This is a genomic window from Bacillus tequilensis (assembly GCF_012225885.1).
In the GTDB taxonomy this organism is placed as follows: Bacteria; Bacillota; Bacilli; order Bacillales; family Bacillaceae; genus Bacillus; species Bacillus tequilensis.
The window spans coordinates 3,077,573-3,538,945 of record NZ_CP048852.1 but is presented as its reverse complement, the minus strand read 5'-3'; the positions used below and the strand labels follow the sequence as shown (position 1 = coordinate 3,538,945).

General features: G+C 44.4%; 435 protein-coding genes, 1 tRNA gene, 1 other RNA gene, 14 pseudogenes, 3 riboswitches and 1 other annotated feature (2 of these 455 only partly in view). Of the genes and pseudogenes, 331 read left to right on the top strand and 120 right to left on the bottom strand.

The genetic code is table 11. The annotated features are described in order from the left end of the window. A protein-coding gene (locus tag G4P54_RS18590) for a flavin reductase family protein (protein ID WP_024713725.1) crosses the window boundary here: on the bottom strand, window positions 1-71 show its 5' end (the start). The gene continues 547 nt to the left of window position 1, outside the view; 71 of the gene's 618 nt are visible here — the first part of the coding sequence; it begins with the start codon at window positions 69-71; its stop codon lies off the left edge, out of view. A gap of 172 nt (window positions 72-243) precedes the next feature. Next, complete coding sequence (locus G4P54_RS18585) at window positions 244-858, bottom strand: CotG/ExsB N-terminal domain-containing protein (RefSeq protein WP_024713724.1); 615 nt, start codon at window positions 856-858, stop codon at window positions 244-246. A 143-nt stretch (window positions 859-1,001) separates the two neighbouring features. On the opposite strand from G4P54_RS18585, the gene cotH reads away from it, so the two are divergent. The 3 genes from cotH to G4P54_RS18570 all read left to right on the top strand — a co-directional run bounded on the left by cotH (window position 1,002) and on the right by G4P54_RS18570 (window position 4,163). After that, entirely contained in the window at window positions 1,002-2,090 is a 1,089-nt protein-coding gene (cotH, locus tag G4P54_RS18580; protein WP_024713723.1) for a spore coat protein CotH, read from the top strand. A gap of 126 nt (window positions 2,091-2,216) precedes the next feature. Then, window positions 2,217-3,428 carry a spore coat protein CotH gene (locus G4P54_RS18575; protein WP_167873489.1) on the top strand — a complete coding sequence of 404 codons (1,212 nt, stop codon included), beginning with the start codon at window positions 2,217-2,219 and terminating at the stop codon, window positions 3,426-3,428. A gap of 57 nt (window positions 3,429-3,485) precedes the next feature. Further along, window positions 3,486-4,163 (top strand): hypothetical protein, encoded by a 678-nt coding sequence (locus G4P54_RS18570; protein WP_024714274.1) that lies wholly within the window; start codon window positions 3,486-3,488, stop codon window positions 4,161-4,163. Between the two features lie 50 nt (window positions 4,164-4,213). On the opposite strand, the gene G4P54_RS18565 is transcribed toward G4P54_RS18570, so the two are convergent. Beyond that, the gene (locus G4P54_RS18565) at window positions 4,214-5,530 is read right to left on the bottom strand and encodes an arsenic transporter (RefSeq protein ID WP_167873919.1); all 1,317 of its coding nucleotides are present in this window, start codon (window positions 5,528-5,530) and stop codon (window positions 4,214-4,216) included. A 213-nt stretch (window positions 5,531-5,743) separates the two neighbouring features. After that, the gene (gene alsR / locus G4P54_RS18560; protein WP_167873488.1) at window positions 5,744-6,652 is read right to left on the bottom strand and encodes an acetoin biosynthesis transcriptional regulator AlsR; all 909 of its coding nucleotides are present in this window, start codon (window positions 6,650-6,652) and stop codon (window positions 5,744-5,746) included. A 158-nt stretch (window positions 6,653-6,810) separates the two neighbouring features. Between alsR and alsS the strand changes: the two genes are divergently transcribed. The 3 genes from alsS (at window position 6,811) to G4P54_RS18545 (ending at window position 9,977) form a co-directional block, all read left to right on the top strand. Further along, complete coding sequence (gene alsS / locus G4P54_RS18555) at window positions 6,811-8,523, top strand: acetolactate synthase AlsS (protein ID WP_024714271.1); 1,713 nt, start codon at window positions 6,811-6,813, stop codon at window positions 8,521-8,523. A gap of 63 nt (window positions 8,524-8,586) precedes the next feature. Further along, complete coding sequence (budA, locus tag G4P54_RS18550) at window positions 8,587-9,354, top strand: acetolactate decarboxylase (RefSeq protein WP_167873487.1); 768 nt, start codon at window positions 8,587-8,589, stop codon at window positions 9,352-9,354. 95 nt (window positions 9,355-9,449) lie between these two features. Beyond that, window positions 9,450-9,977 (top strand): NAD(P)H-dependent oxidoreductase, encoded by a 528-nt coding sequence (locus G4P54_RS18545; protein WP_024714269.1) that lies wholly within the window; start codon window positions 9,450-9,452, stop codon window positions 9,975-9,977. 41 nt (window positions 9,978-10,018) lie between these two features. Here G4P54_RS18545 and G4P54_RS18540 read toward each other — a convergent pair whose 3' ends face one another. The 8 genes from G4P54_RS18540 to G4P54_RS18505 all read right to left on the bottom strand — a co-directional run bounded on the left by G4P54_RS18540 (window position 10,019) and on the right by G4P54_RS18505 (window position 16,763). Further along, the gene (locus G4P54_RS18540; RefSeq protein WP_167873486.1) at window positions 10,019-10,315 is read right to left on the bottom strand and encodes a DUF3892 domain-containing protein; all 297 of its coding nucleotides are present in this window, start codon (window positions 10,313-10,315) and stop codon (window positions 10,019-10,021) included. Between the two features lie 154 nt (window positions 10,316-10,469). Continuing rightward, complete coding sequence (locus G4P54_RS18535; protein ID WP_167873485.1) at window positions 10,470-11,006, bottom strand: SH3 domain-containing protein; 537 nt, start codon at window positions 11,004-11,006, stop codon at window positions 10,470-10,472. A gap of 107 nt (window positions 11,007-11,113) precedes the next feature. After that, the gene (gene rbsB / locus G4P54_RS18530; protein WP_167873484.1) at window positions 11,114-12,031 is read right to left on the bottom strand and encodes a ribose ABC transporter substrate-binding protein RbsB; all 918 of its coding nucleotides are present in this window, start codon (window positions 12,029-12,031) and stop codon (window positions 11,114-11,116) included. A gap of 12 nt (window positions 12,032-12,043) precedes the next feature. After that, the gene (gene rbsC / locus G4P54_RS18525) at window positions 12,044-13,009 is read right to left on the bottom strand and encodes a ribose ABC transporter permease RbsC (RefSeq protein WP_167873483.1); all 966 of its coding nucleotides are present in this window, start codon (window positions 13,007-13,009) and stop codon (window positions 12,044-12,046) included. Between the two features lies 1 nt (window position 13,010). Further along, window positions 13,011-14,492, bottom strand: coding sequence for a ribose ABC transporter ATP-binding protein RbsA (gene rbsA, locus G4P54_RS18520; RefSeq protein WP_167873482.1), 1,482 nt, complete (start codon window positions 14,490-14,492; stop codon window positions 13,011-13,013). Between the two features lie 15 nt (window positions 14,493-14,507). Beyond that, the gene (rbsD, locus tag G4P54_RS18515) at window positions 14,508-14,903 is read right to left on the bottom strand and encodes a D-ribose pyranase (protein WP_167873481.1); all 396 of its coding nucleotides are present in this window, start codon (window positions 14,901-14,903) and stop codon (window positions 14,508-14,510) included. After that, entirely contained in the window at window positions 14,900-15,781 is an 882-nt protein-coding gene (gene rbsK / locus G4P54_RS18510; RefSeq protein WP_167873918.1) for a ribokinase, read from the bottom strand. The genes rbsD and rbsK overlap by 4 nt, the downstream gene beginning before the upstream one ends. Continuing rightward, window positions 15,774-16,763 (bottom strand): LacI family DNA-binding transcriptional regulator, encoded by a 990-nt coding sequence (locus G4P54_RS18505; protein WP_167873480.1) that lies wholly within the window; start codon window positions 16,761-16,763, stop codon window positions 15,774-15,776. The genes rbsK and G4P54_RS18505 overlap by 8 nt, the downstream gene beginning before the upstream one ends. 781 nt (window positions 16,764-17,544) lie before the next feature. Here G4P54_RS18505 and pgsB point away from each other — a divergent pair. The 5 genes from pgsB (at window position 17,545) to pgdS (ending at window position 21,916) form a co-directional block, all read left to right on the top strand. Next, window positions 17,545-18,726, top strand: coding sequence for a poly-gamma-glutamate synthase PgsB (gene pgsB, locus G4P54_RS18500; RefSeq protein ID WP_003219593.1), 1,182 nt, complete (start codon window positions 17,545-17,547; stop codon window positions 18,724-18,726). 14 nt (window positions 18,727-18,740) lie between these two features. Beyond that, window positions 18,741-19,190: a poly-gamma-glutamate biosynthesis protein PgsC gene (gene pgsC, locus G4P54_RS18495; protein WP_003227889.1), complete on the top strand. Its 450-nt coding sequence runs from the start codon at window positions 18,741-18,743 to the stop codon at window positions 19,188-19,190. Window positions 19,191-19,208: 18 nt separating this feature from the next. After that, window positions 19,209-20,351: a capsular polyglutamate synthetase PgsA gene (gene pgsA / locus G4P54_RS18490; RefSeq protein ID WP_167873479.1), complete on the top strand. Its 1,143-nt coding sequence runs from the start codon at window positions 19,209-19,211 to the stop codon at window positions 20,349-20,351. A gap of 15 nt (window positions 20,352-20,366) precedes the next feature. Then, window positions 20,367-20,534, top strand: coding sequence for an extrachromosomal elements maintenance protein EdmS (gene edmS, locus G4P54_RS18485; RefSeq protein ID WP_032681971.1), 168 nt, complete (start codon window positions 20,367-20,369; stop codon window positions 20,532-20,534). 140 nt (window positions 20,535-20,674) lie between these two features. Then, complete coding sequence (pgdS, locus tag G4P54_RS18480; RefSeq protein WP_167873478.1) at window positions 20,675-21,916, top strand: gamma-DL-glutamyl hydrolase; 1,242 nt, start codon at window positions 20,675-20,677, stop codon at window positions 21,914-21,916. A gap of 35 nt (window positions 21,917-21,951) precedes the next feature. Here pgdS and ywtE read toward each other — a convergent pair whose 3' ends face one another. After that, the gene (ywtE, locus tag G4P54_RS18475; protein ID WP_167873477.1) at window positions 21,952-22,812 is read right to left on the bottom strand and encodes a 5-amino-6-(5-phospho-D-ribitylamino)uracil phosphatase YwtE; all 861 of its coding nucleotides are present in this window, start codon (window positions 22,810-22,812) and stop codon (window positions 21,952-21,954) included. A gap of 152 nt (window positions 22,813-22,964) precedes the next feature. Then, a complete protein-coding gene (gene tagT, locus G4P54_RS18470; RefSeq protein ID WP_167873476.1) occupies window positions 22,965-23,933 on the bottom strand; it encodes a polyisoprenyl-teichoic acid--peptidoglycan teichoic acid transferase TagT in 969 nt (322 codons plus the stop codon). A gap of 315 nt (window positions 23,934-24,248) precedes the next feature. Between tagT and G4P54_RS18465 the strand changes: the two genes are divergently transcribed. After that, complete coding sequence (locus G4P54_RS18465; protein ID WP_167873475.1) at window positions 24,249-25,622, top strand: sugar porter family MFS transporter; 1,374 nt, start codon at window positions 24,249-24,251, stop codon at window positions 25,620-25,622. A 36-nt stretch (window positions 25,623-25,658) separates the two neighbouring features. Here G4P54_RS18465 and gerBC read toward each other — a convergent pair whose 3' ends face one another. From gerBC to gerBA, 3 genes are read right to left on the bottom strand one after another with little or no spacing between them, the layout of a single operon-like run. Next, on the bottom strand, window positions 25,659-26,783 hold the full coding sequence (gene gerBC, locus G4P54_RS18460; protein ID WP_167873474.1) for a spore germination protein GerBC: 1,125 nt from the start codon (window positions 26,781-26,783) through the stop codon (window positions 25,659-25,661). Next, window positions 26,780-27,886 carry a spore germination protein GerBB gene (gerBB, locus tag G4P54_RS18455; protein ID WP_167873473.1) on the bottom strand — a complete coding sequence of 369 codons (1,107 nt, stop codon included), beginning with the start codon at window positions 27,884-27,886 and terminating at the stop codon, window positions 26,780-26,782. Before gerBB ends, gerBC begins: the two co-directional genes overlap by 4 nt. A gap of 6 nt (window positions 27,887-27,892) precedes the next feature. Continuing rightward, on the bottom strand, window positions 27,893-29,344 hold the full coding sequence (gene gerBA, locus G4P54_RS18450) for a spore germination protein GerBA (protein ID WP_167873472.1): 1,452 nt from the start codon (window positions 29,342-29,344) through the stop codon (window positions 27,893-27,895). A 263-nt stretch (window positions 29,345-29,607) separates the two neighbouring features. Here gerBA and manA point away from each other — a divergent pair, with 263 nt between their 5' ends. Both manA and G4P54_RS18440 read left to right on the top strand, forming a co-directional pair. Further along, window positions 29,608-30,558 carry a mannose-6-phosphate isomerase, class I gene (manA, locus tag G4P54_RS18445; protein WP_167873471.1) on the top strand — a complete coding sequence of 317 codons (951 nt, stop codon included), beginning with the start codon at window positions 29,608-29,610 and terminating at the stop codon, window positions 30,556-30,558. 129 nt (window positions 30,559-30,687) lie between these two features. Then, window positions 30,688-33,330, top strand: coding sequence for an N-acetylglucosaminidase (locus tag G4P54_RS18440; RefSeq protein WP_167873470.1), 2,643 nt, complete (start codon window positions 30,688-30,690; stop codon window positions 33,328-33,330). 38 nt (window positions 33,331-33,368) lie between these two features. Here G4P54_RS18440 and G4P54_RS18435 read toward each other — a convergent pair whose 3' ends face one another. From G4P54_RS18435 to G4P54_RS18405, 7 genes are all read right to left on the bottom strand, one after another. Next, window positions 33,369-35,228, bottom strand: a complete 1,860-nt coding sequence (locus G4P54_RS18435) for a CDP-glycerol glycerophosphotransferase family protein (protein ID WP_024714250.1) — start codon at window positions 35,226-35,228, stop codon at window positions 33,369-33,371. A gap of 18 nt (window positions 35,229-35,246) precedes the next feature. Beyond that, the gene (locus G4P54_RS18430) at window positions 35,247-36,416 is read right to left on the bottom strand and encodes a CDP-glycerol glycerophosphotransferase family protein (RefSeq protein ID WP_167873469.1); all 1,170 of its coding nucleotides are present in this window, start codon (window positions 36,414-36,416) and stop codon (window positions 35,247-35,249) included. A 3-nt stretch (window positions 36,417-36,419) separates the two neighbouring features. Beyond that, complete coding sequence (locus tag G4P54_RS18425; RefSeq protein WP_024714248.1) at window positions 36,420-37,445, bottom strand: ribitol-5-phosphate dehydrogenase; 1,026 nt, start codon at window positions 37,443-37,445, stop codon at window positions 36,420-36,422. Beyond that, window positions 37,442-38,155: an IspD/TarI family cytidylyltransferase gene (locus tag G4P54_RS18420; RefSeq protein ID WP_024714247.1), complete on the bottom strand. Its 714-nt coding sequence runs from the start codon at window positions 38,153-38,155 to the stop codon at window positions 37,442-37,444. The genes G4P54_RS18425 and G4P54_RS18420 overlap by 4 nt, the downstream gene beginning before the upstream one ends. An 88-nt stretch (window positions 38,156-38,243) precedes the next feature. Further along, window positions 38,244-39,404, bottom strand: coding sequence for a CDP-glycerol glycerophosphotransferase family protein (locus G4P54_RS18415; protein WP_167873468.1), 1,161 nt, complete (start codon window positions 39,402-39,404; stop codon window positions 38,244-38,246). Between the two features lie 9 nt (window positions 39,405-39,413). Beyond that, window positions 39,414-40,187: a WecB/TagA/CpsF family glycosyltransferase gene (locus G4P54_RS18410; protein ID WP_167873467.1), complete on the bottom strand. Its 774-nt coding sequence runs from the start codon at window positions 40,185-40,187 to the stop codon at window positions 39,414-39,416. Window positions 40,188-40,420: 233 nt separating this feature from the next. Beyond that, on the bottom strand, window positions 40,421-42,691 hold the full coding sequence (locus tag G4P54_RS18405) for a bifunctional glycosyltransferase/CDP-glycerol:glycerophosphate glycerophosphotransferase (protein WP_167873466.1): 2,271 nt from the start codon (window positions 42,689-42,691) through the stop codon (window positions 40,421-40,423). A 257-nt stretch (window positions 42,692-42,948) separates the two neighbouring features. Here G4P54_RS18405 and G4P54_RS18400 point away from each other — a divergent pair, with 257 nt between their 5' ends. Further along, complete coding sequence (locus tag G4P54_RS18400) at window positions 42,949-45,696, top strand: bifunctional glycosyltransferase/CDP-glycerol:glycerophosphate glycerophosphotransferase (protein ID WP_489687034.1); 2,748 nt, start codon at window positions 42,949-42,951, stop codon at window positions 45,694-45,696. Between the two features lie 54 nt (window positions 45,697-45,750). Here the strand turns inward: G4P54_RS18400 and tagD are convergent, their stop codons facing one another. After that, window positions 45,751-46,140, bottom strand: coding sequence for a glycerol-3-phosphate cytidylyltransferase (tagD, locus tag G4P54_RS18395; RefSeq protein ID WP_167873917.1), 390 nt, complete (start codon window positions 46,138-46,140; stop codon window positions 45,751-45,753). Window positions 46,141-46,379: 239 nt separating this feature from the next. Here tagD and tagG point away from each other — a divergent pair, with 239 nt between their 5' ends. Both tagG and tagH read left to right on the top strand, forming a co-directional pair. Next, entirely contained in the window at window positions 46,380-47,207 is an 828-nt protein-coding gene (gene tagG / locus G4P54_RS18390; protein WP_014665585.1) for a teichoic acids export ABC transporter permease subunit TagG, read from the top strand. Window positions 47,208-47,226: 19 nt separating this feature from the next. Next, window positions 47,227-48,810, top strand: a complete 1,584-nt coding sequence (tagH, locus tag G4P54_RS18385) for a teichoic acids export ABC transporter ATP-binding subunit TagH (RefSeq protein ID WP_167873464.1) — start codon at window positions 47,227-47,229, stop codon at window positions 48,808-48,810. A 38-nt stretch (window positions 48,811-48,848) separates the two neighbouring features. Here tagH and galU read toward each other — a convergent pair whose 3' ends face one another. Continuing rightward, window positions 48,849-49,727, bottom strand: coding sequence for a UTP--glucose-1-phosphate uridylyltransferase GalU (gene galU / locus G4P54_RS18380; protein ID WP_167873463.1), 879 nt, complete (start codon window positions 49,725-49,727; stop codon window positions 48,849-48,851). A gap of 316 nt (window positions 49,728-50,043) precedes the next feature. Between galU and G4P54_RS18375 the strand changes: the two genes are divergently transcribed. Then, on the top strand, window positions 50,044-51,573 hold the full coding sequence (locus G4P54_RS18375) for a glycosyltransferase (RefSeq protein WP_167873462.1): 1,530 nt from the start codon (window positions 50,044-50,046) through the stop codon (window positions 51,571-51,573). Between the two features lie 673 nt (window positions 51,574-52,246). After that, on the top strand, window positions 52,247-53,389 hold the full coding sequence (gene wecB, locus G4P54_RS18370; RefSeq protein WP_167873461.1) for a non-hydrolyzing UDP-N-acetylglucosamine 2-epimerase: 1,143 nt from the start codon (window positions 52,247-52,249) through the stop codon (window positions 53,387-53,389). A 39-nt stretch (window positions 53,390-53,428) separates the two neighbouring features. Here the strand turns inward: wecB and tagU are convergent, their stop codons facing one another. Continuing rightward, complete coding sequence (gene tagU, locus G4P54_RS18365; RefSeq protein ID WP_167873460.1) at window positions 53,429-54,349, bottom strand: polyisoprenyl-teichoic acid--peptidoglycan teichoic acid transferase TagU; 921 nt, start codon at window positions 54,347-54,349, stop codon at window positions 53,429-53,431. Window positions 54,350-54,531: 182 nt separating this feature from the next. Here tagU and G4P54_RS18360 point away from each other — a divergent pair, with 182 nt between their 5' ends. From G4P54_RS18360 to G4P54_RS18305, 12 genes are all read left to right on the top strand, one after another. Further along, window positions 54,532-54,840, top strand: coding sequence for an acidic lipoprotein LytA (locus tag G4P54_RS18360; protein WP_167873459.1), 309 nt, complete (start codon window positions 54,532-54,534; stop codon window positions 54,838-54,840). A 23-nt stretch (window positions 54,841-54,863) separates the two neighbouring features. Further along, window positions 54,864-56,981 carry a SpoIID/LytB domain-containing protein gene (locus G4P54_RS18355; protein WP_167873458.1) on the top strand — a complete coding sequence of 706 codons (2,118 nt, stop codon included), beginning with the start codon at window positions 54,864-54,866 and terminating at the stop codon, window positions 56,979-56,981. A 35-nt stretch (window positions 56,982-57,016) separates the two neighbouring features. After that, complete coding sequence (gene lytC / locus G4P54_RS18350; protein ID WP_167873457.1) at window positions 57,017-58,507, top strand: N-acetylmuramoyl-L-alanine amidase LytC; 1,491 nt, start codon at window positions 57,017-57,019, stop codon at window positions 58,505-58,507. 227 nt (window positions 58,508-58,734) lie between these two features. After that, window positions 58,735-59,394: a sugar transferase gene (locus G4P54_RS18345; RefSeq protein ID WP_167873456.1), complete on the top strand. Its 660-nt coding sequence runs from the start codon at window positions 58,735-58,737 to the stop codon at window positions 59,392-59,394. Window positions 59,395-59,449: 55 nt separating this feature from the next. Continuing rightward, window positions 59,450-60,901: a teichuronic acid biosynthesis protein TuaB gene (gene tuaB / locus G4P54_RS18340; protein WP_167873916.1), complete on the top strand. Its 1,452-nt coding sequence runs from the start codon at window positions 59,450-59,452 to the stop codon at window positions 60,899-60,901. Then, window positions 60,898-62,067, top strand: coding sequence for a teichuronic acid biosynthesis protein TuaC (gene tuaC / locus G4P54_RS18335; RefSeq protein WP_167873455.1), 1,170 nt, complete (start codon window positions 60,898-60,900; stop codon window positions 62,065-62,067). Before tuaB ends, tuaC begins: the two co-directional genes overlap by 4 nt. Window positions 62,068-62,128: 61 nt before the next feature. Next, window positions 62,129-63,514, top strand: a complete 1,386-nt coding sequence (tuaD, locus tag G4P54_RS18330) for a UDP-glucose 6-dehydrogenase TuaD (protein ID WP_024714226.1) — start codon at window positions 62,129-62,131, stop codon at window positions 63,512-63,514. An 84-nt stretch (window positions 63,515-63,598) separates the two neighbouring features. Beyond that, a complete protein-coding gene (tuaE, locus tag G4P54_RS18325; protein WP_024714225.1) occupies window positions 63,599-65,065 on the top strand; it encodes a teichuronic acid biosynthesis protein TuaE in 1,467 nt (488 codons plus the stop codon). Window positions 65,066-65,093: 28 nt separating this feature from the next. After that, on the top strand, window positions 65,094-65,774 hold the full coding sequence (tuaF, locus tag G4P54_RS18320) for a teichuronic acid biosynthesis protein TuaF (RefSeq protein ID WP_167873454.1): 681 nt from the start codon (window positions 65,094-65,096) through the stop codon (window positions 65,772-65,774). A gap of 23 nt (window positions 65,775-65,797) precedes the next feature. After that, window positions 65,798-66,556, top strand: a complete 759-nt coding sequence (tuaG, locus tag G4P54_RS18315; RefSeq protein ID WP_167873453.1) for a teichuronic acid biosynthesis protein TuaG — start codon at window positions 65,798-65,800, stop codon at window positions 66,554-66,556. A 28-nt stretch (window positions 66,557-66,584) separates the two neighbouring features. Beyond that, window positions 66,585-67,772, top strand: coding sequence for a teichuronic acid biosynthesis protein TuaH (tuaH, locus tag G4P54_RS18310; protein ID WP_167873915.1), 1,188 nt, complete (start codon window positions 66,585-66,587; stop codon window positions 67,770-67,772). Between the two features lie 144 nt (window positions 67,773-67,916). Further along, window positions 67,917-68,993 (top strand): MraY family glycosyltransferase, encoded by a 1,077-nt coding sequence (locus G4P54_RS18305; protein ID WP_167873452.1) that lies wholly within the window; start codon window positions 67,917-67,919, stop codon window positions 68,991-68,993. Between the two features lie 72 nt (window positions 68,994-69,065). On the opposite strand, the gene G4P54_RS18300 is transcribed toward G4P54_RS18305, so the two are convergent. Together G4P54_RS18300 and G4P54_RS18295 are read right to left on the bottom strand one after the other, a co-directional pair. Continuing rightward, window positions 69,066-70,244: an LCP family protein gene (locus G4P54_RS18300; RefSeq protein ID WP_167873451.1), complete on the bottom strand. Its 1,179-nt coding sequence runs from the start codon at window positions 70,242-70,244 to the stop codon at window positions 69,066-69,068. Continuing rightward, on the bottom strand, window positions 70,244-70,897 hold the full coding sequence (locus tag G4P54_RS18295) for a YigZ family protein (RefSeq protein ID WP_167873450.1): 654 nt from the start codon (window positions 70,895-70,897) through the stop codon (window positions 70,244-70,246). Before G4P54_RS18295 ends, G4P54_RS18300 begins: the two co-directional genes overlap by 1 nt. 216 nt (window positions 70,898-71,113) lie before the next feature. Between G4P54_RS18295 and degS the strand changes: the two genes are divergently transcribed. The 31 genes from degS to minJ all read left to right on the top strand — a co-directional run bounded on the left by degS (window position 71,114) and on the right by minJ (window position 98,600). Then, on the top strand, window positions 71,114-72,271 hold the full coding sequence (gene degS / locus G4P54_RS18290) for a two-component sensor histidine kinase DegS (RefSeq protein ID WP_167873449.1): 1,158 nt from the start codon (window positions 71,114-71,116) through the stop codon (window positions 72,269-72,271). A gap of 82 nt (window positions 72,272-72,353) precedes the next feature. Beyond that, a complete protein-coding gene (gene degU, locus G4P54_RS18285; protein WP_003219701.1) occupies window positions 72,354-73,043 on the top strand; it encodes a two-component system response regulator DegU in 690 nt (229 codons plus the stop codon). A gap of 97 nt (window positions 73,044-73,140) precedes the next feature. After that, the gene (locus G4P54_RS18280; RefSeq protein ID WP_167873448.1) at window positions 73,141-73,986 is read left to right on the top strand and encodes a DegV family protein; all 846 of its coding nucleotides are present in this window, start codon (window positions 73,141-73,143) and stop codon (window positions 73,984-73,986) included. Window positions 73,987-74,097: 111 nt separating this feature from the next. Beyond that, window positions 74,098-75,474 (top strand): ATP-dependent helicase ComFA, encoded by a 1,377-nt coding sequence (gene comFA, locus G4P54_RS18275; RefSeq protein ID WP_167873447.1) that lies wholly within the window; start codon window positions 74,098-74,100, stop codon window positions 75,472-75,474. A 68-nt stretch (window positions 75,475-75,542) separates the two neighbouring features. Then, the gene (gene comFB / locus G4P54_RS18270; protein WP_167873446.1) at window positions 75,543-75,839 is read left to right on the top strand and encodes a late competence protein ComFB; all 297 of its coding nucleotides are present in this window, start codon (window positions 75,543-75,545) and stop codon (window positions 75,837-75,839) included. Next, a complete protein-coding gene (locus G4P54_RS18265; protein WP_167873445.1) occupies window positions 75,803-76,525 on the top strand; it encodes a phosphoribosyltransferase family protein in 723 nt (240 codons plus the stop codon). The genes comFB and G4P54_RS18265 overlap by 37 nt, the downstream gene beginning before the upstream one ends. Before the next feature lie 73 nt (window positions 76,526-76,598). Then, the gene (locus tag G4P54_RS18260; protein WP_024714213.1) at window positions 76,599-77,018 is read left to right on the top strand and encodes a TIGR03826 family flagellar region protein; all 420 of its coding nucleotides are present in this window, start codon (window positions 76,599-76,601) and stop codon (window positions 77,016-77,018) included. A gap of 79 nt (window positions 77,019-77,097) precedes the next feature. Next, entirely contained in the window at window positions 77,098-77,364 is a 267-nt protein-coding gene (gene flgM / locus G4P54_RS18255) for a flagellar biosynthesis anti-sigma factor FlgM (RefSeq protein ID WP_024714212.1), read from the top strand. A 15-nt stretch (window positions 77,365-77,379) separates the two neighbouring features. Beyond that, window positions 77,380-77,862 (top strand): flagellar protein FlgN, encoded by a 483-nt coding sequence (gene flgN, locus G4P54_RS18250; RefSeq protein WP_167873444.1) that lies wholly within the window; start codon window positions 77,380-77,382, stop codon window positions 77,860-77,862. A 17-nt stretch (window positions 77,863-77,879) separates the two neighbouring features. Beyond that, window positions 77,880-79,403, top strand: a complete 1,524-nt coding sequence (gene flgK / locus G4P54_RS18245) for a flagellar hook-associated protein FlgK (RefSeq protein WP_167873443.1) — start codon at window positions 77,880-77,882, stop codon at window positions 79,401-79,403. A 9-nt stretch (window positions 79,404-79,412) separates the two neighbouring features. After that, on the top strand, window positions 79,413-80,309 hold the full coding sequence (gene flgL / locus G4P54_RS18240; RefSeq protein WP_167873442.1) for a flagellar hook-associated protein FlgL: 897 nt from the start codon (window positions 79,413-79,415) through the stop codon (window positions 80,307-80,309). A gap of 46 nt (window positions 80,310-80,355) precedes the next feature. Further along, window positions 80,356-80,931 (top strand): DUF6470 family protein, encoded by a 576-nt coding sequence (locus tag G4P54_RS18235; protein WP_167873441.1) that lies wholly within the window; start codon window positions 80,356-80,358, stop codon window positions 80,929-80,931. 20 nt (window positions 80,932-80,951) lie between these two features. Next, complete coding sequence (gene fliW / locus G4P54_RS18230; protein WP_167873440.1) at window positions 80,952-81,383, top strand: flagellar assembly protein FliW; 432 nt, start codon at window positions 80,952-80,954, stop codon at window positions 81,381-81,383. Continuing rightward, window positions 81,377-81,601, top strand: a complete 225-nt coding sequence (gene csrA, locus G4P54_RS18225) for a carbon storage regulator CsrA (RefSeq protein WP_003219727.1) — start codon at window positions 81,377-81,379, stop codon at window positions 81,599-81,601. Before fliW ends, csrA begins: the two co-directional genes overlap by 7 nt. A gap of 143 nt (window positions 81,602-81,744) precedes the next feature. Then, entirely contained in the window at window positions 81,745-82,662 is a 918-nt protein-coding gene (gene hag, locus G4P54_RS18220; RefSeq protein ID WP_167873439.1) for a flagellin Hag, read from the top strand. A 232-nt stretch (window positions 82,663-82,894) separates the two neighbouring features. Further along, window positions 82,895-83,224 (top strand): flagellar protein FlaG, encoded by a 330-nt coding sequence (gene flaG, locus G4P54_RS18215; protein ID WP_024714205.1) that lies wholly within the window; start codon window positions 82,895-82,897, stop codon window positions 83,222-83,224. 17 nt (window positions 83,225-83,241) lie between these two features. Continuing rightward, entirely contained in the window at window positions 83,242-84,738 is a 1,497-nt protein-coding gene (locus tag G4P54_RS18210; protein ID WP_167873438.1) for a flagellar hook-associated protein 2, read from the top strand. 21 nt (window positions 84,739-84,759) lie between these two features. After that, window positions 84,760-85,161 (top strand): flagellar export chaperone FliS, encoded by a 402-nt coding sequence (gene fliS, locus G4P54_RS18205; protein WP_167873437.1) that lies wholly within the window; start codon window positions 84,760-84,762, stop codon window positions 85,159-85,161. Then, window positions 85,158-85,499: a flagellar protein FliT gene (gene fliT / locus G4P54_RS18200; RefSeq protein ID WP_024714202.1), complete on the top strand. Its 342-nt coding sequence runs from the start codon at window positions 85,158-85,160 to the stop codon at window positions 85,497-85,499. The genes fliS and fliT overlap by 4 nt, the downstream gene beginning before the upstream one ends. 9 nt (window positions 85,500-85,508) lie before the next feature. Continuing rightward, a complete protein-coding gene (locus tag G4P54_RS18195) occupies window positions 85,509-85,886 on the top strand; it encodes a DUF8042 domain-containing protein (protein ID WP_024714201.1) in 378 nt (125 codons plus the stop codon). Between the two features lie 191 nt (window positions 85,887-86,077). Beyond that, window positions 86,078-86,647: a ribosome hibernation promotion factor gene (gene hpf, locus G4P54_RS18190; protein ID WP_024714200.1), complete on the top strand. Its 570-nt coding sequence runs from the start codon at window positions 86,078-86,080 to the stop codon at window positions 86,645-86,647. 169 nt (window positions 86,648-86,816) lie between these two features. After that, the gene (gene secA / locus G4P54_RS18185; protein ID WP_024714199.1) at window positions 86,817-89,342 is read left to right on the top strand and encodes a preprotein translocase subunit SecA; all 2,526 of its coding nucleotides are present in this window, start codon (window positions 86,817-86,819) and stop codon (window positions 89,340-89,342) included. Window positions 89,343-89,411: 69 nt separating this feature from the next. Next, window positions 89,412-90,513 (top strand): peptide chain release factor 2 gene (prfB, locus tag G4P54_RS18180; protein WP_111909799.1). Its coding sequence is split into 2 segments (ribosomal slippage): window positions 89,412-89,483 and window positions 89,485-90,513, totalling 1,101 coding nucleotides; the frame shifts between segments, so codons are not numbered across the junction. Between the two features lie 117 nt (window positions 90,514-90,630). After that, window positions 90,631-91,781 (top strand): IS3 family transposase gene (locus tag G4P54_RS18175; RefSeq protein WP_167871594.1). Its coding sequence is split into 2 segments (ribosomal slippage): window positions 90,631-90,904 and window positions 90,904-91,781, totalling 1,152 coding nucleotides; the frame shifts between segments, so codons are not numbered across the junction. A gap of 188 nt (window positions 91,782-91,969) precedes the next feature. Next, complete coding sequence (locus tag G4P54_RS18170; RefSeq protein ID WP_167873914.1) at window positions 91,970-92,815, top strand: YitT family protein; 846 nt, start codon at window positions 91,970-91,972, stop codon at window positions 92,813-92,815. Between the two features lie 48 nt (window positions 92,816-92,863). Continuing rightward, window positions 92,864-93,202 (top strand): cytochrome c551, encoded by a 339-nt coding sequence (gene cccB, locus G4P54_RS18165; RefSeq protein WP_024714196.1) that lies wholly within the window; start codon window positions 92,864-92,866, stop codon window positions 93,200-93,202. 234 nt (window positions 93,203-93,436) lie between these two features. Continuing rightward, window positions 93,437-94,123 (top strand): cell division ATP-binding protein FtsE, encoded by a 687-nt coding sequence (ftsE, locus tag G4P54_RS18160; RefSeq protein ID WP_024714195.1) that lies wholly within the window; start codon window positions 93,437-93,439, stop codon window positions 94,121-94,123. Further along, window positions 94,116-95,006, top strand: a complete 891-nt coding sequence (gene ftsX / locus G4P54_RS18155; protein ID WP_024714194.1) for a permease-like cell division protein FtsX — start codon at window positions 94,116-94,118, stop codon at window positions 95,004-95,006. The genes ftsE and ftsX overlap by 8 nt, the downstream gene beginning before the upstream one ends. Window positions 95,007-95,146: 140 nt before the next feature. Next, window positions 95,147-96,589: a carboxy-terminal processing protease CtpB gene (gene ctpB, locus G4P54_RS18150; RefSeq protein ID WP_167873436.1), complete on the top strand. Its 1,443-nt coding sequence runs from the start codon at window positions 95,147-95,149 to the stop codon at window positions 96,587-96,589. A 382-nt stretch (window positions 96,590-96,971) separates the two neighbouring features. Continuing rightward, on the top strand, window positions 96,972-97,325 hold the full coding sequence (gene swrA, locus G4P54_RS18145; RefSeq protein WP_032681958.1) for a swarming motility protein SwrAA: 354 nt from the start codon (window positions 96,972-96,974) through the stop codon (window positions 97,323-97,325). Window positions 97,326-97,403: 78 nt separating this feature from the next. Next, window positions 97,404-98,600: a cell division topological determinant MinJ gene (gene minJ, locus G4P54_RS18140; protein ID WP_024714191.1), complete on the top strand. Its 1,197-nt coding sequence runs from the start codon at window positions 97,404-97,406 to the stop codon at window positions 98,598-98,600. A gap of 47 nt (window positions 98,601-98,647) precedes the next feature. Here minJ and G4P54_RS18135 read toward each other — a convergent pair whose 3' ends face one another. The 5 genes from G4P54_RS18135 to G4P54_RS21505 form a co-directional block, all read right to left on the bottom strand. After that, entirely contained in the window at window positions 98,648-99,982 is a 1,335-nt protein-coding gene (locus G4P54_RS18135; RefSeq protein ID WP_167873435.1) for an MFS transporter, read from the bottom strand. Between the two features lie 34 nt (window positions 99,983-100,016). Continuing rightward, window positions 100,017-100,580 (bottom strand): TetR/AcrR family transcriptional regulator, encoded by a 564-nt coding sequence (locus G4P54_RS18130; RefSeq protein ID WP_167873434.1) that lies wholly within the window; start codon window positions 100,578-100,580, stop codon window positions 100,017-100,019. Window positions 100,581-100,656: 76 nt separating this feature from the next. Then, a complete protein-coding gene (locus G4P54_RS18125) occupies window positions 100,657-103,149 on the bottom strand; it encodes a PEP/pyruvate-binding domain-containing protein (RefSeq protein WP_167873433.1) in 2,493 nt (830 codons plus the stop codon). 282 nt (window positions 103,150-103,431) lie between these two features. Continuing rightward, window positions 103,432-103,704, bottom strand: coding sequence for a hypothetical protein (locus tag G4P54_RS18120; protein ID WP_240939687.1), 273 nt, complete (start codon window positions 103,702-103,704; stop codon window positions 103,432-103,434). Next, window positions 103,701-103,832, bottom strand: a complete 132-nt coding sequence (locus G4P54_RS21505; RefSeq protein ID WP_255210021.1) for a hypothetical protein — start codon at window positions 103,830-103,832, stop codon at window positions 103,701-103,703. The genes G4P54_RS18120 and G4P54_RS21505 overlap by 4 nt, the downstream gene beginning before the upstream one ends. 229 nt (window positions 103,833-104,061) lie before the next feature. Between G4P54_RS21505 and G4P54_RS18115 the strand changes: the two genes are divergently transcribed. The 4 genes from G4P54_RS18115 to hag (G4P54_RS18100) all read left to right on the top strand — a co-directional run bounded on the left by G4P54_RS18115 (window position 104,062) and on the right by hag (G4P54_RS18100) (window position 110,554). Then, window positions 104,062-104,292: a CsbA family protein gene (locus tag G4P54_RS18115; RefSeq protein WP_003228053.1), complete on the top strand. Its 231-nt coding sequence runs from the start codon at window positions 104,062-104,064 to the stop codon at window positions 104,290-104,292. A gap of 184 nt (window positions 104,293-104,476) precedes the next feature. Beyond that, window positions 104,477-106,462: an excinuclease ABC subunit UvrB gene (gene uvrB, locus G4P54_RS18110; RefSeq protein ID WP_024714187.1), complete on the top strand. Its 1,986-nt coding sequence runs from the start codon at window positions 104,477-104,479 to the stop codon at window positions 106,460-106,462. Window positions 106,463-106,469: 7 nt separating this feature from the next. Continuing rightward, window positions 106,470-109,343, top strand: a complete 2,874-nt coding sequence (uvrA, locus tag G4P54_RS18105) for an excinuclease ABC subunit UvrA (protein WP_167873432.1) — start codon at window positions 106,470-106,472, stop codon at window positions 109,341-109,343. Between the two features lie 341 nt (window positions 109,344-109,684). Then, window positions 109,685-110,554 carry a flagellin Hag gene (gene hag, locus G4P54_RS18100; protein ID WP_167873431.1) on the top strand — a complete coding sequence of 290 codons (870 nt, stop codon included), beginning with the start codon at window positions 109,685-109,687 and terminating at the stop codon, window positions 110,552-110,554. Window positions 110,555-110,752: 198 nt separating this feature from the next. Here the strand turns inward: hag (G4P54_RS18100) and G4P54_RS18095 are convergent, their stop codons facing one another. Further along, complete coding sequence (locus tag G4P54_RS18095; protein WP_024714184.1) at window positions 110,753-110,983, bottom strand: hypothetical protein; 231 nt, start codon at window positions 110,981-110,983, stop codon at window positions 110,753-110,755. Between the two features lie 217 nt (window positions 110,984-111,200). Between G4P54_RS18095 and G4P54_RS18090 the strand changes: the two genes are divergently transcribed. Genes G4P54_RS18090 through G4P54_RS18075 form a run of 4 tightly spaced genes read left to right on the top strand, consistent with a single transcriptional unit; the run spans window position 111,201 to window position 113,212 of the window. Next, window positions 111,201-111,527 (top strand): hypothetical protein, encoded by a 327-nt coding sequence (locus G4P54_RS18090; protein ID WP_024714183.1) that lies wholly within the window; start codon window positions 111,201-111,203, stop codon window positions 111,525-111,527. A 24-nt stretch (window positions 111,528-111,551) separates the two neighbouring features. Beyond that, window positions 111,552-112,649: a DUF4097 family beta strand repeat-containing protein gene (locus G4P54_RS18085; protein WP_024714182.1), complete on the top strand. Its 1,098-nt coding sequence runs from the start codon at window positions 111,552-111,554 to the stop codon at window positions 112,647-112,649. Window positions 112,650-112,653: 4 nt separating this feature from the next. Then, window positions 112,654-112,851, top strand: coding sequence for a PspC domain-containing protein (locus G4P54_RS18080; RefSeq protein ID WP_024714181.1), 198 nt, complete (start codon window positions 112,654-112,656; stop codon window positions 112,849-112,851). 1 nt (window position 112,852) lies between these two features. Continuing rightward, the gene (locus G4P54_RS18075; protein ID WP_024714180.1) at window positions 112,853-113,212 is read left to right on the top strand and encodes a phage holin family protein; all 360 of its coding nucleotides are present in this window, start codon (window positions 112,853-112,855) and stop codon (window positions 113,210-113,212) included. Here G4P54_RS18075 and G4P54_RS18070 read toward each other — a convergent pair. After that, window positions 113,189-113,478: pseudogene (locus G4P54_RS18070) on the bottom strand (hypothetical protein); the annotation flags it as partial. The gene G4P54_RS18075 and the pseudogene G4P54_RS18070 overlap by 24 nt on opposite strands. Window positions 113,479-113,487: 9 nt before the next feature. After that, window positions 113,488-113,997 carry a MarR family transcriptional regulator gene (locus tag G4P54_RS18065; RefSeq protein ID WP_167873430.1) on the bottom strand — a complete coding sequence of 170 codons (510 nt, stop codon included), beginning with the start codon at window positions 113,995-113,997 and terminating at the stop codon, window positions 113,488-113,490. A gap of 179 nt (window positions 113,998-114,176) precedes the next feature. Between G4P54_RS18065 and G4P54_RS18060 the strand changes: the two genes are divergently transcribed. After that, on the top strand, window positions 114,177-118,046 hold the full coding sequence (locus tag G4P54_RS18060; RefSeq protein ID WP_167873429.1) for a lamin tail domain-containing metallophosphoesterase family protein: 3,870 nt from the start codon (window positions 114,177-114,179) through the stop codon (window positions 118,044-118,046). 16 nt (window positions 118,047-118,062) lie between these two features. Here the strand turns inward: G4P54_RS18060 and G4P54_RS18055 are convergent. The 3 genes and pseudogenes from G4P54_RS18055 to nagA all read right to left on the bottom strand — a co-directional run bounded on the left by G4P54_RS18055 (window position 118,063) and on the right by nagA (window position 120,726). After that, a pseudogene (locus G4P54_RS18055) lies at window positions 118,063-118,795 on the bottom strand (GntR family transcriptional regulator). 15 nt (window positions 118,796-118,810) lie between these two features. After that, window positions 118,811-119,539 carry a glucosamine-6-phosphate deaminase gene (gene nagB / locus G4P54_RS18050; RefSeq protein WP_167873428.1) on the bottom strand — a complete coding sequence of 243 codons (729 nt, stop codon included), beginning with the start codon at window positions 119,537-119,539 and terminating at the stop codon, window positions 118,811-118,813. After that, a complete protein-coding gene (gene nagA / locus G4P54_RS18045; RefSeq protein WP_167873427.1) occupies window positions 119,536-120,726 on the bottom strand; it encodes an N-acetylglucosamine-6-phosphate deacetylase in 1,191 nt (396 codons plus the stop codon). The genes nagB and nagA overlap by 4 nt, the downstream gene beginning before the upstream one ends. Before the next feature lie 180 nt (window positions 120,727-120,906). On the opposite strand from nagA, the gene hprK reads away from it, so the two are divergent. The 5 genes from hprK to G4P54_RS18020 are packed head-to-tail and all read left to right on the top strand — an operon-like array spanning window position 120,907 to window position 124,793. Further along, the gene (hprK, locus tag G4P54_RS18040; RefSeq protein ID WP_024714175.1) at window positions 120,907-121,839 is read left to right on the top strand and encodes an HPr(Ser) kinase/phosphatase; all 933 of its coding nucleotides are present in this window, start codon (window positions 120,907-120,909) and stop codon (window positions 121,837-121,839) included. 13 nt (window positions 121,840-121,852) lie between these two features. After that, window positions 121,853-122,662, top strand: a complete 810-nt coding sequence (gene lgt, locus G4P54_RS18035) for a prolipoprotein diacylglyceryl transferase (RefSeq protein ID WP_024714174.1) — start codon at window positions 121,853-121,855, stop codon at window positions 122,660-122,662. 23 nt (window positions 122,663-122,685) lie between these two features. Continuing rightward, complete coding sequence (locus G4P54_RS18030) at window positions 122,686-123,624, top strand: nucleoside recognition domain-containing protein (protein WP_167873426.1); 939 nt, start codon at window positions 122,686-122,688, stop codon at window positions 123,622-123,624. After that, window positions 123,621-124,271, top strand: a complete 651-nt coding sequence (gene ppaX / locus G4P54_RS18025; RefSeq protein WP_024714172.1) for a pyrophosphatase PpaX — start codon at window positions 123,621-123,623, stop codon at window positions 124,269-124,271. Before G4P54_RS18030 ends, ppaX begins: the two co-directional genes overlap by 4 nt. Window positions 124,272-124,274: 3 nt before the next feature. Further along, window positions 124,275-124,793 carry an acyltransferase gene (locus G4P54_RS18020; RefSeq protein WP_024714171.1) on the top strand — a complete coding sequence of 173 codons (519 nt, stop codon included), beginning with the start codon at window positions 124,275-124,277 and terminating at the stop codon, window positions 124,791-124,793. Between the two features lie 16 nt (window positions 124,794-124,809). On the opposite strand, the pseudogene G4P54_RS18015 reads toward G4P54_RS18020, so the two are convergent. Both G4P54_RS18015 and G4P54_RS18010 read right to left on the bottom strand, forming a co-directional pair. Further along, window positions 124,810-125,137: pseudogene (locus tag G4P54_RS18015) on the bottom strand (hypothetical protein). A gap of 224 nt (window positions 125,138-125,361) precedes the next feature. Then, entirely contained in the window at window positions 125,362-126,114 is a 753-nt protein-coding gene (locus tag G4P54_RS18010) for a C39 family peptidase (RefSeq protein WP_167873425.1), read from the bottom strand. Window positions 126,115-126,361: 247 nt separating this feature from the next. Between G4P54_RS18010 and G4P54_RS18005 the strand changes: the two genes are divergently transcribed. From G4P54_RS18005 to G4P54_RS17895, 23 genes and pseudogenes are all read left to right on the top strand, one after another. After that, window positions 126,362-127,537: an ATP phosphoribosyltransferase regulatory subunit gene (locus G4P54_RS18005; RefSeq protein ID WP_167873424.1), complete on the top strand. Its 1,176-nt coding sequence runs from the start codon at window positions 126,362-126,364 to the stop codon at window positions 127,535-127,537. Continuing rightward, the gene (gene hisG / locus G4P54_RS18000) at window positions 127,530-128,171 is read left to right on the top strand and encodes an ATP phosphoribosyltransferase (protein ID WP_167873423.1); all 642 of its coding nucleotides are present in this window, start codon (window positions 127,530-127,532) and stop codon (window positions 128,169-128,171) included. The genes G4P54_RS18005 and hisG overlap by 8 nt, the downstream gene beginning before the upstream one ends. Then, window positions 128,168-129,451 carry a histidinol dehydrogenase gene (gene hisD / locus G4P54_RS17995; RefSeq protein WP_167873422.1) on the top strand — a complete coding sequence of 428 codons (1,284 nt, stop codon included), beginning with the start codon at window positions 128,168-128,170 and terminating at the stop codon, window positions 129,449-129,451. The genes hisG and hisD overlap by 4 nt, the downstream gene beginning before the upstream one ends. Next, window positions 129,448-130,032, top strand: coding sequence for an imidazoleglycerol-phosphate dehydratase HisB (gene hisB, locus G4P54_RS17990; RefSeq protein WP_167873421.1), 585 nt, complete (start codon window positions 129,448-129,450; stop codon window positions 130,030-130,032). Before hisD ends, hisB begins: the two co-directional genes overlap by 4 nt. Then, on the top strand, window positions 130,033-130,671 hold the full coding sequence (gene hisH / locus G4P54_RS17985; protein WP_167873420.1) for an imidazole glycerol phosphate synthase subunit HisH: 639 nt from the start codon (window positions 130,033-130,035) through the stop codon (window positions 130,669-130,671). It begins immediately after the preceding gene. Then, the gene (gene hisA, locus G4P54_RS17980; RefSeq protein ID WP_024714163.1) at window positions 130,668-131,405 is read left to right on the top strand and encodes a 1-(5-phosphoribosyl)-5-[(5-phosphoribosylamino)methylideneamino]imidazole-4-carboxamide isomerase; all 738 of its coding nucleotides are present in this window, start codon (window positions 130,668-130,670) and stop codon (window positions 131,403-131,405) included. The genes hisH and hisA overlap by 4 nt, the downstream gene beginning before the upstream one ends. Beyond that, window positions 131,402-132,160 carry an imidazole glycerol phosphate synthase subunit HisF gene (hisF, locus tag G4P54_RS17975; protein ID WP_167873419.1) on the top strand — a complete coding sequence of 253 codons (759 nt, stop codon included), beginning with the start codon at window positions 131,402-131,404 and terminating at the stop codon, window positions 132,158-132,160. The genes hisA and hisF overlap by 4 nt, the downstream gene beginning before the upstream one ends. Continuing rightward, window positions 132,157-132,780: a bifunctional phosphoribosyl-AMP cyclohydrolase/phosphoribosyl-ATP diphosphatase HisIE gene (gene hisIE / locus G4P54_RS17970; RefSeq protein WP_167873418.1), complete on the top strand. Its 624-nt coding sequence runs from the start codon at window positions 132,157-132,159 to the stop codon at window positions 132,778-132,780. Before hisF ends, hisIE begins: the two co-directional genes overlap by 4 nt. A 293-nt stretch (window positions 132,781-133,073) precedes the next feature. Continuing rightward, the gene (locus tag G4P54_RS17965) at window positions 133,074-134,732 is read left to right on the top strand and encodes a DUF2339 domain-containing protein (RefSeq protein WP_167873417.1); all 1,659 of its coding nucleotides are present in this window, start codon (window positions 133,074-133,076) and stop codon (window positions 134,730-134,732) included. Window positions 134,733-134,808: 76 nt separating this feature from the next. Then, window positions 134,809-135,474 (top strand): annotated as a pseudogene (locus tag G4P54_RS17960) (lipoprotein YvcA). Window positions 135,475-135,766: 292 nt separating this feature from the next. Continuing rightward, window positions 135,767-136,483 carry a lipoprotein YvcA gene (locus G4P54_RS17955; protein WP_167873416.1) on the top strand — a complete coding sequence of 239 codons (717 nt, stop codon included), beginning with the start codon at window positions 135,767-135,769 and terminating at the stop codon, window positions 136,481-136,483. A 1-nt stretch (window position 136,484) separates the two neighbouring features. Continuing rightward, window positions 136,485-138,392, top strand: a complete 1,908-nt coding sequence (locus tag G4P54_RS17950; protein ID WP_167873415.1) for a DUF6792 domain-containing protein — start codon at window positions 136,485-136,487, stop codon at window positions 138,390-138,392. 14 nt (window positions 138,393-138,406) lie between these two features. Further along, the gene (locus G4P54_RS17945) at window positions 138,407-138,766 is read left to right on the top strand and encodes a hypothetical protein (protein ID WP_024713399.1); all 360 of its coding nucleotides are present in this window, start codon (window positions 138,407-138,409) and stop codon (window positions 138,764-138,766) included. A gap of 164 nt (window positions 138,767-138,930) precedes the next feature. Further along, on the top strand, window positions 138,931-140,700 hold the full coding sequence (gene bmrA, locus G4P54_RS17940) for a multidrug resistance ABC transporter ATP-binding protein/permease BmrA (protein ID WP_167873414.1): 1,770 nt from the start codon (window positions 138,931-138,933) through the stop codon (window positions 140,698-140,700). A gap of 125 nt (window positions 140,701-140,825) precedes the next feature. Then, complete coding sequence (locus tag G4P54_RS17935; protein ID WP_167873413.1) at window positions 140,826-142,280, top strand: tetratricopeptide repeat protein; 1,455 nt, start codon at window positions 140,826-140,828, stop codon at window positions 142,278-142,280. Window positions 142,281-142,660: 380 nt separating this feature from the next. Continuing rightward, window positions 142,661-144,061 (top strand): peptidoglycan DL-endopeptidase CwlO, encoded by a 1,401-nt coding sequence (gene cwlO, locus G4P54_RS17930; protein WP_167873412.1) that lies wholly within the window; start codon window positions 142,661-142,663, stop codon window positions 144,059-144,061. 222 nt (window positions 144,062-144,283) lie between these two features. Continuing rightward, window positions 144,284-145,234, top strand: coding sequence for a thioredoxin-disulfide reductase (gene trxB / locus G4P54_RS17925; RefSeq protein ID WP_024713403.1), 951 nt, complete (start codon window positions 144,284-144,286; stop codon window positions 145,232-145,234). A 319-nt stretch (window positions 145,235-145,553) separates the two neighbouring features. Further along, window positions 145,554-146,021 carry an 8-oxo-dGTP diphosphatase gene (locus G4P54_RS17920; RefSeq protein ID WP_003235373.1) on the top strand — a complete coding sequence of 156 codons (468 nt, stop codon included), beginning with the start codon at window positions 145,554-145,556 and terminating at the stop codon, window positions 146,019-146,021. Window positions 146,022-146,045: 24 nt separating this feature from the next. After that, window positions 146,046-146,933 (top strand): RNase adapter RapZ, encoded by an 888-nt coding sequence (gene rapZ / locus G4P54_RS17915; RefSeq protein WP_024713404.1) that lies wholly within the window; start codon window positions 146,046-146,048, stop codon window positions 146,931-146,933. Between the two features lies 1 nt (window position 146,934). Further along, window positions 146,935-147,888 carry a gluconeogenesis morphogenetic factor gene (gene mgfK / locus G4P54_RS17910; RefSeq protein ID WP_024713405.1) on the top strand — a complete coding sequence of 318 codons (954 nt, stop codon included), beginning with the start codon at window positions 146,935-146,937 and terminating at the stop codon, window positions 147,886-147,888. Window positions 147,889-147,910: 22 nt separating this feature from the next. Then, entirely contained in the window at window positions 147,911-148,861 is a 951-nt protein-coding gene (gene whiA, locus G4P54_RS17905; protein ID WP_024713406.1) for a DNA-binding protein WhiA, read from the top strand. A 23-nt stretch (window positions 148,862-148,884) separates the two neighbouring features. Next, on the top strand, window positions 148,885-149,142 hold the full coding sequence (locus G4P54_RS17900) for an HPr family phosphocarrier protein (RefSeq protein ID WP_003219835.1): 258 nt from the start codon (window positions 148,885-148,887) through the stop codon (window positions 149,140-149,142). After that, window positions 149,143-149,907: an arylamine N-acetyltransferase family protein gene (locus G4P54_RS17895; protein WP_167873411.1), complete on the top strand. Its 765-nt coding sequence runs from the start codon at window positions 149,143-149,145 to the stop codon at window positions 149,905-149,907. Window positions 149,908-149,942: 35 nt separating this feature from the next. Here the strand turns inward: G4P54_RS17895 and G4P54_RS17890 are convergent, their stop codons facing one another. Next, window positions 149,943-150,152 carry a membrane lipoprotein lipid attachment site-containing protein gene (locus G4P54_RS17890; protein ID WP_167873410.1) on the bottom strand — a complete coding sequence of 70 codons (210 nt, stop codon included), beginning with the start codon at window positions 150,150-150,152 and terminating at the stop codon, window positions 149,943-149,945. Between the two features lie 148 nt (window positions 150,153-150,300). Between G4P54_RS17890 and psdR the strand changes: the two genes are divergently transcribed. From psdR to G4P54_RS17870, 4 genes are all read left to right on the top strand, one after another. Next, window positions 150,301-151,014, top strand: coding sequence for a two-component system response regulator PsdR (gene psdR / locus G4P54_RS17885; protein WP_024713410.1), 714 nt, complete (start codon window positions 150,301-150,303; stop codon window positions 151,012-151,014). Then, a complete protein-coding gene (locus G4P54_RS17880) occupies window positions 151,008-152,078 on the top strand; it encodes a HAMP domain-containing histidine kinase (RefSeq protein WP_024713411.1) in 1,071 nt (356 codons plus the stop codon). Before psdR ends, G4P54_RS17880 begins: the two co-directional genes overlap by 7 nt. Before the next feature lie 82 nt (window positions 152,079-152,160). Beyond that, window positions 152,161-152,940 (top strand): lantibiotic ABC transporter ATP-binding protein PsdA, encoded by a 780-nt coding sequence (gene psdA, locus G4P54_RS17875; RefSeq protein ID WP_167873409.1) that lies wholly within the window; start codon window positions 152,161-152,163, stop codon window positions 152,938-152,940. Beyond that, window positions 152,915-154,861, top strand: a complete 1,947-nt coding sequence (locus tag G4P54_RS17870; RefSeq protein ID WP_167873408.1) for an ABC transporter permease — start codon at window positions 152,915-152,917, stop codon at window positions 154,859-154,861. Before psdA ends, G4P54_RS17870 begins: the two co-directional genes overlap by 26 nt. Window positions 154,862-154,893: 32 nt before the next feature. Here G4P54_RS17870 and G4P54_RS17865 read toward each other — a convergent pair whose 3' ends face one another. Continuing rightward, a complete protein-coding gene (locus tag G4P54_RS17865) occupies window positions 154,894-155,871 on the bottom strand; it encodes a 2-hydroxyacid dehydrogenase (RefSeq protein ID WP_167873407.1) in 978 nt (325 codons plus the stop codon). A 392-nt stretch (window positions 155,872-156,263) separates the two neighbouring features. Here G4P54_RS17865 and G4P54_RS17860 point away from each other — a divergent pair, with 392 nt between their 5' ends. Beyond that, on the top strand, window positions 156,264-156,857 hold the full coding sequence (locus tag G4P54_RS17860) for a beta-class carbonic anhydrase (RefSeq protein WP_081719758.1): 594 nt from the start codon (window positions 156,264-156,266) through the stop codon (window positions 156,855-156,857). Between the two features lie 18 nt (window positions 156,858-156,875). Beyond that, window positions 156,876-158,468, top strand: a complete 1,593-nt coding sequence (locus tag G4P54_RS17855; protein ID WP_167873406.1) for a SulP family inorganic anion transporter — start codon at window positions 156,876-156,878, stop codon at window positions 158,466-158,468. A 26-nt stretch (window positions 158,469-158,494) separates the two neighbouring features. On the opposite strand, the gene G4P54_RS17850 is transcribed toward G4P54_RS17855, so the two are convergent. After that, window positions 158,495-158,815 (bottom strand): MazG nucleotide pyrophosphohydrolase domain-containing protein, encoded by a 321-nt coding sequence (locus tag G4P54_RS17850; protein ID WP_024713417.1) that lies wholly within the window; start codon window positions 158,813-158,815, stop codon window positions 158,495-158,497. Window positions 158,816-158,930: 115 nt separating this feature from the next. On the opposite strand from G4P54_RS17850, the gene G4P54_RS17845 reads away from it, so the two are divergent. From G4P54_RS17845 to pgmB, 10 genes are all read left to right on the top strand, one after another. Continuing rightward, window positions 158,931-159,506, top strand: coding sequence for an LOG family protein (locus G4P54_RS17845; RefSeq protein ID WP_167873405.1), 576 nt, complete (start codon window positions 158,931-158,933; stop codon window positions 159,504-159,506). A 198-nt stretch (window positions 159,507-159,704) separates the two neighbouring features. Beyond that, window positions 159,705-160,655, top strand: a complete 951-nt coding sequence (locus tag G4P54_RS17840) for a LacI family DNA-binding transcriptional regulator (RefSeq protein ID WP_167873404.1) — start codon at window positions 159,705-159,707, stop codon at window positions 160,653-160,655. A 110-nt stretch (window positions 160,656-160,765) separates the two neighbouring features. After that, on the top strand, window positions 160,766-162,535 hold the full coding sequence (locus G4P54_RS17835; protein WP_167873403.1) for a glycoside hydrolase family 13 protein: 1,770 nt from the start codon (window positions 160,766-160,768) through the stop codon (window positions 162,533-162,535). A 94-nt stretch (window positions 162,536-162,629) separates the two neighbouring features. Then, window positions 162,630-163,883, top strand: a complete 1,254-nt coding sequence (locus G4P54_RS17830; protein ID WP_167873402.1) for a maltodextrin ABC transporter substrate-binding protein — start codon at window positions 162,630-162,632, stop codon at window positions 163,881-163,883. A gap of 39 nt (window positions 163,884-163,922) precedes the next feature. Then, window positions 163,923-165,230: a maltodextrin ABC transporter permease MdxF gene (gene mdxF, locus G4P54_RS17825; RefSeq protein ID WP_167873401.1), complete on the top strand. Its 1,308-nt coding sequence runs from the start codon at window positions 163,923-163,925 to the stop codon at window positions 165,228-165,230. Then, window positions 165,231-166,067 (top strand): maltodextrin ABC transporter permease MdxG, encoded by an 837-nt coding sequence (gene mdxG / locus G4P54_RS17820; RefSeq protein ID WP_167873400.1) that lies wholly within the window; start codon window positions 165,231-165,233, stop codon window positions 166,065-166,067. 4 nt (window positions 166,068-166,071) lie between these two features. Further along, the gene (locus tag G4P54_RS17815) at window positions 166,072-166,956 is read left to right on the top strand and encodes a DUF1189 domain-containing protein (RefSeq protein ID WP_167873399.1); all 885 of its coding nucleotides are present in this window, start codon (window positions 166,072-166,074) and stop codon (window positions 166,954-166,956) included. Next, window positions 166,934-169,207, top strand: coding sequence for a glycoside hydrolase family 65 protein (locus tag G4P54_RS17810; RefSeq protein WP_167873913.1), 2,274 nt, complete (start codon window positions 166,934-166,936; stop codon window positions 169,205-169,207). The genes G4P54_RS17815 and G4P54_RS17810 overlap by 23 nt, the downstream gene beginning before the upstream one ends. Further along, window positions 169,200-170,885, top strand: a complete 1,686-nt coding sequence (locus tag G4P54_RS17805; protein WP_167873398.1) for a glycoside hydrolase family 13 protein — start codon at window positions 169,200-169,202, stop codon at window positions 170,883-170,885. Before G4P54_RS17810 ends, G4P54_RS17805 begins: the two co-directional genes overlap by 8 nt. Next, on the top strand, window positions 170,882-171,553 hold the full coding sequence (gene pgmB / locus G4P54_RS17800) for a beta-phosphoglucomutase (protein WP_167873397.1): 672 nt from the start codon (window positions 170,882-170,884) through the stop codon (window positions 171,551-171,553). The genes G4P54_RS17805 and pgmB overlap by 4 nt, the downstream gene beginning before the upstream one ends. Window positions 171,554-171,611: 58 nt before the next feature. On the opposite strand, the gene clpP is transcribed toward pgmB, so the two are convergent. After that, window positions 171,612-172,202: an ATP-dependent Clp endopeptidase proteolytic subunit ClpP gene (clpP, locus tag G4P54_RS17795; RefSeq protein ID WP_014665471.1), complete on the bottom strand. Its 591-nt coding sequence runs from the start codon at window positions 172,200-172,202 to the stop codon at window positions 171,612-171,614. 269 nt (window positions 172,203-172,471) lie between these two features. Here clpP and G4P54_RS17790 point away from each other — a divergent pair. After that, window positions 172,472-172,547, top strand: a tRNA-Arg gene (locus G4P54_RS17790). A 288-nt stretch (window positions 172,548-172,835) separates the two neighbouring features. Here G4P54_RS17790 and cotR read toward each other — a convergent pair. Continuing rightward, on the bottom strand, window positions 172,836-173,798 hold the full coding sequence (gene cotR, locus G4P54_RS17785; RefSeq protein ID WP_167873396.1) for a sporulation hydrolase CotR: 963 nt from the start codon (window positions 173,796-173,798) through the stop codon (window positions 172,836-172,838). Window positions 173,799-174,162: 364 nt separating this feature from the next. Between cotR and G4P54_RS17780 the strand changes: the two genes are divergently transcribed. Both G4P54_RS17780 and G4P54_RS17775 read left to right on the top strand, forming a co-directional pair. Continuing rightward, window positions 174,163-175,506, top strand: coding sequence for an FAD-binding oxidoreductase (locus tag G4P54_RS17780; protein WP_167873395.1), 1,344 nt, complete (start codon window positions 174,163-174,165; stop codon window positions 175,504-175,506). A gap of 244 nt (window positions 175,507-175,750) precedes the next feature. Then, a pseudogene (locus tag G4P54_RS17775) lies at window positions 175,751-176,262 on the top strand (DUF3231 family protein). A gap of 36 nt (window positions 176,263-176,298) precedes the next feature. On the opposite strand, the gene G4P54_RS17770 reads toward G4P54_RS17775, so the two are convergent. The 6 genes from G4P54_RS17770 to sacB all read right to left on the bottom strand — a co-directional run bounded on the left by G4P54_RS17770 (window position 176,299) and on the right by sacB (window position 182,432). Continuing rightward, a complete protein-coding gene (locus G4P54_RS17770; RefSeq protein WP_024713431.1) occupies window positions 176,299-176,619 on the bottom strand; it encodes a DMT family transporter in 321 nt (106 codons plus the stop codon). Next, the gene (locus tag G4P54_RS17765; protein ID WP_024713432.1) at window positions 176,619-176,954 is read right to left on the bottom strand and encodes a DMT family transporter; all 336 of its coding nucleotides are present in this window, start codon (window positions 176,952-176,954) and stop codon (window positions 176,619-176,621) included. Before G4P54_RS17765 ends, G4P54_RS17770 begins: the two co-directional genes overlap by 1 nt. 81 nt (window positions 176,955-177,035) lie before the next feature. Further along, a complete protein-coding gene (locus G4P54_RS17760; RefSeq protein WP_167873394.1) occupies window positions 177,036-177,620 on the bottom strand; it encodes a TetR/AcrR family transcriptional regulator in 585 nt (194 codons plus the stop codon). A gap of 94 nt (window positions 177,621-177,714) precedes the next feature. Beyond that, entirely contained in the window at window positions 177,715-179,277 is a 1,563-nt protein-coding gene (gene aspP, locus G4P54_RS17755) for an aspartate/proton symporter AspP (RefSeq protein WP_167873393.1), read from the bottom strand. A 106-nt stretch (window positions 179,278-179,383) separates the two neighbouring features. Beyond that, complete coding sequence (locus tag G4P54_RS17750; protein ID WP_024713435.1) at window positions 179,384-180,934, bottom strand: glycoside hydrolase family 32 protein; 1,551 nt, start codon at window positions 180,932-180,934, stop codon at window positions 179,384-179,386. A 76-nt stretch (window positions 180,935-181,010) separates the two neighbouring features. After that, the gene (sacB, locus tag G4P54_RS17745; protein WP_167873392.1) at window positions 181,011-182,432 is read right to left on the bottom strand and encodes a levansucrase; all 1,422 of its coding nucleotides are present in this window, start codon (window positions 182,430-182,432) and stop codon (window positions 181,011-181,013) included. A gap of 523 nt (window positions 182,433-182,955) precedes the next feature. On the opposite strand from sacB, the pseudogene G4P54_RS17740 reads away from it, so the two are divergent. The 4 genes and pseudogenes from G4P54_RS17740 to padC all read left to right on the top strand — a co-directional run. After that, a pseudogene (locus tag G4P54_RS17740) lies at window positions 182,956-183,375 on the top strand (DUF3471 domain-containing protein); the annotation flags it as partial. A 15-nt stretch (window positions 183,376-183,390) separates the two neighbouring features. Beyond that, on the top strand, window positions 183,391-184,074 hold the full coding sequence (locus G4P54_RS17735; RefSeq protein WP_024713438.1) for an aspartate/glutamate racemase family protein: 684 nt from the start codon (window positions 183,391-183,393) through the stop codon (window positions 184,072-184,074). Window positions 184,075-184,225: 151 nt separating this feature from the next. Next, window positions 184,226-184,647 (top strand): annotated as a pseudogene (locus tag G4P54_RS21415) (DUF3237 domain-containing protein). 22 nt (window positions 184,648-184,669) lie between these two features. Then, window positions 184,670-185,155, top strand: a complete 486-nt coding sequence (padC, locus tag G4P54_RS17725; RefSeq protein WP_003235304.1) for a phenolic acid decarboxylase — start codon at window positions 184,670-184,672, stop codon at window positions 185,153-185,155. 28 nt (window positions 185,156-185,183) lie between these two features. Here padC and G4P54_RS17720 read toward each other — a convergent pair whose 3' ends face one another. The 3 genes from G4P54_RS17720 to slrR form a co-directional block, all read right to left on the bottom strand. Continuing rightward, on the bottom strand, window positions 185,184-185,375 hold the full coding sequence (locus G4P54_RS17720; RefSeq protein ID WP_024713439.1) for a hypothetical protein: 192 nt from the start codon (window positions 185,373-185,375) through the stop codon (window positions 185,184-185,186). 2 nt (window positions 185,376-185,377) lie between these two features. Next, complete coding sequence (gene pnbA / locus G4P54_RS17715) at window positions 185,378-186,847, bottom strand: para-nitrobenzyl esterase (protein WP_167873391.1); 1,470 nt, start codon at window positions 186,845-186,847, stop codon at window positions 185,378-185,380. Window positions 186,848-186,921: 74 nt separating this feature from the next. Further along, complete coding sequence (slrR, locus tag G4P54_RS17710) at window positions 186,922-187,380, bottom strand: HTH-type transcriptional regulator SlrR (RefSeq protein WP_024713441.1); 459 nt, start codon at window positions 187,378-187,380, stop codon at window positions 186,922-186,924. Window positions 187,381-187,625: 245 nt separating this feature from the next. Here slrR and G4P54_RS17705 point away from each other — a divergent pair, with 245 nt between their 5' ends. The 15 genes and pseudogenes from G4P54_RS17705 (at window position 187,626) to G4P54_RS17635 (ending at window position 203,356) form a co-directional block, all read left to right on the top strand. After that, window positions 187,626-188,330 (top strand): YveK family protein, encoded by a 705-nt coding sequence (locus tag G4P54_RS17705; protein WP_024713442.1) that lies wholly within the window; start codon window positions 187,626-187,628, stop codon window positions 188,328-188,330. A gap of 5 nt (window positions 188,331-188,335) precedes the next feature. Next, window positions 188,336-189,019, top strand: a complete 684-nt coding sequence (epsB, locus tag G4P54_RS17700; RefSeq protein ID WP_024713443.1) for a protein tyrosine kinase EpsB — start codon at window positions 188,336-188,338, stop codon at window positions 189,017-189,019. A gap of 232 nt (window positions 189,020-189,251) precedes the next feature. Continuing rightward, a complete protein-coding gene (locus tag G4P54_RS17695; protein WP_205781566.1) occupies window positions 189,252-191,069 on the top strand; it encodes a polysaccharide biosynthesis protein in 1,818 nt (605 codons plus the stop codon). An 11-nt stretch (window positions 191,070-191,080) separates the two neighbouring features. Further along, the gene (locus G4P54_RS17690) at window positions 191,081-192,226 is read left to right on the top strand and encodes a glycosyltransferase family 4 protein (protein WP_167873390.1); all 1,146 of its coding nucleotides are present in this window, start codon (window positions 191,081-191,083) and stop codon (window positions 192,224-192,226) included. Continuing rightward, the gene (gene epsE, locus G4P54_RS17685) at window positions 192,223-193,059 is read left to right on the top strand and encodes a glycosyltransferase EpsE (protein WP_024713446.1); all 837 of its coding nucleotides are present in this window, start codon (window positions 192,223-192,225) and stop codon (window positions 193,057-193,059) included. Before G4P54_RS17690 ends, epsE begins: the two co-directional genes overlap by 4 nt. Beyond that, window positions 193,052-194,198, top strand: a pseudogene (locus G4P54_RS17680) (glycosyltransferase family 1 protein); the annotation flags it as partial. The gene epsE and the pseudogene G4P54_RS17680, both read left to right, overlap by 8 nt. Then, window positions 194,197-195,300: a biofilm exopolysaccharide biosynthesis protein EpsG gene (gene epsG / locus G4P54_RS17675; protein WP_167873388.1), complete on the top strand. Its 1,104-nt coding sequence runs from the start codon at window positions 194,197-194,199 to the stop codon at window positions 195,298-195,300. The pseudogene G4P54_RS17680 and the gene epsG, both read left to right, overlap by 2 nt. A gap of 24 nt (window positions 195,301-195,324) precedes the next feature. Further along, complete coding sequence (locus G4P54_RS17670; RefSeq protein WP_167873387.1) at window positions 195,325-196,359, top strand: glycosyltransferase family 2 protein; 1,035 nt, start codon at window positions 195,325-195,327, stop codon at window positions 196,357-196,359. 4 nt (window positions 196,360-196,363) lie between these two features. Further along, window positions 196,364-197,440, top strand: a complete 1,077-nt coding sequence (locus G4P54_RS17665) for a polysaccharide pyruvyl transferase family protein (protein WP_167873386.1) — start codon at window positions 196,364-196,366, stop codon at window positions 197,438-197,440. After that, window positions 197,437-198,471, top strand: a complete 1,035-nt coding sequence (locus G4P54_RS17660; RefSeq protein WP_167873385.1) for a glycosyltransferase — start codon at window positions 197,437-197,439, stop codon at window positions 198,469-198,471. The genes G4P54_RS17665 and G4P54_RS17660 overlap by 4 nt, the downstream gene beginning before the upstream one ends. Further along, window positions 198,468-199,985 (top strand): MATE family efflux transporter, encoded by a 1,518-nt coding sequence (locus G4P54_RS17655; protein ID WP_167873384.1) that lies wholly within the window; start codon window positions 198,468-198,470, stop codon window positions 199,983-199,985. The genes G4P54_RS17660 and G4P54_RS17655 overlap by 4 nt, the downstream gene beginning before the upstream one ends. Then, on the top strand, window positions 199,982-200,590 hold the full coding sequence (locus G4P54_RS17650; RefSeq protein ID WP_167873383.1) for a sugar transferase: 609 nt from the start codon (window positions 199,982-199,984) through the stop codon (window positions 200,588-200,590). Before G4P54_RS17655 ends, G4P54_RS17650 begins: the two co-directional genes overlap by 4 nt. Further along, window positions 200,587-201,225 (top strand): acetyltransferase, encoded by a 639-nt coding sequence (locus tag G4P54_RS17645; RefSeq protein WP_024713454.1) that lies wholly within the window; start codon window positions 200,587-200,589, stop codon window positions 201,223-201,225. Before G4P54_RS17650 ends, G4P54_RS17645 begins: the two co-directional genes overlap by 4 nt. Before the next feature lie 17 nt (window positions 201,226-201,242). Beyond that, entirely contained in the window at window positions 201,243-202,409 is a 1,167-nt protein-coding gene (locus tag G4P54_RS17640) for a DegT/DnrJ/EryC1/StrS family aminotransferase (protein WP_167873382.1), read from the top strand. Then, complete coding sequence (locus G4P54_RS17635; protein ID WP_167873381.1) at window positions 202,388-203,356, top strand: polysaccharide pyruvyl transferase family protein; 969 nt, start codon at window positions 202,388-202,390, stop codon at window positions 203,354-203,356. Before G4P54_RS17640 ends, G4P54_RS17635 begins: the two co-directional genes overlap by 22 nt. A gap of 9 nt (window positions 203,357-203,365) precedes the next feature. Here G4P54_RS17635 and yvfG read toward each other — a convergent pair whose 3' ends face one another. After that, window positions 203,366-203,584: a protein YvfG gene (gene yvfG / locus G4P54_RS17630; RefSeq protein WP_003235267.1), complete on the bottom strand. Its 219-nt coding sequence runs from the start codon at window positions 203,582-203,584 to the stop codon at window positions 203,366-203,368. Between the two features lie 78 nt (window positions 203,585-203,662). Between yvfG and rpoN the strand changes: the two genes are divergently transcribed. Together rpoN and G4P54_RS17620 are read left to right on the top strand one after the other, a co-directional pair. Next, window positions 203,663-204,973, top strand: coding sequence for an RNA polymerase factor sigma-54 (gene rpoN, locus G4P54_RS17625; RefSeq protein WP_167873380.1), 1,311 nt, complete (start codon window positions 203,663-203,665; stop codon window positions 204,971-204,973). 529 nt (window positions 204,974-205,502) lie between these two features. Beyond that, on the top strand, window positions 205,503-206,672 hold the full coding sequence (locus G4P54_RS17620) for a DUF4885 family protein (protein WP_167873911.1): 1,170 nt from the start codon (window positions 205,503-205,505) through the stop codon (window positions 206,670-206,672). A gap of 39 nt (window positions 206,673-206,711) precedes the next feature. On the opposite strand, the gene lutP is transcribed toward G4P54_RS17620, so the two are convergent. Beyond that, a complete protein-coding gene (lutP, locus tag G4P54_RS17615; RefSeq protein WP_167873379.1) occupies window positions 206,712-208,403 on the bottom strand; it encodes an L-lactate permease LutP in 1,692 nt (563 codons plus the stop codon). A gap of 228 nt (window positions 208,404-208,631) precedes the next feature. On the opposite strand from lutP, the gene lutR reads away from it, so the two are divergent. From lutR to ganB, 5 genes and pseudogenes are all read left to right on the top strand, one after another. Then, window positions 208,632-209,354 (top strand): L-lactate utilization/bacilysin biosynthesis transcriptional regulator LutR, encoded by a 723-nt coding sequence (gene lutR / locus G4P54_RS17610; protein WP_024713461.1) that lies wholly within the window; start codon window positions 208,632-208,634, stop codon window positions 209,352-209,354. Window positions 209,355-209,536: 182 nt separating this feature from the next. After that, entirely contained in the window at window positions 209,537-210,529 is a 993-nt protein-coding gene (ganR, locus tag G4P54_RS17605; protein ID WP_167873378.1) for a galactan degradation operon transcriptional regulator GanR, read from the top strand. A gap of 188 nt (window positions 210,530-210,717) precedes the next feature. After that, window positions 210,718-211,488: pseudogene (gene ganQ / locus G4P54_RS17600) on the top strand (galactooligosaccharide ABC transporter permease GanQ); the annotation flags it as partial. Between the two features lie 18 nt (window positions 211,489-211,506). Next, entirely contained in the window at window positions 211,507-213,570 is a 2,064-nt protein-coding gene (gene ganA, locus G4P54_RS17595; protein WP_167873377.1) for a beta-galactosidase GanA, read from the top strand. Between the two features lie 60 nt (window positions 213,571-213,630). Then, complete coding sequence (ganB, locus tag G4P54_RS17590) at window positions 213,631-214,920, top strand: arabinogalactan endo-beta-1,4-galactanase (protein ID WP_167873376.1); 1,290 nt, start codon at window positions 213,631-213,633, stop codon at window positions 214,918-214,920. Window positions 214,921-214,962: 42 nt separating this feature from the next. Here ganB and rsbP read toward each other — a convergent pair whose 3' ends face one another. Beyond that, entirely contained in the window at window positions 214,963-216,174 is a 1,212-nt protein-coding gene (gene rsbP / locus G4P54_RS17585; protein ID WP_167873375.1) for a phosphoserine phosphatase RsbP, read from the bottom strand. A 34-nt stretch (window positions 216,175-216,208) separates the two neighbouring features. Further along, on the bottom strand, window positions 216,209-217,018 hold the full coding sequence (locus G4P54_RS17580; RefSeq protein WP_167873374.1) for an alpha/beta fold hydrolase: 810 nt from the start codon (window positions 217,016-217,018) through the stop codon (window positions 216,209-216,211). Window positions 217,019-217,304: 286 nt separating this feature from the next. Here G4P54_RS17580 and G4P54_RS17575 point away from each other — a divergent pair, with 286 nt between their 5' ends. From G4P54_RS17575 to G4P54_RS17525, 11 genes are all read left to right on the top strand, one after another. Then, a complete protein-coding gene (locus G4P54_RS17575; RefSeq protein ID WP_081719762.1) occupies window positions 217,305-218,210 on the top strand; it encodes an ABC transporter ATP-binding protein in 906 nt (301 codons plus the stop codon). After that, on the top strand, window positions 218,211-218,948 hold the full coding sequence (locus G4P54_RS17570) for an ABC transporter permease (RefSeq protein ID WP_024713468.1): 738 nt from the start codon (window positions 218,211-218,213) through the stop codon (window positions 218,946-218,948). Window positions 218,949-218,951: 3 nt separating this feature from the next. Continuing rightward, complete coding sequence (locus tag G4P54_RS17565) at window positions 218,952-220,067, top strand: sensor histidine kinase (RefSeq protein ID WP_167873373.1); 1,116 nt, start codon at window positions 218,952-218,954, stop codon at window positions 220,065-220,067. Between the two features lie 15 nt (window positions 220,068-220,082). After that, window positions 220,083-220,685 carry a two-component system response regulator YvfU gene (gene yvfU, locus G4P54_RS17560; RefSeq protein ID WP_167873372.1) on the top strand — a complete coding sequence of 201 codons (603 nt, stop codon included), beginning with the start codon at window positions 220,083-220,085 and terminating at the stop codon, window positions 220,683-220,685. Window positions 220,686-220,803: 118 nt separating this feature from the next. Continuing rightward, complete coding sequence (locus G4P54_RS17555) at window positions 220,804-221,133, top strand: PadR family transcriptional regulator (RefSeq protein WP_167873371.1); 330 nt, start codon at window positions 220,804-220,806, stop codon at window positions 221,131-221,133. Beyond that, on the top strand, window positions 221,130-221,747 hold the full coding sequence (locus G4P54_RS17550) for a DUF2812 domain-containing protein (RefSeq protein WP_167873370.1): 618 nt from the start codon (window positions 221,130-221,132) through the stop codon (window positions 221,745-221,747). The genes G4P54_RS17555 and G4P54_RS17550 overlap by 4 nt, the downstream gene beginning before the upstream one ends. Window positions 221,748-221,920: 173 nt before the next feature. Continuing rightward, window positions 221,921-222,637 carry a lactate utilization iron-sulfur protein LutA gene (gene lutA / locus G4P54_RS17545; protein ID WP_167873369.1) on the top strand — a complete coding sequence of 239 codons (717 nt, stop codon included), beginning with the start codon at window positions 221,921-221,923 and terminating at the stop codon, window positions 222,635-222,637. 27 nt (window positions 222,638-222,664) lie between these two features. Then, complete coding sequence (lutB, locus tag G4P54_RS17540) at window positions 222,665-224,104, top strand: lactate utilization iron-sulfur protein LutB (protein ID WP_024713474.1); 1,440 nt, start codon at window positions 222,665-222,667, stop codon at window positions 224,102-224,104. Next, window positions 224,104-224,829: a lactate utilization protein LutC gene (gene lutC / locus G4P54_RS17535; RefSeq protein WP_024713475.1), complete on the top strand. Its 726-nt coding sequence runs from the start codon at window positions 224,104-224,106 to the stop codon at window positions 224,827-224,829. Before lutB ends, lutC begins: the two co-directional genes overlap by 1 nt. A gap of 106 nt (window positions 224,830-224,935) precedes the next feature. Further along, window positions 224,936-225,970: a glycosyl hydrolase family 18 protein gene (locus G4P54_RS17530; protein ID WP_167873368.1), complete on the top strand. Its 1,035-nt coding sequence runs from the start codon at window positions 224,936-224,938 to the stop codon at window positions 225,968-225,970. Window positions 225,971-226,067: 97 nt separating this feature from the next. Then, window positions 226,068-226,303: a binding site (T-box leader), on the top strand. Window positions 226,304-226,373: 70 nt separating this feature from the next. Continuing rightward, window positions 226,374-227,717, top strand: a complete 1,344-nt coding sequence (locus G4P54_RS17525; RefSeq protein WP_167873367.1) for an amino acid permease — start codon at window positions 226,374-226,376, stop codon at window positions 227,715-227,717. A 40-nt stretch (window positions 227,718-227,757) separates the two neighbouring features. Here G4P54_RS17525 and G4P54_RS17520 read toward each other — a convergent pair whose 3' ends face one another. Next, window positions 227,758-228,675: a DMT family transporter gene (locus G4P54_RS17520; RefSeq protein ID WP_167873366.1), complete on the bottom strand. Its 918-nt coding sequence runs from the start codon at window positions 228,673-228,675 to the stop codon at window positions 227,758-227,760. Between the two features lie 99 nt (window positions 228,676-228,774). Here G4P54_RS17520 and G4P54_RS17515 point away from each other — a divergent pair, with 99 nt between their 5' ends. After that, the gene (locus G4P54_RS17515) at window positions 228,775-229,653 is read left to right on the top strand and encodes a LysR family transcriptional regulator (RefSeq protein ID WP_167873365.1); all 879 of its coding nucleotides are present in this window, start codon (window positions 228,775-228,777) and stop codon (window positions 229,651-229,653) included. 158 nt (window positions 229,654-229,811) lie between these two features. Further along, the gene (locus G4P54_RS17510; protein WP_024713480.1) at window positions 229,812-230,822 is read left to right on the top strand and encodes an LLM class flavin-dependent oxidoreductase; all 1,011 of its coding nucleotides are present in this window, start codon (window positions 229,812-229,814) and stop codon (window positions 230,820-230,822) included. 47 nt (window positions 230,823-230,869) lie between these two features. Here G4P54_RS17510 and araR read toward each other — a convergent pair whose 3' ends face one another. Further along, window positions 230,870-231,958 carry an arabinose utilization transcriptional regulator AraR gene (araR, locus tag G4P54_RS17505; protein WP_167873364.1) on the bottom strand — a complete coding sequence of 363 codons (1,089 nt, stop codon included), beginning with the start codon at window positions 231,956-231,958 and terminating at the stop codon, window positions 230,870-230,872. Between the two features lie 203 nt (window positions 231,959-232,161). Here araR and araE point away from each other — a divergent pair, with 203 nt between their 5' ends. From araE to gap, 3 genes are all read left to right on the top strand, one after another. Next, on the top strand, window positions 232,162-233,556 hold the full coding sequence (gene araE, locus G4P54_RS17500) for an arabinose-proton symporter AraE (RefSeq protein ID WP_024713482.1): 1,395 nt from the start codon (window positions 232,162-232,164) through the stop codon (window positions 233,554-233,556). Between the two features lie 298 nt (window positions 233,557-233,854). Further along, entirely contained in the window at window positions 233,855-234,877 is a 1,023-nt protein-coding gene (gene cggR, locus G4P54_RS17495; RefSeq protein WP_024713483.1) for a gapA transcriptional regulator CggR, read from the top strand. Between the two features lie 46 nt (window positions 234,878-234,923). Then, the gene (gap, locus tag G4P54_RS17490) at window positions 234,924-235,931 is read left to right on the top strand and encodes a type I glyceraldehyde-3-phosphate dehydrogenase (protein ID WP_024713484.1); all 1,008 of its coding nucleotides are present in this window, start codon (window positions 234,924-234,926) and stop codon (window positions 235,929-235,931) included. 112 nt (window positions 235,932-236,043) lie between these two features. On the opposite strand, the gene G4P54_RS17485 is transcribed toward gap, so the two are convergent. Next, entirely contained in the window at window positions 236,044-236,250 is a 207-nt protein-coding gene (locus G4P54_RS17485) for a hypothetical protein (RefSeq protein ID WP_240939682.1), read from the bottom strand. Between G4P54_RS17485 and G4P54_RS17480 the strand changes: the two genes are divergently transcribed. The 14 genes from G4P54_RS17480 (at window position 236,249) to G4P54_RS17415 (ending at window position 251,843) form a co-directional block, all read left to right on the top strand. Then, complete coding sequence (locus G4P54_RS17480; RefSeq protein ID WP_024713485.1) at window positions 236,249-237,433, top strand: phosphoglycerate kinase; 1,185 nt, start codon at window positions 236,249-236,251, stop codon at window positions 237,431-237,433. The two genes, G4P54_RS17485 and G4P54_RS17480, sit on opposite strands and share 2 nt — an antisense overlap. A gap of 30 nt (window positions 237,434-237,463) precedes the next feature. After that, entirely contained in the window at window positions 237,464-238,225 is a 762-nt protein-coding gene (gene tpiA, locus G4P54_RS17475; RefSeq protein WP_167873363.1) for a triose-phosphate isomerase, read from the top strand. Then, window positions 238,218-239,753 carry a 2,3-bisphosphoglycerate-independent phosphoglycerate mutase gene (gene gpmI / locus G4P54_RS17470; protein WP_167873362.1) on the top strand — a complete coding sequence of 512 codons (1,536 nt, stop codon included), beginning with the start codon at window positions 238,218-238,220 and terminating at the stop codon, window positions 239,751-239,753. Before tpiA ends, gpmI begins: the two co-directional genes overlap by 8 nt. A 28-nt stretch (window positions 239,754-239,781) precedes the next feature. Continuing rightward, complete coding sequence (gene eno / locus G4P54_RS17465; protein ID WP_007409956.1) at window positions 239,782-241,074, top strand: phosphopyruvate hydratase; 1,293 nt, start codon at window positions 239,782-239,784, stop codon at window positions 241,072-241,074. Window positions 241,075-241,253: 179 nt separating this feature from the next. Next, window positions 241,254-242,531 (top strand): M20/M25/M40 family metallo-hydrolase, encoded by a 1,278-nt coding sequence (locus G4P54_RS17460; RefSeq protein ID WP_167873361.1) that lies wholly within the window; start codon window positions 241,254-241,256, stop codon window positions 242,529-242,531. A 262-nt stretch (window positions 242,532-242,793) separates the two neighbouring features. Continuing rightward, window positions 242,794-244,128 (top strand): nucleotide sugar dehydrogenase, encoded by a 1,335-nt coding sequence (locus G4P54_RS17455; RefSeq protein ID WP_167873360.1) that lies wholly within the window; start codon window positions 242,794-242,796, stop codon window positions 244,126-244,128. Between the two features lie 9 nt (window positions 244,129-244,137). After that, a complete protein-coding gene (locus G4P54_RS17450) occupies window positions 244,138-245,307 on the top strand; it encodes a DegT/DnrJ/EryC1/StrS family aminotransferase (RefSeq protein WP_240939789.1) in 1,170 nt (389 codons plus the stop codon). Continuing rightward, the gene (locus G4P54_RS17445) at window positions 245,304-246,233 is read left to right on the top strand and encodes an NAD-dependent epimerase/dehydratase family protein (protein WP_167873359.1); all 930 of its coding nucleotides are present in this window, start codon (window positions 245,304-245,306) and stop codon (window positions 246,231-246,233) included. The genes G4P54_RS17450 and G4P54_RS17445 overlap by 4 nt, the downstream gene beginning before the upstream one ends. Continuing rightward, window positions 246,199-247,443, top strand: coding sequence for an aminotransferase class V-fold PLP-dependent enzyme (locus tag G4P54_RS17440; RefSeq protein ID WP_167873358.1), 1,245 nt, complete (start codon window positions 246,199-246,201; stop codon window positions 247,441-247,443). Before G4P54_RS17445 ends, G4P54_RS17440 begins: the two co-directional genes overlap by 35 nt. Window positions 247,444-247,459: 16 nt before the next feature. Then, window positions 247,460-248,341, top strand: coding sequence for a GNAT family N-acetyltransferase (locus G4P54_RS17435; RefSeq protein ID WP_167873357.1), 882 nt, complete (start codon window positions 247,460-247,462; stop codon window positions 248,339-248,341). After that, window positions 248,314-249,072: a WbqC family protein gene (locus G4P54_RS17430; protein WP_024713495.1), complete on the top strand. Its 759-nt coding sequence runs from the start codon at window positions 248,314-248,316 to the stop codon at window positions 249,070-249,072. The genes G4P54_RS17435 and G4P54_RS17430 overlap by 28 nt, the downstream gene beginning before the upstream one ends. Continuing rightward, the gene (locus G4P54_RS17425; protein ID WP_167873908.1) at window positions 249,035-249,712 is read left to right on the top strand and encodes a PIG-L deacetylase family protein; all 678 of its coding nucleotides are present in this window, start codon (window positions 249,035-249,037) and stop codon (window positions 249,710-249,712) included. The genes G4P54_RS17430 and G4P54_RS17425 overlap by 38 nt, the downstream gene beginning before the upstream one ends. Window positions 249,713-249,715: 3 nt before the next feature. Then, window positions 249,716-250,633 carry a sugar phosphate isomerase/epimerase family protein gene (locus tag G4P54_RS17420; RefSeq protein WP_167873356.1) on the top strand — a complete coding sequence of 306 codons (918 nt, stop codon included), beginning with the start codon at window positions 249,716-249,718 and terminating at the stop codon, window positions 250,631-250,633. Beyond that, window positions 250,611-251,843 (top strand): MFS transporter, encoded by a 1,233-nt coding sequence (locus G4P54_RS17415; RefSeq protein WP_167873355.1) that lies wholly within the window; start codon window positions 250,611-250,613, stop codon window positions 251,841-251,843. The genes G4P54_RS17420 and G4P54_RS17415 overlap by 23 nt, the downstream gene beginning before the upstream one ends. Window positions 251,844-251,888: 45 nt before the next feature. Here G4P54_RS17415 and G4P54_RS17410 read toward each other — a convergent pair whose 3' ends face one another. Next, window positions 251,889-252,356: a GNAT family N-acetyltransferase gene (locus G4P54_RS17410; RefSeq protein ID WP_081719763.1), complete on the bottom strand. Its 468-nt coding sequence runs from the start codon at window positions 252,354-252,356 to the stop codon at window positions 251,889-251,891. Between the two features lie 119 nt (window positions 252,357-252,475). On the opposite strand from G4P54_RS17410, the gene G4P54_RS17405 reads away from it, so the two are divergent. Next, window positions 252,476-254,293, top strand: coding sequence for a zinc ribbon domain-containing protein (locus G4P54_RS17405; protein WP_167873354.1), 1,818 nt, complete (start codon window positions 252,476-252,478; stop codon window positions 254,291-254,293). A 40-nt stretch (window positions 254,294-254,333) separates the two neighbouring features. On the opposite strand, the gene G4P54_RS17400 is transcribed toward G4P54_RS17405, so the two are convergent. Beyond that, entirely contained in the window at window positions 254,334-255,032 is a 699-nt protein-coding gene (locus G4P54_RS17400; RefSeq protein WP_167873353.1) for a zinc ribbon domain-containing protein, read from the bottom strand. A 341-nt stretch (window positions 255,033-255,373) separates the two neighbouring features. Here G4P54_RS17400 and G4P54_RS17395 point away from each other — a divergent pair, with 341 nt between their 5' ends. After that, window positions 255,374-256,009 carry an NAAT family transporter gene (locus G4P54_RS17395; RefSeq protein ID WP_081719764.1) on the top strand — a complete coding sequence of 212 codons (636 nt, stop codon included), beginning with the start codon at window positions 255,374-255,376 and terminating at the stop codon, window positions 256,007-256,009. 18 nt (window positions 256,010-256,027) lie between these two features. On the opposite strand, the gene opcR is transcribed toward G4P54_RS17395, so the two are convergent. Continuing rightward, window positions 256,028-256,585: an opuC operon transcriptional regulator OpcR gene (gene opcR, locus G4P54_RS17390; protein ID WP_167873352.1), complete on the bottom strand. Its 558-nt coding sequence runs from the start codon at window positions 256,583-256,585 to the stop codon at window positions 256,028-256,030. Window positions 256,586-256,848: 263 nt separating this feature from the next. On the opposite strand from opcR, the gene opuCA reads away from it, so the two are divergent. From opuCA to opuCD, 4 genes are read left to right on the top strand one after another with little or no spacing between them, the layout of a single operon-like run. Further along, entirely contained in the window at window positions 256,849-257,988 is a 1,140-nt protein-coding gene (gene opuCA, locus G4P54_RS17385; protein WP_167873351.1) for an osmoprotectant ABC transporter ATP-binding protein OpuCA, read from the top strand. 22 nt (window positions 257,989-258,010) lie between these two features. Further along, complete coding sequence (gene opuCB / locus G4P54_RS17380) at window positions 258,011-258,664, top strand: glycine betaine/carnitine/choline/choline sulfate ABC transporter permease OpuCB (protein WP_024713505.1); 654 nt, start codon at window positions 258,011-258,013, stop codon at window positions 258,662-258,664. A gap of 13 nt (window positions 258,665-258,677) precedes the next feature. Next, window positions 258,678-259,595: an osmoprotectant ABC transporter substrate-binding lipoprotein OpuCC gene (gene opuCC / locus G4P54_RS17375; RefSeq protein WP_167873350.1), complete on the top strand. Its 918-nt coding sequence runs from the start codon at window positions 258,678-258,680 to the stop codon at window positions 259,593-259,595. Window positions 259,596-259,612: 17 nt separating this feature from the next. Beyond that, complete coding sequence (gene opuCD / locus G4P54_RS17370; protein WP_024713507.1) at window positions 259,613-260,281, top strand: glycine betaine/carnitine/choline/choline sulfate ABC transporter permease OpuCD; 669 nt, start codon at window positions 259,613-259,615, stop codon at window positions 260,279-260,281. A 32-nt stretch (window positions 260,282-260,313) separates the two neighbouring features. Here the strand turns inward: opuCD and G4P54_RS17365 are convergent, their stop codons facing one another. Then, a complete protein-coding gene (locus tag G4P54_RS17365) occupies window positions 260,314-260,847 on the bottom strand; it encodes a GbsR/MarR family transcriptional regulator (protein ID WP_024713508.1) in 534 nt (177 codons plus the stop codon). A gap of 284 nt (window positions 260,848-261,131) precedes the next feature. Between G4P54_RS17365 and opuBA the strand changes: the two genes are divergently transcribed. From opuBA to opuBD, 4 genes and pseudogenes are all read left to right on the top strand, one after another. Further along, window positions 261,132-262,277: a choline ABC transporter ATP-binding protein OpuBA gene (opuBA, locus tag G4P54_RS17360; RefSeq protein WP_167873349.1), complete on the top strand. Its 1,146-nt coding sequence runs from the start codon at window positions 261,132-261,134 to the stop codon at window positions 262,275-262,277. Between the two features lie 14 nt (window positions 262,278-262,291). Beyond that, window positions 262,292-262,945 (top strand): choline ABC transporter permease OpuBB, encoded by a 654-nt coding sequence (opuBB, locus tag G4P54_RS17355; protein WP_167873348.1) that lies wholly within the window; start codon window positions 262,292-262,294, stop codon window positions 262,943-262,945. 11 nt (window positions 262,946-262,956) lie between these two features. Further along, window positions 262,957-263,877, top strand: a complete 921-nt coding sequence (opuBC, locus tag G4P54_RS17350; RefSeq protein ID WP_167873347.1) for a choline ABC transporter substrate-binding lipoprotein OpuBC — start codon at window positions 262,957-262,959, stop codon at window positions 263,875-263,877. A 16-nt stretch (window positions 263,878-263,893) separates the two neighbouring features. Continuing rightward, a pseudogene (gene opuBD, locus G4P54_RS17345) lies at window positions 263,894-264,574 on the top strand (choline ABC transporter permease OpuBD). Window positions 264,575-264,616: 42 nt separating this feature from the next. Here the strand turns inward: opuBD and G4P54_RS17340 are convergent. The 4 genes from G4P54_RS17340 to rghR form a co-directional block, all read right to left on the bottom strand. Continuing rightward, window positions 264,617-266,317 (bottom strand): methyl-accepting chemotaxis protein, encoded by a 1,701-nt coding sequence (locus G4P54_RS17340; protein ID WP_167873346.1) that lies wholly within the window; start codon window positions 266,315-266,317, stop codon window positions 264,617-264,619. Window positions 266,318-266,447: 130 nt separating this feature from the next. Beyond that, window positions 266,448-266,774 carry a catDE operon transcriptional regulator CatR gene (gene catR / locus G4P54_RS17335; protein ID WP_003220037.1) on the bottom strand — a complete coding sequence of 109 codons (327 nt, stop codon included), beginning with the start codon at window positions 266,772-266,774 and terminating at the stop codon, window positions 266,448-266,450. Between the two features lie 90 nt (window positions 266,775-266,864). Next, on the bottom strand, window positions 266,865-267,284 hold the full coding sequence (locus G4P54_RS17330) for a helix-turn-helix domain-containing protein (protein ID WP_024713516.1): 420 nt from the start codon (window positions 267,282-267,284) through the stop codon (window positions 266,865-266,867). A gap of 29 nt (window positions 267,285-267,313) precedes the next feature. Next, window positions 267,314-267,721, bottom strand: a complete 408-nt coding sequence (gene rghR, locus G4P54_RS17325) for a transcriptional repressor RghR (RefSeq protein WP_024713517.1) — start codon at window positions 267,719-267,721, stop codon at window positions 267,314-267,316. 152 nt (window positions 267,722-267,873) lie between these two features. Between rghR and G4P54_RS17320 the strand changes: the two genes are divergently transcribed. After that, complete coding sequence (locus tag G4P54_RS17320) at window positions 267,874-268,107, top strand: helix-turn-helix domain-containing protein (RefSeq protein ID WP_003220031.1); 234 nt, start codon at window positions 267,874-267,876, stop codon at window positions 268,105-268,107. Between the two features lie 34 nt (window positions 268,108-268,141). Here G4P54_RS17320 and G4P54_RS17315 read toward each other — a convergent pair whose 3' ends face one another. Next, the gene (locus tag G4P54_RS17315; protein ID WP_167873345.1) at window positions 268,142-268,918 is read right to left on the bottom strand and encodes an alpha/beta fold hydrolase; all 777 of its coding nucleotides are present in this window, start codon (window positions 268,916-268,918) and stop codon (window positions 268,142-268,144) included. Window positions 268,919-269,059: 141 nt separating this feature from the next. Between G4P54_RS17315 and secG the strand changes: the two genes are divergently transcribed. From secG to azoRB, 13 genes are all read left to right on the top strand, one after another. After that, a complete protein-coding gene (secG, locus tag G4P54_RS17310) occupies window positions 269,060-269,290 on the top strand; it encodes a preprotein translocase subunit SecG (RefSeq protein WP_003220028.1) in 231 nt (76 codons plus the stop codon). A gap of 131 nt (window positions 269,291-269,421) precedes the next feature. After that, window positions 269,422-270,162, top strand: a complete 741-nt coding sequence (locus G4P54_RS17305) for an alpha/beta hydrolase (protein WP_024713519.1) — start codon at window positions 269,422-269,424, stop codon at window positions 270,160-270,162. 18 nt (window positions 270,163-270,180) lie between these two features. After that, window positions 270,181-272,517: a ribonuclease R gene (gene rnr / locus G4P54_RS17300; protein WP_024713520.1), complete on the top strand. Its 2,337-nt coding sequence runs from the start codon at window positions 270,181-270,183 to the stop codon at window positions 272,515-272,517. Window positions 272,518-272,661: 144 nt separating this feature from the next. Next, a complete protein-coding gene (gene smpB / locus G4P54_RS17295) occupies window positions 272,662-273,132 on the top strand; it encodes an SsrA-binding protein (RefSeq protein WP_010331890.1) in 471 nt (156 codons plus the stop codon). Window positions 273,133-273,308: 176 nt separating this feature from the next. After that, window positions 273,309-273,671, top strand: a transfer-messenger RNA (tmRNA) gene (ssrA, locus tag G4P54_RS17290). A 183-nt stretch (window positions 273,672-273,854) separates the two neighbouring features. Next, window positions 273,855-274,649 (top strand): SDR family NAD(P)-dependent oxidoreductase, encoded by a 795-nt coding sequence (locus G4P54_RS17285; RefSeq protein WP_167873344.1) that lies wholly within the window; start codon window positions 273,855-273,857, stop codon window positions 274,647-274,649. 110 nt (window positions 274,650-274,759) lie between these two features. Continuing rightward, window positions 274,760-275,329, top strand: coding sequence for a TetR/AcrR family transcriptional regulator (locus tag G4P54_RS17280; protein ID WP_167873343.1), 570 nt, complete (start codon window positions 274,760-274,762; stop codon window positions 275,327-275,329). Beyond that, window positions 275,326-275,685, top strand: a complete 360-nt coding sequence (locus tag G4P54_RS17275) for a DMT family transporter (RefSeq protein WP_167873342.1) — start codon at window positions 275,326-275,328, stop codon at window positions 275,683-275,685. The genes G4P54_RS17280 and G4P54_RS17275 overlap by 4 nt, the downstream gene beginning before the upstream one ends. Then, complete coding sequence (locus G4P54_RS17270; protein ID WP_167873341.1) at window positions 275,682-276,083, top strand: YvaD family protein; 402 nt, start codon at window positions 275,682-275,684, stop codon at window positions 276,081-276,083. Before G4P54_RS17275 ends, G4P54_RS17270 begins: the two co-directional genes overlap by 4 nt. A 100-nt stretch (window positions 276,084-276,183) precedes the next feature. Then, the gene (locus tag G4P54_RS17265; RefSeq protein ID WP_167873340.1) at window positions 276,184-277,131 is read left to right on the top strand and encodes an EamA family transporter; all 948 of its coding nucleotides are present in this window, start codon (window positions 276,184-276,186) and stop codon (window positions 277,129-277,131) included. 7 nt (window positions 277,132-277,138) lie between these two features. Beyond that, on the top strand, window positions 277,139-277,795 hold the full coding sequence (locus G4P54_RS17260; RefSeq protein ID WP_167873339.1) for a GntR family transcriptional regulator: 657 nt from the start codon (window positions 277,139-277,141) through the stop codon (window positions 277,793-277,795). 130 nt (window positions 277,796-277,925) lie between these two features. Further along, on the top strand, window positions 277,926-279,809 hold the full coding sequence (locus G4P54_RS17255; protein ID WP_167873338.1) for an FUSC family protein: 1,884 nt from the start codon (window positions 277,926-277,928) through the stop codon (window positions 279,807-279,809). 142 nt (window positions 279,810-279,951) lie between these two features. Beyond that, window positions 279,952-280,587 carry an FMN-dependent NADH-azoreductase AzoRB gene (gene azoRB / locus G4P54_RS17250; RefSeq protein ID WP_024713528.1) on the top strand — a complete coding sequence of 212 codons (636 nt, stop codon included), beginning with the start codon at window positions 279,952-279,954 and terminating at the stop codon, window positions 280,585-280,587. 37 nt (window positions 280,588-280,624) lie between these two features. On the opposite strand, the gene G4P54_RS17245 is transcribed toward azoRB, so the two are convergent. Then, window positions 280,625-281,710 carry an oxidoreductase gene (locus G4P54_RS17245; RefSeq protein WP_277348625.1) on the bottom strand — a complete coding sequence of 362 codons (1,086 nt, stop codon included), beginning with the start codon at window positions 281,708-281,710 and terminating at the stop codon, window positions 280,625-280,627. A gap of 117 nt (window positions 281,711-281,827) precedes the next feature. On the opposite strand from G4P54_RS17245, the gene csoR reads away from it, so the two are divergent. The 11 genes from csoR (at window position 281,828) to G4P54_RS17190 (ending at window position 297,665) form a co-directional block, all read left to right on the top strand. Next, window positions 281,828-282,133, top strand: a complete 306-nt coding sequence (gene csoR, locus G4P54_RS17240) for a copper-sensing transcriptional repressor CsoR (RefSeq protein WP_024713530.1) — start codon at window positions 281,828-281,830, stop codon at window positions 282,131-282,133. Between the two features lie 75 nt (window positions 282,134-282,208). Further along, complete coding sequence (gene copZ / locus G4P54_RS17235; protein WP_003228406.1) at window positions 282,209-282,418, top strand: copper chaperone CopZ; 210 nt, start codon at window positions 282,209-282,211, stop codon at window positions 282,416-282,418. Between the two features lie 83 nt (window positions 282,419-282,501). Continuing rightward, window positions 282,502-284,913, top strand: a complete 2,412-nt coding sequence (gene copA / locus G4P54_RS17230; RefSeq protein ID WP_167873906.1) for a copper-exporting P-type ATPase CopA — start codon at window positions 282,502-282,504, stop codon at window positions 284,911-284,913. Between the two features lie 159 nt (window positions 284,914-285,072). Next, a complete protein-coding gene (locus G4P54_RS17225) occupies window positions 285,073-287,181 on the top strand; it encodes a heavy metal translocating P-type ATPase (protein WP_167873337.1) in 2,109 nt (702 codons plus the stop codon). 119 nt (window positions 287,182-287,300) lie between these two features. Beyond that, complete coding sequence (gene bdbD / locus G4P54_RS17220; RefSeq protein ID WP_024713533.1) at window positions 287,301-287,969, top strand: disulfide bond formation protein BdbD; 669 nt, start codon at window positions 287,301-287,303, stop codon at window positions 287,967-287,969. A gap of 4 nt (window positions 287,970-287,973) precedes the next feature. Then, a complete protein-coding gene (locus G4P54_RS17215) occupies window positions 287,974-288,390 on the top strand; it encodes a disulfide oxidoreductase (protein WP_024713534.1) in 417 nt (138 codons plus the stop codon). A 177-nt stretch (window positions 288,391-288,567) separates the two neighbouring features. Next, window positions 288,568-289,176, top strand: a complete 609-nt coding sequence (locus G4P54_RS17210; RefSeq protein ID WP_024713535.1) for a trimeric intracellular cation channel family protein — start codon at window positions 288,568-288,570, stop codon at window positions 289,174-289,176. A 190-nt stretch (window positions 289,177-289,366) separates the two neighbouring features. Next, window positions 289,367-291,691: an RNA polymerase recycling motor HelD gene (gene helD / locus G4P54_RS17205; protein WP_167873336.1), complete on the top strand. Its 2,325-nt coding sequence runs from the start codon at window positions 289,367-289,369 to the stop codon at window positions 291,689-291,691. Between the two features lie 170 nt (window positions 291,692-291,861). After that, the gene (locus tag G4P54_RS17200; protein WP_167873335.1) at window positions 291,862-293,676 is read left to right on the top strand and encodes an assimilatory sulfite reductase (NADPH) flavoprotein subunit; all 1,815 of its coding nucleotides are present in this window, start codon (window positions 291,862-291,864) and stop codon (window positions 293,674-293,676) included. Window positions 293,677-293,701: 25 nt separating this feature from the next. Beyond that, the gene (gene cysI, locus G4P54_RS17195) at window positions 293,702-295,417 is read left to right on the top strand and encodes an assimilatory sulfite reductase (NADPH) hemoprotein subunit (protein ID WP_024713538.1); all 1,716 of its coding nucleotides are present in this window, start codon (window positions 293,702-293,704) and stop codon (window positions 295,415-295,417) included. Between the two features lie 235 nt (window positions 295,418-295,652). Continuing rightward, window positions 295,653-297,665, top strand: a complete 2,013-nt coding sequence (locus tag G4P54_RS17190) for a Na+/H+ antiporter (RefSeq protein WP_024713539.1) — start codon at window positions 295,653-295,655, stop codon at window positions 297,663-297,665. Window positions 297,666-297,708: 43 nt separating this feature from the next. Here G4P54_RS17190 and yvgO read toward each other — a convergent pair whose 3' ends face one another. Continuing rightward, window positions 297,709-298,194 (bottom strand): stress response protein YvgO, encoded by a 486-nt coding sequence (gene yvgO, locus G4P54_RS17185; RefSeq protein WP_167873334.1) that lies wholly within the window; start codon window positions 298,192-298,194, stop codon window positions 297,709-297,711. 220 nt (window positions 298,195-298,414) lie between these two features. Between yvgO and pgoN the strand changes: the two genes are divergently transcribed. Further along, window positions 298,415-299,245 (top strand): glyoxal/methylglyoxal reductase, encoded by an 831-nt coding sequence (pgoN, locus tag G4P54_RS17180; RefSeq protein ID WP_167873333.1) that lies wholly within the window; start codon window positions 298,415-298,417, stop codon window positions 299,243-299,245. A 29-nt stretch (window positions 299,246-299,274) separates the two neighbouring features. Here the strand turns inward: pgoN and modB are convergent, their stop codons facing one another. Both modB and modA read right to left on the bottom strand, forming a co-directional pair. Continuing rightward, window positions 299,275-299,964, bottom strand: a complete 690-nt coding sequence (gene modB, locus G4P54_RS17175; RefSeq protein WP_167873332.1) for a molybdate ABC transporter permease subunit — start codon at window positions 299,962-299,964, stop codon at window positions 299,275-299,277. Beyond that, window positions 299,936-300,718 (bottom strand): molybdate ABC transporter substrate-binding protein, encoded by a 783-nt coding sequence (modA, locus tag G4P54_RS17170; protein ID WP_167873331.1) that lies wholly within the window; start codon window positions 300,716-300,718, stop codon window positions 299,936-299,938. The genes modB and modA overlap by 29 nt, the downstream gene beginning before the upstream one ends. A 106-nt stretch (window positions 300,719-300,824) precedes the next feature. On the opposite strand from modA, the gene G4P54_RS17165 reads away from it, so the two are divergent. Beyond that, the gene (locus tag G4P54_RS17165) at window positions 300,825-301,751 is read left to right on the top strand and encodes a substrate-binding domain-containing protein (RefSeq protein ID WP_167873905.1); all 927 of its coding nucleotides are present in this window, start codon (window positions 300,825-300,827) and stop codon (window positions 301,749-301,751) included. A 27-nt stretch (window positions 301,752-301,778) separates the two neighbouring features. On the opposite strand, the gene G4P54_RS17160 is transcribed toward G4P54_RS17165, so the two are convergent. Continuing rightward, the gene (locus tag G4P54_RS17160; protein WP_167873330.1) at window positions 301,779-303,632 is read right to left on the bottom strand and encodes an LTA synthase family protein; all 1,854 of its coding nucleotides are present in this window, start codon (window positions 303,630-303,632) and stop codon (window positions 301,779-301,781) included. A gap of 97 nt (window positions 303,633-303,729) precedes the next feature. Then, complete coding sequence (locus G4P54_RS17155) at window positions 303,730-304,212, bottom strand: metal-dependent hydrolase (RefSeq protein ID WP_024713546.1); 483 nt, start codon at window positions 304,210-304,212, stop codon at window positions 303,730-303,732. A 165-nt stretch (window positions 304,213-304,377) separates the two neighbouring features. Between G4P54_RS17155 and sspJ the strand changes: the two genes are divergently transcribed. Both sspJ and G4P54_RS17145 read left to right on the top strand, forming a co-directional pair. Next, entirely contained in the window at window positions 304,378-304,515 is a 138-nt protein-coding gene (gene sspJ, locus G4P54_RS17150) for a small acid-soluble spore protein SspJ (RefSeq protein ID WP_167873329.1), read from the top strand. Window positions 304,516-304,634: 119 nt separating this feature from the next. Beyond that, a riboswitch (Lysine riboswitch) is annotated at window positions 304,635-304,814 on the top strand. 103 nt (window positions 304,815-304,917) lie between these two features. Further along, window positions 304,918-306,327, top strand: coding sequence for an amino acid permease (locus G4P54_RS17145; protein ID WP_024713548.1), 1,410 nt, complete (start codon window positions 304,918-304,920; stop codon window positions 306,325-306,327). Window positions 306,328-306,541: 214 nt separating this feature from the next. Here the strand turns inward: G4P54_RS17145 and G4P54_RS17140 are convergent, their stop codons facing one another. Next, window positions 306,542-307,489: an iron-hydroxamate ABC transporter substrate-binding protein gene (locus tag G4P54_RS17140; RefSeq protein ID WP_167873328.1), complete on the bottom strand. Its 948-nt coding sequence runs from the start codon at window positions 307,487-307,489 to the stop codon at window positions 306,542-306,544. Window positions 307,490-307,692: 203 nt separating this feature from the next. Between G4P54_RS17140 and G4P54_RS17135 the strand changes: the two genes are divergently transcribed. From G4P54_RS17135 to G4P54_RS17110, 6 genes are all read left to right on the top strand, one after another. Beyond that, a complete protein-coding gene (locus G4P54_RS17135; protein ID WP_024713550.1) occupies window positions 307,693-308,739 on the top strand; it encodes a FecCD family ABC transporter permease in 1,047 nt (348 codons plus the stop codon). Beyond that, window positions 308,739-309,749, top strand: a complete 1,011-nt coding sequence (locus G4P54_RS17130; RefSeq protein ID WP_167873327.1) for a FecCD family ABC transporter permease — start codon at window positions 308,739-308,741, stop codon at window positions 309,747-309,749. The genes G4P54_RS17135 and G4P54_RS17130 overlap by 1 nt, the downstream gene beginning before the upstream one ends. 15 nt (window positions 309,750-309,764) lie before the next feature. Beyond that, window positions 309,765-310,574 carry an ABC transporter ATP-binding protein gene (locus G4P54_RS17125; RefSeq protein WP_024713552.1) on the top strand — a complete coding sequence of 270 codons (810 nt, stop codon included), beginning with the start codon at window positions 309,765-309,767 and terminating at the stop codon, window positions 310,572-310,574. Between the two features lie 171 nt (window positions 310,575-310,745). Next, entirely contained in the window at window positions 310,746-311,939 is a 1,194-nt protein-coding gene (locus G4P54_RS17120) for an efflux RND transporter periplasmic adaptor subunit (protein WP_167873326.1), read from the top strand. Beyond that, the gene (locus G4P54_RS17115; protein WP_024713554.1) at window positions 311,923-312,612 is read left to right on the top strand and encodes an ABC transporter ATP-binding protein; all 690 of its coding nucleotides are present in this window, start codon (window positions 311,923-311,925) and stop codon (window positions 312,610-312,612) included. Before G4P54_RS17120 ends, G4P54_RS17115 begins: the two co-directional genes overlap by 17 nt. Then, window positions 312,605-313,837 carry an ABC transporter permease gene (locus G4P54_RS17110; protein WP_167873325.1) on the top strand — a complete coding sequence of 411 codons (1,233 nt, stop codon included), beginning with the start codon at window positions 312,605-312,607 and terminating at the stop codon, window positions 313,835-313,837. Before G4P54_RS17115 ends, G4P54_RS17110 begins: the two co-directional genes overlap by 8 nt. 32 nt (window positions 313,838-313,869) lie before the next feature. On the opposite strand, the gene rsiO is transcribed toward G4P54_RS17110, so the two are convergent. From rsiO to G4P54_RS17095, 3 genes are all read right to left on the bottom strand, one after another. After that, window positions 313,870-314,280: an acid stress-sensitive anti sigma factor RsiO gene (rsiO, locus tag G4P54_RS17105; RefSeq protein ID WP_167873324.1), complete on the bottom strand. Its 411-nt coding sequence runs from the start codon at window positions 314,278-314,280 to the stop codon at window positions 313,870-313,872. Window positions 314,281-314,344: 64 nt separating this feature from the next. Further along, window positions 314,345-315,502: an oxalate decarboxylase gene (gene oxdC, locus G4P54_RS17100; protein ID WP_167873323.1), complete on the bottom strand. Its 1,158-nt coding sequence runs from the start codon at window positions 315,500-315,502 to the stop codon at window positions 314,345-314,347. 122 nt (window positions 315,503-315,624) lie between these two features. Then, the gene (locus G4P54_RS17095; protein WP_032681714.1) at window positions 315,625-315,780 is read right to left on the bottom strand and encodes a YvrJ family protein; all 156 of its coding nucleotides are present in this window, start codon (window positions 315,778-315,780) and stop codon (window positions 315,625-315,627) included. 202 nt (window positions 315,781-315,982) lie between these two features. On the opposite strand from G4P54_RS17095, the gene sigO reads away from it, so the two are divergent. The 5 genes from sigO to G4P54_RS17070 all read left to right on the top strand — a co-directional run bounded on the left by sigO (window position 315,983) and on the right by G4P54_RS17070 (window position 320,297). Then, a complete protein-coding gene (sigO, locus tag G4P54_RS17090; protein ID WP_167873904.1) occupies window positions 315,983-316,513 on the top strand; it encodes an RNA polymerase sigma factor SigO in 531 nt (176 codons plus the stop codon). A gap of 3 nt (window positions 316,514-316,516) precedes the next feature. Then, a complete protein-coding gene (gene rsoA / locus G4P54_RS17085) occupies window positions 316,517-316,753 on the top strand; it encodes a sigma-O factor regulator RsoA (RefSeq protein ID WP_024713559.1) in 237 nt (78 codons plus the stop codon). Between the two features lie 142 nt (window positions 316,754-316,895). After that, entirely contained in the window at window positions 316,896-317,609 is a 714-nt protein-coding gene (gene yvrH, locus G4P54_RS17080; RefSeq protein WP_024713560.1) for a two-component system response regulator YvrH, read from the top strand. Continuing rightward, the gene (gene yvrG / locus G4P54_RS17075) at window positions 317,606-319,348 is read left to right on the top strand and encodes a two-component system sensor histidine kinase YvrG (protein WP_167873322.1); all 1,743 of its coding nucleotides are present in this window, start codon (window positions 317,606-317,608) and stop codon (window positions 319,346-319,348) included. Before yvrH ends, yvrG begins: the two co-directional genes overlap by 4 nt. Window positions 319,349-319,418: 70 nt before the next feature. Further along, window positions 319,419-320,297 carry an SMP-30/gluconolactonase/LRE family protein gene (locus tag G4P54_RS17070; RefSeq protein ID WP_024713562.1) on the top strand — a complete coding sequence of 293 codons (879 nt, stop codon included), beginning with the start codon at window positions 319,419-319,421 and terminating at the stop codon, window positions 320,295-320,297. Between the two features lie 37 nt (window positions 320,298-320,334). Here G4P54_RS17070 and G4P54_RS17065 read toward each other — a convergent pair whose 3' ends face one another. Further along, on the bottom strand, window positions 320,335-321,126 hold the full coding sequence (locus G4P54_RS17065; RefSeq protein ID WP_167873321.1) for an SDR family NAD(P)-dependent oxidoreductase: 792 nt from the start codon (window positions 321,124-321,126) through the stop codon (window positions 320,335-320,337). A 153-nt stretch (window positions 321,127-321,279) separates the two neighbouring features. Beyond that, window positions 321,280-321,419, top strand: a riboswitch (cobalamin riboswitch). A gap of 105 nt (window positions 321,420-321,524) precedes the next feature. Here G4P54_RS17065 and G4P54_RS17060 point away from each other — a divergent pair. The 11 genes from G4P54_RS17060 to liaR all read left to right on the top strand — a co-directional run bounded on the left by G4P54_RS17060 (window position 321,525) and on the right by liaR (window position 331,541). Next, complete coding sequence (locus G4P54_RS17060) at window positions 321,525-322,469, top strand: ABC transporter substrate-binding protein (RefSeq protein WP_167873320.1); 945 nt, start codon at window positions 321,525-321,527, stop codon at window positions 322,467-322,469. Continuing rightward, window positions 322,432-323,493, top strand: coding sequence for a FecCD family ABC transporter permease (locus G4P54_RS17055; protein ID WP_167873319.1), 1,062 nt, complete (start codon window positions 322,432-322,434; stop codon window positions 323,491-323,493). Before G4P54_RS17060 ends, G4P54_RS17055 begins: the two co-directional genes overlap by 38 nt. Next, the gene (locus G4P54_RS17050; RefSeq protein ID WP_167873903.1) at window positions 323,493-324,821 is read left to right on the top strand and encodes an ABC transporter ATP-binding protein; all 1,329 of its coding nucleotides are present in this window, start codon (window positions 323,493-323,495) and stop codon (window positions 324,819-324,821) included. Before G4P54_RS17055 ends, G4P54_RS17050 begins: the two co-directional genes overlap by 1 nt. Window positions 324,822-324,842: 21 nt before the next feature. Continuing rightward, window positions 324,843-325,424, top strand: coding sequence for a cob(I)yrinic acid a,c-diamide adenosyltransferase (locus G4P54_RS17045; protein ID WP_024713567.1), 582 nt, complete (start codon window positions 324,843-324,845; stop codon window positions 325,422-325,424). A gap of 174 nt (window positions 325,425-325,598) precedes the next feature. Next, window positions 325,599-326,867 carry an MFS transporter gene (locus tag G4P54_RS17040; protein WP_024713568.1) on the top strand — a complete coding sequence of 423 codons (1,269 nt, stop codon included), beginning with the start codon at window positions 325,599-325,601 and terminating at the stop codon, window positions 326,865-326,867. Between the two features lie 162 nt (window positions 326,868-327,029). Beyond that, window positions 327,030-327,410: a cell envelope stress-induced membrane anchor protein LiaI gene (gene liaI, locus G4P54_RS17035; RefSeq protein WP_167873318.1), complete on the top strand. Its 381-nt coding sequence runs from the start codon at window positions 327,030-327,032 to the stop codon at window positions 327,408-327,410. A gap of 26 nt (window positions 327,411-327,436) precedes the next feature. Beyond that, window positions 327,437-328,117, top strand: coding sequence for a stress responsive protein LiaH (gene liaH / locus G4P54_RS17030; RefSeq protein WP_167873317.1), 681 nt, complete (start codon window positions 327,437-327,439; stop codon window positions 328,115-328,117). Window positions 328,118-328,217: 100 nt separating this feature from the next. Continuing rightward, window positions 328,218-329,090 carry a LiaG family protein gene (liaG, locus tag G4P54_RS17025; protein ID WP_167873316.1) on the top strand — a complete coding sequence of 291 codons (873 nt, stop codon included), beginning with the start codon at window positions 328,218-328,220 and terminating at the stop codon, window positions 329,088-329,090. Between the two features lie 33 nt (window positions 329,091-329,123). Continuing rightward, window positions 329,124-329,849: a cell wall-active antibiotics response protein LiaF gene (gene liaF, locus G4P54_RS17020; protein WP_024713572.1), complete on the top strand. Its 726-nt coding sequence runs from the start codon at window positions 329,124-329,126 to the stop codon at window positions 329,847-329,849. After that, complete coding sequence (gene liaS / locus G4P54_RS17015; RefSeq protein WP_024713573.1) at window positions 329,846-330,928, top strand: two-component system sensor histidine kinase LiaS; 1,083 nt, start codon at window positions 329,846-329,848, stop codon at window positions 330,926-330,928. Before liaF ends, liaS begins: the two co-directional genes overlap by 4 nt. After that, window positions 330,906-331,541: a two-component system response regulator LiaR gene (gene liaR, locus G4P54_RS17010; RefSeq protein WP_167873315.1), complete on the top strand. Its 636-nt coding sequence runs from the start codon at window positions 330,906-330,908 to the stop codon at window positions 331,539-331,541. Before liaS ends, liaR begins: the two co-directional genes overlap by 23 nt. A 7-nt stretch (window positions 331,542-331,548) precedes the next feature. Here liaR and gerAC read toward each other — a convergent pair whose 3' ends face one another. Genes gerAC through gerAA form a run of 3 tightly spaced genes read right to left on the bottom strand, consistent with a single transcriptional unit; the run spans window position 331,549 to window position 335,175 of the window. Further along, complete coding sequence (gene gerAC, locus G4P54_RS17005) at window positions 331,549-332,667, bottom strand: spore germination receptor protein GerAC (RefSeq protein ID WP_167873314.1); 1,119 nt, start codon at window positions 332,665-332,667, stop codon at window positions 331,549-331,551. After that, on the bottom strand, window positions 332,664-333,761 hold the full coding sequence (gerAB, locus tag G4P54_RS17000; protein WP_167873313.1) for a spore germination receptor protein GerAB: 1,098 nt from the start codon (window positions 333,759-333,761) through the stop codon (window positions 332,664-332,666). Before gerAB ends, gerAC begins: the two co-directional genes overlap by 4 nt. After that, window positions 333,730-335,175: a spore germination receptor protein GerAA gene (gerAA, locus tag G4P54_RS16995; protein ID WP_167873312.1), complete on the bottom strand. Its 1,446-nt coding sequence runs from the start codon at window positions 335,173-335,175 to the stop codon at window positions 333,730-333,732. Before gerAA ends, gerAB begins: the two co-directional genes overlap by 32 nt. Before the next feature lie 116 nt (window positions 335,176-335,291). Between gerAA and G4P54_RS16990 the strand changes: the two genes are divergently transcribed. Together G4P54_RS16990 and fumC are read left to right on the top strand one after the other, a co-directional pair. After that, the gene (locus G4P54_RS16990; protein WP_003221676.1) at window positions 335,292-335,477 is read left to right on the top strand and encodes a YvzF family protein; all 186 of its coding nucleotides are present in this window, start codon (window positions 335,292-335,294) and stop codon (window positions 335,475-335,477) included. Window positions 335,478-335,543: 66 nt separating this feature from the next. Then, on the top strand, window positions 335,544-336,932 hold the full coding sequence (fumC, locus tag G4P54_RS16985; RefSeq protein WP_167873311.1) for a class II fumarate hydratase: 1,389 nt from the start codon (window positions 335,544-335,546) through the stop codon (window positions 336,930-336,932). A gap of 39 nt (window positions 336,933-336,971) precedes the next feature. On the opposite strand, the gene G4P54_RS16980 is transcribed toward fumC, so the two are convergent. Next, entirely contained in the window at window positions 336,972-337,847 is an 876-nt protein-coding gene (locus G4P54_RS16980) for a TetR/AcrR family transcriptional regulator (protein ID WP_167873310.1), read from the bottom strand. A 168-nt stretch (window positions 337,848-338,015) separates the two neighbouring features. Between G4P54_RS16980 and spxO the strand changes: the two genes are divergently transcribed. Further along, the gene (spxO, locus tag G4P54_RS16975) at window positions 338,016-338,180 is read left to right on the top strand and encodes an anti-adapter protein SpxO (RefSeq protein ID WP_032681718.1); all 165 of its coding nucleotides are present in this window, start codon (window positions 338,016-338,018) and stop codon (window positions 338,178-338,180) included. A 28-nt stretch (window positions 338,181-338,208) separates the two neighbouring features. On the opposite strand, the gene cssS is transcribed toward spxO, so the two are convergent. Both cssS and cssR read right to left on the bottom strand, forming a co-directional pair. Beyond that, complete coding sequence (cssS, locus tag G4P54_RS16970; protein ID WP_167873309.1) at window positions 338,209-339,564, bottom strand: two-component system sensor histidine kinase CssS; 1,356 nt, start codon at window positions 339,562-339,564, stop codon at window positions 338,209-338,211. Beyond that, window positions 339,561-340,238, bottom strand: coding sequence for a two-component system response regulator CssR (cssR, locus tag G4P54_RS16965; protein ID WP_167873308.1), 678 nt, complete (start codon window positions 340,236-340,238; stop codon window positions 339,561-339,563). The genes cssS and cssR overlap by 4 nt, the downstream gene beginning before the upstream one ends. A gap of 276 nt (window positions 340,239-340,514) precedes the next feature. On the opposite strand from cssR, the gene G4P54_RS16960 reads away from it, so the two are divergent. Further along, a complete protein-coding gene (locus G4P54_RS16960; RefSeq protein WP_167873307.1) occupies window positions 340,515-341,891 on the top strand; it encodes a S1C family serine protease in 1,377 nt (458 codons plus the stop codon). 119 nt (window positions 341,892-342,010) lie between these two features. Then, window positions 342,011-343,161, top strand: a protein-coding gene (locus G4P54_RS16955) for an IS3 family transposase (RefSeq protein WP_167871594.1) whose coding sequence is annotated in 2 segments (ribosomal slippage) — window positions 342,011-342,284 and window positions 342,284-343,161 — 1,152 coding nt in all. Because the reading frame shifts where the segments join, the coding sequence is not laid out codon by codon here. A 57-nt stretch (window positions 343,162-343,218) separates the two neighbouring features. Here G4P54_RS16955 and mrgA read toward each other — a convergent pair. Together mrgA and G4P54_RS16945 are read right to left on the bottom strand one after the other, a co-directional pair. Beyond that, entirely contained in the window at window positions 343,219-343,680 is a 462-nt protein-coding gene (gene mrgA / locus G4P54_RS16950; RefSeq protein ID WP_024713583.1) for a metalloregulation DNA-binding stress protein MgrA, read from the bottom strand. An 89-nt stretch (window positions 343,681-343,769) separates the two neighbouring features. Then, window positions 343,770-344,612 carry an oxidoreductase gene (locus G4P54_RS16945; RefSeq protein WP_167873902.1) on the bottom strand — a complete coding sequence of 281 codons (843 nt, stop codon included), beginning with the start codon at window positions 344,610-344,612 and terminating at the stop codon, window positions 343,770-343,772. A gap of 134 nt (window positions 344,613-344,746) precedes the next feature. On the opposite strand from G4P54_RS16945, the gene G4P54_RS16940 reads away from it, so the two are divergent. The 4 genes and pseudogenes from G4P54_RS16940 to G4P54_RS16925 all read left to right on the top strand — a co-directional run bounded on the left by G4P54_RS16940 (window position 344,747) and on the right by G4P54_RS16925 (window position 348,437). Then, the gene (locus G4P54_RS16940; protein WP_167873306.1) at window positions 344,747-346,543 is read left to right on the top strand and encodes a M3 family oligoendopeptidase; all 1,797 of its coding nucleotides are present in this window, start codon (window positions 344,747-344,749) and stop codon (window positions 346,541-346,543) included. Window positions 346,544-346,651: 108 nt separating this feature from the next. Then, window positions 346,652-347,089, top strand: a complete 438-nt coding sequence (locus tag G4P54_RS16935) for a YusW family protein (protein ID WP_167873305.1) — start codon at window positions 346,652-346,654, stop codon at window positions 347,087-347,089. Window positions 347,090-347,299: 210 nt separating this feature from the next. Then, entirely contained in the window at window positions 347,300-348,127 is an 828-nt protein-coding gene (locus G4P54_RS16930; RefSeq protein ID WP_081719768.1) for an ABC transporter ATP-binding protein, read from the top strand. Continuing rightward, window positions 348,127-348,437 (top strand): annotated as a pseudogene (locus tag G4P54_RS16925) (YusU family protein). The gene G4P54_RS16930 and the pseudogene G4P54_RS16925 overlap by 1 nt, the downstream one beginning before the upstream one ends. A 20-nt stretch (window positions 348,438-348,457) precedes the next feature. Here G4P54_RS16925 and G4P54_RS16920 read toward each other — a convergent pair. Beyond that, the gene (locus G4P54_RS16920) at window positions 348,458-349,345 is read right to left on the bottom strand and encodes a LysR family transcriptional regulator (protein WP_167873303.1); all 888 of its coding nucleotides are present in this window, start codon (window positions 349,343-349,345) and stop codon (window positions 348,458-348,460) included. A gap of 133 nt (window positions 349,346-349,478) precedes the next feature. Between G4P54_RS16920 and G4P54_RS16915 the strand changes: the two genes are divergently transcribed. Beyond that, a complete protein-coding gene (locus G4P54_RS16915; protein WP_167873302.1) occupies window positions 349,479-350,219 on the top strand; it encodes an SDR family NAD(P)-dependent oxidoreductase in 741 nt (246 codons plus the stop codon). 16 nt (window positions 350,220-350,235) lie between these two features. Next, complete coding sequence (locus G4P54_RS16910; RefSeq protein ID WP_024713591.1) at window positions 350,236-350,619, top strand: tautomerase family protein; 384 nt, start codon at window positions 350,236-350,238, stop codon at window positions 350,617-350,619. A 36-nt stretch (window positions 350,620-350,655) separates the two neighbouring features. Here the strand turns inward: G4P54_RS16910 and mdtP are convergent, their stop codons facing one another. From mdtP to G4P54_RS16890, 4 genes are all read right to left on the bottom strand, one after another. After that, on the bottom strand, window positions 350,656-352,311 hold the full coding sequence (gene mdtP / locus G4P54_RS16905; protein WP_240939679.1) for a multidrug efflux MFS transporter MdtP: 1,656 nt from the start codon (window positions 352,309-352,311) through the stop codon (window positions 350,656-350,658). Then, window positions 352,277-352,747: a MarR family transcriptional regulator MdtR gene (mdtR, locus tag G4P54_RS16900; RefSeq protein WP_024713593.1), complete on the bottom strand. Its 471-nt coding sequence runs from the start codon at window positions 352,745-352,747 to the stop codon at window positions 352,277-352,279. The genes mdtP and mdtR overlap by 35 nt, the downstream gene beginning before the upstream one ends. Before the next feature lie 160 nt (window positions 352,748-352,907). Then, window positions 352,908-353,240, bottom strand: a complete 333-nt coding sequence (locus G4P54_RS16895) for a spore coat protein (protein ID WP_024713594.1) — start codon at window positions 353,238-353,240, stop codon at window positions 352,908-352,910. Window positions 353,241-353,252: 12 nt separating this feature from the next. Beyond that, window positions 353,253-353,498 (bottom strand): hypothetical protein, encoded by a 246-nt coding sequence (locus G4P54_RS16890; RefSeq protein WP_167873301.1) that lies wholly within the window; start codon window positions 353,496-353,498, stop codon window positions 353,253-353,255. A gap of 94 nt (window positions 353,499-353,592) precedes the next feature. On the opposite strand from G4P54_RS16890, the gene G4P54_RS16885 reads away from it, so the two are divergent. Further along, window positions 353,593-354,501: a proline dehydrogenase family protein gene (locus G4P54_RS16885; RefSeq protein ID WP_167873300.1), complete on the top strand. Its 909-nt coding sequence runs from the start codon at window positions 353,593-353,595 to the stop codon at window positions 354,499-354,501. A 25-nt stretch (window positions 354,502-354,526) separates the two neighbouring features. Here G4P54_RS16885 and G4P54_RS16880 read toward each other — a convergent pair whose 3' ends face one another. After that, the gene (locus G4P54_RS16880) at window positions 354,527-354,673 is read right to left on the bottom strand and encodes a YuzL family protein (protein WP_032681721.1); all 147 of its coding nucleotides are present in this window, start codon (window positions 354,671-354,673) and stop codon (window positions 354,527-354,529) included. A gap of 174 nt (window positions 354,674-354,847) precedes the next feature. Between G4P54_RS16880 and G4P54_RS16875 the strand changes: the two genes are divergently transcribed. The 24 genes from G4P54_RS16875 to G4P54_RS16755 all read left to right on the top strand — a co-directional run bounded on the left by G4P54_RS16875 (window position 354,848) and on the right by G4P54_RS16755 (window position 380,603). Further along, window positions 354,848-357,208 (top strand): 3-hydroxyacyl-CoA dehydrogenase/enoyl-CoA hydratase family protein, encoded by a 2,361-nt coding sequence (locus G4P54_RS16875; RefSeq protein ID WP_167873299.1) that lies wholly within the window; start codon window positions 354,848-354,850, stop codon window positions 357,206-357,208. A 10-nt stretch (window positions 357,209-357,218) separates the two neighbouring features. Beyond that, window positions 357,219-358,394, top strand: a complete 1,176-nt coding sequence (locus G4P54_RS16870) for an acetyl-CoA C-acetyltransferase (protein ID WP_167873298.1) — start codon at window positions 357,219-357,221, stop codon at window positions 358,392-358,394. 14 nt (window positions 358,395-358,408) lie between these two features. Continuing rightward, on the top strand, window positions 358,409-360,193 hold the full coding sequence (fadE, locus tag G4P54_RS16865; protein ID WP_167873297.1) for an acyl-CoA dehydrogenase FadE: 1,785 nt from the start codon (window positions 358,409-358,411) through the stop codon (window positions 360,191-360,193). A gap of 110 nt (window positions 360,194-360,303) precedes the next feature. Then, the gene (locus G4P54_RS16860; RefSeq protein ID WP_003222779.1) at window positions 360,304-360,660 is read left to right on the top strand and encodes an arsenate reductase family protein; all 357 of its coding nucleotides are present in this window, start codon (window positions 360,304-360,306) and stop codon (window positions 360,658-360,660) included. Between the two features lie 66 nt (window positions 360,661-360,726). After that, window positions 360,727-361,110, top strand: coding sequence for a glycine cleavage system protein GcvH (gcvH, locus tag G4P54_RS16855; RefSeq protein WP_024713600.1), 384 nt, complete (start codon window positions 360,727-360,729; stop codon window positions 361,108-361,110). A gap of 55 nt (window positions 361,111-361,165) precedes the next feature. Then, entirely contained in the window at window positions 361,166-361,402 is a 237-nt protein-coding gene (locus tag G4P54_RS16850; RefSeq protein WP_003240826.1) for a YusG family protein, read from the top strand. A gap of 72 nt (window positions 361,403-361,474) precedes the next feature. Continuing rightward, a complete protein-coding gene (locus G4P54_RS16845; RefSeq protein ID WP_167873296.1) occupies window positions 361,475-361,828 on the top strand; it encodes a toprim domain-containing protein in 354 nt (117 codons plus the stop codon). 10 nt (window positions 361,829-361,838) lie between these two features. Beyond that, window positions 361,839-362,159, top strand: coding sequence for a thioredoxin family protein (locus G4P54_RS16840; RefSeq protein WP_167873295.1), 321 nt, complete (start codon window positions 361,839-361,841; stop codon window positions 362,157-362,159). A gap of 106 nt (window positions 362,160-362,265) precedes the next feature. Beyond that, a complete protein-coding gene (locus G4P54_RS16835) occupies window positions 362,266-362,610 on the top strand; it encodes an SCP2 sterol-binding domain-containing protein (protein ID WP_024713603.1) in 345 nt (114 codons plus the stop codon). 114 nt (window positions 362,611-362,724) lie between these two features. Continuing rightward, a riboswitch (SAM riboswitch) is annotated at window positions 362,725-362,831 on the top strand. Between the two features lie 105 nt (window positions 362,832-362,936). Next, the gene (gene metN, locus G4P54_RS16830; protein WP_167873294.1) at window positions 362,937-363,962 is read left to right on the top strand and encodes a methionine ABC transporter ATP-binding protein MetN; all 1,026 of its coding nucleotides are present in this window, start codon (window positions 362,937-362,939) and stop codon (window positions 363,960-363,962) included. Next, complete coding sequence (gene metP / locus G4P54_RS16825; protein WP_024713605.1) at window positions 363,955-364,623, top strand: methionine ABC transporter permease MetP; 669 nt, start codon at window positions 363,955-363,957, stop codon at window positions 364,621-364,623. Before metN ends, metP begins: the two co-directional genes overlap by 8 nt. 13 nt (window positions 364,624-364,636) lie before the next feature. Continuing rightward, window positions 364,637-365,461, top strand: a complete 825-nt coding sequence (gene metQ / locus G4P54_RS16820; protein ID WP_024713606.1) for a methionine ABC transporter substrate-binding lipoprotein MetQ — start codon at window positions 364,637-364,639, stop codon at window positions 365,459-365,461. A 281-nt stretch (window positions 365,462-365,742) separates the two neighbouring features. Continuing rightward, window positions 365,743-366,120, top strand: coding sequence for a carboxymuconolactone decarboxylase family protein (locus G4P54_RS16815; RefSeq protein ID WP_024713607.1), 378 nt, complete (start codon window positions 365,743-365,745; stop codon window positions 366,118-366,120). Window positions 366,121-366,312: 192 nt separating this feature from the next. Then, window positions 366,313-366,450: a YuzK family famiily protein gene (locus G4P54_RS16810; RefSeq protein ID WP_032681724.1), complete on the top strand. Its 138-nt coding sequence runs from the start codon at window positions 366,313-366,315 to the stop codon at window positions 366,448-366,450. 192 nt (window positions 366,451-366,642) lie between these two features. Next, the gene (gene sufC, locus G4P54_RS16805; protein ID WP_003151872.1) at window positions 366,643-367,428 is read left to right on the top strand and encodes a Fe-S cluster assembly ATPase SufC; all 786 of its coding nucleotides are present in this window, start codon (window positions 366,643-366,645) and stop codon (window positions 367,426-367,428) included. 17 nt (window positions 367,429-367,445) lie between these two features. Then, window positions 367,446-368,759: a Fe-S cluster assembly protein SufD gene (gene sufD / locus G4P54_RS16800; protein ID WP_167873293.1), complete on the top strand. Its 1,314-nt coding sequence runs from the start codon at window positions 367,446-367,448 to the stop codon at window positions 368,757-368,759. After that, the gene (sufS, locus tag G4P54_RS16795) at window positions 368,759-369,979 is read left to right on the top strand and encodes a cysteine desulfurase SufS (protein WP_024713609.1); all 1,221 of its coding nucleotides are present in this window, start codon (window positions 368,759-368,761) and stop codon (window positions 369,977-369,979) included. Before sufD ends, sufS begins: the two co-directional genes overlap by 1 nt. Continuing rightward, window positions 369,969-370,412 carry a Fe-S cluster assembly sulfur transfer protein SufU gene (gene sufU / locus G4P54_RS16790; protein WP_064816401.1) on the top strand — a complete coding sequence of 148 codons (444 nt, stop codon included), beginning with the start codon at window positions 369,969-369,971 and terminating at the stop codon, window positions 370,410-370,412. The genes sufS and sufU overlap by 11 nt, the downstream gene beginning before the upstream one ends. A 20-nt stretch (window positions 370,413-370,432) precedes the next feature. Beyond that, window positions 370,433-371,830: a Fe-S cluster assembly protein SufB gene (sufB, locus tag G4P54_RS16785; protein ID WP_024713611.1), complete on the top strand. Its 1,398-nt coding sequence runs from the start codon at window positions 370,433-370,435 to the stop codon at window positions 371,828-371,830. Window positions 371,831-373,130: 1,300 nt separating this feature from the next. Continuing rightward, entirely contained in the window at window positions 373,131-373,709 is a 579-nt protein-coding gene (locus tag G4P54_RS16775) for a restriction endonuclease subunit S (protein WP_127696496.1), read from the top strand. A 4-nt stretch (window positions 373,710-373,713) separates the two neighbouring features. Beyond that, the gene (locus G4P54_RS16770; RefSeq protein WP_167873292.1) at window positions 373,714-376,770 is read left to right on the top strand and encodes a type I restriction endonuclease subunit R; all 3,057 of its coding nucleotides are present in this window, start codon (window positions 373,714-373,716) and stop codon (window positions 376,768-376,770) included. Window positions 376,771-376,812: 42 nt separating this feature from the next. Further along, window positions 376,813-377,718 (top strand): AbiJ-NTD4 domain-containing protein, encoded by a 906-nt coding sequence (locus G4P54_RS16765; protein ID WP_167873291.1) that lies wholly within the window; start codon window positions 376,813-376,815, stop codon window positions 377,716-377,718. Window positions 377,719-377,731: 13 nt separating this feature from the next. Further along, a complete protein-coding gene (locus G4P54_RS16760) occupies window positions 377,732-378,970 on the top strand; it encodes a restriction endonuclease subunit S (protein ID WP_167873290.1) in 1,239 nt (412 codons plus the stop codon). 16 nt (window positions 378,971-378,986) lie between these two features. Further along, window positions 378,987-380,603, top strand: coding sequence for a type I restriction-modification system subunit M (locus G4P54_RS16755; protein WP_167873289.1), 1,617 nt, complete (start codon window positions 378,987-378,989; stop codon window positions 380,601-380,603). Between the two features lie 347 nt (window positions 380,604-380,950). On the opposite strand, the gene G4P54_RS16750 is transcribed toward G4P54_RS16755, so the two are convergent. Next, the gene (locus tag G4P54_RS16750; protein WP_167873288.1) at window positions 380,951-381,223 is read right to left on the bottom strand and encodes a hypothetical protein; all 273 of its coding nucleotides are present in this window, start codon (window positions 381,221-381,223) and stop codon (window positions 380,951-380,953) included. After that, window positions 381,223-381,375 (bottom strand): hypothetical protein, encoded by a 153-nt coding sequence (locus tag G4P54_RS16745; protein ID WP_024713615.1) that lies wholly within the window; start codon window positions 381,373-381,375, stop codon window positions 381,223-381,225. Before G4P54_RS16745 ends, G4P54_RS16750 begins: the two co-directional genes overlap by 1 nt. A 158-nt stretch (window positions 381,376-381,533) precedes the next feature. On the opposite strand from G4P54_RS16745, the gene G4P54_RS16740 reads away from it, so the two are divergent. Both G4P54_RS16740 and G4P54_RS16735 read left to right on the top strand, forming a co-directional pair. After that, the gene (locus G4P54_RS16740) at window positions 381,534-382,652 is read left to right on the top strand and encodes an NAD(P)/FAD-dependent oxidoreductase (protein WP_167873287.1); all 1,119 of its coding nucleotides are present in this window, start codon (window positions 381,534-381,536) and stop codon (window positions 382,650-382,652) included. A gap of 101 nt (window positions 382,653-382,753) precedes the next feature. Continuing rightward, window positions 382,754-383,128 (top strand): nucleotide excision repair endonuclease, encoded by a 375-nt coding sequence (locus tag G4P54_RS16735; RefSeq protein ID WP_024713617.1) that lies wholly within the window; start codon window positions 382,754-382,756, stop codon window positions 383,126-383,128. 38 nt (window positions 383,129-383,166) lie between these two features. On the opposite strand, the gene G4P54_RS16730 is transcribed toward G4P54_RS16735, so the two are convergent. Both G4P54_RS16730 and G4P54_RS16720 read right to left on the bottom strand, forming a co-directional pair. Further along, the gene (locus G4P54_RS16730) at window positions 383,167-383,439 is read right to left on the bottom strand and encodes a DUF1648 domain-containing protein (protein WP_049627320.1); all 273 of its coding nucleotides are present in this window, start codon (window positions 383,437-383,439) and stop codon (window positions 383,167-383,169) included. A 212-nt stretch (window positions 383,440-383,651) separates the two neighbouring features. Then, window positions 383,652-384,578, bottom strand: coding sequence for a MerR family transcriptional regulator (locus tag G4P54_RS16720; RefSeq protein WP_167873286.1), 927 nt, complete (start codon window positions 384,576-384,578; stop codon window positions 383,652-383,654). Between the two features lie 192 nt (window positions 384,579-384,770). Between G4P54_RS16720 and frlB the strand changes: the two genes are divergently transcribed. From frlB to G4P54_RS16695, 5 genes are all read left to right on the top strand, one after another. After that, a complete protein-coding gene (frlB, locus tag G4P54_RS16715; RefSeq protein WP_167873285.1) occupies window positions 384,771-385,757 on the top strand; it encodes a fructosamine deglycase FrlB in 987 nt (328 codons plus the stop codon). 80 nt (window positions 385,758-385,837) lie between these two features. Continuing rightward, on the top strand, window positions 385,838-387,106 hold the full coding sequence (locus G4P54_RS16710) for an ABC transporter substrate-binding protein (RefSeq protein WP_167873284.1): 1,269 nt from the start codon (window positions 385,838-385,840) through the stop codon (window positions 387,104-387,106). A gap of 56 nt (window positions 387,107-387,162) precedes the next feature. Beyond that, complete coding sequence (locus tag G4P54_RS16705) at window positions 387,163-388,041, top strand: carbohydrate ABC transporter permease (RefSeq protein ID WP_167873283.1); 879 nt, start codon at window positions 387,163-387,165, stop codon at window positions 388,039-388,041. A 3-nt stretch (window positions 388,042-388,044) separates the two neighbouring features. Beyond that, on the top strand, window positions 388,045-388,947 hold the full coding sequence (locus G4P54_RS16700; protein ID WP_167873282.1) for a carbohydrate ABC transporter permease: 903 nt from the start codon (window positions 388,045-388,047) through the stop codon (window positions 388,945-388,947). A gap of 13 nt (window positions 388,948-388,960) precedes the next feature. After that, window positions 388,961-389,815, top strand: a complete 855-nt coding sequence (locus tag G4P54_RS16695) for a fructoselysine 6-kinase (protein WP_167873281.1) — start codon at window positions 388,961-388,963, stop codon at window positions 389,813-389,815. A gap of 25 nt (window positions 389,816-389,840) precedes the next feature. Here G4P54_RS16695 and frlR read toward each other — a convergent pair whose 3' ends face one another. Next, window positions 389,841-390,569 (bottom strand): transcriptional regulator FrlR, encoded by a 729-nt coding sequence (gene frlR, locus G4P54_RS16690; RefSeq protein ID WP_167873280.1) that lies wholly within the window; start codon window positions 390,567-390,569, stop codon window positions 389,841-389,843. A gap of 176 nt (window positions 390,570-390,745) precedes the next feature. Between frlR and G4P54_RS16685 the strand changes: the two genes are divergently transcribed. Further along, the gene (locus G4P54_RS16685; protein WP_167873279.1) at window positions 390,746-391,849 is read left to right on the top strand and encodes an ABC transporter ATP-binding protein; all 1,104 of its coding nucleotides are present in this window, start codon (window positions 390,746-390,748) and stop codon (window positions 391,847-391,849) included. A gap of 829 nt (window positions 391,850-392,678) precedes the next feature. Here G4P54_RS16685 and pdxR read toward each other — a convergent pair. Next, window positions 392,679-394,160, bottom strand: a complete 1,482-nt coding sequence (pdxR, locus tag G4P54_RS16680; protein WP_167873278.1) for a MocR-like pyridoxine biosynthesis transcription factor PdxR — start codon at window positions 394,158-394,160, stop codon at window positions 392,679-392,681. Between the two features lie 130 nt (window positions 394,161-394,290). On the opposite strand from pdxR, the gene G4P54_RS16675 reads away from it, so the two are divergent. Together G4P54_RS16675 and G4P54_RS16670 are read left to right on the top strand one after the other, a co-directional pair. Beyond that, window positions 394,291-395,019, top strand: a complete 729-nt coding sequence (locus tag G4P54_RS16675) for an AzlC family ABC transporter permease (protein ID WP_167873277.1) — start codon at window positions 394,291-394,293, stop codon at window positions 395,017-395,019. Then, a complete protein-coding gene (locus G4P54_RS16670; protein ID WP_167873276.1) occupies window positions 395,010-395,336 on the top strand; it encodes an AzlD domain-containing protein in 327 nt (108 codons plus the stop codon). Before G4P54_RS16675 ends, G4P54_RS16670 begins: the two co-directional genes overlap by 10 nt. Before the next feature lie 484 nt (window positions 395,337-395,820). Here the strand turns inward: G4P54_RS16670 and G4P54_RS16665 are convergent, their stop codons facing one another. Next, the gene (locus tag G4P54_RS16665) at window positions 395,821-396,687 is read right to left on the bottom strand and encodes an endonuclease I family protein (protein WP_167873275.1); all 867 of its coding nucleotides are present in this window, start codon (window positions 396,685-396,687) and stop codon (window positions 395,821-395,823) included. 81 nt (window positions 396,688-396,768) lie between these two features. Then, a pseudogene (locus tag G4P54_RS21695) lies at window positions 396,769-396,840 on the bottom strand (hypothetical protein); the annotation flags it as partial. Window positions 396,841-397,102: 262 nt separating this feature from the next. On the opposite strand from G4P54_RS21695, the gene allC reads away from it, so the two are divergent. The 7 genes from allC (at window position 397,103) to pucE (ending at window position 405,029) form a co-directional block, all read left to right on the top strand. After that, complete coding sequence (gene allC, locus G4P54_RS16660; protein WP_167873274.1) at window positions 397,103-398,341, top strand: allantoate deiminase; 1,239 nt, start codon at window positions 397,103-397,105, stop codon at window positions 398,339-398,341. A 16-nt stretch (window positions 398,342-398,357) separates the two neighbouring features. Beyond that, a complete protein-coding gene (gene pucG, locus G4P54_RS16655) occupies window positions 398,358-399,608 on the top strand; it encodes a (S)-ureidoglycine--glyoxylate transaminase (protein ID WP_167873273.1) in 1,251 nt (416 codons plus the stop codon). Window positions 399,609-399,836: 228 nt separating this feature from the next. Then, complete coding sequence (locus tag G4P54_RS16650) at window positions 399,837-400,829, top strand: XdhC family protein (protein WP_167873272.1); 993 nt, start codon at window positions 399,837-399,839, stop codon at window positions 400,827-400,829. Next, a complete protein-coding gene (gene pucB / locus G4P54_RS16645) occupies window positions 400,826-401,443 on the top strand; it encodes a xanthine dehydrogenase accessory protein PucB (RefSeq protein ID WP_167873271.1) in 618 nt (205 codons plus the stop codon). The genes G4P54_RS16650 and pucB overlap by 4 nt, the downstream gene beginning before the upstream one ends. Continuing rightward, window positions 401,440-402,273: a xanthine dehydrogenase subunit C gene (pucC, locus tag G4P54_RS16640; RefSeq protein ID WP_167873270.1), complete on the top strand. Its 834-nt coding sequence runs from the start codon at window positions 401,440-401,442 to the stop codon at window positions 402,271-402,273. The genes pucB and pucC overlap by 4 nt, the downstream gene beginning before the upstream one ends. Beyond that, window positions 402,274-404,517, top strand: a complete 2,244-nt coding sequence (gene pucD / locus G4P54_RS16635; protein ID WP_167873269.1) for a xanthine dehydrogenase subunit D — start codon at window positions 402,274-402,276, stop codon at window positions 404,515-404,517. Beyond that, on the top strand, window positions 404,508-405,029 hold the full coding sequence (pucE, locus tag G4P54_RS16630; RefSeq protein ID WP_167873268.1) for a xanthine dehydrogenase subunit E: 522 nt from the start codon (window positions 404,508-404,510) through the stop codon (window positions 405,027-405,029). Before pucD ends, pucE begins: the two co-directional genes overlap by 10 nt. A gap of 110 nt (window positions 405,030-405,139) precedes the next feature. Here the strand turns inward: pucE and G4P54_RS16625 are convergent, their stop codons facing one another. Then, complete coding sequence (locus G4P54_RS16625) at window positions 405,140-405,352, bottom strand: hypothetical protein (RefSeq protein WP_167873267.1); 213 nt, start codon at window positions 405,350-405,352, stop codon at window positions 405,140-405,142. Between the two features lie 263 nt (window positions 405,353-405,615). Between G4P54_RS16625 and G4P54_RS16620 the strand changes: the two genes are divergently transcribed. The 7 genes and pseudogenes from G4P54_RS16620 (at window position 405,616) to G4P54_RS16590 (ending at window position 409,018) form a co-directional block, all read left to right on the top strand. Further along, window positions 405,616-406,692, top strand: coding sequence for a tetratricopeptide repeat protein (locus G4P54_RS16620; RefSeq protein WP_420809530.1), 1,077 nt, complete (start codon window positions 405,616-405,618; stop codon window positions 406,690-406,692). Beyond that, window positions 406,682-406,840: a hypothetical protein gene (locus tag G4P54_RS16615; RefSeq protein WP_167873265.1), complete on the top strand. Its 159-nt coding sequence runs from the start codon at window positions 406,682-406,684 to the stop codon at window positions 406,838-406,840. The genes G4P54_RS16620 and G4P54_RS16615 overlap by 11 nt, the downstream gene beginning before the upstream one ends. 450 nt (window positions 406,841-407,290) lie before the next feature. Continuing rightward, a complete protein-coding gene (locus G4P54_RS16610; protein WP_167873264.1) occupies window positions 407,291-407,518 on the top strand; it encodes a hypothetical protein in 228 nt (75 codons plus the stop codon). A gap of 108 nt (window positions 407,519-407,626) precedes the next feature. Next, entirely contained in the window at window positions 407,627-407,725 is a 99-nt protein-coding gene (locus tag G4P54_RS21690; RefSeq protein ID WP_420809518.1) for a hypothetical protein, read from the top strand. A 61-nt stretch (window positions 407,726-407,786) separates the two neighbouring features. After that, a pseudogene (locus G4P54_RS16600) lies at window positions 407,787-407,990 on the top strand (hypothetical protein); the annotation flags it as partial. A gap of 27 nt (window positions 407,991-408,017) precedes the next feature. Beyond that, window positions 408,018-408,190 (top strand): annotated as a pseudogene (locus tag G4P54_RS16595) (2Fe-2S iron-sulfur cluster-binding protein); the annotation flags it as partial. Between the two features lie 135 nt (window positions 408,191-408,325). Beyond that, the gene (locus tag G4P54_RS16590; RefSeq protein ID WP_167873263.1) at window positions 408,326-409,018 is read left to right on the top strand and encodes an aspartate/glutamate racemase family protein; all 693 of its coding nucleotides are present in this window, start codon (window positions 408,326-408,328) and stop codon (window positions 409,016-409,018) included. Window positions 409,019-409,091: 73 nt separating this feature from the next. Here G4P54_RS16590 and uraH read toward each other — a convergent pair whose 3' ends face one another. The 5 genes from uraH to pucR form a co-directional block, all read right to left on the bottom strand. Beyond that, window positions 409,092-409,439: a hydroxyisourate hydrolase gene (uraH, locus tag G4P54_RS16585; RefSeq protein WP_167873262.1), complete on the bottom strand. Its 348-nt coding sequence runs from the start codon at window positions 409,437-409,439 to the stop codon at window positions 409,092-409,094. After that, window positions 409,439-410,923: a factor-independent urate hydroxylase gene (pucL, locus tag G4P54_RS16580; protein WP_167873261.1), complete on the bottom strand. Its 1,485-nt coding sequence runs from the start codon at window positions 410,921-410,923 to the stop codon at window positions 409,439-409,441. Before pucL ends, uraH begins: the two co-directional genes overlap by 1 nt. Window positions 410,924-410,935: 12 nt before the next feature. After that, a complete protein-coding gene (locus G4P54_RS16575; protein WP_167873260.1) occupies window positions 410,936-412,228 on the bottom strand; it encodes a nucleobase:cation symporter-2 family protein in 1,293 nt (430 codons plus the stop codon). Between the two features lie 5 nt (window positions 412,229-412,233). Continuing rightward, complete coding sequence (locus tag G4P54_RS16570) at window positions 412,234-413,583, bottom strand: nucleobase:cation symporter-2 family protein (protein ID WP_167873900.1); 1,350 nt, start codon at window positions 413,581-413,583, stop codon at window positions 412,234-412,236. Window positions 413,584-413,728: 145 nt separating this feature from the next. Continuing rightward, window positions 413,729-415,324: a purine catabolism transcriptional regulator PucR gene (gene pucR, locus G4P54_RS16565; RefSeq protein ID WP_167873259.1), complete on the bottom strand. Its 1,596-nt coding sequence runs from the start codon at window positions 415,322-415,324 to the stop codon at window positions 413,729-413,731. A 174-nt stretch (window positions 415,325-415,498) separates the two neighbouring features. Here pucR and G4P54_RS16560 point away from each other — a divergent pair, with 174 nt between their 5' ends. From G4P54_RS16560 to yunB, 7 genes are all read left to right on the top strand, one after another. Then, a complete protein-coding gene (locus tag G4P54_RS16560) occupies window positions 415,499-416,842 on the top strand; it encodes an allantoinase (protein WP_167873258.1) in 1,344 nt (447 codons plus the stop codon). A gap of 98 nt (window positions 416,843-416,940) precedes the next feature. Continuing rightward, entirely contained in the window at window positions 416,941-417,288 is a 348-nt protein-coding gene (locus G4P54_RS16555) for a YunG family protein (RefSeq protein WP_024713648.1), read from the top strand. Between the two features lie 37 nt (window positions 417,289-417,325). After that, window positions 417,326-418,174, top strand: coding sequence for a DUF72 domain-containing protein (locus tag G4P54_RS16550; protein WP_167873899.1), 849 nt, complete (start codon window positions 417,326-417,328; stop codon window positions 418,172-418,174). 17 nt (window positions 418,175-418,191) lie between these two features. After that, window positions 418,192-419,013: a sulfite exporter TauE/SafE family protein gene (locus G4P54_RS16545; RefSeq protein WP_167873257.1), complete on the top strand. Its 822-nt coding sequence runs from the start codon at window positions 418,192-418,194 to the stop codon at window positions 419,011-419,013. 19 nt (window positions 419,014-419,032) lie between these two features. Then, on the top strand, window positions 419,033-420,421 hold the full coding sequence (locus G4P54_RS16540; RefSeq protein WP_024713651.1) for a bifunctional metallophosphatase/5'-nucleotidase: 1,389 nt from the start codon (window positions 419,033-419,035) through the stop codon (window positions 420,419-420,421). Window positions 420,422-420,484: 63 nt separating this feature from the next. Continuing rightward, a complete protein-coding gene (locus G4P54_RS16535; protein WP_024713652.1) occupies window positions 420,485-420,790 on the top strand; it encodes a YunC family protein in 306 nt (101 codons plus the stop codon). A gap of 71 nt (window positions 420,791-420,861) precedes the next feature. Then, window positions 420,862-421,629 carry a sporulation protein YunB gene (gene yunB / locus G4P54_RS16530; protein WP_167873256.1) on the top strand — a complete coding sequence of 256 codons (768 nt, stop codon included), beginning with the start codon at window positions 420,862-420,864 and terminating at the stop codon, window positions 421,627-421,629. A 28-nt stretch (window positions 421,630-421,657) separates the two neighbouring features. Here yunB and lytH read toward each other — a convergent pair whose 3' ends face one another. Then, window positions 421,658-422,638 (bottom strand): L-Ala--D-Glu endopeptidase, encoded by a 981-nt coding sequence (lytH, locus tag G4P54_RS16525; RefSeq protein WP_167873255.1) that lies wholly within the window; start codon window positions 422,636-422,638, stop codon window positions 421,658-421,660. A 225-nt stretch (window positions 422,639-422,863) separates the two neighbouring features. Between lytH and lipA the strand changes: the two genes are divergently transcribed. Beyond that, the gene (gene lipA, locus G4P54_RS16520; RefSeq protein ID WP_003222888.1) at window positions 422,864-423,760 is read left to right on the top strand and encodes a lipoyl synthase; all 897 of its coding nucleotides are present in this window, start codon (window positions 422,864-422,866) and stop codon (window positions 423,758-423,760) included. Window positions 423,761-423,775: 15 nt separating this feature from the next. On the opposite strand, the gene G4P54_RS16515 is transcribed toward lipA, so the two are convergent. Then, a complete protein-coding gene (locus tag G4P54_RS16515; protein WP_167873254.1) occupies window positions 423,776-424,402 on the bottom strand; it encodes a YhcN/YlaJ family sporulation lipoprotein in 627 nt (208 codons plus the stop codon). Window positions 424,403-424,515: 113 nt separating this feature from the next. Here G4P54_RS16515 and G4P54_RS16510 point away from each other — a divergent pair, with 113 nt between their 5' ends. Genes G4P54_RS16510 through nucF form a run of 3 tightly spaced genes read left to right on the top strand, consistent with a single transcriptional unit; the run spans window position 424,516 to window position 426,048 of the window. Then, a complete protein-coding gene (locus tag G4P54_RS16510; RefSeq protein ID WP_024713656.1) occupies window positions 424,516-424,791 on the top strand; it encodes a YutD family protein in 276 nt (91 codons plus the stop codon). A 23-nt stretch (window positions 424,792-424,814) separates the two neighbouring features. Next, window positions 424,815-425,249, top strand: coding sequence for a DUF86 domain-containing protein (locus G4P54_RS16505; RefSeq protein WP_167873253.1), 435 nt, complete (start codon window positions 424,815-424,817; stop codon window positions 425,247-425,249). A 28-nt stretch (window positions 425,250-425,277) separates the two neighbouring features. Next, window positions 425,278-426,048, top strand: a complete 771-nt coding sequence (gene nucF / locus G4P54_RS16500; protein ID WP_167873252.1) for a 5' nucleotidase NucF — start codon at window positions 425,278-425,280, stop codon at window positions 426,046-426,048. Between the two features lie 26 nt (window positions 426,049-426,074). On the opposite strand, the gene G4P54_RS16495 is transcribed toward nucF, so the two are convergent. Beyond that, on the bottom strand, window positions 426,075-426,575 hold the full coding sequence (locus G4P54_RS16495; RefSeq protein ID WP_024713659.1) for a phosphatidylglycerophosphatase A family protein: 501 nt from the start codon (window positions 426,573-426,575) through the stop codon (window positions 426,075-426,077). A gap of 153 nt (window positions 426,576-426,728) precedes the next feature. On the opposite strand from G4P54_RS16495, the gene cotNH reads away from it, so the two are divergent. The 5 genes from cotNH to G4P54_RS16470 all read left to right on the top strand — a co-directional run bounded on the left by cotNH (window position 426,729) and on the right by G4P54_RS16470 (window position 433,311). Next, window positions 426,729-427,745, top strand: a complete 1,017-nt coding sequence (gene cotNH, locus G4P54_RS16490) for a spore coat-associated protein CotNH (protein WP_167873251.1) — start codon at window positions 426,729-426,731, stop codon at window positions 427,743-427,745. 200 nt (window positions 427,746-427,945) lie between these two features. Then, entirely contained in the window at window positions 427,946-429,247 is a 1,302-nt protein-coding gene (locus G4P54_RS16485) for a homoserine dehydrogenase (RefSeq protein ID WP_024713661.1), read from the top strand. Then, window positions 429,247-430,305 (top strand): threonine synthase, encoded by a 1,059-nt coding sequence (thrC, locus tag G4P54_RS16480; protein ID WP_167873898.1) that lies wholly within the window; start codon window positions 429,247-429,249, stop codon window positions 430,303-430,305. Before G4P54_RS16485 ends, thrC begins: the two co-directional genes overlap by 1 nt. Further along, a complete protein-coding gene (thrB, locus tag G4P54_RS16475; protein WP_024713663.1) occupies window positions 430,302-431,231 on the top strand; it encodes a homoserine kinase in 930 nt (309 codons plus the stop codon). Before thrC ends, thrB begins: the two co-directional genes overlap by 4 nt. A 109-nt stretch (window positions 431,232-431,340) precedes the next feature. Next, complete coding sequence (locus tag G4P54_RS16470; RefSeq protein WP_167873250.1) at window positions 431,341-433,311, top strand: S9 family peptidase; 1,971 nt, start codon at window positions 431,341-431,343, stop codon at window positions 433,309-433,311. A 41-nt stretch (window positions 433,312-433,352) separates the two neighbouring features. On the opposite strand, the gene G4P54_RS16465 is transcribed toward G4P54_RS16470, so the two are convergent. Next, on the bottom strand, window positions 433,353-433,688 hold the full coding sequence (locus G4P54_RS16465) for a NifU family protein (RefSeq protein ID WP_172458986.1): 336 nt from the start codon (window positions 433,686-433,688) through the stop codon (window positions 433,353-433,355). A 99-nt stretch (window positions 433,689-433,787) separates the two neighbouring features. Here G4P54_RS16465 and G4P54_RS16460 point away from each other — a divergent pair, with 99 nt between their 5' ends. Continuing rightward, window positions 433,788-434,114 carry a YuzD family protein gene (locus G4P54_RS16460; RefSeq protein ID WP_167873249.1) on the top strand — a complete coding sequence of 109 codons (327 nt, stop codon included), beginning with the start codon at window positions 433,788-433,790 and terminating at the stop codon, window positions 434,112-434,114. A 25-nt stretch (window positions 434,115-434,139) separates the two neighbouring features. Here the strand turns inward: G4P54_RS16460 and G4P54_RS16455 are convergent, their stop codons facing one another. Further along, window positions 434,140-435,207, bottom strand: a complete 1,068-nt coding sequence (locus G4P54_RS16455) for an NAD(P)/FAD-dependent oxidoreductase (RefSeq protein ID WP_167873248.1) — start codon at window positions 435,205-435,207, stop codon at window positions 434,140-434,142. A 266-nt stretch (window positions 435,208-435,473) separates the two neighbouring features. Here G4P54_RS16455 and G4P54_RS16450 point away from each other — a divergent pair, with 266 nt between their 5' ends. The 5 genes from G4P54_RS16450 to paiA all read left to right on the top strand — a co-directional run bounded on the left by G4P54_RS16450 (window position 435,474) and on the right by paiA (window position 439,456). Then, window positions 435,474-435,710: a YuzB family protein gene (locus tag G4P54_RS16450; RefSeq protein WP_024713667.1), complete on the top strand. Its 237-nt coding sequence runs from the start codon at window positions 435,474-435,476 to the stop codon at window positions 435,708-435,710. 135 nt (window positions 435,711-435,845) lie between these two features. After that, window positions 435,846-437,060: a NupC/NupG family nucleoside CNT transporter gene (locus G4P54_RS16445; RefSeq protein ID WP_024713668.1), complete on the top strand. Its 1,215-nt coding sequence runs from the start codon at window positions 435,846-435,848 to the stop codon at window positions 437,058-437,060. A 122-nt stretch (window positions 437,061-437,182) separates the two neighbouring features. Further along, a complete protein-coding gene (dapF, locus tag G4P54_RS16440; RefSeq protein ID WP_024713669.1) occupies window positions 437,183-438,037 on the top strand; it encodes a diaminopimelate epimerase in 855 nt (284 codons plus the stop codon). Between the two features lie 78 nt (window positions 438,038-438,115). Beyond that, window positions 438,116-438,478, top strand: coding sequence for a HesB/IscA family protein (locus G4P54_RS16435; RefSeq protein WP_024713670.1), 363 nt, complete (start codon window positions 438,116-438,118; stop codon window positions 438,476-438,478). A gap of 459 nt (window positions 438,479-438,937) precedes the next feature. Further along, on the top strand, window positions 438,938-439,456 hold the full coding sequence (paiA, locus tag G4P54_RS16430; RefSeq protein ID WP_167873247.1) for a spermidine/spermine N(1)-acetyltransferase: 519 nt from the start codon (window positions 438,938-438,940) through the stop codon (window positions 439,454-439,456). Window positions 439,457-439,607: 151 nt separating this feature from the next. Here the strand turns inward: paiA and guaC are convergent, their stop codons facing one another. Continuing rightward, the gene (guaC, locus tag G4P54_RS16425) at window positions 439,608-440,588 is read right to left on the bottom strand and encodes a GMP reductase (protein WP_167873897.1); all 981 of its coding nucleotides are present in this window, start codon (window positions 440,586-440,588) and stop codon (window positions 439,608-439,610) included. A 282-nt stretch (window positions 440,589-440,870) separates the two neighbouring features. Between guaC and G4P54_RS16420 the strand changes: the two genes are divergently transcribed. Then, window positions 440,871-441,011 (top strand): hypothetical protein, encoded by a 141-nt coding sequence (locus G4P54_RS16420; RefSeq protein WP_032681733.1) that lies wholly within the window; start codon window positions 440,871-440,873, stop codon window positions 441,009-441,011. 39 nt (window positions 441,012-441,050) lie between these two features. Here G4P54_RS16420 and yumC read toward each other — a convergent pair whose 3' ends face one another. Further along, window positions 441,051-442,049, bottom strand: a complete 999-nt coding sequence (gene yumC, locus G4P54_RS16415) for a ferredoxin--NADP reductase 2 (RefSeq protein WP_167873246.1) — start codon at window positions 442,047-442,049, stop codon at window positions 441,051-441,053. A 333-nt stretch (window positions 442,050-442,382) separates the two neighbouring features. Between yumC and G4P54_RS16410 the strand changes: the two genes are divergently transcribed. The 4 genes from G4P54_RS16410 (at window position 442,383) to spsC (ending at window position 445,051) form a co-directional block, all read left to right on the top strand. Beyond that, complete coding sequence (locus G4P54_RS16410; RefSeq protein ID WP_167873245.1) at window positions 442,383-443,603, top strand: NAD(P)/FAD-dependent oxidoreductase; 1,221 nt, start codon at window positions 442,383-442,385, stop codon at window positions 443,601-443,603. Window positions 443,604-443,775: 172 nt separating this feature from the next. Next, window positions 443,776-443,919, top strand: coding sequence for a YuiA family protein (locus G4P54_RS16405; RefSeq protein WP_032681740.1), 144 nt, complete (start codon window positions 443,776-443,778; stop codon window positions 443,917-443,919). 52 nt (window positions 443,920-443,971) lie between these two features. Then, window positions 443,972-444,292, top strand: coding sequence for a YuiB family protein (locus tag G4P54_RS16400; protein ID WP_024713675.1), 321 nt, complete (start codon window positions 443,972-443,974; stop codon window positions 444,290-444,292). Window positions 444,293-444,394: 102 nt separating this feature from the next. After that, window positions 444,395-445,051, top strand: coding sequence for a stationary phase survival protein SpsC (gene spsC, locus G4P54_RS16395; protein ID WP_081719772.1), 657 nt, complete (start codon window positions 444,395-444,397; stop codon window positions 445,049-445,051). 29 nt (window positions 445,052-445,080) lie between these two features. Here the strand turns inward: spsC and G4P54_RS16390 are convergent, their stop codons facing one another. Further along, complete coding sequence (locus G4P54_RS16390) at window positions 445,081-445,557, bottom strand: divergent PAP2 family protein (RefSeq protein ID WP_024713677.1); 477 nt, start codon at window positions 445,555-445,557, stop codon at window positions 445,081-445,083. Window positions 445,558-445,713: 156 nt separating this feature from the next. Here G4P54_RS16390 and G4P54_RS16385 point away from each other — a divergent pair, with 156 nt between their 5' ends. Together G4P54_RS16385 and G4P54_RS16380 are read left to right on the top strand one after the other, a co-directional pair. After that, entirely contained in the window at window positions 445,714-447,219 is a 1,506-nt protein-coding gene (locus G4P54_RS16385) for a leucyl aminopeptidase (protein ID WP_167873244.1), read from the top strand. Between the two features lie 141 nt (window positions 447,220-447,360). Beyond that, complete coding sequence (locus G4P54_RS16380) at window positions 447,361-448,689, top strand: Na+/H+ antiporter family protein (RefSeq protein ID WP_167873243.1); 1,329 nt, start codon at window positions 447,361-447,363, stop codon at window positions 448,687-448,689. Between the two features lie 68 nt (window positions 448,690-448,757). Here the strand turns inward: G4P54_RS16380 and G4P54_RS16375 are convergent, their stop codons facing one another. After that, a complete protein-coding gene (locus G4P54_RS16375; protein WP_167873242.1) occupies window positions 448,758-449,360 on the bottom strand; it encodes a biotin transporter BioY in 603 nt (200 codons plus the stop codon). A gap of 100 nt (window positions 449,361-449,460) precedes the next feature. On the opposite strand from G4P54_RS16375, the gene G4P54_RS16370 reads away from it, so the two are divergent. The 7 genes from G4P54_RS16370 to G4P54_RS16340 form a co-directional block, all read left to right on the top strand. Beyond that, window positions 449,461-450,057, top strand: coding sequence for a sulfite oxidase-like oxidoreductase (locus tag G4P54_RS16370; protein WP_167873241.1), 597 nt, complete (start codon window positions 449,461-449,463; stop codon window positions 450,055-450,057). A gap of 213 nt (window positions 450,058-450,270) precedes the next feature. Then, a complete protein-coding gene (besA, locus tag G4P54_RS16365; protein WP_167873240.1) occupies window positions 450,271-451,140 on the top strand; it encodes a ferri-bacillibactin esterase BesA in 870 nt (289 codons plus the stop codon). 194 nt (window positions 451,141-451,334) lie between these two features. Continuing rightward, complete coding sequence (locus G4P54_RS16360) at window positions 451,335-452,120, top strand: 2,3-dihydro-2,3-dihydroxybenzoate dehydrogenase (protein WP_167873239.1); 786 nt, start codon at window positions 451,335-451,337, stop codon at window positions 452,118-452,120. Window positions 452,121-452,145: 25 nt separating this feature from the next. Then, on the top strand, window positions 452,146-453,342 hold the full coding sequence (dhbC, locus tag G4P54_RS16355; RefSeq protein ID WP_167873238.1) for an isochorismate synthase DhbC: 1,197 nt from the start codon (window positions 452,146-452,148) through the stop codon (window positions 453,340-453,342). A gap of 28 nt (window positions 453,343-453,370) precedes the next feature. Continuing rightward, entirely contained in the window at window positions 453,371-455,008 is a 1,638-nt protein-coding gene (locus G4P54_RS16350) for a (2,3-dihydroxybenzoyl)adenylate synthase (protein ID WP_167873237.1), read from the top strand. Between the two features lie 16 nt (window positions 455,009-455,024). Then, window positions 455,025-455,960, top strand: coding sequence for an isochorismatase (locus tag G4P54_RS16345; RefSeq protein WP_167873236.1), 936 nt, complete (start codon window positions 455,025-455,027; stop codon window positions 455,958-455,960). 18 nt (window positions 455,961-455,978) lie between these two features. Then, a protein-coding gene (locus G4P54_RS16340; protein ID WP_167873235.1) for an amino acid adenylation domain-containing protein crosses the window boundary here: on the top strand, window positions 455,979-461,373 show its 5' portion. Its footprint extends 1,760 nt past the window's final position; 5,395 of the gene's 7,155 nt are visible here — the first part of the coding sequence; the start codon lies at window positions 455,979-455,981; its stop codon lies off the right edge, out of view.

Here is a 461,373-nt window from a genome sequence, read left to right as displayed (position 1 = left end):
GGGATGACTGCACCCGACAATAGCTTGTATGTGTCTTTGGAACTAAGCTGATCAGCTTGAAATATGTACATAGCAGCAACCGCCTTTATCGTTAGGATATCTTAATTATAACGAACTGGTTTCAAGGAAACCAAATGATGCGTGTTGCATATGTTATGTCATGACATATATCTATATAAAGAAAATGTAAAAATAGGCTTCCGTACATCCGCCGGCAGCCTATGAAATGGTGAAATGTTAAGTTTATTTGTATTTCTTTTTAACTACCCAGCAATTGCCGTCTTTCCAGAATTCTTTTTTGCTGTGGTAATCGTCTTGTTTGTAGTAATCGTGGTGCGATTTTTTCTTATCGGGACGATATGATGTTTTGTGCGTGCGGTATGACTTCTTGTAGCTGCGTGATTTCTTTTTGTAAGAGCAGTACGACTTTTTATAGCTGCGTGATTTCTTCTTGTGAGAACAGTACGACTTTTTGTAGCTGCGTGATTTTTTCTTGTGAGAACGGTACGACTTTTTGTAGCTGCGTGATTTCTTGTGAGAGCTGTAAGATTTCTTGTGGCTGCGTGATTTCTTGTGAGAGCTGTAAGACTTTTTATAGCTGCGTGATTTCTTGTGAGAGCTGTAAGATTTTTTATGGCTGCGTGATTTCTTGTGAGAGCTGTAAGATTTTTTATGGCTGCGTGATTTTTTGTGAGAGCTGTAAGATTTCTTTTGGCTGCGCGATTTTTTGTGAGAGCGGTGTGATTTTTTATGGCTGCGTTCCTTTCCATGAGGCTCTTGGTATAAATAATCTTTTAAACCTTCTTTTTTTGCGGATTTCACCGCTTCTTCGATGTCAATATGGGAATAGTGGCCCAATTCGAAATCCTCCTTTTGTAAAAATAATGTTAAGGATGAAGATCCTTACTACCCTCATAGTACGCGCGGTTTTAAAAAGTGTATAAGTGTTCCGCTGAGATCTCATAAAAATAAAAGCCTAAAATTTATAAGGGGGATTATGGATGAAGAATCAATCCAGATTGCCGCTTTATCAGCTGTTTGTTCATCCAAAAGATTTGCGTGAATTAAAAAAGGATATATGGGACGATGATCCGGTGCCTGCTGTGATGAAGGTAAATCAAAAAAGGCTGGATATTGATATCGCTTACCGGGGATCACATATCAGAGACTTTAAAAAGAAGTCATACCATATTTCCTTTTATCAGCCGAAAACATTCCGCGGTGCACGAGAAATTCACTTAAATGCGGAGTATAAAGATCCTTCCATGATGAGAAACAAATTGTCTTTGGATTTTTTCTCGGAGCTTGGGACGCTGTCTCCACAGGCAGAGTTCGTGTTTTTAAAGGTGAACGGGAAGAATGAAGGGGTTTATCTAGAACTTGAATCCGTCGATGAATATTATTTAGCAAAAAGGAAGCTGGCGGACGGGGCGGTTTTTTACGCGGTTGATGATGATGCTAACTTTTCTCTGATGAGCGATTTGGAAAGAGAAACGAAGACCTCGCTGGAGCTTGGATATGAAAAGAAGACAGGGACTAAGGAAGACGATTTTTATTTACAGGATATGATATTTAAAATTAATACTGTCCCTAAAGCCCAGTTTAAATCAGAAGTGACAAAGCATGTGGATGTTGATAAGTATTTGCGCTGGCTCGCCGGCATTGTATTCACCTCAAACTATGACGGGTTTGTCCACAATTACGCGCTGTACAGAAGCAGTGAAACCGGATTATTTGAGGTGCTTCCTTGGGATTATGATGCGACCTGGGGCAGGGATATCCATGGAGAGCGGATGGCTGCCGATTATGTAAGAATTCAAGGATTCAATACACTAACCGCCCGGATATTGGATGAACCCGAATTTCGCAAGTCCTACAAGCGCCTGTTAGAAAAAACGCTCCAATCTCTTTTTACAATAGAATATTTGAAACCGAAAATCATGGCAATGTATGAACAAATTAGGCCGTTTGTTCTGATGGACCCATACAAAAAGAATGATATTGAGCGTTTTGACCGTGAGCCGGCTGTAATTTGTGAGTATATTAAAAACCGATCGCAATACCTCAAGAATCATTTAAATATTTTGTAAATGCATCATATAGGTATTCGCTGAAAAACAGACAATTAGGCTATTGAATTAGTTCAACAAATAAATGTGACACGTATATATGCAGTATGTTTATCATCTATGTATAAGTGACTAGGAGGAATTTGAATGAGCAAGAGGAGAATGAAATATCATTCAAATAATGAAATATCTTATTATAACTTTTTGCACTCAATGAAAGATAAAATTGTTACTGTGTATCGTGGAGGCCCGGAATCTAAACAAGGAAAATTAGCAGCTGTAAAATCAGATTATATTGCTTTACAAGTTGAAAAAAAAATAATTTATTACCAATTGGAACATGTGAAAAGTATTACTGAGGATACCAATAACAACACTACAACACTTGAGACTGAGGAAATGGCCGATGCTGATGATTTTCATAGCTTAATCGGACAATTGACGAACCAATTCGTTCAATTAAATCAAGGGGGTCCGGAATCCAAAAAAGGTTGTTTGGTCTGGCTGGGAGATGATTACGCTGCATTAAACACAAACGAGGATGGGGTAGTGTATTTTAATATTCATCACATCAAAAGTATAAGTAAACATGAGCCCGATTTGAAAATGGAAGAACAGACGCCCGCAGATGTTTTAGAAGCTGATTATTTAAGCGAAGTGTTTAAGAGTCTAACTCATAAATGGGTTTCCATTAATCGCGGAGGTCCGGAAGCAATTGAAGGTATCCTTGTAGATAATGCCGACGGTCATTATACGTTAGTGAAAAATCAAGAGGTGCTTCGCATCTATCCTTTTCACATCAAAAGCATCAGCTTAGGCCCAAAAGGATCGTACAAAAAAGAGGATAAAAAAAAAGAACATGATGATCAAGAAGACAATAAAGATTCAGACCAAAAACAAGAAGAAGTGTACAGCAGTTCGTTACGATCTTCAAAACCATATCGTTCATCAAAATCATCTAAACGATCACCGGGGTCTTCAGGTCATCAATCGTCAAAATCCCACCATTCATCAGGTTCAAAAAGTTCATCAAAATCATCTAAACGATCACCGGGGTCTTCAGGTTATCAATCGTCGAAATCCCACCATTCATCAGGTTCAAAAAGTTCATCAAAATCATCTAAACGATCACTGAGGTCTTCAGATTACCAATCATCAAAATCCGACCATTCATCAGGTTCAAAAAGTTCATCAAAATCATCTAAACGATCACCGAGGTCTTCAGATTACCAATCATCAAAATCCTCAGGTTTTTATGGCTCTTCAAGTTCTTTCGAAAGTTCAGGAGGACAAAAGGAAGAATACAGCTATGAAACGATTGTCAAAACGATAGACTATCACTGGAAACGCAAATTTTAATAGATAACAAGGAGCATCAGATTAAGTGATGCCCTTTTTCAGTTAAAGGAGGAGAAAATGAAAGGTTTGAATCAATTTCTTGACACAGATGTTGAAGTTGTCATTTCCGGGGATACAAGATTTGTTGGCACACTGAAAGATATTGGACAGGATATTTTTGTTATATGTGATGGCTGTCATTATCTTTATATCCCTTTAATGCATCTCCATCAAATGAACAAGGCGGTCATCAATATGACTTCCGAGAAATCATTTTTAAGAGATTTGGAAGATCCAGTGATACAGGAAGAAAATAACGCTTTTTCATATAGAAATTCATTAAACAAGATGAAAGGCAAGTTTATTGAAGTTTATGTAACTGGCGGTCGATCGATACATGGGTATGTGACAAGTGTTTTAAATGACTATATCGTATTTTTCTCACCTGTTTTCAAAACACTCTTTATATCTATGAACCATTTAAAATGGTTTACTCCTTATTCAACTGAACAAACACCGTACACGCTTGATAATTCGCAATTGCCTGTCGTGCCTTCCAATGTTTCTCTAGTACGTAATTTTGAGGAGCAGATCAAAAAGTATATCGGCAAATTGGTCATATTCGATATGGGGGAAGTGCCGGAAAAAGTCGGTCTGTTAAAAGATGTTTCCCATAATATTATTGAGCTTATTAGCGCTACGGGAGAGTCGATCATTTGGAAGTTAAGTCATCTAAAGACAATGCACCTTCCTTAATTTACAGAAAATAAACTGCCCTCTTGAATAAATAAGAAGGCAGTTTTTTATTAAACAAATAACCAGCTAATCCAAACATATAAACATGTTAACGTAAAAAGAACAGTCAGCGGAATGATCAAAACGGTTGTTTTTAAATATTCGCCCCAAGAGATTCTTTCATCATGCTGTTTTAATATATGCATCCAAATAAGTGTTGCTAAAGTACCTATAGGTAATAATAAGGAACCGATATCACTGCCGATAATATTTGCCAAATAGATAATCTTTGCTGTTGAAGGATTCAGGCTCATTTCTGTTAAGGTGAAAGTGCTGATCATTAATGCTGGATGATTGTTAAATAGATTCGAAAAAACAGAGGTAGAAATGCCTGAAATGAAAGTAGCCAGGGCGAGGCTTCCAGAAACCACTGGTTCAAATAGATTCACAAGTAACTCAGTGAAACCAATATTATGCAGCCCATAAATTAAAACATACATCGTAAAAGCGAAAATAAAAATGTGCCAAGGTGTTTTGTATAACAAGTCTCTTGGGGAGGTTTTGTAATAAATCCATCTCCAGCTCAATAGGATAAAAGACCCAATGGCGGCGACAAGAGGAACAGAAATGCCGGTATATGACGCTGCGAATAGGCTAATTCTGACTAGAAAAACAAAAGCGAGCACACATAACATCATTTTTGTTTGGTTTCGTTCTGGTAAAGGAGCTGACGGTGAATGATGTCTATAGAGCTGAGCCTGAAAATGATCCGGTATATCTGGCAGGCTTTTAGGCAGACGTTTATAAAAGAACATAAACAGCAGACAAGCCATAAAGATGAGTCCAATCATACTAGGGACAAACATCATGGCAGTGTGAAGGTATAGATCCATTCCAATCATTTTGAGAGAAATTAAATTGACAATATTACTTACGCCAATCGGTGTGCTGGAGGCTGTGGCGATTAAAACGCCGCTTAATAAATATGGGGTTTTTTGATGCCTTTTTAAACCTAAATATTTTAAAACGAGCAAAAGGATCGGGGTTGTGATTAAAACGCTCCCGTCATTATTAAGGAAAATTGTCATTAGAAAGCAAAGTAAATTGGTTAACCAAAAAAGCTTGATGCCTGAACCTTTGGATTGCTGCAGAAGTTTTGTAGCCACCCAATAAAAGAAACCGAAGCTTTCTAATGCTATGGCCATAGTCATAGTGGCAAGGATGGTGACCGATGCGCCTGTGATTTTTGTCCCTATTTCCCCCAAGTCCGCCAAAGACACACTCCCGCACAAAAACACAATTAAAGCACCTAATGTTGCGGGGATCGCTTCATTTAATCCTTTAGGCCTCCAGAAAATAAAAATCATTGTTGCGAAAAAAGCGAGCAATGTGATGAAACTAGCCAACTGTGTAATATAGTTCACCTCTCTATCTTTCAGCTATAGAATCAAACTATTGTCATACTCTAACTAGTATCCTTGCTAAATAGATGTACTGTATGTATACGTATACTGATATGAAGTTGTACTAAGCGCTTATATTAAATTGATTAAAATTCCATAGGAATCCAAAAAAAAAAAAAGAGAGATTGCAAGTAATGTTCACGTACCTGCATTTCTCTCTTTCGATCTGGACTGATTACAATTTGAAATATGAATAAATTGCTTTAAAAGCGGATTACAATTGTCTTTTCGATAAGCGATAACCCATTCTGCATTAAGCTGTATTTGATCCATTGTTCGATAAGTAACATCCAAATTAAATAATTTTTTGGCTGAGGAAGGTACAAATGTAATGCCTATTCCAGCACTGACTAAGCCAATCACCATTTGATACTCTGTGGCTTCCTGAACGATATTTGGTTTGAAGCCTGCTTGTTCACAGAGCTGAATAAAATCCAGGTACAGAGTAGGCCATGCTTCTTTGGACACTGTAATAATCGGCTGATCTCGCAAATCCTCGATTGTAATTGATTCCTTAGAAGTCAATGGGTGTTGTTTAGGCAAAGCTAAAATACAGGGACTGCTTTGGGCGATTTCGGTATGTAATGCCGTATGCTGTAAAGGAGGATGAAGTATACCGATATCAATGTTGCCTTTTAACAGCTCGTCCTGCTGCCTAAACGAGGATATTTCACGTAATTCTATTTTTACTGAAGGGAATTTTTTGCGATATTCCCTCACAATCGGCGGCAGAAATTCATATGTTGCCGATCCGACAAAACCAATAACGAGATGGCCGTGCTCGCCGCGAGCTGTCCGCTGTGCCAGTTCAATCGCTTGATCAATTTGCATCAGTGCCGTGCGGCAGTGATTTAAAAAGATTTCGCCGGCCGCGGTAAGCTCGACCATCCGTTTTGTCCTCTTCAGAAGCGTCACACCAATTTCTTCTTCCAGCTGTTTAATCTGCTGGCTGAGAGGAGGCTGTGTCATGTTCAGCCGCCGCGCAGCTCTTCCGAAATGAAGCTCTTCGGCTACTACGATAAAGTATTGAAGATGGCGAAGCTCCATCAATATGCATTCCCTTCCGTAGATTAATAATTCGTAATACATATTAATCATAAGGCGAATCGATATTGGAGGTCAATTTCCAAAGAGTGTATAGTGAAACATATCACAAGAAATATTTAAAATTTTATGTTTAAAATGCATAATAAGGAGTGAGGGTGTTGACAAAAGCAACAAAAGAACAAAAATCCCTTGTAAAAAGCAAAGGGGCGGAGCTTGTTGTTGATTGCTTAGTGGAGCAAGGTGTCACACATGTATTTGGCATTCCAGGTGCAAAAATTGATGCGGTATTTGACGTTTTACAAGATAAAGGGCCAGAAATTATCGTTGCCCGGCATGAACAAAATGCAGCATTTATGGCGCAGGCGGTTGGCCGTTTAACTGGAAAACCGGGAGTCGTGTTAGTCACATCAGGACCAGGTGCCTCTAACTTGGCAACAGGACTGCTGACAGCAAACACTGAAGGTGACCCTGTCGTTGCGCTTGCTGGGAACGTGATCCGTGCAGATCGTTTAAAACGGACACATCAATCTTTGGATAATGCGGCGCTATTTAAGCCGATTACGAAATACAGTGTAGAAGTTCAAGATGTAAAAAATATACCGGAAGCTGTTACAAATGCATTTAGGATAGCGTCAGCAGGTCAGGCTGGGGCCGCTTTTGTGAGCTTTCCGCAAGATGTTGTGAATGAACTCACAAACACAAATAACGTGCGGGCTGTCGCAGCGCCAAAACTCGGCCCTGCAGCTGATGATACAATTAGTGCAGCCATTGCAAAAATCCAAACAGCAAAACTCCCTGTCGTGTTAGTCGGCATGAAGGGCGGAAGACCGGAAGCGATTAAAGCGGTTCGCAAGCTATTGAAAAAAATTCAGCTTCCATTCGTTGAAACATATCAAGCCGCTGGTACTCTAACGAGAGATTTAGAGGATCAGTACTTCGGCCGTATCGGATTGTTCCGCAACCAGCCAGGCGACCTTCTGCTTGAGCAGGCTGATGTTGTTCTGACAATCGGCTATGACCCAATCGAATACGATCCGAAATTCTGGAATGTCAATGGAGACCGGACGATCATCCATTTAGATGAAATTCTGGCTGACATTGATCATGCTTACCAGCCGGAGCTTGAATTGATCGGTGATATTCCAGCTACGATCAATCATATCGAACACGATGCTGTGAAAGTGAACTTGGGTGAACGTGAGCAGAAAATCCTTTCTGATTTAAAACAATATATGCATGAGGGTGAGCAGGTGCCTGCTGATTGGAAATCAGACAGAGTGCATCCTCTTGAAATTGTAAAAGAATTGCGAAACGCAGTGGATGATCATGTTACAGTGACTTGCGACATCGGTTCACATGCGATTTGGATGTCACGTTATTTCCGCAGCTACGAGCCGTTAACATTAATGATCAGTAACGGTATGCAAACACTCGGCGTTGCGCTTCCTTGGGCAATCGGCGCTTCATTGGTGAAACCGGGAGAAAAAGTAGTATCAGTCTCTGGCGACGGCGGTTTCTTATTCTCAGCAATGGAATTAGAGACAGCAGTTCGTCTAAAAGCACCAATTGTACACATTGTATGGAACGACAGCACATATGACATGGTTGCATTCCAGCAATTGAAAAAATACAACCGTACGTCTGCGGTCGATTTCGGAAATATCGATATCGTGAAATATGCGGAAAGCTTCGGAGCGACCGGCTTGCGCGTTGAATCACCAGACCAGCTGGCAGATGTTCTGCGTCAAGGTATGAACGCTGAAGGTCCTGTCATCATTGATGTCCCGGTTGACTACAGTGATAACATGAATTTAGCGAGTGATAAGCTTCCGAAAGAATTCGGAGAACTCATGAAAACGAAAGCTCTCTAGCACTCTGCACTTCAAGACCCTGTTTTCTATGAACAGCACTAAACAAAAGGAGTGAAGGGAATTATGAAACATCAAAGCAACATGCAAGTGCTCAGCCGCGGTCAAAATGATCAGCCAGTGAGCCAGATTTATCAAGTATCAACAATGACTTCTCTATTAGACGGAGTGTATGACGGGGATTTTGAACTGTCAGAGATTCCGAAATACGGAGACTTCGGTATTGGAACCTTTAACAAGCTTGACGGAGAATTGATTGGATTTGACGGTGAATTTTACCGTCTCCGTTCAGACGGAACTGCCACTCCTGTGCAAAATGGAGACCGTTCTCCTTTCTGCTCTTTTACGTTCTTTAAACCGGACATAACGCATAAAATTGACGCGAAAACGTCGCGTGAAGAGTTTGAAAATGAGATCAACAGCATTCTGCCAAGCAAAAACTTATTTTACGCTATCCGCATTGACGGATTGTTTAAAAAAGTACAGACAAGAACGGTGGAACTGCAAGAAAAGCCTTACGTGCCGATGGTTGAAGCAGTCAAAACGCAGCCGATTTTCAACTTTGACAACGTACGAGGAACGATCGTAGGTTTCCTTACACCGGCTTATGCAAACGGAATCGCTGTTTCTGGCTACCACCTGCACTTCATTGACGAAGGACGCAATTCAGGCGGACACGTTTTTGACTATGTGCTTGAGGATTGCACGGTTACGATTTCTCAAAAAATGAACATGAATCTCAGACTTCCTAATACAGAGGATTTCTTTAATGCGAATCTGGATAACCCTGATTTTGCTAAGGATATCGAAACGACTGAAGGAAGCCCTGAATAAAGAGAAAAGAAAGCCCCTAGTTTGGGCTTTCTTTTTATTTGGCTCTTTTCCTGATTTTAGATAAAATAACGTCAAAAGGGTAAAGGTGTGGTCTGATGAAAATATTGGTTTTGGCAGTTCATCCTCATATGGAAACCTCAGTTGTGAATAAGGCGTGGGCTGAGGAATTGAGTAAACATGACAATATCACAGTACGGGATCTTTATAAGGAATACCCGGATGAAGCAATAGATGTTGCGAAGGAGCAGCAGCTGTGCGAGCTATACGACCGGATTGTCTTCCAATTTCCGCTTTATTGGTACAGCTCACCGCCGCTCTTAAAAAAATGGCAGGATCTTGTGCTGACTTACGGATGGGCCTTTGGTTCAGAAGGAAATGCCTTGCATGGCAAGGAGCTGATGCTGGCTGTTTCAACAGGGAGCGAAGCGGAAAAATATCAAGCAGGCGGAGCAAATCATTACTCGATCAGCGAGCTCTTGAAACCATTTCAGGCCACGAGTAATCTGATTGGCATGAAATACTTGCCCCCATACGTGTTCTACGGCGTGAAGTATGCAGCTCAAGAGGATATTTCTCTCAGTGCAAAACGATTAGCCGAATACATCCAGAAACCTTTCGCTTAAAAGTAGGAACCCTGTGTTACATGCCGCAGGGTTTCTTATGGTTAAAAATCCGGAAGTTCGGAAAGGTTATTTTCCTTTATGCCGTCCGGTTCACTTCGCAAAATATCACGTCCGTATTTATGGAAAACATCCACATGAGAGAGTTTTCCCGCTTTTGCTTCTGACAGTGCAGCAGGGTAGTGGAGCTCTCTTCCTGTGTTGGTTTTCACTGCGATAATATTGTCTTCCTCATTTCTTCTGACTGCAATAATTTCTTCTTGGCCAGTTCGGATATCTGAATGTTTTGCTGATGTTTGCTGGGCCTTATACGATTGATATGCTGCTTCAAATTGATCCATATGGACACCTCCACTTTTTAGCGTGAACAAAAGTGTCGATGATCATGTAAGGTTTCGACACAGCATATGACAATATTTCCTGAGAAATATCTCGGGATGTGACGAATCAAACCGTAATAAAAGGGATTCCGCATAATCACGGAATCCCTTTCAGTTATTTTGTCATGTGTAGATCCTTTGTTTTCATATAGCCTGTCGCTCCGCCATAATCAACGAATACCCAATCAAAATCAAAACCGCCTTTTTTCGTTTTGCTCCAGCCTAAAAAAGAAACGCTTGTGTCTGCTGGAAGAGTCTTGATGCCTTTTCCTTCAGCGGATGTATATACTTTCGTTTTTGTTTTGGTTTTTATCGTTGTCGCAGCTTTTACAATGTAATGAGTGGAGACAAAGCCTGTTTTGCCATTTTTATAATGAACTTTTGCCCAATCAGCGTTCGCAAAGGAAATCAGCTTTAAGCTGTCGCCTAAATGCAGCGTATCGGCTTTCTGGCTTGATGCGGAAGCCTTCGTTCTAACATTTAGAGCCTCTGCTGACACCAAATAAGAATCAATCGGATAGCTGTATAAATCATCGATGCTTACAGTTGTGTTTGGCTGCTGGGCATGGATCGTGCTTGCGCCTCCCACAGAAGCCGCAGTTATTCCAGCCGCAAGTGCTAGAGCTGATAATACTTTTGTTGGTTTGTTCATGTCGTTCCTCTCCTCACCTAAGAGAAATAATTCATTCTATATCTCTATTCACGTTATCGCAGGTTCCTAAACATCAAAAGATCAGATAAAAACCTGATCCGTGGCAGTTATTTTTGTATTTCGAGTTTGAGAGGCGCGGATATTGATTTTTTTACTTTTTTCCCGTGCAAAATATCATCGGCTGCTTCTGTAGCCAGCTTACCGATCAATTCAGGCTGCTGAGCGACCGTGGCTGAGAGCTTTCCGTTTTTAATGGAAGCGAGCGCATCTTGATTGCCGTCAAAACCGATCACTAAAATCTCTTTTCCCGAGCTGTAAATGGCCTCGAGAGCACCGAGCGCCATTTCGTCATTGTGAGCAAAAACAGCTTGGATATCCGGATGTCCCTGCAGCAAGTTTTCCATGACAGTCAGGCCTTTGGTGCGGTCGAAGTCAGCTGATTGTTTTGTGACAACGTCGAGCTTTTGATCTGCGATATGATGAAATCCTGAGCCGCGTTCCCGTGTGGCAGATGCGCCGGGCACGCCTTCAAGCTCTGCCACTTTCGCTCCTTTTCCAAGTTTATCAGCGATAAATGCCGCGGCCATTTCACCGCCTTTCACATTATCGGAAGCAACGAGGGTTTCGACTTTTCCCTGTTCGGCGGAACGGTCGATTGTTACGACAGGCACACCGACTGCGTTTGCAGATTCTACTGCCGTTGAGATGGCCGATGAATCAGTCGGGTTGATTAACAAGGCATCGACACCTTGCTGAATTAAGTCTTCTGCATCACTCGTCTGTTTCGATGAGTCGTTTTGTGCATCGACAATGATCACTTTCATACCCCGTTTTTCGGCTTCTTTTTCAATGCCTTTTTTTAAGGAGACAAAAAAGGGATTATTAAGCGTTGAGACGGACAAGCCGATGGTGAATTCCTTTTTGTTCCCCGAGTTTGACGGCTTTGCCCATTGGGGAGGCTCAAGTGAACAGGCAGTTAATAAAAACAATGATAACGTTAAAATGACGGCTGCAGCCTTTTTCATGTCAAAACCCTCCTATGCTGACTTCTTGCGGTCTAACAATACCGCGATTAAAATGACAATCCCTTTGACAACCAGCTGATAAAATGATGAGACGCCAAGCAGATTGAGCCCGTTGTTAAGTGTGCCGATGATCAGCACCCCGATTAACGTGCCGATAATGCGTCCGCGGCCGCCGGAAAGACTTGTTCCGCCTAAGACAACCGCCGCGATAGCATCCAGTTCGTACGATTCTCCGGCAGTCGGCTGGGCTGAATGCAGACGTGAAGTCAATATGGCGCCGGCAAGGGCGGATAAAAGCCCGGCTAAAGAATAGATCATCACTTTTACGCGCGTCACTTTAATGCCTGAAATGAGCGCGGCTTTTTCATTGCCTCCGATGGCGTAGGTTCGGCGTCCGAACGGTGTTTTATGAAGAAGCGCCCAAAGGAAGGCAAAGGCAAGAACCATCGTAATCGCCGGTACAGGAATGCCTAAGAAGTAACCTCGTCCGAACAGCTGAAAAGCGTAGTTTGTGCCAAGTCCGGTAATCGGATTTCCGTCTGTATACACAAGCGTCAAACCGCGAAAGACAGTCATAGTCGCAAGCGTAGCGATAAAGGGCGCCATTTTTCCTTTTGTGATCAATAGTCCGTTGATCATGCCAAGGGCGGCACCAATGATACAGCCGAGGATGATGGCGAGAATCGGATCGACACCGGATACAATCATCCCCGCGACTAAAGCGCTGGACAGGGCAAGAATAGCGCCGACAGAAAGGTCAATGCCGCCTGTTAAAATCACAAAGGTCATGCCGAACGCGATTAATCCGTTTATGGCGACCTGGCGAAGCAGGTTTAAAATATTCAACGGTTCAAGAAAGCTTGGATTTAAAATAGATACAATGATAACGAGAATAAATAAACCGAGAAACGGGCCGAGTTTTTGCATGACTCCGTCGAAGTGAATCCGCTTTTGTTCTTGTTGATGTTCGGCTTTCATATTACCGCCCTCCTGTGGCAAGTATCATAATTCGTTCTTGCGTTGCTTCCTGCGTATGAATTTCCCCGCTGATTCTGCCTTCATGGACAACGATTATACGATCGCTCATTCCGAGAATTTCCGGCAGCTCTGATGACACCATAATGATGGCGACGCCTCGCTCAGTCAGCTCATTCATCAGCGAATAAATCTCCCGTTTTGCGCCAACATCCACGCCTCTGGTCGGCTCATCTAAGATCAGCACTTTCGGTCCGATGCCGATCCACTTGGCAATCACCACTTTTTGCTGGTTTCCACCTGATAAATGGCGTGCGTGTGTTTCCTGTGATGCCGTTTTGATGGTCAGGCGTTTGATTAAAAGATCAACAAATTCAGCTTCCCGTCTGTGATCAATGAGACCCTTTGGAGAGAAACTGGAGAGACTGGGCAGTGCAATATTCTCGCGAATCGAGGTGTCGAGCAGCAGCCCTTCATCTTTGCGGTTTTCTGTGATAAAGCCGAGTCCTTTTTTTACCGCATCCTGCGGGTTTTTAATGACTGTCTTTTTTCCGGCGATCCATATTTCACCCGAGCTCAGCCTGTCAACGCCGAAGAGCGCTCTCATGATTTCTGTCCGACCGGCTCCCATCAATCCGGAAACACCGACGATTTCACCGGAACGAACAGAAAAGCTGACATCTTCAAAACGTCCTTTGGCGGTGGCGTTTTTCACCTCGAAAATTTTGTCACCGAGAGAAGGGGTGCGTTTCGGATATCGTTCAGTCAGCTCGCGCCCGACCATTTTTTTAACGACTTCATCAAAATCGGTGTCTGGGATGTTTGTTGTATCTACGTTTTTTCCGTCACGCATGATGGTGATTCTATCGCAAATCGCAAAAATTTCTTCCATGCGATGCGAAATGTAGACAATGGATACACCGTTCTTTTTTAACGCCGTAATGACCTCGAAAAGCTTGCTGATTTCCCGTTCCGTCAACGCTGCTGTCGGTTCATCCATAATAATGACCTCGGCATTTGTCATGAGCGCTTTTGCGATTTCGATCATTTGCTGCTGTCCGACGGAACACCCGCCTGCTTCTTGATCAAGAGAAAAAGAGACAGACAGTTTGTCAAACTGTTCTTTTGCTAACGCTTTCATTTTTCTCGTTTGTAAAATGCCCAGCTTGGAGGATATCTCTTTTCCGATAAATAGATTCTCAAGAACAGTCATCTCCGGCCAGATATTCAATTCCTGGTGGATAAAAGCGATTCCATGCTGTTCCGCTTCTTTCGGGTTGGAAAAATACGTTTCGTTTCCGTTTATGATGATTTTCCCTTTATCCGATTTATGCAGGCCTGTCAGAATGTTCATAAGCGTGGATTTGCCGGCGCCGTTTTCTCCCATTAATGCGTGAACCTCGCCGGGCACGAGCTGAAAGGAAACACCTGACAGCACTTGGTTTTTCCCGAATGCTTTGTGAATCTCCTTCATTTCAATCTGCATGTTCCATCCTCCTTTCTAGAAGAGCACACCCGCCTGCAGGATGCAGTTGGCATAAGGTGTGAATTCACCCGTTCTTATGATCGCCTTTGCTTCTTTTGTCAGCAGCTTAAATTCTTCGTGAGAAAGGTATTCAATCTCTTGTTCAGAAAAAAGCTTCTCTAGAAATCTCGCATTCTCTTGATTAGAAGCTTTTATTTCAGCTGCAGCAATGACTTTTTCAACGGCCATCTCATCAGCCAGCACTGCCGCTATATCCTGAAAAGCCGGAAGACCCGGCTTTATGGAAAGATCAATTTTCAAAACGCCGTCAGGAACAGGCAGCCCGGCATCCGCGATGACAATTTTATCAGTGTGACCAAGGTCGGCAAACAGCTTGGCCAGATGGCTGTTCAGTATACCGTGTTTTTTCATGACAGCAGCTCCTCCACTTCTTTTCTTGTCGGCATTCCGCCCTGGGCGCCGAAGGAACAGACAGAAAGGGAGGCGGCCCGATTGGCGAACCGCAATGCGGCTTCAATGTCTTTTCCCTCAGCCAGAGCAACGGCAAAGGCGGCGTTAAATGTATCACCGGCTCCGGTTGTATCAACGGGTTCAACAGGGAAGGACGGGATGAGCCGTTCTTTGCTGCCGGCTGAATAGCGAACGCCTTGTTTTCCTTCCGTAATAAAGAGCTTCGCCGGATAAAGCGCCAGAGCTTCAGAAGTGGTGAGCTTAGGGAATAAAATCGACGCCTCGTGTTCATTCGGTGTGAGATAGGTGGCGTGATCAATTGTTTCCTGTTTCAGAGGGCGGGCCGGTGCCGGGTTGAGCATGACCGGTATATCGTGAGAATGGCAGTATTTGCACACTTCATCTACCGTTTCTTCCGGAATTTCCTGCTGAACCAGGACCATATCAATCTTTTCAATCTCTTCTAGCGCGTCTATCGCATACGATGGAGTGATATCATCATTCGCACCTTTGACGAAAACAATGCTGTTATCACCTTCAGCAAGCACAATGTGTGCGGTGCCGCTTTCTTTATGTGTAACCGGTTCCACATAGTCAGTGCGAACGCCGTTTTCTTTTAAATTATCTAAAATGGCTGATCCATAATGATCGCCTCCGATCTTGCCAACCATAAACACGCGGGCGCCGAGCCTGGCAGCAGCGACTGCCTGATTCGCTCCTTTACCGCCCGGTACTGTCTGAAATGACGTGCCAAGTACCGTTTCACCGGCTTTGGGGCGTTTGTCCGAGGTGACCACTAAATCCATAGAGCAGCTTCCAATTACACAAATATTACGCATCATGATCTTCCTTTCTTGTCGTCTTTCTTCTTATATAGGTGACAGGCATTTGAATTGCCGTTTCTGTCAGCGGCTGTTTTTTGATTATACGCAAAAGCAGCTTGGCTGCTTCTTTACCCATGTCATATGCGGGCTGTTTAATTGTAGACAGAGGAGGGAACAGCAGCTCGCTTTGCGGAATGTCATCATAGCCAATGATTTGAATATCCTCCGGTACGTTTTTGCCGCGCCGCAATGCTTCATGTAAAACTGCTGCGGCTTGAATATCATTGCCCGCTATCACACCGTCTGTCTCGGGGTATGTGGCAAACAGCTCCTTCGCCATCGATTGCGCCTCGCTGAAAGAAAATGAAGCCGTTTCGATGACCTGAAAATCAATTTCAGCCTGCTTTAAGATCTCCAAAGCGCCGTTAAATCGGTCTTGAGCTGTCGGCAGGTGAGCTGGGCCTCTCAAGAGCGTAATGCCCTTGCTTCTTCCGTGAATGATGGCTTCGGCGGCTAGTTTTCCTCCAGTATAGCCGTCACTGGACACAGAAGGGGCTCCTTCAGGTGTTCTGTCCAGAAAAACAACTGGGTGATTGATACCGCTGTATTCCTCAAGATCAGGGTAATTCGTTGCGGCAATAATGCCTGCAACATGATTTTGTTTAAAGGTTTGAAGGTATTCAAGTTCTTTTTTCAATTCCTCATCGCTGTTGCCGAAAATAAGGCGATAGCCTTCCCGGTTCAATTGATCCTCCGCGCCGCGGGCAAGCTGGGGGAAGAAAGGGTTGGTGATATCCGGGAGCAAAAGTCCGATCAGCCGGGATTCTCTTTTATAAAGAGATCTGGCGACTTCATTCGGGTAATAGTTTAGCTTCTCCATCGCAGCTATCACACGCGTTCGCGTTTCTTCGTGTACATAGCCGTTGTCATTCAGGACACGGGAAACCGTTGCAACTGAAACGCCCGCCGCTCCGGCGACATCTTTAATAGTAGCCAAAACAGATCCTCCTTGTTTGTGTAACCGCTTACAAAAATAGATTATCATGTGCGATCTGAAGTTGGCAATAAAAATATCAAAAGAAATCTATTGTAAATTGTATATATAAATATGAAATGTAGGGTTTTCACTCTTTTTTTGCCAAAGTTCTCAGAAATCTGGATGAAGTTTTCTTGAACAAATATTAAGTTTTTTTAAAATTGTTTCAGAGTCATGCGTTTAGACCTGTAAGTGAGGAGAAATAGAAAAGACTATCAGCCCAGAAAATGTTTAATTATGTTAGAGAATTCAGACCCGTATGTTCAGCACTTTTACGACGGGCTCTCTTAGTCATTTTGGAATGGGCCTCATATGGCGTCTTCCATGCAGAAAGGACGACATTATGACCTTGTTCTTAAGAAAGGATAAAACCATTTTGTGCTCATAAGAACCGGAAAAAACGCATGGTAGCAGGAAAAGACTGATATCACGGGCTGAAAAAAAGATTGATTTGAAATGCATGTTAAATGACAGCAACAGCGTGTGACTATACGTCCATAAGGATATCAGAAGAAAAATGAAAGCGCATTCCTTTTGATTTTTAAAAAAAGAGATAAGGTGTAAGTCCTGCTGTTTTCCAAAATTAGAAAGCAGTTTGTAGGCATAAAATCTCTTTCAAAAGTGAAGTTTGGCTTAGTGGAACAGGGAAGATTATGTTACATAATGCCGATTGAGAATTCATAGTGATTCTATATACTGATGAATGAATTTACAACACTATAGAAGGAGATGTCGAAAAGCAATGTGGTTACTCATTATAGCCTGTGCTGTCATACTGGTCATCGGAATATTAGAAAAACGACGACATCAAAAAAACATTGATGCCCTCCCTGTGCGAGTGAATATTAACGGCATCCGAGGCAAGTCGACTGTGACAAGGCTTACAACCGGAATATTAATAGAAGCCGGTTATAAAACTGTTGGAAAAACAACAGGGACAGATGCACGAATGATTTACTGGGACACACCGGAGGAAAAGCCGATTAAACGGAAACCTCAAGGACCGAATATCGGAGAGCAAAAAGAAGTCATGAAAGAAACAGTAGAAAGAGGGGCTAACGCTATCGTCAGTGAATGCATGGCTGTTAACCCGGATTATCAAATCATTTTTCAGGAAGAACTTCTGCAAGCCAATATCGGCGTCATTGTTAACGTTTTAGAGGATCATATGGATGTCATGGGGCCGACACTCGATGAAATTGCAGAAGCGTTTACCGCTACAATTCCTTATAACGGCCATCTTGTCATTACAGATAGTGAATATACCGAGTTCTTTAAACAGAAAGCAAAGGAACGAAACACAAAAGTCATCATTGCTGATAACTCAAAAATCACAGATGAATATCTGCGTAAATTTGAATACATGGTATTCCCTGATAACGCTTCACTGGCACTGGGTGTGGCTCAAGCGCTGGGCATTGACGAAGAAACTGCGTTTAAAGGAATGCTGAATGCGCCGCCAGATCCGGGAGCTATGAGAATTCTTCCGCTGATCAGTCCGAGCGAGCCCGGGCACTTTGTTAATGGGTTTGCCGCAAACGACGCTTCTTCTACTTTGAATATATGGAAACGTGTAAAAGAAATCGGTTACCCGACCGATGATCCGATCATCATCATGAACTGCCGCGCAGACCGTGTTGATCGGACACAGCAATTCGCAAATGACGTATTGCCTTATATTGAAGCAAGTGAACTGATCTTAATCGGTGAAACAACTGAACCGATCGTAAAAGCCTATGAAGAAGGCAAAATTCCTGCAGATAAACTGCATGATCTAGAGTACAAGTCAACAGAAGAAATTATGGAATTGCTAAAGAAAAGAATGCACAATCGTGTCATATATGGCGTCGGCAATATTCATGGTGCCGCAGAGCCTTTAATTGAAAAAATCCACGAATACAAGGTTAAGCAGCTCGTAAGCTAGGAGGAAATGCAGACATGTTCGGATCAGATTTATACATCGCACTTATTTTAGGTGTACTACTCAGTTTGATTTTTGCAGAAAAAACAGGAATCGTGCCGGCAGGACTGGTCGTACCGGGATATTTAGGACTTGTGTTTAATCAGCCGGTCTTTATTTTACTCGTTTTGCTGGTGAGCTTGCTCACTTATGTCATTGTGAAATACGGTTTATCCAAATTTATGATTTTGTACGGACGCAGAAAATTCGCTGCCATGCTGATAACGGGAATCGTCCTGAAAATTGCGTTTGATTTTCTATACCCGATTGTACCATTTGAAATCGCAGAATTTCGAGGAATCGGCATTATCGTGCCAGGTTTAATTGCCAATACCATTCAAAAACAAGGGTTAACCATTACGTTCGGAAGCACGCTGCTATTGAGCGGAGCGACCTTTGCTATCATGTTTGTTTACTACTTAATTTAATGTAAGGTGTGTCAAACGATGAAAAAAGAACTGAGCTTTCATGAAAAGCTGCTGAAGCTGACAAAACAGCAAAAAAAGAAAACCAATAAGCACGTATTTATTGCCATTCCAATCGTTTTTGTTCTCATGTTCGCTTTTATGTGGGCGGGAAAAGCAGAAACGCCGCAAGTCGAAACGTATTCTGATGATGTTGTCTCAGCCTCATTTGTCGGTGATATTATGATGGGCCGCTATGTTGAAAAAGTAACGGATCAAAAAGGGGCAGACAGCATTTTTCAATATGTTGAACCGATCTTCAAAGCCTCGGATTATGTAGCGGGAAACTTTGAAAACCCGGTAACCTATCAAAAGAATTATAAACAAGCAGATAAAGAGATTCATCTGCAGACGAATAAGGAATCAGTGAAAGTCTTGAAGGATATGAATTTCACGGTTCTCAACAGCGCAAACAACCACGCAATGGATTACGGCGTTCAGGGCATGAAAGATACACTTGGAGAATTTGAGAAGCAAGACCTTGATATCGTTGGAGCGGGATACAGCTTAAGTGATGCGAAAAAGAAAATCTCGTACCAGAAGGTCAATGGGGTAACCATCGCGACGCTCGGCTTTACAGATGTGTCTGGAAAAGGCTTTTCGGCTAAAAAGAATACGCCGGGTGTGCTGCCCGCAGATCCTGAAATCTTCATTCCTATGATTTCAGAAGCAAAAAAACATGCGGACATCGTCGTTGTGCAGTCACACTGGGGACAAGAGTATGATAATGATCCAAACGACCGCCAGCGCCAGCTTGCGAGGGCCATGTCTGATGCGGGAGCTGATATCATTGTCGGCCATCACCCGCACGTCTTAGAACCGATTGAAGTATATAACGGAACTGTCATTTTCTACAGCCTCGGCAACTTTGTCTTTGACCAAGGCTGGACAAGAACGAGAGACAGTGCACTGGTTCAGTATCACCTGAAGAAAAACGGAACAGGCCGCTTTGAGGTGACGCCGATTGACATCCATGAAGCGACTCCTGCACCAGTCAAAAAAGGCAGCCTTAAACAAAAAACAATTATTCGTGAACTCACGAAAGGCTCTAATTTCTCATGGAAAGTAGAAGACGGAAAACTGACATTTGATGTTGATCATAGCGACAAACTAAAATCTAAATAACCGGAGGGATTCAAGATGAAATTTGTCAAAGCCAGCTGGCCATTTGTTGCCGTAGCCATCGTGTTCATGTTTATGTCAGCTTTTAAATTCAACGATCAGCTGACAGATCAGGAAAAACAAAAGATTGATACGGAAATGCATAAAATCCAACAGCAGGAAGAACCGGCAAACGCCAATAAATAATTCACAAAAGAGAATGTCTGATGAGGCATTCTCTTTTTATTTGCCCGGCACATTCATTTTGTAAAAAAATCAAAAAGCCGCTTAATATATTCAGAAAAACACCGATGTTAAAATTGCAAAAAGAGGAGGAGATAATAAAAGTGAACACACTGGCAAACTGGAAGAAGTTTTTGCTTGTGGCGGTTATCATTAGTTTTTGGGGCTCAATTATTACAAAAGCGGAGATTGCGGAGGCTGATATGTCATCGGAACTGATCATCAGCGAAGCAAAAAAACTGCTTGGGTATCAGTATAAATACGGCGGTGAAACGCCAAAAGAAGGATTCGATCCTTCGGGATTGATTCAATATGTGTTCAGTAAGGCTGATATTCATCTGCCAAGGTCTGTGAACGATCAGTATAAAGTCGGAACGGCCGTAAAACCGGAAAACCTGAAGCCGGGCGATATTTTGTTTTTTAAGAAAGAGGGAAGCAGCGGGACAACTCCGACACATGATGCTCTTTATATCGGAGACGGCCAAATGATTCAGAGTACGCAATCAAAAGGGGTTATCATCACCAATTACAAAAAAAGCAGCTATTGGAGCGGAACTTATATCGGGGCAAGACGAATCGCAGCCGATCCGGCAACTGCTGACGTTCCTGTCGTTCAGGAGGCTGAAAAATATATCGGTATTCCATATGTGTTTGGCGGAAGCACACCTTCAGAGGGCTTTGACTGCTCAGGGCTTGTGCAGTATGTGTTCCAACAGGCACTCGGCATTTATCTGCCGCGATCAGCCGAACAGCAATGGGCAGTGGGCGAGAAGGTGGCGCCTCAGAATATAAAGCCTGGTGATGTCGTTTATTTCAGCAATACGTACAAAACCGGAATTTCACATGCAGGCATTTATGCTGGCGGAGGAAGATTTATTCAGGCAAGCCGTTCTGAAAAAGTAACCATTTCCTACTTGTCAGAGGATTACTGGAAATCGAAAATGACAGGCATTCGCCGATTTGACCATTTGACAATTCCAAAAGAAAATCCGATCGTATCCGAAGCTACGCTTTATGTCGGAGAAGTTCCTTATAAAAAAGGCGGAGTGTCCCCAGAGACCGGATTTGACACAGCTGGTTTTGTCCAGTACGTGTACAAGAAGGCAGCGGGTATTTCCCTCCCTCGGTACGCAACAAGCCAGTACAAAGCCGGAACTAAGATTGAGAAGGCTGACCTCAAACCGGGAGACATTGTGTTCTTCGAATCAACAAGCCTAAATCCGGCCATCTATATCGGAAACGGACAAGTTGTTCATGTCACATTATCAAACGGCGTGACCATCACCAATATGAACACGAGCACGTATTGGAAAGATAAATATGCGGGAAGTATACGTATTCAATAAAAGACAAAGACTCCAGAATCTCTGGAGTCTTTTCTTTATGCATATCTGCCGGAAAGAAGCTGGTCAATAAAGTAGGCTACACCATTTTCGTCATTGCTTGTTGTAACAAAGGTGCTTTTTTCTTTTAATTCATCAATTGCATTTTCCATGGCGATCCGGTGTCCGGCGACTTCAAACATAGACAAATCGTTCGGACTGTCGCCAATCGCATAGATATCCTGCGTTTCAATTCCATATTTGTCAGCCAGCTTTGTCAGCGCGTGTCCTTTTCCTGAATTGGCCGGCAGGATTTCGATAATATGCTTTCCGGAAGAGGTTTGCGCCAGTTTTTTATGATGCTTCAGCTCTTCCTTTGCTTGCTTCAGCTTGTCCATATCAAAGGAGAAGCAAAGAAGCTTATAAATGTTTTCACTGCCGTCAAAAACCGATTCGATATGAGGGACCGGCTTTATGCCAAACTGCTTGAACTGGGTCATGGCTCCCTCCCACAATTCATCCGTTTTTTCATTTGGATTCGCGCTCTTTAGAATATCAAGCTCTGCATGCAGCTTTGCTTCGCCGTCAAAAGGAGAAAGCAGATGGTCATCTGTATATACCTCAAAGTAAACGTTTTTTGACAGTAAGTAATCAGCGATTGCTTTACCGGCCTCCTGATCCATTAATGTCCGGCTGATCAAACGGTAACCCGTGTCGTGGATCGTTCCGCCATTTGCCGCAATGATAGGAATGTCCAAGTCATCCAGCAGCGCCTTTACATCAAATGTAGCTCTTCCTGTGCAAATGGTGACGAGGATGCCGGCATCAACGGCCCGCTTGATCGCCGCTCTGTTCTCAGCGGAAATGACACTTTCTTTATTCAGTAATGTTCCGTCTAAATCAATTGCAATACATTTCATATGTAGGGGGACCTCCTTATAAATGAAGCTGCTTCGTGTAGTATGTTCCGCTTTCCCGCGAAACTTCCATATAAACCAAGGCTAAACGTAACTTTGAACATTTTCAACAGTGAAATATGTAAAACGGGATGGCGATTACGCCATCCCGTTCATTATACACCTAAATCATTTTGCAGTTCTTTTTTGACTTCCTGCAGTTTTTGCTGATCTAATTTGTAATAGTACACGCCGGCAGGTTCATAATCATAGCCTGTCAGCTGAACAGATTGAACTGATTTCAATGAAGTGATGAATGGGAACAGGCCGATGGCATCTTTAAGAGATAAGTTCATTTTCAGATTTTGTCCCATCGTGTCCACAATATCATCATAAGCCGGAATCGAGCTAAGCGATTTTGATTTATCAATAATGGCACTCAGCACTTCCATTTGTCTTTGCCCGCGTAAAAGGTCACTGTCCGCTTTACGTGTTCTCACGTAAGCGAGCGCTTCTTCTCCATCAAGCGTATGTGTTCCTTTTTGAAGAATCACTTTTCCTTTTGTATCTTTTTTGATTTGCTGAATGACTTTATCGCTTTTTACCGTTACTTTGACGCCATTCAGCTCATTTACGACGTCCTCAAAAGCCGTGAAATTGCTTTCTACGACATAATCGACTGGGATATCCAGCATCTCCTCAACTGTTTTCACAGTCAAGTCAACGCCGCCGTAGGCATGGGCATGCGTGAATTTATCGTAGCCATGGCCTGGAATGTTTACATAGGCATCACGCGGGATGCTTAGCATTTTAGCTGTTTTTTCTTTTCTATTAAATGTAATCAGCACATTCGCGTCACTTCTTGCCTGATCGACAGTTTCACCTTTTTTCTCTCTGGCATCAATCCCTAAGAGCAATACAGAGAAAGAGTCTTTTCCTGGGTCAAATTCTTTAATCCGTTTTACAGATTGTTCTCCGCGCGCAAGGTTGACGTGGGCTTCCTTAGAAGCATTGTTCAGCTTTACATAAGCATAGGCGCCGACAGAGCCAGCCGCAATGAGTAGAAAAGCCATCAAACCGGCAACGACTTTCACCCATTTTCTCAGTCTTTTCTTGTTCTTTCTTCGCTGTGATCGTTCTTCCATATATCAATACCTCACGTTTCTTTAATATTTGAAGAGTACCATTCATTTTGCCATAGGGCAACTCCTTGAAAGACATTTTTCGATAAATATTCCTATATTTATAAGTTCTTGTTTTTGAAAATTGATAACGATGATGTGCTGAATCACCTTATATTGGACGCTGCACAAGATAAAACGTTTCGGAGACATTGAAAAAAATACAAGTGAATAATTGGAAATGTATGATCGCAGGTTTAATCGCCGGAAAAAGAGGTTAAAAGATTTCTAAATAAACTCCGCAGTCAGTACAGCTGATGGAGAAAGGGAGTCATTTTTATGAAAAAGCAGTCAAATATATGGCTTTATTTTTTTGGCGCTCTTGGAGGCGCGTTATATGGCTATGATACCGGAGTCATTTCCGGCGCTATTTTATTTATGAAAAAAGACTTAGGCTTGAGTGCGTTTACGGAAGGGCTTGTTGTCAGCTCCTTATTGGTTGGGGCAATAGCTGGGTCAGGAGCGGCTGGCAAGCTGACTGACCGTTTCGGGAGAAAGAAAGCGATTATGGCGGCCGCGCTGCTGTTTTGTATTGGCGGTTTAGGTGTGGCACTCGCCCCGAATACGGGAGTCATGGTGCTGTTTCGCATCATGTTGGGACTGGCAGTCGGAACATCGACGACGATCGTGCCGCTCTATTTATCTGAACTGGCGCCAAAACAGAAACGCGGGGCGCTGTCATCCCTGAACCAGCTGATGATCACGGTCGGCATCCTTCTTTCCTACATTGTCAATTACATATTTGCCGATGCAGAAGCGTGGCGCTGGATGCTTGGATTGGCTGCTGTGCCGTCGCTGCTCTTGCTCATAGGGATTTTGTTTATGCCGGAGAGCCCGCGCTGGCTGTTCACGAACGGCGAAGAGGGCAAAGCGAAGAAGATTCTTGAAAAATTGCGTGGCACAAAAGATATTGATCAGGAAATACATGATATTCAAGAAGCGGAAAAACAGGATGAAGGCGGCCTGAAGGAGCTGTTCGACCCTTGGGTGCGTCCCGCGCTGATTGCCGGCTTGGGACTGGCGTTTTTGCAGCAATTTATCGGAACGAATACGATCATTTATTATGCGCCAAAGACTTTTACAAACGTCGGATTCGGAAACTCCGCTTCCATTTTAGGAACGGTCGGAATCGGCACTGTCAATGTTCTCATGACATTAATAGCGATTAAAATTATCGACAAGATCGGAAGAAAGCCGTTATTGTTAATCGGGAATGCCGGGATGGTGATCAGCTTGATCGTCCTCGCTCTGGTGAATCTCTTTTTCGATAACACTCCGGCTGCGTCTTGGACGACTGTTATTTGCTTAGGCGTGTTTATCGTTGTCTTTGCGGTCAGCTGGGGCCCGGTTGTCTGGGTGATGCTTCCTGAATTGTTCCCTCTCCATGTAAGAGGAGTCGGGACCGGAGTATCGACCTTGATGCTGCACGTTGGCACTTTGATTGTTTCACTAACCTATCCAATCTTAATGGAAGCAATCGGTATCAGTTATTTATTTCTGATTTACGCCGCGATCGGGATCATGGCGTTCTTATTTGTCTGCTTTAAAGTGACAGAGACAAAGGGCAGAAGCCTTGAAGAAATTGAACAGGATTTACGAAACAAAAACGGACAGGGAGGAGCGGCTGGAAAACAGCAGACTGTCGGAACATAAAAAAGGGTGCGCGATCATGCGCACCCTTTTGATTGCTCACTTTCCGACTGTCCCGAAATTAACAATTTTGAATGAAATATCGTATGTGAAATCGGCCTCAGAAAACAATTCATCCCAATGTCCTTGTACTTTATGCCAGTAATCAGGGTATTGAATCCGGATGTGGTCTGATAAAAAGACCGGATCGGTTTTATACTCGTGCTGCAGTTTATCCATGACCTTCTTTACATCGCGTTCAAGCTTTTTCTCAAAAATATTCTCCAGCCTCTTCAAATAGCTCTTGCTAAAGGAGTTTTCTTTCGGGTTTTGGTCTTCTGACAGGACGCCTTTCGTTTTAACAGAAATATGAAACACTGGCTTTCCGTTTTTGATCACCGGCTTAATTTTCGTTTTCGATTTCTTAATCTCAAACGTAATCGGACGTCCTTTATCTTTTGTCGGCATTACGCCGCCTTTGATCGTCCCCAGTGTCCATGCCAGTGTCTGGGTTTCATCAGCTGATAAAAATCCGATGAGCTTATTGCTGACTTTTTTGATAATGCCTGCGCCGTCATACTTTGCTTTTCCCTTTTGGTTTTTAACGGCTTGAATGAGAAAGCTGTAGTGATTCTGGCAATAAAGCGAAGCTCTTCCGATGCGAAGGGGAATCATAATTTTCCCGTTATACCCGCTGTGAGTCGTCATATCAATCAGCTTCTCAGCAGGCATAGGCTGCTGCTGATTAGGGCTTCCCTTCGTAAACAGATCACCGGCTTTCCCCCTCGCTGCTATTAAATAACTGCTTCTCCTTAATTCGTCATCCCTTATAAAATGGTTGAAGACTTGATCAATGTTTTGGTCCCTCATTAGCTTTTCTCCAACTACAATCACTTTTAAATGGTCGCTATAAATGGGAGGGTCTTTTATGGCTACATCACTGACTGCTTCAAGAATCGTTTTCCCGTAGGATGTCACATTGACAAATTCAGGTTTTCCGGATGTTTGGCTGTCTTCGCTTTGGGGAAGCAGGTTTTGATACGTTAATTTATAATTGTGGCCTTCAGTCTCATCGATGGCCAGGCCTCTGGCGAAGGACAGCTTTTCAATTGATTTCACATCCCAGCAGCCACAGAGAATTTGCAGCATAAAAAACACGGCTATGAGTTTTGTCACAATCTTCATTGCAGCTGACTCCTCCCAAGTTTTTTCTGCACCCAGCTCAAAAGCATGATGAAAAACGGAATTGTAATGACACCTAAAAAGGCATATCCAAGAAGGGTGCCGTAACGGAATACATCGATCAAGTCCTTAGGATATAAAGCAAGTATAAATGTAACTGCCAGCAGCAAAGCCAGCAGCCACGGATTATTTTTATTTTTCAGATTGAAAATGCTCGTCAATCCAAGATGGGCGCCTTTAAATGATCCGAGCATACAAACGAATTGCTGGGCAGTCCAAGTAATCTGTAAAAACAAATCAAAGCGTTCGATGAAAATCCCCTGTATTTCAAGCGCATGAATAAGGGAGATGGTCGGCCATGTCACTGTTTTTGCTTCAGCCACGGTCATGCAGCCAATCACAACAAACAACGTGATGCTGTAAAAAACCGTTGAGATGGCAATCCCAAAAGCGACCGCTTTTTTTACTTGCTTTGGGTTTCTCATAAAAGGAATGAGATAAAGAATGATCTCGAATCCGGAAAAATATAACAAAGTCTTAGGGAATAAGGAAAAAAAACCTTGATAGCCTCCTTCAAAGACCGGACGTAGATAATTAAGATTGAACAGGCGAAAGCTGAACATCAACAGGGTCATAAAAATAATCAGGCTTACAGGGAAAATATACGCATATACCTTCGAGATCGGATAAACGCCGCCAGCCACATGGTAAATGGCAACCGCAAGAAAGATAAACACGACCAATGCCATAGGTGTGTTTTTTAAAAGGAAGAATCCAACGACTTCTCCCAGCACCCGCGCCTGGTAGCAAACGATGCCGATAAAATAAAGAGAAATATATAAATTAAATAAAAATCCGATAAACTTTCCGGCTGCTATGCTGTTAAGTTCATAAATCGTTTTCCCGCTGTTTCTTTGCAGGAAAGGCAAAAATAGCAGAGTAATGATTATAAAAATAACGCCCTGCAGCAATATCATAATCCAACCGCTCGGACTGTCGGTTTCAGCAGCTGATCGGGGAAGGGTTAAGACACCGGCGCCGATCAGCGTGCTGCTTACCATTATCATCGTCTGCATAAATGTCAGTTTATGCTCTGATTTTTTCATAGCTAATCACCTTTGTCTTATATTATCTTCAGGGTCATTTCGCGTCGGTCTTCTTTTTAAGAACATCGTAGGAATACGGATGACGGTATCCTTCAAATCCTGTCCGGGCTGGGCCATGATCGGAATGATGTAATCCTGCCCGAAGCTTTTCAGGCGCATTAAGTGGCCGATAACAAACAGGAAAACCATAATGACGCCATACATGCCAAGTGCTGCTGCACTTAACATTGCTGCGATGCGTATTATCCGCAGCGGAAAGTTATAGGCGTATGATGGAGCAGTAAAGGATGCCAGTGCTGTAACAGAAACCACAATGACCATCAGCGCGCTGACAATTTGCGCCTGTACAGCAGCCTGTCCGATGACAACGCCTCCAATAAGGCCAATCGTTTGGCCGATTGGCTTTGGCAGCCGTAATCCTGCTTCCCGAATCAATTCAATCGTAAAGATCATGATAAAGGCCTCCACAAATGGCGGGAAGGGCACATTCAGCCGGCTGCCTGCAATTGAAATGGCCATTCTGGTAGGCAACAGCCCGGTGTGGAAGGAAACAAGTGAAATATACAGGCCCGGCAAATAGATGGTGATCAGAATGCAAGAGTAACGAAGTAAACGGATAAGACTGATTGGAATCCAGCGTTGGCTGTAATCATCAGGCGAATGCATAAATTCGTCAACCGTAGCCGGTACAACTAAAGCAAACGGCGTGCCATCTACTAATATGGATACTCTTCCTTCTATTAGAGCGCCTTCAACACGATCAGGGCGTTCTGTGCTTAATATCGTGGGGAAAATCGAGAATGGTTCATCTTCAATCAGCTGTTCAAGTGTGCCTGATTCCGGCAAATCATCTATTTTGACTGATTTTAGCCTTTTTAACACTTCCTTGACGACATAATCTGGGGCGATATCCTGAATATAAGCGACAGCGATTTTCTTTTTTGTCCGTTTTCCGATTGTCATTTCCTTTATAACAAGATTAGGATCACCCGTCCGTTCACGCAAAAGCGCTGTATTCGTCCGCAGTTTTTCAATAAAGCCTATTTTCGCCCCGCGTTCCACAACTTCGGAGGAGGGTTCTTCAAGCGTGCGCGTCTGTACTGACTTCGTATCAAAAGCCAATCCTCCGCGATAGCCATCAGCAAGTAAAACGGCGTGCCCGGTAAAAACGAGCTGCTCTATTTCTTTGATGGTAGAGACAACATTGTGATGAAAACCGAAAAAAAAGGCGGATAAGTCTTCAATCAAATGTTCCTTATGGGCTAACGCTTCTCTTTGTAAAGGAGAAATGACATACTGCGCCAGCATTTTATTCTCTGTCAGACCGTCAATATACAGTAAACACGCTTTCTGTCTGCTGTCTCCGAAAGCAAATGTGTAAAACATCATGTCGTCGTTTTGTCCCAATGATTTTTTCAGTGTGTCTAAGTTGTTCTGGAGATCAGAGTCGATTTGCATAGTTTCTCTCCTTTGTAAACAGATTGACGGTTTTTATTAATTTGTATCAAAAAAGGAGAATTATTCTTATCAAGGAAAAGCCTGAAACAAAGCTTCTTTTCGACGTGATATAATATAAAGTAAGCGTTTTCTTTAAAGGGGTAATCAAAAGATGATGCTTTGTACATACGTTGTCATAGAAAAAAGACAGCTTATACGGGCGTTTGTAAGGCGGACGCACCGGGAAAATAATGATCAGTTATTTACAGGGGAGGGGACGGATCATGACGCAATCACCGATTTTTCTAACGTCTGTGTTTAAAGAAAAAATCTGGGGCGGCACCGCTTTGCGAGATAGATTTGGATACGATATTCCTTCAGAAAAAACGGGGGAATGCTGGGCCATTTCCGCTCATCCAAAAGGGCCGAGCACTGTGGCGAATGGCCCGTATAAAGGGAAGACACTGATTGAGCTTTGGGAAGAACACCGGGAAGTATTCGGCGGCGTGGAAGGGGAACGGTTTCCGCTTCTGACAAAGCTGCTGGACGTGAAGGAAGATATGTCGATTAAAGTTCACCCTGATGATTATTACGCCGGAGAAAATGAAGAGGGGGAACTCGGAAAGACGGAATGCTGGTACATTATCGACTGTAAGAAAAATGCGGAGATTATCTACGGGCATACGGCCCGTTCAAAAACCGAACTTGTCACAATGATCAACAGCGGTGACTGGGAAGGCCTGCTGCGAAGAATCAAGATTAGGCCGGGTGATTTCTATTATGTGCCGAGCGGTACGCTGCACGCATTGTGCAAAGGGGCACTTGTTTTAGAGACCCAGCAAAATTCAGATGCCACATACCGGGTGTATGACTATGACCGGATTGATGACAACGGCAGGCAGAGGGAGCTGCATTTCGCCAAAGCAGTCAATGCGGCCACGGTTCCCCACGTGGACGGATATATAGACGAATCGACGGAATCAAGAAAAGGAATAACCATTAAAACGTTTGTCCAAGGCGAATATTTTTCGGTATATAAATGGGATATAAATGGCGAGGCTGAGATGTCTCAGGATGAATCCTTTCTGCTTTGCAGTATGATAGAAGGGAGCGGTTTCCTGATCTATAAAGACGAAACATGCCCGCTTAAAAAAGGTGATCACTTTATTTTGCCAGCTCAAATGCCAGACTTTACAATAAAAGGAACTTGTGCACTGATCGTGTCTCATATTTGAACTTAATCTCACGTCGAGATTAAGTTTTTTTTATTAAAAAATGGGAGGGATTCACCTATAAATGAAGCATACGTGTGCCGATAAATAGACTAGATTTATATACTCATTGAATAAGAAAGAGGAGAAGGAATGAAAAAGAGATTAATCGCACCTATGCTTTTGTCCGCCGCGTCCCTTGCCTTTTTTGCCATAACCGGTTCTGCACAGGCTGCGGCGTACACGGACTACTCGATATATAAGGTAGAGCCGTCAAAAACGTTCAGCACAGAAAGCCAAGCCTCGCAGGCTGTCGCCAAACTGGAAAAGGACACTGGTTGGGATGCTTCCTACCAAGCTTCAGGAACAACAACGACCTACCAAATTTCTGCTGCCGGCATACAAAACGAAGCAGAAGCGAAAGCAATCCTGAGCGGGCTTACCAAACAGACGACGATTACTGGCACGTCAAGCCCTGTCGGCGGCAAACAGCCGTATGTCACCATCACCTCAGGTGCCATTTCCGGAGATAAACAGGCAAACACAATCCTGGCCAAGCTTAAGCAGGAGACGGGAGTGGCTGGCACTGTAAAAGCTTCCGGTACAGCGCAGTCCTATGTAACCGTTTCGACATCAGAAATCGCTGATGAGACAAAAGTCAAAACGCTTATTCAGGGCCTGGCTAAGCAAACGGGGATTAAAAGCACGTATCAGCCCATCACACACACAGTTTCTGTCACAACCATTCAGTCAGGCACTATCATGGGAGACAAAAAAGCTGAGCAGATCAAAAGCGCATTTCAAAAGGAATCGGGCCTGAAGGCATCATTAAAAGAAACGGTCAAAGGCCAAGCTTACTATACGTTCACAACAGCTCCGATTTCAGGTGAAGCGAATGCCAAGAATCTATTAAATCAGCTGAAACAAAGCACCGGTATCACAGGAAGCTACAAGTCAATCAATCAAACAGCAACAGCGGAGTCATACAATGTCCAATCAGCTTATTTCAAAGGGCTGAATACAGTAAAGGATGCCATCAGCCAAATCAAGAAAAACACCGGCATATCCGGCAGTTATCAACAAGTTGGAAAAAGCGCTTCATATACCGTGAATATGAAGGGATTAACGAAACAGCAGCTGCAAAAGGTAGATACTTTCTTTAAAAAGAAAAAGTGGCATTACACATCATCAAGCGTCAAAAAATCGACAACATCTACAGCCTATCAAATGACGACAGCAAAGATTGTAGGAGAGCAGCAAGCAAATAAAGCCGCAGCCTTCTTTGCTCAGAAGAAAGTCAAGGCAACGAAAGCCGCAGCTGGAACAACTGCAGAAAACCAATACCAGCTCATCTCAGAAGAAACATCGGATCAAGCAAAAGTCACAAAGGGCTTGAACGTATTAAAGAAAAATCAGCTGAGTGCATCTGCAAAAACAGTCAAAAAACAAAAAGCTGCTACGTTTAAAATCACAACTGAATCTCTGCTTGATACAGCGAAAGTCAATCAGGCACTCACATTTTTTCAGTCGAATCACATATCAGCAGCAAGCCAGAAAACCGGTCAGACCGCAGCAAGCAGCTATAAAATCGTGACTGAGTCTATTATCAGCCAAGAAGATATTGACCGCGTTTTAGCATTTTTTAAACAAAACAATGCCGCCGGCACAACGGCAAAAACAAGCGAAACGGCTTATACACAATACAAAATCGTGACAGCTCAGCTAAACAGTAAAACCGCATTGAACAATGGTTTAACGTATCTAAAAGCGCAAAGTTTAAGCCCAAGCTACACAACGAAAAGCAATACGCTTTACAAAATCAGCTTAAACGAACAGTTTACAGGCAATGATGCAGCTGCTGCAGCATCAACGAAGCTAAAACAATTATACGGATGGACATCATCTATCGTGAAAATCAAAAACGGCCCGCAAATCATGAAAACAAATTACAATCTCTCGCTTCGTGATATGGTCCAAAAACAAATGACAGTCAGCCCGCAAACAGACGGAGCGGCTTACGTCTCGCTCACTTATATTAATACAGCAACGTCAACTGTTACAGCTGATGTACTAAATATCCGGTCAACACCGGCAGTCAGTCAGACAAACGTGATCGGCCAATTTAAAAAGGGCGATAAGGTGAAAATCATCAGTCAGACAAACGGCTGGGCCAAAATCAACTTGGGATGGCGAAACGCAAGCAGTGATGAAGTGGTTCAATACGTGGACCCGAATAACTTTTCCAGAGACAGCAAATACTATTTCCAATTCCTCAAGCTGTCACAGACAGCCGGACTAAGCGCAACTGAAGTCAATCAGAAAGTGCTTACTGGCAAAGGCATCCTGACGGGGAAAGCGAAGGCATTTATCGATGCCGCCAATCAATACGGCATCAACGAGCTGTATTTAATCTCGCACGCTCTCCTTGAAACAGGCAACGGGACATCCGATTTAGCCAATGGCTTAACCTATAACGGAAAAACCGTATATAACATGTACGGAATCGGCGCCTACGACAGCAACCCGAATGAATACGGCGCAAAATACGCGTATGAGCAAGGCTGGTTCACACCAGAAGCGGCTATTATCGGCGGTGCCAAATTTATAGGCTCATCTTATATACACAACACAGCCTACAATCAGGACACCCTGTACAAAATGAGATGGTCAGCCACAGCTGCACACCAATACGCAACAGACATCGGCTGGGCATACAAACAAGTAAACCGCATGTACAGCCTGTATTCCTTGCTGGACGGTTATACGCTTTACTTTGATGTTCCGGAATATCAATAAAAAAAACACCTTTTGCAGCCGCAAAAGGTGTTTTTGATTTATCTATTAAGGACTTTATCTTCTAGCGGCTCCTCTTCCTGAGGGAAGACGATCTGATCAACCACACGTTCACTCGATTTTCCGTCAAGATCATCGAAGAAATAGTGAACAAATGAATCAATTTGCTCAAAGTTATACTTCTCTTCCTTAATGATCGAAATCATTTGCTCAGACGTTTTCGCAAGCGGACCAGGAATAAAGTCGAAGTAATCGTAATAGAAATCACGTTTGCGAATATAATCATCTACATCATAGCTGAAGAAGATCATCGGTTTATTTAATAATGCATACTCAAAACATACCGAAGAGTAATCAGTAATCAGAACATCTGTTACTAGCAATAGCTCATTAATTTCCCTGAATGAAGAGAAATCATAAAAGAAATCGCTGTACTGATAAGGAATATTGGCATCGTTACGTACGAATGGATGAATCTTAAATAAGAAGATATATTCATCCTTTAGCTCACGATACAGCCGGTCAAAATCAAGCACTTCAAAAGGATAATGAGCTGATTGCTGACCGTTTCCGCGGAAGGTAGGTGCAAAAAGAATAACCTTCTTGTCCTTAAGGAACGGATATTCCGTATAGAGACGTTCTTTCACAAATGCCTTCTTAGCTTCATCAAAGAAAAAGTCAGTTCGCGGTACACCGGTTGCGATGACATTTTCTATGTCTACACCGAAGCCCTCTGCATAGTGCTTTCTGATATTTTCAGAGCTGACAATAACCTTCGTGTAGTTTCTATGGTTTTTCGAATGCGGCGACGGTCCTCCAGGCAGCCCGATTCGGCTGTAGCCGAATGTTTTAAAGGCGCCGACAGCATGCCACAGCTGGACAAGGTCAGCATTTTTACGGATTTTTAACGGATAAATAATCGGATAAAAATCATCAATAAAAATAATTTTGCTTGTCGCGAAATGATAGGCCATAGACATCAGTTCAGACAGGCTTTTTCTGTCTCGAATGCTGCTTTTTAAGAAAAATTTGAAATCGAAATTTTCTTCGCGCTTCAGCAGTTCTTCGTAAACAAATTCAAAGTTTCCTGTCATATCAAGCCGGCTGTCAGAAGCAAAGACGATCTTATTGGACTTAATCGGCAGCAGGCGGAATACATCATATGCAAAATGGAACAAGCTCGTATTCAGCTTGCGTAAAAAGCGATTTGCTTCTTTTCCAGTATCCAGCTCCAAAAGGCTCGGATCAATTTCCTGCAGCTTGTTGCAAGACAGGTTAATGGTCTTTTCGCCCTCATCATAGTTAACAATCAAATTGAACTTCATCAGCTTTTTAGCCGAATGAAATTCCATCTTTGTGGCATACACATCATTAGAGAGGAAATTGCTGACGTTCCCGACCGTATGCACTTCCTGGTGCTTTACATTTTGGTCATCTACAGCTTCAATTTCGAGAAACAACTTATACTCGCCCTGCGGAAGAGGTTTGTCATTTATCAGCTTAGAAAAGTTAATTTGCTGTGAAAATCCTGCCCACTTATAGTTCCCAGGCACATTAGAAGTATCGATTGACAGCTTATCTACAGGAACATCCCGCAATGAAATAGCTGTGAATAAAACACCGTTATTTACCAACAATAAACGTTTTCGAACTTGATCCTCTTTTTGAAGCGGCAGGCCTTTGATATACATGTAACCTGCAATTTTAAGTATTGATCCATTCCAAGAAAACTCAGAAATTTTTCTGACAGGGACTTGCTGGTTTTCTTCAATTCGCTTCGTTTTATCAAAAAGAGAAAAAACCCTGTTGTCTGCCGGATGGACAATGACAGCTTCATTTTCTGTTTTCGTTTTCTTTTTTGATCTGAAAAGTCTGTTCTTAATCTTTCTGGCCAGCTTCACTTTGTACCTCACTTTCTCCTAATCGGCACCAGATGTTAAAAATGATGAAATAAAATCGGTTACCCGCTCTGAAGATTTGCCGTCTTGATGGATAATAAACGTCTGTGAAAAAGCTTCAATCCGCTTTGTATCAGCCTCGTGGTCACTCTCGATATCATGCACAAGAGACGCAACATCTCTAGAAATCGGGCCGGGTACGAATGATTCAAACGGATAGTAGAAATCTCGTTCTTCCAAGTAGTCTTCTAAATCCGGGCAGTAAAAATACATCGGACGTTTTAGCAGGCTGTATTCAAAAATGACTGAAGAATAATCGGTTATCAGCCCATCGGAGATTGCCATCAAATCGTACAAAGAGTACGCTTCGGTTAAATCCAGCACAAAATCATCCTCTTCCGTGTGCACATGCTTGCGCATATACGGATGAAGATGAAGCATCACGACATAATCTTTCTGGTTTAGCGCCGATTTTAATTGTAGCAGATCAAGCGGGGTAGCGTCACCCTCTTGATGATGTCCGCTGCCTCGAAAAGTAGGAGCATACAAAAGTTTTTTCTTATGCTTAAGTTCGGGATAAGCCCGATGGAATTCATCTAATACAGTGTGTATATGTTCCTGATCATAAAAATAATCCGTCCGTGGAACTCCGAGCGGCAAAATCTGCTTTTGCTCCATTTGAAAAGCTTCAGCAAAATGCGGTACGGCAGCGGGTGCGCTGACAACGGCATAATCATAGTTAGAATGCACGGGAACAATCTTCAAATAATCAGAAGAAGGGCCGAATGGCTTGTTCACAATGCTATAACCGAACTTTTTAAATGCGCCGCAAGCATGCCAAAGCTGGATAGCGACAGTTTCCTTTCGTTTTGGCACAACATACAAAGGAAAATAATAATCATCCAACAAAAGCACACGGCATGTGGCAAGGTGATATAACGAGCTGAAAAGATGAAGCAGATATGCAGCTCGTCCGATCAGCCCTTTATCCATCTTGCGGAAAAGCAGGGTGATGCGAAGAGACGGATCTTGCTTCAGCTTTTCATAAACACCTTTAAAATTATCACTTAAATGATCCTCACGATAGGAAGCTATGACAACTTTGTTGTGCTGTACTGGTAATAAAGCGCTCAATAGTTTATAAGCAGTGCCGAATACTCCTTTTACGATTCGTGTAAGGAATGTTTTCACTGTTTAAATTTCCCATTCGATAACAGTTTTTCCCCAAGATGAAGTCAAATCTGCTTCAAACGCGTTTGTAATTTCCTCAATACTGCGTACTGGGAAGCGTCCGCCTACTAATGTTTCTAAATAATCAACGACTTCAGGGTATTGAGCTAAAAAGTCCACAGTACGGGCAAAATCCTCACGTCCGCTGCGGCTGCTGCCGATCAGCGTAATCCCTTTTTCAAGCACCATTCTCGTTTCAATTTCAACAGGGTATTCAGATACGCCTAAGAGTGCTACACACGCTTCAGGATGAACATGGGCAATGATTTGATCAATTGCGCTTTCACTGCCGCGTCCGCCTACACATTCAAAGGCATGATCGATTCGGACATCCTCAGGAATATCGTTAATTTGATAAGCTGCATCAACAAAAGAAAAATGATCAAGCTTGTAAGGTGTTTTCCCGAAGATAAATACTTTGCTGTCCGGATATTTCTTCTTCAGGAGAAGCGTCATGATAAATCCGAGATTTCCGTCTCCCCAGACACCGAATGTGTCGCGTTTTTTGTGCGCCATGCGTTCAAAGCGGGAAAGCGCGTGAACTGCAATCGTAATAAGCTCAGTAAAGGCTGCGACATGCGGGTTAATGCTGTCCGGAAGTTCAACGAGCCGGTCCGGCGCCATGAACATATAATCCTGCATAAATCCATCATAGCCGCTTGAACGGAATCTGCTGGAACGCAGGTAATTCTCCGCAATGACTTCATGCTTTTCAACCGGTGTATTTGGCACCATCACAACCTGGGTGCCGACTTTAAATGTGCCTGTCGGATCAAACATGACTTTCCCGATTCCTTCATGGATCAGAGCCATCGGCAGTTTTTTATCCATCGCTTCTTTGCCGCGTGAGCCAGTATAATAACGCTGGTCGGCAGCGCAGATCGATAAATGGGTAGGCCGGACGACGACCTTATCTGAATGGACAACTTTATCTTTATAGGTCACTTCAAATTGTCGGGCAGAAACTAAACGATACGTTTGATTAATCATTGTGAAATTCGCTCCTGTAAAATGGCGTTAGCCACTTTTAAGTCATATGGTGTCGTTACTTTAATATTAAAGACTTCACCGCGGACAAGCTTCACTTTTTCACCTGCTAACGAACAGATCTTGCAGGCGTCAGTCAAAACAGCTTTTTGTTCATCGGACAGTTTATTATAAAGCTCGACCAATTTGCTGATCCGGAAGCTTTGCGGTGTTTGCCCCTGATACATGTTATCGCGGACAGGAATATCAGAAATAAATTCCTGGTCTTCCGAAGCTATAATTGTATCAATGGCTGAAATCACAGTATCGACCGCGCCATATTGAAGAACAGCATCAATGTTTTCGTCGATAATACGATGAGTCAGAAACGGACGCACAGAATCATGAGTGATAATCACGTCATCATCCTGGATGCCAAATTCTTTTTCAATATAGCGGATGCCGCTCATAATGGATTCATTACGGTCGCTGCCTCCTTCAACAACAACCAGGCGATCATTATGCCCGATGAATTTCTTCAAAATGTCTTTTGTATGGTTAATCCATTCTTTAGGTGAAACGATTAAAATTTTATCGAAACGGTCATTTAACAAAAACTTTTCAACCGTATGGATGATAATAGGGCGTTTATTTAACGGCAAAAACTGTTTTGGCATATTAACATTTCCCATGCGGGAACCTTTTCCACCGGCTAGAATCTCAGCATAAATCATAAAATGACTCCTTCCTTACTACAACTCATAATGTTTTATAAAGGGTTTTCATATTATTTGCAATACTGATCTCTATTATATATAAAGATCAGTTTGATTTCTCGTTTATATAGCTTAAAAGCTGTTTACTGGCATTCCCTCTGGAGTACAGATTCCACTCACGTGAAAATCGCTCCACTTCAGACTGCAGCTTGTCCATATCTTTCAGCTGGTTCAGGAGCATTTTTGAATTACTGCACGGCACACCGGGAATAATCCCTGTATAATTATCAATCAATCCTCGCGTTTCATCGTAAGCCTCTAAATCATACGTATAAAACAAAATGGGTTTGGCCAGCAAAGCAAATTCAAAAGGTACCGAAGAATAATCAGATATTAACAAATCACTTTCTCGAATTAATTGTGGCAAATTTTCGTGAGAAACGTCAATTATCCAATTACTTTCTGGAAAGTTGGCCCGTTCTCGCATTACTGGATGAAGTTTAACCAGCAATACATAATTACCTTTTAAGTCAATTTTAAGTTCTTCCTCAGAAAAGGGAAGAGAAACTGAGCCAAAATCATTATCTCGGAATGTAGGCGCATATAAAATTATTTTTTTGTTTTTAAATCGGGTTTTATATATATTGTTTTCTTTTAATGACCTGAAATATTGATCAGTTAAAGGAACTCCAAATCTTAAAAAACAGTCATGTGTAAGGCCGAAAGATTTAGAGAAAATGTCGGCCATTTTTTCAGAACCAACAACAATTTTGTTAAAAGAATTATAAACTTTTTTAAAACGTTCGATGTCAGACTTGTTTCTGTTTTTTATAGTTATATCTTGCAGTCCAAATTTTTTAAAAGCACCATTTGCATGCCATACTTGTATGCATTCAATGTTTTTTTTGTTTGTCAGCACCGTAGTTGCCACAAAATAGTTATCTGTTATGACAGTTTTACTGGATAGTAAGTAATAAATAGCAACGATTAAACCAATTGGAGATGTTTCTTTTAATTTAAAGCACGGCACAGCAGGGAATTCCTTATCTAAGTTAACTGCATGGCGAGTTAATACTAATCTAAGTTCAAAATGATATTGATGTTTAATATATTCCTTTATAATTTCTCTGCTGTTATCCGGAAAAGAAACCAGTAACGTGACTCTCTGTTTAGGTTTAACCCAGAACAACAATTTTCCGGTTAGTTGAATAAACAAGTAATAAAAAAAAGCGAAGGTAGACATTAAATATAAACGAACTTTTCCCATTATCTTACCCTACAAATTACTTGTTTCATCTTTAATTTGGTTTGAATAATCAGGTTTGTTGAATAAACGTTCATGCTTAAAAACCGCCAGTACATATTTCGGAATACTAAGCGCTCGTTTCAAACGAGACGGATTTGTCAAAATACGATAGAACCATTCAAGATTCAATTTAATGAAAAAATTTGGGGCTCTTTTAACTTTTCCGCTGAAAACATCAAAGCTTCCCCCAAGACCTACACAAACTGCTTTAGGAAATAAATGCTGATATTGAGAAATGAAATTTTCTTGGTTTGGAAACCCAAGCGCTACAAAAACCATATCAGGTTTTGTTTTTGCGATATCAAGAGCAATTTTCTTTTTATCTTGAATATACCCATTAGAGTGACCTGCTATCACTACATTCGGATATTTCTGGGAAACCCCATCTACTGTAGCCTTCACCACTTCATCAGATGCACCATAAAAATAAACACGTTTGTGTTTTTTATCAGCTTGTTGCAGCAAGCTGATAAATAGATCATAACCTGCAATTCTGGACTGCAGTTTTTTATTTATTAATCTAGAAACCATAACCACACCAATGCCGTCAGGCAGAATAAAATCTGCTGAAGAAATAACTTGCTTATAACTTGGATCACACATTGCAGCATAGCCGATTTCAGGGTTTGCGGTTACGATAAACGCTCCTTTACTTTTGTCTATATATGAATTTTCAAGATGAGACAAGAAGGACGGGAGATCACTATTAACAAAATCTAAGTGATTAATACTTTTGGTTTGCATTGGGTCCCCTCCTTTTGATGTAATTAAGGTATTTTTCGTTACTTTAAAGCCTTTGGCGTTGGATACAACATCGTCTATATCATAACACAAAAACTTTATGAAACATTTACATAACTGTTACAAAGCAAAATATAAAGCTAGTACAGTTGAGGATATAAATTTAGTGTTAATAATGTAAATAAGACGTATGTTAAATGAGAATGGTTTCAAGGGGAAGAAAAGAAATTTTATGCTTAATGTTCTTGAAAAATCTCATCTAAAACTCTTTTTGTAGTGGCGCCCTGGTTTCCCTCAATATAGTAATTGCAGAAATTCGAGACTTTTTGCAAATCAAATTTGTTTTGATTTATAATTCCAGTAAGTTCTGCAGTGTTTTTTGCTATTGGTCCTGGAACATTAGATTTGTAATCAAAGTAAAACCCTCTTTCAGATAGGTAATCTTCTAAATCATAAGCGAAAAAAATTATAGGTTTACGAAGGATGCTATATTCAAAAATCACTGATGAATAATCTGTAATCATAAGATAAGAAACAATCATAAGAACATTAATATCCTCATGAGACATATCTAAAATAAACTTATAGGAGTCCATATCAGAAATAGTATCTTTAGTGCTAGGGTGAAGCTTTAAAAGGATAGTATATTCTTCATCTAAATGTTCTTGAAGATAATCTAAATCGAGTTTAAGGTTAAACTTTTGTCTTTGAGCTACATTACCTCTGAATGTTGGTGCATATAATATTAGTTTTTTTTTCTTTAATTCTGGGTATTTTTTGTGAAAATTTTCAGCAGCTGTAGTTTTAAAGGATCTACTGTAAAAAAAATCAGTTCGTGGAATGCCTAATGGTATTATTTTATTTTCATCGGCATTAAACGCTTCAGAATATTCTTTTATTACATTGGGAGAGCTAACCAGAATTTTTGTATAAAAAGAATGTGCTTTTTTCTCGAAATCGTAACTGTTTGATTCTCTATAGCTCAAAGCGCTAAATCCAAATCGTTTAAATGCTCCGCCAGCATGCCAAGTTTGTACGATCTCTGAATTTTTATTGGCCTTTAAGCCGTATAATTGATGATAATAATCATCTATGAATATCCATCTTGAACGTCCAATTTTATAATATAGGTAGATTAATTCCACAAAATTACGATCTTTTTTTAGAAAAACACTTACCTTTTTATCAGGATAAAACTCTGTTACTTCTTTATATATAGCTAATAAATTCCCTTGTAAAACCTCGCTGTTATTAGTAGCAAGAACCAATGTTTTCGCTCTTGGTAAGATGTTTGAAAGTGTATAAATAATTCGTTTTAATAAAAAGTTTTTTATTCTTTTTTTATTTATGTGTTTTTTGAGTAAGCTGCATAAAGAGTTTTTATAAACACTAAATAAAGAGTTAGTTTTTATACTGTAATCTATTGATTTATAGTTTTTAATTGTTGTCATATTTATTTGATCAAGATTTATTTTTGTTAATAAAGTGCCCATTAATGTAAAGTATTCTTTTTTAGCATTAACTTTGATTAGTATTGCCCTTTTTGTCAAAAGATCAATAAAAACGTGATTAAGCGTGGGTAGTAATTTTTCAACTAAAGCAGCATCCAGTTTTTCTAGCCAGCTATTTAGCATATTAAAAGCATTTTTCTGGATTGAAGAGTCCTTTGTCAATAATGCCCCGTTAACTGCGCTCCAAACCTCATAAGATAAGACGCGTTCAAAATATTTTGATTTCAAAAATACAGAAGTTTTTTTATATTTACTGAAAATTTCTTCAGTAATGCTTATCATTCTAAGCAGACTATCAAGAATTTCAATAGGTTTTTGGTTAATCTCTTGAGTGAGAGAAGCGCTATTTCCTTCCCTAAGCCTATACAAATATACTACTTGGTTTATTGTATAAATATTTTTCGCGTTTAAGTAAGCGTGAAGGACAACTGGCTGGTCCTCTCCGAAGCGAAGATTCTCAGGAAAGAAGATCCCCTCTAATAACGATCTTTTGTACAATTTGGCACAAGGTCCAATAGAGTAAAAGAGTTCAGGATTTTTGTCTATCGTCTTATGGCCTGATTTCATCAAATTGTGTTTAACATGTGATTTTATATACCATTCTTTTTTTGAATTAAATCTTTTAGATGCACCTGTTACCAAATCACAATCATACTTTTTCGCGCAATTATATAAGATTTCTAGAGAATCAGGGGGTAAAATGTCATCTGAATCAACAAAACATATATATTTACCCTTCGCGTTTTCTAAACCTCTATTCCGTGCTGCAGCCGGCCCTTTATTTGTTTGGGATATTATTCGCACATGATCTTGCTGTTTTGCAAAGTTTCTCATTAGAGCAGGGCTGTTGTCAGTCGAGCCATCATCAACCAATATATATTCAACATTTTTAAAAGTTTGATTTGAAAGGCTATTAAGAGTTTCAATGAGTATATCACCTACGTTATATATAGGTATAATGACACTTATTTCATATCTTTTTTTGCTTTTTTCCAAAATAAATCTCCTTTAGTAAAAGAAAGTTAAAATGAACATTTTAAAAGTATACATGAACCTAGAGATAAGGTAAATATTCATTAGGGACAAAATTCAGACGTAAATGTAACCTTAGAATCTACTAATAGTATCGGAATTTTAGAGATGAAAATTAGCACTTTGAATTTTTTTTGAAAAAAGACCAAAAGTTGTCTCAAGTTATGATATAATACTTAAGTTTACTGAACATTTGAAATTACTACTGGGTTTTTTGTCATGTGATTTTTGTTATAATTTTGCGTTTCTCTATAAATTTGAGTGAACATAGATTTTGTGGACGATATAAGGAAAGGAAGATCAAGATGGAACTTACTTATGATATGTCGATTATTATTCCGGTCTATAATGCCGAACGTTATCTGCGAAAAACTGTTGAATCGGTGCTTCAGCAGACCTACTCGCTAGATAAAATTGAAGTGATATTTGTGGATGATGGTTCTGCTGATAATAGCATTTCTATTTGTGAGGAATATACAAGTCAATTTGACAATATGAAATTAATTACACAGCAAAATAATGGTGTTTCAGCTGCAAGAAACAAAGGGCTGGAATCAGCTGCTGGACAATATATTATGTTTTTGGATTCAGACGATTTGATTGGGAAAAATACAGTAGAGGAATTAGTATCCTTTTTTCATGAGGTTGGCAACGAGACAGATATAGTTGGATATCCTTTATACTCTTTAATAGGTAATAAAGTTCACGAGCATGCTAGGACGAAAAACTACAAAAAAACAGGTTTATATGATGTTTCTATACATACAAACATTAATCAAACCACTATTAATGTTTGTGTTAGAAATCTTCCTGAAAGTGAAAGAATACTTTTTGATACTTCTCTTCATTATGCTGAGGATGCGGCATTTAATACATCTTATATTATGCGTACTGGAAAGATGGGTATCTGTTCAAAGGGGCGTTATATTTATCGAACACATAAAAATTCAGCAGTTTGGAAATATCGAAGTCCTGTCCAAGCAGCATCAATGCTACTCGACTATTTTGAGAAAGTTATTTTTAGACATAGACGTGGAGAAAAGGCACATCCATATGTGCAAAGTAACGTGTTATATGAGTTAAATTGGCGATATAAATCTAGATCTTTATTTCCTTTTCACCTTGAAAAAAAGGAGTATCGGAAATGGTATGATCGGTTTTTAAATATTATAAACGAGATTGAAGATGAAGTGATTTTAAAACACCCACATGTAGACACTTTCCATAAGGGCGCATTTTTAAAAATGAAAACAGAACCAATAAATGTGAATCAGGATTCCCTTGGAATTTACATCTACAGAAATAACCAAATGATACTAAAGCAATATAAGTTTGAGTTAGTCATAACACAATTTAATATTAAGAGTAATATGTTAAGAATAAATGGATTTATAAAAAGTCTAATGTCTGAATTTATAGATCTTGAATTGTTTATGTTTGTTGACGGATTGCCAATCAAACTTGAATTAGTTGAATCTAGCCATGGATATTACAAGGTAAGAACCAAAACAAATCATTTTAAAGCATTCAGCTGGTATAAAAATATTAATGGTTTAACGAACTTAAATGTAAAATTTGAACTTCGTTATAATCAATACACATATCCGCTTTCTTTCTTTTTTATGAATGATGTTATATTTAACAAATTTGAAAAAAATAAAACAGCTGTTCAAAATAATATGTTAATAAAGCATTTGCCAAATCAAGCAATGTTTACTTTGGAGAAATTACCTGATACAGAACAACGTAAGTTCTTAAAAGATTATAATAAGGCTGTATTTCGAAAGGATAAAAAGATTTTTCTAGCAAGGCATCTAGTGAAGAAAAAGAAATCTCCTTTATGGCTTTATAATGACAGAGTCAACCTAATCGATAATAGTTACTATCAATTTAAACACGATTTTGCTAAAGATGATTCCGTTCGAAGATATTATATTTATGATGGAGAACAATTGAACCTTGACGATTTATTTACGGCGGAAGAGAAAAAGTTTGTTGTGAAGTTTGGTTCAAGGAAACATAAATACTTATTTGTTAATGCAACAAAAATTTTAACATCTTTTAGAGACCTAAATGAATACAGTCCTTTTGCTGAAAAACGGATGGAGTATTTTAAGGATTTATTGACTTATGAGTTAGTTTACTTACAACATGGTATCTTACATGCTCACACTCCATGGATTTATTCAAAAGAAAAAAATCGTATAGACAAATTTGTGGTATCTAGTAAGTTTGAACGTAATAACTTAATTAATAATTATAATTATGCACCAGAAAATATCTTGGAAACGGGTATGCCGCGGTTTGACATAATGAAAAATACAGAACCTGATGAGAATCGAGTGATTTTTGCTCCTTCTTGGAGAATTAGTCTAGCTGAAGAAAAGAAAGGCAACAAATGGGCTATTAATAGGGAACTGTTTATAAAGTCCGCATATTTTAATAAAATAAGTGACTTGCTAAGTTCAGATAAATTTATTAGAACATTGGAGCAACAGAACATAATATTTGAACTGAAGATGCATCCAATTTTTAAAGAAGCAGAAAATTTATTTGATGTTAAAAGTGAAAGAATTAGAATAAAAAATGATTCGGTGAAATTAGAAGACTACAAATTATTCATCACTGATTTTTCTTCTTATTTATTTGATTTTGCCTATCTTAATCGCCCGATGATGTTCTTTATTCCTGATTACGAAGAGTTTTTAAGTGGCAACCATATATATAACAAGTTAGATTTAGATGTCGAAGAAAGCTTTGGCAAAATGGTTAACGGTACTGAAGAATTTGTAAATGAATTGACAAAAATTGCTGCTAGAGGATTTGAACCAGATGATCAATTCAAAATAAGAATGAATTCATTTTTTGGTGAAAAAGGCAGGCATTGTGAGAAGTTGTATAATGAATTAATAAAAGGAGAGGTTCCTTTATTAAAAGAAAATTTGAAGGAATTGCAAACAAGTAAATAGAAAACAAATGAGAAAAAATAACCCACTTTATTAAGTGGGTTATTTTTAAAAAGATTATACATTTCCTATATCTTCTTTAATTTGAGTACTCGATATACCCTCAGTGCGGGGAAGATATATCACTTGACAGTATTCGTTCAGAAAATCAAATTTACCTTCCCAATCACTGCCCATTACCATGATATCAATTCCATGATAAATAATATCATTCTTTTTTTGTGACCAGTCACTTTCCGGAATGATTTCATCGACTAAGTTAGTCTCTTCAAGCATTAATTTTCTATACTCATAATTGTAATAAGATTTTTTATTCTTATTTAAATTAAATTCATCTGTTGATAAACCGACTACTAAATAATCTCCCAATTTCTTTGCTCTGTTTAAGAGGCGAATATGTCCATAATGAAGCAAATCAAAAGTTCCATATGTTAATACTTTTTTCATCATGTTTCACTCCATTTTGTGCCGTTGAATAGTCTTTTGTCTAAAAGATTATATCATACTTTATTGAAGGAGTTAATTCAAAGTATGGCTTTGAATTTTTGCTAATTATTATGTATGAGAGTTGAATATCAGCTTGCAAGTGAAAAAAACCTCAACATCTGTTACAATATTCACCGGTGCTTTCAAATTTCTTTAACCGAAAGATCCAAAAAATCATTTAAGTCTAAGGAAGATAAACAATGAATGCATTAGTAAGAATCGTAAAAGAGCAAGTGACATCGTTTCCTTTAATTTTGCGCTTGGCTTCGTATGAGACAAAGTCTCAGTATCAGATGAATTATCTTGGTGTATTATGGCAGTTTTTAAATCCTCTCATTCAAATGCTGGCGTACTGGTTTGTATTTGGTATGGGGATTCGCAACAGCAAGCCGGTCATAACAGGTATCGGAGAAGTGCCTTTTATTGTTTGGATGCTGGCTGGGTTGATTCCGTGGTTTTTTATCAGCCCGACGATTCTTGATGGATCAAACAGTGTGTTTAAGCGGATCAATATGGTTGCCAAAATGAACTTTCCGATCAGCTCACTGCCTTCTGTCGTGATTGCTTCAAATTTATTTAGTTATTTTGTAATGATGGGTGTCTATGTCATTGTCCTTTTAGCAAGCGGAGTTTACCCTAGCTTGCATTGGATACAATATATTTACTATTTAATCTGCATGATTGTATTTATGTTTTCATTTAGTTTGTTTAACTCTACAATCAGTGTGCTTGTCAGAGATTATCAATTTCTGCTGCAGGCCGTAACCAGATTATTGTTCTTCTTGCTTCCGATTTTTTGGAATATCTCAGAGCAGCTCGGGAAAAACCACCCGAATCTTCTGCCTGTGCTTAAGCTGAATCCGATTTTTTACCTGATAGAAGGATTCCGGAACAGCTTTTTAGACGGAAAATGGTTTTTCCAAGACATGAAATACACGCTGTATTTCTGGCTGTTCACATTCCTTTTATTGTTAGTAGGTTCTATCCTGCATATGAAATTCAGAGACAAGTTTGTTGACTTTCTTTAATACGTAAGGAGATTGTACGATGAAACTAAAAGTTTCGTTTCGAAATGTTTCAAAGCAGTATCATTTGTATAAAAAACAATCAGACAAGATTAAAGGATTGTTTTTTCCGGCCAAGGATAATGGTTTTTTTGCTGTACGGAATGTCTCCTTTGACGTGTATGAGGGAGAAACAATCGGCTTTGTGGGGATAAACGGGTCAGGGAAATCGACGATGTCTAACCTTCTGGCTAAAATTATTCCGCCGACCAGCGGTGAAATCGAAATGAACGGTCAGCCGTCGCTGATAGCGATTGCGGCCGGTTTAAATAATCAATTAACGGGCCGGGACAATGTCCGGCTTAAGTGTTTGATGATGGGGTTAACGAATAAAGAAATTGATGATATGTATGACAGCATCGTGGAATTTGCCGAGATTGGCGATTTTATTAATCAGCCGGTTAAAAACTATTCCAGCGGTATGAAGTCGCGTCTCGGTTTCGCAATTTCCGTGCATATTGACCCTGATATCTTAATTATTGACGAAGCGCTCTCCGTAGGGGACCAAACGTTTTATCAGAAGTGTGTAGACAGAATAAATGAGTTTAAAAAGCAAGGAAAAACCATTTTCTTTGTCAGCCACTCTATCGGTCAGATAGAAAAGATGTGTGACCGCGTCGCTTGGATGCACTACGGCGAGCTTCGTATGTTTGATGAAACAAAAACGGTTGTAAAAGAGTATAAAGCGTTTATTGACTGGTTTAATAAGCTTTCGAAAAAAGAGAAAGAGACATATAAAAAAGAACAAACGGAAGAGCGTAAGAAAGATGATCCTGAAGCGTTCGCCCGTTTCCGTCAAAAGAAGAAAAAACCGAAATCACTGGCTAATGCGGTTCAAATTGCTATTTTGTCTATTCTGACTGTCTGCATGGCGGGAACGATGTTCTTTAATGCCCCGCTTCGTACAATTGCTTCGTTTGGCGCTATTCCGCAACATGAAGGGAAGAATCATCATGGAGATGCACAAGGCAAGGCAGAGGAACGCTTAACCGCAGTCAATAAGCACGGGTTTATTGCAGCTGAAAAAGCGTCTGCTTATAAGGACCAACGTTTGAAAAAGAAGGCTGACGTGGCACTGCCATTCGGTACGAAAGTGACGGTAGCTGCAAAAGGCAAACGAGCAGCGAAAATAGAGTTTGACGGGCACTCTTATTATGTGAAACAGAGCGCTGTTGCAACAAACGTGAAACATGCTGAATTGCGGTCTTCTGCTTTTGCGCCATATGTTCCGCAAGCCGCAGCAGCTTCCTATGAATACTTCCTAAAATTCCTGGGAGACAGCAGCACCAGCATTCAAGCGAAATTGAATGGCTATACTGAAGGAAATACGGCTGACGGCAGAAAGATGCTGGATTTTGATTATGAAAAAATCAGCTATGTGCTGGAGAATGATAAGGCAGCAGAGCTGATCTTCCATAATATTTCTTCTGTTACGCCGGCGTCATTGTCTTTAAGTGACAGCGATGTTTTGTATGACAGCAGTAAAGATCGTTTTCTTGTGAATACAGCTGATAAGGTCTTCGCAGTTGATAATGAAGAGCATACACTGACCTTGATGCCGAAATAAAAAAAGGCTATTGGATGAATGTCCAATAGCCTTTTTGTTTAGATTTCTTCTTTGTTTAGCAAACGTTCCATAAATGGAACGAGCTGATCGCGAAGGTCTTTATCCTGCATCGCAAACTCAAGAGTTGTTGTGATAAAGCCAAGCTTTTCACCAACATCATAGCGCTTGCCTTCAAAATCGTAAGCAAACACTCTTTGGATTTCATTCAGCTTTTGAATAGCGTCTGTCAGCTGAATTTCTCCGCCTGCGCCAACTTGCTGCTCTTCTAAGTACATGAAGATCTCAGGCGTGAATACGTAGCGTCCTAAGATGGCAAGGTTAGAAGGTGCGGTGCCTTTAGCCGGCTTCTCAACGAAGTTTTTCACCTGATAACGGCGGCCTTCACTTGTCAGCGGGTCGATAATGCCGTAGCGGTGTGTTTCTTCTTCAGGCACTTGCTGAACACCGATAATAGAAGAAAGTGTTTTTTCGTATTCATCCATTAATTGGCGCAGCCCTGGTGTTTCAGCCTGAACAATATCGTCTCCAAGCAGAACAGCAAACGGCTCATCGCCGATAAAGTTGCGCGCGCACCAGACAGCATGTCCGAGTCCTTTAGGCTCTTTTTGACGAATGTAGTGAATGTCAGCCAGATTAGAAGCTTTTTTCACTTTTTCTAGAAGTTCAGTTTTTCCTTTTTCTTCTAGGTTTCTTTCAAGCTCAGGAGAGTAATCAAAATGATCCTCAATCGCGCGCTTGCTTTTTCCTGTTACGATAATAATATCCTCAATACCGGCTTCAACAGCTTCTTCAATTATGTATTGAATGGTTGGCTTATCAACGATAGGAAGCATTTCTTTCGGCATTGCTTTCGTAGCCGGCAAGAATCTCGTTCCGAGACCTGCGGCAGGGATTATGGCTTTACGTACTTTTTTCAATCAAAGCACCTTCCTTGTATTATGCTTTATATTCAGCAGTGTTTATACATAGCTGATATAACAAAATAGACTTATCTTTCTTTACCCAACTTTCATTTATTCTAAACACGTTAATCATATAAGAAAATCCAATTTTAAACAAGAGTTAGTCTATTATCTAAGGAAGTTAACTTAAAGTAACCTTAAAATTGTTGAAAACAAAAAAATGATATTGAGCAAATCATATGCTAAGTTTAAAATAGAACAAATAGGGTATACATATTTTAGAGGGTTACCTATTTCATTTTGAATATCAATTCTAATAAGAGGTGCACGGATGAAAACGGTTTTTATGGTAGTTTATACGATTGATGTAAACAAGGGCGGTATGACAACCGCCATGCTAAACCGGTCAAAAATGCTTGTACATAATGGATATAAGTCAGATTTAGTTACTTTTGATTATAATCCTTACTATGAGAATATAACATCTGAATTAAGACGGATTGGTAAATTAGATCCAGACGTTAATATTTTGAATGTGAATGATTACTATCGAGATTTGAATACTCAAGGGAATGTTGATCCTTCCTATTATGAAGATGAAGCAAAAACAGAACAGGAAGGGTATTTTATTCAGGATTCGGAATATGATACAAAACAGTACATCAGATACTTTAAACAAGGTTCATATGTGAAATATAAGAAATGGACTGAGGATGGATACCTTAGTCATATTGATTTTTTCAATGAGAATAGACAAAGGATTAAAAGAGAAGAATTCCATAAAAATAAGTATAAGCATAGAGAGATCGGTTTTGATCCTTCTAATAACAAAATGAATTATGAGAAGTACTATACGCCTGACGGGTTCTGTTATCTGATAAGGTGGTATAACAGCGAGACAGAGAAACAGCAGCAAGTTTTTCTCTTTAACAGAAACAGCAATAAGGTTCTAATGTTTAAAAATAATGCTGAATTTCATACGTATTGGTTAAATAAAATAGCTGCAGCAGAAAATGAAAAACCAATTTTTATTTGTGATGGACCGGGAAGCTCCGGAAAAGTCAGAGGGATGAAGAAAGAATTAGCTCATAGAATTTATATGGTGCACATCAATCATTTTGAAACCCCGTATACATACGGAAGTAAAGTAAAACAGGATCATATTGATTTTCTAAGCAATATTGATAAACTTGATGCGCTCGTAGTGCTTACAAATGATCAAAAGAAAGATATAGAAAAACAATTTGGTGAACATGGAAACATCTTTATTATTCCGAATTCAATGCCATATACAGATTTGCCGGACATAAAAAAAGATAATAGAAAAGTCAGCATGTTTGTGCGATATCATAAACAAAAGGCTATTGATGAGGCAATTAAAGCATTTGTGAGAGTTATTAAAAAGGTACCAGATGCCAGACTTGAAATTTTCGGTCATGGGGCTGAGAAGTCTAGATTAGAACAATTGATTATTGAATTGAATCTGCAACAGAATGTCTTTATTAAAGGCTATGCCAAAAATGTTAGAGAAGAAATGGGAAGTTCACTTATTACTTTACTGACTTCTAATTACGAGGCTTTTGGTCTTTCTATTACAGAATCTTTTATGAATGGAACTCCTGCTATCAGTTACGATTGTAATTATGGTCCTCGAGACGTGATAAGTGATGGGGTCGATGGCTACATTGTTCCTCAGAAGGATCAAAAAACATTAGCAAATCAAATCATAAAGCTGTTAAATAATCCAGATCTCGCAAAGGAGATGGGATTAAAAGGACGTGAAAAGGTTCTTGCCGAATACACAAATGAAGTGGTATTGAACAAATGGCTACAGCTGTTTAATGTCCTAGAGAAAAAATAATGAAATGAAACGCCCGAAGCTTGCTTTGGGCGTTTCTTGTCGATTTATAAATAATCGCCAGTCATAATATGTATGACTTTTTGAATGTGACAGAACCTGTTATTCATGGATTGTTGATCAATGAGCTTCAGCTTGATAATTTTTGAAGGGGTATGTGGGAAAACCAGCATCATATATCAGTAGGGGCTTGGCACTTTATTCAAAATGATAAGTCTTCAGCATTATCATTTGTGAATCATTTTCTTGCATAAATCCAATTATTAGTTACGTGAAATCCAAAAGAGCATGAATAAGGATTGTTTGTAGAGCGTTACAATATCAAAATTCCAGCAAAAGGATATATATTAATTTCATTCTTGAGAAAGCAGTTGAATATGAGGTGGATGCAAAACAGTTGACGGATACTGAATACAGTAAAGAACGCTTAGTTGAAAGATAGGGAGTAATATTGCAACAAACAAGGTGATTTTTTACATGTGTTTTGTTCGTTGTATACTAAAAAATTGATTTTAATATTGAACTTATACGAGAATACAAAGATAATGAAAAAAACTTGTTCGGGTAGATTGTATTGAGAAGTCTAGGAAGCCATTAGAAGATAGTAGATCTATTGATACATCAGACCAGTCAAAAGTTATATCAGCCCATTGAACAAAGAAATTAGGTGACAAATATGAAAAAACTAAAAGTCATGACTGTCTTCGGGACAAGGCCTGAAGCGATCAAGATGGCACCTCTCGTGCTTGAATTGAAAAAATATCTTGAAATAGATTCCTACGTAACGGTCACTGCACAGCACAGACAAATGCTCGATCAAGTGTTAGAAGCATTTCACATCAAGCCTGACTTCGATTTGAACATTATGAAGGAGCGGCAGACACTGGCAGAGATTACGTCCAACGCACTTGTGAAATTGGATGAGCTGTTTAAAGATATCAAACCCGACATTGTGCTGGTCCATGGTGATACGACAACGACGTTTGCCGGAAGTCTAGCCGCTTTTTATCATCAAATTGCCGTTGGCCATGTGGAGGCTGGGCTCCGTACAGGGAATAAGTATTCCCCGTTTCCTGAAGAGCTCAATCGCCAGATGACAGGAGCGATTGCTGATTTGCATTTTGCGCCGACAGGCCAGGCGAAAGATAATTTATTAAAAGAAAATAAAAAGGCCGACTCTATTTTTGTAACGGGAAATACAGCGATTGACGCGCTCCGCACAACGGTGAGGGACGGCTATTCACATCCTGTACTCGACCAGGTGGGTAAGGACAAAATGATTCTCTTGACCGCTCACCGCCGGGAAAATCTGGGTGAACCAATGGAAAACATGTTCAAGGCCATCCGCAGAATTGTTGAGGAGTTTAACGATGTACAAGTCGTTTACCCTGTGCATCTTAATCCTGTTGTCCGGGAAGCGGCTCAGAATCATTTTGGCGATTCCGACAGAGTGCATCTGATTGACCCTTTAGAAGTCATTGATTTCCATAACTTTGCAGCAAAATCGCATTTCATTTTGACCGATTCGGGCGGTGTTCAGGAGGAAGCGCCATCTCTCGGGAAACCGGTGCTTGTGCTGCGCGATACGACGGAACGCCCTGAAGGAGTGGAAGCGGGAACGCTGAAACTTGCGGGGACGGATGAGGAAACCATTTATCAGCTGACAAAACAGCTGTTAACTGCTGATGATGAGTACAAAAAAATGTCCCGCGCTTCTAATCCTTATGGCGATGGAGAGGCCTCCCGCCGTATTGTAGAAGAATTGCTGTATCATTACGGATATCGGAAAGAACATCCGGATTCATTTACAGGCAAATAAAAAAGAAGCTTCGCACACTGTGCGAAGCTTCTTTTTGTTTTAATTTTCAAGGCTGTCCTTCAGCTCTTTTGTGATATCGGAAAGGGCATTTTCATCAGCTTGGTAGTAGTAAATTCCGTTGATTTTTGTGCCTGTGCCTTTCAGTTCGTGCTGTTTAATATGTTTACGCGCGCCTTTGTAATCGGATTGAATATCCCACATGTCATCAAAGGTCAAGTTCGTTTTCACATTATTTTCAACGACTTTAAACATATCTCCGAATTTCGTGATGGAAGAAATATTTGCGCCTTTATTAATGATTCCTTCGATCACTTGGCGCTGGCGGTCCTGGCGTCCGAAATCGCCTCTCGGATCTTCTTTTCTCATCCGGGTATAGGCGAGTGCTTCTTTACCGGTGAGCGTGATTTCTCCTTTGCCGAACGAGTAACCGTCATAGCTGAACGCGAATGTGCTGTTTACTGTGACGCCGCCAAGTGTATCAACAACGTCTCTAAAGCTTTCCATGTTTACTTTTACAAAATAATCAACCGGAACATCGAGGAAGTTCTCAACCGTGTCAACTGCCATCTGCGTACCGCCGAATGCGTATGAATGGTTAATTTTATCCGTTGTGCCTTTCCCGATAATTTTTGTATATGTGTCACGCGGGATGCTGACCATGTCAGTTGTATTCGTTTTTGGATTAACGGTCATGTATATGAGCGTGTCGGCACGGCCTTTATCGCCATCACGTTCATCAACACCCATGATTAAGACGGAAAATGGATCTCTTTTATTGATGCTGACCTCTGTATCCCTCTTTTTCGATTTATCAATACTTTCATGAATACTTGCCACGGTTGAAGCTGCTTTATGCCATAAGTAGTATGCATAGCCGCCTGTGCCGAGCAAAAGAAGACCGATTATCGTTAAAATTGTAAGTAATACGGTTTTTTTCTTTTTTCTGCGTTCATTTCTCATTCTTTGCACCTCGTCTGTTAAATTACTTTCATTATGAGTTAATCTTCCAATAAATACAACTCTATTTAATATAAGAATGAAATCCTAAAATAGTCGTTTTTTATTAAAAAAAGTTTCACTGTTTCTTAATTTTTCTTTAAAATATAAATAGATTGACGATAAAACATAATGAGGTGAAAAAAATGAAAAAATTGATTGTATTACTGTTCTTTATATTGCTTCTTTCGGGTTGCGGAGTTAATAGTCAAAAAAGTCAAGGGCAAGATGTATCGACAGACAGTAATATTGAAACAAAAGAAGGTATTTATGTAGGGTTAGCAGATACTCACACAATAGAAGTAACTGTAGATAAAGAGGCGGTCAGTCTAGATATTACTGAAGAATCGACAAGTGACCTTGATAAATTTAACAATGGAGATAAAGTCACGATTACATATGAAAAAAATAATGAGGGTCAACTTCTGTTAAAAGATATTGAACGTGCCAACTAAGATATAGGGAGGAACCTGAAATTTTGAAATCTTGCAAACGATTGATTATTTGTTCGCTTGCTGCAATTTTATTATTGATTCCGTCAGTTACTTTTGCAGCAGACTCAAACATCTCAGTTAAATTGTCAAATTATATTGGAAATAGATCAAGCATCGGTCTATCGCCAACAGGATTTTATAAAGTAACTGGAGATAATGTTGCAGTTACGAATCGCTTTGCAGGCGCTTCACGCTACGAAACTGCAACTCTTGCATCCAGCAGTCAGTGGAAAAATCCTAATACAGTTATATTGGTGAATCGAGATATATTTATTGATGCATTGCCTGTTATTCCATTGGCAAAAAAACTGGATGCCCCAGTATTATATACTCAGCCTGACACATTAACAAAAACTACTGAAAGACAAATTGCTAAATTTAACCCTGATAATATTTTAATCATTGGAGGAGCGCGAAGCATTTCAAAAGATGTAGAAAACAAACTGAAATCGTATGGCGCTGTGAAAAGAATAAGCGGAAAAAATAGATATGTATTATCAGAAAATATTGCAAAACAAATGGGAAGTTATGATAAAGCGATCGTTGTTACTGGTAGGGTATTTCAAGACGCTTTGGCCATTGCTCCGTATGCAGCAGCGCACGGATACCCTATTTTGCTTACAGACAAAGATAAGCTTCCGGATTATGATTTGCCAAAACAAGTCATCATTATTGGCAGTTCATTTAGTGTCAGTAATAGTGTAGAAAATCAAATCAAAAAAACTTCAACTGTGCAGAGGATTCCTGGATCAACCAGATATGAACTCACAGCAAATATAATTAAGCAACTAAAGTTGAAGGCTGATAAAGTCGTAATGACGAATGGAACAAAATATGCAGACGCGTTGGTAGGCGCTTCGCTTGCTTCGAAGAAAAACAGCCAAATTTTATATATTAAACAAGATAGCGTTCCGACGGCGGCTAAGAACATAACGAAGGATAAAGCGACATATGCATACGACTTTATCGGCAGCACCATTTCTATTTCTGCTAAAGTCGAAAATTCACTTGCTGATGAATTTTATTTAGCAGGCGGAAACACTTATAATCTAAAAATCAGCAACGGAAAATTAAATCTTGAAAATATCAAAACTTATGGAAACTCACTAAGAATTAAACCGGAAAACTATTCCACTTCTAACAGGATTAGCCTTAATGGAAAGCAGTATCTTGGGACGGTTAAGTTCTCTATTGAATCTGCTAAATATATCCGTCCTGTAAATGAAAATATTCCATTTGAGGATTACTTAAAAGGAGTTATTCCAAATGAAATGCCTGTAAGCTGGTCACTTGAGGCTCTTAAGGCACAGACTGTTGCGGCAAGAACCTACTCTATAACAAAAACAGGAACAACTGTACCTGATACAACTGCTTTTCAAGTTTATGGAGGATACAGTTGGAATTCAAATACTAATAAAGCGGTTGAACAAACAAAGAGAAAAGTTCTGAAATATAATGGATCTCTTATTACTGCCACTTATTCTTCAAGTAATGGCGGTTACACGGAAGCAAGTAATGAAGTGTGGTCATCTAGTGTGCCTTACTTGATTGCAAAAAAGGATACAAGAGATCCTCAAATGGGCTGGACGTTTACTCTATCTAAACAACAGCTTGATAAGAATTCGCTAGACTTAACAAAGCCATCTTCCTGGTGGTCTTCAGCAATTGAAACTGATTCTGCAAGACTTTCTGGAGTTAAAAACTGGATCTTGAAAAATAAAGAAAAAGGTGCAGACTCTATCAAAATAGCAAGTATAGACGATTTGAGCTTTAGCGGTACGACAAAGGGGCAACGTGCAAAAACAGCAACACTGAAAGTGAAGTATTTTGTTAAAAGCAGTACCAGCTCCTATAACTTGAGCAAAATTACAACCATTAGTGTACCAGCAACTGAATTAAGAACAATGCTTGGAGCGACTGTATTTAAAAGTACTTATGTGACTGTTAAAAAAGATAATTCAAAGTACACAATCAGCGGTAAAGGATACGGTCATGGAATCGGAATGAGTCAATATGGAGCTAAAGCAAGAGCAGAAGCTGGGGATTCATATAGTTCAATTTTAAAATTTTACTATCCTGGTACAACTCTGACAAATTATTGATTATTTTAGGTTGCTAAAGGTAAGGAGGAAAACAATTGCGTTCTTATATAAAAGTCCTAACAGTGTGTATACTGGGGCTCATTCTTTTTGTACCAACAGCTTTGGCCGATAATTCGGTGAAAAGAGTCGGGGGAAGCAATAGATATGGCACTGCTGTCCAAATATCAAAGCAAATGTATTCAACAGCAAGTACAGCTGTAATTGTCGGTGGAAGTTCTTATGCAGATGCGATTTCAGCAGCCCCTCTTGCTTATCAGAAGAATGCACCTTTGCTTTACACAAATACTGATAAGCTTTCATATGAAACAAAAACAAGATTGAAAGAGATGCAGACTAAAAATGTAATTATTGTAGGCGGAACACCGGCTGTGTCTTCTAACACTGCTAATCAGATTAAAAGCTTAGGGATAAGTATTAAACGAATTGCAGGAAGCAACCGTTATGATACTGCTGCACGGGTGGCAAAAGCGATGAATGCGACTTCAAAAGCAGTTATTTTAAATGGTTTCTTATATGCCGATGCTCCGGCAGTAATTCCTTATGCAGCGAAAAACGGATATCCAATTCTTTTTACAAATAAAACATCTATAAATAGTGCAACAACTTCGGTGATCAAAGATAAGAGGATAACAAGTACTGTTGTTGCTGGAGGTACTGGAAGTGTCAGCAGTACGGTATATAATAAGCTGCCTTCTCCTACAAGAATTAGCGGTTCAAACAGATATGAGCTTGCTGCAAATATTGTACAAAAACTTAATTTGTCAAATAGTACTGTATATGTTAGTAATGGATTCAGTTATGCAGACTCTATTGCAGGGGCTACTTTGGCAGCTAAGAAGAAACAATCTCTAATCCTGACAAATGGTGCAAATTTATCTACAGGAGCCCGAAAGATTATTGGCAGTAAGAACATGTCTAACTTTACAATTATCGGAAACACTCCTGCTATAAGCACAAAAGTAGCTAATCAGCTAAAGAATCCCGTTGTAGGTGAAACGATTTTTATTGATCCAGGCCATGGTGATCAAGATTCAGGAGCTATTGGCAATGGACTTCTTGAGAAAGAGGTTAACCTTGATATAGCCAAAAGAGTCAATACAAAGTTAAATGCTTCTGGAGCTCTTCCGGTAATGTCGAGATCAAATGACACTTTTTATTCTTTACAGGAGAGAGTAAGTAAAGCGGCTTCTGCACAAGCAGATTTATTTATCAGTATACATGGAAACGCTAATGACAGTTCATCACCAAACGGAAGTGAAACTTACTACGATGCAACATATCAGGCGACAAACAGTAAACAATTGGCCGGTGAAATTCAGCCTAAACTTGCAAATTATCTTGGAACGAATAATCGTGGAGTGAGACAAGCAGGTTTCTATGTAATTAAATATTCTAAAATGCCAAGTGTGTTAGTTGAGACTGCCTTTATCACAAATGCATCGGATGCAAGTAAACTGAAACAAGCGGTTTATAAAGATAAAGCAGCACAAGCTATTCATGATGGTACAGTATCTTATTACAGATAATCCAGGGAGACAAATCTAATCGCAGATTTGTCTCTTTTTTATATGAAATGATTAAAATAAATAGTACTTGTATATAAAATAGATAAAAGAATATTAATAACATTTATCAGAAAAAACACTTAATTCACACTTCTTAACATACCATTTACATCCAATTAATATCCGTCTGCTAAACTGACTGGCATAGGTCATCATAACATCCCAAACAAATCGTGAGGTGTGTGTCAGTGAGTGCAGAGAAAAGCATGAATGTGAGCCGTGAATTCTCAGTTCAGCCAATACATTCTTTAACATTATCTGAAAGGACGGCTCGTTATTTGGCAGTAAAGCGCGTAATGGATATTTGTTTTGCGCTCATTGGATTGGCGGTTGCGCTGCCAATGATTGCGGTATTTTCAATATTGATTTGTTTGGAGACGCCGGGACCTGCCATATATACGCAGGAACGCGTAGGGAAAGGCGGGAAACCATTTAGGCTTTATAAGCTCCGTTCCATGAAAATAGATGCCGAGAAGTCTGGTGCGGTTTGGGCGCAGAAGCAAGATCCGCGGGTGACAAGGATCGGAGCTTTTATCAGAAGAACGAGGATTGACGAGCTTCCTCAGCTTTTTAATGTGCTGAAAGGCGATATGAGTATGATTGGCCCGCGTCCGGAACGTCCAGTGTTTACGGAAAAATTCCAGAATGAGATTCCAGGCTTTGCACAGCGTCTGGCTGTTAAACCGGGATTGAGCGGCTGGGCTCAGGTGAACGGCGGTTACGATATGACGCCGAAGGAAAAGCTGATATTTGATTTATATTACATTCGCAATCTGACTTTCACTTTAGAATTAAAAATTATGTTAAAAACTTGTAAAGTTGTCTGGACAGGTGATGGTGCGAGATAAAATGGGATTCCTGCATTTGCCATCTGTCTGAACTTAAAAAGAAGTAGGGAATATGATGCCAAGTATTACAAAACAAATCATGAGCGGCGCAAAGTGGACAAGTATTTCAACCATGTGTATTACGATCATACAAATCGTTCAGTTTGCTTTGCTAGGAAATATGATGACCTTAACTGAATTTGGGCTCGTCGGCATGATCACGACTGTTACAGTATTCGCCCAGATTGTGCTTGATATGGGCTTTGGCGCAGCGTTAATTCAGAGAGATGACGCGACGGAGCGCCAGCTGTCAACATTGTATTGGCTTAATATCATGACCGGCGTTTTGCTGTTTGTTCTTTTATATGTGAGCAGTCCCGTTATTGCGGGATTTTATCAAAGGGAAGAGCTGGTGTTTCTGATTCGGATTTTAGCAATTATGTTTTTGATTGCACCAATCGGACAGCAATATCAGTATATGCTGCAAAAGCAGCTGCATTTTAATACGTTAAGCAAAATTGAGATTTTTTCAAATGCATTGTCATTCGGATATTTAGCAATAGCGGTTTTTATGATGGATGCGATTTTGGCGTACGTCATTTCTCAAGTGCTGCTGCAGTCCAGTAAAGGGATTTTGTATTGGGCCGTATACCGGAAAAAATGGCGCCCCGTGTTTGTTTTTGATTTGAGGGGAATGAAGGAGTTCTTTTCCTTTGGTGCCTTTCAGCTTTCATCCCGTCTTGTGAACAGGCTGGGAGCGAATATCGATATGATTTTGATCGGCCGGTTTATCGGTGCTGAAGCATTGGGGATTTATAACCTTGCTTACCAGATTGTCACCATTCCGGTTTTGAAGATCAATCCGATTGTGACACGGGTGGCGTTCCCTGTTTTCGCAAAAAACAAATATGAAAACAGCGCGATCAGAGAAGGCTTTCTGAATATGACAAAAATGCTTGCGCTTGTCTCGTTTCCGCTGTTAATCGGTCTCGTATCTGTGTCAGACACCTTTATCACAGCGGTTTTCGGGGAAAAATGGCTTGCTGCTGTCCCGGTCCTAAATGTTTTGGCCATTGTCGGGATACTAAGAGTGCTCATGAATCCAAATGGCTCTGTGCTTCTTGCTAAAGGAAGAGCGGACTTAGCATTTTATTGGGATTCCGGTGTGCTGCTGCTGTATGGATTGTCACTGTTTGCAGCGGTTCAAACGGGAAACCTGCTGACAGTCGCATGGGTATATGCCGTCATCAGCGTTTTCAATTTCCTGATTGGGCGCTGGCTTCTGGCATATGTCATCAAGCTTCATCTTTCGGCTTATTTCCAGTCGATTATGAAGCCGTTTCTGATCACAGCCGTGATGGCCGTCATCGCGTTTGGTGTAAGCCTAGGTACAGAACACTTTAGTCTGCAGGCAGAAATGCGGCTGGCCATTTCAGTGGCGGCCGGGGCGCTGTGTTATCTCTTTCTGTTGGTAAAAGCGTACCCTCAAACGAAAAGCAAACTACTAAGAAAAGGGCGTTTGTCATGAAGATTTTGTGGATCACAAGCGTATATCCGAGCAGTCTAAAACCCGGTGAAGGTGTGTTTCATGAGACACAGGTGCAAGAGCTGCAAAAACTCGGGCTGGATATCACCGTGATATGCCCAAGGCCTTTTCATTCAGCTCCTGTCCGCATGCTGAAAAAGGCATATCGAAAAAAGGATGCCAGACCGGAGTACGAGATGAGGAAGGGGATACCGGTATACCGGCCATTCTATCGGGCCGTTCCCGGACAGCTGAAATGGGCGCAACCTCACCGGAGAATCGCATCATCGATTTTAAAAACGATGAAACAGTGCGACTTACATCCGAATCTGATTCATGCGCATTTTGCTATGCCATCGGGCGGAGCCGCAGCAGTTGTATCGGAATCAGAACGTATTCCTTATGTCCTGACCTTGCACGGCAGTGATGTGAATGTCTATCCGCATTACAGCAAAGGGGCGTTTAAAGCTTTCAATCGTGCGGTAGGTTCCGCGTCAGCCGTTTTAGCAGTCAGCCGCAAGCTTCAGGAAGAAACCAAAAAGCTTTCCGGCTTTGACAGCTCGGTTTTGCCAATCGGCATACAGCTCAGCCGTTTTCAGGAGAATGAGCAGACAAAAGAAGAAATCAGAAAAAAACTCGGGCTTCCGCTCGATCAGCGTCTGGCGGTCTACGTGGGGCGGCTCGTCAGGGAGAAAGGCATTTTTGAACTGTCTGAGGCCATTGAATCGCTGAAGGCACCTCCTAAGGCAGTCTTTGTCGGGGATGGTCCTGCGAAATCAATGCTGATTCAGAAAGGACATATCGTCACAGGCCAAGTGCCCAATCATATGGTAAGAGACTTTTTACTTGCGGCAGACATGTTCGTGCTTCCTTCTTACAGTGAGGGGATGCCGACTGTCGTGATTGAGGCGCTGGCCTTAAAGGTTCCTGTCATCTGCACAAATGTTGGCGGTGTGGCATCGCTATTCGGAAAGCACCGGCATCTGCTGATTAAACCGAAATCCGCTCAAGCCTTGGCGGAAGCGATCACTCTGTACGAACATGAGCAAATATGGAAACCGGAAGTAGCAGATGATTTGTATAAAATTGTGCAGGCTCAATTCGATGCCGGAAGAAATGCCAAGATCCTGCATGATCAGTATCAGACGGTCATGAAAACGACCGTTTAATCGGAAGAAACTGCGACCAATATAAATAAGAAGTTCATTTTACAGGAGAGGGATGAGCGCTGTGAAAAAAATAGCTGTCATTGGAACAGGTTATGTAGGACTCGTGTCAGGCACTTGCTTTGCGGAGATCGGCAATAAAGTGGTTTGCTGTGATATCGATGAATCAAAAATCAGAAGCCTGAAAAATGGGGTAATCCCCATATATGAGCCAGGGCTTGCAGACTTAGTTGAAAAAAATGTGCTCGATCAGCGTCTGTCCTTTACTAACGACATTCCGTCCGCTATTCGGGCGTCAGACATTATTTATATTGCAGTCGGAACGCCGATGTCCAAAACAGGTGAAGCTGATTTAACGTACGTGAAATCAGCGGCGAAAACGATCGGCGAGCATCTTAACGGCTACAAAGTGATCGTAAATAAAAGCACAGTCCCGGTCGGAACAGGGAAACTGGTTCAATCTATCGTTCAAAAAGCCTCAAAGGGAAGATACTCATTTGATGTTGTATCTAACCCTGAATTCCTTCGGGAAGGCTCAGCGATTCATGACACGATGAATATGGAGCGTGCTGTGATTGGCTCAACAAGCCATAAGGCCGCCGCCATCATTGAGGATCTGCATCAGCCTTTCCGCGCTCCTGTCATTAAAACAAACGTAGAAAGTGCAGAAATGATTAAATACGCCGCGAATGCGTTTCTGGCGACAAAGATTTCTTTTATTAACGATATTGCAAACATTTGTGAGCGAGTCGGCGCAGACGTTTCAAAAGTTGCTGATGGCGTTGGGCTAGACAGCCGTATCGGCAGAAAGTTTCTGAAAGCGGGTATTGGGTTTGGCGGATCTTGTTTCCCAAAGGATACGACCGCGCTGCTTCACATCGCAAAATCAGCCGGATACCCGTTTAAGCTTATCGAAGCTGTCATTGAAACGAACGAAAAGCAGCGCGTCCACATTGTAGATAAGCTCTTAACTGTGATGGGGAGCATCAAAGGAAGAACGATTTCCGTCCTCGGATTGGCCTTCAAGCCAAATACAAACGATGTGAGGTCCGCTCCAGCTCTTGATATTATCCCGATGCTGCATCAGCTGGGCGCGCATGTAAAAGCGTACGATCCGATTGCTATCCCTGAAGCTTCCGCGATTCTTGGCGAACAGGCCGAGTATTACACAGATGTGTATGCTGCGATTGAGGAGACAGATGCATGCCTCATTTTAACGGATTGGCCGGAAGTGAAAAAAATGGAGCTTGTAAAAGTGAATGCCCTCCTAAAGCAGCCAATCATCATCGACGGCAGAAATTTATTTTCACTTGAAGAGATGCAGGCCGCCGGATACATTTACCATTCTATCGGCCGTCCTGCTGTTCGGGGAACGGAACCTTCTGACAAGTATTTTCCGGGCTTGCCGCTCGAGGAAATGGCTAAAGACTTGGGGAGCGTCAATTTATAAAAAGAAAATGTGTTACTTGGTTGAAGCTGCTGGCTGCTAGGCTCGGCCGCCGGCTCCTGAAACATCAGGAAAGGGGTTAAACATGTGAGTATCAAACGTTCGGCGGTCCACACGCTTGCGTTACTGGCCGCAGCTATATTTGGAGTTCTCCTATTGCTGGGAGCCATCCGTCAAGATATAGGTTTCATGCAGATGGCTGCCCTGCTTGCGGTGTTGGCAATCGGTCTGTTTGCGCTGACGCTTGCCACTGCATTTACAACAAAAGAACAGCTCTTTATGGCTGTCATCTATATGTTGATCGCCTGCACTTTTTTAAATAATGCATTTTTCGCCATTCATCTCGGTTTTTTCAGTTTATTCCTTTACAGGCTTCTGCTCATTGCAGCTGGGTGCCTGCATGTGATCGGTATGGTTCGGAATCGAACACATATTGAAAGATGGAATGGGCTGCAAGTAAAAGGGATATTGCTCTTTTTCGCCTTTTGGTTTATATACGGCCTTGTTTCTCTGCTGTGGGCCAAGTCGGTAACAGCCGGCCTTAAATACTTGGCCTTATTGGCAATGGGAATCTTCTTCATTTACCTCATTGTCATGTACGTGCAAAAAATGGAGCGGCTGATGATTGTTTATTCCATTTGGCTGGTGATGACGGTATTCCTTATGGTCATTGGTTTTTACAATCATATCACCCACCATCATCTTGCGAGTTCCACGCTGTACAGCGGGCCGGAATATAAGCAGCATTATCCGACATCGGTCTTTTTTAATCAAAATGACTTTGCGACCTTTTTATCGATCAGCTTCTTTTTTTACATCACGATGGTCAAAAATATAAAGAACGGATACCTTAAGGCGATTGGCCTTGTGCTCTCGCTATGCGCGTTGTATTTAATTTTTGCTACTGGTTCAAGAGCCAGTCTTCTGGGGATTTTTGCAGGTGTTGCTGTCTATATCTTCATTGTATTGCCGCCTATCTTAAAGAAAATGGCCGTCTGGCTGTCAGCGGCGGGCATTGTCATTTTTGCCGTCCTTTTCGCCAGCAGAATGTATTCAAAGCTTTGGGAGCTGTTTCTGGCCCCGCAGACGCTGCATTCATTTCAAGACAGGCTTCCATCAAATGTGGCCCGTGCCAATCTGCTGAAAAACGCATGGCATTTTTTCCTTGATTCATACGGATTCGGAGTCGGAGCGGGGAATGTATCCTATTATCTTGAGCACCACGCTTTATATGATACTGACAATGTGGCAGAGGTGCACAACTGGCTCGTCGAAATTCTTGCTAACTTTGGCTTGTTCATCATGCTGGGATATGTGACGGTTTATGCCTACCTCATATGGGTGCTTTGCAAATTTTATGAAAGAAAATTAGAAAATCAGTCAAAACTGATCACAGAAGGGCTTATTACCGCTCTGGTCAGTTTCCTTGTATCCAGTATCAGCCCAAGTTCTGTTTCAAATTTATTTTTCCACTGGGTATTCCTGGCGCTCGTCATTGCCGCTGTGAATGTGTTAAGGCGATCCAGACAGATGCCTGAACCGATGTACAGATAAACAGACTACAAAAAGCAGGGAGACTTATATGAACGATATATTGATAAGAATAGCCCGGCGCATTAAAAAAAATATCATTTGGATCATAGCAGTGCCCATTATATTAGGTGCTGCGGGGTATATCCTGCCGACACAAATTGCTGATCAACAGAGCTATACAGCTGAGGACACTTTGGCTGTGGGAAGCTATGATCATCCGGTTTATAACAGCACAGAGGAAATTCCGCTTCTGCTCAAGAGCGACTCTTTTTTGAAGGAGGCGCTTCCTGACGAAAAGGAAGAAGAGTTGGCAGAGATCAAAGAAAATCTCACTATCAAAACAGAATCTAAATCTTTACTGACCTTGAGCTATAGCGACGAGGATAAGGATAGAACGGAAGCCGTCCTAAATGCCATTTCCTCAGCCTTCCTCAAAAACGATCAAAAACTGTACACAGAAAGAGAAGCCGTCATCCGCCGCAGCATAGACGCGCTTGAAGGCGAGAAGGTTAGCGAGGATTCCAAAGTCGATAAAGAGAGATTTTTGTATGAACTTAAAAACACACAGCTTAACTTGAAAGCGGCGAGTGTCACTGATTCTGAAACGGTAAGTGAGACAGCAGGCGGCGGATTATCTCCGAAAAAGAAAGCGGTTCTCGGCGTTATGATCGGACTTGCGATTGTCTTTATGTTCGTTGTCATTCCTGAATTTTTCAGGGAATCCTTTTAAAATCATACGATGGAGATGTGATCATGACCAATTGGAAACCTCTCGTATCTGTCATTACGCCTTCTTATAATGCGTGTGACTATATTGAAGACACGATACAGTCAGTGTTAGAACAGAGCCATTCTCAATGGGAAATGATTATCGTGGATGATTGTTCAACAGATGGCACAGGAGACATTTTACAGCAGTATGAAAAGTTAGATGAAAGAATTCATGTGATTTGTCTGGAGGAGAACAGCGGAGCCGCAGTTGCGAGAAACAAAGCATTGGAGCGTGCTCAAGGGCGTTATGTCGCATTTTTGGACAGTGATGATAAATGGAAAAAAGACAAACTGGAAAAGCAGCTCGATTTTATGACGGAGCGTTCTTGTGCGTTTTCTTTCACAGGCTACAGCTTAATAGAGCAGGACGGGACCCCGCTCGATAAATATATTCATGCCCCTGAAAGCCTGACGTATGATGACGCCTTGAAAAATACGATTATCGGCTGCTTGACAGTGATGATTGACAGGGAGCAAACGGGGCAGATCCAAATGCCGAATATCAGAACGAGGCAGGACTTGGCTACATGGCTGTCTCTTTTGAAAAAAGGATTTACCGCTTATGGAATGAATGAATGCCTGGCTGAATATCGGCTTGTAGGCAATTCGATATCGAGCAACAAATGGAAGGCTGCGAAAAAAACGTGGTTTGTCTACAGGGAGATTGAACGTCTTCATTTCATCAAAGCAACGTGGTGTTTTGTTCAATATGCAAAAAACGCGGTAAAAAAAAGACTATAGCCGCAAACAGAGAGAAAAGGTGATGAAGGTGGAAACAAAAGAAGCAATCACTCATGTCATCGTTGCCACTGCTGAATGGGGAAAAGACCAATTAAGATACAGAAGGCACCGGCTCGCGGAGTTTCTAGCAGCTCAGGAGGAAACGAAGGAAGTGATTTGGGTATGTCCGGCTCCGCGTACTCAGGTGAAAGGGTTTCAAGAAGTCCGTTTAGGCATCAGGCAATTTGCTGTCAAAGACCTGCTGGAGAAAAAAATGTTTCGTTTCGGACGGTATACTGATGTCTTTTACAGGCATAAGCTCTCGCCATTACTTGATGAGCTTGCGTCTGCAAACGGTGAACGCTGCTGTTTATGGTACACGTTCCCGGGATTCCCGCTGCTGTCATCGCTGCATCCTTGGGATCAGGTCATTTATGATTGCAGTGACTTATGGGCGGCGCCGATCAGCGGCCGATCAAATCTGCTGTCTGAGTTCCGGCGAAAAGTCATTAAATCAGCGGAGCTGAGAATTATACATCGTGCAGATTCCATTACCTGTTCCTCGGATTATCTTCACAAGGAAGTAGACAAAAAACTGACTGCGGGACGAGAAAAGGTTCATACTGTCGAAAACGGCGTTGAATACGAGCTTTTTTCTGCAAATAAAGCGGTTCCCGATCGCAGCATATTACAGGGAAGAGAAGGAACGGTATTAGGCTTTATCGGCGGGATTAAACCGAAGCTCGATTTTAAAATGATTGAAGAAGCCGCACTGCAAAAGCCTGATTGGACATTTTTGTGGGTCGGTCCGGATGCCACGAACGGCGACGTTTCGTTTCAAGAGCTGCTGAGGCTTCCTAATGTCATATGGACCGGTCCGGCAGATCCAAAGGATGTCCCTCATTATATGGAGCTTATTGACATTGGCATCATGCCATATAAAAACTCATCGTATAATCAAGCTGTGTTTCCGCTGAAACTATATGAATTTTTAGCGGCAGGAAAACCTGTTGTCGGTTCTAATCTTCCATCAACCTCAAAAATGCAAAAGCCGTATGTGTACGAATATGTAGAGGGTAATCATCCAATTGATTTTATAGCTGCATGTGAAAAAGTTCTTGGACAAAACGAAGACGAAACCTATAAAGAAATGCGCCGAAACATTGCCCGCACGCAAGATTGGGATTGCTTATTTAAACAAATTATGAAGTATACAGGGATTCAAAAACATGCGTAGTCCTATAAATTGGGATGCGCGTTTTTTGATAATACGTGTTTCTTTTTGATGAAGCTTGTTATAATAACTAAGGAGAAGGTATAATGGAAGGAACGGTTCTCTATATAAATAAAGACTTCATTTAATTCCAAAGGAGACTTCTTTATGCTTGACGAACGCATGATTCGCATTGTTGTTGCGTTTATTGTCTCGCTGCTGACAGTTTTAATCATAACCCCAATCGTAAAAAGGATTGCGATTAAAATAGGTGCAGTTGACCAGCCCAGCAATCGAAAAGTACATGACAAAATCATGCCCCGGATGGGCGGGCTGGCCATATTTATCGGTGTGGTAGCAGGTGTGCTTGCATCTGGCATATACACAGAAACAAGAATGACCGCCATTACGGCCGGAGCATTCATCATTATTGTGTTAGGTATTCTTGACGATAAATTTCAATTAAGTGCGAAAGTTAAGTTTTTGGTCCAGCTAGGTGTAGCCATCATGATTGTAAGCACCGGCTTAAAAATGGACTTTTTCTCAGTTCCTTTTTTAGCAGAACGATTTGAGTTAGGATGGTTGGCTTATCCGCTGACAGTATTATGGATTGTCGGCATTACAAACGCGATTAACCTGATTGACGGATTGGATGGCCTTGCAGCCGGTCTGTCAGTTATCGGTCTGTCAACGATCGCCGTTATGGCGCTATCCGGCGGAAAAGTGCTGATTCTGTCACTTTCATTGGTTGTCATCGCCAGCACGCTCGGATTTTTGTTTTACAACTTTCACCCGGCAAAAATCTTTATGGGTGATACAGGATCACTTTTTTTAGGGTATTGTATTTCGATTCTTTCATTATTAGGCCTGTATAAAAGCGTAACATTGTTCAGTATCGTTATCCCGATTATCATATTAGGCGTACCAATTTTTGATACAACATTTGCGATCATCAGAAGAATATTAAACAAACAGCCGATTTCGGCACCCGATAAGTCGCATATCCACCATAGGCTGATGGCCTTTGGCCTTTCACATCGGATGTCGGTCCTTGTTATTTATCTGATTGGCTTTATTTTCAGCATTAGTGCAATTGTACTCAAAAGTGCCACAATTTGGCTTTCTTTGTTTATTATCTTCGTTTTAGTCATTTTTATGCAGATCATAGCAGAAGTGACAGGACTCGTGAATGAAAAATTTAAGCCGTTTACAAAATTTTATAAACGGCTCGTGAAAAGAAATTAAAAAACTCCGGCTCACTAGCCGGAGTTTCTTTGTGCGCAAAAATGCCCGATCCTCTAAAGGACCGGGCATTTTTTAATAGGATGAATCAGTGGTTGAATTCGTAGTACTGTTTGAGCCTGTGCCGCTGTCATTCGAATAGCCGCTTCCGCTCGTTGAACCGTCAGTTGTTGTGCTTTCATTTGTACCAGGGCTGCCAGAACTGTCAGTGCCATAGCTGTCTGAGGTCGTGCTGTCAGTGCTGTTTTCTTCTGGATGATAATGTAAATGCTCTTGGAGCGTTTTTTTGACTTTCTCCAGATTTGTGGCATCCGGTTCAAAGTAATACGTTTTTTTAGCCCCTAAGCCTAAATACAAATCAGAACCTGTAATGCTCAACGTGTCGATTTTCTTGCTGGTAAAGCCGCTGTAAATCTGCTGCAGCGCTAAACCTTCTGTAATGCGAATATTGGTTTCGACGTTTTCGCTGGCTTTTTCTGCGATTTTATCAATCTTAGCAATGTTGCTTGCGCTTGACATTTGGTCAATCAACGCATTTAAGATTTGTTTTTGTCTGTCATTACGCCCGAAGTCTCCGCGTTTATCCTGTTTTCTCATACGGGCATACGCCAAGGCTTCTTCGCCGTTTAAGTGCATTTCGCCTTTTTTGAAGTAGATCCGTTTGCTTTCATCAACGTCACTTTTTTCATCGAAATCAAAAGGCACATCTACATCGATGCCGCCAACTTCATTAATTACATCTTTAAATCCGTCAAAATCAACTGTGACATATTTATCGATTGGAATTTGCAAGAAGTGTTCAACGGTTTCGACTGTCTCATCTTTTCCGCCTTTGCTGAAAGCGGCGTTAATCTTTGTTTTGCTTCCGGTTGTGTCACCGGCTAGCTGCACACGTGTATCACGCGGAATGCTCAGCATTTTCATGGTTTTATTTTTTGGATCAAGGGTAACGACAATAAGAGAATCGGATCTCCCTTTTTGCCCTTTGGTTGCGTAATCCTCTATCCCCATAAATAAAATAGAAAACGGTTTTTTCTTCATATCTACAACTTTGCTGCGCAGATTTGATTTATCTCCGCGGGAAAGGGCATCGTATGAATCATCCGCAGCGTTAATGGTCTTATAAAGTTTATATCCTCCAAGCCCTACAACTACCAATAATGCAAGGGCGAATAATAACATCATTCTTTTTAAAATTTTCCTGCGTTTGCTCTTTTTCTTTTTACGTACACGCACTCTAACGCGTTCAGCCATTATTCAGTCTCCTTTATATGATTGACGGCTTTTTCAAGATACGTCAACTCTCCCTCTTTAATATCACTCTTTCCATTTGTCAGTTCTGTCATCCACTCAGAAAATGCGTTTGTTTCTTTTTCTTCCACATAGGTTTCAAATTCAACATTTTCGGCATAATGGATTTCCTTTAACAGAAATTGTGATTCCCTTAGCTCATTTTCAATCTTGCCAAGCCATGTGTAATCTGCGGAAGTATGCATAATCCGCATAAGCTTCCGTTCGACAACACCTATATAATTTAATCCTTCAGACACTGATCTCCCATAAGCGCGAATTAATCCGCCGGCCCCAAGTTTAATGCCTCCGAAGTATCGTGTAACGACGGCGCAAGTATCCTTAAGTCCGCGTTTTTTTAATACCTCGAGCATCGGTACTCCCGCTGTACCGCTTGGTTCTCCATCGTCATTGGCTTTTTGTATATGATCGTTCTCGCCAATTACGTAAGCCGAGCAATTATGAGTCGCATTCCAGTGCTGTTTCTTTATTTTCTGTATGAATTCCTGTGCCTCTTGTTCGGTAGAAACACGGCTTAAATGACAGATAAAACGCGATTTTTCAATAACAATCTCGTGTTCTCCTGCTTCTTTCACAGTAAAATAGCTGTGCAGCATGCTTGCTGACCCTCCTGCTAAGCATAAAAGACTGCCTATACAAATTTGTACAGTCTTTAGAATTTTTGTGCGTATTTTGTTATCATAAAGAGTAGATCGAACATAAAATTGTTTTTTTCTAGAATATACGCATTCTTTCATTATAATTCGACACAATTTGCAGATCAATTACATTTATAATAAAAATATATGACAACGCCGTGACGGAGGGAAATTATGAATAAAACAAAGATGGATTCCAAAGTGCTGGATTCTATTTTGATGAAGATGCTGAAAACCGTTGACGGGAGCAAGGACGAGGTTTTTCAAATCGGGGAGCAGTCACGCCAGCAGTATGAACAGCTGGTTGAAGAACTGAAGCAAATTAAACAGCAGGTGTATGAAGTGATCGAGCTTGGCGATAAGCTTGAAGTGCAGACCCGCCATGCGCGAAACCGTTTATCCGAGGTCAGCCGCAATTTTCATAGATTCAGTGAAGAAGAAATTCGCAACGCATACGAAAAAGCCCATAAGCTGCAGGTAGAATTGACGATGATTCAGCAGCGCGAGAAGCAGTTGCGCGAACGCCGGGATGATTTAGAGCGAAGATTGTTAGGCCTTCAGGAAATCATTGAGCGGTCTGAATCATTAGTAAGTCAAATTACAGTTGTGCTCAACTACTTGAATCAAGATTTGCGTGAGGTCGGGCTGCTTCTTGCCGATGCCCAGGCAAAACAGGATTTCGGCTTAAGAATTATTGAGGCGCAGGAAGAAGAGCGAAAAAGAGTCTCAAGAGAAATACATGACGGGCCTGCTCAAATGCTGGCAAATGTTATGATGCGATCGGAACTAATAGAGCGGATTTTCCGTGACAGGGGCACTGAGGACGGTTTCCAAGAAATTAAAAATCTCCGTCAAAATGTGCGGAATGCCCTTTACGAAGTGAGAAGGATTATATATGATTTAAGACCGATGGCCCTTGATGATCTCGGCCTGATTCCAACTTTAAGAAAATATCTATATACAACCGAGGAATATAACGGGCAGGTCAAAATACATTTTCAGTGCATTGGTGAAACAGAGGATAAGCGGTTAGCGCCTCAGTTTGAAGTTGCGCTTTTCAGACTCGCACAGGAAGCTGTGTCTAATGCGCTAAAGCATTCTGAATCTGAAGAAATTACAGTCAAAGTTGAGATCACAAAGGATTTTGTGATTTTAATGATAAAAGATAACGGCAAAGGGTTCGACCTGAAGGAAGCGAAAGAGAAGAAAAACAAATCATTCGGCTTGCTGGGCATGAAGGAAAGAGTAGATTTATTGGAAGGAACCATGACAATAGATTCGAAAATAGGTCTTGGGACATTTATTATGATCAAGGTTCCGTTATCTCTTTGACTATGATTTGTAAAATAGAGCCAAAAGGCATATTGACCGAAAGCTAGAGTATATAGAACAATAATACAAGGAGGCGTGGCTTGTGACTAAAGTAAACATTGTTATTATCGACGACCATCAGTTATTTCGTGAAGGTGTAAAACGGATATTGGATTTTGAACCTACCTTTGAAGTGGTAGCAGAAGGTGACGATGGAGACGAAGCGGCTCGTATTGTCGAGCACTATCATCCTGATGTTGTGATCATGGATATCAATATGCCAAACGTAAATGGTGTGGAAGCTACAAAACAGCTTGTAGAGCTGTATCCTGAATCTAAAGTAATTATTCTATCAATTCACGATGACGAAAATTATGTAACACATGCCCTGAAAACAGGCGCAAGAGGTTATCTGCTGAAAGAGATGGATGCTGATACATTAATTGAAGCGGTAAAAGTAGTTGCCGAGGGCGGTTCTTACCTTCATCCGAAGGTTACCCACAACCTCGTTAACGAATTCCGCCGCCTTGCAACAAGCGGAGTTTCTGCACACCCTCAGCATGAGGTATACCCTGAAATCCGCAGACCATTACATATTTTAACTAGGCGGGAATGTGAAGTGCTGCAGATGCTTGCAGACGGAAAAAGCAACCGCGGTATTGGCGAATCATTGTTTATCAGTGAGAAAACCGTGAAAAACCATGTGAGTAATATCTTGCAAAAAATGAATGTGAACGACCGGACGCAAGCCGTTGTGGTCGCTATTAAAAATGGCTGGGTAGAAATGAGATAGTATAAAATGAGACTTGCCTTTTACTAGGCAGGTCTTTTTTTAATTTTGTGTTTCCCTTACAATAGATTTATAAAGCATTAAGGCAGGTATTGAAGCTATGAATATTGCAGTAGTAACAGACAGCACAGCATATATTCCGAAAGAAATGCGAGAACAACATCAGATACACATGATTCCTCTCCAGGTTGTTTTTGGGGAAGAAACTTATCGTGAAGAAATCGAACTGGACTGGAAAAGCTTTTACGATGAAGTAAAAAAACATGCAGCGCTTCCGACGACTTCTCAGCCGCCAATTGGCGAGCTGGTTGCTTTGTATGAAGAGCTTGGCAAGTCTTATGATGCGGTCATCAGTATTCATCTTTCCAGCGGGATCAGCGGTACGTTCAGCAGTGCAGCAGCGGCCGACACAATGGTCGACAACATTAAGGTGTATCCATTTGACTCAGAGATCAGCTGTTCGGCTCAGGGCTTTTACGCTCTTAAGGCTGCTGAATTAATCAAAAATGGAGTATCATCGCCGGAAGATATCATAAAAGAACTGGAAGAAATGAAAAAAACAGTCCGGGCGTATTTTATGGTAGATGATTTAGCCCATCTTCAGCGGGGCGGGCGATTAAGCAGCGCCCAAGCCTTTATTGGGAGTCTTCTAAAAGTAAAGCCGATTCTTCATTTTGACAATAAGGTAATTGTGCCTTTTGAAAAGATTCGGACACGTAAAAAAGCGATTTCGCGAATTTATGAGCTTTTAGATGAAGATGCGAGTAAAGGGTTGCCTATGCGAGCTGCTGTTATTCACGCGAATCGAGAAGAAGAAGCGGCGAAAGTCATCGAAGAGCTTTCTGAAAAATATCCTCATGTTGAATTTTATAACAGTTATTTTGGCGCGGTTATCGGCACCCATTTGGGTGAGGGGGCGCTAGGAATTTGCTGGTGTTATAAATAACGAAAAATCTCCGTTTTCGCAACGGAGATTTTTTTATATTTTTATTTTGATAGCTGGACAGTAAATATTCACTGAGTCATACTGTCTCGAAAGGAAGGAGGGTTATGCTGATTGCCGACTGTAAGGAACGTTTCTTTCTCAAAAGAATTGCAGCAGACGCTTCAAAGCCGCCATCTGCTCAGAACTGAACTCCCATTTTCCGATGAGCTGATTGAATGGCATATCGGGAATGGCTATATCGCCGCTCAAAACTCTATATCGATAAATAAACGGGGATATAGGTGTAATAGGTGCGGCCAAAATGATCAGCGGTATTTTTCTTTTTATCACTCATCTGGAAAGAAGCAGATGTATTGCCGCTCCTGTGTCATGATGGGAAGGGTGAGTGAGAATGTGCCTCTATATTCATGGAAAGAAGAGAATGAAGCGAACTGGCAGCCTGTCAAGCTGACGTGGGATGGCAAGCTCTCAAGCGGACAGCAAAAGGCCGCCGATGTCTTAATCGAGGCAATATCAAAAAAGGAAGAGCTTCTCATCTGGGCGGTTTGCGGCGCTGGCAAAACAGAGATGCTATTCCCTGGTATAGAATCCGCGCTAAATCAAGGACTGCGTGTATGCATTGCGACACCGCGCACCGATGTTGTATTAGAGCTTGCTCCCAGACTCAAGGCTGCCTTTCAGGGCGCTGACATTTCAGCGCTTTACGGAGGAAGCGAGGACAAAGGACGTATATCTCCGCTTATGATTTCCACCACACATCAGCTTTTGCGTTATAAAAACGCATTCGATGTCATGATCGTTGATGAAGTTGATGCCTTTCCGTATTCTGCTGATCAAACTCTTCAATTCGCTGTTCAGAAAGCAAGAAAGAAAAACAGCACTCTTGTTTACTTAAGTGCAACGCCCCCAAAAGAATTAAAAAGAAAAACATTGAACGGACAGTTACATTCAGTTCGGATTCCAGCGAGATACCATAAGAAACCTCTGCCGGAACCACGCTTTGTATGGTGCGGAAACTGGAAAAAGAAATTAAGCCGAAACAAAATTCCGTCAGCGGTAAAAAGATGGATAGAGTTTCATGTGAAAGAAGGGAGGCCTGTTTTTTTATTTGTTCCCTCTGTTTCTGTTCTGGGAAAGGCAGCTGCCTGCTTTAAAGATGTTCATTGCCGAACCGCGTCTGTGCATGCAGAAGACAAGTGCAGAAAAGAAAAAGTACAGCAGTTCAGAGACGGCCAGCTTGATCTCTTACTCACAACAACAATACTAGAAAGAGGCGTCACAGTCCCAAAGGTGCAAACGGGTATATTAGGGGCGGAATCGTCTATTTTTACGGAAAGCGCACTAGTTCAAATCGCAGGAAGAACAGGTCGGCATAAAGAGCATGCTGGCGGTGATGTCATTTTCTTTCACTACGGTAAAACAAAGAGTATGCTGGATGCAAAAAAGCATATAAAAGAAATGAATGACTTGGCAGCCAAAAATGGATGAATATACTAGCCATTATTTGAAAACGTGGTACAGTATACTCATATGACCGATGATGAGGAGCTGTAAAAATGCTTGTCAATTCAAAAGAAATCGTAATGAAAGAACTGCTCGACCGATATATGGACCAGCTTCATATGACTTGCACTTGCGAGGTATGCAAAAACGATGTATTGGCACTTTCTTTAAACAAAGTAAGACCATCCTACGTTACTGATCTTAAAAAGGTCGCATATACGAAAGCGGAGATGGTAGATAAACAAAAAAACACGGCTATGCTTGTTATTTTGGCTGAATCTGCTGCTGTGGTATCAGAGAATCCAAGCGATTTATGCCACACAAAGCAGGAGGGGGCGTTCATAAACTGATCTGTCTGCTATGCGATTCGCAATTTTCTCAAGCTGTTACATGGAGAGCACTTTTTTTATTAAAACCTGACGAAAAGGTCTGTCATTCCTGCAGAAGCAAATTTGAAAAAATCACAGGACATATCTGCAGCCTGTGCGGCAGACCTCAATCCGTTCCTGCGGTATGCAGGGATTGCGAGGCATGGAAATCAAGGCTCAGTCACAGCTTGCTGCTCCGCCAAAACCGTTCAGTTTACACATATAATGATATGATGAAAGAAACGCTCTCCCGTTTTAAATTTAGAGGAGATGCAGAAATCATAAATGCATTTAAAACTGACTTTTCTTCAACCTTTTCAGAGGTATACCCCGATAAGCATTTTGTTCTCGTTCCAATTCCGCTGAGCAAGGAACGGGAGGAAGAGCGCGGATTTAATCAGGCTCAGCTCTTGGCAGAATGTTTAAACCGGCCTATCCGCCGCCCCCTCATCCGCCTGAATAATGAGAAACAGTCAAAGAAAAAGAAAATGGAACGCCTGTTTTCAGCGCGCATTTTTGACACGAAAAACAACTCAGTTAAAGGTATGAATATCATTTTAATAGACGATCTTTATACAACAGGCGCCACTTTGCATTTTGCAGCGCGCTGTTTATTAGAGAAAGGAAAAGCCGCTTCAGTGGCATCCTTTACCTTGATCAGAAGCTAAATGATTCTGTTTTTATGCCGATATAATCATTAGAAATCAACACAGGTATATTATCGAATAAGGAGAAATAAAGATGGGAGAACTGGCGAATTGTCCGAAATGCAATACTTTGTTTTTAAAAACAAAGCTGCAAACCATATGTCAGGCGTGTATTAAGGAAGAAGAAAAATCATTTGAGATTGTATATAAGTTTTTAAGGAAACAGGAAAACCGGCAATCAACTTTGAGCCGGGTAACCGAGGAAACAGGTGTGGAAGAAGAGCTGATATTGAAATTCATCAGGCAGAAACGCATTCAAATCGCTCATCTTCCTAATTTGGCATACCCTTGTGAAAGGTGCGGGGCATCGATTCGGGAAGGCAAGTTCTGCAAGGCCTGTCAGTCCGATTTAAAGGCTCAAATAGATCATTTAGATCACGAGGACACGCTGAAAACAGAGAGAGAAAATAGTAAAAAAGACACATACTATGCCTATAATACCAAAAACAGCTGATTCCCTAAACTAACTGAAACCGCAGTCGATAAAAGGGTTAGATTGTTTAAAGACTGCAACGGAAAGCGAGAGGAATCCTATGAAAATCAATCAATTTGGAACACAATCCGTTAATCCATACCAAAAAAATTATGATAAGCAAGCGGTGCAAAAAACTGCTGCACAGCCTCAGGATAAAATTGAAATTTCATCCCAGGCTAAAGAAATGCAAAGTGCATCCGACGCAGTCACTGGTTCACGCCAGGAAAAAATTGCGCAGCTTAAAGCGCAAATTGAAAATGGATCATACAAAGTAGACGCAAATCATATAGCGAAAAACATGATTAATTTTTATAAAAAGCAATAACAAAGGAGAAAGCCCATGTCAGCAAAGCCAATTATCGAACAATTGAAGCGACTTTGCGTTCTGCATGAGCACCTGCTCACGCTGTCTGAGGAAAAGACGGAAGCGCTCAAAGCCGGCAAAACAAAAGAGCTTTCTAACATTTTGACAAAAGAGCAAAAATATATTCAAGCTATCGGACAGACAGAAGAGGACCGGATCAAAGCAACTTCCGCCTTTCTCGGATACAGTGAAAATAACACTATTTCCGCATGTATCGCCAAAACTTCAGGCAGTGAAAAGGAAGAGCTGGAACAGCTGTATGAAGTTCTTTCTAACGTTCTCGGACATCTGAAAAAAGTGAACGAGATGAATAGGCAGCTGACGAGAGATGCGCTGCAATTCATCTCTATTTCTTACGATATGCTGGTTCCTAAGGATAATAACTTTAATTACAGCAAATCAATTAAAGCTGAGCTTCCGAAAAGCAGCCGAATGAAACTATTTGATTCAAAAGCTTAGCAGAAAGGAATTGGAATATGACATCTACCTTTATGGGGCTTGAAACTGCAAGGCGGGCGTTAAGCGCTCAGCAGGCAGCATTAAGCACGACGGCAAATAACGTGGCAAATGCCAATACTGATGGTTATACAAGACAGCGTGTCTCATTGGAAGCAACTGACTATTTCCCTGCTGTATCAAAAAATGCAGAAAAAACCGCTGGACAAATGGGTACGGGCGTTCAAGGGAAGTCAGTTGAGAGAATAAGAGATATCTTTCTTGATTACCAGTACCGTCTTCAAAACAACAGTGCCGGATACTACGACACGAAAGCCAAAGCTCTGTCCCAAATGGAAGGCATCTTAAATGAGACAGACGGCAGCGGCTTAAACAGTGTGCTTAATTCGTTTTGGAATTCCTTGCAGGAATTATCGAATAATACAAACGAAGACAGTGCACGTTCTGTTGTCGCTGAAAAAGGAAAAGCTCTAGCAGAAACGTTTAATTATCTTTCTGAATCACTTACAAATGTTCAATCAAACTTAAAAGCAGAGCTAGATACGACTGTGTTGGATGTCAATTCGGTGCTTTCCCAATTAAACAGTTTAAATAAGCAAATTGCACAAGTAGAGCCGGTGGGGCTTCTGCCAAATGGTTTATATGATCAGCGGGATTTGCTGATTGATAAATTATCCTCAATGGTTGATATTAAAGTCAGCTATAACAAATCAGGCGGTAATGCACTTGCTTCTGCTGAAGGAACAGTATCAATTGAAATCCTCGATAAAAATAAACAGTCGCTGGGAACTGTTTTGGACGGTGAAAATTACGAGGTTTCAGAACTTGCAGCCAACTACGATAATGCAACTGGTTTAGTATCTAGTATCTCAATCGGGAACACTGCTGTACAGGCTGAGTCATTCAATAGCAAGGGATCTCTTTTAGGATTTATAGAGTCTTACGGTTATGTAACAGCAAACGGCGCAGAAAAAGGCGTATATCCTGACATGCTTTCTGACCTCGATAATATGGCACTTGAATTTGCGAAAGCGTTCAATGAGGTGCACCGAAATGGTTTGACCAAGAGCGGCGCACAAGGCGGGGACTTTTTTGAATTTACCGGCGGTGAAACTGCACCGGCAAAAGGAGCAGCAGGCAAGATTAAAGTAGCTTCCAGCATATCAGATTCAAGCGGCGCGAACATTGCTTTCTCACTGACTGGCGCAGCCAACGATAATTCAAATGCAATAAAACTAGCCAATGTGTTAACAGGTGATATAACCATTAATGGTAAAAAGACAAGTGTGCTGGATTACTATTCAGGTCTGATTGGCGAGCTGGGAATTAAAGCACAAGAAGCAAATCGTTTGTCGTCTAATACTGAAACACAGCTGAATGACGCGGACATAAACCGACAGCAAATGAGCGCAGTTTCTTTAGACGAAGAAATGACGAATATGATTCAATTCCAACACGCATACAATGCCGCTGCAAGAATGGTGACTTTACAAGACGAAATACTCGACAAAGTGATCAATGGCATGGGTGTAGGAGGAAGGTAGGTAGATCAAATGAGAGTAACACAAGGTATGATTCAGCAAAACTCATTGAGATATATCGGTTCAAGCTACTCAAAGCTGGATAAACTTCAATCACAGATTTCGTCGGGGAAAAAAATCTCAAAAGCTTCCGACGATCCTGTAGTAGCGATGAAAAGCCTGAAATATAATACGCAATTGTCTCAAGTGCAGCAATATCAAAGCAATGCTTCTCAAGCCTTTACATGGCTTGAAAACACAGAAACAAACATTACTGAAGGAATTGACATCTTGTCAAAGGTCAGAGACTTAGCGGTTAAAGCTCAAAATGATACAAACGGCGAAACAGAGAGGCAAGCGATTGGCGTAGAAGTGAAGCAGTTAAAGGATCAGCTTTTAAATATTGCCAATACGCAAGTGAACGGCAGATATATCTTTAATGGCACAAATTCAGACAAGCCTCCGGTTACAGATAACGGAGATGGTACTTATACAATTTCTGATACTGCTGATGTCGTTGTCAATATCTCTAATAATATGACATTGAAAGTGAATTCAGATCCAAAGTCAGCTTTTGGTGGTACTTCTGGAAGCGGACAGAATGTGTTTGAAATGCTTGACTCATTTGAGAAGGCGCTTAGTTCAGGTTCAGTCGATGGGATGAACAGCGTTTTAGATGATATCGATCAATTTTCTAACGGCATGAGCGCTGAACGTTCTGATCTTGGAGCTAGATATAATCGTCTTGAACTGGTTAATACAAGGCTTTCAGCTCAAGAAGAAACAGCTACAAAAGTGTTGTCAGACAATGAAGATGTAGAACTGGAAGAAGCAATAACGGAATTTATTGCGCAGCAAAGCGTGCACAGGGCTACTCTGTCTGTAAATGCGCAAATTGTTCAGCCTACATTGATTGACTTTTTAAAGTAAGCGGCTCTCAGGAGTTCGCTTTTTTTATAGTTCGGGAGGTAGAGTGATGCAAATCCCCAGATTGATTATGCATAGTGTTCAAGGGAAAATTGGTTTAACAACGACGCCCGCCAGCTTAAAAATGGAGCAGCCGCAAGCCGATCTTGAGATCCAGCAGCCAAACGCGGAAATGGAAATATCGGTGACACCTGGAAAACTCACGATTGACCAGACGCAAGCGTGGGAAGAATTAGACAGAAAACATATATTCAAACGGATTGAAGAAGCCGCCCAACAAGGCCGTGAGGATGTAATGCAGGGTATAGCCCGCACAGCAGAAGAAGGGGACGAGCTTATGAGAATTGAAAATAAGGGGAACCCAATCGCTTCACAAGCAAAGAGGAACTCTGAGATGCATCAGATTCAATTAGGTGAGAATTATGCTATTTCTCTTTCAAGGGTGAAAATACAATATACCCCGTCACAGCTTGATATTCAGATTACGCCGCGAAAACCTGTTATTGAGGCTGAACCGCGAAAACCAATTGTTGAATATACGCCGGGAGACGTTAAGGTTGACATGCTTCAATACCCTGATTTAAATATAGATGTAGAATACCCAAAAGAATCATCAGAAAAGTAAACAGAAAAGGATCGTGAACAATGATCATTCATACGAAATACCATGGCCAAATGAACGTAAAAGAGGAGCAAATTATTCTTTTTGAAAACGGGATTCCCGGCTTTATAGAGGAAAAACAGTTCGTCATTCTTCCGCTTTCAGAAGACTCTCCATTCGTGGCGCTGCAGTCCGTCACTTCGGAAAATCTTGCGTTCATCGTTGTAAGTCCGTTCATCTTTTTTAAGAATTATGAGTTTGATCTTGATGAATCAACTGCGGAACTTTTGGATATCGATCATATTGAAGATGTAGAAGTCATGACAATCTTGACCATGGCAGAGCCATTCGAAAAATCCACTGCCAATTTATTGGCTCCCATTATTGTAAATCGCAAAAACATGATGGCTAAGCAAGTCGTTTTACACGACTCCTCATATACGACAAAGCATCCGATTGGAGGAGAATCATGCTAGTTTTATCGCGGAAAATAAACGAAGCGATTCAAATAGGTGCTGATATTGAAGTGAAAGTCATTGCGGTTGAGGGTGATCAAGTGAAACTCGGAATTGACGCCCCGAAACATATCGACATTCATAGGAAAGAAATTTATTTGACCATTCAGGAAGAAAATAACCGTGCTGCAGCGTTATCCAGCGATGTGATCTCCGCATTATCCTCACAAAAAAAGTGAGGATTTTTTTATTTTTGTATTAACAAATTAAGAGACAATCCGATATTAATGATGTAGCCGGGAGGAGATGCGAAAGACTCCGCCAGTTATAAAAATGAGGCACAAGGACGTGCCTAAAAACATATTCAGGGAGGAACAAAACAATGAGAATTAACCACAATATCGCAGCACTTAACACACTAAACCGTTTAGGCTCAAACAACGGTGCTAGCCAAAAGAACATGGAGAAACTTTCTTCAGGTCTTCGTATCAACCGTGCGGGAGATGACGCAGCAGGTCTTGCGATCTCTGAAAAAATGAGAGGACAAATCAGAGGTCTTGATATGGCTTCTAAAAACTCTCAAGACGGAATCTCTCTTATCCAAACAGCTGAGGGTGCATTAACTGAAACTCACTCTATTCTTCAACGTGTTCGTGAACTAGTTGTTCAAGCTGGAAACACAGGTACACAAGATGGTACAGATCTTGGAGCGATCCAAGATGAGATCAAATCTCTAGTTGAAGAAATCGGTGGCGGAGCAAACGCTAACGGTATCTCCGACCGTACTGAATTTAACGGTAAAAAACTTCTTAATGGCGATTTCTCGCAAGCTGGCGGTAAATCATTAACATTCCAAATCGGAGCTAACAGCAGTCAACAGCTTTCTGTCAACATTGAAAGCATGGCAGCTACAGCAATTGGTGCTTTAGATACAGACGGTACGACACTTCTTACTGGACAAGCAGTATCTGACATCGACGTAACAAAATTCAAAGATAATGCGGCTGACACTGCTACTGTAGGATTCAATGCTCAACTTAAAACAGTTGATGACGCAATCAATACTGTTTCTAAACAACGTTCAAAATTAGGTGCGGTACAAAACCGTCTTGAGCACACAATCAACAACTTGAGCGCTTCTGGTGAAAACCTGACAGCTGCTGAGTCTCGTATCCGTGACGTTGACATGGCGAAAGAAATGAGTGAGTTCACAAAGAACAACATTCTTTCTCAAGCTTCTCAAGCGATGCTTGCTCAAGCAAACCAACAGCCACAAAACGTACTTCAATTGTTACGTTAATTTTAAAGAAGACCTTGGCGTTGCCAAGGTCTTTTATTTATATGTCTAACTCCGAATCATTCTCCATGCTGTCATTAACTCATGATATAATAACCGGATTCTCCACTAACTTATTATAAATGTATTTCCAAACAAGAAATTTAAAACGGAAGAGATTTTTTCCAAAAATATGTGTAATCTTATCTCGATTTAGTCGATATAAACGTTAGATTGGCGCATAGGGGATGATCAATTGAACATTGAAAGGCTCACTACGTTACAACCTGTTTGGGATCGTTATGATACTCAAATACATAATCAGAAAGATTACGAGAATAAAGTTCCTGCTCATCAAGTTTCATATACCAACCTTTCCGAAATGGTAGGGGAAATGAACAAGCTGCTGGAACCTTCGCAAGTTCACCTGAAGTTTGAGCTTCATGAGAAGTTAAATGAATACTATGTAAAGGTAATAGAGGACTCTACAAATGAGGTCATTCGTGAAATTCCGCCAAAACGATGGCTTGATTTTTATGCGGCTATGACTGAATATCTTGGGTTATTTGTAGATGAAAAAAAGTAGATTAGGAGTGGTTTGAAATGGTCACGAGAATAACAGGTCTGGCATCAGGAATGGATATAGATGATATCGTCTCAAAGCTGATGAAGACAGAAAAAGCGCCGCTTGACAGGCTGACACAAAAAAAACAGACTCTTGAATGGCAGCGTGACAGCTATCGTGAAGTAAATACAAAAATAAAAGAATTGCAAGATTATATGTCTAAAAATACGCTGACATATCCGAGTACGTATCAGAGCAAAACGGTGAAAAGCTCAGATGAATCTGTGTTAACTGCTACAGGAAACGCAAGTGCGCCAAACTCTTCTTCTACTGTTGAAGTAGCGAGCTTGGCAACCGCGGCGACGTATAAAGCAAATAATTATACGGGATACACACAAGGCGATTATAATTTGGCATTTAACGTTGTGGCGCCTGGTGAGACAACGGCAAAAACAGTAAACATCAGTGTGACAAGCACCGATACAATTGATAATGTGATTTCTAAACTTAATAGCTCTGATCTCGGAGTATCAGCATTTAAAGATAAAATTTGGAACGGCACCGCGTATGTGGAAACGATTGCGTTTTCTTCTAAAGCCACAGGTGCAGGCGGCAGCATACAGGCGGCAGATTCTGCTTCAGCCGACTTTATGTCTGGACAGCTTGGATTTTCTTTGGACGCCGATAATAAGCTAACTGCTTACAAAGAAGGAACAAATGCAAAAGTCACAATTAACGGCTTTGAAATGGAGAAGCTGACAAACAACTTTACAGTTAATGGTGTTACCTATTCGATCAGAAATACAACTGCAGCAACTGGTCCTGTTACGACAGCTGTTTCGACTGATGTTGACGGGATTTACAATCAAATTAAAGAGTTTGTAGACAAATACAATGAATTGGTTGACAGCCTGAATGGAAAGCTTCAGGAAGAAAAATACAGAGACTATACGCCGCTGACGAGTGAACAAAAAGAAGCAATGTCCGATAAAGAAGTAGAACTCTGGGAAGCAAAGGCGAAAAGCGGTTTGCTGAGAAATGATAGCAGTATCAGCACCGGTACGAACCAAATGCGGTCTGATTTTTATTCACAAGTAAATGCGGATGGGAAATCCTATCAATTAACTGAATTTGGCATCTCGACTTCAGGTACTTACCAATTGCGGGGACATCTAGAGATTAATGAAGACAAACTGAAAGCTAAAATACAAGAAGATCCGAAAAGCGTCGCAGCTTTATTTACAAGCGGGTCGAGCAGCAGCGCATATAGTGATAAAGGTATTATGAAGCGCATCGGTGACACGCTGAAAAGTACAGTGAAAAGTATCGAAGCAAAAGCCGGTAACTCTACAATGGGCGCCAATAACTACTCAATCGGTAAAAATTTAAACACGATCAGCACTGATATTATCAAAATGCAGGATCGGTTGAATTCGATAGAAAACCGCTACTATACAAAATTCAGTGCAATGGATTCTGCGATTCAAAAAATGAACGAACAATCGTCCTATTTATCACAGCTTCTTGCACAATAAATGTAATTTGGAGGATGACACATGGCGATCCAAAATCCTTATACAGCCTATCAGCAAAATTCAGTGAATACCGCTACACCCGGTGAACTGACGCTTATGCTGTATAATGGCTGTTTGAAATTTATACGACTTGCCTCTCAGGCCATTGAGAATGATGATATGCAACGAAAAAATGAAAATCTGATTAAAGCGCAAAATATCATTCAAGAATTAAATTTTACACTTAACCGCCACATAGAGCTTTCCGCTTCCATGGGTGCGATGTACGATTATATGTATCGAAGATTGGTACAGGCAAATATCAAAAATGATATGAGTATGCTGGCTGAGGTTGAAGGCTATGTAACAGATTTTCGGGATGCTTGGAAACAAGCCATTCAGAGTGAACGGAAGGACCGGCACGGATCAGGCGGAATCGCATGAAAAACATAGATCAACTGTACACTGAAACGCAGAGTATGCTGTCGCACATACAACAAACACCCGAAAGCGATGAACTTTTAAAGGAAATTGAAGACTTTGTGGCTAAACGGTCTGAACTGATTCAGGAAATATCTCTGCCGCTTTCAAGGGAAGAACAAAAGCAGATGAAGCTTGTTTTGGAATGGGACCAGGCTATTGTGAAGGAAATGGGAAGACTGAAGCAGTCAATCGCAGCAGAACTTCAGCAGGTAAAAAGAAAACGTACAATGCATACAACGTATTTAAATCCTTATAACAACATTACGATTGACGGCAGATATTATGACAAGCGTAAATAGGTGAGTGCCTTGAAGAGCATTGAAGATTATACGCTTTTATCAGCTTATTATCATCTTCTGTTTACTATTGAGGAAGGGCTATGTTATTTGATAGAGGCTGAACAGAATTTATCAAAAACAGAAGGGGATCGGATCTATCAAGATCTGATCCAAGCCTTTTTTTATTTGGATTCAACACATTCCACACTTCTCTTTATTATGGATTCGCGTTGTGCTGAAATTTGTGTGAAAGCATTTGACCAAATTTTTGCAGAGTTTGATCAACTGGTTTCTTTCTCTTTTCCCTCTCATGAGTTCTGCGAGTATTTAAAAGAACATTTTCTGAATCATTATAGAAAATGGATGCTGTCTATACACCAATGTATGGAACCTTTTGTTATCAATTAGGCGTGTGTGAGGTATTTGTTTCTTTTCATCAGCATATACATATACCTCCGAACCGCCAATGCAGAAGGAAATATCAAACACAATTCGACAAAGTTCACTGAATTTTCACAAAAAATTTACGTTTTGGCAGGATTGTTGCAGGGTAAAGGAGAAATAGATACATATCCTTAATAAAAGGGAGGCGTTCTTTGATGAACTATAACATCAGAGGAGAAAATATTGAAGTGACACCCGCGTTAAAGGATCATGTCGAGAAGAAGATCGGCAAGCTGGAGCGTTATTTTGACCATAGCGTGAATGCTGATGTGAACGTCAACTTGAAGTTTTACAATGACAAGGAGTCTAAAGTTGAGGTTACAATTCCGATGACAGATCTAGCGCTTCGGTCCGAGGTGCATAACGAGGATATGTACAACGCAATTGATCTCGCTACAAACAAACTGGAACGTCAAATCCGCAAGCATAAAACGAAAGTAAACCGTAAATTCCGTGAGCAGGGCTCTCCGAAGCATTTATTGGCAAACGGCCTTGACTCTGATACAGATATTGCGGTTCAGGATGAAATTGAAGAGGATGAGAGCTTGGACATTGTCCGTCAGAAGCGCTTTAATTTAAAGCCGATGGATAGTGAAGAGGCGATCTTGCAAATGAATATGCTCGGCCATAATTTCTTTGTTTTCACAAATGCGGAAACAAACCTAACAAATGTCGTGTACCGCCGAAATGATGGGAAATATGGCTTGATTGAACCGACTGAATAATGAAGAGAAGCCTTCCGTAATGTCCGCGGAAGGTTTTTGTTGTTTCTTATTTGCAAATTCTTTGGAAATAACAAAAGGTATGATATGATAATGAGAGGTATACATGGACTAGTAAATTATTTATACATGCCTGCAAAAACAGGCATGTGATGATAGAGGAGCGTTATAAATGCTTGGAATTTTAAATAAAATGTTTGATCCAACAAAACGTACGCTGAATAGATACGAAAAAATAGCTAACGACATTGATGCGATCCGCGGAGACTATGAAAATCTCTCCGACGAGGAGCTGAAACATAAAACGATTGAATTTAAAGAGCGCCTTGAAAAAGGGGCGACAACTGATGATCTTCTTGTTGAAGCATTCGCCGTTGTTCGGGAAGCTTCGCGCCGCGTAACCGGCATGTTTCCGTTCAAAGTCCAGCTCATGGGGGGCGTGGCGCTTCATGACGGAAATATCGCGGAAATGAAAACAGGGGAAGGGAAAACGTTAACCTCTACTCTGCCTGTTTATTTAAATGCATTAACAGGTAAAGGCGTACACGTCGTGACTGTCAACGAATACTTGGCAAGCCGTGACGCTGAGCAGATGGGGAAAATTTTCGAGTTTCTCGGTCTGACTGTCGGCTTGAATTTAAACTCAATGTCAAAGGATGAAAAACGGGAAGCTTATGCCGCTGACATTACTTACTCTACAAACAACGAGCTTGGCTTCGACTATTTGCGTGACAATATGGTTCTTTATAAAGAGCAGATGGTTCAGCGCCCGCTGCATTTTGCGGTCATTGATGAAGTTGACTCTATTTTAATTGATGAAGCGAGAACACCGCTAATCATTTCTGGACAAGCTGCAAAATCCACTAAGCTGTACGTACAGGCAAATGCGTTTGTCCGTACGTTAAAAGCGGAGAAGGATTACACGTATGACATCAAAACAAAAGCTGTTCAGCTTACTGAAGAAGGCATGACGAAGGCGGAAAAAGCATTCGGCATCGATAACCTCTTTGATGTAAAGCATGTCGCGCTCAACCACCATATCAACCAGGCCTTAAAAGCTCACGTTGCGATGCAAAAGGACGTTGACTATGTAGTGGAAGACGGACAGGTTGTTATTGTTGATTCCTTTACGGGACGTCTGATGAAAGGCCGCCGCTACAGTGAGGGGCTTCACCAGGCGATTGAAGCGAAGGAAGGGCTTGAAATTCAAAATGAGAGCATGACCTTGGCGACGATTACGTTCCAAAACTACTTCCGGATGTATGAAAAGCTTGCCGGTATGACGGGTACGGCTAAGACAGAGGAAGAGGAGTTCCGCAACATCTACAACATGCAGGTTGTCACGATTCCTACTAACCAGCCTGTTGTCCGTGACGATCGTCCGGATTTAATTTACCGTACGATGGAAGGAAAGTTTAAGGCCGTTGCGGAGGATGTCGCACAGCGTTACATGACGGGGCAGCCTGTTCTTGTCGGTACGGTTGCGGTTGAAACATCTGAATTGATTTCTAAGCTTTTGAAAAACAAAGGGATTCCGCATCAAGTATTAAACGCCAAAAACCATGAACGTGAAGCGCAGATCATTGAAGAGGCCGGCCAAAAAGGCGCAGTTACAATTGCGACAAACATGGCGGGGCGCGGAACAGATATTAAGCTTGGCGAAGGTGTAAAAGAGCTTGGCGGTCTCGCTGTTATCGGTACAGAACGACACGAATCACGCCGGATTGACAATCAGCTTCGAGGGCGTTCCGGACGTCAAGGAGATCCGGGGATCACCCAATTTTATCTTTCTATGGAAGATGAATTGATGCGTAGATTCGGAGCTGAGCGGACAATGGCGATGCTTGACCGTTTTGGCATGGACGATTCTACTCCAATTCAAAGCAAAATGGTGTCCCGCGCGGTTGAATCGTCTCAAAAACGTGTCGAAGGCAATAACTTCGATTCACGTAAACAGCTTCTGCAATATGATGACGTTCTTCGCCAGCAGCGCGAGGTCATTTATAAGCAGCGCTTTGAAGTTATCGACTCTGAAAACCTGCGTGAAATCGTTGAAAATATGATTAAATCTTCTCTCGAACGGGCAATTGCGGCTTATACACCAAGAGAAGAACTTCCAGAGGAGTGGAAGCTTGACGGTCTTGTGGAGCTTGTCAACACGACTTACCTTGACGAAGGCGCGCTTGAGAAGAGTGATATCTTTGGCAAAGAACCTGATGAAATGCATGAACTCATCATGGATCGCATCATGACCAAATATGATGAAAAAGAAGAAAAATTCGGTGAAGAACAAATGCGTGAATTCGAGAAAGTCATCGTGCTTCGCGCCGTCGATTCAAAATGGATGGACCATATCGATGCGATGGATCAGCTCCGTCAAGGGATTCACCTTCGTGCTTACGCGCAAACAAACCCGCTGCGTGAGTATCAAATGGAAGGCTTTGCGATGTTTGAGCATATGATTGAATCAATTGAGGACGAGGTCGCAAAATTTGTGATGAAGGCTGAGATTGAAAACAATCTTGAGCGTGAAGAGGTTGTACAAGGCCAGACAACGGCTCATCAGCCGCAAGAAGGCGAAGAAAGCAAAAAAGCGAAGAAAGCACCGGTTCGTAAAGTGGTTGATATTGGCCGAAATGCACCATGCCACTGCGGAAGCGGAAAAAAATATAAAAATTGCTGCGGCCGGACTGAATAGTTCGAGTCAGGCAAGTTTTTGACCGCGGCGCTTTGAGCGCCCGCGGATCTTTTAATGAGGTGAATAGGAATGGAATTATCAGAAATCAGGGCAGAGCTCGAAAATATGGCTTCTCGTTTAGCGGACTTTAGGGGGTCTCTTTGACCTCGAATCAAAAGAGGCCCGCATTGCTGAGCTAGATGAACAAATGGCTGATCCGGAATTCTGGAACGATCAGCAGAAAGCCCAAACGGTCATCAACGAAGCAAATGGTTTAAAGGATTATGTCAATTCCTATAAAAAATTGAATGAATCCCATGAAGAATTGCAAATGACTCATGATCTTTTGAAAGAAGAGCCGGACTCAGACCTCCAGCTTGAGCTTGAAAAAGAATTAAAATCATTAACAAAAGAGTTCAATGAGTTTGAGCTTCAGCTTCTGCTCAGTGAGCCGTATGATAAAAACAACGCAATTTTAGAACTGCACCCTGGTGCTGGCGGTACGGAGTCACAGGACTGGGGCTCAATGCTTCTCAGAATGTATACCAGATGGGGAGAACGCCGCGGCTTTAAGGTGGAAACGCTCGATTACCTTCCGGGTGATGAAGCGGGAATCAAGTCAGTCACATTGCTGATCAAAGGACACAATGCCTACGGTTATCTCAAGGCGGAAAAAGGTGTCCATCGTCTCGTGCGAATTTCACCGTTTGATTCTTCAGGCCGCCGTCATACATCATTCGTATCTTGTGAAGTCATGCCTGAATTTAACGACGAGATTGATATTGATATCCGTACGGAGGATCTTAAAGTTGATACGTACCGTGCAAGCGGAGCGGGCGGGCAGCACGTCAACACGACGGATTCAGCGGTTCGGATTACGCACTTGCCGACGAATGTGGTTGTAACGTGCCAAACAGAACGCTCACAAATTAAAAACCGTGAAAGAGCCATGAAAATGCTGAAGGCCAAGCTGTATCAGCGCAGAATTGAAGAGCAGCAGGCAGAGCTGGATGAAATTCGCGGTGAACAAAAAGAAATCGGCTGGGGAAGCCAAATCCGCTCTTATGTATTCCATCCGTATTCCATGGTAAAAGACCATCGGACCAATACAGAAATGGGGAACGTTCAAGCGGTAATGGACGGTGACATTGATACATTTATTGATGCCTACCTGCGTTCTAAGCTTTCATAAGCATAAAACACACCTGATATATGGGACTGACCCCATAAGATGAGACAAATAAAAAACACCTTCAAGTTTGAATACGGATGATTGTTATCCGAAATTAGACTTGGAGGTGTTTTTTCTATGGGGACAAGAGTGAGTTATCCGGTTGAAGTGAAACAGAAGGCTGTAGAAATGAGATTGGCAGGCGTACCTATGAAAGAGATCATGCAGGAGTTGAATATTAAGAATAAGACACAGGTTCAGACATGGGTTAGATGGCATAAGGCTGGGGATACACATCGATTCGAACAGCCTGTTGGAAAGCAATACACTTACGGAAAAGGTCCGGAGTATTCTTCCGAATTAGAGAAAATGCAGGCAGAGATTCGTTACCTGAGACAACAGAATGAAGTTTTAAAAAAGTACAACGAATTGGAAAGGAAGTTGATAGCGAAACGTCAGTCGAACTTGTAGAAATATTGAACAGCACAATGACCATACAGGATATCTGTATTCATTTAGGTATCTCTCGAGCGTCTTATTATCGCTGGAAGAAGAATCCGATGAAGGATCATCCCAAGCGCCATTTGGAAAAACAAATCGGCACGTTGTGCCGAGAGCACAAGTATCGATATGGATATCGAAAAATCACAGCTATACTAAAAAAGAGTATGCATATTAACCATAAAACGGTTCAACGTATTATGCAGAAAAATCAATGGCAGTGCCGGGTTAAGGTGAAAAAGCGCAAGAAGGATGGGCAGCCATATGCCGTGGTCGATAATATATTGGATCGGAACTTTCAGTCTGATCGCCCTCTTGAAAAACTAGTAACGGACATTACGTATTTGCCTTATGGACAGAAACAATTGTACCTTTCCAGTATATTGGATTTATACAATGGAGAAGTGATTGCTTTTACGATTGGGGATAAGCAGGATACAGCCTTTGTCTTAGACACACTTGATCAGCTGCCAATGTTGCCTGAGAACTGCGTGTTACATAGTGACCAAGGTTCTGTGTATACATCTTACGAGTATCAAAAAGCTGTTAAAACAAAAGGCATTACCATGAGCATGTCCCGCAAAGGGACGCCCGCTGATAATGCCTCCATCGAATCGTTTCATTCCTCACTAAAGTCTGAAACGTTCTATCTTAACAGCATTGATCGAACTACGACCGCCATCGTAGAACGCACTGTCATAGAATACATTCATTATTATAACAATATTCGTATCCAAACTAAACTAAACAACCAATCACCGATAAACTATCGGCAATTGGCTGTTTAAAAGGTGTTTTGATCCCTGTCTCAAAAACGGGGGTCAGTCCCATATTCAGGTGTGTTTTTTCATTCCTTCATATCCTTGATTTCACTGCTGCTTTAGCATATTACCACTTTATTTGGGTGTTATTTACATCTGATCGGAGAAGGATTAAAATGCTATCGGAGAGCAATGGAAGAAACGGAGGATATATGATGGACGTACGGAATAACACACATCGGATTTTACGGGATTATGTATACATACTGATAGGAGCAGTAATTACAGCCGTGTCCTTTAATGTATTTTTGCTTCCAAATAAGATTGCCGCCGGCGGTGTCAGCGGAATTAGCACGATTTTGCAGTCATATGGTTTTGAAGCAGCGTATGTGCAGTGGATTATTAATATCCCTTTATTTATTGCCGGTGTCGTTTTGCTTGGCGGAAAATTTGGTCTTAAGACGCTCGCGGGTTCTGTTTTTTTGCCGCTTGTCGTGTTTTTGACAAGAAATATTCAGCCGGCTACCCATCATGAGCTTCTGGCGGCGATTTTTGGCGGCGTCGGCATCGGTGTCGGAATTGGCATTGTGTATTTAGGGAAAGGTTCGACTGGCGGAACCGCCTTGGCTGCACAGATCATTCATAAGTACTCCGGTCTGTCATTGGGAACGTGTCTTGCCATCATTGACGGATTGATTGTCATTACGGCTATGATCGTATTTAATATTGAGCAAGGCTTATATGCCATGCTTGGCGTCTTTGTGTCCAGCAAAACGATTGATGTCGTTCAAGTCGGCTTTAATCGTTCAAAAATGGCGCTTATTATTACAAAGCAGGAGCAGGCAGTCAAGGAAGCCGTTTTACAGAAAATCGACAGAGGCGTGACGAAAATTTCCGCAGTCGGCGGATATACTGACGATGACCGCCCGATTTTAATGTGCGTGGTTGGGCAAACTGAATTCACCAAATTGAAACAAATCGTCAAACAGATTGATGAGTCTGCTTTTGTGATTGTAGCGGACGCGAGCGAGGTATTGGGCGAGGGTTTCAAACGCGCTTAAACGAGGTTATAATATGGTAGAGATCGTAAAGGAGTTGTGCTTCTCAACATGAAATCAAAGTTATCGATACTATTGCTTGGACTTACTCTTTCCGTTCTGTTGGCCGCCTGCGGTTCAAACGATGCAAAAGAAGAGAAGGCAGACACCGGCAGCAAGACTGAAGCCTCTGCATCTGAAGGGGAAGAATTATATCAGCAAAGCTGCGTAGGCTGCCACGGCAAGGATTTAGAAGGTGTATCAGGGCCTAATCTTCAAGAAGTCGGAGGCAAATACGACGAACACAAAATTGAAAGCATTATTAAAAACGGCCGGGGCAATATGCCGAAGGGGCTTGTAAATGATAAAGAAGCCGCTGTTATTGCCAAATGGCTGTCGGAAAAAAAGTAAGATAAAAAAATCTTTGCCGCAGCGCAGGCAAAGATTTTTTTATGCCCTGACAATATGAATGAAAAGAAACTGTAATAGTATTATGTCTAAATTTGACGTATAATGAAGTGTGTTGAAAAATAAAAGTTTCAGATTTTTCATCTTTTTACAAATGAATAGGTCATAAATTGTCGAATGTATTCGACGAGTGTGACCGTGTGATAAATAAAATGATATAAAAGATTAGGTGATTTCATGATAGAGATGAAGGAAGTATACAAAGCCTATCCGAACGGTGTAAAAGCGCTTAATGGGATTTCTGTTGACATTCATCCCGGCGAGTTTGTGTATGTTGTCGGTCCGAGCGGTGCGGGTAAATCTACTTTTATTAAAATGATATACAGAGAAGAAAAACCGACAAAAGGACAAATTTTAATCAATCATAAAGATCTCGCTGCAATTAAAGAAAAAGAGATTCCTTTCGTGCGCCGTAAAATAGGCGTTGTCTTCCAGGATTTTAAGCTTCTGCCGAAACTTACTGTTTTTGAAAATGTGGCATTTGCCCTTGAAGTAATTGGAGAACAGCCGTCTGTCATTAAGAAACGGGTGCTTGAAGTGCTTGATCTCGTGCAGCTGAAGCATAAAGCGAGACAATTTCCTGACCATCTTTCAGGCGGGGAGCAGCAGCGTGTATCTATTGCCAGATCAATTGTGAACAACCCTGATGTTGTCATCGCTGATGAACCTACAGGAAACCTTGATCCGGATACGTCATGGGAAGTCATGAAGACGCTGGAGGAAATCAATAACCGCGGGACAACAGTCGTAATGGCGACACATAACAAAGAAATCGTAAACACCATTAAGAAACGTGTCATTGCAATCGAAGATGGTATCATTGTGCGTGATGAGTCAAGAGGGGAGTATGGTTCATATGATTAAAATTCTCGGGCGCCACTTGCGTGAGAGTTTTAAATCTCTCGGGAGAAACACATGGATGACATTTGCATCCATTAGTGCTGTAACAGTTACGCTGATTTTAGTCGGCGTGTTTTTAGTGATTATGCTGAATTTGAATAACATGGCCACGAACGCCGAAAAACAAGTCGAAATCAAAGTTTTGATTGATCTGACGGCAGACCAGAAGGCACAGGATAAACTGCAGAGCGATATTAAGGAACTGAAGGGCATTCAGAGTGTCACTTTTTCGTCTAAAGAAAAAGAGCTTGACCAGCTGGTTGACAGCTTTGGCGACAGCGGTAAATCCCTGACGATGAAGAATCAGGAGAATCCGCTTAATAACGCATATGTCGTTAAAACAACAGATCCGCATGATACGCCGAACGTGGCAAAAAAGATTGAAAAAATGGATCATGTCTATAAAGTCACGTACGGTAAAGAAGAAGTCAGCCGTTTGTTTAAAGTGGTCGGCGTTTCCCGCAACATCGGAATCGCGTTAATTATCGGACTGGTATTCACGGCGATGTTCTTGATTTCCAATACCATTAAAATTACAATTTTCGCAAGAAGAAAAGAAATTGAAATCATGAAGCTTGTCGGTGCGACGAACTGGTTTATCCGCTGGCCGTTTTTCCTTGAAGGATTGCTGCTTGGCGTATTCGGTTCAGTGATTCCGATTGCATTGGTGCTGAGCACTTACCAATACCTCATCGGCTGGGTCGTTCCGAAGGTTCAAGGATCATTTGTCTCTCTTCTTCCTTATAATCCATTTGTATTCCAGGTTTCGTTAGTGCTGGTTGCAATCGGAGCAGTAATTGGAGTATGGGGAAGTCTGACTTCCATCCGCAAGTTTCTGCGAGTATAAAGAGAAAAAGCCGTCCCGCTTCTGTGGGCGGCTTTTCTTTTGCCTTCTTTTTCTTCTATGATTACATGAAATCTCCATCCTTTACATATACTATCTCTAGGTTTTGATAAAGACAGTCTGGCATACAGGAGGAGTAAAGGATGAATCAAAAGATAATGGCTGTGATCGCAGCGGGGAGCATGCTGTTCGGAGGCGCCGGTGTATATGCGGGAATGAACCTGCTTGAGATGGATAAGCCCCAGACTGCAGCAGTTCCCGTCACGGCACAAGCTGACTCTGAACGGAATAAGGCTATGGACAAAATCGAAAAAGCGTATGAGTTAATTTCGAATGAGTATGTAGAAAAAGTTGATAGAGAAAAGCTGCTCGAGGGAGCCATCCAAGGAATGCTGTCTACGCTGAATGATCCTTATTCTGTCTACATGGACAAGCAGACAGCTAAGCAATTTTCTGATTCTCTTGATTCCTCATTTGAAGGCATTGGGGCTGAGGTTGGAATGGCAAACGGCAAAATTATTATTGTTTCCCCATTTAAGAAATCGCCAGCGGAAAAAGCCGGGCTTAAGCCTAATGATGAAATTATCAGCATCAATGGAGAATCAATGGCTGGCAAGGATTTAAATCACGCTGTGTTAAAAATAAGAGGAAAGAAAGGGTCAAGCGTTTTAATGAAGATTCAGCGGCCGGGCACGAAAAAGCAGCTGTCATTCCGGATTAAGAGAGCTGAGATTCCACTCGAAACGGTATTTGCTTCAGAGAAAAACGTGCAGGGGCACTCTGTCGGATATATCAGCATCTCTACTTTTTCCGAGCATACCGCGAAGGATTTTGCAAAAGCGCTGGGCGGTCTTGAGAAAAAAGGAATTGATGGCCTTGTTATTGATGTCCGCGGCAACCCGGGCGGATATCTTCAAAGTGTGGAAGAAATTCTTAAGCACTTCGTTACAAAGGATAAGCCGTATATTCAGATTGCTGAGCGCAATGGAGATAAAAAACGATATTTTTCAACCTTGCCCCATAAAAAAGCGTATCCTGTCAATGTGATTACGGATAAAGGGAGTGCCTCCGCATCAGAAATTCTTGCCGGCGCATTAAAGGAAGCAGGACATTATGATGTTGTAGGCGATAGGTCTTTTGGTAAGGGGACGGTTCAACAGGCTGTTCCAATGGGGGACGGCAGCAACATCAAATTGACGCTCTATAAGTGGCTGACGCCAAATGGAAACTGGATTCATAAGAAAGGAATTGAGCCGACCATTGCGATGAAGCAGCCTGATTATTTTTCCGCCGGACCTTTGCAGCTGAAAGAGCCGCTTAAAGTGGATATGAACAATGAAGATGTTAAGCATGCACAGGTATTATTAAAAGGTCTTAGCTTCGACCCGGGACGTGAGGATGGCTATTTCAGTAAGGACATGCAAAAAGCGGTTTTGGCCTTTCAAGATCAAAACAAGCTGGATAAGACGGGTGTAATCGATACTCGCACTGCTGAGGCCTTAAATCAGCAGATAGAAAAGAAAAAATCAAACGAAAAAAATGATTTGCAGCTTCAAACAGCGCTGAAATCACTATTTGTAAAATAAAGGAGATGGTCTTCCATCTCCTGTTTCTTTATACTTAACGAGTGAATGAATCATAAGTCACATAAAAAATGAGTTTTTGACAAGAAATTAAAAAAATTTCACAAATAAACATTTATAAAGGACTGTGATTACCCGATATCAATATATGAGAGAGACTTTCTAACGAGATAATATGCATTTAAAATGAAACTTTTGCAAGTTGCCTAGTCTCTGTTTACTTCATACAATATAAGAAGGTTCTAAAAAGAACAGTAATCAGGTTTATGGCAGCTGTAAGACAGGTATTTAATGAGAAACGTTAGCGAAAATGCTTGTTAGCACTCCAGTACTGCTGCTTATACTGGCCCGTGCTTATCTGTATAAAGAAAATGGGGGTTCACAATTGAAGAGGGCAAGTATTGTGCGTGAAAAAAAATATTATGAATTAGTCGAACAATTAAAAGACAGAACACAAGATGTAACATTTTCAGCTACAAAAGCACTAAGTCTTCTTATGCTGTTTAGCAGGTATTTAGTCAATTACACCAATGTCGAATCAGTAAATGATATCGATGAAGAATGTGCCAAACATTATTTTAACTACTTAATGAAGAATCATAAGCGATTAGGAATCAATCTGACAGATATAAAAAGGTCGATGCACTTGATCAGCGGTTTATTGGATGTGGATGTAAACCATTATTTAAAGGATTTTTCATTATCGAATGTCACGCTGTGGATGACGCAAGAGGGATAAACGCTCCCGAGGATATCCAAGCCATTTAATATTTGATAGAATAGAAGTAATATGTTTGGCTTGAGGCGGTGAAAGATAGTGTCTGTTCAATGGGGATTTGAACTGTTAAAAAGTGTGGGCCTGTTCTTCTTGCACCCGCTTTTCTGGTTTTTTATCATGATAAGTCTGTTTTTCGGCTATGTAAGGATCAAACGGGAAAGAAAAACCTTTCATACTAGAATAGCGGATATTTATGATGAACTGAAATTTACTTATACAAAAGGGCTGATCCCTGGCCTCCTTTTATCGGTTGTTTTAGGCGTACTCGGAATCTCGATTCCTCTCGGTTTACTTGCGATTATTGCCGTTATCACTGCAGCGGCAGCGCTCACTCTTCGCGCAAACTGGATGTCTGCTGCATATATCGTAAGCGCGAGTATGCTGATAGGTTTCGGACTGCAAATCAATCAGGCGGAACCTTTTCTGGAGAGATTCCCGCAAGGATTTGCAGTTGTCTGGCCGGCTATGGCTGTGTTTTTGGGCTTGTTGATTATCATTGAAGGAGCGGTTGCTTATCGCTCTGCACATGTGAGAACATCACCGGCAATTGTCTTGAGCAGCCGAGGTTTGCCGATCGGGCAGCAGTTGGCAAACCGGATATGGCTTTTGCCGTTGTTCCTTCTCGTGCCTGGCAACGGATTAGAATCACATGTCAGCTGGTGGCCTGTGTTTACCATTCCGGGCGGATCATTCCATTTTCTATGGATTCCGTACTTTGTCGGATTTGGACAAAGGGTGCAAGGGTCTCTTCCTGAAACGAGCATAAGGATCACAGCGAAACGTGTTTGTATTCTAGGCTTAATCGTCACAGCTCTCGGTGCAGCGGGTTTACTGTGGACGCCGCTTGCGGGTGCAGCCGTATGTGCGGCTGTATTAGGACGTATTTTTCTATCCATTAAGCAAAGGGTGAATGATAACGCGGCTCCGTTTTATTTCTCGAAACGTGATCAGGGCTTAATGGTGCTTGGGATTATACCAAATACGCCGGCTGAGGACCTGGAATTGAAAATTGGAGAAGTCATTACTAAAGTGAATGGCATACCGGTTAAGAACGTATCTGATTTTTATGAAGCGCTCCAGCATAACCGTGCATATGTGAAGCTTGAAATTATCGGTTTGAACGGAGAAATTCGTTTTGATCAAAGAGCTTCTTATGAGGGAGAACATCATGAATTGGGCATCCTTTTCGTAAAGGATGAACGTGAAGACGAAGCAGCCGCTTTGTCTGGATCATAAAAGACAGCCCGGCACCGCAAGAATATGCGGTGCCGGGCTGTTTTGTGTTACGCTGAGTTTTTTTCCATCCGTGCCGTTTCATCAGATTTGATGCCTAATGAAACAAAAACGCCAATGATGGAGACAGCGAAGAGAATGATAAATAAGGTGTGGTATCCGGAAATCAGGCCGATTAAGGCTGATGAAATAATGCTTCCGAAATAACGGAAGGTCGAGAAAATGCCGGACGCCACTCCTGACATGCCGGGATCTACTGTGGCAAGAGATGATATCTGCATGCTGGTCAGTCCCACTCCCGATGCGAGCCCGCCTAGAATAAGGGAGATCATAAGGAACAAGACAGAATGAGAGCTGCTTAACAGCAAAAATAATAGATTCGCACCAGCCATCATCGCAAATGAAAGAAAAATGATTTTTTTTGCTCCCCATTTGTGATGGAGCTGTGCCCCCACCCAGTTGCTGGCCGACATGAAGATCGAAAATACAGAGAGCGCCATGCCGCTGTTAGACGTATTGAGCCCAAATTGGCTCGTCATGAATAACGGCATGATCAATAAGACGGCGTACATCATCAGATTGCTTAATAAGACTGATAGGTTGGCATTTGTAAAGGTTGAGCTTTTAAACAGTGTAAAATCTATGATTGGGTGCTTTGTGCGTTTTTCTCTTCTGAAAAAAAGCGGGACAAAAAGAAGGATCAATACACTGTATACTGCATAGCCCCATGAAGTTTCATTTTTCGTCAGCAGGATGATTGAAACGATGCTGCCTGCAAGCAGGAGAGAACCGATAATATCCAGCGGCGCGTCAGATTTGTTTTCTTTATATTGTGGGAACATGGTTAATGCCGTAATTAAAGCAATGGCGAGAAACGGGATGTTGACCCAAAAAATCGAATGCCAGCTAAAGCTGTCAATCAGCAAAGAGCCGATGAAAGGCCCAAGAGCGGCGCCAAGCCCCGCGCCGAGCCCAAAAAATCCAAACACCTTCGGAAGGCGCTTTTCAGAAACAACGTGACGGATAATGGCGATGCTATTTGGCGTAAGCAGTGCGCCGCCGACAGCCTGCAATGCCCGAAAGACAATCAACAGCACCAGGCTCGGTGAGAGGGCGCAGCCTAAGGACGCGATAAGAAAAAGGCCGACGCCCCATAAGTACATTGTTTTATTGCCGTACATGTCACCGAGTTTTCCAGCAATAGGCTGTGTGACGGCCATCACGATTAAATAAACGGTAACCACCCAAGTGATGCTTGCGATGGACTCGTTATACGTATGGGATATGGATGAGAGCGCGACCGCGATCATCGTTGAGTTGATGGGAGCGAGGATGGCCCCTAATAATAGCGAGACGATCAGCGCCCATTCTTTTCTTGAGCTCATTGGGATCCTCCTTCTTGTTATGCCAAGGAAATCATCAAGAAATTCCTTTGACAAACAGAGCTGTGCTATGCTCCAGCATATTTTCCTGGGACATTGAAATCACCCTGTCTCCTAAATGGAGACGGTGAATAAAATAACCAAAAATGATCGACATGAACACGTCGGCATGCTCCGCTTCATCTCCTGACTGAATAACCCCTTTTTCGCCCATTGTTTTGAGATAATCAACCAGCAGCTGTTTCATACATTGGGGATATTCAGTGACGTGGTTGATGACCCCCTGAAACATGGCCGGTTCACGAAAACTGATTTTAATGATATCTTTTCTTCGTTCGAGCTCCTCCAAGAGACAGGTTCCGATATGAAGCAGGTCTTTGTACAAATCTCCTTCGGTTTGTTCCAGAATGCTGCCTTGATTTGAGGAATACTGAGAAAGCAAAACCTCGATCAGTCCCTGCTTGTTTTTGAAATTCCTGAAAATCGTCGCTTCACTTACGTTTGCTTTTTCCGCGATTTCTTTTGTCGTCATAGCGCTATATCCTTTTTTGACGAGCAGCTGCGTGGCAGCATCAAGGATTCTCTTGTTTGTCGATCTCAATACGCTTCACCTCACGAATATACTGGCAGGACAAGTATACACCTGCCCAGCTTGTATAAGAAAGAGCGGGAACGCATCAAGCCCGGCTGACAACCGTGATTTTGCCGCTGCTTCCGTCGACGGTGACGATATCCCCGTGTCTAAGTCTTTCTGTTGCCGTACGGGTGCCGAGTACGGCGGGAATGCCGTATTCGCGAGCAATAATCGCAGCGTGGGACAAAATGCCGCCTGTGTCTGTAATAATCGCTTTGGCGTCTTGAAACAGGCTGGTCCATAGCGGGGTGGTCATTTTGCAAACGAGGATGTCCCCAGACGCGAATTGAGAAAATTCACTGGCGTCCCGAATGATTTTTACTGGACCTGTGGCAATACCGCTTGATGCCGCGATGCCAAAAATGTGATTCTCCGTGTTTTTTTCATCCTCAATAACAGCGCCGACAATCTCTTCAGCGATTTTGAGCTGTTCTTTTGTCGGAGTACCGAGGTAGGCAGGGGCTTTGGCCAGCTCATACTCATGAAAGGCCTGTCTGCGTTTTTCAGCTTTTTCTTGCAGGGATACAGGGTGAAGGAGCGCGTTTTCCACTTCATCATCATACAAGAACCAAAGATCCTCCCGATCTTGAATGACACCATGTTTCACCAGCAATTCACCTACCTTCAGCAGAAAGACCCTCGCCTTGGCATCCAGCATGGCATCGATATAAAAGTGGTGGTCATCCATTATATTTGCAGAGTTCAGCGTCCACTGATAATACTGGTCAAATTGTTCTCGTACGTGGGGATCTTCTATGTTTTCCAAGAAGTCATGATATAATTTCTCTCGTTTTTCTTTCGTTTTCTGAAATTCATTGTCAAAATGATAGCCATTGCGGACGTAATTTTGAATATTGGTCAGAGCAAAATACGGATTTTCTGCCCAAATCTGTTCAATCAGATCATGGCTCTTTACAGACCTCCACCCGTAATCCTGCAAAAATTCATGAATGTTTTTCAGAAAGTGTCTGCCCTCATCTGTTTGTTCTAATTTTTCTTGGAGCTGTTCCGGCTCGGTGTTTTCAAAAATCGCCAGTAGATTCGGGTTTTCCCGAACTTCAACGGAGTATAGCCACAGGCAGCGGTCAGTTTCCAGTGATTTGTTCATTTTTCCTGTCAGCATTTCGTAAAAATGAGCGGTTTCAGACTCTCCTTGAATGTGCTGGTACATCGCTCGCAATTTGTTTGTCAGAAGCATTTGCGGGAAAACAATATTGAAATGTTCATCATAAGCCCTGAGATAAAAGGCTTTTAACTTTCTAAAAGCATCGAGTGCGCTTTCAGCAGTATGATCAGTTTGTGCGAGCTGATCCAGCGTCTCGTAAAATGGAAGGTAGGTGTGTTTGATGATGTCATACATACGCTCCGATAATATCGGAAAAATCTCTTTGCCGCAGTTCTCATCAGGCAGATGTCCGCCTTGATTTTTGGAATAAATGTGCCCGCGATAAAGCTTCACTTCTTCTGCAACTGCCCCAAGCGGAAACTTTTGCATGTTTTTCTTTAAGCCGTACTCCATGGCCGGTACAATGAATGATGAAAATAACGGACTTACCGGACCTTCAATATTTGACTCCATGTTGATCCAGAAATCTTCCATATCGGCGTCTGTCATCATGAAGCTGCGTATTTCTTCTGCCGCTTTTTTGTCCTGTTCAATGGTTGTAATCGGGCGGGCTTGCAGAAGGTATACTTGACGATTAGCGATTCCGAATTCGATATCGACTGGATATCCGTACAGCTCTTCGGTTTTTTTCGTGATTTCAGCCAGTTCAATCACTTGTTCATCTGTAAGGCAAAAACGCCTGCGCATATCTTCGCTCGTTTCTTTTTCAGCAATTCCTTCTGCCGCAGACTCCATGTAGATTTCCTTTGTGCCTATTTCTTTCTGAATCTCGAATGAGGATTTATTGACGATAAATGTGTCCGGGGTGACGCTTCCAGAGACGACAGCTTCCCCTAAACCATAGCTTGCGCTGATTAATAGCTCTCTATCATCATGGGTAACAGGATTGCGGCTGAAAATAACACCTGACACTTCTGAATCAATCAGCCCCTGAACGACAATGCCCATTAACGGTTCTGTGATTTGATTGTTCATTTTTTTCTTATAGGTGCTGACTCGGCCTGAAAAAAATGAGCCCCAGCATTCTTTCACTTTAGCCAAAAACTCTTCCTCTGTTTTGATATTTAAGTAGGTTTCGTATTGGCCCGCGAAGGAAGCGCCTTCTAAATCTTCCGAGGCGGATGAAGAACGCACGGCCACAGAGCGGTATGATTCTCTTAGCTTGTAAAAGGAATCCGTCAGCTCCTCTTTCAGTTCATCAGAAAATGTTCCGGCAATGATCCCGCTTTCAATGCTTTCGCTAGTCTCATGAAGCTGGTTTTCCTCCATAAAACGGGCAAGCGCATTCGTCTGAATAATAAACCCGTCTGGTACAGGAAGACCGTGTTTAGTCAGTTTAATCAAATTCATGCCTTTTGCTCCAGCCAGCCGGCTGGACTCTTCTGCTTGGCGAAAAATAACAGAATACATATTTGAAACCCCCATTCCTTCATATTTTTTCTCTCTAGTCTTTTATAACGGAGCCTGTGTTCGGAAAAAATGATAGTGAACACTATCGTTCAATTGTAGATTTTTAGGAAAATGCTGTCAAACTCAGAAAGTCCTAAATAAAATGAATAGTTAAGTTAGTTAGAATATCACGAAAAATATAGTCGGACTGGTGCAGTATGCCTATTTTTCTTTTATTCTCGAATTTGGAGGAGGGCATGTATAAACAAAAATAGAGCAGCGGCACTCATGTATGTAATCAATTTATTTTTTTAATAGAATAAGTGAAATCATTGTTGCTTTGCTTGTTGTCCTGTAGTCACCCGTCATCGATTTCAGTCTCAAATACACACTTTCTCCCGGCTTAATCGTTGAGAGGTGACCGTGATCTTCTGCTTCGAGAACGGTTGTCTTCTCAGGAGCCACATACTGAATTTTAAAATCGTCGCTTTTTCCGCTTGGAGAAGTGAGCGAAGCGGATCGATCACGCTCGCCGGCTGTTTTGTTTTTCCATCGGCGGCCGTCTGGGGCTTTCATCTATAATGATTATCCGGAAGCACTTCATCGGCTAAACCTGTGATTGCAGGAGCGGGATGCGATGCCATCAGGAGGAGACTGGGTAGTACGGCTGCTGTTAAAACAGATGTAACGAACTTGAATTGCATATTCGTCCGCCCCCTGTCCATTTTTATTGAGCTTTCGTAACTGCTAAATCAACCTATTCTATTATTTATCTAGTTTTTTTCTGTCAGCCGGAACCAAAGTGCAGATATGATGATTGATTTAGGCTGAAAAAGGGTATGGTGTACAAAGAGGGAACGATTGAATGATTGTCCGATTCTTCATTTTTTACTATAATCAGATCAGATGAAGAATCCCTGAGGAGGGTTTTTGTTGATTACAAAAGCCGTTTTTGCATTATTTTTCCCTTTTATGCTTGTTGTGCTATTTACAAGAGTTACCTTTAATCATTATGTGGCGATCGCTCTAACAGCTGCATTGCTGTTTGCCTCCTATTTAAAAGGCTATACAGAAACGTATTTTATTGTAGGGTTGGATGTTGTGTCTCTTGTGGCCGGCGGACTGTATATGGCTAAAAAAGCTGCTGAGAAAAAAGAAGAATAAATCGGACATAATGAATATAAAAGACTGAATTCCTGCTTTTGCGTTTGAAAGCAGGTTTTTTATACACGAAAACAGCTGGAAATAAAAAACCACCGAACTTTAGTTCGTATTTTTGGTGATTTTGCTTTCCGTTGTGTTACTATATCTATAGGAAGATTTCGTTAAAGAAACGGAGGCTTATTTTGTGAAAGATCGCTTTGAGTTAGTCTCGAAATATCAGCCCCAGGGAGATCAGCCAAAAGCCATTGAAAAACTTGTAAAAGGGATTCAGGAGGGCAAGAAGCATCAGACTCTGCTGGGTGCGACAGGAACGGGCAAAACATTTACAGTGTCCAATTTGATTAAAGAAGTCAATAAGCCGACGCTCGTGATTGCCCATAACAAAACCCTCGCCGGACAGCTTTACAGCGAGTTCAAGGAATTTTTTCCGAACAACGCTGTCGAGTATTTTGTCAGCTACTATGATTATTATCAGCCGGAGGCGTATGTGCCTCAAACGGATACATTTATAGAGAAAGACGCTAGTATTAATGATGAAATTGATAAATTGAGGCACTCCGCAACATCGTCTTTGTTTGAACGGAGAGATGTCATTATTATTGCGAGTGTGTCTTGTATATATGGCCTCGGTTCGCCGGAAGAATACCGGGAAATGGTTTTGTCTTTGCGGCCTGAAATGGAAATCGAACGCAACGAGCTGCTCAGAAAGCTTGTAGACATCCAATATGCCCGCAACGATATCGACTTTCAGCGCGGTACATTTCGTGTGCGCGGAGATGTAGTGGAAATCTTCCCGGCCTCTCGTGATGAACATTGTATAAGAGTTGAGTTTTTCGGGGATGAAATCGAACGGATCCGAGAAGTTGATGCCCTGACAGGAGAAATTCTCGGCGACCGCGATCACGTCGCGATTTTCCCGGCATCCCACTTCGTAACGCGTGCCGAGAAAATGGAGAAAGCGATTCAAAATATCGAGAAAGAGCTCGAGGAGCAGCTGAAGGTCATGCATGAAAATGGCAAGCTGCTTGAAGCGCAGCGTTTAGAGCAGCGGACAAGATATGATCTTGAAATGATGCGGGAAATGGGTTTCTGCTCCGGCATTGAGAACTATTCAAGACATTTGACGCTTCGGCCTCCTGGTTCAACGCCGTATACGCTTCTTGATTATTTCCCCGACGATTTCATGATCGTGGTGGATGAGTCGCATGTGACGATTCCTCAGGTGCGCGGCATGTTTAACGGAGACCAGGCGCGGAAACAGGTGCTCGTGGATCACGGCTTCCGTCTTCCATCGGCGCTTGATAACCGTCCGCTCCGTTTTGAAGAGTTTGAAAAGCATATGCACAATATCGTGTATGTATCTGCTACGCCAGGGCCGTATGAGATTGAGCACACGGATGAAATGGTTGAGCAGATCATCCGTCCGACCGGTCTTCTTGATCCGCTTATTGAGGTGCGTCCGATCGAAGGCCAGATTGATGATTTGATCGGCGAAATTCAAGCAAGAATTGAGCGAAATGAACGGGTGCTCGTCACAACCTTGACGAAGAAAATGTCAGAGGACCTGACCGATTATTTGAAGGAAATCGGCATTAAAGTAAACTATCTACATTCGGAGATTAAAACGCTTGAACGGATTGAGATCATTCGCGACCTTCGCCTTGGCAAGCATGATGTGCTTATCGGCATCAACCTGCTGAGGGAAGGACTCGACATTCCTGAAGTATCTCTTGTCGCGATTTTGGATGCGGATAAGGAAGGTTTCCTTCGTTCGGAGCGGTCGCTGATCCAGACTATCGGACGGGCAGCCAGGAATTCTGAAGGACGCGTCATTATGTATGCCGATAAAATAACGAAGTCTATGGAAATTGCGATGAATGAAACAAAACGCCGCCGTGAGCAGCAGGAGCGGTTTAACGAAGAGCACGGCATTACGCCGCAAACAATAAATAAGGAAATTCGTGATGTGATTCGTGCCACAGTAGCTGCTGAAGATAAAGCAGAATACAAAACAAAAGTCGCGCCGAAGCTGTCGAAAATGACGAAGAAAGAACGTCAGAAGGTCGTTGAACAGATGGAACACGAAATGAAAGAAGCAGCCAAGGCGCTTGACTTTGAAAGAGCCGCGGAGCTTCGCGATTTACTTTTAGAGCTAAAAGCGGAAGGATGATGAGCAAATGGCTATGGATCGGATAGAGGTGAAGGGAGCCAGGGCGCATAACCTGAAAAATATCGATGTAACAATTCCAAGAGACCAGCTTGTCGTTGTCACGGGTTTGTCAGGATCAGGGAAATCCTCCCTTGCCTTTGACACTATATATGCAGAAGGGCAGAGACGGTATGTCGAGTCGCTGTCTGCCTATGCCCGCCAGTTTTTAGGGCAAATGGATAAGCCGGATGTTGACGCGATTGAGGGACTGTCTCCCGCCATCAGCATCGATCAGAAAACAACGAGCCGCAATCCGAGATCAACTGTCGGTACGGTAACTGAGATTTATGATTATCTTCGCCTTTTGTATGCGAGAGTAGGAAAGCCGCATTGCCCTGAGCACGGGATTGAGATTACGTCGCAGACCATTGAGCAGATGGTGGACAGAATTTTGGAATACCCGGAACGGACGAAGCTTCAAGTTCTGGCTCCAATTGTTTCAGGCCGCAAAGGCGCTCATGTCAAGGTGCTGGACCAGATCAGAAAACAAGGTTATGTCAGAGTCAGAATTGACGGCGAGATGGCAGAGCTTTCTGATGATATCGAATTAGAAAAGAATAAAAAGCATTCGATTGAGGTTGTCATTGACCGGATTGTGGTGAAAGAAGGCGTGTCAGCCCGTCTGTCAGATTCATTGGAAACAGCGCTTCGCTTAGGTGAAGGACGGGTTATGATTGATGTCATTGGTAAGGAAGAGCTGATGTTCAGTGAGCATCATGCCTGTCCGCACTGCGGATTTTCAATTGGTGAACTTGAGCCGCGGCTGTTTTCGTTCAACAGCCCGTTCGGCGCGTGTCCGACGTGTGACGGTCTCGGAATGAAGCTTGAAGTGGATGCGGATCTCGTCATCCCCAATCAAGAATTATCATTAAAGGAGAATGCGGTCGCCCCTTGGACACCGATCAGCTCACAATATTACCCGCAGCTGCTTCATGCGGTCTGCACCCACTATGGAATTGATATGGATGTGCCGGTAAAAGAGCTGCCGAAGGATCAGTTGGATAAAGTGCTGTATGGCAGCGGAGATGATTTGATTTATTTCCGTTATGAAAATGACTTTGGGCAAATACGAGAAGGCGACATTCAATTTGAAGGCGTCTTGCGCAATATTGAAAGACGCTATAAGGAGACAAGCTCTGATTTCATTCGTGAGCAAATGGAACAGTATATGTCTCAAAAGGCTTGTCCAACATGTAAAGGCTACCGGTTAAAGAGAGAAGCGCTTGCCGTACTGATTGACGGCCGCCACATCGGAAAAATTACCGAGCAGTCTGTAACTGATGCACTCACTTTCTTCAAAGGCCTTACCCTTTCTGAGAAGGATATGCAGATTGCCAATTTGATCTTGCGTGAAATTGTGGAGCGTTTAAGCTTTTTGGACAAAGTCGGCCTTGATTATCTGACATTAAGCAGGGCGGCGGGAACATTGTCCGGGGGAGAGGCGCAGCGTATCAGGCTGGCAACGCAAATTGGCTCACGTTTATCCGGTGTGCTTTATATTTTAGATGAGCCGTCAATCGGGCTGCATCAGCGTGATAACGACCGATTGATCAGTGCCTTGAAAAATATGAGAGACCTTGGAAACACGCTGATTGTTGTCGAACATGATGAGGACACAATGATGGCAGCCGATTATTTAATCGATATAGGCCCGGGAGCCGGCATTCACGGCGGACAGGTGATGTCTGCGGGAACGCCGGAAGAAGTGATGAAAGATCCAGATTCATTGACAGGAAGCTATTTATCAGGGGAAAAGTTCATCCCATTGCCTCCTGAAAGAAGAAAGCCGGACGGCCGTTACATTGAGATAAAAGGCGCTGCAGAAAACAACCTGAAGAAAGTGAATGCCAAGTTCCCGCTTGGAACGTTCACAGCAGTTACAGGGGTTTCCGGCTCAGGGAAGAGTACCCTGATCAATGAAATTTTACACAAGGCGCTGGCGCAAAAGCTTCATAAAGCGAAAGCAAAGCCTGGCAGCCATAAAGAAATAAAAGGCTTGGATCACTTGGACAAAGTCATAGACATTGACCAGGCGCCAATTGGAAGAACGCCGAGATCCAATCCTGCGACATACACCGGAGTGTTTGACGACATTCGCGATGTATTCGCGCAGACAAATGAAGCGAAGGTCCGCGGCTATAAAAAAGGCCGTTTCAGCTTTAATGTGAAGGGCGGCCGATGTGAAGCCTGCCGCGGAGACGGAATTATTAAAATTGAAATGCATTTCCTTCCTGACGTGTACGTTCCGTGTGAGGTATGCCACGGCAAACGTTATAACCGGGAAACGTTAGAAGTGACGTACAAAGGAAAAAGCATTTCCGATGTGCTTGATATGACTGTTGAAGATGCTCTTTCTTTCTTTGAAAACATCCCGAAAATCAAGCGTAAGCTCCAAACCCTTTATGATGTTGGTTTAGGTTATATTACGCTGGGCCAGCCGGCAACGACCTTGTCAGGCGGAGAAGCGCAGCGTGTGAAGCTCGCATCGGAGCTGCACAAACGCTCAACGGGGCGCACCCTCTACATTTTAGATGAGCCGACGACGGGCTTGCACGTCGACGATATCGCCAGACTCCTTGTCGTGCTTCAGCGTTTGGTGGACAATGGCGATACAGTGCTCGTTATTGAGCATAATCTTGATATCATTAAGACGGCGGATTATATTGTGGATCTGGGGCCTGAAGGCGGAGCAGGTGGCGGAACCATTGTCGCGTCAGGTACACCTGAGGAAATCACCGAAGTCGAAGAATCGTATACAGGCCGTTATCTGAAGCCTGTTATGGAGCGTGACAAAAAACGCATGACATCGATCTTGAAAGCGAAAGAAACAGCTACATCTTAATATCCTCTATTCAGAGAGGTTTTCAGCTTGTCAGCAAGTCCATCCTTGGGCTTAGCAGGCAAGCTTTTCTTTATAGCCTAGAGGGTGAAGTTCACATTTGTGTCATCATTTCATTTTTTAGTGGATAAAATTTCCTTGGAAAAACGCCTAAACATTTACAAAGCGCTGTCGATATATGAATTGAAAGGCGAATGTGTTTTCCATATTAGGTAAAAAAGCCCTAATAAGGGGTTTAAATTATCCTGATAAAGTTAGAAGCTTTAATGGAATCTTATACGCCAGAAATCAAAGAAAAGTAAGTCTTTGATTTCAAAACATATACACATGGAGGTATGTTACACATGAGAATTAACCACAATATCGCAGCACTTAACACACTAAACCGTTTAGGCTCAAACAACGGTGCTAGCCAAAAGAACATGGAGAAACTTTCTTCAGGTCTTCGTATCAACCGTGCGGGTGATGACGCAGCTGGTCTTGCGATCTCTGAAAAAATGAGAGGACAAATCAGAGGTCTTGAAATGGCTTCTAAAAACTCTCAAGATGGAATCTCTCTTATCCAAACAGCTGAGGGTGCATTGACTGAAACTCATGCGATCCTGCAGCGTATGCGTGAACTTACTGTTCAAGCTGGTAACACAGGGACACAAGATGATACTGATACCCAAGCGCTCCAAGACGAAATGGACTCTTTAATTGAAGAGATCGGTGGGCAAGATGCTAGTAAGGGTATTGCGGATCGTACGCAATTTAACGGTAAAAACCTGTTAGACGGTTCTTTTTCAGAAGCAAGTGGTAAAAAGCTTACATTCCAAATAGGGGCGAATGGCGGACAGCAGTTAAGTGTAAATATTGAGAGCATGAAAGCTGCTGACTTAGGTTCAGACGCTATTAAAATCAAAGATATTAAAGTAACAGATTTCACAACTAATTCATTTGACGATCAACTTGCAGCTATTGATAAAGCAACGAATCAAGTATCTGCTCAACGTGCTAAACTCGGTGCGGTACAAAACCGTCTTGAGCACACAATCAACAACTTGAGCGCTTCTGGTGAAAACCTGACAGCTGCTGAGTCTCGTATCCGTGACGTTGACATGGCGAAAGAAATGAGTGAGTTCACAAAGAACAACATTCTTTCTCAAGCTTCTCAAGCGATGCTTGCTCAAGCGAACCAACAGCCGCAAAACGTACTTCAATTATTACGTTAATTTTTGAACGGCTATCGTTCTTTCTGATAGTCACAGCCTGCCGGCAGAGTCCATTCGTTGGACATGCCGGCAGGCTTTTTTTGTTACAATTATATGTAACGGCAGAGAACTGTTTGTTCCTTCAAAACAAAAAAGGCAAGATGCTGTCACCTAACCTTTAGCTTTGTTTTGTTATAATAAACGCAACTTTTTCCGCAATTACAAAGTCTTCTTATACAACTGCTTACTCACACTTATTAAATCTTGAACAATATGTGTATTGCTGCTGTCGAGCAGTACTTTTATGTATTGAATATCGTGAGAGATCGAAAGGGATCCATGAATCTGTTCAAGCTCGGCGATCATTTCACGATTCATTCTTTTTTGTTCATGAATCAGCTTTAACACTGATTCTTGTGTTACTGTATAGTCACTGGGGTCTTTTTCCATTGCTTGTCCAGCCTCCTTGATTGCCGTAAGCTTTTTACATATTGTAATCGGTACAGCCGGAAGATTCTACTTCTGAAACTTTTTAAAATCCAATTTCCGTAAATCGGAGCATGTCTAAAGAATGAATTTGAAACTTGAAGACGTTTGAAACGTATAAATAAGTAAAACGTCCCTGATCTTTTGTCATGGACAATTCAAAACAGGAGTGTGGAATGAATTGAACCGTAATCAGGCTGTTATTGCATCCCTTTGTTATTTCAGTGTGTTCATTGCGCCTATCATTGTGCCGATTGTCGCATATTTTGTTGTAGATGAGAAAGAAACAAAACGCCATGCGATACGTTCTCTTATTTCTCACATTATTCCTTTTGTCGGCTGGCTGTTCCTTTTTATCGCTTTTCTTGGCGGAGCCATTGCGATTGATGAGGACAGCTTGCTGCCTGTATTTGTGATCTTTGGGGGAGCGGTTATTTATTTCTTAGTTGTCATCGGCATTATCATTTGGAATGTGATTCAGGGCATTAAGGTGCTGCGTGCAGCATAAGTAGACAATGGGGAGGAGATCGTAATGAAGCAAGAAAAGGAACGAATCCTTAAGCTTGTTGAGGAAGGAAAGCTTACAGCACAAGAGGCTTTGACACTGATTGAAAAGCTTGACAGCGACTACAAGGAAAAAGAAGAAAAAATCACAGCGCTCTCAGTTCACGTTCATGACGAGGAAGAGCCATTTACAGCAGCAAAAAAAGAAAGCGGTAAGCCGTCTTTGGGAGCCAAGCTGTTTGACTGGATTGATTCAGCTGTGAAAAAGGTCAAGGAAGTTGACCTTGATTTGAATTTTGGCCATGCGTATGATGTTCAGCACATTTTTCAATTTAAAGATACTGACTTTTCCAGTGTTGAACTTCAAATAGCCAACGGCAGCGTGAATATCGTTCCTTGGGAAGACGAGGATATCAGAGCAGAATGCCAGGCGAAGATATATCGTGCTGACAGCCAAGATGCGGCGAGACATGCATTTCTTCAGCATATTGAATGTGAAATTAAAGGAAATAAGTTTTTTATCCGTACTGAGAAGAAAACGATGAAAACGAATGTAACTCTCTATATTCCTCAGAAGGAGTATGATAAGATTCGGGTGAAGCTGTTTAACGGCCCGGTCAGAGGGGAACATTTACATGTAAAAGAGTTCTCGGCGAAAACGACAAACGGCGTGCTGTCGTTCTCGCATTTAACAGCTGAAAAAGCCACGGCGGAAACGGCCAACGGGCAAATTAAACTTGCCAGCCACAGCTGCGGCACGATAGAAGCGGAAACCATTAACGGATTGATCGATCTTCGCGGGAGAAGCGAATCCATTGACGTTCAGAGCTTTAACGGAAATATTGCGATTAACGTAATAGAATCGGATTGCCGCTCCATTTATGCAAAAACGACAACCGGAAGTGTGGAGCTTGCGATTCCGGACGATCTCGCCGTAAAGGCAGAGCTGAAAAGCAATCTCGGTTCGCTGTCCCATGAATTAATGGATGTTGAGATGCTGAAAGAAAAAAATGATACCATTCAAAAAGAAATGATGTTCACTTCAAATCAGGCTCATGATCAAAACATCACCGTCTTCTCAGAATCATTGACAGGCGCCATCAAACTAAAGTACTCACAGAGGTGATCGCATGAATAGACTTTATCGCTCAGAAAAAAACAAAAAAATTGCGGGTGTCGTCGGAGGCCTCGCGGAATATTTCAATTGGGACGCATCGCTCCTCAGAGTCATAACTGTCATCTTAGCTGTTATGACAAGTGTTTTTCCTGTTTTGCTCATTTATATCGTTTGGATTTTTATCGTTCCGTCAGAAAGGGATATGAAATGACATGGTAAAATGGGCAGTCAGTATTTTGGTAAATGCATTATTATTAATCGTTATTGATGGATATATTGACTCCATCCATATCAGCAGTATCGGGGCAGCGATTATCGCCAGCCTCATTTTATCGATCTTAAACGTGCTGATTAAACCGCTTTTGATTATCTTTACACTGCCAGTCACGATGGTCACGTTTGGTCTCTTCTTGTTTGTGATTAACGCCATCACGCTGATGATGACCGCGTCCATTATGGGTGACAGTTTTCAAATCGATGGCTTTGGCACAGCGATATGGGCATCCGTCATCCTGTCTGTGTTCCATTTGCTGATTCAAAAAGGCGTTTTAGAGCCGCTTAGAAAAAAATAAAAAAAGCTGCCGGGCAAAGGCAGCTTTTTTACATGTATGTTTGAAGTTATTGTGCGAGTGTTGCATGTGGGGCAAAAGGCCGAAGCTCAATACAGCAAATACAAGACCTAAAAGCGCCCAAAGGACATGGCAGACGGCATCAGGGTGAGCAGATAGGCAGAAATCATCGGCCCTGCCGCCATGCCTGTATATCTGATAAAGTTAAGCATTCCGATAGCGCTCCCTCTGTTGTGTTCAAATTCGTTGGTAATCATTAAAGTGTGCACCGCCTTTTTTTACTTTACAGGTTTGCCAGGAGTCCCATCGGTGTGTTCTGATTCGAGTGCAGACGTCAGCTGCTCTAAAAATTTCAGTACAGTATTTTGCTCATCTTGTGAAAATGAATCGAGGAATTGGTAAAAAGCCAGCTCCTTTTTTTTATGCAGTTTCTCATGCAAGTCGAAAATTCGTCTGCCTTTACGGGTTAATTTGAAATACACTTCTTTTTTGTTATCTGTCAGCTGATAGCTGTTAATAAATTCCTCCTTAATCAGTTTTGTGCTGATTTTCGTTACATTCGCTTTCGATAAGTTCATTTTTCTGGCGATTCCCGCATTGTTAATCGGTTCATGCTGGCCGATACAGTTAATAACATGAATGCTTGTCATGTTTTTAGGAACTTCGATCATATCCTCTTCTGCGGCTTCCTTAAAAAATTGCTGAAGTGAAGTATTCGCTTTTTGTTCATTAAGGTGCAGCAGTCTCACGTATATGTCGTATATCATCTGCTTTGTCAGATCAGACATGGTTTGTCTCCCTTCACTTTATTATTGTTTACCAGTGAACAATAAAAGGATGTATTATAGATGTCAAATTCTGTTGTGATAAAAAATGAAATGTTTACCTGTTAACAATATAGAAAATAAAAAATAAACTCATAAGCTTCCCTATTCAGACGCAAAATACGAAAAAGGGAGGTGTTTTGATGAGGAAATACACAGTTATCGCTTCAATATTTTTGTCTTTTCTTTCAGTTTTATCTGGCGGCCATCATGAACCGAAATCTTTTCCTGTTATAAAACAGGAGCCATTTCAAACGCCTCATTACATACCCTTGCTTGAAAATCCTCCTCAAATCGATGTGAAGGCTGAAATGAAAAGCAATCTGATGATTGAGGCTCAAGTGCGTGACAATGAGTATCAAGCATTTTCCGCCTTTCTGTTTTACAAACAAAGTAATGAGCTGGGCTACAAAATGGTGCCGATGGACCCAACGCCTGGAGCGGTCCGCAAGTTTTTTGCGCAAATTCCGAAGCGATTGATTTGGAACAGCGAGCTTGAGTATTACATTGTGGTTTCCAATGGGAAGCAGCGGGTCGAGTCGGAGACGAAAAAATTGAAGCTTGAAGGATATCAGGCTGACCTTTCTCATATTCCGGAGCTTTTGATCACAGAGTTAGCGGTTGATACGAAGAACACGGGACGAGCAGACGGTTATGAATTTATTGAGGTTTATAATACGACTGACAGGACCATTGATTTTAAAGACTATCACATCCGTTACCGCTATCCGAAAGAAGGGCCTGACTCCGATCTCATTTGGAGACCGGAAAAAAAGATCACGATTCCATCCGGCGAAACGTATGTGGTTTGGCTGAAGCCTGCCGGGCATCCCGAATTGACGGCGGAGGATTTCAATCGATATTACCAGACACAGCTAACGGAAGGGAAAAATCTCGCGGTGATAGAAGGGGCAGAGGGCATGGCCAATACCAAGCCGCGGGCAGTCGTGATTTCAACGAATACAGGAAAAGACATTTCGGTTGCACATTATCGGAAACATACGCTGCGCCGGCTGTCGTCTGTGCTTTACAAGTATCCGCTGGACGGAACCGCAGAACTTCTCAATATTTCAATTGGAGAAAAGAGTCCATCCCCCGGAACTGTACTACAGGCGCAGGTGCCTGAGCAGAAACGAAAAATCAAGCTCGATAAAGAAAAACCGGTCATTGAGGATTTGACTGACCGCAAGCCTGTCCGTCCTGCCGAAAGCATTGAACTGCGGGCTGACATACGGGACCGCAGTCTTGTGAAAACAGCGGCTTTTTACTATCGGACAGATGAAAACAAACCGTTTAAGCGCATTCTTGCTGAAAAAGACCGAAATGACAATCTCTACCACTATATTGTGTATTCACCTGAGCTGATCGGGAAGGACCAGCTTGAGTATTACGTGGCGGCAGGAGACGGGATCAATGAAGCAAAAACGCCGGTCAAAATGATTGATATTAAACAAACCAGCAAGTCGCACGGTTTGCGGATGAACATTGAAAACAGAGACACGCTGTCGGGAATCCAGTTTCTCAAAGCGACGACAGACGGGCGCACTGGCAGCATGAAGCTGTGGATTGATGGAAAGAAACAAGTGACAGAGCCCGCTATGGAAAAGGAAGCATTTTTTGCGTTCGATACGAGGAAAACGAATCTTTATTTTAAAAACGCGGTAACGATGGAAGGCAAAGTGTTAAAGGTGTTTGATGATACGACAAATAAATACCGCACCTACTCTGTTCCATTGCCCGAGACGCTGCTTCGTAAAGGGAAGCAGCTGCAGCGTATTACGATACGGTCAGGTTCAAAGGTGTCTCCTTTTGATACGGCTGAAAATCGTGACGATTTCTTAGTCAAAAACGCCCGATTGGTGTTATCTGATGGGACCGTGATCAGGGATCAAAGGATTTCTCCCGAGAAAGAACTATTTATTGGAGATAACCAGCGTTCGAATAAAAGCTGGCAATATCAATTCAATCTGCCTGACGAACTTTTTACGTCACAGCTATTGGAGTGGGATACAACAAAGCTTTCTGAAGGCGCTCACCATATTCAAGCAAGCGACGGCAAGGAAAATGTAAGCCTGGTTGTGCGGGTAGATAATTCAGGGCCGCACATCGAGCCGAATATTACCGAGGGACAAACATACAAAGGAAACCTCATTCTGCAGGCGGATATGTATGATAAATGGAGCAAAATTGAGGAAGCGGAAGCGTTTTTAGATGGGGAAAGCATTACACTTCCATACTATACGTCATCCTCCGAGCTTTTGCCGGGAAAACATTCGCTAAAAGTGACAGCAACGGATCTGGCGGGCAATAAAACAGTCATTGAGAGAACGTTTAAAACAGAACGCGAGCATCCTGATCAGCCGGAGGTCATAGACAGCGAAGCCGACACGCATAGAGCTAAGCTTTCTGTGCGAGTGAAGGATCCGACGAATGACACCATGGATGTCGCTTTTTATAGAGGTTTTCAATATACCGCACGGAACAATGTGAAAATATTTAAGCACGCGTCACTGACTGAACCGCCGAAAAGCTTTATGCCGGAAAGCGAGACCCCGTTTACGAATAAAGAATTGGAGCGGGTATCGGCTGATGACGGAAAAACAGTATCGACCGAAGAGAAGGAGCTTTTTCCTTATCATCGCTTTGAAGTGACGGTTGATTCGTCGGTTGAGGAGAATGACTTGGCAGAGGCGGTCTGGAAGGGAAGTTCTTTGCCGGGCAGAAAGGTGACGATGTATGTTTGGAATTACCGGACAAATGAATGGCAGCCGGTTGACAGCTTTGTTGCGAAGGATGACAAGCCGTTTACACTGAAGGCGTCTGTAATCGCCTCCGATTTTGTGCGTAAGTCGAAGATGAATGTGATTGTACAGGATGAAATTCCTCCTGCGAAGGAGATGTACACGTTTGTCTGGATGTCCGATACACAGTATTACGCCGAAAGCTATCCGCATATTTTCGATAAACAAACCGCATGGATAAAAGATAATCAAAAGCTGCTCAATATCAAATACGTGTTTCACACGGGTGATATTGTAGATGATTCTGCCGACATCAGGCAGTGGAAAAACGCTGATCGATCAATGTCCGTTCTGGATAAGAGCGGGATTCCTTACGGCGTGCTGGCCGGTAACCATGATGTCGGACATAAGGACGGCTCCTATAGGGCGTTTGGCAAATACTTTGGCAGTGATCGTTTTGAAAAAAAATTGCATTATGGCGGTTCTTATAAAAATAACCGCGGACATTACGATTTGATCTCAAGCAACGGCAATGATTATATCATGCTGTACATGGGGTGGGGCATTACCGATGAAGACATCGCGTGGATGAATCAGGTGCTGAAGAAGCACCCTGACCGGATGGCTGTTTTAGCGTTTCATGAGTATTTGCTGGTCAGCGGCAACAGAAGCCCGATCGGAGAGAAAATCTTCAAAGAAATCGTGAAGCCCAATCCGAATGTGGTGATGGTGCTGAGCGGTCATTATCATAGCGCCATGAGAAAAACAGATGAGCTGGATGATGATGGTGATGGAAAACCGGATCGCCTTGTGCATCAAATGCTGGCCGATTATCAGGGCGGGCCAGAAGGCGGGCAAGGGTATTTGCGCCTGCTGCAATTTGACCAGGCGAATGACATGGTGCATGTGTCGACATACTCTCCTTATGTAAACGATAAAAACTATTATGATACGGATACCTATGGCAACAAGGATGAGTTTTCTCTTTCGCTTGATCTGAGGCCAAGAATCAAAAAGGTGGAAACGGATTATTTTGAATGCAATGTATATACCAATGAAGAGCTCGGAAAACGGGAGCAAGTGAAGAGCGGGGATACCGCTGAATTCCGCTGGGATCATCTTGAACCGCACTCTGTTTATTATTGGTACACTATTGTGGAAGACAGATTTAACGGCAAAACGAAATCACCGATCTGGAAGTTCAAGACGAAAAAAGAGACATTTCGTCAGGCGCCAGACCAGTTTGATTTTCGCCATGTCTCCAATCCTTAAAAGGGTTGGAGATTTTTTATGACAGCCGAACCATATAATGGACAAAGGTATAACGGTCGCCCCTGTATACTGACTTTACATGTTCAAAAGCAGTTCCGTTCTGTAAATATGTTGTTCGTTTGATTAACAGGACAGGCGCCCCTTTTTGAATGCCAAGAATGCTTGCTTCTTCCGGCGTTGCAGCACTTGGTTCAAGCTCCTGTATTGCGCGGGAAATCGGGATGTTGTTGTACTTTTCAATAAGCTCGTAAATTGACGACTGAAAATGCAATTCGTTTAATTCACCCGCTACCTCAAACGGAATATGCGATGATTCGATCGCCATCGGAATATCATTTGCCAGCCGCACCCGAGTGATTTTATGGATGGGAGAGGGATGCCCGCAGTCTAAGAGAGTTGCGGGCTCCTCTGTTGAATCTATGAGTTGATAGCCAATGAGCCTGCTTGCCGGGCGTCATTCCGCGGCTTTTCATATCCTCGGTAAAGCTTGTCAGCCCTTGAAGAGCTTGTTCCATTTTTGGCTTGCTGACAAAGGTGCCCCGGCCTTTCAGGCGATAGAGGAAGCCTTCATTGACGAAATGAGAAAGCGCCTGGCGGACCGTCATTCGGCTGATCCCGAATCGTTCGGCATATTCAAGCTCAGAAGGAAGAGGCATATCCGGCCGCAGCTCTCCACACTTCATTTTGGCTTGTAATTGCTCCATGATCTGATAATAAATCCGAACAGGCGATTGTTTATCGATCTTCATATCAGCATGTTCCTTTCAAGGCCTTGATGCAGCGGCTTCGCGATCAATTAATACCGTGACATCAGCATGCAGGTGCAAAGCAGATGCGGGAAAATCTTCAGTGATGGCTCCTTCTAAGAGCTTTCTCGCAGCTTCCGCTTTGCTTTTGCCGGAAATAAGCAGCAGAATGCGCTTGCTTGAGAGAATGGTCTGAATTCCCATTGTGAGCGCTTTTTTCGGCACGCTGCCTATTGAAGGGAAATATCTGGCGTTCGCCTGTCGGGTTTGTTCATTTAATGTCACAACATGAGTTCGCGAATTGAAAGGCGTTCCCGGTTCGTTAAAGCCGATATGTCCGTTCCGGCCGATGCCGAGAAGCTGAATGTCAGCGCCGCCCAGAGATTCGACTAACTGTTCATACCGTCTGCATTCGGCTTCTAGGTCGTCTGCATTTCCATTCGGAATATAATGCCGGCTGGGTTTGCTGTCGATATGCTGAAAAAAACGGTCGTTCATATAGAAGTGATAGCTGTTCGGGTCATTGCTTGAAAGTCCGGCGTACTCATCTAAATTAACCGTGGTGACGTTTTGAAATGAGAGGTTCTCCGTTTGATGCAGGCGGATCAGCTCGCGATACGTGCCTTCCGGTGTGCCGCCTGTCGCTAAACCGAGAACGGCGTCAGGCTTTTCTTTGATTGTGTCAGCCGCTATTCTGGCTGCTTTTTGGCTTAGCTCTTCATATGTTTGACATTCCATTACTTTCATATCAGGTCAGCCTCCTTGGATATAAATGCAATGTTTCCGCGGCAGATGGTGAGCATCACCTCGCAATCACTGTTGACAATTACAAGATCTGCATCTTTTCCTACAGTGACGCTGCCTTTCCGGTCAAAGATGCCCAGCTGTTTGGCCGCGTTTGCAGAAGTTATATTAGCTATATCCATCCAAGAGCAATTTGTAAACTCACGCATATGCCGAGCGCCTTCGTTCATTTTGAGGATCGAGCCGGCAAGCGTTCCGTCTGAAAGCAGAGCTGTTTTTCCTCTTACCGTCACACTTTGGCCGCCGAACTCATATACACCGTCCTTCAGGCCTTTTGCTCTCATGGAATCGGTAATTAAAATGAGCTTGCTGCTGCCTTTTGCCAAAAAAGCGAGCTTTGCCGCAAAAGGATGGGAGTGGATGCCGTCGGCAATGAGCTCGGCCGCAAACCCATCATGGGCAAGCGCGGTTCCGATCACTCCGGGCTCTCGGTGATGAAACGGGCTCATCGCGTTGTAAAGATGGGTCATATGGCTCGCGCCTGCTTTCGCGGCCTCGGACAGTAATGCGGAGTCGGCATCTGTGTGCCCCATCGACGCGATAATTGATTCGTCTTTCAAATAGCGGATCAGTTCGAAATGCTGATCCTCCTCCGGCGCGAGTGTGACAATTTTGATCAGTCCGCCCGCCTCCTGCTGCCATTTTTTGAAAAGCGAAACATCCGACGGCCTGATCCATTCCTTTGGCTGCGCTCCGGCTCTTTTAGGTGAAACAAAGGGGCCCTCCAAATGAATGCCGAGCAGTTCCGCGCCTAATAAAGAGGATTCTTCAGCTGCTTTCCAATCTCTTGCATTCACCAAAGCTTGAGAAATATGCCCGTGTTCCTGCGTAATCGTTGTTGCTAAAAAGCTCGTCGTGCCTTCTTCGGGAAGTCTTGCGGACATGGTGTCGAGGGCGGAAAAGGCTGCATCCATCGTATCGGCGCCATACCCGCCGTGAATATGAATGTCAATCATGCCGGGAAGCAAAACGGAATCTGCGGGTGCTTGAATCTCTTTTGAATAAGACTCTTTAGGCCGTTCTGTTGAAACTGTGCTGATTTTTCCGTTATTGACTCCGACATAGCCATTGTTGATGACTTCATTTTCTGTCACGATCGCAATGCCTTTGATAAGAAGACTTTCTGCCATAGGTATCCGCCTTTCTGGAATATGAATACCTTTATTTTACTTCTTTTCAGACTAGTGATCTAGACCAGCTGAGGCGTTTTCCTGTCTTTTATAAAATCTGTTTTAGGTTCAAGCCTGAAAGTGATAAAATGAAAGTATTGTGAGCAAGCTCGGGGCAGCCCGGAACAGGAGGAACATATCGTGGCAAAGGTTCGCACAAAAGACGTAATGGATCAGTTCAATTTGGAATTAATCAGCGGAGAAGAAGGGGTTAACCGCCCGATTACAATGAGTGACTTATCAAGACCGGGCATTGAAATTGCCGGATATTTTACATATTATCCAAGAGAGCGCGTGCAGCTTCTCGGAAAAACGGAGCTTTCTTTCTTTGAGCAGCTGCCGGAAGAGGATAAAAGGCAGCGAATGGATTCTCTATGCACTGATGTAACACCAGCTATTATTCTTTCTAGAGATATGCCTATCCCGCAGGAGCTGATTGACGCTTCTGAGAAAAACGGCGTGCCTGTCCTCAGATCGCCGCTGAAAACGACAAGGCTGTCCAGCCGTTTAACCAACTTCCTCGAGAGCCGTCTGGCGCCTACAACAGCGATTCATGGCGTTCTTGTCGATATTTACGGTGTGGGCGTGCTGATTACGGGAAAAAGCGGCGTCGGGAAAAGTGAAACCGCGCTGGAGCTTGTAAAAAGAGGGCACCGCCTTGTTGCCGATGATTGCGTTGAAATTCGGCAGGAGGATCAGGATACCCTTGTCGGAAACGCTCCGGAATTAATTGAGCATCTCCTTGAAATCAGAGGGCTGGGCATTATCAATGTGATGACGCTGTTTGGCGCCGGAGCGGTCAGAAGCAATAAACGAATTACGATTGTCATGAATCTTGAGCTCTGGGAGCAGGGCAAGCAATACGATCGTCTCGGGCTTGAAGAAGAAACCATGAAAATCATTGATACAGAAATTACAAAACTGACGATTCCCGTCCGCCCGGGCCGAAATCTCGCAGTCATCATCGAAGTGGCAGCGATGAACTTCAGATTGAAGCGGATGGGCCTGAATGCCGCCGAGCAATTTACCAACAAGCTGGCGGACGTCATTGAAGACGGTGAACAAGACGAATAGGAGTTGGCGTTAAATGAATGAAGCGATTGAACCACTCAATCCGATAGCTTTTCAGCTGGGGCCGCTGGCTGTCCATTGGTATGGTATTATTATCGGTGTCGGCGCTTTGCTGGGACTTTGGATTGCGATGAGGGAAAGTGAGAAACGGGGGCTGCAGAAAGATACGTTTATCGATCTTGTCCTGTTTGCCATTCCGATTGCGATTATTTGCGCACGAATTTATTACGTTGCGTTTGAATGGGATTATTATGCGGCGCATCCGGGAGAAATCATTAAGATTTGGAAGGGCGGCATTGCCATTCACGGCGGTTTAATCGGCGCCATTTTAACAGGTTATATCTTTTCAAGAGTGAAAAACCTTTCGTTCTGGAAGCTTGCGGATATTGCCGCGCCAAGCATTTTGCTCGGTCAGGCGATCGGCCGCTGGGGAAACTTCATGAACCAGGAAGCGCACGGCGAGGCAGTCAGCAGAGCCTTTTTAGAAAGCCTGCACCTGCCTGAATTTATCATCAATCAAATGTACATCAACGGGCAGTATTATCACCCTACTTTTTTATATGAATCGCTTTGGAGCTTTGTCGGCGTCATCATTTTACTGCTCCTGCGCCGAGCGAATTTGCACAGAGGCGAGATGTTCTTGATCTATATCATTTGGTATTCAATCGGAAGATACTTTATTGAAGGAATGCGGACTGACAGCTTAATGCTGACTGATGCGCTCCGCATCGCTCAAGTGATTTCAATCGTATTGATCGTTTTGGCTGTGGCAGCCATCATCTTTAGACGTGTCAAGGGATACTCGAAGGAGCGGTACGCGGACTAGACGTCAATAAAGGGGGATGAGGGATGAAGAAGATCTTTCTGGCCGGTCTTGCGGCAGGTCTTCAAACAACTTGGACACTCGGTAAAGTCATTTTCCCGGTAACACTATTGGTTACGTTGCTTCAGCATACGCCTGTCATGGATTGGCTTGTACGGCTGATTACTCCGGTGATGGGATTGTTCGGGCTATCTGGTGAAGCGGCCATTCCGCTTGTACTCGGAAATATGCTGAATTTGTACGCCGGAATTGCCGGGATTTTGACATTGGATTTATCTGTGAAGGAAGTCTTTATTTTAGCTGTCATGCTTTCATTCTGTCATAACTTGATTATCGAATCGACAGTTGCTGCAAAGGTCGGCATCAGAATCGGCATCATATTGGCGGTGCGCATCGGCTTGGCCGCAGTGTCAGCAATCGTCATCAACCTCATCTGGCATGGCGGACAGGAAACGGCGCAGTACGGTTTTATCGCCGCGAAGAGTGCGGCGCCTGATGGCTGGCTGGGAATGCTGGCCGAGGCTTTAACGAAAGCCGGACTTGGTGTTTTGCAGCTAGCGGCAATTGTGATTCCGCTGATGATCATCATTCAGTTTTTAAGAGATTTAGGCTGGCTGCATCGGTTTTCCAGATGGCTGTCGCCGTTTACGCAGCTGCTCGGCATGAATAAAAATACGTCTATGACGATGGTGGCAGGATTGACGATCGGCCTGGCCTACGGGGCGGGTGTGATGATCAAAGCTGTCGAAGATGACGGCGTGAGCAGACGCGATATGACATTGGCATTTATTTTTCTCGTTGCCTGCCACGCGGTCGTTGAGGATACACTTGTCTTTATTCCGCTCGGCATACCGGTCTGGCCTCTTCTTCTGATTCGTGTCACCACAGCAGTACTGCTGACGATGGCTATTGCGCACATATGGAAAAAATGGAAACCCGCAGCGGTTGGAAAGGAAGCAATATGAACGACAGACAAGTTACGACGATTCTGTTTGATTTAGACGGAACGCTTATCAATACGAATGAATTAATTATCGCGTCCTTTTTACATACACTGGAGCATTATTATCCGAGCAAATATAAACGAGAAGATGTACTCGCGTTTATCGGGCCGTCTCTTTTTGACACGTTCTCCTCGATGGACGCTGATAAATGCGATGATATGATCGCCATGTACAGAGCGTACAATCATGATATGCATGACACACTCGTGACTGAATATGAAACGGTGTATGAAACACTGGATGCATTGAAAAAAGCAGGCTTCAAATTAGGGATTGTGACAACGAAATTAAGAGATACTGTCAATATGGGACTCAAGCTGACGGGAATCGGCGAATTCTTTGAAACGGTCGTTACCCTTGATGATGTGACAAATGCAAAGCCTGATCCTGAGCCGGTTCTTTTAGCGCTGAAACAGCTTGAAAGCGAGCCTGAGGAAGCTATTATGGTCGGAGATAATTATCACGATGTGCTGGCAGGGAAAAACGCCGGAACAAAAACGGCTGGAGTCGCATGGACGATTAAAGGGCCGGAAACACTGGCGAAACATGATCCTGACTTTATGCTTGAGAAAATGAGTGATCTATTACAAATCGTTGGAGTGAAGTAATCTGTGAGAAAAACAGATCGGCATCCGGTCTCGGGAGCTAACTCACTATGGCATGTCTATCAGACGGTGCCTTTTTTGAAGGTTGTCAAAAATTTTATTGTCATTCAAATTGCGAGATATACACCGTTTATAGGGATGAAAAACTGGCTGTACCGTACATTGCTGCGGATGGAGGTCGGAAAGCAGACATCCTTTGCTCTCATGGTGATGCCCGATATTATGTTTCCAGAAAAAATCTCAGTCGGAACAAATACGATCATCGGATACAATACGACCATTTTAGCCCATGAGTATTTGATTCAGGAATATCGGATCGGCGAAGTCATGATCGGAGACGAAGTCATGATCGGTGCCAACACGACCATTCTGCCCGGTGTGGAAATAGGGGATGGCGCAGTTGTGTCCGCCGGAACTCTTGTCCATAAGGATGTGCCTGCCGGGGCATTTGTCGGCGGAAATCCGATGAAGATCATTTATACGAAGGAAGAAATGCAAGAAAGATTGAAAAAGCCCGCTGAATAAACATCAGCGGGCTTTTTTATGTTGGTGTATTGTTGTTTTCGTAAATATGTGGACGCCAACCCATTTTTTGGAGTAGTGTGTATTTGTCATGCTGACCCTGCTTGTTTTGCTGTCTGTCCGGAATATTGCTTCTTTCATGTTCGTGATGGTGCGCTTGTCGATGATCACATCAACGTGGAAGGTTGAACCGCCGAGCTGTCTAATGAATTTTCCGCCATGAACCGCTGCCCCTTCCCGTCATATGTTGTATTTTTTGGCACGATAATTGTTTCGTGAACCACTTTGTCAGCTGCAAAAGCAGTTGGTGACTGAAACAGGTTGAAACCCACAACCAAACCGAACATAAATAGGATAGACACGATTTTTTAGAGAAGCCTCAGCGTCTTGCGCCGGCTTCTTTCACGCAGATCGGGGCAAGGCTGAATCTGCTTTCATCATAAAAACAGACAGCCTGAATGTAAAAAAATGTTAGGTGGGAAATGAATCGATATTACGGGATTGCTGCAAAAAGCATGAATATTGTCGTTTTTGCCCAGGGTAGAGCATAGGCACTGTGGAAGCAGGCTGTTTACTTTTGAATCACGATGGCCTGACTGCCCATCTGTTTCCACGCTTTTTCAAAGCTCGTTCTGTCGGTTTTTCTGTTTTTATAGCCATATGGATCATTGAGATATACATATTTCTTATCATATCCCGTAACGGCAACGCTGTGTTCACTGTATGTAATATCAATCGTTCCGTTTGGCGTTTTCCATGTCTGCATGTTGTCAACTGGCGAAAAGCTGGCGGTCGTAATGACCCAAACAGGATTGCCCTTCTCAAGCTGCTGATAAACCGCAGAAATGCCTTTGCCAGTCAGGTCAGACACTTTGTCTCCGGCATAGGTTTTCGCCAGCTGATAGATCGGCCCGTGGTAGACACCGAGACCCGGGCCATTTGCCATATCGCCGACAAATCCGTCATTTGGGTCACCTTTTAATCCGCTGCTGTATGTCAAAGGCACTGTGGTGATCTTGTGAGCCAGTGTGTTTTTGGACACGTTGTATCCAGCGTATTTTAGCACCATCGCAAGGCTTGTGACTTCACAGCCGTTATAAAGCCGAGGTGCATCCATTTGGTTATAAAGGACGACATCCAGCGGTTTTGCGCTTCCCTTCAGCTTCTTTTCGCTGTTTGCGGCTGTGTCCGTATTGCTTTCAAAAACCACTTTTTTAAGGCTGTCCAAAAAAGGAATATCTATATTTTTTGCATCTATTTTAAGTCCGAAAAAAATAACGCCTGACAGAATGATCAGGACACATAGAGTTCGCAGTGTTTTCATCTCTATCTCCTTGTTCTCTATTTGATTTGTATTATAGCACGCCAAACACAAAGAATTTGAGATATGACGCACCTTTCATGATTTATTCATGCTTCTTTTATTATGAGGAGCAAATCTGAACGAAAAAATTCCCTGTTAAAGTTAAGCGTTGATTTTCACTCTTTCATCTGCTAACATATTATCATATTAGCGAACTAAAGGATTCGGAATTTTCCTTCAAACGATGGCAACGGAGGTGCTCGGGTTAATGTTTATGTTTGAAAAACCGCACGGCATGAGGGATACACTGCCTGGTTTATACGAAACGAAAAAAAAGGTGAGACAATCGTTAACCGATTTGATCAATAAATGGGGATATCAATTTATGGAAACGCCGACACTGGAGTTTTACGATACCGTTGGTGTCCAGTCTGCAATTGAAGAGCAGCGGCTGTTTAAGCTTCTTGATCAGGACGGCAAAACATTGGTGCTTCGCCCGGATATGACTGGACCGATTGCAAGGGTGGCGGCGTCAAAGCTTCTGAAAAACGATCATCCGCTCAGAGTCGGATATGCGGCAAATGTGTTCAGGGCACAGGAACGCGAAGGCGGACGCCCCGCTGAATTCGAGCAGGTCGGAGTGGAATTAATCGGTGACGGCACGACAAGCGCTGATGCAGAGGTCATTGCTTTAGTCGTCGGCGCATTAAAAAGCGTCGGGCTGGCTTCCTTTAAAATTGCCATTGGCCACGCCGGCATTGCGGATGCCCTGTTTGTTGAGGTGCTCGGTAACGTTGAACGCGCTGATGTGCTGCGGAGATTTTTATACGAGAAGAATTACGTCGGCTACAGAGAGCACGTCAAATCTCTTCCGCTTTCCTCCATTGATAAAAACAGGCTGCTTGAGCTTCTTGAACTGCGGGGCGGAATAGAAGTTTGCAGACGTGCAGAGGAAATCGTTGATTCCGCGCAAGGAAGAAGCGTGGTTGATGAGCTGAAGGCGCTCTGGGACATTCTTGAGGATTACGGATGTACGGAAAATGTCCGCCTTGATCTGAATATGGTCAGTCACATGAGCTATTACACAGGCATTTTATTTGAGGTGTACGCCGAAAATGTCGGCTTTGTCATTGGAAGCGGCGGCCGTTACAACAAGCTTCTGGGTCATTTTGATTCTCCCGCCCCGGCGACAGGCTTCGGGCTTCGAATTGACCGGCTGCTTGAAGCGCTTCATGTGAAAGACGAACCTTGTGAAATAGACGCTGTTATTTTCAGCAAAGAGCAGCGGCCGCAAGCCATCGCCTACGCGAATGAAGCACGTATGAAAGGGAACAAAGTGGTTCTTCAAGATTTATCGGGAATTGAAAACATTGATCAGATGACAAAATCTTTTGCAAACGTCACCTATTTTATCGGTGCCAGAAAGGAAGAGCAAAATGGGTAAGTTACTCACAATGGCGATGCCAAAGGGCCGGATATTTGAAGAAGCGGCAGGGCTGCTGAGGCAGGCGGGCTACAAGCTCCCTGAGGAGTTTGAAGATTCGAGAAAACTGATCATCGATGTGCCGGAGGAAAATCTCCGTTTCATATTAGCGAAGCCAATGGACGTGACAACATATGTAGAGCATGGTGTGGCAGACGTCGGAATTGCTGGCAAGGATGTCATGCTGGAGGAGGAACGCGATGTGTATGAGGTGCTGGATTTGAAAATCAGCAAATGTCACTTGGCAGTCGCCGGACTTCCGAATACAGACTGGAGCGGCGTAGCGCCGAGAATCGCGACAAAGTATCCGAATGTGGCTTCCGGTTATTTTAGAGAACAGGGAGAACAGGTCGAAATCATTAAGCTTAACGGGTCAATCGAGCTGGCCCCGCTCATTGGGCTGGCGGATCGGATCGTGGATATTGTTTCCACGGGACAGACGCTGAAAGAAAACGGGCTTATTGAAACGGAGCACATTTGTGACATTACATCCCGCTTTATTGTCAACCCGGTAAGCTATCGCATGAAAGACGATGTGATTGACGAAATGGCATCCCGATTATCCCTCGTCGTGGAAGGAGAAACGGCAAAATGAAGATGAAAACCATCAGCGGCGCAGAACGCCTTTCTCTCAAGCGTTCAATAGATGCCGGAACGGAAGAGCAGAGAAAAGCGGTCCGATCCATTATTGACGATGTGAAAGCAAACGGTGATCAGGCGGTCCGCAGCTACACGGCGAAATTTGACGGCATCGAAATAAACAGCCCGCTTGTTACAAAAGAAGAGATAGAGGAAGCGTACACTTTGCTGGATTCTCAGCTGCTTCAGGTGATTAGGCAGGCAATCGAAAATATTAGGGAATATCACGAAAGACAGCTGCAATCTTCATGGTTTTACCACAGAAAGGACGGCACAATGCTGGGGCAGAAAGTGACCGCGCTTGATTCCGCGGGCGTCTATGTGCCGGGGGGAACGGCCGCATATCCCTCATCTGTTTTGATGAATGTGATTCCGGCGCTCGTAGCGGGCGTTGAAAGAATTGTTCTCGTCACGCCTCCGGGAAACGACGGGCGGCTGTCTCCGGGTGTTTTAGTCGCTGCTGCCGAGCTGGGCATAAAAGACATTTATAAAATGGGCGGTGCTCAAGCGATTGCAGCGCTGGCGTACGGAACAGAAACCATTGAGCCGGTGGATAAAATCACAGGTCCGGGAAATATTTATGTGGCGCTTGCCAAACGAGAAGTGTTCGGCGATGTCGATATTGATATGATTGCCGGACCGAGTGAAATCGTCGTACTGGCTGATGAAACAGCGATTTCGCGTGAGGCTGCCGCCGACCTGCTTTCACAGGCGGAACACGATAAGCTCAGCTCATGCGTGTTTGTCACAGATTCTATAGCGCTTGCCGAGGCGGTTTCAGCCGAGGTGAACGAGCAGCTGAAAACCTTGCCGCGACGAGAAATAGCGGAAGCTTCAGTGAGTGATTACGGCTGTATCTATGTGGCGGAAACAATGGATGATGCGATTGATATCGTTAATACACTTGCACCGGAGCACTTAGAAATCATTACACAGTCTCCCGAAGCTTTGCTTGGCAGAATCAAACACGCAGGTGCGATTTTCTTAGGCAGATACAGCCCTGAGCCTGTCGGAGATTATTTTGCCGGACCGAACCATGTGCTTCCGACAAATGGAACAGCCAGATTTTCCAGTCCATTAAACGTAACGGATTTCCAAAAGAAATCGAGCATTATTTCTTACAGCCAATCAGCCTTTGAAGAACATGCCGAAAGCATTGCGGCTTTTGCCAGACTCGAAGGATTAGAAGCCCATGCCAGATCAATTGAAGCGAGAGAACGGAGGAAATTAAAATGAGAAAAGCGGAACGCGCCAGAAAAACAAACGAAACAGACATTGAACTGGCATTCGCAATTGACGGCGAAGGAAAAGCGGATATTCAAACAGACGTGCCGTTTATGACGCACATGCTGGATTTGTTCACGAAACACGGGCAATTCGATCTTGCCATTAACGCAAAAGGTGATGTTGATATCGATGATCACCATACGACTGAAGACATTGGCATCTGTTTAGGGCAGGCGCTGCTCGAGGCCTTGGGCGATAAAAAAGGAATCAAACGCTACGGATCGGCATTTGTGCCGATGGATGAAGCACTTGCTCAAGTTGTCATCGATTTAAGCAATCGCCCGCACTTGGAAATGCGCGGTGACTTCCCGGCGGCTAAAGTCGGAACCTTTGATACAGAGCTGGTACATGAATTTTTGTGGAAGCTGGCGCTTGAAGCACGGATGAATCTGCACGTCATCGTTCATTACGGCACAAACACTCACCACATGATTGAAGCTGTTTTTAAAGCGCTGGGGCGTGCGCTTGATGAAGCGACAATGATTGATCCGCGTGTTAAAGGAATACCGTCAACGAAAGGGATGCTGTAAATGATCGGTGTGATAGATTACGGAATGGGCAATTTATACAGTGTCTCAAAGGCGCTTGAGCGTGTCGGCGTGCCGTACTTTGTTTCTGACAAGCCGGAGGAGCTGAAAGAAGCCGATGCCTTTATTTTGCCGGGAGTCGGTTCATTTGGCGACGCGATGGATCATTTGCGCAGCGCGAAGCTCGATCAGTTGATTCACGAGATGGTGTCAGAAGGGAGATTGCTTCTCGGGATATGCCTCGGCATGCAGCTGTTATTTGACCAAAGCGAAGAAAACGGCACCGCCTCAGGCTTAGCGCTGTTAAAAGGAAAAGCGGTCAGGCTGAAAGCAGAAGATGAGAAAGGAAACAAGCTGAAGGTCCCGCATATGGGCTGGAACCGTCTTTCCTTTCATAACGAATCTCCGCTATTGGCTGAAACAGAACAAGGCTACGCTTATTTCGTGCATTCGTATTACATTGACGGGGTGGAAGAGGCCGCACTTCTGGCAAGCGCCGATTATGGGGTGAGAGTGCCTGCTGTAGTCGGAAAAGGGAACGTCTTCGGCGCCCAATTTCATCCGGAAAAAAGCAGCACGGTCGGAATGTCGATTTTAACCCAATTCACGAAAATGGCAGCAGAACAGAAGGTGAAAAAATGAGTGCATTTACTTTATATCCGGCAATTGATATGAGAAACGGCAAATGTGTCCGCCTTGTCCAAGGAGATTATAATCAGGAAACGATATACGGCGATTCACCATACGACATGGCCGCGCTGTTTGCGAGTGAGGGTGCTGAATGGATTCATCTCGTTGATCTCGACGGCGCCAAAGAAGGAAAAAGAGTAAATGACCGCCATGTGATCGAGATTGCGCAACAGCTGGACCTGAAAGTGGAAATCGGCGGCGGGATCCGTTCCGAAAGTGACGTTTATGAATACTTATCAGCAGGAGTCGATCGAGTCATCCTGGGGAGCTCAGCTGTTTCTAATCCTCCGTTTGTCAAAAAAATGCTGAAACAATATGGCGGGAAAATTGCAATCGGACTGGACGCGAGAAACGGCTTTGTGTCAACTGAGGGTTGGCTGGAAACATCAACACTTAAGGCAGCTGAACTCGGTAAAGAGCTTGCCAATGAAGGAGCGGAAGTCTTTATTTTTACTGACATCGCGACAGACGGAATGCTGTCAGGACCTAATATTGACAGTACGGTCGAGCTTGCTAAGGAAACGGGTAAATCTGTGATTGCTTCCGGCGGAGTCAGCTCTGTCGCGGATCTTAAAGCCCTCGCCCGCTATCAGGCGGATGGCGTGTCTGGAGCGATCATCGGAAAAGCGCTGTACACCAATCAGTTTACGCTGAGCGAGGCGCTTGAAAGGGTGAAGCGCAAATGATCACAAAACGGATTATTCCATGTCTTGATGTCAAAGAAGGACGCGTTGTCAAAGGAATTCAATTTCTCGAATTAAAGGATGCCGGTGATCCGGTTGAACTCGCCGAAGTGTACGACCGGGAAGGGGCGGATGAACTCGTTTTTCTTGATATTTCCGCTTCGTATGAAGGACGCAAAACAATGGTTGACGTTGTGGAGCAGGTTGCCGCGAAGCTCGCCATTCCATTTACAGTCGGCGGCGGCATCAATCAGCTCAGCGATATGAAAACAATTCTGCGTGCCGGTGCGGACAAAGTGTCGGTGAATACGGCAGCTGTTCTCCGCCCTGAGCTGATTACAGAAGGAGCCGAGTTTTTCGGTTCGCAATGTATCGTCCTTGCCATCGATGCCAAGTATGACCAAGAATCCGGAACATATAAGGTCTACACACACGGCGGCAGAAAGAAAACAGATTGGGAAGTAACAAGATGGGCAAAAGAAGGTGTCAAACGCGGAGCCGGAGAAATCCTGCTGACAAGCATGGACTCTGACGGTGAGAAAAAAGGCTTTGACCACAGGCTGACAAAGCTTGTTTCTGATTCTGTCCCAGTACCTGTTATCGCTTCGGGAGGCGCGGGAAACGCGCAGCATATGCTTGAAGCTTTTACAAAAGGAGAAGCAGACGCCGCGCTGGCCGCCTCTATTTTTCATTATAAAGAAACATCGATTCAAGAAGTGAAATCATATTTGAAAGAGCACGAGGTGAATGTGAGATGAAACAGGCAGATGAACTGCGTTTTAATGAGGACGGGTTAATCCCCGCCATCGTGCAGGATGCGGCAAGTAAGGAAGTGCTGACACTTGCCTATATGAACAAGGAATCGTACGAAAAAACGCTGAAAACGAAAGAAACATGGTTTTACAGCCGCTCTCGCCAAGCGTTATGGCATAAAGGAGAAACCTCAGGCAACACGCAAGCCGTCAAAGAAATCCGGTATGACTGTGACCAAGACGCACTGCTCGTGCTCGTAGAACCCTCAGGCCCGGCATGCCACACTGGCAGCTACAGCTGTTTTACACAGGAACAAACAGAAGAACAGGCTGCCGGCCGATTTGACATTATGAACGAGCTGGAACGCGTAATCGCGGAACGCCAAGCGGAAATGCCTGAAGGAGCTTACACGACATACCTTTTCAGAGAAGGCGTCGATAAGATTTTGAAAAAAGTCGGTGAAGAAGCATCCGAAGTCATCATTGCCGCGAAAAACCGAGACCACGAGGAGCTCAAATGGGAAGCGGCAGACCTGCTGTATCACCTGCTTGTCCTGCTCAGAGAACAAGCCCTGCCGCTGGATGATGTGCTCGATGTATTGAAGAAACGACATACTGAGAAATAAGAGCATGGGAGCTGTATAAATGACAGCTCCTATTTTTATGCATCTTTATGACGGATCTCTTTGTCGTTATTCCAGTAAATGAAATGAAAAACATCTATGTTTATGAGAATAAATACAAAAAACCAATCGAATTTCCTATTCATCGTAAATTTTCCATGATGTAACATAATGAAGGATGAAAATCCTGAATGGACAACAGGTCTTTAGGATGATTTTATACGAACCGGTAAGGAGAGTGAGGAAGAATCATATCATGAAAAAGCGGCTGCTAATTATTCGAAAATGGGGAGAGAATGGTGAACAAAAAAATTGATGAACTGAACAAAAGAGTTGGGCGCTTGGAACAAGAACTGGAAAGTGTCAAAAGGGAGATCCTATACCTTTCTAGAAGCAAGAAAGAACAAGCCATCGTCAAAACGGAAGAGAACCCAAAAATCAACAAAGAAGCCGAAGTTCCAAAAAAGACGCCGGCTCCTCCAAAAGAAAACCGCACGTTAGAAAACTTGGCGGGAAATTGGCTTCCAAAGATCTTTATTTTTGTTTTTCTTCTTGGCATGATTTGGGCGTTTGCGGCGGCTGCTGAAAAAGGATGGGTCAACACATATATGAGAGTGGCTGCCGGACTGATTGTCTCCATTGTGCTATATGTTCTCGGAAGCAGGCAATATAAGAAAAATACCAGTGTGCTGAGTATTTCATTATTGGCGGGCAGTAATATTGTCTACATCGTTTCCCTATTTGCGGGGAATATGCTGTACCAGATCATACCGACCCCGCTTACCATGATCCTTCTTGCGGCAGGTGTTGCAGGCGGAGTGTACATATCAAGAAAGTATCGATCACAAACACTGATTGCGATTATCGGCGCAGGTGTTTACTTGTATCCTTTTTTATTTGGCGGGGAACATGGGAACGAATACATTTTTTATGTATATGAGGCATTGGTTTTCGCAGGCTTGATGTATGAGACAGTCAAACAAAAGTACATCGTGGCATGGAATATAGCAAACTATGCTTTCATATTAGCGATTTTTGCTTTCTTATCATTTACAGATGCACAGGTGACGGGTTGGACACTTGCTGTATTTATCCTACAGCAGGCGATTACGATCCTCTCAGCCTTACGATCGAACAGCCAATTTAAAAAAGGCGTCTATCTCACAGCCGTTTCCATCGGAGCTTTTGTCGTTTTCAGCACAGGGATTGTCCTCTATATGAAGAGCGATACAGCATTATACGCATTTTATACTGCTGCATTTGTGTTGTACCTGTTGGTAAGCTTTTGGAAAAGAAAAGAATTTCCCGAAATCAAACATACGTTTTTTTTCATTTCTATGATTTATTTTAATGTATTAGCAGCGGATGCATTAGATGAAAATGAGATTTTACTGTACATCATATACACGTTACAAGGAATGATGATGTGTTACGTGTCCTACCGCAAAAAAAGCTGGCTGATCGGCATAGCCGGAGTGATTGTATTATTCCAGGCAGCCTGCGGCCTGATGCAATACCCGGCACATTCATTACACGTTCTCGGTATCGTCTCTTGGCTGCTGCTGATCAGCTCACTATTTTCTGCCTATCTGTATTCGAAAAACATACAGCATAAACAAATCAAGATTGTTGTTTCATACGCTGTTTCATTCCTGATGCTTGTATTCTTCAGTAAATTATCCATATGGATGACGGATAGAATTGCCGGCGTATCAGTAAACGTCGGTGTATCCCTGTCTTGGTTTATTTTTGTCATTGTGATGTACGCTGTTTATTACACAACCAAAGACAAGACATGGAACCGAATCGGGCTGATCTTTTTATTCATTACACTAGCCAAAATGATTTTAATAGATTCTGCTTCGATTGATCTTGTTTGGAGAGCGGTCTTATTCATCTTATTAGGAGTCATAGGCCTGTTTATCTCAAGAATATTTTATTCGAGAAAAGAGTAACAAGGTTAAGACTGCCGAGAGAACGCGGCAGTCTTTTTTCGTTTGATTCCATCAGTTAAATATACGGAGGTTCGTCATGAAAAGAGTCATCTTGATCAGCATCAGCTTATTACTTGCCCTGACAGGCGGATGCAGTATGAACGACAATGATAAAAAGACCCCAAAAGACAATAAAACAGAAGCCGTAAAACCAAAAGACATGGATCCCAAAGACTTGCTGCAAGTTCCCGCGTTTCAGGACGAAAAAACGAGAGAATACATGATGTCAACGAAAGAAGCGAAGTACGTATCTAAATTTTTGAGTGTTGGAAAAAATGAAGAAACAATCGTATTTGATAGTTTTAATAAAAAAACTAACATTCAATATGATGGTCGACTGGATTATCATCGAGAAAAAAGTTTTGCGAATGACAAGGATACAATGCTGGACATTGTAAGCGGTAGAAATAGTTATAAAGGCAAATTCGAAGAAAGAGAGCTATCTGATAAAATTGTATATTCTGCTGTAAAGAAAAGTGTTTTTGATGATGTAGAGGGAAAGAATAATTTTTCTTATAGATTTTTTGGTTATGTCAAATCTACAAAAGAGGATATCTGGGGATAGAGTATTCATTTCGATTTGCCTGCTATAGTGATGAAGAAGCTTGTCCTTTAAAGAAAGATGAAGCAAGAAAAAAAGTTTCGAAAAATAATAGACCCTATAGCTTTTTTAAAAGTTAAAAAGAGTGGAAAATTAGAATAAATTAAAAGGCGTTACAATAATGTAGAGTACAATTAATATAGAAGCCATTCTGAAAACCAAGGTAAGAGCCATAATTTAAGAAAAAAGAAATAGGTATTTAGGTGTGTGTGTGGTGTTTTGCTTGTTTTATTAATAGAAGGAGATCAAAACCAAGTCTGATTTCCTATTTATCCAAATTCCGCCATGATGTAACATGGAAAAGGATAAAATAATCACGTGTTTACCAGGTCAATAGAATTATTTTTAGGATAAAAATAGAATTCTATTCTCACAAACCCCTTGGAGGTTCGTAATGAAAAAGATCATCTTTATTTGCTTCAGCTTATTACTTGCCCTGACAGGAGGATGCAGTATGAACGACGGTGATAAAAACTCAACAAAAGACAATAAAACAGAAGCCGTAAAACCAAAAGACATGGATCCGAAAGACCTGCCGAAAGTTCCGGCGTTTCAGGATGAGAAAACGAGAGAATACATGGTGTCAACGAAGGAAGAGGAGCCAGGGTATTATTTGCTTGAGTCTAAGTTGAAAGGATTTAGGATGTTATTTCCGGAGGACGGGGAATATTCAAGCTATTTGTCTAGTCGTGATGAAAATGAAGAAATCATAGCATTTGATAGTTATGACAAAACAAAAAATAAAATGCTAAATGCACAAATAGAGTATTATCAAGGAGTAACTTTTATTAACAATCCTGAGACAATGCTAGACCAAATTAGTAGTGAAAATGGCTTTAATGGTAATTTTGAAAAACTAGAGAACGAAGGTAAAGATATTTATATTGCTTACAAGAAAAATACTTTTGAAAATGATAAAAATAAATATAATTTTTCATACAGATACTTCGGTTATATTAAATCTTCTGAGAAAGACCAAATTGGTATTGTATTTTCGTTTATGTTTAGATGCCCAAATAAAGATAAGCCTTGTACGTTAGAAAAAGATAACTTAGGAGAACAGGTTAAAAAGCTCGTAAAATCCGTCACCTTTTTAAATCAGGAGGGGTAAGATGGGTAACAATAATATATTTGAAAATGAAAATGTGAAACTGCGGTTAATAAATCTAGAGTATGATTATAAAAAAAAGTTTGCATCAAACAATTCTAAAGAAATAAAGGAAGCGAAAGCAGAATTTGAAACGGAAGTCCGCAGGATCTATAAAGAAGAAACTAATCAAACTCTTCCTGAGGAAATTGAGATTTATACATCTAAAGAACTGATTAAGAAAAGTAATCAAAAAGATAAGTCAATCAAAGAATCGGGTTATGATGGTACGGCAATATATATAAAAGATAGTCAAAATCAAATAGAACAACTTCATATTATTTCAGAAGGTAGTGCTGATAACGAGGATTGGGCTTATAATTTTTTTGGCCTCTTCTTAGGGATCGACAGTAGCCAATACAGAGCAACGAGAGAGTTTACTAAGGAAGCAAAGAAAAGAGCTGGAAATTCTGATGAGCTACATACTTATGCTCTTGGGCATTCACTTGCAAATAACAACCAGGTAATGGTTCAGCTAATAGATGGAGAATTTGATGAAGTTTATGGGATAAACGGTGCTCAGGTTAGTGTAAATCATTTGTTACAAGCTGATAAAGATTTACTCGATGCCATGATCAATAAATTTGATGTTCTGAACACTAAAGGCCTTGAAAATGTCCCTAAAGAAGATCTTAAAAAAGCAATCACCAAATACTACAGTGACAAAGGCGTAACAGCAAACGTCACCCAGCGTATCTCCAAAGATGACCCGCTCTACGGAGCAAGCGGCAAGGCGGATTTTATTACATTCGGTGATGTGAATATGACTGATACAAACACAAGCGTAAAAGGCATCAGAAATATTATGGATGGGATCCCTGATGAAGATGTGAGGTCAATTCAAACATTCCTTCAAAAATATAAGGGTGACTATGAAAAAGACGGCTTGAACGGTTTTATAAAGGCTGCTAGCGGGATAGATATAGACCTCATTGAAGAAGTGAAAAACACAGACGGTGCTTTAAAGAAGGTGAGTGTCCTATTTGAGAATTTTGATGATGTTAAGCAAATGTATGGCCGAATCAAGGAGGAACTGCCGTCGTTTTTAGGTTTTCTTCATACCCTGTTGGGAAACAGCGGACCGGTCGTAGATCAATTAGCTGAAAATGGGTATATAGATGAAACGCAAAAGAAAGTGATCAAAAAAGAATTAACGAATATGAATGCGAGTATGCGAGGAATAGAATCACGGTATGAACATTTCATTGATCATCTAAAGCATGGTCAGTTTACACAAGCTCTAAAAGATGTTGGTGAAATAGTAGATTATGTAAAATCAATTTTGTCCTCTATAGATACACTCGACAAAGAAACAAAAGACGCCTTAAAACTCATCGTTGACGGCCACAGCATCGTTCAAATGCTGAACGCATTATCAAAGGAAAAGGGCTTCAGCTATAAAGGCTCTGATATTTTCTTTACAGGGAAGAGCGGCTCGGGAGAAACGATTCAAGTGAATATTTCTTCCGCTGTCAGAATCTATCAAAATGGTATGAAGATCGTTGAAGATATGGAAGATGCGATTTCTTCGTATCAGAAGGTTTACAGTCGGGAAATAGATGAAGACTTCATTGACAAAAAACAGGCGATCACCACGGCTATTCATCATATGGAAGAAAATCCTTCGCATTATGCCTTCGATCTTCAATTCCGGCTTGCAGCCGGTTTCAGCCACACATTCGATAAATTGGAGAAAATCTCAGTTCATGAATCGTTCCACACAGGTGCGCTCCCTGATAATGATGGAATTGTTGCTGAATTAAAAAAACAGACAACAGAAAAAAGAGATTTTATCAAAAACATCCGCGAGAGTATCGAAAAGCTGTTTGAAAAAGAAAAAATGATATCTCAGTTATTTGATTTTCAGCCTTAGGAGGAATATGAAGAGTGACTTCCTTATTTTCAGAAAGTGAAACAGAAATTGTATCGACGACCTATATGTTTCTTACCCAAGACGAAATGAAGGAGAAGGCGGGCAGCCTCAATAAACCAATCAATGACATTCTCAGTCTGACAAAGAAATTCGAGTCTTCGTTAAAAGAAGAAATCAAAGGGCAAAAAGGGCTGATTGTAAAAAAAATAAAAGAAGAGCTTGATTCAACAAGTGAAAAACGAAAAGCCGCCCTTCAAACCATAAAAGAAGAGCATATCGCAAAAGTTGACCGATACAAAATGATTATTGAAGACCTGCGACGGCAGGATGTGACATTGACCTATAGAAAAAAGAAGCCTGTTAAAGATGTGTAGTATCAAAAATCTCCCATTCAAACAATGAGTGGGAGATTTTTATTTTCATGCCGGCAAAAATGTACTGAAAAAGTCTCTCTCCATTGATATGATTAAGTAAGAGTAAAAATCATCCTTTTTTGCTATGCTATTTAACCTGAACGCTGAAACAGGAGGAAAAATATATGCCAACCCAGCAACAAAAATCGAAAAGTAAATGGAAACCCTTTTTTGCATTAGTAAAGCAGACAAACCCTTCTTATGGCAAGCTTGCCTTTGCGCTGGTTCTCAGTATTGTGACCACACTGGTCAGCCTGCTGATTCCATTATTAACGAAGCAGCTTGTTGATGGATTTTCTATGTCAAATCTATCAAGCATGCAAATCGGTCTCATTGCGCTGGTTTTTTTCGTGCAGGCCGGTTTAAACGCTTATGCCACATATGCGCTTAACTATAACGGGCAAAAAATCATCTCTGGGCTGAGAGATTTATTATGGAAGAAATTAATTAAACTTCCTGTCTCTTATTTTGATACCAATGCTTCCGGAGAAACGATCAGCCGCGTTACGAATGATACGATGGTGGTCAAAGAGCTGATCACAACCCATATCAGCGGATTTATTACAGGCATCATTTCTGTCATTGGATCACTGACCATCTTATTTATTATGAACTGGAAGCTGACGCTGCTTGTGGTAGTAGTCGTTCCGCTGGCCGCTCTTATCTTAATGCCGATTGGCCGGAAGATGTTCGCCATTTCCCGGGAAACGCAGGATGAAACAGCTCGTTTTACAGGCCTGCTGAATCAAATTCTCCCGGAAATCAGGCTCGTTAAGGCTTCAAATGCGGAGGATGTCGAATATGGGCGCGGGAAGATGGGGATTTCTTCATTATTTAAACTGGGAGTTCGCGAAGCCAAGGTTCAGTCGCTTGTCGGCCCGCTTATTTCACTTGTATTAATGGCAGCGCTTGTGGCAGTCATCGGATATGGCGGTATGCAGGTGTCCACAGGTGAGCTCACTGCAGGAGCCCTCGTGGCATTTATTTTATATTTGTTTCAAATCATTATGCCGATGGGCCAAATTACAACGTTCTTCACACAGCTGCAAAAATCAATCGGCGCAACAGAACGAATGATTGAGATTTTAGCAGAGGAAGAGGAGGACACAGTCACAGGTAAACAAATCGAAAACGCACATCAGCCTATACAGCTTGATCGTGTGTCATTTGGATATAAGCCTGGTCAGTTGATCTTGAAAGAGATCAGCGCCGTCATTGAAGCAGGGAAAGTAACAGCCATTGTCGGTCCGAGCGGCGGCGGGAAAACGACGCTGTTCAAATTGCTTGAACGTTTTTATTCTCCGACTGCAGGGACCATTCTGCTGGGGGGCGAGCCGGTTGATACTTACTCGCTTGAATCATGGCGTGAGCACATCGGGTATGTGTCACAGGAAAGTCCGTTAATGTCAGGGACAATCAGAGAAAATATTTGCTACGGATTAGAACGAGATGTAACGGATGCCGAAGTAGAAAAAGCCGCAGAGATGGCATACGCGCTCAATTTTATCAAGGAGCTGCCGAACCAGCTTGATACAGAGGTGGGGGAACGCGGCATTATGCTGTCAGGCGGACAAAGGCAGAGAATCGCGATTGCGAGAGCGCTTCTTCGTGATCCGAGTATCCTTATGCTTGATGAAGCCACTTCAAGCCTTGACAGTCAATCTGAAAAATCAGTTCAGCAGGCGCTTGAGGTGCTGATGGAGGGCCGCACAACGATTGTTATTGCTCACCGCTTATCCACCGTCGTAGACGCAGACCAGCTTTTATTTGTTGAAAAAGGAGAAATTACCGGACGGGGCACACATCATGAATTAATGGCTTCCCATGATTTATATAGAGATTTTGCTGAACAGCAGCTGAAGATGAACGCTGATTTAGAAAACAAAGCCGGGTAAATTTTGGTCGAATCAGCCAGTAAAAAAGCGGAGGGATTTTTCCCAATCCTTCCTTTTGAACTATTGAGGGGCTGACGATTTATGGTATACTACTGACGGTACATTGTATAAAACGGAGGGTAGTTGTGGGAAAACACACTTCTGAACATAAAAATCACGCACAAATTGTCCAACTGCTTCAAGATGGACAATATTTTTTTCATAAAGGCTTGAAGGCGTATAAAGAGCGCAATCTGAAACGGGCAAGCAAACTGATTCAGCGCGCGGTTCATTTGGAGCCGAAGGATTCAGAGATGCTTTCGCAGCTTGCGGTCATTTATTCAGAAATGGGCCAATATCAAGAGTCGAACGATCTTCTGGATTATATTATGGCAAATCTGGAGACCGAAATGCCGGAGTGCCATTATTTTAAAGCGAATAACTTCGCCCATCTGGGACTTTTTCAAGAAGCGTATAAAGAAGCGGCCGCTTATTTAGATGCGGATCCGGACGGTGAATTCGCTGATGAAAACGACAATCTGCTTGAATTGCTCGATTTAGGAGACGGCGGGACTGAAGATTCTTTATACGATCAAGATGAATTGCTGGTGAAGCAGGATCGGGCAAAGTCACTGCTGGAGAGCGGCCAGCTTGCTGAAGCGGTTGCGGCCTTTGAGGAGATCACAGCAGAATATCCGGAGCTTTGGTCAGCCTACAATAATCTGGCGCTTGCCTATTTCTATTCAGGCAACATTGTAAAAGCGAAGCAAACAGCTTATCAAGTGCTCAGTCATAATGAAGGCAACCTTCACGCCTTATGCAATCTTCTCGTTTTCTACTATTATGAAAGAGAAGATGAAAAAGTGGCGGAATTGAGCGATCAGCTTTCGAATGTTTATCCGATGCTATTGGAGCAGCGCTATAAACTGGGTGCTACTTTAGCACTTGTCGGCCGCTACGAGATCGGATATAAATGGCTCAAATCATTATATAAAACCGGCTTTGAAGGCGACGACACATTCTTTTACTGGCTCTCGTGCTCAGCTTATTTTACGGGACATACCGATTTTGCCGAGACGATCTGGAGAAAGGTCGAGTCGCAATATCCCGGAGAAGACCGCCCAGCGCCATGGATTGAGCGAAGGGAAGCACTTCCCTCATCTGTGGAACAGCGTCTCGCAGCTTATTATATCAGCAGCACAAAGGGAGAAACGGAGCATCTTGAAGCGGTGATACGCTCCAAGAGAATTACTGCTCCTTTCGAAAATCATTTTGTGAAGCTGCTTTTGAATGGAGATTCCGCGGCTCCTGACGTATCAGAGGATGCGCTTTTCGCCTATCAAACCGTCAAATTATTGGAGCGGGCTGAAAAAGAAGAGATGAAAACAGAAGTCATGAGCTGCTGGGTGTTTCATGTCATCCAGCAAATCCGCGCAGCTGCTCCATTGAAAAATGAGAGGGGCTGGGCAGCGGCGATTTGCTATATTTGGAAAGAAGCTCACGGCAAACATGACACGAAAAAAGACACAGCGGCCCGATTCGGCATTTCTCCGGCCACTTTGACGAAATATATGAAATATATTGATGATATTCTAGAATAGAATATTTTGAAGAGTCGATTTGCAGAATCGACTCTTTCTTTATTTAGTAGATTATATTGATAAAATAATATCGACAGCTTTTTTGCTCGTTTAAGAAAAATGACAAATGGTGTGCGGCTTGACATCTGTTTGAAACACAAATGTAATAAAATTTATCGCTAATTTGTCGAAACTTGATGGTATAATGATTCTCGTACATAAGGAATTAGTGTTTTTTACATATGATGTGAAATAAACGCTATACAACCAGAATAAGAGATGCACAGAATAATTAACCATAAACAACCATCATTCCTCGTAGAGTATGAGGAACGAAACTTGATGTTCAAAATACGATTCCAAATGAGAACAGGTTCACAGTAAAAGGGAGGATATAAAAAGTGAGAAAGAGTTTAATTACACTTGGTTTGGCTTCCGTCATCGGGACAAGCAGTTTTTTGATCCCATTTACAAGTAAAACTGCATCGGCGGAAACATTAGATGAAAAGAAACAAAAAATCGAAAGCAAGCAATCTGAGGTTGCTTCCAGTATTGAAGCGAAGGAAAAAGAATTAACTGATCTTCAGGAAAATCAATCAAAGATTGAAAAAGAATTGAAAGACATTAACGCTAAGGCGCTTGATACAAGCAACAAGATCGAAGATAAAAAAGAAGAAAACGATAAAACAAAAGAAGAAATCAAAAAACTGAAAAAAGAGATTAAAGAAACAGAAGCCCGCATTGAAAAGCGTAACGAAATCCTGAAAAAACGCGTTCGTTCTTTACAGGAAAGCGGCGGATCTCAAGGATACATAGATGTTCTTTTAGGATCAACAAGCTTTGGTGATTTTATCTCTCGCGCGACTGCGGTTTCCTCTATTGTGGATGCAGACAAAGACTTAATCAAACAGCAAGAGCAGGATAAAGCGAAGTTGGAAGATTCTGAAGCCGATTTAAATGACAAGCTGAAAGAAGTTCAAGCTGCATTGGCGAAATTAGAAACAATGCAAAAAGACCTTGATAAACAGCTAGATGAAAAAGATAAGCTTTTCGACAAAGCAAAAGACAGCCAGAAGAAAACAGCTGCGGCGATTTCTGAATTGAAATCAGAAGCATCTGAACTTGCAAATCAAAAAGCAGATACGGAAGCTGAGCAAGCACGCATCAAAAAAGAACAAGAAGCTGCGGCTGCTTTAATCAAAAAGCAGGAAGAAGCTCAAAAAGCATCTGATGAAACGCAAACAGACGACAGCCAAACGGCTACAACTGAAACAGCAAAAGCCAGCTCATCTGATGATGATTCTTCAGATCACTCTTCTAGCGGTTCGTCTAACGGCTCATCTTCTAAGAAGCACAGCAGTTCAAACAGCAATTCAGGCGGCACTGTCATTAGCAACTCAGGCGGAATTGAAGGCGCGATCAGCGTTGGCTCAAGTCTCGTCGGGAAATCTCCGTACCAATTTGGCGGCGGACGCAGTCAGTCTGATATCGACAATCGTATTTTTGACTGCTCATCATTCGTACGCTGGGCATACGCTTCTGCAGGTGTAAACCTTGGACCTGTCGGCGGAACAACAACTGATACGTTAGTTGGCAGAGGACAAGCTGTCAGCGCGTCAGAAATGAAACGTGGAGACTTAGTTTTCTTCGATACTTACAAGAAGAATGGACACGTTGGTATTTATCTAGGAAATGGAACATTCTTAAATGACAATACATCACATGGTGTGTCAATTGATTCTATGAATAATCCTTACTGGAAAAAATACTTTAACGGCAATGTAAGACGTGTTGTTCAATAATAAATAATACAAGGGCCTTCTCTGAATAGAAGGCTCTTTCTTTATTAACATCTATACCCTTTTAACATACATTTAATCGTTAATAAGAAAAAAATGAGCAAAAAAATAGCGTATCACAGTCAGATTTTATAGGATATGGGTAAGGAATACGTTAGATGGGGATTCTTAATATATAATAAGGAAGATCCCCAACTTGAAAAGACGGTTTAAGGAGTGAATAGTGTGTCAGAAGAAAAAATTTATGACGTGATTATAATCGGCGCGGGTCCTGCTGGGATGACGGCCGCTGTATACACATCAAGAGCGAATTTATCGACATTAATGATTGAAAGAGGAATTCCCGGCGGACAAATGGCCAATACGGAAGATGTAGAAAACTATCCTGGATTCGAAAGCATTCTCGGACCTGAGCTGTCCAACAAAATGTTCGAACACGCGAAAAAATTCGGTGCTGAATACGCTTATGGCGATATTAAAGAAGTCGTTGACGGCAAAGAGTACAAAGTGGTCAAAGCCGGTTCAAAAGAATATAAAACGCGTGCTGTGATTATTGCCGCGGGTGCTGAGTATAAAAAAATCGGCGTACCTGGCGAAAAAGAATTGGGCGGCCGCGGTGTATCTTATTGTGCGGTATGTGACGGCGCTTTCTTTAAAGGAAAAGAGCTTGTCGTTGTCGGCGGCGGAGACTCCGCAGTTGAAGAAGGTGTGTATCTGACACGTTTCGCATCAAAAGTAACGATCGTTCACAGACGTGATAAACTCCGTGCGCAAAGCATTCTCCAAGCGAGAGCGTTCGATAATGAAAAAGTTGACTTCCTGTGGAACAAAACCGTGAAGGAAATTCATGAGGAAAACGGAAAAGTCGGTAACGTAACACTTGTCGATACGGTAACCGGTGAAGAAAGTGAATTCAAAACAGACGGCGTATTCATTTACGTTGGCATGCTTCCTCTGTCTAAACCGTTTGAAAATCTGGGCATTACAAATGAAGAAGGCTATATCGAAACAAACGACCGCATGGAAACGAAGGTTGAAGGTATTTTCGCTGCCGGAGATATTCGTGAAAAATCACTGCGCCAAATTGTAACGGCTACAGGAGACGGAAGTATTGCGGCACAAAGCGTACAGCATTATGTCGAAGAGCTCCAAGAAACGCTGAAAACCTTAAAATAAAAAGGACTGTCATACGAGCTTCACATTACGTTACTGGGTTTTAATTCCGCTGTAACAGTTGTGTAATGCGTATAGGGTATGATTAATAAAGTAATTGACCCCCTTTTTATAATGAATACACTTTTTTGGCACGGATTCTCCAGTTATCCGTGTCCTTTTTTTGTCCAAAAAATAGAAGATACAGCAAATCATCTGAACTGATAGACGAATATGCTGTAAAATAGAAGAAAAGATTGTCAATGTCTCTTCGTTGTGGGAGGCATCTTGAAACGGTATAATAAAGAGACGATGACAGGACGAGAAGGTTAGGTGAACGTACTTGCAAAGAGTGACAAATTGTGTTCTTCAGACGGATGACAAAGTTCTTCTGCTTCAAAAGCCGAGACGCGGCTGGTGGGTCGCGCCGGGAGGCAAGATGGAGAGCGGGGAATCAGTCAGAGACTCCGTCATCAGAGAGTACAGAGAAGAGACTGGTATCTATATCATAAATCCTCAGTTAAAAGGCGTTTTTACCTTTATTATTAAAGACGGTGACCATATTGTCTCTGAGTGGATGATGTTTACGTTTGTCGCTGATTCTTATACAGGGCAAAATGTGTCTGAATCAGAGGAGGGCAAACTGCAATGGCACGATGTCAATGACATTCAAAACCTGCCTATGGCTCCGGGAGACGGCCATATCCTTGATTTTATGATGAAGGGACAAGGACTGCTGCACGGCACGTTTACGTATACACCGGATTTTGAGCTGCTCAGTTATCGATTGGATCCGCAGCATATCAAATAGAAAGACAAGTCAGGGGGGAGAAAGATGAGTGTGAGTGAATCACATGATATTCAACTTGTCATTATAACAGGAATGTCGGGAGCGGGGAAAACTGTCGCCATTCAAAGCTTTGAAGATCTTGGTTATTTCTGTGTCGATAATCTACCGCCTTCATTGCTTCCGAAATTTTTAGAGCTGATGAAGGAATCAAATTCGAAAATGAGCAAGGTTGCGCTCGTGATGGATTTGCGCGGCCGCGAGTTTTTCGACCGGCTGATTGAAGCGCTGGATGAAATGGCGGAAAATCCGTGGATCACACCGCGAATTTTATTCTTGGACGCGAAGGATTCCATTCTCGTCACGAGATATAAAGAAACGAGACGTTCGCATCCGCTGGCAGTGACTGGTCTGCCGCTTGAAGGCATCGCGCTTGAACGTGAGCTGCTTGAGGAATTAAAAGGGCGCTCCCAAATCATTTATGATACATCAGACATGAAGCCGCGTGATTTACGCGAAAAAATCGTAAAGCACTTTGCGTCAAACCAAGGAGAAACATTTACCGTAAATGTCATGTCATTTGGCTTTAAATACGGTATCCCGATTGACGCAGACCTCGTCTTTGATGTCAGATTTTTGCCGAATCCTTACTATATTGAGAGCATGCGGCCGCTGACTGGAAAGGATGAGGAGGTTTCCTCTTACGTGATGAAGTGGAATGAAACGCAAAAGTTCAATGAAAAATTAATCGATCTGCTGAGCTTTATGCTTCCATCTTACAAAAGAGAAGGAAAAAGCCAGGTCGTCATTGCAATCGGCTGCACAGGGGGTCAGCACCGCTCTGTGACACTTGCCGAGAATTTAGCTGCTTATTTCAAAAAGGATTACTATACTCATGTTACTCACCGGGACATTGAAAAGAGAAGCCGGAAATAGGATGGAACAAAAACCGAAAATCGCGATCTTTGGCGGCGGTACGGGACTTTCTGTATTGCTTCGGGGTTTAAAGCATAAACCAGTTGACATCACGGCCATTGTAACAGTTGCTGATGATGGGGGAAGCTCTGGCCGTCTGCGGAATGAACTGAAAATTCCGCCTCCCGGAGACATTAGAAATGTGCTTGCCGCTTTATCGGATGTGGAGCCGCTTGTTGAAGATCTCTTTCAGCACCGCTTCAATAAGGGGAATGACTTAACAGGACATTCTCTCGGGAATTTGATTTTGGCAGCGATGACAAATATAACCGGTGATTTTTTTCACGCTGTCACAGAAATGAGCAAGGTGCTGAATGTAAGAGGAAAGGTTTTGCCAGCTGCCAATACCAGCGTCGTATTGCATGCTGAGATGGAAGACGGCCGCGTGGTCTCAGGCGAGTCCACGATCCCGGCGTATGGACAGCGCATTAAGCGTGTTTTTCTTACGCCTGAACAGATTGATCCGCTGCCGGAAACGATAGACGTGATCAGGGAAGCGGATTTGATTATTATCGGTCCCGGAAGCCTCTATACAAGCATTCTTCCCAATTTGCTCGTCCCAAAAATCGGGGAAGAAGTGGTGAAGGCGCCGGCGAAAAAAGTATACATTTGCAATGTGATGACTCAGCCCGGAGAAACGCTCCATTACACTGCTGCTGATCATGTGAAAGCTCTCAATCAGCATATGGGCTGCGGTTTTATTGATACGATATTAGTGAACAGTGAAGACATTCCTGACGAAATAAAACGTAAGTACGAAATGGAATCAGCGCGTCCGGTTGATTTTGATATCCAAGAACTGAAAGCGATGGGGCTTGAAGTCATCAGAGATCAAATTGTAACGTATAAAAATGACGTAATTCGTCACGATACACATAAAGTGGCCTCTCTTCTTGTTGATTTACTGAAAGAATGAAGCCTTGAAATGAGGTGGCTATATGTCATTTGCATCGGAAACCAAAAAAGAATTAACGAATCTGGAAGTGAAAGACTGCTGCATTAAGGCCGAGCTGTCTGCGCTTATCCGGATGAATGGAGCTTTATCATTTTCAAACCGCCATCTCGTACTTGATGTTCAAACTGAAAACGCGGCGATTGCCCGCCGCATTTATACATTGCTGAAAAAACAATATGATGTGTCTGTCGAGCTGCTGGTCAGAAAGAAAATGCGGCTGAAAAAGAATAACGTCTATATTGTGCGTTTTTCAGAAAATGCAAAAGCGATCTTGGAGGATTTAAAAATACTCGGGGAAAATTTTGTGTTTGAACGAAGAATATCGGAAGAGCTGGTCAAAAAGAGATGCTGCAAGCGTTCCTATATGAGAGGGGCATTTTTGGCGGGAGGTTCGGTCAATAATCCGGAAACCTCCTCGTATCATTTAGAAATCTTCTCTCTTTATAAGGAGCATAATGATTCATTATGCGACCTGTTAAATGGGTTTCAGCTAAACAGCAAAACGCTCGAGCGGAAAAAAGGCTATATCACCTATTTGAAAGAGGCAGAAAAGATTACTGAGTTTCTGAACGTGATCGGCGCCCACAATTCGCTTTTACGATTTGAGGATGTCAGAATCGTCAGGGATATGAGAAATTCAGTCAACCGCCTCGTCAATTGTGAAACAGCCAACTTAAACAAAACGATCGGCGCTTCACTCAGACAGGTCGAGAATATTAAATACATCGATGAAAGAATCGGCCTGGACGCGCTTCCTGAAAAACTTCGGGAAATCGCGCAGCTGCGAATTGATTATCAGGAAGTGACGCTGAAAGAGCTGGGGGAAATGGTAGCAAGCGGGAAAATCAGCAAATCAGGGATCAATCACAGGCTCAGAAAACTTGACGAAATCGCAGAACAGCTCCGGACAGGGCAAACCGTCACTTTAAAATAACCGTAAAGAAAAGGGGAGATCTTATGGTTCAACAGAAAGTGGAAGTTCGATTAAAGACAGGACTGCAGGCGCGTCCTGCTGCTTTGTTTGTACAAGAAGCAAACCGGTTTACGTCAGATGTGTTTCTTGAGAAGGATGGGAAAAAAGTAAACGCAAAAAGCATCATGGGGCTGATGAGCCTTGCGGTAAGCACAGGCACTGAGGTTACCTTGATTGCCCAGGGAGAAGACGAACAAGAGGCGCTGGAAAAACTGGCTGCTTACGTTCAAGAAGAAGTTTAGGTGATAAAGATGAGTGATTTTCTAAAAGAATGCTTCCAGAAAATCGGCTGGGAGAAAGACCATGTCAGCTTCAATGATCTTCCCCTTTTTCTCAAAGCAATGGCATACCGTTTTCCATTTGAAAACCGAGCCGTGCTTGCAAAAGAGAATTATAAGATAACAAAAGAAGAGCTATGGCAACGTCTGGTCAAAGATCAGCACGGCGGCTTATGCTACGATTTAAATGGTTTCCTTTATTTTGTCTTGCGTGAGGCTGGGTTTCACGTGAAGCTCATTCGAGGAACGGTTTATGCAGGCAATCAAGAGGGATGGGCACTAGAAAGGACGCATGCTGCTGTATGGCTGTCTGCGGAAAAAGGCGATTACCTCGTTGATACCGGATTCGGCATCAACCTGGCGCTCCAGCCGATACCGTTTTCCGGAGAAACAGTACAGTCACCCGTCGGGGCATTCCGAATCATAGAAAAAGAAACAGAAATGGGCAGCCATGTTCTGCTGATGGACAAGGGGGAAGGCTGGCAAATCGGTTACGCCTTTACCCTTAAAGAGAGCGATCCGAGTGATTTAGATGATATGAAGGACATGATTCACTCTCATGAAAAATCTCCTTTTAACAAATCACCGCTCGCCTCAAAGCTGACGCCAAATGGACGGATGGTCATGTCAGACCGCCATTTCACGATTCATGAAAACGGCGGAGAAGGTCAAAAAAGTGACATTGCCCCTTCAGAATTTGAAGAGAAATTAAATACTCATTTTTTGTAACATGAAAAGCTTGCAGGCTGTCTGCAAGCTTTTTCTTATGAACATGTATTGATGACAGCATCAAATGCATCTTCCGGGACAGACAGTTTTCCCTTTTCGTAGTGGTATGGAATTTGATTCTCTTTAAAGCATTTTTTTCCGTATTCAGTCAGTGAATCCCCAATTTCTATGTATTCCCCGGTATAGTTGGCCTGACATGCCGAAAGAATAGACGTAATGGTCACAAAGAGTATGATTTTCTTCATAATGACACCTCTCTAAAATGAAAAATTTTCCTTTTTTATTCTATCATAATGAATAGAGAAAAAGACCGATTTACGATTCTTCTACATGCTATAATAATTTTGGAATCTTCTAGAAAAATGATCTCGAAGTACAGTAAGGGGGATAAACGTGTATCGGATTTTGCTTGTGGAAGATGATGAGCGGATTGCTTCTATGCTTGGCGGTCATCTTCACAAATACGGATATGAAGTGAAAATAGCTGAACAGCTGAATGATATAAAATTGGAATTTGCGGAAATGAAGCCGGATCTTGTGCTGCTTGATATCAACCTGCCTTTTTTTGACGGGTTTTATTGGTGCAGGCAAATCCGCACCATTTCCAATGCGCCGATTATTTTTATATCAGCGCGGACTGATGAGCTGAATCAGGTGATGGCGATTGAAAATGGCGGTGATGATTATATCACCAAGCCGTTCCATTTAGAGGTGGTGATGGCCAAGATCAAGAGTGTCCTGCGCCGCACATATGGTGAATACTCGCCCTCTTTGCCACAGGAATCAAGAATAGTAGAGCTTGGCGGGCTGACGATTTATCCTGATCAGAATGAGGCCGAGTGGAACAGCACCCGCATCTTGTTTTCACAAAAAGAATTTCAGCTCCTATCGATTTTCGTGAGGGAGCACAAAAAAATCGTCTCCCGTGATGAACTACTGGAGGCTTTATGGGATGATGTTGATTTTGTTGATGACAATACGTTAACGGTCAATGTAAACCGGCTGCGGAGAAAACTGGAGAATGCCGGTCTGAAGGATTGCATTTCTACGATAAGAGGACAAGGCTATCAATTTCAAGTCAATCGGAAGGATGAACCGGAGTGTTAAAAACTTATCTCATTGACCGTTTCGCCATTATTTTATTTTCATTATTAGGGATAGGGACCAGCATGCTGATTGCTTATTTAAGCATCATAGAAAGCGGCGCAACACCTTCCGCGGAAAATATGATTTACATATGGATTTTGCCGGGTGCTTTTTTAGCTGCCGGCTTAGCTGCTGATTATATCCGGCAATTTTCCTTCCTGACATATGTCAAAAAGCTTGCGGAACAAGCGTCTGCTGCAAATGACATCGGACAGTCTTTGAAGGCCCGAAAGCCAAGAACGCGAGAACAGGCGCTTTGGACGAAAATGGTTAACGCACTCGGGCAGCAATACGAAGGCAGGCTCTCACAATATATCAATCAGCAAAAACAGCATTATACTTTCACCAATCAATGGGTCCATCATATGAAAACACCGGTTTCTGTCATTTCCTTAATGATTCAGGAAGGAAAAAACGGAACCGCTTCTTCTTTTCCGACCTTTTTAGAGGAACTGGAGGATGAAAATGAGAGATTTCGCCATGGTCTTGATATGATGCTGCAAACAGCCAGACTGGAGGAATTTGCGTTCGATGTGAAACCGCAAACCTTGGATTTGGCAGAGCTGGTCCGTTCACTTATTAATCAAGAAAAACGGCAGTTTATCAAGCGGCGCCTTTTTCCAAAATTACATGCACCGCCAAATGCCGTTCAGATTGCCAGTGATCAAAAATGGCTTTCCTTTGTTGTGGAGCAGCTTCTTTTCAACGCCTTGAAATATTCAAAGCAAGGTGTGGGCGAACATATTACAATCCGGATTGAAACAGAGGGACATGAGACGCGCCTGTCTGTTGCTGATGAAGGCATCGGTATACCGCCGCAAGATCTGCCGCGGATTTTTGACGCATTTTTCACCGGAGACAACGGACGAAGCATGACAGAGGCAACGGGAATGGGCCTTTATTTGGCAAAGCAGGTGTGCAGCCGGCTAGGCCATCAGCTGTATGCGGAATCAAAAGAAGGGGCGGGCACTGTGATGACGATCGTGTTTTCAAGTGACACCTTGGTGAATGTGACAGCATTGTAAGGTTAGAGAGCGGATTTGCAAGAAAGTTCGATGGGAGGCTGCTGACTTCCTTTTTATAATAAAGAAAAAGGAGGAGCAGAACATGAACGTGTTACAGACAACGAACCTGTCAAAAACGTACTATTCAAATAAAGGAACGATATCATACCAAGCGCTCAGCGGCTTTGATCTCAGTGTGGCGAAAGGAGAATTTGTCGGGATTATGGGACCGTCGGGGAGCGGAAAAACCACGCTTCTGAATTTGCTGGCGACCATTGATAAGCCGACTGAGGGTGAGATGATGATCAACGGCATTCAGCCGAAAACGTTAAAGGATCAAGACCTGGCCCTGTTTCGCAGAAGAGAACTTGGCTTCGTCTTTCAGGATTTTAATCTGCTGGATACCTTGACGATTCGGGAAAATATCCTGCTGCCGCTCGCATTGGACAAGGTTAAGCTGAGAGAAATGGAAGCCCGTCTGGATGAACTTGCAGATACGCTGCAAATCAAGCATATTCTTGACCACCGTACCTACGAGGTGTCGGGCGGACAGCAGCAGCGGGCAGCCTGTGCCAGGGCCATTATTCACAACCCGGCGCTCATTCTTGCCGATGAACCGACAGGAAACCTTGATTCAAAATCGGCAAAGCAAGTGATGAACACGCTGGCCCAGCTGAATGAAGAAAAGGAAGCGACGATTTTATTGGTCACGCATGATGCCACAGCGGCAAGCTTCTGTAAACGGATTGTGTTTATTAAAGACGGCCGTTTCTTTTCAGAGATTCGCAGAGGGACAAACCAGCAGGTGTTTTATCAAAGTATATTGGATACCTTGAGTGTGTTGGGAGGCGATTTTCATGAATTTGAGAACCATCGCTCGTAAAAACATTCTCGGGAATCTCCAACGGTATGTTGCCTACTTTTTAAGCTGTGTATTTGCCGTTTCGGTGTTTTTTGTGTTCACATCTTTTATTTTTCACCCTGATGTCAATGAAGACAATGTATATGGCGGAAGTCTTGTCAAAACATGCTTGAGCGCGGCTCTTATCGTGATCATTGTGTTTTGTATATTTTTTATCTCATATTCCAATTCGGCGTTTTTGCAGGCGAGAAAGAAAGAGTTTGGGCTGCTGACGCTGTTCGGTACATCAAAGCAGCAGCTGCGCAAGATGATTTATTATGAACAGTCTCTCATTTCTTTAGCAGCGATTGCGGCCGGCATTGGAGCAGGGCTGTTATTTTCAAAGCTGTTTTTTATGATCATGACATGGATGCTCAGTGTGAAGGTGCCGATTTCGTTTGTCATTGTGCCGAAATCATTTGTGCTGACGGCTGCGGGCTTTCTCATCCTGTTTCAGACGCTGCTCATTTTATCGCTGTGGCGGATTCGCAAGCTGGAAATCATTGAGCTGATAAAATCCGCCCAAAAACCGAAAAGCTTGCCGGCCTATTCGAAATGGCTTACTGTGCTGTCGGTGCTGTGTCTCGGCGGCGGTTATTATCTCGCTGCGAGTGCAAATGCGATTGACATGGTGTTTCGGGTTTTTCCGATTCTGATTTTGGTGTTGATTGGCACGTATTTCTTTTTTACCCAAAGCAGTGTGGCATTTTTCCGTATGCTGTACCAAAAAAAACATAGTTTCTATAAGGGCACAAACATCATTGTGCGTTCCAACATGATCTTCCGGCTGAAGGATCACGCCCGCATGCTGTTTTTAACCTCTATTATTACAGCGGTTATACTCACAGCTACAGGTGTCATTTATATGTTTTATTCCGATTTGCAAAGGCAGGAGGAGCAAAGCATTCCCCAATCTGTTTCCTGGGTGGAGAAAGATGCTTCCCGTTTTCAGGTGATGGAGCCTAAGACAGCGGAAAGCACACTGAAACAAGCAGATGCTGAGATTAAGTACAAGGTGAATGCCACAGGGATACCTGTCACATTTGAAACAGACCTGCCGTTTGGGAACAGAAAAGCGAAGGCCGGGGCCTTGCTGATTTCAGAGAACACGTATAACCAAATCGCAAAGGAAAAAGGGTATCCGGTTATTCATTTACAGGATCAGGAAGCGTTTATTAATGTTGCGTTTCAGATGATGATCAAAGACACATTCGGAGCAGGAGAAAAAGCAGCATTTCATATGAAATCAGGAAAATCGCTTTCCTATGTCATGAAGAAACAGCGAAACCAAGGCATCCTGATGCCGGTTGGAGAAATCAGCCGCTTATTGGTCGTCAGCGAAAAAAGCTTTGACAGCCTCACTCAGGAAGTGCCGCTGAAGGAGCAGACGAGAGTCATAGGCTATGAGCTTGAGCATTGGACGGAAACAGTGGACGTTTCGAAAAAGCTTGAAGGCATGGTGCCAAAAGAACATCGGTCTGATTTTCAAACGCGGGCGCCAGGCTATCAAGTGATAAAGCAGGCCGTGGCATTAACACTGTTTATTGGAATGTTTGTCAGTGTGCTGTTTTTTATTGTCCAAGGAAGCATGCTGTATTTGCGGATGTTTACGGAAATAGAAGATACGAGAGTACAGGTGTTAGCGTTAAAGAGGATAGGGATTACGGACAAAGAGATTCACTCCATTCTTGGAAAGCAAATCGGATTTTTATTCTTCATCCCATTTATCGCGGGTGCTATTCACGCGGGTTTTGCGTATGCAGCGTTAAGCAATATGCTGAATTCAAATTTATTTCTGGAGGCCGTGCTGGTCATCTGCATTTATTTTGTATTTCAGGCGGTCTATTATCTTGTCACCCGCCGCATCTATAAGCGTGCTGTTCTGCGGCATATTTCATCTTAACATCCGGTCTGCGTCAGACCGGATGTTTTCTATTACTGAAATTCTCTAGTGAGATTTTTCGGTGTTTGTCCTTGGATCGCTGCGATCATATTTTCGGCGGCCTGTTTGCACATGTTGAAGCGCACCTTTGCTGTTGCTGAACCGATATGCGGAAGCAGCGTAACGTTATCCAGCTGTAGAAGAGGGTTATCTTGTGTGACTGGTTCTTTTTCGAATACATCTAAGCCGGCTCCCCAAATCCAGCCTTCTTGAAGAGCGCGAATCAGTGCTTTTTCATCAACGGTCTTTCCCCGGGAAATATTGACGAAAATTGCTGAATCCTTCATCATTTTAAATTCGCGCTCTCCTATCATGTGATACGTTTCATCAGTCAGCGGTGTAATAAGCAGAATAAAATCAGATTGCTTGAGCAATGTATCAAGCTCAGCGTACTTAACGCCGATGCTGTCTTCCATTTCTTGTTTGCGATGGCGGTTATGGTAAAGCACTTCCATATCGAAGCCGAATTTGGCGCGTCTCGCTGCTTGTTCGCCGATTCGTCCCATGCCGATAATGCCTAACGTTTGATGATGTACATCAATGCCGAAAAGCGCTTCTTCTTCAACCGTTCCCCATTTTCCCGCTCTGACGAAACGGTCCAGTTCGGCAACACGTCTTGCGGAAGATAGAATCAGTGAAAAGGCAAGATCCGCGACTGTGTCATCCAGTGTATAAGGTGTATGAGTCCCGACGACTCCTTTTTCTCTCATTGCTTCTATATCGAAGTTATCGTAGCCTACGGATTGGTTGCTGACCACTTTGAGCTTAGGCGCGTGTTCAAGCAATTCACGATTGATTGACGGTCCGGACGTTCCTGACGTTAAAAGACCTTCTGCATCTTTTAGTTTTTTGAAAAGCACGTCATTCGGAAGTGTATCCTCCTTCCATATTTCATAACGGCAATGTTCACCGATGAATGCTTCAATCTCTTCAGGAATCGGTTTTGTGATCAATACAAATGGTTTCAACAAGGCTCCCCCTTTATGGCTGTTGTCTATTTTATTATATCGGAAATAAATAGTTGTTAAAAATATAGCTGCGTTCTTTTTAATTTCTGGTTCTTTTGAACTTAAAATTGTTATTGAAATTGAATAAACAGCTTCATTCGCTTAAATAAGTTTTTTAATTATCTGAATTCACCTATATTTTTTGTCAGACAAATCATCAGTATGCGAGAGGGACCAGATTATGGGATTCAATAAATATAAATTTTATTATCTTTGAAAGATATAAATGTGTATGTTTTGATTTTACCGTCCATTTATAGTGTCTTTTTTTGAAAGCCTTTTCACGGTGTGTTCCTATGCTATAATTCCTTACTGTAAGCTGGGAAAGAAGGCTTGCAAAATCATATGGATGGGAGATGAATCAAATGGTTTCTTTAACATCAATTTTGGAACACAATCAGCGGTTTGTCAGAGAGAAGAAGTATGAACCGTACAAAACGACAAAATTTCCTTCAAAAAAGCTCGTTATTGTCACCTGTATGGATACAAGGCTCACAGAACTTCTTCCGCAAGCAATGGGGCTTAAAAACGGCGATGCTAAAATTGTTAAAAATGCGGGAGCCATCGTTTCTCACCCATTTGGAAGTGTGATGCGAAGCATACTGGTGGCGATTTATGAGTTGCAGGCTGAAGCGGTGTGCATTGTCGGCCACCATGAATGCGGGATGTCCGGATTAAATGCGTCTTCGATTCTTGAGAAAGCAAAGGAACGAGGCGTGGATGAAAGCTGCCTGAATTTGCTGTCGAGCGCCGGACTTGATTTGAAATCATGGCTGACTGGTTTTCACAGCGTAGAAGAAAGCGTTTCCCACAGTGTGAATCTGATCAAGAACCATCCGCTTCTGCCGAAGAAAGTCCCGGTGCACGGGCTTGTCATTCATCCTGAAACAGGAAAACTTGATGTGATCATTAACGGTTATGAAACTGAGCTTATAAACACACATCCATAAGGGAGGTTATAGCAAAATATGCGATTCTCAGGGAGATTCAAGGGGTATAATTTACAGAAATTTCAGAAAGACTTGATCGCAGGGATTGTAGTAGGTGTCGTGGCAATTCCTTTAGGGATGGCGTTTGCCATTGCCTCGGGAGTCGAGCCTGAATACGGGCTGTACACTGTTGTAGTGGCAGGGATTTGTATTTCTTTGTTTGGAGGATCCAAATATCAAATCGGCGGTCCGACTGGCGCCTTTGTCCCCATTCTATTCGGCATTATCATGCAGTACGGCTTGGAGAACCTGCTGATCGCAGGGTTTATGGCAGGGATCATGCTGGTGCTGTTCGGGCTGTTTAAGCTCGGAAAAATTATGAAGTTTGTGCCGAAACCCGTTATCGTCGGTTTTACAGCCGGAATTGCCGTATTGATCTTTACTGAGCAGATCGCTAATTTTTTCGGTTTGAAAAATGTTGAAAAACATGAGAATTTTCATCACAACATGTTTGAAATTGCCCAGAAGCTCGGTACCTTTAACATGTATGCCATTTTGACAGCAGTCATCGGGCTCGTCATTTTGCTTGTATCCGCCAAAGTGATGCCTAAAGTACCGGGTGCTTTATTGGCGCTTCTTATTTCCACACTGGTCGCGGTTGTCTTTTTCCCTGACCGCATGGCGACAATCGGGTCAACATATGGAGACATTCCCCGCCATTTGCCGGAATTTCAGTTCCCGGAGCTTACACTGGATAAAATGGTTATGCTGTTTCCGCCAGCGCTTGTCATCGCGCTTCTTGGCGGCCTTGAATCTATTCTGTCCGCGATGGTCGCTGATAACATGAAGGGCTCAAAGCATGACAGCAACAAAGAGCTTGTCGGCCAAGGGATTGCGAATATGGCTGCGCCGCTGTTCGGCGGAATCCCGGCAACAGGAGCGATCGCCAGAACGGCAACCAATATTAAAAACGGGGCGGCTTCCCCCGTGTCCGGCGTCGTTCACGGTGTAGTCGTTCTTCTTGTCCTGCTCGTATTTGCGCCTTATGCGTCTCACGTGCCGCTTGCCAGCATGGCGCCGATTCTCATGGTTGTCGCATGGAACATGAGTGAACGCAAGGAAGTCGCGAACATGCTGAGGCTGAAAAACGCTGATTCCATTATTTTGGCGGCAACCTTTGTCCTTACGGTTCTGTTTGACTTAATCATTGGTGTGGCAACCGGATTGCTGCTCGCGTTTGTGTTTTTTATCAGAAGAATGAGCGAAGCGACCCGCATCCACAATCAGGAATCGCATCCTGTTCTGGCGAAGAGAAAAGACCCGTCTGTCAGCATGTATGCCATAGAAGGGCCGCTGTTTTTCGGGTCAATTGATTCGCTCGAATCTTCACTGCTGGAGCATGTACAGAAAAAGCCGAAGACTCTTATTCTGCTGATGAATAAGGTGCACTACATGGATACGTCGGCTGAAGCCGTGCTGGGGAACATTATGAACAGGATTAAACGCCACAACGGAAAGCTGATGATTGTGGGATTGCAATCACAGCCGAAGGAGCTGCTGCATAAAACAGGTCTTTTTCACAAAATAGGAAAGCAGCATTTCTTTGATCACCATGATGAGATCACAGGGTAAAAAAAGCGGCCATTCCGGCCGCTTTTTTATGCATGCTCAAATCGTTTTGTTAGTTTTTCTTGGTGGGCTTTCATCACGTCTTCTAAAGAGACACCGTACATATCAGCAAGAATGGCGATATTTCCGATGACATCTCCCATTTCTTCAATCAATTCTTGTTTTTGCTCGGCTCGTGTCGTTTCTTTCTCATCCGGCCGGTCCCTGCCAATTTCATATGCTCTGACGGCTCGGGCCAGCTCTCCGGCTTCCTCCATTAAAAAGCCGACTCGAATAAACGGCCCGTATTCGGTCCAGCCTCTTTTTTCGTAAAACTCTTTCATCCATTTTTCTGCATCAGCCAGCTGCATCTTCATCACTCGCATTCTTTATGTATTTCATATTGATATTATCACATGAAGGTGGGACAATATATAGTGAGTTTTTTGAGTATTCAACACGATATATAGATGCGGAGATGACAAGATGAAAACCATTTGTGTATTTGCGGGGTCAAACCCGGGGGGAAATGAAGCGTATAAACGAAAAGCGGCAGAGCTTGGCGCCTACATGGCTGAGGAGGGAATCGACCTTGTCTACGGGGGCTCCCGCGTAGGCTTGATGGGTACGATTGCTGACGCGATCATGGAAAACGGCGGAACTGCAATCGGAGTCATGCCGAGCGGTTTGTTCAGCGGAGAGGTTGTCCATCAAAATTTGACTGAGCTGATTGAAGTAAACGGGATGCATGAACGAAAAGCCAAAATGAGCGAGCTGGCGGACGGCTTTATCGCCATGCCGGGCGGCTTCGGTACATATGAAGAATTATTTGAAGTGCTTTGCTGGGCGCAGATCGGCATCCATCAAAAGCCGATCGGACTGTACAATGTGAACGGATATTTTGAACCGATGATGAAAATGGTCAAATACAGCATCCAGGAAGGATTTTCTAACGAATCGCACCTAAAGCTGATCCACAGCTCTTCGCGTCCGGATGAGTTAATTGAGCAAATGCAAAACTATTCCTATCCGATTTTAGAGAAAAAGTGGACGGAAATTTAAAAAAGCCTTTCTCATCGAAGGGAGTTAGCGGTGAGCCGTTATCACAAGGCGGAGAATTGAAAATCGAGTCTTTTAAGCAATGTGAGGTTTCCTGATGGAAATCTCTTTTTTATTTTCTTTTTAGCTGGCGGATATTCAGTTGTAATAAAGGACTTTTTCACTAGTTTGGATAATAAGCACAGGTAAGGAGGGAATGAAATGGCAACATTGTCAGATGTGGCGAAAAAGGCAAATGTTTCGAAAATGACGGTATCACGAGTGATCAATCACCCTGAGACGGTGACGGATGAATTAAAAAAGCTTGTTCATTCTGCGATGAAAGAGCTGAATTACATCCCTAATTATGCGGCAAGAGCGCTTGTGCAAAACAGAACACAGGTTGTCAAACTGTTGATTCTTGAGGAAATGGATACGACTGAACCATATTATATGAACCTGCTGACCGGAATCAGCCGGGAACTCGATCGCAATCATTATGCGCTCCAGCTTGTAACAAGAAACTCTCTCAATATCGGCCAATGCGACGGCATTATTGCCACCGGCTTAAGAAAGAGCGATTTTGAGGGTGTGATCAAAGCTTTTGAAAAGCCGCTGGTCGTATTTGGCCAAAATGAAATGGGCTATGACTTTATCGATGTGAATAACGAGAAAGGCACTTTTATGGCAACCCGCCATGTGATGAGTCTGGGGGAGCGGGAAGTTTTCTTTATTGGCATTGATTTAGATGAGCCTTTCGAACGTTCCAGAGAACAGGGGTATATTCGGGCGATGAGTGAAAGGTTCAGAAAAACGAATATCTTCCGGATTGACAACAGTTCTAAAAAAAGTGAGTGCCTTGCAAGAGAAGTGCTGGAGTCTCTGGGAAATCAGACCGCATTTGTCTGCGCATCCGATCGAATCGCACTCGGCGTTATTCGTGCGGCGCAATCGCTTGGAAAACGAATTCCGGAAGACGTTGCGGTGACCGGGAATGACGGTGTGTTTCTTGATCGCATCTCCTCGCCCCGGCTGACTACGGTCAGACAGCCTGTTGTTGAAATGGGGGAGGCCTGTGCGAGAATGTTATTGAAAAAAATGAATGAAAACGGTGCCGCTCAAGGAAATCTATTTTTTGAACCAGAGTTAATTGTACGTGAATCAACGCTGTAAGGGCCTATTCTGTTATCGGTAACAAGGCAAAAAGGATTGTTCCTGCTATTTCATCATGATACTTTCAAACTAAGAGCCGGCCTTATAAAACGGAAGCCAAAGGGGGAGATATGATGGAATATGCAGCGATTCATCATCAGCCGTTCAGTGCTGACGCTTATTCTTACGATGGGCGGACCGTGCATATCAAGATTCGGACGAAAAAAGGCGATGCAAATCAGATTTCACTTATTTGGGGTGACCCATATGAATACAAGGCTGGCAGATGGTCGGCAAACGATCAGCCGATGAGGAAAATTGCCGCTACGGACATGCATGATTATTGGTTTGCTGAAGTAGTGCCGACATACAGGCGTTTGCAATATGCGTTTGTTGTCACCGACGATCATGAAGACGTCTTTTTCGGAAGTTCAGGTGTATGTCCATATAACAAAAAAACACTGGAGACGATTCATTATTATTTTAAACTTCCATTTGTTCACGAGGTTGATACATTTCAAGCGCCTGAGTGGGTCAAGTCAACGGTTTGGTATCAAATTTTCCCGGAGCGTTTTGCAAATGGAAGAGAAGACTTATCACCGGAGAATGCATTGCCATGGGGGAGCAAGGACCCGGACGTCAATGATTTTTTTGGAGGGGATTTGCAAGGGATTGTGGATAAGCTTGATTATTTAGAGGATTTAGGGGTGAATGGAATTTACTTGACGCCGATCTTTTCCGCGCCTTCTAACCATAAATACGACACGCTGGATTACTATTCCATTGATCCGCATTTTGGAGATCCCGAGCTTTTTCGCACATTGGTCAGCCAGCTTCATGAGCGGGGGATGAGGATTATGCTTGACGCTGTTTTTAATCATATAGGCAGCGCTTCTCCGCAGTGGCAGGATGTCGTGAAAAACGGTGCTCAATCCCACTATAAAGACTGGTTCCATATTCACTCTTTTCCTGTCTCAGAAGATAATTATGACAGGTTTGCGTTTACACCTGAAATGCCAAAGCTAAATACGGCGAATCCTGAAGTGCAGAGATATTTGCTTGATATTGCTTTGTACTGGATTCGGGAATTTGATATTGACGGCTGGCGTTTGGATGTCGCCAATGAAGTGGATCATGTGTTTTGGAAGACATTCAGGCAAGCCGTTTCTGCAGAGAAGCCTGATGTTTATATTTTAGGTGAGATCTGGCATGCTTCCGAACCTTGGCTTAGAGGAGATGAATTTCATGCGGTGATGAATTACCCTTTTACAGAGCCTATGATTGAATATTTTGCTGACCGGACGATTCCAGCCTCACGTATGGTCCACCGTGTCAATGCGCATTTGATGAATGGGATGAAGCAGGCCAATGAGGTGATGTTTAATTTACTGGACAGTCATGATACAAAACGCCTTTTGACCAGATGCCGGAATGATGAGAAAAAAGCACGCGCTTTGCTGGCCTTTATGTTTGCCCAGACAGGCTCACCATGCATCTATTACGGAACGGAAATCGGGCTGGACGGTGGAAATGATCCTTTATGCCGGAAATGTATGGTTTGGGAAAAAGAGGAGCAAAACCAAGACATGCTGCGATTTATGAAACGGCTCATTGCTTTACGCAAACAAGAAAACACTTTATTGGCTGAGGGAAGTCTTGAGTGGAATCTGCTGGATGACCAAAACGACTTCATTAGCTTTTCGCGGACTCTTGATGAAAAAACACTGATTTATTTCTTTAATCAAGGGGACGGAACTCGCCATGTCAGTTTGCGAGATTTGCATATTGAAAGGAATAAGAAAATCTGCGACGTGTGGACAGAGCAGCCGCTTCATCATCACGATGTGATTGCTGTTCAGTCTGGAGAATTTTTTATTTTAGGTGCCGCCTCCCCTGTTTAAATTCTGTTATCGGTAACAATGTGAAAGTTATTGTAACCGCTTTCCGGAGAACAATACAATTGTTTTAGATTCATAAATAGAAAGGGGAAAAGAGATGATACTTGTTAAAAAGGGATTCGCCTTATTGGCGGCATCAGTCCTGACATTCGGCCTTGCCGCCTGTTCGAATTCAAAAGATACGGCAGGAGCTGACGGCAAAAAGGTGCTGACTGTGTCTGTCGAAGAAACCTATAAAGATTACATTGAAAGCATAAAAGCAAAGTTCGAAAAAGAGAATGATGTCACAATAAAAATTGTTGAAAAGCAAATGTTCGAACAGTTAGAAGCGCTTCCTCTCGATGGTCCGGCGGGCAATGCACCTGATGTTATGCTTGCCGCCTACGACCGGATCGGCGGATTGGGCCAGCAAGGACATTTGCTGGACATCAAGCCGTCTCATACAAAAAGTTTTGGAGATAAAGAGATGCAGCAGGTGACGGTTGACGGCAAGGTGTATGGAATGCCGCTGGTCATTGAGACGCTTGTTTTGTATTACAATAAAGATCTTTTACAAACAGCGCCAAAAACTTTTAAAGACCTTGAAAAGCTGGCGGAGGATTCCCGGTTTACGTTTGCTTCTGAGAAAGGAAAATCAACCGGATTTTTAGCGAAATGGACTGACTTTTATATGTCATACGGTTTGTTGGCCGGTTACGGCGGTTATGTTTTTGGAAAAAACGGCACAGATCCCGGAGACATCGGCCTGAACAATAAAGGCGCGGTAGAAGCGGTGAAATATGCTGAGAAATGGTTTAAAACCTATTGGCCCAAAGGCATGCAAGACAATTCTAGCGCAGACGATTTTATTCAGCAGATGTTTCTAGATGGCAAAGCGGGTGCAATCATCGGCGGGCCGTGGTCAGCTGCCAACTATAAAGAGGCTGAATTGAACTATGGCGTAGCTCCCATTCCGACATTGCCAAACGGAGAAGAATATGCGCCTTTTGCCGGCGGTAAGGGCTGGATTGCATCAAAATATACAAAAGAACCCGAACTGGCTGAAAAATGGCTTGAGTATGCAACAAATGATGCCAATGCTTACGCTTTTTATGAGGATACAAACGAAGTACCGGCCAACACGTCTGCAAGGAAGAAGGCGGATGGGCAAAAAAACGAACTGACATCAGCTGTGATTAAACAATATGAAACAGCGATACCGACTCCGAATATTCCGGAAATGGCTGAGGTATGGACGGGAGCGGAAAGCTTGATTTTTGACGCAGCTTCAGGAAAAAAAGCGGCGCAAACATCAGCGAATGATGCTGTAAACGTCATAAAGGAAAATATCAAAGAAAAGTATGTGAAATAAAACGGCGGGACAGCGTCCGGAAGAATAGAGGGCGAAAAAATGAATACACACCACACACTTGCAAAGCAAAAACGAAAGGCTGGGTTTTTATCGATCATTCCAGGGCTTGGGCAGATTGCAAATCAGCAGTTTTCAAAGGGGATTTTGTTTCTTGCCATTACAGGATTGTTTGTTGCTGAATTAAGCGTTTTTGGCATTCGGGCGCTCACCGGCTTGATGACATTGGGAAATGTTCCCGGTGAGGATCACTCACTGTTTATGCTGATTGAAGGCACGCTGCAATTGATTGTGACAGTGATTTTCCTCATGTTCTATATCTTTAATATTCATGATTCGCGTAAGACCGCCGCTATGAAAGCGGCGGGCCTGGAGGTCAATACAACGGCCAAGGATATGATCCGTCATGCGGGTGACAAAGGGTTTCCATATTTATTTACACTGCCGGCATATCTCATGATGGTGTTTGTGATTATTTTTCCGGTTTTGGTGACTCTGTTTGTTGCATGTACGAACTATGATTTTTATCACATTCCGCCTAACAGCCTCATTGACTGGGTCGGTTTTAAAAATTTCTTGAATATTTTTTTCCTCGGCTCCTATCGTGAAACATTTGTGAATGTCCTCGGCTGGACGGTCATCTGGACAATCTGTGCAACAACGCTGCAAATCATTTTGGGTATTGTAACGGCGCTTTTCGTCAATCAGGATTTTATAAAGGGCAAGCGGCTGTTCCGAATGATTTTCTTATTTCCATGGGCTGTTCCGGCTTTTATTACAATCATGAGTTTTTCCAACATGTTTAACGATAGCATTGGAGCGGTGAATGCGCAGGTGATTCCATTATTAAACCACCTGCCGTTTGTAGAGCTGCCTGCGATCGCGTGGAAGACTGACCCATTCTGGACAAAGACAGCTCTTATTATGATTCAGACCTGGCTTGGCTTTCCCTATATTTATGTCATGGTGACGGGAGTGCTTCAGGCGATTCCAGGTGAACTGTATGAAGCGGCAAAGATTGACGGGGCCACATTTATTCAGCGCTTTCAACACATTACATTTCCGATGATTTTATTTGCGACAGCACCCGTAATGATTACCCAGTATACGTTTAATTTCAATAATTTCTCGATTATCTACTTATTTAATGAGGGAGGACCTGGCAGCGCGGGAGCAGGGGCCGGATCGACCGATATCTTAATTTCTTGGATTTATAAACTGACAACAGGCACATCACCGCAATACGCCGTTGCGGCGGCTGTTACACTGTTAATTTCTTTTATTGTCATTGGAATGTCCCTGATTGCTTTTAAAAAGTCGAATGCTTTTGGCAATGAGGAGGTGATGTAGGTGAACGCAAAAACTGCCAGAATGCTTAATCGCATCTGTACCTATTTGTTTTTGGGGCTGTTAAGTATTGTCATTATCTATCCGTTGCTGATTACGGCGTCATCCGCTTTTCATGTCGGAAATGCGGCGGCTTTTCAGCTCGATTTTTCAGGTTCTTGGACGTTGGAACATTTTAAGCGGTTATTTGATGAGACGCTTTATCTTCATTGGTACAGCAATACGCTTGTGATCGCGCTATCGGTCATGGTGCTGCAGGTGACGATCGTGACGCTTGCCGGGTATACGTACAGCCGTTATCGGTTTGTGGGCAGAAAAAAGAGCCTCGTATTCTTTTTAATCATTCAAATGGTGCCGACGATGGCAGCGCTGACCGCTTTTTACGTCCTGGCGATGCTGATAGGCGCACTTGATCAATACTGGTTTTTGACGGCCATCTATATCGGCGGAGGAATTCCGATGAACACGTGGCTGATGAAAGGTTATTTTGACACTGTGCCGAGAGAAATTGATGAAGCCGCGCGAATTGATGGAGCGGGGCATCTGAGGATTTTCGCTTCAATTGTGCTGCCGCTTGTTAAGCCGATGCTCGCAGTGCAAGCGCTTTGGGCATTTATGGCGCCGTTTGGCGACTATTTGCTGGCGAAGTTTTTGCTGCGTTCACCGGAAAGGCTGACCATCGCTGTAGGATTACAGTCCTTCATTTCAAACCCGCAGCAGCAAAAGGTCGCCCTGTTTGCGGCGGGAGCTATACTGGCCGCATTGCCGATATGCGTCTTGTTCTTTTTTCTCCAAAAGAACTTTGTGTCCGGATTGACTTCCGGCGGAACAAAGGGGTAATTCGATGAAGAATCTGCAAAATGAAAGCTTTATCATTCGCTTTCTGAAAGCGGCTGCGTCTCCATCCGGGATTTGCCGTTACGGGCATACCTTCAGCTGGCTGCAGCTCTCTTTTCTGTTTATGTTTTTAACGGCCTGCTTGATGGCCCCTTTGACGGTGTCGTTTATGAAAATGGATCGCTACAGCGTGGCATCATTTATGCCGTCAGCGATTCAACAGGTTCATGATCAATTTGCTGAACAATTACAAGGTGTTCAAATCAGAAACGGAAAACTGACGGGCGGGAAGAGCTCTGAACGGATTGAAGTTGGGCAGCATTTGCTGGCGGTTGATAGGAAGCATGACTTTCAGACAAGCGGTGAAAATGGGCGCTTGAAAGTAGCTGGATATGATAATGCCATCATATTTCAATCTGATCAACTGGTGATCACTGATCAAAACGGAACGGGGTTTTCTGTTGGCTATGCGAATTTGGACACTGAGCTTAAGGAACCAAACGGCCATGATGTGGTGGCTTTGATTGATACGCTGTGGCTGGCGCAGTATAAGCCAATGATCATGGTGCTGGCATATGCGGTGATTTTTTTGATCCAGCTTTTTTTGACGGCTGTTCTTGCGGGAGGCATCTGGATCACAACAATATCAAATATGATCTCTATTGCATCATACAAGGAAGCGGCATCTATGGCGATTTGCGCCTCAACATTGCCGGCATTTACGGCAGCTGCTGTCGGAATGGTTCATTTTGACTTGATTATTGTATTGCTGATCCATTCGTGCGGCGTCACTTTGATGATTGCTTTTGCGTTTAGATATTTGGCCCAAACCCGCCGGCATAATGGAAACTTACATTCGGGAGGACATGATGATAAATCAGCGGTTATTTGAGATTGATCAATGGAAAATCAAAACGCATACATTTCAAAAGGAACATACACGGCTGCAGGAAAGCCTGACGTCTCTTGCTAATGGCTATATGGGCATCAGAGGGAATTTTGAAGAAAGCTATTCAGGCGACAGCCACCAAGGCACATATATTGCCGGCGTGTGGTTTCCTGACAAAACGCGGGTAGGCTGGTGGAAAAACGGGTACCCGGAATATTTCGGAAAAGTGATTAATGCGTTGAACTTTATTGGCATTGGCTTATATGTAGACGGTGAAAAAGTGGATCTCTATCAAAACCAAATTGAATCATTTGAGTTAGAGCTCAATATGAAAGAGGGGATTCTGCGGCGAAGCGCTGTTGTCCGCATTCAGGATAAAATCGTCAGAATCAGGTCGGAGCGATTTCTTAGCCTTGCCGTAAAAGAGCTTTGTGCGATTCATTATGAAGCGGAGTGCCTGACAGAAGATGCTGTCATTACGCTGATTCCTTATCTGGACGGAAATGTCGCAAATGAAGATTCTAACTATGAAGAACAGTTTTGGCAGGAAGAAGCGAAAGGGGCTGCTTCTCACCGCGGCCATTTAGTCACAAAAACGATCAGAAATCCGTTTGGAACACCGCGTTTTACTGTTTCAGCCGCAATGGCAAACGTGACAGAGGACTTCGTCAGTGAAAGCTCTCAAACAGCTGAGATGTATGTCGAGAATCGATACAGCTACCAAACGAAGGCCTCTCTGAAGAAGTTTATTATTGTCACGACTTCCCGTGATGTTCAGGAGACAGAGCTTCTATCGAAAGGCAAGGAGCTTTTGGCGGGTGTTCTTGAGAACGGATATGAAGAAGAAAAACAGAGGCACATTGAGCAATGGAAGGAAAGATGGGTAAAAGCGGACATAGAGATTAAAGGGGATGAGGAACTTCAGCAAGGCATCCGCTACAATATCTTTCAGTTATTCTCGACGTATTACGGGAGCGATGCACGTTTGAATATCGGGCCGAAAGGATTTACTGGCGAAAAATACGGAGGTGCCGCTTATTGGGATACTGAGGCGTACGCCGTGCCGATGTATGTGGCGACAGCCGAGCCGGAGGTGACGAAAAATCTGCTTTTGTATCGCTATCATCATTTGGAGGCTGCTAAACGGAATGCCGCCAAGCTCGGGATGAAGGGGGCCCTTTATCCGATGGTGACGTTCACAGGGGATGAATGCCACAACGAATGGGAGATCACCTTTGAAGAAATTCACCGCAATGGCGCCATTTGCTATGCGATCTGGCATTACGTCCAATATACAGGCGATCATGATTATATGAAAGAATACGGGATAGATGTACTTGTTGAAGTCAGCAGGTTTTGGGCGGATCGCGTTCACTTCTCAAAACGAAAAAACAAATATATGATCCACGGCGTCACAGGACCGAATGAATACGAAAACAATGTCAACAACAATTGGTATACAAATGTCATGGCAGCTTGGACGTTGGAGTATACATTAGAAAATCTCGAAAAGATTTCAGCCGAAAAACGCCGCCTGCTTGATGTTCAGGCAGAAGAACTGAAGGCCTGGAGAGAAATCATTCAGCACATGTATTATCCGTATAGTGAAGAACTGCAAGTTTTCATTCAGCATGATACATTCTTGGACAAAGAGCTGCAATCTGCGGACGAGTTAGATCCAGCTGAGCGGCCTCTTTATCAGAATTGGTCGTGGGATAAGATACTCCGCTCCAATTTTATTAAGCAGGCAGATGTCCTTCAAGGCATTTATCTTTTTCATGACCGTTTTACAATGGAAGAAAAACGCCGAAACTTTGAGTTTTATGAACCGATGACTGTTCATGAATCAAGTCTGTCGCCTTCTGTCCATGCGGTTCTCGCAGCCGAGCTCAAGATGGAAAAGAAAGCGCTTGAATTATGTAAGCGTACAGCTAGGCTTGATCTTGACAATTACAATCATGACACGGAAGAAGGTTTGCACATCACATCAATGACGGGAAGCTGGCTTGCGATCGTTCAGGGCTTTGCAGGCATGCGGATCACGAATGAGACACTGTCATTCGCTCCGTTTATGCCGAAAGAATGGGATGGATATTCGTTCAACATCAATTATCGAAACCGATTAATCAATGTTGCGGTTGACAACATGAGCGCCGTCTTTGAGCTTGTAAAAGGTGAGCCGCTTCGCATGAAAGTGTATGAGGAACCGGTTGTCTTAAATGGACGATGGGAAAGGAGAACGCCTGATGAGTGAATGGTGGAAAGAAGCTGTCGTTTATCAAATTTACCCGCGCAGTTTTTACGATGCCAACGGAGATGGATTCGGGGATTTGCAAGGTGTGATTCAAAAGCTGGATTACATCAAACATCTCGGTGCTGATGTGATCTGGCTCTCCCCGGTGTTTGATTCTCCGCAGGATGACAACGGCTATGACATTAGCGACTATAGAAATATGTACGAAAAATTTGGGACAAATGAAGATATGTTTCAGTTAATCGATGAAGTGCATCAGCGCGGAATGAAAATCGTCATGGATTTGGTCGTGAACCACACGTCAGATGAGCATGCCTGGTTTGCAGAAAGCCGCAAGTCAAAGGACAATCCTTACCGGGATTATTATTTTTGGAAAGATCCGAAATCGGACGGCTCGGAGCCGAATAATTGGGGATCGATTTTTTCAGGCTCGGCGTGGACGTACGATGAAGCGACAGGACAGTATTATTTGCACTATTTTTCGAAAAAACAGCCTGATTTAAATTGGGAAAATGAAACGGTGCGCAGGGAAGTTTATGATGTGATGAGATTTTGGATGGATAAAGGCGTTGACGGCTGGCGGATGGATGTGATCGGCTCCATTTCCAAGCACACTGATTTTCCGGACTATGAAACAGATAACAGCAAAAACTATATCGTCGGCCGTTATCATTCTAATGGCCCGCGCCTTCATGAATTTATTCAAGAAATGAACAGGGAAGTGCTTTCTCATTACGACTGCATGACGGTCGGAGAGGCAAACGGCTCTGACATCGAAGAGGCGAAAAAGTACACAGATGCAAGCAGGCAAGAACTGAATATGATCTTCACATTTGAACATATGGATATTGATACAGAACACAGTTCGCCAAATGGGAAATGGCAGATCAAGCCGTTTGATGTCATTGCTTTAAAACAGACGATGACAAGGTGGCAGACCGGATTAATGAATGTCGGCTGGAATACCCTGTATTTTGAAAACCATGACCAGCCGAGGGTAATTTCCCGCTGGGGCAATGACGGGAAGCTGCGTAAGGAATGTGCAAAAGCATTTGCAACGGTACTCCACGGTATGAAAGGAACACCGTTTATTTACCAGGGAGAAGAAATCGGCATGGTCAACAGTGATATGCCGCTGGAGATGTATGACGATCTTGAAATAAAAAATGCATATCGCGAACTAGTCGTTGAAAACAAAACGATGTCAGAAAAAGAATTTCTAAAAGCCGCGGCAAAAAAAGGACGGGATCATGCGAGAACACCGATGCAATGGGATGGCGGAAAACATGCGGGATTCACAGCCGGAGACCCTTGGATAGCGGTAAATTCCCGTTATCATGATATCAATGTGAAAGAGTCCTTGGAAGATCAAGGTTCGATTTTCTATTACTATCAGAAGCTCATTCAATTACGAAAGCAATACAAGATTATGATATACGGAGATTATCAGCTGCTGCTGGAAAATGATCCGCAAATTTTTTCTTATCTCCGTGAATATCAAGGAGAAAAACTTCTCGTCGTTGTGAATTTATCAGAAGACAAGGCCCAGTTCAAAGCGCCGCCGGAACTGATCCATGAGCGTTGGAAAGTCCTGATTTCGAACTATCCGCAGGAGCCGGCGGACTTGACGAGCATGTCCCTCGAACCTTATGAAGCTGTGATGGGTATCAGCATATGAAAGCGGTCATTTTTGATTTAGACGGAGTGATAACAGACACTGCTGAATATCATTTTCTCGCTTGGAAGCACATCGCACAGCAAATTGATATTCCCTTTGACAGACGCATGAATGAAAGGCTAAAAGGGATCAGCAGAGAAGAATCACTTGAAAGCCTGCTTATCTCCGGCGGTGCGGAAACATGGTATACAAACGCAGAGAAACAAGAACTTATGCATCAAAAAAATCACTATTATCAAACGCTGATCCGCAAATTGACGCCGGAAGATCTTTTGCCGGGAATCGGCAGGCTTCTTTGTGAATTAAAAAATGAACATATAAAAATCGGGTTAGCATCTTCAAGCCGCAACGCTCCCGAGATTTTAAAACGTTTGGCCATTATTGATGATTTTCATGCTATCGTTGACCCGGCAGCTCTCGCGAACGGGAAACCTGATCCTGAAATCTTTTTAACAGCTGCAGCGCTGCTCGATGTTTCCCCGGCCGATTGCGCGGCAATAGAAGACGCTGAAGCAGGCATTTCCGCCATTAAATCTGCCGGGATGTTTGCGGTTGGAGTCGGTCATGAACAGTCAATGATTGGTGCTGATCTGATTGTGAGGCACACGTGTGATTTGACGCTTGAGCTGTTGAAAGAGGAATGGGAGCGGTACAGGAAAAAAGTGTGAATTCCTTCAAATGAAAAAACCTGCAAGAGCCGCAGCCCTTGCAGGTTTTGTTTTATGACTATTTATCTTCTGTGTGAGTCAAAATTTTGTCAATCAGGCCGTATTCAAGCGCTTCTTCAGCAGACTTGAAGTTATCACGGTCTGTGTCGCGTTCGATCACTTCAAGCGGCTGGCCAGTACGTTCAGCAAGGACTTTGTTTAATTTGTCGCGAAGCAAGAGAATGCGTTTCGCAGCAATTTCAATTTCTGTCGCCTGACCTTGCGCACCGCCAAGAGGCTGGTGAATCATGACTTCACTGTTTGGAAGCGCGTAACGTTTGCCTTTTTCGCCGGCTGCAAGCAGGAACGCGCCCATTGAAGCAGCCATACCGATACAAATGGTAGATACCTTCGGCTTAATAAACTGCATAGTATCATAGATCGCCATACCGGCAGTGATAGAACCGCCCGGGCTGTTAATGTAAAGAGAAATTTCTTTTTCAGGGTCTTCTGCTGCTAAGAATAAAAGCTGTGACACGATGGAGTTCGCAACGTTGTCATCAATCGCAGATCCAAGCATGATGATACGATCCTTTAATAGACGAGAATAAATGTCATACGCTCTTTCCCCGCGGTTCGTTTGTTCAATGACTGTAGGTATTAAATTCATAATGCTCCTCCTTCACCTTTTAGGTAAGTATGTAGTTACATGATACATTTTTGGTCAATAAAGGTCAAACAAAAAGCTGGCTTGATATGCAAAGTCGTCTCTTTTTCCCATTTTCCCCAAAAACACAGGGGTTCAAACCATCATATGTCAGATTGCCAAATCCGATGATGTGTCTGTTTAAAAAAACAGCTCTTGAAATAGAGGGTTGTTATTTGCATGGCATTATCGTATAATTAGTTGTGCTGACGTTCTCATAACGCAGTCATTCTGCGCTCGTAGCTCAGTTGGATAGAGCGGTGGTTTCCGGTACCACGTCTGTCGGGGGTTCGAATCCCTCCGAGCGCGTCCAATAGAACAACAGGAAAGACAAGGGACTGGCATTTCGCCGCTCTTGTCTTTTTTGTGTGAAAAAGGGAATTGCATACCTTAGAGTAACATGTCAATTACATTCTTTAGTTTGAACCCTCACTTTCAAAAGAAGAAGCATGAATTGATTTTTTCATTCATCTTATTAGCTTGTGATTAACAAACCTTTTAAAAAATCCGGTTCTATTTTACCCATTGCCTGTATTTATTTTGAGAATCTTCTCTCGGACAAAATTGGATAAGCGAGAATTGATTTAAAATAAAAAATTATTTGCTCCCCCAGTTTTTCTCTATAAATTGAATCGCAGGCTGTAAGTTGGTTTTGTTCGCCATTTCAATGACAGCGGGAACGACCGTAGGATCCGTTTTGGAGAAGTTCGGAATCCGCGGATCTAGCCGGAAAAAACGATCTCCCAGAAGATTCGCACTGACCATGGATTCATAGTACCCATTACCGCCAGCAATTATCTGAAGAAATGGTAGTAAAGGTTCATTAGGCGACCTGTCCAAAAGGACTCCCCAATTTGGAGGAAGGTTCTTCAGGTTTTCGGGACGTATGTTATCTGCACTTACCATTCCCCATCCCCTCGTATCTCTTCTTAACCGAGTCGGGGCTTCACCTGTTCCGATGGACAATACCGCAATTTGATCCAACGGCACTTTGGCTTTACCGACTGCAAACGCGATACTGGCTGTACTAGGGTTCGTTGCTACTACATACCCATCCACGTAGTTTTGATAAGCCCGTTGCGTCGCGGGAGCACCGCTGCTCCGCAGTATGACATCACTCACTTTTTCATTTAAATAGGGAGAGCCGGGAAAATTGTGAAATAAGACAGGAGTCCAACGGTCCAGTTTTTGAGAGTATAATTTGAATGATGGGACAACAATTCGTTTTCTTAAATCTATAAGCTGAAGATCTGCTGGGAAAAAATTTCGTACCGCTTTAATAAAACCGGAATAGGGTAATTGTTGGTTGAAAACAGGTCCGCCTGGCCGGGAAATGCTGAATGCGGGCAGGATTTCTTCCTCAAAATACTGAAGTGTTTCCCTCGGAGATCTTCCGCTTGCTAATGCAAGGGCAGTAAATGAACCGATTGAATTTCCCGAAAATACATGGGTTCGACTAATTAACTTCGGGTTTTGCCTAGCCAATCTGTTTAACAGTTGTAAACTTAAAGCACCTAAGGTACCGCCGCCGTCAAAGGTCATAATCCGATATTTTGCCAAAGCTGATGTCTCCTTTCTACATACATTCAGTATATGATGATCTAGGGTCTGTTGTATGGATGTATACCTCTTGTACGAAACACTTCTTCATCTCTCTTTTCTTTTGGCCTAAACGAATATTCACTCCGAAAAAAACTGGACACTGCTCCTAAAAACGATAAGAAAAAACGCTGCTTGCTGGAGGATTGGACAGGAAGTTTGCTCAAAATTGTTTGAAAAATCAACTGGTTTCTCAGCAGACCTTACCGACGAAAAAGGCCATAGCGTATGATATTTATAGTTCGTAGATCATTTGTCTATGCGATTATCCAGCTCCTGCATATGTTAGTATCTGAATCGAATTTCTTTGGGAGTGAAATAATATATGGGATCAACACAGTTGACAGGGCGTGTAATCTTCAAAGGAGACCCCGGCTATACAGAGGCTATTAAGAATTGGAACCCTTATGTGGATGTCTATCCTCTTGTCTTTGTTTTTGCGCAAAATTCATACGATGTAAGTAATGCCATTAAATGGGCTCGTGAGAATAAAGTGCCTTTACGTGTCAGAAGCGGTCGCCATGCTTTAGATAAGAACCTTTCAGTAGTAAGCGGCGGAATTGTTATTGATGTGAGTGACATGAATAAAGTTTTCTTAGATGAAGAAAACGCGATTGCAACCGTTCAAACTGGTATTCCCGTTGGCCCGCTTGTAAAGGGATTAGCTCGAGACGGTTTTATGGCTCCGTTTGGAGACAGCCCAACAGTTGGAATCGGGGGAATTACGATGGGCGGCGGATTTGGTGTACTCTCACGATCGATTGGCCTTATAAGTGATAACCTTCTCGCGCTGAAAACGGTAGATGCAAAAGGCAGGATTATTCACGCAAACCAATCTCACAATGAGGATTTGCTATGGGCTTCTAGAGGCGGAGGAGGAGGTAACTTTGGATATAATACCCAATATACATTCAAAGTTCATCGTGCCCCTAAAACTGCAACCGTCTTCAATATTATCTGGCCGTGGGAACAATTAGAAACGGTCTTTAAAGCTTGGCAGAAATGGGCTCCGTTTGTAGATGAACGATTAGGATGCTACCTTGAAATTTACAGCAAAATAAATGGTTTGTGCCATGCAGAAGGAATTTTCCTCGGTTCGAAAACTGAATTGATTCGATTATTAAAACCTTTATTACATGCGGGAACTCCAACAGAAGCAGATATCAAAACATTATACTATCCAGATGCTATAGATTTCTTAGACCCTGACGAACCCCTCCCTGGCAGAAATGATCAGAGTGTTAAATTCTCCTCGGCTTGGGGACATGATTTTTGGTCTGACGAACCCATTTCAATCATGAGAAAATTTTTGGAAGATGCTACTGGAACAGAAGCCAATTTCTTTTTTATCAATTGGGGTGGTGCTATAAGCAGAGTCCCTAAAGACGAAACTGCCTTTTTTTGGCGCCATCCATTGTTTTATACGGAATGGACGGCTAGTTGGAAAAATAAATCACAAGAAGATTCAAGCCTTGCATCAGTTGAAAGAGTGCGCCAGCTGATGCAACCATATGTAGCAGGTTCATATGTTAATGTTCCAGATCAAAACATTGAAAACTTCGGAAAAGAATATTATGGCGCAAACTTTGCGCGGCTTCGAGAAATAAAGGCGAAATATGACCCCGAAAATGTATTTCGTTTTCCGCAAAGCATCCCGCCATCTCGTTAAAGTTTATTAAAGACAGAATCAATGACTCATACTAAAAAGCACTTGAAGGGTTTCCGGTATCTTGTCTGTCGGGGTGCGAATCCCTTCAGGGGTCCAATCAAACAACAGGAAAGACAAGGGTTGGCAACTTGCCACTCTTGTCTTTTTTGTTTCATTTCATAAATCTTTTCCGCTGAAATATAAATGTTCCTCCGCTTGGGCACGTTATGAAATGTGCAATATTGAATATGCGAGGAGGATGAACATGGGTATTTTAAGCGGAAATCCGCAGGAAGAACCGATGCATTACGGTGAGGTATTCAGCTTGTGGAGCTATGTGATGGCGGGCAATAAAATGGTCGGCAATTACCAGATGTTAATGAATCATGTCGGTGATGATGACCTAAAGAAGCTGCTTCGTGAGTCTATTGAGAAATGCCAAGATGAAATCAAACAGGTCAGCACGGTGCTGAAGGAAAATGGAGTGGCGCTTCCGCCGGCTTCTCCTGAACCGCCGGCAGCCGATCTTAACGATATTCCGCCCGGCGCGCGGTTTCTTGACCCGGATGTGGCGGCATCAGCGGCAGCTGAAAACGTGCAGGTCTTATGACATGCAGCAAAATAATGGGACAATCGATTCGTGAAGATATTGCCATGATGTTTGGGCAATTTCATATGTCGAAAGCCGCAACCGGAGCGAAATACTTAAGGCTGCTAAAAAACAAAGGCTGGCTTATTCCGCCGCCGCTTCACCTTCAAAAACATCAAGACGCTTAATGGCAAAGGCATATACAAATTGTATGTGCCTTTATTTTATGATGAAGACGTCAGGCGCAGACCGATGACGCCAGCGAGGATAAGGAAGAGAGAGATCACCTGGGGCAGCTGAAACCGCTCCTTAAACCAGATGAACCCGACCGCTGAAACGCCAATGCTGCCAATTCCGGTCCAGACGGCATAAGCGACTCCGGCAGGCAGGATCAGCATCGCTTGGGAAAGGCAGTAAAAGGATAAGCCGAATCCAATTGTCATCACAATGATCGGCCATTTTTTTCTTGTGCCGTCTATATATTTCATGGCAACAGCAGCTATAATTTCTTCTATGCCGGCAATTACTAATAAAAACCATGCCATTATTTTTCACCTCTTGGCTGTGATTTGCTTTCTTTTGTAAATAGCTTCATTCCTAAAATACCGGCCAGCAATAAAGCTAAAAAGAACATTTGGGCGGCCGAGAAGGATTCGCCCAAAACAATTCCGGTCATATAGGTTCCGACGGTTCCGATTCCGACAAACACAGTGTACGCCGCGGCCATCGGGATTTTTTGATAAGAACGGATCAACAGGAGAAAGCTGATCGCGATCAAGATAAAAATGATAGCCCAATCCAAAAGCGAATCAGCATGTTTAAGGGAAGACGCCCAAACCACTTCTAAAAGCCCGGCAATCAAAACAAGCACCCAATTCATATGAAACACCTCTCAATTTTATGAATGAACGTCAGTCATTTTTAAGGCGTTAAAAAATGAGCGGTGCGACCCAGTCATTTTTTAAGCTCTGCCTAAGCTTCGTCTTAAAAAAGTAAAAATTTCTTTTTTAGATACATCTGTATTTTCATCTTGTTCAAACCCGATATAAAATCGTTCGGCTGTATTCTCGACCAAGTTAATGATCGTTCTGGCCGTCCACTTTGCATTGATTCCTTCGGTTACCTCATGGTTTTCAATTGCCTTATTGATGATTTTTTCGAGCCAGGAATAATAAGGCTGATAAATCGTCTCCCATTTTTCCATGGAATGGTCAATCGCAAGCCCGGAGTAACAGAGGACAATAATATCCTTATGGCGTTCTGTAATGAGAAATGTCTCATCAATTAAGATATCTAAAACAGCCCAAAAATCCTCGTCTCCTTGCATTCTTCCTTTGATTTGATCCAGCGTGTGGGTGAGAAGGTTTTCTGCAATTGCCGGAATAAGGGCGTTTTTAGATGAGAAATACAAATAGAACGTTCCTTGGGCAGTGCCGGCTTTTTTGACAATATCCGAAATAGAGGCTTTGTCGAGACCTTTTTCAGAAATAACCTCAATGGCAGCCTGCAGAATTTTTTCATATTTGGCCGATGTTTGTTTTCGCATGAGGAACACCTCCTGTAATGACTGACTATCATTCATTTTATCGCGGGCATGTGCGTTTGTAAAGAAAATAGAAGCAGGAAAACTTCCTGCTTCTTTATTTATCATAATCAATGGCGGCTTTCGGGAGCCCGGTATACTTCGCCCAGTAGAAAATCGCAAGGGAGCCGATGGCGATTAAAATGAGATCGACGGGATTGCTGATGATGCCTAATCCATGTCCGAAAGAGCCGATATAGGAAAAGATCAGCATCATAATATAAAACCCGATGAGCCACCATGCTGATTTCAGCTGCTGAGCAAGGCTCACATCCTCTTTAGGCGCATATTTGCTGAAGCAGAGATAGATCAAAAACATGATAAGTTGTGACCCGAGCAGCCAGGACACGGTTTTCCATCCGGACCAGTATACGATAAACGCCGTAAAAATAAAGGATAGCGGTCCGATGATGCTCATTCCTTTTAAATAAAACGGCCTGTTTAAGTCCCTCGCATTAACCCTCAGCGCTGCTGAGCAAATCGGGGCAATCGCATATGAAAGGATAAGTGCGACAGAACAGACATTGACAAGCGCGTTCCACGAAGGGAAGGGAAGCGTCCAGAAAATCGACATGGCAAACGAAAGCCAGAGTGAAGCGCGGGGCGTTCCTGTTTCTTTATTGACCTTTGAAAATATGCCGAATAATGTGCCGTTCCGCGCCCAGGCGTAAACGAGCCGAGACGTCGTGTTCATGAAAATATTCCCGTTTCCTCCGGGAGACAGAATGGCGTCTAAAATGACAAGCGTTGCAAGCCAGCCTAAGCCGAGCATGACCGCAATATCTTTAAACGGCAATGAAAATTCCCGCCCGATAGCCGGCCAGCCGTGTTTTAGCGTTTCTGTCGGGATCGCCCCGATAAAGGTAATCTGCAGAATCGTATAAATAATCGTTGAAACGATAATGCAAATGATTAAAGCGATCGGGATATTGCGTTTTGGATTTTGCACTTCACCTGCAACAGCCACAATCGGGTGCAGGCCGAGATAGGCAAACATGACGCCGCCTGTCGAGATCGCAGCCTGAATGCCTGTAAAACCAAACGGTGCAAATCCTTCAACATATAAATTTTCAGGCTGAAAGTGAAAGATCAGCACGATAATGATGGTAATCGGTACAATATATTTAAAAATGGATATGATGAAATTTGCCTTAGCGAAGGTTTTGACGCTCCAATAATTCAGCAGGAAAAACAAGCAGAGCAAGGCAAACTGCAAGATCCAGCCTGCAATCGTCGGCGAATCAGATCCTTTTGCGGTCAGGCCGGGAAACCAATAGGCGACATACTGGCGCACTGCGGTCACTTCAATTGAAATCAGGCTTGTGTAAGCGACAATGGTGACAAATGAAATTAAATAGCCGACAAGGTGGCCATGCGAATACACGGGGTATCGAATGATGCCTCCGGTGCGAGGCAGAGCGGCTCCAAGCTCCGCGTACACGAGTCCGATTAACAGAATGATGGCTCCGCCGATGATCCAGGAAAAAGCGCCGGAGGGTCCTGCTTTTGAAGCAACATTACTGACGGCGAACAGCCATGCTGATCCAAAGATGGCTCCCATCCCAATCAAAATCAGATCCAACAGCGACATTGATTTTTGAAAATTTCCTTGTTTAGACATCCGCTTCCTCCTTAGAAACCAGCCTTATATTCCTTACAATGCCCAATCTGCAACAGAGAATACCGCTCTAATAAAAAAACAGGTGCAGCCCGGGCTGCACCTGTTTTTATTCATGAATCGAATCCAAATGTGTCATCGTTATATTTTTGAATGAGGCTGTGCCGCCGTCAGAATAAAGGGTGATGCCTTTATCTTCAGGTTTTGGGAACACTTCATTTGAAAAAACGGTTTTCCCGTCGCCGACAAAAACTTCTATCGTTGTTTTATCGACGAGAATTTTTAAATGCGCCTGATTTTTACTTACATCATAAGGTGCTTTGCTTTCGACATAGGTATTGCTTTTGTCAGGCTGATTTGCGGCCGCTCTGTTGACATATGCATAGCCGCCCTCGGCGAAAATGCCGACATCAATATGGCGTTTTTGGTCTTCTGACTCTCTCAGTCTGACACCTGCATTCTTCAGCTCTGACCAAGAAAGATCCATATCAAGCTGGTACGTATCACCTGTGATCGACAGTGTTTTTGATCCGTTCACATCCTGATCCTCTATTTTGTCAGTCGAAACGGTCAGCTGCTCTAAAGCTTCGATCGGCTGTGAGATGAGGCTGTATGTGCCGTCCTGCTCCTGCAGCCGGAGTTCGCGTATGACAGAATCTGTGCCGTTAAAGCCGTCCTTCATTGTCGGTGTGTTGTTGGCGTAATCCCAATTGTTCATCCAAGCAAGTGCATACCGTTTTTCTAATGGATCTGTGCTTTTGCCGTCTTCGAACGTCACGCCGCCGTACCAGTCAAAACCGTAGTCAAGCCATTGGGCTTCAGTTTGATCAGCTGTAAATTCTTTTCCATCGAAGCTTCCGGTCCAGTAGGCGTACGTATTTGGTTTGCCCCAAGGTTTGCCGTTTGCGCTCGCGCCGAGAACCCATTTATTCGTTCCATCACTAGCCCGCATCATGTAGAGGTCGGGACATTCCACAATGCCTGCCTGCTCTGGGAAGAATCCGTTTGTGTAGCGCCAGTCCTTTAGATTATCAGATTCATAAAAGCCGATTTTTGATCCTTCAGCCATGACCATTACCCATTTGTTGTCCTGGTCATCCCATATGACTTTCGGGTCTCTGAAATCATCTGTACCCGGATTAGGCATGATGGGGTTATCACTGAAAGGCTTGAATGATTTTCCTTTGTCTGTGCTGTACCACAAATGCTGCTCCTGCTTTTTGTCTTTGGCAGAAGGCTGTGTCACAATCGCGACAAGCGCGTTTTTCCCGAATCCGGCTGTGTTTTCTTTATCGATCACGACAGAACCGGTCCAAATGTCACCGGCTGGGTTTGTATATTTCGGGATTGCCACGCCTTCATCAGTCCAATGCACCAAATCCTCTGATACGGCATGGCGCCATTCTGTGCCATTCCCATTTGGATAATCCCGGTTATACAGATAGAAATAATGATACTGTCCATCCAAAAAGATCGGTTTTTGAGGGTCGTTTTTCCATTTGTTAGGAGTTGTGAAATGATAGGCCGCCCGGTAGTCCGGCTTCTGTGTTGATTTTGTTTTTTTGACAGGTTCTTCTTTTGGCAATAAGCCGATAAACAGCAATATTCCTAAAAAGGTCAGGAATACGCTTAGCCATTTGCCTGTTTTTATATAGTTCATATGGGATTCACCTTTATGATCTTGATAAGAAATAAAAGAAAATGCCAATAGGATATCGGCATTTTCTTTTACGTTTTTATTTGTCAACTGTTAATTGTCCTTGTTCAAGGATGCTGTCTTTCACAACAGATGTTTTATCGCCTTTGATGTTCATCAGGAAGCTTGGCGCAAACGTTGCTTTTTTGTCTTCAAAGAAGCCTCTGTTTGTCATATAGCTTGTAATCACGACATTGTTTCCTTTAGCTTGAGGAACAGCGAAGTGTGAGTAAGTAAATGTCACATCGTTAGGGTCAAGATCCATTTTTAACACAAGGCCTGTTTTGTTCAGCGGCTTGTATGGGCCAGTTAAGGAATTAGATACATAACCAAGCATGTAAATGTCATTAGATGTAATGCCGTCGATTGTCATTTTTGATCCGCGGGAGTCAGTGAATAGATACCATTTGCCATTCATTTTAAAGACGTTCGCGCGTTCGATTTCATCTGTGACTGTGTTAGAAGCAATCAGCGGCTTCTTGACTTTTTTCAGTGTGTAGTCATCGTTTAGCTCGATCATGCCGAGTGCGCCGTTAGCTAATTCAGCATCGCGTTTTTTATCGCTTTGCAGAAGCTTTTTGCTTTCTTCACGGAAGAAAGATGTGCTTTTGCCATAGTATGCTTTGTTAAATAAAGACTCTTCGCCTTGGTAACCGTTGTCAGTACCAGTGTTCGCTTCAAATACTAAGTATTTATGGCCTTTATCCTCTACGTAGTGCGGGTCTCTCAGCGTATGGTTATCACCGGAGCTGTAGTTGCCTTCATCGATGAACTGCTGTATATTTTGATACGTTTTGCCGTCACCGTCAAAGATTGATTTGAAATCCTCTACACCGTTGATGTTCAGAGAGCTGTCTGATGCTGATACGTTAACCTGTGCAGTTGTCAGTGTTTGTTTGCCGTAATGTTTACCAGAAAAGTCAGTGTAGAACAAACGGATGTGACCGTCAGAAGTGAATGTCGCTGAACCGGACCATTCTTGTGTTTGGTCTTTTAGGATTGAATCATTTGCATCGAATTTGTCGCTGTCTTTGAAGACGCGTCCAGCGTTTTTCCAGCTGTCAATAGAAGTTTCGCCGACTTTTTGATAGAACATATAAATGGATGTATCATCCGCATCTTTAGGGTTTCCGGCTAATGCGAAAACGATGTGGTAGCCATGATAGTTTGCGACTGTGCCGTCAGCGTTTTGCAATGGCCAGCTGTCCCAAACGTCCAGGCCTTGTGCAGAAGAGATATTTTTAATTGTGGATGAATCAAATTCAGGCACCTGATATTTTTCATTTTTTTGCTGTTCAGGGATTTGAAGCATGTCTTGGCGTGTAATATGGGAAATGCCGTAAGTTTTCTTATACGGTTTTTGAGTTGTTTCTTTCGCAAACGCTTGAGTCGCGCCTCCTGCCAACAGTGCAGTAGTAAAGGTTAATACGGTTGCTTGTTTTGCAAACTTTTTGAAGTTCATCGTTCATGTCTCCTTTTTTATGTACTGTAAAAGTGATCCGCTTCTTCCAGCCCTCCTGTTTAAAGATGGCAAGTCAGTTACACAATAAAAAAGACCTAAAATATGTAAGGGATGGCGTCAAAGAATACACTCTGCCCTTTACACATTTTAGGTCTTGCCTGCTTTATCAGTAACAAACCTGCGTGATTTACTTTTCGACATCATTCTATTAGACTCTCGTATCGATTGCAACTGGTCTATTTTCCTCTTTTGTTTGATAGAAAATCATAAAAGGATTTAAAGAGTATAGGTCTAAAGAACTAAAATAATGATCTGTTTCTTTTCGTTCTCTGTATTTTTTATAGTTACTCTTGCATGGGTATAAAGTTGCCTTTTTAATAATAATTCAGAAAATAGCAAGGTGAATCTTTTTGAAATATTTGAAACATTCATAGCTTAGTAACGTACAAAGATATGGGAGGTGGATGAATGAAACAGGATAAAGGAAGGCACCTGAAGGCGTTATTTAAGGCATTAGGCGAAAATGATGATCCGATATATTGACCATCGCATAACGCTGATCTATTTAAGCAATAAGGAAGAGGATGCTGGATACGAACAGGAAATTCTGCAGGCAGCGGAGAATATTTTATTTGATCAGCCGTATGAAATCCCAGAACGTCCTGCTGATAAAAAAAAGATAGAAATTGCTCCTGCAATATACAGCCGCTATGTTGGCTGCTATGTCCTTCAGGATGGGACGGCTGCACGGGTGACAGCAGAAAATGACCGGCTTTATTTGGAGATCACTGGGCAGCTGAGACTGGAATTATTTCCTTCCTCAGAAACCCGTTTCTTTTTGCGGTCATTGTCTGTTGAAATAGAATTTGTTTTAGGTGATGGTGCTGCGAAAAGCTTTATCATCTATGAAGATGGCACAGAAGAAGCGATCCGCACGGATTAGAAAGGATTGAACGTAATGATAGGAATATTAGCCGGAATGGGGCCGAAATCGACATCACCGTTTGTTGATAAGGTCATTGATTACTGTCAGAAGCTGTATGGCGCTGAAAACGATATTGACTACCCGCACATGATGATCTATTCATGTCCGACACCCTTCTATGCAGATCGTCCCATTGACCATGATGAGATGAAAAGAGCGATTATTGATGGAGCGGTAAAGCTCGAAAAGACAGGTGTTGATTTCATTGCTCTCCCTTGTAATACGGCGCATGTGTACTATGAAGAGATTCAGCGGGAATTGTCGGTTCCTTTGTTACATATCATTGAGGAAACGATAAAAGAAATGCCGCATACTGCAAAAAAAGTTGCGGTTTTAGGAACAGATTCTACCATGCAATCAGGTATCTACCAAAAAGGTTTGAAGGCGAACGGGCAGAAATTTGTTCACAAGGATCATTGGCAGCAGGCTGTAAATCAGCTCATCACCGCAATCAAAAAGCCAAATCATATGCAGGATCCACAAGCATTGTGGCAAACGCTATATGAAGAAATCAGTCAGCATGCAGACAGCATTATTTCAGCCTGCACGGATTTAAATGCGGTGTTAGACAATATTCAAAGTGAGATTCCGATTATCGATTCCTCAGACTGTCTTGCAAAAAGCACCGTTAGCACATATCTTGCCTATCAAAGCTAACAAGGACTGTATCAAACAGTCCTTGTTTTTTATATTCCTATTGGTTTGACAGCTATATGTAATAGTGTTAAAGTAAACATGTAAATAGTTACATGATTTTTAAGGCGAGGCAGCGCTTGTGATGAATCCGGTTTTTAAATGATTCGCCTCTTTGGAAACCAAGGTTGATCCGCCTATTCCTATTTGTGGGACAGGCCTGGGATTGAGATGTTTCATTCCGATTCGTTCGGGAACAATAACTGGAGAAATAAAGGAGCGTATTTTGCCGGGCGGTGCCGGTTCACAAATCATTCACGCTGACGGCAGTACAGATTGATCTGCCAGATATGGATCGAAACAGCCGATCATGAACTGATTTACATTGAAAACAATGGAATACGGCAAGTCAGCGATCTGTTTTGAAAACAGGACGCGGCCGGGGAAATGATTGATCCGGCGCATGTTTATTTCCGTATGGTGCCGACATTTGAAACAGGCAGTGAAGCCTATCAACGGCTGCATGACCGCTTGTTTATCGGTTCCGCAGAAAGAACCCCTGATTACGTTCGACTAGACATTTATGCAGTACAGTAAAAGACTAAGGAGAGTGTGAAAGATGGAAAACTTTATCGGAAGCCACATGATTTATACTTATGAAAATGGATGGGAATACGAGATTTATATTAAAAACGACCATACAATCGATTATAGAATTCATAGCGGAATGGTTGCCGGACGCTGGGTACGGGATCAGGAAGTCAATATTGTCAAACTGACAGAAGGCGTATATAAAGTGTCTTGGACAGAACCTACAGGCACAGATGTTTCATTAAATTTTATGCCGAATGAAAAACGCATGCACGGCATTATTTTCTTCCCGAAATGGGTGCATGAACATCCTGAAATTACGGTCTGCTATCAAAATGACCACATTGATCTGATGAAAGAATCCCGCGAGAAATATGAAACGTATCCGAAATATGTTGTACCTGAGTTTGCAGAGATTACATTTCTGAAAAACGAGGGAGCCGATAATGAAGAAGTGATTTCGAAAGCTCCTTATGAAGGAATGACAGACGATATTCGCGCAGGAAAATTATAAGAAACAGAAAAACCCGGGATCAAGAGAATTACTTCTCTTTCCCGGGTTTTCTTTTTGCTGAATATGAGGGAACCATCACAATCCCCGCGAAAAACAGTATGATTCCAGTCCAGCGCATGGGCTGATAATAGGCTGTGTCCCGTAAAAAAATCACTGCTGACAAAATGATGATACAAGCGGCCACCACAATGACAGCGCCAATATATCCTGTTTTCCCCATGTTTATTCTCCTTGTGAAGGGAATAGTTTTTGCCTTTTTTCAGCGTCAGGATCGCTTTCGATGGCAATCTCTGAATCTAAAATCAGCGTCTTTCTTGTTTCTTCATCATACGATGGCCATTTTACATCTTTAGTGCTTGGGTTTCCCGTTTTTGCGAACGTGATCCATGTTGATTGTATAGTGTGAGACAGCTGTTTTACATCTTCGGTAATCTCCGCTTTTGCCATTCGTTCTAACCCGTCCAGATTTCCGAAAACAAAAGGAATCTCTAAGGCGTGAACCGCTTTATGAAACGGCGGATGATCCGAGTGCCAATCAAAGCGGTACATCCAGACAGGCGCGTAATGGGACTGGGCGGATGCATAGGCAACCGACGGACGCCAAAACAATAAATCAGTCATCATATGAATTTGGCTTTCCAGCGAACGCGGATAAAGATCGGCAACTTTCTCGGCCAGCGGCTGCCCTAATAAATACTCGAGCGCGGCATCAAGCGTTTCTTGTGAAAGAACCTCTGAGTCCGGGGTGAAAAATAAATATCCTTCATCTCGGTTTGTACCGATGATCAGCGGAATGCCGTCAGCAGCACCTTCTGCGATCGCTTTTTGCGGTTCAGCAGGCAGCGTTTTCGGATCAAGGGCGGGCTGGAAAAATAACTGAAAGATATTTTCATTTTCTTCTTTCCGAAGCTGATCGGCCGCTTTAAGCAAATCTTCCGCAGGTATAGTGTGCAATCTGTCTAATCGGCTTTCGTCAATCCCAAGGACCTGTAAAAAGGCGGCAGCGGTGCTAGCCGCTTTTTCTTTTGTCATCGTTCGGGAAGCGCCGCTTTCCATGATCGCTTTCTGGAACAGGCCTTTTGCCGCAGGCATAGCGAGCAGCGCCGCAATGCTCATGCTGCCTGCGGATTCTCCAAATACCGTTACGTTATCCGGATCACCGCCAAACGCTGAGATATTGTCCCGCACCCATTTCAGAGCGGCGGCCTGGTCCAAAAGCCCAAGGTTGTCGGAATACGCCTCATCAAATGAAGACAGATGTAAAAATCCAAACGGTCCTAGCCGGTAGTTCAGTGTAACGACAATGACCTCTCCTTGCGCGGCAAGTTTTGATCCGTCATACAATGGCTCACTGCCTGACCCAAGATAAAAAGCGCCGCCGTGAATCCACACCATAACAGGCAGGTTTTGACTTGGAGTGTCAGGCGCGAACACATTGAGATACAGGCAATCCTCGGACTGGCGGGGCAGCTCAGTATACGAAAGTGACAGCAAATCAGACGGCTGAGGGCAAATCGGGCCGTACGCTGTTGCGTCCAGTTCGTTTTCCCAAGCTTTAGGCGGCTCCGGTGCTTTGTAACGCAATTGTCCGACAGGCGGCTCTGCATAGGGGATGCCTTTCCATATATGTACGCCATTTTCTGTTGTGCCTTTTACTTTGCCGTATTGCGTCGTTACTGTTTGATGAGTCATCGTGTTCTCTCCCTTTTTCCCCCATTATAAACAGATTTGTCCTGAAGATGCGAACGTCAGCCCTTAGCCGATATTCATCTGCCCATCGTTTTGAAAAAGGATTTGACTTCCTGAACGGTCAAGCCGATTTCTCTTGCTTCCGCCATCAGCGCCTTCCATTCTTCTATATTGGATTCTGTCAGTTTACGGTTGCGGTAGGAGGCGGTTTCAGACGGTTCTTTCCTCAGTTTGTTCGTAAAAGTGAACAGTTCCTCCTTTTCCATTCCGGCTTGGACAGCTTGCACAAGATGCACACGCCATTCCTCTTCACCGCCGCTGATTTTTTCATACATCATTGTTTCTGCGTCGAATAATTCTGTTAATTCAACCTCCAAGGTAGCGGAAATTTTCTTTAAAAATTGAACGGACGGATTCGTATGAACGCCTCTTTCAATCTTGCTTAAATAGGATTTAGATACACCTGATTCAATAGCCAGCTGATTAATAGAATAGCCTTTTCTTTTACGGTATAAACGGATAATTCTTCCAATCATAATGTGAAATTCTCCTCTATTCCTGTCGTTATTTTGTTCATTATAAGGAATTAATTGTTCTTTATAAAATTTAAAATAGTAAGGGAAGTGCAGTAAATTAGAGGAAAATCACGATTTTGTTCTCTAAAGAGAACTTATTGGCTTATTTTGAAATTTTTAAATAATACTCTTTTCTTTTATAATCCAATCATTAACAGAAAGGGGCGCGGGAAGCCAGACGCGGGAAGGCTAATGGCTATGAATACATGAATGAGAATATGAGTTTTAAAGAATTATATGCGATTGTCAGACACAGATTCGTGCTGATTTTGCTCATTACAATCAGCGTCACTCTGATTACGGGTTATGTGCTATATAAGGTCATTTCACCGACCTATCAGGCATCGACACAAGTGCTGATTCATCAATCAGACGGTGAAGAAAACTCGCATCTCAGTGACATCCAGCGAAATCTTCAATACAGCAGCACGTTCCAATCGATTATGAAAAGCACTGCCTTGATGGAAGAGGTCAAGGGAGAATTGCACCTTTCTGAATCAGCTTCCTCGCTGAAAGGAAAAGTGATGACAAGCAGTGAAAATGAATCAGAAATTATTACTGTTGCCGTCCAGGATCACGATCCGGCAAAAGCGGCTGAGATTGCGAACACATTAGTAAGCAAGTTTGAAAAAGAAATAGATAAACGAATGAATGTGCAAGGCGTGCATATTTTATCAGAGGCGAAGGCTTCTGAAAGCCCGATGATCAAGCCGGCCAGGATGCGAAATATGATCATGGCTTTTGGCGCTGCAGTCATGGGCGGCATTACACTGGCATTTTTTCTGCATTTTCTCGATGATACGTGCAAAAGCGCACGGCAGCTCAGCGAGAGAACCGGATTATCATGCTTAGGCTCCGTTCCTGATGTCCAAAAAAGGCGGAACCGAGGGATAACACATTTTGGGGAGTGAAGCGAGTGGTTTTTAGAAAAAAGAAAGCAAGGCGGGGATTGGACCAAATATCCGTTTTACACAATAAATCAATTGTTGCAGAACAATATCGCACCATTCGGACAAACATTGAGTTCTCATCTGTCCAGACCAACTTGCGGTCTATCCTCGTCACCTCCTCTGTGCCTGGTGAAGGTAAATCGTTTAGTGCTGCGAACCTTGCGGCTGTCTTTGCACAGCAGGAGGAAAAGAAGGTGCTGCTGGTGGATGCCGATTTAAGAAAACCGACCATCCATCAGACATTCCAAGTTGAAAATATAACCGGGCTGACAAATGTCCTGGTCGGTAATGCTTCACTCAGTGAGACGGTGCAAAAGACACCAATCGATAACTTATATGTGCTGACAAGCGGGCCGACACCGCCGAATCCGGCTGAACTGCTGTCTTCAAAAACGATGGGAGATTTAATCGCTGACATTTATGAACAATTCAGCCTTGTCATCTTTGATTCTCCTCCGCTTTTGGCAGTCGCGGATGCTCAGATTTTAGCAAATCAGACAGACGGCAGCGTGCTCATCGTTTTAAGCGGAAAAACAAAAAACGATACCGTCCTGAAAGCGAAGGATGCACTGGAACAATCCAATGCGAAGCTGTTAGGCGCTCTTTTAAACAAAAAGAAAATGAAAAAATCAGAACACTATTCCTACTAATAGATTGTAAAGGTGATGTCTCCTGACCTATATCAATGGAGGCACTCGGCTCTGCTGTGGGCAGCTGATTTGCTGCCTTAGATGCTGGTCGTCGCTGGCGGGGTGTGAGGATGGGTTAAATGCCCACTTATCTGATATATACATAGGATGTGTTGTCGGTTTAGCTGCTGACAATGTTTCGAAGACGAAAACCGCTGCAGCTAAACCGATAAAAGAATTAGGGGGGAAAAGGTTGAGTTACCGGAGAAGACTGTCCATGATTATTGCATTGGATACTTATCTTGTTTTACATTCAGTTATTGCAGGATATCAATTTTTAGAAGATTCCTATCAGTTTTATGACTCCGGAGCATTATTGCTTACCGCTGTCAGCTTGCTCCTCAGTTATCATGTATGTGCTTTCCTGTTTCATCAGTATAAACAGGTGTGGACATACACAGGACTCGGCGAGCTGCTCGTCCTGCTTAAGGGCATTACGCTATCAGCCGCTGTGACCGGCGTCATTCAGTATGCTGTGTATCATACGATGTTTTTCCGTCTGTTAACCGCGTGCTGGGTGCTTCAGCTTTTGTCCATCGGAGGAACCCGTGTTTTATCCAGAGTGGTAAAAGAAAGTATTAGAAAAAAACGCAGCGCCTCGTCCCGCGCATTGATTATCGGGGCGGGTTCAGGCGGAACACTGATGGTCAGGCAGCTGCTTTCAAAAGATGATCCTGACATCCTGCCAGTCGCTTTTATTGATGACGACCAAACAAAGCATAAATTAGAAATTATGGGGCTGCCCGTGATCGGCGGAAAAGAAAGGATCATGCCTGCGGTGCAAAAGCTCAAAATTAACTATATTATTATCGCCATTCCTTCACTCCGCACCCATGAGCTTCAGATGTTATATAAAGAATGCGTGCGAACGGGAGTAAACATTAAAATTATGCCTCATTTTGATGAAATGCTATTAGGCACACGAACTGCCGGGCAAATCAGAGATGTAAAAGCTGAGGATTTGCTCGGCAGAAAACCGATTACTCTCGACACAAGTGAAATTTCGAACCGCATCAAAGGAAAAACAGTTCTCGTCACGGGAGCGGGCGGGTCAATCGGCTCAGAAATCTGCCGGCAGATCAGCGCGTTTCAGCCTGAGGAAATTATTCTGCTCGGCCATGGGGAAAACAGCATTCATTCTATTTATACAGAGCTGAACGGACGATTCGGCAAACACATCGTATTCCGTACGGAAATCGCGGATGTGCAGGACCGCGATAAAATGTTTACCTTGATGAAAAAGTACGAGCCGCATGTTGTCTACCATGCAGCCGCCCATAAGCATGTGCCGTTAATGGAACACAATCCTGAAGAGGCTGTCAAAAACAACATCATTGGAACAAAAAATGTCGCGGAAGCAGCCGATATGGCGGGGACAGAAACGTTTGTGCTGATTTCATCCGACAAAGCGGTGAACCCGGCCAACATCATGGGGGCGACAAAACGATTTGCTGAGATGGTTATTATGAATCTCGGAAAAGTCAGCAGAACCAAATTTGTTGCTGTCCGTTTCGGCAATGTACTCGGGAGCCGCGGCAGCGTCATTCCGATTTTTAAAAAACAGATTGAAAAAGGCGGACCGGTGACGGTCACACATCCGGCAATGACCCGCTATTTCATGACGATTCCCGAGGCATCAAGACTTGTCATCCAAGCCGGGGCACTGGCGAAAGGGCGCCAAATTTTCGTTCTCGATATGGGAGAGCCCGTAAAGATTGTAGACCTTGCCAAAAACCTCATTCATTTGTCCGGCTACACGACTGAGCAAGTTCCAATCGAATTCACAGGCATTCGTCCCGGTGAAAAAATGTATGAGGAATTGCTCAACAAAAATGAAGTGCACACTGAACAAATCTTTCCGAAAATACATATCGGTAAAGCGGTGGACGGCGATTGGCCGGTGCTGATGCGCTTTATCGAGGACTTTCATGAGCTGCCGGAAGCCGATCTGAGAGCGAGGCTGTTTGCGGCGATCGATACAGACAAAATGACGGCTGCCAGTGTTCATTAGGGGGAGTAAAGATGACGAAAAAGATATTGTTTTGCGCGACTGTCGATTATCATTTTAAAGCCTTTCACCTCCCTTACTTTAAATGGTTTAAACGAATGGGCTGGGAGGTTCATGTCGCCGCGAGCGGACAAACCAAGCTCCCGTATGTGGATGAGAAATTCTCCATACCGATTCGCAGATCGCCTTTTCATCCTCACAATCTGTCCGTCTACAGGCAGCTGAAGGAAGTGATCGATACCCATCAATACGACATCGTCCATTGCCATACGCCGGTCGGCGGCGTGCTGGCCAGACTAGCGGCGCGAAAGGCGCGGCGGCAAGGAACAAAGGTGCTGTACACTGCTCACGGATTTCACTTCTGCAAAGGAGCGCCGATAAAAAATTGGCTTCTTTACTATCCGGTTGAAAAATGGCTTTCGGCCCATACAGATTGTCTGATTACAATCAATGAGGAGGATTACACACGGGCGAAGGGACTTCAAAGGGTCGGTGGCATGACGCAGAAAATTCACGGCATCGGCGTCAATACCGAGCGCTTCCGGCCCGTCAGCCTGAAAGAGCAGCAAAGACTCAGAGAAAAACACGGATTTCGCGAGGATGATTTTATCTTGGTTTATCCCGCTGAGCTCAATCTGAACAAAAATCAGAAGCTGTTAATCGAGGCCGCAGCCTTGCTGAAAGACAAAATTCCGTCGCTCCGCCTTGTTTTTGCCGGAGAAGGAGCGATGGAACAAACGTATCGAACATTAGCTGAAAAGCTTGGCGCTTCCCGGAATGTCCGCTTTTACGGCTTTTGCCGAGACATACATGAGTTGATTCAGCTTGCGGATGTGTCTGTCGCATCCAGCATCAGAGAGGGTCTCGGCATGAATGTGCTTGAGGGGATGGCGGCGGAAAAACCGGCAATTGCCACGGATAACCGCGGGCATCGGGAAATCATCAGAGACGGAGAAAACGGTTTTCTAGCCAAAATCGGTGACAGTGCCGAGTTTGCCGGCCGGATTGAACAGTTGTATCATAAGCCGGAACTCCGCAGAAAGCTGGGACAGAAAGGCCGAAAAACAGCCTTGCGCTTTTCTGAGGCGCGAACGGTAGAAGAAATGGCAGATATTTATTCCGTCTACATGGATATGGATACAAAGGAGAAAAGCATATGAACTCAGGACCAAAAGTTTCTGTCATTATGGGCATATATAATTGTGAACGCACTTTGGCGGAAAGCATTGAATCCATTCTCAGCCAGTCCTATAAAAATTGGGAGCTGATTATGTGCGATGATGCGTCCACAGACGGCACGCTCCGCATCGCGAAGCAGTATGCGGCTCATTACAGCGACCGCATCAAGCTGATTCAAAACAAAACAAACAAGCGGCTTGCCGCATCATTAAATCATTGTCTTTCGCATGCGGAAGGAGAGTATATCGCGCGCCAGGACGGAGACGACCTTTCATTTCCGCGCCGTCTGGAAAAGCAGGTCGCGTTTTTAGAAAAGCACCGCCACTATCAGGTGGTTGGCACAGGCATGCTTGTGTTTGATGAATATGGTGTAAGAGGCAAACGCATTCTGCCATCTGTTCCTGAGCCGGGCATCATGGCAAAAGGGACCCCGTTTTGCCACGGGACAATTATGATGAGAACGAGCGCCTACCGCACGCTGAAAGGCTACCGTTCGGTGCGGCGGACGAGACGGATGGAGGATATTGATTTGTGGCTTCGCTTTTTTGAAGAAGGTTTCAGGGGCTACAATCTTCAGGAAGCCTTGTATAAAGTAAGGGAAGACAGCGATGCATTCAAGCGGCGGTCATTTACATATTCAATCGACAATGCCATCCTTGTCTATCAGGCATGCAGGCGCTTAAAGCTCCCTTTATCTGATTACATATATATCGCAAAACCGTTAATCCGCGCGTGTATGCCTGCAGCTGTGATGAATCGCTACCACAAAAAAAGAGTGATGAACCAAAAGGAAGGGCTTGTCAAGCATGAATAGCAGCCAAAAACGCGTGCTTCATGTTCTAAGCGGCATGAACAGGGGCGGCGCGGAAACCATGGTGATGAATTTATATCGGAAAATGGACAGAAGCAAAGTACAATTTGATTTTTTAACATATCGAAATGATCCGTGCGCTTATGATGAAGAAATTTTATCTTTAGGCGGGCGGCTTTTTTATGTCCCGAGCATCGGGCAAAGCAATCCCCTTACATTTGTGAGGAATGTGAGAAACACGATTAAAGAAAATGGGCCGTTCAGCGCGGTTCATGCGCATACGGATTTCCAAACGGGTTTTATCGCCCTTGCGGCAAGGCTTGCCGGAGTGCCGGTCAGGGTATGCCATTCCCACAATACGTCATGGAAGACGGGCTTCAATTGGAAGGATCGCCTGCAGCTGATGATGTTCAGGAGGCTTATCTTGGCGAATGCGACAGCACTGTGTGCCTGCGGAGAGGATGCGGGCAGGTTTTTATTCGGGCGGTCCCGCATGGAGCGTGTTCAGCTCCTTCCGAACGGGATTGATCTAGATTTGTTTGCGCCAAACGGGCAGAGGGCTGATGAAGAAAAAACAGCGCGAGGCATTGCAGCTGACCGTCTCATCATTGGGCATGTGGCCAGATTTCATGAAGTGAAAAACCACGCGTTTCTGCTGAAGCTTGCTTCACATCTCAAGGAACGAGGGATTCGCTTTCAGCTTGTCCTCGCAGGAGACGGGCCGCTGCGAGAGGAGATAGCAAAGGAGGCGCGGCGGCAGGATCTGCTTTCAGATGTCCTCTTCTTAGGCACTGAGGACCGCATTCATGAATTGATGCGCACCTTTGATGTGTTTGTCATGCCGTCTCTGTATGAAGGCTTGCCGGTTGTGCTTGTGGAAGCGCAGGCGTCTGGGCTTCCATGCATCATTTCAGATACGATTACAGAAAAAGTCGACGCCGGTCTTGGTCTTGTGACGAGATTGAATCTTTCTGAGCCGATCGGCGTCTGGGCTGAAACCATTGCAAGGGCCGCCGCAGCAGGCAAGCCGAAGCGTGAGCTCATCAAAGAAACGCTCGCTGAACTCGGCTATGATGCACGGCAAAATGTAGGAGAGCTGCTGAATATGTACAATATCAGCGGCGGAAAAGGACAATAACGATGCTTGTATATACCGTCAATATGGGGATTGTATATATTTGGTCCTGGTTTGCCAAAATGTGCGGCAGCCGTGACGATTCGCTTGCCACAGGGTATCGGCCGAATAAGCTTTTGATCTGGATTCCGCTTGCTTCACTTGTTCTTGTGTCGGGTCTCCGTTACAGAGTCGGAACGGATTTTCAGACGTACACACTGCTGTACGAATTGGCGGACGATTATCAAAATGTGTGGCAAATATTCGGTTTCGGCACAGCGAAAACGGCGACAGATCCGGGTTTTACCGCACTCCTTTGGCTGATGAATTTCATCACGAAAGATCCGCAAATCATGTATATCACGGTTGCGGCCGTGACCTACAGCTTTATTTTGAAGACACTCGCCGACTATGGCAGGCCGTTTGAGCTGAGTGTCTTTTTATTTTTGGGAACCTTTCATTATTACGCGTCTTTTAACGGCATCAGGCAATACATGGTGGCAGCCGCTTTATTTTGGGCAATCCGTTACATCATCAGCGGGAACTGGAAGCGATATTTTCTGATCGTGGTGATCAGCTCGCTCTTTCATTCCTCGGCGCTGATTATGATTCCAGTGTATTTTATTGTCAGAAGAAAAGCCTGGTCACCTGCGATATTCGGCCTATCAGCTCTATTTCTCGGCATGACGTTTTTATATCAAAAATTTATTTCTGTGTTTGTCGTTGTACTTGAAAACAGCTCCTACAGCCATTATGAAAAATGGCTCATGTCGAATACAAATGGAATGAATGTGATCAAAATCGCTGTCTTGATTCTGCCGCTGTTTCTTGCCTTTTGCTACAGGGCGCGTCTGCGGAAGCTGTGGCCGCAAATCGATATCGTCGTCAATTTGTGCCTGCTTGGTTTTTTGTTCGGGCTTTTGGCCACAAAGGACGTCATCTTTGCCAGATTCAATATTTATTTCGGTCTGTATCAATTGATCTTAGTCCCTTATTTTGTCAGGATATTTGATGAAAAATCGAATGCCCTTATTTATATCGCGATCGTTGTTTGTTATTTACTTTACAGTTATTTGCTTATGCCGGTTGATTCGTCCGTTCTGCCTTACAGAACGATTTTTTCCCGGTAATTTATGCAAGAGGAGCCGGTCATTATGGAAACACCTGCGGTTAGTCTGCTAGTCGCTGTTTATAACACAGAAACATATATCAGAACATGTCTCGAATCACTGCAGAACCAGACGGTGAACAATATTGAAATCATCATCGTCAATGACGGTTCGGCAGATGCCAGCCCGGATATCGCGGAGGAATACGCCAAAAAGGATCACAGGTTCAGGGTGATTCACCAGGAGAACCAGGGGCTCGGCGCGGTTCGGAATAAAGGCATTGAGGCGGCCCGCGGCGAGTTTATCGCGTTTATCGATTCAGATGATTGGATTGAGCCTGATTATTGCGAACGAATGCTCCAGGCAGCAGACGACGAAACTGATCTGATCATTTGCAATTATGCCGCGGAGTTTGAGGACACTGAAAAAACCATGGTCTCCGACATTGCGGAAACCTATCAGGATCAGCCGAAGGAGCACTATATCAAGGCGTTATTTGAAGGAAAGGTCAGAGGGTTTTCCTGGAACAAGCTGTACAGAAGAAGCATGGTTGAAGCACATCGGCTGTCGTTTCCGCTCCGGGGCGAGCTGGAGCATGTCGAGGATCAGTTTTTCAGCTTCAGGGCTCATTTTTTCGCCCGCTCGGTATCCTATGTGAAAGCGCCGCTCTATCATTACCGAATTCACCTTTCCTCCATTGTGCAGCGCTATCAGAACAAACTGTTTGAATCAGGGCTTGCGCTGTACGAGGCGAATGCGGTGTTTTTACAGGAGAACAACAAACTGGAGGAGTATCATAAGGAGCTTGATACCTTTATCGTTCTTCACAGCAGCATCTGTATGCTGAATGAATGGAAAACGAGCGGCAGCCGCCGGCTGTTTGAAAAACTTAGAAATATCGGCGTGATTTGCGCGGACCCGGTGTTTCAAGAGAGCCTCTCAAAAACGGGAACTGCGCCTTTTGACGCGAAACGGTCCTGCATGCTGCTGATGGCGAAATACAGAATGATTCCGTTCGTCGCTATGGCATCGGCTGTGTATCAGCGTGTGATCGAGTACAAAATGAGAAACAGAGGGTGAGGACATGTCATTACAATCATTGAAAATCAATCTTGCAGAATGGCTGCTGCTTAAGGTCAAATATCCGTCACAATATTGGCTGGGTGCGGCAGATCAGCCGGTAAAGGCCGCAGCGTATCAGAAAAAAATCATACTGACCCTGCTGCCGTCCCATGATAATTTGGGAGATCACGCGATTGCTTATGCCAGCAAGGCATTTCTTGAGCGGGAATACCCCGATTTTGACATCGTCGAAATCGATATGAAGGACATTTATAAATCAGCAAAAGCGCTGCTCCGTTCGCGCCATCCAGAGGATATGGTGTTTATCATCGGGGGCGGAAACATGGGCGATTTATACCGTTATGAGGAGTGGACGCGCCGTTTCATCATTAAAACATTTCACGACTATCGGGTGATCCAGCTTCCGGCAACGGCTCATTTTTCCGACACGAAGAAAGGGCGCAAAGAGCTGAAACGGGCGCAGAAAATTTATAACGCGCACCCCGGCTTATTGTTGATGGCCCGCGATGAAACGACGTATCAGTTTATGAAACGGCATTTTCAAGAGAAAACGATTTTGAAGCAGCCCGACATGGTGCTGTATTTAGACAGAAGCAAGACCCCCGCAGAACGCGATGGGGTTTATATGTGTTTGCGCGAGGATCAGGAAAGCGTTCTTCAGGAGGATGAGAGAAAAAGGGTCAAGGCCGCGCTTTTTGAAGAGTTCGGCGACATTCAATCCTTTACGACAACGATCGGGCGCAGGGTCGGCAGGGATTCACGGGAACAGGAGCTTGAAGCGCTGTGGTCTAAGCTGCAAAGCGCAGAGGCTGTTGTTACTGACAGGCTTCACGGCATGATTTTTTGCGCGCTGACAGGAACGCCGTGTGTCATCATTCGCTCCTTCGACCATAAGGTGATGGAAGGCTATCAATGGCTCAAAGACATCCCATCCATGAGGCTGATTGAACATCCGGATCCGGAGCGTGTGACAGCCGCAGTAAAAGAGCTGTTAACAAAAGAAACGCCTGGTGCCGGCTTTCCGAGAGATGTGTATTTTAAAGGGCTGCGTGACAAAATCAGCGGTGAAGTGCAATGACTCCGCTCGTCAGCGTTATAGTCCCGATGTATAATGTTGAACCATTTATAGAGGAGTGCATTGATTCTCTGCAGCGTCAAACGCTTTCTGATATTGAAATCATCCTCGTGAATGACGGCTCGCCGGATCGTTCTGGCGAGCTTGCAGAGAACTATGCAAAACGAGATGCGAGAATCCGGGTCATCCATCAGACAAACGGCGGGCTGAGTGCTGCGCGAAATGCGGGAATAAGAGCCGCAAAGGGGACGTACATCGGCTTTGTTGACGGAGACGATTATGTATCTTCCGACATGTTCCAGAGGCTGATTGAAGAAGCAGAGCAAAATCAGCTAGACATCGCCGGGTGCGGTTTTTACAAGCAGTCAGCGGACGGGCAGACTTATGTGCCGCCGCAGCTTGACACAAACCGCGTGCTGACAAAACCGGAAATTGCTGAACGGCTCAAACATGCTCACGAAACGAGATTTATATGGTATGTATGGCGTTATGTGTATCGCCGTGAGCTTTTGGATAGAACCAATCTGATGTTTGCTGAAGACATCCGTTTTGCCGAAGATTCCCCCTTCAATTTGTCCGCTTTTTGCGGAGCGAAACGGGTGAAAATGCTGGATGAAGGCTTGTACATCTATCGTGAAAACCCGAACAGCCTGACAGAAGTTCCTTATAAGCCGGCGATGGATGAACAGATTCAAAAGCAATATCAGGCGAAAATGGCATTCTACAATCAACACGGCTTAGCGGGTGCATGCAAAGAAGATTTGAATGTGTACATATGCAGGCACCAGCTTCCGATGCTTTTGGCAAACGCCTGTGCTTCTCCGAATCCGCCGAAAGACATCAAAAAGCAGATCAGACGGATTTTATCCTATCACATGGTGCGCCAGGCTGTCAGACATACACCGGTTCAGCATAAGCAATTATTAAGAGGCGAGCGTTTGGTATTAGCACTGTGCAAATGGCGGCTCATATTTCTCATCAAGCTGTTTTTCGAGCAGCGGGGAACAATGAAAGGCAGTGCGAAGCAGGCATGAAATTCACGATCAACTTCAGCGCTAATCTTGCGGCATTCCTCTTGTCCGTTTTCCTGTCGGTCTGGATGACGCCTTTCATTGTGAAAACGCTTGGTGTGGAAGCGTTCGGCTTTGTTCATTTAACACAAAACGTGATTAATTACTTTTCAATTATCACCGTGGCGCTCAGCTCGGTTGTCGTGCGCTTCTTTTCTGTCGCCGCCCACAGAGGAGAACGGGAAAAAGCAAATGCGTATATCAGCAATTATTTGGCGGCGTCTGTTTTGATTTCATTGCTTCTTTTGCTGCCGCTTGCGGCCTCGGCTTTTTTGATTGACCGGGTGATGAACGTGCCGCTGGCGCTCTTGGCTGATGTGCGTTTGTCGATTTTGATAGGCAGTCTGCTGTTTATTTTAACGTTTTTGATGGCGGGGTTCGGCGCTGCACCCTTTTATGCCAACCGCCTTTATATCACCAGCTCCATTCAGGCGGTGCAAATGCTTGTACGCGTTTTGTCTGTGCTGCTTTTGTTTGCATGTTTTGCGCCGAAAATCTGGCAGATCCAGCTTGCTGCTTTAGCTGGCGCTGTCATAGCATCTGTGCTGTCTTTCTATTTCTTCAAAAAACTGATTCCGTGGTTCTCGTTTCGTATGAAGGATCTTTCTTTCCGAGTAAGCAAGGACCTGTTTCAAGCAGGCGCGTGGAACTCCGTCAATCAAATCGGCGTTCTGCTTTTTTTGCAGATTGATCTATTAACCGCCAATTTGGTGCTGGGAGCGTCTGCGGCAGGGAAGTATGCGGCGATTATCCAGTTTCCGCTGCTGCTGCGAAGCTTGGCTGGAACGGTCGCATCTCTGTTTGCGCCGCTTATGACTTCGTATTACTCAAAAGGCGATATGGACGGATTGGTGGATTACGCCAATAAGGCAGTGAGGCTGAACGGTCTTCTGCTCGCGCTTCCTGCTGCCTTATTGGGCGGATTGACGGGGCCTTTTCTGACGATTTGGCTCGGACCATCCTTTTTGTCTATAGCACCGCTTTTATATATTCATGCCGGATACTTGGTGGTCAGCCTCGCCTTTATGCCGCTGTTTTATATAGCGACAGCTTTTAATAAACAAAAAACACCGGCGATTGTGACCTTGCTGCTAGGTGCGGTGAATGTGGTGCTGGCTGTCACGCTGAGCGGTCCGGCTCATCTCGGCCTGTACGGCATTACATTGGCGGGGGCGATTTCCCTTATTTTAAAAAATGCCATCTTTACGCCGCTTTACGTATCCCGCATTACCGGCTATAAAAAGCACGTGTTCTTCAAAGGCATCATCGGGCCTCTTTCAGCCGCTGTGTTTGCCTGGGCGGTTTGTGAGGCGATCCGGTTCGTTGTGAAGATTGACGGATGGGCATCACTGATAGCGGCGGGAATGACAGTCAGCTGCTGCTACGCCGTTTTCGCGTTTACGTTTGTTTGTACGAAAGAGGAAAGACAGCTGGTACTGAAACGGTTACGAAAAACGAAAGGAGCTGTGAATCTTTGATCCTGAAACGACTTTTTGATCTGGCGGCCGCCACTCTTTTATTGTGCTGCACAAGTATTATCATTTTGTTCACCATCGCCGTTATCAGGCTGAGAATAGGATCACCTGTCTTCTTTAAGCAAGTAAGGCCGGGCCAGAACGGCAAGCCGTTCACCCTTTATAAATTCCGAACGATGACGGATGAACGGGACAGTGAAGGAAACCTGCTGCCCGATGAAGTCAGGCTGACGAAAACGGGCAGGCTGATCAGAAAGCTGAGCATTGATGAGCTTCCGCAGCTGCTGAATGTTCTAAAAGGCGATCTGAGCCTTGTCGGCCCGCGGCCGCTTTTGATGGACTATCTTCCGCTTTATACAGTAAAGCAGGCCCGGCGCCATGAGGTGAAGCCGGGGATCACAGGCTGGGCGCAAATCAATGGCAGAAACGCGATTTCCTGGGAAAAGAAATTTGAATTAGATGTTTGGTACGTTGACAACCGGTCATTTTTTCTCGATTTAAAAATTTTATGTTTGACGGTGCGAAAAGTACTCGTTTCTGAAGGGATTCAGCAAACCAATCATGTGACCGCGGAACGCTTTACCGGAAGCGGAGATGTGTCCTCATGAGAAACGTGGCCATTGTGGGTGACGGGGGACACGGAAAGGTGATCAGAGAACTGATTAACGCTCGGCCAGACACACGCTTAGCCGCTGTGCTGGATGATAAATTCAGAACGCTTGAATCCGGAAAAGAGTGGTACACAGGTCCGCCGGAAGCCGTTATTGAATTGCGTAAGCTCATTCCCGATGTGCTCTTTCTGATCGCAATCGGAAACAACAGTGTCAGAAAAAAGCTGGCAGAGCGGCTGAGACTGAAAAAAGAAAATTTCATTACATTGATTCACCCATCAGCCATCGTCAGCGAGTCAGCTGTCATCGGGGAAGGGACCGTGATTATGGCGGGCGCGATTATTCAGGCGGACGCGCGTATCGGCGCCCACTGCATCATCAATACGGGCGCAGTGGCGGAGCATGATAATCAAATCAGTGATTACGTCCATCTTTCCCCGCGAGTCACGCTGTCAGGAGCAGTTGCCGTTCAGGAAGGCGCCCACCTCGGAACCGGTGCTTCTGTCATTCCGCAGCTCACAATCGGGGCCTGGAGCACTGTGGGCGCCGGCTCCGCGGTGATCCGTTCCATACCGGACCGGGCAACGGCGGCCGGTGCCCCGGCGCGCACGATTTCTTCCATTCAAACATAAACACAAAGGATGATTATATGAATAAAAAAATCTATTTATCTCCCCCTCATATGAGCGGCAGAGAGGAGCGCTTTATTTCAGAAGCCTTTCGTTCAAACTGGATTGCGCCGCTTGGTCCGCTCGTGAATGCATTTGAAGAACAACTGGCTGAACGCGTCTGCGCAAAAGGAGCAGCTGCGGTCAGCTCAGGAACGGCGGCGATTCATCTGGCGCTGCGTTTGCTTGAGATAAAAGAAGGAGACAGCGTGTTTTGCCAGTCCTTCACATTTGTGGCAACCGCCAACCCGATTTTGTATGAAAAAGCGGTGCCCGTCTTTATTGATTCTGAGCCTGATACGTGGAATATGTCGCCGAAAGCCCTTGAAAAAGCGCTGGAGGATGCGAAAAGAAACGGAAAGCTGCCAAAAGCGGTCATTGCCGTCAATCTATATGGGCAAAGCGCGAAAATGGATGAAATCGTCAGCCTGTGTGATGCATACGGAGTACCTGTGATTGAGGACGCAGCTGAATCTCTTGGCACAGTTTATAAAGGGAAGCAAAGCGGGACATTTGGACGCTTCGGCATTTTTTCATTTAACGGGAACAAAATCATCACCACATCAGGCGGCGGGATGCTCGTTTCAGACGATGAAGCCGCCATTGAGAAAGCAAGATTTCTCGCCTCGCAGGCCCGTGACCCGGCTGTTCATTATCAGCACAGCCAAATCGGGCACAATTACAGGCTGAGCAATATCCTCGCCGGCGTAGGCATTGCCCAGCTTGAAGTGCTGGATGAGCGGGTGGAGAAAAGAAGGGCCATTTTTACGAGATATAAACACGCACTAGGTCACATAAACGGCGTCCGCTTTATGCCGGAGCATGCAGCAGGCGTATCCAACCGCTGGCTTACCACGCTCACACTTGATAACGGACTGAGCCCGTATGACGCGGTTCAGCGGCTTGCAGAAGAAAACATTGAAGCGCGTCCGCTGTGGAAGCCGCTCCATACCCAGCCGCTATTTAAGAGCTCTTTATTTTATTCTCATGAAGATACAGGAAGCATATGCGATGATCTTTTCAAGCGAGGGATCTGTCTTCCATCAGGGTCAAATCTGACGGAAGAAGAGCAAGACAGGGTCATTGATGTGCTCGTACACTTATTCCAAACTGGCGAGGTGAAAACATGGACAGCAAGCATTCGATGATCGGCCTGAAACAGAAACTGTCCGGGCTGCTCGACATCATTCCGAAACAATCCGAAATCATATACGCTGACTATCCTCTATACGGAAATGTAGGGGATTTATTTATTATGAAGGGGACAGAAGCCTTTTTTAAGGAACACGGAATACGGGTCAAGAAACGCTGGAATCCCGACAATTTCCCCGTCGGCCGAAAGCTCGACCCGAATCTCATCATCGTCTGCCAGGGAGGCGGCAACTTTGGGGATTTGTATCCGTATTATCAAAGCTTTAGAGAGAAGATCATCCAAACCTATCCGAACCATAAAATTGTGATCTTGCCGCAATCGATTTATTTCCAAAACGAAGACAATCTCAAACGGACGGCAAAGATATGTTCTAAGCATGCAAACCTCCATATCATCACAAGGGAAAACGTCTCCTATGCTACGGCACGGGCTTATTTTATAAGCAATCACATTAGGCTTCTGCCTGACATGGCTCATCAGCTGTTTCCCGTCGTTCCCACGGAGCAGCCGCTCAGCCAAAAGCTGAGATTTATCAGAACAGATCATGAAGCGAATAGGGAGCTTCAGGAACACGCAAAAGCGGAAAGCTACGACTGGAGCACGGTGCTGTCATCTTCAGACCGCAGGACGATCGCTTTTCTGCAAACATTGAACGTTCTGAACAAAAAAGCGGGCAACCCTCTGTCCATCGCGTATATATGGGAAAAATACTCGGATTATATCGTCAAAAAAGCGATTCGTTTTTTCAGCCGTTACGAATCGGTGGAAACATCTAGACTGCACGGCCACATCCTGTCTTCTCTTCTTCAAAAAGAAAACACGGTTATTGATAATTCGTACGGGAAAAACGCCAATTACTATCACACCTGGATGGAAGGAGTGCCAAACACCCGGCTCATCCAGAACGCCTCAAAGAAAGAAAACCTTCCTGCTCACATGTGAGCGGAAGGTTTATTTTGATTCTCCCCGTTTGACTTTGTTGTACGCTTCATCTAAGTGCTGAATCCGTTTCAAGACGACTGCGTTTTTCGTCAGCTGGTCCTGCACAAGCGTTGAGACGACGGAACGGTAGTAGCTGTTCATCGCGTGGATTTTATCCTCAGACTGATTCATTTCAATATGCTGTTTGAAATTCTCAATAAAATAAGGGACGGAAAAAAGTTCAGACATTTCTTTGGCAGCTCCTTTTTCATAAATGTATACGGTGTGATCTCAATCATGTAAAATGAAGAAAGGGGAGTGAGCAAGATGGATATGAAACTTCAGCAAGTACAAGTATTAAAGCCTCAACTGACACAGGAGCTCAGGCAGGCCATCACGCTGCTAGGCTATCATTCGGCAGAACTCGCCGAATACATTGATGAGCTCTCACTGGAAAACCCTCTTATTGAACGAAAGGAAACAGACACACCGCCACTATCTTACCATAAAACAAACAAAAACAGGATGAATGCACAGGAAGCGGGCCTTCAACTAAGTGATCCGCAAAAAACATTGCAGGATGCGTTAAAACACCAGTCACTCGATATGAAACTGACAAAGACTGAAAAAAAGATTTTCAATTATCTGATTCATTCGCTTGATTCGAATGGGTATTTAGAAGATGAAGTGGAGGAGGCAGCGCGGCGCCTATCTGTTTCGACCGAGGAAACGGAAGCTGTTTTGGCAAAACTCCAGTCATTAGAGCCGGCTGGTATCGGCGCAAGATCTCTGCAGGAATGCATTCTGCTTCAATTAAAACGGCTGCCGAAAAGAAATGAACAAGCGGAAATGCTTGTTTCAGATCATTTTGATGATTTTGCACAAAAAAAATGGAAAACGCTTTCAAACGAAACTGGATTTCCGCTTCATGTCATTCAGGATATCTCTGATAGCATCAGCGCGCTTCATCCAAGACCGGGCCTTCTGTTTGCACGGCCAGAGCAAGATATGTATATCGAGCCCGACATTTTTATCACCGTGAAAAACGGGCACATCGCAGCGGAGCTGAATACCCGCTCGTTTCCTGATATTGAACTGCAACCGCAGTACAGCGCGCTGTTATCATCCGGCTCCTGCCAGGACACCGCCTCTTATTTATCTGCGAAATATCAGGAATGGCGCTGGCTGAGCCGTGCGCTGCGGCAGCGAAAACAGACGATTACGAGAATTGTCAATGAGCTGATCGCACGCCAAAAGGATTTCTTTCTGAAAGGGCGAAGCGCAATGAAGCCGCTGACTCTCAGGGAGATAGCGGACTGCCTAAGCCTTCATGAATCAACTGTGAGCCGGGCAATTAAAGGAAAAACGATACAAACGCCGTACGGACTGTTTGAGATGAAACTCTTTTTCTCAGCAAAAGCTGAGGCTTCAGGAGATGGAGATGCGTCTACCTACGCAGTCAAAACGCATCTTCAAGAACTTATCAATCAAGAAGACAAAACAAAACCGCTTTCAGATCAAAAGATTGCCGATTTGCTATGTGAACAGCGCGGGATCCAAATCTCCAGACGAACCGTGGCAAAATACCGCGATCAAATGAACATTCCGTCATCAGCAGCAAGAAAACGATATAAATAAAATCCTCCCGTGACGGGAGGATTTTACTAATGTAAGGGGAGACGACTTACGACCAACTCTCCTGTTTGAACGCCCTCACATCCTGTAAAAATTGTGTCTAGACATCAAACGTGTATGAGAAAATGATTTTTTATAAGAAAGTTTTCCATGAAAAAATGGAACTTTATCTTCGGTCTAAACGATTCAGTTAATTGTTTTTTTGTTCATTTTGAGCAGTGAATTTATAATAAGCGACATTTTCACCAGACTTTAATTTTGTTGGATCTGAATATGGGGGGTATTCCCAATAACCGAGATATGCTGCTGTTGACATGGAGTGAAGGTAAAAGCAGTGAACAACATCACAGATAAAACAATGAAACTAGTAAAAGAAACATACAACTTTTTTTTTATTATTATATAACCATTTTTTATTACGAACGCCCCTAGATTATATGTTATATTACATTATTTTCCTTTATAATGTTAAAAAATTGATTTATTTGTCGATATCATCCATAACAGAGTAAATGTGAAAAGAGGAATTGGTATGCGCATAAAAGATAGTGTAAAGCTGCAACACTTAGCACAACAAATCAATAAGCAAAGTCATTCATCCATCCGCAAAAAAGATACAGTCTCAAAACAGGAGAATCAGTTCCATGCTTACAAAAAATCATCGTCCATACAGAGCAGCAGTCTGAAACAAATCAATTATTCTAGAGAATCGGTAATGAGTGAGAAGAATGAGGTCGCAAAACGATATCAATTAGCGAACGAGAAAACAGTTGTGGATACAGGTGAGGAAACGTTAATCCATAGCAGAAATCCATATGTTTCCGAAAGTGACATTAAAATTAAAATACTCAATGAAAAATATAGCCGAATCAATAGAATCAATTTATCAAAAGAGAATCCGATTGGTTATATACGCGACAAATATAAAAATGTCAATTCACCATATTTTCGTCATGATTTAACAAACGAAGAGAGACAAGCAGCATATGACAATGAGACAGAGTGGCTTTATAAAGGAAAAGCGCAGTGTTACAATATGCGAGATGCGGCGTTTCGGCATGTTGATATGTCTGGACCAAATGAGGATGATCGAGCAAAAGCATTTCAGCGAGATGTTGTGAATCAACAAATTGGCCTTCTCTTTGATCGCCAACACCTGACGATTCCAAAGAATACAAAATTAACATTTACCATTACCCCATTTGATTATGCTGCAACAGTGACAGGAACCAATGATCAAAAGGTAATTGACACGATTGAAGCCCTTTTGAATAGCGGCAGTAACAGCAAAGAATTATTTCAACATATTATCGGAAGCAGGACAGATGATTCCACACAATTTGAGAAAAAAGCATACGACAAGTATCAAGCCGTTCGAGAAATATATGAGAAAACCGGTTATCATCTTGGTGATCTTCAAGCACAAAATGGAACTTTCGTGACAGAGGACGGACGTGACATTTTAGATGTGTATCGTGAAGCATTAGAAAAAGATCCATTAACGAAAGACTTTACGTTAGTAGCGTTATCTCATTACGGATCTGAAGTAAAGCATCTTGCATCAGTTGGGTATGATACCGTTCCTGACTTGGTTTTATCGATTCATTATCAAAATGGATTCCTTGAGGATGCGGGCCAGAGCAAAAATTATAGTGCAAACAACCGCGCTTGGCTGCCGTCATTGCAGCTTTCGGATCGTTAAAACTGACATGATGATTCCCTCCCGTGACGGGAGGATTTTTTAAGGAATCATCCAGCTGAACACATGATGCTGCAAAAAGGTAATGATGCAGACGAGAAGCAGTAAAAACAGGCTGTGCTTAATGGTAAAGCGGAAAAGATCTGACTCTTTTCCGGCGAGTCCTACCGCTGCGCACGCCACCGCAATTGACTGCGGTGAAATCATTTTCCCTGTCACACCGCCCGAAGAGTTGGCGGCGACAGACAGAACAGGGTCCATGCCGACCGATAACGCGGTGACTTTTTGCAGGTTGCCGAACAGCAGGTTGGCAGAAGTATCTGAGCCGGTAATGAAGACGCCGAGCCAGCCGAGAACAGGCGAAAAGAAGGTAAACATCGAACCTGTCAGTGCAAGTGTCATCCCGAGTGTCGTGCTCATTCCCGAGGAATTGGTAACATAGGCAAAACCAACGACAGAAGCGATAGTCAAAATCGGAAACTTCAACTCTTGGATCGTTTCCTTAAAAGCGGCTCCCCAGTCTTTCCACGAAATGGCCGTGATGAACTTTGACAGCACAGCGGCAATCAATATCGCGGTGCCGGCCGAACCAAGCACCTCAAGCTTGTAAACCGCTTCAATCGGCGTACCGTCAGCATTGACAATTTGATTGTTCAAAAAAGGCACACCAGGTGCGAAAGTCAGTTTTTCGCCAACAGCATCCAGCCACTTCAAAAAAACAGCAGAGCCTTCATAATGCCCGGTCAGCGCGGATTTGACAGCTGGAATACCCCATATAGAAATCATCACCGTCAGCAGCAGAAATGGCGACCAAGCTTTAAAAATCTGTCCGCCGCTATACGCAGCCGCAGCCGGATTCGTTTTCGCCATTTCAATCGCGGCGGCTGATTCCTGTTCACCGGAAAACCGGAATGTTGTTTTCGGCTTCCACACTTTCAGAAACACAGCAAGCGCAGCCATTGAAACAAGTGCCGACAAAACATCAGGCAGCTCTGGTCCTAAGAAATTGGAACTGAGATATTGAACAACAGCAAAGGAAACACCGGAAACGAGAATCGCAGGCCAGACCTCCAAGGCTTTCCTGAACCCGCTCATAATGATGATTAAATAAAGAGGAATAAATACAGATAAAAACGGCAGCTGGCGCCCGACCATTTGCGAAATCTCCATCGCCGGGATCCCTGTCGGCCCTTCTACGGCTGTAATCGGAATCCCAATCGCCCCAAAGGCGACCGGCGCCGTATTGGCGATCAAACAGATGCCCGCCGCGTAAAGAGGGTTAAAGCCGAGACCGACCAGAAGCGCGGCAGAAATGGCGACGGGCGCCCCGAAGCCGGCAGCTCCTTCTAAAAAAGCCCCGAATGAGAAAGCGATCAGGAGCGCCTGAAGCCGGCGGTCATCCGTAATGGAGAGAACAGAACTGCGAATGATATCAAACTGCCCCGTTTTTACCGTGATTTTATATAAAAAAACAGACGTCACAATGATCCAGCCGATCGGTAAAATCCCGTATACAGCTCCTTGTGTCGCGGACATCAGCGCTTTTTCCGCCGGCATCCGATAAACCAATACAGCAATGACAAGGGCGATCCCCAATGTGGCCAAGCCCGCTGTATACCCCTTCATCCGTTTAATCGCGAGCGCCCAAAAAAAGAAAATGATCGGTACAAGTGCGGCAAGCGCTGATAAAAGCAAATTTCCCCCTATAGGCGTATATGCCTGTGTCCATTGCATCCCAAACCCCTCCTTGAAACATAAACTGGCGTTATGTGTGAGCGGTTTCTATAGATGATATGATCATCTGATGACTAGGTAATACGACCAGTTACCTAGCATTATATTTTGAAAAAAATCAAAGTACAAGACTTTTTGACAAAATTGTCAAAATCTTTTGGCGGCCCCCAAAACAGAGTATAATAGATCGTAAACAGCCAGACCTACAAGTTACGGGGTGAAATTGCATTGAAATACAAACAGATTAAAACAAAGAAAATATACGAAGAAGTGGCGGATGCGCTATTAGATATGATCAAAAACGGCGATTTGAAGCCGGGAGATAAACTGGACTCGGTTCAGGCGCTTGCTGAAAGCTTTCAAGTCAGCCGCTCAGCGGTTCGCGAAGCGCTTTCCGCGCTAAAAGCGATGGGGCTTGTCGAAATGAAACAGGGAGAAGGCACGTACCTGAAGGAATTTGAACTCAACCAAATTTCTCAGCCGCTCTCAGCCGCCCTTCTCATGAAAAAAGAGGACGTCAAGCAGCTGCTCGAGGTCAGAAAACTGCTTGAAATCGGCGTGGCGTCATTAGCGGCTGAAAAAAGGACGGCAGCCGATCTCGAAAGAATTCATGCTGCATTAGAGGAAATGGGCAGCATTGAAGCGGACGGGGAGCTGGGCGAGAAAGCAGACTTCGCATTTCATCTTGCGCTTGCGGACGCTTCCCAAAATGAACTTCTTAAACACTTGATGAACCACGTATCATCATTGCTGCTGGAAACGATGAGAGAAACACGGAAAATCTGGCTGTTTTCCAAAAAGACCTCAGTCCAGCGGCTGTATGAGGAGCACGAACGGATTTACAATGCCGTGGCTGCACAGGATGGAGCGCAGGCAGAAGCCGCCATGCTGGCGCATTTGACGAATGTGGAAAATGTGCTTTCGGGATATTTCGAGGAAAATGTGCAATAATCAACTCATTTCCCGGGCAATTCCGCAAGTGCCGAAATGATATAAACACTCGAGACTGAGCCGCAAATGGTTCAGTCTTTTTCCTTGAATGCAGCAAGGGCTATGCGCGCTTGACATTTTCAGAAAAGAAAGTAAAATATTTTACTAAAATGAACGCGAACTGAATAATGGAGGCAGATGCAATGGCGACAATTAAAGATATCGCGCAGGAAGCTGGATTTTCGATTTCAACCGTTTCCCGCGTTTTAAATAACGATGAAAGCCTTTCTGTTCCTGATGAGACACGGGAGAAAATCTATGAAGCGGCGGAAAAGCTCAATTACCGCAAGAAAACAGTGAGGCCGCTAGTCAAACATATTGCGTTTTTATATTGGCTGACAGATAAAGAGGAATTAGAGGATGTCTATTTTAAAACGATGAGATTAGAAGTGGAGAAGCTGGCGAAAGCATTCAATGTCGATATGACCACCTATAAAATATCGGATGGAATCGAGAGCATTCCTGAACATACGGAAGGGTTTATAGCTGTCGGCACATTTTCTGATCAAGAACTGGCTTTCCTCAGACATCTCACTGACAACGGCGTCTTTATCGATTCAACACCTGATCCCGATCATTTTGACTCGGTAAGGCCTGATTTAGCCCAAATGACAAGAAAGACAGTAAATATTCTGAGTGAAAAAGGGCATCAGACCATCGGATTTATCGGCGGCACATACAAAAATCCGAACACCAACCAGGATGAAATGGACATCCGTGAACAAACCTTCAGATCCTATATGAGCGAAAAAGGCATGCTGGACGAGCGTTTTATTTTTTGTCATCGCGGATTCTCTGTAGACAACGGCTACCGCTTGATGACAGCAGCCATTGACACATTAGGCGATCAGCTCCCCACTGCTTTTTTGATCGCGGCGGACCCGATTGCAGTAGGCTGTCTGCAGGCACTGAACGAAAAAGGAATTGCGATACCAAACAGGGTAAGCATTGTGAGTATCAACAACATCAGCTTTGCGAAGTATGTCTCGCCTCCTCTGACGACGTTTCATATTGATATACATGAATTATGCAAAAATGCGGTTGAAATGCTGCTTGAACAGGTACAGGACAAGAGAAAGACGGTAAAAACATTATATGTGGGCGCGGAATTAATCGTCAGAAAGAGTATGAATTAACAATGGCTTAGGATGCTAAGCCATTTTTTATTGGATAAAAAAGTTTACTTGTGGGAGTAAATAGTTTGTTTACACATTTTCTCAGTCGTGCTATATTGTTTTAAAAGCGCTTTCATTCATACCGAAAGGGTGACGATCAATGAAAATGGTAAAAGCGTATTCCGTACTCATACTGTGTGCGGCTGTCGGTTTATCCTCTCCTTTGGACGGCAGGCGCAAGCTTTAACCCCGGCAATAGCTTGATCAGTACATCCATCATTCCGAAGCATCCGACTTTCGACCATTACAAGGAATTATTTGCAGGCAAAGAAAGCCTTCAATATGTGCAGTGGTATATCAACTCCATGAAGATCAGCCTGTTTACGATGGCCGGGTCTTTGCTCTGCATCACGTTTACGGCCTATGCGTTTTCGCGCTTTCGGTTCAAAGGGAGGACATACGCATTAACCCTCTTTTTATTGCTGCAAATGATTCCTCAGTTTTCGGCTTTAATCGCTTTGTTTGTATTGGCGCAAATCTTGGGAATGATCAATAGCCACTGGCTGTTAATCCTGCTTTATATCGGCGGCCTGATCCCGATGAATACGTATTTGATGAAAGGGTACATGGACTCTATTCCGATGGATTTAGACGAAAGCGCCAAGATTGACGGGGCCGGCAGCACAAAAATATTTTTCCGGATCATTCTGCCATTATCAAAACCGATGGCTGCCGTGGTCGCCATGAACGGGTTTACCGGCCCGCTTGGAGATTTTGTGCTGTCCTCAACGATATTGAGAACGCCTGAATCATATACATTGCCCGTCGGCCTATTTAATGTAGTGAATGATGTCATGGGGGCCAGCTATACGACATTTGCGGCCGGAGCCTTGCTCATCAGCATCCCGGTTGCCGCCATCTTTATCATGCTGCAAAAGAATTTTGTGTCCGGATTAACCGCAGGCGGAACGAAAGGCTAAGAGAATAGGGAGGAAAATATGATGTCAAAGCTCGAAAAAAAGCGCGTAACAGAAGCGGAATTTATGCTTCACGGAGGAGACTACAATCCTGATCAGTGGCTTGATCGGCCCGATATTTTAGCCGATGATATCGAGCTGATGAAGCTTTCTCATACGAATACGTTTTCTGTCGGCATTTTTGCGTGGAGCGCGCTTGAGCCGGAGGAGGGCGTGTATCAATTTGGCTGGCTTGATGATATTTTTGAACGGATTCACAGCATAGGCGGACGTGTCATATTGGCAACGCCGAGCGGAGCCCGTCCTGCCTGGCTGTCGCAAACCTACCCCGAAGTGCTGCGTGTCAATGCTGCCCGAGTCAAACAGCTGCACGGCGGAAGGCATAATCACTGCATCACATCAAAGGCCTATCGGGAAAAAACCCGGAACATCAACCGCTTGTTAGCAGAACGATACGGCAACCATCCGGCGCTGTTCATGTGGCATATTTCAAACGAATACGGAGGAGACTGCCATTGCGATCTATGCCAGCATGCTTTCAGAGAGTGGCTGAAATCGAAATATGACAACAGCCTCAAGACGTTGAACCACGCGTGGTGGACTTCGTTTTGGAGCCACACATTCAATGACTGGTCACAAATTGAAAGCCCTTCGCCGATCGGTGAAAATGGCTTGCATGGCCTGAATTTAGATTGGCGCCGGTTCGTTACCGATCAAACGATCTCGTTTTATGAAAATGAAATCATTCCGCTGAAAGAACTGACGCCCCATATCCCTATCACAACAAACTTTATGGCTGACACACCGGATTTGATTCCGTATCAGGGCCTCGACTACAGCAAATTTGCGAAGCATGTCGATGTCATTAGCTGGGATGCCTATCCGGTCTGGCACAATGACTGGGAAAGCACAGCTGATTTGGCGATGAAGGTCGGCTTCATCAATGACCTGTACCGAACCTTGAAGCAGCAGCCTTTCCTATTAATGGAGTGTACGCCAAGCGCGGTCAATTGGCATGACGTGAACAAGGCGAAGCGCCCGGGCATGAATCTGCTGTCATCCATGCAGATGATCGCCCACGGTTCGGACAGCGTTCTCTATTTCCAATACCGCAAATCACGCGGATCATCAGAAAAATTGCACGGGGCGATTGTGGGGCATGACAATAGCCCGAAGAACCGCGTCTTTCAAGAGGTAGCCAAAGTCGGCAAAACATTAGAACAGCTGTCCGAGGTTGTCGGAACGAAGAGGCCTGCTGAAACCGCTATTTTATATGACTGGGAAAATCACTGGGCGCTCGAGGATGCTCAGGGGTTTGCCAAGGAGACAAAACGTTATGCGCAAACGCTTCAGCAGCATTACCGCACGTTCTGGGAACACGATATCCCTGTCGACGTCATCACGAAAGAACAAGACTTTTCACCATATAAATTGCTGATCGTCCCGATGCTGTACTTAATCAGTGAAGATACCATTTCTCGTTTAAAAGCGTTTACAGCTAATGGCGGCACCTTAGTCATGACATATATCAGCGGGATTGTGAACGAACATGATTTAACGTATATAGGCGGATGGCATCCGGATCTTCAAGCTATTTTCGGAATGGAGCCTCTTGAAACCGACACGCTGTATCCAAAGGATCGAAATGCTGTCAGCTACCGCAGCCAAACATATGAAATGAAGGACTATGCAACCGTGATTGAGTTAAAGACTGCGTCAGCAGAAGCGGTGTATCAAGAAGATTTTTACGCGCGTACGCCAGCGGTGACAAGCCATCAATATCAGCAGGGCAAGGCGTATTTTATCGGCGCGCGTTTGGAAGATCAATTTCATCGGGATTTCTATGAAGGGCTCATCACAGACCTGTCTCTTTCCCCTGTTTTTCCGGTTCGGCACGGAAAAGGCGTCTCCGTACAAGCAAGGCAGGATCAGGACCATGATTATGTTTTTATCATGAACTTTACGGAAGAAAAGCAGCTGGTTACGTTTGATCAGAGTGTGAAGGACATGATGACAGGAGATATATTGGCAGGCGACCTGACGATGGAACAATATGAAGTGAGAATAGTCGTAAACACACATTAGGATGAGGCTCCGCTTGATGCGTGCGGAGCTTTTTTTTGAAATCGCGTGAGGGGTGGAATCATGAGGAGCGGATTGAAAATGTTCTTTGCGGCTGCCATCGTATGGAGTGTATTCAGTTCACCGGGATATGCCGCTGCTGTTAAGCAGGAAAAACATGTGCCAGAACTTCGCGCAGAGGATCTTTCCATTAAAAAAGTAGAGGGCATGAACAAGGACTTTATCAAAGGGGCAGATGTGTCCAGTGTTATTGCTTTGGAAAACAGCGGTGTCACCTTTTACAACACAAACGGAAAACGTCAGGACATCTTTACAACCTTAAAACAAGCTGGCGTCAACTATGTTCGCGTCCGCATCTGGAATGACCCGTATGATTCAAGTGGCAATGGGTATGGCGGGGGAAACAATGATGTTCAAAAAGCCATCGAAATCGGAAAAAGAGCGACAGCAAACGGAATGAAGGTGCTGGCCGACTTTCATTATTCTGATTTCTGGGCGGACCCCGCGAAACAGAAGGTGCCTAAAGCGTGGGCGAATCTCAGCTTTGAAGCTAAAAAAGCAAGGCTATACGAATTTACAAAACAAAGCCTGCAAAGGATGATCGAGGAAGGCGTCAATATCGGCATGGTTCAGGTCGGAAATGAAACGACAGGGGCATTTGCCGGCGAAACCGATTGGACAAAGATGAGCCAATTGTTTAACGAAGGAAGCCGGGCGGTCAGGGAAACAAACCGCGGCATTCTAGTCGCACTGCATTTTACCAATCCTGAAACGGCTGGAAGGTATTCATTTATTGCGGAAACACTCAGCAAAAACAAAGTGGATTATGATGTGTTTGCGAGCTCCTACTATCCTTTCTGGCACGGCACGCTGCAGAATTTGACCTCCATCCTGAAGGCTGTTGCCGATACATACGGCAAAAAAGTCATGGTAGCGGAGACCTCGTACACTTATACCGCTGAAGATGGCGACGGTCATGAAAATACGGCGCCAAAAAGCGGGCAGACGCTGCCATATCCAATATCCGTTCAAGGCCAGGCGAATGCGATAAGAGATGTGATGCAGGCTGTAGCGAATACGGGTACGGCAGGACTTGGCGTTTTCTATTGGGAGCCGACATGGATTCCGGTCGGGCCAAAAACACAGGTGGAGAAAAACAAAGTGTTGTGGGAAACATACGGGTCAGGCTGGGCCTCCAGTTATGCTGCCGAATACGACCCTGAAGATGCAGGGAAGTGGTACGGGGGAAGTGCTGTGGATAACCAAGCTTTGTTTGATTGTAACGGACACCCGCTTCCTTCCCTGCAGGTGTTTCAATATGCACAGTCAGGCCATATCCCGAAAAGACGCTAAAACAAAAAATCCATGAGATGCAGCAAATCTCATGGATCTTTTTTATTTCAAATCAACTAATATAAAACATTCATCATCACTTTTATGATGGGTTTCTTTATGATGCTGCAGTGATGTAAGAATTCTCTCCTTCAGGCCAGCAATAGGCAAATCGGGATCATCCTTTAATAGATCAAATAAATAACATGAAGCCGTAGGGTCCATCACGCCATCGGTATACAGAAGGAGCCTTCCGCCCTCCGGGTATGAAAGGCTGCTTGATTGAAACACCGTGTCTTCAAACATCCCGATCGGGGGCGCGGTTGCGTGCAGCGGATGCTGGGTTCCATCGGCACCCTGCCATAATGCCGGCGGGTGCCCTGCGTTAACATAATCCATTCTTTTCCGGGCTGTATCAATCTCGAGATAAACGGCAGTGCAATAATGTCTTGCTTCCTCATCATTTTGAAACAAGCTGTGAAGGTGCCGGTCTAATTCCTTCATGACGTTGACGGGGCTGAGGCCTTGCGTGATCTGGCGCTGGAACAAAGGATGCAGAGACATTGTAATCAAAGCCGATGAAATCCCGTGCCCCATCACATCAAGAATAATAATGCCGTACCGATGTTTATCGATTTGATAAAATCCGTATAGGTCACCAGATAACTCACTGGAGGCTTTGTAATAAGCGTCAATTTGAATCTGATCGTTTACAATCGGTTCAGTCAATGAGTTTTCCTGAATCTTTCTGGCGAGCTCAAGCTCTCTTTTGGTGCTTAATTTAAATTGCTGATTTTGTTTGTTGATCTCAAGAAGTTCTTCTTGTTTTGCCTTCAGCGTTCCCAAGGCAACTTCTAACTCCGCATTGGCTTTCTGTTTGGCAAGCAAAGCTTCCTGAGCCGCGTTTCTGGCCATCAGCAGCTCATTTTCATATTCATTTCGCTTCCGCATCGGAATCAGAACACACTCGAAGACAGCAGCCCCGCTATCGGCTCTCGCAATCGCATTGACAAGGACTGGGATTTCTTCCCCATCTCTTGCTTTCAGAGACAAGTATATTTCTTCGATGTGGTGCTCCAGTTTCAAAAGCGGAACAAAATAGAGCTGGTAAAAAAGCTGTGAGGGAACGGTCAAAATCGTATTCATATGCTTGCCGATAATCTGATCCGGCTCTTCATTCAGAGTCTTTAGCAAGGTACGGTTGACAGCTATCATCAAACCCTCTTCTGACAAAGTGAGGAAACCGCATGGTGCATCATTCAATTGTTTGTCCATTAAGAGGGTCACCTCTATCCCTTTCGTTCCTCTATTACACGTGCACTTTCAAATAATCGCCGATCAGCTGGATCGTCTCTTCAGGATGGCTCATGTGGGGGCAATGCCCGCGAGCCTCCATTTGTTTCAGTCTGCTATAAGGCAGATGCTTATGCACATATTCACCTACTGCTGCCGGTGCGATGATATCATCTGAGCATTGGAGAATAAGAGAGGGAACCGTTACCTTTGAAAGATTCTCCCGGTGGTCAGAAAAAAACGCGGCTTTTGCGAATCGGCGGGCAATCACAGGATCGGTAGAACAAAAACGGCTTTCAAGCTCTTCCTTGATGTCAGGCCGATCGGACTGATTCAGAACAGTTCCCGCAAATACAGTGGCCCAGCCTATGTAATTTTTCTCCATCATCTCCAGCAAGCCAAAGAGCTGCTCCTCTTCAAAACCTCCGTAATATTCAGGCGGATCATTTAAATAACAAGGAGAGGGGCCGACCATCACCAGATGAGAAAAAAGATCCGGGCGGCGGATGGAAGCCAGCATTCCAATCACAGCTCCGACAGAGTGCCCCACGAATACGGTTTTTTCCAGATCTAAAGCTTCACAAACATCAAGAACATCTTGGGCATAGCCATCAAGTGTCCGGTAACGATTCAGGTCATATGCGTGCAAATCTGAATGTCCCGAACCGACATAATCAAATAAAATGACTTGATGATCTTCTTCGAAGGCCGGCGCCACGGCGCTCCACACGCTTTGATCGCATCCAAAACCAGGTGCAAACATAATAGATGATGTGCCGCTGCCCTTCACCTTCACATGATTTCGTGACAAAATCGCTTCGTTCATGATTGGCTCCTTTCAGCCGGAAAGTAAAATAAAGTCCAGTATGTCTATCATAACACTCGGACTGTTTGAAGAGTGCATCTTTCTATGAAAGTAATAGCAGTTTAAAAGAAAAAGGAACATGCGGCATAGAAAAGCGGTTGAATTGGAAGATGCAGGGGGATGGATTGCCTGGGCGCATGCGGTGAGAAAAAATATGACATTTGTCACTCCATTATCATGACACCCCATACTAACAACAGCTCCTCCGGCATTTTACAATCAATGTAAGCGATCAGGAGGTGCTTATGTGATGAATGAGACAGTATCAGTAAGCAATGTGACAAAACAGTTCCAGCAAAAAACAGCTGTGAACAACATCAGCTTCAGCATGAAAAAAGGAGAAATTGCAGCCATTCTCGGACCGAATGGGGCAGGGAAGACGACCGTCATCTCTATGATATTAGGATTGCTGAAGCCGAGTGGGGGAGAAATCAAATTATTTAACCGGGCTCCGCATGATCAGCAGGTTCGCGAGCAAATAGGCGTGATGCTGCAGGAAGTGAGTGTCATGCCAGGTCTGAAGGTGAATGAAATTCTCGAACTCTTTCGAAGCTATTATCCGAATCCATTGTCCTTGAAAGAACTCGTTTCATTAACAGCTCTCACAACAGAAGACTTGAAAACAAGGGCAGAAAAATTATCAGGCGGACAAAAACGCCGTTTGAGCTTTGCTTTGGCTCTTGTCGGGAACCCGGAGCTGCTGATATTCGATGAACCGACAGTCGGGATGGATACATCATCAAGACATCGGTTCTGGCAGACCATTCATGGACTGGCAGACCAGGGGAAAACAATTATTTTTTCAACTCATTATTTACAGGAAGCAGATGATGCCGCACAGCGAATCTTATTTTTCGCTGACGGACAGCTTGTGGCAGACGGCTCGCCAATGCAGCTCCGCTCAAGGATTCAGAAACAGTCTGTTTCTTTTGCGCTCCGTGCAGAGGAATCGTTGGAGAATCTGTCCCGACACCCGGAAGTAGAGCAAGTCATCCGAGAGCATCAGAGAATCATCATCCAAACATCAAATACAGACAAAGTGTTAGCGCTGATCTTTCAAGAAAACATCCAAGCACGGGATATTCGAATTGAGCATGGAACGCTCGATGAGGCATTTCGCCGGCTGGCTGACGGAAAAAGGGAGGCGATGTGAGTGAACATGCTGCTGAAGCAAAGTGTAGCTGAAATGAAAAGGGTGCTTAGGAATAAGTATTTTGTGCTTTGGTCGCTGATGATGCCGATCGCTTTTTATTATTTCTTTACCAATGTAGTGAATACCAACGTTCCCGACCAACGTGAATGGGAAGCCCATTACTTAATGTCGATGACAGCCTTCAGCGTGATGGGTTCTTCTATCATGACGCTTGGCATCCGCATGGTTCAAGAACGGTCACAAGGCTGGACTGCCTTTATCCGTATTACGCCTCTTCCGGATCATATCTATTTATCAGCTCAGATGATCGGGCAAAGTGTGATTCACGTTTTATCCATTACCGTCATTTTTCTTTTCGGCGCAATTATTAATGACATTGCCTTGTCGCCGTTTGAATGGATCATGAGCGGGCTGTGGATTTTGTTTGGCGCATTGCCGTTTTTAGCATTAGGCACACTAATCGGCCTCATGAGAAAGGTAGAAACAGCGGCCGGAATCAGTAATGTGCTTTACATGCTTCTGGCTTTAGGCGGGGGCATGTGGATGCCGGTTGAGGTCATGCCTGACATGATGCAGAACATTGGCCGCTGGCTTCCGTCTTATCATTTCGGGAACGGGGCGTGGGAACTTGTTCGTGGCGGGAGTCCAACATGGAAAAATATTCTGGTTTTAATCGCTTATTTGCTACTCTTCATGCTACTATCTAAGTATATAAGAAGAAAACAAGAAGCGGTGTAATATATGAAAAAAGCAATATCTATTTTCCCGAAGCAATTCGGGTTTTTCCCTTATATCTTTCTGGTGTATATCATTATGCCGTTCCTCACTTTATTGAAAGAGTCAGGCATCAAACAGCTGATTGGATATAGCATGCTGGTCCTTTTCGTTGCGGCATATCGCCAATTGTTCAGCAGCTTGGGCAGAGGTTCGTTTACATATTGGCTCATCGTGCAAATGGCGGTTATTTTGATATACAGTCTGTTTTATGATATCAGCTATATATACTTAGGTTTTTTCCCAGCAAACTTTGTTGGTTATTACAAAGAGAAAACGAAGTTTAACCGTGCTTTCTGCGGTTTACTCTTCATGCTGCTGCTCCCTTGTCTGTACCGATTATTTGCGGATACGGTCTCCATTCGGGAGCTGTTCTCTATTCTTCCATTTCAGGTCATCATGCTGATTTCTCCATTCGGAATCCGTTCTATGTTTCGGAGAATAGAGCTTGAAACAAAGCTTGACCAAGCAAACGAACAGATAAAAGAACTCTCCAAAAGGGAGGAGCGCGTTCGAATCGCCCGTGACCTTCACGATACCCTCGGTCATACCCTGTCGCTTCTTACATTAAAAAGCCAGCTCATTCAGCGGCTGGCAGCATCTGATCCAGAGCGGACGAGGCTTGAGGCAAAAGAGATGGAAACAAGCTCGAGAGCCGCACTCAAGCAAGTTCGTGAGTTGGTTTCTGATATGAGAACGGTCACGATGACTGAGGAGCTTGCCAACATTCAGCACATATTAAGAGCGGGGAACATTACCTTTGAGTATGAAGGAGACGATGATTTTACAGCGATATCACCCGTCACGCAAAATATTATCAGCATGTGTATGCGGGAAGCCGTGACCAACATTATCAAGCATAGCAAAGCGACCCACTGCGCCATCAGCATTACTCAGTTTGTTGATAAAATGAGGATTGTGATACGAGATGACGGAAAGGGAGCTGCTAAGGAGAAAACGTTTGGCAATGGTCTGCGGGGCATGGAAGAACGGCTTATGCTTATTGAAGGCGGATTAACGCTTTCGGCTCATAAGGGAACGGTGGTGACGTTGACGATTCCGCTGATTAAAAAAGCAGAATGATGGGAGGACGAAAGAATGATTCGTCTGTTGATTGCTGAGGACCAGCGAATGCTTTTAGGCGCATTGGGGTCTCTGCTTGATTTAGAAGAGGATATGACAGTCATCGGACAGGCATTAAACGGGGAAGAAGCGCTAAAAGCCATTTTGAAGCTGGAGCCGGATGTATGCATCATGGACATTGAAATGCCGGTTCGAAGCGGGCTGGACGTGGCAGAGGAATTAATGCAAAAAGGCTGCGGCAGCAAGGTCATTATTTTAACGACCTTTGCCCGCCCCGGCTATTTTGAACGCGCCGTCAAAGCCGGCGTACACGGCTATCTGCTGAAAGACGGCGAGATTGACGATCTGGCCGCCGCCATTCGGAAGTGTGTAGAGGGAAAACGAGTTTTCAGCCCCGAGCTGACGTTTAACATGATTCGAGACGAAAATCCCCTCACCTTAAGAGAGCAAGAAATTCTCCGGCTGGCGGCATTAGGCAAGACAACAAAAGATATTACGCTGGAGCTCTATTTATCTCAAGGAACTGTCAGAAACTACATATCAGACATCATCCAAAAGCTCAATGCGAAAAATCGGACAGAAGCCGCAAGCATTGCTGAGGAAAAAGGGTGGATTTAATGAAAACCTGGCGATTTAGCCAGGTTTTTTGTATTTGTATGGATATTTATGGTTGCATTACTCAGTATCACTGTATATGATAGCGTTATACAGTGATACTGAGTATGGAGGCCGTGATATGAATGAAAATAAGCATTTGCCGCTGACTGAGACTGTTTACTATGTTCTTTTATCTTTGTTACATCCTGCTCACGGCTACATCATTATGAAAAATATTGAAGATCTTAGCGGCGGAAGAGTGAAAATGGCGCCCGGAACTCTTTATGGAGCAATCGAAAACTTATTGAAACATCAGTTGATTGAGCCCTATCCAAGTGAAGATCGCCGCAGAAAAACATATATCATCACTGAATTTGGAAGAAATGTGTTAAGGAAGGACATGGAGAGAATGGAGCAGCTGGTCGGCATAACGAGGCGGAAATTAAATAAAAAGGGGGAGGCCATATGAAGAAATACAGATATTTTATGGACATTGACAGTGAGGAACAATGGCTCAATAAGATGGCATATAAGGGGTGTGAATTAGAAGGGAGAGGGTTGTTATCCTATCGTTTTGCAGATGAAGCATCCTCTGACAACTCTACCATCAGAATTGACTATCGCACATTTACACATCCGGAGGATTTTACTGATTATCGGACTCTTTTTGAAGACAGCGGATGGAAGCATCTTTTCAGTTCACAAGGCCTGCATTATTTTAGAAAAGAGGATGCCAATGCATCAGACGATATTTTTTCTGATACAGAATCCAGAGCCGGAAGATATAAACGCCTGTTGCAATCATACTTTGCACTTTCTTTTCTATTTTTATCCTTCATTTTGATTCTCTATACTACCAAAGCTTTGACTATTGATTTATTTATCCGTCCTCAGAGTTTATATTATACGCCGGGTCTGTGGGATAAGACCGGAGCGGCTTTTATCAGAGCCTTTTTATTTGAAACACCTATTGCACTAATGAGAGGGGGAGCAGGCTGGATTGTTCTCTTTAGCGCTCTTAGCTTCTTTTATTTATTTATGAAAACATATAAAAAGTACAGAAAGTGCCTGTATGTCCAGTGAAAAAGGGTATAGTGCTATGAACGTCTGTCCAGTGAAACAGGCGTTTTTTATTGCGGATGTTTAGAAAAACCTTCCCTTTTATTGTCAGAATAGTGTACGATATTCATAGAGTTATTTTAAGTCAGGTCATCAGATGACCTGATCATATATTGGGGATAAGAGAGGGGTTCATCATGAAAGTCTCACTTTTTGTCACTTGTCTTGTTGATATGTTTCAAACAAATGTCGGAAAAGCAACGGTTGAGCTGCTGGAGCGGCTTGGGTGTGAGGTTGATTTTCCGGAAGGGCAAATTTGCTGCGGGCAGCCGGCTTACAACAGCGGCTATGTCCATGACGCCAAAAAAGCAATGAAACGGATGATCGAAACGTTTGAGGATTCCGAATATGTCGTCAGTCCTTCCGGCTCCTGCACGACAATGTTCAGGGAGTATCCGCACTTGTTTGCGGATGACCCGAAATGGGCAGACAAAGCGCAAAGGCTTGCCGATAAAACGTATGAACTGACGGATTTTATCGTAAATGTCCTTGGGGTCGAGGATGTCGGCGCGACCCTTCATACAAAAGCGACCTTGCATACGTCGTGCCATATGACAAGGCTGCTCGGGGTTCGGGAGGAGCCGATGAAACTTCTGAGCCATGTGAAGGGCTTAGAGTTTACAGCGCTTCCGGGCAAACATAACTGCTGCGGATTTGGAGGAACGTTCTCCGTCAAAATGGCGCAGATTTCTGAGCAGATGGTCGATGAAAAAGTCGCATGTGTCGAAGAAACGGGAGCAGAGGTGCTGATCGGTGCTGACTGCGGCTGTTTGATGAACATCGGGGGACGGCTTGACCGAAAAGACAAGAATGTCAAAGTGATGCACATCGCCGAAGTGCTCAACAGCAGATAAAACTGGATACAGAGGGGGAAAAGGATCATGGCGATGAAAATCGGTACTGACGCTTTTAAAGAGCGGGTATCACAGGGGATTGATAATGAATTTATGAGAGGTGCTGTTTTGGGGGCGCAGGAGCGTCTGCGGACACGGCGCCTTGAAGCGGCAGAAGAGCTGGGGAACTGGGAAGAGTGGCGCTCGCTATCAGAGGAAATCAGGCAGCACGTCCTTGACAACCTCGATTTCTATCTCGGTCAGCTTGCCGAAAATGTGGCGAAAAGAGGCGGGCATGTCTACTTCGCGGAAACATCGGAGGAGGCGTCTTCTTATATTCGCGATGTCATTCAAAAGCAGAACGGGAAGAAAATCGTAAAATCAAAATCTATGGTCACAGAGGAAATCAATCTGAATGAGGTGCTGGAGCAGGAAGGCTGCGAAGTCGTTGAAACCGACCTCGGCGAATATATTTTGCAGATTGATGATCATGATCCGCCGTCACATATCGTAGCGCCCGCCCTTCATAAAAATAAAGAGCAGATACGCGATGTGTTTACAGAAAGGCTCAACTATCAGCATACCGAAAAACCGGAAGAGCTTGTCATGCACGCGCGCGCCATCTTGCGGGAAAAGTTTCTGGAAGCGGATATCGGCATAACCGGCTGCAACTTCGCCATCGCTGACACGGGTTCTGTCAGCCTTGTGACCAATGAAGGAAATGGACGGCTTGTCAGCACCTTGCCGAAAACACAAATCACCGTCATGGGAATGGAGCGGATCGTCCCGTCATTTTCTGAATTTGAAGTGCTTGTCAGCATGCTGACAAGAAGCGCTGTCGGACAGCGGCTGACAAGTTATATTACGGCTTTGACAGGTCCAAAGCTGGAAGAGGAAGCGGACGGGCCGGAGGAATTCCATCTTGTCATCGTTGACAATGGCCGCTCCAACATTCTCGGAACGGAATTCCAATCTGTGCTGCAATGCATCCGCTGTGCCGCCTGTATCAATGTCTGCCCAGTATACCGCCATGTCGGCGGACACTCATACGGCTCCATCTATTCGGGACCGATCGGAGCAGTTTTATCGCCGCTGCTCGGGGGTTACGACGATTTTAAGGAACTGCCGTATGCGTCTTCACTGTGCGCTGCTTGTACAGAAGCTTGTCCGGTCAAAATTCCGCTGCATGAACTGCTTCTCAAGCATCGCCAGAACATCGTCGAAAAAGAAGGCAAAGCGCCGATCAGTGAAAAGCTTGCGATGAAAGCGTTCGGGCTTGGTGCATCCTCTTTGTCGCTTTACAAAATGGGCTCAAAATGGGCGCCGGCCGCCATGACGCCTTTTACAGAGGACGACAAAATTTCGAAAGGGCCCGGCCCGCTCAAAAGCTGGACGCAGATCCGCGACTTCCCGGCACCGCATAAATCGAGATTCAGAGACTGGTTTACAGATAGAGAAACAAGTGAACGCACGAAGGAGGAGAAGTGATGACGACGAAGGGAACCATTCAGAATCAGGAGAGCTTTTTAAACCGAATCGCATCACGCCTGGGCCGTGAAAGAAGAACAGGAGGCGTGGCAGTCCCTGAGTGGGCGCACCAGCCGCAGCATCAAACGCTTGCAGGATATTCAGCGGATGACTTAGTCACGGTGCTTAAAAACCATTGTGTCAAAATCCATACAGAGCTGATTGAAACGGATTCAACGGGCCTTTACGATGCCCTGCGCGAGCAAGTCAGCCGCTTTTCAGGAGGCCCTGTCATCATTCCGAAGGACCCCCGCTTTGAAGCATACGGTCTAAAAAGCCTGCTTACCAAGGACTGGCCGAACGATGGCACGCCGGTCTGGGAGTGGGATGCCGCCAAAGGGGAAGAAAATATCAAAAAAGCGGAGCAAGCCAATGTAGGGATTACATTCAGCGAGATCACACTGGCAGAGTCGGGGACAGTTGTCCTCTTTTCCTCGAAAGACATCGGCCGGTCTGTCAGCCTTCTGCCGACAACCTATATTGCGATTGTCCCGAAATCAAGCATCGTGCCGAGAATGACGCAAGCCAGTGATATCATCCGTCAAAACATTGCGGACGGCGTCACTGTTCCTTCATGCATCAACTACATTACCGGACCGAGCAACTCAGCCGACATCGAAATGGATTTAGTCGTCGGGGTGCACGGACCTGTAAAAGCCGCATATATTCTCGTCTCTGACCGCTGATCTCAGAAAGCCCGGCAGCATATGCCGGGTTTTTTGCTTGAAAAAACTTTAATTTCTGATATTTTCGCCGATGAGAAGAGTATGGCTTGAATAAGGAGGAAATGCGATGAAAAAGTGGCTGATCGCAGCGATTTCACTGGCGATTGCGATTGTTCTGTTTATGTATTCAAACGCAGAGGCGAAGGCAGCCGGCATGACATTAGGCTACACGACTGGTGATACGGCCTCGTACAATTCTCTTGCGAAATATCATACATACATGAATTCCATCGCCACAGATACGTTTGCGTTTGAAAAAAACGGACATATCATTGGCGATGCCCCAACTAAGCAGCTGACATATGCGAAGAAGACAAAAATCAAGACATGGGCCGTCATTTCTAACTATAATGACGCCATTTCCGATTTTGACGGAGATTTAGCGAGTCGAGTTATGAGTAATAAAACAGCGAAAAAACGTTTCACAGATCAGCTGATAGCACTGGCTAAAAAAAACTCATACTACGGTATCAATATCGATTTTGAAGCAGTGAATCCAGAAGACAGATCCAAATACTCACGCTTCATTCAGGATGTCTCACAGGCTTTGAAAAAGAAACAGATCAAAACAATGGTTTCGGTTCCCGCCAAAAGCGCCGATGATCAAAAAGATGACTGGAGCTGGCCGTATGATTATGCGAAAATCGGTAAATATGCGGATTACGTACAAGTCATGACTTACGACGAACACGGCATTTGGGGCGATCCGGGATCAGTGGCAAGCACAAGCTGGATCAAAAGCTCCCTGCAGTTTTCAGTCAAAAAAATCAAAGCCAATAAAGTCATTATGGGAATTCCCGCATATGGCTATGACTGGGATGTGAAAGACGGAAGCGGCAGTGCAGCGAGAGAATGGAATGAACTCAAATCTCTCATCAAAAAGCAGAAAGCAAAGCCGGCATTCCACAAAAAATCAGGTTCGATGACATTTTCCTACGTTGACAAAAAGAAGCATAAACATGTCGTGTGGTATGAAAACGAAAAAACCGTTCAAACGAAAAGCCATTTGGCAAAGCAATATAAAATAGCAGGTGTCTCAGTCTATGCATTAGGAAACGAGTCAGAGTCCTTTTGGAAAGCCATTCAAAAAGGGACAAAATAACAGATTCTTTTTTCTCTGAAGTTATTGACAGGGAAATGAGAAGCACGTATATTATGTTAATATATTCAGATCATAAAATTTAAGTTTTTCAGAAAACTAAAACACATAGATTGGGAGCAGTAAAAGAAAGTGATCAGAACAGAGAGCTGCGGGGTGGTGCGACGCAGCCTGATTCTTCTTTGAACTCGCCCGGGAGTGGTAAGACGGAACGGAATAGATTGAATATTCCCTATGTTTTAACGGATAACCTTCGTTACAGGTCAAAAGCTGGATTCTTCATGAAGAATCAACAAGAGTGGTACCGCGGTCAGCCAAAGGCTCGTCGTCTCTTTATCTATTAGATGTAGATAGGAGACGGCGGGCTTTTTTTGTTTTTGAAAACGAGAAGGAGAGGTAGAAGAGGATGAAAAAGGACAATCAGACGTTAAAGCGCACGATGACGTCCCGCCATATTATGATGATGGCGCTGGGCGGAGCAATCGGCGCAGGTTTATTTAAAGGGAGCAGCTCAGCGATCGATGTGGCAGGGCCATCTGTCATTATCGCTTACCTGCTTGGCGGAATTATTTTGCTGTTTATTATGCAGGGGCTCGCGGAAATGGCTGTGCGCAACCGTAATGCCAGAACCTTCCGTGACCTTGTCCAGCAGGTGTTAGGGAATTACGCCGCTTATTTTCTGGATTGGATATATTGGAAGATGTGGGTGCTTAATATTGCGGCTGAAGCTGTTGTAGCTGCGATTTTTATTCAATATTGGCTGCCGGGCTGCCCGATTTGGGTGCTGGCATTGGGGATTTCTCTCGTCGTCACGATTGTGAACTTGCTTTCTGTTAAGATCTTCGCCGAAACCGAATATTGGCTGGCCATGATCAAGATTACCGTTATTATTGTCTTTATTATTTTAGGATTATTGCTTTTATTCGTCTCATTCGGTGATCACACAGCTGCCGGATTTTCGAACCTGACAGAGCACGGCGGATTTTTCCCGCACGGCGGCACAGGGCTGATTACGGCAATGCTTGTCGTCATCTACTCTTACGGCGGTACAGAAATTATCGGTGTGACACTTGCCGAAACAAAGAATCCGGAGAAGGTTGTCCCGAAAGCTGTCCGCAGCACACTGACACGGATTGTCGCGTTCTATCTGCTGCCGTTTTTCATCATCGTCAGCCTGATTCCATGGAATCAAGTCAATTCCGTTCCGGAAAGTCCTTTCGTGATGGTCTTTAAAATGGTTGGCATTCCGGGCGCGGATCATATCATGAATGCAGTCATCCTTTTGGCGATCATTTCTTCGATGAACTCAGGTTTATACGGATCATCACGCATTTTATATACACAGGCAACCGACGGAAGACTTCCGAAAATCTTTTCGAAGCTTTCATCGAAAAACGTGCCGATGTTTGCAATTCTGATGTGCACTTCCTCTCTCTATATTGGCGTATTGATTTCTCTGTTCGCAGGGAGCCAAACGTTTAATTACTTAATGGGATCATTGGGATATACCGTTTTATTCATTTGGCTGATCATCGGGCTCGCCCATTTGAAATCGAGAAAACAGCAAACAGAAACACCGGCTTATTATGTAAAATGGTTCCCGTACACAACATGGTTTGCGGTACTGGCATTACTCGCCATTTTGATCGGGGTCATCATGACAACGTCAATAGTCATTACGCTCATCACTGCGGCAATCTATCTTTTCATTACAGTGGCATATCTGGTCAAAGGACGCAGGTATCAGTAAATAAGAAACCCTCTTGCCGCATTCGGCAAGAGGGTTTTTATTATTGTGCGGCCTTCTCCTTTACACCGATTGCCGCGGCTTTCTGTGCTTTCGATTTCGAATTCACGAGGCAGATGCTCGTTACAATCAGCAGCAGACCCGCCAGGAGGCTAAGGGTGAGTGGTTCATGCAGGAAAATGGAGCTGGCTATAATCGATATGAGCGGAATCAAAAAAGTGTAGGATGCAACCTTGCTTGCTTCTCCTGAACCGACAAGCGTAAAAAAGACAAGCCAGCCGAGCGCGATAACGAATACAGAGATGAACAGCAGGCTCTCGATAAAAGGAGCTGTCCATTGGATCGCGGAAAAGCTTTCTGTCCAAAAGCCGGATATCAGCAGAAACACGCTTCCGATCGTCAGCTGCAAGGCGACCATCCAAATGGAATCGACACGGCTGCCTGTTTTTTTCATATATACCGTTCCGAGCGCCCAACTGATTGCGGAACCGAGAGCGAGCAGAACCCCAATGACAGAAATATGTCCGCCAAAGCCCGCGGCACTAATGACCGCTACACCTGCAAAACCGAGGATCAGCCCGATCACTTTCATCGCAAACATCGATTCGCCGAGCCACAGCCAAGAAAACACACCCATCAGCACCGGCTGAAAGAAGACGATAGCGGAAAACAAGCCGGCTGGAAGATAATTCAGCCCGATCGTTTGCAGACCATAGAATAATGTAATATTTAAAATCGCAGAAACAAGATAAATCGGCCATGTTTCTTTTAAGCGCAATTTATGAATACGCGGCAGTGCGACAATGACTAATAAAAGTCCGCCGATCAGCGTCCGGATGCCCGCGAACAACAATGGAGGCGAATAGGCGAGCGCTGCTTTCGACAGCGGCCAATTGACGCCCCACATGATGACGAGAAAGGCGAGCAGGAGCGCTGTCCGCGTTTTTGAGAGCTGGTTCACTTTTCGATCACTCCTTGTAGAACGTTTCCATCATATGATACGGTAGAATATAAGATAAATAAAATGAATCTTTTTTATAAGGAGCATAAGTAAATTGTTATGACCATTACACAATTAAGGGTTTTCGTAAAAATAGCTGAAACGGGGAGCTTTACAAAAGCGGGGCAGGCGCTGAACATGACGCAGCCGGCTGTCAGCCATGCGATTTCTGCCATTGAAGCAGAGCTTGATGTGAAGCTGATCATCCGTGATCGCCGCAATGGCCTGATGCTGACCGAGACAGGAAAAAAGGTGCTAGTCCACATCAGGGAAGTTTTAAAAGGCGTTGAAAAAGTTGAACAAGTCGCGGCCGCGGAAAAAGGCTTTGAATTGGGAACGATCCATATCGGCACATTCTCAACTGCCTCGGCTTATTTTATGCCGAAGCTGATCAGTGAGTTTAAACAAAAATATCCGAAACTGGAGCTCGTACTGCATGAGGGAACCGTAAATGAAGTCAAGGAGTGGCTTCACACGCGGATGATAGATGTCGGCATTCTTCTGTATCCATCAGAGGAGATGGAGTACATTCATCTGAAAAAAGATAAAATGGCCGTCGTGCTCAGAGATGATCACCCGCTTTGCAGCCGTTCAGCCATTACGCTGAAAGATCTCGATCATGAACCGATAATCGTCTGTGACGGCGGCTATGAATCACCTTTTCACGATATGTTCAGGCAGGCGGGCGCTACGCTGAACGACGCTTTTACAGTCTATAACATGAACACCTCGATCAATATGATCAGAGAAGGCTTGGGGCTGGCGATTTTATCAGAAATGTCCATGTCGGGCATGCCGCTGCCGGAGCATGTGGTGACGCGGGATCTGGACCCGCAGGTATATCGCGATGTGCAGCTTGCTGTTCCGTCGCTGAAGGAGGCTTCTCTGGCGGCTAAGCTTTTTATTGAGATGGCGCAGGAGCTGTTTGGGGCAGAATAACGGTATGAAACTGTTCGTTTTTATATTGTTCGAATTTCATCGAATCAAATTCTTTTATTCCTGAATGCGGTTGTGTTATGGTGTGAGAGAAGTCCTTTCGATCATGACTTGACAGCTTGAGGCTGTTTACTGATAACACATTTACAAAGGAGAAAAACATGTCTACTCAACAACGCAAAGATACCTTGCTTTCTGTCTTGAATTTATCTCCTGTTGTTCAGGGAGGAACGATTGCGGAATCATTCCGAAACAGTATGGACTTGGCACGCCGTGCGGAGGAATGGGGCTATCATCGCTACTGGCTTGCTGAGCATCATAATATAGAAGGTGTCGCAAGCTCAGCCACTGCGGTTTTGATCGGCCATATTGCCGGCGGTACAAAAAAAATCCGCGTCGGTTCCGGCGGCATTATGCTCCCGAACCACTCTTCATTAGTAATTGCTGAACAATTCGGCACGCTGGAAACGCTGTATCCCGGACGGATTGATCTGGGGCTCGGACGTGCGCCGGGAACGGACCAATTGACAGCAAGAGCGCTCCGCAGAAACATTAGCAGCGGTGAAGATTTTCCGGAACAATTAGAGGAACTGCGCCATTACTTTAAACCGTCGGGAAATGTGCGCAATCAAGTCCGCGCCATACCGGGAGAGGGGATAGATGTGCCGATTTGGCTGCTGGGCTCAAGCGGCTTCAGCGCCCGTCTGGCAGGCGAACTTGGTCTTCCGTTTGCGTTCGCGGCCCATTTCTCACCGGCGAATACGGTTCCCGCTTTGGAGCTGTACCGCAACTCCTTTACGCCGTCAGACGTGCTCGACGAACCGTATGCAATGGTCGGCGTCACCATTATCGCGGCAGATACAAACGAGAAAGCGCAACACCTTGCGACGTCGCATTATCAAAGATTTCTTGACCTTGTGCGCGGCACGCCGAACCAGCTTAAGCCGCCTGTTGAGGACATGGACCAAATCTGGAGCCCGTATGAAAAAGCGATGGTCAATGAGCAGCTGAGCTCCACGATCGTCGGGGGTCCTGAAGAGGTGAAGGCGAAGCTCGAAGACTTTGTCAAAACAACGCAGGCTGATGAAATTATGGTCAACTCAGAAACCTTTGAACATGCAGACAGAATGCGTTCGTTTGAAATCATCGCTGACGTTTGGAAAAACAGATAACAGCTATAAAAAAAGCAATGTAACGGGGAGACCCATACATTGCTTTTTTATTCATGCAGTTTTCTGGCTGATTGCCGAATGATCAGCTCAGGCTCAAATACGACATCCTCTTGCTTTGGCTTTTTATGCTCGAGGCAGTCAATGACATATTTTGCAGCTGCTTTTCCGAGCGCGGATTTCGGATGCTGGACAGAGGTTAATTTCACCTCAGAGATTTGGGCGAAATGCGAATCATCATACCCGACGATAGACATATCCTCCGGCACTTTGACATCCATCTCCCGCAGCATATCAATCACCTTCAGCGCAATTTCATCATTATAACAAAGAATGGCTGTCGGCATATGCTTGCTGTTTTTCTCAAGTGTGGCCTTCACTTTCTCCAGCAGCCTTGATTCTTTTTCCTCCGTCGTAAACGTCACGATCATATCCGGAGAAGGAAGCAATCCACGCTCCCGGTGCGCCTGTATAAATCCGTTCATCCGTTTCACGCCTTGTGTGTCATCAGCTTTAAAAATACCCATCGTATGCGTGTGGCCGAGAGACAGCAAATGCTCCGCCGCCATCATGCCGCCTTTTACATCATCCAAGGTAAAACTCGGTGCTGCAAGCTCAGCGTAGGACGCGTTAATCATCGCAAACGGAATGCCGTTTTTCTCCAAATTCAAATAATAGCCGATATTCGGCGTTTGCAGGGCGCTTTTTGTCGGCTCCACGATGAGTCCGTCAATATGCTGGGAAAGCAGATTTTCTAAACCTCTTCGTTCATTGTCCGGGTTGTTGTTTGTGCTTGTCAAAAGCATGGAATATCCCTGCTCGCTTAAATAAGATTCGATTCCTCTAATGATGCTCGGGAAAATATAGTCTGATATGTAGGTTGTCAGAACACCGATCGTTTTATTGGAATGCAGCGCTGACTTAGCAGAGCGTGAAGCGACAAAGGTTCCTCCGCCTTGCACACTGTATAAGAGACCCTGTGAGACGAGGTCTCCGATCGCTTTGCGAATGGTATGCCGGCTGACGCCGAATTGCTGCATTAATTCGTTTTCGGTAGGGATCTTTTGGTCGGGCAGTATTTTACCTTGATTAATCCATGAACTGATTGCTTCTTTTACTTGAGCGTATTTTGGTAACATATTTATTCCTCCAAAATGTATACGGACAAATTTTAGTATATCACAGCGTTCTTTGTAAGAAAACATTGACAGAAAATGCAAACAGGATTATCCTATATTTGTACGTACTAATTAAATGGAATTTTCGTTAAATTTTAATATAAGTACGTACAATTGAAAGGATAAATGTAAACGCTTTACTCTACATTCGGGAGGGCAGGGAAATGAAGAATACTCCAACTCAATTAGAACCAAATGTTCCTGTAACAAGAAGCCATTCGATGGGATTTGTTATTTTGATCTCATGCGCGGCGGGACTTGGCGGCTTACTGTACGGCTATGACACGGCAGTGATTTCGGGCGCCATCGGTTTTCTAAAGGATTTATACAGCCTGAGTCCGTTTATGGAAGGCCTCGTGATTTCCAGCATTATGATCGGAGGAGTGGCGGGCGTCGGGATATCCGGATTTTTAAGTGACAGGTTCGGCCGGAGAAAAATTTTAATGACCGCCGCTTTGTTATTTGCAATATCAGCAGTCGTTTCAGCGATTTCTCAAGACGTCTCCACCTTAATCATTGCAAGGATTATCGGAGGCCTCGGGATCGGGATGGGCTCCTCGCTCTCTGTAACGTATATTACGGAAGCGGCGCCGCCTGCCATACGGGGAAGCCTTTCTTCCTTATATCAGCTTTTTACGATATTGGGCATTTCCGCAACGTACTTTATTAATCTCGCTGTGCAGCGGTCTGGAACTTACGAATGGGGTGTGCACACCGGCTGGAGATGGATGCTTGCTTATGGAATGGTGCCGGCCGTCATCTTTTTCCTTGTCCTGCTCGTTGTTCCGGAAAGTCCGAGGTGGCTGGCGAAAGCGGGCAAAACAAAAGAAGCGCTCAAGATACTGACACGTATTAATGGAGAAACTGTCGCAAAAGAAGAGTTAAAGAACATAGAGAACTCTTTAAAAATAGAACAAATGGGATCGCTCTCCCAGCTGTTCAAGCCGGGTCTCAGAAAGGCGCTCGTCATTGGAATCCTGCTGGCGCTGTTTAACCAAGTCATCGGCATGAACGCCATTACTTACTACGGGCCGGAAATTTTTAAAATGATGGGATACGGGCAAAATGCCGGATTTGTGACAACCTGTATCGTAGGTGTTGTAGAAGTCATTTTTACGGTCATTGCGGTTTTGCTGATTGATAAAGTCGGACGAAAAAAACTGATGTCCATCGGTTCTGCTTTTATGGCTATTTTTATGATTCTAATCGGAACGTCGTTTTATTTTCATTTAACCAGCGGGATCATGCTGATCGTCCTTATATTAGGATTTGTCGCTGCCTTCTGTGTATCGGTCGGGCCGATCACATGGATTATGATTTCTGAAATCTTCCCGAACCATCTTCGGGCGAGAGCCGCAGGGATTGCGACCATTTTCTTATGGGGAGCAAACTGGGCGATTGGACAGTTTGTTCCTATGATGATTGATTCTTTCGGGCTTGCCTATACATTCTGGATTTTTGCGGTGATTAACATCCTTTGCTTCCTGTTTGTCGTTACGATCTGCCCGGAAACAAAGAATAAATCGCTCGAAGAAATTGAAAAGCTTTGGATAAAATGAAAACGCTTTAAATTAACAGCCCTTCGAATAGTAAGGGCTGTTATTGCTGGGATGCACCTTTTGGCGTTTTCTGTATAAGATATAGATATAGGGAAAAATAATGCTGGATAAAACGCTGCGGTGTGAAAACTCTGCGAATATTGTCGATGAATTGGCTCTTAACAGTTGAATAAACAATTCCAGCCTGTTAAAATAATTAAAGAAAGCAGAAATAATTTTTTTTGGCTATGATGGGACGTTTTTTGTCATAGCGGGACATATAATGTCCAGCAAAAAAAGGAAGGAACGTTTGAGTCAGATGAACCAGTTATTACAAGCTCAAAAAAAATTATTGCCTGATCTTCTGCTCGTTATGCAAAAGAGGTTTGAAATCTTGCAGTATATCAGACTGACAGAACCCATTGGGCGAAGAAGCCTGTCTGCCAGTCTCGAAATCAGCGAACGTGTGCTGAGAGGCGAGGTTCAGTTTTTAAAGGAACAGAACCTGGTCGATATCAAAACAAACGGCATGACATTGACAGAAGAGGGCTATGAACTGCTTTCCGTTCTGGAAGATACGATGAAAGATGTTTTAGGTTTGACTCTTTTGGAAAAGACATTAAAAGAACGTTTAAATCTTAAGGATGCTATTATTGTGTCCGGTGACAGCGACCAATCCCCATGGGTCAAAAAAGAAATGGGAAGAGCGGCTGTCGCGTGTATGAAAAAAAGATTTTCAGGCAAAAATATCGTCGCTGTAACAGGCGGTACGACAATCGAAGCTGTCGCCGAAATGATGACGCCGGATTCTAAAAACCGCGAGCTTTTGTTTGTGCCTGCAAGGGGCGGTTTGGGCGAAGACGTGAAAAACCAGGCGAACACCATATGCGCGCATATGGCGGAAAAGGCTTCAGGCACTTACCGGCTTTTGTTTGTTCCGGGACAGCTGTCACAAGGCGCCTATTCATCTATTATTGAAGAGCCTTCTGTCAAAGAGGTGCTGAATACCATTAAATCAGCGAGTATGCTGGTTCACGGAATCGGCGAAGCTAAAACTATGGCTGAACGGAGAAACACACCTTTAGAAGACTTAAAGAAAATAGATGACAACGACGCGGTGACAGAAGCGTTCGGCTACTATTTTAACGCGGACGGCGAAGTGGTCCACAAAGTGCATTCTGTCGGAATGCAGCTGGATGATATAGACGCCATCCCCGATATTATTGCGGTAGCGGGCGGATCATCAAAAGCCGATGCGATCGAGGCTTACTTTAAAAAGCCCCGCAACACGGTTCTTGTCACAGACGAAGGAGCCGCAAAGAAGTTATTAAGGGATGAATAATCCCTCAATATAAATATCTCTCACTTATTTAAAGGAGGAAATAATCATGGCAGTAAAAGTCGGTATTAACGGTTTTGGTCGTATTGGACGTAACGTATTCCGCGCAGCATTAAACAATCCTGAAGTTGAGGTAGTAGCGGTTAATGATTTAACAGATGCTAACATGCTTGCTCACCTTTTACAATATGATTCCGTACACGGAAAATTAGACGCTGAAGTTTCAGTTGACGGTAACAACCTTGTTGTTAACGGAAAAACAATTGAAGTTTCTGCAGAACGCGATCCTGCTAAACTTAGCTGGGGCAAACAAGGCGTTGAAATCGTAGTTGAATCTACTGGTTTCTTCACAAAACGCGCAGACGCTGCGAAACACTTAGAAGCTGGCGCGAAAAAAGTAATCATCTCTGCTCCTGCTAACGAAGAAGATATCACAATCGTTATGGGTGTTAACGAAGATAAATACGATGCAGCTAACCACGATGTTATCTCTAACGCATCTTGCACAACAAACTGCCTTGCGCCGTTTGCAAAAGTACTTAACGACAAATTCGGCATCAAACGCGGTATGATGACAACTGTTCACTCTTACACAAACGATCAGCAAATCCTTGATCTTCCGCACAAAGACTACCGTCGTGCGCGTGCAGCAGCTGAAAACATCATCCCAACATCAACTGGTGCTGCTAAAGCAGTTTCTCTAGTTCTTCCTGAACTAAAAGGCAAACTGAACGGCGGAGCAATGCGTGTTCCAACTCCAAACGTTTCTCTAGTTGACTTGGTTGCTGAACTGAACAAAGATGTAACAGTAGAAGAAGTAAACGCAGCTCTTAAAGAAGCAGCTGAAGGCGATCTTAAAGGAATTCTTGGCTACAGCGAAGAGCCATTAGTTTCTGGCGACTACAACGGAAACAAAAACTCTTCTACAATCGATGCTCTTTCTACAATGGTTATGGAAGGCAGCATGGTAAAAGTAATCTCTTGGTACGATAACGAAAGCGGCTACTCTAACCGCGTTGTTGACCTTGCAGCTTACATCGCAAAAAAAGGTCTTTAATTTATAGCTGAAAAAAGGACCTGACTTGGTTCTTTTGTATAGAAGCGCTATAATGAAAGCGGACAAGGGAAGGGGACGGACTCCCTTTCCCTTTTTCCATGAAGACCGGCTTTCAGAAAACGTTCTGTGATAGAGAAACGACCGCTTTTTCAGCAGCTTTGCCGGCGCTTTCGACTAAGGCCGCTGCCCTGGCTTTTAGACGAACTGCCCTGTGCCGAAAAAGACTGTCGATCTGCCCTGGCGGCGTTAGCGCTTGATCAGACGGTTTCACGTTTTTCGTGCTGTATGCAAACCATTTTGAAGGAGGATCTCCTGGCATGAATAAGAAAACTCTCAAAGACATCGACGTAAAAGGCAAAGTTGTATTCTGCCGCGTTGACTTTAACGTTCCAATGAAAGACGGGGAAGTAACAGACGATACACGTATCCGTGCTGCGCTTCCAACAATCAAACACCTTGCAGAACAAGGCGCGAAAGTCCTTCTTGCGAGCCACTTGGGCCGTCCGAAAGGCGAAGTGGTTGAGGAGCTTCGTTTAACTCCTGTCGCTGCACGTCTCGGCGAACTGCTTGGAAAAGAAGTGAAAAAAGCGGATGAAGCTTACGGAGATGCTGTAAAAGCACAAATTTCTGACATGAAGGACGGAGACGTTCTTGTATTGGAAAACGTACGTTTCTACCCTGGTGAAGAGAAAAATGATCCTGAGCTTGCAAAAGCATTTGCTGAGCTTGCAGATGTATATGTAAATGACGCATTCGGTGCTGCCCACCGTGCTCACGCATCTACAGCTGGAATTGCCGAGCATCTGCCAGCAGTTGCAGGTTTCTTAATGGAAAAAGAGCTTGATGTACTCGGAAAAGCCGTTTCTAACCCTGACCGCCCGTTCACAGCGATCATCGGCGGAGCGAAAGTAAAAGACAAAATCGGTGTAATCGAAAGTCTTCTTGATAAAGTAGACAACCTGATCATCGGCGGAGGTCTTGCTTATACTTTCGTTAAAGCGCTTGGCTATGAAGTCGGTAAATCTCTTCTTGAAGAAGATAAAATCGAGCTTGCCAAATCATTTATGGACCGCGCGAAAGAAAAAGGCGTTAACTTCTATATGCCTGAAGATGTACTCGTTGCAGACGATTTCTCTAACGATGCAAACGTAAAAATGGTGCCGGTTTCTGAAATCCCTAGTGATTTAGAAGCAATCGACATCGGTACGAAAACACGCGAAACATATGCTGACGTTATCAAAAACAGCAAACTTGTTGTGTGGAACGGACCGATGGGCGTATTCGAAATCGACTTGTTCGCTCAAGGAACAAAAGCGGTTGCAGAAGCATTGGCAGAGGCGAAAGATACATACTCTGTCATCGGCGGAGGAGACTCTGCGGCAGCGGTTGAAAAATTCGGCCTTGCTGACAAAATGAGCCACATCTCAACAGGCGGCGGCGCATCCCTTGAGTTTATGGAAGGCAAAGAGCTTCCAGGGGTAGCTGCACTGAACGATAAATAATCTCAATACTGCTATAAGGAAGTGGAACAGATGAGAAAACCAATTATCGCCGGTAACTGGAAAATGAACAAAACACTCGGCGAAGCTGTCAGCTTCGTTGAAGAAGTGAAATCTTCCATTCCAGCAGCAGACAAAGCGGAAGCTGTTGTTTGCGCGCCAGCGCTTTTCCTAGAAAAGCTTACTTCTGCTGTTAAAGGCACTGACCTTAAAGTCGGCGCTCAAAACATGCACTTTGAAGAAAACGGCGCGTTCACAGGTGAAATCAGCCCGGTTGCTCTGAAAGACCTTGGCGTTGACTACTGCGTCATCGGACACTCTGAGCGCCGTGAAATGTTCGCTGAAACTGATGAAACAGTTAACAAAAAAGCACATGCTGCTTTCAAACACGGCATTGTGCCGATCATCTGTGTGGGTGAAACGCTTGAAGAGCGCGAAGCCGGCAAAACAAATGATCTTGTTGCTGACCAAGTGAAAAAAGGCCTTGCTGGTCTTTCTGAAGAACAAGTTGCTGCTTCTGTTATTGCGTATGAGCCAATCTGGGCAATCGGAACAGGTAAATCTTCTACAGCGAAAGATGCGAATGACGTGTGTGCGCATATCCGTAAAACCGTCGCTGAAAGCTTCAGCCAAGAAACTGCAGACAAGCTTCGCATTCAATATGGCGGAAGCGTAAAGCCTGCAAACATTAAAGAATATATGGCAGAGTCCGATATTGATGGTGCTTTGGTCGGCGGCGCAAGCCTTGAGCCACAGTCATTCGTTCAATTATTGGAGGAAGGTCAATATGAGTAAACAACCAGCTGCACTCATCATTCTTGATGGGTTCGGATTACGCAACGAAACAGTAGGAAACGCAGTCGCTTTAGCGAAAAAACCGAATTTTGACCGCTACTGGAACCAGTATCCTCATCAAACGTTGACTGCTTCAGGTGAGGCTGTAGGCCTTCCTGACGGACAGATGGGGAACTCCGAGGTAGGTCACTTAAATATCGGTGCGGGACGTATTGTGTACCAAAGCTTAACACGCGTAAATGTTGCCATTCGCGATGGAGAGTTTGAACGCAATCAAACATTCCTTGACGCAATGAACAACGCGAAAGAAAATAACAAAGCCCTGCACCTGTTCGGCCTTTTATCAGACGGCGGTGTGCACAGCCACATCAACCATTTGTTCGCATTGTTAAAGCTTGCGAAAAATGAAGGACTGACAAAGGTTTACATTCATGGTTTCCTTGACGGCCGCGATGTAGGTCCGCAAACAGCGAAAACTTATATCAAGCAGCTGAACGAACAAATCGAGGAAATCGGTATTGGGGAAATCGCCAGTGTGTCCGGACGCTACTACTCAATGGACCGCGACAAACGCTGGGACCGTGTAGAAAAAGCGTACCGCGCAATGGCATACGGCGAGGGCCCGACATACCGCAGCGCAATGGATGTTGTTGATGATTCCTATGCGAACGGAATTTATGATGAATTCGTCATTCCGTCTGTCATCACAAAAGAAAACGGTGAACCTGTTGCGAAAATCCAAGACGGCGATTCTGTGATTTTCTATAATTTCAGACCGGACCGCGCCATCCAGATTTCCAACACGTTCACAAACAAAGACTTCCGCGATTTCGACCGCGGCGAGAATTATCCGAAAAACCTGCATTTCGTTTGCCTGACGCACTTCAGTGAATCAGTTGACGGCTATGTAGCGTTTAAACCGATAAATCTTGATAACACAGTCGGAGAAGTATTATCTCAGCACGGATTAAAACAGCTTCGAATTGCAGAAACTGAAAAGTATCCGCACGTCACGTTCTTTATGAGCGGCGGCCGTGAAGCTGAATTCCCGGGTGAAGAGCGTATTCTCATCAACTCGCCTAAAGTTGCAACGTATGACTTGAAGCCTGAAATGAGTGCGTATGAAGTGAAGGACGCGCTTGTCAAAGAAATTGAAGCTGACAAGCATGACGCGATCATTCTGAACTTCGCAAACCCTGATATGGTCGGCCACTCCGGAATGGTTGAACCAACAATTAAAGCAATTGAAGCAGTGGACGAATGCTTGGGCGAAGTCGTTGACGCGATTCTCGCTAAAGGCGGACACGCAATCATTACCGCTGATCACGGTAATGCTGACATTCTGATTACAGAATCAGGCGAACCGCACACTGCGCATACGACAAACCCTGTCCCTGTGATTGTGACGAAAGAAGGCATTACGCTGCGTGAAGGCGGAATCCTAGGCGACCTTGCACCAACGTTATTAGACCTTCTCGGTGTTGAAAAACCGAAAGAAATGACAGGAACATCTTTAATTCAAAAATAATTTGAAATCAAAAGGAGAGACAAAACTCATGCCATACATTGTTGATGTTTATGCACGCGAAGTATTAGACTCCCGCGGCAACCCAACAGTTGAAGTTGAAGTATATACAGAAACAGGAGCGTTCGGCCGCGCATTAGTGCCAAGCGGAGCTTCTACAGGTGAATACGAAGCAGTTGAGCTTCGTGACGGCGACAAAGACCGTTACCTTGGAAAAGGCGTGTTAACAGCTGTTAACAACGTAAACGAAATCATTTCTCCAGAGCTTCTTGGCTTTGATGTAACTGAACAAAACGCAATCGATCAGCTTTTAATCGAGCTTGACGGAACTGAAAACAAAGGCAAACTCGGTGCGAACGCAATCCTTGGCGTATCTATGGCTTGTGCACGCGCAGCTGCTGATTTCTTACAGATTCCTCTTTACCAATACCTTGGAGGATTCAACTCAAAAACTCTTCCTGTACCGATGATGAACATCGTAAACGGCGGAGAGCATGCTGATAACAACGTGGATATTCAAGAATTCATGATCATGCCTGTAGGTGCTCCTAACTTCCGTGAAGCACTTCGCATGGGCGCTCAAATCTTCCACAGCTTGAAATCAGTTCTTTCTGCTAAAGGAATGAACACAGCTGTAGGTGATGAAGGCGGATTCGCTCCAAACCTTGGTTCTAACGAAGAAGCGCTTCAAACAATTGTTGAAGCAATCGAAAAAGCCGGCTTCAAACCTGGCGAAGAAGTGAAACTTGCTATGGATGCTGCATCTTCTGAGTTCTACAACAAAGAAGACGGCAAATACCATCTGTCTGGCGAAGGCGTTGTGAAAACATCTGCTGAAATGGTTGACTGGTACGAAGAAATGGTTTCTAAATACCCAATCATCTCTATCGAAGACGGACTTGACGAAAACGACTGGGAAGGCCACAAGCTTCTTACTGAGCGTCTTGGCAAAAAAGTTCAGCTTGTCGGTGACGACCTCTTCGTTACAAACACGAAAAAACTTGCTGAAGGTATTAAAAACGGCGTAGGCAACTCTATCCTGATCAAAGTAAACCAAATCGGTACATTGACTGAAACATTCGATGCGATCGAAATGGCGAAACGCGCAGGCTACACTGCTGTTATCTCTCACCGTTCTGGTGAAACTGAAGACAGCACAATCGCTGACATCGCTGTGGCAACGAACGCAGGACAAATCAAAACAGGTGCTCCGTCTCGTACGGACCGTGTTGCGAAATACAACCAGCTTCTTCGCATCGAAGACCAGTTGGCTGAAACTGCTCAATACCACGGTATTAACTCTTTCTACAACTTGAACAAGTAATAAATTGACCGCCGAGATGTTCTCGGCGGTTTTTTTATGCAAACTTTCCTAGCGCTATTCTTATTCTCCTTCTATTTCATTACCTTGATTTGGTAATTAGTATTCATTTTATTGCTTTTTAAAGGAATCAATACTGCAGAACCGAAAAGATAGGAGTGAATAAGAGGAGGAATGTGAAGATGAAAATGATATTGATGTCAGCAGCACTGGCCGGAAGCGTTATATGGGGAGCTTCAGCTGCACAGCTGAACGAGTCGCAGCCTCATTCCGTTTCAGAAAAGACTCCGTTGTTTGATGAAGAGCATGCATATGAAACCATTCATGAGCTTAGTGAAGTCATAGGGCCGAGAGAAACAGGGACAGAGAAAGAAAAGGAAGCGGCATCATACATATCAAAACGGCTTCAAGATGAGGAATTAACTGTCCGCACTCAGCCATTTCATGTGAAAACATATTTTTCTGGTTCAGTCATGGCTGGGGATCACGAGTATCCAATACGCTCAGCAGATAAGACCGCTGTTGAAAAGGAAGAAAAATTAGAGGCTGGCATCTTTGACGGTGGCTATGGGCTAAGCCTTGAAGTAAAAGAAGCAAAAGGAAAAATTGCCGTTATCAGAGAGGGAAAAATATCAGTAGCTCAAAAATTAAAAAACGCCCAAGATGCTGGCGCAAAGGCTGTCATTATTTATAACAGCAAGACAAAACCCCTCGCGATCCGTCCGATAAAACCAAAACAAATCACAATACCGGCAGCCGGGATGAAAAAAGAAGACGGAGAAGCTTTACTGAAAGAAAAGCAGGCTGTCATTCAATTTAAAAACTATCAAAACCGCACTTCACAAAATATAATAGGGACACGCAAAGCGCAGCATACAAAACACCCGGATATTCTTTATGTAACGGCCCATTATGACACAGTTAAAGGTGCACCAGGGGCTGATGATAATGCATCAGGCACATCTGCTGTTCTGGAAATGAGTAAGCAAAGCAAGGATCTTCCCAAAAACAAAGAAATCCGTTTTATCTTATTCGGAGCTGAAGAGCTGTGGTCAGCGGGTTCCTCATATTATGTCAGTACGCTTACTTCAGATGAAATCAAACACAGCCGTGCGAACTTTAACGCTGATATGATTGCAACTGATTGGAAAGAAGCCAGCCAATTGTATATAACCACTCCGGATGGCAAAAAGAATGCAAGTGTCAATTATGCGGTACATGCTGCTCAGAAGGCACAGCTTGAAGCACCTCGTCTCACACAGCTCGGATACTCTGATCATGTATCATTTTATGAAGCGGGCATCCCTTCAGCTAATTGGATTTGGCTCAGTCCGGATAAACAAGAGCCTGGGTCATGGTATCACACTGAAAATGATAATATAACACATATCAGCAAAGAAAGATTGAAGGAAGCGGGAGAGCTCTTGCTATCTGCTGTAAAAGAGGCAAATATGAAATAAAAAACAGGCTCCGGCCTGTTTTTTTTACTTTTCGGTATATTCTTTCAATTGAGGGAGATTTTCTCACCAATTCCCTAATAAATACCTTATCATAGGTACGTAATATACCAATTACCATCAAAAGGCATTATTATGGCCTACCGAATAAAAGGATACAAAACTCATTTACCGTTTTTTTACTTTTGATATAATAGCTGTATCGATCGATAATTGTTTAATTTTGTAAAAAAATATCCTTTTCTATCTTATAGGAGGGCCAAAAATGAATCCTGTCACAAAAGAAGCTCGAAACCTCGGTCATAAGCGGCTTTTAGAATTGATTGAAACAAAACAGGCTGTCGTAGGTGTATTGGGGATGGGATATGTGGGATTTCCTCTTGCATTGGAATGTGTCAATAAAGGATACAGCGTCATCGGCTTCGATAGAAACAGTGAAAAAGTTTCTTTGCTGAAAGACGGACACAGCCATATTCGGGATATAGACGATAACCAATTAAAAGAGGCGCTGCACACAGAGCGTTTTCAAGTGAGTGAAAATATGTCTCTCATTGAACACTGCGACATCGTTGTGATATGCGTTCCGACACCTTTGAACAAAAAAGACAAAATTCCCGATCTCAGCTACATAGACAGTGCGGTTGACACCATGCTGGCTTATGGAAGGCCAAATCAGCTTTTAATTTTAGAAAGTACAACCTATCCGGGGACAACCAAACAAAAAATTGCTGATCGAATGGCATCAGGGCGGCAGGTGAACATAGGCTCCGACTTTTTTATCGCTTATTCTCCTGAACGAATCGATCCTGGAAACAGCCAATATGAAGTCGCCGATATCCCTAAAGTGGTCGGCGGAATGACCCGGAATTGCACAAAACTTGCCTCAGCGTTTTACAACACCATCGTTACAAGCGTTCATCCAGTAACCTCACCAGAAGTAGCAGAAACAGCTAAACTCCTAGAGAATACCTACCGTTATGTAAATATAGCTCTCATTAATGAAATGGCACTCAATTGCCGAGAACTCGATATTGATATATGGGAAGTGATCAATGCGGCAGACACGAAGCCGTTCGGGTTTCAAAAGTTCAGCCCCGGCCCTGGCGTAGGCGGCCATTGTATACCGATTGATCCTTTTTATTTTAAATGGATAGCCAATCAAAAGGGATTGCAGACAAAGCTGATTGATCTAGCGGATGAAATTAATTCTGAAATGCCGTTTTCAGTGTCCGACTATGCCATGAAGCTGGTTGATAAAGAACAATGCAGTATTTTATTAATAGGCGCCGCTTATAAAAAAAATACCAATGATTCTCGTGAGTCTTCTGCATTTGCAATTATCGGCGATCTAATGAAAAAAGGATGCACGATAGATTACTATGATCCATTTATCAGTGAAATCCGCTTAGAAGACGGCAGCACCAAGCACTCCGTTCCTTTCACGAAGGAGCAGGTCAATCAATATGATGTTGTCATTATCCATACTGATCATGATGATATCAATTACAGCATCTTGCGGGATGCAGATCCTATTATTTTTGATACCAGAAATATTTGCAGAGAAAAAATGACTGACTATGCAAACCTTGTCACACTATAGGAGGGAACGATCATTAGTAAACAATTTATCTCATTCCACAGACCTGATATCACAAATGAAGAACTGGAAACTGTAGCCGAAACGATCAAGTCAGGGTGGATTTCAAAAGGTCCGAAGGTGATTGAATTTGAAAAAAAGCTGGGCGAATATTTAGGCGCTGAGCACGTCATCAGCTGTAATTCAGGAACGGCAGCTTTGCATATGGCATTGCTTGCACTCGGTGTAGGAGAAGGCGATGAAGTCATTGTTCCAAGCTTCACGTTTTGTTCAAGTGTAAACGTCATTTTGCATGTCGGAGCAACCCCGGTTTTTGCCGATATTTGCGAGGGCGATTTATGTATAGATCCGGAAGATGTCAGACAAAAACTTTCTCCGCGCACAAAAGCGGTCATTGCGGTTCATTTTGCAGGTTATCCGGCAAATTTGGATGAGCTTAGCGGCATATGCAAGGAACATGGGCTGTATTTGATTGAAGATGCCGCTCACGCGTTAGGGACCAGGTATAAAGGAAAGATGATCGGCACGCATGGAGATGCCGTATGCTTCAGCTTTTATGCCACCAAAAATATAACGACGGGAGAAGGGGGAGCTCTGATTCTTCAGGATGAAGCAGCGGCCGAGAGAGCAAGACTGTATGGCTGGCACGGCATTACTAAAAATGCTTGGAACCGCTACGGTGAAAAGGGCAGCTGGCGATATGATGTTTTGCTTCCCGGCTTTAAGTACAACATGACAGACATTCAAGCTGCGCTTGGGCTCATTCAATTGAAACGTGCTGCTGAGATCCAAGAAAAACGCACAAGAATCGCAAACTACTATGCGTCTGAGCTTATCAATCAATCAGAAAGAGCAGCACTTCCTTTGACAGACATTCCAAGCCACATCACTCACTCTTGGCATCTGTTTATTCTTCGGGTGAAAAAACGCGGGGAAATGGAGCGAGACCAGTTTATTGAAAGTATGAAAGCGAAACATATTGGCTTGAGTGTCCATTTCATTCCTGTGCATATGCATCCCTACTATAGAGAGCATTTTCCCGCAAAGCTGCCGGTAACTGAACGCATCTTTTCTGAAATTGTATCATTGCCTCTTTATAGCCAATTATCGAAGGAAAATTGTCAATATATCGTTCAATCCATTAAAGAAGTTTTATCTTTAAGCCAGGAGGTTGGATCATGAAACACATTGCTATCTTAGGCGGAGCGGGTTTTATAGGAAGTGAATTAGCAAGGTTATTAGAGAATAAGGGTTATCATACGATCATCGCTGATCAAAAAAAGCCGGATTTTCAGGCGGAATTTCGGCAAACAAATATTTTAGACCGGCAATCGCTTCGGGAATCATTGAAAGGAGCGGATGCCGTCGTTCATTTAGCGGCAATGGTCGGGGTAGACAGCTGCCGCAGCAATGAAGAAGACGTGATCAAGGTGAATTTTGAGGGAACGAAAAACGTAACCGAAGTATGCAAGGAGCTAGGGATCAAGACGCTTCTTTTCTCCTCCAGTTCAGAGGTATTCGGGGATTCACCCGATTATCCGTATACGGAATTGAGCAAGAAGCTCCCAAAATCCGCTTATGGAAAAGCAAAGCTGAAGTCGGAGGAATATTTGAAAGAGCAGGCATCAGACTCGCTGCATGTCAGGGTTGTCCGGTACTTTAATGTATACGGCCCGAAGCAGCGGGAGGACTTTGTGATTAACAAGTTCTTCAGTTTTGCTGAAGCTGGCGAGGAGCTTCCTCTTTATGGAGACGGCGGCCAAATCAGATGCTTTAGCTATATTAGTGATATCGTGAACGGAACATATCTGGCACTTGTGCACAAAGGCAGTGCTTTTGAAGATTTCAACATAGGAAACGATCTGCCAATCAGCATAAAAGGATTGGCAGAAAAAATCAATGTGATGACAGGCAGGAAGAAAGAGAATTACACCTTTAAAAAGCTGGGTGAGGATGGCGTGCGGAGTAAAGACATTGAAATTTTCAAGCGTGCTCCCTCGATCGAGAAGGCAAAGCGCCTGCTTGGATATGCTCCTAAAGTTCACCTTGAGGAAGGCCTGAGGATGATTAAAGTTGAAAGACAAAAACAAAAACTTCCATTATCCTGAAAATCCGAAACAGATCAAGTTTCCCATTTATGCGGGTCAGCTTTCAGGCAGAAATCTTTTCCCGGCAGTCACACATTTCATCTCAGCTAAAAGAACAACGTTGGCAGAAAAATTGGAAAAACGCTATGGAAAGGGTATCGAATTAACTTCAAGCGGCAGTGCGGCATTAGTGCTTGCACTGGCGTTTTCCGGAGCGGGTCCTGGAAAAGAAGTGATTTTTTCATCATTCAGCTGTCCGAATGTCATTGATGCTGTGCTTCAATCCGGAGCCTCGCCGGTTTTTGCCAATCTGGATGATGATTTGTCCCTATCCTTTGAAGATGTCAAAAACAAAGTGAGCGAGAGGACATGCGCTGTCATTTTGACACATGTATACGGCCGGAAGGAAAACATGAAACTTATTGAGTGGGCGAAAGAGAAGCGCATTCGTGTCATCGACGATGCCGCTCAGGCTATGTTTACAAAACAAGCCGGAACTTTTGCAGGCGGATTGGGGGATTTCGGCATCTTGAGCTTTGGGCCGTCAAAGCCTCTCAGCAGTATAGGGGGCGGAGCGTTAATCGCTCGAAAAGAGGTTCTGGAGAAAAACGGCAGGCTGCCGATGGAACAGCGAAAGCAAGTCAATGCTGATTACTATGCTTATATGAGACAGCAGCGAATACAGGTTTTGATGAGATCTAGGACTCTGTCTTTCTTATTGAGAAAAATGGGTGTTCAGACTTCTATGAAAACGAGCAAGCTTGAAGTCCTTCCGAAAACACCTGCTACTGTCCCTTTATTGCGAATGCATCCGGTGAGACAAGCTATGATCGAATACCAGCTGTCAAAGATGGAGCGGCTGGTGAAAGACTCATCTAGAAATTTGGAGACTGCAAAATGCATTTTTGCGCAGGCAGAAGAGTTATACGGGATCAAGATGATACAGCCGCAGGAGGGAGAAAGCCTGAACTATTTGACAATCGTCTTTCCTCATGAAGGCCAAAGGTACGACTGCTCCGCTTATTTAGCGGCAAAAGGGATTCAAACCTGCTGGAACTACCTTCCCCTTCACCTTATTCCGCTGTATCAGCCTTATTCACGGCAAGAGGATGAACATTCTCTTTGGAAAAGGGTTCTTTCACTGCCGTTCAAACCGCCTCTAGGTACAGAGCAGGTGAAGTATATTGCTGAAACTGTTTTAGCGTATGCAGAGCAAAAGAATAAGAAATGAATGTTGGTGATATATTGTGCAACACACAGCGAATTTGGTAACTCGTCAAGCATGGGATCGAGCCTCTGGCATATTTCAGACTGGATTGTTTCAAAGCTATGATTGGGGGAAGCTCATGGAAGAGCTCCCCAATACCTCGTTTCACCCCATTAAGCTGATATCGGACGGCGGGCAGGTGATATATGTTCCGGTGTTTGAGCAGAATGGCTTGCTCAGCGGGAATATGATCGGTTACGGCGGTGTCATTTCAGACCGTCCGATTTCATTTGAATGGCTGCAAAGTGAAATCATGGCTTTATTTGGACAGAAATTATCGCGGCTCCTGCTTCCGCATGGCCAAACTTCATTCATCGAAGAAAAGGGAGAACAATGGGCGGAGAAAGCCACACATATATTGACGCTTCCCGATACATTTGAAGAGCTATGGACAAACTGTTCGGGAAAAGCTCGGACTGCCGTCAGATATGCGGAGAAGAAAAGCGTGTCCGTCCGCTTAATCGGACAGGAGTTGATACCTGAATTTTACGAACTGTATAAGGCGCATACAGCAGCTATCGGCGCAGCTTATATGCTGAGTCTGGATTTTTTTCAAAAGCTGCTAGAAAGCCTTGGAAGGCAAGTCTTTTGGGTAGGGGCATTTCTTGAGAGTGAAATGATCAGCAGCAGTATTTTTCTATATGACCATTCCCATTTCTATTATTGGCAAAATGTAAACAGCCCTGCCGGAAAAGAAACGCAGGCCTCTTATTTGTTAATGCGCAACGCTTTATCATTCGCCATCGGCAAGAAACTGCAATGGGTTGATTTTGGATATTCTCATAGTAAAGAAATTGCCCGACCGAAACGATATTGGGGAGCTGAAGAGAAACGATGTCGACATTTCACAGAAGCGGAGTAAAGGTGGTAAGCGGCCATCAATCCAGTTATCTCCCATGGTATGGTTTTTTTGAAAAAATCTACAAATCAGATGTATTTGCGATTCACGATACAGCCCAGTTTGAGAAAAAGGGATTTCTCAATCGGAACAGGATTAAAACATCCCAAGGCCCGATGTGGCTGACTGTTCCTCTGCAAATGAAAAATTACAAGGATATCAGACTTCGTGATATGAAAATCGATCAAGAACAGGACTGGCGGAAGAAACACTGGATGGCGATTAAAATGAATTATGCGAAAGCTCCCTATTTCGAGGAATATCAAATGTTTTTTAAAGATGTCTATCAGCGGGAATGGGAGTACCTTCATGATTTAAATATGTTCATCATTGATTTTTTTCTGCGGGAACTTCGTATATCGACGCCAATTTGCTATGTGTCGGAGCTTGAATGCCAAAATGAAAAAAAGAGTGATTTTGTGCTCGCGCTTTGTAAGGAACTTGGGGCTGATCACTATTATTCAGGCAGCCAAGGATCAGACTATTTAATAGAAAGTGATTTTGATAAAAGCGGAATTACAATCGAATACCAGCAAATCAGAGCCATACAGTATCCACAGCTGTTCGGGGAGCACATTCCTCATCTCTCTATGCTTGATATGCTTATGAATTGCGGAGCGGATATTTCCGAAACGTTAATTAAAGGGGGACAATATGATGAAAGTAATGGTATTTGCGGCGCACCCGGACGATGAAATTATCGGCGTCGGCGGAGCATTGGCGAAACATGTCCGCCAAGGAGACAGTGTGTCGGCTGTCATTATGGCTGAAGGTAAATCGTCTAGAAAAGAAGATTATGAAAAACCTTGTGATTCGATCATGCAGCATTCCTATAGTGAGACGGAACAAGCGCTTAGCACGCTCGGCATAAGCGATTTTGTCAGGTTGAATCTTCCTGATAACAGGCTTGATTCAATGGATTTGCTAGATGTCGTAAAAGAAGCAGAAAAACAAATTGAACGGTTTCAGCCCGATATCGTATATACACAATACGGCGGTGACATTAATATTGACCATGCTGTCGTATTCAGAGCGGTGATGACAGCAACCCGCCCGCTTCCGGGTCATTCCGTAAAACAGGTTCTCGCATACGAAACGTTATCCTCGACTGAGTGGAACTACTTGAATAAGGATCAATTCCATGCAAATTTCTTCATTAATATAGAAGAAGAGCTTGAACTGAAGCTGAAGGCTATGGCGTTCTATGATTCAGAGCTGAGGGATTTCCCGCATCCGCGATCCTTGCAAGCGATAGAAAATAACGCGTACGTATGGGGAGCAAAATCGGGTTTTTCTGCAGCAGAAGCATTTATGCTTGTGAGAGGGACGTGGTGACGGATGATTGCGCAAATACCGTTTTTCGGGTTAGACCCGAAGCAAATCGATAAAAAGTGGGTCGAAGCAGGATACGGTCTTGAAGCCAACATCTTCGACGGAAAATCGTTTGAAGAAACCGATTATGTGAAAACTTTTAAGCGGGCACTTGATTACACAAAACAGCTTGAGCCGTCATTATTAACGCTTCATTTTCCCACCGACAATGCGGATTATGTTCACAAAGCGCATATAAAGGACCGTCTGCTGCAATTTGCAGAGCTTGCGGATATGTACGGCGCTAAGGGCATCACTGTTCATGCCAATCAGTTTATGTCCGTTGAAGAATTCCAAGGCTATGATTTAGAAGGAAACCGGAGAAAAGTCATTGAATTTTTTGCTGCGTTTGATGATGAACTGAAGGGCACGGATATATGGATTGGAGTCGAAAATCTGCCGATTATCGGGAATTTGGGCGAAGACTTTGACCCGATATTTATTTATCCCGAGGATTTTGAGGAACTGATTCAGCTCGGATTAAAACATGTCGGCATTACATGGGATCTGTGTCATTGGGCCATTACCTATCAGACACATCTGTCATCATCACTTATGTTCAGGGATGAAAAACTGAGATACCCTGATTTTTTTCAGTTTCTTAGCTTACAGGAAAGCATAAAACATTATCATTTCAGTTCGTTTCGCCAGCTAGCCTTCCCGCATGGCGATGTCCGCTGTTTTGAAGGGAGCCATCCTGCGGAGGGAACGATTAATGAATCGTTGCTCAGACAAGCAGCGGAGAAGTTAAAGGAAATACACCGCGATGACGGCACGGGTATCGTATTTGAAGTGATGGAAGAGGACTATACACAAAGAAAAGAATCATGGAGAACATTAGAATGGTTCGGCGGTGCTTCTGATGAAGATCAAAAAACGACGTGATTCGGCATATCGAACACCAAATTATGCAAGGCTTTGGTCTGCACAAGTATTTTCTTCTGCGGCGGATGGCGTCTGGCTTATTGCGCTTCCGCTCCTTGTGCTCGATTTGACCGGAAGTAAAATATTAGTCGGAGTGATTTCTTTTATCGAGCTTGTTCCCCTGACCTTCGGAATGTTTACAGGTCCCTTAATTGATTCTTTACGAAAAAAATCGATATTGTATTTGTGTAATACCGGAAGGGCAGTCATCATGATTCTTTTGGCAGTCCTTAGCGCGAACGGTTTGTTAACTGTATGGATCATTGGTGTATGCGCATTTTGTTTATCGCTGCAATCAATGCTCTTTTCCCCGGCGAAAGTGGCGCTTATTCCGCTGCTTGTCCCTCAGAAACATCTCGATCAAGCAACTTCTTTAATCAATACAAGCGAGCTTATTGGCCTGATCGTTGGAAAGCTGATCAGCGGCGTTTTGATTGCGGCGATTCCGTTTGGGCTGCTGTTTTTCATTAATGGGACCGCATTTTTTGTATCCGCTGTATTTATTGCTTTTATTCGAATTTCAGAATCTGCCGGCCTAAAAAGCAAAGGGGCAGAAGCCCTTAAGACAGGGTACAGAATGCTGAAAAGCAACTCATCTTGGATGACTGCTGTCGGTTATTTTTTTATCGTGAATCTTGTCATTGCCGGGTTTATTTCTGTAATGGGGCCGATTCTTGCAGTGGAACGTTTTCATGAGAACTATTCCGTATGGTTCGCCATCATGTATTCAATGTTTCAGGGCGGGATGCTCTTAGGGAATCTGGCTGTATTTTTCAAGTGGAATACCAAGCGGCTAGAACGGCTCTATCCCAGAACGTTAACAGCGGTAGGACTGCTCATGATGTTTTTGTTTTTTTCGCTTAACGGGCTGGAATGCGCCATTTTTTTAGTGCTGGGCGTCATCATTTCCTATATTGATGTGCAAACGGTTCTGTATTTTCAAAAGACGGTTCCGACTGAATACTTCGGGAGGATATTCGCGCTTATTTTTTCTATCGTAAAGATGGGAGAACCTCTATCAGCAGCTGCTTATACAGTGCTTCTTGTGGTTATGGACGCTGATTATATTTTTCTGGCTGTCGGTCTGACCCTCACGCTTACTTTTTTCATACTGTCAGTGAGACAGGGAATGCAGAGAGATGCCGGAAAAAAAGCGAATCAGTATTTTTAATTTCAATAGAAAAGAGCTGCCGATGATCATACGGCAGCTCTTTTATTAAAGATCCAAATACAGCCTTACCATATCGCGGCATTGAATTCCGTTTTCAAAAATGTCCTCATCATAATGTCTGACAAAGAAATCGTGGTCAATCGCCTGAAGGCGGAATCCGCATTTTTGGTAGAGAGACAGCTGATGAATGCTGGAATTCCCCGTGCCGATTTCAATCGTATCCGCACCCAGCTCCTTTGCCTTTTCGATGGCGTCTCGTACAAGCTGTTTGCCAAAGCCCTTCTTCTGAAGAGATTCTTTTACGGCAATATTTACAATTTCAACTGTTTGCGGCCTTGTTTTCAGCAATACATAAACACCTGCAAGCTCATCACCGGACCAAGCCGTGTAACATTCTCCTCTCTCAAGATATTCGTCTACAATGTCTTTGGACGGATCGGCGAGCAGCAATAAGTCGTATAATTCGTCATTTGTTTTTTTAGCTAATTGAACCCTAAGCTTTTGCATATTCATTCCACCTTTTTAGTCTGATAGACATTTAATTTTTTCATTCGTTCCCAATTTCATTCTGTTTTATTATAAAATATGAAAAGCAGTAAATGTCATCAAAATAGTAGAATAGGAGGAAAGTCATGTTTTTTTGTAAATATTGCGGCTCTCAAAATAATGAAGGAGCCAAGTTTTGTAAAGAATGCGGCACCCCGATTGGAGGGGGCAGCAGACAGGCAAATCAAGAAACAGCAAGCACTGCTGAATCGAGGCAGGTTCCGCGAAAACCCATCCCTAAGAAAACCATCATTTTATGGAGCAGCATTGCCGCAGCGTGCGTTATATTATTCGCTGCATATAAAACCGGGGCGTACTTTACGTCAAAGGATAGGTTAGTCAACAAATTTGAAGAGGCTGTAAAGAATGAGGATAAAGAGCAAATCGCCTCTCTCCTTACGCCGGTAAATGACAAACTTAAGCTGACTAAAAATAATGTAAAACCGTTTCTTACATATTTGAAGGAACACCCGGACAAAAAAGATGAGCTATTTGCATCGCTGCGTGCTGAAACAGCCCAAAAGGATATCGTATACGCGGAGAAAGACGGAAAAAGCTTGCTCGTATTTGATCATTATGATTTAAAGGTAGCACCTGTTTATTTTGAAGTAAGCAGCAATTATAAAAATACCGATCTATATGTCAATAAAGAGGAAGCCGGATCTATAAAGAAAGCGGATCAAGCACAAACTCTCGGACCATATATTCCCGGCGAATATACAGTCTCAGCCAAACTGAAAAACGATGTCGTCGATCTTGTGAAAAAAGAAGACATTCAAGCGGTTGGCGATAACAGCTTTCGTGTTGATCTCTCATTGGAAGCGGACAATGTCACATTCAGCTTAGCGGATGACATTAAGAGCGGGAAGGGAGAGTTGCTGATTAATGGCAAGTCGATTCATAAAGATCCGTTCAAATCCGTCACATACGGTCCTCTTCTGACAGATGGATCCATGACGGCTTCAGTCGAGGCGGAATTCCCATGGGGGAAATCAAAAACAGCGGGCGTTCCGATCGATCATAAAGAAATGGAGTTAACGTTAATTCCTGATCAAGATACACAAGAAACGATTATGAACACGATTGTCAAAACAACAAAACAGTACTCCAAAGCGCTGTCAGATGGGAATACAGCCCAGATGACAGAGGCCAGTGCCAAATGGAAAGCAGAAACGAAGGATACCGTCGATTCTATGAAAAATACGGATTCCTACTTAAAAGATAAATACTTAGAAACTGATTTTGACCTGGACACGTTTGCGCTCTCTCAGAAAAACGATGGGACGTGGCAGGCATCGGTAACTGGGAAAGAACTTCACCAGTCTTCTTCGTACAGCGACTATTCAAAACCAGAAATGACTGATGACAGCCCAAGTTACGAATATCTCCTTTCATATGATAAAAAACAGAAAAAGTGGATGTTCGAAGATGCAGAATCAACATTCGAATCTGCCGGTACAAATATAAAGAAAATCAAAAATGACAAACCTGAGACGTACACATCCGCTTGGGCAGGCTCCAAAAATAAAGACAGCGAAAGCTCAGCAAGCGGTGATGTGACAGATGAACAGGTCACATTATTCATGGGCAGTTATCTGCAAAGCCAGGCAGATGCCGTAAACCAAAATAATTTTTCATTGATGGAAGACAGCCTGGAAAAAGGCAGTTCCCTTTATTCCGACCAGCAGCATCTCGTAACGAAGCTGAATAAAGAGGGGACAACAGAAGACTTTAATAACTATGAAGTGAAAAGCTGGAGCCAAAATGGATCGGCTATCACGATTAAGACGTATGAAGAATTCTATATCACAAAATCAGGCGGTAGTCCAAAGCTCAGAACGTATAATTGGACCTATACCGGCGTAGTGAAAAACAAAAGAATTTACTTAACCTCAATTCAATAAAAACACCCCCCATTACCAGCAGGTGATGGGGGGTGTTTTTTTAAAAGAGCATATAACGGAAAATCTCTTTGACATAGTGTTCGATAATGAGCTGAAATGTAACGCAGATGATCAAATAAATCACAATCGTTGAGTAAATGATATCAAATTTTCCTTTATATGAATGCTGGTAACTGCTCAGCATCGCAGGAGGGATGGCGAAGAATGCACCGATTAAACCAACGGCTAATATGGTAAAGCAAATGTCTGTATGTAATAAAAAGAAGAAAAGGGCAAGAATCAAAATAGCCGTAAACGGTATGAGAAACGCTCCGAACCTGGAGAATGAATCCTTAAAAGAAACTTGATTTCCCGCGATTTTTAAGGCGAAAAAGATTAATGCATGCAAACCAAATAGAAATAAAATAAAATAAATGGTTGGCTCTAAGAAGACTGCTGTAAAGCTTACGCTTCCGGGACCGTCTGAAAAAAGAATATAAAACATCAAAGGGGTCAGCAAACTGAAAAGAACCAACGTGATGATCGCGCTGATCAGCTGTTCTCCGCCTGTTGTTTTACACTCCTGATAAGGGCGTTTCAGGACGGCCAAGACAAATGAACCAAATTGCTTTGCCGCTTGCTTTGCAGCAGCTCCGGTTTGCGCTGCCTGCTGCTGGCCTGATTGACCAGGGAGCGGCGATCCGCATTTCTCACAAAACTTTCCGCCATCTGTTTGATGGCCGCATTGAGGACAATACATAAAATAACTCCTTTACCTGTGTTATAGGGAAAATAGACTAATAGTTTTATTATAAAAGAAAAAAGTTGTAAAGTAACCAATATTCATACAAAAATGCCGCATAAAAAAGACACGAGTTCCATTTCAGCCGTGTCTTTTGTTATGGTCGTCATTTTCCGATATCAGAAAAACCCGGTATATCTGCTGTCATTTTTTAAACACTTCTGTATCCATCTTCCTGTCCAACTTATCACTCCCATTGCAGTATGGAGAGGCTATCAGCGTTTATAGAGAAATCATTTCCGGGTAAAGGGAGAAGAATATTTCTTTATCCTGTGCAAACACTAACAACAAGGAGGTTTATGATGTTCTCATTCATCGTTCATGTCTTCATTTCTTTATTTGCAGTATCCAATCCGATCGGAAACGTACCGATCTTTCTGACGCTGACTGAGGGCTATTCAGCTGCGGAAAGAAAATCGATTGCCCGGAAAGCATCGATTTTATCCTTTTTTATTTTGGCGGCTTTTTTGGTTTTCGGCCATCTGATCTTTAAACTGTTTGATATCAATATTCACGCGCTTCGGGTGGCGGGCGGCATATTCATTTTCGGCATTGCCTATAATCTATTGAATGCGAAACAGTCGCACGTGCAGTCTCTTCATCATGATGAACATAGGGAAAGCAAGGAAAAAGCGGATATTTCAGTCACACCTTTATCCATTCCGATTATTGCCGGGCCCGGAACGATTGCAACAGTGATGAGCCTTTCCGCCGGACATGGCGGCATTGGTCATTATGCGGCTGTCTTGATTGGCATAGCTGCTGTTATTGTCCTGACCTTTCTCTTTTTCCACTATTCTTCTTTCATCAGCAGCAAACTCGGGAAAACCGAGATGAACGTGATTACCAGACTGATGGGATTAATCTTAGCCGTAGTTGCGGTCGGAATGATCGGTGCCGGACTGAATGGCATGTTTCCGATCTTAAAATCATAATGCAAAAAAGCAGCTCCCTTATTTTAGAGAGCTGCTTTCTTTTGTTTTCGGCACATACTGAAAGATTTCCTCACTCTCAAAAAATTCAATCAGCCTGCTCAGCCAGTCATAGTAATGAAGCCATTCTTTTAATTCATTCAGCAGCTGATTGACCCGCTCTTCCGCTTCCGGGGTAAGCCCGTCCCTTTGTAAAAGATCAGTCAGCTCCCGGTTTAATTTTTTATACAGCACTTTGTTTTTGTTCACGGCCTTTGTCCAATTCGCCGCAAATAAAGAAATGAAGGTTTGATAATAATCCTGCTCGACGTCATAAAGGTCTTTTCGTACGCCCTTTTCAAACACCTTTTCGGCAATATTGGCGTCAATCATTTCACGGACAACCTGGCTCATCCGTGTTTTACTCATCCCCGTTGCCTCAGAGAGCTCGCTTAATGTCATCGGTTTTCGATTCATATAAATAATTCCAAGCACACGCCCGACAGTCGAAGGCATTCCAAACGTATGCATATTTTCGGCAATCTTCTCAATGAGATGCTCTTCAGCATGTTCAATGATGTTGAGAGCAGTTTTTTCCACACCGGATCATCCCTTCAAATGGCAATTGATGGTGTCAATATATCATATTCCTGCCAGTTGTTGAAAATAGCAGAATGTGGAGGAAGAGGGAGGTATCCGGCGTAATTGTAAGAACACCCTTTCTGTCTTAGTCATAACAATATATAACCTGTAAATAACATATAATTTCAACACATTGTAAACTTTTTATTTTATAAAGTTCAAACTATAATAAAGATTATACTTTTCAGAAAATTTAAAGGAAACCTGCGGAGGTGCACGGATTGCTGAAATTGGAGCAAGTGTCAAAAGTATATAAAGGCGGCAAAAAAGCTGTGAACAGCATTGATTTAGATATTGTCAAGGGTGAATTTATCTGTTTTATCGGCCCGAGCGGCTGCGGAAAAACGACGACGATGAAAATGATTAATAGATTGATTGAGCCATCGTCAGGAAAGATCTTTATCGACGGAGAAAATATTATGGAACAGAACCCGGTTGAGCTGAGGAGAAAAATCGGCTATGTCATTCAGCAAATTGGTTTGTTCCCCCATATGACCATCCAGCAGAACATCTCACTCGTGCCTAAACTGCTGAAATGGCCTGAAGACAAACGGAAAGAACGGGCGCGAGAGCTGTTAAAGCTTGTGGATATGGGCCCGGAATATTTAGACCGTTATCCCCATGAGCTCAGCGGCGGACAGCAGCAAAGAATCGGCGTGCTGCGCGCACTGGCCGCGGAACCCCCTCTCATTTTAATGGATGAACCGTTCGGAGCGCTTGATCCGATTACGCGTGATTCCCTTCAGGAAGAATTCAAAAAGCTGCAGAGAACCTTACACAAAACGATTGTGTTTGTAACCCACGATATGGATGAAGCGATTAAGCTTGCGGACCGGATTGTGATTTTAAAAGCGGGAGAAATTGTTCAAATCGGCACACCTGATGAGATTCTCAGGAATCCGGCAAATGAATTTGTTGAAGAATTTATCGGGAAAGAGCGTCTGATCCAGTCAAGACCGGATATCGAGCGGGTTGAGCAAATGATGAACAGAACACCTGTGACGGTATCGGCGGACAAAACGCTTTCCCAGGCGATTCAGCTGATGAGAGAAAAACGTGTCGACTCGCTGCTCGTTGTGGACCGGCAAAATGTGCTGATGGGCTACGTTGATGTGGAAATGATTGATCAAAACCGCAAAAAAGCGAGCATCGTTGGCGATGTATACCGCTCGGATATATATACCGTGCAAAAAGGAGCGCTTCTTCGTGATACGGTCCGGAAAATCTTAAAGCAGGGAATGAAGTATGTTCCTGTGGTGGATGAGGAGAACCGTTTAGCAGGAATTGTGACGAGAGCGAGCCTTGTTGATATCGTATACGATTCCATATGGGGCGAAGAAGACCAGCTCATGACGATCTGACCAGGGGAGGGGCTCTTTTAAGATGAATCAAATGATGACTTTTTTGCAAACAAACGGCGGAGAGCTGCTGTATAAAACAGGAGAGCATTTATATATTTCACTCATAGCCGTTGTATTGGGCATTATTGTCGCCGTGCCGCTCGGCGTCGCTCTCACTAGAATGAAAAAAGGCGCAGGCGCGATAATAGGCGTCGCAAACATTGTGCAAACCCTGCCGAGTCTGGCGATTTTAGCCTTTTTTATTCCGCTTCTCGGTGTAGGAAAAGTGCCTGCGATTGTCGCTTTATTTTTCTATTCGGTGCTGCCGATCCTGCGCAATACGTACACCGGTATCAAAGGGGTCAACAAAAATCTGCTGGAATCGGGCAAAGGGATTGGCATGACCGGCTGGGAGCAGATTCGGCTCGTCGAAATCCCGCTGGCGATTCCGATCATTATGGCAGGAATCCGCACGTCAACCATTTATCTAATCGGCTGGGCGACATTAGCGTCGTTTATCGGGGGAGGCGGTCTCGGGGATTATATTTTTATCGGCCTGAACCTGTATCAGCCTGAATATATTATCGGAGGCGCCGTGCCGGTCACCATTCTGGCCATTATCATTGATTACGTGCTGGCCGTGACAGAACGAAAGGTGACGCCGAAAGGATTGCAAGGGATGAAGGAAGTTTCGTAAGGAGTTGGCTCTTTTGAAAACGAAAAAAATCAAATGGCTTGGCGCGTTCGCGCTCGTCTTTGTCCTGCTGCTCGGCGGCTGTTCTCTGCCGGGACTGGGCGGCGCATCAGACGATACAATCAAAATCGGGGCGCAAAGCATGACAGAATCAGAAATTGTAGCGAATATGATCGCGCAGCTTATTGAACATGATACCGATTTAAATACGGCTTTAGTCAAAAACCTCGGCTCAAACTATGTTCAGCACCAAGCGATGATCGGCGGAGATATTGATATTTCTGCCACGCGTTATTCCGGGACGGATTTAACAAGCACCCTCGGCAAGGAAGCGGAGAAAAATCCGAAAAAAGCGCTGAACATTGTGCAGAATGAATTTGAAAAACGCTTTTCCTATAAATGGTTTGATTCCTACGGATTTGATAACACATATGCCTTTACCGTGACAAAAAAGTTTGCGGAAAAGGAGCATATCAGCACAGTATCTGACCTGAAGAAAAACGCTTCCGAATATAAACTGGGCGTCGACAATGCCTGGCTGAAACGGAAAGGCGACGGATATAAAGGCTTTGTCAGCACGTATGGATTTGAGTTCGGCACAACCTATCCGATGCAGATCGGACTTGTCTATGACGCAGTCAAAAACGGAAAAATGGACGCCGTTCTTGCTTATTCAACAGATGGACGGATTAAAGCCTACGATCTGAAAATCTTAAAAGACGATAAGCGGTTTTTCCCGCCGTATGACTGCTCACCGGTGATTCCGGAAAAGGTGCTTAAGGAACATCCCGAGCTTGAGGGTGTGATCGATAAGCTGATTGGGCAAATCGATACGGAAACGATGCAGGAGCTGAACTATGAGGTGGATGGCAAGCTGAAGGAGCCATCTGTCGTAGCGAAGGAATTTTTAGAGAAACACCATTATTTTGACTAAGAAAAGAGGTGGATCATATGGACGTAATACAGCAGCTTGGCACTTACTATTCGCAAAACGGCGGTTACGTGCTGCAGGAGTTTTACCGTCATTTTCTGATGTCGGTGTACGGCGTTTTGTTTGCCGCCATTGTTGGGGTTCCGCTCGGCATCCTGATAGCCAGGTACAGAAGATTAAGCGGATGGATTTTTGCGGTGACGAATGTCATTCAGACCATCCCGGCTCTCGCCATGCTCGCCGTACTGATGCTCGTCATGGGGCTGGGTGCTAATACGGTGATATTGTCATTATTTCTGTATTCTCTTCTGCCGATTATCAGAAATACGTATACAGGCATTATCAGCATTGAACATGCCTATCTGGAATCCGGAAAAGCGATGGGAATGACAAAATTTCAAGTGCTGCGGATGGTTGAGCTTCCGCTTGCGCTTTCTGTCATCATGGCCGGCCTTCGCACCGCGCTTGTCATCTCCATCGGCATTACGGCCATCGGGACATTTGTTGGCGCAGGCGGACTCGGGGATATCATCGTCAGGGGATCAAACGCAACAAACGGCACCGCGATTATATTAGCGGGAGCCATCCCCACGGCCCTGATGGCGGTGGTTGCCGATTTGGTGATGGGCTGGCTGGAACGCGTGTTAAGCCCAATTAAAAAGAAGAAAAAATTGGCCGGCGCCGCATAAGAAAAAACGCCTTGTTTAAGACAGGGCGTTTTTTACGGCTTCGGCACATATTTAAAAATCTCTTCGCTCTCAAAAAACTCAATCAAACGGCTGAGCCAATGATAATAATCAAGCCACTCCTTTAGTTCCTTCAGCAGCTCATTCACTTTTTCTTCAGCTTCAGGAGTAAGCTCTTCTTCTAAGATGCTGAGCAGCTCCCGATTGAGTTTTTTATGCATCATTTTGTTTTTGCTGACGACTTTGCCCCAAGTGGCTGAAAACAGCGTGATAAACGTTTGGTAGTAATCCTGCTCAACCTCATATAAATCTTTTCGCACGCCCTTTTCGAATACTTTCTCAGCGATGTTGGCATCTAGCATTTCCCGCACAACTTGGCTCATGCGAGTTTTGCTCATGCCGGTCGCTTCAGACAATTCAGCCAGCGTCATCGGTTTTCGATTCATATAAATAATGCCCAGCACACGTCCAACCGTAGAGGGCATTCCAAATGCATGCATGTTTTCTGCGATTCGTTCTATTAAATGGTCCTCAGCTTGTTCAATGATCGTTAACGGATCTTTCTCCAACGGTTTCAATCCTTTCAGCTAACAATTCCGATGTCAATATACCACATTTTTGATGCGGCGGAAATGCTGTAATATGAGAATTTGGCAGGAAACGGGAGCAATAAGGAGATCATTACAGGTCAATGCGGGTAAATCATCATTTATACATACTTTATAAAAAATATGAACAAATTGTAAACTTTTTAATTTATAAACTTTATTCTATAATGGGAAGCATTCAATTGTCTGAAAAATTAAATATAAACTGAACAAATTGAATAAACTTAACTTTGGAGGTGCGATGTTTGCTGACATTAGAAAATGTCTCGAAAACATACAAAGGCGGCAAAAAAGCCGTGAACAATGTGAATCTTAAGATTGAAAAAGGCGAATTTATCTGTTTTATCGGCCCGAGCGGCTGCGGAAAAACGACAACAATGAAAATGATTAACCGATTAATCGAGCCTTCCGCCGGCAAGATTTTCATTGACGGCGAAAACATCATGGAACAGGATCCCGTTGAGCTGAGGCGTAAGATCGGCTATGTCATTCAGCAGATCGGCCTGTTCCCCCATATGACCATTCAGCAGAACATCTCACTCGTGCCGAAACTGCTGAAATGGCCGGAGCACAAGCGGAAAGAGCGGGCGCGTGAACTTCTGAAATTGGTCGATATGGGGCCTGAATATTTAGACCGTTACCCTCATGAATTAAGCGGGGGGCAGCAGCAGCGAATTGGTGTATTACGGGCACTTGCCGCAGAGCCGCCGCTTATCTTAATGGATGAACCGTTTGGGGCGCTCGACCCGATTACGAGGGATTCCCTTCAGGAAGAATTCAAAAAACTGCAAAAAACCTTACATAAAACCATCGTATTTGTTACCCACGATATGGATGAAGCCATTAAACTGGCAGACCGGATTGTGATTTTAAAAGCGGGAGAAATCGTTCAAGTCGGAACGCCAGATGATATTTTGAGAAATCCCGCGGACGAATTTGTTGAGGAATTTATCGGCAAGGAGCGGCTGATCCAGTCATCCAGCCCGGATGTGGAGCGGGTTGACCAGATTATGAACACACAGCCTGTGACGATCGCAGCGGATAAAACGCTTTCTGAAGCGATACAGCTCATGAGGAAGGAGCGTGTCGATTCACTGCTTGTCGTCGATGACGGAGACATGCTGCAAGGCTATGTCGATGTTGAGATCATTGACCAATGCCGGAAAAAAGCGAATCTCGTAGGAGAGGTTTTACATCAAGATCTTTACACAGTATTGGGCGGCACACTGCTGCGCGACACCGTCCGCAAAATTTTAAAACGAGGTGTTAAATATGTCCCTGTGGTGGATGAAAATCGGCGTTTAATCGGAATTGTGACGAGAGCGAGTCTTGTCGACATCGTGTATGACTCTCTTTGGGGAGAAGAAAAGCAGCTTGCGGTGTTGTCATAGGGAGGCGGTCAGTAGTGAATCATATTGTGCAATTTTTGCAAAACAACGGAGGAGAGCTCCTTTACAAAACATATGAGCATATCACGATATCGCTCATTGCTGTCATTTTAGGCGTACTTGCTGCAGTGCCCCTTGGGGTTGTGCTTACTAGAATGAAAAAGGGAGCCGGCACGATGATTGGCATCATCAATATCATTCAGACGCTGCCGAGTCTGGCGATTCTCGCTTTCTTTATTCCGCTTCTCGGTGTCGGGAAGGTTCCGGCCATTGCGGCTTTGTTTTTTTATTCCGTATTGCCGATTCTCCGCAACACGTATACCGGGATTCGCGGCGTCAATAAAAATCTGCTCGAGTCTGGAAAAGGTATCGGAATGACACCGGCTGAACAAGTCCGCCTTGTGGAGCTGCCGCTTGCCGCGCCTGTTATTATGGCGGGAATCAGAACATCGACAATTTACTTAATCGGCTGGGCCACGCTTGCTTCCTTTATCGGAGGCGGTGGATTGGGTGATTACATTTTTATCGGGCTGAATTTATATCAGCCGGAATATATCATCGGGGGTGCCGCCCCCGTTACGATATTGGCAATTGTGATTAATTATGTGCTGGCGGTGGCAGAGCGAAAACTGACACCTGCCGGCATGCAGAGATTGAAGGAAGTGTCATAAGGAGGCTGCTCATGAAAAGAAAATATATCAAATGGATGACCGGTTTAACGCTCGCAGCAATGCTGACGCTAAGCGGCTGTTCGCTTCCGGGGCTCAGTGCCGCTTCAGACCAGACCATTAAAATCGGCGCGCAAAGCATGAGCGAATCAGAAATCATCGCCAGCATGCTGGGCCAGCTGATTGAACACTATACTGATCTTAAAACAACAACCATTAAAAATCTCGGCTCCAACGCGGTGCAGCAGCAAGCCTTAATGAACGGGGAAATCGACATTGCAGCCACGAGATATACCGGCGACGCGCTGACGGGCACGCTGAGAATGGAGCCTGAAAAAGACCCGGACAAAGCGCTGGAGCTGACACAGCGGGAGTTCCAAAAAAGATACGAGTTAAAATGGTATGACTCCTACGGGTTTGATAATACGTATGCCTTTACGGTCAGCAAGGAGCTGGCAGATCAATATCATTTGGAAAACGTATCAGACGTTAAAAAATGGGCGCCGCAATTAAAGCTGGGTGTCGATAACTATTGGATGAAGCTCAAGGGAAACGGCTATCAGGATTTTACGAAAACCTACGGCATGACATTCGACGGTACGTATCCGATGCAGATCGGACTTGTGTATGACGCGGTGAAAAGCGGAAAAATGGACATTGTGCTTGCATATTCGACGGATGGAAGAATCAAGTCCTATGGTCTTAAAATGTTAAAGGATGATAAGCAGTTTTTTCCGCCGTACGACTGCTCGCCGGTTGTTCCGGAACAAGTGCTCAAAGAACATCCAGAGCTTGAGAGCATTATCCGGAAAATGATCGGGAAAATCGACACAGCGACGATGCAGGAGCTCAACTATGAAGTCGACGGCAACCTAAAAGAACCGTCAGTCGTTGCTAAAGAATATTTAGAAAAACATCATTACTTCGCATCGTGAAAGGGGGACGAAGGAAATGAACGTGCTTGAACAGTTAATGACATATTATGCGCAGAACGGCAGCTACGTCATAAGCGAATTTGGCCGCCACTTTCTCATGTCGGCTTACGGTGTCTTGTTTGCCGCTGTCGTCGGAGTTCCGGCCGGAATCCTCATTGCGCATTTTCGCCGCTTATCAGCATGGGTGTTCGCCGTAACAAATGTCATCCAGACCATCCCGGCGCTCGCCATGCTGGCGGTTTTAATGCTTGTTATGGGGCTCGGCGCAAACACTGTGATTGTATCATTATTTTTGTATTCCCTTCTGCCGATTATCCGAAACACGTACACAGGGATTATCAGCATTGAACATGCTTACTTAGAATAGGGAAAAGCGATGGGCATGACGAAATTCCAAGTGCTTCGCATGGTTGAGCTCCCGCTCGCGCTTTCTGTCATCATGGCAGGCTTGCGCACGGCACTTGTCATCGCCATCGGAATTACAGCGATCGGCACATTTGTCGGCGCCGGCGGACTTGGGGACATGATCGTCCGCGGCTCAAATGCGACAAACGGAACAGCCATTATTCTGGCCGGCGCGATCCCGACTGCGGTGATGGCGGTAGCCGCTGACTTGCTGATGGCTTGGCTGGAGCGGGCATTAAGCCCGGTGAAGAAAAAACGAATCAGAACGAAACGTGTTCAAACAGCTGCATAGAATAGAAAAAGAGGCTTGGATGACTCCAGCCTCTTTTTCTTTTTAGATTGTAAACTGATCCATCTTCTCATCCAGCTTCTTTGCCAGCTGCTCAAGCTCCTCAGCATTTTGAAGCACTTGATCCATGGAATGGGCGGACTGCTCGGTAATCGAAAATGTTTCTTCAATGCCGGCGGCAGACTCTTCAGATACAGAAGCGATATTTTCAATCGATTGATTGATGGTAATCGATTGGTTTGTTAACTGCTTCAGGCCATCCGTTACTTCCTTAATGCTGCCTGCAACATCGGTGACGGATTGCTTGATCTGCTGCATAGCCTGTCCGGTGTCTGTCAGGTTTTCCGTTCCTTTTTCGACTTCTGTAAAGCTGCTTTCCAAGTACTTAATAACGGTGTGGATTTCCTGCTGTGTCCCGTTTACAATCCGGGTAATGTCCTGCACGGAATCAGAAACGCCGTCGGCCAGCTTTCTGACTTCATCTGCCACAACAGCGAAGCCTTTGCCGCTTTCTCCAGCGCGGGCAGCTTCAATCGCTGCATTAAGTGACAGCAAATTCGTTTGCTCGGCAATCCCGTTGATGACCTGAACGAGCTTGTTGATATCCTGAGAATGCTGTTCCAGCGACTTTACTTTAAGAACGGCTTCCTGAACGATATGATGGATGGATTTCATTTGCTGTAATGACGTATCCATATTTTCGTTTCCGTTTACCGCGAGTTCGAGAACATTTTGAGACGTATCGCTGATTGTGATGCCGTGATTATAGGCTTTATCAATATTTTCAGTGAAATCATTCATCGACTCGGCAATTGTCACGGCGTCTTGGGCCTGCTGTTCAGAGCCTTCAGCCATTTCGTTCATTGTTTCAGTAATGTGTTTGCTGCCGGATCTTGTTTCATTCGTTGCGGTTGCCAACACTTGTGAAGAAGAAAGAACCCGGCTTGATATGTCTTTGGTGTATCCGACAATATCCCTCAGATTACCTACCATTTTTTGCAGCGCTTCGTTAAGATCACCCAGCTCGTCTTTTGAGTTGAGCGGCTCAATGTCATTTGACAGATCTCCCTTGGCAATATGATTGGCAGAATCCTTCATGCGAATGATAGGCTTTACAATGCTTCGCGCGATATAAAACCAGATGAAAATGCTGATGATGATCGAAGCTGCCAGAAGCAAAGCCGTGTAAATCAGCCCTTTATGGTAGACGTCCTTCGTTTCTTTTACCGCTGTGTTGCTGCCTTCTTTATTAAAGTCAACAAGCTGAGTGACTGATTTTTTCATATCCTCAAAGCCAGCCTCAGACTGCACTAATAAACCTCTTGCTTTGTCCATGTCATTCGTGCGGCCGCTTTCTATTATTTGCTTATGAATATCAGCATAAGTGTTCACTTCAGTTTGAAGCTCCCCGAACAGTTTCTGTTCTTTATCATTGGAAATTGTTTTTTTGTAGCTATCGAGCTTTTGATTGATGTCTTCCATGATCTGATTCATGTCTTGATCAAGCGTATCCATTTTGCTTTTGTCAGTGTAAATCAGAAACTCCTTTTCCTTAGAAGACAAGTGCTCGGTTAAATAATTAATCGATGTAATGGCTTTGATGCCGTCAATCCATTTTGTGTTGATTTCATCTGTCTTTTCAATGATCTGCTTCATATTGAAAGCGCCTATTCCGCCAATAAGTAAATTGATCAGAATCAGTGTCAAAAATACCAGGCTGAATTTGCGGGAAATCGTCAGTCGCATATAATGGTCTCCTTTAAAAACGTGATGTGTGGATGTATTATATATCGGCTGAGAAATCGTTTTTTCACCTGGAAAATAAAAATAAAAAACGGCTCTTTTCCCGTCTTTGAGATCAGAACCGTTTTAGCAATTAGTCAAGAAAGGAAGGGTCAATCCAATCCGTCGCCCATTTAGAAATCTCACCTAGAATGGGGGCGAGCGCCTTTCCTTTATCAGTTAATGAATATTCGATGCGAACCGGAGTTTCCGGGATGACATCCCGCTTCACTACTCCTTCAAGCTCAAGTTCTTTCAGCCGTTCTGACAGAACTCTGCCGCTTAGATTTGGAAGTGCTGCTTCAATTTCGCTAAATCGCTGTGACCCGTTCAACAGCTGAAATACAATTAAAGCGACCCAGCGTTTACTCAAGATGTCGACTGCTTTTTCAAATCTAGGACACATTTCTGATTGGTTCATCCTTTTCACCTCGTCTGTCACTATTATAACGCAAATCATGAGGGGAGGTATGCAAGCGCGATTCATAAAATAGAGAAAGAGAAGAGGGGATTATGAAGAAGAGGCGCGTTTTTTCGCTTCAGAGGCTAAAAAATCGAAGTATTTGCTGAGATTTTCAATATCTTGCTTTGAAAGGTGTTCCCATTTTTTGCTGTTGAAAATCGGGAGGTGCTCCGCTCCGCGAGTAACAGCTGTCTGGTAAATGTCGTAAATGGACTGATAGCTTTCCGGAGCCTCGCGGATTTCTTCTGGAAAGGCCCGGATATGGCCTGCGGCAGCCATCAGGTCTTCGTACGGCACTTTCAGCACGGCCGCCAGTTTTTTGATTGTTGCAGGTTTTGGCGTGCCGCGCTTGCCGTTTTCAATTTTTGAAATGGTGGCCGAGCTGATGCCTGAGTACACCGCGAGCTGATTCACTGTCAGCTTGCGGGCGCGGCGCAGCTCCCGTAATTGCTGTCCGAACGGTGACATGGTTTATCGCCTCACATTTCTATCAAGAGTTAGTCATCAGCAGAACGTTTTTTAGCTTCGTTTGAAATAAACGAAAAATAATGATCCAGCATGAGCAAATCTTCTTTATTGAGATATTGCCACTTTTCGTCTTCAAAAAGGGCAAGGTCTTTTAAGTCATAGGCCTTCGCTTTTTCAAGCAGCTTACACTTCGTTTCATAAGGAGCCTTGGCTTCATGCACCTCTTCGATGTAGCCAGCCTTATACATAAGACCTTCATAAGGAATTTTTAAAGCCTCAGCCAGTTTTTTGATGGTGGCAGGTTTGGGAACGCCCCGTTTGCCGTTTTCGATTCTGGAGATACCGGCTGCGCTTACGCCTGAATAAGTCGCCAGCTGATTGACTGTTAACTTTCTCTCTTCGCGCAATGCCCGCAATTGTTCACCAAAGCTTTCCATATGTCTCACCCCGTCCCTCACTGTTACTCATATTTTAGTATGTTTATTGACTAAAGGAAATAGGTAGACTGGAAATGTATTGACAAAAGTTAACATAAGCCGTAATGTAAAAGTATAGAAAATAGATTTTTCAGGAACGGAAGGTGAGGAAAGTGCCGGTAGAAAAGATACAGATTAGACGTGATTATGTCTTGCAGTATATGGTCAATAACGATTATTCCCTTAATCAGCTTGCGCTGGAAATCGGAGTCTCACCCGCCACACTGAGCCGCGTGCTGAATGGAGAAAGACGGCCGGGACAGCTTGTGATCGGTAAAATGCTTCACTATTTTAATTTGAAATTTGAGGATCTTTTTTACTATGATTTTATTGACAAAAGTCAATGAAACGTTAGCGAAACGCCAGGAATTCAAGCGCTTTCTAATTCTGGGAATGATGTGTCAGCACAAATCCTGTCACCAGTTCATTGCATGTTTTCCATTGTTTTGTCGGAAGCTGGTGTCCCTGATATTCCAATCTGAAAAATTCGGCATGGCTGCACGCTCTTCGGTAATAGCCTGCGTTTGTAAAGGTCCAGTCCCGCAGGCCGCCATACATGAACAGCTTCGGCATTTGCAGATGTGGCAGCTGTTCAATACAGTTGTAGTCGAGTGAAGCCTGATAATATTGATGCCAATGGGTCTGGTCTGCTTTTTTCATATGGTCTGTCAATATGGCTCGAACTTGGCTGTCTTTTGTGTGGCTGCCGGCGAGGATTTTTATGAGCAGCCATGGGTTTTTTTCAAGCAGATACATGCCCATTTTGTGCAGTTTCTGGCCGATTACGTGATGAACAGCGGGGTAGGCGCCGGACAGAACAAGATGCGACACTTTGTCCGGGCGGGTAAAGCCGATATGCTGTGCGATTAAGCCGCCGGCGGAATACCCGAATAACACAGCCTTATCCATGTGCAGAGCGTCCATGAATTGCACGATCTCGTCTGCATAATAAGAAATAGAGGCGGGCTGATCCGCATGATCGCTGTCGCCGTGGCCGCTCAAATCGGGAAAGATCACCCTGAAATGCTTGGAGAGAAGGCGCTGATAATAAAAAACCTTGCGCCCCATGCCCGGCGGGTGGATAAAGATGATCGGAATTCCCTGTCCATATTCCTCATAATAAAGATGTTTTCTGCTGGCTATGCTGATAAGGGGCATTGTTTTTCTCCTTTTGATTTTCGTATGAATAGGGTAACCAAGATAAAACGCCCTTATCCCGCGTCTGATACAGCGTGACATGCCAACCCTTTTCATGTAAAATAGAAGTAATGTAGGCCAGTGAGTCTGGAGGTGTAAGGGATGCACGCAGTTTTGATTACCTTATTGGTTATCGTCAGCATTGCACTTATTATTGTCGTTTTGCTTCAATCCAGTAAAAGCGCCGGATTATCTGGTGCGATTTCGGGCGGAGCGGAGCAGCTCTTCGGGAAACAAAAAGCAAGAGGTCTTGACTTGATTTTGCACCGCATCACGGTTGTGCTGGCAGTCTTGTTTTTCGTGTTAACGATTGCGCTTGCTTATATCCTATAGGGCAATGTTTGTATAAGGTCTGATGTAAAGTCAGGCCTTTTTCACGTTTCAGACTGATATTCAGAGCGTTTTTTTCTGATCAAACTGTGGAAAACTAAAATGACCGTGCAGATAGAAAGGGAGACATGAGCATGAAAGTTGTGACACCAAAACCATTTACATTTGAAGGCGGAGACAAAGCGGTGCTTTTGCTGCATGGCTTTACAGGAAATACAGCGGACGTAAGAATGCTGGGACGTTACTTGAATGAACGGGGCTACACGTGCCATGCACCTCAATATGAAGGACACGGGGTGCCCCCTGAAGAACTAGTACATACGGGGCCCGAAGACTGGTGGAAAAATGTGATGGATGGCTATGAATACTTAAAATCTGAAGGCTATGAGAGCATTGCAGCCTGCGGACTGTCGCTTGGCGGGGTTTTTTCGCTGAAATTGGGTTACACTGTACCCATAAAGGGAATTGTCCCAATGTGCGCGCCAATGCATATAAAGAGTGAAGAAGTCATGTATCAGGGCGTCCTTTCATACGCTCGCAATTATAAAAAATTCGAGGGGAAAAGCCCGGAGCAAATTGAAGAGGAAATGAAAGAATTTGAAAAAACGCCGATGAACACGCTCAAGGCGCTGCAAGATTTAATAGCCGATGTGCGGAACAATGTCGATATGATTTATTCACCGACATTTGTGGTGCAGGCCCGTCATGATCACATGATTAATACCGAAAGCGCCAATATTATTTACAACGAAGTGGAAACCGATGATAAACAGCTGAAATGGTACGAGGAATCAGGCCATGTCATCACGCTCGACAAAGAACGTGACCTCGTCCATCAGGATGTGTATGAATTTTTAGAGAAGCTTGATTGGTAATCAACAGGAGGTCGGATAATGGAAAAAGAAGCATTTATGGATAAGCTCCTCTCGTTTATGAAGGAAGAGGCGTATAAGCCTCTGACTGTTCAGGAACTTGAGGAGATGTTAAATATTACGGAAGCTGAGGAGTTTAAGGAGCTCGTCAAAGCGTTAGTCACTTTGGAAGATAAAGGGCTTATCGTACGGACGAGAAGCGACCGCTACGGCATTCCGGAAAAGATGAATTTAATAAAAGGAAAGATATCAGCGCATGCAAAAGGATTCGCCTTTTTGCTGCCTGAGGACACGTCGTTAAGTGATGTGTTTATTCCGCCTAATGAGCTGAATACGGCAATGAACGGCGATATCGTCATGGTTCGTCTGAATTCACAGTCAAGCGGCTCCAGACAGGAAGGGACCGTCATCCGCATTTTAGAAAGGGCGATTCAGAAGGTTGTCGGTACGTATACAGAAACAAGAAACTTCGGTTTTGTCATTCCGGACGACAAAAAAATCACGAGTGACATTTTCATCCCGAAAAACGGGAAAAACGGAGCGGCGGAAGGGCATAAGGTTGTTGTCAAGCTGACGAGCTATCCTGAAGGCCGCATGAACGCCGAGGGCGAGATTGAAACCATTCTCGGCCACAAAAATGATCCGGGCATTGATATTTTATCGGTCATTCATAAGCACGGCCTGCCTGGTGAATTTCCTGCTGAGGCGATGGAGCAGGCCTCAAGTACGCCCGACACAATTGACGAAAAAGACCTGAAAGACCGCCGCGATCTCCGTGACCAGGTGATTGTCACCATTGATGGAGCGGACGCGAAGGATTTGGATGATGCAGTTACCGTGACGAAGCTTGAAGACGGAAGCTACAAGCTTGGCGTTCACATTGCTGATGTCAGCCATTATGTAACTGAAAACTCGCCGATTGACAAAGAAGCGCTTGAAAGAGGGACGAGTGTTTATTTAGTTGACCGGGTCATTCCGATGATTCCGCACAGACTGTCAAACGGCATCTGCTCTTTAAATCCAAAGGTTGACCGCCTGACACTTTCCTGTGAAATGACCATTAACAGTCAGGGGCAGGTGACGGAGCACCAGATCTTCCAAAGTGTCATTAAAACAACGGAGAGAATGACATATTCAGATGTGAATAAAATTCTTGTTGACGATGATGAAGAGATGAAACAAAAATACGAGCCTCTTGTCCCGATGTTCAAAGACATGGAGCGGCTGGCTCAAATTTTGCGCGACAAGCGGATGAACCGCGGCGCCGTTGATTTTGATTTCAAGGAAGCGAAAGTGCTTGTTGATGATGAAGGCGCGGTGAAAGACGTTGTCATCAGAGAACGCTCTGTCGCCGAGAAACTGATTGAAGAATTTATGCTTGTGGCGAACGAAACGGTAGCGGAGCACTTCCATTGGATGAACGTCCCGTTTATATACCGGATTCACGAGGAACCGAATGCTGAAAAACTGCAAAAGTTTTTAGAATTCGTAACGACATTTGGCTATGTGGTGAAAGGAACCGCGGGAAATATTCATCCGCGTGCGCTGCAAAGCATCCTTGACGCTGTTCGTGACAGACCTGAAGAAACCGTTATATCCACTGTCATGCTCCGTTCGATGAAACAGGCGAAATACGACCCGCAGAGCTTGGGGCACTTCGGTCTGTCAACGGAATTCTATACGCATTTCACATCGCCGATCCGACGTTATCCTGACTTAATTGTCCACCGTCTGATCAGAACGTATTTAATCAACGGCAAAGTCGATGAAGCGACACAGGAAAAATGGGCTGAACGCCTGCCGGATATCGCCGAGCATACATCAACGATGGAGCGCCGTGCAGTTGACGCCGAGCGTGAAACGGATGATCTGAAAAAAGCGGAATACATGCTTGATAAAATCGGTGAAGAGTTTGACGGCATGATCAGCTCTGTGACAAACTTCGGAATGTTCGTCGAGCTGCCGAATACAATCGAAGGGCTCGTCCACGTCAGCTTTATGACGGATGACTACTACCGCTTTGACGAACAGCATTTTGCGATGATCGGCGAGCGGACAGGAAATGTCTTCCGCATTGGAGATGAAATCACAGTCAAGGTTGTCGATGTCAATAAAGACGAGCGCAATATCGACTTTGAAATCGTCGGCATGAAGGGGTCTCCGCGCCGTCCGAGAGAACTTGACAGCAGCCGGAGCAGAAAGCGCGGAAAGCCTGCCAGAAAACGCGTTCAAAGCACGAATACGCCTGTTTCTCCGGCACCGTCTGAGGAAAAAGGGGAATGGTTCACTAAGCCGAAGAAGAAGAAAAAACGCGGCTTCCAAAACGCGCCGAAACAGAAACGGAAAAAGAAGAAATAACAGCTCAACCAGCAAATAGGGCCGCAGCGCTCTATTTGCTTTCTTTCGGAAAGAGCTTTTCATTGTAGCGGTACGTGACATTTGGTAAAATAGAGCGTATCGCAAAAGGTGGACAGTTTTTCCTTAGAGAGAGGAGGTTCTGGCATGCCAAAAGGGTCAGGAAAAGTATTATCTCAAAATAAAAAAGCCAATCACGATTATTTTATAGAAGAAACCTATGAAACAGGCATCGTTCTGCAAGGAACCGAAATCAAAGCGATTCGCGCCGGCCGTGTAAACCTTAAGGATTCCTTCGCCAAAATCGAACGGGGAGAAGTGTTTCTCCACAATATGCACGTCAGCCCGTATGAGCAGGGAAACCGCTACAACCACGATCCGCTCCGGACGAGAAAGCTATTAATGCACCGCAAGGAAATTAATAAGCTGATCGGGTTAACGAAGGAAAAAGGCTATTCTCTCGTTCCGCTGAAGCTGTATTTAAAAAACGGTTTTGCCAAAGTGCTTCTCGGCCTTGGAAAAGGGAAGAAGAACTATGACAAACGGGAAGACCTGAAGCGCAAGGACGCGAAGCGGGAAATCGAAAGAGCGTTTAGAGACAGTCAAAAAGGCTTCTAAAGGCATAGTGCTTGATTCAAAAATCAGGCCTGTGCTATACTGTGTTCACGATCAGATTACAACGCTATTCATTTGAAGGATTTGACAATTGAAAAGCGCCGTGAACGTGTTATAATAAGACTATAGCCAGTTTGAGTGAGAGCTTGATATTTTCTCCCGTATTTCCCTTATAACAAGGGGACGTTACGGATTCGACAGGGATGGATCGAGCTTGAGCTGCGAGCCGAGAGGCGATCTCGTAAACACGCACATAAATATAACTGGCAAAACTAACAGTTTTAACCAAAACGTAGCATTAGCTGCCTAATAAGCGCAGCGAGCTCTTCCTGACATTGCCTATGTGTCTGTGAAGAGCACATCTAAGTAGGCTACGCTTGCGTTCCCGTCTGAGAACGTAAGAAGAGATGAACAGACTAGCTCTCGGAAGGCCAGCCCGCAGGCAAGAAGATGAGTGAAATCCTAAATATGCAGGCTACGCTCGTAGACGCTTAAGTAATCGATGTCTCTGGACGTGGGTTCGACTCCCACCGTCTCCATACATAATGACAATAAAGCAGAACCTCTTTAGAGGTTCTGCTTTATTTTTTCTCCGGATCACAGGCACTAAAAAGTGCGTACTTCCATTTCAATCCCAGCTGTTTCATACTGATTGCAGAGCAGATGTTTCACCAATTAGATTTCTGTCAATAAATAAGAGGAAACAAAAACGGAGGGATGAAGGAATGAAACTCAATTTACAAGGGAAGACCGCACTGGTGACCGGTTCGACATCAGGGATCGGGAAAGCCGTTGCCTCTTCGTTAGCTGAAGAGGGCGCGGCAGTGATTATTAACGGACGCCGGGAAGAGAAAGTGAATCAGACGATAAAAGAATTGAAAACACAACATTCAGAAGCGGTCCTTTATCCGGCCGCATTTGATTTGGGAACAGAAGAAGGCTGCAATGAGCTGTTTCAGGCATATCCAGAGGTTGATATTTTAGTCAACAATTTAGGGATTTTTGAACCGGCGGAGTACTTTGATATTCCCGATGATGAATGGTTTCGTTTTTTTGAAGTGAATATTATGAGCGGTGTAAGGCTGACACGCAAGTATTTGCATAACATGATCGAGAAAAAAGAAGGGCGTGTGATTTTCATTGCCAGTGAAGCGGCGATAATGCCGTCACAGGAAATGGCCCATTACAGTGCGACGAAAACGATGCAGCTGTCCATTTCCCGCAGTTTGGCGGAGCTGACAACCGGCACGAATGTCACGGTCAACACCATCATGCCGGGCTCTACCTTAACAGAGGGTGTGGAAACGATGCTGAACTCGCTGTATCCTGGTGAAAACCTGACTGTTCAAGAAGCTGAGGCACGCTTTATGAAAGAAAACCGGCCGACATCTATCATTCAAAGACTGATCCGTCCGGAAGAAATCGCCCATTTTGTCACATTTTTAAGCAGCCCGCTATCCTCCGCCATCAATGGCGCAGCGCTTCGGGCGGACGGCGGTTTGGTCCGCAGTGTCTTTTAAACCTCTCCCAAAAGGAGAGGTTTTTTATATGTTGTTGATTTCCACAAATCTCTGTCGTATAATTTTGGTACCGATATAGTTTTTTTAGTACCGGAAGCGAGGGGATTGATTTGGAAAAAAGAATTTTGGCGGAAACCATACGGCTGATCCGGCAGAAAGGATTTTCATTTACAATGAATGATTTGGCGGCAGCGCTGGGAACGAGCAAGCGGACACTCTACGCGCATTACTCATCTAAAGATAAGCTCGCGGGAGCGGTGGTTGAACAATTTATCGCAGAGATGAAGCAGATAGAAAGAGACATCTATGAAAATGAACGTTTGGACGTGCTTGAAAAAGTGAAACAATTGCTGATCGGTCTTCCGCAGGGAATGGACCTGCTGAACATGGGATTATTAAGCGAACTGAAGAAATACCATTACGATGCGTGGCTTACATTAGACACGTTTATGAAGGAAGAATGGACGATTGTCCTTGAATTATTAAACGAGTGCAAACGGAAAAAGAGAATCAGAAATGTCAATTTGGATTTGTTTGTCCACATGTATATAGGAAGCATCAACCAAGTGTATGACCCTGAATATCCGGTCAAACATCAGCTCACGACAGGAGAGGTTCTTGAATCGATTGTAGATGTATTGATGAACGGCATAACAGCTGATGAGGAGGATGAAGCGTGATTTGGGTGTTTCTATGCTTAGCGATTTTGTTTGAGGTTGCCGGGACGGTCAGTATGAAGCTATCGTCAGGTTTTACAAAGCTTATTCCCAGTATCATATTGATTTTCTTTTATGGCGGAAGTCTTTTCTTTCTGACGCTTACGCTAAAATCAATAGATGTATCTGTTGCTTATGCCGTATGGTCAGGAATGGGAATAGTCCTGATTACAGTCGTTGGTTTTTTGTGTTTTCAAGAGAATATGAGCGTGATGAAACTCATTTCAATCGGCTTGATTATCGCCGGTGTGGTGTCTTTAAACCTGATCGAACAAGGGACGCAGTCTGAGCCGATACATAAAAGCGGGCCGTACAAATGAAATATATGAAACTGTTTTTTCTCGTGACTGATATCGGTTTTATTTTGTATTGGCTGTCAGCAGGGTTTTCGCTGATACCGGAGAGCTGGGCTTTTAAACATCATGAACAACCATTTATGATTGCCTGGAACTGGTCCTTTTTTCCGCTGGATATCCTGATCTCTGTCACAGGATTGTACAGCTTGTATTTGTATCGGGTGAATCGTGCTGACTGGAAGCTGATGGCGCTGATTTCACTTGTATTGACCTGCTGTTCAGGCCTTCAGGCGATTTCATTCTGGTCTTTCAGCCGGGACTTCGATCTTGTTTGGTGGCTGTTTAATGGGTATCTATTGATCTATCCTTTATTTTTTATTTATTTTCTCTTAAAGGAAAGCGATGCAACAAAGCAGTGCTGACAGGCGCTGTTTTTTATTTTTGTAAAAAAACTTTGTTTTCAGAAAAGTAAAACGATATAATATGTAATATATTGCATATTACCTGTCAGGAGGATGTACGTTGGCGACTCAAAAACAACGGATGTACGGATTTTTTATGGTCATTGTCGGAGCTGCTTTTTGGGGATTATCGGGAACTGCTGCCCAGCATTTGTTTGAAACAAGTGATGTGTCGGTGGAGTGGCTTGTCACCGTTCGTTTGCTTTTATCAGGATTGCTTCTGCTGATGATCATATCTGCCGGTAAAAACAGACGTGCGGTGTGGGAGATTTGGAAGGATCAAAAATCGGCTATTCAGCTGGTTGTTTTCGGAATTGCCGGCATGCTGGGCGTTCAGTATACTTTTTTGGCTTCAATAGGAACCGGTAATGCAGCTGTAGCTACGCTGCTTCAGTACTTGGCACCCGTTATGATTATGCTGTTTATGCTTGTGACCCGGAAGAATTCTTTTCAGTTAGCAGATATGTGCGCACTTGTGCTTGCTTTGGGGGGCACTTTTTTACTGCTGACCAATGGAAGTATCAATAATTTAACTATATCTCCTTTGTCTGTCATCTGGGGACTGCTTTCTGCCGCTGCCCTTGCCTTTTATACGCTGTACTCCAGCTCACTTTTGAAAAACTGGGGATCTGCTCTTGTGATTGGCTGGGGAATGCTGATCGGAGGCATTGGCATGAGCTTTATTCATCCGCCGTGGGACGTTGATGTACAGGGGTGGACGATGTCTGCGGGCGTATCAATTGGTTTTATTGTCATATTCGGAACGCTATTGGGTTTTTCTATGTATTTGACAAGCTTGAAATATTTATTTCCGCAAGAAGCAAGCATGCTGGGGTGCACTGAGCCGGTGGCCGCAGTGGCATCCTCTATCCTGTGGCTTGGTGTATCCTTTGGATTTTATCAAGCGGCAGGAGCGGCTTGTATTTTGGTCATGATTTTTGTTCTATCGCAAAAAAAGAGTACCGGCAAGCCGGCGGCGTTAAAAAAACAAACAAATATTCAGAGGTGATGCTTTTATGCCAATCCCGTCAAATACCCCAAAACCTATACGGCAGACTGCTAAAACGATTGCATTGGAGCAAATTCAAAAATGGATTGTGGAAGGCATTCTCGCTCCCGGAGAAAAAATCAATGACGACGAGTTAGCGAAAGCGCTTGGCGTCAGCAGAACGCCAGTTAGAGAAGCTCTGCAATTATTGGCGGTACAGGGCTTTGTTGAAATGTCACCGGGGAAAGAAACAAGAATTTCACAAATTGAAAAAAACGATGTTTTCAAGGTGTACCCGCCTATGGCGGCTCTGCAATCCACCGCTGCCGAACTGGCAATCGAACACATTCAGTCTTCCCACTTGGAGGAGATGGCGGCGGTCAATCAGCAAATGAAGGCGGCGATTGACCGAAATGAAATTTATGAAGCGCTAGGGCTTGATAAAGCGTTTCATGATGTCATGATTGATGCGGCCGATAATGAATATATCCGCAATTTCACATCTGTTCTTCATATGCATATTCTTCGGATTGAATATCTTTTTTTCACATCGCCGCAAAATTCGATTGAAGAACATGAACAAATTATTCAGGCATGTAAGGACAAGGATCGGAAAAAAGCTGCCGAGCTGACGTACAGCAACTGGATCAAGCCGATTCAGGATATTGCGGACAAACTGATGTAGAGAAGCAGAGACATATGGTCTCTGCTTTTTTATGCGAACGCATCAATTGAGAAGTTCACACGTTTTTGGGGCATACTATAGCGAATAAACGGGAAAAGCTCTACACATTCGCTGAAAAGGATTTTGTCAAATGAACAAGAATCAAAGAACTATGCCAAGCATCGTAAAGGATGCCTTTCGGATTCAAGCACATCCCTTTCCATGGAAAAAGGCAATCGGATCAGGCGTCGCTTCGGGATTTCCTGTGCTGGCCGGTACACTGATGGGTCATACGGATTACGGTTTATCTGCAAGCATCGGGGGCTTTGTTTATTTATATGCGGGCGGTGAATCGTATAAAAAGCGCGCTTTGAAGCTGCTCTTGGTTTCCATTGGGATTGCGCTCTCATTTGGATTAGGAACGCTTTTGTCCGGGACGGTTTGGATGATGGCGGCTGTTCTTGGGCTGATTGGTGCAGCGGCGATGTTTATTTTCAGTGCGCTCGGTATACAAGGTCCTGCGCCGATGTTTTTTGTTCTTGCCTTTTTAGTCAGCACCGGGCTTCCAACCGATCCTTCACAAGCGCTGTTCCGAGCGGAGCTGACATGTCTCGGCGGCATTTTGCCCATGGGCATCGCCTTAATCGGCTGGTTATGGAACAAACATGGACCTGAGGAGGCGGTGCTGCAAAAAACATATGACCAGCTTGCCGCTTGTCTTTCAGCCGTCGGAACACCAGGCTTTCAGAACGCGCAGCATCAGACAGTGCTTATGCTCAGAACAGCCCGTCAAACAGTTCTCGGCAAGGGAAACAGGCGGAAAAAATCACTGCATGATGAACGTTTTTTCCGCCTGCTCGAAAAAGCTGACGACATATTTCTCGCCATTATTCATTTTTCAGCTGAAACACCAGATGGAAAGACGGCACAGATTGAAAAAGCACTCCGTCAAGCCGGAGATATGCTGGGGCATGATCGTGCTCTCAGTTCGTTTCAGATGAAGGAGAATAATTCAGAGCCAAGCCGGAAGCTGTTTGAAGAAATCAATGAGGCTTTGCATATCGCTTCAGGAGAGTTTGAGAAGCTGGACGGGGAACCGAGCCGTCTGCCAAACTCATTTTACGATTTGAGAAATGCCTTTGACTGGCAGTCGCCGGTTTTGATACGGGCGTTAAAGTACGGAATTGTGCTGTTTGCCGCAGATCTGTTTGCCCTCACATTTGTTTTTGCACGCTCCTACTGGATTCCGCTTTCGGCAGCAGCGGTCATGCTTGGCACGACTGTTGTCTTTACGCTTCACAGGGCCATTCAGCGTTCGGCCGGAACCGTGATCGGTGTTGGGCTGGCAGGCGCTATCCTGTTTTTAAAGCCGGACGGTGTTTATATTGCGTTATGTATTGCAGCGCTGCAATGTCTTCTTGAGATGCTGATTGTCCGAAATTATGCGCTGGCGGTTCCTTTTTTGACCGCAAACGCGCTTGTCATCACAGAAAGCATGCATGGCGGCTCGGACATCGGTTATTTTATGATAGCGAGGCTGACGGATGTAGCTGTCGGCAGTGTGATCGGGCTATTGGGAACGATGCTGCTGTGGAGGCGTTTTTCCAAGAAGCGGCTGCCCGAACTGATGCGGGAGGTGATTCGGCTGGAAGGGCAGTTTATGGAGAAACTGTTAACCGGGCAGACAGCAGACGAACATAAGCTAAGGGTGAGCCTGGTCAGACTTCGGGATGCGTATGATCAGACGCTTGGTGAATTTCCCAATACTTATGCGGATACGCTCTGGCCTGCCGTTTCCGGTGCTCAGCACCTAGGGTATTATTTGCTCTCAGCCCAAGCTCATCATCGTCCGTCTGCTCCGTTTTCCGAAGAAGAGATGAACCGGATACGAGCTTTTTTTGAACAAGCTGAGCAGTCCGCTTTGATGAAAAAGGCGCCGGCAGACATACAAGTGCCGCATGTTTCTTGCTATCCGCGGATCAGCAAAGAGCTGTCCGCACTGTATTTTGGCTTGCGGACAGCTTTTGAAAAGTAAAATAATCTTTAATTCGAGATGTTTTGCTTGAAAGTAATTTTAAGTGCCCCTATAATAAAGTCAAAGAGAGAAAGAATAATCATAAAGCATCTGTATGATAATAATTGATGTGTGATTTTTAAAAACGAAAGGGCTGGTAAAAATGGCAAAAGTATTGTATATCACTGCTCACCCTCATGATGAAGCAACTTCTTACAGTATGGCAACAGGTAAAGCATTCATCGAATCTTACAAAGAAGCGAACCCAAATGATGAGGTTGTACATATTGATTTGTACAATGAAAACATCCCGCACATTGATGCGGATGTATTCAGCGGCTGGGGCAAGCTGCAGTCAGGCACAGGTTTTGAAGAGCTTTCTGAAAGCGAAAAAGCGAAAGTCGGCCGTTTGGGAGAGCTTAGCGATCAATTTGCATCTGCTGATAAATACGTATTCGTTACTCCTTTATGGAACTTCTCATTCCCGCCAGTAATGAAAGCGTATCTTGATTCTGTTGCAGTTGCAGGAAAATCATTCAAATACACTGAACAAGGCCCTGTCGGCTTGTTGACTGACAAAAAAGCAATTCATATCCAAGCGCGCGGCGGCTACTATTCAGAAGGCCCTGCGGCTGAAATGGAAATGGGCCACCGCTACATCGGCATCATGATGAACTTCTTCGGCGTTCCATCCTTCGATGGCATTTTCGTAGAGGGGCAAAATGCGGAGCCTGATAAAGCACAGCAAATCAAAGAAGACGCGATTGCGCGTGCGAAAGAAGCAGGAAAAACATTTTAATGAAAAAGCCTCCCCTGTTAAAAGGGGAGGCTTTTGTTTATTGTTCCAGCGTAATTGTTCGTTTCTCCTCACTGCTTTTCATCGCGGCTTCAATGATGCGGATAACATCAATTCCTTCTTCAGCGGTGACAGGGAGCGCTGCGCCTTTCCGTATGCTTTCTGCTAATTTGCGGTAATAGGTGAGATAGGAGCCGTTTACCGAAGGGATCGTTTCTGTTTTCTTGTCCGCGCCGTGAACGGTTGTCAGCTGGCCGTAAAACTGCGGATCATCCGCACCCCAGCTGTCATCCTCGGGTTTTCTCCCTGCTCTGAGTGCGTCTTCCTGTCCGTCGATTCCGTATTTGATAAAGCTGGATTGCTGTCCGTGAATTTGATAACGCGGGCCGTTTGCCGGAACGATTGATCCTCCGTGCAGAATCGCTTGGAGCTTGCCGTAATCCAGCATGATATGAAAATAGTCAACAGCTTCGGCATTGTGGCGCTGGACCATCACATTTGCAGTGACAGCTTTTGGCATCCCGAACAAATGGAGAGTTTGGTCTATGATATGGGAGCCGAGATCATACAGCGTACCGGTGGCAATGCCTTCTTTTTCACGCCATCGCTCTTGAACCTCAGGTCTGTAGCGGTTATAGGAGACGAGATATGTATTGATTTCTTCAAGTGATTTGTCCTCAATCAGCTTTTTAATCGTTAAGAAGTCATTATCCCAGCGTCTGTTATGATATACACTTAACAATATGTCTTTTTCTTTGGCGGCCTTTTGTAATGCTTCTCCTTCTTCAGCAGTGGCTGTCATCGGTTTTTCAATCACGACGTGTTTTCCAGCCTGAATGCATGCTATGGCGTGCTCGTAATGAAGCCCGCTCGGCGTGGTGATAATGACAAGCTCAATGTCCGGGTCATGTATGATTTGCTCAAGCTCATGCACAACTTCAGCATCCGGAAAATCCCGTTTCACTTCTTCCGTCCGCGATGTCATGACCTTGCTGATGGAAAACTCATCTAAAACAGAAAGCAGCGGCGCGTGAAAAACAGAGCCAGACAGTCCGTACCCTAACATCCCAACATTTATCGTATCCACTGTTCTTCTCCCCTTTAAAAGCGTTTTCGCAAGAAGTATATACCCTTCTGATCAAATGGTAAAACCTAACTGATTCATTTTTTGCCGAGGCAAGCTTAGACAACAGTTTGGACAATCAGTATAATGGGAATTAATATAAGGAACAGAGGTGTACCGATGGAGAAACATAACGACCATAAAGCATTAAACCATAAAAGCTCGAAAGAAAAGGATCAAATCACAAACCGCCTGAAACGGATAGAAGGCCAGGTCAGAGGTATTCAAAACATGGTGGAAAACGATAGATATTGTGTGGACATTCTTGTACAAATTTCAGCTGTTCAGGCTGCAATGAAAAATGTGGCGCTTCATTTGCTTGAGGATCATGCCCATCATTGTGTAGCGGATGCCATCAAAAGCGGAGACGGAGAACAGGCCATTTCTGAGCTTTTAGACGTATTTAAAAAGTTCACAAAATCATAAAGGCTTTTTTTATTGTAATACCCTACGGGGGTATGGTAGGATGAAAACAGAAAGAACAAAACAGGAGGAATTCAAATGGAACAAAAAACATTGCAAGTTGAGGGTATGTCTTGTCAGCACTGCGTCAAAGCGGTGGAAACGAGCGTAGGAGAATTGGACGGCGTCAGTGCGGTTCATGTCAATCTGGAAGCGGGAAAAGTCGATGTTTCGTTTGATGCTGACAAAGTATCAGTCAAAGATATTGCAGATGCGATAGAAGATCAGGGCTATGATGTAGCCGAGTGATTCAAAATATCGCGCCTTTAAGAAGGCGCGATATTTCTTTCATTTTCATATACCCCCCGGGTGTATATAAAGGAGTGAGTATGTTGAGTGAACAAAAGGAAATCGCAATGCAGGTGTCTGGCATGACCTGTGCGGCCTGTGCATCCAGAATTGAAAAAGGCCTCAAGCAGATGACGGGTGTCACGGATGCCAATGTCAATCTGGCAACAGAAACGTCAAATGTTATCTATGATCCCGCTGAAACAGAGGCTTCAGCGATTCAGGAAAAAATAGAAAAGCTGGGTTATCACGTCGTAACGGAAAAAGCTGAATTCGATATTGAAGGCATGACCTGTGCAGCCTGCGCCAATCGGATTGAAAAGCGGCTTAACAAAATAGAAGGCGTCGCAAACGCTCCCGTAAACTTCGCTTTAGAAACAGTTACGGTCGAGTACAATCCAAAAGAAGCGGCTGTCGGCGATTTGAAAGAAGCAGTAGATAAGCTGGGATATAAGCTTAAGCTAAAGGGCGATGAGGACAGTGAAGCAGCAGCTTCTAAAAAGAAAGAAGAACGGAAGCAAACGGCAAGACTGATCTTTTCAGCGGTTCTGTCGTTCCCATTGCTTTGGGCGATGGTAAGCCATTTTACGTTTACATCGTTCATTTGGGTGCCGGATATTTTCCTCAGTCCGTGGATGCAGTTTGCGCTGGCGACGCCAGTCCAGTTTCTGATCGGCTGGCCGTTTTATGCGGGTGCGTATAAGGCACTCAGAAACAAAAGCGCCAATATGGATGTATTGGTCGCGCTCGGAACGACGGCAGCTTACGCTTACAGCCTTTATCTTACAATCCAAAGCCTCGGTTCCCACGGGCATACAGACGGCCTTTACTATGAAACAAGCGCGATTTTGCTGACACTGATTTTATTAGGCAAGCTATTTGAAACAAAAGCAAAGGGCCGTTCATCAGATGCCATTAAAAAGCTGATGAAGCTTCAAGCGAAAACAGCGACTGTCGTCAGAGACGGACAGGAGCAAATCATTCCGATAGACGAAGTGCTTGTCGATGACTTGGTTTACGTCAAACCGGGCGAACGAATTCCTGTCGACGGAGAAGTAATAGAAGGCCGCTCGGCAGTTGATGAATCGATGATTACAGGAGAAAGTCTTCCTGTGGATAAAAATCCAGGTGAAAGTGTGACAGGTGCCACCGTGAACGCAAACGGTTTTCTGAAAATCAAAGCGGTCAATGTCGGTAAGGATACGGCGCTTTCTCATATCATCAAAATCGTTGAGGAAGCGCAAGGGTCAAAAGCGCCGATCCAGCGTCTCGCTGATCAAATTTCCGGGATTTTTGTGCCTATCGTGTTGGGAATTGCCGTTCTCACTTTTCTCATTTGGTATCTTTGGGCGGCTCCCGGCGATTTTGCCGAAGCGATCAGCAAGTTCATCGCGGTTCTTGTCATTGCTTGTCCTTGCGCCCTCGGCCTTGCCACTCCAACGAGCATTATGGCCGGATCTGGGCGCGCTGCCGAATTCGGGATTCTCTTTAAAGGCGGCGAGCATTTAGAAAAAACACATCGTCTTGATACGATTGTTCTCGATAAAACCGGAACTGTGACAAACGGTAAGCCGCGTCTGACAGATGCCATTCCGTTCGGGCGTTATGAAGAAACAGATCTGCTTCGATTTGCGGCGGCAGCCGAAACGGGCTCGGAGCATCCGCTCGGCGAAGCGATTGTTTCCGGCGTGAAAGAAAAAGGGCTTGAGATACCGAAGCTGACCCGCTTTGAGGCAAAAATCGGCGCAGGCATTTTAGCTGAAGCCGGAGGCAAAACCATTCTCGTCGGCACAAGAAAGTTAATGGAGAGCGAACAGGTTGAGCATGAAGCTCTTCTTGCCCAAATGGAAGAGCTTGAGGCAGAAGGGAAAACAGTTATGCTGGTATCCATTGATGGTGAAGCGGCGGGACTTATAGCGGTTGCCGATACGATAAAAGACACGTCACGGGCGGCAGTGACCCATCTGAAAGAGCTGGGCCTGGATGTCATCATGATGACGGGAGACAACCGGAGAACCGCAGAAGCCATCGCGAAGGAAGCGGGAATTACAAGTGTCATTGCGGAAGTCCTTCCAGAACAAAAGGCGGCAGAAATTGCCCGCCTGCAAAAAGAAGGCCGCCAAACAGCCATGGTAGGCGACGGAATTAACGATGCACCGGCACTTGCCACAGCCGATATCGGCATGGCGATTGGAACAGGCACGGACATTGCCATGGAAACAGCTGACATTACGCTGATTCGCGGCGATCTAAACAGCATTGCCGACGCCATTCGCATGAGCAGACTGACAATGAAAAACATTAAACAAAACTTATTTTGGGCGCTTGGCTATAACAGCCTTGGCATCCCAATCGCAGCGCTCGGATTTTTAGCGCCATGGATCGCGGGAGCAGCAATGGCATTCAGCTCCGTTTCCGTTGTACTAAACGCGCTCCGTTTGCAGAAAGTAAAATAAAAAACCGGCCATATGCCGGTTTTTGTTTTACATTGACACTTTATTGGAAAACGGCATATAATAAACGTAACCTATATATGAGTATGTGCTCATATATAAAAATTCACTATATCATTCATTGATACGCTTTGAAGAGGGAACCCTAAATCGGAAGGTAAGGTGAGACTAGTGAAACAGGAATACGTTCTGGACGGTTTGGATTGCAGCAATTGTGCCCAAAAAATCGAAAATGGGGTCAAAGGCATAAAAGGCATTGACGGATGCGCGGTTAACTTTGCGGCAAGCACCCTGACTGTCTCAGCCGATGGAAAAGAAGAGCAATGGGTCACCGATAAGGTGGAGAAAAAAGTGAAATCGATTGATCCCCATGTAACAGTTCGTCAAAAGTATAAAAAGAAATCAGCTGATGACGGCTATCGCAAAAGAATGATCAATATGCTGATCAGAATGGCGGCGGCTGTCATTCTCGGAGCAGCGGCATATTTCGTTCATTCCGGAACCGTGGAATTTTTGCTTTTCTTCGTTGCTTACTTGATCATCGGCGGTGACATTGTCATCCGTGCAGTCAAAAACATCAGCCGCGGTCAGGTGTTTGACGAGCATTTCTTAATGGCTCTTGCCACAATCGGCGCTTTTCTGATTCAGCAATACCCTGAGGGCGTTGCCGTTATGCTCTTTTATCAAATTGGTGAGCTTTTTCAAGGAGCGGCGGTCAGCCGGTCCAGAAAATCAATCAGTGCGTTAATGGATATACGGCCTGATTACGCCAATGTGAAAACAGAGAACGGCATTGAACTGGTTTCTCCGGAGGACGTACAGATTGGAGACATCATTGTGGTCAATCCGGGAGAAAGCATACCGCTGGACGGAAAGGTTATCCAGGGATCAGCGATGGTTGATACGTCTGCTTTGACAGGTGAATCCGTGCCGCGAAAAGCTGCAGAAGGACAAGAGGTCATGTCAGGCTTTATCAATCAAAACGGCGTTTTGCATATTGAAGTTACCAAAGGCTATCAGGAATCGGCAGTATCGAAAATATTAGATTTGGTTCAGAATGCGAGCAGCCGTAAAGCCCGTACGGAAAACTTTATCACGAAGTTTGCGAAGTATTATACACCTGCTGTTGTCATCATCGCGGTGTTGCTGGCCTTTGTCCCGCCGCTTATGATTTCTGGCGCCGCACTTTCCGATTGGGTCTACCGGGCGCTTATTTTCTTAGTGATTTCCTGTCCGTGTGCGCTCGTTGTTTCTATACCGCTCGGTTTCTTCGGCGGAATCGGCGCAGCCTCAAAGGCCGGCGTGCTTGTGAAGGGCAGCAATTATTTAGAGGCCTTAAATCAAGTCAAATACGCGGTGTTTGATAAAACAGGGACATTAACAAAAGGCAGCTTTGAAGTGACAGAAATCAAACCTGCGGAAGGATTTACAAAGGACAGATTACTTGAAGCAGCGGCATACGCTGAGCTTCATTCCCAGCATCCAATTGCCGAATCTGTGCGTAAAGCTTACGGGAAAATGCTTTCCTCAGACGCGATTGAGTCATATGAGGAAATATCCGGCCACGGCATTATTGCAAAAGTAAACGGCACAGACATTCTTGCCGGGAATAAAAAGCTCATGGAAAGAGAGCAGATTGAGGGTGTCCCGGATGAAAATGCCGGAACAATTGTACACGTTGCTGTTGATCAACGCTATGCCGGAGCAATCGTCATAGCGGATGAAGTAAAGGAAGACGCGGCACAGGCGATGGCTGATCTGAAGTCGCTTGGAATCAAACAGACAGTGATGCTGACTGGCGATTCGAAACAAACGGGGGAAGCTGTCGGAAAACAGCTTGGCATTGACGATGTATATGCGGAGCTGCTGCCGCAGGATAAGGTCGCACGAGTCGAAGCATTGGAAGCCAAGCTTTTGCCAAATGAAAAACTCATTTTTGTCGGTGACGGCATCAATGATACGCCGGTGCTTGCGCGCGCGGATATCGGAGCAGCCATGGGAGGCCTTGGCTCAGACGCCGCGGTAGAAGCTGCAGACGTCGTGCTGATGACAGATCAGCCATCAAAAGTAGCTGAAGCAATTCGGATTGCGAAACGGACACGGCGAATTGTATGGCAAAACATCAGCTTTGCTTTAGGTGTAAAAGCGATCTTTCTCATTCTCGGGGCATTCGGAATTGCGACTATGTGGGAAGCGGTCTTCTCAGATGTCGGCGTTACCCTGCTCGCAGTGGCGAACGCCATGCGCGTCATGCGTATCAAAAACGGATAAATTGTCGGAGAGAATTCATTTTTTCGGGGTTTTCTTATTGTCGCTTGTCTTGTTAAAATAAAGAAGTTGGTCAATTGTGGCCCGCTTCTTTTTTAATTTTAAAACGATGAGGTGTCGGAGTGAAAAAGAAACAGCAGTCTTCTGTGAAATTCGCGGTTATCCTTACGGTTGTGGTTGTTGTCTTGCTAGCAGCCATTGTCATCATTAATAACAAAACGGAACAAGGCAATGAAGCGGTTTCCGAACAGCCGTCTATTAAAGGCCAGCCTGTGCTCGGCAAGGATGATGCGCCGGTAACAGTAGTAGAATTCGGAGATTACAAATGTCCGTCTTGTAAGATGTTTAACAGTGACATCTTCCCAAAGATCCAAAAAGACTTTATTGATAAGGGCGATGTGAAATTTTCATTCGTGAACGTCATGTTACATGGAAAAGGTTCAAGATTAGCGGCTCTTGCATCAGAAGAAGTATGGAAGGAAGACCCCGACTCTTTCTGGGCATTCCATGAAAAGCTGTTCGAAAAACAGCCGGACACAGAACAGGAATGGGTAACCCCAGCGGTTCTCGGTGATCTTGCCAAAAGCACCACAAAGGTAAAACCTGAGACACTCAAGGACAATCTTGATAAGGAGACATTCGCTTCTCAAGTGGAAAAGGACACGAACCTTAATCAAAAAATGAATGTGAACGCAACCCCGACGATTTACGTAAATGATAAAGTGATCAAACATTTTGCGGATTATAATGAAATCAAAGAAACAATAGAAAAAGAGCTGAAAGGGAAGTAATTATATGAAAAATAGAATCGTATTTTTATATGCTTCCTGGGTTGTCGCTCTTGTCGCTATGCTTGGCAGCCTGTATTTCAGTGAAATCAGAAAGTTCATCCCCTGTGAACTGTGCTGGTATCAGCGCATTCTCATGTATCCGCTCGTTCTGATTTTAGGCATCGCCACCTTTCAAGGAGACACACGCGTGAAAAAATATGTGCTTCCGATGGCGATTATCGGAGCATTTATTTCAACAATGCACTACTTAGAGCAAAAAGTGCCCGGCTTTACCGGCATTAAGCCGTGTGTAAGCGGCGTGCCATGCTCAGGCCAATATATTAACTGGTTTGGTTTTATAACCATTCCATTTCTGGCCCTGATTGCTTTTATCCTGATTATCATTTTTATGTGTCTGCTGAAAGGCGAAAAATCTGAATAACTAAAAAGCGCCCGCGTATGCCGGGCGCTTTTTGTAATCTCCATGCTTAATAGCGTTTGGTGCACTCCCTCAAAATTTATCTTTTTTATCGTGAAAATGTTATTGATTTTACGCTTGAGCGATTATAAAATCTAGAGGTCGTCAGAAAATTTAACAAACATAAAGGGAGTCATCAGAATGGCTTGGGAGCTGCTCAGTGTGATTGGCATCATTGCGTTTGCGGTCAGCGGTGCAATTGTTGCGATGGAAGAGGAATATGATATTTTAGGAGTTTATATATTAGGGATTGTCACAGCTTTTGGAGGAGGAGCGATCCGCAATTTGCTGATCGGTGTTCCCGTGTCAGCATTATGGGAGCAGGGCGCGTACTTTCAAATCGCCCTCGTCTCCATTACGATTGTGTTTCTGTTTCCGAAGCTGCTATTAAAGCATTGGAACAAGTGGGGCAATTTATCTGATGCGATCGGTCTCGCAGCCTTCGCTATCCAAGGTGCGCTGTATGCCGTCAAAATGGGACATCCGCTTAGCGCCGTCATCGTAGCTGCGGTGCTGACTGGAAGCGGCGGCGGGATCATCCGCGATCTTCTTGCCGGACGAAAGCCGCTTGTGCTGAAAGCAGAAATTTATGCGGTCTGGGCGGCTCTCGGCGGATTAATCGTCGGCTTGGGCTGGCTTGGAAACTCGTTTGGCTTGTACGTTCTGTTTTTCGTGCTCGTTGTGTGCCGCGTTTGTTCTTATATGTTTAAGTGGAAGCTGCCAAACCGTTCTTTTCGTTTAGATAACTAATATTAAAAAACCGATTTCAAATCGAAATCGGTTTTTTGGCATATAAATAACCCAAATCTTGATTGATATGGGGTGAATGTGGTAAGATAAATTGTATTTGCCTATTTTATCATATATTGGTTATATGTATCCAATTATATTTTACAGTATTTCGTCTGTGTTTGTCAACTATTTTCTGGAGGTGCCGTTCATGAATCAGCAGGATAAGGAATGGAAGGAAGAGCAGTCAAGAATAGATGAGGTGCTGCACGAGCTCGGCAAAAAGGAGCGGTTTCTGGAAACGTCTGCGGGCGGGTTAAAGCAAGATATTATCGGATTAAGAAAAAGCTTTTGGGAGGATGTTACGGTTAATGTTGATGATGCTCATGAAGCGGTTGAAACGATGGCGAGCATTAAGCAGCAGGCAGAGCTGCTGTCTGATCGGGAACGGAATCATCGGCGTATGGATCAGCAGCTCAAACGAATTCATCAATTAAAAGCATCGCCTTATTTCGGCCGGATTGATTTTATTGAAAACGGCGAAAAGCAGGCAGAGCGAATTTATATTGGTTTAGCCTCTTGTATGGATGAGAAGGAGGAACACTTTCTGATCTATGACTGGAGGGCGCCGATATCAAGTATGTACTATAATTATTCCCCAGGAAAAGCAGAGTACGAAGTGCCCGGTGAAACGATAGAAGGAGAAATGGTGCTGAAACGCCAGTTTATCATTAAAAACGGCACTCTCAAGGCGATGTTTAATACTGATATGACGATCGGCGATGAAATGTTGCAGGAGGCATTAAGCCATCACTCTAATACCCAAATGAAAAACATCGTGTCTACGATTCAGAAAGAACAAAATCAGATTATCCGTAATGAAAAAAGCAAATTCCTGATCGTGCAGGGAGCGGCTGGCAGTGGAAAAACATCGGCAGCGCTTCAGCGTGTCGCTTATTTGTTATACAGGCACCGCGGCGTCATTGATGCCGGACAAATCGTTTTATTTTCTCCCAACTTTTTATTTAACAGTTATGTCTCCTCTGTTTTGCCAGAGTTAGGAGAAGAGAACATGGAGCAGGCGACGTTTCAGGAATATATTGAGCTTCGGCTTGGCCGTAAGTTCCAATGTGAAAGCCCCTTTGACCAGCTTGAATACTGCTTGGCTGAAACAAAAGATGGCGGTTTTCCAACAAGGCTTGCGGGAATTACATGGAAGGCGGGCTTATCTTTTCAGCAATTCATTGATGAATACGTCGCGCGACTGTCCTCTAGTGGGATGATCTTTAAAAATATCGTTTTCCGCGGACAAAAACTGATCACAAAGGAACAAATCCAAGCCTATTTTTACTCACTGGATCAAGGCCAATCCATTCCAAACCGGATGGAGCAAACGGCGAGGTGGCTGCTGAATGAGCTGAATAAGTTTGAGAAAAAGGAACGGCGCAAGGATTGGGTTGTCCAAGAAGCTGAGCTGCTCGACAAAGAGGATTACCTGGACGTGTACAAAAAGCTTCAGGATAGGAAACGGTTCAGTGAGAGTACCTTTAACGATTATCAAAGAGAGCAGCAGCTGCTTGCGTCAATCATTGTAAAAAAGGCTTTCACACCGCTCAAACAGGCGGTCAAATTTCTTGCTTTTCTTGATATGAAACAGCTGTATCTGCAATTGTTTTCTGGCTGGGGAGGGAAATTCCAGCATGAGAAGACGGCGGAAATAGGAGAGCAGACCCGATCGGCATTTGCGGAAAATCAATTGCTCTATGAGGATGCGGCGCCGTTTCTTTATATGCAGGATTTGATGGAAGGCAGAAAGAAAAATACGAAGATCAAACATCTTTTTATCGACGAAGCTCAGGACTATTCGCCGTTTCAGATGGCGTACATGAGAAGCATTTTTCCGGCTGCCAGCATGACAGTGCTCGGTGATATCAATCAGTCGATCTATGCCCATGCCATAGATGGCGCAAAGCGTATGGATGCTTCTTTTGAAGGTGAGCCGGCTGAATATGTTCGCTTGAAGAGAACGTACAGATCGACAAGACAGATTGTCGAGTTAACAAAAGCGATGCTTCAGGACGGAGCGGACATTGAACCTTTTAACAGGAACGGGGAAGTCCCTCGCGTTTTTCAAACTGAAGGGCGTGAGGACCTTTGTCAAAAGCTTGTGAAAGAAATTGAGCGGCTCAAGCAGCAGGGGCATGAAACGATAGCCGTCATTTGCAAGACGGCGCGGCAGTGCATACAGGCGCATGCTCACATAAGCGAATATATAGATGTTCGGCTGATCCATAAAGAAAATCAAACATTCCAAAAGGGAGTTTGTGTTATCCCGGTGTATTTAGCAAAGGGTATTGAGTTTGACGCAGTACTTGTCTATGATGTGGCAGAAGAACATTATCAAACAGAGCACGACCGCAGGCTGTTATACACTGCCTGCACCCGTGCGATGCATACGCTGACAATGTTTTATACAGGTAAGGCAAGTCCGTTTGCAGCGGCTGTGCCGCCTCATTTATATCAAAATGCGGATTGAAGAGAAGGGATTCCTTCTCTTTTTTCTATTTAGGTGAAACTTTGCGGTTTTATCATTAGGATTATTAATAGTTATCATCATGTAAATATATTTTACTTAAACCTAGTATTCCGGTAAAGTTCAATTAGATGCAATTTTCGATCAGTTTATAACTTTGTGAGGTGGATACGTTGCAACTTCAGGTAATGAACAGTCCGTTTAATCAGGAGCAGGCAGAGCTCCTTAACCGCCTTCTGCCAACCTTGACCGAATCTCAGAAAATCTGGCTGAGCGGATATTTATCCGCGCAATCAGTTTCCGCCCAAGAAACTGTAGGGGTGACATCGGCTGTGTCTTCAGAAGCAGCGGCACCGTCCGTTTCAAAAGAAGTGACCGTTCTTTACGGTTCACAGACGGGAAACGCACAGGGGCTTGCAGAGAATGCCGGCAAGCAGCTTGAACAGCGCGGTTTTCAAGTGACCGTCTCATCCATGAGCGATTTTAAACCGAATCAGCTGAAGAAAATAAACAATCTTTTGATCGTCGTCAGTACGCACGGTGAAGGCGATCCTCCTGATAACGCGCTGTCGTTTCATGAATTTCTTCATGGAAGAAGGGCGCCTAAGCTTGAAGATCTTCGTTTTTCCGTTTTGGCGCTTGGTGACAGCTCGTACGAATTTTTCTGCCAGACAGGAAAAGAATTTGATCAGCGCTTAGAAGAACTCGGGGGAACTCGGATTTCTCCGCGCGTTGATTGCGATCTTGACTACGATGAGCCGGCAGCCGAATGGCTTGAGAGCGTACTAGAGGGTTTAAGTAAAGCGGGGGGCGGCAACGCCGCGCCTGCGCCGGCAGCTGCACCTCAAACCGGTGAGTCTTCCTATTCCAGAACAAACCCGTTTCGGGCTGAAGTGTTAGAAAATCTGAATTTGAACGGCCGCGGATCAAATAAAGAAACACGCCATGTGGAGCTGTCTCTTGAAGGATCTGGCCTGACATACGAGCCTGGTGACAGCCTCGGCGTCTATCCGGAAAACGATCCGGAGCTTGTCGAGCTGCTGCTTAAGGAAATGAATTGGGACCCTGAAGAAATTGTGACGCTTAATAAGCAAGGCGATGTCCGTCCGCTGAAAGAAGCGCTGATTTCTTACTATGAGATTACCGTTCTCACAAAACCGCTTCTTGAACAGGCGGCCCAGCTGACGGGAAGCGCTGAGCTTAGAGAGCTTTTAGCCCCGGGGAACGAGGATCATGTAAAAGCATATATGGAAGGACGCGATGTCCTTGACCTTATTCGTGATTATGGCCCGTTCAGCGTATCGGCGCAGGAGTTTGTCTCGATTTTGCGAAAAATGCCGGCGCGCCTCTATTCGATTGCGAGCAGTTTATCCGCAAATCCGGATGAGGTGCATGTAACGATCGGCGCAGTCCGCTATGATGCGCACGGCCGTGAACGAAAAGGCGTCTGCTCGATTTTATGCGCGGAACGTCTGCAGCCGGGAGATACACTTCCGGTTTATGTTCAGCACAATCAAAACTTTAAGCTTCCGAAAGATCCAGAAACACCGATTATCATGGTCGGCCCAGGGACAGGCGTCGCGCCGTTCCGTTCCTTTATGCAGGAGCGTGAGGAGTCTGGAGCGGAAGGAAAAGCATGGATGTTCTTTGGCGATCAGCACTTTGTCACGGACTTCCTTTACCAGACAGAGTGGCAGAAGTGGCTCAAAGACGGTGTGCTGACAAAAATGGATGTAGCGTTCTCACGTGATACGGAAGAAAAAGTGTATGTGCAGCACCGCATGCTTGAACAGAGCGCAGAATTGTTCGAATGGCTTCAAGACGGTGCGGCTGTATATATTTGCGGTGATGAAAAGCATATGGCGCATGACGTCCACAACACATTGCTTGACATTATAGAGAAGGAAGGCAATATGAGCCGCGAAGAAGCGGAAGCTTATCTTGCCGATATGCAGCAGCAAAAACGCTATCAGCGTGATGTATACTGATTTGACTTGAAAGGAGTTTTTCAACATGGTGACCAAAATCTTAAAAGCACCGGACGGCCCTCCAAGTGATGTTGAACGCATTAAAGAAGAAAGTGATTATTTGCGAGGCACACTGAAAGAAGTCATGCAGGATCGGATCAGTTCCGGAATTCCGGATGATGACAACCGTCTGATGAAACACCACGGCAGTTATTTGCAGGATGACCGCGACCTCCGCAATGAACGCCAAAAGCAAAAGCTTGAACCGGCATATCAGTTCATGCTGCGCGTGCGTATGCCAGGAGGGGTTTCAACGCCTGAGCAATGGCTGGTCATGGATGACCTTTCTCAGAAATACGGGAACGGCACACTAAAATTGACGACACGTGAAACGTTCCAAATGCACGGCATTCTGAAATGGAACATGAAAAAAACCATTCAGACGATCCACTCAGCTCTTTTGGATACGATCGCAGCCTGCGGAGACGTAAACCGTAACGTCATGTGCGCATCAAATCCTTATCAGTCTGAAATTCATTCAGAGGTATACGAGTGGTCTAAAAAATTAAGTGATGATCTGCTGCCGCGTACGAGAGCATATCACGAAATTTGGCTTGATGAGGAAAGAGTGGCCGGCACGCCGGAGGAAGAAGTCGAGCCAATGTACGGGCCGCTCTATCTGCCTCGGAAATTTAAAATCGGTATTGCCGTTCCGCCGTCTAATGATATTGACGTCTTTTCACAAGATCTCGGATTCATTGCGATTGTCGAAAATGGCAAGCTGATCGGTTTTAACGTGGCCATCGGCGGCGGTATGGGAATGACGCATGGCGACACAGCGACTTACCCGCAATTAGCCAAGGTCATCGGATTCTGCCGGCCTGAGCAAATGTATGACGTTGCTGAAAAAACGATTACGATTCAGCGCGATTACGGAAACCGTTCTGTCCGCAAAAATGCGCGGTTTAAATACACGGTTGACCGCCTCGGTTTAGATACCGTAAAAGAAGAATTGGAAAACCGTCTCGGCTGGAGCCTGGAAGAAGCGAAGCCGTATCATTTCGATCATAACGGCGACCGCTACGGCTGGGTGGAAGGCATTGAGGATAAATGGCATTTCACGCTGTTTGTCGAAGGCGGCCGTATAACGGATTACGATGATTATAAGCTGATGACAGGTTTGCGGGAAATCGCCAAAGTTCATACAGGTGAGTTCCGTCTGACAGCCAATCAGAACTTGATTATCGCGAACGTCTCAAGTGAGAAAAAAGCTGAAATCAGCGCGTTAATCGAGCAATACGGACTAACTGACGGAAAGCATCATTCAGCGCTCCGCCGCAGCTCTATGGCGTGCGTCGCTCTTCCGACCTGCGGATTGGCAATGGCTGAAGCGGAACGTTATTTGCCGACCCTTTTGGATAAGATTGAAGAGATTATTGACGAAAACGGCCTTCGTGAACAGGAAATCACCATTCGCATGACAGGGTGCCCGAACGGGTGTGCACGCCATGCGCTCGGTGAGATCGGATTTATCGGAAAGGCGCCGGGCAAATATAACATGTATCTAGGCGCGGCATTTGATGGAAGCCGTTTAAGCAAAATGTACCGTGAAAACATCGGTGAAGCAGAGATTTTAAGCGAGCTGCGCGTCCTTCTTTCCCGCTATGCGAAAGAACGCGAGGAAGGCGAGCACTTCGGTGACTTTGTCATCCGAGCCGGTATCATGAAAGCAACGACTGATGGCACGAATTTTCATAATTGATACAGTAAGTCGAGAGGCAGGGAATAGCTCCCTGTCTCTTTTTTCTGTAATTTGCTCTGCGGCAAAAAAGTTCACTATGAGCATATCATGAGAAATAATACCCTAAAAAGGGTACTATAAAAGAAGATAAGTATAGCGAATCACATTCGGCATGAAAGGCCATCCCAGCCTCCGCTTCTTTTACACAAGCAGATCCATGGGCACTACAAACACAACAACGAAGGAGGTCATGCATTTGGACATATTTTTAGTTGTTCTTGTTTTATTAACGATTATTGCGATATCCAATATCGTGAACCGTTTTATTCCATTTATTCCGGTGCCTCTGATTCAAGTGGCGCTTGGAATAGTAGCAGCCTCGTTTCCACAGGGGCTTCATTTTGAATTAAACACCGAATTGTTTTTTGTTCTGTTTATCGCGCCTCTTCTATTTAATGATGGAAAGAGGACACCGCGGGCGGAGCTTTGGAATTTAAGAGCCCCGATTTTATTGCTTGCACTCGGTCTTGTATTTGCGACTGTGATTGTTGGAGGCTACACGATTCACTGGATGATTCCTGGTATTCCGCTGGCAGCGGCATTTGGACTTGCGGCCATTCTTTCACCGACTGATGTCGTCGCTGTCAGCGCATTATCAGGAAGAGTGAAAATGCCAAAAGGAATTCTTCGCCTGCTTGAAGGGGAGGGGCTGATGAATGACGCATCAGGTCTGGTGGCCTTTAAATTTGCGATTGCGGCAGCTGTGACCGGTGCATTTTCATTAGCGCATGCGGCCGTCAGCTTTGTCTTTATTTCTCTCGGAGGCTTGCTGTGCGGGGTTGTCATTTCGTTCTTGATTATTCGTTTTCGTCTCTTACTGCGCCGTCTTGGTATGCAGGATGTCACGATGCATATGCTGATTCAAATTCTGACACCGTTCGTGATTTATTTGGGAGCGGAAGAAATTGGCGTTTCGGGCATTTTAGCCGTTGTGGCTGGAGGGATCACCCATGCGGTTGAACAGGATCGTCTGGAATCAACGATGGTCAAACTGCAAATCGTCTCATCAAGTACGTGGAACATTATTTTATTTATTTTGAATGGTCTGGTTTTCGTAATCCTCGGGACCCAGATTCCGGACGTCATTTCTGTCATTTTTAACGACACCGCCATCAGCAACATGAAGGTGATCGGTTATATCCTAGTCATTACATTTACGTTAATGCTCCTCAGATTTCTGTGGGTGCTGTTCTTCTGGAACGGCAAGTGGTTCTTTAATAAGGATCAAAACATCTATAAACCGGGGCTTCGTTCGACGCTGTTAATTTCGATTTCCGGTGTGCGTGGAGCAGTAACGCTTGCGGGTTCTTTCTCTATTCCGTATTTTCTGGAAGACGGCACACCGTTTCCGGAAAGAAATCTGATTCTCTTTTTAGCAGCCGGCGTCATTTTATGCACCCTTGTCATTGCCGCCGTTGTCCTGCCGATTCTGACTGAAAAAGAAGAAGAGGACGAGGAACGAAATAAGAAGCTGCTGACGGCGAGACGTAAATTGATCAAAACAGCTCTCCAAACGATTAAAGAGGATATGAATGAGACGAACAAAACGGCCTCTCTTGCGGTCATAGCTGAATACAATGAAAAAATGAAAAATCTTCGTTTTCAGCAATATACATCGACTAATCGTATCAAAAAACATGAGCGAAAGATTCGTGCGCAAGGGGTTAAGGCTGAGCAAGAGGCACTGATGAAAATGCTGGAGCGGGGAGATATTCCGGAAGAAACGGCAAATGCGCTGCAAGAACGATTTAATGAATTGGAACTTTTGTATGCCAACCCGTTTAAAGTCGGATTATCAAAAACAAGGCTCAAGCGGCTGATGTATTGGATCTTCTTCGGCGAACATAAAAAGCCGGAGATGTCGATTTTAAATGAAGTTGGATTGATACGGGCAACGAGAGTGAAAACGGCGAAAGCAGCGATAGAATACTTGGAAAAACATAAGACGGAAGAACATAAAGAAGTGTTTGTATCTGCCATTTCGTTTTATAGACAGTTAATTTTCAGGCTGGAGCACAGCTATCATGAGCTGAAATCAAACGCCCATTTTGAAAATCAGAAGCTGGAAGTGAAGCTGAAGGCTGTACAGGCGATCAGAAACGAAATTCAAACGCTCTTTGAGGAGCGGGAAATATCCAGGGACATCTCCCATGAGCTTCGCCAATACATTAATGATGTAGAAGCCGCCATGCTTGAAGGCGGCGAATAGATGCAGGAAAAAAGCTGGCGCCAAAACGCCAGCTTTTTTCTTATTAAGGACGATGAAATTCGACGGTGCTGCCATCCCGGTCGAACCAGCCTCTGAAGGCCCAGTTGATCCAGCCGCCATCCCCTTTGTTTGTAAAGGTTCCGTCTTCAAATACCCAAATGCCGTACGTAATGCCGTCATAAACGGCTGAGCCGTAAAATTGCACACCGTTTAAGTGATCCTCATATTCCTGGCTCAAATTAAACACCATGACGTTGTATTTTTGGCCGGACGCGTAGAAGGAAGACTCCATGAGGTTTTTCACAAACCCATCTCGGTTCTGTGCGGATTTAATGGCGTCGGAAATCTGATTGGCGATGCCAAGCACATCAAGGTCTACATTGAGACCGACCTCAGTCGCAGATGCTCGGGCTGTTGTGGTCTGCGAGATCTTTGGAGCTGGTTTTTCTTCAGCGGAAGCAAAGGATAGAGGGGCAATGGTCAAAGCGGCACCAAGCGCAAGTGTCATTGGGATACGAATACGTTTCAAGTTGTTTCCTCCTTTGTTTTTTTGGTTACACCCATCGATTACCCTGCTTATTTTCTTCTTAATCTCAATTTTGTTAAAATAGGAAAAAAATAGTACGTCGGTTTGCATGTGCTGTGAAAAAAGCAGCACAAGAGGGCTTTAAGCGTATTATTGGTATCGGCTTGAAGGAGTGTGAGATAATATAAAATGCTTACATTTCAATGAAAGGGTGGATGTTCAAGTGCCAAAAAGTTTAAAAGATACTGTAAAGCTACATAACGGAGTGGAAATGCCTTGGTTCGGCCTTGGTGTTTTTAAAGTAGAAAACGGAAGTGAAGCGACTGAATCAGTGAAAGCGGCGATTAAAAACGGCTATCGCAGCATCGATACAGCGGCTGTCTACCAAAATGAAGAAGGCGTTGGCATCGGGATTAAAGAATCCGGTGTGGCAAGAGAAGAGCTGTTCATTACATCAAAAGTATGGAATGAAGATCAAGGCTATGAAACAACGCTTGCTGCCTTTGAAAAAAGCCTGGAAAGACTTCAGCTTGATTACTTAGATCTCTATTTAATTCACTGGCCTGGCAAGGATAAATATAAAGATACGTGGCGCGCGCTAGAAAAGCTGTATAAAGACGGCAAAATCCGCGCCATCGGTGTCAGCAACTTCCAGGTTCATCATTTGGAAGAGCTGTTGAAGGATGCCGAAATCAAACCGATGGTGAACCAAGTGGAATTTCACCCTCGTCTCACACAAAAAGAAGTAAGAGATTACTGCAAAGCGAACGGCATCCAAATGGAAGCATGGTCTCCGCTTATGCAGGGACAGCTTTTGGATAACGAAGTGATTGCACAGATTGCAGAAAAACACAATAAATCTGTGGCTCAAGTCATCTTGCGTTGGGATCTTCAGCACGAAGTGATCACAATTCCAAAATCCATTAAAGAACACCGCATTATCGAAAACGCTGATATTTTTGATTTCGAATTGTCTCAGGAAGACATGGACAAAATCGACGCGTTAAATAAAGATGAGCGTGTCGGTCCAGATCCGGACGAACTCTTGTTTTAATTAAAAACTCCCCGTACAGGGGAGTTTTTTTAGTGTGTCTTTTTCTGAATAAATAACAGCATCACAAAGGATATGACAACAATACAGACGACCCACGCCCAGGCAAGGGTATTGTTGCCGGAATCCAATGCGACGTAAATAGCCGTCGGCAGCGTTTGCGTAACACCGGGGATGTTCCCTGCAAACATCAGTGTTGCGCCAAATTCTCCGAGCGCCCGCGCGAGGCTGAGGATGCTTCCGGTCAGCAATGAAGGATAGGCGAGCGGGACGGAAATATAGATAAATACCTTCCACCTGCTTGCGCCGTCTACCATGGCCGCGCCCTGTATATCGGGATCAATGTCAGCAAATCCGGTTTTGGCTGATTGATACATAAGCGGAAAAGCCACAACAGCCGAGGCGATCACAGCGGCCCACCAAGTGAAAATGACAGGCTGCTGAAAGAGCCATTCAATCGCTTGTCCGATGAAACTGTGCTTTCCGAATATAACAATCAAGATAAAACCGACAACTGTAGGCGGAAGAACGAGCGGAAGCATAAAAAATGTTTCGAGCACCGTTTTTCCGAAAAATGATGCCCGGGACATCCATGCTCCAGCCAATGTGCCGAGAATAATGACAGCAATACCGGCAGCTGCCGCCACCTGAAAGGAAAGCATAACAGGTGTGAAAAACTCTGAAGCGCTTATGCTACTTGGCAGTAAAGCCATATTTCTCAAATACTTTCATTGCTTCATCAGATTGCAGGTAATCGTAAAATTCCTTCGCTTCCTTACGGTGTTTTGTATCTTTTACAATCCCTAACGGATAGACAATCGGGCTGTGTGTATCTGCTTTTGCCTCGTCAATGATGTTGACCTTTTTAGAAATCAGTGCATCAGTTTTATAAACAACGCCTGCGTCTACATTGCCGGTTTCAACATAAGAAAGAACTTGGCGAACGTCTTTCCCGTAAACGATCTTATCCTTCACTTTGTCCCATAGAGACAGCTTTGTCAGCGATTCTTTCCCATAGGCCCCCGCCGGTACGGATTCCGGCGTGCCGAGGGCGATTTTTTCTGAATCAGCCAGATTGCTGAAGCCAGTCACAGGCGAATCTTCGTTTTTCGGTACGATCAGCACAATTTCATTGCCGACTAAATCAGTGCTGTCTTTTTTTGCGATATCCCCGTCATCCACCAGCTTTTGAAATTTATCCTCAGCGGCTGAGAAGAACAGATCTGCTCCTGCTCCTTGTGAAATCTGCTTTTGCAAGGCGCCGGATGAGCCATAGTTGTCTTGGATTGTCATGTTTTGATGTTCTTTTTCAAAATTCTTTTGGATTTCCTCAAGCGCATCTTGGGCGCTGGCGGCAGCTGAGATGGTTAACGTTACTTGTTTCTCGCTATCTGTTGAGGATTGGTTTGCAGAGCAGCCTGCTGCAAGCAGAAAAGCGGTTAAGGCTGCTGTTAACATGGAATACTTTCTAAACATGATTGCACCCCTTATAATTAGTTATAACTAATTATAACTGATTATGTTTGGTTTATGTGGGTTCTTTTGCATTGAAAAGGTATAATGAAATAGGAGAGTGATGATGATGAATGAAACCTCTTCCTATACGATAGAAGAAGTTGCAGGTTTGCTGAAGGTATCAAAGCTGACTGTTTATGATCTGATTAAAAAAGGCGTGCTGCCTGCTTACCGTGTCGGCAGGCAAATGCGTGTGGACGACGAAGATTTAAAGCAATATAAGACGAATATGAGAATGTCTCAGCCTATTGCTGCTGCTGAAGAGCCGAGAAAGCGGCAGGAGGCGGAGACAGACGGCAGATCGAATGTCATGATCAGCGGACAGGACATTTCGATGGATCTGCTCAGCAAGCATTTGGAGAATGCCATTCAGGAGACGCCGCTCCGCAAATATAAAGGAAGCTTAAACAGCCTGATTGATATGTTTCAAGGCAGATGCGACATTGTCAGCCTGCATTTGTACGATGCGGAAACGGGCCAATATAATGCACCTTATGTAAAACGGATTTTGTCAGGCGAACCATTTTGTCTCATCAACGCCGTTCTTCGCAAAGCAGGACTGTATGTGCAAAAAGGGAATCCGAAAAACATTCAAGGCTGGGAAGACTTAAAAAGAACTGATATCCGAATCATCAACAGAGAAAAAGGTTCTGGCGCAAGAGTGCTCCTTGATGAACAGCTTGGCTTGCTTGGTGTGAATTCGGCTGATGTAATGGGATACAGCGACATTGTGACCGATCATTACGCTGTCGCCTCACAAGTCTCAAGCGGACAGGCTGACGCGGGTATTGGAGCGCAGCACGCTGCACATATGGGCAGTGTAGATTTTATCCCGCTCATTGATGAACAATATGATATCGTCGTTTTGAAAAAACATGAACAGCTGCTGAAGGCTGTGAAGGAGATCTTGAACTCCGAGGAATATAAAGCGAATCTGTCTCATTTAAATGGCTATCAAACAAGGCTGACAGGCAAAGTGCTGCTGGAAACGTAAAAAATCCCTCTGGAAAGAGGGATTCTTTTATTCAGAAAACCTAAACAGGTCACCGTTTAAAATTTTATCAGAGAGAGACAGTTCTTCGTTTGCTTTCTCCTTAAAAGGAATACACGCATCCTGATCTTCCAGCACTTCGCCTGTTTTTTGGCTGTAGCACGTGTTTTTTGTGTATACATAGTCGTTCGTAATAAAGCTGCCGTTTCTCAGCACGGCGAATGGGGTGCGGTCATTTGACAGCAAATCATTGCCGAATTGAACATCGCCTTTTGTATCAATGCCGAGCAGATGCATCAGTGTCGGCCTGACATCGACCTGTCCTCCGGCATCAGAGATGATTTCCGGCTTTTGATCTGTTATTCCCGGGATATGTATAATCAACGGCACGCGCTGGAGCTGAATGTTGTCATACGGCGTGATTTCTTTTTTTCCTAAAAACTCGGCCATCGCCTCGTTATGGGCTTCTGAAATCCCGTAATGATCTCCCATAAATACAATCATCGAATTGTCGTATAAGCCTTCGTCCTTCAGTTTTTTGATGAAATGCTTCAATGCCTCATCTTCGTAGCGCACCGTGGTCACATAGCGGTTTAACAGGTTGCTGCTTGAATCAAATTCATCTATGAGCTGATCCTTTTCATCAATCTCAAACGGAAAATGATTCGTTAACGTGATGAAACTGCTGTAGAACGGCTGCGGCAGGCTTTTCAGCTTTCCGGCGGCCTGCTCTAAAAATTCCTTATCCTTTAAGCCCCAGTTTGTCGATGTGCCGGGAGTGACATGGAAATCATCAACATCAAAAAAACGGTCAATCCCAAATGTATCGTACATCACATCTCTGTTCCAAAATGTTTTATGGTTGGCGTGAAAGACGGCTGAATAATAATCATGTTGCTTGAGCGATTTGTACATCGTGTGAAATTGATGGTCGCTTTTCGTGAAAAAGACGGCTCCGCTAAGGGAAGGATACAGCGAGTTAGCGACGATGAATTCTGAATCAGATGTTTTGCCTTGTTCAGTTTGCTGATAGAAATAATCAAAGAAATAGCTTTTTTTGATCAGATCGTTCATAAACGGGGTAATTTCTTTTCCGTTTACCTTTTCATTCAGGACAAAGCTTTGGGTCGATTCAAGCGTCACAAAGATGACATTGCGCCCCTTTGCCAGCCCGAATTTGCTTTGGTCAGGCTTGCTGTAATCGGCCTCTGTGTAGTTTTTAACCGCAGTCATGCTGTCTTCATCTGCGAATGCTTTCGCGCTCATATTAACAGTCTGAGAAATCGTATCGTAGAGATGGAACTGAAACAGACCGATGCTTTTGACGAGCATTTCCCTGTCGAAGGAATGTGCCAAAAGCTTCGGCTGCTGTACTTCAGCAAGTGCCAAAGTGCATAAAATCATGCCGCAGGAAACTGCATAATACCGTTTGATCGTGCGGGGGGCGGCTTTTGTCCGCGGGTGTCTCTCTTTTCGGGCAAGCCATAAAAGAAAAAACAAATCCGCAAACAGGGCGATAAACAGAGGATTGAACAGCTCTTTTACACTGCTGCCCATATCGCTCATATTACTGGCCTGAAACAAAACCGGGATGGTGATAAAATCGATATAAAAGCCGTAAAAAATCGTGTTGGAGATCAAGATGACCGTCAGAACCAAATTGGCAATCAGCAAAAAGACCTGCTGCTTGTTTTCTTTCAAAAGCAGGCCGATCCCGAATAAAGGAAGGATAAAGCTGAGCGGATTGATCAGCAGCATCACTTCTTCTAACAGAGAATCGGTCTGCAAATCAAAACCGAGTTTATAGATCGCATATGTTTTGATCCACATCAATACGATCGAAAAACATAAAAACCGCTGATTGTGAAAAAAGGTTCCTTTCATCAATATGACCCCTCACGTTTCTTGATCATCTGCATGAAATGCTTCTTATGTAAACCTACTAAAAACAGCCCGTTCAGACAAGTATTCGCATTCATGTTTAAAACATGCGTGCATGGAACAGCATATAAAAATAATAACATGAAGCGATTGTCAGGCCGGCCAGCACCAGCTGCTCAGAAAAACTGCCTGTCTTCATATATAAGGGGAGCCGTACGCGGATCGTTGAAGGGAACAATAATTTAATGCCGTTCACCGTCCAAGCGTCGAGAATCAAATGGCTCGCCATTCCGATCATCAGCCCGGTGGATATGTTTTGATTTGGAATATATGTTGTTGTGATCAAAAACATAATGAGCAGAAACAGCAGGCTGTGTGTAAAAGTTCGGTGGCCAAAAACAGAGCTGACCACTTTCGATAAAATAGGAAATCTTCTCCCTATTTTGCTTTGCGTATGGCAGATATCGGGTATCAAAGCCCCAACCGCGCCTGACGCAGCCATAAGCACTGGATCAAATCCATAATAATAAGCCGCTGCCGTACAAGAAGCGATGCCTCCCATGATGTGTGTTTTTCCAGTCATTTCACGCTTCTCCTTTTATCTTTTGCAAAAATCTCTGAATTACAAATATATCAAGAGAATGTATGTTTGATCAACAGGACTTTTGATGATAAAAATGTCGTGCATAATTTTTAAAGGAAAAAGGCATCTTAAACATGTACCTATTTTCTAAAAGAGGTGATTCGAATGGGTTTCTTTAATAAAGAAAAAGGAAAACGTTCTGATAAAGAAAAAAACGTAATCCAAGGAGCTCTTGAAGATGCTGGTTCAGCCCTAAAAGATGATCCGCTTCAAGAAGCTGTGCAAAAAAAGAAAAATAATTGATAACCACATGCGGATAGGGCCTTGCTCTATCCGTATTTTCCATCTGTTCCCTTTGACAGATCATTCTTTCTTTGATAACCTTCTGGGAGTAACTGAATATTTAAATCCTCACTCTTTCTCAGTGAGGTAGAGGTTGCGCGGATGATGAGTCACACATGCCAGGCTGACAGGAGCTGTTAAACATGTGTAAAAGGCATCAGCGCCGAAGTGTGGAGAAAGCCGATCCTTCTCTATGCTGGGACTGTATCTGAATAAGTGCAGGACTGCCGCGTGCTTTTTCGCGGAGGGCTATCCGGAGATCAAGGGTGTGTGTTTCTTTAAGCATGGACTTTTGTTCAGGCTTTTTTTGCGTTTATATGATCTCGGGGTCTGGTCCGTACAAAGAATCATGGAGGTACTGAAATGGAACAGACGAAAAAATGGGGTTTTTGGTTATTAACGGCGTTTGTCGTTGGAAATATGGTTGGATCAGGAATTTTCTCCTTGCCGAGCTCGCTTGCTTCAATCGCGAGTCCGTTCGGCGCTATATCCGCCTGGCTTTTGACAGGTGCCGGCGTGCTGATGATTGCACTTGTTTTCGGGCATTTGTCCATTCGCAAGCCTGAGCTGACAGCGGGGCCGCAAAGTTATGCAAGAGCGCTGTTCGCTGATCCGAAGAAAGGGAACGCCGCCGGTTTCACAATGGTGTGGGGCTACTGGGTGGCGAGCTGGATCAGTAACGTGGCGATCATTACGAGTCTCGCCGGTTACTTGACTTCGTTCTTCCCGATTTTGGTTGATAAACGTGAAATGTTTTCGATCGGCGGGCAAGAGGTGACACTCGGCCAATTGCTGACGTTTGCAGTATGTACGATCTTGTTATGGGGAACGCACACGATTCTTGTTGCAAGCATTAACGGTGCAAGTAAATTGAACTTTGTCACAACGCTTTCTAAAGTACTAGGCTTTGTCTTCTTTATCGTTGCTGGGTTGTTTGTGTTTCAAACGGCATTATTCGGTCATTTTTATTTCCCGATTCAAGGAGAAAACGGCACAAGCATTGGAATTGGCGGCCAGGTGCATAACGCCGCGATTTCTACACTGTGGGCGTTTGTCGGAATTGAATCGGCGGTAATCCTATCCGGCCGTGCGCGTTCTCAGCGTGATGTGAAACGTGCGACAATTACCGGGCTGCTGATTGCCTTAAGCATTTATATTATTGTCACTTTAATTACGATGGGTGTTCTGCCGCATGATAAGCTTGTCGGCTCTGAAAAACCGTTCGTTGATGTACTGTATGCGATTGTTGGAAACGCGGGAAGCGTAATTATGGCGCTTTTGGCTATCCTTTGCTTATTCGGAACGATGCTCGGCTGGATTTTGCTTGGCTCTGAGGTTCCATACCAAGCTGCTAAAGCAGGAGATTTCCCGGCATTCTTTGCGAAAACGAATAAAAAAGGAAGCCCGGTTAACGCATTAGTGATTACAAATGTGATGTCACAGGTCTTCATTTTCTCGGTTATTTCCCGGACAATAAGTGACGCATTTACATTTTTAACGACAGCGGCAACGCTTGCGTATCTCATTCCGTATTTGGTATCAGCGATCTACAGCTTGAAGCTTGTGATCAAGGGCGAAACGTATGACCAGCTGAAAGGCTCCCGTCTAAAAGACGGATTGATTGCGATTTTAGCATGTGTATACTCCTTGTTTGTTATCGTAACAGGCACAGCGGATTTAACAACATTTATTCTCGGCATCGGTTTATTCTTTGTCGGCTTGATCGTTTATCCATTTGTGATTAAAAAGTTCCAGAAAGAAAAACAAGCATAAAACAAAAAAGACACCTGAGCTTTGCCAGGTGTCTTTTTTATTGAAATAACAATGGCTGACAGAAAAGCTGAAATAGATAATCGCATACGCAAAAATGTTTTTTCAGCCTTTCCGGCAAATCAAACAGAATGAGCGCTAAGATGAATACCGAAAGCGCATGTATCGATCTGCTGATGAGACAGCTCCATATGAATAGTCTATGCGGCTTTTCGGTTTATTTTGTTAAGCTTTCCGTAATAAACTTCAGTTGGCCTTCTAATGAAATCGGGTCTGTGAAATAGAAGCCAATCGGGTCAATCTTATAGACATGGCCATTTTTAACGGCGCTAAGGTTCTTCCAAATAGAGCTGTCAAATACGCCGCCATCATCACCGCCTGATTGCCATGGGCCTGCGAAAATATAATCCCCGGCGAAGTCAGGGAGCTTTTCTAATGAAATACTTGTATATCCAGGGCCCTGGTCAATGGCTTTTTCTTTTGTGAGCTTTGTGGCCTGCAGGCCGAGATCTTTGTAAATAATGCTTCCGCCTCTTCCGAAATCTTTACCGAATACGTAAATGTCTTTTCCGTTCGATTGCATGATGGAAATGGTTTTGTCACCGACGGCTTTTTTGATGTTTGTTTTAGCTGCCGCAACTTTTTTATCCCACTCAGCCAGCCATTTTTCGGCTTTATCTTCGGTTCCCGTCATTTTTGCGAATTCTTTCAGCTGTTCGATGTTGTTGAGCTTATCGTATTTTACCGCGACGGTCGGCGCGATCTTTTCAAGCTTTTTAATATCAGCGCCTTGGGTTGTCCAGACGATAATCAAATCAGGGTTCAAATCAATGACTTTTTCAACGGAAGTGCCGTCTCCGATGTTTGTGACACCGTCTGTTTTTCCTTTATAGTAAGGATTTTTAAATACATTCTCAGGCGCACCGACGACGTTGATGCCCAGTGTTTTGAAGTAGCCGTAGTAGCCGTCCGCCATGACAACCACCCGTTTAGGATGCTTAGGGATTTTTACATTCCCGTTTTCAGCCTTGTATGTAAAGGTTCCTTCGCCTTTTGAGCTAGAGGAAGAGCCTTTGCTTTCTGAGTTATTCCCGCAGGCTGCCAGCGCTGCAATCAATAGCAGGGCAAAAAACGCGGCTCCGATTTTCTTGTATATAGGGGTCATATCTCATACCTTCTTTCTGAAAAATGATGATAAAGAGAATCATTATCAATATAATTATACCATCGAGAGTGTTAGTTGGCATGATATTTTTGCGATGATATTCTCATTTTTGTTCAAAACGATCTATTACATCAGCAGAAAAAAGTGATATACTGGAACAACAATTGATAATCATTATCATTATCGGAAAGGAAGTACGGCTGTTGAGTCATAAGAAATATAGCCAGACTACATCAGAAGACATCCAATGGACGTCAAGGTCATATAGCGCGGTCATCGTCCTTATTGCAGGGATATGCTTGCTAGGCTTTGGCGCGCTTTTATCCATATCTCTCGGTGCAGCAGATATTCATTTGCGCACCATATGGGACGCCATTTTTCATTTTCAGCCGACTGAAACGTCCCACCAAATCATACACGACCTTCGGCTGCCGAGAACGGCTGCAGCCGCGCTTGTCGGCGCTTTATTAGCAGTGTCGGGGGCGATTATGCAGGGGATGACGAGAAATCCTTTGGCAGAGCCTTCGATTATGGGCGTTACATCTGGCTCCGCGTTTGCCATCTCGATTGCATTTGCCTTTTTTCCAGGGCTTTCTGCGATGGGGCTTGTACTATGGTCCTTTGCAGGAGCTGGGCTGGGGGCATCAACGGTAATGGGCATCGGCATGTTTGCAAGAGGCGGACTTACGCCTGTAAAGCTTGCGCTCGCGGGAACAGCAGTCACTTATTTCTTTACGGGGGTTTCAACCGCTGTTGCAATTCGCTTTGATGTCGCTCAGGATATCAGCTTTTGGTACGCAGGCGGTGTAGCGGGTGTGAAATGGTCGGGTGTCCACCTTTTGCTTCTCGCAGGGGCTGTCGGTTTAACGCTTGCTTTTATCATCGCCCGGTCGGTGACAGTGCTGAGTCTCGGTGACGAGCTGGCGAAAGGGCTTGGACAATATACATCAGCGGTGAAGGCAGTTGGCATGCTTGTCGTTGTGATTTTGACGGGAGCTGCGGTATCAATTGCCGGCACCATCGCATTTATCGGACTGATCATTCCCCATATTACCCGGTTTTTAGTCGGTGTGGATTATCGCTGGATCATTCCTTGCTCGGCGGTGCTTGGCGCTGTTCTGCTTGTGTTTGCTGATATTGCGGCAAGACTTGTAAACGCGCCCTTTGAAACGCCTGTCGGCGCGCTGACCTCTCTCATCGGCGTTCCCTTTTTCTTTTATTTGGCACGCCGTGAAAGGAGAGGGCTGTAATGAAAACAAAAACAAAAAAACCGCTCGTTGTGATGGCTGTAACCTTTCTGCTCATCGTGCTGGTCTTTTTTATCAGCTTGAATGCGGGCGTTATCAAAATTGCGCCGCTTAAAACGCTTCAGGTCTTCTTCGGCCAAGGAACGGCGCGTGATGAACTGGTTTTATTTGAGTTCAGGCTGCCCCGAATCATCCTTTCCTTGCTCGTTGGGGCAGGGATCGCTGTTGCCGGAGCCATTTTGCAAAGCGTGTCTCAAAATGATCTGGCTGAACCGGGTATTCTCGGAATTAACGCCGGCGGCTCACTAGCAGTTGTGCTTTTCATTTACTTTTTTCAAGGATCAGCTTCAGATCTCGGTTTTTTCGGAACATTTATGCTGCCATTCAGTGCTTTGGCAGGCGCAATCCTCGCCGCATTTCTGATCTATCTTCTGGCTTGGAAGAAAGGCGTGACACCGATTCGGCTGATTTTAGTCGGCATTGGCGTGAATGCCGGATTTAACGCCCTGCTGCTGATTTTTCAGCTCAAGATGGACCCTCATGATTTTATGCAAGCTGCGGTTTGGATATCCGGCTCGATCTGGGGGGCAAACTGGAATATGATCTGGGCGATCCTCCCTTGGATTGTGATCTTGCTGCCGTTTACTTTATATAAGGCACGCTATTTGAATATTTTGCAGCTTGGAGACCAATTAGCGACAGGGCTGGGCACTGCTGTTGAAAGGGAAAGACGGATTCTTCTTCTGGCAGCGGTCACTCTTGCCGCTTCATGTGTGGCAGCTGCAGGGGGCATCGCGTTTCTAGGATTGATTGCGCCCCACGTGGCAAGAAGGCTTACTGGACCTCGTCACCAGACGCTGATACCGGTCTCCGCCTTCATTGGCGCATTTCTGTTTTTGCTCGCTGATACGCTTGCGAGGAATGTATTGGCACCGTCAGAAATTCCGGTCGGGCTTGTCATTTCCGTGTTAGGTGCGCCTTACTTTATATATTTATTGATGAAAACGAATTAGAGGAGGGGGCCGAATATGCATTCATTAACAACCGATCAGCTTGGAATTGGTTATGGCGACAGGGTGATTGTTGAGGATTTAAATATTTCGATTCCTAAAGGGAAAATCACCACCTTAATTGGCCCGAACGGCTGCGGGAAATCAACGATTTTAAAAACAATGTCGAGAATCATGCGTTCGCATACAGGCGCCGTCTATTTAAACGGCAAAGCCATTCATAAAATGTCTACAAAGGACATTGCGAAAGATATGGCGATTCTTCCGCAGACACCTGAAGCGCCGAACGGTTTAACTGTGTCTGAATTGGTGTCGTACGGCAGGTTTCCGCATCAATCAGGATTTGGCAGATTACATGATGAAGATCGCCGGATTATCAAATGGGCGCTTGAAGAAACAGGCATGGCCGAATTCGCTGAACGGCCGATTGAGGCACTTTCAGGCGGACAGCGTCAGCGTGTATGGATAGCCATGGCGCTTGCGCAAGGGACTGAGCTGCTGCTGCTGGATGAACCTACAACGTATCTTGATCTCGCCCACCAGCTTGAAATTCTGCAGCTGCTTGACAGACTCAACAAAGAGCAGGGGCGGACGATATTAATGGTCATTCATGACCTTAACCATGCGGCCCGTTTTTCTCATTATATGATCGCACTCAAAAAAGGCACGGTCATCAAGGAAGGCACCGCACTGGAGGTCATGACACCGGACATTCTGAAGCAGGTATTTCAGATTGATGCCGAGATTGTGACTGATCCGCGTACAAATAAACCTGTATGTTTGACTTATGACCTGATTAAAAATGACAAAACGCTAGTTTCTGTGTAAGAAAAATCCCGGTTCAGAGCCGGGATTTTTTTATTTTTGTCTGCGAAAATACAATTTTACTATTTGGTTCCATTATTTCAAGAAATAGATTGAAAGTCTTTTTGAATTAATAGATAATATCGGTAGAATGTTTCGTAAATATTACATATTTTACAGAAAGAGGAGATCGTGGTGTCCAAGAAGAAAAAATGGCTTATTGGCGGTGCAATATGTGCCGGTGTGCTTGTATTGGCTGGGATCGGAGCCGTCGGTTTTACCTTTTTTACTCACATGAACCAAGTTGCCGTAACATCGGAGCCTTATGCCGAGTCGGTAGCTGTGTACATGGGAGGAGAATCAGAATCTGGCCAAACGTTTTCCGGAAAGGTTGAGCCTGAGAAACAGCAGAAGGTATATATTGATCCGGAAAAAGGCAGCATTAAAAAAACATATGTCAAAGAAGGCGACCAGGTTAAAAAGGGCGATAAGCTTTTTGAGTATGAGGGTGAGGATCATTCCGACGAGACTGAGCAAGCCAATTTGCAAATCGAAATGACAAATCTGCAAATCAGCCGTTTGCAAACATCAATAACGGAAACGGAAAAGAAGCTGAAGGCGGCCGGAAAAGAGGAGAAATCACAGCTTCAAGATGAGCTTGATCAGGCCAATTTCGATTTGAAAACGAGCCAGCTTGAGCTGAAGCAGCATCAAAAAGAGCTGGCTGCCCTGACAAAAAACAAAGGTTCCAATGTCATGACAAGCAAGCATGACGGGATCGTTCAAAGCGTCAATCAGGATATCGCTGACGGAGCAACAGGTGACCAAGCGGCAGGTCCGTATATCCAGATTGTTTCGACGGGGAAGTACCTGGTCAAAAGCCAAATCAACGAGCTGTTAATGGACACAATTAAAAAAGGCAGCAAAGTCAGAGTTACGCTGAAAACAGGCGGTGAAGGCGAGTGGAAAGGAAAGGTCGCCTCGATCGGCAAGCTTCCAGCGGGAGCAGGCGAGGGTGAGGAATCAGAAAGTTTTGCTGAGGAAGAAATGAACCCTCAATCCTCTAACTATCCGTTCACTATTATATTAGACAGCCATAAGGGTCTCGAAGTCGGCTATCATGTCAACATCGAAGTGATGGGTGATGAGGCTGATGCGGACACCATTAAACTGCCGTCCGACATGGTCATTCAGGATGACGGCGAACCATACGTGTGGAAAGCGGATGAGAAGCAGAAAGCGGTCAAACAGCCTGTGGAACTCGGGGATACTGATAAAAATGACATGGTGGAAATTAAGAACGGCCTGACGCCGGAAGATTATGTGATCTATCCTGATCCCGCGGTCAAGGAAGGAAAGCAGGTTACAGTCAATGCTGACACTGAATAATATTTCGAAATCGTACAGGCTGGGAAAAGAAGAAGTTCCAATCTTGAAGCATATTAATCTGACTGTCCAGGCGGGGGAGTTTCTGGCGATTATGGGGCCTTCCGGTTCTGGAAAATCAACGTTAATGAATATCATCGGCTGTTTGGACAGGCCAACCTCAGGAACGTATACGCTTGACCAGATAGATATTTTGAAAGGGAAGGACGGCGCTTTAGCCGAAATCCGCAATGAATCAATCGGGTTTGTATTTCAAACCTTTCATTTGCTGCCGCGTCTTACCGCGCTGCAAAATGTCGAACTGCCGATGATCTACAATAAAGTGAAGAAAAAAGAAAGAAGACAAAGAGCCTATGAGGCACTGGAAAAGGTCGGGTTAAAAGACAGAGTCTCTTACAAGCCTCCGAAGCTGTCAGGAGGACAAAAGCAGCGGGTGGCGATAGCGAGGGCCCTTGTCAATCAGCCGAGGTTTATTTTAGCTGATGAACCGACCGGGGCGCTTGATACGAAATCAAGCGAACAAATTTTGTCGCTGTTTTCTGAGCTCCATCAGGAAGGCAAGACCATTATTATGATTACCCACGACCCGGACGTCGCTAAAAAAGCTGACAGAACCGTATTTATCAGAGACGGTGAGTTGGTTTTAGATGAGAGAGGGGATATCAGCCATGCTTGAACATATTCGAATCTCTTTTCAGTCTATCTTTTCTCATAAATTAAGATCGATTTTGACAATGCTCGGTGTCATTATCGGCATAGCGGCAATTATCGCGATTGTTTCGATGCTGAAGGGCCAAAGTGAACAATTAAAGCAGAGCATGATCGGCATGGGGAATAACGCGATTAATGTTGTCTATCAGCCATTGGGCGGGGAAGAGCAGGGCAGCGGCTCTTCTCAGGTGTCGTATACGTCCGCGCCGCCTGTAGCGGAAGAAACAGTAAAGGCGATCAAATCCGATCCTATGATCAGAGGATTATCCTTATACTATTTGTCTGAAGACGCGAGCGTTTTTCATTTAACAAACGTTTCATATCCTCAAGTGTACGGAGTTGACGCTGATTATTTTGATATGTTCCCAATCCGTATAATCGAAGGAAGAAAGCTGACGGAAAACGAATTAAACAGCACACGCCAAGCGGTGATGATCAATGAGGCCGCCAGAGATGAACTGTTTCCAGACGGAGACGCTCTGCATCAAAACATTGAGATGAATGGTGTGCCGTTTAAGGTTGCCGGTGTGTTTAAAGAAAAAAATCAGCAGGACAGTATGTTTGAAGGCGACTACGCGAACCCTGTTTTGTACGCACCGAAAAAAGTGTGGCCGCTCATTGAAGGCTTTGATGCGCCAACTCAGATTGCTGTCCAGGCTGATTCGTCTGAGCATATTCAAGAAGCGGGTGTAATGGCTGCTGATCTTTTAAACCAAGGACTGTCTGATGCCGAGCTGGAAAAAGCAGAGTACAGCGTAGTAGATCTTCAGGAGATTGCACAGGAAATGGAATCCTTTAACCGGTCCTTTGCGTTGCTGCTTGGCGGAATCGCTAGTATTTCACTTTTGGTCGGCGGTATCGGCGTTATGAACATTATGCTCGTTTCCGTTACGGAGCGCACGAGGGAAATCGGGATTAAGAAAGCGCTCGGTGCTAAGCGGCGGGTGATTTTATTTCAGTTTTTAACCGAGGCTGTTGTGCTGACAAGCATTGGCGGAATACTCGGTGTCCTGGCGGGCTTCGGCATCGCTAAGCTGCTGACGGTCGTTTTTCCGATGCCTTTTATCGTCTCCGTTCCGGCTGTTGCGGGAGCACTCATCTTTTCAATGGCAGTCGGCATTATTTTCGGCTTGCTTCCGTCCATCAAGGCATCTAAACTTCAGCCTGTAGACGCGCTTCGCTATGAATAAAAAGAACGCATCCATTCGGAATGCGTTCTTTTTTAGCTTGGAAGGGCTGAGTTGCATTTGTCTAAGATCAAAAAAACGGCTGCGACGATCATTTCTTCTGTAGTGGACAGCCAGATGTCGCTCATCAATTGGTCTGTCGTGTAAGCAGTCATCCACAAAAACAGCAGCTGTACGATGCCGGCAAGAAAAATGAATAAGCGTTTTCCTGTCCTGAAAAATGTAAAACTATGTATGATCAGACGTTCAAAAGGTTCAAAGAATAACCCGAGGATAAGGAATAGCACGGCAAAAAGCAGGACATGAGCCGTTGAGCGGTAGCTTGTTCCCGCTAAAAAAAACAAAATGAAAATGACTGTATAATAGGTCAATACCACTGCGGCGGCGGCCAGCACGTACTGTGCGGAGAGCCGCAATAGACGTTTTGTAGAAGTTTGAAGTTTCACTGGTTCAGCTCCTTATGAAGTAAGGCTTGCAGAGAACGAGTGATCTCTGCAAGCTGTGAGTCTTTTATTTACTGCATTTCTTTTTTACAACCGGATGCTTTTCTTTTGAAAGAATATCGGTAAAGTCTTTGCCTAATTCAAGGTGCGCTTGAACAAATTTTTCAGGAAGCATAGCAAGCCATTGGTTTAAGGAAACATCGGCATAATGATCGTCTTTGAAGATTTCTAAAAAGACAAGCGGTTCATCCCCAAGATTTTCAACGTAATGGCCCATTGCAAATGGAACATATCCGACATCCCCGGCTTGGTAGTTAAACGTTCTGGCATGGCCGTCAGATGCAAAAACGGTCATTCTTGCCTTGCCGGAGATGTAGTATTGCCATTCATGAGTATTCGGATGCCAATGCAGCTCTCTCATGGCACCGGGTTCCACCGTTACGAGCGCGGATGCGATTGTTTTAGACACTGTAAAGTTTGTTGAATCTGCAATGTATACTTTTCCGCCCTCTGATTCAATCGGCTCCTGTTCCAGAAGGCGATAAGTAAATGGGTAAGGCACTTCGCCGTTCGGCCCTTCCACAATGTCATCTTTTAAACTGCCTGGGAGTTGATTTTCAAATATATATTTTTCTTTGCCAGGCAAATTGGCGATTTCTTCTTTTGTTACACCAAAGTTCGCAGCAATCACTTCTTTAGGGGTGTGGGCAAGCCAGTCTGTCAGCTGGAACGTGCTGTTTTCAGAGAATGATCCATCATCAAACACGAGCAGGAACTCAGCTCCTTCATCCAGGGCTTGAATGGAGTGCGGCAGGCCTGACGGGAAGTACCAAAGATCTCCTTCGCCTACATCATCGATAAAGCTGCGCCCTTTTTCGTCCACAATTGTGACTCTTGCACTTCCGTAAATCATATAAGCCCATTCAGCTTCTTTATGCCAATGCAGCTCGCGAATGGCGCCTGGCTTCAGCCGCATATTTACAGATGCGAGGTTTTCTGAAATCGGCAGCTCACGCACGGTGACCTCACGGGCGTATCCGCCTTTTTCTAATCGGTTATGAGTGTCAGAGAACGAGAATTTCATATTGCTGACGGTGCCATGATCGGTTTCCGGCGGAACGAGCATATCAGGATTTTGGCGGTCTCTTTCAATATTGCGCGGAATTTTTACCGTTGCTCCTTTGTCTCCTCTGATTGGCTGCGGAATGTCGTTTTGTTTTTTCATAAAACTGTCTCCTCCTTAAAAAATGAAATGTGTGAGCAGAAAGAGAAGGTGAAAGGCCTTTCGTTTTCCCTTCTGTCTTGTTAAGTGAAAAAAAACAGCGAAAAGTCAACTTCCGTTGAAAATTAATTTTTTGCTTTATGATCTTTCAGTTCTGTCATCAGTTCTATGAGCTGATCAAACTTTCTCTCAAATCGGGTCAGCAGGTACATGGCAATTAGCGCAGGAAAGCCTAGATTGCCGATCTGTTTTACCACTTCCTCTATGAAAACCTGATCCATGGGAAAATACCTCCCTTCTTTTTTACAGTCATGTATATAAGTGAAGGAAATCTAAGAAAACGTAAACTGCGGCTGGAGTATGTAAGGCAAACGCTAGTCAGAAAGTAGTAGTTTACTTTTTTTTGCTTTCCTTCATTTAATTTAGTAGGGAGGCGGTTTGATGGACTATCAAGGTCTTTTGCGGTCGAAATGTAAGGAGATAATGAAGCATCCCATCGTGAAGCATTTTTTGAGCAATCCTCAGCATTACCGTTTGTTCAAAAGCGTAATGGAAAGCCCGAACGAAAAAGATGCAAAATCGCTGGACGAGCAATTCAAGCAATTTTATAAGGAAATTCGCATCGTCAAGTATATGAATTCAATGATTCGGATCTTTTCTATCGATTTTGATAAGCGGGTTCGCAAAAACCAAAAACGGTATCCGCTGACAGTGGATCATCCGGAAGCAGGAGAACGGCTTCCTTCCGAAGCGGGAAGCGATGCATTTGAAGCATTTTTAGACCAGCAGGATGATTTGAGCCAGCATGTTCAGGATTATCAGCTCTATCAAGCGATCCAAAATCTGACTGACAAACAAAAAAGCGTGCTGACGAAAGTCTATCTTCACGGTGCTACGATGCAGGAGATTGCAGATTCATTAGGGGAGTCCCGGCAAAACATTTCCAACATTCATAAAAAGGGGCTTGAGAATATCAGAAAGCAGCTGGCGGCGCGAAAAAAGGGGGAAAAGTAAGCTGTGAACAGACAGTTTGAACAAAAGAAACAAAGAGACGACATGTATGACATTGAACATCTGATTGCATGCTTTTCACCGATGATCAGAAAAAAACTCAGCAATACCTCCTATCAAGAAAGAGAAGATTTAGAGCAAGAGCTGAAGATCAAAATGTTTGAAAAGGCTCATATGCTTTTGTGCCAGGACGTTCCGGGGTTTTGGGAGTTTATATTGCACATGGCGGACGAGAACTCATAACCATTTATCATCTAAAATACGAAAAACGGGAATCTTCTGGGTTCCCGTTTTCTGTTTGTCCGGCTTTCCCATTCAAAAATGTACCAAAAATAAACGATATAATGATAAGATGAAAAAAACAGTGACAGAAAGGAACATAAAAGTGGAAAATGCGTCAATTTTAATCGTAGACGATGAGAAAGCGATTGTGGATATGATCAAACGCGTTCTCGAAAAAGAAGGTTATCGAAATATATTGGATGCGGCAAGCGCAGAAGAAGCGATTCCGGTTGTGAAGGCCAATAAGGTTGATTTAATCGTGCTGGATGTCATGATGGGCGGAATGTCAGGTTTTGAAGCCTGCACGCTGATCAGAGAATATTCAGAGGCGCCGATCTTTTTTCTGACTGCAAGATCATCCGAAGCGGACAAATTGTCGGGCTTTGCGGTTGGAGCTGATGACTATATCACAAAGCCATTTAATCCGCTTGAATTAGCGGCGCGGATCAGGGCGCATCTCAAGCGGACATATCAGTCGAAAGAAACGAATTCAAATAAAACATATACATATGATTATTTTACATTTTCTCCGCAAAATGCTGAGCTGATTGTAGGCGGGGAAGCTGTCGCATGTTCAGCGCAGCTTTTGCAGCTTTTGCAGTATTTTTGTGAACATCCTAATGTTGTGCTTTCCAAAGATCAAATCTATGAAAAAGTTTGGGGCTATCCGTCCTACGGTGACAACAACACTGTCATGGTGCATATTCGCAAACTGAGGGAAAAAATCGAGCGCGATCCGAGCAATCCTGAGTATATCGTAACCGTTCGCGGTCTTGGTTACCGTTTTATCCCGAATCCCGAAGGCAAGCGGTCATGAGATTAAGATGGAAGTTTTTGTTTCACTTTTTCGGGCAGATGCTGATTGTGATTTTGCTGCTCACAGTTATGCTTGTCGCTTCTTTTTTCTATTTAGACTCGCGATTTAGCGATGCGGAATCCAATTCAGGGCTGACAAAGGCAACGACCGATACACTTGAGGCATATCTCGATGTAGATGAAGACGGGACATGGGAAGTGGATGATTTTCTTAAGAAATCTGTCGATAAGCAGCACGGCTGGATGCAAATCATTGATTCGAAAGGGAAAACTGCTTATTCCTACAGCGTGCCGAAAGACGTGCCCGAATCCTTTACTAAGAAAGAGCTATTATCTATTTATAAAACGAAAAAGTTTCATCATTATAGGGTGAATTATTGGGCCATCGATATTGAAGACAAGTCGTATCTCCTGTTATCGGGCTGGAAATTAAAGAGCGAACAGATGCTGACTGACATTGAAAAGCACGAACAAAAAATAGACGCTTTCGCACATTATAAGTCCAGTACCATCGACTCTATTAAGCGGGAGAAAGGCGCCGTTTATCTTCTAGACAGCAATGGAAACATGCTGGACAGCATTAATGGCACAAAAAGTGAAAGTAAAATGCTGAACCAGCTGGAGCTGCTTAAATACAGCTCAAAACCGTGGAACTATAAGCGGGAGATTTCCGTTAAGATCCTTAGTAAAGACAGATGGATGGTCGCTACGGTGCCGAACCCCGTCTATGTAACCGATCAGGAGTTTAACAAATCGTTTCTGAAGGTTGTATTAAAGGCGATGTTCCTAGTTTTGGCCGTTTTGTTCATGTATATCATTTGGATGACTGTTTGGTATATGTTCCGGTTCGGGCTTCCGATTTTTCACACGATCAAATGGCTCGTTAATCTTTCGAAAGGGAAGCTTGAGGAACCGAAAAACCGCGAAGGCCGTCCGATCAGTAAAAACAAAAAAGGGAAAATCAAACAGCCGTACCGCTTCTTCGGTGAGATTTTTGAATCAATGGATCAGCTGACTGACACGCTGAGGCGGGATAAACGAAACAGAGAAAAAATTCAGGCGACAAGAGAAGAATGGATTGCGGGTTTGTCGCACGACTTAAAAACACCGCTCAGCAGCATTTACGGTTACAGCATGATGCTTGAGTCGAAGCAGTATGACTGGTCACCGGAAGAAGTGAAAGAAATGGGTCAGGTTGTCAGAGAAAAATCTGAATACATGTCCAAGCTGATTGAGGACTTAAATTTAACATACCGTCTGAAAAATGACGCTCTTCCAATTGAAAGAAAGCTTACAAGCCTGATCCCTTTTTTCAGAAATGTTATTGAGGATTTTAAGAAAAATCCGTTTTCTGAAGGGTATGACATCTCCTTTGTGTCCAAAGAAGCGCTTATTGAATTTGCGCTCGATGAAGCATGGTTCAGGCGCATATTAGAAAATCTGCTTGGAAATGCCGTGAAGCACAATGATAAAGGGACGGAGATTCAGGTCATTCTCGAACAAACAAAAAACCATATTTCTTTGAAAGTAAAGGACAATGGGAAAGGAATGGATGAAGAAACGATCACCAATTTGTTTAACCGTTACTACAGAGGGACGAACACGAAAGATTCCGCTGCCGGAACGGGCCTCGGCCTTGCGATAGCCAAGGAGCTTGTCCACCTTCATAACGGGACGATTCATGTAAACAGCAGAATAAACATTGGGTCGGTCATTACCATTCTATTTAAAAAACAATAAACATGTGGTTTGGATACCTCTTCGGCGGGAATAACAATGTATAGACTGAAGCTAAAGAGGTGTAACATACATGGATGCAGTATTGGAAGCAGACACGCGGGCAGTAATTGGTGAGGGTCCGCTATGGGATGAAGAAAACGCCCGTTTATATTGGGTCGATATTTTAGGGAGTGAGCTCCACATCTTTGACCCTGCAGAAAAAATCAACCGGTCCGTCAAATTCAAATCCTTTGTGACGGCGCTTGCGAAATATTCAAAGGATGAGCTGATTATGACGATGAAGGACGGGTTTTATCTGTATCATCTTCAAGATGACAGCTTAGAAAAAATCAAACAGCCGAAGGATTTGCATGAGAGCCTGCGTTTTAATGACGCAAAATGCGACCCGTACGGAAGGCTCTGGGCGGGGACGACAAGCATGGAAGGCGAGGAAAATCAGGCCTCGCTATACCGTTTAGATCCTGACGGCAGACTGATCAAAATGAAAGATCAAGTCTCGACCTCGAACGGTTTGGATTGGGATCGCGAGCGGGATTTAATGTATTACATCGACACGCCGACGCAGGAAATTGTCCGCTACAGCTATGATCCTGAAAGCGGGGATGTCTCACATCCAGAATCCGTCTATCGTTTTGATCAAACTGACGGACTGCCGGACGGCATGACCATCGACCAAAATGGCATGCTGTGGGTGGCGCTGTTTGGGGGCGGCCGCGTCGTTCAGATTGACCCGTTTCAGAAAAAAGAAATCGATTCAATCAGTGTGCCGGCCAAATATGTCACGTGCTGCGCGTTCGGCGGCAAAGACTTAAAAACTCTTTATATCACAACGGCAACGGAACAAATGACAGAAACAGAAAGATACGAGCAGCCTCACGCGGGAGGATTGTTTTCAGCAAAACTGGCAACAGGCGGATATCAGCCTGTTCCATTCGCTGGAGAAGTATAAAAAAACGCATCCGAAAGACGGATGCGTTTTTGGCATATTACAGAGAACGAATAATGCCGCCTTCGACACGCTGTGCCGTGCCGTTAATGGCAGATGCGGCGTCAGACGCGAGGAATACGATCGTGTTGGCGACTTCTTCTGCTGTCGCATATCGCTGAATAAGAGAAGTCGGTTCATTGACTTTAAAATAGTCTTTGATGAATGTATCTGTATCCTGTCCGGCAGCTTGTGCCGCGCCTTCCATATAGGATGCCACGCCCTCTGTCCAAGTAGGCCCCGGAAGCACTGAGTTTACCGTCACATTTGTGCCTTTCGTCATTTCTGCCATTCCTCTTGAAAGGCTGATCAGCGCCGTTTTTGTCATTGAGTATGGAATCATTGTTGGCAGCGGTTTGACACCTGCTTCGCTTGCAATGTTTAAAATGCGGCCGCTGTTTTTGGCAAGCATTTTGGGAAGGAAGTGACGGCTTGTCCGAACCGCACTCATCACATTCACTTCAAAATATTGATTCCACTCCTCATCTGTCACATCGGCAAAGTCTTTTACCTCGAAGAAACCAAGGTTGTTGACAAGGATATCGATATCACCGATTTCATTGACTTTTTCAATAAAAGCCGCGGCTTCATCTGTTTTTGACAAATCGGCAGCCGCGCCGTGCACCGTCCCATATGAAGAAAGCTCTTCAACTGCGCGATTGACAGTTTCCTGTTTGCGTCCGTTGACAATGACTGCCGCACCTTCTTGCAGAAAGCTTTTTGCTGCGGCTTTCCCGATACCTGAAGTTGAGCCTGTGATTAAGACGAGTTTGTCTCTTAGCTGTAAATCCATAAGAATCATTCCTTTTTCTAGATGATGATATAAGTATACAAGATCAAATTTAGTGTTTACGAGGATTTTGCTTTCATACACACCTCAAGGGGAAAGCCGTTCGGAACGCATATACAAGCCTGTCGGTCATATAGTATAATTACTCCGAAAAAAGGATACCAATGTCAAATAGGTGCCGGTCCGTGAACAACAGCCGGCTTAATAGGGAAACCGGTAAAAGCCGGTGCGGTCCCGCCACTGTAATTGGCTATAGCGCCAAGAGCCAGGATACCTGCCTGTTTGATCAGCACGAAGTCTGCGAGGACAGATGATGTGTAAACAATAGGCTTTTTTGTGTTGTTTACAGCATCTTTACCGTCGTAGAGATGCTTTTTTTAATTCACTTAGGAGGAAAGGTTATGAAAAAATCAGCCCGAATATGGACTGCGCTTTTGCTCGCTGCTGTTATGCTGGCAGGCTGCGGCAATACTGCGGATCAAAAGGATTCCAAGGCAAAGCAAAAGACAGGAGCGTTCCCTGTCACGATTGATGATGCGTCCAATCAAGATGTGACCATCAAAAAGGAGCCTAAAAAGATTGTTTCATTAATGCCGAGCAACACAGAAATTACATACGCTCTCGGTCTCGGTGACAAAGTGGTCGGTGTCACCTCAAACGATACATATCCAAAGGAAGTCAAAAAGGTTGAGAAAGTCGGAGACATGAATGTAAACGTTGAAAAAGTCATTTCTCTAAAGCCGGATCTCGTCCTTGCCCATGAGTCTTCCATGTCAGCGTCAGCGGACGCCATCAAACAGCTGAAGGACGCGGGCATTACCGTGCTGACTGTCAATGACGCACAATCATTTTCCGAGGTGTACAAATCAATCGAAATGATCGGAGAAGCTGCCGGTGCAGAGAAAAAAGCCGATCAGCTCGTGAAAAACATGAAATCAGATTTGCGGGATATTCAAGAAAAAGCGAAAACCATTTCAAAAAACGAGGAGAAAAGCGTATTTATCGAGGTTTCTCCTGACCCTGACATTTACACAACCGGAAAAGACACGTTTATGAATGAAATGCTGAATGTCATCCATGCTAAAAACGCAGCAGCGGACCAAACAGGCTGGGTGCAAATGACAGACGAGGCGATCGTAAAACATAATCCTGATGCTATCGTGACGACAGACGGAGTGAAAGCGAAAGCAGTGGAAAAACGCGATGGCTGGAGCGAAATCAATGCTGTGAAACATCATCGTGTGTATGAGGTGGATCCTGATCTCGTGACACGATCCGGCCCCCGTCTGATCGAAGGGGTCGAAGAACTTGCGGAAAGCATTTACCCGGATACATTTAAGGAATAATCGTTACGCCGCATATTTCATCAGTTTTTCATTTTTAGCTGTAAGCATCGTTTTAGGCATTTCTTGCGGAAGCCTGCAAATTCCCATCCCCGCTATCTTTCGTGTCTTTTGGCATGAAGGCTTTGGCGGCTCTATCGGCTCTGATGACCCGATGTACACCAATATTATGATGAATATCAGACTGCCGAGAGTTATGCTGGCCGCCCTTGTGGGGGCGGCTCTTTCTATCGCAGGGGCCGCTTTTCAGGGGCTGCTGAAAAATCCGCTTGCTGATCCATATACGATCGGTGTTTCATCCGGTGCTTCCGTCGGAGCGGTTGTGACCTTGTTCTTTGGCCTAAGGCTTCCTGCGATCGGAGGATTTACACTTCCGGTTGTGAGCGTGGCCGCGGCACTTGTCACAATTGCTGCGGTGCTTTCCTTCAGCCGTCTCGTTCATGCTTCAATGTCGGTTTCTACCCTCATTTTAACAGGGGTCATCATCAACTCATTTTTGGGCGCATTGATTTCTCTTATCATCGCCCTGACAGGTGACAACCTGCTGCCGATTGTGCATTGGCTGCTTGGCAGCGTCTCGATGCGAGGCTGGAGTTATGTGGTTTTGTTTCTCCCGTTTTTTCTTTTGGGAACCATTTTATTGATCATAAACGGCCGAGAGCTGAATGTGATGACATATGGAGAAGACAAAGCAAAACTTCTCGGAGTCAGCGTTCAGCAGAGAAAAGTGCTGATTTTAATAGCCGGCTCTCTTTTGACGGGAAGCGCTGTGGCTGTGTCGGGCACAATCGGTTTTGTCGGCCTTGTGATTCCGCATATCACAAGACTTTTGTGGGGAACGGACCATCGGCATTTACTGCCGCTGTCCGCCTTGCTCGGAGCAGGTTTTCTCATTTTAGCCGATTTGCTTTCCAGAACGATCATTGAACCGATTGAACTGCCGATTGGAATTATTACGTCCTTGGCGGGGGCGCCAGTTTTCGCTCTTATTTTAATTCGGCAGCACCGCGGGGGGAAACGATTATGATGAAGGCAGAAGGGCTGTCGGGAGGATATGGAGACAGCAAGCTGATCAACAATGTCAGTTTCACAGTGGAGAAGGGAGAATTCCTTGGTATTCTCGGCCCTAATGGAAGCGGAAAGACCACGCTTTTGCACCTGCTGACAGGGACGCTGCCAGCCAAGGAAGGCAGCGTTTATTTGGCTGGCAGACCGCTGGCGGACTATAAACCGAAAAAACTGGCGCAAATCATGGCCGTCCTGCCGCAAAAAACGGATCAAGCCTTTACCTTTACCGTCAAAGAAACTGTAGCCTTCGGGAGATATCCATTCCAAACAGGGTTGTTCAGACAGCATACTAAAAAAGATGAAGCCATTGTACAGGAAGCAATGGAGCAAACAGGAGTAGCCGCTTTTGCGCAAAAATCGATCCGTGAACTAAGCGGAGGGGAGCAGCAGCGGGTGTATTTGGCCCAAGCATTGGCGCAGCAGCCAGATATTTTATTTTTGGACGAGCCGACCAATTTTCTTGATCTGGCTTATCAAAAAGAACTGCTTGACCTCATCAAACGCCTGACAAGAGAAAACGGAATGGCAGCTGTCAGTGTTTTTCATGATCTGAACACAGCGAGCCTGTACTGTGATGAGCTCCTGTTTATGAAAAACGGTACAGCCGGGCCGAAGCAAAAACCGGAATATGCTGTCACCGAGCATCATATAAAGGCGGTGTACGATACTGATGTCACCGCATTGGTTCATCAGAGCTCACCTAAACCGATGATTGTGATTCAGCCTGAAAAAGACAGCGTACAGCCGCGGCCTATCTTATTTGAAGCATTGCTGCAAGCTGGGTGCGATCATATTCTCCTGCAAACGGAAACCCCGCTTCGCACCCTGTCCTCAGCGCCTCTCGGTGCAGGGTTTTCATGGAGCAGGGCGCTGATTCATAAACAGCTGCCACCCCAGTCGGATCCGATAGAAGGGCTGACGGGCTATTTATCTGAAAACGGTTTTCGTCTGCATGAAACGTGTGCGATGGCTTCTCCGGGACGGCTTGACCGTTATGTATATCGAACATATGAAGATGGAGATTTATCCGTTTTCATCTGCGTCATGAGCGGCTTTTCAATATGGATTTTGATCAATGGTTATGCCGCAGATCAATTCTTCGTCAAAGCTCTGATGAACGCCGAGGCAGAACGAGTGAAAGCGCTGGGAGACCGACGGGCAGAGGGGGATATTCTCATCGCCGCGACGCAAACTCAGCAATCCGAAAACACAGAACGGCGGCTGAATCAATTGATACAGAAAGGGACAGCTGAATGTGTAAAAGAGGCTGCAGAGCTGTTTGAATAAGTCTGTAAAGGAGACATATGGATGAAACTATATACAAAAACAGGCGATAAAGGACAAACGAGCCTAGTCGGGGGCAGAACGGATAAGGACAGCCTACGCGTCGAAAGCTATGGCACGATTGACGAGCTGAACAGCTTTGTCGGACTTGCTTTGGCAGAGCTTTCCGGGCAGCCCGGCTTTGAAGATTTGACAGCCGAGCTGCTGAACATCCAGCATGAGCTGTTTGACTGCGGAGGCGATCTGGCGATAGTCACAGAAAGCAAAGACTATAAACTAACAGAAGAATCCGTTTCCTTTTTAGAAATGCGGATTGATGCCTACACAGCAGAGGCGCCAGAGCTGAAGAAATTTATTCTTCCGGGCGGATCGAAGGGGGCTTCGCTTCTCCATGCGGCACGAACCATTACAAGGCGGGCGGAGCGCCGAGTGACGGCGCTGATGAAATCAGAGGAGATCCATGAAACAGTGCTGCGTTATCTGAATCGCCTGTCCGACTATTTCTTTGCAGCCGCACGGGTTGTGAATGTGAGAAGCGGCATTGACGATGTGGAATATGAAAGAAGTGCTATTGTGTTTCGGGACCGAAACAGCAGTGAATCATAAAAAAAGAAAACGAAAGCCGGCGTGTTCAAATGCATGCCGGCTTTTTTGTTTTTCATTCTGTCACTATCCCATTTTACGACAAAAAATGAACCTTATGAATTATTGACCTTAAAATGGAAAAATGAGATATTGTAACAAATGTATGTAAAAAATAGGAAGTGAGGGCTCTGATAGATGGTGAAATTAATTGAAGGTAATAGCATCTGGAAGAGAAATTTCAATTATCTTTTTTTCTCAAGAATAGTCAAGATATCCGGCGATATGTTCGCATTTAATTCAATATTATGGTTTTTAATTTATGACGGCAAAGGTGCGATCGGGACCGCTTTATTGATTGCTGTCACCTTTTTGCCGGAAGCTGTTCTGGCGCCTGTGACGGGTCCTTTCATGAAACAGAACACGCTGAAATTTTGGATGTACTTTTCAGATCTGACAAGGGCTGCGATTGTCTTGATTATTCCTCTTTGCCATTTTGCAGGCTTTTCTCCGCTGTGGTTTGTCATGACTCTTATGATTGTGCATTCTGCTACAGGGGCTGCCTACAATCCCGCCTCCATAGCCTTAATTCCCCAAATCGTAAATGAACAGGGCATTCAAAAAGCAAACGCTGTACTGCAATCCTCCGCTCAAATTGTCCGGCTCGGAGCTGTCACGTTATGCGGTGCTTTTCTGACATTTATCAGTCCTTCTTATACAATGCTTATCGCACTAGTTCTCTATCTGGTTTCTGGCTTTCTCGTCCTTTTTATTAAGCACACTGCGGTTGAATCTCAATCAGAGTCAGCTGCTGTTGCGCAGAGAGGCACATATATCGGCAGACTGAAACGCGGTTTTACGCTTGTCAGAAGACATCAGATTTTATATCCGCTCGCTATTTATTGTATCTTTATGAATTTTGCGGCCGCTCCTTGGGAAGCACTCTCAGCCGTTTACGTTGCGGAAGATTTAAACGGCCAGCCGATCGTGTATTCACTTTTAAAGGCCGCCACTGCCGGAGGCGCGTTTTTATTGGGATTTGTCTTGGCAAAAGTCAAAGTGAACAGGTACGGCCTGCTATTCGTAACGGCCGGCATTATTGAAGGGTTTGCTTTCTTTGTTACCGGGATGAATACCTTTTTGCCGCTCGTCTTTTTTGCTGCATTCACCTTTGGCGCCGCAGTCAGTGCTGTTAATGTTCCAGAATACACGATTATCCAAACCTCTGTGGATAATGAGGATCAGCCGCAGGTCTACGCCGTTATACATATGATCTCAAATATATCTATACCTGCCGGAGCTGTTATTTGCGGATATGCCGCGAATGCTTTTGGTTCGGGAACTGTGATCGCTGTCGGAGGGGTTGTTGAAATTATTGCGGGTATCGGAATTTTGCTGTTCACTAAGCTGGCTAAAGCAGAACAATCCGACCTGATTAAAGAAAGGGAAGCAAGTATTCATCTGTAAAAGGATTTTGAAACGCCATGCTTCGTGCATGGCGTTTTTTTGTGCCTATGGGTCCGGCACAAGATACGACTCCGGTCTTATGTAAAAATCAACCTCTGATTCGTTTTGCGCAAAAGCCAATTTGTTTAAGATGAAGACAAGGAAAACGAAAGGAGGATCTGCATGAAGATAAACATGAAAACGATAGGCGGATTCTTATTCATTGTATTTGGGATCTCCGTCTTTTTTGGAGGAGGAAGCTTCGGCTTTATCATCCCGCTCGCAATCGGGAGCTTGATGACATACGCAGGAATCAAAAGGTTTGCCGCAGGAAAAACCATCACGGGAATCATCTTGGGCGGTATCGGAGCGATCATGCTCATCTGCTCACTTCCGTTTGTCGTCGGAATCGCGCTGGCGGCCGCTATGGTGTATTACGGCTGGAAGCTGATGAAAAACGGATCAGCGGATAACGGTGTAGCATCTTTTGATCCTGAACCGGCTTCGGCTGCATACCAATCTCACTTTGATGACGAATGGGAAGAATTTTTGAAGAAAAAATAATATCAGCATATTAGGAGGAATCAGGTATGGTATTAAAGAGAATAAGAGACATGTTTGTTGCGTCAGTTCATGAAGGTCTTGATAAACTGGAGAACCCAAAGGTGATGCTGAATCAATATGTCCGTGATATGGAAAGCGACATTGCAAAAGCAAAACAAACCATTGTGAAACAGCACACAATTGCCTATCAATTTAAGAAAAAATATGAAGAAGCAGCTGAAGCGGCAGGCAAACGCAAAAATCAGGCACAGCTCGCATTTGACGCAGGCGAAGAAGAGCTGGCGAAAAAGGCGCTGACTGAAATGAAGTATTTAGAAGGGAAGGCTGCTGAGCATCAAGCGTCCTATGAACAAGCAGACAGTCAGCTTGCTGAGCTGAAAGAACAGCTGGCTGCACTTGAAACAAAGCTTCAGGACGTAAAGGATAAAAAACAGGCGCTGATTGCCCGTGCAAATGCGGCGAAAGCAAAAGAGCATATGAATACGACCTTTGACAAAATTGACAGCGAAAGCGCGTATCGCGAGTTTTTGCGTATTGAAAACCGTATTGAAGAAATGGAAATCCGCGCGAATTATTCAAAGTCAGCGGAAGCCGGCACAGAACTCACACGCAAAGAATTCTCAGACGATGTGGAAGCGGAGATTGAAAAAATGCGGGCCCTCTCGCTGCAAAAATCAGATCAGGCATCACAAGCAGCAAATGAATAAGCGGAACAGGGAAGGATTTGCGGACAATTCCTTCCCTTCCGCGCGTATCAATTCACAAGCTTTTCCTTTATAATAGAATGACTGAGAAGGATGGAATCGAATGAAAAAAATGCTGGGCAAACTGCTGATCACTGCCGGTATTCTTATATTTTTCGCCGTCGTCGTAAAAGACGTGTTTGCTGCTGGCTTGAGTTTCGTAAACGGCACGGAAGCCGATTCTGCCAGCGCATCGCCTCGGGACATTGACAGTGTGGTCATTGAGTCGGACGGCAAGAATGTCCGGATCATAGCGGAAGAGCGAAATGACATTTCGGCAAGCATTTCAAGAGACTCAGGAAAGTTATTTGTTACTGAAAACAGAAAAAAACTGGAGCTGACCGCAAAGGAAAAAGAATTTCAATTTTTGAATGGGGCTACCCGTTCTTCCCTTGTCGTCCGTGTTCCATATGATTATAAGGGTGACTTGACGGTGCGAACCTCAAGCGGTGACGTGTCTGTGCACGGCAATCATCATCTTGTGCTTTCCGAGCTGAACGCAGTATCTGCGAGCGGAAATATAAGAGTGACGGACGCCCGCCTTCAAGATTTGAAGGTAAAGGGATCATCCGGAGATGTCACCATTTCAAATACCAACACCAAAACAGCCGGCATTGACCTAGCTTCAGGAGACACAAATCTGGCTGATGTATCAGGCTCTCTTGATGTGCAGATGACTTCAGGAAACCTTGTTGCCGCACTGAAAAAGGTAACGGGCCCTGTATCTGTCTCGCTGACAAGCGGTGATGCAGATCTGAGCCTTCCTAAAAACGGCAGCTTTACAGTCAACGTGAAATCATCGAGCGGTGACGTCAGTTCGCCGTATTCATTTGCTGAACCAGCACATAAAGAAGAACATCAAATCACAGGCTTGCAAGGAAGCGGCCGGCATCCGATCGTTATGAAAACGGACAGCGGGGATGTAACAATACGGTAGCACCAGGCAGAAGAAAGGAGGCGGACACCAGGAATGACAAAAAAACAGCTTCTCGGATTGATCATTGCTTTATTCGGCATCAGCATGTTTTTGCAAATTATCGGAATAGGCGATCTGCTGTTTTGGCCGCTCTTTTTTCTGATTGCCGGCTATTTCTTAAAAAAATATTCCCGTGATTGGCTTGGCTCCGTCATGTACATCTTTGCTGCGTTTCTATTTTTGAAAAACCTCTTCAGCATCACCTTCAATTTATTCGGCTATGCGTTTGCCGCATTTCTGATTTACGCCGGCTACAGGCTTGTCAAAGGGAAGCCGATATTTGAACCGAATGAAAAACAGGTCAACCTCAATAAAAAAGAACATCATGAGCCGCCGAAAGATGTAAAACATCCCGACATGCGCAGCTTTTTTATCGGAGAGCTTCAGATGATGAAGCAGCCGTTTGACCTGAATGATTTAACTATTTCTGGTTTTATCGGCGATATTAAAATCGATTTATCTAAAGCAATGATTCCCGAGGGAGAGAGTACAATCGTCATTAGCGGAGTCATTGGAAATGTTGATATTTATGTCCCATCAGACCTTGAAGTGGCTGTCAGCTCGGCTGTTTTTATCGGTGATATCAATCTGATCGGCTCAAAGAAAAGCGGATTAAGCACAAAAGTCTATGCCGCGTCCTCCGATTTCAGCGAGTCGAAGCGCCGTGTCAAAGTGTCTGTTTCCTTATTTATCGGTGATGTGGATGTGAAGTACGTATGAGAAAAAAACTGCTTGCGAGTCTCCAATGGCGCGCCATCCGCATGACAACGGGAATCAGCCTGCTCCTTTTTGCCTGCTTGATTTCCTTTATGATGTTTTATTATCGGCTCGATCCGCTTGTTTTGCTGTCATCAAGCTGGTTCGGAATTCCGTTTATCCTGATATTGCTGCTGATCAGCGTCACGGTCGGCTTTGCCTCAGGGTATATGTACGGCAATCGGCTGAAGACAAGGATTGATACATTAATTGAATCCATTTTAACCTTTGAAAACGGCAATTTCGCTTATCGGATACCGCCGCTTGGAGATGATGAAATCGGCCTGGCCGCCGATCAGCTGAATGAAATGGCGAAGCGTGTGGAGCTTCAAGTCGCTTCCTTGCAAAAACTTTCAAATGAACGTGCGGAATGGCAGGCGCAAATGAAGAAGTCAGTCATCTCCGAAGAGCGCCAGCGGTTGGCAAGAGACCTTCATGATGCGGTCAGCCAGCAGCTCTTTGCCATATCGATGATGACAGCAGCCGTATTGGAACACGTCAAGGATGCAGATGATAAAACAGTCAAGCGGATCAAGCTGGTCGAGCATATGGCAGGTGAAGCCCAGAATGAAATGAGGGCGCTATTGCTCCATTTAAGGCCTGTTACCCTTGAAGGAAAAGGACTAAAAGAAGGGCTTACAGAGCTTTTGGATGAGTTCCGCAAGAAACAGCCGCTTGATATTGAGTGGGATATTCAGGACACGGCGATATCCAAGGGTATGGAGGATCATTTGTTCAGAATCGTTCAGGAGGCCCTTTCAAACGTGTTTAGACATTCAAAAGCCTCTAAAGTATCGGTCATTTTGGGCATAAAAAACAATCAGCTCCGGCTGAAGGTGATTGATAATGGAAAAGGCTTTAAAATGGATGAGGTGAAAGCATCCTCATATGGCTTGAACTCTATGAAAGAGCGTGCAAGCGAAATCGGCGGGGTCGCCGAAGTGATTTCAGTAGAAGGAAAAGGCACACAAATCGAAGTGAAGGTTCCGATTTTCCCGGAAGAAAAAGGAGAGAACGAACGTGATTCGAGTATTATTGATTGATGATCATGAAATGGTCAGAATGGGGCTCGCGGCTTTTTTAGAGGCTCAGCCCGATATTGAGGTCGTCGGAGAAGCGTCTGACGGCAGCGAAGGCGTGCGGCTTGCTGCGGAATTGTCGCCTGATGTCATTTTAATGGACCTTGTCATGGAGGGCATGGATGGGATTGAAGCAACAAAGCAAATTTGCCGGGAGCTTCCCGATCCGAAAATTATTGTGCTCACAAGCTTCATAGATGATGACAAAGTGTACCCGGTCATTGAAGCGGGCGCGCTCAGCTACCTATTGAAAACCTCAAAAGCGGCTGAAATCGCCGATGCCATCCGCGCTGCAAGCAAGGGAGAGCCAAAGCTGGAATCAAAAGTGGCGGGAAAAGTATTATCCCGGCTGCGCCACTCAGGTGAAAACGCGCTCCCGCATGAATCACTGACAAAGCGGGAGCTTGAAATTCTCTGCCTGATCGCAGAAGGAAAAACAAACAAAGAAATAGGCGAGGAACTCTTTATCACCATTAAAACAGTTAAAACCCATATCACCAATATTTTATCAAAACTGGGTGTCAGTGACCGGACGCAGGCCGCGGTGTATGCACACCGGAATCATCTTGTGAAATAGGCGGCCGTTAATCGGACGCGCCTTTTGTCCCGAAGTCTCTCACAACCACATTGACGCGATAGTCTATTTCCGCCGTGCTGAAATAATCATCATCCCATTTTCTTGCGATTTTTTTCCACTTTTGAGGATAATGAATTCTGACCTCGTTTCCCAACCCGGTTACATCCGCCTTGATATCTTTTTGCAGTTTGCCCACGAACGCGGTCACTGTTTCACGCAATTGTTTTTCCACGGTTTTTTCGATCCCTTTTATATAGGAATCCTTAAAAGAGTCTTCCTTAGGATTCCAGTCCTCGGATAACCGACCCTCAATATTGCGTGTTACGGTAAACTTGAACTTGCCGTCTTTGTAGTCTGTTTTGATCTTGCGATTGGCGGAATACACTTCATAAGAAAAAAGTTTGCCGTGATGTCTCATATCAATGACGCCGCCTTGGACAGTGCCTGTGAATAAATTAATATTTTGCACCTCGCCCGGAGTTAAATCCCGCAGCCAAAATTTATTTTTAATGATAGAAGCACCATTGATGGCAAGCCTTCCGTTTTCCTCTCCGACATGAGGGATAAGAAACGAATCGTCAGAGGTTAAGTGTTCCGAAATTTCTCCCAGTGTAACAGGCTTCATCATTCGGATCGTCACTTTATTGTTCTCAGTCAGATCATAAATCACATTAGACGCCGGATCACCTTCATCATTCATTTTCAATATATCTTTTGTGCGGCCATCATTAACGAATACAAACGAGCTTCTTCTTGTTCCGTTGTCTCTGACAAACTGATTAATGATTGCATCCATCCCGACATGATCAGCAATAACGTCTTTAGAAAAGAGGATGACACGCAAATGCTGAGAAAACGTGGGATTATTCTTTAATGCTGCCGTTCTCATCATTTGATGCACTGTTTCGCCCTTTGTGAAAACAATCTTAGTCGGATCAGTTGAAGATCCTTCTTTTGAGCTGATTTTTTTCGGCACGAGAATTTGCTGAGTCAGCTCTAAATTTTTATCATCAGACTTGTCTATGCCCACACCGATCACCAAGCTTAATTCCTCAATATTCTGGCTGTCCCAGCATCCGGACAGCAAAATGGTGCACATCAAGATACATATCATGCGAACGTTCATTTTGCTGTAATCCTCCTTTTGACCGCGACAATAAAAAAGATAACGTAAGGAAGCAAAAACAGAAAGATGAAAATATAACCGAGATAATCGCTGTACATCATAACCTTATTGGCATCATCCGGCCACAGAGAAAAATAATAGGTTGCCGCACCGATGAGAATCAGGCTTTTCTTCGTTGATAATCCAATCGTTTTCTTCAGCCCTTTAGCTGCAAAATATCCGTAAATGACAAACGTAGTGAAAAATTGAATGATCCAGACGACCAGCAGAAAAGATTCAAACCGTTCAATGAATATGCCTTTCAGTTCAAAGGACTGAAAGAGAGAAATGGTTGGCCATATCAGTGTTTTGACCTCAGGAGCAGTCAATGCGCCAACCACGATGATGTATGTCAGGATGTACAAAAGAATCGGAATCAGAAACCCGAAAGACGCGTATCTGAATATCTTTTTCTTTTTCTTCATATGCTCAGGCAGAAACAGCATAATTTCCATGCCCAAAAAAGAGATCGAAACAACCGTAAGCGAGTTCGCGACAGGGCCGAGACCTTCACCTAAAACGGGCCGCAAATTATCAAGGTCAAAAATCTTAAAGCTGATAGCGAATAAAACCAGCAAAATAATGATCGTAATGACCAGATAAAAAGGAAAAAGACGCGATATATCATTTAATCCTCCAATGATTAAATAAATGCCGCAGCCGATAAACGCTAAAACAATCACCTGAATCGGCGTTCTCTCCAGCAGAAAAAACTTCACTATGTCCGCCATGGCCCGGGTTTCAAAGCTGGCTACCGCGATAAAATAGCAGCAGATCAAAAGGCCGAGGAAGCTGCCGATCCATTTGCCAAGCCCTTCCTGTAAATATTCAAACAGAGAAGGATACTGATGTTTTTTCTGAATAAGCGTATTTAAATAGATGAATAAAATGAATACAAAGCCTTCCAAAATCAGCGCAATCCAGCCGTCAGGAGTGTTTGCTTTCCCGGTCAGCGCTCTCGGTAATGTTAACAGACCGGCTCCCAGCATCGTATTTGCAATGATAGAAACCCCCTGGAAGGTATTAAGTTTGATTTGAGTCTGTTTTTGGCTCATTTGGATTATTCGCCTCTTTTGTTTTGTTTTTAATTGGGAGACGGATAATGGAATCGTCCGTATTTTTCATGCTGAAAAATCCGGTTGGCGAAAAATACGGAGATCCAAAGCTCGTTTGTCTCGCTAGGTGACTATAAATCACAAGCATAAATAAGATAATCCCGTACAGCCCGAGAATAGCGGCGGAAAACATCGAAATAAAACGCAGCACCCGGAAAGACAGCCCCATTCCATATTGGGGAACGGTAAAGGATGCGAGAGCGATGACGCTGACAACGATGACCATAATCGAACTGACGAGATTCGCTTCTACAGCAGCCTGTCCGATGACCACGCCTCCAACAAGACCGATTGTCTGGCCGAGCGGGTTGGGCAGGCGGAGACCGGCTTCTCTCAACAGCTCGATGGTTACTTCCATCAGCAGAGCTTCAAATATCGGCGGAAACGGCACATTTTCCCTGTTTGCCGAAATCGTGACGGCGAGTGCGGTCGGCAGCAGCCCTTGATGGAAGGAAACGAGTGCGATATAAATTGATGACAAAAACAAGGTAATAAAGATAGAAGCAAAACGCAGCAGCCGGATAAGAGACGCTGAAATCCAGCGTTCATAGTAATCATCCGGGGACTGCATCAGGATGCCGAGAGAAACCGGGACCAGTAGCACAAAAGGTGAACTGTCGATCAAAATGGCCACTCGGCCGTTAAACAGGGCCGACGATACTTTGTCTGGTCTTTCTGTACTTTGAATCTGCGGAAACGGTGAATATTTATTATCTTCAATGAGCTCCTCAAGCGTTCCGCTGTCTTGGATATCCTCCAGCTGGATATTTTTCAGCCGCGCTTTTACATCCTTTATGATGGACTTTTTTGCTTTGCCTTCAATGTACATAATGGCCGCCGGCTTCAGTTTGTTTTTGCCGATCATGATTTTTTTGGTGGTTAATTCCGGATGAGAGGTTCTTTGTCTGATCAAAGCGAGATTTGTATTGAGATCTTCTACAAATGCAACTTTTGGGCCGCGAACGACTTTTTCAGTTGTCGGCTCTGCCAGGCTTCTTGTTTTTTTCTGTCCTGTGGTCAGGATATAGGCTTTGTCCAGTCCGTTGACAAACACGGCACAATTGCCGTTGAGAATCGACTCCACCGTTTTTTCCGCGGTCTCAACGGGTCTTGCGTCAAGCTGATCAAAGCGTTTTTTGACCTGATCAAGCGTTAAGGTCTCCTCGTCTTTGATTAAGGTTTTAATGGATTCTGACACTTTATGCTCGTCATTCAATTCACTGAAATAGAGATAGTAAAAAACCAGTCCGTTCGCCAGCATTTTTTTGTTTTTGACCAGATCATCATTTTCTTTTAATTTTGGAAGCACCAATGCTAAATTATCATGTATATATTCCTTAAACGTGTGTTCCAAGGAAGTCACCTCTTATCCCAGTCCTTATTAGAGGTTATCTTTTCCTGTTAAAAAAATGATATACTGTGTTAGAGTATTTCATGATGTGAGTTTTTTATGAAAGCGGAGGAGACAAAGTGGCACAGGTAAGGCTTGCTGGAAAACAAGAAGAAATAGAACAGCTCATCAGGTCATTTGAGAAGCACTATGATGTGTCTTATACATCAAAGGAGTATGGCAGAACGAATCCAAAGTACAAATATTCAAAGGATTCCCGCGTATATCTTGAATTAAAATTAAAATCTGCCAAGATCGAAAAATAAAGAGGATTTTTTATTTCACTGGCGAATTATGATCTAATGAAGCAACCGTTATGGAGGGATACATAAATGGAATACAGAATTGAACGAGACACCATGGGAGAAGTAAAGGTTCCTGCTGATAAATTTTGGGGCGCCCAAACACAGCGAAGCAAGGAGAACTTCAAGATCGGTTCTGAAAAAATGCCGATGCGTGTTGTGAAGGCGTTTGCAATATTAAAACGAAGCACGGCGCTCGCTAATAAACGCCTCGGCAATCTGGATGCGGAAAAAGCAGAAGCGATTGCAGCGGTTTGTGATGATGTGCTCAAGGGCAAATACGATGACAACTTCCCGCTTGTCGTATGGCAGACCGGCAGCGGCACTCAAAGCAATATGAACATGAACGAAGTGGTAGCCAACCGCGCGACTGCTTTATTAAAAGAAAAGAACTCTGACCAAACGATTCATCCAAATGATGATGTAAACCGTAGCCAAAGCTCAAACGACACATTCCCGACTGCGATGCATGTTGCCGCTGTTTTGGCTGTTTATGAGCAGCTTGTGCCTGCGCTTGATCAGCTTCGCAATACATTGGATGAAAAAGCGAAAGCATACAACGATATTGTCAAAATCGGACGCACGCATCTTCAAGATGCTACGCCTTTGACGCTCGGACAGGAAATCAGCGGATGGGTTTACATGCTGGACCGTTCGAAGGAAATGATTTTGGAAGCGACAGATAAAATGCGTGCCCTTGCAATCGGAGGAACGGCTGTCGGAACCGGAATCAACGCTCACCCAGAGTTTGGAGAGCTTGTCTCAGAAGAGATCACAAAACTGACCGGCCAAACGTTCAGCAGCTCGCCGAATAAATTCCACGCGCTGACAAGCCATGACGAAATCACTTATGCGCATGGTGCATTAAAAGCGCTTGCGGCTGACTTAATGAAAATCGCCAACGATGTCAGATGGCTTGCAAGCGGACCTCGCTGCGGCATCGGGGAGATCGTCATTCCTGAAAATGAGCCGGGCAGCTCCATTATGCCTGGTAAAGTCAACCCGACACAAAGTGAAGCATTAACAATGATCGCAGCGCAAATCATGGGGAACGATGCAACAATCGGCTTTGCGGCAAGTCAGGGGAACTTTGAACTGAACGTGTTTAAGCCTGTGATTATTTACAATTTCCTGCAATCTGTGCAGCTGCTTAGTGACGGCATGAATTCATTCCATGATAAATGTGCTGTCGGTATTGAGCCTGACAAAGAAACGATCGAGGAAAACCTGGCAAATTCATTAATGCTTGTTACGGCGCTGAACCCGCATATCGGATATGAAAACGCGGCGAAAATTGCCAAGCTCGCTCATAAAGAGGGATTAACGCTGAAAGAAGCTGCTTTGAAGCTTGAATTGCTGACCGAGGAGCAATTTAACGAAATGGTTAAGCCTGAAGAGATGGTAAAGCCAAAGGCGTAATAGAAAGAAAAAACGGCTGCTTTTTAAGCAGCCGTTCTTCTAAATATGTTGCTGTTTTAATAGGTATTTAAGCTGCTCCGCATCTTTGGCGAGAGCTTCAGACTCCGTCAAATTATGAATCATTCCTTTTATGATCGCCAGCTTCGGTGTTTTTTTCTTCATTTCTGCTTCAAGTATGTCCAAGCTCTCCGATAATTCAAGAGAGGAGTTTGTGTGTAAGCTGTTAATTTTGTCACGAAGGCTTTTCACAATCGATTCAGTCAGCGGGTCAGGCCGTCCGTGTGTAAGAGGCCCAAATAAAGAGCTTGCCTCTTCCAATGTGATGAAAGGCTTATCGTGTCGTTCAGACATGCCTTTTACCATATCATCAATTCGATTCATAATGATGTCGGCTAATTGATCCGGCTTTACACTGTAATCGAGCAAAATCATGCATTCCAGATAAATCTGGCTGATGCCCTCAATTAAGAAACAAAGCTCTGCGGTGTACGGTTCCGCTGCTTTTCCGTAAATGTTCAGCAGGCTGTCAATATGAAATTGAAGTGAGGACTGGCGGATTTTTTTTGCGCATTGCTCCACTTCTTCTGTGTAAGGCAGGGAGCCTTCCTTCATTTGCATGCTGATAAAATCCTTATGTTCAAGGACATTTTCGTAGAGTACGGTCAGCTGTTTGCGGTAAGCCGTTCTCGGGCTGTCGCCCTTCGTTTTAATATTTAAAATTCGGGTAAACGTTTTATCATAATAGTAGTTCAGCATAGAAAGAAGAAGCGCTTCTTTCGAAGGAAAATAAATATAAAAAGCGCCTTTAGATATTTTGCATTCTTTTGCGATTTCCTGAACTGAAGTTGAGTTGTATCCTTTTTGCGCAAATAGTTTTAAGGCTGTTTCAATAATCAGCTTTTCTTTTTCCTTCAATGGTTCCACCCTTTCAGAGCCCGAAGGCCTCATTAGGATATGACCATATAGTCACACCTTCTATTATAAAATTAACCTTATTGTAACTTGTTTTTTTATCATGTATTATTTATATTATATATTGAGATGACCGAATGGTCAAAGCTCAAGCGAAAGGGTGAATCTAAAATGAAAGAATTGGACGAAATGATCAGCCGCTTGCGAAACAGAGGAATCAAAGTGGAGAAAGTCAAATATCCGAAACAGACCTTGTCAGAGAAAAAATGGGTTCATCAATGCAAACAGCCGCTCAAAGCAAATTACAGAGATTTTAACGGCTATTCTTTCACATAAAAAAATAGACTGCAAAAACATGTACAGTCTATTTTGGCACTGCTATGCGGTAAGTTACACCCGTTTTGTCATTTTCAATTGAGATAGACGCCTTATGAAGAGTTAAAATTCGTTTTACGATGCTGAGACCAATGCCGAATTCGCCTTTCTTCCCTTTATTAAATGGCTCATATAGGCTGGAGAGCATCTCATCTTCAATATGCGGGCCGTCATTTTTAATGGTGATCACGATATTCCGATCATCTTGTTTCATGCTGATTTCTATTTTTGTGTCAGCATAGCGGATTTGATTTTCCAGAATATTTTCGAAGAGTTTGTTCCATTGCTCCGGATCGCCCATCATCAGAATGTCTTCTTCTACATTAATTCTCCACGATAATTCTTTCCGCGCCCATTTCAGTCTTTCGATGACTTCTTCCGTCACTTCCGCGATACTGAACATATCGTACTCCACTTTTTGCTTTGCTAAATAATCCAGCTTCGTTAAATATAATAAATCCTTTATTTTTTTCTCCAGTTTAAGGGCTTCGCCTTCAATGACATCTACTGTATTTTCAAGATTTCCTTTAGGGAAAATCCCGTCTTTAATCGATTGCGTATAGCCTCTGATGACCATGACCGGCGTTTTTAAATCGTGAGAGATATTTTGCAATAGGGTTCTTTCTGTTTCGTCCTTTTGCACAAGCTTTTGGCGCATCTCTTCAATGGTATGGCCCAATTTGCCGATCTCATCTTTCCGGTCCACTTTCACTGGGTCATCCCAATCCTGTTCGGAAATCCGTTTGACGTGCTTTTCAAATGCCACGAGAGGCCTTGATAGGTACTTCGCAAGCCAAATGGCCGGAATCCAGCTTAATAAAATGACAACTGCTATAATAAACAGAAGCTGTTTGAATAGGGTAAAGGCCAGGTCGTCCCGATAAGAATCAAGCGCGTAAGAGAGCATCATTGCTGATTGTCCATTGACGGAGAGCCCCTTTTTAATGACAAAAAACACTTTCTCTCCATTGATATCGGCGCTGTACCGTTTCTTTTTGGCCTCCTGCTTATCGGCCAGCTTGTACACCTTATGGATAAACGAAGACGACAGAATGCTTAAATCCTTATCTGAAGAAGCTTCTTCATTTTCTGGCAGGAGCACGTGCTGTACGGAGCGGACGGTGGTCGGCGCGGTGGCTTCTTCGCTGTAATAACGCCTTTCAATTGAACCCGGCAGGCGGTACTCTGTCAGAACATGCTGCTCATTTTCAATTGTCGTATACGTTTCATTCGTAAAGAAATCGCGCAGCGTGTTTGAAAATAAGACAAGCAGTAAAAGGGATATTGCTAACAGGATGCCGGATATGACAACCCATATTTGAAACGAGAGCGGTTTGTTTTTCATGATGTCATCATCCTGTAGCCGAACCCGTAAATCGTCTCCACCTTCAATTCAGGCATCTTTTTGCGCAGTCTCCGGACAAGGTCATCAACAACACGGTCCGTTCCGAAATAATCATGCCCCCATACGTTAACGAGAATATCCTCACGAGAGTATGGATGCCCTTTATGGTGGATAAATAATAGCAGCAGATCAAATTCCTTCGACGTCAAATTGATGATATTTCCGTTTTCATCATAGACTTCGCGGGCATCTTCAGCGACCCGATACGAAGAGACGGTGATTTCATTTTTTTGGACAGGCGGAGCATCTTTATAAACGAGCTGCAGCAGCTTTTGCACACGGATAATCAGCTCCCGCGGCAGAAATGGCTTTGAAATGTAGTCATTGCTGCCAAGCTCTAAGCCAAGCACTCTGTCAATATCTGCATCTCGGGCGGAAATAAAAATGACCGGCACGTCAGGATCTTTCGCTTTGATTTCTTTTATTAATGTATAGCCGTCGGTATCCGGCAGCATGATATCGAGAATCCACAGGTGGGGAGACGGCGTCATTTTCTTTCTGGCGTCTTCACCTTTCGTAAAAGATGTAATGTTCCAGCCCTCATTCTCTAAATACTTCGTGAGCAGTTCATTCAGGTTATCCTCATCTTCAACTAGATAAATGGTGTATGACAAGGCTCTTCACATCCTTTCAACGTCATTATAAACTAGTTTTAACATACGGCAGGACATTTTCATAATTTCACATATTCTTTTCATTTTTATCCCACAATGTTTGTTTATGATATGTTTAAGGGAAGGAAGGAAGAAAAAGAGCGAGGAAGATGTAGGATGATGAAACATATTCTATTTTGGTGCTTTGCTTTTCTCCTCATTATTGGGACAATTGAACTTGTACATGCGATGAATATGTAACGATAAATGAAAAATCGTTAAAGGAGTGTAAGAACCATGGATTATCGACGTGATGACCAAAACGATCAACATCAAACAGAATCTTCACATACAGAGCATCCGAACATAGAAAACCGGCAGCTGATTGAACATCCTGAACAGGAATTGCTTGACGCGCCTGTTTCATATGAAGCGGGAAAGCAGGAAACAGCTTCTGCGTTAGAAATGGAAAAGAAAGAAACGGCTGTGAAAAAGGAAAAGAAACGGAGAGCCGCATGGCTGAGTCCGATTTTAGGCGGGATTATCGGCGGGGGCCTGATGCTCGGTGTCGCGCCTTATCTGCCGTCAGACCAAAATCAGGCGACCGAGACGGCTTCCGCCAATAAACAGGTGCAATCTAATAATTTTTCAACGACACCGATAACGAACGCTTCAAACGTTGCTGATATGGTAGAGGATTTAGAGCCGACGATTGTCGGCATCTCAAATATCCAAACCTCTCAAAATAACACATTCGGCACGGGTGGCGGCTCCAGCTCAGAAAGTGAAAGCGGAACCGGGTCAGGCGTCATTTTCAAAAAAGACAGCAATAAGGCGTATGTCATCACAAACAACCATGTCGTTGAAGGCGCTAATAAACTGACTGTCACGTTATACAATGGGGAAACGGAGACTGCCAAGCTTGTCGGCAGTGATACCATTACTGATTTGGCTGTTCTGGAAATCAACAGCAAGAACATCAAAAAAGTGGCGAGCTTCGGTGACTCTTCAAAGCTGCGTACGGGTGAAAAGGTCATCGCCATCGGAAATCCGCTCGGTCAGCAGTTTTCCGGCACGGTAACACAAGGCATCATCAGCGGACTCAACCGGACGATTGATGTGGATACAACACAAGGTACGGTGGAAATGAACGTGCTGCAAACTGACGCAGCGATCAATCCGGGGAACAGCGGAGGTCCGTTAATCAATGCAAGCGGTCAGGTCATCGGCATCAACAGTTTGAAGGTGAGCGAAAGCGGCGTGGAGTCACTTGGATTTGCGATCCCAAGCAATGATGTCGAGCCGATTGTTGACCAGCTGCTGGCAAAAGGGAAAGTAGATCGACCATTTTTAGGCGTGCAAATGATTGACATGTCGCAAGTTCCTGAAACGTATCAGGAAAATACACTTGGCCTGTTTGGAGATCAATTGGGCAAAGGTGTTTATGTAAAAGAAGTTCAAGGGAATTCACCAGCAGCAAAAGCCGGCATCAAATCTGAGGATGTCATTGTCAAACTAAACGGCAAAGACGTGAAAAGCAGTGCGGATATCCGTCAGATCCTTTACAAAGACTTGAAAGTCGGAGATCAAACGACAATCCAAGTGCTGAGAAACGGAAAAACGAAAACATTGAATGCGACATTGACCAAACAGACAGAAAGCAGCACAAGCTAAGAAAAAAAAGCTGAACCCGAAAAGGGGACTGACCCCATAAGATGAGACAAATAAAAAACACCTTCAAGTTTGAATACGGATGATTGTTATCCGAAATTAGACTTGGAGGTGTTTTTTCTATGGGGACAAGAGTGAGTTATCCGGTTGAAGTGAAACAGAAGGCTGTAGAAATGAGATTGGCAGGCGTACCTATGAAAGAGATCATGCAGGAGTTGAATATTAAGAATAAGACACAGGTTCAGACATGGGTTAGATGGCATAAGGCTGGGGATACACATCGATTCGAACAGCCTGTTGGAAAGCAATACACTTACGGAAAAGGTCCGGAGTATTCTTCCGAATTAGAGAAAATGCAGGCAGAGATTCGTTACCTGAGACAACAGAATGAAGTTTTAAAAAAGTACAACGAATTGGAAAGGAAGTTGATAGCGAAACGTCAGTCGAACTTGTAGAAATATTGAACAGCACAATGACCATACAGGATATCTGTATTCATTTAGGTATCTCTCGAGCGTCTTATTATCGCTGGAAGAAGAATCCGATGAAGGATCATCCCAAGCGCCATTTGGAAAAACAAATCGGCACGTTGTGCCGAGAGCACAAGTATCGATATGGATATCGAAAAATCACAGCTATACTAAAAAAGAGTATGCATATTAACCATAAAACGGTTCAACGTATTATGCAGAAAAATCAATGGCAGTGCCGGGTTAAGGTGAAAAAGCGCAAGAAGGATGGGCAGCCATATGCCGTGGTCGATAATATATTGGATCGGAACTTTCAGTCTGATCGCCCTCTTGAAAAACTAGTAACGGACATTACGTATTTGCCTTATGGACAGAAACAATTGTACCTTTCCAGTATATTGGATTTATACAATGGAGAAGTGATTGCTTTTACGATTGGGGATAAGCAGGATACAGCCTTTGTCTTAGACACACTTGATCAGCTGCCAATGTTGCCTGAGAACTGCGTGTTACATAGTGACCAAGGTTCTGTGTATACATCTTACGAGTATCAAAAAGCTGTTAAAACAAAAGGCATTACCATGAGCATGTCCCGCAAAGGGACGCCCGCTGATAATGCCTCCATCGAATCGTTTCATTCCTCACTAAAGTCTGAAACGTTCTATCTTAACAGCATTGATCGAACTACGACCGCCATCGTAGAACGCACTGTCATAGAATACATTCATTATTATAACAATATTCGTATCCAAACTAAACTAAACAACCAATCACCGATAAACTATCGGCAATTGGCTGTTTAAAAGGTGTTTTGATCCCTGTCTCAAAAACGGGGGTCAGTCCCAAGGGTTCAGCTTTTTTTATCCTAAGTAGGCGGAAAGCATCCATACTTGTTTGTCAACTTCATCAATTAATCCGACAAACAAGTCCGCTGTTGCATTGTCTTGATTTTCTTCAGCAAGGCCGATCACGAATTTAGATTCGCTGCTGATTTGTTTGTAGTCGTTTACCAATGCTTGTACCATTTCTGATGCTGACGTTTCATTTCCGCCGTCTGTGATAGATGCATGCTCAATGTATTCTTTCATTGTGGCAACAGGCTGCCCGCCGATCGCCAGCAGGCGCTCTGCGATGGTATCGACTGTTTCCGCTGCATGGTCATACAGTTCTTCAAATTTCTCGTGCAATGTAAAGAAATGCGGTCCTTTCACATACCAGTGGAAGCGGTGGAGCTTAGCGTATAAAAGAAACCAGTTTGATAATTGTGTGTTCATTGAATTCTCAACTAATGTTTGGTTTGTTTTTGCGTTTTCAGTTTTCATAAGATAACGTCCTCCTTGTGATCTGTTAATATTATTATACCATGTATTAATTAAAAATCAATACTAAATTATAATAATTATAATTTAGGTTAGTTGAATAGTTTTTTCTTCAGGATAGACTCCCACGCAGACCAAGGGAATAGCGACCGGAATAACAGGGTGAGTTTGATGCCTTTTCCGATTGGATAACGGAATTTCTTTACGTGCTGTTTTGTTGCCAAATGATAAATGAGGTCGGCAACCTCTTGGGGGTCCCCGCTTTCATCGGCGTTTTTTTCGACGTAGGAAAGAATTTTTTTATAGTATTGATGATAAGCTGAATCGTTAGCAGGCACCGACATATAATTTGATAATGAGGTTGACCAGATCGATGTCTTGTATGAGCCCGGTTCGATTAAAGCGGTTTCGATACCGAATGGAAGCAGCTCGATACGCAGGCTTTCAGAAAAACCCTCTAATGCATGCTTGGACGCCGCATAAGGCGACAGCGCAGGGAATCCGGTCAGTCCGCTGATGCTGCTCACGTTTATAATCTTTGCGCCGCCGTGCTTTCTTATGTAAGGCAGCACGGTTTTTGTCACATGGATGACTCCAAAGACATTCGTTTCAAATTGCTGTCTGAAATGTTCCATCGGCACATCCTCGACAAATCCGCCGTAAGCCGTTCCGGCGTTGTTGACGAGAAGATCAATGGGAGCGTAAGCACTAATAGCTTTCCCGAATAAGGCAATGGATTGTTCATCTGTGACGTCGAGAGCGGTTATGTGAATAGAATCTGACACATTGTGTGCTGCGGCCAATTCCCGCAGCTGTTCAGCTTTCTCAGGCTGTCTTGTTGTGGCAATCACGAAAAATGACTTGGCGAGCTTTACTGCCGCCAGCTGACCAAAGCCTTTTGACGCTCCAGTTACGATTGCGATTTTTTTATGCATCATATACCTCCTAAATGATCTGTTACAGCTATTGTACATTCATATACGGAAAAAGACGCCTGTAAAAGAAATTTTTATACAATAATTCAGAATTGTTCTATAATAAAACGAAAGAAGGAAAGGGGTTTTGTGTTATGGCGCTGCAAGGGGTAGACCAGAGGTGGGATCTGGATTCATTTTTTAAGGGCGGGAGCCACTCAGAAGAATTCAAGAGATATATTGAGGAGCTGTCACAAAGTCTCTCTGCATTTCAAGATAGGACTGATGCGTTTCAGGCGCCAGAATCGCCCGAAGAGGCTGAAGGGCTGACGGCATTGCTTGCTGTATTCGAACAGACATCTGTCATGCTTCAGCAGGCCGGCGCTTTTGTCGCTTGCCTTCAGGCCCAGAATATCAATGATCAGAAGGCTATAGAGCATCAGTCACTTATGAACCGGCTTTCCGCAGATTTTCAATCGTCACTCGTTACATTAGATCATAAACTTGTGGCCATTGATCAAGATGTGTGGAATGAATTGTTAACAAAACCGGGATTACGCGATGTATCATACATATTAAATGAAAGAAGACAGCGGGTTGCCGAAAAGCTCAGCCCGGATAAAGAAAAGCTGATTGGAAACCTCGCGGTGGACGGATACCACGCTTGGAGCGACTTATACAATATGGTTGTCGGAAAAATGACGATCCCGTATGAGGAAAACGGTGTGAACAAGCAGTTGTCTGTCGGCCAGGCTGAAAATGTGATGGATCATCAAGACCGCGCTGTCAGAAAAACAATATATGAACGTTTGCATCAAGCTTGGGAAAGCAAGCAGGATGTGTTCAGCAGCACGCTCAATCATTTGGCGGGATTCCGGCTTGAAACCTATAAAGCGCGGGGCTGGGAGAACGTCCTGAAGGAGCCGCTGCAGATCAACAGGATGAAAAAAGAAACACTTGATATGATGTGGCAGGTCATCACTGAAAACAAGCAGCCGTTCGTTCAGTTTCTGAACCGGAAAGCCTCGATGCTCGGCCTTGAAAAACTCAGCTGGTACGATGTTGAGGCGCCGATCGGGTCTGACGGAAAAGCCTATACTTATGATGAAGCCGCAAATGTCATCATCAGCCAGTTTTCAACGTTTGGCAAAAAGCTGTCCTCTTTCACTGAAAAAGCGTTTCGGGACCGTTGGATAGAAGCGGAAGACAGGAGCGGAAAAAGAGTCGGCGGCTTTTGCACGAGCTTTCCTGACAGCGGAGAATCGCGGATTTTCATGACATTTTCGGGAAGTGCCTCAAATGTCTCAACGCTTGCACATGAGCTTGGGCACGCGTTCCATCAGGAATCGATGCTCAATGTCAGGCCGTTAAATCGGTCCTATGCCATGAATGTCGCAGAAACGGCTTCAACGTTTGCAGAGATGATTGTGGCGGATGCGGCTGTCCAGCAGGCGGAGACGAAGGAAGAAAAGCTCGTCCTTCTTGAAGATAAAGTGCAAAGAAGCGTTGCGTTTTTCATGAATATCCATGCAAGATTCTTATTCGAAACGAGATTTTATGAAGAACGAAAGCGTGGAGTGGTTCCGGCCGGCCGTCTGAATGAGCTGATGGAAGAGGCGCAAAAAGAAGCATATTGCAATGCGTTAGGAGAATACCATCCGCTCTTTTGGGCGTCAAAGCTTCACTTTCACATCACGAGGGTGCCGTTTTACAATTTTCCTTATACGTTCGGCTACCTGTTTTCTCTCGGTATTTACGCAATGGCGCTTGAGGAAAAAAACGCGTTTGAAGAGAAGTATATTGCACTGTTGCGGGATACAGCTTCTATGACTGTGGAAGATTTGGCGATGAAGCATTTGGGCGCTGATATTACGAAGCGCGATTTCTGGGAAAATGCCATCAAGCTGGCTGTTCGTGATGCGGAAGCCTTTTTGGAAATGACAGAATCTTAAAGACAAGCCGTGGCGTTATATGCCTCGGCTTTTTCAATTCTTCCCTGAATGAGGATTTCATTCTCTGGATATACCTAAAACAAATGGAATCCTACAGGGGGGAAACATATGCATTTGATCAGAGCAGCCGGGGCTGTTTGTCTCGCAGTGCTTCTGATTGCGGGCTGCCGTCTCAATGAAGAACAGCAGCAGGCAGAAGGAGAACATTCAGCCGTCACTCAACTGAAGTCCGTTCCTTACAGCAATTTCTCGCTTCGTGTGAGCTACGGGGATGGTGAGCATAATCGGTATGAAGGAATCTATACAAAAAACGGGACTCAGGAAACAGCGGAAATCCAGGATAAACTCTCTGGCATAACTCAGGAGGGAGAAGAAGCATTAGATGAGATGAAAATGATCCTGAGCGAGCTTTCCGTGACTGACCAAATGGCTGAAACAGAAGTGATTCACAGTGTGCTGGCAGCGTTTAATTTGGACAGCCATTTTGATCATATCGACTTAAAGCTGAAGCTGAAAAACGGTTCGGTGAGAGAAATCAAGAAATAACCATGTGATTAAAAATCATAAACGCCAATGATGTCCAAAATACTAATTGAAAATGATTTTCAAAGTCAGTGTTTTCTGCTACAATGAGGGATATATAACCATATCAAATGGCTGAATCACTTGCATTGATGACAATTGACTTTAAACGACGCATGTATATAGAAAACGTGCAATACATAGTGCTGCTAAAGCCAGCAAAAAGGAGCGGTTATGGGTATGAGTGCAATTTCTACAGAAACGCTGAGCTTAGGATACGGGGATGCCGTTATTATTGATGAGTTGAATTTAACAATTCCCAAAGGTGAAATTACCGTATTTATTGGCAGCAACGGCTGCGGAAAATCGACACTTTTACGTTCATTAGCGCGTCTGATGAAGCCGAGAGGCGGTTCAGTGCTCCTGGAAGGAAGAGCGATTGCCAAGCTTCCGACGAAGGAAGTCGCAAAAGAGCTCGCCATCTTGCCGCAGGGGCCTTCGGCTCCAGAGGGGCTGACCGTGCATCAGCTTGTAAAGCAAGGAAGATATCCTTACCAAAATTGGCTGAAACAGTGGTCAAAAGAGGATGAGGCAGCGGTTGAGAGAGCGCTTAAAGCAACAAAACTTGAAGACCTGGCTGACCGCGCCGTCGATTCTTTGTCAGGCGGACAGCGCCAGCGGGCTTGGATCGCGATGACGCTTGCGCAGGAAACGGATATTATCCTTCTGGATGAACCGACAACGTATTTGGACATGACGCACCAAATCGAAATTCTTGATTTGCTGTTTGAGCTGAATGAGACGGAAGAGCGGACGATTGTCATGGTTCTCCATGACTTAAACTTGGCATGCCGCTATGCGCATCATCTTGTGGCTATAAAAGATAAACGTATTTATGCTGAAGGCCGTCCGGAAGAGGTCATTACTTGTGACCTTGTGCAAAATGTGTTTTCTATGAACTGTCAGGTCACACAGGACCCGCTGTTCGGAACGCCTCTTTGCATCCCTCATGGCAGGGGCAGATGCATTGTCCAGGAAGCGGCTCTTACATCACATGGATAATACGTCAGCGAAGGAGCTTTCACTGTAGAAAGCTCCTTGCTGTTTTTTGAAAGGAAGATGGAAAATGGAACAAAAACTTCAGGAGCAGCTGGATGGATTGCTGGAGAAGTATACTGAGCTTCTGCTTGGTGAAACAAGCAATGAGCTAAAAGAAGAAGTAAAGCAATGGGTTTTATACACGCATATCGCCAAAAGCATGCCCCCGCTCGCCAAGCATTGGAATGCAACATATCCTGACGGGAAGCAGGGCATTAAAGAGATCATTCAGCATATTAAGGAATTAAATGAAGCGCATCGAAACAAACAATAGCTAAAAAAGCAGTCTGCCAATCACAGCAGACTGCTTTTTTGTGATGCTGACGTTTTTTCGGGCAAGAAGGAATCCATAAATGTCCGCAGCGCGCTGCTGATAAACGAATCTTTTCGGACAATAAATTCTGTTTTCATCTGTCTGAGAGCTTCAGGCAGCGGGTACAATCGAATCGTCCCTTCAGCCGCGTGTTTCTGCACAACCGTTCTCGGCAGCAGCGAGATGCCAAGACCTGCTGTAACCCCGCCGATAATCGCTTCAAGCGTTCCAAATTCCATAATGACCGGCTGTGTGACACCGACAGAGCGCAGCCATTTTTCAAGTGTCTCCCGATACGAACAGCCTGTGCTGTAAACGAGAATCGGTTTTGTAATGGCGTCCTCTTCACTAGAGACGGAAGCAGCCGAAACCACTACCGGCTCTTCCTCAAATGCAGGATAGGATTCGAGCTCAGGATGATTGCATTCGCATCCGATAAAGGCGCCATCCAATTCATAGCGAAGAACCTGATCAAGGAGAAATTGTGTATGTCCTGTTGTTAAAGACAGCTGGACGTTTGGGTGCTCTGCATAATAAGAAGCCAGAAGCTTCGGAAGCCTTACTGCGGCGGTTGTCTGAGTGGAGCCGATCATAAGCGGTCCGCTTGGTTCGACGGAGGATGAGAGTGCTTTAGACGCTTCATCCAGCAGACCGATAATTTTATTGGTGTAGTCCAGCAGCAGCTTACCGCTTGCGGAAAGCGTCATGCCCCGATTATGGCGCAAAAACAGCATGGTGCCCAGCTCAGCTTCCAATTGCTGAATTCTGGCCGTGACATTCGATTGCACATAACCAAGCTGCCGGGCCGCTTTTGTAATGGAGCCTTCGCGGGCTACCATTTGAAACACACGTAAATCTCCGCTTTCCATTTTGCATTCCTCCGTTCGTTTGCTATCAATCTAAGTGATATCAAGTATCTTTAACAATCATTATACGTAACACCAAACCTGGATTACAATGGAATCAGCAAGAAAATTTCATAAACGGCAAGGAGTGGCGGCAATGAATGTCATGAACAAAATAGCTCTCGTAACAGGGGGCGGCACAGGAATCGGAAGAGCAGCCAGCATGGAATTGGCAAAACGCGGAGCGATTGTTGCGGTGAATTATTCACGCTCGCAATCCGAAGCGGAGGAAACAGTAGAAATGATTAAAAAATATCGCGGGCAAGCTTTCGCCATCCAAGCGGATGTATCCAAAAACAGCGAAGTGCAGGATATGGTTCAATCGATTGTGAAAACATACGGCACGATTGATATTTTAATCAACAATGCCAGCGTTACAAGGCATATTCCAATGGATGACCTTGAAGCTGCGACAGAAGACATCTGGGATGAGCTTTACGCTGTCAATGTGAAAGGGATGTTTTTTTGCGCGCGGGCAGCGGTTCCTTTCATGAAAAAAAGCAAGGCCGGGGCGATTGTAAATGTTGGCAGCATCGCAGGGGTAACCGGTGCGGGTTCATCTATGCCTTACGCAGTGTCAAAATCGGCGGTGCACGGCTTAACGAAATCTTTGGCTCACGCCTTAGCGCCTGAAATCAGAGTGAGCGGTGTAGCACCGGGAGCTGTCGCAACGAGATGGTGGGCCGGCCGGGAAGAAAAAATGAAAAGCATGATCGGCACTTTGCTGCTGCAGCGTATTGCTGAACCGGATGATGTCGCCAAATTGATTTGTTCGCTTGTTGAACAGGAATCGCTCACAGGTCAAATCATCACAATTGACAGCGGACAGACGCTGTAAGAGAGGAGATGCGGGGATGCCATTTGTACAAATTCATTTACGGGCGGGGAGAAGCGAAGCGTGGCTTCAAAAACTAAGCAGGACCATTCATCAATCAATGACTGAAGAAATCAATGTGCCGGAAGATGACTATTTTCAAGTCATCAGGCAATATGAAAACAGCGAATTTTTTTATGATCCGTCTTATCTGCAGGTCGAGCGTACCGATGAGCTGATCTATATTCATTTTACGTTGAAACATTCAAGAACAACTGACCAGAAAAAAGCGCTTTACCGCTCAATCGCAAGTCGGATTCATACCAAGCTTGGTGTAAGAAAAGAAGATGTGTTTATCATGCTGGCTGGAAATCAGGATGAGGATTGGTCCTTCGGAAATGGCAGGGCTCAGATGATCGAATAAGAAAACCCCGCGGATTGGGACCCGCGGGGTGTTTTATTAATGGGAAGGTGATTCAACGGTTTGTGCCGTTTTCTCCTTTGCTTCTTCTCCCGTTTTCTTGTTCGATAGCTTGATAGGCTTTAAGAACAAAGTAAATACGGCTCCGACTGCGATAAAGATCAGGCCGGTATAAAACACGCTGTGGAGTGAATCCATTAACGATGTTTTTAAAATCGGCAAAATGTGAGATGAGAAAGCAGCAGGAATTTGTTTCAGGGCTTCCGGGCTGAACAATGATTGCAGAAGTCCCTGCGGATTTGTGTCAATCATCCCTTTTAGCTGTGAGGCAAACGAGCTTGCCTGTGCCGGAAGTGAGTCTAAGTACGGCACCAGTTTATCTGTTAATAAACTTCCTGATCTCGCATTCATCACAGCGCCAAGCATAGTAATACCGAATGTCCCTCCGATAGAACGGAAGAATTGGCTGGATGAAGTGACAACCCCAAGCTCTTCCTTCGAGAAGCTTTCCTGTAAAGCAAGTGTCAGAATCGGCATAACCAGACCCATTCCCAGGCCGATGATCGCCATATACGATGTAGCGACAAGCTTGCTCGTATCAAGATCCAAAGTCGTCAACAACAGGAATCCGCCGGCCATCACCAGCATACCTGTAATGATTTGCGGTTTAATGCCGATTTTGTAAACAAGCTGGCCGCCGATAATACTTGTAATGATCATAGAGATCATCATCGGAGTCATAATCGTGCCTGATTCAGACGCGCTTACGCCAACAATTCCCTGCATAAAGAAAGGAACAAACGTAATGGCACCAAACATGCCGATACTCATAAAGAAGCCGATCAGGTTTAAAAATGTAAACGTTCTGTTTTTAAACAGATACATTGGCAGGATAGGCTCTTTTGCTTTTGATTCTACGATAATAAAGCTGACAATGCCGATCAGCGCGAGTGCGAACAGGCCAAGAATCTGCCATGAACCCCACGCGTAATCTTTCCCGCCAAAGCTTAAGGCGAGGAGGAGGCTGACAACCCCGACAATCATCGTGAAAATACCAGCGATATCGAAGTTGATCGGGCCAGTCTGCCGGCGGCCCTGCAATCCTCTGGCAATAAAAATAACAGCAATGATTCCGACTGGGAGATTAATATAGAAAACCCATTTCCAGTTTAAAGAGTCTACAATCCAGCCGCCGATTTGCGGCCCAATCACTGAAGCCAGCCCGTAAATCGCGCCAAAGACCCCTTGGAATTTAGCACGCTGTTTACCTGTGAACAAGTCACCGATGACAATCATCGCCATCGGCATCATAATGCCTCCGCCGATTCCTTGAAGCCCTCGGAAGATAATCAATTCTGTCATATTGTTGGCCATTCCGCACAAAGCAGAAGCTGCCATAAAAATGATCAAACCTGATACATAGACAATGCGGCGTCCCAATAAATCAGCCAGTTTACCGGCAATTGGAACAACAGTTGTGGATGTTAACAAATAAGCTGTTGTCAGCCAGGTCATCATGCTCAAACCGCCCAGATCACCGACGATTTTCGGCATGGCCGTTCCGACAATGGTACCGTCAAGCGCTGAAAAAAACATGGCAATAATTAAGCCTGTTATTAATAATGTTCGTTTTGATTGCTGTTTGTCTTCATTACTCATTTCATTCGTTTCCTCTTTTCGTGTTGTGCTTTTCATCAGTTTCCGCTGCTGCCTGTGCGAGCTTTTCTGTAATATGCGCCGCCTGAAGCATTTCCTCCTCCGTCAAGAAAGAGAGATATCGCGCCATAATGGCTTTTCTGCCCGCCAAAACCTCCTCGAACTTTCTGTCTCCTTCATCAGTAAGACTGAGATCAATCACTCGCCTGTCCTTCGTGTTGTGCGTTCTGGCGATGAGATTTTTTTGCTCAAGTCGATCTGCCATTAACGTCACCGCGCTCGGCTTAACCTCCATGCGCTCGGCAATTTCAGAAATTTTAAGGCTGCCGTGTTTTTTTAGGCTGGCCAGCACAAACAGCTGCGCTGGGGTAATACCTTGTTTCTCCATACTTTCCAACATTTCAGGCTGTATCTTTTGAAAGAGCGCCTGAAGCGATAATTGAATATCGGACATTAACCGATCCGCACTCTTCATGTTCATTTCCCCTCTATTACATACACTGTATATATATTTTGATGACAAAATAGTTAATGCTTATTAAATATAAATAAGCATAAATGAAAAGTCAACTGTTTTTATCCACAAAAAAAGGATAGATGCCTGAACGCACATCGTATCCTTTTTGCTGATGCTGTTATTGCTGGTAAGGAGACTGCTGCTGAATGGTCTGCTGGAACTTTTGATAGGACTGCTGCAGCTTTTGGGCATCCTCCGCTTCAACAGAATACCATCCATATTGGAACATGAGGTCATATAGTTTTCTTTGCGCTTTTTGTGACTCATCAAAAATGGATTGAATATCCTGATAAAGAGACTCGTGGCTGAATTCGTGCAAGGCTGTGCAATAAGCTGTTGTCATGTATTTTTCCGTTGACAGCAGTTCATTGACGAAATCTCTGTCATTCATCTCCGAAGTTGTCGGTACGGGTGTTTGCGGGTTGCTGATTTTCTGATTTTGCTGATTCATTCTGGCGCCTCCTTATTGGATATAGCCGGACTGATGCTGGCCTGGCTGCAGATGCTTTAGAATTCTTTGATAGTGATCATGGTGCATGTGTCCGACACGGTCGAGTTCTTGCTTTAATGTTTGATCCTGGCACTGCTGCGCCATGAAATGCGCTTTTTTCATCGCGAGCAAATTCCAGTTCAGCATGTCATTGAGATACAAATGATCCTTTGTCGAAATAACGGAAGGCGGCATTTGAGCTTGCTGCTGATTGTCCATTGGGATCCTCCTTTGATTTCTGTTCATTTTATAGTTTCCTTCAGTCTGGGAGTTATATACAGGTGTTTTGAAGATGACGGCGGGAGGGAGTCGGATGTTAAGACATGTGTTTTTATTTTTTTCTCAAAATAAAACACTTACCAAGTTCGCAAAAGCATACGGAACGCGGCTTGGCGCACAAAGATTTGTCGCAGGGGAAACAATTGACTCGGCGGTTAAGGCCGTCAAAAGGCTAAACAGATCTGGTTTATGCGCAACGATTGATTATTTAGGCGAGTATGCAGCTTCGGAAAAAGAAGCAAATCAAGTCGCCGAGGAATGCAAGAAAGCCATTCGAGCCATTGACGAATACCAATTGGATTCAGAGCTTTCATTAAAACTGACCTCGATCGGGCTTGATCTATCAGAAGAACTCGCTCTCACTCATTTGCGCGACATTCTTTCCGTTGCGAAGCAATATGATGTTGCTGTGACCATTGATATGGAAGACTATTCTCATTATGAACAGACACTTTCTATTTACAGGAAGTGCAAACAGGAATTTGAGAAGCTCGGCACGGTCATACAGGCGTATCTGTACCGGGCGGCAGAAGATATCAGAAGTATGAGAGACATAAAGCCGAATCTCAGACTTGTGAAAGGCGCGTATAAAGAATCTGCGGCTGTAGCGTTTCCTGACAAAAAAGGAACGGATCTTCATTTTCAGAGCTTAATCAAGCTGCAGCTGTTAAGCGGAAACTATACGGCTGTCGCCACACATGACGATGACATCATTGCATGTACGAAACAGCTTGTCGCCGAGCATCAAATCCCCGCGTCGCAATTTGAGTTTCAAATGCTATACGGCATCAGGCCGGAGCGCCAGAAGGAACTTGCCAAGGAAGGGTACAGAATGCGTGTGTATGTCCCATATGGAACGGACTGGTTCAGCTACTTTATGAGAAGAATTGCCGAACGGCCCGCCAATGCAGCGTTTGTGTTAAAAGGGATCTTGAAAAAGTGAAAGCAGCCGCGAAGGAGCAGCTGCATTATGATTGTTCCATGTTCTGTTTTTTATACTGCTGATTTTGACTTGTCCGTTTTCCGCCGCCGTAATGCTGGGTCGGACCGGCGTCTCCTTTTACGCTCGCCGCGCTGACTGCCGCTGAAGACGGATTTTTTTTCTCACGCACCATTCCCTTCACCTCCGGGTTTAAGTTGCCCGTCTTTTATAGGCTTCATTCAAAAAAATAACAAATTAGCTATTGAAGTCGAACCGGAAATCTTTTAAGATGAAAGAAGAAACGGGTTTCATTTTTTTTGGTCAAAAAATGAATGATTATTCATTCAATGTTCAAGGGGGATATCTCATGCACAAACACATTCGGAAGGCAGCCGTTTTAGGATCGGGGGTAATGGGTTCCGGGATTGCGGCGCATTTGGCTAATATCGGAATTCCTGTCCTGCTGCTTGATATTGTGCCGAACGATTTGACAAAGGAAGAGGAAAAAAGGGGACTGACAAAGGACAGTCCGGAGGTTCGCAGCAGGCTGAGCCGGCAGGCGTTGAAAAAACTGCTGAAACAAAAACCCGCTCCCCTCACATCAGCGAAAAATACGTCCTATATCACGCCAGGCAATCTGGAGGATGATGCAGCAAAGCTGAAAGAAGCAGATTGGATTATTGAAGTCGTTGTCGAAAACCTTGAAGTCAAAAAGCAGATTTTTACGCTTGTGGATGAATACCGGAAGCCTGGAAGCATTGTCTCAAGCAATACATCTGGCATATCAGTTCAGGAAATGGCTGAGGGCCGGTCGGATGATTTTAAAGCCCATTTTCTCGGAACGCACTTTTTTAATCCTGCCCGTTATTTAAAACTGCTGGAGATCATTCCGATTCAGGAAACGGACCCTGATATTTTGAAGTTTATGACGGCGTTTGGTGAAAATGTCCTCGGAAAAGGTGTTGTCACAGCAAAGGACACACCGAACTTTATCGCGAATCGCATCGGCACGTACGGGCTTCTCGTCACAGTTCAAGAAATGCTGAAAGGCGGCTATCAGGTTGGGGAAGTCGATTCGATCACAGGTCCGCTGATCGGCAGACCGAAAAGCGCCACCTTCAGAACGCTTGATGTGGTCGGACTCGATACATTCGCTCACGTGGCCCGAAATGTGTATGACAAAGCGGACGGAAAAGAAAAAGATATGTTCCGCTTGCCAAGCTTCATGAACGATATGCTTCAAAAAGGGTGGATCGGAAGCAAGGCCGGACAAGGCTTTTATAAAAAAGAAGGAAAAACGATTTATGAGCTTGATCCATTGACGCTTACTTATGGCGAGCGGACAAAAATGAAATCACCGGCGCTTGAAGCGGCAAAACAGGCAAAAGGGACAAAAGCCAAATTGAAAGCGCTTATTTATTCCGATGACAGAGCCGGCAGACTGCTGTGGAATATCACATCTCAAACCTTGCTTTACTCAGCCGAGCTGCTTGGCGAGATTGCCGATGATATTCATGCGATTGACCAAGCCATGAAGTGGGGATTCGGCTGGGAGCTGGGCCCGTTTGAAATGTGGGATGCCATCGGCCTCAAGCAGTCGGCGGAAAAGCTTGGAGCTGAAATGCCCGGCTGGATTAAAGACATGCTGGACAAAGGAAATGAAACCTTTTACATCAGAGAGAATGGAACGGTATTTTATTATGACCGCGGCGAATACAGAGCCGTGAAAGAAAACAAAAAACGGATTCATTTACAAGCGCTCAAGGAAACAAACAGCGTGATTGAAAAAAACAGCGGAGCAAGCCTGATCGACCTTGGAGATGATGTGGCCCTGCTTGAATTTCATTCAAAAAGCAATGCCATCGGCCTCGACATCATCCAAATGATCAACAAGGCGTTAGAGGAAACAGAGCGGAACTATAAAGGGCTTGTCATCGGCAATCAAGGAAAAAATTTCTGTGTCGGCGCGAATCTCGCCATGATCTTAATGGAAGTCCAGGATGACAACTTTTTGGAAGTTGACTTCGTGATACGCCGTTTTCAGGAGACGATGATGAAAATCAAATACAGCGCAAAACCGGTTGTCGCTGCGCCATTTGGCATGACGCTCGGCGGAGGAACGGAAGTATGCCTGCCGGCCGCTCGTATTCAAGCAGCAAGCGAAGCCTATATGGGCCTTGTGGAAGCGGGGGTCGGCCTCATCCCTGGCGGAGGAGGAAACAAAGAGCTGTACATCAACCATCTACGCCGCGGTCTTGATTCGATGAATGCGGCAATGAAAACATTTGAAACGATTGCAATGGCGAAAGTGTCCGCTTCCGCCCAAGAGGCCCGTGAGATGAACATCTTAAAAGAAACGGACCATATCAGCGTGAATCAGGATCACCTGCTGTACGATGCGAAGCAGCTTGCCGCATCTTTATACGATACCGGCTGGCGCACGCCTGTAAAAGAAAAGGTCAAGGTGCCGGGAGAAACCGGTTATGCGGCACTCTTGCTTGGCGCTGAGCAGATGAAACTGTCCGGCTATATATCTGAGCATGATTTCAACATCGCGAAAAAACTCGCTTATGTCATTGCCGGCGGAAAAGTGCCGTTTGGCACAGAGGTTGATGAAGAGTATTTATTGGAGATCGAGAGAGAAGCGTTTTTGAGTTTGGCAGGAGAGGCGAAATCTCAAGCGAGAATGCAGCATATGCTTGTGAAAGGTAAACCTTTACGGAATTAGGAGGGAGCTTATGAAAGAAGCAGTCATTGTGTCAGGTGCAAGAACACCGGTTGGGAAAGCCAAAAAAGGATCGCTGGCCGCCGTTCGCCCGGATGATTTGGGAGCGATTTGCGTGAAGGAAACACTGAAGCGGGCAGGCGGCTACGAAGGCAATATTGACGACTTGATTATCGGCTGTGCCACACCTGAAGCGGAACAGGGGCTCAATATGGCGAGAAACATCGGCGCGCTCGCGGGACTGCCGTATACGGTTCCGGCGATTACAGTCAATCGCTACTGCTCTTCAGGTCTTCAGTCCATCGCATATGCGGCAGAAAAAATTATGCTTGGCGCCTACGATACAGCGATCGCCGGGGGAGCAGAATCCATGTCACAGGTTCCGATGATGGGGCATGTCACCCGTCCGAACCTAGCGTTGGCAGAACAGGCGCCGGAATATTATATGAGCATGGGACATACAGCTGAGCAGGTCGCGAAAAAATACGGCGTCTCACGTGAGGATCAGGATGCATTTGCCGTTCGCAGCCACCAGAATGCGGCCAAAGCCCTTGCAGAAGGGAAATTTAAAGATGAGATAGTATCTGTCAAAGTGACGGTGACAGAAATCGGAGAAAACCATAAGCCGCAGGAAAAACAGTTTGTGTTTTCTCAGGATGAAGGTGTTCGCCCGCAAACGACAACAGATGTCTTAGCGACATTGCGTCCGGCTTTTTCTGTAGATGGAACAGTTACTGCCGGCAATTCCTCGCAAACGAGTGACGGAGCGGCGGCTGTCATGCTGATGGATCGGGAAAAAGCTGATGCGCTTGGCTTGGCGCCGCTTGTGAAATTCCGCTCCTTTGCGGTAGGCGGCGTGCCGCCGGAGGTGATGGGCATCGGACCGGTGGAAGCCATTCCGCGCGCCTTAAAGCTTGCTGGGCTGCAGCTCCAGGACATCGGCTTGTTTGAACTGAACGAAGCTTTCGCATCACAGGCCATCCAAGTGATCAGGGAACTGGGAATTGACGAAGAAAAAGTCAATGTCAACGGGGGCGCCATCGCGCTTGGGCACCCGCTTGGCTGTACGGGCACAAAGCTTACACTTTCACTCATTCATGAAATGAAGCGGAGAAACGAGCAGTTTGGAGTCGTCACAATGTGTATTGGCGGCGGGATGGGAGCGGCCGGTGTATTTGAATTATGCTAAAGGGGGAAAAACAAATGGTGAAAAAAGCGGCTGAAGTACAAAAAGGCGGCGGATTTTTAATCGACGATGTCACATACGATCAAATGTATACACCGGAGGATTTCACTGACGAGCATAAAATGATTGCAAAAACAACAGAGGATTACATCGAGCAAGATGTTCTCCCTCATATAGATGAAATCGAAAACCACCAATTCGAGCATTCTGTCAGACTGTTGAAGAAGGCCGGCGAACTAGGGCTGCTTGGCGCTGATGTGCCAGAGGAATACGGAGGGCTCGGCCTTGATAAAATCAGCTCCGCACTCATTACGGAAAAATTTTCGCGTGCGGGAAGCTTTTCGCTTTCTTATGGCGCGCATGTCGGCATCGGTTCCTTGCCGATCGTCTTTTTCGGATCAGAAGAGCAAAAGAAAACGTATTTGCCCGGGCTTGCTTCAGGCGAAAAGATCGCGGCTTATGCGTTGACTGAACCCGGCTCCGGGTCTGATGCGCTGGGAGCAAAAACAACAGCCGTGCTGAATGAAGCGGGGACGCATTACGTATTAACCGGTGAAAAACAGTGGATTACCAACTCTGCCTTTGCTGATGTATTTGTCGTTTACGCGAAGGTGGACGGCGACAAATTCTCGGCCTTTATTGTAGAAAAAGATTTCCCGGGCGTATCCACAGGTCCGGAAGAAAAGAAAATGGGGATCAAAGGATCATCGACAAGAACCCTTATTTTAGATCAGGCTGAAGTGCCAAAAGAAAACCTGCTCGGAGAAATCGGCAAAGGGCATGTCATCGCCTTTAATATTTTGAATATCGGCCGCTATAAGCTGGCGGTTGGCACGATTGGAGCATCTAAGCGGGTGATTGAGCTGTCTGCAGCATACGCAAATCAGCGCCGCCAATTTAAAACGCCGATTGCTGGCTTTTCGCTGACACAGGAAAAAATCGCGACGATGTCTTCAAGGCTTTACGCGATGGAAAGCTCTGTGTACAGAACCGTCGGGCTGTTTGAAGACAATATGAGCCAGTTTACGGCCGAAGACCTCAAGGACGGCCGGCAAATCGCCAAGTCAATTGCAGAATACGCCATCGAATGCTCTCTGAATAAAGTATTCGGATCCGAGACGCTTGATTATATCGTAGATGAAGGCGTGCAGATTCATGGCGGCTACGGTTTTATGCAGGAATACGAAGTAGAGAGAGCCTATCGGGATTCAAGGATCAATCGGATTTTTGAAGGCACAAACGAAATCAACCGGTTAATCGTGCCAAGCACTTTCCTGAAAAAAGCGTTAAAAGGCGAGCTGCCTCTATTCGAAAAAGCGAAGGCACTCCAAGAAGAACTCATGATGCTTATGCCGGAAGAGCCGGGCAGCGGCGTTTTAGAGCAGGAGAAATATATCGTCAAGCAAGCCAAAAAAATCGCGCTGTTCGCCGCCGGTCTCGCCGCGCAAAAATACGGAAAAGCCATCGATCGCGAACAAGAAATTCTCGTCAACGTCGCGGATATCGTCAGCAATGTATACGCAATGGAATCCGCCGTACTCAGAACGGAAAAGGCCATTGCCGCCCAAGGAGAAGAAAAAGCGGCGCAAAAGGTGCTGTATACTGAAATTTTCGTTCAGGAAGCTTTTAACGAAATTGAAGCGCACGCGAAGGAATCCCTTATCGCAATGGAAGAAGGAGACTCACTCCGCATGATGCTTTCCGCTCTCCGCAAACTGACGCGCGTAACGCCTAAAAACGTCATTCAGAAAAAACGCGAAGCGGCAGCGGGCGTTTTTGAGGCTGAAAAATATATTGTCTGATTGTCCAAAAGCTCCGCATGCGCGGAGTTTTTTTTTAAGGAGCACAGTTTTAGGCTTTTAAAACAAACTGTGTTAAAATAACCTCGATTATTTTATTGAGGGGGAAGAAGATGTCGTTAACTTTTTACTGGTACCCTAAATGCGGAACGTGCCGCAAAGCAAAGAAATGGCTTGAAGAGCATGGAAAAGAAATCAACGAAATACATATTGCAGAGCAGCCTCCAAGCAAAGAAGAACTAAAAGCGCTTTATGAAAAAAGCGGGCTGGATCTCAAGAAATTTTTCAACACGAGCGGCATGAAATACCGCGAACTGAATCTAAAGGAAAAGCTGTATCACATGTCAGAGGACGAACAGCTTGAACTGCTGGCTTCAGACGGAATGCTGATCAAACGCCCGCTTACAACAGACGGCGAAAAAGTGACAGTCGGTTTTAAAGAAGACCAATTTGAAGAAAACTGGGCTTAATGTCAATTTTTTTTGAAAAGTGTGGTATCTTCTTATTGTAGTGCTGTAAAAAATGGAGGGATTCAATTGAGCATACCTAAAGATTTGCGTTACTCAGGAGAACACGAGTGGGTTAAAGTTGAGGGAGAAAAAGCCAGAATCGGAATTACGCATTTTGCCCAGTCCGAGCTAGGCGACATCGTGTTTGTCGAGCTTCCTGAAGTCGGCGCTGAAATCAAAGCGGACGAGCCATTCGGCAGTGTTGAATCCGTTAAAACGGTATCTGAGCTTTATGCACCGATTAACGGAACTGTTGTGGAAGTAAACGAAGATCTTGATGACAGTCCGGAATTCGTCAACGAATCTCCGTACGAAAAAGCATGGATGATCGTCATTGAGCCGTCTGACGCTTCTGAAATTGAAAAACTGATGACAGCAGAGCAATACGAAGAGATGACACAAGAAGACTAAAATAGGATAGCTGTGAAGGCAATTGGACACGCTAACGGTGTAGGAGGTGTCCAATATGGCTTTCAGCAAACAAAAGCTCGATGTCACCAATGATGTGACAGGCCGCTTTCAAAATGGCCGGCTCTCGTTATATCATGATAATGAGATGATCGGGCAAATGACAAGCATGGATGAATATGAGCTTAAATCCGGTTATTCCTTTGAAAATGAGAAATTTTATAAAACAGCCGATGTGGTCTCAGGAAACGATGAAAAATACGTGGATTGTGACTATGAAAACGGCTGGTGTTAATGTTGGCGGTGAATTTCACTGCCTTCTTTTTACAATCTGAACGTTTCAAATTTGGCGCAGCAGGTGATGAAAATGGATGAGCAGGAAAAGGTGATGATTGTCGAAGGGAAATCAGATAAAGAGAAAGTTGAAAGTGTGCTGAATGAACCAGTGCGCATCATCTGCACAAACGGAACAATCAGCCAGCTGAAGCTTGAGGAATTGGCTGATGAGCTTTACGATAAAGACGTCTATATATTAGTTGATGCTGATGAATCAGGCGAGAAATTAAGAAAACAGCTGAAAAGAGAATTTAATGACGCCTGCCATTTGCATATCGACAGAGCCTATAAGGAAGTAGAGGCTGCACCGAGACACCATGTCGCTTCTGTGCTGCTCCGCGCAAATCTGAATGTCCATACTATTTTTCTTGAAAGAAAGTCCTGAGGTGTATAGCATGAAAGAACTTCAAGAACATGAGCTAGACCACATCGCAGATGATGTGTATCTCCTATATTTATATACTCCGTTTTGCGGCACCTGCCAGCTTGCAAGCAAAATGCTGACAGTGGTGAAAGAGATGCTGCCCGATGTCGCCTTCTATCAAAACAATGTCAATTATTCTCCGACATTTGCAAAAGCGTATCAAATTGAGAGCGTCCCTTGCTTTCTGCTGTTTAAAGGCGGAAAAGTGGTTGAAAGAGGATACGCGTTTCATTCTGTTTCTTATTTATATGAGCTGATTAAACAAAAATCATCTTCCGCATCCCATTTATGACATATTTCTCGACGTATTCCAATGAAATTGTCGTTCGTTTTATAAAGGGGTTCTTGCGCAGAAAGAGAAATGTGTATGTATGACCAACAAATAGGAGGTTGTACATATGGAGAAAGCGGAAGTTTTAGAAGATGAGTACCAGCATCTGTTTTTAAAACCCCTTTTGAATGCTTCAGCATTGCTCATTACCTTCCAAGGAGAAACAGAAGCCTTAACCGTCTCAATAAACGAACAGGGAGAAATGAAAAAAATTTCTCCGCCTCAAACGTCCAACCTGACCTTTTACGGAAACCAAGCGGAAATCATTCATTTATTGCACGGAGACATTTCCCTCCAGCACTTGATCCAGAGGGGAAGCCTTAAAGTAAAGGGGTCATTCAGAGCCCTGCTGAAACTCGAGGCCATTCTCTGGCTGACGAACGGATTTTTTCAGAGGATTTTGAAGAATTGAAAAATAAAAAATTATTATAATAGTAAAAGTTGACATCATTTATTTTATTGACATTTGCTGATTCGCCGTGCTATTCTACATTAAGAATTTCCGGACGAAAAAGACTATATATTTCTCTTATCAAGAGAGGTGGAGGGAAGTGCCCTATGAAGCCCGGCAACCATCAACGCTGTTGAAATGGTGCCAATTCACACGAAGCGTTCAGCTTTGAAAGATGAGAGAAAGGCGTTTTATATAAGCCTTTCTGCTCACATGTGCAGAAAGGCTTTTCTTTTGCAGAAAAACCCGGAAGATTTCTTAGAATAGTGTTAAGGCAGGTGATTGCTTTGATTAATCTTCAAGATGTTTCAAAAGTTTACAAGTCGAAACATGGAGATGTCAATGCTGTCCAAAATGTCTCGCTTTCCATTAATAAAGGTGAGATTTTTGGAATTATAGGATATAGCGGAGCTGGTAAAAGTTCCTTAATCCGTCTGCTGAACGGCCTTGAGAAACCAACCTCAGGAACCGTGGAAGTGGCGGGAACTAAAATTAATGAAGTAAACGGACGCGGTTTAAGAAAAGCACGCCATGAAATCAGCATGATTTTCCAGCATTTCAACTTGCTTTGGTCGCGGACCGTCAGAGAGAATATCATGTTTCCTTTAGAAATTGCCGGGGTCAAAAAGAGCGAACGGATTAAGCGTGCCAATGAACTGATTAAACTGGTAGGTTTAGAAGGAAAAGAAAAATCATATCCGTCTCAGCTGAGCGGCGGGCAAAAGCAGCGTGTCGGCATCGCCCGAGCGCTTGCAAACAATCCGAAGGTTCTCCTTTGTGATGAAGCGACATCAGCGTTAGATCCGCAAACGACAGATTCAATTTTGGATTTATTGTCCGATATTAATGAAAGACTCGGCTTGACGATTGTGCTGATTACACACGAAATGCATGTCATCCGCAAAATCTGCAACAGAGTCGCCGTCATGGAAAACGGAAGGGTTGTAGAAGAAGGCGAAGTTCTCGACGTCTTCAAAAATCCGAAAGAAGACATGACAAAACGATTTGTTCAGCAGGTGACAGAGCCGGAAGAAACGAAAGAAACGCTTCAGCATCTTCTTGATGAAACAGCATCAGGAAAAACGGTTCAGCTCACATTTGTCGGTGATTCGGCTGAACAGCCTCTGATTACAGAAATGATCAGAAACTTCAATGTCAGTGTCAATATTCTGCAGGGGAAAATCTCGCAGACGAAGGATGGAGCTTACGGTTCATTATTCATCCACATTGACGGAGACGAGGAAGAAGTGCAAAACGTGATCCGGTTCATTAACGACAAACAGGTAAAAGCAGAGGTGATCACGAATGTTTGAAAAGTATTTCCCGAATGTTGATTTAACTGAATTGTGGAACGCGACATATGAAACACTGTATATGACGCTGATTTCATTGGTGTTTGCTTTTGTCATCGGGGTGATCCTCGGCTTGCTGCTTTTCCTGACAAGCAAAGGGAGCCTCTGGCAGAATAAAGCTGTCAACTCTGTAATTGCGGCCATTGTCAATATATTCAGATCGATTCCATTCCTCATTTTAATTATTTTATTGTTAGGTTTTACGAAATTTTTAGTGGGCACGATCTTAGGGCCAAATGCCGCATTGCCGGCGCTGGTGATCGGCTCGGCACCATTTTACGCGCGCCTTGCTGAAATCGCATTGCGCGAGGTTGACAAAGGTGTGATTGAAGCCGCTAAATCAATGGGCGCTAAAACGTCTACGATTATTTTTAAAGTGCTGCTTCCGGAGTCTATGCCGGCTCTTATTTCTGGCATCACGGTTACGGCCATCGCTTTGATCGGCTCAACGGCTATTGCCGGAGCCATCGGTTCAGGCGGCCTTGGAAACCTTGCGTATGTAGAAGGATATCAGTCTAATAATGCTGATGTTACCTTCGTTGCTACTGTGTTTATTTTAATCATCGTGTTTATTATTCAAATCATCGGTGATGTAATAACAAATATTATAGATAAACGATAAGGGAGGATTTACATTGAAAAAGCTATTTTTAGGTGCATTACTGCTTGTATTTGCAGGAGTTCTGGCTGCCTGCGGTTCGAATAACGGCGCTGAATCCGGCAAGAAAGACATTGTTGTTGCGGCGACAAAAACACCGCATGCGGAAATTTTAAAAGAGGCTGAACCATTGTTGAAAGAAAAAGGCTACACGCTGAAAGTGAAAGTGCTTAGTGATTACAAGATGTACAACAAAGCTTTAGCTGATAAAGAAGTGGATGCGAACTACTTCCAGCACATTCCTTACCTTGAGCAAGAAATGAAAGAAAACACAGATTACAAACTTGTGAATGCCGGCGCTGTTCACTTAGAGCCATTCGGTATTTACTCTAAAACATACAAATCGCTAAAAGATCTTCCAAACGGAGCGACAATTATCCTGACAAACAACGTCGCTGAACAAGGCCGTATGCTTGCAATGCTTGAAAACGCAGGATTAATCACGCTTGATTCTAAAGTGGAAACAGTTGACGCAACATTGAAAGACATTAAGAAAAACCCGAAAAATCTTGAATTCAAAAAAGTAGCGCCAGAATTAACGGCAAAAGCATATGAAAACAAAGAAGGAGACGCGGCCTTCATTAATGTGAACTATGCGATCCAAAATAAATTAAATCCTAAAAAAGACGCGATTGAAGTAGAATCAACGAAAAACAACCCATACGCTAACATCGTCGCCGTTAGAAAAGGCGACGAAGACTCTGCTAAAATCAAAGCGCTGATGGAAGTTCTTCACTCTAAAAAGATCAAAGACTTCATCGAGAAAAAATACGACGGAGCTGTGCTTCCTGTATCTGAATAAGCTTGAAACCCCGGATGAGAAATCCGGGGTTCGATTATTGACAAAGCCCTAAAACTTAGTTTTAGGGCTTTGTCATCTTTTCTGCGTGAATGAAAACCCTTGAAGTCTAGGAAGACCGAGCATTGGAGCGGAGCGAATGTTGTAATTCGTGAGCACCAACGCGCAGGTCTGACAACGAATGCGAGGGTTTGCTGACACGGTGAAACCCCGGATGAGAAATCCGGGGTTTTTTTCGGGTATTTTCCTAAAAGCTGTTCATAATAAAAAGGAATGTTAAACAGATGGAGGGAATCTCTTTGAATCAAGACAGAGGAAGCATGCAGGACGCGCTAAAACAGTATAAATTAGGTTTAGGCACATTTGAACAAAAGATGCCGCTGATGGGAAGAAAGTATAACGAATTTACTGAACAATGCTTTGCCGGCAATTCTCTGACTGAAAGAGAAAAGCAGCTGATTGCACTCGGAATCGCCATCAATGCCCAAGATGAATATTGCATGATCTATCATACGAAGGGCTGTCTTGATGAGGGAGCGACAGAAGAAAACATTCTCGAAGCGGTCAGTGTGGCAGCGGCATTTGGAGGCGGCGCGGCACTCAGCCAAGGTGTGACAGTCGTTCAGCAGTGCATAGAGGAATTCGGAAACACCACGCATTAAGAGAAGGAATTTTCCGAAAAACCATTCTCATTTGATCTAAAAGGGTGCTTTCGTCTCAACGGCCGCTATTTCAAGCCATATCCTTTTTGCGGCCTCCATCGCAGCGCTGATACAATAGAAGCAAATATGTGAAGGGATTGATTCATTATTTGCAGCAGCCAGGACAGACTGAACCTCGATTATACGTCAGAAATGGAAAAAGCGATGCAGCTGTCTCACGGAATTGGATACGAGGAGTACGGGCGCCGGCTGGAAACAAGACTGAAAGTAGAGCGGCAGAGAGAGCTTGATTATGAAAAAAGCAAGCGGATTTCTGCGGGTGCTTATTGAGAAAATCAATCTTTTAAAAAAGGGTGGGAATCCACTCTTTTTCTTTTTCAATCGCTTTAATAAAGTGCCGATCTTTGTTAAACTTGAGGAATGTGCAAGGCACGATAAAAAGTTGTATTTACTTTTCATTTGTTATAAAATTAGAATGAGAATAATTTGAGAATAATGATTATATATTTTGGAGGTATAGATATGGCTGCTTCAACATTAACGATCAAAGATCTTCACGTTGAAATCGAAGGGAAAGAGATCTTAAAGGGTGTAAACCTTGAAATAAAAGGCGGAGAGTTCCACGCGGTAATGGGACCGAACGGGACTGGTAAATCCACTCTGTCAGCTGCTATTATGGGGCATCCTAAATATGAAGTAACAAAAGGCAGCATCACGCTTGACGGTAAAGACGTACTGGAGATGGAAGTGGACGAGCGTGCGCAGGCGGGCTTATTCCTTGCGATGCAGTACCCAAGTGAAATCAGCGGTGTGACAAATGCCGACTTCCTGCGTTCAGCAATCAACGCGCGCAGAGAAGAAGGCGATGAAATTTCTCTTATGAAATTCATCCGCAAAATGGACGAAAACATGGAGTTCCTTGAAATGGACCCTGAAATGGCTCAGCGCTATCTTAACGAAGGCTTCTCAGGCGGGGAGAAAAAACGCAACGAAATCCTTCAGTTAATGATGATTGAACCTAAAATCGCCATCCTTGATGAAATCGACTCAGGTCTTGATATTGACGCTCTGAAAGTTGTATCTAAAGGGATCAACAAAATGCGCAGCGAAAACTTCGGCTGCCTGATGATCACTCACTATCAGCGCCTGTTAAACTACATCACTCCGGACGTTGTCCACGTGATGATGCAAGGCCGCGTTGTCAAATCCGGCGGTGCAGAGCTTGCACAGCGTCTAGAAGCAGAAGGTTATGACTGGATCAAACAAGAACTTGGCATTGAAGACGAAACTGTAGGCCAAGAAGCGTAAGCGTTAGGGGGATTAATATGACACTAGATACAAAACTATCCGTAGATCAGGAGTATCTCAAAAGCTTTTCCGAAAAGCATCAAGAACCTGCCTGGCTGAAAAACCTGCGCTTACAGGCTCTTGAACAAGCTGAGGATCTGCCGATGCCGAAGCCTGATAAAACAAAAATCACAAATTGGAACTTCACGCATTTCGCGAAGCATACAGTTGATAACGAACCGCTTTCTTCATTAGAAGATTTGACTGATGAAGCAAAAGCGCTGATCGATGTGGAAAACGAAGATAAAACATTATACGTACAGCGTGATCAGACGCCGGCTTATCTTTCTCTTTCTCAAGAATTGAAAGACAAGGGTGTTATCTTCACTGATATTTTGACTGCCGCACGCGAGCACAGCGATTTGGTGGAGAAATACTTTATGAAGGACGGCGTGAAGGTTGATGAGCATAAATTAACTGCACTTCACGCGGCTCTTGTTAACGGTGGAGCGTTCCTTTATGTTCCGAAAAATGTTCAGGTGGAGACACCGGTTCAAGCTGTTTATGTCCACGAAAGCAATGATACAGCTCTGTTCAACCACGTGCTGATTGTGGCTGAAGACCACAGCTCTGTCACATATGTAGAAAACTACATCAGCACTGTAAACCCGAAAGACGCTGTCTTCAATATTATCAGTGAGGTCATCACAGGTGATAATGCCAGCGTGACATACGGTGCAGTTGATAATCTGTCAAGCGGAGTGACAACGTATGTGAACCGCCGCGGCGCTGCGCGCGGACGCGACAGCAAAATCGAGTGGGCTCTCGGCCTGATGAACGATGGCGACACGATTTCCGAAAACACAACAAACCTTTACGGTGACGGCACATACGGCGATACGAAAACGGTTGTTGTCGGAAGAGGAGAGCAAACAGAAAACTTCACAACACAAATCATCCATTTCGGTAAAGCTTCAGAAGGCTATATCTTGAAGCACGGTGTGATGAAGGATGCCGCTTCTTCTATCTTTAACGGAATCGGCAAAATCGAACATGGCGCTTCTAAAGCGAATGCGGAGCAAGAATCACGTGTGCTGATGCTTAGCGAAAAAGCACGCGGAGACGCAAACCCTATTCTTTTAATTGACGAAGACGATGTAACTGCAGGACATGCGGCATCTGTCGGCCGTGTGGACCCTATTCAGCTTTACTACCTGATGAGCCGCGGAATTGCGAAAGAAGAAGCAGAACGCTTAGTCATCTACGGATTCCTGGCGCCTGTAGTAAATGAACTTCCGATTGAAGGCGTTAAGAAACAATTGGTTTCTGTTATCGAAAGGAAAGTGAAGTAATGAATATCACAGATATTCGTGAACAGTTCCCGATCCTTCATCAGCAAGTGAACGGACATGATCTCGTTTATCTCGACAGCGCGGCGACTTCCCAGAAGCCGCGTGCTGTCATTGAAACACTGGATAAGTATTATAATCAATACAATTCCAATGTTCACCGGGGCGTCCATACACTTGGAACCAGAGCGACAGACGGTTATGAAGGAGCGCGTGAAAAAGTCCGCAAGTTTATTAACGCGAAGTCAATGGCTGAGATTATTTTCACAAAAGGCACGACCACATCACTGAATATGGTGGCGTTAAGCTATGCGCGCGCCAACCTGAAACCGGGTGATGAAGTGGTCATCACCTACATGGAGCATCATGCGAATATCATTCCGTGGCAGCAGGCTGTCAAAGCGACTGGCGCCACATTAAAATATATTCCGCTGCAGAAAGACGGAACGATTTCTTTAGACGACGTCAGAGAAACGGTCACAAGCAACACAAAAATTGTTGCCGTGTCCCATGTATCTAACGTCCTCGGCACGATCAACCCGATTAAAGACATGGCAAAAATCGCTCATGACAACGGGGCTGTTATTGTGGTGGACGGTGCGCAAAGCACGCCTCACATGAAAATTGACGTGCAGGATCTCGATTGCGACTTCTTCGCGCTTTCTTCCCATAAAATGTGCGGGCCCACCGGTGTTGGTGTGCTGTACGGAAAGAAAGCCCTGCTGGAAAACATGGAGCCTGCCGAATTCGGCGGTGAAATGATCGACTTTGTCGGACTTTATGAATCAACTTGGAAAGAGCTTCCGTGGAAATTCGAAGCGGGCACGCCGATTATTGCAGGAGCAATCGGTCTCGGTGCCGCCATTGATTTTCTCGAAGAAATCGGTCTTGATGAGATTTCCCGCCACGAGCACAAGCTTGCAGCTTATGCGCTTGAGCGCTTCCGCCAGCTTGACGGCGTCACAATTTACGGCCCTGAGGAGCGTGCCGGGCTTGTCACATTTAACCTTGATGATGTTCATCCTCACGATGTGGCAACCGTACTTGATGCGGAAGGAATCGCAGTCAGAGCCGGCCATCATTGCGCGCAGCCGCTGATGAAATGGCTGGATGTAACTGCTACTGCGAGAGCAAGCTTTTATCTGTATAATACAGAGGAAGAGATTGATAAGCTTGTGGAAGCTCTTCAAAAGACAAAGGAGTATTTTACAAATGTCTTTTAATGCAAATTTAGATACATTGTACAGACAGGTGATTATGGATCATTACAAAAACCCGCGCAACAAAGGGGTTTTGAATGACAGCATCGTCGTGGATATGAACAATCCGACATGCGGCGACCGCATCAGACTGACAATGAAGCTTGACGGAGACATCGTGGAAGATGCGAAATTTGAAGGAGAAGGCTGTTCCATTTCAATGGCATCCGCTTCGATGATGACTCAGGCGATTAAAGGGAAAGATATCGAAACAGCCCTATCCATGTCTAAGATTTTCTCGGATATGATGCAAGGGAAAGATTATGATGATTCTATAGATCTCGGGGATATTGAAGCCCTTCAAGGCGTTTCAAAATTCCCAGCCCGTATCAAATGTGCAACCCTGTCATGGAAAGCACTTGAAAAAGGAGTCGCAAAAGAAGAAGGCGGCAATTAAAAGGATTGGAGTGAAAATGGATGGCTAAAAAAATGCCTGATATTGGTGAATACAAGTATGGTTTTCACGACAAAGACGTTTCCATTTTCCGTTCAGAGCGCGGATTGACAAAAGAAATCGTAGAAGAAATTTCTCGCATGAAAGAAGAGCCTCAATGGATGCTTGATTTCCGCTTGAAATCACTTGAGCATTTCTACAATATGCCGATGCCTCAATGGGGCGGAGATTTAAACTCACTGAACTTTGACGAAATTACGTACTACGTAAAACCGTCTGAGCGTTCAGAGCGTTCTTGGGATGAAGTTCCTGAAGAAATTAAGCAAACATTCGACAAGCTCGGTATTCCAGAAGCTGAACAAAAATACCTTGCGGGTGTTTCTGCTCAGTACGAATCTGAGGTTGTATACCACAACATGAAAGAAGACCTTGAAGCGCAAGGCATCGTTTTTAAAGACACTGACAGCGCGCTGAAAGAAAACGAAGATATTTTCCGTGAGCACTGGGCAAAAGTGATCCCGCCGACTGATAACAAGTTTGCGGCGCTTAACTCAGCTGTTTGGTCCGGCGGATCTTTCATCTACGTGCCTAAAGGCGTAAAGGTTGAAACACCGCTTCAAGCTTACTTCCGTATCAACTCTGAAAACATGGGTCAGTTCGAACGTACGCTGATTATCGTTGACGAAGAAGCAAGCGTTCATTACGTGGAAGGCTGTACTGCGCCTGTTTACACAACAAACTCACTTCACAGTGCGGTTGTTGAGATCATCGTCAAAAAAGGCGGCTATTGCCGTTATACAACGATCCAAAACTGGGCAAACAACGTTTACAACCTTGTCACAAAGCGTACGATTTGTGAAGAAAACGCAACAATGGAATGGATCGACGGCAACATCGGTTCTAAACTGACAATGAAATATCCGGCTTGTATCCTAAAAGGCGAAGGCGCGCGCGGTATGACGCTTTCTATCGCTCTTGCGGGTAAAGGCCAGCATCAGGATGCGGGTGCGAAAATGATTCACCTTGCACCAAACACATCATCCACAATCGTATCAAAATCGATTTCAAAACAAGGCGGAAAAGTAACGTACCGCGGAATCGTCCACTTCGGACGCAAAGCGGAAGGCGCCCGCTCTAACATCGAGTGCGATACGCTCATTATGGATAACAAATCAACATCAGACACCATTCCTTACAATGAAATCTTAAATGATAACATTTCATTAGAGCACGAAGCGAAAGTGTCTAAAGTATCTGAAGAGCAGCTCTTCTACTTGATGAGCCGCGGTATTTCCGAAGAAGAAGCGACTGAAATGATCGTAATGGGCTTCATCGAGCCATTCACAAAAGAGCTTCCGATGGAATACGCAGTTGAAATGAACCGTTTGATTAAGTTCGAAATGGAAGGTTCTATTGGGTAATAAATAAAACCCTTTATATACCAGGGGTTTGAGAGGTTTTCAAACCATGCCAAGTTTGTGCCAAGTTGAAATTATCTTTTAGTGTAGGAGGCGAACTTTTGAAGTTCGTCTTCTTCTATTTTTTCGGTAATATCAAGATAAACGTCACCTGTTGTTTTGATGGTTTTTATGCTCCAAGCGATGTAATTTCTAAAATTACTTCAAGCTGAACAAAGGTTCATTCCTTTACATTTGCTTTTTTATCCTCAAGCCGATCCTTTCACAACTTTATCAAAAAGCATATTGCGATCATTTATTGTTTGTCCATAATATTTTCTTTCTTCAACTTTTGCTGCTTCTATTTTCTGCTTCCTTTTTTGTAAGGCTTACTAATTTTCTATCCTTGTGTACTCCTGCCTGCCATTTTCCACTGGCTAACTTTCTGAAGTTTGCCATGACGCCTTCTCCCCTTTCAATCCTTTAAAGCAATTTGGATAAGGCCTTTAATTTTGATTTTTCTTCTGTTGTCAGAAGCCTGTCCTTAAAAAATAGTGGATCATTAGAATCTAATAAATGATCAAGTTTCAATCGTTCGTCTCTAACTCGTAGCTTGACCGTTATTCAAACTTTTCGGGTAATTTCTGTAGATTCTCAATAATATCTTCTGTTTTTCCACCTTTCATTGTTATATTTAAATTCATATATCCTGCTGCTTTCATCAAACCCTCGTATGGAACTTCTAAGCTTTTTTAATACTTCAATTGATGGTTAATCACGTTTCCCACCTTTTTATTAACACAAAACTGTCTAGAATATGATGTTAAACCACCTTATTATTCGTTTTTATCCATATAATGGTTAAATCTAAAAAATACAGCTTGTTTTAGGTGAACAAAGCTACATCAATCATCAATAATTCAGTTTTAACAATCAGCACACCTGTCATGCGGAGACTCTCGTACTGCTGACGAAAATATGATAGTTGAACCCTTAGAATCGCTTATGGTGTGATTTCAAGGGTTTTGTTTGTTTTGTGGGATTTGAGATTAATCATGAGTAAATTGGTTTTAGCTGTTTGATGTCGTTTGTGGAAACAAAAATAACGTTGAATAGGGGATACATTTTTGCAATGATGGTTTAACAAGTTGGTGCGGAAGAGCGAAGAAACAAGGATTTAAAATAGTTTCAGCAGACCTTTTTTAAAGTAATAATGAAATATATAAATATTTCATATTATCGTTGACTAAGTAAACTCGATATGTTTTAATATGTAATATATAAATATTTCAAAAAATAATTTCTGTGATTAGGGGCGATTTATTTGGAGAAAAGAAAATTAAATGAATTCGTAACATTCGTTCCTGGTATTAATCCAACAAGAGCACAAAAGCAGTTTGAAACTCAAAAAATAAATTATTATGACCAAGCGTCTTTTGAAGCTGATTATAATCGTGAGGACGTAGCAGTTGAAGAAGAGGCAAAACCTTTATTTCAAAATAACCTATCGTTAAATGAAGGTGATGTTGTTATCAGTAACTCATTACAGCTAGCAACAATTGTCGGTAAAAATAATGTTGGTAAAGTGTTGTCTCTAAACTTTACCAAAATAGAGTTTGATATCGAACGACTTGATGAGGGATATTTTCTTTATTTGTTTAATGCTTACAAAGATGTGAAGCGACAAAAAGAAAGGGAGTTACAGGGGAGTGGCCCTATTCTAAGAATTCCGCTTCGTGCTCTTGGGGAAATTATCATTCCTGTTGCTCCGATCGAGGAACAGAAGAAAATAGGCGCTATATACGTAGAAACACTGAAGCTACAAAATAAGTTAAACATATACGCGGACTTGATTGAGCAGTTTTCGAGCTCAATAATAGAAGAAACATTAAAGGGGAAATAATCAAATGAAAAGTCAATCGGAATTAGAATTTGAAAATGAAGTTATCGATTATTTGACCAAAATCGGTGGAGTAAAACAATGGGAATACAAAAAGGACATCAAAACAACCGAACAACTCTGGGATAACTTTAAAATAATCTTAGAACAAAACAATAGCGCTCGTTTAGATGAACCCTTGTCTGTCACTGAATTTAACCAGGTGAAGAAAATCATCACTAGTATCGAATCACCTTACCATGCCGGACAGTTTTTGTATGGCGTTAATGGTGTTTCTGAAATTGAAGTCGACCTTGACAATGGTAAGCATGTGTTTTTGACGGTATTCGACCAAGCTCAAGTGGGCGGAGGGAACACTGTTTATCAAGTGGTGAATCAAATTAAACGGCCAAAAGTAGTTGATGGTAAGCCGAATCGCAGGTTTGACGTGACATTGCTTATTAATGGTTTGCCGATTATTCAAATCGAATTAAAGAAAGCACTTCACAGCGCTACAGAATCTTTAAATCAGATGGAACAGTATATTGCTGAAAAACAATTAAGCGGTATCTTTTCAACTTTGCAGATTTTAATCGCGATGACACCGTTTGATATTCGTTATATGGCAAATACCCCACTCCAAAATTTTAACCGAGCTTTTGCTTTCAACTGGCAAAACGAAGATGATGCTCGCCCTATTCGTTCATGGAGGACGTTTGTGGATAATGTGCTGTCCATTCCAATGGCTCATGATTTGGCAACACGCTACATGGTACTAGATGGTACAAAAAACAAAGAAAGTATCAAAGTCATGCGCCCTTATCAAGTCTATGCCACAAAGCGTGTACTTGATAAAGTTAGAAAGTTTGACTTTAGATATGATGATGGTAAATTAGGATACATTTGGCACACAACAGGCTCAGGTAAAACAATCACAAGTTTTAAGACAGCGTGGCTTGCAAGCCGTTTATCTAATGTAGATAAAGTTATCTTCTTGGTTGACCGGATCGCGCTTACCAACCAAACAGCTGATGCTTATAAAGCTTATGATCCTGTTGCTGGTTTTGAAGGGAAAACTGGTGTGGTGGGTGACACAGCCAATATCTCAGACCTTCATCGCAAACTAACGAAGAAAAGCGATAAGAACATTATTGTGACAAGTATCCAAAAAATGTCGCGTTATGTAGCGCGGGACAGCTTCAAGCCACTTAATGAAAATATTCTTTTTATCGTGGATGAAGCCCACCGATCAACTGGTAATGGTACCGAAAATGAAGGGATGCTTGAAACGATTCGAAAAGCAATTCCTAATTCTGCTTGGATTGGTTATACTGGTACACCAAAATTCCCGGAAACACGAGAAATCTTTGGAGAACTATTACATGCATATACCATTAAAGAAGCGATTGCGGATAAAAATGTGTTAGGGTTTAACGTTGAATTTAAGGAAACAATCGAGGCTCCCGAAGATCCTACCGAAGATGATATTGATGATAATGTTCGTGGAAGTGTTTACGACTATAGTCCAGAACATGTGAAGTTAGTAGTGAAAGACATCTTTGATAATTGGAAGAAACGTTCAAATGATCGCAAATATAATGCCTTATTTACAGTGCATGTAGGAGGTAACAAAGCAAGTACACCAAGAGCGATGGAATACTTCGATAAGTTTGCGGAAGAGAATGCGAATCGTCCAGCAGATAAACGATTAAAAGTTGCAGTGAGTTTCTCGGCAGATACATCCAATAGTATTCATCAACTGAAAACGAACGAAAACTTACACAGAGCCATCAAAGCCTATAACGCAATGTTTGGCACAGCTTTTGATATGACGACAGTTAAAGCCTACACAGAAGACTTAGCACGACGTTTGAACAAGACAGCTGATGATGGCAACTATTTAGATTTGGTCATTGTTGTGGATCAACTTTTGACCGGTTTTGATGCTCCTGAGATGAATACGCTCTATATTGACCGAACACTTAAAGGTGGGAACTTGATTCAGGCATACTCACGTACAAATAGAATACATAACGTTGTCGATAAGCCTTGGGGAAATGTCGTGAATTATCGTTGGCCGGAGCAAAACGAGTATGAAATGAATAATGCTTTTGCTATTTATTCAAATCGTGCATCTGCCGACGAACAACTTTCACTTGAAGAATTGAAGAAAGGCAACGAAGAGTCTGGTATCACTTCCAAACCATTTAGCAAGGTCCAAGCTGAGATGCAAGAAGTCATCAAGAAGCTTTCCACACTCACAGACGATTTTATACAATTACCACCAAGTGAAAAAGCACAGGATGAAGTCTTTGAGAATCTGAAAGAGTATAATCGTTTATTGAGTCAGTTGAAACAATATACCGTAGATGATGACCAAAATCCTATTTCTGCCTATGATAATCCTGAAGAGTTCTATGAACGTTTAGGTATTACTGAAGAGCAGGAAGTCATTTTAACAACTGTCATTGCTGGTGAGTTGAAAGAACGACGTGCGAAGCGAGAAGACGTTGATATTTCGCAGGTCAATCTCTCTATGGTTCATATTCACGATGTTACCATCAACTATGATTATTTGATTGATTTGATCGCCCGGATGGCTGACGAAGTTCACGCAAACGAAATGTCGAAAGCCGAAAGTACACGTGATGAAATCCAAGTTGAAATCGCCAAGTCTGACAATGAAAAAGAAAAATCTAAGATGCGTAACTTTGTATCTAAGATTTTCTCGAAAGAGTTTGAATTTGATCATTATCCAGCACCTCGAAGTGTTGAAAAAATGAACCAAGCTATGGATAAGGCACAAAAGGATACGAATATCCAACTTGTAACGAACTTCATCCGTACTTGGGGACTTGATAACAGTACAAAGCCTAAGGAACTTGAAAACTTGATTAAGAAACACCGATTAGGTCAAGAAGATATGGATAAACAAGGGGAGTTAACCGCTATCATGAATGACGCAAGAGCTGATTATAAAGAAATCGCAATTGAAGAGATTGCAGCGTTAAGCTGGGTTCGGTATCGCATTGAATTTCGTAAGGCATTTTACGAAATGGCCGACGAAATTAAGAAGGGAGAGTAGTCGAGTGATAAAATTATGCAGATTAAAGAAAGGAGAACAGAAATGAATTTATACACAGAACGCCATGGATTAAGAAAACCAATTACACGTACTAGTGAAATTTCAAAAGAAGTTTATGCTTTGCTATTAAATGTATGCCAAAAATACTATAAAAATCTAACGCATATCTTTAAGCTCCAACAGCATTGTTCTTTTGTGGGCCAGGGTTATATTGAATTTAACCGTAGTCAATTTGAAAATAGAATGGCAATAAAAATTCCTAATATTTTGAGGGATGAGTATGGTCATATAGCTGCCCCACAAGATAATGATGATTATGATCAATATTCATTAATTGACCTTATAGAGTATGTTGCTGAAAATATAAAGGATATTTCTGAAGGATGGAATAATGATCGTTACAAAAATTATTGGGATATTCGTTGTTTGGATACAACAAATGTTTTTGATGATTATCGGAATGAAATAAACGAAATATTTCAAGAGTCTGGGTTGTTGTTTACACTAACCCGCGGAAAACTTATTGAGCGTATAGTAGAAAACAGCCCGCTTTCACCAGAAATAGAGACACAAGTCCAGCAAATTGCTGAATATGGGACAAGAGAATTGATGAAAGATGCAATTGCATTATACAAAACACCAAATCCAGCAGCCCGCCAAGATTCAGTGGAGAAAATCTGGGATGCCTTTGAACGTATGAAAACATATTATACCAATCTTGACAAACGTGACTCTGCAAACAAAGTGGTAAATGATATGAGCAATGGGCAGTTAGAATTTAGTGCTATTTTTGATGCTGAATTTAGGGCACTAACAGACATTGGTAATAGTTTTAGAATCCGTCATCATGAGACAAGTAAAATTGATATTACAGATAATCGCCACTACGATTACTTTTTTAACCGTTGCTTGTCGTTAATTGCTTTAGCGATTCAGTATTTAAAATAGAAGGAGATTAGAAATGAGTGATAAAATAATAAATTCACCCCAAATCAGATTTGCAGGATTTACGGATGCTTGGGAACAGTGTAAGTTAGGGGGGATTTCAGAGAAGGTGACTGAGAAGAATAAAGACAATAATTACTCTGAAACCTTAACAAATTCAGCGGAGCTCGGAATCATAAATCAACGTGATTTTTTTGATAAGGATATTTCAAATAAAAAGAATTTAGATGGTTATTATGTCGTTCGACCAGATGATTTTGTTTACAACCCAAGGATTTCTAATTTCGCTCCAGTAGGTCCGATTAAGCGTAATAATTTAGGAAGAACTGGCATAATGTCACCTCTTTATTATGTATTCCGTACACATGATGTTGATAAAACATACTTGGAAAAATACTTTTCATCTAATAGTTGGCATATATTCATGAAATTGAATGGGGATTCCGGTGCACGATCAGACAGGTTTGCTATTAAGGATTCTGTATTTCGTGAAATGCCAATCCCCATTCCTTCAGTCGAAGAACAAGCTAAGATAGGAACCTTTTTCAAACAGCTTGACAATTTCATAACCCTTCATCAGCGTAAGTTGGAACTGTTGAAGGATATGAAAAAAAATCTACTTCATAAAATGTTTCCGAAAGATGGAGCCAATACTCCTGAGATTCGCTTTGCAGGATTTACTGATGCTTGGGAACCGCGTAGGTTGGGGGATTATGCTAATTTTCGTCGTGGCTCATTCCCACAACCTTATGGAAATAGAGAATGGTATGATGGCGATGGAGCAATGCCATTTGTTCAAGTTGTAGATGTGACTGACAATTTAGTGTTAGTTGATGATACCAAACAAAAGATAAGCAAATTGGCACAACCTAAGAGTGTATTTGTTCCAAAAGGTAAAGTTTTGGTAACTCTCCAAGGGAGTATTGGGCGTGTTGCTATCACGCAATACGATTCTTTTGTTGATAGAACGTTACTTATTTTTGAAGGATATGAAAAGCCAACAGATCAACACTTTTGGGCTTATATAATTCAAAAGAAATTTGAGATTGAAAGGAATAAAGCACCAGGCGGAACGATTAAGACAATAACTAAAGAGGCATTATCTTCATTTGAGGTTTTGCTACCAGAATACAAAGAGCAGAGGCAAATCGGCACCTTTTTCAATCAACTTGACAACCTTATCACCCTTCATCAGCGTGAGTTAAATACGCTTGAAAAATTGAAGAAATCATTGCTTCAACAAATGTTTATATGAAAAGGAGATTACCCAAATGAGTAATGCAAGGAAAATTACATCAAAGCTATGGGGAATGGCTAACAAACTGCGTGGAACAATGGATGCAAGTGAGTATAAGAACTATATTTTGCCATTTATGTTTTATCGCTATTTATCAGAAAATCAAGATGAATACTTAAAAGTCAATGACCTGGAAGAGTTTTACGAAGTGACAGATGAAACTGAAAAAGAAGATTACCTTGAAGAAATTAGTAAAGGTATCGGATATGCGATTGACCCAGCCTACACCTGGGACAAAATCGTATCAAAAATCGAAAATCACAAAATCAAAGCTAGTGACTTCCAAGATATGTTTGACTCATTCAATATAAATGCAAAACGTAACGCGATTGCAGAAGCTGACTTTGCTAATGTATTTTCAGATGTTAACCTTGGGGACACACGTCTTGGCTCAAGTACAAACGAACGTGCAAAGGCTTTGAATGATATCGTGTTGATGATTAACGAGTTCACTTTCAAAGACGATTCAGGGCACGACATTTTGGGTGACGTTTATGAATATTTGATTGGACAATTTGCTGCCAATGCTGGTAAAAAAGGAGGGGAATTCTATACACCGCATGAAGTTAGTCAAATCCTGGCGAAAATTGTCACGAATGATGCAGATGGAACTGGCGGTCAATTCCGTGTTTATGACCCTACAATGGGATCGGGTTCACTTCTTCTAACAGTCCAAAAAGAATTACCAAATGGTGATGAAGAAGGAAGCGTTGAGTTTTACGGCCAAGAGTTGAATACGACGACTTATAACTTAGCCCGCATGAACTTGATGATGCATGGGGTTAACTATCGCAATATGGAGTTGAAACGAGCAGACACACTTGATGCTGACTGGCCATTTGCTGAAAAAGATGGCACACAAATTCCTTTGAAGTTCGACGCCGTCGTATCAAACCCCCCATATTCCCATAAATGGGATACAAAAGACGTTGATCGAGAAAAAGATACACGTTTCAAGGGTTATGGTGTAGCGCCTGCATCTAAGGCAGATTATGCTTTTGTACTGCATGGACTTTATCATTTGGATAAAAATGGAACTATGGCTATCGTATTGCCTCATGGGGTGCTCTTCCGTGGTGCGTCTGAAGGTAGAATCCGTAAAAATATCATCGACAACAATCTGTTAGATACTGTTATTGGATTGCCAGCTAACTTGTTCTATGGCGCTAGCATCCCAACCTGTGTGCTGGTGTTTAAAGGTCGTGAAGCTCGCAAGAATAAAGATGTTTTATTTATCGATGCTTCAAATGAGTTTGAAAAGGGCAAGAACCAAAACAAACTCTCTGCTGAGAACATCAACAAAATTATCGAAACTTACCGTAGCCGTAAAGACGTTGAGAAATATGCTCATGTGGCATCTTTGAATGAAATCAAAGAAAATGATTACAATTTGAACATTCCACGTTATGTGGACACGTTTGAAGAAGAAGAAGTTATTCCACTTTCACAAGTGGCTCAAGAGTTGACAGAAGTAAAAGCAGATATTACGAATTCATATGAAAAATTGTTTGGGCTTTTGAACGAGTTGAACGGGACAACAGATGAAGCCAAAGAAGAACTGAGTAAATTTATCAATCTTTTAGGTAAATAATAGTGTTAGAAAAGTGCTAAGGATTTAAACCTTGGCTCTTTTCAACAAACACTTGGGAACAGCGTAAGTTGGGAGACTTAGCTGATATTGTATGCTGCTTCAGCACATGCCAAATTCGCGCCAACTTGATATTATAATCCATTTTAAACAATCTGAAGAAATGGCTATATATCAAAGGCTTAAGCGGTTTTGTTGTAAATCAGTCCATCCCATTTCAGAGCAATTTTAATTAAGTTCGAAATGGAAGGTTCAATTGGTTAATTTTTCACAAAAAGGACGCAACTGGTTTTCAGTTGCGTCCTTTTTGTATGCAGAAGAAAAACCGCAGGCCAAGGGGCGCGCGGTTTTTACTCTTCATTCTCCGGATTGATGACTTGCTTTACAGATGTGCCATTGTGATACCCATTGTTCATCTCTCGTAATCGCATATAAGCCGTGTCAAATTCCTCTTTTGTCATCTGCTTTGCGGCTAAGGCAGAGCACAAAATGGCAAAGGCGATCGGCATTGTGTCAATGTGAATGTCGATATGGACCTCTGAGTTGCCGCTGTTTTTGATCACGGATTCAGTAGCGGGTATCTCTTGAGTGTGTCTGTTGATAGGAATGATGTTTTCGTTCATTACTCTTCCCCGTCTTGTGTCTGAGTCTGAGTCTGTGCCTGATCCTGATCTGTGTTCACGTTGACGACGACACTTGAATTGCCGCTGTTTTGGACTCTTGCGCCTGCCGCATCGCGTCTGTTTTCTTCATTTTCATGATTATTTTCGCTCATGGTATCATCCTTTCTCTATTGATAGTGACAGAATATTCGATAGGAGAGTAAAGAGATTGGACGAACTTCGCGTTTTTTTCATATTGAGGCAATGGGTCGAAGTAAAGCACTCGATTTGGTAAAATGAATAGACATTATAATAGAAAAGGTGTTTTTATATGAAATCGTACATCATCATCGGCGCAGGAATTCTCGGCGCGTCGACTGCTTACCATCTTGTCAAATGGGGTGCCAGGGTCACTGTGATCGACCGGAAGGAACCTGGACAAGCGACCGATGCGGCGGCCGGAATCGTCTGTCCTTGGCTGTCGCAGCGCCGCAATCAGGATTGGTATCAGCTTGCTAAGGGGGGAGCACGGTACTATACGGATTTAATCCATCAATTGGAAGAGGACGGAGAAACAGATACGGGATACAAGCGTGTCGGTGCGATCAGCATTCATACGGATGCGGTGAAGCTCGATAAGATGGAGGAGCGGGCGTATAAGAGGCGGGAGGACGCGCCGGAAATCGGCGAGATTACCCGCTTGTCCGCGAGTGAAACGAAAAAGCTGTTTCCGATTTTAGCTGATGGCTATGAATCGGTTCATATCAGCGGTGCCGCCCGGGTGAACGGAAGAGCGCTGTGCCGGTCGCTTTTAAGCGCTGCTAAGAAACGCGGCGCAGAGGTCATCAACGGAAACGCGTCCTTGCTTTTTGAAAACGGAACGGTTACCGGTGTGCAAACAGACACACAGCAGTTTGCGGCGGACGCGGTGATTGTGACTGCGGGGGCATGGGCCAATGAGATCATGAAGCCTCTTGGCATTCATTTTCAAGTGTCCTTTCAGAAGGCGCAGATTATGCATTTTGAAATGACGGATGCGGATACAGGATCATGGCCGGTTGTGATGCCGCCAAACGATCAGTACATTCTTTCATTTGATAACGGCAGGATTGTAGCCGGCGCCACGCACGAAAACGATGCTGAACTTGATGATCTGCGTGTGATGGCCGGAGGACAGCACGAAGTATTAAGCAAAGCGCTAACCGCAGCACCGGGGCTTGCAGACAGTGCTGTGATTGAAGCAAGAGTGGGCTTTAGGCCATTTACACCGGGGTTTCTGCCGGTTGCAGGGGCTGTACCAGGCGTTGGAGGCCTTTTTGCCGCTAATGGTTTAGGCGCCTCGGGATTAACGATGGGGCCGTTCCTGGGTTCAGAGCTCGCAAAGCTCGTTCTCGGAAAGCAGACTGAAATCGACCTTAGCCCGTATGATCCAGCCGGAGCGATTGCATAATAAGTAAAAGCATAACAAACAAATAGTATAAAGCTGTTCTAGCTTTTCTTTTCTGTCTGTGTTAGCATTAATCTTAATGAAAAAGAGGACGTGAACTTATTTTGATAAAAATTGATATACCCGCACCGAATGTCACCATCACCGAACGACAGCAGTCAGCAAATGAGAACGAGCCGAAAATAAAGGCGATTTACGGCTTCATCGACTTTCACCAGATCCCAAGGGATAAAGGCGGCATTTTTATGTTTTACAACATTCATGACGAGCTGCTGTTTGTCGGGAAAGCGAGAAAGCTAAGACAGAGAATTAAGAAGCATTTTGAAGACAATGTCTCACCGATCAAGCATCATAGAGACGAAGTATATAAAATTGAAGTATGTGTCGTTGATGATCCAATGGAAAGAGAGATTTACGAAACGTATGCGATCAATACCCTTCAGTCGAAATACAACATTGAGAAAGTATTTTATAAATAAGGAAAACCGGGGCCCTCAAGGCTCCGGTTTTATTGTTGTTACAGTGCCAGCCACAGCACCGCGATGTGTACGATCAGCAGAAAGTATACGATGAGGAATAACTGGACGATTCGTTTTCTGAATAACATACAGACAACCATAAGCACGGGAAAAATCAGAACGCCGGCCGTTTTATTGATAGCTGTATTCGGACGGTTCGACACGTCATAGTGAATGGCCATATCAGCAGGAAGCAACGGATAAAACACAATCGACAGAATAAAGGCGAGAGCCACCGCTCCCCACAGCACCTTATCATTCATCAAAAACATATGAACACTCCTTTTTTACATATAATAGTATTTTAGTGTAAAAAAGTTTATTTTTCAGTGTTTTTCTAATGCTGTCGCTTATGAGTATGTGTAAACGCGGCAGCCGCCGACGAAGATTCCGACTTAGGCAAAGAGCAGCTCATCGCTAATGTCGTGGACCGCATTAATGCGCAGCACTGAAGCTGAAGGAAGAAACGCTAATGAAATCGGCCTTAGCGTTTTTTTATTTGCAGCATCTCTTTTAAATATGCCTCTGAATCAAAGCCGAGCTCCTTGTCGGCTTCTTTTTTCAGTTCAAGCTGAAGTCGCACGTATTTGTCATATGTCGGACTGAGCTTTTGAAGGAGATTGCTGAAAGGCGAACCCGCCTTAAGCGCCGGCAGATCAGAAGCGGATTCCCCGACCTTGATCAGGTTTTCTCTGTATTCTTCATCTGTCTGCACTCTTTTTACGAGCTGAATGATTGTGTTTTTATGAGTGTCCCAAGTAGCGGGGTCTCTCTCCAAAATCCGCTCGATGAATTGGTCATGCTGGGCTTTGTGCTGCTGGAGCTGAGCAGGATCCTCCCTGCCGACCAGCTGCATAATCGGGTGTGCGGCCGGCACTTCTTCCATATCATCCAATACTTTAATAAGCTCCGCCCATGTCGTTTTTTTCTCATCTGTATCAATAGAAAAGTCGAGGAACGGTTCAAACAGCGCGGCGATAAATTTTCCGAAATCTCCCGGGAACAGTTTTTTCAGCTGAAGCCCCATATACTTTGGTTCGTCTATTTGGACTTCGCCGATGTCATGTAAAATGGAATCGACATTTTCTGCACCCTCCACGCGTTTGAGCAGCAGTTCGGTGAGTTTCCGTTCCTGCTCAAGCCCTTCAATCTGCCGGCTGAGCTTTTGATGCTGCTGCTGCAGGATCTCATGCAGGCTGCTGCCCTCTAAGAGGAACGCTTTAATATCGCTTACGGATAGTGCCAGCATTCGGAGGGCGGCAATCATTTTCAGTGTATTTACGTCCTTTGCGGAATACTCACGGTATCCGTTATCAGGGTTTTTGCTGACGGTAATTAAACCTTCCTGCTCATAATATTTGATGGCTTTTTTCGTGAGACCCGTCTGCCGGGCGGCTTCTTTTATATTCATACTGCATCACTCCCTGCTTTTATTCTAAACGTGTCTCTAAGGGTCAGGTCAAGAGAGTGTGGGAATTAAGACGATCTTGTTTTACATTTTAGAAATTTCTGAAAATAATATTGACAATCATCGCTGCGGACCTTAATATAACAATATATAATGTTATATAACGTTATATAATAAAAATAAGGAGTGAAGGATTTGAGTCAGGCCACAGCAAAAGTAAATCGTAAGGTTCAAGCTTTCTTGCAGGATTTGAAAGGGAAAACCATTGACCATGTATTCTTTGTCGCATGCGGAGGGTCTTCGGCCATTATGTATCCGAGTAAATATGTGTTTGACAGGGAGTCAAAATCAATCAGCTCAGACCTTTACAGCGCCAACGAATTTATCCAGCGCAACCCTGTTCAGCTTGGTGAAAAGTCGCTTGTTATTTTGTGCTCGCATTCGGGAAATACCCCGGAAACAGTTAAAGCTGCTTCGTTTGCGAGGGGCAAAGGCGCACTTACGATTGCGATGACGTATAAACCGGAGTCTCCTTTAGCACAGGAAGGGCAATATGTTGCCCAGTATGATTGGGGTGATGAGGCGCTTGCGATCAATACGAACTATGGCGTACTGTATCAAATCGTTTTCGGCATCCTGCAAGTTTTAGAAAACAACACGAAATTTGAGCAGGCCATTGAAGGCTTAGACCAGCTACAGGCTGTGTATGAAGAAGCCCTTAAGCAGGAAGCTGACAACGCAAAGCAATTCGCAAAAGCTCATGAAAAAGAAAGCATCATTTACACAATGGCAAGCGGTGCAAACTACGGTGTCGCTTACTCCTACAGCATCTGCATTCTCATGGAAATGCAATGGATTCATTCCCACGCCATTCATGCCGGAGAATATTTTCACGGACCATTTGAAATTATTGATGAATCCGTGCCGTTTATCATCCTGCTCGGTTTAGATGAAACAAGGCCTCTTGAAGAGCGGGCGCTTACCTTCTCGAAAAAGTATGGCAAAAAACTCACTGTGCTTGATGCCGCATCTTACGATTTCACTGCAATTGACGATTCAGTTAAAGGCTATCTTGCTCCGCTCGTTCTCAACCGTGTGCTGAGACGCTATGCGGATGAGCTGGCAGAGGCGAGAAATCATCCTTTATCTCATAGAAGATATATGTGGAAAGTTGAATATTGATCTGAAAACGAGGAACCATTATGCATTAGACTATAATGTTATATAACATTATAGTCTAATGTCCAGAGGAGGCCAACCCTTTGAAGAAAATGTTGTTGTTCTTGATCATTGCAGCCGTCAGTATGCTCACCATTGCGGGCTGTTCGAGCCAGAGCAGTTCAGCGGATGGAAAGGTGACATTGAAATTTTTCCACAGATGGCCGAAGGAGCCGGAAAAAAGTTATTTTGAAGAGGTTGTGAAGGAATTTGAAAAAGAGCATCCGGATATCGACATTCAAATTGAAGCCGTTTTGAATGATTCCTATAAAGACAAAATTAAGGTTATGCTGGGAACCACCAGCCCTCCAGACATTTACTTCTCTTGGAGCGACGAGTTTGCTTTTAAATTCATCAGAGGCAATAAAGCACTTGATCTCTCGTCCTACTACAAAGATGATACAGATTGGTCATCACAGCTCGTTCAATCGCAAATTACACCATTTACTTATGAAAACAAGCAATATGGCGTGCCGTGGCAAATGGACGCTAAATCATTCTTCTATAATAAAGACATTTTTCAAAAGCTGAACCTTGATCCGCCGAAGACATGGGATGAATTAATCGATGTGTCAAAGAAGCTGAAAGAAAATGGCTACACACCGATCAGCTTCGGCACAAAGGCGACTTGGACAATCTCACACTATATTGGCACGCTCAATCAGCGGATGGTCGATGAAAAAACCCGGGAAAAGGACTATAACGCCAAAACGGGTGAATTTACCGATGAAGGCTATGTAAAAGCACTTGAAAAGCTTCAGGAGCTCATGCCTTACTTCAATAAACATGTAAACTCCGTCGACCACGAATATGTAAGACAGCAATTTAAGAGCGGAAAGTCGGCGATGATCTATGCGGAAACAGCGGAAATCAAGCTCGTTGAACCGGTGAATCTGGGGATGTTCCCATTCCCTGAAATCAGCGGGCAAAAAGGATCTTCAGAAGCATTAACGGGAGCGCCGGAAGGGTTCATGATCTCCTCAAAAACAAAACATCCAAAGGAAGCGATGGAATTTTTGCAGTTTCTGACGTCGAAAAAAATGGGTGAAAAGCTCGTCAAAGATGTCGGAAAATACAGTGCGGTGCAAGGAACGGCAACTGAAGAAAACTCTACAGCCGTCCAGCGTGAAGCCGTTCAGCATATTGTTGATGCCAAATCAATGGTTCCGTGGTTTGATATGGATGTCGATGTTGAAGTCGCAGATGCGTACTTGACGAGCGTCCAGCAAATGCTTGGCGGCGACATGACACCGGAGCAGGTGATGAAGGCCGTTCAAAAAGCAGCGAAGCAAGTGAGGGCGCAAGCTGAATAAATCAAAGAAAAGGTGAAGCTTGCACCTTTTCTTTTGAAAAAGGAGATGAGATATCCTTGGTCAATCAGAATAAAATAACCCCCTATTTGTTTTTGGTGCCCGCTCTCGTTTTTTTACTTTTCGTTTATATCCCGATTTTTGAGAATGTCTTCCTCAGCTTGTTTCAGTGGAGCTCTTTTTCTCCGGAAAAAACGTTTATCGGCTTGAAAAACTATGTGGAACTGTTTCACGATCCTGTCTTCTACCAGGCGCTTTCCAATAATGTGCTTTACGCCGTGATCTCCATTGTATGCCAGGTATTTGGCGGTTTGATTTTGGCGGCGGTGCTTGAGGATAAGCTGGTCAGAAAATGGTCGCCGTTTTTTCGCACCGTTTTCTTTTTGCCGGTCGTCATCTCTATGACGGTGATCGCGCTTTTGTTTGATTTTATTTACAACCCTGAGACGGGGCTTTTGAATCAGCTGCTTCAGGCGGTAGGTCTTGATCAGCTGACGAGGGCTTGGCTTGGGGAGGACAGCACGGCTATGCTTTCTGTTATTTTTGTGTCCCAATGGCAATCTGTCGGTTATATTGCGATGCTGTACATTGTGTCAATTCAAAAAATACCGGATGAACTGTATGAAGCGGCCCGGCTTGACGGCGCGGGGAAAATTCAGCAGTTTTTTCACATTACCGTTCCCCAGACGAAAGAGATGTCATTTGTTGCGGTCGTCATGACGCTGACCGGCGCATTTACGGTATTTAATGAGCCGTACATCTTGACAGGCGGCGGGCCGGGCAACGCTTCAGAAGTTTTAAGCACGTTTTTATATAAAAGCGCCTTTACAAAGGATATGATGGGCTATGCCTCAGCGATTGCCACCGTTGTGTTAATCATTACGCTCGCATTGTCGCTCATGCAAATGAAGTTTTTCAAAACCGGAAAGGAGGAGTAACAGATGCTGCCTCAGAAGAAGACAGATTCGTTCAGACTGGAGCCTGTGCCTGACCGGCACATTGAGGAGAAAAGAAAGCCTAGCCGAAAATGGTACATTGGAGAAACGTCTGTGTGGCTGTTTCTGTTTCTTTATCTGATTGCGATCGCCTATCCGCTTCTATGGATGGTGATGAGCGCTTTTAAAAACTCAGATGATATTTTTGAGCACAGCTGGTCGCTGCCGTCTTCGTGGCATCCGGAGAACTTTGTGTCCGCCTGGAACCAGGGGATTTCTTCTTATTTTATGAACAGTGTCATTGTCACGGCGCTGACGTGTGTGATCACTGTCTTTATCAGTGCATGGGCGGCGTATGGACTTTCCCGGTTTGAGTTTAAAGGAAAAGGATTCTTTTTGGTGCTTTGTCTTGGCGGATTGATGCTGACGCCGCAGGTCAGTCTTGTGCCGCTTTATTCTATTATTCAGTCGCTTGGCCTGTACAATACGTATTGGGCGTTGATATTGCCGTATGCGGCTTACCGGATTCCATTCACCATCATTTTGATCCGCTCTTATTTTCTTTCTATTTCCAAAGAATTGGAGGAGGCGGCTTATTTAGATGGGTGTACGAGTTTCGGAGTATTTTTCAGAATTTTCTTACCAATGAGTGTACCGATTCTGGTCACCTCCGGCATTTTGACGGCTTACCATACGTGGAATGAGTTTATGTTTGCGATTATTTTCATAGATGATGAGAATTTGCGAACCATTCCAGCCGGACTGATGCAGTTCAGAGACGCGCTGCAGACAGATTGGGGCGTCCTGCTGGCGGGATTAACGATTTCAGCCGCGCCGATTATTATTCTATTTTTATTGATGCAGAAATACTTTGTCCGCGGGATTGCAAGCGGAAGTGTAAAAGGATAAAGGAGGAAGCGAAATGAAATTGATAGCGGTTGGAGATAACGTTGTCGATTACTATCAGGACCAAGAAACGTTCTATCCGGGAGGAAATGCCTTGAATGTCGCTGTGCTCGCCAAGCGGCTCGGGCATGAGGCTTCATATATCGGAATCGTCGGCAATGATGAAGCAGCGGCACATCTTTTGAACGTACTGAAATTGGAGCGGGTCAATGCGGAATATATCCGCCAGGCGCACGGAGAAAACGGGATGGCGATTGTCACCCTTGATGAACAGGGGGACCGTATTTTTGTCAGATCAAATAAAGGCGGCATTCAGTCCCGGCTCCGCCTCGTGTTTCAGGAGGAAGATCTAGCCTTTATCAGCGGGCATGATCTGCTGCATACGAGTGTGTACAGCCGGCTTGAAAACGATCTTCCGCAGCTGTGCGGGCTGATCCCGGTCTCCTTTGATTTTTCAACCAATCGGGAGGATGATTATTTGAGGAAGGTCTGTCCTTATGTGACGTATGCGTTTTTTTCAGGAAGCGATCTGAACGAGTCGGAGTGCGGCGAGCTTGCTGAAAAAGCTCATGGGTATGGAGCGAAATTCGTTTGTCTGACTCGCGGGGGCGAGGGAGCAATCCTGTCTGCGGGTGACCGAATCTATCATCAGCCGATTGTGGAAACTGATATAATAGACACACTTGGAGCGGGAGATTCTTTTATAGCTGGTTTTCTGACTGCCTTTTGTGGGAAGCAGGACATAATGTCCGCTTTGCGCCAAGCGGCGGAAACGGCTGCGAAAACATGCGGCGTGTACGGGGCTTTCGGCTATGGCCATCCTTTTCGTTTGGAGGACGGGGGAAGCAGTGAAAAAACGAGAATACTATAAGCAGTGTCTCGTTTTTTATACCTGTTTATGTGTAGGGACTGTTGATGGTAAAAGTGACACGGTTTGTGTGCATCAAAAACAGTGAGCAGTAGATTGGCTGGTCATTTGATGTAAAAGCCGTTTTATCAATTTCAAACAGTGCGTCCCCGATATCGCAATCCAGGTATTTGCTTTCCTCCTGCTGGGCATATACGACATTTAATAGCTTCGTATTGTGAGTCGGAACAACTTGGTATTGCTGTCTTAAAATATCATGCATAGACACGCCGTCAGCAATAAAGGTATCAATAGCGGGAAACAAATCCAGCGGATAATGCGTCACTTCAAAGGTGAGCGGCTGATCATCATTATATAAAATCCGTTTTAATTCAACGACAGGGCACTCGGGATTGATTTGCAGTTTTTCGGCAATGGGTTTTGCCGCCGGAATGATCTCATGGGACAGTACCTGGTGCTTCGGTTTTTTGCCGGTTGATTCCATAAACTCCGAGTAGCCGTTTACTGCGATCAGCTCTCGTTTTAATTTGGGGCTTTTAACGAACGTTCCTTTTCCCTGCTGCCTGATCAGATAGCCTTCTTCAACTAAATCGAGAATGGCTTTTCTGACGGTAATGCGGCTGACATTATACTTGCTGCAAAGCTCGTTTTCGGTAGGCAGTTTGGCGGTTGGGGAATACACGCCCTTTTTGATGTCATCAGTGATGATTTGTTTTAGCTGAATGTATAAAGGTGTAGAACTTCCGTTGTTTAACAAAGAGTAGCCTCCTTTTAACCTATTATTCATATTATAATGTATTATGACGTTATAATACAAATTTACATTTTATTTTAGAAATATAGCAAAAATGGGAATCGATTACTCTAAAAATAACAGAAAGACCGAGTTGTTTCCAGTGACGAAATAACAGATCAAAAGATAGGGGGATTCTGATGGCTTCATTAATATTTGAACATGTCAAAAAATCATATCACTCACAATTAACGGTGAAGGACTTTGATTTAGATGTAAAGGATAAGGAGCTTTTGGTGCTGGTGGGGCCGTCAGGATGCGGAAAATCGACCACGCTGCGGATGGTGGCGGGACTGGAAAGCATTTCTGAAGGAACCCTTCTGATTGATGGGGAGCGAGTCAATGATCTCCCCCCGAAAGAACGTGACATCGCGATGGTATTCCAAAACTATGCGCTTTATCCGCATATGACGGTTTTTGATAATATGGCGTTTGGATTAAAGCTCAGAAAGATGTCCAAACAGGAAATTGCCGAGCGGGTTCATGCCGCAGCCGGCATTTTAGAGATTGAGCATTTGCTGAAGAGAAAACCGAAGGCGCTCTCCGGCGGGCAGCGGCAAAGGGTGGCGCTTGGCAGATCGATTGTGAGGGAGCCAAAGGTCTTTTTAATGGACGAGCCGCTTTCCAATCTGGACGCGAAGCTGAGAGTGGCGATGCGGACAGAAATCAGCAAGCTGCACCAGCGTTTAGAGGCCACCATTATTTATGTCACGCATGACCAGACCGAGGCGATGACAATGGGTGATCGGATTGTCGTGATGAATGAAGGGGAAATCCAGCAGGTGGCGAAGCCTCATGACATTTATCATTACCCGGCAAATCTGTTTGTCGCAGGCTTCATCGGCTCACCCGGAATGAACTTTTTGAAAGGCATGATTGAAGAGCAGCATGGCGAGCTGTTTTTCACAACTCCTTCGATCCGGCTTCATATTCCTGAAGGAAAAGCGAAGCGGCTGAAGGAGAAGGGATACGCCGGAGAACAGATGATTGCAGGCGTCCGGCCGGAGCATATCACACAATTAACGGGAAATGATCAGCTGTTTGATTCAGCGTGTAAAGCGAAGGTGGAAGTCAATGAAAATCTGGGATCAGAGCTGATTGTCCATGTCACAAGCGGGGACGAGCGGCTCAAGGTCCGCCTGGACGGAAACACGCGAATCGCCGCAGGCGATTCGGTTCAGCTGGCAGTGAAAATGGATCACGTCGTCTTTTTCGATGCGGAGACGGAAGAGGCTGTGTATTAGGAAAAGTGCTCCTGAAAAGGCATCTTCAGCTTGAGCATCATAAAACAATTTCTAAGTGATCCTACGCTGGCATATCTAGCCCGGTGCTGTCTCTATTCCAAAATCAGCACCGCTAGACAGCCAGCTTGTAAATATCTCTGAAGAAAACGACATGAAGATCATCATTCGCTTACCCGCCCGGACGTACCCATAAACGGTTAAGAGCATGATGAGTTTTAAGAGAAGAAATCCTTAATAAAGGACGTGGTCCAGCGGCCGTCCTTTTCAGCAAATTAATTATCCCGTAATCCCAGCTGCCCTGCTGATTTTAAGTCTTTCACTTGCCGTTACATTAAACGGAGGGACACGGTTTTACCATCCTTATAGAGTCAGACTGTTTTAAAAAAGACCCCATCAGGTCTTTTTTTGTGTTTTTTCCAAATCATTTCCTTTACAGGATTGACGTTCAATCTTTAAATACATATAATCACATAAAAATAGTAGGGTTTAATCTGTGAAGGAAGGTGGCCATTCTGATGAAGCGAAAAAGGGTCTGCACTCTCATCATCATAGCTGCTTTTTTAAGCCTCACTGCATGTACAGCCAATGAAACAAGCAGATGATCCTCTTCGACGAGTTGGTCAAGCAGAACAAATTCGGCTGTGTTTTGAGAAGAGTTTCTTGTGTGGAACATGAGAAAGACACCGTCCTTTTTAGTCTTTCTTTTATTTTATTACAGGAGATGGATATTTTAAGGAAAAATAAAGGCTGTCGAGATTTTCTCGACAGCCTGAGTGAACATTTTTAATATTCACTCTTTTTTTGATAATAGGTTACTAAAATATCTATTTTATAATATTAGTCGACTATTCTCTGGAGGAGTAACTGATAAAAATTCTTTTAAGATTCTACATAATTCTATAATTCCTGTCTCTAAAACATTATCGTTTAGATATGAAAAGCTTAATCTTAAATGATTTGTTTCTGGTTCACCACAAAAACATACAAAACCTGGTAGGAAAGATAGGTTTTTCTTTTGACATTCTAATAATAACTGTTTGGTATCCCACTTTTCAGGAATGGATATCCAAATATTTAATCCTCCTTTTGGTTCTATCCACTCAACACCTTCAGGCATATGTTTCTTTAACAACTTAATTACTAAATCTCTTCTTATTTTTAATGCAGTTCTTAATTTTTTTATATGATCTTCCATTCTTTTAGATTGAAAGAGTGGATATAAAGCTTTTTGTGTTAATAAAGGACTTCCAAGGTCAGCATTCATTTTTGATGATACCAAACGATTAAAAATAGTCCCATCTGCAGTTAGTAATCCTATTCTACAACCAGGAATTAGTGTTTTACTTAATCCTTTTAAATATATAACATTCCCCTTAGTATCCAAACTTTTAATTGGATTTGGTGGTTTTTCATTGTAATAAATTTCACTCCAAGGATCATCTTCAATAATTATTATTTGAAATTCTTGAGCAATTGTTAACAGTTGTTTTCTTCTATCGTTACTAAGAACTATTCCTGTGGGATTGTGGAAATTAGGGATTGTATATATTAATTTAGGATTTTTTGTTTCACATAGTTTAATTAATATGTCTGTTCTTATTCCATTTTTATCTATTGGAACGGGTAAAATTGAGGCTCCTCGCGAACGGAATATGTCTAATGCTGCTGGATAAGTAGGCGCTTCTGCTATAACTACATCTCCTGGACCAATAAATGTCCTTGCTGCTAAGTCTATTCCCTGTTGTGTACCGTTTGTAACTAAAATATCCTTTTGGCTAACATTAATTTTTTGTTTCTTTAAAATTCGTTTCATAGCTATTCTTAAATCTAAGTCTCCCTGAATCGGTCCATATTCTGATAAGATAAGAGGATTTTTTTCTAACATTATATGAATCTCGTTTTCTAGATATCTATTTGGCAAGAGAGAGGGAGCAATAGCTGCTAATGAAAATTGTAAACTATGATCTGACGAATTGTAATGTGTATCAAAATGTGTTCTTGGAAGATAATCTTGTATTGAAAGTTGCCACTTGTATGGACTCCCCGTATTTTTTGATTTTTCACACTTTATGGAATGCGATTTAACAAAAGTTCCTTTTCCTTGTACTCTTTTGACAAGGTTATTTTGTTCAAGTAGATCATAAGCTTTCACAACTGTAAGAAAACTCACCTCTAAATTTTTGGACATTTCCCTAATTGAAGGTAGACACTCCTCCTCATTTAATATCCCTGACCGTATTCTGTCGGATAGATTTTCGTATATTTGTTGGACAAGGGATGTTCTGCTATTTCTGTTCAATTCAATTTTCAAATTTAATTCCTCCGTAAAACCATCAAGGTGTTATAGTGTTATGTTGACTGTTATTCTAATTATTGGTTTATATTAGGGTCATACCATACAATATAACTTATTTTGAAAATTATAAAAAGGAGGAATTCGTATGTCAGACAGTGCTCTTCAACTTAAACGTTCAGCACAAAGCCAAGATACTTTTATGGATGGTGTGAAAGCTTGCTTGCCGACTGTGTTTGGTTATCTCAGTATTGGTTTTGCAGCAGGGGTAGTTGCAAAGACAGCTGGTCTAAGTGTTCTAGAAATTGCATTGTTATCCCTATTCCTTTATGCAGGTTCAGGACAATTTGTAACAGCTGGAATGATTTTGGCTGGAAGTGCAATTACTTCCATTCTCTTTTCGATCTTTTTAGTAAATCTGCGACATTTGCTATTTAGTGCTTCTTTAGCTCCTTATTGTCGTAAATTTTCCGCTTGGAAAAACTTTGTTATTGGTTCGCAAATTACGGACGAAACATTTGGTGTTGCATCCAATCATCTAGAAAATAGGAAGGAAGCGAGTTTTTCTTGGCTACTCGGATTAAATATAACAGCATATATCAATTGGTTACTTGCTAATGTCCTAGGAGGTATTTTTGGAGGTTTAGTAACAGATACAGAGTCTATAGGGATGGACTTTGCTTTACCTGCGATGTTCGCTGGCCTATTGGTTCTACAGATTTTGAGTAAGACCAATAAAGCTCTCGAAATATCAATAGCTATCTTTACAATTTTTTGTTTGATCGCTGTTAATTATTTAATGCCAGGTATGTGGGCCGTCATGGTGACAACTATTATTGCTTCAACAGTCGGGATGGTGATTAAGAAATGGAATTGAGATTAGATATTTTACTCATTGTTTTAGGTACAGGTATTGTTACATTATTACCTAGAGTAATCCCACTCCTTTTTTTAAGTAAAATAGAGTTGCCTAAATGGTTTTTGAGTTGGCTAAGTTTTGTACCGGTTACTGTTATGACTGCTTTGTTGGGTCAAGAACTTCTTTTTGAAGAGAATAATTTTTCACCTCTCTCAAATAGTCATGAGTTATTAGGAATCATACCAACGTTTTTAGTTGTTTTATTAACTAAGAGTTTACTAGGTGCTGTAGTGGCAGGAATGATAATTATTAGTTTACTAAGATATTTTCTATAATTTTAAATATAAAGGAAAGAACAAAAGCGCAAGCGCTTATCCACAGTACAAGAATTTTAAGGTAGTAATAACTCCAATAGTTTCCATGTATCGTACGTATTCTCTACGCAACCCTTGTAGCTTTTCGCTCCCATGTCTAAAACTTGTCAAATGCATCTCATTCGTTCGTTACACCTATCCAAGTGGTAGGGGCCAGTCCTTCTAAAGGAATAGGTAAGAGCTCTTTTGCACAATAAATCCGGTACTTCGTACTTTCTTTGGTATCCTACGAATAAGCTCATATTCGAAAGATATTAATCTTAAAAACTACCGGTTAATTTAATTTCTAATTAGTCTATTTTTTGTTTGTCTTGTATTTTAAAAGCTCCTCCTAAGAATGATGTTGTATTGTGTGTGTATAATTATCTTAAACGAGTATCCCTTTTGCTCAGAATATGTTTACCAAAGTTATCTAAAGGTGCTCCTCACAAGGAGCACCTTTTTCTTACGGCCAAATCTCGTCCGCCCATTCGGGATGGTCGATAAATGGATTGCGGTTGTGCTGATATTTCTCATAAATGATTTCATTTCTTTTTCGCTCACGATCGTCAACCGGGTCCTGTTTATTCCAGTCGAGCAAGACAGATTGTTTGCCAATATAAGGAGCTGAACCGTTGCCGGTCTTATGATTAAGCTCAAGGTCAGGGTAGCCGTCATCACCTTCGTAACGGACAGCCATGTAAAACAGCATGCGGGCGATATCGCCTTTCACATCATCACGGGGCTCCCATGAATCTTCGTCGTAATAATTGCCGGGCGCTTTCGTATATTCTGTGCCGCCATTGTCAAAATCCATATTTCCTCTGGCGCTGTTGACTTGGACATCAGCCGGGCGCAAATGGTGAATGTCTGTGCCGGGCCCTTTGCTCGTACCAAAATCGCCATGAGATTTCGCCCAGACGTGCTCGCGGTTCCAATCGCCGACATTGCCGCCGTTCAGGTTTTTCGACCGCGATTCATTCGTATAGAGCAGGATGACGTTATTTGGGTTTGCCGGATCTTTATCGGTTTCTTTCAGCGCGTTCCATACTTCGCTGTAGGACAGCATCGTGTGTCCGCTGATGATACGGTGCAGGGCGCTTTTTAGAGATTTTCCTGTTTTTCCTTCAGCCCCTTCATAATAGGTATCAGTGTCAGCGTAGGGTGCAGAGGGAGCGGCTAATGTGAGAAGGCCCCCGGTCCCTGAGGTGGAAGACGCCAATCGGTCATTCAAGCTGAATGCGGTTTGCGCGCTTGCTGAAGCTGCGGGCGCAAACCATCCTGAAATCAGTAATACACAGACGAGCGGCAGAAACCTTGCTTTTTTTGTCATCACTTGCCCTCCTTTTATCAGATCATGTCTATTATCTAAAATTGAAATAAAGGATAAAAGTGTCATTTTGTATATTTTTCATTAAATTTGTAAATTGGTTCCTTTGGAGGAGGCGGAAATCCGCTGTTTTAATATCTTTTGGCCCTGTTTTTGCTCCAGCTGGGATGGGGCGTGGCCTGCTCTTTTTTCAATTGAATTGGTATGTCCGAACACATCATTACGCAGTTCCGCATTCATGATGACCTGTTTTCGGCTGCCTCGCTGCCCATTGCTTTTAGTCCATACCCTTCGATTTTCTGATCTTAGGATAGATACTGTGACCAAAAAATAAACGTTTTTTTGGTTAATCTGCCAATGAACTGTCGTGTTCCTCCTTCTATAATGAAGTCACCATAATGGGCATAGGGGGGAGTGCATGGAAAAGCAGAAGCTTTCAGTGAAAAACAGCATCACAGATTATATTGAATGGCTCGCCCAATACGGTGCGTCTGCGGATGGCGGCGTAACGAGGCTCTTGTACACAAAAGAGTGGATGGATGCGCAGCTCGCCGTGAAGACGGAAATGTCTTCATTCGGGCTTGAAACAAGATTCGATGACGTCGGCAATGTTTTTGGAAGGCTCTTGGGCACCGAGTCTCCGGATGAAGTGATTGTAACCGGTTCACATATCGATACGGTCATCAATGGAGGAAAATATGACGGTGCTTATGGCGTTCTGGCGGCAATGCTTGCGTTAAAGCAGCTCAAGGAAACATACGGAGCGCCGAAAAAAACGCTCGAGGCGGTCTCCTTGTGTGAGGAGGAAGGCAGCCGTTTTCCAATGACCTATTGGGGATCAGGGAATATGACGGGTGTATTTTCAGGACAGGATGCAATAGAGCCAAGAGACGAGTCAGGGGTCTCTCTGCAAACAGCGATGTATGAGAACGGTTTTGGCAAAGGGGTGTTTCAGGCAGCATATCGGACAGATATCAGCGCATTTGTTGAGCTTCATATTGAACAGGGGCAGACGTTGGAAATGTCAGGCCGGGATCTCGGCATTGTGACAAGTATTGCGGGGCAGAGACGGTATCTCGTTTCGCTCGAAGGAGAATGCAATCACGCAGGAACCACCTCCATGAAATGGCGCAAGGACCCGCTTGCAGCCGGCAGCCGGATCATTCATGAACTGCTGCTGCGTGCGGAAGAGCAGCCGGATGAGCTCCGTCTGACATGCGGCAAAATAACGGCAGAACCCAATGTAGCCAATGTCATCCCGGGCCGCGTGCAGTTTTCAATCGATATGCGCCATCAGCATCAGCATGTGCTAGAACAGTTCCATGAAGACATGGCTGCTTTGATCAACCGCGTTTGCCATCAAAAAGGGATTCGCGCCGAAATTGATGAATATATGAAAATAGAGCCTGTGCCGATGGATGAAAGGCTGAAGGCTGCTGCTCTTGAAACAGCGGCAGAAAACGGCATCAGCAGTGAAGAAATGGTAAGCGGAGCAGGGCATGACGCGCAAATGATCGGACGGCGCCATCCGGCTTGTATGCTGTTTGTGCCAAGCCGAGGCGGCATCAGCCACTCACCGAAGGAATATACCTCAGCCAGACAGCTTGAGAACGGCGTCCGCGCACTGACTGATTTATTATACAAACTGGCTTACTGATAAAGGAGGAATGGCTGTGTCAGGCAGAAAGGAATTATGCACCCCGTTAAGAACGATTATGACGCCGGGGCCTGTTGAGGTTGATCCGCGTGTATTAAGAGTGATGAGCACCCCTGTTGTCGGACAATTTGATCCGGCGTTTACAGATATCATGAATGAAACGATGGAAATGCTTCGAGAGCTGTTTCAAACAAAAAACCGCTGGGCCTACCCAATTGATGGCACGTCAAGGGCGGGAATCGAAGCGGTGCTGGCAAGTGTGATTGAACCTGAAGATGATGTGCTCATCCCCATTTACGGGCGCTTCGGTTATTTGCTGACTGAAATCGCTGAGCGGTACGGGGCGAATGTCCATACGCTTGAGTGCGAGTGGGGAATGGTTTTTGACCCGGAGGACATCATACGGGAAATGACAAAAGTGAAGCCGAAAATCGTCGCGATGGTGCACGGCGAAACATCGACAGGGCGGATTCACCCGCTGAAAGAAATCGGCGAAGCCTGCCGCGCACAGAATACATTGTTTATCGTCGATGCAGTCGCGACGATCGGAGGCTGCGAGGTCAAAGTCGATGATTGGAAGATTGACGCGGCCATCGGCGGCACGCAAAAATGCTTGTCGGTTCCGTCGGGGATGGCGCCGATTACATATAATGAGCGGGTGGCGGATGTGATTGCGGCTCGTAAAAAGGTGGAGCGCGGGATTGCGACACAAGCGGACAGGGCAGCGCTTTCAGGAAACCGGCCGATCACAAGCAACTATTTTGATTTAAGTCAGCTTGAGGATTATTGGAGTGAAAGACGGCTCAATCATCATACAGAAGCGACGACGATGCTGTATGCCTTGCGTGAAGGTGTCAGGCTGGTGCTTGAAGAAGGCCTTGAAGCCCGCTTTGAACGGCATCGTCACCATGAGACCGCATTAGCGGCAGGGATTAAGGCGATGGGGCTGAAGCTGTTTGGAGATGACAGCTGTAAAATGCCCGTTGTCACATGTGTAGAAATCCCCGGCGGCATTGACGGTGGGTCTGTCCGTCACATGCTGCTGGCGCAATTCGGCATTGAAATTGCCAGCTCATTCGGACCGCTGGCGGGAAAGATCTGGAGAATCGGCACGATGGGCTACAGCTGCAGAAAAGAAAACGTGCTGTTCGTGCTTGCCGGGCTGGAGGCTGTGCTGCTCAGACATGGTGCGGCGATCGAAGCGGGAAAAGCACTCCAAGCGGCGCTTGACGTGTATGAAAACGCCGGCCGTCAGGCGGCGGTATAAAGGAAGCTTGCGGAATCTCCGCAAGCTTTTTTAGTCATATGATGTGCTATTTCTCCAATCCGTTTTTCTCCGTTTGACTCTTTTTACAAATCTTCTTTCTCCGTGTTGTATTTTCTGACGAAGCAAGAGTCATTTTTTCTTCCATCATCTATTCTTTATACAAGTTACCTATAAAATCACGCTGAACTTGTTGATTCTCACAGCAATGTAAGAGAGGGGGATACAGCATTGGGAAATTTGCACATGATGGTAGATGCGCTCCTAGAAGATCAGGAAGAGGCTGTGCTGGCGACCATTGTTCAGGTTGAAGGCTCCGCATATCGAAAAGCAGGCGCCTCTATGCTCTTTAAGAAAAATGGGGAAAGGGTCGGCCTGCTGAGCGGCGGATGTGTGGAAGAAGATTTATTCCACAGAATCAGTGAGCTGGGTGATCAGCTGACGTCAGCGCTGATTTCTTATGATATGCGGGCGGAGGACGACCTTTCCTGGGGTATGGGAGCCGGATGCAACGGCATGATTCATATTCATGCGGAAGCAATCACTCAGGAAAAAAGACGGCACTATGAAAGAGTGCGAGACTGCCTTCATGCTGGCAAAGCAGTAACAGCCGTTACGCAGATTGACTCCTCTCGTTCTTTATTTCTGACGGAAAACGGGCATTTCGGGAATTGGCCCAACGCGCCTCTGGAAGACATACAACGTACCGTTTCTGCGCTTCATTTGCCGCATTTTGATCCATCTGCCAACCTGTTTATGCAGCGGATTGAACCGAAGCCGCGCCTCATTCTGTTCGGAGCGGGACCGGATATTGTGCCGCTTGCCAATTTGGCGGCTGATACAGGATTTTCTGTGATCGTGACAGATTGGCGTCCCGCTTATTGCACATCCTCTCTATTCCCAAAAGCGGATCGGCTGATCACCGCTTTTCCGGAACAAATGCTTAATGAATTTCAGTTTTTACCGCAGGATGCAGCCGTTGTGGCAACCCACCATTTTCAGCACGATCAAGCAATCATCGCCTTCTTATTTTCTCAACAGCTTCATTATATCGGTTTGTTGGGTTCGGCAAACCGCACGAAGCGGCTGCTGAACGGAAAACAGCCGCCGGCTCACTTTTACAGTCCGGTCGGGCTGTCAATCGGTGCGGAAGGCCCCGAGGAAATCGCCGTCAGCGTTGTTGCGGAAATCATTCAAACAAGAAAACGGCTGGCGGCTGTATGAGAAGCCCCTATCTGATCGGCGTGTTTCTCGCTGCCGGCAAAAGCGAAAGGATGGGCCGAAACAAGCTTGCTTTGCCGCTAAAAGGAGAAACCATCGGATCGCTTTCCTTGAAAACGGCTCTTCTGTCCGGCCTTGATCACGTGCTGATCGTCGAGCGGACAAAACATGCTTCCCTTGAATGGATGGGAGCGCCCTATCACGCTCCGCCTTTTCGAAAACGCTGGAGTCTGCACGTGTGTCGAGACGCAGAAAAAGGTCAAGGGCATTCAGTCAGCGGCGGGGTGAGAAAAGCGGAAAGCATGGGAGCGGACGGCGTTGTCATTTTGTTAGCCGACCAGCCGCAGCTTTCCGTTGATCATCTCAATGCCCTTGTGGCGATGGCACCTGAGTCGTTTGCCGTATCTTCGTTTTCAGGCGCGCTCACCCCGCCAATCTATTTCTCAGCAGCGTGTTTTCCTTATATAAAGAAGCTAAAGGGAGATGAGGGGGCTCGCAGACTTCTGAAAAACGGGCAGCTTGGAAGAGGAGCTGTTTTGGAGGCAAAGGAAAGCGCGGAGCTGAACGATATTGATACACCGGAGGAATACGAGATGGTAAGGAGGGCGATGGTTTGAACAGGCAAGAGCCAACAGCGAGGGTGAATATTCAAGTATGGAAACCGGCAGCGCTTGATGAAGCCTATTCGCTTCTAGAGCAGTTTGCCCCGAATGTGTGTGCCGCATCGGGCAGCACACTGCTTCAGCTTCAGTGGGATAAGGGAATTCTTCCGAAACAGCACCTTGTCAGTCTGGAAGGAATTGAAGAGATGAGGGGGATTAGCGTCAGTGACACCCACGTGTCGATCGGAGCGCTCACAACACTGAATGAATGCAGAAAGAATCCTTTCATCAAGAGTGCGCTTGGCTGTTTCAGCGACGCTGCTGCGGCTGTCGCCGCACCGGGTGTCCGCAGCCGAGCCACAATTGGCGGAAATATCGCCAGTAAAATCGGCGATTTGCTTCCGCTCTTGCTCGTGCTTGATGCGGAGCTTGTCGTGTATCAAAAGGAGCTGGTCAGGCTGCCGCTTGGCGATTGGCTCGCAGATGAAAACGATGGAAATGCTATCGTCACGCATGTCATCATCCCGCGTGCGGAGGGAGAGCGTGTGTTTTACCGCAAGCTTGGGAGGCGCCAGGCTTTTACAGGAGCGGCTGCTGTAGCGGCTGGACGTTTTTTGAAAGACGGCGGCATTCGCCTCGCCGCTGGCCATGCCGATATTACACCTGAAAGATTATTGGAAAGTGAAGCGAAGTGGATGGTGTCAGGATGGGATCCGCACGAGCTGTACGAAACGCTTCTCCATGAGCTGCCATTTTCCGCAGATGCTTTTATGTCAGCGGCATACAGAAAAAAAGCCGCTGCCAACATCATCATGTCAGAGCTGATGGCTGAGGGAGGGAATTAAATGACCATCAACAAACCGTCAAGAGTCAGGCCGGATGGAAGAGAAAAGGTCACAGGGGAACTGAAATATATGACCGATCTCAGCTTTCCCGGAATGCTGTATGGCAAGGTGTTAAGAAGCGCTTATCCTCATGCGGAAATTGTGTCGATTTGCACCATGAAAGCTGAAGAAATGGAAGGCGTGAGGGCTGTCGTCACTCATAAGGATATTCCCGGATTAAACCGATTTGGCATTGTCATTCCTGATCAGCCGGTTTTATGCGAGGACAGAGTACGATATGTTGGGGATGCGATTGCCGCTGTGGCTGCGGAAACGGAGGAAATCGCGGAAGCTGCGCTGGAGCTGATTCGTGTTGAGTATAGAGAGCTGGAGGTCATTGATTCACCGGAAAAAGCGCTTCGGCCGGACGCGCCCAAGCTGCATGGGGACGGGAATATCCTGCACCGCGCGTTTTTTTCAAACGGCGATGTGGAGGAAGGATTTCAAACATCTGATACAGTTCTTGAAGAAACCTATGAGCTGCCCCGGCAGATGCATACGTATATGGAAACGGAAGGAGGCACAGCCGTTCCGGAGGATGATGGGGGCTTTACGATGTATGCAGGAACACAGCACGGCTATAAAGACCGTTTTCAGCTTTCACGCATATTTGAGATTCCTGAAGAGAAGATCAGGGTTGTGTCGAGTCCGATGGGCGGCTCGTTCGGAGGAAAGGATGAGCTGAATATCCAGCCGTATGCCGCGCTTTTGGCCCTGAAAAGCGGACGCCCTGTCAAAATCCATCAGACGAGAAAGGAATCTGTACGTTCTGGCATTAAGCGCCATCCGATGAAGGTGACAATAAAAACGGGAGCTGATCAAACAGGAAAGCTTTTGGCTCATGACGTGAAAATTGTGGCGGACACAGGCGCTTACGCCACGCTTGGACCCGCGGTTCTTGATTTTTCTGTCGAGCATGCCGCGGGGCCGTACCGTATTCCGAATATCCGGACGGAAGGAATATCTGTGTTTACGAACAACGGGGTGGCGGGAGAATTTCGGGGCTTTGGCGGCAATCAAATCACATTTGCCCTTGAAACCCATCTCGACCGTCTCAGTGATAGGCTCGGTATCGACCCGCTGGAGCTGAGAAGAAAAAATATCAGAAAGCCGTATGACTTAGGGCCGCTGGAGCATCGGATTGCATCGACTGACGGAGCGGCACAGGTGTTGAATGCCATTTCTGAATCTCCCATTCTGACAAGAAAAGGCCGGTACTCCGGGTATATACGGAGCGGCACGGGAGCGGCAATAACAATGCACGGCGGCGGGCTGGGGTATGGCCGAATGGATGCGGCGGGAGGCCGTTTGTCCCTTTCAAGTGACGGCAAAATCACAGCTTCATTCGGATTTGAAGAATGCGGACAGGGCATTCTGGCAGCGATTGAACATATCGTCACAGAGGAGCTTGGCTGTGACGCAGAGGATATTTCCATTGTGATCGGGGATACCGCAAAGGTGCCGAAGTCAGGCTCCTCCACCGCATCCCGGGGCACAAGCATGGTGTGGCACGCAATTCAGCGTTTGAAGAAGCCGTTTCTTTCTCGCTTGAAAAAACGGGCGGCAGAATGGGGCGGCTGTTCAGCGGAAACCCTTATTCCCGGCGCCGCAGGCTTGCGTGACAAAAACACAGAGGAGCTCATGGTGACATATAAAGAGCTGGCTGAAAAAGGCCCTTTGGCAGAGGAAACGGCATTTGACTTTCCAACAACGCCTGATCCTGTCGTAGTACCAGGCAGTCATTTCTTGTATTCTTTCGGTGCGGCTGCCGTTGAGGTGGAGGTGGATCTATTAACAGGCGAGGTCAAAGTGATAGATTGTGAGCACGCCATTGCAGCAGGTCCGGTTGTCAGCCCGCAGGGTTATCGAGGTCAAATTGAAGGCGGCGCTGCCATGGCACTCGGCTATACACTGATGGAGGAAGCGAAAATGACGGACGGCCGTTATGCCGTGGGAAATCTCGATCACTATTTGATTCCCGGAGTCAAAGATGTTCCGAGCATGAAGGTGGTCGCAATAGAAGACGTAATGAAGGGAGACACATATGGTCCGCGCGGTGTTGGCGAAATCGGAACGATCGCTATTACTCCGGCGATTGTAAAGGCTGTACATGATGCGGTCGGCTGCTGGATAAACAAGCTGCCGATTTCAAGAGAAGAGCTGCTGGAAGCGATAGACGGAAAGGGGCTGAAGCAATGGACGTAAAAGAAGCTGGCTTACTTCCTGTAAAAAAGGGACAGTACCGAATGACCGTAAATGGGCAGGAGCGTGAGGTGACAGCCATTCCCACGGCTCGTCTAAGTGGCCTGCTTAGAAAGGAATGTCAGCTGACCGGGACAAAGGTGTCCTGCGGAATCGGCCGCTGCGGAGCATGCTCTATCCTAATCGACGGAAGGCTGGCCAATGCGTGCATGACGATGGCCTATCAAGCAGACGGCCATTCCATCACAACCATCGAGGGGATTCAGAAAGAAGAGCTGGATATGTGCCAAACCGCTTTCCTGGAAGAAGGCGGCTTCCAATGCGGCTACTGTACGCCGGGAATGATCATTGCGCTTAAAGCATTGTTCGAGGAAAACCCGCACCCCACAGATGAAGACATAGAAGAAGGACTGGCGGGGAATTTGTGCCGATGTACCGGTTACGGCGGAATTATACGGTCGGCTTGCAGGGTAAGAAAAGAGTTGAACAGAGGAAAAGTGAAGTCCGATTTTTAAAATCGGACTTCACTCGTGTGAAAAATTGATTTTTGCAATTGGACGATTAAGGGACATTGTTTACGTTCTCGACGCCAATACGAGACACTTGATCTCGCAATCATTTCTTCTTATAAATCACTAACACCAGCCAATAAACCGATAAGACTCAAAAAAATGGTGATCGCAAGGAAAGCCCAGACTAACGCAGCGAATGGCGTGTTGATTCCCATGCCTTCTTTCCATTTGAAATTCCGGCTTGTTCTGAACTTTCCCAGCTGAATACATAAAATCACATTTAACAATACTGATATGACGAGTGCTGTTACTAAATATAAGTTCAAACCCATCAACCTTTCTTTTTAGGCTTTCCTCTAGTGTAATCGATAAGCAGATGTGGATTTCAAGAGTCATTATTATGTTTTTAAAAAAATATAGATGATGACGTTACGAAACTAACAAAAGAAAAAGTTTGCGGTTTTTTTGCGGTCTTACATATTTTTGGCAATGTTATAATATTACATAAAAACACATAAAAAGGAGGGATCCTGTGAATCCGGTTTTACCTTCCTCGCATGTGGGGGTTAAGATTACCGAATGGTATAAGATGATACGCCAGTTTAGTGTTCCGGATGCTGAAATTTTAAAAGCAGAAGTTGAAAGAGAAATGAAACAAATGGAAGAGGATGAGTATTTACTGATTTATTACTCACTCATGAGCTTTCGACACCAACTTATGCTCGATTACTTAGAGCCGGAAAAAAAGTATAGAACAGCGCGTCCAACCATCTCAGAATTACTTGAGAAAATTGAAGCTCCCCAAAAGAAATTAACCGGTCTCCTGAAATATTACTCACTATTTTTCCGCGGTATGTATGAATTCGATCAGCAGGAATTCGTGGAAGCTATTAACTATTACCGTAAAGCTGAAAAAGAACTTTATGCTGTTACTGATGAAATCGAACAAGCTGAATTTCATTTTAAAGTAGCAGAAGCTTATTACAACATGAAACAAACTCACGTTTCCATGCATCACATTTTAAAAGCATTAGAGATTTATGATCAGAATCCGTTGTATACTGTAAGGAAAATTCAAAGCTTGTTTGTGATCGTAGGTAACTATCTCGATTTTAAGCATTATGAAAAAGGCTTAAAACATCTTGAAGAAGCTCTGAAGCTTTCAAAGGAATTAGGGCACGATAGACTAATAAGTTCTGCTCTGTATAATTTAGGCGAATGTTATCATTACATGGGTCAACCAAGTAAGGCCGAGGGATATTTGAAAGAAGCAGCTGAGGTTGCTGAAAAAGCAAATTTAAGGACACTTCCTCATACGCTCCATTCGTTGGCCACAGTTTTATTCAAGCAAGAAAAGTGTAATGAAGGACAGAAGGTTTTGCAGCAAGGGATCGAAACAGCACAAAAATTTAATGATGAACTTTTCTTATCGATGAATCAGTTTCTTAATGCCCTATATGTTGAATCTGTTGATAAACAGGGGATTCTCAATATATTGAACAATCTTAACGAAAGTCACATGTTCTCATTTACGGAACACATAACGTTGCTTACTGCAGAATATTATAGAGAAGGCGGAGAATTTGAGGAATCCAGTTTTTTCTATGATAAAATGGTTGAAGCACAGCTTCAAATCCAGCGAGGTGACTGTTTATATGAGTATTAAAAAAAGTGTTTGCGTATTTCTTTCTGCTGTTATTGTAACCACTGGTTTATTTGCGTTTTCAGCAACTCCTAAACAATCTAACCAGCATATTGAGGCCCATACGACTCATGCTGAAATGCAGATGGCTGGAGTTAGATTACAGACTTGACCTAAATTAGACCCTCTCTTCCATGAGAGGGTTATTCTGTTTTAACAGCTGTTAGAGAGTCAAACGATATAAAGTTTGTATCCCCCTTTGAACCTTTCACGTATAACTGTTGTTTAATTTCATTTATATAATGAACATGTCCGATTACTTCTTCAATAAATCCTAAGGGTTAGAGCCCTATTGTTCTCCATTGCTTCAGAAAATACCTGCGCCATTTCTCGAGTTGGTATTTCAATAACAGGCTTTTCATTTTTAGTAACAATCTTTCTATGTAATAAAGCTTCTCTGTGTTCGGGCAGGATAAATTTTGTTTCAGCCGCTTATCATAAATTCCTTCAGACAAGTTTATACTCCTTGAGTAAATAATACCAGAACGAACATTCGTTTTTTGATTTGAAACAGAACTAATGTTCGTATAAAATAATGGTAAAGAAGGAGGAGTGATATGCAATGGACTCGATTTTGAAACGTTCATTAACTGAGAAAACTGCTTTAGATATGATTTATATAAGAAATGACGGGATGATTACAAAAAGGTCAATAATTATTCGGCAAATTAATCAGACTTATATACGCGCTTTTTGTTTCAATAGCCGTCAAACAAAGACGTTTACTATTGAGAATATCCTTGCTGTCTCTCCCGCAGCATATAAAAGAGGGATTAAGAATTATGCGTGAAATTACAGAAAGACAATTTGAAACGCTCAAAAAATACATTAATGAAAAGAGGATTGCTCCTGCATATAGAGATTTGATGAATATGTTAGGTTAACCTCACCGAGTCCAATGCAAGGGCTGCTGGATGCTTTGAGAAGAAAAGAATATATAACTTGGGAACAAGGGTTGCCTCGACCATTAAAAATCACAGAGAGAGCTTATCTTTGATAGGTTCTTTTTTTGTGTTTTAAAAAAAGTAATTCCTTTCAAACAACCGGAGACCCTGTGGACGGCGGAAAATCTCGATCACCATTTGATCCCCGGCGTCAAAGATGTTCCTAACGCGAAGGTCATCGCAATAGAAGACGTAATGAAGGGAGACAAAATTGGCCGCGCGGAGTTGGCGAAATCGGAACGATCGCCAACTCCGCGCGGCCATTGTAAAGCTGTGCACGATGCGGTCGGCTGCTGGGGAAACAAGCTGCCAATTTCAATTCCTTTGAAACAGAAACAATTCCGAATGATCGTAAATGGTCAGGAGTGTGTGAAATGGAAGACATTCCTATGAATCGTCTAAGTGACCTGCTTAGAAAGGAAATTCAGCTGACCGGAACAAAGGTTTCCTGCAGAACCGGCCGCTGCGGAGCATGCGCCATCCTAATAGACGGGAAGCTTGCCAATGCGTGCATGACAAGCGGACTTTTAGTATCTAGAAGACTTCGGGATATTTTCCTCGCAGGCAATTTTCTGAAAATTAAATCGTTGTATTAGATTAATCTATACTTTAGAATAATTGATTATATTCTGAAAGAAATCAGGGGTGGACTTATGAAAACGATCGGCCTTATTGGCGGAATGAGTTGGGAATCTTCGGCTGAGTATTATCGAGTGATCAATGAGGAGATAAAAAAGAAACTAGGAGGGCTGCATTCTGCAAAATGCGTTTTGTACAGTGTCGATTTTAAGGAGATTGAACACTATCAGTCAGATGGGGCTTGGGATAAAGCAGGTTTTGCTTTAGGGAAAGCCGCGAGGTCATTAGAAAAAGCCGGCGCAGACTTTATCGTCATATGTACAAATACTATGCATAAAGTGATTGGCTATATCCAGCAAATGATCACTATCCCTATTTTACATATTGCAGATGCAACTGCCGATCAAATCACGAGACAAGGTATTCGTTCAGTAGGTTTACTTGGAACGAAGTATACGATGGAACAAGATTTTTATAAATCACGTATTGAGTCTCACAATATCAATGTCATTGTGCCTGCTGATGAGGAAAGAGAAGTAATCAATCATATTATTTATCAGGAGCTGTGTTTAGGCGAAATCAAACAGTCGTCTAAAAACATGTATAAGAAGATTATCAATCATTTGGTGGATCGAGGTGCAGAAGGGATTATTCTCGGATGTACTGAAATTGGATTACTAGTAAAAGCAGAGGACTCTGAAGTGCCATTATTTGATACAGCTTTCATCCATGCTCAAACAGCAGTGAATACATCTCTTTCCTTGTAGCTGTGTATGCTGCCAAGTGAAAAGAGTGTAAGACATACTTTGGAGAAGCCCGCCTCACCGGCGGGCTTCCTTTTTAACTCCCCCTATACACCTGATAACCAAACGGCGACAGCAAAAGCGGGATATGGTAATTTGCATCTGAATCTGCAAGCTGAAAGCGGATGGTGACGATGGTTAAAAACGGCTGATCGGCTGTATTTATGTTGTTGCTCGCAAAATACTCTCCTGCATGAAATTCTATGACATATTCTCCGGGCACCAGCTCCTCCCCTGCGAGAAGCGGCGCATCGACTCGACCGTCAGCGTTGGTGAATGCCTCTGTCAAAAGGCTTCCGCCGTCCAGCCGCTTCAATTCAATTTTTACGTTCGCCGCGGGTTTGCCGCAGGTTAAATCCAAGATATGGGTTGTCAGCTTTCCCATCAGGCTTTCAGGCTCCCTAAGGCTTCATCGGCTTTCTGTTTTTCTTTCTCGGCGTCTTCTCTTGTCACGGTAAAGCGCTGGAAGCCGAATGGCGGGCGCGGTTCGGTGTAGACTTTTCCTTTGGACCCCGGGATTTCCTCAACGACTGTGTCCCATGTGTGATTTTGAGATTGGAAGCTGACATCAGTGAGCTGCGGGAATCTCGTTAAAATTCTGCAGCCGATATGATAGATTAAATTTTGGATTGAAGGGGTTTCAAGCTCGTGAAAAACGGCGCTTGCCAAGTCGCGGACCTGTTCAGCCGCGACGTAGCGGGCTGGATCAGAAGCGTATGCGTCATTTGTGTTTTCGTAATGCCAGCCGATGTTTAGATGGACAAACAGCGGGCGGTTGCCGTCTTCGGGGAGAGTCGTATATTCATCGCGAATAAAGCCGACGAAAGAGTTGCCGCTCACCTTGACGAGCTGGAGATCTATGATTTCACTGTATTGCTCCTTAATCGTTATAGTATCTCCGGTTCGTTCCGCTTTCAGCACAGACCGAGCCCGTTCATTGCGCGATCTTCTGAAAACGAGCTGGCTTGTGCGGAGCTCTTGCGCCCCGTATGCGGGCATTGCTTCAAATGGAATCTCTTCGCCTGTCAGAGCAATCGTGTCCATATGAGAATACGTATTTAAAAATCGGTGAGCCACATCGTGTATGAACCCCTCAATTGTTGTCCCTTCATAGGAAGCGAGATGGCGCTGAATAAAGTTTTTCATTGAGTCTGTAGCCACAACGAGGGTGTTATCCCCGTCTATAAATGACGGCAGGAAGGCATCCCCGCCAATTTCACATGTCACATCAACGCCGACAACGGTATTGTCTCTCCCTGAAAAAGATGACTCTGGAATTTGCTTTACTCCTGTGAGCGGCTTTAAAAACGTTCGGTATGCAAATACATTTCCTTTGCCGTAAGACATGGTTCTTTTCATTTGCGTCTCTCCTTTTTCAGTTATGATATCCGCCAGCCGAAAGCGGGCGATGCGGTAAATTTCGATAAGGGCTTGCTGGAACTCGGTTTCCTGTTCGTTCTCGAGCCTTTTCACTAGGGATCGGTGAATGTCCTGTTTCGTTTTTCCCTTTACCGCTAAAATAAAAGGAAAACCGAAGCGTTCATCATAATGTTCATTCAGCTTGAGAAATTCCTCGTATTCCTCTTGTTCAAGTTCGCTGAGCCCTGCGTTTCGCTGCTCGCTTACTGAGGCATCACTCATTATGTTCTTTGTTCCGAGTCTGGGATGCTTGTTGATTAAATCAAGCTGCGTCTGCCGGTCCGCGGCTTTTACAATGCCGGCCATTTTGCGGTGAAGATCAGAAAGAGAAGAAAACGGGCGCAACGCCGCCGCTTCCTCGGCAATCCATGAAGAGTGTTCGAAAATAGATCCCAGCGTGTCTGTCAGTGTGTGTCTTTCCATTTGATTCAGGTCATCCATCGTGAACATTGGCATCTTCCTTTACGTTTTTATTTCAGCGTGATCCGGCTGCTTGGTTTGAAAAAAAGCGTGCAATGCAATTGCCGTCAAACTGCCGATCACAATTCCGCTTCCTGCCAATACTGAAGCCGCTCCCGGAAGAGAGGAAAACAACGCGGGAACTGTCGTTGCGCCAAGCCCTAAGCTGACGGAAGCGGCAATAATCAGCAGATTGCCTTGCGAGTCGAGATCAACGCTGGAAAGCATTTTGATCCCGTAAGAAATGACCATGCCGAACATGACGATCATCGCGCCGCCGAGAACGGGGGTTGGAATCACTGTTGTCAGTGCAGCGGCTTTTGGAACCAGTCCGATTGCCATCAGCATCATTCCCGTGACGGCGATGACGTTAACACTTTTCATTTTTGATAGCTGGACAATACCGACATTTTGCGAGAAAGCGGTATAGGGAAACGCGTTAAATAAGCCGCCAAGCATAATTGCAAAGCCCTCCGCCCGGTAGCCCTTTTCCAGATCCTGCTCCGACAGCCTGCGGTTTGTGATATCGGCAAGCGCAAAGTAAACACCTGTCGATTCGACCAGACTGACAATCGCAACGAGCAGCATCGTCACCACAGCCGGCAGCTCGAAGGTCGGCATGCCGAAATAAAACAGAGACGGAACATGAAGCCAGGACGCCTCCATGACATCAGAAAAATCGACCTTTCCCATGAAGAATGCGGCCGCTGTACCTGCGATAAGGCCGAGCAAAACCGCAATGGAGCGGATAAAGCCTTTAAAGAAATAAAACAGCAATAAGATAAAAGCCGTGACGCCAAACCCGAGAAGCACGTTGTCCAATGACCCGAAGTCTTTGCTTCCATCGCCTCCGGCCAGGTTATTCATTGCTGTCGGAATCAGGCTGATGCCGATAATCATGACGACTGAGCCGGTCACAACAGGCGGAAAAAAACGGACAAGCTTTCCAAAGAAGCCCGCGGCTAAGACGATAATCAGCCCTGCGGCGATAATGGCACCGTATATGGCTGAGACACCGTACGTGCCGCCGATGGAAATCATCGGGCCGACTGCGGTAAACGTACATCCGAGCACAACAGGGAGGCCGATGCCGAAAAACCGATTTTTCCACAGCTGCAAAAGAGTCGCCGCCCCGCACATGAACAAATCGATCGCGATTAAATACGTGAGCTGACCCGGATTCAGCCCGATCGCTGCTCCGACGATCAGCGGAACGAGAATGGCTCCCGCATACATGGCAAGCATATGCTGAAGCCCGAGCATCATCAGCTGAAAGGCATTGCGATATTCCTTCATCTTTTTTACACCTCTTTTTCTAATGCGAGTGTATGATCTAATGCCGGAAGTTCAGTTTTCTGTGTTGTTTTTTCTTTTTTGCCGCGCAGGCTGAAAAATAGATTCAAAAAGATGGCGGTCAGGCTGCCGGTGATGGTGCCGTCACTGACCAGAATTCTGATTGGAGCGGGGAATTCAGCAAAAATCCCGGGGACCGTGCTGGCGCCGATGCCGAGTGCGATTGAACATGCGATGGTCAAGAGGTGGTATTGGTTTTTGAGATCCGCTGCGCTGAGCATTTTGACGCCTGAGGCAATCACCATGCCGAACATGACAACGGTCGCGCCGCCGAGCACTGCTGCAGGCACGGCAGAAGCAAGGGCGGCAATCTTCGGTATCAGCCCGAGACAGACAAGGATACAGCCTGCGGTAACGACGATGTTTCTTGTTTTGACTTTCGTCAGCTGCAATAAGCCGGCGTTTTGCGCAAAGGTGTTATAAGGGAAGGCGTTGAACAATCCGCCGATGAGAATGGCGATTCCTTCCGCCCGGTAGCCTTTGACAAGATCTTTTTCGGTTAAAGATCTGCCGCATATCTTACCGATTGCGTAGAAAACGCCGGTCGATTCGACGATAATGACCATTCCGACGATCAGCATCGTTAAGACCGGGCCGATTTCAAAGGAAGGGGCTCCGAAGTAAAACGGCCTCGGGATTTGGAAGAACGGGGCTTCAGCGACAGCGGAAAAACTGACTTTTCCCATGATCGCTGCTGCCGCTGTCCCGGCGGCGATTCCAATTAGAACGGACAGCGTTCGGGCAAATCCTTTGAGAAAGCGGTTGAGAACTAAGATCAGGACAAGGACGCCGACAGAGAGGAGAAGGTTTTCGAGCGAACCGTATTCGGGGTTGGCGCCGCCGTTTATTTTTTCGCCGCCAGCCATATTTTTCACACCTGTCGGAACAAGTGAAAGGCCGATTAAGGTGACAACGGTTCCTGTTACGACAGAAGGAAATAACACGGTCAGCTTGCCGAAAAATCGCGCAAACAGAAAGATAAACACACCAGCAGCGATGATGGAGCCGTAAATGGCGTGAATGCCGTAATTCGTGCCGATTGAAATCATCGGGGTGACGGCCACAAATGAACTGCCGAGCATGACGGGAAGACCGATGCCGATGTATGCGCCGCGCAAGGTCTGCAAAAGCGTCGCGATGCCGCACGTTAACAGGTCAATCGCCAACAGGTAAGACAGCTGTTCAGAGGTTACATTCAGCGCCCTGCCGACAAGCAGGGGCACTAAAATCGCACCTGCATACATGGCCAGCACATGCTGAAGGCCAAGAGAAAACACCGCAAACGATCGTTGTTTCACCATAGTCCCTCCTTTTCATGTGAACTTTAGTAACATGATAGCGTGCGAACTGTCGGGTGTCATTGGCTACTGTAGCTGAAAAAGACAGGTGTTATTGCTGGAAGTGACGAAAAACGATTTAATTCGTAAGATTATGTGACGGATATTAGCTGATTAACCGCTGCATCCGTAAAGCAAGCCGCAAACGCATTGTCGTTTCAGGGTCTTTTAAGCTTTTGCCCAGCAGCTCCTCACATTTTTCAAGGCGGTAGATGACCGTATTGCGATGAACGTACAGACGCTTTGCCGTCTCGGAAATTTGGCAGTGTGTCTCTAAATAGACAGACAGCGTATGAAGCAGGCTTTGATCCTCCTGCTGTTTTTCAGCGAGGCTTTGAAGCGTGGAGTTGTAAAATTTCTTCAAATCCTCAACCGGGAGCAGGCGGAGGAGCTCAGGCACATCTTTTGCGTGATACACCTGGATAAACGCGGTGCTTCTAGACAAATGCCCTGATTGCAAAGCGTCTGAAGCTTCGGTGAACGCGTCGGGAACGTCAATGAGCTTTTGGCATATATTGCTGATGCCAAAGGACACCGTCCGTTTAAATTGAGCTCTGATCTGTGATTGAAACTGCTCTAAAAAGCTGATCACCGATGCGTGCATTTCACTCCAGCTGTCTGTCGCCTCGATCAGAATAATGCCGACATTTCCTTTTATAAAAAGGTGAGGCGGAAACGGGAAGGCTGATAATTCACCTTCAAGAAAGTCGAAGACGCCGTCGGAGGCGAGCTGATTTTCTGTAAAGCTGATTGATTCGTCATTCCGGTCAAGTTTGCCGGCGATGCACATGTATTTTTGATCCCAGCGCAGCTTGAATTCCTTCGCCCGGTTTTTGATTTCATCGTTTGAAGAAAATGAGCGCTCAATAAAATTGCTGAAAAACTCATTGCGCGCACGCCTGCTGAATTGCTTCAGCGCATTTTCTTTCAGCAGTTCAAAGGAAATCACGTTGGCCGCTTGCTCAATCGTGAGAATCAATCCTTTGTCGCCGGCCTGCACCATGTCCGGTATCAGCAGATAGCCGCAATTTTTTTCGTGATTATAAATAGGAAGGACGGAATACGTTTTCTGATCCGGAATCGTACAGAAACAAGTGAAAAACGGACCGGATACGGTATTCAGAGTGCTTTTCAGCTTTTCGGTCTCAAATGAAATCTGATGGGACGCAGACAGCATTTTGGCATGCTGGTCAAGCAGCAGCACAGGTAGCTGAAGGAGGTCTGAGACCTTTTTGAGGAGAGATTGCAGCCCTTTGCCGCTCATAATATGGTTTGTGAATTTTTTGTGCGCGTAAATGGCTTGCTGCAGCTCGTTAGACCGCATATCGAGAATGTGGCTGAGTGTTGCATTCACAATATCCCCGAGGCGGATGTGCTCCGGCAGCTCAATGATCGGAAACGCGTATGAATCGGCCAGTTCGATGATTTCTTTCGGGATATCCTCCAAGTAGCGCTTTGTTTTAATGCCGAGGCCCGCGCAGCCGCGTTTTGCCATTTGCCGAATCAATTCAGATAACTGGTGCGGGTGATCCTTCAGGTGATACGCGGTGGTGACGAGCAATTCATTCTTATGCAGAAAGTCTGCGATATCCGGAGCGTCCATCATATTGACATGCTGAACCTCTCTTTCCCCTCCTGCTTTTCCAGCGATTAAATGGGCGTTTTCAAAAGCCGGTATTTTCATCACATCAAAAATATTCATAGCGCATTCTCCTTTTCTATAAAAACATTGGTTAAGATGAATAATTTTCAATAGGAATTCTAGCGGTTTTGCTGATGTAATACGATCATAGTAGCAGTAAACTGTTGAAAATAGAATGAATTGTGTTACATAAACTGACATGAAAAATCGTCAACCTGACATGGGGGTATCATAATGGCTTACGATATGGTGATAAAAGGTGCGAAGGCAGTTACGCCAGATGGTGTGAAAGAATCTGATATTGCAGTCCAAAACGGCATCATTGCCGAGATTGGTTCGGCCATTGAAGCAAGCGGGGCGACGATGGTCAAGGCAGACGGAAAATACGTGTTTCCCGGTGTGATAGACTGCCATGTTCATTTCAATGAACCGGGCAGAGAGGACTGGGAGGGGATTGAAACAGGTTCGCAGATGATGGCGGCAGGCGGCTGCACCACCTATTTTGATATGCCGCTCAATTGCATTCCATCGACCGTGACGGCAGAGCATCTTCTCGCAAAAGCTGAACTGGGCAGGCAAAAATCAGTCGTGGATTTTGCGCTATGGGGCGGACTTGTGCCCGGCCATATCGATGACATCCGTCCAATGGCAGAAGCGGGGGCGATCGGATTTAAAGCATTTTTATCAAGATCAGGCACAGATGAGTTCCGCTCTGTTGATGAACGAACCTTGCTCAAAGGCATGGCGGAAATCGCGGCTGCAGGAAAAATCCTCGCTCTTCACGCCGAGAGCGACGCGATCACAAGCTATTTGCAGATGGTTTTGGCCAATAAAGGAAAGGTGAATGCGGATGCGTACGCCGCCTCCCGCCCGGAGGAAGCAGAAGCTGAAGCGGTGTATCGCACGCTTCAGTATGCGAGGGTGACAGGGTGCCCGGTGCATTTTGTTCATATCAGTACGGCGAAAGCGGTTCGGCTGATCAGAGAGGCGAAACAGGAGGGGCTTGATGTTTCGGTCGAAACATGCCCGCATTATGTCTTGTTCAGCCATGACGATTTACGGGAAAAGGGTTCTGTCGCGAAATGCGCGCCTCCGCTTCGGCCGCGGGAGTCGCAGGAAGCCTTGATCGAGACGCTCATTGCCGGGGACATTGACATAGTTTCCTCAGACCATTCCCCTTGCCGCCCATCCTTGAAGCGGGAGGATAACCTGTTTCTATCATGGGGCGGAATCAGCGGCGGGCAGTTCACTTTATTAGGCATGCTTGAACTCGCGCTTGAACACCAGATTTCGTTTGAAACCATCGCTGAATGGACAGCGGCGGCACCTGCGAAACGATTCGGCCTTCACAAAAAAGGGCGGCTGGAAGCGGGGGGTGATGCGGATTTTGTTCTCGTCAGCATGGAGCCGTACACTGTCACAAGAGAATCGATGTTTGCAAAGCATAAGCTAAGCCTTTACGAAGGGCATACATTTCCCTGCCGCATTTCGGCCACTTACAGCAAAGGCCGGTGTGTGTACAGTGGCGGAGAGAAAGCAGAAATAGGCATTGACGGAGCGCTGGTCGTTCCTTCGTAATCCCGGCGGTTTTTAACCGCCGGTTTTTTTGATTTCCGCCGTTCTTGTTTTTAAAATTTTATCAACGTGGTATCTTTTTTAAAAAGGAGGCGGAGGCAATGGAACATGTTAAATACATACTGAAGCAATCCTGGTCGCGCCATACGAGTTCTAAATGGACGGAAGAATGCCCGTCATGCGGCCAATGCGGTGTGACGGCATTGGTGATTCAGGATCAACTCGGCGGCGCCATTTTTAAAACAAAGGTCGGTGAGAGCTGGCATTTTTATAACTGCATCAACGGTGTGATCTATGACTTTACGAGTGAACAGTTTCAGGCGCCGATTGAATACCTGCATATTCCTTCCTCAAGAGAAGAGGCGTTTTTAGATACAAATGAGGAACAATACCAGCATCTTCGTTCAGCATTTTCCCGCCATATGAACAGCATTTCCGAGGAAACCTGAAAACACGTGTGATAAACTGGAAGAGAGGTGAATGATTGTGATTTATATCGGACTGACGGGATGGGGGGATCATGACAGCATCTATCCGCCGAAAACGGCCAGCCAGAAAAAATTGCAGGCCTATTCCTCCCATTTTCCGATCGTGGAGTTAGACGCGAGCTTTTACGCGATTCAGCCGGCGCGCAATAATGAAAAGTGGGTGAAGGAAACGCCGGAAACCTTCCAATTTATCGTGAAAGCGTATCAGGGCATGACGGGGCATCAGCGCGGCGAAATCCCCTTTGACTCAAAAGAGGAGATGTTTGACGCGTTTAAGGTGTCGTTAACGCCATATTTACATAGCAATAAGCTCGCCATGGTGCTGTTCCAATTTCCGCCGTGGTTTGACTGCAAGAAGGAGAATGTCGCTTATTTGAGATGGTGCAAACACCAAATGGGAGATATTCCATGTGCGCTTGAATTCAGAAATCGTTCCTGGTTTTCGCCGCCATTTTACGAGCAGACGCTTTCGTTTATGAAGGCGGAAGGCTGGATTCACAGTGTTTGTGATGAACCGCAAATCGGAGAAGGCAGCGTTCCGACTGTGCTGCGCGCCACCGATGAAAACAAAACGCTCGTCAGGTTTCACGGGCGCAACAAGCAGGGCTGGATGAAGCCTGATGGCGGGAAAAACTGGCGTGAGGTCAGGTACTTATACCGCTACAATCAGCAGGAGCTGACAGATTGGAAAAAGCACCTGAATGAGCTGCAGCAGCAATGTAAGGATGTTTTTGTCCTGTTCAACAACAATTCCGGCGGAGACGCCGCGGATAACGGCAAGCAGATGCTTGAACTGCTTGATATCGAGTACAGCGGACTTGGGCCGAGACAGCTCGATTTATTTTAGAAAAGAGGTTTTTACTAATGTCGTTTGTGATTTTGGCCGTACTGGGATTAATCGCAGGTACGGTAGGAAGTCTGATTGGGCTTGGCGGCGGAATTGTTATCGTGCCGTCTCTGATGTTTTTAAGCACAGTGACGCCGCTGTTTCAGGATGTGACGCCCCAGGTCGCGATTGGAACTTCGCTTTTGGTCATTATTTTTACGGGTCTTTCTTCAACTTTGGCCTATATTAAATATAAAACCGTTGATTATAAGAGCGGGCTCATTTTCTTTATCGGCTCAGGCCCCGGCAGCATGATCGGGGCTTACGTGTCAAAGCTGTTCAATTCAAGCTCGTTTTCCGTTTGGTTTGGCATTTTTATGATCCTGATTTCATTATCCTTAATGCTGAAAGCGAAAGCCCGGCCGATCAACAAAGCGCACAAAGGCATTATCCGGACATTTCAGGATGATGCCGGTGATCCTTATACGTATTCATATCAGGCTCCTGTCGGCATTGCGATCGCCTTTGTTGTCGGCTTTTTAGGCGGGCTTTTCGGAATAGGCGGCGGATCGCTGATGGTTCCTGCAATGATGCTGTTATTCCTGTTCCCTCCGAAGGTTGCAGTGGCAACGTCCATGTTTATTATTTTCCTGTCCTCTATGACAGGGTCTGTTTCACATATTATTTCCGGGCACGTCAATTGGCTGTACGCCCTCGCGCTTGTGCCCGGCGCTTGGTTCGGCGGAAAGCTTGGCGCCGCCATCAACAGAAAAATGCAGACGAAAACGATCGTCATGATCATGCGGATCGTATTGATTTTGATCGGCTGCCAGCTCATTTATGAAGGCATATTCAGCTGAACGATTAGGGAGAGATAATATGAAGGAGAAGCTCCGCTTATATCATACAAATGATTTGCACAGCCATTTTGAAAACTGGCCGAAAATTGTAGATTATATCGAGCAGAAACGAAAAGAGCATCAGTCAGACAGCGAAGAGACGCTCGTTTTTGATATTGGCGATCATCTTGATCGTTTTCAATTCGTGACAGAGGCGACTTTCGGAAAAGCGAATGTCGATCTCTTAAACCGTCTTCACATTGATGGAGCGGCAATCGGCAATAACGAAGGGATTACGCTTCCGCATGAAGAACTCGCAGCCTTATATGATCATGCTGAATTTCCCGTTATCGTCTCCAATCTGTATGACAAAAACGGAAACCGTCCGTCCTGGGCGGTTCCTTACCATATCAGAACATTGAAAAACGGCATGACCATTGCTTTCTTAGGCGTAACTGTGCCGTATTATCCCGTTTATGACAAGCTGGGATGGACAGTAACCGATGCTTTTGAGAGCGTAAAGGAAACCATTCAGGAAGTGAAAGGGCAGGCTGACATCATCGTTTTGCTGTCGCATTTAGGCATTCTTGATGATCAGGAAATGGCTGAAGCGGTGCCTGAGATTGATGTCATTCTTGAATCGCACACCCATCATTTGCTTGAAGACGGACAAGTGGTTAACGGTGTTTTACTTGCCAGCGCTGAAAAATACGGGCATTATGTCGGCTGTGTAGAAATCACGGTGGACAGCATTCAGCGAAGCATTATCAGCAAAACAGCATCTGTGCAGAACATGGCGGAATGGACAGGGGAATCCGCAGAAACAAAAGCATTTCTCAATGAAAAAGAACATGAAGCCGAGGAGAAGCTGTCCGATGCCGTTGCCGAGCTTGCTCAAGATGCTGAGGTAAAGTGGTTTGAAGAATCAGAGCTGCCTTTGCTGTTGGCGTACGCGTTAAAGGAATGGTGCGGGACGGATATCAGTATGGTCAATTCAGGTGTCATTCTCGGTCCGCTGAAAGCGGGTCCTGTGACGAAGCTGGATCTGCATCGCATCTGTCCTCATCCGATTAATCCGGTGGCGGTTTGCCTGACGGGAGAAGAACTGAAAGAGACCATTGTTCATGCCGCTTCCGAAAAAATCGAACAGCTCCGCATCAAAGGGCTCGGCTTCCGCGGAGAAGTAATGGGAAAAATGGTGTATGCGGGTGTAGATGTCGAAACGAAACGGCTGGATGACGGAATCACGCATGTCACACGGATTACGCTGAACGGGGAAGAGATTGAAAAACATAAGCAATACTCCGTTGCGGTGCTAGACATGTTTACACTCGGCAGGATGTTTCCGATCATCCGCGACGCCGCGGAAAAAGAATATTTCATGCCGGAGTTTTTGCGGGATCTGCTTGCTTGGAAGCTTGCGCAATAAAGAGGTCAGCCCACAACAACTGTGCCCTTCATCATAAAGTGATGAAGGAAGGGAGTGGTTGACGTGGTAAATCTGACACCAATCATGATAGAAGGACAGCCTTTTACAGCAGTGACAGTGAAGCTTCCGAAAACGAATTTTATGGCTGTCGCAAATGATCACGGATACATTATGTGCGGTGCGCTTGATGTGGCACTGCTGAATGAAAAATTAAAGGAACGGGGCATTGTGGCGGGGCGCGCAGTCGGTGTGCGCACTATTGACCAGCTGTTAGACGCACCTTTAGAATCCGTCACATACGCCGCGGAAGATCTCGGCATTCATGCCGGCATGAGCGGCAGAGACGCGCTTTTGAAAATGGTGAAATAAAATAATTTGGCCCGGCTATTACTATGTCCCCTCTTACAAGCATACATTGTGATATGTAAGGGGGGATTTTCTTGCCAAGATATCGCGGCCCTTTTCGCAAGAGAGGACCTTTGCCTTTCCGTTACGTGCTGCTCTTGTCAGCTGTCTTTTTTATCCTGTCAACTACAGTCAGCCTTTGGATGATCAATGGCTCGATTAAACCTGTTTTAATGAGCATCGGCGAGATGGAAACGAAGCGTGTGGCGACAGAGGTAATCCAGGATTCGATAGAGGATTATATGTCTGACAGTGAAAATATGAAAGATATGTTTCAAATGAATTCTGATGAAAACGGAAATTTAACGACAATCGATTTTAATACACAGGTTGTAAACAGCGTGAAAACAAAAGTGACAAAACAGCTTCAGGCTCATCTGAAAGAGATGGAAACCCATACCGGACACAGCGGCGCCAGTGAAAATATCATGATCAATATTCCGCTGGGACAGGTGACAGGGAACAGTCTTCTTGGAAACCTCGGGCCGAAAATCCCGGTTCGGTTCAATTTAATCGGAGACGCTTTTACAGATGTCAAAACAAAAATCAAGCCGTATGGCATAAATAATGCACTTATCGATATCAGCATCTTTGTTGAAATTAAAGTGAAGGTTATCATTCCGTTCGCAAGCAAAACCGCTGTCGTCACAAATAATGTTCCTGTATCAATTAAAGCCGTTCAGGGCGAAGTGCCGCAGTTTTATAACGGAAGCGGCGGTTCAGGTGTCACGCCTTCTGTCCAGCTTCCGAGCGGCAAAGAAGAGGACAGCGCCGATTCAAAAAATGAAAAAAGCAGCAAATAAGCCGCCTGTCGAAGAGGCGGCTTTTTCGTTATTTCTTTTTTTTATATTCATACCGCTCCCACGCCCTCAAATGCGGGTATGGATCAAACGACCATTCGGTTTTCCCGTTATCTTTGTACATCCCGTAGTGAAGATGCGGCGGGAACTTCCCAGCGGTTCCCGGGGGGCCGTATCCGGAGCTGCCGACGGAACCGAGCACTTGGCCGGGCTCAACGATTTGTCCTGCTTTAATCCCTTTGGCAAACCCATTGAGATGGGCAAAATAATGATACGTATTGTTGATGTCTCTAATGCCGATTCTCCATCCTCCGAAGCGGTTCCAGCCCTTCATTTCAACTACGCCGTAGCAGGTGGATCTGACAGGAAGGCCGTAACGGGCAAAGATATCCGTGCCTTCATGAATGCGCCTTCCCCCGAAGCCGCGTGCATCTCCCCATGTGCTGCGGTAGCTGTAATCGGTTCTGATCGGAAGCGGAAACGCATGCTCGCCTAAATCAATATGACCGTAGGCTTTAAACAGCTTCATAAATTCAGAAATGATCCCCACTGTCTGATCACGTCGGTAATATTTCCAAAGCCCGATGCGGATGTTGTTCTCATCTGTGCCATACGAAAGCAAGTATTGGCTGAACGTATACAAAATATCTTCATCATTGCTGACCTCGGCTTTCCCGTCTCCATCACCATCCATGCCGATACCGTCAAACACTTTAATGCTTAACGGCGCATCGTCCTTCGGATTCGGGTTTTCAGGCCCGCTCCAGACTTCATCCGGTATATAGATGCTGATGATTCCAGCCTTGTCAGGCAGATCTTTTCGGTTGCTCCGCACATTTTCCTCGTATTGATCTACTGCGGCGAGAGCGTACCAGGGAATCTGCGTCACAGCCTCGATTTTATGATATAATTCCATCCGTTTCGACAGCACTGGATCTGAAAGCTCTTTTCCAGACGCATAAGGCTCAAACGCAAACAAAAGGAGAAGAAGAGCGGATAACAAAACTTTCACAAAATAATCTCCTTTCATATTGAATACACATAGTTTGCGGCAAGCCGGCTTAAAAATGTCAGTAATGATCTTCCCTTGTCGAGAAATTTTTCCTATGTTAAAGTGTCTAAAGAAAAGACTTTCTTTAGTTAGAAAAACATTATTTTTATTGCAGAAATACCTTTCTCGTTTTCAGAATGTTTCGTGTCAGAAATTGAGTATATTGGATATTGGAGATGATGGGAATTGGCAAAGAAAGACGAACACCTCAGAAAGCCCGAATGGCTCAAAATCAAATTAAATACAAATGAAAACTATACAGGGCTCAAAAAACTCATGCGGGAAAATAACCTGCACACCGTATGCGAAGAAGCAAAATGTCCGAATATTCATGAATGCTGGGCTGTCAGACGTACAGCGACATTTATGATTTTAGGTTCTGTTTGTACAAGAGCATGCCGTTTCTGTGCTGTCAAAACAGGCCTTCCAACTGAGCTTGACCTGCAAGAGCCTGAACGCGTAGCGGATTCTGTCGCACTTATGAATCTAAAACACGCGGTCATCACGGCTGTTGCGCGTGACGACCAGAAAGACGGAGGGGCAGGCATTTTCGCGGAAACTGTCCGAGCGATCCGCAGAAAAAGCCCGTTCACAACAATTGAGGTGCTGCCGTCTGACATGGGCGGTAACTATGATAACCTGAAAACCTTAATGGATACACGCCCAGACATCCTGAATCACAATATCGAAACGGTTCGCCGCTTGACGCCAAGAGTCCGCGCGCGCGCGACGTACGACCGTTCGCTTGAATTTTTGCGCCGTGCGAAGGAAATGCAGCCTGACATCCCGACAAAATCAAGCATCATGATCGGACTCGGCGAAACGAAAGAAGAAATTATTGAAGTGATGGACGACCTCTTGGCAAACAACGTGGATATTATGGCGATCGGCCAATATCTGCAGCCGACGAAAAAACACTTGAAAGTCCAAAAATACTATCACCCTGATGAATTTGCAGAGTTAAAGGAAATCGCGATGCAAAAAGGCTTCAGCCACTGCGAAGCCGGCCCGCTTGTCCGTTCCTCTTACCATGCGGATGAACAGGTGAACGAAGCATCTAAAAAGCGCCAAGCACAAGCATAATGCCAAAACGCCAGATCATCTGGCGTTTTTGTCATTCCTATTGATGTCCTGACGGGTTTCCCCATTGGCATTTTCGTTCTCTGAGACAGGGCTTCCTTGCGGGGAGGTTTTCATTTCTTGAATCGTCCCCGACATCATTTCTCTGATATCCCTTGAACCGGTGCCGAGATTGCTGTAATTTTCGATCGACTGCATATGGTTTGGGTTATCCGAAATATACACATGATAGTATCGCGGGATCACAGAAGCCGCTGTTTTCTTCACCTGATCGGCGGTCAGGCTGCGGTTGCTGGAATCGGTTTTGTATACGACAAGCGCTTCCCGGTCGGTCACCAATGTTGCAGCATCTTGAATATGGGGGAGCTGAACCGTTACACTTGATATCATGTGAGCGGTTTCTTCCCGGTTCATCACCGGTGTTTTTTGCTGTTCGCCGTCAAATTGTTCTTTTTGATAGCGGACATAGCCAAATTGTCCGTTCTCATCATGCCTGTTAAAAGCCTCGTTGCGGTCAGAAACATGAATGGGCTTGGTTTGATTCTGCGTCTGATTCCGGACATTTTGGGCATCATCAAATCCAGCGCTTCCGCACCCGGATAAAAGCCCGGCCAGCAGGCAGAGGCTGACAGCAGTTCGTTTCATTTATCAATCCCTCCTCATGTGTAGGGTAGCCAAATCGCATGATTTATTCTTTAGCAATTGATGGGGACGGGGCAATGAATTATGATAGGAATGAGTGAAAAAGAGGTGAGATCATGATTCTTATTCAAAATGCCGAATTTGAATTGGTGCACAATTTTAAAGACGGCTTCAACGAAGAGGCTTTTAAAGCCCGCTATTCCGATATTTTAAATAAATACGATTATATTGTGGGGGACTGGGGATACAGTCAGCTCAGGCTCAAGGGCTTCTTTGACGACCAGAATCAAAAGGCAACCTTCGAAACGAAAATCAGTACATTAGATGAATACATTTACGAATACTGCAATTTCGGCTGTGCGTATTTTGTCTTGAAACGGATCAGAAAATAAACATACACAAAGGGGATGCTGTCATGTATTTTGTTGACAGAAACAAGATCGAGCAAACACTCGGGTTCTTTGAGCACCAGCTGGCGCTATTTAACTCACAAACAGACTGGCAGTCTGAAATCGGGGGACTGGCGCTTCAGCGTATAGGCCATTTGCTAATCGAATGCATTCTGGATACAGGAAATGACATGATTGACGGTTTTATTATGCGGGACCCGGGCAGCTATGATGACATTATGGACATACTAGTTGATGAAAAAGTTGTCACGGAACAAGAGGGGACAGAGCTCAAGAAGTTGATTGCCTACCGCAAAACATTGGTTCAGCAGTACCTTCTCGCTGACAGCGCAGAGCTTTACAGGCTGATCAAAGCGCATCAGACAGCTCTTCAGGACTTCCCGCAACGGATCAAAAGCTACTTAGAAACAGAGCTTGGCCCTGTTTCCGCGTTTAAATAAAAACTGGAAACCCACAGGAGTGTTGGAATTGAAAACATATAAAGGGTACTTAATTGATTTAGACGGAACGATGTACAATGGCACGGAAAAAATCGAGGAAGCTTGTGAATTTGTCAGGACGCTGAAAGATCGCGGCGTTCCTTATCTTTTCGTGACAAACAATTCTTCGCGCACACCGAAGCAGGTGGCGGACAAGCTCATGTCTTTTGATATTCCGGCAACAGAAGAGCAGGTCTTCACGACCAGCATGGCGACTGCCCAGCATATCGCCCAGCAGAAAAAAGACGCGTCTGTATATGTGATCGGGGAAGAAGGCATCCGCCAGGCAATTGAAGAAAACGGCCTGGCGTTTGGCGGCGAAAACGCGGATTTTGTCGTAGTTGGGATTGACCGTTCCATTACATACGAAAAATTTGCTGTCGGCTGCCTGGCAATCAGAAATGGCGCCCGTTTTATTTCCACTAACGGAGATATTGCGATACCGACTGAAAGAGGCCTTCTGCCTGGAAACGGTTCACTGACATCTGTTTTAACCGTATCGACAGGCGTACAGCCGGTATTTATCGGCAAGCCGGAATCGATTATCATGGAGCAGGCGATGCGCGTTCTCGGCACGGATGTGTCGGAAACACTCATGGTCGGCGACAACTACGCGACGGACATTATGGCCGGCATTAACGCCGGTATGGATACGCTGCTCGTTCACACAGGCGTAACGAAAAGAGAGCATATGACAGACGACATGGAAAAACCGACTCATGCGATTGACTCGCTGACTGAATGGATTCCATACATATAAAATAAGGGCGCCCCAAAAGGGTGCCCTTATTCTGTATGCCGTGCGCGGTGTGCGAGCCTGCTTGAGGCCGCGGCGGAAATCGCTCCGACAATATCATCTAAAAAGGTGTGGCATTCGCCTGTTGATTTATCATTCAAATGGTTAAGGATTCCGGGTTTTTCTTTGTCGATGTAACCGTAGTTCGTAAACCCGATCGATCCGTAAATGTTCACGATGGAAAATGCCAGAATCTCATCTACTCCATATAGGCTTTCATCTGTTTCCAGTATCGTTTGCAGCGGTTCAGACAGTTTTTTCTGCTCGGCGAGGACATCCAACTCAATGCCTGTTAAAATCGCGTTTTGCACCTCACGTTTTGCGAGAACACGATTGACGTTCAGCGTGCATTCATCAATGGTTAAATCCGGATGATATTTTTTCTGTAGAAAAAAGACAAGCTCGGCAATGTCTGATACCTCAACGCCGCGCTCCTTCATCCGTGCTCTTGCTTTTGCTTCCATCTGACTGATTTGTTCGTTTTCTGACATCAGCTTCACCCAATCTTTTTTACTAGTTTATACAAAATGTTTGAGATGTTTACGACTTTTTCTTGCGCTTCGTCGGATGAAATATGTATTCATAATTCCGGCTGTGTATGACTACGATGTGATGAGCCCTAATTCTACAGGCAGGTGATCTATGTGAAAGGTACAATAAAAGAAAAATACGGTATTCACATCAGGCAGCTTTCCATGTACCAGCACACATATCAATGCTTTCAGACGCCAAATTCATTCTTTCTGATTGTCCCCGTTTCCCAATTCTCTGATACCGAACTGTCGGAGCTTTATTACATGAGTCAGTATTTACAAGAACAAAGTGACCCATACGTTTCTGTTTTTATCTTTACAAAAGAAGGTGAGCTTACATTTGAACATGAAGAAAAAACATATGCTCTGCTGAAGGCGGCACCTCCGTATTCAAGCCGGGCGTTTTCCATTGGGCAGGAGCTTGCGGAATTTCACCGAAAAGGCCGCGGATATCCGTATGAAGTGAAGGCAGCCGGAAGAATCGGCCAGTGGAAGGACCTGTGGGGGAAACGTATTGATCAGCTGGAGGTGTTTTTGCAGCGAAAGGTTCATACGCCTCCGCACGAGCCATTCGATAAAAAAATGATTGAGTCCTTTCCATATTATGTGGGGCTGTCAGAAAACGCGATACAATATTTAGTGGACACTGAGCTGGATGACAAGCCTCAAGCCGTTGATTCAGGAACGATATGCCATCAGCGGATGGAAAGACATACATGGTCACCCGAATCTTTGATCAGGATTCCGGCTGATTGGGTATTTGACCATGCCTCACGCGATCTGGCTGAATATATGAGGCATACGTTTTTGCATCACAGACAAGATTTTCATCAGCAGGGCTTTCACTTTTTACAGGAATACGAGCAAATCACGCCGCTGTCTTCGTTTTCAAAACGTCTTCTGTACAGCCGTCTGCTCTTTCCGCTTCATTATTTTGAAATCGTGGAAAGCTACTACATGTCACCAGAATCAGAAAAGCATTATTGTGAAGAGCAGCTTGACTTCATTCTTGACGACTGCGGCCGCTATGAGCAATTTCTCAATACAGCGCAGGAATTCATGAATATGCGTGCACAGAAGCTGTTTGTTCCACGCGTGAACTGGCTCGGCAAAGGAAGTCCAGGGTGAGGAGAAAATCTGACAAAAATAATTAGAAAATAATGAATCTTGTCATATCAATGTGTTAAGCGTTTACATTCATAAAATTCAGCCGATTGCTGTCTTGTCAAAACAGGAGCGGGCTTATATAATGTTTGTAACTTATATGTCTGTGTTGAGTTAACAATTGTCCTTTTGAAGAGGACAATTAAAAGAAAGGTGGAGTTTTTTTGAAAGCGATTCGTGTAGGGCTTTTAGGTTTAGGTACCGTCGGAAGCGGTGTCGTTAAAATTATTCAAGACCATCAGGATAAGCTGATGCATCAGGTCGGCTGTCCCATTACGATAAAAAAAGTGCTTGTGAAAGATGTAGAGAAAAAGAGAGAAGTAGATTTGCCGAAGGAAGTGCTTACGACAGAAGTATATGATGTCATCGATGATCCGGATGTTGATGTCGTCATCGAGGTAATCGGCGGAGTTGAGCAGACAAAACAATATTTGGTCGACGCGCTCAGATCGAAAAAGCATGTAGTCACAGCAAACAAGGATTTAATGGCTGTGTACGGCTCCGAGCTGCTTGCGGAAGCGAAGGAAAATGGCTGCGATATCTTCTTTGAAGCCAGTGTTGCCGGCGGGATTCCGATTCTGCGCACGTTAGAAGAAGGCCTCTCCTCAGACCGGATTACAAAGATGATGGGAATTGTGAACGGCACAACGAACTTCATCTTAACAAAAATGATTAAAGAAAAAAGCCCTTACGAGGAAGTGCTCAAGGAAGCGCAGGATCTCGGCTTTGCCGAAGCAGATCCGACTTCGGACGTGGAAGGGCTTGACGCCGCACGGAAAATGGCGATATTGGCGCGTCTCGGCTTCTCGATGAACGTGGATCTGGAAGACGTCAAAGTAAAAGGAATCTCCCAAATTACAGACGAAGACATCAGCTTCAGCAAACGCCTCGGCTATACGATGAAGCTGATCGGGATCGCGCAGCGTGACGGCGGCAAAATTGAAGTCAGTGTACAGCCGACACTGCTTCCTGACCATCATCCGCTTTCTGCCGTGCATAATGAATTTAACGCCGTTTATGTATACGGCGAGGCTGTTGGCGAGACGATGTTCTACGGGCCGGGAGCCGGAAGCATGCCGACTGCGACTTCCGTTGTTTCTGACCTTGTCGCTGTCATGAAAAATATGCGCCTCGGCGTAACCGGAAACAGCTTTGTTGCGCCGCAGTATGAGAAAAACATGAAGTCGCCGTCTGACATTTACGCACAGCAATTTTTAAGAATTCACGTCAAAGACCAGGTCGGTTCATTCTCGAAAATTACGTCTGTGTTCTCGGAACGGGGCGTAAGCTTTGAAAAGATCCTTCAGCTTCCAATTAAAGGACACGATGAGCTGGCAGAAATCGTGATTGTCACACACCATACATCAGAAGCTGATTTCAGTGATATCCTGCAAAACTTAAATGATTTGGAAGTCGTTCAAGAAGTGAAAAGCACATATCGAGTAGAAGGGAACGGTTGGAGCTAATGTGGAAAGGACTCATCCATCAATATAAAGAATTTTTACCTGTAACAGATCAAACACCTGCGCTTACGTTACATGAAGGAAACACACCGCTTATTCATCTGCCGAAGCTGTCTGAACAGCTCGGAATTGAACTTCATGTTAAGACGGAAGGCGTCAATCCTACGGGATCGTTTAAAGACCGCGGCATGGTCATGGCTGTGGCGAAGGCAAAAGAAGAAGGAAATGACACGATTATGTGTGCGTCAACAGGAAACACTTCCGCTGCCGCGGCTGCATACGCAGCCCGCGCCAACATGAAATGCATCGTCATCATCCCGAACGGCAAAATCGCGTTCGGAAAACTTGCTCAGGCTGTCATGTACGGAGCCGAGATTATCGCAATCGACGGAAACTTTGACGATGCGCTTAAAATTGTCCGTTCCATCTGTGAGAAATCACCGATTGCCCTTGTCAACTCAGTCAACCCTTACCGCATCGAAGGCCAAAAAACAGCAGCCTTCGAAGTGTGCGAACAGCTGGGAGGAGCGCCGGATGTATTGGCAATCCCGGTCGGAAACGCGGGAAACATCACTGCGTACTGGAAGGGCTTCAAGGAATATCATGAGAAAAACGGCACAGGCCTGCCGAAAATGCGCGGCTTTGAAGCGGAAGGCGCGGCGGCAATCGTTCGCAATAAAGTGATTGAAAATCCGGAAACAATAGCGACGGCGATTCGTATCGGAAACCCTGCGAGCTGGGACAAAGCTGTAAAAGCAGCTGAGGAATCCAACGGGAAAATTGACGAAGTCACAGATGAAGAAATCCTTCACGCCTATCAGCTGATCGCCCGTGAAGAAGGCGTGTTTGCAGAACCTGGTTCTTGCGCGTCCATCGCCGGCGTTTTGAAACAAGTAAAATCCGGAGAAATTCCAAAAGGCAGCAAGGTTGTGGCTGTATTAACTGGAAACGGACTGAAAGATCCGAACACAGCTGTCGATATTTCCGAAATCAAGCCGGTCACATTGCCGACTGATGAAGACAGCATTCTTGAATATATAAAAGGAGCGGCCCATGTATGAACGAAGCCGACATGCTGTTCACTGTCACTGTTCCCGGAAGCACGGCTAACTTAGGCCCCGGCTTTGATTCAGTCGGGATGGCGCTTAGCCGCTACTTAAAGCTGACCGTCTTTGAAAGCGACAAATGGTCTTTTGAACCTGAAACAGAAACAGTCGCCGGAATCCCGGCGGGCACAGATAATCTGATCTATCAAGTGGCGAAACGGACAGCAGATTTGTACGGTAAAGAAATGCCGCCTGTCCATGTGAAGGTGTGGAGCGACATCCCGCTCGCCCGCGGCCTTGGAAGCAGCGCCGCGGCGATTGTGGCGGCGATTGAACTGGCTGATGAATTATGCGGCTTACAGCTCTCAGAGGCGGACAAGCTGCATTTAGCCAGCCTTGAAGAAGGACACCCGGATAATGCTGGTGCTTCCCTCGTTGGCGGACTTGTCATCGGCTTGCATGAGGATGACGAGACACAATTGATCCGCGTCCCTGATGCTGACATTGATGTTGTCGTAGTCATTCCTTTTTACGAGGTGCTGACAAGAGACGCAAGAGATGTGCTGCCGAAAGAGTTTCCGTATGCGGACGCAGTAAAAGCAAGCGCCGTCAGCAATATCCTCATTGCTGCGATCATGTCAAAGGATTGGCCGCTCGTCGGGAAAATCATGAAGAAGGATATGTTCCATCAGCCGTATCGTGCGATGCTTGTCTCTGAATTGTCCAAGGTAGAGCACGTCGCCGAGATGAAGGGCGCATATGGAACGGCTCTCAGCGGGGCAGGCCCGACGATTCTCGTTATGACTGAAAAAGGAAAGGGAGAAGAGCTGAAAGAACAGCTCGCGCTTCATTTTCCTCATTGTGAAGTCGACGCTTTGACCGTTCCGAAAGAGGGAAGTATAATAGAGCGAAATCCTTTGTATCAAGTCAAAAGTGTATAGATATCATGCCAAGCGTTCCTCAGCGTCAGCAGAGGGCGCTTTTTTTCTGCCCGAGATAAAGGAGTTTTTATTTAGAAAACGAAATACATGTAAAAAGGAGGAGATGAATATGAAAAAGCTGATGACCGCAGAAGACATCACAGCGATTGTCTCTGTGACCGATCCCCAGTACGCCCCGGACGGCAGCCGCGCCGCATATGTGCAGTCGCAAGTGAATCGAGAGCAAGACTCGTATACATCAAATATATGGGTCTATGAAACGAAAAGCGGCGATTCTGTTCCTTGGACACACGGAGAAAAGCAAAGCACAGATCCAAGATGGTCTCCGGACGGGCGTACGCTTGCCTTTATTTCTGATCGTGAAGGCGATGCAGCGCAGCTGTATATCATGGGCGCTGAAGGCGGAGAAGCGAGAAAACTGACTGATATCCCGTATGGCGTCTCAAAGCCAATATGGTCCCCTGATGGCGAATCGGTGCTTGTCACTGTCAGTTTGGGAGAGGGAGAAAGGATTGATGACCGAGAGAAAAAGGAGACGGACAGCTTTGAACCTATTGAAGTGCAAGGTCTAGCCTATAAACGGGACGGAAAAGGGCTGACGAGAGGCGCTTATGCTCAGCTTGTGCTTGTCAGCGTGAAGTCTGGCGAGGTGAAGCAGCTGACAAATCACAAGGCTGATCATGACGACCCTGCTTTTTCTTCTGATGGAAAATGGCTTGTTTTCTCAGCGGATTTGACTGAAACAGATGATGCCAGCAAGCCGCATGATGTCTGTATGATGTCGCTGGAGACTGGAGATATCAAGCAAATTACGTCCCATCGCGGCTCATTTGGACCAAGCTCATTTTCACCGGATGGAAGGTATCTTGCTTTGCTTGGGCACGAACAGGAATATCAAAATGCAACACTCGAAAAGGCGTGGCTTTATGATATCGAACAAGACCGTCTCACATGTCTGACTGAAACGCTTGATGTTCATTTAGCGGATGCGATGATTGGAGATTCATTGATCGGAGGGGGCGAGCAGCGGCCGGTTTGGACGAAGGACAGCCAAGGGTTCTATGTGATCGGCACAGATCAAGGCAGCACGGGAATCTATTATATTTCGATTGAAGGTCTTGTGTATCCGATTCGTCTCGAAAAAGAGTATATCAATAGTTTTTCCATTTCACCTGACGAACAGCACTTTATTGCCAGTGTGGCAAAACCGGATAGACCGAGCGAGCTTTACAGCATCCCGCTTGGACAGGAGGGGAAGCGGATGACTGGCGCGAATGACAAGTTTGTAGGCGAGCATACCATTTCAATACCTGAAGATATTCAATTTGTCACAGAAGACGGCGTGACGGTGAACGGCTGGCTGATGAAGCCTGCACAGGCGGGAGACTCGTCATATCCTCTGATTCTTAACATACACGGCGGACCGCACATGATGTATGGGCATACATATTTTCATGAACTTCAAGTGCTGGCGGCGAAAGGATACGCGGTTGTTTATATCAATCCGAGAGGAAGCCATGGCTACGGGCAGGAATTTGTAAATGCCGTCAGAGGAGATTATGGAGGAAAGGATTATGGGGATGTGATGCAGGCTGTGGATGAGGCGATCAAACGAGATCCGCAGATTGATCCAAAACGGCTCGGTGTCACAGGCGGAAGCTACGGAGGCTTTATGACCAATTGGATCGTCGGACAGACAAACCGCTTTAGAGCCGCCGTCACCCAGCGCTCGATTTCAAACTGGATCAGCTTTCACGGCGTCAGTGATATCGGCTATTTCTTCACAGACTGGCAGCTTGAGCATGACATGTTTGCAGACACAGAAAAGCTCTGGGACCGTTCCCCTTTAAAATACGCGGCAAACGTAGAGACGCCGCTTTTGATTTTGCATGGCGAGCGAGATGACCGGTGTCCGATTGAGCAGGCGGAGCAGCTATTTATTGCTTTGAAAAAAATGGGCAAGGAAACCAAGCTCGTCCGTTTTCCGAAAGCGTCGCATAATTTGTCACGCAGCGGACACCCGGGACAGCGGATCAAGCGTCTGAATTACATCAGTTCATGGTTTGACCAATATCTTTAATAAAAAAGCCGGGCTGATCAAATATCAGCCCGGCTGCTTTATTAAAAGACTTGTTCTACTTCAACGACACCCGGCACTTCTTCAAGAAGAGCGCGTTCAATTCCGGCTTTCAGCGTAATTGTTGAACTTGGGCAGCTGCCGCATGCGCCGAGAAGACGAAGCTTAACAATACCTTCATCTACGTCTACAAGCTCACAGTCACCGCCGTCACGAAGTAAAAACGGACGAAGTTTGTCCAGTACTTCCTGCACCTGTTCTTTCATTTCAACTTCAGTCATGACATTCGCTCCTTTCGTCGTCATAAAACCATTATATTCAGTGCAACAATAAAAATCTATTGTTTGGTTTGCAAAGTTGCTTTCCCTATTATAGCACATTGGAACTTGAACACAAAAACGGTTTTTTTCTATAAAAACGTCTTTTGGCTCTGTATACTGTAAGAAAGGACTTACATAGGGAGAAGGAGGCGTTTATCAGTGACAAAACCTGTCAAGCTCAGTGTGTATGGGGCGGAAACCGTTTGTGCGAGCTGTGTCAATATGCCGACGGCCAAGGATACATACGAGTGGCTTGAGGCTGCGCTGAAAAGAAAATATCCAAATCAGCCTTTTGCGATGCAATATATCGATATTTATGAGCCGCCAGACAATGAACATGCGAAAGAGCTTGCGGAAAAAATCAGAAATGACGAGTATTTTTATCCGCTTGTGCTCGTAGAAAACAAAATTGTCGGTGAAGGCAATCCAAAATTAAAAGACGTGTATGAGGAAATGGAGAAGCATGGGTATACAGAAAACCGCTGATAAAATCAGCGGTTCATTTCTATCATTAACCGTTATGATGTTTGTACATCCACAGCAAGCCTGATTTCAGCAAACGCGGAACTCGGCCGATCAGCGGGCGGTCAGCAACTAAGCCAAAGCCTGCTTTTTTCCCGAGTGAACCGAGAACACCTTTCAGCTTAAACTGCGGCATTGATTCTGGAAGGGCTTCTCCGTTCCAGCGTTTTTGCAAGATTTGGACAATCTGCTCTGCCTGAGCCTCTGCCAGCTGGGCGCTCGGTGCATGAGGAAGGCTGGCACAATCGCCGACAACATACAGATGTTCATCACCAGGAAGATTGTGATGAGGCGTTAATACGACACGCCCTTGTGCGTCTTTTTCCACATCTAAGTCTCTGACGACTTTGTTCGGCTGTATGCCGGCTGTCCACACGATGACGTCTGCAGAAACCGGATCATCGTGGTTATACACAACGCCTTCTTCTACTTTTGTGATATTTGCCCTGTTAATAATGCGGACACCGTGCTCTTCGAACCAATTTTGCACATATTTGCTCAAACGCTCTGGAAAGCTTGATAAAATAAGATCGCCCCGGTCGAATAAAATAATGTTCAGGTCGTCACGGCTTTCTCTCAATTCACTTGCAAGCTCAACGCCGCTTAAGCCCGCTCCGACAATGGCAACAGTGGCATTAGCGCTAAGGTTATTCAGCTTTTGATAGGTTTCGCGGGACTGATCGATGGTTTGAATGCTGTAGGTGAATTCAGGCGCTCCCGGCACGTTGTGATACTTATCCTCACAGCCGAGCCCGATCACGGCGTCATCATAAGAAATCGGTTCACGATCTTGGAACAGCACTTGTTTTTGGGCAATATCAATTGATGAGATATCACCGTATTGGACATCTAAGCGAGGGTGCTCTGGAAATGTCACTCTGATATGATGGTCAGAAATTGTCCCTGCGGCAAGGGCATAATATTCTGTTTTCAAGCAGTGATAAGGATTTCTGTCAATTAACGTGATTGAAACATCATCTGGCAGCTGGTTTGGCAATAAGCGATGAAGAACACGCACGTTCCCGTAACCTCCGCCGATCAAGACCAATTTTTTCATTTGAATTCCCCTTTAATCCGAAGAGTATGATAGACACATTGAAGAAAAAAACTACGAACTATGTAAAATAACATCTAGAATTATATCGAATTTGATCTAAAATCACAATAATAGTTTCAAAATAACCTACAAATTAGCCTAAAAACACAAATTAGTAAAACGTTATTCAAGTAATGATATGTTACGATAATAAATTTTGTATCGTCCGTTGTTTTTGACGAATGATGAAAAATTGGCGATAATGGACATATGTGAGGTGAAACCGCATGAATCCAATGATTGAATTTTGTGTCAGCAATTTGGCTCACGGCTCTCAGGAAGCCCGGGCGATTTTAGAGAAGGATCCTAATTTGGATGTCCTTGAATATGGCTGTTTAAGCTACTGCGGGATATGTATGGAATCGCTTTTCGCTCTGGTCAACGGAGAAGTCGTCAAGGGTGAAACGCCTGCTGAGCTTGTTGAGAATATATACACCTTTATTGAAGAAAATCCAATGTTTTGAAGAAAAGGGCCTAGACAGGCCCTTTTTTATTTTGTCGTCCAAAAGAACTAAAAAATGTGTAGACATCAAAAAATATTATTGTTATCGTATAAAAGATATTTTTCAAAATAAAATGTAAGAGGTGTACGAGTATTCATGAGTGTTCTGTGGGGACTGCTGGGCGCAGTTGCGATCGTTGCTATCGCGTTTTTATTTTCAGAAAAGAAAAGCCATATTAAGATAAGAACCGTCATTGTTGGTTTATGTACACAGGTGGCGTTTGGATACATCGTGTTGAAATGGGAAGCGGGACGCGCTGTTTTTTTATGGTTTTCAAGCCGTGTACAGCTTCTGATTGATTATGCAAATGAAGGCATCAGTTTTATTTTTGGGCCGCTTCTAAAAGTCGGTGACAGTCCGGCTTTTGCATTAAGTGTACTGCCCGTTATCATTTTCTTCTCTGCACTGATCGCAGTTTTATATCATTTAAAAATCATGCAGCTTATTTTCCGTGTTATTGGCGGCGGATTGTCGAAGCTTCTTGGGACAAGCAAAACGGAATCTCTAGCAGCTGCTGCTAATATTTTTGTAGGACAATCTGAATCTCCATTAGTAATCAGACCTCTTATTGCAGGGCTGACGCGCTCTGAGTTGTTCACGATTATGACGAGCGGTCTATCGGCTGTTGCGGGTTCAACCTTGTTTGGATACGCGCTTCTCGGTATTCCGATTGAATATTTGCTTGCGGCCAGCTTTATGGCAGCTCCCGCGGGACTTGTCTTTGGTAAATTGATTATTCCCGAAACGGAAAAGCCGCAAACCGTAAAAAGCGATTTTAAAATGGATGAAGGCGAAGGCGCAGCCAATGTGATTGACGCAGCCGCAAAGGGAGCGTCAACAGGCCTGCAAATTGCCTTAAATGTTGGTGCGATGCTGCTCGCGTTCGTTGCGTTAATCGCTGTAGTAAACGGAGTTCTCGGCGGAGTTTTCGGCTTATTCGGCTTAAAAGGCGTCACATTAGAATCCATTCTCGGCTATGTGTTTTCTCCAATCGCCTTTTTGATTGGTGTGCCTTGGCATGAAGCGTTGCAGGCGGGAAGTTATATCGGCCAAAAATTAGTGCTGAATGAGTTTGTCGCTTATTCTAACTTCGGTCCGCACATCGGCGAGTTTTCTAAGAAAACCGCTACGATTATCAGTTTCGCGTTATGCGGTTTCGCCAATTTTTCATCAATTGCGATTATGCTCGGTACGCTAGGGGGATTAGCGCCCAGCCGCCGTTCGGATATCGCGCGCCTCGGCCTGAAGGCTGTTCTTGCGGGAACATTAGCCAATCTGCTCAGCGCAGCCATTGCCGGCATGTTTCTATAAACAATAAAAGCTCCTTGCGTCAGCGCAAGGAGCTTTTATGTATGAAAAACGGGGGATAATGGTATTGTGTCCGTTTATAATAGCTTTTATACTAAGTAAAAGAAAAAAAGTTGGAGGCACCTATGAACTCATTTCGATTTACCAAAATGCACGGCTTGGGAAACAGCTATATCTATGTGAATCAATTTGAAGAACAGCTTCCGGAAGAAAAACTGTCTGAGATTGCCATCCAGGTTTCTTCTGTTTATACAGGGATCGGTTCCGACGGAATGATCCTGATATGCCCTTCAGACAAAGCGCCTGTCAAAATGCGGATTTTTAATAATGACGGGTCTGAAGGGAAAAACTGCGGCAACGGCCTGCGCTGCGTCGCAAAATACGCGTATGAGCATAAGCTGGTTGAGGAAACATCTTTTCTGATTGAAACCCTCTCCGGGCTTGTGAAAGCGGAGGTTCAAACTGAAAACGGGAAAGTGAATGTTGTCACTGTCGATATGGGTGAACCGCGCCTGACAAAGGCTGAGCTTCCAATGCTAGGCGGCGGAAAAGAGCATACGATCAATGAAACGATGACGTTTGGCGAAGCCGAGCTGACAGGCACAGCCGTTTCGATGGGAAATCCGCATATCGTCTTTCCGATCGCTGACATTGAACAGGCACCCTTGACAACGCTTGGGCCGGTGATTGAAAAAGATCCGAGATTTCCGGAAGGCATCAATGTGGAATTCGTCGAAATCGTGAATGAACACGAACTGCATTTCCGCGTCTGGGAACGGGGATCAGGAATTACGCAGGCATGCGGGACAGGAGCGTGTGCAGCGGCGGTCGCATCTGTGTTAAACGGCATATCAAAACGAAATCAAGACATCACAGTGCATTTAGCGGGCGGAGATTTGGTGATTAACTGGAAGGACAACGGCCATGTCATGATGACAGGGCCGGCTGAAACCGTATGTGAGGGTGTTTATTTTTTGTAAAACACCTTGTTTGAGAATTGAATCGATCAAGTTTATAATAAAAGACAGCATCCGGTTTTTAAAAGGAGGTTCACAAAGATGAGCAACCCGGTAACCATTACAGAAGCAGCAGCTTTGCATATAAAAGATATGATGAAAGAGCATGAGGAAGAAAACGCGTTTCTGCGTGTCGGCGTCAAAGGCGGCGGCTGCAGCGGCCTTTCTTACGGCATGGGCTTTGAGCATGAAAAGGGCGAAAAAGACAGCATGTTTGACCAGCATGGCATCACTGTTCTTGTTGACAAAGAAAGCCTTGACATCATGAACGGCACCGTGATTGATTACAAGCAATCCATGCTCGGCGGCGGCTTCACCATCGACAATCCAAACGCCATCGCTTCATGCGGCTGCGGTTCTTCTTTCAGAACAGCGACGAATACAGGTACGCCTGAAGAGTGCTAGACGCTATCTGATATGTTGAGATATGAATTGTGATCTCACCAGTTTCGGAGGATTGCATTCCGGCATTAACCGTGAGCTTGTTCATGACGCTTTTCTTAGCGATAAATCATCGGTAAGGGAGGCGTTTTTTTTATGGCGTAAAATAAGAAACGAAGAGGACTTTACCTGATCTCCTTTAACCTCATCTTTGTTGTAATTACAACAAAGATGAGGTATATTTAGCGCAAGATGTTTCGTTGTATTTACAATGAAACTTACGTTTGGGGTGTTGATGGAGAAGGAAATTCATGAAAGTGGAGTAGCAGCAAGGGCAATATCTGTTAGCCGAAATGAAATAGTAGATCGAACAAAATACTTTTTTCCACAGGAAAATGTATTTCTGTTTGTAAAATAATAGAAAAAGACAGGACATTTTAAAAATACGGTAAATCATTCATGATATAAGGAGCGAATATATAGATGACCATAAATATCAAAAAGTGCAGCCGTGAAGATACAAAAATACTTCAAGAAATCAGTATTGAAACATTCAACGATACGTTTAAAGATCAGAATTCGCCAGAAAATATGAAAGCCTATTTAGAAAGTGCATTCAACTTGAACCAGCTGGAAAAGGAATTATCCAATGTATATTCGCAGTTCTTTTTAGTGTACTTTCATCATGAAATCGCTGGATATCTAAAGGTCAACACCAATGATGCGCAGTCTGAAGAAATGGGTGATGAATCACTTGAAATTGAGAGGATTTATGTAAAGAGCCATTTTCAAAAACAGGGTCTTGGCAAATACCTGTTAAATAAAGCGATTGAAATGGCGATAAAACGTAAAAAAAAGAAAATTTGGCTGGGCGTATGGGAAAAAAACGAAAATGCCATTGCTTTTTATAAGAAAATGGGTTTTGTTCAAACCGGCGCCCACTCTTTTGATATGGGTGATGAAGAACAAACGGACTTTATCATGGTTAAAACTCTCAAGTAACTTGTTTGAGAAAAGGATGGCTGCTTATAATCTAAGGTTTCGCTCAAGAATATTCTTTGGCATGAAATATAAATGATATGCGCCTGAAGAGTTTTCACGACAGAAAACGCCAAGTCAAGCGGAGAACCGCAGTCTTGGCGTTTTTTATTTTTTAGTATTTGTCTCCATTAAAGATTGAATTCTTCACAATCACATAATCCACATTGCGGATCGCGTCAAGCTTTGTTCCGCCTGCGTAAGAAATGGAAGATTGAAGATCCTGTTCCATTTCGATCAGCGTATCCTTGATTGAGCCTTTATGCGGCACGTGCATTTTTTTGCCTTCTACATTTTTCTTTTCGCCTTTTTGGAATTCGGAGGCTGAGCCGAAGTATTCCTTGTGGAGCTTTCCGTCTTTTTCAATTGTTTGGCCTGGTGATTCTTCATGTCCGGCAAACAGTGAGCCAATCATGACCATTGTTGCGCCGAAGCGGATTGATTTTGCGATGTCGCCATGTGTGCGGATGCCGCCATCAGCGATAATCGGTTTGCTGGCAGCTTTGGCACACCAGCGCAGCGCCGCTAATTGCCAGCCGCCTGTGCCGAAGCCGGTTTTAATTTTTGTAATGCAAACTTTTCCCGGTCCGATGCCGACTTTAGTGGCATCCGCTCCAGCGTTTTCAAGCTCTCTGACCGCTTCAGGCGTGCCGACATTGCCGGCAATGACAAAGGTGTCCGGCAAGTGCTTTTTGAGGTGCTGAATCATCTCGATGACAGCATTTGAATGTCCGTGCGCAATGTCAATTGTCACATACTCGGGAGTGAGATTTTCTTCCGCCAGCTGGCGCACAAAGCCGTACTCCTCATCTTTGATCCCCACGCTGATAGAAGAGAATAATCGGCGTGCGTTCATTTCTTTAATAAAATCAATTCGTGTTTCAGGTTCAAATCGATGCATCACATAAAAGTAACCGTTTTCGGCTAATTGAATGGCTAGCTTTTCATCTATAATCGTCTGCATGTTGGCAGGAACGACGGGCAATTTAAATGTACGTCCGCCTAAATGTACGGAGGTATCACATTCTGAACGGCTGTTCACAATGCATTTTGCAGGAATTAATTGAATATCTTCGTAATCAAATACGTTTTCCATCATTTTCACTCCTAAAAACGAATATTTAAAATAATAATATGTGAAATGTTCGCCTTGTATAATGTACTCTGTTTTATTTATGATGTCAAACGTTTTATTTGTCAGCAGGGATGTTCAAGTGCCGAAGCTTGTCATGCACAGTGAGTTTGGGTATGATAGTTTTAACGAATGGTCTTAAAGAGCGGATCGAAATGCGAATCATATACGTTCAGCAAAGCTTGGTCGTTCAGCACCAGGCTTTCTTTATCTTTATGACATAAACAAGTGAAAGGAGCGGCAGAAATGACGCAAAACGAAGAAAAAACACCGAAGTCCCAAAAGGTCCAAGACCGTATTATTATGGCAATGATCTGGATCGTCGCAGCTCTTGTGATTGCGCTGGTTCTGGGAACTGTATTGAATTATATGAATATCTTCAAATAAAAAAGGAGCTGTGTCGCTGACACAAACTCCTTTTTTTTGTTATTTATTTTCAAAAAGACTTGTTGAGTGAAGAGGCTGTACGCGGGCTTTTGGATCCATGTAAGCCTTGGCGTTGTTTACTGCTGTCGGTGCCTCGCCGAAGCCGCTTGCGATCAGGTTGACTTTTCCTTCGTATGTACAAATGTCACCTGCTGCAAAGAAGCCTTCGATGTTTGTTTCCATTGTTGATTTGACGACAATGGAATTTTTCTCGATGTCCAGACCCCAGTTTTTGATCGGGCCTAGAGATGAAACGAAACCGTAGTTGACGATTAAGTCATCAATTTCTAAAATCTCTTTGTGGTCGCCTTTCACTTCTTCAAGCACAAGCTGCTCAATTTTGTCTTCTCCGATCAGCTCCGCAGGGACGAATGGTGTCAGGACATTTACTTTAGACGCATGAAGGTTTTCCACGCTGTGCTCGTGCGCGCGGAACTTATCACGGCGGTGAATGATGGATACTTCTTTTGCGATCGGCTCAAGCATAAGTGCCCAGTCAACCGCAGAATCCCCTCCGCCAAGGATCGCAACGCGTCTGCCGGCGAATTTTTGCAAATCGTCAACGAAGTAGTGAAGATTTTTGCCTTCATACTGCTCGGCATTTTCAAGCTCCAGCTTTCTCGGTTTAAATGCGCCGTTTCCTGCAGTGATGATGACTGTTTTGGAGTAGTGGGTTTCTTCATTTGTCACAAGCTTAAACACACCGTCCGCTTGTTTCTCAACAGATTCAACCGCCTGCTCCAGACAAATGGTTTGATCGAATTTCGCCATTTGCTCTTTCAGGTTATTGATCAGCTCTTGGGCGCGGATTTTCGGGAATCCCGCTACATCGTATATATATTTTTCAGGATAAAGGGCGCTAAGCTGTCCGCCGAGCTGAGGCAGGCTTTCGATCATTTTGACGCTTGCCTGTCTCATGCCTCCGTAAAAAGCGGTGAATAAGCCGACCGGTCCTCCGCCTATAATTGTAATATCATAAACCTTTGTATCCTCTCGCATACGAAAATGGCCTCCTAAATGAAAATTGTTATTAATTATACCATATTGCTGTTTAAATTGACGAGTCAGCCGAAAAAAACGTAAGTGTAATAGCGTGCGCATCCATTCTTGAAAATATTTCCTCAGGCCGATACGATGATAACCAAATGATTTGATCTTTTTCTGAATTTTTCCTTGGCCAGCCGGATAGATATGATAGTAGTGTTCTGGGTGTGGACTTCACAAAAAACTTTTTAATATATCTCATAAAATCCCGCCAATAAGCTGAAGCTAACACAAATGATCATTTTATTATGCGTCTAACAAAAGCAAAAAAAAGAGAAGGTGGATGTGATGGTATTGAATAAGCCCAAAATCGTGATTTTAGGTGCAGGATATGGCGGATTGATGACGGTAACAAGGCTGACAAAGTTTGTCGGGCCGAATGATGCTGATATTACGCTTGTGAATAAACATAATTATCATTATGAAACGACATGGATGCATGAAGCGAGTGCGGGTACGCTCCATCATGACCGCTGCCGTTATCAGATAAAGGATGTCATCAACCAGTCGCGGGTCAATTTTGTACAGGATACCGTAAAGGCAATCAACATTGAAGAGAAAAAAGTTGTGCTTGCGAATGGAGAGCTGCAGTACGATTATTTAGTCATCGGGCTCGGCGCAGTGCCTGAGACGTTTGGCATTACAGGTTTGAAGGAACATGCATTTCCGATCGCCAATATTAACACATCGCGCCTGCTGCGGGAACATATTGAGCTGCAGTTTGCGACTTACAATACGGAAGCGGAAAAACGGCCGGACAGGTTAACAATTGTTGTGGGCGGAGCCGGATTTACGGGAATTGAATTTCTCGGAGAACTGGCGGCCCGCGTGCCTGAGCTCTGTAAGGAGTATGACATTGACAGGAGCCTTGTCCGCATCATTTGCGTGGAAGCGGCACCGACCGTGCTGCCTGGCTTTGATCCTGAGCTTGTCGATTATGCGGTTCATTATCTTGAGGAAAACGGAGTTGAATTTAAGATCGGCACGGCTGTACAAGAATGTACACCGGAAGGAGTCAGAGTCGGGAAAAAAGATGAAGAACCAGAGCAGATCAAATCGCAAACCGTTGTATGGGCGGCAGGTGTCCGCGGCCATCCGATTGTGGAAGAAGCCGGTTTTGAAAATATGCGCGGCCGGGTCAAAGTCAATCCTGATCTTCGCGCACCTGGATATGATAACGTCTTCATTCTCGGCGACAGCTCACTGTTTATGAACGAAGATACTGAGCGCCCGTATCCGCCGACTGCGCAAATTGCGATGCAGCAGGGGATCACGGTTGCTAAGAACCTAAGCAGGCTCATTAAAGGCGGAGAGCTTGAGCAATTCAAGCCGGACATTAAAGGAACGGTGGCATCTCTTGGCGAGCATAACGCGGTTGGGGTCGTTTATGGCAGAAAGCTGAAAGGAACGCCGGCTTCGTTTATGAAAAAAGTCATCGATAACCGCTCGCTGTTTTTGATCGGCGGCCTGGGACTGACGCTGAAAAAAGGCAAGTTTAAGTTTTTCTAAAAACCCGCTTTCCGCGGGTTTTTTTGTTGAAAAACGCCAAAATAAAAAGAGAACGAGAGAAAAACAAGTATGTTTCCGCTTACATAAAAAGATTTGTCACATGATCTGACTTTATTGTTGACAGCTTGATATGGTATATTATCAGAAAATTAGGAAAAAGGGTGATGATCAGATGAAAACTGCAAAGACAACCACTTCACATGCATGCCCATTTTGCTCAGGGAAAGGATATTTTCAATTGATCCTCGGCGGTTCAGAGACTTGTCCGTCATGCCGGGGAACAGGAAAAGACAGGCATTCTTTTTCCAGCCGTTGACTTTAATTCAGCCCTCGCGTTACACTGAAAACAACGCAGGGGGTGGGATAGGTTGATTAGTCTGCCAGTCGTAATCATCTCAATTGTTTTGTTTTTTGTCTTGTTTTTTGGAATCGGTTTCTTATTAAACATGCTGCTGAGAATGTCTTGGATAATGGCTGTGATTTATCCGATTGTATGCCTATTCATTATCAGCAAGGAAAAGCTGATCAGCTATGTCCAGTCGCCGGGAGAATCCTTTGCCGGCCTGTTTCATCGAATCGTGTCATTAGCAGCTGCCGATGTGCTGATTTTAGCCAGCGGTTTGGCTGGCGCGATCGTGTCCGGTATAGCGATCAACATGCTCAGAAAAAGAGGATATCAAATGTTTTAACTGCCGCTTTCTTCTATAGAAAGCTTTTTTTTGTTTTCTGCCCATTCACCATTTTGAATATTGCTTTCTCCAATAGGGAACAATGATTCGGAGGAGAGGTGAATGATGTTGACTATGATCAGACGTTTGCTGATGACCTGTTTATTTCTGCTTGCATTTGGCACGACATTTTTGTCAGTGTCAGGAATCGAAGCGAAGGACTTGTCAAAATGGGTGCAGGAACAACAAGAAAAGCACTTGAAGCATGCAGGACTGACATTAAAAGCGCTGCAGCAGAAAAAAACACAAACCATGTCCGCGGCCAATGATAAAACAAAACTGTTAGAAGAAGCATTTGACTGGGACGATTATCCGGTCCAAAGAGTAACAGCAACAGGATACACAGCAGGAGCTGAATCGACGGGGAAAAATCCCGGCGATCCATTATACGGGCTTACATATTCAGGCGTGAAAGTGAAACGGGATTTATATTCCACTGTTGCCGCTGATCCGTCCGTTTTTCCGATCGGCACGATTTTATTCATCCCGAACTACGGTCTCGGAGTTGTGGCTGACACGGGATCAGCGATTAAGGGAAACCGCCTTGATCTCTACTTTGAAACCGTCAAAGATGTGTACAATGAATGGGGCAAAAAAACCCTTGATGTATATGTGATTAAAAAGGGAACGGGAAAGGTTACCGAGGATGAGCTTGAGAAGCTCAATGAAACAAAATCGCTGCAGGTGTTCAGAAATCAATATAAAACTGTGAAAGAATAAAACGCTCCAGCGAATGCTGGAGCGTTTTATTACAGGAAAAAGTAAGCGAGTATGAATGTCAGTAAAATACCTGTTAAGCCTCCGAAAAAGACCTCGATCGGCTGATGTCCGAGAAGCTCCTTCAGCTTTTTTTGCTTTTCTTTATCTTCGGCTTTCGGGAAGTCCTTTGCTTCATTTACGAAGCGGTTAAAATCAATGACAAGCTTATTGAGCACTGTTGCCTGTTCACCGGCGTGACGTCTGACGCCAGTTGCGTCAAACATGGTAATGACGGCGAAAATAGCGGAAACCGCAAAGAGAGAGGAGCCTAACCCGTGCTCCAAGGCTACGCCTGTAGAAAGCGCGGTGACCGCTGCGGAGTGGGAGCTCGGCATGCCGCCTGTGCTTGTGACCAGCGACCAGTCCAGTCTTCTGGACACGATAAACTGTATGGGCACTTTGATGACCTGAGCAAAAATAATCGCGGCCAGGCTTGATAATAAAGGGAAATTCGTTAAAAGTTCCATCGGCGACATCCTTTCTATTTGAAAAATCCTTCGTGTTTCAAAAGAAAAAAGCAAGTCTTGACTGTTGTTTGATAAAATAAGTGTAATGGAAAGAATGTTTTTCCTATTATACCATTGTTCATTACAAATACCCATTACGTTAGGAGTGTAAGCCCCATGTTTTATGCGGTTCAGCAATTAGAGCACACAGATACACTTGTGGTCGGGCTTTTTCAAAAAAGCCGGCTGGCTGGCAAAGCGTTGGACATTGATGAATTGCTTGAAGGCCATCTGACACAGCTATTGAAAGATGGTGATGTCTCTTCAAAGCCGAATCAAGTATCAAAAGTATTCCCTCCATCTTCTGCGGGTATGAAACGGATTTATTTCGTTGGTCTGGGGAGAGAGGCAAATTATTCGTTTGAACAGGCAAAGGAATGTTTTGCGCATGTTTTTCAAGCGATTCACAAAGATCGAAAACAAGAAGCAGCTGTCCTGCTTGACACGTTTATGTCGGAAGACGTGCCGGCAGCTGATGCCGCTCATGCTTTAGCTGAGAGCTGCCTGCTTGCTTCCTATGAGGTGCAGGATTATAAGCACAAATCAAATGAGCCGGACAAACAAATTGAGGCCGTGTATGCCGTCACAGACGAAGACACACAGGAAGTGCAGGCGGGACTTCACGTCGGCCAGGCATACGGTCAGGGGACAAATTCGGCTAGAACGCTTGTGAATATGCCGGGAAACATGCTGACAGCGACGGATCTGGCTTCTTATGCAGAAGAGCTTGCGGCAAAATATGATTTTGAGTGTGAAATATTGGAAAAATCGGAAATGGAAGAGCTCGGCATGGGGGGAATACTTGCGGTAAACCAAGGCTCTGCCGAACCGCCGAAAATGATTGTTTTGAGGTATCAGGGCAAAAAGGATTGGGAAGACGTCGTCGGACTTGTCGGCAAAGGAATTACCTTTGATACAGGCGGCTACTCCATTAAAACGAAATCCGGCATTGTCGGCATGAAGTCTGATATGGGCGGAGCAGCTGCGGTTCTCGGCGCAATGGAAATGATCGGAGAGCTTCGTCCAGAACAAAATGTGCTTGCTGTTATACCGTCAACCGATAATATGATCTCCGGCGGGGCGATGAAGCCTGATGATGTCATCGTATCATTAAGCGGAAAAACCATTGAAATCCTCAATACGGATGCTGAAGGAAGACTTGTGCTTGCGGATGGCATAACATACGCCAAACAGCATGGCGCGTCAGTTCTTGTTGATGTGGCTACGCTTACCGGCGGCGTCGTCGTGGCATTAGGAAAAGAAACGACCGGTGCTATGACAAATGATCAACGCTTTTATCAGCAGGTAGCTGATGCAGCAAAAGAGTGCGGCGAGGCAATCTGGCAGCTGCCGATCACTGAAAAGGATAAAAAGCGTGTGAAAAGCAGCCAAATGGCGGACCTCAGCAATTCGCCGGGACGCGAAGGACATGCGATTATGGCAGGAACGTTTCTTGGTGAATTTGCTGAATCGACACCTTGGGTTCATCTAGATATTGCGGGCACGGCGACTTCTAATAAAGCAACATGCTTCGGGCCGTCCGGAGCCACCGGCGTGATGGCCAGAACACTGGCCACACTGGCGGAACGATTTGCATTGGAAAAAGATCAAAGCGAATCATGATAAATCCCCTGCCGCAGTATGCGGCGGGGATTTTTTCTTCCGAAATCTTTAGTTGACTAAAGTATATTGATTATGATACGATACGTTCGTACTTTATTTATCTACTACATTAGCAAACTAAAGGATTTTTGGAGGGGTATCATGAATGCAGTCGTTATCGCAGTGCTGCTTATGCTTGTTTTAAGCCTGCTGCGTGTCAATATTGTTATCGCATTAATCTTAGGCGCTCTGGCCGGCGGGCTGACAGGCGGGCTCGGTCTTGGCGAAACGGTTAAAGCCTTTACGGACGGACTCGGCGGAAATGCCACCGTGGCAGTCAGCTACGCCATGCTTGGCGCGTTTGCTGCGGCTTTAACGAAAACGGGCCTTCCGGATGCAATGGTGGAAGCCTCTGTTAAATTAATCGGTAATAAAGAAGATTCTCGCAAAAAGGCACTGTCTAAAGTGCTGATTGTGCTGATTATATTAATTGTATCTTGTTTTTCGCAAAACGTGGTACCGGTTCACATCGCGTTTATCCCGGTGCTGATCCCGCCGCTTTTGAAAATCTTTAATGAACTCGAAATGGACCGCCGTTTGTTAGCATGTGTGATTACATTCGGTTTAACGGCTCCTTATATTGTTTTACCGGTTGGCTTCGGCCAAATCTTCCAAGGCATGCTGAGGGACAACATGGCGGATGCCGGATTAAACGTTCCGCTCGGTGACATTCCGTATGCACTCATCATCCCGGTTGCGGGCATGGTTGTCGGCCTTATTTTATCAGTGATCGTATACCGTAAACCAAAACAATACGAAACAAAAGACATTTCAGGTGCAAAAGCATCCCCATATACGAGAAAAAGCATTGGCATCGCGGTTCTCGCCATTGTCGTGTCACTTGGCGTTCAGCTTTACTTATCTCAGACTTTGGGAGTAGAAGGAATGATTATGGGGGCGCTGGCAGGTCTGATTGTTCTGTTTGTCAGCGGTGTGATGAAGCGTGATGAAGCGGACTCACTAATTACTGACGGAATGGTTTTAATGGCATTTATCGGCTTTGTCATGCTCGTTGCAGCAGGTTTCTCCAATGTATTGAACAAAACGGGAGACGTGGCTTCGCTTGTCAAAGCGTCTGCTGGTTTTATCGGTCACAGCCAATCACTTGGCGCCGTTTTGATGTTGCTTGTCGGCTTATTGATTACAATGGGAATCGGATCTTCTTTTGCGACGATTCCGGTTATCACAACCATCTTCGTGCCGCTATGCATGCAGCTCGGTTTCAGTCCAATGGCAACGATTGCGATTATCGGGGCTGCGGCTGCGCTTGGCGATGCCGGTTCACCTGCAAGCGACAGTACGCTTGGGCCGACTTCAGGGTTGAGTGCGGACGGACAGCATCACCACATTTGGGACACATGTGTGCCGACATTTATGTTTTATAACATCCCGCTTATCATCTTTGGCTGGATTGCAGCGCTTGTTTTATAGGAAAAAGGCTCCCCTTTACTGGGGAGCCTTTTCTCGTTATGATAAAAAAACCGTCCAATAGAACGGTTTTACGTCGATGATATGTGATTTCTGTTAAATCCGGTTGCTTTATGAATAGAGCGGTAGATCGCAGGTGCAATAAACGCCAGTATCACAGCCAGCGCTGCGTCTTTTACCATAAACCAAGTCATAACGCCCCAAGCCGTGCCGTAGCTCACCGGCGCATGAATCCACAGCTTCAGTGCAAGATACATATAGGTTGTGCCGATGATATACATGATCGCCGTCCCGATAAAAGAAGCAATCAGAAATCGGACTTTGCTTGGCTGGAGTTTGCGTTCTAAAAACCATCCAGCTGCAAAAGCCGCCGGGATGTATGAGATAATAAACCCGCCGCTTTTCCCTGCAAACGGCGCGAATCCCGCTGAAAATTGAGCAAACACAGGCGCTCCGGCTAATCCGACAAGCGCATAGACGACCATGGCAATCGCTGCTCGTCTGCTGCCAAGCAGCAAGGCCGCCAAAAGACAGAAAAACGGCTGCATTGACAGCGGAATGCCGGCTACTTGTAAAAAGGGTGCTACTGATGTAAGGTTGGCGCCGACAGCCATAAGTGCGGCGAACATGCCGATCAGCGCCATATCGCCTGCACGAAGTTTACGTTGTTTCATAGTTGTCCCCCTTAGGTTTACATACACAATCATAGAGTAATAAAGAATGGCAACATTGTCAACATAAATTGGATTAAGGTTAACAAAAGGAGGGTTCTGTATGTATTTTGGAAAAACAAAACAATCCGATCAATCTGGGAGAGTGCCGCCAAATCAAAACGTTACAACATCGTTTCCTGTTCTTCATACGGGAAATGTTCCATATTACGAAGATATGACGAGATGGAATCTTCAAGTATACGGATTGGTTGACCATCCGATGCTGCTAAGCTTTGAAGATGTCAAAGCCTTTCCCCAGCATGAATCGAAAAATGATATCCATTGCGTCACAGGCTGGTCAAGGCTTGATAATGTGTGGCAAGGTGTGCGGGCACGTGATATCGCGGAAAAAGCAGGTGTACAAGCAGAAGCGGGCTACGTCATTTTACATGCGGAAGAGGGCTGGACGACCAATCTGCCGCTTGATGATTTTTTGGCTGAAACCTCACTTTTGGCTTATGCGCATCATGGCGAGCCTTTAACGCCTGAACATGGCTTCCCGTTGCGGGGCGTGTTTCCGCATCTGTATTTTTGGAAAAGCGCCAAGTGGCTGCGCGGCATCCAATTTACGAAAGAAAATCACCCCGGTTTTTGGGAGCAGAACGGCTATCACATGAGAGGCGACCCTTGGCAAAATCAAAGATTTACATGGGATTAAGGTTCTATTTTTAGCAGGACCATCTGCTTCTTTTGCCGGTTTTCATTTCCATATTGATAGTCTTAAGGTACCTTATTTGATAAAGGTGCCTTTTTTATTAAGGAAAAAGTTGACTTTCTTTGGAAGAAAACCTATTATTTGAGGTGTTTAGTTGATAGTGAAAATCATTATCATATATTGCGGTTTAGCATAAGGAGAGGAATGTCGTACTGCATGAATGAGAATACAACAGACCGGGCGAAAGGCGGGACGCAAAACGCATTTACGATTCCTGGTACGGAAGTGCGTATGATGACTTCACGTAATGAAAACCGTGCCTATCAAATTTTTATCTCGAAACCGAATACACCGCCGCCGTCCGCTGGTTATCCTGTCATTTATTTGCTGGATGCCAATTCTGTCTTCGGAACGATGACGGAAGCCGTCCGAGTTCAGGGGCGCCGTCCTGAAAAAACCGGGGTGATTCCTGCTGTCATCGTCGGCATCGGCTATGAGACAGCAGAACCGTTCTCCTCAGCGCGCCTCCGGGATTTTACAATGCCGACAGCCAAATCGAAGCTGCCAGAAAGGCCCGACGGCAGAGAATGGCCTGAGCATGGCGGAGCGGAGGGCTTTTTCAGATTTATTGAGGAGGATCTGAAACCGGAGATAGAACGAGATTATCAGATTGACAGAAACAGACAAACGATTTTTGGGCACTCGCTTGGCGGGCTGTTCGTGCTGCATGTGCTGTTATCAAAGCCGGATGCGTTTCAAACGTATGTCGCGGGAAGTCCGTCCATTCATTGGAATAAACCGTTTATTCTTGAGAAAGCAGGCCATTTCGCCTCTTGCTTCAAGAAAAACAATCAGCCTATCAATATCCTGCTGGCTGCAGGAGAATTGGAGCAGCATCATAAAAGCCGGATGAACGATAATGCGAGGGAGCTTTACGAGCGGCTGGCCGCTTTATCTGAACAAGGCATACGGGCAGAATTTTGCGAGTTTTCAGGAGAAGGACATATTTCAGTTCTTCCTGTATTGGTGAGCCGGGCGCTGCGTTTTGCGCTTCACCCTGACGGACCGCATATGTCAATGGGCTGAGACATTCTCAGCCTTGCTTCTAAAAAAATAAACGTCACCGTCACTGAAATTATATTTGACTGTCCCATGACATTTGGATATGATTATTTTTATAATTGATAATGATAATCATTATCAATAAAAGATGTAAGGCGCAAGAGTCTTTTTCACTGCATCTCCATTCGGCACTTCAAGTGAAGAAAGGAATTGATGACATGAATGCAATGGGAATAAAGGGAAAAACCGCTTTAATAACAGGAGCTGCGCAGGGGATAGGTGAAGCAGTTGCGCGGACGCTGGCCGGCCAAGGCGCACACGTTGCAGCTGTTGATTATAATCCTGAAAAGCTGGAAAAGGCTGTGAGCAGCCTCAAAGCGGAAGGCAGTCAGGCAAAAGCCTTTCCGGCGGATGTAAGAGACAGCGCGGCGATTGACGAGATCACTGCGCGCATCGAGCGTGAAATGGGGCCGATCGATATTTTGGTAAATGTAGCGGGGGTTCTTCGCCCGGGACTGATTCATTCGCTTAGCGATGAAGAATGGGAGGCTACGTTCTCAGTGAATTCGACCGGCGTATTTAATGCCTCGCGCTCAGTCAGCAAATATATGATGGGCCGCAGATCAGGTTCCATTGTAACAGTCGGATCGAATGCCGCTGGTGTGCCGAGGACATCTATGGCGGCGTATGCCTCTTCTAAGGCTGCGGCTGTGATGTTTACGAAATGTCTTGGCCTTGAGCTTGCAGAGTATAATATCCGCTGCAATATTGTGTCTCCCGGATCAACGGAAACAGACATGCAGTGGTCATTATGGGCCGATGACAATGGAGCTGAGCAAGTCATAAAAGGTTCACTAGAGACATTTAAGACAGGAATCCCGCTCAAAAAACTGGCTCAGCCTTCGGATATTGCAGATGCCGTGCTCTTTTTGGTTTCCGGTCAGGCAGGGCATATTACGATGCATAATTTATGCGTGGATGGCGGCGCGACTTTAGGCGTATAACTCATTTTAAAGGAGGTACATGAGAATGTTGGAACAAAACGTTTTATCACAAACAAAAGCGGAGCATTTGCTTCATGAGTATCAGGCGGGTGCTTTTTTCTTAGCTTCTCCTCATCGTGTACTGTTGGCAAAAGGTGTACGAGAAATTGTACCGGAGGCAGACGGCCAAAACCAAATAGAAACCCTTTCCGGCCGTATTGCAGAGACGCTGAATCAAGCAAAGCAATCGGGGCAAAGCCGTCCGCTTGTTGTCGGAGCTGTTCCTTTTGATCATGTAAAAGCAGCCAGGCTCGTTGTTCCTGAAGAAGTAAGCTGGTCAGGACCGCTTCAATTTGATCACGCGGAGAAGGAACTGCAGCCTGAGTATACATACCACATCGAGCCTGTTCCTGCACCAGAGGATTATAAATACGGTGTGGAACAAGGGCTTGCACATATTGCCGATGGGATTCTCAGCAAGATCGTCCTGTCCAGATCTCTGCATTTGACATCGTCTGAACCGATTCAGACGGATGAACTGCTTCACCATCTGGCGCGGCATAACACGCACGGCTACACGTTTGCTGCGGACGTGTCCAGCGAAGCGGAAACGTCCTCTAGCCGAACATTGCTCGGTGCAAGTCCGGAGCTTCTCGTTTCAAGAATGGGAACTCAGGTTGTTTCCAATCCATTAGCAGGCTCAAGGCCTCGCAGTGATGATCCTGCTGAAGATCAGCGCCGGGCTGCTGAATTGCTTTCTTCTGCTAAGGATCTCCATGAGCATGCTGTTGTGGCTGACGCGGTTGCGGCGGCGCTGCGTCCTTTCTGCCGGACGCTGGATGTTCCGGAAAAGCCTTCATTGATTAAAACGGAGACAATGTGGCACCTGTCCAGCATGATTAAGGGAGAGCTCTCCGATCCATCTGTAACCGCACTTGAATTGGCGGCAGCGCTCCACCCGACTCCGGCCGTCTGCGGAACACCGACAGATCTTGCAAGAGAAGCGATTCTCAGCATAGAACCGTTTGACCGCGGTTTCTTTACTGGTATGGTCGGCTGGTGTGACGATGCGGGTGACGGAGAATGGATCGTCACGATCCGCTGTGCAGAGGCAGAAGAACGCTCACTCCGCCTGTATGCAGGAGCCGGTGTTGTTGCCGGATCAAAACCAGAGGACGAGCTTCAGGAGACATCTGCGAAGTTTCGGACAATGCTTCGGGCAATGGGCGTGAAGCACATATGATGACAATGAATTGCTGGAGGGATACAACATGCTGAATGGATTTACTCCTTGGCCTGAAGAGGTAGCTGAGACATATCGGAAAAACGGCTGCTGGGCCGGCGAGACGTTTGGAGATTTGTTAAGAGACCGGGCTGCGAAATATGGCGATCGCATCGCAATTACATGCGGGAACACTCATTGGAGCTATCGAGAGCTTGACATAAGGGCTGATCGTCTGGCTGCCGGATTTCAGAAGCTCGGCATTCAACAGATGGATCGTGTCGTGGTGCAGCTGCCGAATATCGCAGAGTTTTTTGAAGTCATTTTCGCGCTTTTCCGTCTGGGGGCGCTTCCAGTCTTCGCACTGCCTTCACATCGAAGCAGTGAAATTACATATTTTTGCGAGTTTGCGGAAGCGGCAGCTTATATCATTCCCGACTCTTACTCAGGCTTTGACTACCGTTCACTCGCCAGACAGGTTCAAAGCAAACTGCCGTCTTTGAAGCACGTTATTGTCGCAGGTGAGGCGGAGGAATTTTTGGAGCTGGAGGCTTTGCATACAGAACCTGCAAAACTGCCTGAAGTCAAATCTTCGGATGTAGCGTTCCTTCAGCTTTCCGGCGGAAGCACTGGCCTATCGAAACTGATCCCGCGGACTCACGATGACTACATTTATAGTCTGAAGCGGAGTGTGGAGGTCTGCTGGCTCGACCACAGCACGGTGTACTTGGCAGCGCTGCCGATGGCACACAATTATCCGCTGAGCTCGCCTGGGGTTCTCGGCGTATTATACGCCGGAGGAAGAGTGGTATTATCTCCTTCTCCAAGTCCTGATGACGCATTTCCATTGATTGAACAGGAACAAGTGACGTTTACCGCTCTTGTTCCGCCTCTTGCGATGGTTTGGATGGATGCGGTCTCCTCACGCCGTGACGATCTTTCCAGCCTTCAAGTGCTGCAGGTCGGCGGCGCAAAGTTCAGTGCTGAAGCCGCGCGCAAGGTGAAAGCTGTTTTCGGCTGCACCCTGCAGCAGGTGTTCGGAATGGCAGAGGGTCTCGTCAATTATACGAGACTGGATGACTCTGAGGAAGTGATTGTCAACACCCAAGGAAAACCGATGTCTCCATACGATGAAATACGCGTGCGGGATGATCAGAATCGCGACGTGAAACCCGGTGAAACAGGACATCTGCTGACGCGGGGGCCGTATACGATTCGAGGTTACTATAAGGCAGATGAGCATAATGCCGCTTCTTTTACTGAGGACGGTTTTTACCGCACGGGGGATATCGTCAGGCTGACATCAGATGGCTATATTGTCGTTGAAGGCCGGGCGAAGGATCAAATTAACCGCGGGGGAGAAAAAGTGGCGGCAGAAGAGGTGGAAAATCATCTGCTGGCGCATCCGGCTGTCCATGATGCCGCAATGGTCTCAATGCCTGACCAATTTCTTGGCGAGAGATCTTGTGTGTTCATTATTCCCCGGGATGAAACCCCGAAAGCCGCCGAGCTCAAAGCGTTTTTGAGAGAGCGCGGACTGGCGGCATACAAAATCCCTGACCGGATTGAATTTGTCGATTCCTTCCCGCAGACAGGGGTTGGTAAGGTCAGCAAAAAAGCGCTTCGTGAAGCGATTGCCGAGAAGCTTCCTGCAGGATCAAAAAAAATAACACAAACAACAATTTGAGAGAGGGAGTGTTCAAATGGCTATACCTGCCATTCAGCCATATCAAATGCCGACAGCGTCTGATATGCCGCAAAACAAAGTTTCATGGGTGCCTGATCCAAATCGGGCAGTCCTGTTAATCCACGATATGCAAAACTATTTTGTCGATGCCTTTACAGCGGGAGCCTCTCCGGTAACAGAGCTTTCAGCAAATATCCGCACGCTGAAGGATCAATGTGCCCAGCTTGGGATACCTGTAGTCTATACCGCACAGCCGGGAAGCCAAAATCCCGCTGACCGGGCGCTGCTGACAGACTTTTGGGGCCCGGGATTAAACAGCGGCCCTTATGAGGAGAAAATTATCACCGAGCTGGCACCGGATGATGATGATCTTGTGCTGACAAAATGGAGATACAGCGCGTTTAAGAGAACGAATTTGCTTGAGATGATGCGCAAAGAGGGACGCGATCAGCTGATCATTTCGGGAATTTACGCCCATATCGGCTGTCTCGTTACAGCATGTGAAGCCTTTATGGAGGATATTGAAGCGTTTTTTGTGGGAGATGCAGTGGCTGACTTTTCATTAGAAAAACATCAAATGGCGCTGGATTATGCAGCTGGGCGCTGTGCGTTTACCGTGATGACTGACAGTCTTCTCGATCAGCTGAAGAATGCGCCGGCAGACACTCCAAAAACGTCAGCAAATACTGGGAAAGAAGTGTTTACATATGAGAAGATCCGCAAACAAATTGCTGAGCTTCTTCAAGAAACACCTGAAGATATTACGGATCAAGAGGATTTGCTTGACCGGGGGCTTGATTCGGTAAGGATCATGACATTGGTAGAACAATGGCGACGTGAAGGAGCCGAGGTGACATTCGTGGAACTGGCTGAACGCCCGACGATCGAAGAATGGCAGAAATTGCTCACTACCCGCAGCCGGCAAGTGCTGCCAAACGCGGATTATCTATAAAAGGAGGTAAACAAACGGATGCCTGATACAAAAGACCTTCAATATGCTTTGACCGGAGCGCAAACCGGCATATGGTTTGCTCAGCAGCTTGATCCGGACAATCCAATTTACAATACAGCGGAATATATAGAAATCAATGGACCAATCCATATTGCTCTTTTTGAAGAAGCTTTGCAGCACGTGATAAAGGAAGCTGAATCGCTGCATGTCCGCTTCGGTGAAAATATGGACGGACCTTGGCAGATGATAAACCAGTCTCCGGATGTACAGCTGCACGTCATTGATGTCAGCTCTGAGCCGAATCCGGAAAAAACAGCCTTACACTGGATGAAGGCAGATTTGGCAAAGCAGGTCGATTTAGGGTATGACCCTTTGTTCAATGAAGCTCTGTTTATAGCCGGTCCGGATCGTTTCTTTTGGTATCAGCGCATTCACCACATAGCGATCGACGGCTTCGGTTTTTCTCTGATTGCCCAGCGTGTAGCAAGTACGTATACCGCACTGATAAAAGGACAATCATCTGCAACAGGTTCCTTTGGATCGCTACAGGCCGTTTTGGAGGAGGATTTAGATTATCGCGCATCAGATCAATATGAGAAGGATCGCCAATTCTGGCTGGATCGTTTTGCTGATGGACCTGAAGTTGTGAGTTTGGCTGATCGGGCGCCTAGAACATCTAACACTTTTCGTCGTCAAACGGCGTATCTGCCTCTATCTGATGTGAGCGCGTTAAAAGATGCAGCGCGTTATTTCTCAGGAGGCTGGCATGAAGTTGTGATTGCAGTGTCAGCTGTTTATGTGCACCGGTTGACAGGCTCTGAGGATGTTGTGCTCGGTCTGCCCATGATGGGACGGATCGGGTCCGCATCACTGAATGTGCCGGCTATGGTAATGAACCTTCTTCCGCTTCGGCTGTCTGTCAGCTCTTCAATGAGCTTTTCTGAACTGATTCAGCAAATTTCCCGGGAAATCCGCAGTATTCGGCGACATCATAAGTATCGCCATGAAGAGCTTCGCCGCGATTTGAAGTTGATAGGGGATAACCATAGATTATTTGGCCCGCAGATCAATCTCATGCCGTTTGATTACGGTCTCGACTTTGCCGGCGCCCGGGGCATAACGCACAATCTCTCAGCGGGTCCTGTTGATGATCTCTCAATCAATGTATATGACAGAACTGACGGCAGCGGACTGCGAATTGATGTTGATGCGAATCCTGAAGTATACAGCGAGTCTGATATTAACCTTCATCTGCAGCGGATTTTACAGCTGCTGCAAACGGCTTCAGCAGGGGAAGACATGCTGATTGGCCAAATGGAGCTTCTATTGCCAGGGGAGAAAGCACAAGTCATTCGTGAATGGAACGAGACAGAAAAACCCGAGAAGCTGCTCAGCCTTCAGGATATGTTTGAGAAGCAGGCCATCCTTACGCCAGAACGTATCGCTCTCATATGTGATGACGTTCAAGTAAACTATCAGGAACTGAATGAACAGGCAAACCGTCTCGCGCATCTGTTGATCGAAAAAGGCCTTGGCCCGGAGCAATTTGTCGCTTTGGCGCTGCCGCGTTCTCCAGAGATGGTGGCGTCGATGCTTGCTGTACTAAAGGCTGGTGCGGCGTATCTTCCGCTTGATCCGGAGTTTCCGGCCGAGCGCATTTCTTATATGCTGGAGGATGCGAAACCTTCATGCATTATAACGACTGAGGAAATAGCAGCCCGTATGCCTGATAATAGGGCAGTGCCGCAGCTTGTGCTTGATCAGGCTGTTACACAGGAGGCTGTCAAACGCTATTCGCCTGACAATCCGAATATATCGGTTTCTCTTGCCCATCCCGCGTATATCATTTATACCTCGGGATCAACAGGAAGGCCGAAGGGTGTCGTTGTTACACTAAAAAGCTTAAGCAATTTTCTGCTGTCCATGCAGGAGACATTTTCTCTGGGAGAAGAAGACAGGCTGTTGGCTGTGACGACCGTCGCTTTTGATATTTCAGCATTGGAGTTATATCTTCCGCTGATCAGCGGGGCACAAATTGTAATCGCCAAGAAAGAAACAATCCGCGAGCCACAGGCATTAGCTCAAATGATTGAATCTTTCGATATTAATATTATGCAGGCGACACCGACACTATGGCATGCTTTGGTCACGAATGAACCTGAGAAACTTCGGGGGCTCAGAGTGCTTGTCGGAGGAGAGGCGCTGCCGAGCGGTCTTTTGCAGGCGCTTCATGAGCTTCATTGTCCAGTCACGAATTTATACGGTCCGACTGAAACAACGATTTGGTCTGCAGCAGCTTTTCTTGAAGAGGGACGGAAGGGCATTCCGCCGATTGGCAAACCGATTTGGAATACGCAGGTGTATGTGCTTGATAACGGTTTGCAGCCAGTGCCGCCGGGAGTTGTCGGCGAGCTTTATATCGCGGGAACCGGCTTGTCTAGAGGTTATTTCCGCCGCCCTGATCTAACGGCTGAGCGTTTTGTTGCAGATCCATACGGACCGCCTGGGTCTCGGATGTATCGGACTGGAGACCAGGCTCGCTGGCGCGCTGATGGGTCCTTGGATTATATCGGGCGGGCGGATCATCAAATTAAAATTCGCGGATTCCGAATTGAACTTGGAGAAATTGATGCCGTGCTTGTCAAGCATCCGGACATTGACCAGGCCGCGGTTGTTGTGCGGGAAGATCAGCCGGGAGACAAACGATTGGTGGCATATATAGTGACTGCTTCAGCTATTGATACTGCCGAGCTTCGCCGTTATATGGGTGCCGGTCTGCCAGATTATATGCTGCCTGCCGCATTTGTAGAGATGGACGAACTGCCATTAACACCTAATGGCAAGCTTGACCGGAAAGCACTGCCGGCGCCTGATTTTAGCACATCTGTCAGCGAAAGAGGACCGCGTACGCCTCAAGAACAGATATTGTGTGATTTATTTGCCGAGGTTCTCGGTTTGGCACGCGTCGGCATCGATGACAGTTTCTTCGAGCTGGGCGGTCACTCTCTTCTTGCAGCCCGTCTGATGAGCCGCATTCGCGAGGTAATGGGTGCCGAACTCGGTATCGCCAAGCTTTTTGACGAACCGACAGTAGCCGGACTCGCTGTCCATCTTGATCAGGCGCAGAATGCACGTCCCGCATTGCAGAGAGCTGAGCGCCCTGAAAGGATTCCGCTTTCTTTTGCTCAGCGCCGGCTATGGTTCCTCCATTGTCTTGAAGGGCCGAGCCCTACCTATAATATTCCGGTTGCTATCCGTCTGTCGGGTGAACTGGACCTAGGAGTGCTGCAAACGGCACTTTACGATCTCGTTTGCCGCCATGAAAGCCTTCGGACGATCTTCCCTGAATCACAGGGGACATCCTACCAGCATATTTTAGACGCTGAACAAGCACGGCCTGATTTACATGTTACTGAAATTGCAGAACATGAGCTTTCTGAGCGGCTGGCTGGAGCTGTGCGCTACAGCTTTGATCTCGCGGCTGAACCTGCTTTTCGTGCCGAGCTATTTACCATCGGTCCTGACGAGTATGTGCTGCTTCTCCTCGTTCACCATATTGTAGGGGACGGCTGGTCATTGACGCCGCTGACCCGCGATCTTGGGACGGCTTATGCTGCTCGCAGTCATGGAAACGCTCCCGAATGGGCACCTCTTGCTTTGCAGTATGCAGACTATGCGCTCTGGCAGAAAGAGCTGCTTGGAGGCGGGGAGGATCCAAATCGTTTGATTGCCGGACAGCTTGCTTTCTGGAAAGAAACCTTGAAGAATCTTCCTGAGCAGCTTGAACTGCCGACTGACTATTCACGTCCGGCGGAACCGAGCCATAATGGGGATACGATTCAATTCCGCATTGCGCCTGAACTGCACAGGCGATTGCAGGAGCTGGCACGTGCAAATAGAGTGAGCTTGTTTATGGTGCTTCAAGCCGGTCTCGCCGCTTTATTGACAAGACTTGGAGCGGGAACTGATATTCCGATCGGCAGTCCGATTGCGGGGCGGAATGATGATGCGCTAGGCGATCTTGTAGGTCTGTTTATCAATACATTGGTGCTCAGAACCGATACGTCCGGTGATCCAAGCTTCCGTGAACTTCTTGACCGTGTGCGGGAAGTGAATCTGGCCGCCTATGAAAATCAGGATATGCCGTTTGAGAGACTCGTAGAGGTGCTGAATCCGGCTCGCTCGCGGGCGACGCATCCTTTATTCCAAGTCATGCTCGCGTTCCAAAACACACCGGATGCTGAACTGTATCTTCCTGACGTGGAAAGCAGCCTGCGGATTCACAGCGTTGGTTCTGCCAAGTTTGATCTAACGTTGGAAATCAGTGAGAATCGTCTTGCCGATGGGACTCCAAACGGATTGGAAGGGCTGCTAGAATACAGCACTGATCTTTTCAAGCGGGAAACCGCTCAGGCTCTTGCTGACCGTCTAATGCGCCTGCTGGAGGCTGCCGAGTCTGATCCTGACCAGCAAATCGGAAATCTTGATATTCTTGCACCGGAGGAGCACAGCAGCATGGCGGCAGATTGGCCAAGTGTATCCGAAAAGATTCCGCATGCATGTTTACCGGAGCAGTTTGAGAAGCAGGCTGCTTTAAGTCCTGATGCCATTGCCGTGGTTTATGAAGAGCAGTCACTGAGCTATGCAGAGCTGAATGAAAGAGCGAATCGGCTTGCCCGAATGCTGATCAGTGAAGGCATCGGGCCGGAGCAATTTGTGGCGTTGGCATTGCCTCGGTCTTTGGAAATGGCTGTCGGGCTATTGGCGGTGCTGAAAGCCGGCGCGGCTTATCTGCCTCTCGATCCGGATTATCCGGCTGAGCGAATTGCTTTTATGCTGAAAGATGCGCAGCCTGTGTTTATCATGACGAACACAAAAGCTGCAGAAAGCATTCCGCCAGCGGAAAACGTGCCGAAAATCGTGCTGGATGATCCCGAACTGGCAGAGAAACTAAACACGTACACTGCTGAGAATCCAAAGAATACGGACCGGATTCAGCCGCTTTCTCCTTTGAATACGGCATATGTCATTTATACCTCCGGCTCGACAGGTGTTCCAAAAGGTGTGATGATTCCTCACCAAAACGTAACGCGTTTATTTGCAGCAACTGATCACTGGTTCCATTTCAGCTCAGACGATATCTGGACCATGTTCCATTCCTACGCGTTCGACTTTTCCGTGTGGGAGATTTGGGGTCCTTTGCTGCATGGAGGCCGTCTTGTGATCGTGCCTCATCACGTCAGCAGATCGCCGGAAGCGTTTCTGCGCCTGCTGGTCAAAGAGGGTGTGACCGTACTGAATCAGACACCGTCCGCTTTCTATCAGCTGATGCAGGCGGAACGGGAGCAGTCTGATCTTGGTCAGGCGCTCAGTCTGCGCTATGTCATTTTTGGCGGAGAAGCACTTGAACTCA

Bases quoted from the DNA above. Each gene is read 5' to 3' on its own strand.
- cotH (WP_024713723.1), top strand. From the start codon at position 1,002: ATGAAGAATCAATCCAGATTGCCGCTTTATCAGCTGTTTGTTCATCCA.
- G4P54_RS18575 (WP_167873489.1), top strand. From the start codon at position 2,217: ATGAGCAAGAGGAGAATGAAATATCATTCAAATAATGAAATATCTTAT.
- G4P54_RS18570 (WP_024714274.1), top strand. From the start codon at position 3,486: ATGAAAGGTTTGAATCAATTTCTTGACACAGATGTTGAAGTTGTCATT.
- alsR (WP_167873488.1), bottom strand. From the start codon at position 6,652: ATGGAGCTTCGCCATCTTCAATACTTTATCGTAGTAGCCGAAGAGCTT.
- budA (WP_167873487.1), top strand. From the start codon at position 8,587: ATGAAACATCAAAGCAACATGCAAGTGCTCAGCCGCGGTCAAAATGAT.
- G4P54_RS18545 (WP_024714269.1), top strand. From the start codon at position 9,450: ATGAAAATATTGGTTTTGGCAGTTCATCCTCATATGGAAACCTCAGTT.
- G4P54_RS18540 (WP_167873486.1), bottom strand. From the start codon at position 10,315: ATGGATCAATTTGAAGCAGCATATCAATCGTATAAGGCCCAGCAAACA.
- G4P54_RS18535 (WP_167873485.1), bottom strand. From the start codon at position 11,006: ATGAACAAACCAACAAAAGTATTATCAGCTCTAGCACTTGCGGCTGGA.
- rbsB (WP_167873484.1), bottom strand. From the start codon at position 12,031: ATGAAAAAGGCTGCAGCCGTCATTTTAACGTTATCATTGTTTTTATTA.
- rbsC (WP_167873483.1), bottom strand. From the start codon at position 13,009: ATGAAAGCCGAACATCAACAAGAACAAAAGCGGATTCACTTCGACGGA.
- rbsA (WP_167873482.1), bottom strand. From the start codon at position 14,492: ATGCAGATTGAAATGAAGGAGATTCACAAAGCATTCGGGAAAAACCAA.
- rbsD (WP_167873481.1), bottom strand. From the start codon at position 14,903: ATGAAAAAACACGGTATACTGAACAGCCATCTGGCCAAGCTGTTTGCC.
- rbsK (WP_167873918.1), bottom strand. From the start codon at position 15,781: ATGCGTAATATTTGTGTAATTGGAAGCTGCTCTATGGATTTAGTGGTC.
- pgsB (WP_003219593.1), top strand. From the start codon at position 17,545: ATGTGGTTACTCATTATAGCCTGTGCTGTCATACTGGTCATCGGAATA.
- pgsC (WP_003227889.1), top strand. From the start codon at position 18,741: ATGTTCGGATCAGATTTATACATCGCACTTATTTTAGGTGTACTACTC.
- pgsA (WP_167873479.1), top strand. From the start codon at position 19,209: ATGAAAAAAGAACTGAGCTTTCATGAAAAGCTGCTGAAGCTGACAAAA.
- edmS (WP_032681971.1), top strand. From the start codon at position 20,367: ATGAAATTTGTCAAAGCCAGCTGGCCATTTGTTGCCGTAGCCATCGTG.
- ywtE (WP_167873477.1), bottom strand. From the start codon at position 22,812: ATGAAATGTATTGCAATTGATTTAGACGGAACATTACTGAATAAAGAA.
- tagT (WP_167873476.1), bottom strand. From the start codon at position 23,933: ATGGAAGAACGATCACAGCGAAGAAAGAACAAGAAAAGACTGAGAAAA.
- G4P54_RS18465 (WP_167873475.1), top strand. From the start codon at position 24,249: ATGAAAAAGCAGTCAAATATATGGCTTTATTTTTTTGGCGCTCTTGGA.
- gerBC (WP_167873474.1), bottom strand. From the start codon at position 26,783: ATGAAGATTGTGACAAAACTCATAGCCGTGTTTTTTATGCTGCAAATT.
- gerBB (WP_167873473.1), bottom strand. From the start codon at position 27,886: ATGAAAAAATCAGAGCATAAACTGACATTTATGCAGACGATGATAATG.
- gerBA (WP_167873472.1), bottom strand. From the start codon at position 29,344: ATGCAAATCGACTCTGATCTCCAGAACAACTTAGACACACTGAAAAAA.
- manA (WP_167873471.1), top strand. From the start codon at position 29,608: ATGACGCAATCACCGATTTTTCTAACGTCTGTGTTTAAAGAAAAAATC.
- G4P54_RS18440 (WP_167873470.1), top strand. From the start codon at position 30,688: ATGAAAAAGAGATTAATCGCACCTATGCTTTTGTCCGCCGCGTCCCTT.
- G4P54_RS18425 (WP_024714248.1), bottom strand. From the start codon at position 37,445: ATGATTAATCAAACGTATCGTTTAGTTTCTGCCCGACAATTTGAAGTG.
- G4P54_RS18420 (WP_024714247.1), bottom strand. From the start codon at position 38,155: ATGATTTATGCTGAGATTCTAGCCGGTGGAAAAGGTTCCCGCATGGGA.
- G4P54_RS18415 (WP_167873468.1), bottom strand. From the start codon at position 39,404: ATGGGAAAAGTTCGTTTATATTTAATGTCTACCTTCGCTTTTTTTTAT.
- G4P54_RS18410 (WP_167873467.1), bottom strand. From the start codon at position 40,187: ATGCAAACCAAAAGTATTAATCACTTAGATTTTGTTAATAGTGATCTC.
- tagD (WP_167873917.1), bottom strand. From the start codon at position 46,140: ATGAAAAAAGTATTAACATATGGAACTTTTGATTTGCTTCATTATGGA.
- tagG (WP_014665585.1), top strand. From the start codon at position 46,380: ATGAATGCATTAGTAAGAATCGTAAAAGAGCAAGTGACATCGTTTCCT.
- tagH (WP_167873464.1), top strand. From the start codon at position 47,227: ATGAAACTAAAAGTTTCGTTTCGAAATGTTTCAAAGCAGTATCATTTG.
- G4P54_RS18375 (WP_167873462.1), top strand. From the start codon at position 50,044: ATGAAAACGGTTTTTATGGTAGTTTATACGATTGATGTAAACAAGGGC.
- wecB (WP_167873461.1), top strand. From the start codon at position 52,247: ATGAAAAAACTAAAAGTCATGACTGTCTTCGGGACAAGGCCTGAAGCG.
- tagU (WP_167873460.1), bottom strand. From the start codon at position 54,349: ATGAGAAATGAACGCAGAAAAAAGAAAAAAACCGTATTACTTACAATT.
- G4P54_RS18360 (WP_167873459.1), top strand. From the start codon at position 54,532: ATGAAAAAATTGATTGTATTACTGTTCTTTATATTGCTTCTTTCGGGT.
- tuaB (WP_167873916.1), top strand. From the start codon at position 59,450: ATGCCAAGTATTACAAAACAAATCATGAGCGGCGCAAAGTGGACAAGT.
- tuaC (WP_167873455.1), top strand. From the start codon at position 60,898: ATGAAGATTTTGTGGATCACAAGCGTATATCCGAGCAGTCTAAAACCC.
- tuaF (WP_167873454.1), top strand. From the start codon at position 65,094: ATGAACGATATATTGATAAGAATAGCCCGGCGCATTAAAAAAAATATC.
- tuaG (WP_167873453.1), top strand. From the start codon at position 65,798: ATGACCAATTGGAAACCTCTCGTATCTGTCATTACGCCTTCTTATAAT.
- G4P54_RS18305 (WP_167873452.1), top strand. From the start codon at position 67,917: ATGCTTGACGAACGCATGATTCGCATTGTTGTTGCGTTTATTGTCTCG.
- G4P54_RS18300 (WP_167873451.1), bottom strand. From the start codon at position 70,244: ATGGCTGAACGCGTTAGAGTGCGTGTACGTAAAAAGAAAAAGAGCAAA.
- G4P54_RS18295 (WP_167873450.1), bottom strand. From the start codon at position 70,897: ATGCTGCACAGCTATTTTACTGTGAAAGAAGCAGGAGAACACGAGATT.
- degS (WP_167873449.1), top strand. From the start codon at position 71,114: ATGAATAAAACAAAGATGGATTCCAAAGTGCTGGATTCTATTTTGATG.
- G4P54_RS18280 (WP_167873448.1), top strand. From the start codon at position 73,141: ATGAATATTGCAGTAGTAACAGACAGCACAGCATATATTCCGAAAGAA.
- comFB (WP_167873446.1), top strand. From the start codon at position 75,543: ATGCTTGTCAATTCAAAAGAAATCGTAATGAAAGAACTGCTCGACCGA.
- G4P54_RS18265 (WP_167873445.1), top strand. From the start codon at position 75,803: ATGCCACACAAAGCAGGAGGGGGCGTTCATAAACTGATCTGTCTGCTA.
- G4P54_RS18260 (WP_024714213.1), top strand. From the start codon at position 76,599: ATGGGAGAACTGGCGAATTGTCCGAAATGCAATACTTTGTTTTTAAAA.
- flgM (WP_024714212.1), top strand. From the start codon at position 77,098: ATGAAAATCAATCAATTTGGAACACAATCCGTTAATCCATACCAAAAA.
- flgN (WP_167873444.1), top strand. From the start codon at position 77,380: ATGTCAGCAAAGCCAATTATCGAACAATTGAAGCGACTTTGCGTTCTG.
- flgK (WP_167873443.1), top strand. From the start codon at position 77,880: ATGACATCTACCTTTATGGGGCTTGAAACTGCAAGGCGGGCGTTAAGC.
- flgL (WP_167873442.1), top strand. From the start codon at position 79,413: ATGAGAGTAACACAAGGTATGATTCAGCAAAACTCATTGAGATATATC.
- G4P54_RS18235 (WP_167873441.1), top strand. From the start codon at position 80,356: ATGCAAATCCCCAGATTGATTATGCATAGTGTTCAAGGGAAAATTGGT.
- fliW (WP_167873440.1), top strand. From the start codon at position 80,952: ATGATCATTCATACGAAATACCATGGCCAAATGAACGTAAAAGAGGAG.
- csrA (WP_003219727.1), top strand. From the start codon at position 81,377: ATGCTAGTTTTATCGCGGAAAATAAACGAAGCGATTCAAATAGGTGCT.
- hag (WP_167873439.1), top strand. From the start codon at position 81,745: ATGAGAATTAACCACAATATCGCAGCACTTAACACACTAAACCGTTTA.
- G4P54_RS18210 (WP_167873438.1), top strand. From the start codon at position 83,242: ATGGTCACGAGAATAACAGGTCTGGCATCAGGAATGGATATAGATGAT.
- fliS (WP_167873437.1), top strand. From the start codon at position 84,760: ATGGCGATCCAAAATCCTTATACAGCCTATCAGCAAAATTCAGTGAAT.
- fliT (WP_024714202.1), top strand. From the start codon at position 85,158: ATGAAAAACATAGATCAACTGTACACTGAAACGCAGAGTATGCTGTCG.
- hpf (WP_024714200.1), top strand. From the start codon at position 86,078: ATGAACTATAACATCAGAGGAGAAAATATTGAAGTGACACCCGCGTTA.
- secA (WP_024714199.1), top strand. From the start codon at position 86,817: ATGCTTGGAATTTTAAATAAAATGTTTGATCCAACAAAACGTACGCTG.
- G4P54_RS18170 (WP_167873914.1), top strand. From the start codon at position 91,970: ATGGACGTACGGAATAACACACATCGGATTTTACGGGATTATGTATAC.
- cccB (WP_024714196.1), top strand. From the start codon at position 92,864: ATGAAATCAAAGTTATCGATACTATTGCTTGGACTTACTCTTTCCGTT.
- ftsE (WP_024714195.1), top strand. From the start codon at position 93,437: ATGATAGAGATGAAGGAAGTATACAAAGCCTATCCGAACGGTGTAAAA.
- ftsX (WP_024714194.1), top strand. From the start codon at position 94,116: ATGATTAAAATTCTCGGGCGCCACTTGCGTGAGAGTTTTAAATCTCTC.
- ctpB (WP_167873436.1), top strand. From the start codon at position 95,147: ATGAATCAAAAGATAATGGCTGTGATCGCAGCGGGGAGCATGCTGTTC.
- G4P54_RS18135 (WP_167873435.1), bottom strand. From the start codon at position 99,982: ATGAGCTCAAGAAAAGAATGGGCGCTGATCGTCTCGCTATTATTAGGG.
- G4P54_RS18125 (WP_167873433.1), bottom strand. From the start codon at position 103,149: ATGTATTCTGTTATTTTTCGCCAAGCAGAAGAGTCCAGCCGGCTGGCT.
- G4P54_RS18120 (WP_240939687.1), bottom strand. From the start codon at position 103,704: ATGAAAGCCCCAGACGGCCGCCGATGGAAAAACAAAACAGCCGGCGAG.
- G4P54_RS21505 (WP_255210021.1), bottom strand. From the start codon at position 103,832: ATGCAATTCAAGTTCGTTACATCTGTTTTAACAGCAGCCGTACTACCC.
- uvrA (WP_167873432.1), top strand. From the start codon at position 106,470: ATGGCTATGGATCGGATAGAGGTGAAGGGAGCCAGGGCGCATAACCTG.
- hag (WP_167873431.1), top strand. From the start codon at position 109,685: ATGAGAATTAACCACAATATCGCAGCACTTAACACACTAAACCGTTTA.
- G4P54_RS18095 (WP_024714184.1), bottom strand. From the start codon at position 110,983: ATGGAAAAAGACCCCAGTGACTATACAGTAACACAAGAATCAGTGTTA.
- G4P54_RS18085 (WP_024714182.1), top strand. From the start codon at position 111,552: ATGAAGCAAGAAAAGGAACGAATCCTTAAGCTTGTTGAGGAAGGAAAG.
- G4P54_RS18080 (WP_024714181.1), top strand. From the start codon at position 112,654: ATGAATAGACTTTATCGCTCAGAAAAAAACAAAAAAATTGCGGGTGTC.
- G4P54_RS18075 (WP_024714180.1), top strand. From the start codon at position 112,853: ATGGTAAAATGGGCAGTCAGTATTTTGGTAAATGCATTATTATTAATC.
- G4P54_RS18065 (WP_167873430.1), bottom strand. From the start codon at position 113,997: ATGTCTGATCTGACAAAGCAGATGATATACGACATATACGTGAGACTG.
- G4P54_RS18060 (WP_167873429.1), top strand. From the start codon at position 114,177: ATGAGGAAATACACAGTTATCGCTTCAATATTTTTGTCTTTTCTTTCA.
- nagB (WP_167873428.1), bottom strand. From the start codon at position 119,539: ATGAAAGTAATGGAATGTCAAACATATGAAGAGCTAAGCCAAAAAGCA.
- nagA (WP_167873427.1), bottom strand. From the start codon at position 120,726: ATGGCAGAAAGTCTTCTTATCAAAGGCATTGCGATCGTGACAGAAAAT.
- lgt (WP_024714174.1), top strand. From the start codon at position 121,853: ATGAATGAAGCGATTGAACCACTCAATCCGATAGCTTTTCAGCTGGGG.
- G4P54_RS18030 (WP_167873426.1), top strand. From the start codon at position 122,686: ATGAAGAAGATCTTTCTGGCCGGTCTTGCGGCAGGTCTTCAAACAACT.
- ppaX (WP_024714172.1), top strand. From the start codon at position 123,621: ATGAACGACAGACAAGTTACGACGATTCTGTTTGATTTAGACGGAACG.
- G4P54_RS18010 (WP_167873425.1), bottom strand. From the start codon at position 126,114: ATGAAAACACTGCGAACTCTATGTGTCCTGATCATTCTGTCAGGCGTT.
- G4P54_RS18005 (WP_167873424.1), top strand. From the start codon at position 126,362: ATGTTTATGTTTGAAAAACCGCACGGCATGAGGGATACACTGCCTGGT.
- hisG (WP_167873423.1), top strand. From the start codon at position 127,530: ATGGGTAAGTTACTCACAATGGCGATGCCAAAGGGCCGGATATTTGAA.
- hisD (WP_167873422.1), top strand. From the start codon at position 128,168: ATGAAGATGAAAACCATCAGCGGCGCAGAACGCCTTTCTCTCAAGCGT.
- hisB (WP_167873421.1), top strand. From the start codon at position 129,448: ATGAGAAAAGCGGAACGCGCCAGAAAAACAAACGAAACAGACATTGAA.
- hisH (WP_167873420.1), top strand. From the start codon at position 130,033: ATGATCGGTGTGATAGATTACGGAATGGGCAATTTATACAGTGTCTCA.
- hisA (WP_024714163.1), top strand. From the start codon at position 130,668: ATGAGTGCATTTACTTTATATCCGGCAATTGATATGAGAAACGGCAAA.
- hisF (WP_167873419.1), top strand. From the start codon at position 131,402: ATGATCACAAAACGGATTATTCCATGTCTTGATGTCAAAGAAGGACGC.
- hisIE (WP_167873418.1), top strand. From the start codon at position 132,157: ATGAAACAGGCAGATGAACTGCGTTTTAATGAGGACGGGTTAATCCCC.
- G4P54_RS17965 (WP_167873417.1), top strand. From the start codon at position 133,074: ATGGTGAACAAAAAAATTGATGAACTGAACAAAAGAGTTGGGCGCTTG.
- G4P54_RS17955 (WP_167873416.1), top strand. From the start codon at position 135,767: ATGAAAAAGATCATCTTTATTTGCTTCAGCTTATTACTTGCCCTGACA.
- G4P54_RS17950 (WP_167873415.1), top strand. From the start codon at position 136,485: ATGGGTAACAATAATATATTTGAAAATGAAAATGTGAAACTGCGGTTA.
- bmrA (WP_167873414.1), top strand. From the start codon at position 138,931: ATGCCAACCCAGCAACAAAAATCGAAAAGTAAATGGAAACCCTTTTTT.
- rapZ (WP_024713404.1), top strand. From the start codon at position 146,046: ATGAGTGTGAGTGAATCACATGATATTCAACTTGTCATTATAACAGGA.
- mgfK (WP_024713405.1), top strand. From the start codon at position 146,935: ATGGAACAAAAACCGAAAATCGCGATCTTTGGCGGCGGTACGGGACTT.
- whiA (WP_024713406.1), top strand. From the start codon at position 147,911: ATGTCATTTGCATCGGAAACCAAAAAAGAATTAACGAATCTGGAAGTG.
- G4P54_RS17900 (WP_003219835.1), top strand. From the start codon at position 148,885: ATGGTTCAACAGAAAGTGGAAGTTCGATTAAAGACAGGACTGCAGGCG.
- G4P54_RS17890 (WP_167873410.1), bottom strand. From the start codon at position 150,152: ATGAAGAAAATCATACTCTTTGTGACCATTACGTCTATTCTTTCGGCA.
- psdA (WP_167873409.1), top strand. From the start codon at position 152,161: ATGAACGTGTTACAGACAACGAACCTGTCAAAAACGTACTATTCAAAT.
- G4P54_RS17870 (WP_167873408.1), top strand. From the start codon at position 152,915: ATGAATTTGAGAACCATCGCTCGTAAAAACATTCTCGGGAATCTCCAA.
- G4P54_RS17860 (WP_081719758.1), top strand. From the start codon at position 156,264: ATGAATCAAATGGTTTCTTTAACATCAATTTTGGAACACAATCAGCGG.
- G4P54_RS17855 (WP_167873406.1), top strand. From the start codon at position 156,876: ATGCGATTCTCAGGGAGATTCAAGGGGTATAATTTACAGAAATTTCAG.
- G4P54_RS17850 (WP_024713417.1), bottom strand. From the start codon at position 158,815: ATGCAGCTGGCTGATGCAGAAAAATGGATGAAAGAGTTTTACGAAAAA.
- G4P54_RS17845 (WP_167873405.1), top strand. From the start codon at position 158,931: ATGAAAACCATTTGTGTATTTGCGGGGTCAAACCCGGGGGGAAATGAA.
- G4P54_RS17840 (WP_167873404.1), top strand. From the start codon at position 159,705: ATGGCAACATTGTCAGATGTGGCGAAAAAGGCAAATGTTTCGAAAATG.
- G4P54_RS17835 (WP_167873403.1), top strand. From the start codon at position 160,766: ATGATGGAATATGCAGCGATTCATCATCAGCCGTTCAGTGCTGACGCT.
- G4P54_RS17830 (WP_167873402.1), top strand. From the start codon at position 162,630: ATGATACTTGTTAAAAAGGGATTCGCCTTATTGGCGGCATCAGTCCTG.
- mdxF (WP_167873401.1), top strand. From the start codon at position 163,923: ATGAATACACACCACACACTTGCAAAGCAAAAACGAAAGGCTGGGTTT.
- G4P54_RS17815 (WP_167873399.1), top strand. From the start codon at position 166,072: ATGAAGAATCTGCAAAATGAAAGCTTTATCATTCGCTTTCTGAAAGCG.
- G4P54_RS17810 (WP_167873913.1), top strand. From the start codon at position 166,934: ATGATAAATCAGCGGTTATTTGAGATTGATCAATGGAAAATCAAAACG.
- G4P54_RS17805 (WP_167873398.1), top strand. From the start codon at position 169,200: ATGAGTGAATGGTGGAAAGAAGCTGTCGTTTATCAAATTTACCCGCGC.
- pgmB (WP_167873397.1), top strand. From the start codon at position 170,882: ATGAAAGCGGTCATTTTTGATTTAGACGGAGTGATAACAGACACTGCT.
- clpP (WP_014665471.1), bottom strand. From the start codon at position 172,202: ATGAATTTAATACCTACAGTCATTGAACAAACGAACCGCGGGGAAAGA.
- G4P54_RS17780 (WP_167873395.1), top strand. From the start codon at position 174,163: ATGGGATCAACACAGTTGACAGGGCGTGTAATCTTCAAAGGAGACCCC.
- G4P54_RS17770 (WP_024713431.1), bottom strand. From the start codon at position 176,619: ATGGCATGGTTTTTATTAGTAATTGCCGGCATAGAAGAAATTATAGCT.
- G4P54_RS17765 (WP_024713432.1), bottom strand. From the start codon at position 176,954: ATGAATTGGGTGCTTGTTTTGATTGCCGGGCTTTTAGAAGTGGTTTGG.
- G4P54_RS17760 (WP_167873394.1), bottom strand. From the start codon at position 177,620: ATGCGAAAACAAACATCGGCCAAATATGAAAAAATTCTGCAGGCTGCC.
- aspP (WP_167873393.1), bottom strand. From the start codon at position 179,277: ATGTCTAAACAAGGAAATTTTCAAAAATCAATGTCGCTGTTGGATCTG.
- G4P54_RS17750 (WP_024713435.1), bottom strand. From the start codon at position 180,934: ATGAACTATATAAAAACAGGCAAATGGCTAAGCGTATTCCTGACCTTT.
- sacB (WP_167873392.1), bottom strand. From the start codon at position 182,432: ATGAACTTCAAAAAGTTTGCAAAACAAGCAACCGTATTAACCTTTACT.
- G4P54_RS17735 (WP_024713438.1), top strand. From the start codon at position 183,391: ATGATAGGAATATTAGCCGGAATGGGGCCGAAATCGACATCACCGTTT.
- padC (WP_003235304.1), top strand. From the start codon at position 184,670: ATGGAAAACTTTATCGGAAGCCACATGATTTATACTTATGAAAATGGA.
- G4P54_RS17720 (WP_024713439.1), bottom strand. From the start codon at position 185,375: ATGGGGAAAACAGGATATATTGGCGCTGTCATTGTGGTGGCCGCTTGT.
- pnbA (WP_167873391.1), bottom strand. From the start codon at position 186,847: ATGACTCATCAAACAGTAACGACGCAATACGGCAAAGTAAAAGGCACA.
- slrR (WP_024713441.1), bottom strand. From the start codon at position 187,380: ATGATTGGAAGAATTATCCGTTTATACCGTAAAAGAAAAGGCTATTCT.
- G4P54_RS17705 (WP_024713442.1), top strand. From the start codon at position 187,626: ATGAATGAGAATATGAGTTTTAAAGAATTATATGCGATTGTCAGACAC.
- G4P54_RS17690 (WP_167873390.1), top strand. From the start codon at position 191,081: ATGACGAAAAAGATATTGTTTTGCGCGACTGTCGATTATCATTTTAAA.
- epsE (WP_024713446.1), top strand. From the start codon at position 192,223: ATGAACTCAGGACCAAAAGTTTCTGTCATTATGGGCATATATAATTGT.
- epsG (WP_167873388.1), top strand. From the start codon at position 194,197: ATGCTTGTATATACCGTCAATATGGGGATTGTATATATTTGGTCCTGG.
- G4P54_RS17670 (WP_167873387.1), top strand. From the start codon at position 195,325: ATGGAAACACCTGCGGTTAGTCTGCTAGTCGCTGTTTATAACACAGAA.
- G4P54_RS17665 (WP_167873386.1), top strand. From the start codon at position 196,364: ATGTCATTACAATCATTGAAAATCAATCTTGCAGAATGGCTGCTGCTT.
- G4P54_RS17660 (WP_167873385.1), top strand. From the start codon at position 197,437: ATGACTCCGCTCGTCAGCGTTATAGTCCCGATGTATAATGTTGAACCA.
- G4P54_RS17655 (WP_167873384.1), top strand. From the start codon at position 198,468: ATGAAATTCACGATCAACTTCAGCGCTAATCTTGCGGCATTCCTCTTG.
- G4P54_RS17645 (WP_024713454.1), top strand. From the start codon at position 200,587: ATGAGAAACGTGGCCATTGTGGGTGACGGGGGACACGGAAAGGTGATC.
- G4P54_RS17640 (WP_167873382.1), top strand. From the start codon at position 201,243: ATGAATAAAAAAATCTATTTATCTCCCCCTCATATGAGCGGCAGAGAG.
- G4P54_RS17635 (WP_167873381.1), top strand. From the start codon at position 202,388: ATGGACAGCAAGCATTCGATGATCGGCCTGAAACAGAAACTGTCCGGG.
- yvfG (WP_003235267.1), bottom strand. From the start codon at position 203,584: ATGTCTGAACTTTTTTCCGTCCCTTATTTTATTGAGAATTTCAAACAG.
- rpoN (WP_167873380.1), top strand. From the start codon at position 203,663: ATGGATATGAAACTTCAGCAAGTACAAGTATTAAAGCCTCAACTGACA.
- G4P54_RS17620 (WP_167873911.1), top strand. From the start codon at position 205,503: ATGCGCATAAAAGATAGTGTAAAGCTGCAACACTTAGCACAACAAATC.
- lutP (WP_167873379.1), bottom strand. From the start codon at position 208,403: ATGCAATGGACACAGGCATATACGCCTATAGGGGGAAATTTGCTTTTA.
- ganR (WP_167873378.1), top strand. From the start codon at position 209,537: ATGGCGACAATTAAAGATATCGCGCAGGAAGCTGGATTTTCGATTTCA.
- ganA (WP_167873377.1), top strand. From the start codon at position 211,507: ATGATGTCAAAGCTCGAAAAAAAGCGCGTAACAGAAGCGGAATTTATG.
- ganB (WP_167873376.1), top strand. From the start codon at position 213,631: ATGAGGAGCGGATTGAAAATGTTCTTTGCGGCTGCCATCGTATGGAGT.
- rsbP (WP_167873375.1), bottom strand. From the start codon at position 216,174: ATGGACAAACAATTGAATGATGCACCATGCGGTTTCCTCACTTTGTCA.
- G4P54_RS17580 (WP_167873374.1), bottom strand. From the start codon at position 217,018: ATGAACGAAGCGATTTTGTCACGAAATCATGTGAAGGTGAAGGGCAGC.
- G4P54_RS17565 (WP_167873373.1), top strand. From the start codon at position 218,952: ATGAAAAAAGCAATATCTATTTTCCCGAAGCAATTCGGGTTTTTCCCT.
- yvfU (WP_167873372.1), top strand. From the start codon at position 220,083: ATGATTCGTCTGTTGATTGCTGAGGACCAGCGAATGCTTTTAGGCGCA.
- G4P54_RS17555 (WP_167873371.1), top strand. From the start codon at position 220,804: ATGAATGAAAATAAGCATTTGCCGCTGACTGAGACTGTTTACTATGTT.
- G4P54_RS17550 (WP_167873370.1), top strand. From the start codon at position 221,130: ATGAAGAAATACAGATATTTTATGGACATTGACAGTGAGGAACAATGG.
- lutA (WP_167873369.1), top strand. From the start codon at position 221,921: ATGAAAGTCTCACTTTTTGTCACTTGTCTTGTTGATATGTTTCAAACA.
- lutB (WP_024713474.1), top strand. From the start codon at position 222,665: ATGGCGATGAAAATCGGTACTGACGCTTTTAAAGAGCGGGTATCACAG.
- lutC (WP_024713475.1), top strand. From the start codon at position 224,104: ATGACGACGAAGGGAACCATTCAGAATCAGGAGAGCTTTTTAAACCGA.
- G4P54_RS17530 (WP_167873368.1), top strand. From the start codon at position 224,936: ATGAAAAAGTGGCTGATCGCAGCGATTTCACTGGCGATTGCGATTGTT.
- G4P54_RS17525 (WP_167873367.1), top strand. From the start codon at position 226,374: ATGAAAAAGGACAATCAGACGTTAAAGCGCACGATGACGTCCCGCCAT.
- G4P54_RS17515 (WP_167873365.1), top strand. From the start codon at position 228,775: ATGACCATTACACAATTAAGGGTTTTCGTAAAAATAGCTGAAACGGGG.
- G4P54_RS17510 (WP_024713480.1), top strand. From the start codon at position 229,812: ATGTCTACTCAACAACGCAAAGATACCTTGCTTTCTGTCTTGAATTTA.
- araR (WP_167873364.1), bottom strand. From the start codon at position 231,958: ATGTTACCAAAATACGCTCAAGTAAAAGAAGCAATCAGTTCATGGATT.
- araE (WP_024713482.1), top strand. From the start codon at position 232,162: ATGAAGAATACTCCAACTCAATTAGAACCAAATGTTCCTGTAACAAGA.
- cggR (WP_024713483.1), top strand. From the start codon at position 233,855: ATGAACCAGTTATTACAAGCTCAAAAAAAATTATTGCCTGATCTTCTG.
- gap (WP_024713484.1), top strand. From the start codon at position 234,924: ATGGCAGTAAAAGTCGGTATTAACGGTTTTGGTCGTATTGGACGTAAC.
- G4P54_RS17480 (WP_024713485.1), top strand. From the start codon at position 236,249: ATGAATAAGAAAACTCTCAAAGACATCGACGTAAAAGGCAAAGTTGTA.
- G4P54_RS17485 (WP_240939682.1), bottom strand. From the start codon at position 236,250: ATGCCAGGAGATCCTCCTTCAAAATGGTTTGCATACAGCACGAAAAAC.
- tpiA (WP_167873363.1), top strand. From the start codon at position 237,464: ATGAGAAAACCAATTATCGCCGGTAACTGGAAAATGAACAAAACACTC.
- gpmI (WP_167873362.1), top strand. From the start codon at position 238,218: ATGAGTAAACAACCAGCTGCACTCATCATTCTTGATGGGTTCGGATTA.
- eno (WP_007409956.1), top strand. From the start codon at position 239,782: ATGCCATACATTGTTGATGTTTATGCACGCGAAGTATTAGACTCCCGC.
- G4P54_RS17460 (WP_167873361.1), top strand. From the start codon at position 241,254: ATGAAAATGATATTGATGTCAGCAGCACTGGCCGGAAGCGTTATATGG.
- G4P54_RS17455 (WP_167873360.1), top strand. From the start codon at position 242,794: ATGAATCCTGTCACAAAAGAAGCTCGAAACCTCGGTCATAAGCGGCTT.
- G4P54_RS17445 (WP_167873359.1), top strand. From the start codon at position 245,304: ATGAAACACATTGCTATCTTAGGCGGAGCGGGTTTTATAGGAAGTGAA.
- G4P54_RS17430 (WP_024713495.1), top strand. From the start codon at position 248,314: ATGTCGACATTTCACAGAAGCGGAGTAAAGGTGGTAAGCGGCCATCAA.
- G4P54_RS17425 (WP_167873908.1), top strand. From the start codon at position 249,035: ATGAAAGTAATGGTATTTGCGGCGCACCCGGACGATGAAATTATCGGC.
- G4P54_RS17420 (WP_167873356.1), top strand. From the start codon at position 249,716: ATGATTGCGCAAATACCGTTTTTCGGGTTAGACCCGAAGCAAATCGAT.
- G4P54_RS17415 (WP_167873355.1), top strand. From the start codon at position 250,611: ATGAAGATCAAAAAACGACGTGATTCGGCATATCGAACACCAAATTAT.
- G4P54_RS17410 (WP_081719763.1), bottom strand. From the start codon at position 252,356: ATGAATATGCAAAAGCTTAGGGTTCAATTAGCTAAAAAAACAAATGAC.
- G4P54_RS17405 (WP_167873354.1), top strand. From the start codon at position 252,476: ATGTTTTTTTGTAAATATTGCGGCTCTCAAAATAATGAAGGAGCCAAG.
- G4P54_RS17400 (WP_167873353.1), bottom strand. From the start codon at position 255,032: ATGTATTGTCCTCAATGCGGCCATCAAACAGATGGCGGAAAGTTTTGT.
- G4P54_RS17395 (WP_081719764.1), top strand. From the start codon at position 255,374: ATGATGTTCTCATTCATCGTTCATGTCTTCATTTCTTTATTTGCAGTA.
- opuCB (WP_024713505.1), top strand. From the start codon at position 258,011: ATGAATCAAATGATGACTTTTTTGCAAACAAACGGCGGAGAGCTGCTG.
- opuCD (WP_024713507.1), top strand. From the start codon at position 259,613: ATGGACGTAATACAGCAGCTTGGCACTTACTATTCGCAAAACGGCGGT.
- opuBC (WP_167873347.1), top strand. From the start codon at position 262,957: ATGAAAAGAAAATATATCAAATGGATGACCGGTTTAACGCTCGCAGCA.
- G4P54_RS17340 (WP_167873346.1), bottom strand. From the start codon at position 266,317: ATGCGACTGACGATTTCCCGCAAATTCAGCCTGGTATTTTTGACACTG.
- catR (WP_003220037.1), bottom strand. From the start codon at position 266,774: ATGAACCAATCAGAAATGTGTCCTAGATTTGAAAAAGCAGTCGACATC.
- G4P54_RS17330 (WP_024713516.1), bottom strand. From the start codon at position 267,284: ATGTCACCGTTCGGACAGCAATTACGGGAGCTGCGCCGCGCCCGCAAG.
- rghR (WP_024713517.1), bottom strand. From the start codon at position 267,721: ATGGAAAGCTTTGGTGAACAATTGCGGGCATTGCGCGAAGAGAGAAAG.
- G4P54_RS17315 (WP_167873345.1), bottom strand. From the start codon at position 268,918: ATGCCCCTTATCAGCATAGCCAGCAGAAAACATCTTTATTATGAGGAA.
- secG (WP_003220028.1), top strand. From the start codon at position 269,060: ATGCACGCAGTTTTGATTACCTTATTGGTTATCGTCAGCATTGCACTT.
- G4P54_RS17305 (WP_024713519.1), top strand. From the start codon at position 269,422: ATGAAAGTTGTGACACCAAAACCATTTACATTTGAAGGCGGAGACAAA.
- rnr (WP_024713520.1), top strand. From the start codon at position 270,181: ATGGAAAAAGAAGCATTTATGGATAAGCTCCTCTCGTTTATGAAGGAA.
- smpB (WP_010331890.1), top strand. From the start codon at position 272,662: ATGCCAAAAGGGTCAGGAAAAGTATTATCTCAAAATAAAAAAGCCAAT.
- G4P54_RS17285 (WP_167873344.1), top strand. From the start codon at position 273,855: ATGAAACTCAATTTACAAGGGAAGACCGCACTGGTGACCGGTTCGACA.
- G4P54_RS17270 (WP_167873341.1), top strand. From the start codon at position 275,682: ATGAAATATATGAAACTGTTTTTTCTCGTGACTGATATCGGTTTTATT.
- G4P54_RS17260 (WP_167873339.1), top strand. From the start codon at position 277,139: ATGCCAATCCCGTCAAATACCCCAAAACCTATACGGCAGACTGCTAAA.
- G4P54_RS17255 (WP_167873338.1), top strand. From the start codon at position 277,926: ATGAACAAGAATCAAAGAACTATGCCAAGCATCGTAAAGGATGCCTTT.
- azoRB (WP_024713528.1), top strand. From the start codon at position 279,952: ATGGCAAAAGTATTGTATATCACTGCTCACCCTCATGATGAAGCAACT.
- csoR (WP_024713530.1), top strand. From the start codon at position 281,828: ATGGAGAAACATAACGACCATAAAGCATTAAACCATAAAAGCTCGAAA.
- copZ (WP_003228406.1), top strand. From the start codon at position 282,209: ATGGAACAAAAAACATTGCAAGTTGAGGGTATGTCTTGTCAGCACTGC.
- G4P54_RS17215 (WP_024713534.1), top strand. From the start codon at position 287,974: ATGAAAAATAGAATCGTATTTTTATATGCTTCCTGGGTTGTCGCTCTT.
- G4P54_RS17210 (WP_024713535.1), top strand. From the start codon at position 288,568: ATGGCTTGGGAGCTGCTCAGTGTGATTGGCATCATTGCGTTTGCGGTC.
- helD (WP_167873336.1), top strand. From the start codon at position 289,367: ATGAATCAGCAGGATAAGGAATGGAAGGAAGAGCAGTCAAGAATAGAT.
- cysI (WP_024713538.1), top strand. From the start codon at position 293,702: ATGGTGACCAAAATCTTAAAAGCACCGGACGGCCCTCCAAGTGATGTT.
- modA (WP_167873331.1), bottom strand. From the start codon at position 300,718: ATGTTTAGAAAGTATTCCATGTTAACAGCAGCCTTAACCGCTTTTCTG.
- G4P54_RS17165 (WP_167873905.1), top strand. From the start codon at position 300,825: ATGAATGAAACCTCTTCCTATACGATAGAAGAAGTTGCAGGTTTGCTG.
- G4P54_RS17160 (WP_167873330.1), bottom strand. From the start codon at position 303,632: ATGAAAGGAACCTTTTTTCACAATCAGCGGTTTTTATGTTTTTCGATC.
- G4P54_RS17155 (WP_024713546.1), bottom strand. From the start codon at position 304,212: ATGACTGGAAAAACACACATCATGGGAGGCATCGCTTCTTGTACGGCA.
- sspJ (WP_167873329.1), top strand. From the start codon at position 304,378: ATGGGTTTCTTTAATAAAGAAAAAGGAAAACGTTCTGATAAAGAAAAA.
- G4P54_RS17145 (WP_024713548.1), top strand. From the start codon at position 304,918: ATGGAACAGACGAAAAAATGGGGTTTTTGGTTATTAACGGCGTTTGTC.
- G4P54_RS17140 (WP_167873328.1), bottom strand. From the start codon at position 307,489: ATGACCCCTATATACAAGAAAATCGGAGCCGCGTTTTTTGCCCTGCTA.
- G4P54_RS17130 (WP_167873327.1), top strand. From the start codon at position 308,739: ATGAAAACAAAAACAAAAAAACCGCTCGTTGTGATGGCTGTAACCTTT.
- G4P54_RS17125 (WP_024713552.1), top strand. From the start codon at position 309,765: ATGCATTCATTAACAACCGATCAGCTTGGAATTGGTTATGGCGACAGG.
- G4P54_RS17115 (WP_024713554.1), top strand. From the start codon at position 311,923: ATGCTGACACTGAATAATATTTCGAAATCGTACAGGCTGGGAAAAGAA.
- G4P54_RS17110 (WP_167873325.1), top strand. From the start codon at position 312,605: ATGCTTGAACATATTCGAATCTCTTTTCAGTCTATCTTTTCTCATAAA.
- oxdC (WP_167873323.1), bottom strand. From the start codon at position 315,502: ATGAAAAAACAAAACGACATTCCGCAGCCAATCAGAGGAGACAAAGGA.
- G4P54_RS17095 (WP_032681714.1), bottom strand. From the start codon at position 315,780: ATGGATCAGGTTTTCATAGAGGAAGTGGTAAAACAGATCGGCAATCTA.
- sigO (WP_167873904.1), top strand. From the start codon at position 315,983: ATGAAGCATCCCATCGTGAAGCATTTTTTGAGCAATCCTCAGCATTAC.
- yvrG (WP_167873322.1), top strand. From the start codon at position 317,606: ATGAGATTAAGATGGAAGTTTTTGTTTCACTTTTTCGGGCAGATGCTG.
- G4P54_RS17070 (WP_024713562.1), top strand. From the start codon at position 319,419: ATGGATGCAGTATTGGAAGCAGACACGCGGGCAGTAATTGGTGAGGGT.
- G4P54_RS17065 (WP_167873321.1), bottom strand. From the start codon at position 321,126: ATGGATTTACAGCTAAGAGACAAACTCGTCTTAATCACAGGCTCAACT.
- G4P54_RS17060 (WP_167873320.1), top strand. From the start codon at position 321,525: ATGAAAAAATCAGCCCGAATATGGACTGCGCTTTTGCTCGCTGCTGTT.
- G4P54_RS17050 (WP_167873903.1), top strand. From the start codon at position 323,493: ATGAAGGCAGAAGGGCTGTCGGGAGGATATGGAGACAGCAAGCTGATC.
- G4P54_RS17045 (WP_024713567.1), top strand. From the start codon at position 324,843: ATGAAACTATATACAAAAACAGGCGATAAAGGACAAACGAGCCTAGTC.
- G4P54_RS17040 (WP_024713568.1), top strand. From the start codon at position 325,599: ATGGTGAAATTAATTGAAGGTAATAGCATCTGGAAGAGAAATTTCAAT.
- liaI (WP_167873318.1), top strand. From the start codon at position 327,030: ATGAAGATAAACATGAAAACGATAGGCGGATTCTTATTCATTGTATTT.
- liaH (WP_167873317.1), top strand. From the start codon at position 327,437: ATGGTATTAAAGAGAATAAGAGACATGTTTGTTGCGTCAGTTCATGAA.
- liaG (WP_167873316.1), top strand. From the start codon at position 328,218: ATGAAAAAAATGCTGGGCAAACTGCTGATCACTGCCGGTATTCTTATA.
- liaF (WP_024713572.1), top strand. From the start codon at position 329,124: ATGACAAAAAAACAGCTTCTCGGATTGATCATTGCTTTATTCGGCATC.
- liaS (WP_024713573.1), top strand. From the start codon at position 329,846: ATGAGAAAAAAACTGCTTGCGAGTCTCCAATGGCGCGCCATCCGCATG.
- gerAC (WP_167873314.1), bottom strand. From the start codon at position 332,667: ATGAACGTTCGCATGATATGTATCTTGATGTGCACCATTTTGCTGTCC.
- gerAB (WP_167873313.1), bottom strand. From the start codon at position 333,761: ATGAGCCAAAAACAGACTCAAATCAAACTTAATACCTTCCAGGGGGTT.
- fumC (WP_167873311.1), top strand. From the start codon at position 335,544: ATGGAATACAGAATTGAACGAGACACCATGGGAGAAGTAAAGGTTCCT.
- spxO (WP_032681718.1), top strand. From the start codon at position 338,016: ATGAAAGAATTGGACGAAATGATCAGCCGCTTGCGAAACAGAGGAATC.
- cssS (WP_167873309.1), bottom strand. From the start codon at position 339,564: ATGAAAAACAAACCGCTCTCGTTTCAAATATGGGTTGTCATATCCGGC.
- G4P54_RS16960 (WP_167873307.1), top strand. From the start codon at position 340,515: ATGGATTATCGACGTGATGACCAAAACGATCAACATCAAACAGAATCT.
- mrgA (WP_024713583.1), bottom strand. From the start codon at position 343,680: ATGAAAACTGAAAACGCAAAAACAAACCAAACATTAGTTGAGAATTCA.
- G4P54_RS16945 (WP_167873902.1), bottom strand. From the start codon at position 344,612: ATGCATAAAAAAATCGCAATCGTAACTGGAGCGTCAAAAGGCTTTGGT.
- G4P54_RS16940 (WP_167873306.1), top strand. From the start codon at position 344,747: ATGGCGCTGCAAGGGGTAGACCAGAGGTGGGATCTGGATTCATTTTTT.
- G4P54_RS16935 (WP_167873305.1), top strand. From the start codon at position 346,652: ATGCATTTGATCAGAGCAGCCGGGGCTGTTTGTCTCGCAGTGCTTCTG.
- G4P54_RS16930 (WP_081719768.1), top strand. From the start codon at position 347,300: ATGGGTATGAGTGCAATTTCTACAGAAACGCTGAGCTTAGGATACGGG.
- G4P54_RS16920 (WP_167873303.1), bottom strand. From the start codon at position 349,345: ATGGAAAGCGGAGATTTACGTGTGTTTCAAATGGTAGCCCGCGAAGGC.
- G4P54_RS16915 (WP_167873302.1), top strand. From the start codon at position 349,479: ATGAATGTCATGAACAAAATAGCTCTCGTAACAGGGGGCGGCACAGGA.
- G4P54_RS16910 (WP_024713591.1), top strand. From the start codon at position 350,236: ATGCCATTTGTACAAATTCATTTACGGGCGGGGAGAAGCGAAGCGTGG.
- mdtP (WP_240939679.1), bottom strand. From the start codon at position 352,311: ATGAAAAGCACAACACGAAAAGAGGAAACGAATGAAATGAGTAATGAA.
- mdtR (WP_024713593.1), bottom strand. From the start codon at position 352,747: ATGAAGAGTGCGGATCGGTTAATGTCCGATATTCAATTATCGCTTCAG.
- G4P54_RS16895 (WP_024713594.1), bottom strand. From the start codon at position 353,240: ATGAATCAGCAAAATCAGAAAATCAGCAACCCGCAAACACCCGTACCG.
- G4P54_RS16890 (WP_167873301.1), bottom strand. From the start codon at position 353,498: ATGGACAATCAGCAGCAAGCTCAAATGCCGCCTTCCGTTATTTCGACA.
- G4P54_RS16885 (WP_167873300.1), top strand. From the start codon at position 353,593: ATGTTAAGACATGTGTTTTTATTTTTTTCTCAAAATAAAACACTTACC.
- G4P54_RS16880 (WP_032681721.1), bottom strand. From the start codon at position 354,673: ATGGTGCGTGAGAAAAAAAATCCGTCTTCAGCGGCAGTCAGCGCGGCG.
- G4P54_RS16875 (WP_167873299.1), top strand. From the start codon at position 354,848: ATGCACAAACACATTCGGAAGGCAGCCGTTTTAGGATCGGGGGTAATG.
- G4P54_RS16870 (WP_167873298.1), top strand. From the start codon at position 357,219: ATGAAAGAAGCAGTCATTGTGTCAGGTGCAAGAACACCGGTTGGGAAA.
- fadE (WP_167873297.1), top strand. From the start codon at position 358,409: ATGGTGAAAAAAGCGGCTGAAGTACAAAAAGGCGGCGGATTTTTAATC.
- G4P54_RS16860 (WP_003222779.1), top strand. From the start codon at position 360,304: ATGTCGTTAACTTTTTACTGGTACCCTAAATGCGGAACGTGCCGCAAA.
- G4P54_RS16850 (WP_003240826.1), top strand. From the start codon at position 361,166: ATGGCTTTCAGCAAACAAAAGCTCGATGTCACCAATGATGTGACAGGC.
- G4P54_RS16845 (WP_167873296.1), top strand. From the start codon at position 361,475: ATGGATGAGCAGGAAAAGGTGATGATTGTCGAAGGGAAATCAGATAAA.
- G4P54_RS16840 (WP_167873295.1), top strand. From the start codon at position 361,839: ATGAAAGAACTTCAAGAACATGAGCTAGACCACATCGCAGATGATGTG.
- G4P54_RS16835 (WP_024713603.1), top strand. From the start codon at position 362,266: ATGGAGAAAGCGGAAGTTTTAGAAGATGAGTACCAGCATCTGTTTTTA.
- metP (WP_024713605.1), top strand. From the start codon at position 363,955: ATGTTTGAAAAGTATTTCCCGAATGTTGATTTAACTGAATTGTGGAAC.
- G4P54_RS16815 (WP_024713607.1), top strand. From the start codon at position 365,743: ATGGAGGGAATCTCTTTGAATCAAGACAGAGGAAGCATGCAGGACGCG.
- G4P54_RS16810 (WP_032681724.1), top strand. From the start codon at position 366,313: ATGGAAAAAGCGATGCAGCTGTCTCACGGAATTGGATACGAGGAGTAC.
- sufC (WP_003151872.1), top strand. From the start codon at position 366,643: ATGGCTGCTTCAACATTAACGATCAAAGATCTTCACGTTGAAATCGAA.
- sufD (WP_167873293.1), top strand. From the start codon at position 367,446: ATGACACTAGATACAAAACTATCCGTAGATCAGGAGTATCTCAAAAGC.
- sufS (WP_024713609.1), top strand. From the start codon at position 368,759: ATGAATATCACAGATATTCGTGAACAGTTCCCGATCCTTCATCAGCAA.
- sufU (WP_064816401.1), top strand. From the start codon at position 369,969: ATGTCTTTTAATGCAAATTTAGATACATTGTACAGACAGGTGATTATG.
- sufB (WP_024713611.1), top strand. From the start codon at position 370,433: ATGGCTAAAAAAATGCCTGATATTGGTGAATACAAGTATGGTTTTCAC.
- G4P54_RS16770 (WP_167873292.1), top strand. From the start codon at position 373,714: ATGAAAAGTCAATCGGAATTAGAATTTGAAAATGAAGTTATCGATTAT.
- G4P54_RS16765 (WP_167873291.1), top strand. From the start codon at position 376,813: ATGAATTTATACACAGAACGCCATGGATTAAGAAAACCAATTACACGT.
- G4P54_RS16760 (WP_167873290.1), top strand. From the start codon at position 377,732: ATGAGTGATAAAATAATAAATTCACCCCAAATCAGATTTGCAGGATTT.
- G4P54_RS16755 (WP_167873289.1), top strand. From the start codon at position 378,987: ATGAGTAATGCAAGGAAAATTACATCAAAGCTATGGGGAATGGCTAAC.
- G4P54_RS16750 (WP_167873288.1), bottom strand. From the start codon at position 381,223: ATGAACGAAAACATCATTCCTATCAACAGACACACTCAAGAGATACCC.
- G4P54_RS16745 (WP_024713615.1), bottom strand. From the start codon at position 381,375: ATGAGCGAAAATAATCATGAAAATGAAGAAAACAGACGCGATGCGGCA.
- G4P54_RS16740 (WP_167873287.1), top strand. From the start codon at position 381,534: ATGAAATCGTACATCATCATCGGCGCAGGAATTCTCGGCGCGTCGACT.
- G4P54_RS16730 (WP_049627320.1), bottom strand. From the start codon at position 383,439: ATGTTTTTGATGAATGATAAGGTGCTGTGGGGAGCGGTGGCTCTCGCC.
- G4P54_RS16720 (WP_167873286.1), bottom strand. From the start codon at position 384,578: ATGAATATAAAAGAAGCCGCCCGGCAGACGGGTCTCACGAAAAAAGCC.
- G4P54_RS16700 (WP_167873282.1), top strand. From the start codon at position 388,045: ATGCTGCCTCAGAAGAAGACAGATTCGTTCAGACTGGAGCCTGTGCCT.
- G4P54_RS16695 (WP_167873281.1), top strand. From the start codon at position 388,961: ATGAAATTGATAGCGGTTGGAGATAACGTTGTCGATTACTATCAGGAC.
- G4P54_RS16685 (WP_167873279.1), top strand. From the start codon at position 390,746: ATGGCTTCATTAATATTTGAACATGTCAAAAAATCATATCACTCACAA.
- G4P54_RS16675 (WP_167873277.1), top strand. From the start codon at position 394,291: ATGTCAGACAGTGCTCTTCAACTTAAACGTTCAGCACAAAGCCAAGAT.
- G4P54_RS16670 (WP_167873276.1), top strand. From the start codon at position 395,010: ATGGAATTGAGATTAGATATTTTACTCATTGTTTTAGGTACAGGTATT.
- G4P54_RS16665 (WP_167873275.1), bottom strand. From the start codon at position 396,687: ATGACAAAAAAAGCAAGGTTTCTGCCGCTCGTCTGTGTATTACTGATT.
- allC (WP_167873274.1), top strand. From the start codon at position 397,103: ATGGAAAAGCAGAAGCTTTCAGTGAAAAACAGCATCACAGATTATATT.
- pucB (WP_167873271.1), top strand. From the start codon at position 400,826: ATGAGAAGCCCCTATCTGATCGGCGTGTTTCTCGCTGCCGGCAAAAGC.
- pucD (WP_167873269.1), top strand. From the start codon at position 402,274: ATGACCATCAACAAACCGTCAAGAGTCAGGCCGGATGGAAGAGAAAAG.
- pucE (WP_167873268.1), top strand. From the start codon at position 404,508: ATGGACGTAAAAGAAGCTGGCTTACTTCCTGTAAAAAAGGGACAGTAC.
- G4P54_RS16620 (WP_420809530.1), top strand. From the start codon at position 405,616: ATGATACGCCAGTTTAGTGTTCCGGATGCTGAAATTTTAAAAGCAGAA.
- G4P54_RS16615 (WP_167873265.1), top strand. From the start codon at position 406,682: ATGAGTATTAAAAAAAGTGTTTGCGTATTTCTTTCTGCTGTTATTGTA.
- G4P54_RS16610 (WP_167873264.1), top strand. From the start codon at position 407,291: ATGGACTCGATTTTGAAACGTTCATTAACTGAGAAAACTGCTTTAGAT.
- G4P54_RS21690 (WP_420809518.1), top strand. From the start codon at position 407,627: ATGCAAGGGCTGCTGGATGCTTTGAGAAGAAAAGAATATATAACTTGG.
- G4P54_RS16590 (WP_167873263.1), top strand. From the start codon at position 408,326: ATGAAAACGATCGGCCTTATTGGCGGAATGAGTTGGGAATCTTCGGCT.
- uraH (WP_167873262.1), bottom strand. From the start codon at position 409,439: ATGGGAAAGCTGACAACCCATATCTTGGATTTAACCTGCGGCAAACCC.
- pucL (WP_167873261.1), bottom strand. From the start codon at position 410,923: ATGTTCACGATGGATGACCTGAATCAAATGGAAAGACACACACTGACA.
- G4P54_RS16575 (WP_167873260.1), bottom strand. From the start codon at position 412,228: ATGAAGGAATATCGCAATGCCTTTCAGCTGATGATGCTCGGGCTTCAG.
- pucR (WP_167873259.1), bottom strand. From the start codon at position 415,324: ATGAATATTTTTGATGTGATGAAAATACCGGCTTTTGAAAACGCCCAT.
- G4P54_RS16560 (WP_167873258.1), top strand. From the start codon at position 415,499: ATGGCTTACGATATGGTGATAAAAGGTGCGAAGGCAGTTACGCCAGAT.
- G4P54_RS16555 (WP_024713648.1), top strand. From the start codon at position 416,941: ATGGAACATGTTAAATACATACTGAAGCAATCCTGGTCGCGCCATACG.
- G4P54_RS16545 (WP_167873257.1), top strand. From the start codon at position 418,192: ATGTCGTTTGTGATTTTGGCCGTACTGGGATTAATCGCAGGTACGGTA.
- G4P54_RS16540 (WP_024713651.1), top strand. From the start codon at position 419,033: ATGAAGGAGAAGCTCCGCTTATATCATACAAATGATTTGCACAGCCAT.
- G4P54_RS16515 (WP_167873254.1), bottom strand. From the start codon at position 424,402: ATGAAACGAACTGCTGTCAGCCTCTGCCTGCTGGCCGGGCTTTTATCC.
- G4P54_RS16510 (WP_024713656.1), top strand. From the start codon at position 424,516: ATGATTCTTATTCAAAATGCCGAATTTGAATTGGTGCACAATTTTAAA.
- G4P54_RS16505 (WP_167873253.1), top strand. From the start codon at position 424,815: ATGTATTTTGTTGACAGAAACAAGATCGAGCAAACACTCGGGTTCTTT.
- G4P54_RS16495 (WP_024713659.1), bottom strand. From the start codon at position 426,575: ATGTCAGAAAACGAACAAATCAGTCAGATGGAAGCAAAAGCAAGAGCA.
- thrC (WP_167873898.1), top strand. From the start codon at position 429,247: ATGTGGAAAGGACTCATCCATCAATATAAAGAATTTTTACCTGTAACA.
- thrB (WP_024713663.1), top strand. From the start codon at position 430,302: ATGAACGAAGCCGACATGCTGTTCACTGTCACTGTTCCCGGAAGCACG.
- G4P54_RS16470 (WP_167873250.1), top strand. From the start codon at position 431,341: ATGAAAAAGCTGATGACCGCAGAAGACATCACAGCGATTGTCTCTGTG.
- G4P54_RS16465 (WP_172458986.1), bottom strand. From the start codon at position 433,688: ATGTGCTATAATAGGGAAAGCAACTTTGCAAACCAAACAATAGATTTT.
- G4P54_RS16455 (WP_167873248.1), bottom strand. From the start codon at position 435,207: ATGAAAAAATTGGTCTTGATCGGCGGAGGTTACGGGAACGTGCGTGTT.
- G4P54_RS16450 (WP_024713667.1), top strand. From the start codon at position 435,474: ATGAATCCAATGATTGAATTTTGTGTCAGCAATTTGGCTCACGGCTCT.
- G4P54_RS16445 (WP_024713668.1), top strand. From the start codon at position 435,846: ATGAGTGTTCTGTGGGGACTGCTGGGCGCAGTTGCGATCGTTGCTATC.
- dapF (WP_024713669.1), top strand. From the start codon at position 437,183: ATGAACTCATTTCGATTTACCAAAATGCACGGCTTGGGAAACAGCTAT.
- G4P54_RS16435 (WP_024713670.1), top strand. From the start codon at position 438,116: ATGAGCAACCCGGTAACCATTACAGAAGCAGCAGCTTTGCATATAAAA.
- paiA (WP_167873247.1), top strand. From the start codon at position 438,938: ATGACCATAAATATCAAAAAGTGCAGCCGTGAAGATACAAAAATACTT.
- guaC (WP_167873897.1), bottom strand. From the start codon at position 440,588: ATGGAAAACGTATTTGATTACGAAGATATTCAATTAATTCCTGCAAAA.
- G4P54_RS16420 (WP_032681733.1), top strand. From the start codon at position 440,871: ATGACGCAAAACGAAGAAAAAACACCGAAGTCCCAAAAGGTCCAAGAC.
- yumC (WP_167873246.1), bottom strand. From the start codon at position 442,049: ATGCGAGAGGATACAAAGGTTTATGATATTACAATTATAGGCGGAGGA.
- G4P54_RS16410 (WP_167873245.1), top strand. From the start codon at position 442,383: ATGGTATTGAATAAGCCCAAAATCGTGATTTTAGGTGCAGGATATGGC.
- G4P54_RS16405 (WP_032681740.1), top strand. From the start codon at position 443,776: ATGAAAACTGCAAAGACAACCACTTCACATGCATGCCCATTTTGCTCA.
- spsC (WP_081719772.1), top strand. From the start codon at position 444,395: ATGATGTTGACTATGATCAGACGTTTGCTGATGACCTGTTTATTTCTG.
- G4P54_RS16390 (WP_024713677.1), bottom strand. From the start codon at position 445,557: ATGGAACTTTTAACGAATTTCCCTTTATTATCAAGCCTGGCCGCGATT.
- G4P54_RS16385 (WP_167873244.1), top strand. From the start codon at position 445,714: ATGTTTTATGCGGTTCAGCAATTAGAGCACACAGATACACTTGTGGTC.
- G4P54_RS16380 (WP_167873243.1), top strand. From the start codon at position 447,361: ATGAATGCAGTCGTTATCGCAGTGCTGCTTATGCTTGTTTTAAGCCTG.
- G4P54_RS16375 (WP_167873242.1), bottom strand. From the start codon at position 449,360: ATGAAACAACGTAAACTTCGTGCAGGCGATATGGCGCTGATCGGCATG.
- G4P54_RS16370 (WP_167873241.1), top strand. From the start codon at position 449,461: ATGTATTTTGGAAAAACAAAACAATCCGATCAATCTGGGAGAGTGCCG.
- besA (WP_167873240.1), top strand. From the start codon at position 450,271: ATGAATGAGAATACAACAGACCGGGCGAAAGGCGGGACGCAAAACGCA.
- G4P54_RS16360 (WP_167873239.1), top strand. From the start codon at position 451,335: ATGAATGCAATGGGAATAAAGGGAAAAACCGCTTTAATAACAGGAGCT.
- dhbC (WP_167873238.1), top strand. From the start codon at position 452,146: ATGTTGGAACAAAACGTTTTATCACAAACAAAAGCGGAGCATTTGCTT.
- G4P54_RS16350 (WP_167873237.1), top strand. From the start codon at position 453,371: ATGCTGAATGGATTTACTCCTTGGCCTGAAGAGGTAGCTGAGACATAT.
- G4P54_RS16345 (WP_167873236.1), top strand. From the start codon at position 455,025: ATGGCTATACCTGCCATTCAGCCATATCAAATGCCGACAGCGTCTGAT.